Source organism: Rhodospirillales bacterium (assembly GCA_020638175.1).
In the GTDB taxonomy this organism is placed as follows: Bacteria; Pseudomonadota; Alphaproteobacteria; order Micavibrionales; family Micavibrionaceae; genus JACKJA01.
Genome location: JACKJA010000002.1, coordinates 863,917 through 1,325,289, shown reverse-complemented (window position 1 = coordinate 1,325,289; position 461,373 = coordinate 863,917). Strand labels below are relative to the sequence as shown.

Below are 461,373 nucleotides of genomic sequence, written 5' to 3'. Positions count from 1 at the left end.
GCATTTCCGCAGATTTGGCCAGCTTTTCCTCCAGATCGGGAATCGTGGAATGCATCAGCTCCCCGGCTTTGGTCCAGTCCCCGGCGCGCTGTGCGCGTTCCAGCTCGATACGCGCCTGATCCAGCTTTTCAGTCAGTTTCTGACCGGATTGCAGCTTCTCTTTCTCCGCTTCCCACTGGCCGGTCAGATCGCTGGCCTTGCTTTCCAGCTCGTCCAGTTCGGCTTCCAGCTTATCAAGGCGGTCTTTGGTGGCTTTGTCCTGTGCTTCCTTCTTCAGCGCCTCGCGCTCGATCTTGAGCTGCATGATGCGGCGGTCAAGCTCATCAACCTCCTCTGGCTTGGAATCAACCTGCATCCGCAGCCGCGAGGCCGCTTCGTCCATCAGGTCGATAGCCTTATCCGGCAGGAAACGGTCGGTGATGTACCTGTTCGATAAGGTCGCGGCGGACACGATCGCGGAATCGGTAATCCGGACGCCGTGATGCATTTCGTATTTCTCTTTCAGGCCGCGCAGGATCGAGATCGTGTCTTCAACCGTCGGCTCTTCGATAAAGACCGGCTGGAAGCGCCGGGCAAGGGCCGCGTCCTTTTCGATATATTTGCGGTATTCATCCAGCGTCGTGGCGCCGATCATATGCAGTTCGCCGCGCGCCAGGGCGGGTTTGAGCATATTCGAGGCATCCATCGCCCCGTCCGCCTTGCCGGCTCCGACAATCGTATGCATTTCATCAAGGAACAGGACGATTTCACCGGAAAAGGAGCGAATCTCGTCCAGCACCGCTTTCAGGCGCTCCTCGAATTCCCCGCGGAATTTCGCCCCGGCGACCATCGCGCCAAGATCAAGCGCCATCAGCTTCTTGCCTTTCAGGCTTTCGGGGACATCGCCGTTAATGATGCGCAGGGCCAGCCCTTCCGCAATCGCGGTCTTCCCTACCCCCGGCTCCCCGATCAGCACCGGGTTGTTCTTTGTCCGGCGCGAGAGCACCTGGATCGTGCGGCGAATCTCTTCGTCCCGGCCAATGACCGGGTCCAGCTTGCCGTCCTGTGCCGCTTCGGTCAGGTCGCGGGCATATTTGGACAGCGCGTCAAACTGGCCTTCCGCCGTGGCCGTATCGGCCGTACGTCCCTTACGCATGTCGTTGATGGCCTGGTTCAGGCGTTGCGGGGTGATCCCGGCACCCTGCAGGATCCCTTCAATATCAGAAGCCTTGGCAACGCTCATCGCCTGCAGAATCCGCTCACCGGTGACAAACTTATCCCCAGCTTTTTCCGCCAAATTCAACGCGTTATCCACAATTTTTGCCAGATCGGTTGAAATACGCAGGCCGCTGCCGCCGCCTGTCACTTCCGGGATTTTGGCCAGCGCCGCATCGACATCCTTGCCCAGACGGTCAACATCGCCTTCCGCCGCCTGGACCAGCTTTTTCACCAGCCCGTCTTCGTCATCCAGCATCACGCGCAGCAGATGCTCCGGCTCCAGAGACTGGTTATTCCGGCGCATGGCAAGCGTCTGCGCCTTTTGCAGGAACCCGCGTGATTTTTCGGTAAAGCGTTCAAAGTCCATAGTCATACCATCCCGTTTAGATCTATGAATAAAAATGGACCCGCAGGCCCTAAAATTCAAGCCTTGTTACCATACGCAAAAAAGCGGCCCACAGGCCGCTTTCCTTAAGGTACAGGTTTAACTTTTCTGTCTAAGCGTCTTCGAGTGTTACCTCTTTTGAGGTTTCAGCGCCAATGATGCTGGATGGCAGTCCGAGATCATCTTCTTTTGCTTTTTCTTTCCGTGACCGTTGCGGCGCCTTTTCAGACGGCTCGTCATCGCGGATAAAGTCCTCTGCCTCAGCCCAGCTATTGATAATCCGCTGGTAATGCTCAGCGTGCTGCAAATAGCTTTGCTCCAGGATTCGATCACCCATACCGGCAGCATCTTTGGCCAGCGCTACGTATTTTTCCTGAATCTGGTGGGCCGTGCCGCGTATGCGTACGTCCGGGCCGTTACTGTCAAAAACCTGTGTGCGGTTGTTGCCGCCCCTGCGGCCGCCGCGGTTTCTTTGTCTTCTTCCTGAAGCTCCATGTCTCATTGTCTATCACCTGTACCTTTTTCAAATTGACTGGACATACGTACATTCTACTTGATTCACGTACACTTGGCCAGAGGCCGCCTATGCCGAAAAACACATATCCCAAGAAAGTGTTTCGGGTCACAAGTTCGTTACGACTGTGTCGTGAATGATTAGACCGTATCGTGAGACAACCGGAACGATCAAGAACCGGGGCAAGAAAAAAATTACTTTTCCCCAAAAGAGATTTCCACAACCCGCGGAATGCCTGCTATATCGGCATGTACGCCCTTGCAGCAAAGGCCAGAGTCTTCCACGAGTCGCACCACATCATCGGCCTGCGAAAACCCGACTTCAAAAAAGGCCGCGCCATCAGGTTTTAGCAGCTTTTTTGTTTCCGTAACAATAGTGCGGTAACAATCCAAACCGTCTTCGCCGCCCTTCAATGCCAGAATCGGATCGAAATTTTTCACGGAAACGTCCAGATTCTCCCATTCCTGATTCGTGATATAGGGAGGATTCGAAACGATCAGGTCGAATTTACCTTTTATGGATTCGCCCCAATTGCTTTTCCCAAGCTTCAGACGTTTGTCCGTTCCATTCCGTTTTGCGTTCTCATTAGCTACGGCCAGAGCCTTATCGCAAACATCGACAGCAACGCCCCTGGCTTTCGGCCATTCGGTCAATAATGAAATAATAATGCAGCCCGTTCCCGTACCCATATCAAGAATCGTTTCCGGCGGGTCGCCCAGAAATCGTTTCAGGGCCGCTTCGATAATCGTTTCCGTATCCGGGCGCGGATCCAGGACATCCGGGGTCACTTTGAACGGCAGCCCCCAGAATTCGCGTTCACCGAAGATGCGGCTGATCGGCTCGCCTTTCAGGCGGCGGGCTAACCAGCTATCAATTTCGTTTCTCTTTGCCTGGCCGATGGGCGTATCCGACCTGACGATAATATCGATATCGGCAACCTCGACAGCATGCTTGATAAACTCACGAGCTTCGACATCGGCCGTATAGATCCCCGACTGCCGCAACTTGTCGCGCAGTTCCAGATAAAGCTCTCTGATCGTACCTTGTGACATCGTTTAAAACTCCATTTCAGCCAGGCGTTCGGCGTGATCTTCAGCGATCAGTTGCTCGACGATCTCATCGAGCGCCTCCCCGGCGATTACTTCATCCAGCTTATAGAGCGTCAGGTTGATCCGGTGATCGGTGACACGGGATTGCGGGTAGTTATAGGTCCGGATACGTTCCGAACGGTCGCCGGACCCGACCTGCGATTTCCGGTCAGCGGCCCGCTCGTCGGCCAGACGCTGGCGTTCCGCATCATAAATGCGTGTCCGCAGCATGCTCATGGCCTTATCCTTGTTCTTGTGCTGTGAGCGTTCTTCCTGCATTTCCACGACGATCCCTGTGGGAATATGAGTAATACGTACAGCACTGTCCGTCGTGTTGACGTGCTGCCCCCCTGCGCCCTGGGAACGGTAGGTATCGATCCGCAGATCCTTTTCATCAATATGCACATCAACGTCTTCGGCTTCCGGCAGCACCGCCACTGTCGCCGCAGAGGTATGGATCCGGCCGCCGGATTCGGTTTTGGGGACACGCTGTACCCTGTGTACCCCGGATTCGTATTTCAACCGCTCGAAAACGTTGGTGCCCTGAATCTGGACAATCACTTCCTTATACCCGCCAATATCACTGATTGACGCTTCGACCACTTCGAATTTCCAGCTTCTTGCCCCGGCGTAGCCTTTATACATTTCCAGCAGGTCTCCTGCGAACAGGGCCGCTTCGTCCCCCCCGGTCCCGGCACGGATTTCGAGGATCGCGTTTTTGGCGTCAGCCTCATCCTTAGGGATCAGTGCCAGTTTGATTTGTTCTTCCAGCTGCGGGATGCGCTTATCCAGCGCCCGCATATCGTCCTCGGCCATCGCCTTCATTTCCGGATCGGCGAGCATGTCTTCCAGACCTTCGCGTTCCTGCAGCGCTTTATCATAGGCATCGACGGCTTCTACCACGGGCGAAAGTTCGGCATACTCCATGGAAAGCTTTGTAAATTGATCGCCGGACAGGCCGCCCGCGCTCATCAGCGCCGCGAGTTCTTCGTGCCGGGCTTTGAGTGGTTGTAATTTTGCCAAAAGGGACATTCTTTTTTATTCCGGAATATATTGCTGAATTTCTTTTTTCAGCATTTCTATATCGAGTTCATGGCGGACGTCAATGAAGCTTCCATTTTTGGTGCTGCCGTCATTCATCCAGATTTGTGAAGGTGTGAATTTATAAACCCGGCGAGGATTGCCTTCTATCAGGCTATCGCACGTCGAGGCCGAACGCCCCGCACGGCGGACCGAAAGGTCATAGGCATGGCGGATTTCCGCTTCATCCTCCGCCATCAAAGGCCGGGCAAATCCTTTCATGAACACGCCTTCGCCCTCTCCCGCCTTGGCCCGGCTATCATAGATCACCGTAAATACGGTCGCACCCGCACCGATGTTCCGGGAGTGCTGATTTTCCGTCCATGATTTCCAATGAAAGTTCAGGTTTTCATCAAACGAGGTATAAACCGGTGAATTCCAAGGCGTGCCATCCGGGCAGACCGTGGCAATCGTCAGATATTCGATCGTGTTGATAATCAGCTCGGCGCGCTCGACAAAGCTCATCTTATTCCGCGGCTTCTTTATGCGCTTCTTTATGCGCTTCGATTTCAGCGGCTTTGTCCTCTACCATGCGGACGAGGTGGTCGATGATGCTTTCGTCACCTTCTTTCAGGCGGTGGGCTTTATCGCCGGACAGGTAAATCTGGTGCGTTCCCGATCCACCGCCGGTCAGGCCGATATCGGTCATCAGCGCTTCGCCAGGGCCGTTGACGACGCAGCCGATCACGGAAAGCGTCATGGGCGTGGAAATGTGCGACAGGCGTTCTTCCAGTTTGGATACCGTGCCGATCACATCGAAATTCTGGCGCGCGCAGGACGGACAGGAAATCACATTGACGCCGCGGTGACGCAGGCCCAATGACTTCAGGATTTCAAAACCGACTTTGACTTCTTCCGTTACATCGGCCGAGAGCGACACGCGGATGGTATCGCCGATCCCCGCCCAGAGTAGGTTGCCGATCCCGATCGCGGATTTAACCGTCCCCGTCGTCAGTCCACCTGCCTCAGTTATGCCCAGATGCAGCGGGTAATCGCATGCCTCGGCCAACATTTGATAGGCCGCCACAGACATAAAGACGTCAGAGGCCTTGACCGATATTTTAAAATCAAAGAAATCGTGATCCTCAAGGATCTGGATATGGCGCTGAGCGCTTTCCAGCATGGCATCGGGACATGGTTCCCCATATTTTTCCAGCAAATCCCGTTCCAGTGACCCGGCATTCACGCCAATCCGCATCGAGCAGCCATGATCCTTGGCGGCCTGAATCACATCACGGACGCGCTGTTCGTTGCCGATGTTGCCGGGATTGATCCGCAGGCACGCCGCGCCGTTTTGGGCGGCCTCGATCGCACGTTTATAGTGGAAGTGAATATCCGCCACAACCGGGACGTTTACGGCTGGCACAATGTGTTTCAGGGCCGCGCTGGACTCTTCATCCGGGCACGACACGCGAATAATGTCCACCCCGGCGGCTTCGGCGGCTTTGATCTGGTTAATCGTCGCCTGCACGTCCGAGGTCAGGGTGTTGGTCATGGTCTGGACCGTAATCGGGGCATCACCGCCGACCGGGACATTGCCCACCATGATCTGACGGCTTTTACGGCGTTCAATATGCCGCCACGGGCGCACTTGGGTATGATCTTTACTCATAGGCATCTCCTGCGGCAGGCTCCGTGCTTGCCGGCAATAATTTATCCAGTTCCACGCCCCGGCGGATTTCACCATCCGCCGCCTCAACCGGCAGAGCCCGCCCGCCTATGGTGAAGGATAGCGCGCCCATGTTGCCGGTATCGAGAACCAGCCCTTCCGCCACGGGGACGGAGAAGCTTTCGCCCTTCTCCAAGATGCGGGACAGCAAAACCGTATCATCTTTCGCGCGAATTTCCACCCAGGCTTTGTCTGTCGCTTCGATAATCATGGCCGAAGACACATCTGTGCCAGGTTCCAGCCACGCGGGATCGCCCGCCGCCGTTTCAATCGCGGCGTATAGCGCGCCTTCCAGAGGCATATTGTCCATCAAGGACAAATCAGCGCTTTTTTCTTTCATCGTCTGGGGCACCGGGGGAATTCCCGCCGCCGGCTGAATTTCATGATTTCCGGCTGTCATCAACAGGCCCGCAATGATGGCAACCAAAGCCGTCAAAGACGCCGCCAGAATGTAACGGCCCGGAATTTTACTCTCTGACGCCGCGACCGGCATTTGCAACGAAGGCCGATGACCACCCGCCCCGGCTACCTGTATCTTGAACAGATGAACGATATCGTCCGGCGGCAGCCCCAGATATTCGGCATAAGCCCGGACAAAACCGATCGCATACACCCGGCCCGGCAAATCTTCGGAGCGTCCCTCTTCGATCGCTTCGAGCTGGCATGCCCGGATACGCAAAATTGCCTCGACATCCGCCAGCGTTTGCCCGTAATGCTCGCGCGTACGGCGCAGAATATACCCCACCGGGATATCCGCGTTATAGTAATCCCATTGTTGGGATTGCTGGGTTTGATCCGTATTTTGCTGCATAGGCTTATGTATAGGATAATTTTTTTAAATTAGCCAGATTTATGATTGATCCAGACCGTAAGCATCATGCAATGCCCGCATGGCCAGTTCCGTATATTCATCGTCGATCAGGACGCTGATTTTAATCTCGGATGTGGAAATCACGTGGATGTTAATTCCCTTGTAGGCCAAGGTACTAAACATCGTCCGCGCCACGCCGGCATGGCTTTTCATACCGATCCCGACCACAGACACCTTGGTCAGCGCATCATTTGACAATATGTCTTTCTGTTCGACGCCGTCGATAGCCTTGATAATACCCAGTGCATGATTGAGTTCCGTTTTGGGAACCGTAAAGGTCATATCCGTTGACCGACCATCATGCGAAACGTTCTGGACGATCATATCAACGTTGATATTGGCGTCCGCCAGCGGTGAAAAAATCTTTGCCGCAATCCCCGGCACGTCAGTCACGCCGACCAGTGTAATTTTGGCTTCGCTCCGGTCACAGGTCACCCCGTTGACGATTTCATCTTCCACGATATCCTCCTCTTTTGTCACGAGCGTTCCCGGCATATCGCTGCCGACCGGCCCTTCAAACGTTGAAAGCACCTGTACAGGCACGCCGCGCTTCATTGCCATTTCGACGGAGCGCACCTGTAAAACCTTGGCGCCCATGGACGCCATTTCCAGCATTTCTTCATACGATATAACGTCCAGTTTCCGGGCCTTAGGCACAATGCGCGGATCGGCCGTATAAACGCCGTCAACGTCGGTATAGATATCACAGCGATCGGCCTTTACCACCGCCGCCAGCGCCACAGCCGAGGTATCCGAACCGCCGCGCCCCAGCGTGGTAATCCGGTTATCATCACCGATGCCCTGAAACCCGGCCAGAACCGCAACCTCGCCGTTTTCCAGAGATTCAACCATGGCCTCGCCGCCGATCCGGCGAATGCGGGCCTTGCCATGCGAATTATCGCAGCGGATCGGCACCTGCCAGCCTTGCCAAGATCGCGCCGCAATCCCTCGTTTCTGAAGAGCCAGCGCCATCAGGCCGGAGGTCACTTGCTCCCCGCTGGCGACCACCGTGTCATATTCGCACGGATCATGGTCGGGGCTGATCTGGTGACAATAATCGACCAGTTGATTGGTCACGCCGGACATCGCCGAAACCACGACGGCGACCTGATTGCCGCGCCGCACTTCCTCGGCCACTTTCCCGGCCGCATGCTCGATTTTTTCTATATCCGCAACGGACGTCCCGCCGAATTTCACTACAATTCGTTTCATTGCTTTCGCACCCTCAATGGATTATTAATACCTTTACAAACCCGAACACGAAAATGCAAAGGAAGATTCATGCCTGCTTCAGAAAACAACACTATTGATGTGCAGGAAATTGAAAATTTTGCAAAGGACTCTGCGCACTGGTGGGATGAGAGCGGTCCGTTCCGCCCGTTGCATCGCCTGAACCCGGCGCGTATGAGCTATATCCGCCAACAGATCGAAGACCATTTCAGTTTGTCCGATCCGGCTTCTTTGGCGCCTTTTAAAGGGCTGAAGGTTTTGGATATCGGCTGCGGCGGCGGACTGGTGTGCGAGCCAATGGCCCGTCTGGGCGCGGATGTAAACGGCATTGACGCGGACCGCAATGCGATTGATGTCGCCATCGCCCATGCCGCCCAGTCGGGACTGGATATTGCCTACCGTAACGGTTCTGCCGAAAGCCTCCTTCCCAAAGAATCCGGTCGGTATGACGTCGTTTTGGCGCTGGAAATCATCGAGCATGTCGCCGACCGGGATGCGTTTATTGAGTCTTGTGCGGCTTTGTGCAAACCGGGCGGGCTTATTATTTTTTCCACCCTGAACCGCACAGCCAAATCCTATGCCATGAGCATTATCGCCGCCGAATATATCCTGCGCTGGGTGCCCCGCGGCACGCATAGCTGGGACAAGTTCGTACGGCCCAGCGAACTGGCGGCATCACTCCGGCACGCCGGGCTAAGCGCCGTTAACGAAAAAGGATTGGTTATCAATCCATTAAGCGGTGAATTTCAGATATCGGATAAAGATGTTGATGTGAATTACTTTATGAGCGCCCGTAAACCTGATTAAGGCCCGACCCCCTCATCAAAAATTGCGCCTTCCATTTGCGCGCCTTCAAAATTCACACCGTCCAGATTCGCGCCCGTGAAGTCCGCCGCCCGTAAATCCGCCGCTGCAAAATCCGCGTTAGCCAAATCGGCATTTTTGAAGGAAACCTGGCGGAACTTGGTGCCGGTGCAATTCGCATAGCGCATATTCACGCCGTCCATCGTTGTCGGGCTAGCATGTTTCTGACCGCCGGCCTCGAAGTAAAGCGGATTAAAATCGGCGCCGCGCAAATCAGCGTGACTGAACCGTGCGCCCTTAAGGCTGCTGGCCCGAAAATCAGCCCCTTTGAGAAAACAGCTTCGGAAGTCACCGTCATTAAGGATCGAGCTTTGCAAGTGAATATCCGTCAAATCCATACCACACCAGCGCGCACCCACAGCCTTCAGAGCCGTCAGTTTCTCGCCGGACAAGGACAACAACGTCCGCAGGTCATAGCCGCTCAGATCAAGCTGCCGTCCCTCTTTGCCGACGCTGGCCACCCAGTTACGGTGTTCCTTAATCATGACAGGCAACGGGCTTTTCAGATCGCGGATGGATTTTCCGACATTCTCATCCGTGATAGAGCCTTCCAGATCAACGCCGCTGCTTTTGATTTCCTCCAGCCGAACGCCGGTTAAAATCGCCGAACGCATATTGGCCCCGCCCAGTTGGGCGCCGCGAATTTCGGCTTCGGTCAGGTCCGCCCCCTCAAACCGGGCGCCGCTCAGATCGGCGCCGCTCAAATCGGTTTTCGCCATGATAGCATCGGAGAAATCAGCGTTGTTCGCCAGCGTTCCCGACAATCTCGCGCCAGCCAGATTAGCCCCCCGGAAATTGACGTTCTGGGGCTGGGCCGTAAAGTCGCCGTCACTGGCCAGCCCGCCGCTCCGCAAATCCGCCGAATCGAGATTGGCTTCCTTCAGATCGGCGTTTTCAATTTTCGATCCGCGTAAATCGGCCCGCACAAAGCATGTCCGGTGCAAATTGGCATGACTTAAATTACAGGCATATAAACAGGCTTCATGGAAATTGGCGCCGGATAAATCCATATCCGTCATGTCACAGCCGCTCAGGTCTGCCTGACTTAAGTTCTTATCCTTCAGAGACAGTCCCGACAGGTCAATGCGGCGCAGGATTGCCCGACGGCCGCCATTGCGCCCCTCCGTAAAAAGCCTGTGCAACTCAACAATCTCATTCAGTTGTTCTTGCGTCAGGGTTTGAACGTTAATCTGGCGTGAATCTTGTTGTATATACCCCTGCATACCCCTACTTCTGTGCTGCGGTGTGAATTCTTCAATTATGACTGTAAAAATCTTTACAAAAGATAAGCGACGGCAAAAAAAGTCCTCTTATTCATACAATAAAATCTATCCGTTGTCTTGGTCTATCACCATTTTAAGGAAGGAAAGAACATCCGGCGCCATCCAGTCAACGCCGCCGGTAATCGTATACACGACCTCGCCGTCCGGGTTTATCAGATAGCTGGACGGCACACCGTACATCATAATCTGCCGCCACAACCGGTCATCTACCGCCGTATAATAGCCTGATATCTCCGGCAGCGAACTTTGTGCCATTTTAGCCTTCAGACTGGCGGCATTTTCCGGATAATCCATCGAAATAAAAACAACCTGAAATGTTTCGGACAAAGGGGTTTGGCTTAACCGGCTCAAGGTCGGCATTTCAAGCACACAAGGCGTACACCATGTCGCCCAGAAATTAATCAGGGAATAATGGCCTTTCAGGACATCTTTCAGGGCGTGCGGATTATCCGCTTCATCGTAAAGCGTCGTTTCCGAATCCGAAAACGGCGCCGGGGGGTAATTCATGACAAAAACGTTATCGTCGACCTTCGTCGATAAAAACAAAGGGCCTGCTTCCGGTTTATTGTCTTGCGCCGCTGGACAAATGCTTCCGGGGGCCGGCGCATCCGTGGCGTAAGCCGGGGCCAGCGCCCCTAACAGCATAATGCCGCATAGAAGGAAAACCGCGCGACGTCCCGACAAGAGGGTTGAAACCATGACCCCTATCCTCTAAGGAATACAGAAAGACAAACAAGAAAGGCACCTCATGCGCCCTCTATCTTTTTATTATATCCTCGCGGGCCTGTTCCTGTCCACGATGCTTCTGGGGGCTTGCGGAATAAAACCGAATTCCCTTGATGCACCGCCGGGAGTCGAAAACGACACCTATCCGCGTACCTATCCGGATGTTTCGACCGATCCGTCTCCCGAACCTTATTGAGGACGTTTTCATGACAGGCTTTACTGATAAAAACGGTGTTTTGTATGCCGATGACATATCGCTGACGGAAATAGCCGCCGTTTACGGCACGCCATCGTATGTTTACAGCGCCTCGAAAATCAGGGCCAACGTCAGGGCGCTGCAACAGGCTTTTCTGGACACCCTGCCGGAACACGCACAGCCCCTGATCGCTTTCGCATGCAAGGCTAACAGCAATATTGCCGTCTTAAAGCTGCTGCAAACGCTGGGGCTGGGGATTGATATTGTCTCCGGCGGCGAATTAAAAAGAGCGCAGGCGGCAGGCATCTCTGCGCCCAAAACCGTTTTTTCAGGCGTTGGGAAAAGTGATGCGGAAATCATATCGGCCCTTAAATCCGGCATCTTGCAGATCAACGTCGAGTCCGCGCCGGAAATGGAACATATCGCTGTGCTGGCCGAAAAAATCGGGATCAAGGCTCCGATCGCCCTGCGTCTTAATCCGGATGAAGATGCCGGAACACATGCCAAAATCACCACCGGAACCAAGGAAAACAAATTCGGGATGCTGCGCGAGGAAGTTGAAGTGCTTTACCGCCGGGCCGCCGATCATCCGTGGCTGGAGCCGCAAGGGCTGAGCCTGCATATCGGATCCCAGCTTACAACGCTTGAGCCGTTTGCCGCCGCCTTCAAAAAGCTGGCCGATCTGGCACAGTGGATAAAAGAGCAAGGCTTGCCGCTTACAACGCTTGATCTCGGCGGCGGCCTTGGGGTCGTTTACAATCAGGAAAAAGCGCCGTGCCTGAAAAGCTATGCCACCCTTGTCCGTGACATCATCCATCCGCTGGACACACAGATTATCCTGGAACCCGGACGGATGATTACCGGGGAAGCCGGGCTTTTGCTGACCCGCGCGCTTTACGTCAAGGAAGGGCAGCACAAATCTTTTGTGATTGTCGATTCCGGCATGAACGACCTGGCACGTCCGGCGATGTATGACGCCTTTCATCCTATTCGTATGGTTGAAAACCGGGACGAGCCGATGAAAACCTATGATATCGTCGGGCCGATTTGCGAAACCGGGGATACTTTTGCCAAAGGCCGTCACCTTCCCCCCGCCATGCCCGGTGACTTGCTGGCAATCATGGTCAGCGGCGCCTATGGCTATGTCATGGCTTCCAACTACAACACGCGCAGCCTGCCGGCGGAAATTCTGGTTGATGGTGACAAGCATGCCCTGATCCATGAGCGGCAAAGCGTGGAAGATATTCTGGCGCAGGAAACTATTCCCGACTGGCTTTAATGATGTCCGCCGCCATGGGAGTCATTACCATGAGCAGGCGCTTCGTGTGAGGATTCCGGCTTGGCCGGTTCCTCATGAGAGTCCGCGGCATACTCCTCTTCCAGCGCATCGCTCCCCTTATCAGGAGCCGTTCCGCCCAGAACGAAAGTGACGTTCACCGCGCGCGCCTCTTCCGGCACATCGACCGTTTCTGCAGAAAAGGTAAGTTCCTCATGCGGGGCGATCTCCGGCTGCGGGGCGTCAATGACCCAGCTATGCAATACTTCATCGCCCTCTTTGCGGACAGAGGCCAAAAGCGCCGGAACATCTATGGGTTTTTCACCCAGATTTATCAGGTTGCCTTTGATCCTGAGGACGGGCGCTCCGTGAGAGTCCGTTTCGATATCGGCCCGCACACCGTCAAAGATAAGCCCCTCGCCCGGCACGGCTGTCGAAATCCCCAGCAGCTTGTACAGCCCGGCCGTCGAGGGCATGGCCGTCGTCAACGGCCCTTTCAAAGCCAGCAAACCCACAAAAATCAGAACGAAGATGCCAGCCGCGGCGGCATAGCCCGTCCATGGCTCCCCAGATCCCGTGACAGGTGCGGCCTCTTCGTCGGCTGTAACCGGCAACGGCTTGATCGAATCGGGGATGTCTTCGTCCAGTTCATCCGCGACATCGTCCCCCGAAAAGTCTTCTTCGTCGCCATCATCGAACGTTTCATCCTCTGCGGACTCCTCGTCATCAGGCTCGTCAGCAAGGAATTCGTCCACAGACATTTCCTGTGCAACAGGCTCTTCCTCGACAGAATCTACGGCCTGTTCCCCCAGATCGATGAGCATATCATCATCCGATTCATCCCATGCGCCGCTCGTGTCAGCGCCCTCTTCCGGTTCCTGAAACCATTCATGCGCGCATTGGGAGCAGCGCACACGACGGCCCGTTGCCCCCAAAGCCGAGGCCGAGACCAGAAATCTTGTCGCGCATTTTTCACAGGTTAAAATCATGGATTAGCCAGATGAACATTCCAAAGCGTAAGTATAACCTATATAAAAGATTTTGAACAATCGGGAAGTTAGCGGATATGAATACGAAGTCTATGAATATGTTACTTTTTCTTGCCTTTGTCCTTGGCATGCCCCTGACAGCGCTGAGTCAGGACGCCAAGGTCTGCGCCGCGAAAGATACCGCGTGCCTGTTGAAGGAACTGGAAACAGTCAGTGAAAAAATCGATGAGGCGCGCTGGCGGGATCAAACCTACCGCGAACTGGCGAAGCTTTTAACTCATGAAAAAAAGACCGATGAAGCGCTGGCCCTGATCGAAAAAGTCGAGAATTCCGATACGCGGGCCATGACCATTCGCGGGATCGGCGTCGCCGCCGCGGAAACGGACTTATCCGATACAGAGAAAAAAGCCCTGTATGACAGCCTGATTCTGGCCGCACAGGAAATTGAAAGCGATGCTTCCCGTCCGATTGCCCTGCGTTATGTCGCCAAAGGCCAGGTTCTGGCCGGGTTCGATGACGATGGCCGGGCAACGACGGTTTCCATCGACAATCTTTCCCAGCGTGACAAAGCCTATGAGGAAATTGCCGAGGTAGAGGCCAAACAAAACAAGCTGGATCAAGCCTTGCAGAGCATTGCCGGGATTGAAAGCCCGCCTTATCGCGACCGTGCCCGCAGTGCCGTTTCCCGGATTTTTGCAGGCAAGGGGCAATATGAAGAAGCACTGACCGCAGCGCGCGCTATTGAAAACGCCTATACCCGCGCCGATGCCCTGCGTTTGATCCTGACAAAACAAATCATGCCCGAAGAGGCCGACACACAATGATTACTTTCGAACATGTCGGCCTGCGCTACGGGATTGGCCCGGAGGTTCTCAGCGATATCAATTTTTCACTGGAGCCGGGATCATTCCATTTTCTGTCCGGGCCAAGCGGCGCAGGGAAAACCTCCCTGATGTCCCTGCTCTATCTGGGGCGGCGGCCGACGCGCGGACTGGTCAGCATGTTCGGGCAGAATATCAATAGCATGACGCGCGAACAGCTCGCGCCCCTGCGCCAACGGGTCGGCGTGGTTTTTCAGGACTTTCGCCTGCTAAACCACATGTCGGCATTTGATAATGTTGCCCTGCCCCTACGGATTCAAGGCAAACCGGAGAAAGAAATTCGCGACAACGTTGCCGAACTTCTGGAATGGGTCGGGCTGGGGGAGCATATGCATGTCCTGCCGCACACCATGTCGGGCGGGCAGCAACAGCGCATTGCCATCGCCCGCGCCGTGATTACCCGCCCGCGCCTGTTGCTGGCTGACGAGCCAACCGGGAACCTCGATGATGAAATCGGCATGCGCCTGATGAATTTGTTTGAACAGCTCAACCGCATGGGCACGACCATTGTTGTCGCCACCCACAGCCAACAGATGATGGACCGTTTCGCTCATATGCGGCTGGTTCTGGATGGCGGAGGTCTGCGTACCGAAGAGCCTAAAAGCTGGATCAAGCGCAAACTGGACGGGGTTTTCTAGATGACAAAAAAACAAAGATCCCTTGGGGTCGCCCGCCATAAACGCCGCTATGACCTGCCTTTGAACAAAGGCGCAGGTACGCGGTTTTTGCTGCTTTTGATTGCCCTTATGACGTGGCTGGGGATGCTGGCGCTGTCCGGTTCCTTTGCCCTGCAGGCGATGACCGAACGCTGGTCGTCGGGGCTGGAAGGGCGTATTACGGTTGAAATTCCAGCGGAGGATACTGACGGCAAGCTTTTAACATCGGACGAGATCAAATTGTTGTCTTCAAAAATTGCGGCGATGCTGAATGATCGTCCGGAAATCGCCCGCACGACCGTCATGAGCGAAAGCGATATCCGCGAACTGGTCCGGCCATGGCTGGGCGACAGCCAGCTTCCCGGCGATTTACCCCTGCCCGGCCTGATTAGCGCCGAGTTGGTTAAAAACACGAAACCCGAAGCGCTGCACGCTCTCGCGGCCCGCATTAAGGACATCGCGCCGCACGCGCGGCTGGAAACGCATGAAGGCTGGCTGAAAGACCTGCTGCGTTTTACCGGCGCCCTGCAATTTGCCGCCGCGCTGTTGACCTTTGTCATTGCCATTACAACCGTCACCGCGGTCGCCGGCGCCATTCAGGCCCGCATGGCCATTCATCATGAGGAAGTTGAATTGCTGCACCTGATGGGTGCTGCCGACCGTTATATCGCGCGGCAGTTCCAGCGTCATTCGTTGATTCTGGCTTTTCAGGGCGGATTGGCGGGCATGATGATCGGCGCCCTTACTTTGTTTATCATTGGCTGGCTTTCCGGGCGCATGGATATTAATTTATTGCCTGACTTTCACCTGACCGGGATGCAAATGGCTGTTCTCGCGGCGCTGCCGGTCATTGCCGCCCTGATTGCCACCTTCACCGCCCGATTGACGGTTTACCGCGTTCTGGCCCAGATGCCCTAAGGGAGATTAAATTTGATCCGTTTTCTAAAAATAACTGTCATTCTTCTCTCTCTCGGCCTGTTTGTCTGGATCGCAGGATTTGTATGCTTCAGTGCCGCCCTTGATCGGCAGGCATTGACACCCCTGCCGGATCAAAAGACCGATGCCATTATTGTCCTGACCGGCGGTCCCGACCGGGTAAACACAGGGATCGACTTGCTGGAACAAAAGAAATCAGGGCAACTTTTCATCAGCGGCGTTCATGATTCCGTAACGCTCAACGATTTAATCGCGCTGTGGAGACCGGAAGCCCCGGTCGTTCTGGTTCCGTGCTGTATCACGCTGGGACACAAGGCCCGCAACACCACACAAAATGCCGAAGAAAGCGCCCTGTGGGTTAGCCGTAACAATGTGAGATCCCTGCGGTTGCTCACCGCGGCCTATCACATGCCGCGCGCCCGGCTGGAGTTTGAGGCGGCGCTGCCGGATGACGTTACGATTGTTCCGCATCCCCTGATAACCATGGCCCCGGCAGAAACGAAGCAGGCGTACCGCCAGTTGGTGTTTAGCGAATACAACAAAACCATCCTGACGTGGCTTAGAACAAAACTCAAAAAGACAAAATCATGATCCTGTTCTTGCGTTCCACCCTGTTCAATATGGCTCTGTACGGCACGACAGCGCTTATGTGCGTTGTATGCCTGCCGGGGTTGTTACTGCCGAAAAAACAGGCGATGGGAATTGTGGCGCTGTTTGTTCACACGGTGCATTTTCTTGAAAAATACATTGCCGGTCTGGATTACGAAGTGCGCGGGATCGAGAACCTGCCGCAAAGCGGCGCTTATATCGTTGCGGCCAAGCACCAGTCGCCCTATGAGACATTCAAGCTCAATATCCTGTTCAACGATCCGGCGATTGTTTTAAAGCGGGAATTGCTGAGAATCCCGCTTTGGGGACAGTTTCTAGCCAAGATCGACCCGATCGCCATCGACCGCAGCGCCGGTAAAGCTGCTATGCAGCAGATTGTTGAGGGGGCCCTGCATGTCAAAGAGCAAGGCCGCCCGATGGTTATTTTCCCGCAGGGCACGCGGGTCTGGCCATATGAAACGCCCAAAGACAAACCTTACCGTGCCGGGGTGGCCCGTATTCAGGAAGCCACGCAACTGCCCATCATCCCGCTGGCGCTTAACACGGGTGCCTTCTGGCCGCGGCATAGCTGGGTCAAAAAGCCGGGGACGGTTGTATTCGAATTCCTGCCGCCGATTATGCCGGAAAAAGATACGGCTGCCGTGTTAAAAGAGTTGGAAGAAACGCTGGAAGGCACGAGTTATCGCCTGATGGCCGAGGCCGGGTATAAACCCCAAGCCTAATGCGCTTCCGGGACGGTTTTCTGGCTTTCCTTGTCCGGATAGACATATGTGGCCTGCCCCTGTTCAATCACTTCACGGCGAATATGGGCGGTGCGGGCAAAAAAATCATGCAAAAACCGCCCGTCATTTTTACGAATGGCTTTTTGCAGAGCTGTTAAATCTTCGGAAAAGCGCTGTAGCATCTCCAGAACAGCGTCTTTGTTGGTCAGGAAAATATCCCGCCACATCACCGGGTTCGATGCCGCCAGCCGGGTGAAATCCCGGAAACCGGACGCCGAGAATTTAACGACTTCGTTTTTAATGTCGTCTTCCAGGTCATCGGCTGTGCCGACAATCGTATAAGCAATCAGGTGCGGCAAATGGGATGTCACGCCCAAAATCAAATCATGGTGCCGCGGATCCATGATTTCACAAACGGAGCCACAGGCCTCCCATAGCTGGACGATTTTGCCGACGGCCTGCACATCGGTTTCCGGTGTCGGGGTGATGATTACCCAGCGATTGATAAACAGTTCGGGAAACCCGGCATCGGGACCGGATTTTTCAGTCCCGGCAATCGGGTGCGCGGGGACAAAGTGCGCATGATCGGGAATATAGGGTTCAACAGATTCGATTACGCTTTGTTTGACCGACCCCACATCGGTGACGATGCACCCTTCCTCCAGCGAGGCGGCGATGTTCGAGGCAACGGCTTCGCAAGCCCCCACCGGCACGGCCAGAATAACCAGATCACTGCCACGTACCCCCGTCACCGGGTTTGTGGTGGCTTCGTCGGCCAGCCCCAGTTCAATCACCCGGTCACAGACAGCCTGCACGTTATCGAGACAGACAATGCGCTGCGCCAGATTATGCATACGGATCGCCCGGGCCAATGACGAGCCGATCAATCCAAAACCAATAATCGTGACCTGCTTGAACATTTATGATTTTCCGTTTGCACCCGCCACAGCATTGCGCCCCACTTTATCGCCGTAAACCGGCGGCACGGGATACCCGCCCAGACAAACGCACTTGCCTGTTGTCATCTCGAGTTTTTCCCGCAGCTCTTCCAGCCGAGGATCATCCGCGGCCACGTAATCGTCGACTTCCAGCAAATGCAAATTCCCCGCCGGAGACAAAGAGCTATGGATGCTCCGCACCTTCAGGCCGATGGCTCCGGCCTTATCAACCAGCCGACCGCGGCTGATGGACTGACCGTCCTCCAGCGCCAAAAAGGACCGATCCGCACCCGAAGGCTCAAATTTCAAACGCGCAACGACCAAGGCTTTATGTTCGGGATTGCTATCCTGCGCGCTCCGGTCGCCCAGCGGCAGACGCGCGGCAATCCGCATCCCGTCCTGTGGGTCTTCTTCGATCAAAAAGCGCCACCACGGGTTTGTATCGCCATCTTCCGGCCATGGCAAAACGGCAAAGGTTGCCTCTTTTTCACGCACAGCGGCGACCGCCGCCAGAGCATTGCTGGCCCGCGCCATGGGTAAAACAGAACTGAAGTAATCCTTGGCCATGTCCCAGTGCGTAATGCCGGACGGTCCTTCCGGCACGGTCACGATCACCTTCAGGCCGGTTTGCAGCAGCGATACAGCGCCGACAAGCTCCCGCCATATCCGCACGACGGCCTCGCGCGGCAGCGGCCCCCGGTGACGATCCAGCAAGCGCCGCACCATGACGGCTTCACGGTCAGGCTGGACAACCTGTATGCCGTTTTTGCGTTTTTCTTCGCCGATTTTTAAAACCAGATCCGCCCGCTGCATCAGCAGATCAAGCATCTGGTTATCCAGAACATCTATTTGTTGCCGCAAGGCCGCTACGGTTTTTGACATCGGCTTTTCCAATATTCAAACGAGATTACACAAGATTTATCTTTTTAGCTGGTCGTAACCGGTTTGGCCACCAAAACCCGCTGCCCTTTCGCCGTTTTTGCGCGCCCGGCCCCGGCATAAAGCTGTTTACTGGCCTCGACCAGATGAACGCCCGCCAGTCCCGGAAAGAAAAAATGCCCGAAGCTTTCCAGAGAATATGCCGTGCGCAGCACCATAAAAGACCGGAAAGGCGGCATAAACAGGCCGCGATCTGTGCGCTCATGCACGAACAGGTTCCGTTCCAGATGGCGGGTAATCTGGCCGGCCGTATAGGGCGTACCATGGCCGAACGGCGTCCAGTCGGCCCGCGCCCACATTCCCAGACGGTTGGGCACAACAATTAAAAGCCGCCCATTGCTTTTGAGAACGCGCCACAGCTCTTGCAACAATTCATCAGGGTGTCTGCTGAACTCAAAGCCGTGTATCAGCAAAATCCGGTCGACCGATTCGGTTTCCAGCGGCAAGAGCGCTTCTTCCGCCAGCGCCACCTTGCCCGGACGGCCAGCAGGCCAGTGATGAACGCCGGCCTGCGCCGTTGTCAAAGCTACGGCCCGTTCGGTTTTATCCTGAAACGCCGAAAGATAGGGCATGGCATAGCCGCAGCCCAAAACCCGCATATCTTTTAAATCCGGCCAAAATTCATAAATATGCGCGCCGAGAATCCGGCGCATCAAGCGACCGGCCCGTGACTCATAAAACGCTTTCAGATCATAAACCGAGCAATCCATTGTCCGTCATCATAATACAAGCTGTAACTGGCTGACCAGCGGGATATCGGCGTCGGGCATCGGATCGTTACCGAGATCACGGGGCAGCAACCATTTAAGTGCCTGCCCTTCGCGCGGCGTTACGATTCCCTTCCACATCCGGCAGGCAAAAACCGGCATTAACAAATGAAAGTCGTCATAGTCATGGGACGCGAAAGCCACGGGAGAAAAGCAACACGGGCGCGTTTCAATACCCAGTTCCTCTTCCAGTTCGCGCATCAAGGCATATTCGGGTGTCTCCCCCTCATGTACCTTGCCGCCGGGAAATTCCCACAGCCCGGCCATTGCTTTGCCCTCCGGACGCTGCGCCAACAGCACGCGCCCGTCCGTATCAATCAGGGCGGCGGCGGCGACCAGCACCACAGGCTTTTCCGGCATAACCGGCTTGTCCATTTCCAGAGCCTGCGAACATCCCATAAATTGAGCCATTTTTCTCTCCTTTCGCAAAAAAACCGCAGCTTTAAAAAACTGCGGTTTTTTTTAACTGGTTAGCTGTACCCGCTTATTTTTTAACCGGGTCGCCGTTGATGTCGAACTTTTTGACTTTGGCATTTTTCTGCCATTTTTCAATAAGCTCGGCGACGATTTCCTGACGAACCTGAGCTTGCAGCTGCGGTTTCACAGCTTCATATTCAGGTGCCGGACGATCGCGGCTGTCTTCAACCTTGATCACATGCCAGCCAAACTGGGTTTTAACCGGTTCTTTTGAGTATTCACCCGGCTTCATGGCAAACGCAGCGTCGGCAAATTCAGGCACCATGGATTCTTTGGTAAAGTAACCCAGATCGCCGCCATTTGGACCAGTCGGCCCTGTGGAGTTTTCCTTGGCCAGTTCTTCGAAAGACGCACCTTCATCAAGCTTGCCAATCAGTTCCTTGGCTTTGGCTTCATCCTCAACCAGGATATGACGGGCCCGAACTTCCTCAACCTTGCCCATTTTCTTGACGGCATCGTCATAGGCTTTCTTGAGGCGTTCTTCGGTCATTTTTTCTTTAACCTGACGCTCGATATATACGTTTTGGACGATCTGCTGTTTTGCCTGTGCGACAAGCTGTTTAACTTCGGCATCATCATCCAGACCGGCTTCGGCGGAACGCTGACTGACGATCTTGTTGTTAATCACTTGTTCCAGAGCCATCGGGAACAGGTTTTGAATCGGCATCTGACGCACTTGCTCCGGCAGGCTGCTGATGAAATTCAAAACATCAACACGCATAATGTCCTGATCGCCGATTTTCCCGACAACAGGGTTACCCGGACGAATTTCCGGCACTTCAGCCGAAGCGGGCGCTTCACCTTTTTCTTCGCTTTCCGCAACACCGTTCGCCGACAGCATGAACAACGCGGCCCCGGCGATCACCAAGATGGCTACGATTGCCACCACGACCAGCGTTTTGTTTGATTTCTTTTGTTCCATCTCGAACAATTCCTTCCTTTTCCAGATATAAATAAGTGAATGAAACTGCATCAATCTATCGCCGGGACAAGTGGAAATAAAGCCTTTTCTTGTGATTGTTCACATGGCTTCCTGTAAAAGGCGCATTGACGGGCCGGTAATGGCGCTTTATATCCATGAGAGCCTCGCGCTGTGAGTCTTAAATACAAAGGGCGTGAATCATAAATAAAGAATTCGAGGACTTTTGAATGCTGATTAATCTGGCCACAAAAATATTCGGCTCCAGCAATGACCGTGTTTTAAAAAATTTCTACAAGCATGTTGCCCCGATCAATGAACTGGAAAGCCGGTTCATGAAATTGAAAGATGCCGAGTTGCAGGCCATGACGGCTGAGTTCCGCCAGCGACTGGATAACGGCGAGCCTCTCGACAGCCTGACCCACGAAGCATTCGCGGTCGTACGGGAAGCTGCAAAACGGACGCTGGGGCAACGGCATTTCGATGTGCAGTTGGTCGGAGGACTAGTTCTAAACGACAGCAAAATCGCCGAGATGAAAACCGGGGAAGGTAAAACGCTGGTTGCAACCCTGCCCACTTATTTGAATGCGGTCGGCGGCAAGGGCGTTCACGTTGTGACCGTTAACGATTACCTCGCCAAACGGGACGCCGAATGGATGGGGCAAATTTACAAGTTTCTTGGCCTAAGTGTCGGCTGCATCACCCATGACCTGCAGGACCATGATCGCCGCGCGGCTTATGCCGCCGATGTGACGTACGGCACCAACAACGAATTCGGGTTTGATTACCTGCGTGACAACATGAAATACCGGCTGGAAGATATGTCCCAGCGCGATTTCAATTTTGCGATTGTCGATGAGGTTGACTCTATCCTGATTGATGAAGCGCGGACGCCGCTGATTATTTCCGGTCCGTCGGAAAACTCGTCAGAGCTTTATGTCGCCGTCGATAAAATCATCCCCCAGCTTGAATCAGCTGACTACGAAGTCGATGAAAAGATGAAAACCGTGATCCTGAACGAGCGCGGGACCGAGCATGTCGAAACGTTGCTGGATCAAGCCGGACTTATCACGGAAGGCAATCTTTATGATGCCCAGAATATTACCCTTGTCCACCATGTGAACCAGGCTCTTCGCGCCCACAAACTGTTTGCGCCGGATACGGATTATATCGTCAAAGACGACAAGGTCGTGATTATCGACGAATTCACAGGCCGGATGATGGAAGGCCGCCGGTTCTCCGAAGGATTGCATCAGGCGCTGGAAGCCAAGGAAAAAGTCGCGATTCAGAATGAAAACCAAACGCTGGCCTCGATTACCTTCCAGAACTATTTCCGCATGTATCCCAAACTGGCCGGCATGACCGGGACGGCCATGACCGAAGCGGCCGAATTCGCCAGTATCTATAATCTGGGCGTAGTGGAAATCCCGACCAACGTGCCGGTTTCCCGTATCGACCATGATGACAAAATCTATAAATCGCTGGCTGAAAAAGACGAAGCCATTATCCAGCAGATTGAAGAATGCCGGGAGCGCAACCAGCCTGTGCTGGTTGGTACGATTTCCATCGACAAATCGGAAAAGCTGGCGGAACAGCTCAAAAAACACAAAATTCCGCACAGCGTCCTGAACGCCCGTTATCACGAGCAGGAAGCCCAGATCATTTCGCAAGCCGGGCGCCCCGGCGCCGTGACAATCGCCACCAACATGGCGGGCCGCGGGACCGATATTAAAATGGGCGGTGACGCCGAAATGCGGATTGCCGACGAAGTTGACGAGAGCTGGACAGACGCGAAAAAAGAAAAAGCGATTGCCAAAATCCGCGAAGAAGTCGCCCGCGACAAGGAAACCGTCAAAGAAGCCGGCGGCTTGTTTATCATCGGCACCGAGCGTCACGAATCCCGCCGGATCGACAACCAGCTTCGCGGACGTTCCGGACGGCAAGGCGACCCCGGCGGCACGATTTTCTTCCTGTCGCTGGAAGACGACCTGATGCGGATTTTCGGCTCCGACAAAATGGAAATGCTGCTGTCGCACAAGCATATCGGTTTGCGCGATGGCGAAGCCCTGACCCACCCGTGGATTTCCAAAGCTCTGGAACGGGCGCAGGCCAAGGTCGAAGCGCAAAACTTCGAGATTCGTAAAAACCTGCTCAAATTCGACAACGTCATGAACGACCAGCGCAAGGTGATCTATGACCAGCGCCGGGAAATCATGGCCGCCGACGACGCCGAAGAGCTGTTATCGGAAATGCGCTATGACGTTATTGAAGCCATCATCAATAATTGCATTCCGTTCCGTTCCTATGTCGAGCAATGGGATATCGACACGCTTAAATCCGAAGTCACACGGGTTTTGGCTCTCGACCTGCCGATAGAAGACTGGGCCAAGGAAGAAGGCGTCACTGAAGAAGAAGTCAGCGAACGCATCAACGATGCCGCCGACCGTAAAATGGCCGAAAAAGCAGCCAATACCGGGCCGGATATTTTCCGCAAAATGGAAAAGGCTTTGCTTTTACAACAGCTCGACAAGCACTGGAAAGAGCATTTGCTCAATCTCGACCATTTACGGCAGGGGATCAGCCTGCGGGCCTTTGGCCAGCGCGATCCGCTCAACGAATATAAAACAGAGGCTTTCGGTATGTTCGAAGCCATGCTGGACCAGTTACGCGAGAGCACAACGCAGCTTTTGTCCCTGGTTGAGCTGAATGTCGACGCCGATGCGGGATCCTTGCTGATGCGCCGCGCGGCCTCCACGCCGACCCGCGAAACACGGCAAGACCCGGCCCTGATGGGGAGCGGCGGTCCCCGCCCCGAACAGGCACGGTCCAATGTCGCGCCCTTCCCGGAACGACGGGCTTTTAACAAGGACGACCCGGAAACATGGGGCAAGGTTCAGCGTAACGCCCTTTGCCCTTGTGGTAGCGGCAATAAATACAAACACTGTCACGGCAAAATAGTTTGACATAACACTAAACGGTGTTCTATCTCTAGCTGGAGCGCATCTTGAACACGCGCACAGAACAGAGGTAACCGTTGTGAAAAAACCGTCCATGCATACGCATCTGCAGATGAGCCGCCCCGGCGTCGATATGCATGAATCCCTTCACGACATACCGAGCCGCAGGGATCCGTCGGCTCTTTTCAACAAGCACGCTCCTGAACGCCGGGACGATAAAAACACCTCTCTGGCGCACGCCCTCCAAGTTCTGGCCATCCGGCAAATCCGCGAACATTTGAAACTCAATGATATTGACGTGACGACAGCGCAAGCCAGCGCCATGATCGCCTGTATCCTGCCGATCAATTCAAGGGATAATATTTGTGAATTTTCCCTGATGCTGCGAAACCCTGAAGGCTATCCGCAGGATGCCCTGCCGGAGACATTCCCCCTGAAGCGCATTGAAGGCTTTACGGTAGCGGCGGCAAACGCAACAGAGATTTATACTCTGGTGCCCGTAGAAGTCGAACTTGATGACGGAGAGCGCCCTACCCCTTGTCAGGCTCCGCCGGCGGCACAACCCGAACCAGCGTAATCTGGTTTCTCTGACGGCGGACGACATCAAACTGGAAGCCGAAAAATGTAAAGCGCTGACCGGCATCCGGGATCATTTGCGATTCATGCAAGATCAATCCGGCGATGGTTGAATAATCCTCGCTCGGCAGGTTCCATTCAAATTCCCGGTTTAAGTCGCGGATCGTAACGGTACCCTCGGCCAGATAGCTGCCATCGGACTGGCGGCGCACACCGGCGACGCGCTCGTCATATTCGTCTTCGACCTCGCCGACGATTTCCTCAATAATATCCTCCAGTGTCACAACCCCCTTCAGAGAGCCATATTCATCGACGACCAGCGCAAAATGTTCCCGGCGCTGGCGGAAGGCCTTGAGCTGTTCGCTCAAGGTTGTTGTTTCAGGCACAAACCATGGCTCGGATGCAAAATCTTCAACCTTGATCGAACCGATCTGGCCATCGCGGGACTGCATTTCCTTGAGCAGGGTTTTGACGTGGATCACCCCGACAATGTTTTCAGGATCATCTTTCCACAACGGCAGCCGCGTATAGGGGCTGTCGAGAACGACTTCCACCAGCTTGTCGATCGGCAAACCGGCATCAATCATGATTACATTTTTCCGGTGAACCATAATCTCGCCCACGTCGACATCCGGCAGATCAAGGATGGAGCGCAACATCGCCCGTTGTTCCTGAACCTCTTCATCCTCACCCTGATGCATCTCGATAACGCCACGCAATTCCTCGACATTGCTGCCGACCGCCACAACGGAAATATCAACGCCAAACATTTTCAGGACAAGCCGTACAATCGCCGATACCATCTGTGTCACCGGTGCAAAAACAAATACGATGACGCGGATAATCGGGGCAATCGCCATGGCGGCCTGATCGGCATGATGGAGCGTATAGGTCTTGGGCAGAACCTCCGCGAAGATCAGGACCAGCAGGGTCATGGCAATCGTGGCATAAAATACACCGGCTTCCCCGACCAGAGTAATCAGGATACTGGTCGACAGGGCTGTGGCCAGAATATTGACAAGGTTATTCCCCAGCAGCAACGCGCCGATCATGCGCTCTTTGCGTTCCCGTATGTCATTGACCATGGCGGCACGTTTATTGCCGTCCTTGGCCAGCGCATGCATCCGCGCCCGTGACACCGCCGTCAGTGCCGTTTCCGATCCGGAAAAGAAACCGGACAAAACCAGCAGTAACAAAACCGCCAAAATTGAAAAAAGCAAACCCGTGTCCATTTTTATGCTGCCCCTTGTAAAGACTCGTTCAAAATTTCTTTTACGTCGTTCATATCATCCACCGGCGCTATGAAGGCCCGTCCGACCCCGCGCGTCAAAATGAAGTTGATCCGTTGTGCCGTAGCCTTTTTATCATGTTTCATGAGAGCCGCCAGCCCTTCCGCGTCGATATTTTCAAGCGGCGGAAAGATCATGCCGGCCCTGGTCGGCAGGCCTGCTGCCGCAAAATGATCCTGCACACGCCGAGCATCTTCGTGCGGGCACAGCCCCAGCCGTGCCGACAGGTTATAAGCCATGACGGTTCCGATCGCGACAGCTTCGCCATGCAGCAGCCGCCCGTCATACCCCGCTGCCGCTTCCAGCGCATGCCCGAACGTATGCCCCAGATTGAGCAAGGCGCGCACGCCGCTTTCCCGTTCGTCCTGTGCGACGATCTCGGTTTTTTTCCGGCACGATGTTTCGATAGCCTTGGCCAAAGCCTGCCGGTCGCCCTCCAGCAGTTTGGGGCTTTCTTTTTCCAGCCAGATGAAAAATTCCGGGTCGTTAATCAATCCGTATTTGACGACTTCCGCGTATCCCGCCAACAGCTCCCGCCGCGGTAAGGTCGTCAGCGTATCCAGATCGCAGACAACGCTGACCGGCTGGTAAAACGCCCCGACCAGATTTTTTCCCTGCGGCACGTTAATTCCGGTTTTGCCGCCCACGGAACTGTCGACCTGAGACAGCAATGTTGTCGGCACCTGTACAAACGGGATGCCGCGCATAACGGTCGCCGCCGCGAACCCCGCCAGATCACCGACCACGCCGCCGCCGACCGCCACCAGAACAGACTGGCGCGTTACGCCATGATCCAGCATCCAGCTGATTACGCTCTGGTATGTCTCAAATGATTTGCTTTGCTCGCCCGCCGACACCGCCAACATCTGGATGCTTTCCGGCAAGGCCCGTTTCAGGGCGCTGTAAACCTTCATCGCATGGGGATTGGAAACATTTTCATCCGTCAGGACAAACAACGACCGTCCCGTCAGATCCAACGGAATGTAGGCGGTAATATCAGACAGCAATTCCTGCCCGATATGAATGTCATAGGACCGGTCGCCCAGATCGACTGCGATAGTATGCTGCTCACTCATTTACAGATTATTCCTGCGATTACGTTCTTTGCTGTTCATGTAAAAAATCATAAAGCCTGTCGATCGCTTGGGCCAGAACAGTTTCCGGGCTGCCCTCATCGCTTTCGACAACGATATCAGCCTTTTGATAAACAGGATAGCGCTTCTCCGCCAGCTCTTTCAGCACTTTTTCGGGGTTTTCCGTCTGCAAAAGCGGGCGCCGGTCGTTGCGCGCCGTTCGCTCGACGATCACCGGGATATCCGCCTTTATCCAAAGCGAGAGTGATTTTTTCCATATGGCATCTGCTGTCTCCGGCGTCATGACGGCCCCGCCGCCGGCAGCGATCACCTGCACGCCTTCCCCCAGCAAGCGAGCCATCACACGTTTTTCCCCGTCACGAAAATAAGGTTCTCCATAGCGCTCGAAAATTTCGCTCACACTCATGCCGGCGGCACACTCGATTTCGTCGTCCGCATCGACGAACGACATCTCCAGCGCGTGCCCCAACATCCGGCCAATCCGGCTTTTCCCGGCGCCCATCAGTCCGATCAAAACAATGGGGCGGTCCAGCCGCTGACGAATATAGGAAATTTTATCTGTATCAAAATCAGTCATGCGATCCCTGTTATGACATGAAAAAAACCTTTTGAAAACCACAGGAAAACTTATCCCATTGTCATCTGTCTCTATTTTGATTAGGGTGTTTTTTCACCCGCTGGAGAATAAGTCACAACGAAAACAAACTGAGCATGAAAAAAGCCGTCGTCATAACTGTTCTTGTTCTTGTCGTCCTCGCCGGCGTTTTTTCTTATTTCGCCGTTACCGACCTACCGTTGGAAAAACAGACCATTACAAAAACTGTTTCAAACGAACGGTTTTTCTCAACGCCAGAGTAAAAGCAGCCCCCATGTCCCGAACGACACGCTTTGCCATTATTTCCTGTTTTATTTTTTCCCTTTTTGGTTTTATCCCGGCACCGGGAATGGCCGGAAACCGACTTGCCGGCAGTATGCCGGGCAAGCATACGGGATCAGCGCCCACAAGCCATTTGGGCAATGTTGACCTTCCACAGCTCGAATCATTGGGGTTTACCCATGAACCCGGCTTTAACGCCCTGCCCCTTACCTTGTGGGACGGCACGAAACGCGCCGACATCGAATCATCTCTGATTGATCTACCCGGCGATATAGGAAATGCCGTTATTTACGACACCGTCAAACGGGTGTTGCTCAGCCGGATCGACAGCCGGATGGTAAAAGAATCAAAACGGCCCCAGCCCGGACATGACCTTCTGACCCTGCGGCTGGAAGCCTTGATTCGGATTGGCGCTTTTGAGGAAGCCGCCACCTTATACACCCGGATGACGGAGCCCCCCTATCACGAACGGCTGGCCCGTGCCGGCATCCTCGCCTTTTTGTTCAGCGGGCAACCAACACTGGCCTGTCTGGAAGGTTTTTCCCTGGAAGACCGTTTTTCCCGTAGCGTGGACCCAGACTTTGATTCCGCAGCGTTCTGGTCCGGTCTTGATAACGCCTGCCGGATTATCAATGATTTACCCGTTGCAGAACCGGAAGCCTCAAAAGACGGCGAAGAAAAAACGGCTGCTTATCCTCTTCTCGATAAATTTATTTATGGCGATAACTACGTTTTCACGCCGCAAACTGTGGACCAGTTGCAAACCCTTCCTCTTCTAACGTACGGCATTCTCTCGGCCTCCGGACGGATAAACTACAGCCGCCTGACCGAAGAAGACACCCTGTCGCTGCCGCCTTTTATTTTGGCTGTGGCCCTGCAGGATAAAGGGCTACCGCCCGGCTTGCGGATGCGTTTTCTAATTGCCGCCGTAAAGGCGGGGCTGCGTCATCAAGATGATTTGGAAGAGTTCTACGAATCTGTTGCCTTCCCGATTATTGAGACGGAGGCTCCTCTGCCCGGCACGCTGCTTGACGACATAGCCGGCTGGAAACGTCTGCCCTATTTGTATCAAACGCTCCGGAAAATCCACGGTGAAATTGACAGTACACTGATCGTCAAAACCCTGCGGGAAGGCAACCGGTACGGGCTGGTGTCCCTGTTGCCTTTTGCCGACATTATCCGGTCAACGCCGCCGGAAACATTGTCTTCGGAAAAGGCCGTACGCGCCGCATTGCATTTATTGCTGCTGACCGATTCTCCCTTACCGGATTCGTGGCGCGATTTCTGGCGCGCGCAGTTATCTTCAGAAAATAACCAAGACGATGTTTCGCTTTTTCTGTTGTATGCCGCCGGGGTCGTCGGCCATCAACCCCCGGCATTACCCGCCGGAGAGGATAAAGACATATCCTTTGATTACAATGCCTTATCACCTTATCAACACGCTATCCTCCATGCCTTGTTTGAAAAACTTGACACGGACGCGAAATTACATAATATTGACGCCGATAGCTTTTATGAAAACCCGGAAGGCTTGACTTTTGGCGAAGATTATGTAATGCCATCTGAGAGTTTAGTGCAACGACTACGGACGGCGGCCAAAAAAGGCCATACCGGCGAAGTTGTCCTGTTAAGTGGAATATTGTTTAAGAAAACACCGTCTGCAAAAATAAACGGTGAATTAATGCAGGAAATACTAGACAGTTATACCTTTGTGGGGCTAATAAAAGAAGCTCAGTTATTTACAAAAGAAGTAATATTGAGCCTTGATAATAAATAAGGAGACAAAAGATGGCACGTCCTGGACGTCCGGCAATGCCGAAACCTGATTTACACCCGTTGGTCGATTCCTTTCTGGATATGCTGACCACAGAACGTGGCGCTGCCATGAACACTCGTCAGGCATACTGGAGAGATCTTGCCGACTTCAGCCTCTGGCTGCGTGACAAGAAAAAGATCGAAGTCGTCGATGCCTCGACCGATGAAATCAAATCTTACCTTAAAGAACTTGGCAACAAGATCCATGTAAAAGGACAGAACAAAGCACAAATTGCTTCCCGGACTGTGGCACGTCGTTTGTCGGCTCTGCGTCAGTTCTACCGCTACCTGATTTCTGAAAATGCGCGCAAGGACGATCCGACCTCGACCGTCGAAAGCCCGAAACAAACGCGCACATTGCCGAAAACCCTGAGCGAAGCAGAAGTTACGAACTTGATCGAAACCGCGGCTCAAGGCGGCGGCGGCGACAGTGTCCGTCTGGTTTGCTTACTGGAAATGCTGTATGCCACGGGCCTTCGGGTTTCCGAACTGGTTGGCTTGCCGATGTCTGCTATCGGTGAAGATGTCCAGTTCCTGATGGTTGAAGGCAAAGGCGGCCGGGAACGCATGGTTCCCCTGTCCGAGCCGGCCCAGAAAGCCTTGAAAAACTATATTGAAATCCGCAGCCAGTTTATTGGCGGCGAAAATCAGGGCGTGCAGGCTCAATGGCTGTTCCCGTCCCGTACATCGGAAAGCGGTCACCTGACACGTCAACGTTTTGCCCAGCTCCTGAAGGATCTGGCTGACCGTGCGGGCATTGAAGCCGGCTGCGTCAGCCCGCACATCTTGCGGCACGCTTTTGCTACGCATCTTTTGTCTCGCGGTGCCGACTTGCGCTCCGTACAGAAAATGCTGGGGCATGCCGATATCGCCACGACGCAGATTTACACGCACATTATTGGTGAAAAAGCGAAAAAGACCGTGGAAGACAAGCATCCGCTGTCTAAAAGCGGTTCCGGCTCCAAATAGGAACGCCGTGGCGGTCCGCCGATAACAAAACATTCTTCTCAGGCAGACATTCGGTTTGAATATGTCTGCCTGATTTGCTATGTATCTCCTTTCAAAGAAATAATCAGTGAGATTTTTATGAGCAAGCTTGAGTTTGAAAAACCGGTTCTGGAACTGGAAGCTAAAATTGCAGAACTCCGCAAAGTGCACAGCGACGGCGATATCAACATATCGGATGAAATCAACCGCATGCAAACCAAGGCGGAAAGACTTCTGGTCCAGATTTACAGCAAGCTCACACCACAACAGAAAGTTCAGGTCGCCCGGCATCAGGAGCGCCCCCATTTCATGGATTATGTGGCAGGCCTGATCGAGGATTTCACACCGCTGGCCGGTGATCGTAATTTTGCCGAAGACCATGCCATGCCCGGTGGGCTGGGACGGTTTCGCGGACGTTCCTGCGTTATTCTGGGGCAGGAAAAAGGCGCGGACACCGCCAGCCGGATCAAACATAATTTTGGCATGGCGCGGCCCGAGGGATACCGCAAAGCTCAGCGCCTGATGAAAATGGCTGAACAATTTGGCTTGCCGGTTATTACACTTGTCGATACGGCAGGGGCCTACCCCGGCGTTGGCGCCGAAGAACGGGGGCAAGCCGAAGCTATTGCCAAATCCATCGAGGTCTGCCTGCAATTAAAAACACCGATCGTATCGACGATCATCGGTGAGGGCGGCTCCGGCGGGGCTATCGCGATTGCGGCAGCCGACAAAATCCTGATGCTGGAGCATGCCGTTTATTCCGTCATCTCCCCTGAGGGCTGTGCCTCTATTCTCTGGCGGAGCGCGTCGCATGCCAACGATGCCTCGGCGGCCCTGAAAATGACGGCCCAGGACATGTACGAACTCAAGCTGATCGACGGGATCATCGCCGAGCCGATTGGCGGCGCGCACCGCAACAAAGCCGAAACCATAGAATCCGTCGGGAATCATATCGAAAAATCACTGCAAAAACTGTGCCCCGAGGATGGCGAATCCCTGAAACAGAAACGCCGCCAGAAGTTTCTGGCCATGGGACGGGCCGCCTAGATTTTAATTATGCGCCAGACGTTTTGATGGCAGCGCTTCGTCCTGACTGGACACGCTACGGCTTCCTAATTTACGGACTTTCCGGTTGTCCCATAAGGTGCGGTCCCCTTCCGACATCTGGGCACGACTGAGCATTCGTTCAAAATGACCATGACCGGCTTTTCTGTGACCTTCGTCAGTCGCCGCCGCTCGATAATAGAGCATTAAGAAGACACGAATAGCCGCCGTCAAAGACGTATCACTATTTTTCCTCATATGAACCAACGAGCAAATATCATGAATACGGCATTTTTCTCTGCCCGCGATATCCCGTAAAGCGCCCCACATTTCAGGTTCCAGACGAATGGACGTTCGTCGCCCCAGAATTGTTATATTCCGGCTAACCAAGGAACTGGGGGGTCTGGCTTCGCTATGATTTTTCATTTTTCTGTCTCTACACTTTGAAAAAACGATAATGACACACGCGATGATAACATTTTTTTCGAATAACACAACCCTAGGGTGATATTGTTCCCTTCATCTATTTAAACATTCAAAAAAGTAACGCTGTCCAGATGTTACACTTGCTATATGCCCTGCGGGCTATCATAATCCGGGGACGATGCCCAGAATACGCCTGAAACGAAACTCTCCTGAATTCGAAACACCACAGACAGAGGCAAAGACAGCCCCTTCCTGTGACATGCCCGGGTGTCCTGCCGCCGGGGATTTTAAAGCCCCGAAAGACCGACTGCTTAATGAATACTACCACTTTTGTCTGGAACATGTACAAGAATACAACCGGGCGTGGAACTTTTTTTCCGGTATGGCGCAATGCGATATCGAAGATCACATCGTCAGCTCTATGACCGGAGAGCGGCCAACATGGCGCTATGACGGCTTTGCCGGTCTGGAAGAAAACCTCTATCGACGAGCCTGGCAAAACTATCACTACACGGAAAAAGACCCCGGACAGGACAAGGCAGAGGCCACAGGCCCTGCCTACACGACCCCGGAATATGACGCCATGGCTATTATGGGGCTGGAACCACCCCTGACCCTCGACAGGATCAAGTTGCGTTATCGGACGCTGGCAAAACAACACCATCCGGACCTGAACAAAAACAATCCAGAGTCCGAAGAACTTCTCAAACGCATCAATATGGCCTATACCATATTAAAGCTGGCCTATGAGAAATTTGAAGATCTACCGGAGCGCTCATAAAACATGACCGAGAATATCGACAAGGAACCAATCGCCGCCTCGTTTGACCTGACCCAGATCAAGCAGAAGGAAGGTAAATATACGAGTATCCCCGACAAGAAATTTAATGTCCGGGAAACATTCGGCATTGATATTGACTGGGTTGTGAACGGCTTTAGCGACGACACGAATTTGAACATCCCGAAAATCGACCCGACTTACCAGTTCGATCCTGATACGACGATGGCCATTCTGGCCGGGTTCGAGCATAACCGCCGCGTAATGGTCCAAGGCTATCATGGTACAGGCAAATCGTCGCACATCGAACAGGTCGCGGCGCGTCTGAACTGGCCGTGTGTGCGGATTAACCTCGACTCTCACGTCAGCCGTCTCGATTTGCTGGGCAAGGACATGATCGTCCTGAAAGAAGGAAAGCAGATTACCGAATACAAGGAAGGCCTTTTGCCCTGGGCGTTGCAAAACCCGGTGGCGCTGGTGTTCGACGAGTACGACGCCGGGCGGCCAGACGTTATGTTTGTAATCCAGCGTGTTCTGGAAGCTGAAGGGCGCCTGACCCTGCTCGACCAGAACAAAGTGATTCGTCCACACCCGGCCTTTCGCCTGTTTGCCACGGCGAATACGATCGGTCTGGGCGATACGACGGGCCTTTATCATGGCTCGCAGCAGATGAACCAGGCGCAGCTCGATCGGTGGAATATCCTCGTGACGCTGAACTATCTGGACCACGATCACGAGATGGACATCATGCTGGCCAAGTTCGAAGACATGGACAATGCCAAAGGCAAGGAAGAAATCGACGCCATGATTAAAATGGCTTCGCTGACCCGGCAGGGATTCGTCAACGGCGATATTTCCACTGTCATGAGCCCGCGAACCGTGATTAGCTGGATTGAAAACACTCAAATTTTCAAAGACAGGGAAATGGCGTTTCGCCTGTCCTTCCTGAACAAATGCGATGAAACCGAGCGCCCGATTGTCGCTGAATATTACCAGCGTTGTTTTGGAATAGAACTGGCCTAAAAGCGATTCCGAGGTTCTTGCAGATTTACGGCGAGCGGCGCGGTGCAATTTCCGGCAGCGCTCATCCGGCTTTCCATTTTCATCGTTTTACCATCACCGCCCGTCGTCGCGCCGGCGAACGCCAAGACTAAAAGCCCCATAGCGCCCCATTTAGCACGGCTGGATGACCGCCGATTTTGCCATGCCAGCACTGCATCTACAGGTGTCTTTTCCATTCTCTTTTCACCCTCTTAATGAAAACCATTCTCAACTAATAATTAAAATGATAATCATTTGCAATATGATTTTTTAACTGTCCCCCTACTTCTTATTTCCTTCTGTGATCGGCGGGCGCTCTGTGTTTAAATATGCCTATGGATACCGGCGAAAAAGACCACACCAAGACGACGGCGATTGCCGCGGCGCTGAGGGCGATCGGACGCAAGAAAGACGAGCAGCCCGATGCGGCGACGCTTGAATCCCGCGGACGGGCCGATGCGCGCGCTGTGCATTTGCGGCACCACGACCCGGCCCTGCACCAGCGCAACCGCCCGATGGATTTGACGGCGCAGGAATGTTTCAACGCCCTTGAGCGCGCCCGATGTGAAGCGCTTGGCTACAATGAAATGAAGGGGATAGCAAAAAATCTTCATGCGGAGCTTGAAGAAAAAAGCGCGGCTTACGAGGGATTATCTTCCCGCGAGGATTTAAATACTGCCGAGGCTTTATATCTGCTGGCACGCCTATCCCTGACGGGTGAGGATGCCCCCGCCCCGGCGGAAAAAACTGTGGCGCTCTGGCAACCGTGGCTGGCCGAGCAGCTCGGCGCGGCGCGGCTGGATGATTTGCGGGAATGCCTGTCCGATCAGGCGGCTTTTGCCCATATGTCGCGCCAGATATTGAAACAGCTTTCTATTGTGAGCGATGGCGATTCCCTTGATTCGGAATCGCCGTCCGAACAGGACGCCGAGGATGGCGACGGGGAAGCCGAACCGCAGGACGAAGACCAAGACGATACGACCAGCGACTCCAGCGGCGGTTCGCAGGCCCAGGACGCGGCCGACGACTCCAGCCCGTCTGACGACACGGCCGATCTGGGTGAAGAAGAGATGGATGCCGATACAGCCATGGAAGGCGAAGCCGCCGAGCAAACCATGGACACCGCGCCGCCGGACAGTATGCCCGATGGCGACCGGTTTATTCCCGGCCTGCACGGACGTTATACGATCTACACCACGAAATACGATGAAATTGTCCGGGCCGAAAATCTGGCAGAGCCGGAAGAACTCGACCGGCTGCGCGCCCTGCTCGACCGCAAGCTTTCACACCTGACCGCCATGATTACGCGGCTGGCCAATCGGCTTCAGCGTAAACTGATGAGCCGTCAGCAGCATAGCTGGCAATTCGACATGGACGAAGGGGTTCTGGATACGGCGCGACTGGCGCGGGTAATTGCCAACCCGACGGTGCCGCTGGTGTTCAAGCAGGAAAAAAGCATGGAGTTCCGCGATACGGTGGTGACGCTGTTGATCGACAATTCCGGATCCATGCGCGGACGACCGATCGCGATTGCCGCAATGTGCGCCGATATTCTGGCCCGGACGCTGGAGCGCTGCGGCGTATCCGTCGAGGTCTTGGGCTTTACGACCCGCGCGTGGAAAGGCGGCAAAGCCCGCGAGCTGTGGATCACCAACGGCCGCCCGCCGGAACCGGGACGCCTGAATGATCTGCGGCACATTATATATAAATCGGCCAAAACGCCCTATCGGCGAGCGCGCCGGAATATCGGGCTGATGCTCAAGGAAGGGTTGCTGAAAGAAAATATCGACGGCGAGGCGTTGTCATGGGCGCACAACCGGATCAGCGCCCGCCCGGAACAGCGCAAAATCCTGATGGTGATATCGGACGGTGCACCGGTGGATGATTCCACCTTGTCGGTCAACCCGGCCAACATCCTCGACCTTGATCTTAAGAATGTTATTCAATGGATTGAAAAATCAGAAACAATAGAACTTATGGCGATTGGCATCGGGCATGACGTCACGCGCTATTACAGCCACGCCGTGACCATCGAAGACGCCTCGACTCTCGCCGAGACGCTTACCAATGAATTAATTGGGTTGTTTGATGACTGATTATGCCAGAGCAAGCTTCTGGTTTGCGCCTGCCGTGCGGATAACTTCATCCACTTTGCTGTACATCTCAGCGCACCCCTTTTCATCCTGACGGCACTTATTCGGCACTTCAATCGTTGCCAAGACATTCCCGCCTGGACCAGAAATATCCATCTCAAAATGCGCGCCTTCATTTATGCTACGCCACTGCGAGCTCAGCCCCGCATCAATAATTCTTTTTGTTATATCGTTTTCTTTTGGCACAATAATTTTCGCTGGCTCAGATGGTAAAGGCATTTCAATTTCCCTCTATTTTTTAGAATTTAATTACAAAATTTTCACGACTATAAAAATAATCAGTCATTATGTGCAACAAATTTTTTCATTTTTTCCAAAAATAATTCGGGATTTTCTCCATCCGCTGTCATTGCGAGCACAGCGAAGCAATCCAGACTCTTTTTGTTTGGCACTGGATTGCTTCGGTCACATAGTTCCCTCGCAATGACGAATAGATACTTGCTTCCCTCTGCGCTTTCCCGTAAATCAAAAGTCATGAGCGAGAAAAAACAAATCCACAAACCGGCGCCGATTTCCGGCTTTCCCGAATGGCTTCCCGAAACGCGGCTGGTCGAGCAGCAATGGTTCGATCATATCCGCAAGGTGTTCGAGTCATACGGGTTTTGCAACATCGAAACACCGTCTGTGGAGGCGCTGGATGTGCTGCGCGCCAAGGGCGAGGTTGATAAAGAGATTTACGTGCTGGAGCGCCTGCACAAGGACGAAGGTGATGACAGCGAGGCACGGCTGGCCCTGCACTTTGACCAGACGGTACCGCTAGCGCGTTATGTGGCCCAGCATTTCAACGATCTGACTTTCCCATTCAAGCGTTACCAGATGCAGCGCGTCTGGCGCGGCGAGCGTCCACAGGCCGGACGATTCCGGGAATTCTATCAGTGCGATATCGACGTGATTAACGTTGACGGCCTGCCACTATCGTTCGATGCCGAAATGCCCGCGGTGATGTGGGAAATTCTCTCTTCCCTGCCCGGCATGGAGAGCGAAAACATCCAGATGCGGATCAGTAACCGGAAGATTTTGATGGGATACTTAGATGGCTGCGATCTGGATAAGGACCTTCATCCGGAAGTCCTTCGAACTGTAGATAAACTTGAAAAAATTGGTGAGGACGCCGTTAAATCAATTCTTATTGATGAACTTAGTATGATTGAACCGGAAGCACTTCAAATCCTCGCGTTCGCAAAATGCAAATTAACACCTCAAAACATTAATTCTGAAATTTCTCAGTTTGTCGTTGGCGAAGAAGGCTCTCTTTTACAAGAGGGTATTGATGAGCTTACCTACGTCATGAACCAACTCTCCCACCTGCCTGAAGGGGCTGTCGTCGCGGATTTGTCGATTGTTCGCGGGCTGGATTACTATACCGGGACGGTTTACGAGACGGTGTTTGTCGACGATCCGGGATATGGATCGATTTGTTCCGGCGGGCGGTTTGACGATCTGGCGAGTTCGTACATCAACAAAGCCCTGCCCGGCGTCGGGATTTCGATCGGCTTTTCCCGCCTGTTCGCCCGGCTGGAGGCGCAAGGCAAGTTGCCAACAGGTGCCAAATCCCCGGCACAGATCATGATGGTTTTGCCGAACGAGGAACAGCGCGCGGTCGCCGCCGAAGCAGCCCGGACATTGCGCAGTCGCGGTTACAATGTTGAGCTGTACCACGCGCCGCAAAAGCTGAAAAAGCAGCTCGCGTACGCCGAGAAAAAAGGCATTCCGTATGTCTGGTTTCCGCCGTTTGAAGCGGGCGCAGACCATGAGGTTAAATGCATGAACACGCATGAACAGACCAAAGCCGATCCAAGGGAGTGGACTGTATGATACGCTTTTTCGCCGTTGCCTTACTCTTGCTCCTGCCGGTTTCAGCGCAAGCCGAAGAGTTTTTGTACGCGCCGGATGATTGCGAATTTGCGATTGTATTCCCGGAAGAGCCCTATACCGCCCAGCGCTGCGATCCAGAAAATCCGGACAAATGCAGCAAGATCACCAGCTATACCAAGGTCTTCGGGATGGCCGCCACGGTTCATTTTAACGTCACATGCAACCCGGTTACTGAAAACATGTATGACCGCTATAGCGGCGATATCATGCGCGCGACATTGATGGCGATGGCCGCGAGCAACCATCTGGAGCACATGGAAACGCATTACAACGAAGTCGACGGCGCCAAGAATGCGATTTTGCTGGGGGCCGGCAGCACCGGCAGCAGCGAGATGATATACAGCACGCATTTATGGATCGGCAAAAAATCGGTCTTTACCGTTGAAGCCGAGCTGATCGGCGATCAGCCGCCCGAAGAGGCCGAGGCTCTATTCACCGACATCCTGCGCAGCATCAACCTGAAGAAGAACAAGGAAAAAGCGGCCGAGGAACAGGAAAAAACATCCAAAGACGAAAAAGAGCCAGCCGTTTCTGAGGAGCCTGAAGCGGACACACTCAAGGATGATGCCGGCGATGAGGCTACGCCGCCGCCAGAGTCCTGATTTTCTCCACCATCGCAAAGAAGCCGTTGCGGCGATTGGGGCTGAGGTGCTGGTGCAGCCCCAGACGCTCGAACGCGCCCTCAATATCATAGGCGGCGATATCGGCTGCGCTTTGATCCTGATAGGCCCGCAGCAGCAAATAAATCAGTCCGCGGACAATCTGGGCGTCGCTGGTGGCCGTAAAATGAAAGGTGCCGTTGTCGTTGCGGTCCGCAATCAACCAGACCTTGGAGGTGCAGCCCCGCACGAAATTCTCTTCGGTTTTGTCGGCCTCGTCCATCGGCGTCAAGCGCCCGCCCAAATCAATCAGATAGCGGTAGCGGTCTTCCCAGCTATCGAACAAGGCGAAAGAATCAACCAGTTCTTCAAGGTTTCCGGCCATGGGGATTCACTGTTCCTTAAATATTTACAGGCATTGATTATAGTATGAGCCATCGTGAAGCAAAGCTTTTTGCACAGAATCATGCAATTACCCGTTAAAGGGGCTTGCGCGGCTTCCCCGGTGTTCGCTAGATTGAGGTGTAGATGATTCTACATGGTTTTACGAAACGGATTTAAGGCGCACTTATGAGCAAAGACAAAGAAGACAGCAAAAACACGCTATACTGTTCCTTCTGTGGCAAAAGCCAACATGAGGTGCGCAAGCTGATCGCCGGCCCCAACGTGTTCATATGTAACGAGTGCGTCGAACTGTGCATGGACATCATCCGGGAAGAGGACAAATCCTCGCTGGTCCGGACCGGCCATGGCGTTCCCTCGCCCAAGGAAATTAAAGATTTTCTCGATGACTATGTGATCGGGCAAGACAAGGCCAAGCGCGTTTTGTCGGTGGCCGTTCATAACCACTACAAACGGATTGAACACGGTCAGAGCGGATCGGATGTAGAGTTGGCCAAGTCCAACATTCTGCTGCTCGGCCCGACGGGTTGCGGTAAAACGCTGCTGGCGCAAACGCTGGCCCGGATTATTGACGTGCCGTTCACGATGGCCGATGCCACGACACTGACCGAAGCCGGTTATGTGGGTGAAGATGTGGAAAACATTGTGCTCAAACTGCTGCAGTCCAGTGATTATAACGTTGAGCGCGCCCAGCGCGGGATTGTGTATATTGATGAGATCGACAAAATTTCACGCAAGTCAGACAACCCGTCCATCACCCGCGATGTTTCCGGTGAGGGCGTCCAGCAGGCGTTGTTGAAACTGATGGAAGGCACGGTTGCCTCGGTTCCGCCGCAAGGCGGGCGCAAGCACCCGCAACAAGAATTTTTGCAGGTCGACACGGCGAATATCCTGTTTATCTGCGGCGGTGCATTTGCCGGAATCGACAAAATCCTGTCGGAAAAAGGCCGCGGCACAATGATCGGTTTCGGCGCGGACGTCCGTGAGCCCGATAGCCGTAAAACCGGCGAGCTTCTGATGGAACTGGAGCCGGAAGACCTTTTGAAATACGGTCTTATTCCTGAGTTTGTTGGCCGTTTGCCGGTCATCGCCACCTTGCAGGACCTGGACGAGGAAGCGTTGATTACCATCCTGACCGAGCCGAAGAATGCTCTGGTTAAACAATATCAACGCCTGTTCGACATGGAAGGCGTCAAGCTGACCTTCACGAAAACGGCGCTTGTGGCCATCGCCAAAAAGGCGATCGAGCGCAAAACCGGGGCCCGGGGTCTACGCTCCATTCTAGAGGCTATCTTGCTGGATACGATGTTTGATCTGCCCGATCTGGATGATCTGGAAGAAATCGTGGTTGAGGAAAAAACCGTGACAGAGGGCAAAGCCCCGAAAAAAGTCCTGTCCGACAAGAAAAAGAAAAAAGCTTCCAAAAAAGATGATGACAAAGAGGCGGAAGCGGTCGAAGCCTAAGTCTTCGGAAATCGCTTTCCCTGTCGTTAACCGTGTATTATGATTTGAAAGGATATTCTATTCTTTCAACCTTGTTTTACAGAGCACAGACGATTTTAAGGAGCGACTCCCTATGAGCAGCGAAGCCCTAATCAAACCCGATCCCGCAAAAAAATACCGCCTGATTACCCGCAGCGACATGGACGGCCTTGTCTGCGGCATCATCTTGAAAGAGCTGGGCATGATTGACGAGATTTCGTTTGCCCACCCCAAAGACATGCAGGACGGCAAGATCGAAGTCGGGCCGAATGACATTACGACGAACCTGCCTTATGTCGAGGGCGTTTACATCTGTTTTGACCACCATGCCAGCGAAGCCGCCCGCGTCGAAAACCGCCCGGCAAATCATGTCATTGACCCGGAGGCTCCCTCCGCCGCCCGCGTGGTTTATAATTATTTCGACGGCAACGTCCTGATGAAAAACATTTCCGAAGACATGATGGAAGCTGTCGACAAGGCCGACTCCGCCGCTTTTTCAAAGGATGACATCTTGAATCCGCAAGGCTGGGAACTACTGAGCTTTATCATGGATGCGCGTACGGGGCTGGGGCGATTCCGTGACTTCAATATTTCCAACTACCAGTTGATGATGGAATTGATCGACTATATTCGCGAGAATCATTCGATTAATGAAATTCTAGAACTGCCCGATGTTAAAGAACGCGTCGATCTTTATTTCGAGCACAACAACAAGTTCAAAGAGCAAATTCAGCGCTGTGCGCAGGTTCATCAAAACCTGATCGTGCTTGATCTGCGCAACGAAGATACAATCTGGGCCGGGAACCGTTTTGTACTTTATGCCCTGTTTCCGCAATGCAATATCTCGATGCATATCCTGTGGGGGAAAAATAAGCAGAATACCGTTTTCGCCGTAGGGAAATCCATTTTGAACCGTTCCAGCCAGACCGATGTCGGTCATTTGATGCTGGAATATGGCGGCGGCGGTCACAATGCCGCCGGGACATGCCAGGTTGAAAATCTAAGATCTGAAGACATCAGAAAAGAGCTGATTGACCGGATCAACGCTGACGGCTGATCGGCCGTTATGTCGCATTCCCCTGTCATTCTCTGGTTCCGTCAGGATTTGAGACTTGGCGATAATCTCGCTGTTTTGGCAGCCTACAAAGCCCGCCGTCCGGTCTTCCCCGTCTTTATTCTAGATGATAAAAATGCCGGCGTATGGAAGCATGGCGGCGCCAGCCGGTGGTGGCTGCATAAAAGTTTACAAGCCCTCAACGAAAAACTCGGTGGGACGCTTCGCTTTTACAGGGGCGATGCCCGGCAGATCATCCCCGATCTGGCAAAAGAGTACAAAGCACAGGCGGTCTTCTGGAATCGCTGTTACGAACCCTGGCGTACAGAGCGGGACAAGCAAATTAAAGCCACCCTAAAGAATGACGGCATTCAGGCTGAGAGCTTCAAAGCCAATTTGCTGTTTGAACCTTGGGAGCATTTGAAAGCGGACGGAACGCCGTACAAGGTTTTCACGCCCTATTACAAATCCATTTTGGCTCTGGATCATCTGGATGAGCGTATTGCTTCGGGTTTGATTGATGATGTTATACCGGAGCCTTTCCCTGGCAATCAAACGTCCCTTGAGGATCTCGATCTGCTGGCCGGTTTTCCTTGGCAATCAAAACTCGAACAACACTGGCAGCCCGGTGAAGATGGTGCCCATAAAGTCCTGCATCACTTCATTGAAGGCGGCCTTTCGGGGTACGCGATTAACCGCGACCGGGTGGACGATTTTGACGGAATTTCGCATTTAAGCCCTTACCTGCACTGGGGCGAAATCGCGCCACATCGCGTATGGGAACAACTCACCAACAGGCCGGGAGCGGAAAGTTTCCGGCGGCAACTGATCTGGCGGGAGTTTGCGCATCATACGCTCTATCATTTTCCGGCCCTGCCGGAGAAACCTCTGCACGAGGAATTCAAGAACTTTCCGTGGTATGAGGATGACGATACCCTTCGACGCTGGCAAAAAGGGCTGACCGGTTATCCGCTGGTCGATGCCGGAATGCGCGAACTATGGGCAACGGGAACCATGCACAACCGGGCCCGGATGGTGGTGGCGTCCTTTCTGGTCAAGCATTTGCTGATCCACTGGCACGCGGGGCAAACATGGTTCTGGGATACGCTGGTCGATGCGGATTTGGCCAATAATGCATTTGGCTGGCAATGGGTAGCAGGATGCGGGGCCGATGCGTCCCCCTACTTCCGGATTTTCAATCCGTATATGCAGGCCGAAAAGTTTGATCCGGATGAAGCCTATATCAAGAAATGGCTACCGGAATACGGAACAACGGATTATCCTAAACCGATGATTGATCATAAAGCCGCGCGCGTTCGCGCGCTGGCCGCCTATCAGGAGATGAAAGAAGCATGAGCCATCCCCCTATCCTTCCCCCTGCCCTGCGCCCTGGCGATACGATCGGCATTATGGCGCCGTCAAGCCGAGCCAATCCGGATAGTATTGAAAAGTCAGCGGCGCTTCTTAAAGAAAACGGATATAACGTCTTTATTCATCCTCAGACATATGAAACTTGCAATCAATCTGCCGGATCGCCCGATCAGAAATGTTCTGCCTTGCGAGAGCTTTTGCTTAATCCTGATATTAAAGCGATCATTTCAGCCTGCGGTGGTAACCGTTCCGGATTAATGCTCGATGGTATTGATTACGGTTTATTGTTATCTCACCCTAAAATCATTATGGGTTTTAGTGACCTGACTGTTTTATTGAACGGTTTGTACACAAAAGTCGGCCTTATCGGTTTTCACGGCCCTGACATGGGGCGCCTGTTTCGCCTCGATAAAAAATACTTGGATCAAGGAATATCGCTTTTATCCGGAAAGGCTCAGTCTCTTTTTTTAGAAAATGGAAAAGTTATCGCTGCCGGACAATCTGAGGGACACCTTGTCGGAGGATGTCTTAGCGTTTTTATGAGCCTGATGGGGACGCCCTATCAGCCCGATTTTAACGGGGCTATCCTGTTTATAGAGGATGTTGGAGATGAGCTATCACGGTATGATCGGATGTTAATTCATTTACGCAATACGGGTGTATTCGATCAAATTTCAGGATTAATCCTTGGAGACTTCGGCAAGCCTTTGGATACAGGTATGCCGTTTGGCTTCACACTAGAAGACATTGTTCGGGAGCATACAAGTGATAGAGATATTCCTGTTATCATGAACGCTCCGTTTGGGCATCTCGGACAGTTACTTACATTCCCGGTTGGTGGTAAAGCCCGCTTGACCGCAAACGCTGACAAGTGCACATTAGAACTTACTGATCCTGTGGTTGCCGTTTAGGGACTGGAAATCTTCTCCGAACCATGTCATAAACGCAGCAACGAAACCCGGCAAGAAGGAGCTATCCGCCATGACATTCGTCGTTACCGATAATTGTATTCGTTGCAAATATACCGACTGTGTCGAGGTTTGTCCGGTTGACTGTTTCTACGAAGGCGAAAACATGCTGGTGATCCATCCGGATGAATGCATCGATTGCGGTGTGTGCGAACCGGAATGCCCCATTGAAGCCATCGTTGACGATTCCCACCCGTTGGGCCAGAAGTTCCTGGAGCTGAACCGGGAATACTCTGAGAAATGGCCGAACATTACGCGTAAAAAAGACAAACTGCCGGAAGCCGAAGAATTCAAAGACAAGCCCGGCAAATTTGAAAGCGACTTCAGCCCCAACCCCGGCGAAGGCGATTAAAAACCTCCGTATATTCCGAGTCTCAGAACGGGTCAATTACGATCCGATTCGTTTTGTATGAGAATTCTGGAATTAAAAGTTGAAAATTTACAAATTTTTTACTATACTCACCTTCACTGCAAGACAAGAGGTTTTTGCCCGTATAAGAGAAATAACGGTGACCGTGGCTTCACAAAGAGCTTTAGGTCAATGGGCTAACTTTTTGTAATCGCTAAAAAACTGTTTTTTGGCCCGTAGTTAAATAAAAAATGCATCATATAACGAAAAGGGAAGATAAATGGCTGGCAACGATAACTTCGATTTCACTACAGGCGATTATGTTGTTTACCCGGTACATGGCGTTGGCCGTGTCGAGGATATTAAGACCGAAGTGGTCGCCGGCATGGATATGACCTTGTACACGATCTCTTTTGAAAAAGATCGTATGCGCTTGAAGGTTCCGGCTATGAATGTTGCCCGCGTAGGTTTGCGCAAGCTGAGCACCGAAGATCGTCTGCAAGATGCCCTTGAGACCCTGAAAGGTCGTTCCCGCATTCGCCGTACGATGTGGAGCCGCCGCGCTCAGGAATACGAAACCAAGATCAATTCCGGCGACCCGGTTGCGATTGCCGAAGTCTTGCGCGACCTGAAACGCAGCAATGACGACACGGAGCAATCCTACAGCGAGCGCCAGATTTACCAATCCGCTCTTGAACGTCTGGCCCGTGAAGTGGCCGCCGTCGAGAAAATCACGGAAGGTGAAGCCTCTCAACAGCTTGAAGAGATGATGGGCACGGCAGACGCCAAAGCCGCCTAAGCAAAAGTTTTATAGACCTCCTCCATATAAAAAGCCTCTGCCTTAAAAGCGGGGGCTTTTTATTTTCTGCGCCAAGATGTGGATAAATTTTGTATCCTACTGATCTTCCTGTATAATAACAGTGATTCTGGGAACCTATCGATTCCCTCCTTCCTTCGGTCGCTTCTGACCATTTTTTAAAAGAGCCTTTCGTGTATCAGGACCTGTCAGACACACGCTTTACATCTCTCGGTCGCCCTAACAGAATTTGGGCGCTTTCCGCCGTTCACGGCGACTGCGAACGGCTGATGGCCCTTCATGACAATCTGTTCCCCCACATCCGCCCCGGCGACCGGCTGGTTTATCTGGGGAATTACAGCGGTTACGGCATGGAATCGCGTGAGGTCGTCGACGAGCTTTTGACTTTTCGACGCTCTGTCATGGCCCGCCCCGGCATGATGGCCAGTGATATTGTCTATCTGCGCGGCGGTCAGGAAGAAATCTGGCAAAAGCTTTTGCAATTACAATTTTCGCCCAATCCCTCGGATACGTTTTTATGGATGCTCGGCCACGGCCTGAGCCCGGCTCTTGAGTCTTACGGCCTCAGCCCCCATGACGGTATCATCGCCGCTCAGGAGGGTGTTATGAGCCTGACGCGCTGGACGGGAAAGGTCCGTGATGCCCTGCGCCGCCAGCCTGGTCATGACACCTTTTATACCCAGCTCCGCCGGGCGGCCTTCACGCCGCAAGACTCCCTCTATCCCATGCTTTTCGTCAATGCCGGTCTTGATCCGGCCCGCAAACTCGGCGATCAGGGGGATAGCTTCTGGTGGGGCGGGAAAATGTTCAGCAACATCACCCTGCCCTACGAGCCTTTTCAAAAAGTCATACGGGGGTATGATCCCATCCATGCCGGCGTTCATATTAACTGCATAACGGCGACAATCGACGGTGGCTGCGGGTTTGGCGGCGGCCTTATCTGTGCCGGCTTTGCACCGGACGGGGATGTTTTTGAAATACTGGAATCCTGATCCTCCTTATTATTTTCTATAATATAACCTTTATATATCTGATATTTAATCATAAAAAATAAATGTCATTTTTTATGAACTATCTTCTGAAACCTTTCGTATGACTCTCACAAATAAAGAATACTAAATCGGTATTGTTTTTAATTTGAAACAGGATTATGAGTCTATCTCAAGAAGGGGGCAGTCGATCATGGCACACATTGACGACGCACATACACAGAAGGCAAATCTCGATTATATCCGGCAAGCTATGCATGAGCCGATGCTTGAACGTGGTGAGGAGCATGATCTCGCGCTCCGCTGGAAAGAGAAAGGCGACGAGAAAGCCCTTCACCTCCTGATCAAATCCTATGCACGGCTGGTTGTGGCTATGGCGGCCAAATTTAGGAATTACGGCCTGCCGATGGGCGATCTTATTCAGGAAGGCAATATTGGCCTGATGCAAGCTGCTGAGCGCTTTGATCCGTCTCGTGAGGTTCGTTTTTCAACTTATGCGACATGGTGGATTCGGGCAGCGATTCAGGATTACGTTCTGCGTAACTGGTCGATCGTTCGTACCGGCACGACGGCCGCGCAGAAATCGCTGTTTTTCAACCTGCGGCGCCTGAAGTCCAAGATTGAAAACGACAATAACGGCGCGCCTCTCGATGAGAACGGCCGGGAAAAAATCGCAGAAAAACTGAACGTGAAAGTGCGTGATGTCCGCTCTATGGAATCACGGCTGTCGGGCAACGACCACTCATTGAACATGACCATTGGCGAGAACAGCGAAGATGATTTTCAAAGTCTTCTGGCTGATGAGTCCCCTTCCCCGGAAGAGGTCGTTATCGGCATGAAAGATGCAGAGACACGCTCCCGCTGGCTGGCCGAAGCCCTCGGCACGCTCAGCGCCCGCGAACAAAATATTATCCGCCAGCGGCATCTCGGTGACGAGGTTGTCACGCTTGAAGAATTAGGGCAGCAGCTTGGCATCAGCAAGGAACGCGTCCGCCAACTGGAATCCCGCGCGATGGAAAAATTACGCGAATCCGTTGGGCGCCATATTCCGGATTCTCAAACCCTGCTCCAGACGATTTTATAAAGTTTCCCCGTAAGCACCTCTGTGACCGGATTGGCTCCCAGCCAATCCGGTTTTTTTGCTCTAACTGTTTTACTGCGTGGAGATAATTTTGTAGAGCCGACCGGCAACCAGATTTTCACCGGCTTTCAAGCCATTCAAAACCCGGAAACGTTCTTCTTGCAGGCTGTCAAACGGCATCCGCCGCCCCAGTGACGCCGCCGTATCACCGGCCTGTGCCGTCACAATCCAGATGCGGTATGGCTTGATATCCCGTTTTTCCTGCGCCGTCATGGGCCGCAAGCTATACGTTGTGCGTTGCAGCTCTTCGATCAATGCGGCGGGCGCACCCGCCGGGACAGCCATCTGGAAACGAAAAATACGGCCCGGCCCCCACTCAACAGCCACCAGACGCACTGTTACGCTCCGGTTATTAATTGTGCCGGGCAAGGATGTCGTGGCGGCAGGTTTGCCGTTCACCGTGAGGCGCTCTATACCGCCCGCCGGGACTTCCCCCTTCAGCCAGACGCGGCTCAGATAGCTGGCGCTGTCGAGTTTGTCCGGATTACCGGCCGCATCGAATAAAATGATGGTTCCGTTTTTATCAGTGGCGACGACCTGCGCGGGCTGATTGTCGATCCGGAATCCGGCAGGCACCTGAAAGGTAAAGTCCATTCCCGGATGATAGAATGACCGGCCCCGCACCATCCCTTGTTTGGGGCTGTCGCCATAAACCAGACCGTCGAGCGCCTTCAAATAGCGATCCCGGTCAACTTCATCCGGGCCTTGCGGATAACTAGCGGAAAGGGCGCGGGCTTCCTGTACGCGTTTTGCCGTATTCGGGTGCGTGGAGAAAAAGTCAGAGGTTTCCGTTTTTTCCCCACGGCCGGCCAAGACCTGATCCAGAGAGGTTTGCGCTTCCAGATTGCTGAGGAACCCGGCCATCGCATCAGGATCATAGCCGCCCTTATAAAGATAACGGATTCCCAGAGCATCAGCTTCGCTTTCCTGACCACGGGAATAGGATTTCATATAGAGGTCCGAGCCAATACCAATCGCCTGCGACGCGGCCTGACTATCCAGCGCAATCGACAATGCCGTTGCGCCCAAGGATGTCAAAACCCCGCGGGAATACCGCTCCGCCGAATGACGACCGGTGATGTGCCCCACTTCGTGCGCCAGCACCCCGGCCAGCTCGGACTCGCTGTTTGCCAATGCCACCAAACCACGCGAAGCATAAATATAGCCCCCCGGTATGGCAAAGGCGTTTACCATCGGTGTGTCGATCACATAAAATTTGTACTGAACATCGGGACGTTCGGTGTTTTTCGAAACGCGGGCGCCGATCTGCCCGACATAGCTCTGCAGCGCCGGATCGACGTTATCGGTGCCGTAAGTTTTCATGACATTCTGGTGTTCATCGGCGCCCACCTTGTTTTCCTGCGCCGGAGACATCAGGGCGGTAAATTGCGACTGGCCGGTTGCCGGGTTTGTCGAACACCCCGCCAGAGAAAAAACAGCCGTACAAGCCATGGCCAACATCATCAAATGCTTGCCAAATGCGCCCTTTGCGATACATCTTATAGCCATCATGAAAACCATATTAGTTTGTTTGTTAATCCTGACCAGTTTTTTTAGCATGTCTGCCCGCGCACAGGAAGAGGCTGCGGACATTCCTTTGCCACAAGGAGACTTCACGGGGCTGCGCCTGATGGACAATACGGCGGTTGTCGACCAGATTATCGACCCTTTGCGTATGCGCACTAAAAAAGGTGAGATTATCCAGCTTTCCAGCCTTGATGTTCCGGAACTGAATTTACCGGAACCCGGCGCGCATGCTCTGGCGGCCCTGACATTCCTCAAAGACAATCTTGAAGGCCAGCAAGTCACGATTTATCAAACGATGGATAAAGACAAGGGACGCCAAAACCGCATGGGGCACGGCCTCGCCCATCTGGCCCGCAAAGAGGGCGATGTCTGGATACAGGGGGCGATGCTGGCTAACGGCCTTGCCCGTGTCCTGCCCTCCGCCCGCAACACCGAGATGGCCGCGCAAATGCTGGCGCTGGAAGAAAAAGCCCGCACAGAAAAACGCGGGCTATGGGCGGACGAGCGCTATGCGGTTTTGACCCCGGACACCGCGATGAAGGCCGCCGACGGCTGGGCCGTTGTTGAGGGGCGCGTTTTAAAAACCGCGATGATGCGGAACAACGTCTACCTGAATTTCGGCGATGACTGGCGCAGCGATTTTACGATCGTTCTGAATTCCGATGTACGGCGGCAAATGTCCAAAAGTAATATTGACCCGTTGCAGTTCGGCGGCAAGCGCGTGCGAGTGCATGGCTGGCTAGAAGATTACAACGGTCCCTCTATTGTTTTAAGCGATTCCGCATGGCTAGAGGTCTTGCCAGAAGAAGAGAATTGAAATAGAAAAAACCATGGCGGACATAAATCAAAATACGATGAAGCGGGACTTGTTCCCGGAAATCACCCCCTACTCAACCGGCTTTCTGGATGTTACGGGCGGGCATTCCCTGTACTGGGAGCAAAGCGGCAACCCGGACGGCGTGCCGATCGTCTTTGTGCATGGCGGTCCCGGCTCCGGCACAGGCCCGAAACACCGGCGTTATTTCGATCCGGACCACTACCGCATTATCCTGTTTGACCAGCGGGGGGCCGGCAATTCCAACCCTCATGGCGGAACGGAAAACAATACGTTGGCGGATCTGATCGCCGACATGGAAGCCCTGCGTCATCATTTGAATATCGAGCGCTGGCACGTGTTTGGCGGGTCGTGGGGCAGCACCCTGTCACTGGCCTACGCACAGGCCCATCCGAAGCCTTGCATCAGTTTGATCCTGCGCGGCATTTTTCTGTGCGAGCAAAAAGAGCTCGACTGGTTTCTCTATGGCATGGGCCGCGTCTTCCCCGAAGCTTTCGAGCAATTTGTCGATTTTATTCCTGAGGCCGAACGCGACAATTTACTGGAAGCGTATTACAGCCGCCTGTTTGGAGATGACAAAGACATCGCCATGGAAGCGGCGCAGCGCTGGTGCGCTTATGAGGGCGGCTGTGCCTGCCTGATTCCGCGCGGCGATTATGAGCAAGATGAGAATGAAAAAATCCAGAATTTGGCTCTCGCCCGGATCGAAGCTCATTATTTCCGCCACCAGTGCATTCCGCCCGAAAAAAGCCTGATGAAAGGGATTGATAAAATCCGGCACATCCCGGCAACGATCGTTCAGGGACGCTATGACATGGTTTGCCCGATAGAAACGGCCTACAAACTTCATCAGGCATGGCCTGAAGCCGATTATATCGTTGTGCCCGATGCCGGGCATGCCTCATCCGACCCCTCCCTGCTCGTCCGTTTGCTGGAGGCTACTGAAAACGCCAAAACCATCCGTTAGGAGATTATTATGAGCTTTAAAACCATGCGTGATTTTGATCTGATCAACAAAACCGTTCTTTTGCGGGCGGACCTGAACGTGCCGGTGGATGAGCATAAAAACGTAACCGACACAACGCGGATCGACCGGGTGAAACCCACCATTGATTACCTGCGCAGCAAAGGCGCCAAGATTGTTGTTTTATCCCACTTTGGACGCCCCAAGGGACAGCCGAATGACAAATACTCCCTCGCCTTTTTACCACCGGCGCTGGAGAAAAGCTGGGGGGGCACCATTTTATTCGCCGAAAACTGCATTGGTGTGGCCGCCAAGGAAAAAGCCGATGCGTTGCAGCCCGGCGATGTTCTCCTGATGGAAAATCTGCGATTTCATCCGGGAGAAGAAGAAAACAACCCGGCGTTCGCCCATGAGCTGGCCTCTCTTGGCGAAATTTACATCAATGACGCCTTTTCCGCGGCTCACCGCGCCCATGCCTCGACCGAGGCTATCGCGCACCTGTTGCCCACGGCCGCCGGTCTTTTGATGGAAAGCGAATTAAGCGCGCTCAATGACGCTTTGGAAAATCCCCAGAAACCGGTAATGGCGATTGTCGGCGGCTCTAAAATCTCGACCAAGCTGGATTTGCTGCACAACATGGTCAGAAAAGTCGACTATCTGGTGCTCGGCGGCGGCATGGCCACAACGTTTCTTTATGCGCAAGGGCATGAAGTCGGAAAATCCTTGTGTGAGCAGGATATGGCGGATGAAGCCCGCCAGATTACAAAAGAGGCTGAAGATGCCGGATGTCAGATTATCCTGCCGGCGGACCGGATTACCGTGGAAGAATTCGGGGAAAATGCCCCGTGCGAAATTACGCTGTCCAGCGCCATCCCGCCTGCCCGCGAAGCCGTCGATGTCGGACCGCAGGCCATTGCGGACGCCGTTGCTACCCTGAACAAATGCAAGACTGTGCTTTGGAACGGACCGCTGGGCGTTTTTGAAGTTAAACCGTTTGACAAGGGTACCAACGATCTGGCCCGCGCGGTTGCCGAACGCACCAAAGCCGGAGATATTGTCAGTGTCGCAGGTGGCGGCGACACGGTCGCGGCTCTTGAGAATGCCGGCGTTACGGCCGATTTCAGCTATATTTCAACGGCGGGCGGTGCCTTCCTTGAATGGCTGGAAGGAAAAACGCTGCCAGGCATTGCGGCGCTGGCAGCGTATCGTAGTGCGGCATAACCCCACATCCCCACGAATTCCTTAAAAATCAGCGGCCTTGAACAGGATACGCTGGGCGACTTCCGGCCGTAGGCGGTCAAAATAGCCCAGCGCCCGCAGCATCTCTTTTTGATCGACCATCATATTTTTCGAGCGCATCCGGTGCGTCAGCAAATAAATCCGGGAGAAGTCGCTTTTCTGTATGCCGTAAGCCCGGCAAGTGATCGCCAGTCCTTTGCCACACGGCTGCATCAAGATGGCATGGATTTTTTGCGGCGAAATGCCGGTATATTTGGCAAACATCGCAATGAACGAAGCAATTTGCCCGCGCTTCAGCGGCTTAAGCAAAGTGCCCAGAGTTAAGCGCCCTTTGTTCGCCAATACGTTGGCGGCTTCGTTCATTTTTGGTGAGGGCAGATAATTGCTGTCCTTCGACACGCCTCTTGAGCAACGGGAGAATTCTTCGACGACATCGCTCAGGACAAGTTCGATTTCCTGCCACTGTTCGCCTTGCAGACGACGAATATGATCGCGCATGGCTTCGCCGACTTCCTCGTAAATCCGCTGCGCCAGATCATCGGGCATTTCCGGACGCAACAACAAAGGTTCCGCCAGATCGTCGGCCCGTTTGGCCAGATCGCTCAAAATTTCCAATGCGTTGCGCGTTAAAATAATGCGGTCGTTTGCCGCCAACGCCACGCCGGTGTCCATATCACGGGTGCTGGCCAGAATATCAATCAGCTCATCGCTCAGATGTTCCCGTCCGGCAATGGCCTGCCAGTAAGCGGGGCCATGTGATTTGATAATATAGATCAGGTCCAGATCACTAAAAACCAGACTGTTTTTCAGCATCGGCGCTGCCACGGAAATTTCATCGTTGGCCAGATACAAGGCCAGACGCAAAGGCAGCTTGTCTAGAAACGAAAGGCGCTCGGAAAGCGCTTCTTTCAAATCTTTTTCGGCCTGTTTAATCAAGGCGACCATCACATCGGTCAGGAGATCCTGTTCTTTCTCAGACAAATCCCGCTCAAGAAGATCAACAACAGCGCCGGTCAGCTCCAGCTTGACCGAAGGATCGCTATCCTTCAGCATGCTGTACAGCCTTTGGCTGTCATATAAACGCACAAGGAGCGGCGTTACTTCCGGTGATGTCTCAAACATTTCCCCAAACCTTTAAACAAGCACATATAAATCCATTCCATGGGCACTTGATTGTACCTCATGACTTACACACGCCCTTCACCTCTAAACTCTTCTTCGGAAAGCCCCGTTTGTTTTTTTATTATGCGGAGCCGTAAAGACTGTAAAATGACAAGGTCCCCAAAGTCTAAAACCGCCTGTCTGCCGTCTTACCCTTTCCTATTTACAGGAAAATTATTTACAACCAGTTAACGTAATCCATAAAAAGAATGTTCATGACAAAAACAGTTTGTTTTGCTATCCCGGCAAGGATTTGTTAAAGTTATCCGTCTATACTTGATGAGGTAGATTGGTTACAGAGGAAGGCGCACATGATCGGATCTTTAAATAATGCCGCTCAACAGCAACAAGCTGCTTACGTTAATCCGTTTCAGCCCAAGGCCGCCGAGCAATTCCAAAAGCCGGATGAGAAAAAGCCTGAGGAAAACAAAACGCAGCCTTCTGGCGCGGCCTCTGCCGGTCCGGAGAAAACAGCCGTAACTGGTAAAGACAACACCAATACGGTTTTGCAAGCGTCCGGCAACAATCAAAGCACCGGCAGCCGGGAATATCCTGCCGCCCAACGCGGCAGCATTGTTGACATCACGGTCTAAACTGTAAAAACACCGGTTCTTACGAAGGCGCCCTTTCCGGCGCCTTTTGTTTTATTCAAAAGATTACACTGATTTACTGAAAGGCGACTTCGTCGAAGGACCGCAGTTTCCGGCTGTGCAGGCGGCCCGGCCCGATATCACGCAAGAGCGCCATAGCCAGCAAGCCGATTTTAAGATGTTGCTCGACACGCTCGCGATAAAAGGCATCGGCCATGCCGGGTAGTTTCGGTTGACCGTGCAGCGGCTTATCCGAAACACACAGCAGCGTCCCATAGGGCACCCGGAACCGGAAGCCGTTGGCGGCAATGGTGCCTGATTCCATATCCAATGCAATCGCCCGGCTCTGGCTCAGGCGCAGATTTTGGCGAATGGCCGGACGTAATTCCCAGTTCCGGTCATCAACCGTCGCGACAGTCCCCGTCCGCATAATTTTTTTCAGGTCATAGCCCTTGTAGTCGGTCACTTGCGCAACGGCCTGCTCCAGCGCTTGCTGGATTTCCGCCAGCGCCGGGATCGGGATACTGGGATGAAGATCCTTGTACAGCACGTTGTCTTCGCGCAGATAACCGTGTGCCAGCACATAATCACCCAGTTGCTGCGAATTCCGCAGTCCCGCGCAATGCCCCAGCATCAGCCATGCATGCGGGCGCAGCACGGCGATATGGTCGCTGATGTTCTTGGCGTTGGATGGTCCGACGCCGATATTGACCATCGTAATTCCCGATCCGTCCGGGCGTTTCAGGTGGTAAGCCGGCATTTGCGGCATGCGGCTCAGCGGAATATCCGAGTCATCATCCATAAGGTTTCCCGCGCCGCCATGACGGTTCAAGGTGACTTTATTGCCCGGTTCGACAAACGCTATATAACCGTTTTCCGGGTCTTGCTGCATGGCCTCATGGCCTATTTTTATAAACTCATCAATATAGAACTGGTAGTTGGTATAGATCACGTAGTTCTGGAAGTGGTTCGCCGTCGTGCCTGTATAGTGCTTCAGGCGCATCAGGCTCAAATCCGTGCGCGGCGCATCGAACAGCGCCAGAGGCCGGGGTTGTCCTTCGGGTACATGGTAAATCCCATTAGCGATCTGGTCATCCATAATGTTCAGATCCGGCTGGTCAAAGCATTCCGGCAGGGCGTCAATCTGTTCCTTGCTCAGGTTATGCTCCAGATGGAAATCCTCACCCAGCGCGAAATGAATGGGGATCGGCGTATCGCTGACCCCGATCTCAACCGGTACATCGTGATTTAAGATCAGCAGGCGGATTTGTTCTTTCAGGTAGAAATCAAAAATATCGGGCCGTGTGACCGTCGTTATATAGGTGCCGGGCCGGGATACAAGCCCATAGGATAGCCGGGAATCCGAACGCCTGATTTTATCCGTCGTGATTTTTATATAGGGGTAACAAGCCCGCACCTTTTTGGTGGGAATGGCGCCGTCGGCAAAGGCGGAAAAAGACTCGCGCAAATAACTCACATGCGTGTCGTATATCTCTTTGACCGCGGAAAACGCCGCGTGCGGATCGGAAAACTGACGGGTTTTGATTTTCTTAAGTGTTTTTACCATTCCCTTATATTAAAGGATTTTCCATTTTATTTCAATAAGATAATCAACCACCAATAAAGCCTCCGGACTGCATTTCCCAGAGTTTGGCATACAAGCCCTTTTGTTTCAAAAGGGCCTTATGCGGGCCGTCTTCGACGATTTTCCCGTCCTCCATCACGATCAGGCGGTCAAGGTGCGCGATCGTCGACAGGCGGTGGGCGATGGCAATCACGGTTTTACCGGCCATCAGGTCTTTCAGGCTTTCCTGGATCAGTTTTTCGCTCTCACTGTCCAGTGCCGATGTGGCCTCATCAAGGATCAAAATCGGCGCGTCTTTCAAAATCGCACGGGCAATCGCGATCCGCTGGCGCTGACCACCCGACAGTTTCACGCCCCGCTCACCGACCAGCGTTTCATAACCATCGGGCAGCGCCGTAATAAACTCATGGGCGTGTGCTTTTTGGGCGGCGGCCATGACATCTTCATCGCTGGCCTCCATCCGGCCATAGCGAATATTATCCATCAGGGAGCGGTGAAACAGGCTGGTGTCCTGAGGAATGACGGCGATATTCCGGCGGAGGCTTTCTTGCGTGACGGCGGCGATATTCCGGCCATCAATTTCGATTACGCCTTCTTGCACATCATACATCCGTAAAAGCAGGCTGACGATTGTCGTCTTTCCCACACCCGACAAGCCCACCAGTCCCACTTTCTGCCGGGGAGGAATGTCGAGGCTTAAATCCTGCAAGACGGGACGGCTTTGGGTATCGTTATACCGGAAAGAGACACGGGAGAACGTCACCCGGCCTTCCGGGACATACATATCCACGGCCCCCGGCTGGTCGGCGACCTCCATCCTGCCGTTCAGCAATTCGATCCCACTTTGAATGGAGCCGATAGACTCCGTAATCATAATGAGTGCCTGCCCCAGACCGCCGGCGCGCAAAAAAACCATTAGCAAAATCGAGCCTGCCATCGACAAGCCGCCGATCGTTAGCTGTCCCTGACTGTATAGATTGATGGCATAGACAAGGATGACCATAAAGAACGCTCCCAGCAACAGCTTGTGAACAAAGGCCATCACCACGTCGATGTCATAATATTTAAGCGTAAAAGATCTTTCGCGCTCAATGCGTTCCGACACATAGGATTTCTCATGACGGCCGGCGGAAAACAGGCGAACAACCGGATTGTTGGCGATCGAGTCAACGATAGCTCCCGAAACCTGCCCTTTGGCCCGTGAGCGCTCCCGGTTGGCAGCGACGCAGGCCTGCACGAAGACAAATGTAATCGCCAGAAACAGAATAACCCATGCCAGTGTTATCAGGGCCATGACGCCGGAAATCTGCGCCATCCAGAACACGGCAAAGAGCAATGCGCCAACCGAGGGAATAATGCTGTAGTTCAGATGCGCAAACACCCATATCGCGCTCTGGGGGATATCCAGAATCCGGTAAGAAATATCACCGGACAGACGGTCTTCGAAATAGCGCTGTGACTGCCTCTGCGTAAACTGGAACAACTTTTCCCTGAGATTAAGCTCATAGGGCAGTTTTCCCTTTCGCCACCCCAGAAAATTCAAAACAATCAAAATGGCGTAGAGCATCAGCAAAGCCGCCGAGATGCCGAACAGGTCATAAAAATCGGTAAGCTGCGCCGCGGTCCCCAGCCCGTCAGCCCTGTCGACAAAGGCTTTGATTACGGATGAAAAAGCCACGAGGGTAAAAGATTCCAGCGCCGACGACAGGAAAAGCAAGCCCAGATAAGCGCCGGTTCGCCGTTCGAGAAACGACACCATGAACGGAAAAACTTTATCGGGCAGCGGTTTTTGCGGAGAGGCGGTCATAGGATCAATCTATAATTAAACAACGGCTGAATGAGAAGCCGTTTTCCTTTTTTATCAACGTGCTCATTCCGTCATTGCGAACCTGAAGCGCAGATAAAGCAATCCCGTGCCACTTCCGTTTTTTATGGATTGCCGCGTCGCCCGCCGCCGCTTTGCTATGGCGCGGCTCCTCGCAATGACGCCTTTAGCCGCCGATAAAGCCGCCGGACTGCATTTCCCAGAGTTTGGCATACAAGCCCTTTTGTTTCAAAAGCTCTTTATGCGGGCCGTCTTCGACGATTTTCCCGTCTTCCATCACGATCAAACGATCAAGATGCGCGATCGTCGACAGGCGGTGGGCGATGGCAATCACGGTCTTTCCCTCCATCAACCCTTTCAGGCTTTCCTGAATCAGTTTTTCGCTTTCGCTGTCCAGCGCGCTGGTTGCCTCATCAAGGATCAAAATCGGCGCGTCTTTCAAAATCGCCCGCGCAATGGCGATCCGCTGGCGCTGACCGCCGGACAGTTTCACACCACGTTCGCCGACGTGGGCGTCATATCCGGCACGACCGTCACTGTCGGTTAATTCAAGGATAAAATCATCCGCACGTGCCCGGCGGGCAGCCTCAACAATTTGCGCCTCTGTCGCATCGGGGCAACCGTAACGAATATTATCGCGGATCGAGCGGTGCATGAGGTCACTGATTTGCGGGATAACGGCTATCTGGCTGCGCAAGCTGTCCTGCGTTACATCGGCGATGTTCTGGCCGTCTATCAGAATCTGGCCGCCATCAATATCGTAGAGCCGCAGCAACAACTGGACCAGCGAACTTTTCCCCGCTCCGCTGGGGCCGACAAGCCCTATTTTCTGACCGGCCGGAATGTCTATATCAAGGTGAGAGAAGACCTTGCTCTTGTCATAGGCAAAGGTCAGGTCACGCACATCTATTTTACCGTTTGTGATAACGGCGTCCGGCGCACCGGGTTTATCCTGTACGTCCTGGGCCTTGCAGATGGTTTCCATACCCTCTTCCACCTGCCCCAGATTCTGGAAGAACATGGCTGCGCTATCCGAGACCCACCATGTCAGGTTCCGCATATTAATCAGCATCGGAAAAATCATGGCCATGTCGCCGGTCGTGATATCCCCGGCCTGCCATAAAGAAAAAGATGTCAGCAATACAGACAGCCAAAAGATCGGGTTCAGAACCTGCAAGCCGTTATTCAGCAAAAAGACGCGGGCAAAGAGTATCCAGTGCTTATCGGCATTCGCCTTAAGGCTTTCCAGCAAATACTGGTCTTCGTAGCGGTTACGGGCAAACAGCTTTACCTGCTGGATATTGGTCAGCGTATCAACATAGCGGCCCCGGACAATACTGCGCGTATCCGAGGCGTCTTTGGACTTTGAGAGAATATGCGGAAGATTATACTTCATCCACAAAAGATACCCCGCCAGCCATGCGATCATAATCAGCAGCAAATAAATATGAGCCGTCGCGAACATGACCATGAAAGTGCCGAAAATCACGGCCATAATCAAAAACGGCCCCATGACGATATCTATGACGCCATATATGGCGAACGGTGTTTCCACGACCTTGCTGGCCAACCGCCCGGCGAAATCATCCTGATAATACCGGGAGCTGTGGCCCTGCATATAAAGCGCCAGTTGCCGCCGGATCATATCGGCAAACGGCGCAATAATTCTGAATTTCACCCATTGCCCCAGCTGGTTGACCAGCGGTTGCAAAAGCAGCACCACAACGACAAATAAGACAAAAACCGGCAGAAGCCGATCCCAAAGCTGCTGCGGATCAGATGTGCTATCCAGAATATCGATAAACAGTTTCAGAAAATACGGCGCGGACGCCCAGAAAACGCCCTGTAACGTAAAACAAACCAGAACAAATGCCATGGGCCCGCGTACCTGCCGCAGGAAAAACCACAAGAAAGGCAGAAGGCGATTGGGAAGCCTTACCCCTTCCGGTGGCAAGTAATCCACCGGCGGAATTTTCAACCACGTTAACAGCATAATTTATCCCTTAAGTCCCACAAGGCTGCGGGCGAATTCCTCGGCGTGGAAGGATTGAAGGTCTTGTGCCTGCTCACCAACACCGATCAGGTTAATCGGCAGATTGAACTCATCGGCGAGTGCCACGACGACACCGCCACGGGCCGAGCCATCCAGCTTGGTGACAATCAGGCCGGTTACATCGACCATTTCCTTAAAGGTGCGGACCTGCTCATGCGCGTTCTGGCCGGTTGTGGCATCCAAAACCAGCAAGGTTGCATGCGGCAGGTTTTCATCCTGTTTTTTCAACACGCGGACGATCTTTTCCAGCTCTGCCATCAAGTTCGCCTTGTTATGCAGACGCCCGGCGGTGTCGATGAACAAAACGTCGACATTCTCGGCTTTGGCCTGTTCATATGCCTCATAGGCCACCGCCGCAGCATCAGCACCGACTTCCTTGGTCATGAGTTTGCAATGTGCACGTTTGGCCCATTCCTGAAGCTGTTCGATCGCCGCGGCCCGGAACGTATCCCCCGCCGCCATCATAACGGAGCGGTGATTTTTCACGTGCAGATAATGCGCCATTTTTCCGATCGTCGTGGTTTTGCCCACGCCGTTCACTCCGCACACCAGAACAACAAACGGGCCACCGTTTTCAGGCTTTGGATATGTCAGCGGCGTCGCCACCGGTTCCAGAATTTTCGCGATGCCGCTGGCCAGTGCTTCCCGAATTTCCTGCTCCTCGATTTCCTTGCCGAAACGATCCCGACTGAAATCTTCGATAATCTTCGCGGCCGTTTTCGGCCCCAGATCAGCGCTAATCAGCAGTTCTTCAAGGCTATCCAGTGTTTCCTGATCCAGTTTTTTCTTGGTGACCAGATCACTGATCCCCTGCCCGATTTTTTTGGACGATTTCGACAGCCCCTTGGTCAGACGCGCCAGCCAGCCTCCTTCCGCAGCGTGATCGCCCAGATCGCGGGCTTCTTCGATATCGGATATTTTGCTGTGACGCGGCGTGGGAATAACATCAAGGTCATCAAGGATTTCCGTGGTTGTTTCCTCAAACAGCTCATGCTCCAGATCTTCGCTGAGCTCAGCCTCATATTCTGTCGGTGGCTCCAAATCGGGATCTGACGAGCGATGCAGTATCCGCTCGGCTTTATCTTCCGCCTCTTGCGTCGCGTCATTCTTATTTTTCCGCCAGAAAACCATTTTAGACCTCTTCTTATCTTTCTTTATTCTTGCGACGCTCTTTTGATTTCAAGCATCCGCAGAGCTGCTTCCGCCGCCGCGCCGCCTTTGTTTTTCTGCTCAGGGTCGGCCCGGACGATCGCTTGTTGCCTGTTTTCCACTGTAAGGATTCCGTTGCCCAGCGCAAGATCGTTCTGCAAGGTTAAATCATAAACCCCCCGGGCACTTTCATTGCAAACGATGTCATAGTGACTGGTCTCGCCGCGGATAACGCACCCCAACACAACGTAGGCATCATAGATATTGCCCTTGTTCTTGGTCATAAAATTAAGCGTTGCTGAAATTTCCAGCGCGCCGGGCACAGTAATCACATCATAGGTCGCACCGGCTGCTTCCAGCGCCATCTGGGCGCCGTTAACCAGCATATCGTTAATTTCGTTATAAAAGCGGGCTTCAATTACCAGCACATGGGCGCTCATATTCTATACCTTTCTGTAATCAATCAAATCGGCGATAGAACCGATTTTTAATCCGTGTTGCCGGGCAAACCCGACAAGGTCCGGAAGGCGGGCCATCGTGCCGTCATCCTTCATTATCTCGCATATCACACCCGCGCCCGAATAGCCAGCCAGTTTCGCCAGATCGACAGCGGCCTCGGTATGGCCTGCCCGCTCCAAAACCCCGTTTTCACGCGCCCGGATCGGGAAAACATGACCAGGGACAACAATATCACCCGGGCCGCTTTCCGGATCAACAGCCACAGCGACCGTTCTGGCGCGGTCATAAGCGGAAATGCCGGTAGTCACGCCTTCGCGAGCTTCGATCGACACGGTAAAAGCCGTACCAAAGCGATCGGTGTTTTTCCGGGTCATCAACGGCAGCTCCAGCCGGTCGGCCATTGCCCCCTCCATCGCCAGACAGATCAACCCCCGGCCATGCATAGCCATGAAATTAATGACATCGGCTGTGGCGCACTGAGCCGGGACGATCAGATCACCCTCGTTCTCACGATTTTCATCATCGACCATGATAACCATCCGGCCGGCCCGCAGATCGTCCAGAATTTCATCAATAGCAACAATCACCGGGGGGTTCCCTGCAACACTCATAGCAGCTTCGCCCATCACTTACGCGTCTTTCCCCATAATACGGGCCACGTAGCGGGCAAGCATATCAATTTCGACATTCATTTTATCACCGGGTTTGAGGTAGCCAAGATTGGTCACCGTCCAGGTGTGCGGGATAATATTGACACCAAAGGTGTTGCCTTCAACCTCGTTGACCGTCAGGGACACACCGTTCAGAGCCACGGAGCCTTTCGGGGCAAAATAACAGGCCAGATTATCCGGGACACTGATTTTAAGACGGTGAGAATCACCGTCCATCGTCACGGATTCCATCGTCGCCAGTCCATCGACATGACCAAACACGAAATGCCCGCCCAGCTCATCCCCCAGATGCAGGGATTGTTCGAGATTGACGCGGCGCCCCTCTTCCCAGTCGCCAATCGTTGTTTTTGAAAGCGTCTCATGCGAGACATCAACGGCAAAAGCACCATATTCCTTGTCGACGACCGTCAGGCAGCAGCCATCACACGCGATTGAAGCGCCGATTTTTACCTTTTCAAGGTCATAGCGGCAACGGACAAAAAGCCGCCAGTCGCCCTTGTTTTTGTCGATCCGGACGACTTCGCCAAGGTCGGTAACGATACCTGTAAACATGATGTTTCCTTAATGTTGGCGGCTCTTATGCCGCGTTTTGTTCAATACAGGCCGTCAGCCTGTCTCCCTCTTGCCCTGTGACCTTTGCCGTCACGATAGAGCCGGCCGGCACATCCCTGTCCAGCGTCACCATCACAAAGTGCTCAGTTCGGCCCGTATTATCTTTTTCTACCAGAATTTTTTCAATCTTATTCAACCGTGTCTTCAAAAATTTTTGCAATTCGGAGTCCCCGGCTTCTCTCAAACGGGCGGCCCGTTCCTTGCGAACCGGCACATCAACAGCGGGCATCCGCGCGGCAGGCGTGCCTTCGCGCTCGGAATACGGGAAAACGTGCGGGTGAATAATTCCGGCTTCTTCAACGATGCGCAGGGTGTTCTCGAACATCTCGTCGGTTTCGGTCGGGAACCCGGCAATAATATCGGCGCCAAACACCATATCCGGACGGTAAGAGCGCGCCCGCGCGCACAGATCAATCACATCCTGACGATTATGGCGACGTTTCATGCGTTTCAGGATCATGTCATCCCCGGCCTGCAGCGAGAGATGCAGATGCGGCATGAAGCGTTCGTCTTCGGCAATCAGCTTCCAGATATCATCGTCAATCGCCGCCGGATCCATGGATGACAAGCGCAGGCGCTTTACATCCGGGACAAAGGCGAGCACACGGGAAATCATATAACCCAGCGTCGGCTCGCCCGGCAGGTCCGTACCGTAAGAAGCAATATCCACCCCGGTCAGGACAATTTCGGCATAGCCGTTTTCAACCAGCCGTTTTACTTCGGCAACGATATCGGGAATAGAAACGGAGCGAGAATTCCCCCGGCCATAGGGAATGATACAAAAGGTACAGCGATGATCGCAGCCGTTTTGCACCTGAACAAAGGCGCGGGTGCGGCCTTCCAGCCCCTCGACCAGTTGCGGCGCCGTTTCCCTGACCGCCATAATGTCGTTGACGATGACTTTCTCGGCCGGCGGCGCGCCCCATGTCTCGGCCTTCATTTTCAGGTCGTTACCAATAACGAGATCAATTTCTTCCATCCCGCCATACTGGTCTGGGGAAATCTGGGCGGCACAGCCCGTGACGATGATCTTGGTTTCCGGATTTTCACGACGGGTTTTGCGGATAGCCTGACGCAGCTGCCGTTCGGCCTCTTTCGTCACGGCGCAGCTATTGAAAATCACAGCGTCGGTCAACCCGGCATTGCGGGCATGCTTTTTCATGACCTCGCTCTCATAGGTATTGAGGCGACAGCCAAATGTTACGACCTGCGGTTCCTTCTTTTCCATGATGCCTTTTGCTTCTGTCATTCTGAGTGAAACGAAGAATCTTTGCCCTGCCTTCACGTTTAAAGATCCTTCGCTAACGCTCAGGATGACAAATAAAAAAACGTTTTATAGTGGATTCTTACGGTCTGCGTCAAACATAGTATGACAACCCGGCATATATATTTCGATATTCCTTGAAAGATTTTTTCAAAAATGAATAGACTTCTTTTCGGATCATTTCTGGATTCGGAAGGGAAAAAACATAATGGAAAAATCCGGTTTTGAGAAACGGCCCATGCGGCGCCTGTTTCACGACCAAGCCACCGGAGGGTCGATCGTTCCAGGAATTCTGGCCATTGCCTTTGCGTTTGGTGGTACTTTGGCCTGGCAAATCAGCCAACAGCATGAGAGTAATCAAAGCGTAACAGCCGCCCATGAAGCCGCAGACGTTCATGATGAGCCCTCGAAACAGCCTCCCCCTTTAGAAAAACTGGCATTGAACCAGCCCTGACCTAAACAGCCCCTTCGAAAACGTAAGCGATCGGGCCGGTCATCAGGATATGGTCGTCCTCGCGCCGCCATTCGATCGACAACGAACCTCCATCGAGGATAATTTCGGCATTTCTTCGGCACAGGCCTTTGCGAACGGCTGCCACAAGAGACGCACACGCGCCTGTTCCGCAAGATTCGGTAACACCGCACCCCCGTTCCCAAACCCGGACACGCAGTTTTCGTGGCTCCAGCACCTGTATCAGCTCAACATTGGTGCGTTCGGGGAATAACGGGTGCTTTTCCATGACCGGACCGATTTGCTCCAGCGGCGCGGTTTCGACGTTATCAACGATAAAAATGCAGTGCGGATTGCCGATATTAACGGCCAGCGGCGGTTCCAGCCCCGCCATTTGCACCGACAGCGCCATCGTGTCCATTTCCTGTGACAAGGGGATATTCTGCCAGCTCAGACGCGGCGCCCCCATGTTAACCGTCACCGCATGGTCACCCTCCATCTTGCATTCCAGAATGCCGGAAACCGTCTCTATCGTACATTGCTCCGTATTCTGTTCCTTCATAACAATATGGGCAACGCAGCGCGTGGCATTGCCACAGGCCCCGACTTCACCGCCATCGGCATTATATATCCGCATGAAGACATCTGCTTTTTCAGACGCCTCCATCACCACGAGCTGGTCACAGCCTATGCCCCTCTTACGGTTGGCCAGACGCCGGATCGCTTCTGTCGGTAGAGTAATCTGATTTTGTCGCTGGTCGATAATAATGAAATCATTGCCCAGCCCGTGCATTTTTTTGAATCTCAACATAATCCTTGCATATCACGGGAAATGCGCTTATAAAACCCACAAATTTCATGACATTGCCCGCAAATTGCATTGCAAAGTCGTGTCCAAGGATACTCCGTCACCGGCGAATAGGATCGCTCATGGCGGTTAAACTGTTTTGTTAGCATTGGACTGTAAATGTTTGAGACTCTTAGCTCCCGCCTCGGCGGCGTATTTGACAAGCTTAAAGGCAAAGGCGCCCTGAAGGAAGCCGATGTCGATGCCGCGATGCGCGAAATCAAGGTCGCGCTGCTGGAGGCCGACGTTGCCCTGCCGGTTGTCAAAGCCTTTGTCGAACGCGTTAAGGAACTGGCGATCGGACAGGACGTTATCAAGGGCGTGAACCCGGTTCAGCAAGTTGTAAAGATCGTCCACGATGCGATGATCGAAATGCTCGGCGACGAAACCGCGGACCTGCAATTCGGTAATCCGCCGAGCGCCTACCTGATGGTTGGTTTACAGGGGTCCGGTAAAACGACCAGCACCGCGAAAATCGCGAAATTCCTGACCGACAAGCATAAACGCAAAGTGCTGATGGCTTCGCTCGACATTCACCGTCCGGCAGCGCAGGAGCAGCTTAAGCAGCTTGGGGAGCAGACCGGCGTCGCGACGCTGGAAATCGTCGAGGCCAAAAGCCGCTGGAGATTACCGCGCGCGCCATGGATACCGCCCGCAAGGAAGGCTATGATGTTGTGATCCTCGATACGGCAGGCCGCCTGTCGATCGATGAGGAGCTGATGCAGGAAGTCGCGGACGTCAAAGCCGCGACGCACCCGGTTGAAACGCTGCTGGTCGCCGATGCGATGACCGGGCAGGATGCCGTGAACACCGCACAAAAGTTTGATGAGAAAGTCGGCATTACCGGCGTGATGCTGACCCGGATCGACGGCGATGCGCGCGGCGGTGCGGCGATGTCGATGAAGGCCGTGACCGGCAAGCCGGTGAAACTGCTGGGGATCGGCGAAAAATGGGATGCGCTGGAGCCGTTCCACCCGGACCGGATGACCGGGCGTATCCTGGGCATGGGGGATGTTGTCAGCCTGGTTGAGAAAGCCGCCGAAACGGTCGACCAGGAAGAAGCGGCCAAAATGGCCAAGAAGTTCAGCAAGGGTCAGTTCGATTTTAACGACCTGCTCTCGCAAATGAAGCAGATCAGCAAAATGGGCGGCGCAGGCTCAATCATGAAAATGCTGCCCGGCCTTGGCAAGATGGCGGCCCAGCTCGAAGAAGCCGGGATGGATGACAAAATTCTCAAGCGCCAGGAAGCGATTATCCTGTCGATGACCCCGGAAGAGCGCAGCAAGCCGAAAACCCTGAACGCGTCCCGCCGCAAACGGATTGCCGCCGGATCAGGCATGACCGTGCAGGACGTCAACAAGCTGGTCAAACAGCTTGAGCAAATGCAGGTCATGATGAAGCGCATGAAGAAAATGGGCATGGGCAAAATGATGGGCATGATGAAGGACATGATGGGCGGCGGCGCGGAAGCCGACCTGATGATGCAAAGCCTCGACCCCGATGCGGTGGCCGCCGATATGGCGCAGGCCGACAAAGGCGCTCTGGGCGCGAACCCGTTTTTACAACCCGGCCAGTCTCTACCCGGCGCAAACCCATTTGCTGACATGCCCGGCCTTAGTGGTCTGGGCGGCTTTTCCCACGGCGGCAAGAAAAAGGACCGCAAGAAGGGGAAAAAGCGATAGATATTCAATTTTGATCTAACAAACGAACTGACTAAAAACCAAAGGAGAAAACTAAAATGGCACTATCAATCAGAATGTCCCGCGGGGGACGTAAAGGACGCCCGCACTACAGCATCGTTGTGGCAGACCGCCGCGCTCCGCGTGACGGCCGTTACATCGAAAAGCTGGGCACGCACAACCCGTTGCTGGCAACCGGCGACGAGCGCCGCATTGTCCTGAACGAGGAACGCATCAAGTACTGGCTGTCCCAAGGGGCTGAGCCGTCTTCGCGCGTTGCCCGTTTCCTGGGCCAGGCCGGTATCATCGACATGCCGAAATGGAACGAAACACCTCAAAAATCCGCACCGGGCCAAAAAGCTCAAGAGCGGATAAAAGACAAAGCGGACAAAGCTGAAGCTGCCGCCGAAGCCGCCAAACAGGCTGAAGAAGAAGCCAAAGCTGCTGCTGAAGCACCGGCTGAAGAGGCTCCCGCTGAAGAAGCACCGGCTGAGGAAGCCGCTGCTGAAGCTCCCGCGGAAGAAGCTGCTGCTGAAGCACCGGCTGAGGAAGCTGCTGCTGAAGCACCGGCTGAAGCTGAAGAAGAGAAAAAAGCCGAGTAATATCGGTTCCAAGGGCCACAGCGCATGCCGGGTTCACCCCTGCCCCTGCCTGTGGCCTTTTTTATTTTAAGGGAAACTATGAGCAAACGTATTCTCCTTGGCAAAATCACAGCCGCACACGGGATTAAGGGTCTGGTGAAGGTTCTGGTGTATGCCGAGGACGTTACGCTGCTGAACGGCACGCTCTATACAAGTGATGGGGGGACGGATTCCGTTACCCTCACCATGAAAAACTCCATGGGCAAATACTGGCTGGCCGCTGTGGACGGCATTTCCGACCGCACTGCCGCCGAAAAACTGCACGGAACGGCGTTGTGGATCGACCGCGACGCCCTGCCCGCTCCGGAAGACGGAGAAATTTATTTCGAAGACATGATCGGCATAACGGTCGTCGCCAAAGACGGTAGCACCATCGGGCACATCATTGGCGTCGATGATTTCGGGGCCGGACCGTTACTGGATATCAAGCCTGAAAGCGGTGCCAGTTTTTACCTGCCTTTCGCCGACCAGTATGTTTTGCAGACGGATATAGAGGGCGGCGTTGTCACCGTTGAAATCCCGGAAGGGCTGCGATGATCCTATACGGTCGGCCCGATGATTTATCGTTTGATAATGTCCTGTTTGACTTTGACGGGACGCTGGTTGATACGGAATCTGTTTTTGCCTATTTCGATTGTGACTTGCTGAACGAAGCTTTGGAAATGGCCGGAAAAACCGAGAGGTTATCCCCCACCTATGTCCGGACGCTGGCCGGAAAAAATGAAGAAGATAAGCTGAGCGTTGTTTTTCAACAGTTCGGGTTAGAGTCCGCCGATTATGTGGATTCTTTTATTGCCCGCCGCGGGGCTTTGCGAAAAACGTTATTCCGTGACCATCAGCCCCCGTATGCCACCGGAGCCCTCGATTTTCTGGACGCGCATCCGGGCCGCTACGCGATGGCGACCAATAAAAAGCCTGCCAAGATTCATATGGATCTGGATAATATGACGGAGCTGGCAGCCCGCTTTAACGATCTTGTATTTTGCCTGAAAGACGGCATAGCTCCCAAACCCGCGCCGGATATCCTGCTTCAGGCTGCCGCGGCTATGGGATTTTCGCCCCTACATACCGCCTATATCGGAGACAATGTTCTGGATATGGCAGCGGGCACAAATGCCGGAATGGCGCCCATCGGCTTTATCATCGAGCGCGAAGGCGATCATTCCGCCCGGATACAGGGCTTGATTGATGCCGGCGCACGCCTCATTATCAACGACATGAACGATTTAACGCCGTTAATGACATGAAATTCAACCTGCTGACATTATTCCCGGAAATGTTTCCCGGCTTTCTGGGCCATTCACTGGCCGGAAAAGCACTGGAGCGCGGTGACTGGTCGTATGAGGCCGTGAATATCCGCGATTTCGCCGAGGGCGTCCACAAAACCGTCGATGATACGCCCTATGGCGGCGGCGCGGGTATGGTGATGCGGGCCGATGTGATCGAAAAAGCCCTTTTGGCGCTGCCCCGACCGGGCCGGAAAATCTATCTCTCGCCACGCGGCCGGGTTTTTAACCAGCGTTTGGCCGAGGAATTGACTGCGCAGCCGGAAGTCACTCTGCTCTGCGGGCGTTATGAAGGCGTGGATCAGAGAGTTCTGGATGCCCATGCGTTCGAGGAAATCTCGGTGGGTGACTTTGTTCTATCCGGCGGAGAACCGGCGGCGCTCCTGATGATGGATGCGTGCATTCGCCTGCTGCCCGGTGTGATGGGCAATAATGAGACCGTCAGCGAAGAAAGCTTTGCCGAGAGTACGGGCGGCTTGCTGGAATACCCGCACTATACCCGCCCTGCCGACTGGGAAACAGCCGACGGCCGCGTTTTAAGCGTTCCAGATATCCTGAAAACCGGCGATCATGGAAAAATTGCCGAATGGCGGCACGAACAGGCCAAAGCCCTGACCCACGCCCGGCGCCCGGATTTGCTGAGCGATTAAGGCTTTGGCTGGTGAGCAGCAGCCGCAGTCTGGCCCTTCTGTGCCGGTTGACCGCTTTCCGGTTCGGACATCCCCGTAACCACCAAAGCCGTCAAGGTTGTTGCGACTATTTTAGACTTGTGCCTGTCCCAGATGCGCGCCGCCACGCGGGACCATTCATTACCAAGATATATTGTATCTTTACGAGCCAACATTTTAAACACCCTTATATTTTCATATTGTTGTAATATTCTTTTGATGGTTTATCTCATAAATCTATATGGGGCGCCACAAAAAAATGTCTCGTTCTCATGCATCGGCATGCGTATTTAGTAAAAGAAATACTTGCATTGCCCTGTATTTCCCTGTACAAAGCCCTCTGATTTTTAACCCCGTAAAAAGACAAACGGGCCGCCTGTGGCGAAAGCCATGGATTTCGGGCCCTGACAAGGGAAAGGAAAGACCAATGAACACACTGCAAAAATTTGAAGCCAAAAATCTGGAGCAGATTCAGGCCGACAAAAATTTCCCGGCTTTTTCCGCCGGTGACACCGTTAAAGTTAACGTGAAGATCAAGGAAGGCGAACGCGAGCGGATTCAGGCCTATGAAGGCGTTTGCATCGCGCGTGCCAATGATGGCATTAACTCCAGCTTCACCGTTCGTAAAATCAGCTATGGCGAAGGCGTAGAGCGTGTATTCCCGCTTTACTCTCCGCGGATCGACAGCATCGAACTGATCCGCCGCGGTTCCGTTCGCCGGGCAAAACTGTACTACTTGCGTGATCTGCGCGGTAAAAAAGCCCGTATTTCCGAGCGTACGACCGGTCACAGCATCGAAACGAAAGAAGAAAAGAACTAATTTTTCTTTTTTACATCGGAACAAACAAAAAGCGCGGCTGATATGTCCGCGCTTTTTTTATTTTCGCTTTCTTGTCCCGGCCGGATTACAGACCGGGAGTGAACCCCTTAAACGTCCAGGATTTCCCTTCCTCTTTCAGCTCTTCGGCCAGATCGTTCAAACGGAATTCATCCATACGGTTTTCCACGGCAAGCTCTCTGAGTTTGTTCCATGACTCCGTTAAACCCAACTCTTCTCTCTGGGACGGTGAATAGCCGCGTTCCAACGCAATTCCCACCTGATTAACGGCGGACTGCAGACCTTCGTTCTTTACGGTGTCATTGTAAATCTGCGTGATGCCCGGTGAATTAATGCGCTTGATAATATCTTCCGCATATTCACCCATTTGTTGCTGGCGATCATTATAATCGGCAATGCGGTCATCAACCGTCCGGATCCCTTTTTCGCCGTATTCATCCGCGAATTCATCATCGGTAAGCTCTTCCAGACCGCAATCCATGAAACCGCAATCATGCACGAGATGAACAACCTGTCCCTGTTTGTTTAGCTCTTCACCGACGAGCAGATCTTCGTCGACCTGCCCAAAGCCAAAGGCAGACGCGTTAAGCGACAATCCTAATACGGCGGCACTTGCAATGGTCGGGACGGATCTGTTTGCCATCTTTAATTCTCCTGTTCACATCTAGGCTTGCGCACGATGGTATCGCTGAATAGTTAATTTATCATTAACCCCAGCCACCTATGCCTCCGCCGACAGAGGGCGGTTCGGGCGAGGAAGACGCCGGCCCCGTGGCCGCGCTGCGCGCAAGGTCCCGCTGTTCAGCATCCAACACTTCTATTCTCTGCGCCATAGCCGGCAATTTATCCGCTATATTGGACGGCAGAATACTTTCGTTTTCCTGAAGTTTTTCGTACGCCTGCTTATAATCTTGTATTGTTGTGGCGCCGTCCTCGCCATATCTGCGGCCAAAACTTCTGACTGACATGCCTTCGGCCCGATCATTCCCCTTGTCGACGAACAGCATTTTGGCTCGCTGGGATTGGTCGTAAACGACAACGGGAATTTTGTTCACATCCATGTTTGCCACCATATCCTTGGCCGCATCATAGTCCATAGATGCTTTTATTCCCGCATCATTGAAGGGCGCCTTCGTATTCATAGCGGCCTTTACGCCGCCGTCAGCGACAATATCATGATCCTGAGGTTTAACGGCAACCTCGCGGCTGGGAGAAGCCTCACGGTTGGAAGCAACATCACGACCAGAAGCAATATCGGCTTCTATCAGATCTTCCATGCCTCCGCCTGTTTTAAAACCATACTCTGTCATAATTTATCTCCCTCGGCACCAGCCACGTGCATCACCGTAATTGACACAGCCCGCGTCTTTCATGCTAAATACTTTTTCAGCGGCCTAACCGCAAAACTACCTAGAATATAGCCATTAAACTTTAAGATATTATTAAAAATAAAATGAACAAAACTCCTGTAAAACCGCGCACTCTATACGAAAAAATCTGGGCCGATCATCTGGTCGACACGCAGGAAGACGGCACGTGCCTGATCTACATCGACCGGCATTTGGTGCATGAGGTCACCAGTCCGCAAGCTTTTGAGGGGCTGCGCATGGCTGACCGTCAAGTCCGCGCAACCAACAAGACGCTGGCCGTGGCCGATCACAACGTGCCGACAACCGACCGTTCGCAAGGGATCAAGGAAGAAGAAAGCCGCATACAGGTTGATACCCTGAGTGCGAATTGCAACGAATTTGGCGTCACCCTGTTCGATATGAACGACAAGCGGCAAGGTATCGTCCACATTATCGGCCCGGAGCAAGGTTTTACCCTGCCCGGCACCACGATTGTCTGTGGCGACAGCCACACGGCAACGCACGGCGCGTTTGGAGCGCTGGCCTTCGGGATCGGGACATCAGAGGTCGAGCATGTTCTGGCGACCCAGACGCTTATCCAGTCCCCGTCCAAAACCATGCGGATCAGCGTCGAGGGTTCCCTGCCTGCCGGGGTAACGGCCAAGGACATGGTCCTGCATATTATCGGTGAGATCGGAACCGCCGGTGGGACTGGCCACGTTATCGAATTTGCCGGGCAGGCTGTCCGCGACCTGTCGATGGAGGGCCGCATGACGGTCTGTAATATGGCGATCGAAGCCGGCGCCCGCGCGGGGATGGTGGCCCCCGATGACAAGACCTTTGTCTATCTGAAAGGTCGTCCCTATGCCCCCACAGACGCAGAATGGGATAAGGCTGTGGCGTACTGGGCGTCCCTGCCCTCTGATCCCGGCGCATCCTATGACAAGGAAATCATTATCAAGGCCGAAGATATCGCCCCAACCATTACATGGGGTACCAGCCCGCAAGATGCCCTGCCGATTACGGCCTGTGTGCCGGAGCCAACGAATGAGGCGATGAAACGGGCGCTGGATTACATGGCCCTGACACCGGGAACGAAATTGACAGATATCCCGGTAGACAAGATATTTATCGGATCATGCACCAATGCCCGGATCGAAGACATGCGGGCGGCCGCTGATGTCGCCAAAGGCAACAAGGTTGCTAAAAATGTTAAGCTGGCGATGATTGTACCCGGCTCCGGCCTCGTCAAAGAACAAGCGGAGGCCGAAGGGCTGGATAAAATTTTTATCGAGGCCGGATTCGAATGGCGGGAACCGGGATGCTCCATGTGTTTGGCGATGAATGCTGATCGTCTGGAACCGGGGGAAAGATGCGCTTCCACATCCAACCGGAATTTTGAAGGGCGACAAGGCCGTGGCGGCCGTACGCACCTGATGTCCCCGGCCATGGCCGCTGCCGCCGCCATCACTGGCTACCTTACGGATATCCGAACATTATAAATATCGGAAAGCTGCATATAAAGTTTGACTTTTCTTTCTTTTCTCACGTACCTTATAGAAAATAATATTAGCTTTTTTTATTATCAGAAGCTTACACAAGAAACTGCGGTAACTAATGTATAGGTCGAATTTCAAGAAAGCTGTCAAGCGCCCGCGCACGCTTCCTGACGGTGTTCTGTTCCCCGAATTACAGCCGATCGTCGATATCGGCTCCAGAAAGCTTGTCGGTTTCGAACTTCTGGCTCGCATCAACCAGAACGGCGATATTCTCGGTCCCGGCTCCTTTGTCAAAGGTCATGAACCTTATTGCGACCGTATCATGCTGGAACACGCCTGCCGCTTCATACAGAAACTGCCGGAGCAAGGCATACAGTTGTCCAATTTGCCATCTGATTTTGTTATCAGCGTTAACCTTCACCCGCATACGGTTGCCTCGAATGATTACGAGAATCTGCCTCAAATTGTGCGGTCATACGGTATTCCGCCTCAACATATTCAATTTGAAGTCATCGAAGCCCCCTTTCCCGCCGGTCAGGAAGATATCATCGTGGGGCGCCTGAAAACCCTGCACGGAAACGGACATCCGGTTGTGATGGACGACTATATCAACAATTCCGCTCAAAACGCCCGGCTGGCGCGATTACTACACAAAGAAGGCATCCTTTCCGGCATCAAGCTGGACGGTGCGTGCGTCAAGAACATAATGAACGGCAAATCCGGAGAGCTGGAACCGTTAGCCTCTACCTTGGGGCGTCACTTCAAAGTTGTCGCCGAGCAGGCCAAACTGGAAGATATGCCGTTTTTAGCCCAGAAAGGCGTTACACACAGCCAATCGTATGAAACGGGCCGCCCGACCCCCTGGCAAAAAGCGCTGCGTCTTGCCAAAGACGCTTTCTCCGCGCCTTTACCTGCACAAAATTCCGCTTATGCCATTGCCTAAATCTGTGGTTAGTGGTAGGTCCATTTCCATGGAAAACGACCTGCCCGATCATTTTAACGTCGAAACGGACCCTGTGTTCCGTGACGAGATACTACCGTTTATCGAGCTGGAGGTTATGCGGCTTGAAGATTACGAACGCGACCGTCCGGCCGACGCCACCTATATCTTCCATGAGCATATTCACCGCGCGGCGCGGGAGATGGAACTGACCTGTCATCACCTGAAATGGCCTTATCAGGTCTGCACGAATCTTTACTGGGCGATGTTGCCGCATGATATAGGCAAACGGAAAATTGACGTGGCTCTCTGGGACATGGAAGACAAACCGTCCGAGGATATTAAAAACCAGCGCCGGGCACATACGGAGTTGGGCGTCAAGATCGTGGAAAAGCATCTGGGGCACATTACGCACCCCTTTATTGACCTGATGGTCGATATCATTTCAAACCATCATGAGAACATGGATGGCAGCGGGTTTAAAGGGCTGGTCGGGGATCAACTCTCCACCCCGGTGCGGCTGGCGGCGATTATCGAGAGTTTTGACGGTTACCAGACGTGGCGACCGCATTTCGGCGACCGAGATATCTCCACCCCCGGCGTTCTCAAACGCATGCGCGAAGAAAAATCGGCGCTTTACGATATGACATTGTTCGAAGCGTTTGCCGAAATGAAAATGGATGAATATAGTAGCCTGTCGAACACGATGGAAAAGAACGAGGAATAGAGAATGAACCCCTTTACCGTCCTGAGCGCGATTGCCGCACCTTTGCCGCTGGCCAATATCGACACGGATATGATTATCCCAAAGCAATTCCTGAAAACTGTCAAACGGACGGGGCTGGGCGTGAGTGCCTTTTATGAATTGCGTTATGATGAAGATGGTACGGAAAACCCGGATTTTATCTTGAACAAGGAGCCGTATCGCGGCGCGGAAATCCTGATCGCCGGGGATAATTTCGGCTGCGGGTCCAGCCGCGAGCATGCGCCGTGGGCGCTGCTGGATTTCGGCATACGTTGCATCATCTCGACATCCTTTGCCGATATTTTCTACAACAACAGCTTTAAAAACGGGATTTTGCCGATCAAGCTGCCCGCTGAGCAGGTTGATATCCTGATGAAGGATGCCGAAAACGGCCATGAAATGACGATTGACCTTGAAAAACAGCTTATCCGGGCGGCGAACTGCGAATACCGCTTTGATATTGATCCCTTTCGCAAGAAATGCCTGCTGAACGGGCTGGACGATATCGGCCTGACGCTGGAAAAAGAAAGCAAGATTGCCGCCTTTGAAGAACAAGATCGCCAAAAACGGTCGTGGATGTAAGATTTTAAGGAGATTTTTTGATGAGTTCCCATTCCCTGCTCCTCCTGCCCGGTGACGGGATCAGTCAGGAAGTTATTGTCGAAGTCCGCAAAGTGATTGACTGGCTGGAAGACAATACGGATATCTCCTTCTCCATCACGGAAGACCATATCGGCGGGCATGCCTATGACGCGTACGGCGTGCCGCTGGCCGATGAAACGCTTGAGAAAGCCAAAGTCAGTAATGCGATCCTGATGGTTTCGGTCGGCGGCCCGCAATGGGATGGCGTGCCCTATGACAAGCGCCCGGAAGCCGGGTTACTGCGTCTGCGCAAGGAACTGGACCTGTTTGCCAATTTGCGCCCGGCGATCGTATTTGACGCGCTTGTGGGCGCCTCTACGCTCAAGGAAGAGATTGTTCGGGGTCTGGATATCCTGATCGTGCGCGAGCTTACAGGCGGGGTTTATTTTGGCGAACCGCGCGGGATTGAAACCCTGCCCGACGGTCAACGCCGCGGCGTTAACACGCAAGTCTATACAACCAATGAAATTCGCCGCGTCGCACAGGTCGCCTTTGAACTGGCCCGGAAGCGTGCGGGACGGGTGTGTTCGATGGAAAAATCCAATGTCATGGAAAGCGGAATCTTGTGGCGGGAAGAAGTCACAAAGCTGCATGCCGAAGGATACAGCGATGTTGCGCTATCGCATATGTATGCCGATAACGGCGCTATGCAGCTCTGCCGCAATCCGCGCCAGTTTGACGTGATCGTTACAGACAATTTGTTTGGCGATATTCTCTCGGATGAGGCGGCGATGCTGACCGGATCTCTGGGAATGCTGCCGTCGGCATCGCTTGGTGCCCCCGGAACGCCGGGATTGTATGAGCCTGTGCACGGCTCGGCTCCCGATATTGCCGGTCAGGGCAAAGCCAACCCGCTGGCCACGATTTTAAGCTTTGCGATGCTATTGCGCTATTCTTTATCGCGCGGTGATCTTGCCGATACACTGGAGAATGCCGTACAGAGCATTCTAAGTTCCGGCATCCGTACACCGGACATCATGGCCGATGGCTGCACAGAGGTCTCAACAGGCGGCATGGGCGATGCCCTGATTGATGCTTTGACGCAATCGAAAGCAAAAGCCGCTTAATCCTTTCCTCTTTCAGACAAAAGAAAAAGGCCTGCATCTGCAGGCCTTTCCCGTATTCGTATTGAACTAAAAAGCTTAGTTCTGGAAGCGGATGTACAGGTTACATACACCACCCGCATTCGATTCATTGTAGTTGTTACCGTTGATGCAGGTACCAGCCCCAGCGGCCAGAACACCACCGCTGTTGACTACGCCGTCATCCATTTTGTTATCGATCCGGAAAGCCTGCTGCGGCGTCAGGGTACCAACCCCGTCAACAGCGCCGTTTTGCGTTCCATGCAGAGCCAGGTAATGACCGCGGCGAACAGCGGCAGCCACCCCACCTTGCTGGCTCGGAAGCGTTGCGCCACCAGCCCAGAATGCGGCATGGAAACCGGCACCGGGGATTTTAGCTTCAGGGAATTCACCGCCCCAAACCTGACCGGCGTTGATATCAACACCAGACAGAAGGTCAGCCGCACTCAGCTGAAGAAACGCGGCGCGCCCTTCAGGGGCAGGAGCTGCCGCAAAGCTGCTGTCGATCTGGCCGTTGTTCGTGGTTGCGCCAACAGCCGGTGCACAAGCAGCGGCACAGTCGGGCAAGCGCGTTCCGTCAATATCACCGGGGATACCGTCATACATATCATCAAATGACGATGTTGCGGCATCAATCGCCTTGATCTGGGCCACGGTGGACGTAACCTGTGCGTTCCCGATCAGCTCTTGCCCCTTCAGGACGCCGCCGATCAGAAGACCGATAATAATCATAACGATGGCCAATTCCACAAGCGTAAAACCCGCCTGTTTGCTGTCGGCCTTATTGGTAAAGTGGGACATACTCCATCTCCTTCAATTTGGTAAGTTAAAAATTTTTGTCCATTTGGGACATTGGTGGGAACAAGCTTCTCCCCAAAAGTAGCCTGCGTCGCACAGTATACTATGGTTTTGTCGAAACTGCACCCTCATTTGTCCAGTTTCGCTGCAAAAATGCAAAAAAAGTATTAAGAAAATCAGTGGTATAGAGACCATTTACCATATTAAATAAACAATATCACAAAATGCTTATTTATTATCGACTGTTTTCAGTCGGTTACGGTATTCCCCTGGCGTTTGTCCGGAAACCTGACGAAAAACCCGGTTGAAGGAGCTGACCGAATTAAACCCGCATTCCAGGGCAATCTTGCGAATGGAGGCGTCCGTTTTCTCTAAAAAATGCCGTGAATCGGCAATCCTTTTCTCATTCAAAAGCTGCGGAAACGACTTTCCGAAATGAATATTAATGATTTTCGAGAGTTGCGTTTCCGAAATCTCAAGTTCCCGGGCCAAATCGGACCGGGTGTAAGATGGCTCGTGGTATATTTTCTCGTTTTCTATCAATGCCTCGATCCGCCGGGCCAGCGCGGCCTCATCCGCAGATAAATCCTGCGTTTCATTTTTCCCCCGGGTCGCAACAGTGACAACTGCCTGCGGATAAATGCGGAACAAGCTGGTTCCCGCCAGATACACGAAAGCCAGCCCGATGAAGGTACGCACCATGTCCGCATTTTCAACATTTCCCATTAAAGGCGTAATACTTACCAGCATGAAAAACAGGAACGCCAGACACGAGAAAACCAGCGCCAGCACCAGCCAGTAACGCTGCTGTTTCTGGTGCGCCCCGCTTTTCAGCCCGAGAAGTTCGCTCTGATGCCGTAATAAAACCGCCATAGACAGGCTTCCCGCGGCGACCCCCAGCACAATAATCCAGTCATGGTACACGGTGCAATCCGCACGCCCACCTTCACAGCCTGAATCAAGGGCCCCCAAGCCCCATGCCGCGCCAAAAGCAGCCAACATCAAGGGAAGTATCCAAAGCGTCCGCCCCGATGGTAAATGGCCGACCTGTAAAATCTGGATAATCAGCAAAACCGCAAGCGGAATACTCAGAAACCACTCTATAAGCTGCCAAACCGCATAGGCCGGAATAATTTCAGCAATAAAGCGCTGGGCAAAATCGAGAAAAAAGGCAATGGCAATCACCGTAAAATAGGCGAACGGCACCAGAGCCTGACGCCAGGCACCGGCATGGAACGTCATATAGACCAGAACATACAGACACTGCGCCACGCCCAGCAGAGAGAGTATTTCAGGAATTGTGAATTTTAATTGTTCGATAGAAACCGGCACGCACGCCCCTCCCCGCTTTTCACAGACATTATCATAGCGCCTAAGGCAGGTCTTCACAAAGAGGGTTTTTCTCCGCCTCTTTCTCGCTTAACACTTTGCGGCATACATAATCGCGAATAAAATTGATCTCGGCCGCCTGCATCCGGTCGGCACGGGATTTCAAGAGGCCGACCATCAAATCATAGGCTGCTTCTTTTTCCCCTTTTGCCGTCATAATAAATGCTGGCATTTGCCGCGCCCACATGGGCATATCATCATTTTTTTCAGCCATCGCCGCCAGTTTTTTGGCCAGTCTTTGGGCTGTCTCCAGATCGTTTTGACGGAAACGGGCCAAATACACGGCCTGTCCCAGCCAGCGCCACTTCTCTGCCCCCGGATATTCGCTGGCTTTTTCAAGATAGGTAACGACCGGAGTCAGTTTTTCCGTGTCCGGCACCGCGCCAAAATAAAACGCCGCCAGATACGGCGCGAAATCAGACCGGGGATCCCATTGATCCATCAGCATCAGCCAGCGCCCCAGCCGGTCATAGTCGTAAGCCGACAGGTTTGTCGATCGGCCGCCCGTATCTCCCAGATTTTGCAGCATTATACCGCTCATCCTGTAGGCAAATTCCGGGTCGCCCAGCGCCATGATAGCGCCGCTCTTCTCCCCCGGAACCGGTGGCACATTGAGCCACTGCGCCTGAATTCCCCGCGCATAAGACCAAATCACTATATTGGCGATCAAAGCCAGAAACAGGAAAACATAAACGGGATAATGATTCTGACGAAGATGCATCAGAATTGCCTGCGTTTTAAATCAAACAAGGCCGCCGCTATAAGCAGGCCGCCATAAAACAAACCTTGAGCCATAACAAATACGGGCGATAGCGTGGCGTCCCCGTAGACCAGCCAGCTCGATTGGGCCAGAAGATCCAGCCGCGGCACAACCATGGAAATCACCTCCATGGTCCGCTCCATTATCGGTAAGTTATTATACTCGTCGATAATCCCCAGAATTTGGCCAATAATACGCGCCAGCACATAAAGCGCCAGTGTCGCCAAAGCGGCCGTTGTCGGACTGGATAAAACCATGGCAAAGAAAAGAGCCGCGAAAGCCATGATGATAAACTCGACCAGCAAGCTCAGGCTCCATAAAACGTATCCTGTCGCTACTAAATGAGGAGCAACGGCGAACACACCGCCACAGACAAGAACGGTCATAAACAAAGCCAAAACAGACAGGGCCAGAGCATGGGATAATAAAAACGCGGTGCGGCTAACCGACCGGGACAGCAAATATTCGACATCCTTATGATCGAAAGAGCGCCGCAGATAGAACACCACGAACAAGACCAGGCCGACAACCCCCGCCAGACGCAGGCCGCTGGCCGCAAAGACCAACGCAAACCGGTCCGCTTCTACGATGGCCGCACTGCCGAGGAAGATGGAAAGGCTGGTTCCTATAACGACCAGAACAACAAGCGATAGGAACAACCGGTCCCTGACTGCCGCCTTCAGAACGTAACCAACCAAAGGAAGTGAAATCAGCACAGCGAAATTCCGCCCGTTTTGTTCACAAAGCCCCTAGAATGTTGCCGCCCGGCGATCACCAGAGAACTTTTTGTACAGTTCCTTGTCATACGGATGAACATTGCTGCCGCCATCCATAATCGTCGCTTTCAGGAAAATAACCAGCTCCGTTTTCTGGATTTTATCACTTTGCGTACGGAAAGCGCTCCCCAGAATCGGCAGCTCAGAGAGAACCGGCACACCTTTATGCTCGGAAGAAATCTCATCTTGCATCAACCCGCCCATAATAACCGTTTGACCGGAGGGCATGCTGATAACAGAGTCCATTTCCTGCACGTTGATAACAGGGATAAGAGATTCAACGCCATCAAGATCAATGCCAGGCGCATCGGCCGCGGCCTGACGCACGACGAACAGGACGCCCGGATCAGGAACGCGGTCAACGATCTTGGTCACCGTCGGACGAATAGCCATGGACACAGTCCGGTCGTCCAGGTTGATCGACGGCTGCACGTTAATCAGAACCCCTTCCGGCACGTTGCGGATCTCGCTCTGGATTTCGGTTTGCGGAGCCGTTGTATCCGTTGCCGCTGTCACGTCGATATCAATTTCGAAATAAACCTCGTTTTTCGCGACATTCAAAACCGCACTCTGATTATTAAGAACCGTCATCCGCGGGCTGGACAGGCTACGCACCGTCCCGAACCGCGAAATCGCTTCTACGGCGGCGCTCAAATCGCTTCCCAGATAGGATACGAGGAAATTAGCACCGGGGCTTGTCACAGGATCAAGGGAGGGGCGCAAACTGTCGCCCGTAACATCAAAACCAATATTCCCCTTGCCGCTATTTCCTAGTACGGCGTTCCAGTTAATCCCCGCCGCGTATTCATCGGTCAGAGCCACTTCCATGACTTTCGCTTCGATCAGAACCTGCGCGGTTACAGACCGGCGCACCTCTTCAAGATAGCTGAAAATTTCTTTTTGCTGACGCTCCGTCCCATAGACGGAAACCAGGCCGGCCTGACGGTTAACTGTAAACATGGGCTGACGTTTTTTAGCCTGTTCATCGTCCTCCAGATCATCGTTAGCGACAGAAGATACCTGCAAAACAGCTTCCGGCGCCTGAACCTGAACTTCCGGCGCGCCGTCCTCACCCTCGGTTACAACCGGCGCAACCGGCGCAGGGTTCTGCTCAACGGCGGTGACTTGCGGATCACGATTCGATTTCAGCGTTCCCGTACTCGGCGCCACCCCCAGAATTTGCTCAATATTCGCGCTCAGCTCACCCCAGAAATCGCTTTCACTTTCAGCTTCCGTCGTAAACTGCGATCCTGTGTTGGTGCCGCCGCCGGTCATCACAGCAACGTTATTGCTGATAGAGCTTTTATTTTTACGAACGTAGCTCAGATAATCAATTTTATAGGTTTTATTATAAGGCGTATCCAATTCCACGCGCAGGGAGTGATCGTTAAACTTGTAACGAAGCCCTGCGATCTCGGCGATTCGGTCAACGACAACATCAAAGGGCTTTTCACGCGCCGAGAAAATGATGGAACCGCGAATCCGGGGATCCAGTTCGATATCATAGTCCGCTTCACGAGCCAGATCATACAAGACATCCCGAACAGGCACGGTCTGGTTCACAGAGACCGATACCAGCGGCATCGCTTTCAGATCATCCGAAGGCTGCGCCATGTAAGGTTTCATATCAGGGATCCCGGCGCCATCCTCGTCAGCAGCCATATCCTGTTCATCAAGATTCGGTTCCAGCGCATCACGGAAATCCTGAAACTCCATGTTGGCGGCGCGATCCATTTTCACCTGATTTCTAGCAAGATCACAGCCGGAAACCATCAATAAAGCCATCAGGAAAGAAATTGTCATGCAAGCCTTGAAGCCCGCTGCCGGAGTAAATTGAATAATCTGCATGTTATCTTCGCATTGCTAGGAGTGAACCCGAATAGTCACACGGCGAATCTGTGCGACATATATACCCCGTATTTATAACACAGAGAAAGAATCCGCAAAAGCAGCAATACGCATAATTCAAAGATCAAAAGAATAAAAAAGGAAAACAGAACAACTTCGGCCCTGTTTTATTCGGAAAACCGCAAACGTGACGTGTCCATCCCCTGCAATCCGCCACTGCCCTGCCCCTTATCCCCCATTTTCATCTGGCGGATTTTGATTTGCAAGTCACCGGCCTGATCGGCGTGCGATAAAGCGGTCTCCTCGGAAATAATTCCCCGGCTGTACAGATCCAGCAAAGACTGGTCAAATGTATGCATGCCCAGCTGATTGTTCTGCTCCATCACCGGCCTGATTTTGGCGATGTCGCCCTTCTGGATCAGCTCCTTGACCAAGGCCTGATTAAGCATAATTTCCGTTGCGACGTGCATTTTTGAATCAACCGTCGGCAACAAACGTTGTGAAATGATTGCCTTCAGGTTCATCGACAGGTTCAAACGGATCTGCTGGTGGTATTCTTCCGGGAACATATTCACGATCCGGTCGATAGACTGGTACGCGTTTGCCGTATGCAGGGTCGCCAGACACAAATGCCCTGTTTCAGCGGCCATAAGTGCCTGCTCCATTACTTCCCGATCACGAATCTCCCCAATCAGGATCACGTCCGGGCGCTGGCGTAAGACATTCTTCAGGGCCGTGGCATACGATTCCGTATCAACGCCGACTTCCCGCTGGGTCACAACCGATTTTTTATGCTCATGGAAATATTCGATCGGATCTTCGATCGTGACAATATGGCCTTCCGCGTGGGTATTCCGGTGGTCGATCATCGAGGCCAGAGAGGTTGACTTCCCGGATCCCGTCATCCCGGTAAACATCACCAGCCCGCGTTTTTCCATGGCAATCTTTTCCAAAAGCGGCGGGAGTTTCAGCTCCTCAAAGCTCGGTATTTTTGAGATCACACGCCGAATAACCAAGGCGGGCGCCTGCCGTTGCCGCAGAACATTCACACGGTAGCGTCCGAATTTCCCGGCATCCAAAGACGTGTTCAGTTCCATGTTGACTTCAAATTCACGTAATTGCCGATTGGTCAGGATCGAGGACAAAATGTCATTTACATCGTCCGCCGTCATGGTCGTTTCGCTCAGCGGCACGATTCCGGTGTCGGTACGCATGCTCGGCGGATAACCAACCGTCAGGTACAGGTCACTGGCCTGTGCCTCGTTCATTTTATTGAAATATTGCAGTATCAGCGGTTCGCTCAAAATGAATACCCCTCATCATTACCGCCACCGCCACTGCTGCTGCGGGAAAGCCCCGGCACACCGACAGCGCCATCCGATGCGTTATCCGCATAGTGCGTCGGCGTTCCACCGAGCGTCGCTGACACTTCATCTTCGACCTCATCGCCCTCATCGGTGGTTTTAAGCAAGGCCCGGCGGGCTTCGCTACGGCTGATAACGCCTTCTTCCAGCAACGCATCCACGGCATCTTCCATCGTCACCATGCCGTAACGCGATCCTGTCTGGATCATTGAGTAAAGCTGCGCTACCTGGTTTTCCCGGATCAGGTTTCGTACCGCGTTAGTCCCGACGAGGACTTCATAAGCCCCGACACGCCCGCCACCGACACGGCGCAAAAGGGTCTGGGCGACAACGCCCTGAAGCGAACTCGCGAGCATCGCGCGAACCATTTCTTTATCCCCCGTCGGGAACACGTCAATAATACGGTCGATCGTTTTAGCCGCAGAGTTGGAGTGCAGCGTCGCGAAAACCAAGTGCCCCGTTTCCGCGGCCGTCAGCGCAAGGGAAATCGTCTCGTAATCCCGCATCTCCCCAACCAGGATCACATCAGGATCCTCCCGCAGAGCACTTCGCAGGGCCCGCGCAAACGATTTGGTGTCCTGGCCGATTTCCCGGTGGTTCACAAGGCTTTTCTTGGACGTGTGAAAAAATTCAACAGGATCTTCGATCGTGACAATATGCCGGGCGTCATGTTCATTAATATGATTAATCATCGACGCAAGAGAAGTGGACTTACCACTACCGGTCGGACCGGTCACAAGAACAAGGCCTTTTTCAAGCTCGGCAAAGCGGCGCATGATCGCCGGCAGCTCCAGCTCCTCCATCGTCGGGATCAGGGACGGGATACTCCGGAAAACGGCTGCAGTCCCCGTCCGCGTCGTAAATGCGTTGACACGGAAACGGGCTTTTTCACCGAAGGCGATCGCGAAGTCGAGCTCCATTTCGCGTTCGAACTCGGCCCGTTGATCTTCCGTCATCACCGAGTACAGCATACTCCGGATATCATCACTCTCCAGAACGTCGGTCTTGATGCGCTTCAATTCACCATGCGTCCGGATAATCGGCTGGTTTTTTGGGCTGAGATGCAAGTCAGACGCGTTGTTCTGAATCGCAAACGCCAAAAGCTGTGTAATATCCACTGATAACCTCCACCCCCACACAGGGTATTATCTTACAGTTCTAGTTTTAACGTAAATTTACAAACGGAAGGTAAACAAATCCCTGTTTATCAAAAAAAGATACGTCATACATACGCGAATTCTATTATACCTTGAATTTCCATACCTTTCAGCAAAAAGAACAGATAAAGCGCTATTATCAAAGCCGGGCCAAACGGGAAAACCGCCGTCCCCTTGATAAATCGCCAGCCCAGCCCCCATAAAAGACCTGTTATCCCTGCAGCTATCAGGTAAAAGGGCAATGATCCGATCCCCAGCCACAAGCCAACAACGGCAAAAAACTTAACATCCCCAAGACCGACGGCTGCCCTGCCCTTTATTTTACCAATCACAAACCCGGCAGCCGCGACCACAGCCGCATACAAAGCCGCCGCGCCGATCGCCGCCGGCAGTTTTTTGAGCGCAATCGCTTCCGCCCCCTCAGGCAGCCCTGTATAGATGACAAAAATCAAGGCCAGCGCCCCGCTGAAAAAAACCAGCTGGTCCGGGAGGATATAACGGTCGATGTCGATAACCAGCAACGCCACCAAAAAAGGCAGCGCCGCCATCAATATTCCTGTTTCTACGGAAAAACCCCATACGGCGTACAGACCAAGGGACGCCGCCATGACCATGATCTCTATCACAGGGTAGCGCCAGCTGATTTCCCGGCCGCATGCCCCGCACCGTCCCCGTAGACAGACCCATGAAAAGAACGGGATGAGTTCCCACACCCTCAGCTTATGACCGCAGGCGGTGCATGACGAACGAACGGCTTTCCATGACAGATTACGAGGGATTCTCCACACCAGAGCCGTCGCAAAGCTGCCCAGGACCAGTCCCAGTAACGATATAATGATGATTTCAAAAGCTACGGGCATCAACAACAGTCACCAACCGTCCCCCGAACCTTGTTCGGCCTAGCGGCGCAGAACATGAAGACGGTCGTAAATTGTTTCCCGCGGCACAGAACGGCTGTTTCCGTACACAGCATCCAGCTCGAGGGCTTCTTCATACAACGCGATAGCCTTTTTCTTGTCGCCCATCCGTTCGGCAACAATCGCCATATTGAAAGGATGCTGGGCATTTTGAGGTTCGATGGACGCCGCCACCCCCAGAGAGCGCAGCGCTTCATCGTATTCCTGCAGGTCCGCCAGCGTCACACCGATCTGGGCGGCGATTCCCGCATTATCGGGATGATTTTCCTGTATATCCATCAGGCGGCGCAGAGCCACCGACGGATATTGCTGACGTATCAACCCCAGCATATTCACCATTGCCGGCGCATTATCCGGCTCCAGCTCCAGAAGTTCCTCATAAACACCAATGGCGCTGGCGGTCTTGCCTGTATTTTGCAAGGCCATAGCCCGCCCCATCAAAATCCGGGGATCACGCTTGTTTTTTTCGTAAAGACGATCGAACATTTCGGCCGCGGCATCATATCGCTGCAGCTTTAACGCCCGATTTGCCGAAACCAGCATTGATTCCTGATCGTTCTTGTCGTGCGTTTTGTGAGAAATCACAAATTTGGAGGCCGGCTCCTGAGACGGGTCCAGTTTACGAGGCCCAACGGGCTCGACTTTCCCCTGCGGCACATTGAGGCCCGAATCATAATACGTATCCGCTCCGCCTTTATCGTCATCGGCCAAGTCCTTTACAGAGCCTGTGTGCGCACTAACGCCTGCGACGGCCCCCGGCAGGGCGGCCTCTGTTTCGATCGGTTCCGCTTCGGACACAATCGAGGAAATCAAATCTTGATGAGCGGCTTCTTGCAGTTCGTCCATACTGGGCGTAACGCTGCTGGCGATATCATCCGATACGGTTTCCACAGCCACTTCAGGAACGCTCTCTTTTTCAGCCACATCGGAAGACGGCATAAGATCGGCGGCCATCTCCGCATCCCCTTCGCCAGCGCCCATATCTTCCATTACATCATCCATGACCGGCTCAACCGGCTCGGCCAGCAACATGTCGTCATTTTCCGGCGCGGCCAAAACATTATCCCCAGCGGCCAGATCAGCAGCTTCGCCACGCGTATCCGGTATATCTTCCAGCTCCGCGGCAGCAGGTGCGGCAACATCCGCAACATCCATCAGCATTTCAGACGGCATTTCTTCCGTGGCCGTTTCTGGCGTCGCCGCTTCATTTTGATTCACGTAGGGTTGCGGCAAATCACTCATTCCGGCGATATCCGCCGATACACCTTCACCGCCCATGCCACCATCAGACGTAGCGAACATATCGTCAGATGGCGCCTCATTCGTTGCCATTGCCGCGGGTGATCCGGGAAGAGCATTCCCGCCCGGCCCGGACGGCTGCAGAACCGCGTAACCGACCCCACCGACAACGCCTATAGCGACGACAGCCGCGACAAGCAGCCCTTTGCCCTTGCCTTTGGATTTTTTCTCCATGAAGTTGTCGATTTCTTCGTCATCGAAATCCGCATCAAGGTCATCGGAATCATCGGAAAAATCAGCTTCAAAGCTGTCCGTTACATCGGCATCATCTGCGCTCTCCGACGTCGTAAATTCAGCCGTTTCTTCAATATCCGGATCAATAACAAGCTCTGGCTCTACCACAGGCTCAACGGAAACGCTCTCCTCATCCTTTTTCTTTTCAGAATCCATAGCAGCTTCACTCTCCTCGGCTTTATGATTATCAGACATTTCCGTGCAACCTTGATCGGTTAAAAAGAACAGCACAATACAGCGTTCAACACGCTTGTAGCACCACGATCTATTTTATCGCCAATCCGCAGATTAACAAGCATTCTTTTAATGATCTTCTAATGATCCTCAATAACTTTCAGGAAAGCCTTCTCAAGGCTGCTCTCATCATAGATATCCCGCAATCCCCCGGGCGTGCCTTCATAGACAAGCTGCCCGCCATGCAGAACCCCCACGCGCGTGCAGATTTCGTCCATGTCGGCGAGAATGTGAGAACTAAGAAAGATCGTGCGTCCGGCTTGCCCGGCTTCGAGAATCACGTTCTTCACAGCAACGCGGGCCTTGGGATCAAGACCGCTCATCGGCTCATCCAGAATCAGAAACGGGCAGCCCGTCATCAAGGTCGCCAGCAAGCCGAGCTTCTGACGCATTCCCTTGGAATAGGTCTGGACACGCCGCTCTAATGCCGGCAATGCCAGCCCCAGACGGTTTGCCAAATGGTCGATATCCTCGTCGGAAATCGCCTGCCGGGAGAAAGAACAGGAAAAATGAACAAATTCGCGCCCCTTCAGGAACCAGGGCGGCTCAAATTTTTCCGGCAAATAAGCCAGCATTTCCTTGCTTTCGGCGTGGGTATGGGGTTGCCCCCCTATCTCGATCCGGCCTGCGCCGTGTTCACGCAATCCGAGAATCGCCTTAATCAGCGTCGTCTTTCCCGCGCCATTCAACCCGATAAAGCCAAATGTTTCACCCCGGCCAACAGAAAAAGACACGCCCTTTATAACCGGGGTCCGACCATAGGAAACAACGACATCATCCAGCGACAACATCGGCGCCGTTTCATCATTTCGGGGTAAAAGAGAATTTGTTGTCATTAGCCCATCAAGACGGTTGGCCCGGCAGGAAAATACGGCTGTCGAGGTTAAAGCGCTGATGCGGGCGGATACGTATCGGATAAATCAGGTTCGTATAGCCATCAAACCATTTCAATTCGACATATTCCTTGCGCACATGAATATCAATCACCTCTTTGGGAATCGCTTTGGGTGTCAAACGCTGGCCATTCAGCCAGACAACCCAGTCATTAGACGAAACATAAACAATCCCGCCCAATGAAAGCTCGCGTATCCCCTTGGGGCGCTCACTCTGGGGAAGCAAATCCATATCAGCCTGCCGATCAAGTTCGCCCTGAGTGGCGTCCCGGGAAACGAAACCGCGCTTGGCTTCCTGCAGCAAGGTATGTTGCCACAGTGTGAAAAACATGGTCCCGATGTCGTTGGGATTAACCTCCGGCTCATGCACAGCTGCCTTGCTCTTGTACATGGCGTCCAGATCGGAAAACGCACTGGCGCCCCCATCGGCGGGAAATGACGTGTCAATCATCGCTGCCGGGGCTTGAGTCTGCACACCAGCACCATCCTGAGCCCAGACATTTCCCAGAGACAGCCCGTAAAAAACAACGCCGCACAACGCAACCCTAAAAGCCCCGACCAACATATTCAAAGCTATACCTTGCTTTCTCATAGTCTACACGCTCCCTTCGGCAGCCGCAGCCGTTTCGTCTTTTGGCGCCAGCGTTTTCCATGAGAATACAACCTTGGCCGTCACAAGGACCAAGGGCGAGCCATTCCCAATCCGCCGTAAAGATGCCTCATTAATATCCATAGCCCGGTCAATTTTCAGGGACTTAACAGAGACATGTCCGGGAAAAGCATTCTCAACCCAAAAAATGAAATTGTATATATCCGCATCATCGACGGCTTCAAGATCAACGGTGATCACGCTATCCAGCATAACGAAACCGGCCTTCTTCAGATCTTCGCTCTCCGTCACCTGCGCCGCGTCAATTTTATAGTCAACCTTCAGGATATGGGATTTCTTTTGCAGGTCATCCATTCCCCGTTTAATCCAAGCCCGACTTTGCGTGCTAAAAAACCCGGCGGCGCGCAGTTTATTATAACGATCCTGGATATCCTTGATTTCGTCAAATTGCGTCCGCATCATATCGGTGTCGGCCTGCATCGTGCCGACCTGCGCGCGCAAAGCCCGCGATTCACGCTCCATTTTTTCGCCCTGAGGCATGAAATAAACATATACGCCCGCCGCCAGCGCCGCATTCACGGCCACCAGAATAACGATCAGAAGTAAACGCTGTATCCCTACGACATTCATTACTCGGCCACTCCCCTGATCTGTATTTCGGCTACGTAATCTTCCTTGGCAATATCTTCGGCCTTAACCCCCGCCGATCCGGAAAACTGAGCGCTATAATCAAGGCCAATCAGGTTACGCTCAACGACCACTTCATAAGCCGGAAGCTTTTCCTGCAACCTGTCTCTTAGTTCATTGACTTCCTCGACCCCTTTTTCCGGGTCGATCATCCGCGGGAAACTGAGCTTCAAAGAGGCTTCAAATGCCTGCTTCCCGTCAGCGCCGCCCGTTTGACCACGGACACGAGAATCAACAAATTCCATCACATTTGTTTTGGGGGGAACGGCCTTTATCAGGAAAGAATCCAACCGCAGCTCCGGCCCCAAGGCCTGAACGACACCTTTTATAACAGGCAAAACCTTTATGCGCTGTGCTTCGAACGAGTCATAAGCCTCGACCGTTCCGCGAATAAGCTCGACGTCCACGCCCAGATCCGCCATCCGTTTCTTTTCAGCATTATAATCCTGTTCGGCCTGCACCAGCTTTTCTCTTTGAGAACGAATTTCCTGACGGGCGGATAGAACGCTCCCGGAATAGTTCCACAGTTGCCAGCCCAGATAACAGGCCCCTCCCAGCAACAACAAGGAAAGGAGCATCGCACCCTGACGCGCCTTATGAACCCTTTCAAGGTCCGGCGAAAACAAGGGCATGATAAAGCGGTTTTTACGTCCCGCCCATGCGACATGGAGTGGATCGGCATACCGTACGCTTGCCTGTGTTCCTATCTTCATCCCCAGAATGGATGCGGCCTGCGTTACCGTATAGGAGCGGAACTGACAAGGAATATCTATTTTTTCCTCCAGCAGTTCGCCGGCCTGAGGATGGGAAACGACAATAACGTCCGTGCTGTCATTCGACGAGAATCCGAAACGCGATAGATAGCTAACGGTCGCCTTGAATTCCTGAAATACTTCCTGCGCCCATTGTTCGTGATCCGTGTCGGTATCAATCACCGGTGTCATCCGGGTCATGGCCAACTGGCCATCACGAATAATAACCTGACGCAAAGCCCCGTTCTGGTGTTGCCCGATAAAGATCGTCCACGTAGACGGCGGCCGTTTTTTCTCCGCCACTTTTTCGGACAGGCTTTTGACCATATCCGAGGCTTCCACAGGCAACATGTAAAGGCCCGCGATAGACGCCAGCGATTCCCGCACCGCTTTCATCGTTTTGGCAATCGGTGCCGAAAGCGGGACCGCCGCAAAAAGATACAAATTCTTATAGGCTGAAGCCCCGCCCGGAGCCTTGCTTGAACGCGGCGGTTTCATGGGCAGGGCCGCCCGGATTGGATAGTTCGGGAAAGCTACCTGCAATTTACGGCGTAAAACATTTTGCTTGTCGAGGACGCCGACCTTGGGCAGCTTCTGGCCGCCCTTGAAGTGCTGGTCGGTCATATCATTCAAGATAAGAACAGGTTTGCCCTTGCATTCCTTACGAATGATATCGGCGACGGCACTCTCGACCCCCTCCGTATCCCACGACACCGTGTCGACAAGCTTTACCGTGCGCGCCGTCACATCATAAATGGAAAGAACCTCATCGCTTACAAGCAGTACGCAGCGTGAAGGTGATAATATAGATAGAGACATAGCCCGATAGCGCCCTGTGTATTAAAAGTCCATAGTTTCAAAACTTGAGTAGATCGGCCCGAACACCGCCACCGCAATCCATAATATCATAACACCAAGGACAAGGGTAAGGAAAGGCTCAATCATGGCAATAAGAGCCTGAATCGCTTCATCGACGTCATTAGTATAGAATTCAGCCACCTGATCGAGCACCGCAGTAAGGTTACCGGACTCTTCCCCGACCTTCAGCATCCGCACGACCATGCTGGGGAACTTCGCCCGTTTCATTGAACGCCTCCGACAAGGGTGATCCTGCCTGAACCTGGTCATATACAACTTCCAACGCCTCCGCCAGCGCCAGATTGGATACAGTTTCCCGCGAAGATTCCAGACTATGCAGCACATCGATACCACTGGCAAACAGCGCCCCAAAAGTCTGGGCGAAGCGGGCAATGTTGATCTTCCGAATCAACGGGCCGAAAATCGGCATATTCAGCGCCCAAAGGTCAAAGCGATATGCAATTTCATCCGATACGCCGGAGAAACATCAGAATCGCAAACAAAATAACCGTCGAAAACAGGCGCCCCCCGCGACGGGGACGCCCGCAATAGTAAATCGGTGATGAAATCAGAATTTCGAAGTCGCCATCAGCGCCGTTGTATAGATAGGGACTTCCTGATCGATATTTCGATAAACCCAACGATCTGGGGCACAACATACGACATCATAATCACGACGGTCGCCAACACGGCAATCAGCAGGATTGTCGGGTAACGTGTCGCCTTGCGAACCTTGACCTGCATGGCATCCACCCATTTCAGGTATTTAATCAGCTGGCGATAGGACGCTGTCAGATCACCGGTTTCCTCACCGGAAGCGATAAGAGAGATATACAGATTGGTGAAGACTTTCGGGTGCAGCGCCATAGCCTCGGACAAAGAGCTCCCGTCAGACACGTCCCGATAAATTTCGGACATGATATCGCGCAACTGGTCATGCTCGGTCGTATCGCGGATATCCCCCAGCGCTGACAGAAGCGGCACACCGGCGCTCTGCATCTGCTCCATATGCAGGAACAGCTGGATCAGGTCACGGACTTTCACTTTCTTTTGCAGGAAGGTCAGGGAATCGAACATTCCCTTACGGCGATCAAGCGGCGAGCACTGAACCAGCTCCAGCCCGGCTGTCTGCAACTGGTTGTGCAGATCAACCTCGTTCGCAGCAGCAATCACACCGCGAACGGGCCGGCCTTTTAAGTTAATCGCTCTGTATTTAAAACGCTCTATGACCGATCCTCCGGCAACAACGTGAAAAGCAGTTAAAGATTATTTATTGACGTCAACGACTCTGGCGAGGGCTTCAAGGGTGGTTACCCCTTCAAGTATCTTTAGAATGCCATCATCCTTCATACTTTTGAAGCCTTTTTGTACAGCCGTCGTCTTTAAATCTGCTTTTGACCCCCCGTTGGCGATCACTTCATCAAGCTCTTCATCGAAGCTCAGAATTTCCACCACAGCCGTCCGGCCTTTGTAGCCCTGCCCTGCGCAGGACTGGCAGCCGCCCTGACGCGCCTTATGAATCTCCGGTGGGTCATTGGCATCAACGCCTAAAATCTTGCACTCCTCCGCATCCGGGCGATACGGTACACGGCAATCCGGACAGACCCGGCGCACGAGACGCTGCGCGAATACAGCAATAATCGCCCCGGCAATCATGCCCGGCTTCAGGTTCAGGTCAAGAAGACGCGGGATCGCACCGAAAGAATCGTTCGTATGCAGGGTCGTATAAACCTGGTGCCCTGTCATCGCAGCTTTCAGGGCCATGTTCGCAGTTTCCCCATCACGGATTTCACCGATAAAGATAATGTCGGGATCCTGCCGCAAAAGCGCTTTAATTCCGTCTGCGAATTCAAGCACCCCTTCACGGACATGCGTCTGGCGAATCATCGGCAAGGTATACTCCACGGGGTCTTCGAGAGTCTGGATATTGACCTCGACGTCATTAATCTCGTTAATCATGGAATAGAGCGAGGTCGTTTTACCGCTACCGGTCGGGCCGGTCACGATGATGATCCCTTCCGGGCGGCTCTGTGCTTTACGAATCAAACCCAGATTATGCTCGCTAAAGCCGAGTTTTTCCATCGGCATAATACTCTGGCTCTGGTCCAGAACACGCAGGACGATATTTTCGCCGTTGACCGTTGGTAGCGACGACACCCGGAAATCAGCCATACGGCCCCCGACATTCATATGAAAGCGGCCATCCTGCGGCGTTAGCTTATCGGCGATATTCATATTAGAAATAATTTTCAGGCGCTGCGAAATGGCGCTCCAGTGCTGCTTGTGCAGGGTCTGTGCCGTGAACAACACACCGTCCTTACGATACCGCAGACGAACAAAATTTTCTTCCGGCTCAAAGTGAAGGTCGGATGCGCCGGTTTTAACGGCTTCAAACACCAGCGCGTTCACCAGACGCACAACCGGGTGGGTATAGGCATCCTCTTCCGACAATCCGGCCAGATCCGGCGCTTTCCCTTCTTCCAGCTCCTTCAGGATGTCATTGACGTTGCTGGCATAGCCGTAAGCCGCATCAATGGCTTCCGACAAAATACTCGGAGTCGTCACCAGCTGTTTGATTGTCAAGTTGCGGGGGATAAACTGGCGCAGCTTATCCATTGCCAAGACGTCATAAGGATCCGACATAACTACGACGGCTTCCTTGTCCGAAATAGAGACCGGCAAGATATGATATTTAAGAGCCACCGTTTTTTCGATTAAATCCAGCGCCTTGCTGTCCAGAATTGTGTTTTTGGGATCAAAGATGCCAAACCCGGAACTTTCGGATAAAAACGCCGTCAGCGTTTCCTGGGTAATGAACCCCAAATCGACGAGCACCTCGCCCAGCAGTTTTCCGCTGACCTTTTTTTCCTGCAGCGCAACATTCAGCTGTGACTCACTAATGAGTCCTTTTTCAACCAGACGGTCCCCGATCCGGCCGCTGCCATCCCCATGGCCACGCGGCCCTTCGCCGTGCGCCTGCTGAATATCCCCGCGCCCAAAGGAAATGATATCCTTCGCATTCGACGACTTCGTTTCAGCATCATTTTCCTCAGCACGGGCCTGCCCATCTTCCTGTGATGAAGGGGACAATACGTTGCCTTCAATAGTGTTTGGCCGTTTTTCCATTCGAATTGACAATCTGTTTTCTTGTGTATCCCGATTATTATAGAAGACTCTTGAACATGAGCCTATGACATTAGTTTTATAATAAAAACCTAAAAAAAGTGATAATACGTTATGAAAACATTACATTGTCGGAAAGACATTGGGGAATGGCGCGCCCGAAGAGATTCGAACTCCTAACCTCCTGATCCGTAGTCAGGTGCTCTATCCAATTGAGCTACGGGCGCCTGAAGAGGGCCGGAAACGGCCATATCTCTTATCAGAGGGCGGCACATTACGCGAAGGCTTTTTTAAATGCAAGTGTAAATAAAATCGATTTTCCTGTTTCTGTGCATTTTTCTATAATTTTTTCAGAGTTTTCCTTGACTCAATCCGGCGATTCAGGCGAAGTGTAACAAGGATTCTTTTGGTAAAGGGGTTCGTCATTATTGAATATGGCGACTTTCACGAAAATCGAAAACGAATATATAACTAACGACAGATAACAATATTATGAAGGTGAATATGCGCTTTGTCCTGCCTGCAGGCCTGCAAAAAGGTTTAACCCTGACAACGTTGCTTCTTATATCGGCGTCAGGTCTCGCAGCCCCGGCTTCGGCCCGCGCGGTTGAAAATGCGCCGGCGTTGATGATTATAGACGAGCCTCTGCCGCAAAATCTGAAAAGCCAGCTGTACCGTAAGCCTTTCCGTGCACCGGACGTTCAGCCTGCCGAGATTTCAGGTGAGTCATACTTTCAGAAAACCGACACGGTTGTCGGGCGCAAACTCGGCGAGTTGCGCGGCGAACTGTTTGCCTTGCAAGGCCGCGTATCGGAATTGTCCCAATCTCTGGCTGAACTGGAAACAAACGGTCAGCAGCATGCGGCTACCTATTATGCCAGCATCGCCACGATCAACACCCAGCTGCAGGTTGGCACAACACCGGGCAATCCCCGCCTTGTCGATCGCCTGAAAAAAGCCCAGGGCAGCCTTGAAATGCTATCCGGGAACATCACCAGACTGAATGATCTGGCCACAGAAATTTCGGGGACGGCTTCCCTCGCCGGTTATATGCTAGAGACGGCCCGTTCGACCTATGCCCTTTCCGGCGCGGTCGAAGAAGACCATGTGCAGCTCGCACAGCTGGAAGATGCCATCAACAACACGGTTGTTATGATCGACCGCCTTTTGAACAACATTAATGACGACATCACACGCACGACGGCGTATCTGGGCAGCGAGCGTTCCAATTTACGCACGATTTCAATGGCTGTCCGCACAGGTGATCTGATGGGTAAAAGCCTGTCGAACCGTCCTTTTTCAGGTGTCCAGCAAGCAAGCTTTTCGCCACAAGAAGCTGAAACTGATTACATGATGGATGCGCCGTCTGCCGGTGTTCAACCCGCAGCTGTTGCGCCGCAAAGCGGGCTGACGGCTCCACGGCCGCTGGTGAAAATCAGATTTGACCGCCCGGATGTTTCTTATGAACAGCCCGTTTATATGGCTGTCAACGAAGCCCTGAAGCGTTATCCTTATGCCCGGTTTGAGCTGGTTGCCGTTCACCCCAGCGAGGGTAATGCCGCCAAACAGGCTATCGAGGGCACCCGCGCCCGCCGTAATGCCGAGCGCGTTTTGCGGACGCTGACGGAGATGGGGATGGATCTTGACCGGATTGACCTGTCCTATGCGCCAAGCCCGCAAGCCTCCACCAGCGAAGTCCACCTTTATATTCGCTAACGGAAAAACGTTCTCTAGTTTTTATAATGATGACGTAGGCGATGATGCGACGGTCACTTGTCTGCGCAATTAGTCTATGTTGTTAAAAACCCGCGGCGGAATGGGGAGATGTCTATAATCTTCGCGCGTTTGTCCGTACTTGTATTTTACTTTGCTTTTTTGTTCATCCGCCGTATCACCGGTCAACCCCATATCAACGGCACTATTAAGCTCGTCACCCAGAATCCCGACGGCGCCCTCCACGCTTTTATTTGCGACCACAGCCCCCGCTTCGCCCGCAGTTTGATCCCGGTACAAATCATCGTTCGAAATTGCGGAAACAGCCAGTGTCGATGCCACGTTTTGCATCTGGTCCTGTGCCAGAGCGGCTGGGCCGACAAAAGTCGCCGCCCCCATTGATGCCCAAAAAGCCCATTGTCTAAAACCGCAGGATTTTTGTTTTATCATGGGGCACCCTTGTATATCCGGATTGGCTTTGAACGTTTGCTGTCATCCCGGTTGGGTGACACATAAACAGGACGCGGCTTTTCATTTTTCTGAACGGCAGGCGCAGTCGCTGTACCAGACACAACGCCGTCCGTCTCTATCACAGCTTCAGATGGCGTAGACGGTGCCGCTACAGAAGGCGCATTCTCAAGATATCGGGCGGAAAGCCCCTGTTTCGTGAGCTGGTAAGCAATCCCTTTTCGGGTCATACATCCGCGCATACTGGATTCCAACTCATCCGTCCAAATACTCATATCCAGCACATCAGGGTTATTGCGCATATATTCACTCTGACATTCGGAGAATTTCGCATCAAATTCTGCCTGATCGACGTGAATATCATTTACCCCGCCGGGCGGAGTTTGGGCGAATGCCGCATGACCGAGCAAAGAAATGCCCAGACAAAAAACAGCTAATGCATGGCGGCGAATAAACATGACGCTCTCTCCTAACGTCTTATGTTAGCACGCTCTCTGGATAACTGACAAACGCCTAATATCATTTCAAGCCTTGCGTCCCCCTCATATAATCCGCTATCTAGACATGAGCCACGACAGACGTCCCCGTAGCTCAGCAGGATAGAGCGCAGGATTCCTAATCCTGAGGCCGTGGGTTCAAATCCCGCCGGGGACGCCACAGCCACAAAAGACCTGTTTTTTTCTTATTTCTTTCTATCGATATAACGCTGGCAAACGCTGGCAAACTCTTTAGCCAATGCCTGACCCGCCGGACCACCATCGCCGCTCATTTTCTGGTGGATCACAACCATCACCGCTTTTTGAAGGTTGTCGGCAATGTCGATAATGTCATTATCGACCTTTTTGACCGTATCCATAAACATCAAGACGGTTCCGGTCAGAGAGCTAATCACCGGATAATTAAACGTCCCGGCATTTGCCTTGAGGTTCATGATAGGCTGCGTAATCAGATCCGCCAACTCGGGACCAGAGAGCTTGCCATCACGTGCATCTTGAACAATGCGGCGTAATTCAGCCAAATACGGTTTGGCAATCGGTTCAAAATCGACTTTATTGTTTTCGATAACGTCCTGAGCCTGACCAATCGCTTTTTTGTCAACTTCTCCCGTTCCAACCCGGGATTGCAATTCACGGGAGGCCGGAATCCTTGTCACCTTCTTTTTAGGGGTGTCATCCATAGCAATTACCCTTTCGTTTCTATTGCTGCCGTCTTCCTTAACTGTATTTTTCAATAGCCTGCGCCACAATTTTCTTTAGCTCTTCGGCTTTAGGGCCACCGTGATCTTTGATGTTTTCATGGTACACCACCCACATCACGTCCAGATGGGCTCGCACTATGATATGGTGGGCCTTTTTAGACATGTCGATTTTTGAAGCAAAAGAGCGAAGAGAATAGCCAAAATGTTGCATTAACTCATAACCAAATGTCGCCGCCAAATCTTTCACGTGATTCGCGTAATGGTAAAGCTCTTCGATAACCGACGATGTTTCCTCCGGCGGCAGGGAAAGAGCTTCCTTCCATGCACGCTCCAGATTTTTCAAGACATCCTCAACCTCGATTGTATAGGCCGCCTCTTTGCGCTGGATAACGGTTTCCGCACGATTTACAGCCCGCGGATCCAAGAACCCCGGCCCCGCATATAAAGAAGAGGCTCCCGCTTTCAGCTTCAGCCGGTTGGCACGGTGAAGTATCTCAACCTGCTGACCTTCATCAGCGCGCTCTTCTTCTGGCTGATTGTCCTGCGTCCCCTCATTTTCAAAATCAGATTCGCTCATGACTCTCCTTAATTTCCTCCGGTTTCATCTTGCGTTTATCTTCCCCATCGAAAGGTTCAACTTTACGGCGGCGATCCGGTCCAAAAAAGTCCGGCGCTTTAATAAAAGGCCGCGGATGGTCAATCATATGCAGCAAGCGACTTGCCAGCTTCTTGGCCGATACAGGCTTAACCAACACTTCGTTCGCACCATGATCGCGCCCTATTTCCACGACTTCTTCGCTGGTATAGGCACTGCACAGAATAACCGGAATAAATTTTACGGTATCCTTTTTATGACCCCGGATCCAATCCAGCAAATCCGTGCCATCCCCATCGGGCATCAACCAGTCGGTGACGATCATATCGATATGGTTGCGCGAACCGGGGTCTGTGTTCAACATCACGAGCATTTCTTTGGCTTCGGAACCGCTATTGGCCATAACGATATTCCCGACGCCGAATTCGCGAAGCATCGTGGCAATCAGATCCGCCATAAAGGGGTAATCTTCAACAATCAGGATGCGGAAGTTGCTAAGACTATAAGCGTCATTTTGTTTCGGCTTGCCATGTACGCCGGCATTTGGCTGAGCGGGATTATTCATGCGTCCTGTTTTATATTATATTTTTCTAAACTACGTGTTTCCATGATAGCGTCGAACCGTTTAGGAAACTATTAAAATTTTGCACAGCTTCCCCTTGCCGGAATCGACCAGTTCGGGCTATCATACCGTTTCAAGTACTATGAAACCATCCCAAAAATAACCTTGGTCATATCCATGAAAATTCTTGTTCCCGTCAAACGCGTTATTGATGCCTACGTTACGATTCGGGTTAAATCCGATAATAGCGGCGTTGAAACGCAAAATGTCAAAATGTCGATGAACCCGTTCTGCGAGATTGCCGTAGAAGAAGCCGTGCGCCTGAAAGAAGCCGGTAAAGCGACCGAGGTCATCGCTGTAACCGCCGGCATTGATAAATGTCAGGAAACGCTGCGCACCGCTCTGGCCATGGGGGCCGACCGCGCTATACATATCCTGACGGATGAAACACTGGAGCCGCTGGCTGTTGCCAAGCTGCTCAAAGCTATAGCCGCGCAGGAGACGCCCGACTTGATCCTTATGGGGAAACAGGCGATTGACGACGACAACAACCAGACGGGTCAAATGCTGGCGGGTCTGCTCGGCTGGGCCCAAGGCACGTTTGCCTCAAAAATCGACATTGATGGTGGCAAGGCCGTCGTTACACGGGAAATTGACGGTGGCCTGGAAACGTTGTCTATGGCCCTGCCCGCGGTCATTACAGTTGACCTGCGGCTGAACGAACCACGTTATGCGTCGCTGCCGAACATCATGAAGGCCAAGCAAAAGCCTCTGGATACAAAAACCCCGGATGAGCTGGGTGTCGATATAGCTCCGCGCACGCAAATCCTGAAAATCAGCGAACCGCCGAAACGGCAAGCCGGGATCAAGGTGGAGTCCGTGGCGGCGCTGGTTGATAAACTGAAAAACGAAGCAAAGGTGATCTGATATGCCCGTTCTCGTCATTGCCGAACATAACAACAACGCTCTTAATCCCAACGTTTACAACACGGTCACCGCCGCGCGGCAGATTGATCCTGACGTGCATGTCCTTCTTGCCGGTCATCAGTGTCAGGGCGCGCTGGGCCAAGCCTCAGCTATTCACGGTATCAAGAGTGTCTTGCATGCCGATGATGCCGCGTACGCTCATCCGCTGGCGGAAAACTTTGCAGCCCTGATTGTAAAGCTTGCGGATGGTTACAGTCATATCATCGCCCCGGCGTCATTTTTTGGTAAAAATATAATGCCTCGTGTCGCAGCACTTCTGGATGTCCAGCAAATATCCGACATTACGGGCATCGAATCCTCCGACACATTCGTTCGCCCGATTTATGCCGGAAATGCTTTTGCGGCGGTTAAAAGCAACGATAAAAAAGTTGTTCTGACGGTGCGCCCGACGGCCTTTGATCCAGCTAAATCCGAAGGTGGAAACGCCCCGGTCGAAAATATCGACAGTGCCGGCGATACTGGCCTGACAACCTTTACCGGGCAAGAGCTCACCAAAAGCGAACGCCCGGACCTGGCGACCGCCAAGATCATTATTTCCGGAGGCCGCGGCATGGGCAGCAACGAGAATTTCCACAAATTGCTGGAACCTGTCGCCGACAAGCTCGGCGCCGCCATCGGCGCTTCGCGGGCGGCGGTGGATGCCGGGTACTGCCCGAACGACATGCAAGTCGGGCAGACGGGGAAAATCGTCGCGCCGCAGCTTTATATTGCCGTTGGAATTTCCGGAGCTATCCAGCATCTTGCCGGGATGAAAGAATCAAAGGTTATCGTGGCCATCAACAAAGACGAAGAAGCGCCTATCTTTCAGGTGGCCGACTACGGACTGGTGGCGGATTTGTTTGATGTCTTGCCGGAGCTAACCGAGGCTCTCTAGCCCTTTTACATCCTGAAATAGTGATTCACCCGTAAGGCGCCGGTATCGAGGACATGGCCGTCCATCGCCCGCGTGACATCAACATAACTGGCCCCGTCCGGCAGGTCGAGAACCGTATCCAGCGCATAGATTGTGTAGACATAGGGATATGTGCCTTTGGGTTCGCACGGACCGGCATAGCCGTAGCTGCCGTGACCATTGAGCCCCAGCGCGCCGCCTTCCGCTGCCGATGAGGCCGCCATATCGACCGGAACTGACTGACGATCCCCCGCAATATTATAAGCCAGCCAATTCAAAAACGGTTTTTTGCCGTCTTCCCGGCGCTCCATGGTAATAACAAAACTCTTCGTGCCTTCCGGTATATTGCTCCACGACAAAGGCGGAGAGGTGTTTTCCCAATAACATGTATGATTCAGGGGAATACGGCGGCCTTCTTTCATCACGGAGCTACGCAATACAATTCCGGGATTGCGGACATCAATAGTGATTGTCTCGTCGTTCTCAGGCGCTACCGCGGGCTGTTCGATAACCGGCGCAGGCTCTTCCGGGATCGTTTCTTCTGTGCTCTCGATCTCCTTCGCTGGCTCTTCGATCATCGTTTGTTCCGGAATTGCTTCAGGGGATTCTTCCTCGACAACGACGGGCGGCGGCAAGGAAGATGTCTCCTGCGTTGTGGCAGGGAGCGAGGTGCCCGTTGTCTCCACAACTGTCAGAGGAGCGATCTGGTGTTCCTTCAGATAGAAATGCACACCGACCACAGCGATTACGATCAACGCCAGAAAAATAACAATATCCCGGCCACCGGTTCCCCTGGCTTGCTTTTTCGTGCTCTTTTCCGACACCCTGTTTTCCTTTCGCTCGTCCCTCGATGTTTTCCATTTTAAGCAGAAAATCCATGTTTGTCTGCCCCTCTCCTTTCGGAAAAGGAAATTGTTTCTTGACACTTCCTGCCGAGAATGGTGAATATGCCGGGGTCAGCTGGCCCCTTTGTGATTATGGGAACCGCGTAAACCCCGACGAGAAACCGTTATACGGCACCCGCAATATGATCATGAGCGCCCCCCCTGCCTCCCCTAGACAGATATCAGTCCGCCTTGCCCGGACCAGTGATGAGATTGAAGCCGCCCAACGGCTGCGCTACAAAGTCTTTTATGAAGAATGCGCCGCACAGGCCAGCGCCGACGTCGCCCGTGAGAAAAGAGACTTTGACGCCTTTGACGATGTCGCCGATCACCTGATTGTTATTGATGAGCGCATTGATAACCCGCAGGACCAGATTGTCGGCACATACCGTTTGATTCGTCGGGAAATCGCTGAAAAGCATGGCCGCTTTTACACCAGCGACGAATATGACATTTCCCCGCTTTTAAGCAGCGACCAGACCTTGCTGGAACTCGGGCGCTCCTGCGTTCTGGAAGAATACCGCATTCGTCCGGTTCTCCAGATGCTCTGGCAAGGGATCACCAATTACATGATCGACCACCAGATTGACCTGATGTTCGGTTGCGCCAGCTTCCACGGAACGAATATTGATTCCATCGCTGAATCGCTATCGTACCTGTACCACTATCATTTAGCCCCCGAAAATCTCCGGACGCGCGCTGTAGAGGCGACTTACGTCGACATGAACATTATCCCCAAGGACCAGATCGACCCGGACAAAGCCCTGCGCGAGCTGCCTGCTCTGATAAAGGGATATATTCGTCTTGGTGCCTATATCGGCGATGGCGCCTACATCGATCACCAGTTCAACACGACGGATGTCTGCATTATCTTTCCGATCCGCAATGCCAGCGAGAGCTATCGCCGGTTCTATGCCCGTAAAGTCCAGCGGCATGTCCCCGGACCGGGTGAAAGCTGGGAAACCGAACCATCCCGGAAAGCGGGAGAAACCGCCTGATGCGCACACTGGTCGCCCTTTACAAAATGTGCGCCTTTTTGCTGATCTGCGTGGCCGTTATTCCAACACAGCCCCTCGTCCTTTTCATCACCGGCGGCAAAGGCAAAGCGGCTCTCGTGATACCGCACCTGTTTATGGCCGGATGCTGCCATATATTTAAGATTCGGGCCGTGATCGAAGGTTCTCACAACGAAGACAAGCGGCAGACTTTTTTTGTCGCCAATCATATTTCCTATCTCGATATTGTTATTCTGGGCTGCCAGCTTTCAGCCTGTTTTGTAGCCAAGGAAGATGTATCGCGGTGGCCGCTATTCGGGTTTCTAGCCCGGTTGCACCAGACGGCCTTTATCAGCCGTTCCCGCAGTAAAGCCGTTCAGGGTAAAAACGCCCTCGACAATATGCTGGCCTCCGGCAAAAACATTATATTGTTTCCAGAAGGCACATCCACAGACGGCACCGCCGTCGTTCCCTTCAAATCAAGCCTGTTCAGTATTGCCCTCAAGCATCAGGACGGGCTGGCGCCGCTGGCCGTTCAACCCGTTACCATCAGTATTCTGGAAGTAGACGGACAGCCCGCACACAAGCAAGCTCTGCGCGACCTGTATGCCTGGTATGGCGACATGACTTTGTTGCCGCATTTATGGGCTTTTGCCAAAAGCCGGGGCGCGACTGTCAAAATCCGTTTTCATGAGCCTTGCGATTCTTCGCTGTATGAGGACCGGCGGGCTTTGTCACAACACTGCCACAAAATTGTCGCTGACGGACTTGACACGCCCCCCCAAAAACAAGCAGCATAGGGCTGTTCGCAATCAAGGAGATATTTATGGCTTTCACCTCTCAGGACGCGCAGCGTCTGCAAAAATACCTGTGCCGCAAACTCGGCAATGACAAAATTACCTTGCGTACGCGCGCTCAGGCTGACGATTCCGTCGAAGTTCTCCTTGATGGTGAATTTCTGGGCGTTATCTACAAAGATGACGAAGATGGCGAAATTTCCTATGATTTCAACATGGCCATTTTGGATATTGATCTGCCGGTTATGGTTTAAAGAGCTCTCCGCGCCCATTCATAAAAATTGAATAAAATTTGCTCTTCCCCTGCCATTTCTAGTAAAATTTTAATGTAGGCTTATTTTTGCAGTTCTCCTCATGCGAGGCATGACAGGGCCGTAAAACTGTACTACAATGCGGGGAAGAACCAACAGAGGGGGCAATTAACCATGAACGGACGCACCAATCAGGCTGACCATCACTCCATGATGTTCCGTTATCTTCTTTGTTTTTCCTTCCTCATGATTACGATTGTTTCCACGGCGACACACCAAGCGTACGCTGCCGCTGACACAGCCTGTGACCCACAATATATGGATGCGCTGGAAGCGCGCGGCCGCATGGAGGCGCAGCGGGAAATCGCCCAGAACCAGAACCTGATCGCCAAACCGGATAGTGTTTTGACGTACTCCTGTTTTGGCAGCCTGGTCGGGCATCTGGCCGGTGAAGACCTGTTTAGCGAAAACAGTCATATCGGGACCCCGGAAGTCCGCCTGCCCGGTCAAACGCGAGATTTGCTGGTCTTAATGGTCGGCGATGCCCTAAGCCTCTATCTTCAATGGAATTTTAGTCACAATTTTATTGGTGACCGCCTAAACTTTGGGGGGGGGATTGGTGGTGTCGGCGGGGGCGGCTATCACTGTCAAAACATGTTTAAAGTCTGGCAAGCCGCCCGTTGTATTGATTTTTATAATTTGCCTTATAGCGACAGAAGCGACAAGGACGGATTCTTTGATTTTCCCTGGTATGGCTCCGACGACCCCCGAGATCTTCCGCATGCCATGGCATCATGCTTGCCATCTATTAACCCGATTCATCTGACCATTGCGTTTAATGGCAAAGAAGCCCTGTATACCCTGGCTGCAGAGAACCCAAATGATGCCGCGCCTTATCTGGAAGACCCGGTCAAGACCTATCTGGCCTGGATCATGTATAAAGGGCACCCGATGGCTCCGGTCTGTCATAACCCACCGATCAAAACCGGTGTAACGGTAAAGAGAAACAACTTCGCACCGCCTGCTTATGGAGATGCCGTTTGTCCGAACCCGGGTTGCTGGTTTAATGCTGCCGCCAATAGCTGTCAGTAAAAGAGCATAAAGCTTCTAAAGCGCGGAGTTGACTAGCGGCTATTGTCTTCCGTGAGCCAGAGACTTATTTCTTTGTGAACTTTGGTGTTGTCCGGATTCAGGGCCAAAAATTGCATCACCGTTTGCAGATTCTTTTTCTGGTCGATTCTAATGTTGCCTTCTGAATCGATATCCTCTTCGCAGGGCTTTTGCTGTGCATCAAAAGAAATGCCGGATAGTGAGGCTTGCGCCCGCGCCAGCACATCAGGAGCAATCCGGGAGCGCAAGGCGCGCATCCGCATCAACAGTTCCTGCTGCAGTTGTTTACGATCCGGATTGTTATCCGTATAAAAAACACGGCGCATAACGCCCTCCTCTTTGCAAAACCGGGGAAAACCCGTATATCTACAAGGTACACGGAAAACCCCTAACAGAAAATGAACGCCCGGCCCTTTTAATGTTGAAACTTTATTCCGCTTTCACCCGCATATCGGCGCCGTTGCTGCGCCGGATTTTAAAAAAGCGTTGCCGGCTGGGAAAGGAAGATCCTGCACGTCTGTCCGAACGCATGGGGATTTCTTCAAAGCTCCGCCCCGCCGGGTCCCTGATATGGCTGCACGCTGCCAGCGTCGGTGAGGCACAATCCGCCCTGATTGTTATCGACGCTCTTTTAAAGCAAGCTCCCGACAAGCATATTCTGGTGACGACGGGCACCCGCACATCGGCGGACCTGATGGCAAAGCGCCTGCCGCCGGCGGCTTTTCACCAATACTATCCGCTGGATCATCCGCAGTGGGTGGAAGCCTTTCTGGATCACTGGCAACCGGATCTGGCGTTGTGGCTTGAATCGGAATTATGGCCGAATATGCTTTTAACCCTGCAAAAGCGTCATATTCCGGCAATCCTGCTCAATGCACGCCTGTCCGACCGTTCACAAAAACGCTGGAAGCTGGCAGCCGGAGAGATCAGAAAGCTGCTGGACAGCTTTGCCCTGATTATCGCCCAGAGCGTTCCCGACAAAGAAGCCTTTGAAAAACTGGGGGCCCAGCATGTTTTTACGGCGGGAAACCTTAAATACAGCGCGGCGCCGCTTCCCTGTAACCCTCAAGAACTCAAAGCCTTTAGCAAAACCCTTGAAGGCCGCCCGCTCTGGCTTTATGCCAGCACGCACCGCGGCGAGGAAGAGCTGGCCTGCCGCCTGCACCGTCATGCCTGCAAAAAGATTCCTGATCTTTTGACGATTGTTGTGCCGCGGCACCCGGAACGGCGCGATGAAATAAAGAAAATCTGCGAAGAAAACTCTATAAACTATTGTTTAAAGTCAGATAACAACCAAAAAATAACCGATAAAACGTCCGTATATATCGTCGACACCATGGGCGATCTTGGCCTGTTTTACCGGCTGGCCCCGCTGGTCTGTATCGGGCGATCCTTCAGCATGGATGGCGGCGGCGGCCATAACCCGATTGAGGCGGCGCAGCTGGATTGCGCTGTTCTGCACGGGCCGCGGGTTCAAAACCTGCAAATTATCTATGATGAAATGGACAAGGCCGGGGCAGCCCTGCGTCTAAAAGACGAAACCGATTTCCACACGCGCCTTGAAAAATTGCTTCATGACGAAGAAGGCTTGGCGGCGCTGCAAAACAAGGCCGCCCGTTTTGCTCACGACAAGGCCACCGTCCTTGAAAAAATCATGCAAAAACTTGCTCCTTATCTGGCAGCCCCCCCTGTTGAATCCAAAGCGGACGGCCAGAAATGCGCCTGAGCACCCCGTCATTCTGGTATAAAAAACCCAGCCTGACGGCCTGCTTTCTGGCTCCGCTCTCATGGCTGTATCAAGGCGCCCAAGCCCTGCATCAACGAAAACGGAGCGTACACCCCGCCTATGATCCGGGGATACCGGTTATTTGCGTAGGAAATCTGGTGGCTGGGGGATCGGGAAAAACCCCGACCGCGCTGGCGCTTTACAAGCTGGTAACCGCCAAAGCAATCTCTGAGCGTCCCTGTTTTCTTAACCGCGGTTATGGCGGCACGGAAAAAGGGCCGCTGCTGGTTGATCCCGCCATGCATACACCTCAAGAGGTCGGAGACGAAGCCTTGCTGCTGGCGGCGGCCGGCCCCACCATTGTTGCCACAGAGCGCCAACACGGCGCGCTTTTGGCACGGGAACAGGGATTTGATCTGATTATCATGGATGACGGCCTGCAAAACCCGTCTTTGCGAAAGACCCTGTCGCTGGTGGTAATTGACGGCAGCGCCGGTTTCGGCAACGGTCGCCCCCTGCCCGCCGGACCACTGCGCGAGCCGCTGGAAACAGGGCTGGCGCGAGCCGATGCGTTTTTGATTATTGGCGATGATAAAACAGACGTACATGCCTTGCTTCCGCTTGATAAACCAGCCTTTTCCGGGCACATACAGGTGCCGGAAGGCTTCGAAACGGATAGATCGATCCCATACGTTGCCTTTGCCGGACTGGGACGGCCAGAAAAATTCAAAGCTACACTGGAAGATTACGGACTGGATATCGCGGCTTTTCAAAGCTTTCCAGATCACCATGCCTATACGGCGCATGATTTGCAGACCTTGATAGACAAAGCGACGGCCCGCAAGGCCCGCCTTATCACCACACAAAAAGATGCCGTCAAATTACCGGCGGCCTTTATCCGGGAACAAAAGCCGATCGTCATGCCGATCGAGATTGTATGGAATGCCCCGGATGATCTTGAAAATACATTGACAGACAAGATTAAAAAAACAAAATAACATGATGAAAAATATAAGGTATTTTTTTGAGTATATTTTCATCTGGCTGATTATGGCCTTGTTCGGCTTGATGGCGCTCGATGCTGCCTCGGCCCTTGGCGGCTGGCTGGGCCGGACCATCGGCCCACGCCTGGCGACGTCCCGGAAAGCCCTGGCCAACATCAAAACGGCCCTGCCAGGCCGTGACGATCAGGAGTACGGCGAAATCCTTGCCGGGATGTGGGACAATCTGGGGCGGGTCATGGCCGAGTATCCGCATCTACGGCAAATCCTTTCGGAACGGGTGGAGCTTATCGGCTCTGATATACTGGAAACCCTTAAAAATGATGACCAGAGCGGTGTCGTGTTCGGCGCCCATCTGGCTAACTGGGAAGCTGCGGCCCTGACGATCCAGACCTTTTTACCAACCGATGCGATTTACCGCGCCCCGAACAATCCCGCGGTTGACCATATCCTGACAAAGGCCCGAAACATTACCGGCGATCTGAAAGCTATTCCCAAATCGAAAACCGGCGCCCGCCAGATTTTGCGCAGCATGAAGGAAGGCCGCCATATCGGGATTTTAATTGACCAGAAATATAACGAGGGGCTGGCTATTCCGTTTTTTGGCCGGGATGCCATGACCAGCCCGGCTTTTGCCGAATTACCGCAAAAATTCAAATGTCCCTTGGTGCCGGGACGTATAGAGCGTCTGGAGGGGGCGCATTTTCGGGTCACCATTTATCCCCCCTTGCCACTCTTTACCCCGGAGGGTACGGAACGTACGCTCGAAGACATCATTGGCGATGCCCATAAAATGCTGGAAGAATGGATTATCGAACACCCGGCGCAATGGCTGTGGCTGCATCGCCGCTGGCCCGGATGATATAGGACGCATCAGGTGGTACGCCGTTCGTTGTCCGTTATTCGTAGTATGTCTCGCGCTTATCCGCTTCGGCCTGTTCAACCACAGCGCTCATCACGGGGCCATAAAGCTGCTTGGCGGCATCGGTGAACATGGTCTCGCCGAGCTGCTCCCGCAGGAACGCCAGAACAACCTTTGGTCCTGCCGAGCGCATACCCCGTTCCTCCATAAATTTTATGGTTTCACGGATTGTCCACTCGTAGCTCATCCCGGCTGATGAGGCAATATCGGCTTCATGCAGAAACATCGCCATCAAAACCAGCTTGGGGTTATCAGCATAGCGCCGCAGTTTCCCGACCATCATCATCAGGACATCATCATTGTCCTCTCCCCAGAACATATAGCGGTATATTTTTTTCAACCGCACACAGGGGCTGTTTTCACCGGCAAAAAACGTAATATCGGTGCAAAACACCATGGATTCTATCTCGCCGCAGGAATCACTATCCATCCCCAGCGCTTCATAATAAGGGCGCGCCAGATCATAGGCATGCTGTTCCATATAGCCCGGCGTATAGACGCCATCGCGCATATTGTCGCCGCCTTCGTGCCCCAGATCATGAATGCAGGATGCCGCCAGCAACAAGGCAATCTCATGCCCCGATAACACGTCGTCCGTTCCCGCCGCCAGCCGGTTATGGGTGGAAATCAGCCGGATCGCGTGGAACAGAACCTTACGGTAATGTTCGTTGCCGTGATAGCGTAAGGAATTCGGGATTTCCGCCAGCACAGAAGACAGGAAAACGGCTTTGACCTCGGGGAGGCCGACGTCCAGATCAAACGCGGTTATGGCATGGGCAATCAACGCCGGAAGCGATACACAGCCATCGCCATCCTCCCACTGTAAGAATACTTCCGTAGCCTGTGCGCCAAAGTTATCCGACGCCGGCCCGAATAAAACCTCGGACGCTTTGTTCAGGCATTTATATTCCTTGCCGAACTGGGCTTTCAATTCATCAAAAACCAGAGACAGAATTGATGGCTCCGTATACGCGCCCTCAGGCGGAACGTCCAGACAAAGAGCCTTCAACTCATCAAACAGGTCATAAAAACAATCCGGCGCTGACGCGGAAATAATCTGTTCCTGTGGCAAAAAACTTCTCCTGCGGGGACATGGTTCCAAGAATGGCCGAACAGCCTGTCTTTCTTTATACCTCATTCTGGCACAGATTTGAAAACGTTTTTGCCTTGCGGCTATGGACGGAATTTCATAAACAGATACATTCCTGTTAGAGAAAGGCGAAAAAACCGCATGACACAAAATTGGACCCCATCGGGATGGAGAGACAAACCGGCCAAACAACTGCCGGTGTACAAGGATGAAACGGCGCTGAAAGCCGCCGAGGCCCGCCTTGCCAAAATGCCGCCGCTGGTTTTTGCCGGGGAAGCCCGTACGCTCAAAAAACAACTGGCCGAGGTTGCCGATGGCCGTGCTTTTCTGCTGCAAGGCGGCGATTGCGCGGAAAGTTTCGCCGAATTTGGCGCGGTAAAAATCCGCGACACGTTTCGGGTTGTCCTGCAGATGGCTGTGACATTGACCTTTGCCGGCGGTTTGCCGGTCGTCAAGATGGGCCGGATGGCCGGGCAATTCGCCAAACCGCGTTCGGACGATTTCGAAGAGAAAAACGGTCTTAAACTGCCCAGCTACCGCGGGGACATTATTAATGCCCTGAAATTTACCGCCGAAGCCCGCGAACCCGATCCGCAGCGCATGATCGAAGCCTATCATCAGGCAGCCGCGACCCTGAACCTTTTACGGGCTTTTGCCAGCGGCGGTTATGCCGACCTGCATCAAGTTCACCGCTGGAACCTCGATTTCGTCGATGACAGCCCCTTGAAAGAGCGTTACAACGCGCTGGCCGAGGAAATCAGCCGGACGCTATCGTTCATGAGCGCTTGCGGCATTACCCGCGAAAAAACCCCGGAAATCGTCAAGCAAACCGATTTTTATACCTGTCACGAGGCTCTTTTGCTGCCTTATGAAGAGGCGTTAACCCGGACCGATAGCACGACGGGCGACCCGTATGATTGTTCGGCACACTTCCTGTGGATCGGGGCACGAACGCACCAGACCGACGGCGCGCAAATCGAATTTGTCCGCGGCATCAAAAACCCGATTGGCCTGAAAGTCGGGCCGCACATGGAAACCGATACCCTGCTCAAGCTGATTGACATTCTGAATCCGGATAACGACCCCGGACGCCTGACTCTGATCTCCCGCATGGGGCATGAGGGCGTCGCCGACAAACTGCCGCCACTGGTCCGCAAGGTCAAGGAAGAAGGCCGCAGTGTTGTCTGGTCGTGCGATCCCATGCACGGCAATGTCTACAAAGCCGAGAATGGCTATAAAACCCGGAACTTCGACCACATCATGGCCGAAATCAAAGGGTTTTTCGCCGTTCACAAGAGCGAAGGCACCCACCCCGGCGGGATTCATCTGGAACTGACCGGACAGGATGTGACCGAATGCACGGGCGGTGCCAAGGAGTTGGCCGAAGACCAGTTATCCGAACGTTATCACACCGCGTGTGACCCGCGTTTGAATGCCAACCAGGCATTGGAACTGGCGTTTTTGGTAGCGGACGAGTTAAAGGCCATCAAATAAATTTGACAGCTTATTTGTTTACATATATCTTTCCCATATCTCATATAGGGAGGATAACAAAATGAATAAACTAGCACCTGTCTTGGCTACCCTTTTGGTTACCGGTGGCGCGGCCAACGCCCAGCCGGAAAATGATGTTTGCGCCGATTTTGTAGAACGCGCGCGACCTTTCTTCATGGAAGCTTCTTTTGTTGTCTCTCAAAAACTCAAGGCGCAAGTGGGCGCTGCTATTGAGCCGGGTGAAGAGATTGAAGGTCTGGCAGAGGTGGCTATGGATACCGGGTTCGCCATCCTGTCAGATGGAAAGGTCAATTACGGATGCACGGATGAGCAATACAAACAGGTTTTGAAGCCTAATTAACAAGAATAACGATCGGATCAAGTATGAAATTTCTTGCCCCCGCTTTTGCTTTTGCCTTTGCAACATCCGCCTGCGCGTCTCCGTTGCAAAAACCTCAGGAAGTCGATGTCTGCACGGACTTTGCTGACCGGGCTTCACGGTTTGTTGTCGAGGCGATAAAAGACGAAGGACGCTCTACCGTAAATCTCAAGGATGGAGAGCGCTTGCTCGGTGACCTCAGAAATTCGTCAAATCGCTCCGCGCGCGGCAATGCATGGGTTGCCGAAAAAATACTTATTGACGGCGAGATGCGTTATGACTGTGATAAAGCCCGTTACTGGCCGGCCCTTGAGACGTCCGTGAAGCATCGCCTTCATGGAGAGCCGCGCTTTACAAATCAGTAAAATTCACTTGGTGGCTGCGGGGCTTAGTGGTTAAATAGCAAACCATGACGACACCCCTTTCCATCACACTTTCCCAGATCAATCCGATTGTCGGGGATATGCCATACAATCTGGATAAAATCCGGCGTGTACGCGACGAAATGTCTGCGCAGACCGATTTGATCGTGTTCCCTGAACTCTCCGTATGCGGCTATCCGCCAGAAGACCTGATCCTCAAGCCCTTTTTCCTTGATAAGGTTGAATCGGCCGTACGTGCGCTCGTTTCGGAAAGTGAAAAAAACGGCCCCGCGCTGTTGATTTCCGCGCCGTGGCGGATTGACGGCAAGACGTACAATGCCGCGCTGTTGATTGAAGGCGGCGCAATCAAAGCCGTCCGCGCCAAGCACCTGCTTCCCAATTACGGAGTGTTTGATGAATTGCGGGTTTTTACACCCGGCCCCCTGCCCGATCCGGTTTCCTTCAAAGGGGTCAATCTGGGCATCATGATTTGCGAAGATATGTGGAGTCCAGACGTTGCCGCTCATCTGAAAAGCCGGGGCGCGGCGCTTCTGATCGTTTTGAATGCCAGCCCGTTCGAGGCCGACAAAAACGATTTGCGGCAGGAGCAAGCCCGCCGACGGGCACAGGAAAACGCCCTGCCCCTGCTCTACGTCAATCAATGCGGCGGGCAGGACGAACTGGTTTTTGACGGGGCATCGTTTGTGCTTGATAAAGATGGCCGCGTTCTTGAACAGATGGTTAAGTTTGAGGAATCCGCCCGGACGGTCTTTTACCCTTTGGCTTCTTCTCCCTCAGACGTACCAGACGAAGACCCGCACAAAGTCCTTTACACAGCCCTTGTTACCGGGTTGCGCGATTACGTCAGCAAAAACCGGTTTCCCGGCGTGATTATCGGGATGAGTGGCGGGATCGACAGCGCCTTGTCCGCCGCAATCGCCGTTGATGCGCTGGGGCCAGAGCGCGTGCAATGCGTGATGATGCCCAGCAAATTTACATCACAGGAAAGCCTTGACGATGCGGAAAACTGCGCCAAGGCGCTAGGGGCTTCCTATGAAATCATATCCATTGAAAGCGCCGTTACCGCCTTTGAAAATGAACTGGCCTCGTTCCTGAAAGACGCGCCGCCTGTGACACATGAAAACATCCAGCCACGCTGCCGCGGATTGATCCTGATGGCGCTGTCCAATGCCAGCGGACGGATGGTTTTATCAACCGGGAACAAGTCGGAAATGGCCGTGGGATACGCCACTCTCTACGGCGATATGTGTGGTGGTTTCAATGTGTTAAAGGATGTTTATAAAGTACAGGTTTATGAACTTTCGCGCTGGCGGAACACACAAAGCCCGGTCATCCCGGAGAGTATCATCACCAAAAAACCAACGGCGGAACTCAAGCCCGACCAGTGCGATCAGGACACCCTGCCCCCGTACGAGGAACTGGACGATATCCTGCACTGCCTGATCGAGCTTGATCTGGGCGTTGACGGCATCGTGGCCCGCGGGCATGCGCCCGAAACCGTGCGGCGGGTCTGGCGGATGCTCGACCTTGCGGAATACAAGCGCCGGCAAGCCCCGCCCGGCGTTAAAGTCACATCGCGCGCCTTTGGCCGCGACCGCCGTTATCCGATCACCAATCATTTTGTAAATATCATTGAAAAAGCTTGAGAAACCCGCTATTCAGTGGTGCTTAAATGCTTATCAAAGGAATAAGAATAATGAGTGTAAAAGTTCGTTTTGCCCCCTCACCCACTGGCTACCTGCATGTTGGTAACGTGCGCACAGCGTTGATTACGTGGCTGTTCTGCCAGAGCCAGAACGGGCATTTTTTGCTGCGGATTGACGATACGGACCTTGAGCGCTCAAAAGCCGAATACGAAACAGCGATCGAAGATGCCCTGGTATGGCTGGGCTGTGTCTGGGATGAAAAAGCACGCCAGCGCGACCGTACGGCGCGTTATGCCGAGCTGATTGAAAAGCTGAAAGCCGATGGACGCTTGTATCCCTGCTATGAAACGCCGGAAGAACTGGCCCTGAAGCGCAAAAGCCAGCTTTCCCGTGGTTTGCCGCCGATCTATGACCGGGGGGCACTGGAATTATCCGCCGAGCAGCGCGCGGCCTACGAAGCCGAAGGCCGTAAGGCGCACTGGCGTTTCAAGCTGGAGCACACACCGATCATCTGGCAGGACATGGTGCGCGGCGAGGTTAAATTCCACGGGGCCGACCTGTCCGATCCGGTCCTGATCCGTGAAGACGGCAGCCCGCTCTATCACCTTTGTTCGGTCATCGACGACATTGATTACAACATGACCCACATTGTGCGCGGTGAAGACCACGTATCCAACACGGCGGCGCACATTCAGATGTTTGAGGCGCTCGGCGCACCGGTCCCGCTGTTTGCGCACCTGCCGCTGCTATCCGACTCCGAAGGCGGAAAGTTGTCCAAGCGTATGGGATCGCTCAGCGTTCATGAACTGCGCGACAATGAAGGGCTGGAACCTATGGCAATTTTTAGTCTGATGGCCCGTCTGGGCTCTTCCGATCCGATTGAGCCGTTCACAGACCTCCAGCCCCTGATCGACAGCTTTGATTTCGCCAAATTCGGGCGCGGCACCCCGAAATTCGACGTCGAGGAGCTGATGCGTCTCAACGCCAAAATCCTGCACAGCACGGCTTTTGACGATGTTAACGTGCGGCTGGCCAACATGGGTTTTCCGGAGCTTGATGAGCATTTCTGGGAGTCTGTTCGTCCGAACCTGTCGCGGCTGGACGATATCAAGGAATGGGCCCGTGTAGCGCACGGTCCAGTCGATCCGGTTATCGAAGAGCCTGAGTTTATCGCGCAGGCACTCGATTTGCTACCACCGGCGCCGTGGGATGAAAACACATGGATGACATGGGCAAACGCCGTGAAAGAAGCCACAGGCCGTAAGGGCAAGCAACTGTTCATGCCGTTGCGTCAAGCCCTGACCGGTATGGATCACGGCCCGGAATTGGCTGTTCTTTTGCCACTGATCGGCCCGGAAAAAGCTGCGAACCGCCTCGGGAAAGGCAAGAAAGCGGCATAGATGACCGATGCGTTGAAAGACAGGCTGATCCACGAAATCCTGCAGGCGCGGGAGCGGGTCTATCATGTCGGACAGAAAACACCGCTGGAGCCGATGCGTCTGAACGGCGAAGATTTTTCCCTGTTTATCAAGCGCGAAGATCTCTCGCCCATTAACGCCTATAAATGGCGCGGCGCTTATAACTGCATGAAAATTCTGGTCGATGCCGGGGAAAAAGGCCCGTTTGTTGCCGCCAGCGCCGGAAATCATGCGCAGGGCGTAGCGCTCGCCGCCGCGCGGCTGGGCATTCAAGCCAAAATCTTTATGCCACTATCCACCCCGCGCATGAAACAGATGTCGGTTGAACGGCTGGGCGGGGATCATGTCGAGATTATTCTTGAAGGTGATGATTACAACGTTGCCGGGGCCGCGGCCAAGCAATACGCCAAAGACAAGAACCTGACCTATATCCATCCGTTTGATGATATCCGCACGATCGCCGGGCAAGCCACGATTGCCGATGAAATTGTCCTGTCCGGCGATGGGCCGTTTGATTATGCCTTTATCCAGATCGGCGGCGGCGGCATGGCGGCCGGCGTATCGCTATGGCTAAAGCAGCATTACCCCAACATAAAGATCATCGGGGTCGAGGAAAACGATCAGGCCTGTATGAAAGCCGCGATCGAAGCCGGTGAACCTGTGACGCTTGAGAAAGTCGACACTTTTTGCGACGGGACAGCCGTCACCCGTGCGGGCGACACCTGCTTTACCCTGTGCCGTGAATTTATTGACGGCTATATCACCGTCTCCAACGAAGAGGTTTGCGCCGCGATCCAGACATTCTGGGAAAGCAAACGCGTGATCCCGGAAGCTTCCGGCGCTTTGGGGCTGGCGGGCCTTATGAAATACGCCGATCAATACCCGGCAGAGCTGAAAGGCAAGAAGGTTCTGGCAATCGTATCGGGCGCCAATGCCGATTTCGGGAAAATCCCCCTGTTCGTCGCCAGTTCGGCGGTCGGGGCCAACCGGAAACGGTTTTACCGCTTTCACATCAATGAGCAAGGCGGTAGCCTGCTCGGCATTCTCGATAGTATCTTTGCCGATGTCAGTGTTCATGAATTCCAGTACGGGAAATGCAGCGAACATGACGCCTATCCGGTTATCGCTTTTGAAGCCGCCCCGGACAAGCTGGATGAGCTCCATGACGGGATGATGAAGCATCATGCCGCCTTCGAAGATGTGACAGGGGAGCCGGACATTCGCTACCGCATTATCAATTACAATCCGGCTTTATTCAAAGACCCTCTGGTGATGCATATCCACTTCCCCGAGCGGCGCGGGGCTTTGCGTGATCTCTTGCGCAAGATCTCCGGCGTGGCGAATATCTGCTATTTCAATTACCAGTACACCGGCGAGTCCATCGGGCGTGCGCTGATGGCTTTTGAATTTGAAAGCCCGGAGAAAAAAGCACAGTTTCTTGATGTCCTGAAAACCACCGTTGTGACCGCCCGCCCGGTCGAAGATGCCACGGCGCAGCGGATGCTGGCGGCTTAGCACCAATGAGCGGCACCGATCAATCTCAATCCCTGTCCGTTGATGAGAACGCCCCCGTCGTGATCCTTGTCGATCCGCAGATGGGTGAGAATATCGGCGCGGCGGCACGGGCGATGCTGAATTGCGGGTTAACCGAATTGCGTCTCGTGCGGCCTCGTGATGGCTGGCCGAATGAGAAGGCGCAGGCGATGTCGTCGGGCGCTCTCGATAAAATGCCGCCGGTGAAGATTTACGAGACAACAGCGGACGCCGTAGCCGATTGCCACTATGTCTACGCCACCACAGCGCGGCTGAGGGAAATGGCCAAGCCGGTGATAACAGCGCGGGAAGCCGCTGCAGACGGGAGAGCGCGGGCCGCTCAGAGTCAAAAGATCGGGTTGCTGTTCGGGGCGGAACGCACGGGCCTGACCAATGACGATGTGGCGCTGGCGCATGCGGTGGTAACGATCCCGCTGAACCCGGCTTTTTCCTCCCTCAATCTGGGACAAGCGGTGTTGCTGCTGGCCTATGAATGGTCGCAGGCCCATTACGAACCCGCAGAAAACGAGCATATCCCTGCCCCGCATGAGCATCTGAACGAGCTGTTTGAACGGCTGGAAAGCGAGCTGGAGGCCCATCATTTCTTTCGCACCGCCGGTCAAAAACCGATCATGATCCGTAATTTGCGGACGGCCCTGGGGCGCGCCGAGATGAGTGAGCAGGAAATCCGCACCTTTCACGGGATTATCAGCGCCCTGATCGGCAAAAAAGCCGCGACCGGGAAGACATAAAAAAAGCCGCTTGAAAGCGGCTTTCTTCATATGTCGGCTCATCGACAAATTCTTATGATTACCGTGAGTAAAACTCGACGATCAGGTGCGGTTCCATTTGTGCGGCATAGGGAACTTCTTCCACTTGCGGCGCGCGCAGGAATGTCGCTTTGAATGCTTTGTGGTCCACGTCGATATATTCCGGAACATCGCGCTCCGGGCTTTCGATCGCCTGAATAACCAGCGGCATCGTCCGGCCTTTTTCACGAACTTCGATCACGTCGCCTTCTTTGACCTGATAGGAGGGAATGTTCACAACCTGACCATTTACGGTCACATGTTTGTGGTTAACAAACTGGCGGGCGGAAAAAACGGTCGGCACGAACTTGGCGCGGTATACAACCGCATCCAGACGGCGCTCCAGCAAACCGATCAGGTTTTGCGCCGTGTTCCCGCGCAGGCGGGCGGCTTCCTGATAGTAGCGGCGGAAACGTTTTTCACCGATGTTGCCGTAGTAGCCTTTCAAAAGCTGCTTGGCCATCAGCTGCACACCATAGTCGGACAGCTTGCCACGACGTACGCCATGCATACCGGGACGGGTCTGACGGGAGTTAAACGGGGATTTCGGACGGCCCCAGGCGTTGCAGCCATGGCGGCGGTCGAGTTTATATTTAGCGGTAGGACGCTTTTTCTCACTCATTTTTCAAGTCCTTTCATAGACATTATATTTAAATTTATGTCCCGATTTCCCTTCCGGGATTGGCAAAAAACCAACACAGACCAAGCCTGTTTCTCAGGAATATGAGGATTTATAGGGATTTTTTGATCTTTGTCAAAGAAAAACAAGCCTGTGCCTTGAATATTTTCTTCGGACACGGTTTTTGTTTTTATATTATGTTAATAATATTCGGTTACAGTGGGGGCGACTTTGTAAACATAAGGATTTTGAAGACATATGATATTTAACCCCAAAGTAGAGATCAAACACTTTGCAGATAGTGATAAAAAAACCGCGCCACCAAACCCTTTCGAAGCGGGCGAAGAGAAAACATTTTGGTCCCGGCTTAAAGGGAATTTATCAGAAACAATGAGCGCCGCTGGAAGTGCTGGCTTGCTTCCCATCGCAGGGCTAGTTCTCTCTGGGGCAGCCGCCCTTGTTGCCGGGCCAGCGGCTTTTGTCACGATTGCCGCCCTCTCCGCAACAGCCGCTGTCACTGTGGGCGTCGTCGGTTCGGCTGTATCCGTTGCCAGTGCTGCCGCAGGTGAAATGCTCGAAAAAGATATCCAGAGCCCCCGAAATATCGAGAAGGTTAGGAAACAGATAGGCCTTCCTTTTTCGATCGACGCCCTAAAAGTCGGATCTATTGAATTCAAGCAAGATCATAACGCCCCCCTTGGGAATAAAGGAATTGCAAAATTCTACGACTTAGATGGAAATCCTATAGGAGAGGTTAACCTGTACAAAGACCCGAATGAAAAGCCGAACCGGGTTGGCCCGAGGTGGGCCGGTGCGCAATGGGCTTATGCTATGGACAATCTCGACACGACAGAATTCAGAAAGCAATTTTTATATGCCAGCGATGTCAAAAAATACCCGTATCGAAATAATAACCATGTGGACGGCATACTCATAAATAAATCCCTCATCACGCGGACGGATACACTTTATAACCCGGAACAAAACACAGAAGTTGGAGGCATAATTGCATCCCAAAACGGTTCTTTTGCCTATGAAAGGATTAATAGCCGCCGTTTTTCAAAAAATGTTGTACAAAAACTTGATAACGTCCCCAACCGGACCATAGAAACCTCTGAATTTTCGGTTGTTGGGCACATTGAAAAACAGGCCGCTGATGCAGCCTTTTCGGTAAACGCCTCTCCAGATTTTCGTAGGTCGGCAAGCGTAGGGCCTAAAGATATAAAAACAGGTACGAGCCATACATTTGATAACGCCGTTAAGAATTCACAAGCTCAGGAAACGTCTGAAAGAGAACAAGGAATTCAAATTCGTCCAGATATCCGCCCAACTGCGTTTTCATAACACCATTCGCTCCGCGAATGAGTCTTTAAGATTCCGCCGGTTCACTTCACCGCGCTGGCCGATGGTTTCAGGAGATAAGCAACGTAAGAATGATGGTGGGCCAGGCCGGACTTGAACCAGCGACCAATCCGTTATGAGCGGACCGCTCTAACCAACTGAGCTACTGGCCCCACCACGCTGCCAGGCAGCACCGCTATCAATTATCAAACTTTTACGCGGGAAGCCACCTAAAATTCGGTTTTCCGGGCGTTCTTTTACGAATTAACCAGCCGGGCAAGCCTGCGGGCATGAAGGACTGCCCCCATGGTTCTTTCGTCATCCCGGATCATGTAAACGGGGCGCCCTTCTTTGACAGCCCGCATTTCCACGACGTTCCCCGGAATTGCCGACACGGTATAAAACGCATTGTTCAGCGTTTTCTGAAATCTTTGGCTTTGAAGGCTCCGCAACTGAACCGGTCCGCCTTCGATCTGGGTTTTTGACAGCAGATCGATCCCGCCATGCGGGTCATTGCACATCATAACGCGGTGCGGCGCTTTGCTTTTGAAACGCGAATTCACGTTAATATAGGATGCGCTGGCATTTTCGCTTGCCAGTAACGCCGTGGCGGCCATTTCAAACATCTGCCAAAACTCAGATTTTCCAGCATACATATCATAGAATTTGATCTGTGTTACATCATCGACGCTCATCGGTATACAATGTGATTTTTCACGCAAAAAATCTCTGACCTGCGCTTTCGGCCGGGGGGGCAAAAAGACGATTTCCGTTTCCGGATCCAGTCTTTTTGCATCTTTCATGACCCATATCTCGTCATCCGGAATATCCCAATCCGATATACGCGTATGCAAAAGCAAGCTGTCCGGAACTGTGACAAGTTTTGATGCACTCAGTTCCTGTATTTCATCCTGATATTGCGGTGACATCATCAATGCCTTGGGCATAATTTCACGACCGTTCACATGGGCCATGTAAACCGGCTTGCCATAGTTATGGAGCTGGTTCAGAAAATTACTCTTTCCAGCGTCATGCACACCCTTGTTTGTTACATAAGGAAATTCGAGCTGGCTTGTCGCACGCAATACATCATAGCCTCCGGCTTCCAGCTCAACCCACGGCCAGACCGGGATTTCCAGCTTTTCACCCAGATCATGGACAATAGCAGGCGGAAGCATAACCTGGAACTCCTCCCATTTTCTCTCTACACAGTCTTTGTCCATGTAGACAAAGCCTTTGGTTGCCTGTTCGCTAACCGTTACGGTGTAGGCGCCCTTTAACGTATTAACATCCTGATTGAAAAACGATCTGACGTTAATCTGATTAAGATTGGTTCCCCCGTTGGCAATCGCCAGCCCCGTTATATAGGGCACAGCAATGCCGGTCGCCCTCCTGTTGTTGAAGTTTACGACGGCAATACGATTTTGGCGAATGATCGTCCGGGCCTCGCCTGTTTCCTCACGGCGCAGATCATCGTATGGAACGATATCGACGCCTTTAATTTGAGAAAGATGTTCCCTGTCCATAAACACATCCGTTTTTATTATTAAAAATAAAGACGGGATATTAGGGGAAACACTTCCCCTAACGCAAGCTTTTCATAAAACAAGGGTAGTTATGTATCCAGGAAGCTGCGCAGTTTGCGGGAGCGGCTGGGGTGCTTCAGTTTACGGAGCGCTTTGGCTTCGATCTGGCGGATCCGTTCGCGGGTCACGTTGAATTGCTGGCCGACTTCCTCGAGCGTGTGATCGGTGTTCATGCCGATCCCGAAACGCATCCGCAGGACACGTTCTTCCCGCGGGGTCAGGGATGCCAGTACGCGGGTTGTGGTTTCGCGCAGGTTCGAATGGATCGCGCTTTCAACCGGCAGGATCGCGTTTTTATCTTCGATGAAATCGCCGAGCGATGAGTCTTCCTCATCCCCGATCGGGGTTTCGAGGGAGACAGGTTCCTTGGCGATTTTCAGGACTTTGCGGACCTTATCCAGCGGCATGTGCAGGCGCGCAGCCAGCTCTTCCGGGGTCGGTTCGCGGCCGATTTCGTGCATCATCTGGCGGGAGGTCCGCACCAGTTTGTTGATGGTTTCGATCATGTGGACCGGGATCCGGATCGTGCGGGCCTGATCGGCGATCGAGCGGGTAATCGCCTGCCGGATCCACCATGTCGCGTAAGTCGAGAATTTATAACCGCGGCGATATTCGAATTTATCGACGGCTTTCATCAGGCCGATATTGCCTTCCTGGATCAGGTCGAGGAATTGCAGGCCGCGGTTGGTATATTTCTTGGCAATGGAAATCACCAGACGCAGGTTGGCTTCGACCATTTCCTTTTTGGCGCGGGCGGCTTCTTTTTCGCCTTTTTGCACCGTGGACACGATCCGGCGGAATTCTTTCATAGGCAACGCGGCTTCTTCGGAAACGGCGGCAATCTGGTCGCGGATATCCTTGATTTCATCACTGTATTTGTCGGCGAATTTTTCCCATTTCTTGGACTTTTTCTTCACCTTGGTCAGCCAGCGCGGGTCAAGTTCGGAACCGAAATATTCTTCCATGAACTCTTCGCGTTTCACGCCGCAATCAATCGCAAGACGCATCAGCTTGCCTTCGAGGCTCACCAGCTCGCGGTTGATTTTATACAGACGCTCGATCAACTGATCGATCCTGGCGTTATTGAGCTGCACCGCGTTCATCAGACCGATCATCTCGGTTTTGACGTCTTCGTATTTCTTGTTGGCGGCGGCAGCCGGCTCTTTCCCTTTTGCAAGCGCTTCGAGGCGGGGGGCCTGCGCTTTTTGCATCTTCTTGTAGCATTTCTGGATTTTGGCAAAATTGTCGAAAACCTGCGGGATCAGCTCTTCTTCCATAGCGGACAGGGAAATGCTGTTTTCCTCATCATCGCCGCTATCGCCTTCTTTGCCTTCTGTTTCCTCGCCTTCGCCCTCTTCTTCGTCATCGTCGAGGTCTTCGCTTTCATCGCCTTCGCTGTATGTCGCATCAAGGTCGATAACTTCACGCAGGAGGATATCGCCATCCTGCAGCGCTTTGTACCATGCGATCAGGGATTCGATCGCGAGCGGGCTTTCGCAGATTCCGCCGATCATCATTTCCTTGCCGGCTTCAATCCGCTTGGCAATCGCAATCTCGCCTTCGCGGGAGAGCAGTTCAACAGAGCCCATTTCGCGCAGATACATGCGGACAGGATCGTCGGTACGACCTGTATCGTCGGCGGAAATATTCCCGCCGGATTCGTAATCGTTGTCGTTATCGTTTTTGGAATTTTTTTCACCGTCCGAATCGTCAGTGGCATCGTCGCTTTCGACGAGCTGCACGCCGACATCGGTGATCATCGCCATCGCATCTTCGATCTGTTCGGAAGAAAATTCTTCGGCAGGCAGCGCTTCATTGATCTCGTCATACGTGACAAAACCCCGCTCCTTCCCCAGCTTTACCAGCTTTTTTACCGTAACTTCCAGCGAATCCTTTTTCTTTGATTCCGCCGTATCCGTTTCCTTGTCACTCACAGCCGCATTTCCAATATTGCTTGTCGATCCCATTAATTCCTATCCGAATCATCATCCCGAGTTAGTGATTAGAACGCATTTTCAAATAAAATCAAATACCTGATTTTATGACCGCCGGTTTTATCCATCCGCCGATCCGCGCGCCCGATAGAGCGCCAGTAATCGTTCCTCGTTTTCCGGTGTCATGTCACGCGCCAGATCCTGCCCCGCGTTCCGGCAGGCTTTGTTGTGACCGTTATTCTCCAGCTCTCTTAAAAAATCACCGACGCCTTCCACAACTTTTTCAGGGGCCGTTCCCGGCCGGGCAAAGCCGACATGAACATAGAGAGCGTTCGTCAAAAAAGCGGCCAGGTCGGTTTCATACCCCTGCGCAATCAGATGGCTATGAAGCCCTTCCCTGTCAAGCGCCGGATATTCGCCGAGGAGGTTTAATACAGCCTGCCGCAACAAATCAAGTCTTTTATCCGGAATCGCCGCCATACCGAGGATCTCCTCGACGCTTTCAAAGACATCCGGATGGTTTATCAACGTCGCCAGAAGGATCGTTTGCGGCAACAATGACTTCTTCTCCACCGGGCGCGGCACCTTTAGGAACGCCCCCGGATCAGGCCTTTCGTTCCGCCCTTTTTTATTCGGAACGTTCCGGGACGGGCCAAAGACTTTGTACAGACGATCGCGGATCGTCTGGCGGTAATATTGCTGGACGCTGCGGTCGGCGATGCGGGCGATTTCATCGTTCAAGATTTTTTCCAGACCGGCGCGCGCCTCCGGCGTTTCAAAACGGCGGCCTTCCGTATAACGGCTCCATAGAAAATCGGCGAGCGGCAATGCCCCATCCAAAACGCCCTGAAACGCCTTACGGCCTTGTGATTTAATCAGGCTGTCCGGGTCTTGCCCCTCCGGCAAGAAGGCGATCATGACGCTGTGATCGGGCTGCAAAAGCGGCAAGATACGCTCACAAGCCCGCTCGGCCGCCCGGCGGCCGGCATTATCACCATCAAAGCACAGCACCGGGATTTTCGGCGTTTCCGGGATCATTTTCCACAATGATAATATCTGGTCTTCGGTCAGCGCCGTCCCCAGCGGCGCCACAGCGCCCTTAAACCCGGCGGCGCTACACGCCATTACATCCAGATAGCCTTCCGTGACGATGACGGGCTGGCCGTCAATAGCCGCCTGGCGGGCCTGCGCTTCGTTATAGAGCATCCGTCCCTTGTGAAAGAGCGGCGTATCGGACGAGTTGATGTATTTCGGCGGTTTGAAATCCCCGCGTTCGGGCGGGCGCAGATGTTCCGGCAGTATCCGTCCTCCGAAAGCCACCACCCGACCACGGCGATCAGTGACCGGGAACATGATCCGGTCACGGAAGAACGCATACGGGTCGGTTCCCCGGTTCGAGGGACGGCACACCCCGGCCTCGATCATCTGGGCATCGGTGTAACCTTGCTGCTTCAGGTAATTACGAAGCGCCTGCCCGTCGGCGGGCGCGTAGCCGATCCGGAACGCCGCCAGCATTTCATCGGTCACGCCGCGTTCATGCATGTATTCCAGACCAACGCGCCCTTCCCCGCTGCGCAGGATTTGCTCAAAAAACCGGGCAGTTTCATCGGTCAGGCTGTGAAGGTCTTTTTGCTCTCTGGCCTTTTTGATGTCCTGCGGCGATTGTTTGGGAACTTCCATCCCGGCAATAGCGGCAAGCTGTTCCACAGCATCAATGAAGGACACATTGTCGTGCTGCATAACAAAGCCGATCGCGTCCCCGTGCGCGCCACAGCCAAAGCAGTGGTAGAACTGTTTGTCATCATTAACGGTAAAGGACGGGCTTTTTTCATTATGGAACGGGCAGCACCCGGAAAACTCACGCCCGGCACGGCGCAGCTTGACGCGCTTGCCGATAATATCGGACAGCGTCAGGCGGTTGCGCAGTTCATCCATAAACCGTGGCGTGATGGTCATATTATGTGTCTAGCAAAACTGTGCCGCAATTGCACGTGGAGATTAACGCTATGATTTACAACTTGACTTTAAATATTTAATAGGATATTATTCCTATAAATTATGATTTTAATATTCCAGAAAATATAACCACATCCATTGGGGATGGTCTCAATTCTAACCCTCAAGATGTTGTAACCACACGTCGAAAAATGAAACGCTTAGGCTATTATGATGGTGATACAGAATTAAGGTACATAGATCGCCCGCTTGATAGTTCTATTCGCCAATTTCAACAAAATAACAAGCTCCTAATTGATGGGGTAATAACGCCACGCGGAGAAACAGAAACGGCAATGAATATAGCTCTAAAAAAAGTCAGCGATAATCAGGCTCCGTCTCAAATGCCTGCTTTACCACGAGGCACTATGGAAAAGGAAGAGCTGCCTCCACCCAACATTCCCGGAACCAACATCCCGGACCAAGGAATTGCGGAAGGGGCTAAACCGCGACCACGCATTCCCGGCATTGACACCGATACATACAGGTACAAGATGGACCCTGATGTTTGGAAAAAACCGCCATCAATGGATAAAGATATTATGTTACCTTTTGATCCAAACTATCCTGTCATCCCTTCCGGTCGCCGCAAAAGAAATATATAATCCGGCCTCTTTTCTATTTTTTGTTACAGTGGAACATATGAAGCCCATTTTTTACATATTTATTATCGTTGTTTTGTTGCTTGCGATCTTGCCTGCTCACGCAGCCCCCTACAAAATAACAGCTCAGCAAAACGACCCCGACGGTATAAAACATAGCGTTATTTGCGACAGCGATGATAAAATTTGTGGCCTGACAATTCCTCTGGTTTCTTCAAATTCAGAAAAGCAGGAACCATCCGACGCTCTGGAAATCGGGATATTATTCTCTGATAACGACGATGTTTATTTAAAATTCAAGCATCATGGTGAATTTTTATTCTACACGGCTGAGCCAGCGTCCTATGATAACAGCCGCCTTCACATCTCTATAAACGGCGATGAGATGCACGAAAATGGTTTTGTCATTCGTAAAAATATACAGCTATATATTCCTCATACCTTATCCCGAACAGACCCGGAGACCTCTCTCGTTTTAAGGCAAGGGCAAGGCCATGTTGCGGCAATTAATGTCGCGATCAGGCCTATTAAGCCATAAGCGTTCTGGATTGCTTCGGTTACTTTGTTCCCTCGCAATGACGTTTCTTGCAATAACAGGTGTCACCCCGCCAGTTTTTGCTTCACGACACCGCCGGCGCGGCCCATATCGAGTTGTCCGGCGTAGCGGGTTTTGAGTTCGGCCATGACCTTGCCCATATCCTTGATCCCGGCGGCGCCGGTTTCGGTGATAATGGTCGCGATGGCTTCCTGCATTTCATCCTCGCTTAGGGCTTTGGGCATAAAGCGCTGGATTACCTCGATTTCAGCTTCCTCGCGGTCAGCCAGATCATCGCGGCTGGCATCGCGGTAGGTTTTAGAGCTTTCCTGACGCTGTTTAATCATGGTTTGCAGCATGGAGAGAATTTCATTGTCGGAAATACCCTCCGAAGCGCTGCCCTGACCGCGCGCGGCGATGTCACGGTCCTTCATTGCGGCGATCATCAAACGGATCGTCGCCATGGCAATTTGGTCCTTACTTTTAAGGGCGTCTTTCAATGCGCTGTTGAATTCTTCTCTTTTTCCCACTTTTTTACTTCCCTTTCACGCCCAAAGGCTTTAAGAAATTTGTCTCTAGCGGCCATCTGCTAGAGGAATCAAATGAAAGACCTTTCTAAACTAAAACAGCCTGCCAATGCAACGGGCGTTATTGTTATGGCCGACGGGACTGTAATCTGGGGCCGCGGTATCGGTTCAGAGAGCAAATCTGTCGGTGAGATCTGTTTTAACACGGGGCTTACAGGCTATCAGGAAACCCTGACCGACCCGTCTTACGCCGGACAGATCATCACCTTCACCTTCCCCCATATTGGTAATGTCGGTACGAACGACGAAGATATCGAATCGCTAAAACCGGCGGCGCGCGGTTTGATCGTCCGCGAAGATATCACGACGCCTTCGAACTGGCGGGCGCAAAAACATCTGAACGAATGGCTCAAGGATAACAACCTGCCGGGGATCTGCGGCATTGATACGCGCGCGCTGACCCGCCGCATTCGCGATGGCGGCGCGCCGAACGGCGTTATCTGCCACAACCCGGATGGAAAGTTTGATCTGCAGGCACTTTATGAAGAGGCCAATAATTGGCCAGGACTAGACGGTATGGATCTGGCCAAGGATGTCACCTGCGCCGCGCCCTATGAGTGGACGGAGAGCGAATGGGCGCTGGAGACCGGATACGGCACGCAGGACAAACCGGCCTGCCATGTCGTCGCCATGGATTTCGGCGCCAAGCTGAATATTCTGCGCTGTCTGGCCACGGCGGGTTGCAAGGTTACCGTTGTCCCGGCGACAACGACAGCCGATGAAATTCTAGCCCTGAAGCCCGATGGCGTATTTCTGTCGAACGGCCCCGGCGATCCGGCCGCCACCGGTGAGTACGCCGTGCCGACGATCAGGACGCTTCTGGATAAAAACATACCCGTATTTGGGATATGTCTCGGGCACCAACTGCTGGCACTGGCACTGGGCGGTAAAACGACAAAGATGCATCTGGGGCACCGCGGCGCCAACCACCCGGTCAAGGATTTACAAACCGGCATCGTCGAAATTACCAGTCAAAACCATGGGTTCTGTGTTATCCCTGAATCATTACCTGAGAATGCGGAAGTCACGCATGTCAGCTTGTTCGATTCTTCAAATGAAGGATTAAGAGTGAAAGATAAGCCTGCGTTTTCAGTGCAATATCACCCGGAGGCCTCCCCCGGCCCGCAGGACAGCCATTATTTGTTCGAGAGATTTGTAAACACAATTAAAGAAGCGAAAGCCGCCTGAAGACAATGCCTAAAAGAACCGACATAAAATCCATCTGTATCATTGGCGCCGGACCGATCATTATCGGGCAGGCCTGCGAGTTTGACTATTCCGGGGCACAAGCGTGCAAGGCGCTGAAAGAGGAAGGCTACAGGGTTGTCCTCGTGAATTCGAACCCGGCGACGATCATGACCGACCCGGACATGGCCGATGCCACCTATATCGAGCCGATCACGCCGGACATCGTGGCAAAAATTCTGGAACAGGAACAGCCGGATGCGCTGCTGCCGACCATGGGCGGGCAAACGGCGCTAAACACGGCGCTGGCGCTGGCTGAAAACGGGACTCTCGACCGGCTGGGCGTTGAGCTGATCGGGGCCAAGGCTGATGTAATCGACCGGGCCGAAGACCGCGAAAAATTCAAGAAATGCATGGATGAGCTGGGGCTGGAAAGTGCCCGCAGCCAGACCGTCAAATCTTATGAAGAGGCGCTGGAAGCGCTGGAGCATACCGGCCTGCCCGCGATTATCCGCCCGTCCTTTACGCTGGGCGGGACCGGCGGCGGCGTCGCGTACAACAAGGAAGAATTCAAGGAAATCGTCCGTGAGGGGCTGGATGCCTCCCCCGTTCATGAAGTGTTGATCGAAGAATCGCTGCTGGGATGGAAGGAATACGAGATGGAAGTTGTCCGCGATAAAAATGACAACTGCATCATCATCTGTTCTATCGAAAACGTCGACCCGATGGGCGTTCACACCGGGGATTCCATTACGGTCGCCCCGGCGCTGACCCTGACGGACAAGGAATACCAGATCATGCGGAACGCTTCGCTGGCGGTTCTGCGCGGGATCGGCGTGGAAACCGGCGGATCGAACGTCCAGTTTTCGATCAATCCCGATAATGGCCGAATGGTCGTCATTGAAATGAACCCGCGTGTATCGCGCTCTTCCGCGCTGGCCTCCAAAGCGACAGGATTCCCGATCGCCAAGGTCGCGGCGAAGCTGGCGGTTGGCTATACGCTGGATGAACTGGGCAACGATATTACCGGCGGCAAAACTCCGGCCAGTTTCGAGCCGACGATTGATTACGTCGTAACCAAAATCCCGCGTTTTGCGTTTGAAAAATTCAGCGGTACGGACAACACCCTGACCACCGCCATGAAATCGGTTGGCGAGGTCATGGCGATCGGTCGCAATTTCGAGGAATCCATGCAAAAAGCCCTGCGCGGCATGGAAAAAGGGCTATCCGGCTTTGATCCGATTCCCCTGCCCGGCCACTCCAACCCGGATGAAGCGCCGCACCCCGATTTGATGCGCGCCGCCCTATCCCGCCCGACACCGCAACGGATTTTGTACGTGGCACAAGCGCTCCGCTACGGTCTGTCAATTGATGATATTTACGATATCAGCAAATATGACCGCTGGTTCCTCGAACGTATCCAGAACATCGTCAATACCGAGAACCACGTGAAAAAGAACGGCTTGCCGATTGATGCCGAAGGCTGGCTGGCGCTCAAGAAAATGGGGTTTTCCGACAAACGTCTGGGCAATCTGGTCGGCGTTTCCGAACAACATATTCGCACCGCCCGTCTGAAACACGGGGTGCGCCCGGTCTATAAGCGGGTGGACAGCTGCGCTGCTGAGATCCCTTCTGAAACGGCTTACATGTATAGCTGCTACGAAGGCGACGGCCTGAACCCGCCGGAGGATGAATGCAATCCGACCGACCGCAAGAAGATCATTATTCTCGGCGGCGGCCCCAATCGGATCGGTCAGGGGATCGAGTTTGACTATTGCTGCGTTCATGCGGCCTATGCCCTGAAAGAAGCCGGGTTTGAGACCATTATGGTTAACTGTAACCCGGAAACGGTTTCGACCGACTATGACACGTCCGACCGGCTGTATTTTGAACCGCTGACCGAAGAAGACGTTATTGAGCTGATCGAAGCCGAGAGCAAAAACGGTCAGGTTATGGGCGCGATTGTTCAGCTGGGCGGGCAAACGCCACTGAAACTGGCCAACACGCTTCAGGAAGCCGGCATTCCGATTTTGGGCACCGATCCCGATGCGATCGATCTGGCCGAGGACCGGGAACGGTTCCAGAAACTCTTGAAGAAGCTCAAGCTGCGCCAGCCTTATAACGGGCTTGCCCGTTCCGAAGAAGAAGCCCTTAAAATCGCCGAAGAGATCGGCTTTCCGATTGTTCTGCGCCCCTCCTACGTTCTGGGCGGACAAGGCATGCAGATTGTCGCCAGTATGGAAGAAACACGGAATTACATCCGCACGGCGGTCCATGTCTCCGGGGACAACCCTGTGCTGCTTGACCGCTATGTGCGCGGCGCCATCGAAATTGACGCGGACTGCCTGTGTGACGGCAAGGATGTCTACGTCGCCGGGATCATGGAACATATTGAGGAAGCGGGCATTCACTCCGGCGATAGCGCTTGCGTCTTGCCACCGCACTCTTTACCATATAAAACCGTTAGGGAAATAGAAAAACAAACGATAAAACTGGCAAAAGCCTTAAACGTCAAGGGGTTGATGAATGTTCAATACGCCATCAAAAAGAATAAAAACACTGGAGAATTTGACATCTACATTCTGGAGGTCAACCCACGTGCATCGCGGACAGTTCCATTTGTGGCAAAAGCAACCGGGACGCCTGTGGCGAAGATCGCGGCACGTATAATGGCTGGTGAAAAGCTTTCCGCCTTCCAAAAGCGCGGCGAGCTGCACGGCATGAATCCCGATCATACAGCGGTGAAGGCCCCGGTTTTCCCCTTTAACCGTTTCCCCGGCGTCGACCCGATTTTGGGGCCGGAAATGAAATCGACCGGCGAGGTCATGGGGATTGCCTATGAAATGGCCAACGCCTATGCCAAAGCCCAGATCGGTGCCGGTGTTTACCTGCCGACCGAGGGAAAAGTCTTCCTGTCCGTACAAGACAAAGACAAGGAAGAAGTCATTCCGGTTGCCAGGGATCTGGCCGAAATGGGCTTTACGCTCATCGCTACGGGCGGAACATGCGCTCACCTGATCGCCAACGGCCTTGAGGTCAGGCGCGTCAACAAAGTGATGGAAGGCAAACCCAATATTGTCGATGCCCTGATTAACGGCGAGATTGATCTGGTTATCAACACAACTGCCAAGGGACCGCAAGCCGTGGCCGATGCCAATAACATCCGCCGTATTGCCCTGATGTACAAGGTACCGCATTACACCCTGCTGACTGCCGCCCGCGCCGGTATTCAGGCCATCCGTGCCCTGAAAGCCGAAACGATCCGTGTCCGGCCGTTGCAAGGGTATTTCAGTGATGACGATGAGGATAGCGAACAAGCGGCCTGAGCGTGTCAATCTTGACGCCGGATGTTCTCTGCGCTAGTTTCTTTAACAGCGAAATAAATATGCTTTACCGCCGCGTCCGCGCGGCGTTAATTTTTGCAGAACCAAGGAATAGGATTATGGACAAGTTTCCTGTGACAAAAGTGGGCTATGATGCCCTTGAAAAAGAACTGAAGACCCTGAAATCTGTCGAGCGCCCGGCGGTGATTGAAGCGATTGCCGAAGCGCGCGCGCATGGGGACTTGTCTGAAAACGCTGAATATCATGCCGCCCGCGAGCGCCAGAGCTTTATCGAAGGCCGGATCCAGGAGCTGGAAGCCGTGATTTCGAAAGCGCAAATCATCGACCCGGCGACCATGAGCGGCGATACCGTGAAATTCGGCGCGCGGATTCTGATCGTCGATGAAGATACGGATATTGAAGTTTCCTATCAGATTGTCGGCCACCACGAAGCCAATGCCGATCAAGGAAAGATCTCTTTGAACGCACCGATTGCCCGCGCACTGATCGGCAAAGCGGTCGGCGACAGCGTTACCGTACATGCGCCACAAGGCGAGCGCTCCTACGAGATTCTGGAAGTTATCTACGAATAAGAAGAGGTTAAACCTCGATCGGAATACCCGGCTCGTCCTTGCTGGTGCGGATCGTCAGTGACGTTTTGACTGAAACCACATGCGGTGCCGCCGTCAGGGAATTCCGGTGAAATGACTGATAGTCGTCCCAGTCATGCGCCACGATCTTTAACAGGAAATCGGTTTCTCCTGACAAGACATGGCATTCGCGAACCTGCGGCCAGCCGGCAGCCAATTCTTCAAAGCCTTTGAGCACTTCGTCGGCCTGACCGTCCAGCGTGACCATAGCGAACACCGTGACGCCGTAGCCCATAACAACCGGGTCAATTTTGGCATGATAGCTTTTGATGAAACCGGCATCCTCCAAGGCACGCACCCGGCGCAGGCAGGGCGGCGCAGAAATACCGGCTTCTTTGGCCAGCTCCACGTTGGTCATCCGGCCATCGTCCTGAAGGTTTTTAAGAATTTTACGGTCAATTTTGTCGAGTTTTATGCGTTTCATGGAAACTTTCTCTAAAAGACTTGTCTTCAAATCATCAGGAGTTGGTATAGAATTGTGCCTCGAAGAGTGCAAGCATTTTTGAAAGATAATTTCATGACGACCTGCTGGATTGTCACAGAAGACGGCTTAACCGGAACCGAAAACCAGTGTCTGGGCGTTGCCGAGGCCATGGGCGTGATGCCGATCGTTAAGCGGATCGGGTTACGCTGGCCGTGGCGTATTCTGTCCCCCTGGCTGGGGTTTGAACAAGGGTGGACCTTTACGGGCGACGCGCTTGACGGCCCCTACCCCGACCTTCTAATCGCCGCGGGACGCAAGGCGATTGCCGCTGCCCGTTACATCAAAAAACAAAGTAGCGGCAAAACATTTACCGTGTTCCTGCAAGATCCGCGGATAAACCCAAAACAATTTGATCTGGTCGCTGTTCCGGCGCACGACCCGACACGCGGTGATAATGTGATCGTCACCACAGCCACCCCCAACCGGATTACACCTGAACGCCTGGCTACCGCCAAAGAAGAATGGGACGGACAATTTTCCGGGCTGCCCTCCCCGCGCGTCGCCGTGATGATCGGCGGCAGCAGTAAAGCCTATGACATGACGCCGGAAATTACCAAACATCTGGCCGAACAATTAAAGGAGATGGATGCCAGTTTGATGATCACAGCGTCCCGCCGAACGGGAGAGACAAATCGTGCCTTGCTGCATGAAATTCTGAAAGATCGCGAGCATATGTTTTTCTGGGACGGGCATGGCGACAACCCCTATTTCGGCATGCTGGCGTGGGCAGATTATCTTCTGGTAACAGCCGACAGCGCCTCGATGCTCTCCGAGGCCGCCACCACCGGGAAACCGGTTTACATGATCCCGCTGGCCGGCGGCACGAAACGTTTTGACATATTTCACAAAAACTTGCTAGAAAGTGGGCTTATCCGAAAATTTAACGGAAATCTGGAAAGCTGGACTTATAAACCTTTAAGGGACGCCCATCAAATCGGGGAAGCTGTATGGATGAAGATCAACGCAAACGCCAGCAAAAATTCAGGGCGCTCCTGACCCTTTATCGTTTTCCGGCCCTGCCCCGCCTGAAGGAGCAAACAAGCCGCCATACAAAACTCGACCAGATTACAGACCGATGCGGCGCGGATCCTATGGCCGTTGCGCTTCATAAGTTATCGACGCTTGTCATAGAAGAAAATCAATTCAAAAGTCCCGCTTCGCAGGGCCGTTTTCTGAATAGTTACGACAAAGTTTGTGACATTATTTCCGGAGCCGACGCCTACACCAATCGTCTTGTCCTGTTTTCCGGGCAGGAGTGCAAAAAGGAAGCCGAACACCTCGCTATACGCTACCCCCAGTATGACACTATTGATACAACGCCTGCCGGATTCTTTCTTAACCTCGTCAGCGGTTTCATTCACAACAAGGAACTCCTGTATCTGGCCGGCTATATCGTTGCCATGCGGGTTATCGCCACCATCAGCGATGACGAAGTTTTTTGCCTGCTGAACGGCAGTAGCGAAACAAGCACGTATCGCGTCGCCGAAGCCTGGTCACTGGCGGCGTCCCCGGCCATTAATACTGTCCGGCAATATCACCTGAGTAACTACAGTGCGACCTCCGACGATTCGGTTTATTATCCGGTCCGTTACGCGAACAAAGACGATATTTTGAAAGCTGACAACCACGCCCCCACGGCTCACCTTATGAACTGGATGGATGCCATCAGGAAAGAGCGTCGTCACAGTTATTTCAATCCGACGAATAATCCGCTTGCCGCAAAATTCCATTTGCATGCACAGGACCGTGTTTCTCCGCTTAATGCCCGGACCATCCATGAAGGGCGGAAAATTGCTTACAAACACATGAAACCCTTGCTGGAAGACTTGAAAAACGCTAACTCTATCCCAGATCATTTAAGAAACATTATCCCTGTCTAATAAAAGAAAGAAGTCATGTCTGATACGAAACACACCAAGGTTCTGATTATCGGTTCCGGGCCTGCCGGATACACGGCTGCGATTTACGCGGCGCGCGCCAACCTTTCGCCTCTGCTGGTTACCGGGATGCAACCGGGCGGACAGCTTACGATTACGACGGAAGTTGAGAACTATCCCGGCTTTGCCGATCCGATCGAAGGGCCGTGGCTGATGGAGCAAATGCAAAAACAGGCCGAAAACGTTGGCACAGAGATCATCAACGATTATATCTCTGATGTCGATTTTTCCAAGCGTCCGTTTACCGCCAAGGGCGAGTCCGGCACGACATATACCGCCGACACTGTCGTTATTTCGACGGGGGCGCAAGCGCGCTGGCTGGGGTTGGAATCCGAAAAGAAATATCAGGGTTTTGGCGTATCGGCTTGCGCGACGTGCGATGGTTTTTTCTATCGCGGCAAGGAAGTCGCCGTGGTCGGCGGCGGGAATTCCGCTGTTGAGGAAGCGCTTTTCCTGACGAATTTCTGTTCCAAGGTAACGATCATCCACCGCCGCGATGAATTCCGGGCCGAGCGCATTATGCAAGAGCGCCTGTTCGCACACGAAAAGATTGAGGTTGTCTGGGACACTGTTTTGGAAGAAATTCTTGGAGAGGAAGGCAAAGGCGTCACAGCCCTGCGCCTGAAAAACGTCAAAACGAATGAGGAAAGCGAACTGCCTGTTCACGGCGTATTCATTGCTATTGGCCACGATCCGGCAACGAAGCTGTTCAAGGGCAAGGTCGATATGGACGATGACGGCTATATTATCACGGCCCCCGACTCTACCGCGACCAACATTCCCGGCGTTTATGCCGCCGGTGACGTGAAGGATAAAACCTATCGTCAGGCTGTCACAGCCGCCGGGATGGGCTGTATGGCGGCTCTGGAAGCCGACCGGTTTATTCATGGCCAAGGAGCAGAGAAAAAAACGGAAGCCGCTTAAAGTGCCGTGTTCTGTTTAATCTAAACTTTTATTGACATATAATCGCCCATTCTACTAAGCTCCCTTTTTCTATAATACGGATAAAGGGAACAGGGTGTATGTCGGAACATTTCAAAAGAGACCATGTGAACCACGATCAATTTACTGATTTGATGTTTCATAACGATGTTTGGGTGCCCGAAAATGTAAGAGCCGGCAGCATCATTGGGTGTCAATTAATGACGCACGCTAACGGTGAATACCGCCCTTTTTCAAGAAGCGCCATGATCCTTGGCTTTCAGGTCGATCCAGAGGATTTTTCTTACACGGGCTTGCACGTCCTTCCCCTAAGATTTGGTATCAATGATAACGATGAGCACGCCTTCTCATTGGGACGATACCATGAAAAAGAAGGAAATGTTTCCGGCGTGAAGCTTCCCGCGCAAATGCCCTATGGGGAGATACACTACGTCCCCATGGACATTAAGAATTTCACTTACTGGAATATGGCCCTGCGGGGGCATGTCAGTGAAGATTTGTTTACCGAAGTTTGTGAAGAGATTCGCAACTACCAAAGTTCCGGACACAAAATCAAACACATCGGGGCTCCAAAAATTCAGGGCACGGACTATACCTTGCTTGCGCCCCACCAAAGTCACCTTTCTGTTGCCGATGTCATTCCCCACCACCCTATCCATTCATTGGATAAAGAGACGGAAGAGCTGTACAAGCTAGCCGATGTTCATCGCCGTATGAATACGCTTAGCGGCAATCGTGTCGCTGAATTTATAAGTGATCTTCATCTGAGCGCCCAACAAACGGCACGGCACGAAAGATACATCAATCGCATGACCGAGAAGGCACAAAAAGACAGACGGTTTTATATTTCCCACAAACGAGAAACCTGTTTTTCCACCGAAGAACAAAGAAGCGACCTGTCACAGCGTATCGATAAACAACTCGCGAAAATGGAACGTGACCCCACACATCGTGAGAAATACGAATACGTGCTGGCCTTACTGGATGGTATAAAAAATGGTCCAGAAGCCTTGTCCGCCTTGCAACAAGAATTTGAACAACGAAAGTCGGGCCGATCCTATATAGAGCTACCGTCCTTTCTATGGCAAGGACGCTACATTTCAATGAAAATTAATAGCCTGATGGATGAATCTGTTTCCGGAAATGCGTTTCGCCCCTGCATTGTCTGGAAACTTTACGAAGATAGAAATACCGGAGAGCTGGCGGGTATGGAACTCCACCCATGCACCCGTAATTCAGCGGACAATTTCAAGTACAAGATGCCCGCCAACCCTCTTTATACGAGAAGCTTAAACCCCGGTTTTTTAGTTGCAGATTGCCTGGTTCGCGTCCCTTTTCATCCTCGTTATTTCCAGGATTCGGCGCATACCCGGTTTAATGAACTGCCCGGTGATAAATTCATGAAATTCAGAACCCGCCGCGATCATGTCATGAGCAATGGCAATGATCTCCGGATTTGGGGTCTGAAAGAACGTCCTGAAAACTGGGTCGAGAGACCTCTGGAAGAACGCCCCAGCGACCAATGGCTGGAAAAGCAGTTTGAGGCACGTTTGATCGGGCTTGACGGTCATCACATAGACCGTTTCCGGGAAAAGCAGGCCCAGCATAAATTAAAAAAACAGGGGAACGTCCCGGCCTGACAGTGAAGCCATCTGGAACGCCGGTTCTTTCTTTTTCCCTTCGCGTCTTCCCGTCTTCATGGTAAAACCGTTTCATGGACTGGGACAAATTACGCATATTTCACGCTGTGGCCGAGGCCGGGAGTTTTACCCATGCGGGCGAAACTCTGAACCTCAGCCAGTCAGCCGTATCACGCCAGATTAGTTCTTTGGAAGAATCGCTGGGTGTATCCCTGTTTCACAGGCATGCGCGCGGTCTGGTTTTGACCGAGCAAGGCGAATTATTGCAACAAACGGCCGGTGAAATCTTTGGCAAGCTTGCGATGATCGAGGGACGGCTTCACGATTCGAAGCAATTGCCCGAAGGACCGCTGCGGGTGACGACCGTTGGTTTTCTGGGATCGACATGGCTGGCGCCGCTCATCCATGACCTGAAAGAAAAATACCCCGGATTGCAATTAACCCTGCTGCTGGACAACAGGATCTATAATCTGGGCATGAGCGAAGCCGATGCCGCCATTCGCCTGTACAAGCCCGAACAGCCGGATTTGATCCAGCGTCATCTGGCCACAATTAACTTTCACATTTACGGCTCGAAAAAATATCTGAAGAAGCACGGCACGCCCAAAACCGTCGCCGATCTGAAAAACCATACCCTGATCGGCTATCCGGACAGCATTACCGCCCCGTTCTCCGATCCGAACTGGCTGTTGCGCGTTTCCGGCATTGATTCGCACAAAGATAATAATTTATTGATGATGAACTCGATGCACGCCATCCATTGTGCCGTTGAAACCGGCGCCGGTCTGGCGGCCCTGCCCGATTACCTGATGGCCAACAATAAAAACACCGAGATTGTCCTGCCCGACACCCAGCCCAAAGGCGTCGAGATGTACTTCGTTTATCCGGAACAACAGCGCCATTCCCAGCGCATTTCTGTCTTCAGGGATTTTCTTTTGGAAAACATCAGTCACGCCAATTTTTAATATGCAATAAACGCATGCCTGTCATTCCTAAATTGCTATAGTTTCTCCTGATCGCCCAGTATATAAAGGCCGGATCAGCGTGCTTTATGCATGTTGACCGGGACCCTCCTTAGGGTTCCGACGTCTCCCAGACGTGAAACCTCCCTGTTCAACTCGCCGGGTCGTGTGACCCGGTTTTTTTTTGCTCTTTCCCTGTCTGATATTGCACTGCAAGCTGACTTGCCTTCTATTTTCAGTTATAATTACCTTTGCAAAACAAACACTTCTCAAGAAAATAAAACCGCGTGAGCACAGAACAAAAAACCAGCATCGCTATATTCAACCATGGGGGCGGCATTCGCGGCCTTATCCCTGCCCGGATCATGACCCGGATCGAAGAAATGACAGGCCTGCCGATGAGCGCCATGGTCGATATTTTCGCGGGTCCCTCGACCGGTGCGATTCTTAATGCGGCGCTCAACCGACCCAATCAAAAGGAACCGGACAAACCGGCCTACAAGGCTGAAAACCTGGTCTATTTTTATGAACGCAACGGTGCCAAGATTTTCCCGCCGGATCGTTTCCGTGATTTCCGCGGCATTGTTCATGACTTCAACAACCGGACCCTGAAACTAAACCAGCTCAACGCCCTGTTCCGGCACGGCCATTATGACCCCGGCAATCTTTCCAAAGCCCTGCGGGCTATGTACGGCGAAACACGGCTGTCGGAGACACTCTCTAGTCTGATTATCCCGACCTACAATATTGACGGCGAACAGCTGGAAATCGTTCAGGAAGTCGGTGAAAGCCTTGAAACACCGGCGCACACCAAAAACAATTTCATTGACCACGGGGGACATGCCGTCTGGCTTAAAAACATCAAGACCGGCTATCCGGAAGGCCAGATCAACCGGACCCCCGATGTTTCCATGTATGATGCCGTCATGGCCAGCGCCGCGGCACCGACCTATTTCCCCTGTCACCATTTTGATGTCACATACCCGGACCGGCGCGGCAAGCGAGCCTATACCGGGATTGACGGCGTTATTTTCGACAATCCGTGCATCAGTTATCTCGGCGCTATCCGCCGCCACGTACCGGAAGATCACAAGCTGATTATGATTGTTCTCGGCACTGGGTACACCAACCGTTCGATCAAGAAAGAAGACTGGAATCGTTATGGGTCTCTGGGCGTTGTTGATCCGGTCAATGACCTGCCGCTGATTAACATCTTTTTCCATGCGTCTGAATCGGCCCTGATGGACAGCTTCGAAGAGGAAATGGGTAATAACCTGTATATCTTCAACAAATCCATGCTGCCGGACATCAACAAACCCGACAATCCCAGCGTCCAGATCGACGACGCCAGCCCCGAAAACCTGAAGCGGCTGGCCCGGTTCACCGATGAGCTTTTAGAAGAGCACAAAGGCAAATTCGAGGCTGTCTGTCACCTGTTGGTCAATCGCCGCGACCGCCGTCAGGAAGAACAACAGCGCACGTTAAAGGCTCAGGCCCGCAAGACCTATTTCCGCTTCGCCGGCAAACGGGACAGCGACGGCAAAAATTAAGCCACCGCCCGCGCTTCACCGGTCAACATGGCGCATGCCTTCTGAATACGGCGGCAAGCCTCTTCCAGCAAATCATCCGATGTCGCGTAGGAAATCCGGAAACAGGGCGACAAGCCAAACGCAGCCCCCTGTACGCAGGCCACACCGGCGGTTTCTAGAAGGTAACTCACGAAATCTTCATCATTTTCAATGATTTTTCCTTCCGGCGTTGCCTTGCCGATACAGCCCGCGCAGGACGGATAAACGTAAAAGGCGCCTTCCGGCTTATGACAGCGCAGCCCTTCGGCCTGATTAAGCATCTCGACCACCATATCCCGGCGGCGTTTGAAAACGGCATTGCGCTCGATCAGGAACGACTGGTCCCCATTCAACGCTTCCGCCGCCGCCGCTTGCGTGATCGAACAGGCACCGGACGTTGATTGCCCCTGAATATTCACCATCGCCTTAATCAGCTCTTTCGGCCCGCCGGCATAGCCCAGACGCCAGCCCGTCATAGCGTAGGCCTTCGACACGCCGTTAATCGTCAGCGTGCGGTCATACAAAGATGGTTCGACCTGTGCCGGGGTGGTGAATTCAAAATCGTCATAGACCAGATGTTCGTACATATCATCGGTCATCACCCAGACATGCGGGTACTTGACGATGACATCGGTCAGGGCTTTCAGCTCTTCTCTCGTGTACGCCGCCCCGGTTGGATTAGAGGGCGAATTAAACAACACCCATTTGGTTTTCGGGGTGATGGCGGCCTCCAGCGCGGCGGGCTGGAGCTTGAATGCTGTTTCCTCCGGACAGTCGACAAAGACCGGTTTACCATCAAACAGTTCCACCATTTCCGGATAGGATACCCAATACGGCGCGGGGATAATCACTTCATCACCGGGGTTGAGCGACGCCATAAAGGCATTAAACAGGATTTGTTTCCCGCCCGTCCCGGCGACCAGTTGATCCAGCCCGTAATCCAGCCCGTTATCGCGCTTGAATTTGCCCTGAATCGCCTCCAAAAGCTCTTTTGTACCCGGTACGGCCGTATATTTTGTCTGTCCCTCGTCGATCGCTTTTTTCGCGGCCGCCTTGACAAAATCAGGGGTGTCGAAGTCAGGTTCCCCCAACCCCAGCGCAATAATATCTTTCCCGGCGGCTTTCAATTCCCGCGCTTTCGCCGCCATGGCAATCGTGGCGGACGGCTTCATGTTTTTAACCCGGTCGGCGATAATGGACATGGAAAACTCCCCTCTTCTCGGTATTGATAAAACTGAAACAAGAGATTAGAACGCCCTGCCCCGTGGCGCAAGCCTTGTCGCCGGGAATTATTCACGGATAAGCGACCAAGTGGATCATCCCTGTTTTTTGAGAGAGAAGGACTTACCTGCCCCTGTTTTTTTATGATGTATAGAGGGCAGAACTTCTTTGTATTTTTCCTTGTGAATCTGTTAGTTTACCCCCATGCATTGGATCAAGAATTTTAACCCCCCCCTCCGGAGCCTTATCTCCGTCCTCATCATCGGGTTGTTACTGACCCGGATGAATATTCATGAAATTCTGCGAACAGCTTTTGATATCAACCTGTTCTACCTGTCGGCGGCCCTGCTGTTCATGATGGCACAGATTATTGCTTTGGCATGGCGCTGGCATCTGCTCATTAACATGCAACGCCACATAACCGATTTTGCAACATCAATGCGGATTACGATTGCCAGCCTGCTGGCTAATTTGCTTTTGTTCACATCAATCAGCGGTGTTTTTGTCCGGATTGCCCTGGCGGTTCAGGAAGGCGCCAAACTGACTCATGCTATTTTCGTTACTGTTATCGACCGGATCATGACCTTCGCGGCACTGGCGTTGGTGACCTTGGCCTTTCTGCCCGGTCTGGCCCCTCATGTTGAAGGGAAAACCTTTACAACGCTGTGTCTGGCGGCCGGAATTTTGACTGTGACGGCCTTTGTGTTCACACCTTTATTTTTTCACGATTATGTCCGGCGCTTTGCCTACGGCAATCGAAAAATCGCCAAGATATATAAAAACACCCGTACCCTGCTCAGCCGCCCGGCCTTGTTTGGCAAGGTTTTGGCGGTCAGCCTTGCCGCCCAGCTTTTTTATTTCGTCGCCGTTTATGCTCTGACCATTCCGACGGAAGCCAACATTACGCTGGTGCAGCTGTTAAGTGTTCTTCTTGTCATCGCTCTGGTTGCCGCTCTGCCTATCAGCATCGGCGGATGGGGCGTTCGGGAAAGCGCCTTTATAGTCGGGCTTGGGTTTTTGGGCGTTCCTGCGGAAACCGCTTTTTCCGTGTCTGTCCAAGTCGGCATCCTCAGCATGTTATCAACGGTTGTCGCCGGGGTTCCGGGGCTTCTTGGCGGTAACGTGCAAAAACTTTTCCATCGTTCTCTGCGGTTTGCTCCCGAGAAAATAAAACCGACACTGTAATGCCTGCTTTGTCCAAAACCGGAATACCTGCATACCTCACAGCTTTCCTGTTCTGTCTGGCGCTCTGTCTTCAATGGGCTTTAACGCTGTTTGCCGATGGCACCTATAAGGGAATAACCCTGAACAGCGCCGATTTTCTTCTTCCGTTTGCCGGACTCTTTATCCTTTTCTCCCTTCTGAAAAAGCGATCCGATTGGCCTTGTTGGAAGTTGCGTTCCGTTTACCTGTTTCTGGTTCTTCTAGGCGGCGTCATAATCATGGCGCTGATTAACGGCTATCTCGTCATGAATCAATGGAATCAATGGGCGCTGGTCAACAAAGGGGCGGGCTGGTTTGTCCTGATGGCCTACATGATGGCGGGCAGCTGGCTGACTACCAATTATGGGTCCCTTGGAATTCAGGTGTTTTTACGGCCTTTCCTGAGTTTCTTTATTCTTTTCATGACCGCGCTTGTAGTTATTTCCGTGTTACGTGACTTTGATTTTTTCATCCCCCTTTCCTATCTGGAAGAAAACCGCCAACGTCTGGCAGGACTTAGTGGAAATAGAAATGCCTACGGGCTTTTGCTGTGTGTTGTTCTTTGCCTGATCACGTGGCCAGTTCTCAATAATCAGAAACCGTTTTACAGGCCTTTTTTATTCACACTGTTCTGGGCGATGCTGCCGCTGGCCTTGATCTATAACAATTCACGAACTCTCGCTTTGACGGTTTTCGTTCTTTTGCTGGTATTTTCCATGATCCGGTTGAAAAACACCTTTCGCCGTGTCGGGCCGCCTCTCATTGCCGGCATTATGCTTGCCATGTTGCTTTTCAGCACGAGCGGGGCGCCGGTCTTACGCGAACATCAAGGGACGAAAACCGAAATTGCCTACAGCTTTTTGCAAGAAAGCGCCGATGATGCAGAAATCCTTCATCAAAAAGCATCCAGCATCATGACCAGCGAAACCGTACGGATGCGTGTTTTTCTTGATGCCTTCTCCCTGTGGCAAGAAAAGCCTTTGACCGGCATTGGTCTGGGGCGTTTTCTTAGCAATCAGTTTGAGCGCTATGGCGATAAAGAAAAATTTGTCATCGATATCATCGATTGCACGCCCTTGTGGCTACTCACAGAAACCGGTCTTATTGGTTTTTCCCTGTTTGCGGGCTTTTACCTGATCGTCCTTTACCGTTTGTGGCGCGGCCATAAAGACGACGATGAAAATGATCGCCTTTTCGGTCAGTCCGTCGCCCTCATCCTACTGGCTTTCACCGTTATGAGCCTGTTCCATGAATTACTTTACAGTCGTTATCTCTGGCTGTTACTGGGCATGGCGCTGGCACGCCCCGTTATGCCTAGTAAGCATCATCCCTGATGCAGAATTTAATATCCTCGCCGTTTAGGGACGGGGCTTCAAGAAAATCGAGCTTTTGCTCATCACACCACGCCTTGAGGGAGCTTAAGACAGGGGCTTGCAGATCCTTGCGCAGATACCCCTCGACCCGCGGCAGAAAACGCAGCAAATCGTCCCGGCCGCTTCGTACGGCCAGCTTAAAGCACTGGCCGGCGATCCGGCAATGGAAATGGGCGGCGCAAAGCTGGTACCATGACTCGAAGGCTTCTTTTTCTTCTGCGCTCATCCCTTCGCAATAGCGGTTTTTCATCGCGGCGCGCGTATCATCGGGAATGTCGTTGCGGATATCTTCGAGCAGGTTCACCAGATCGTACGGCAGCGGACCGATAAAGGCATCCTGAAAATCGATAATGCCGCAGCGATCCAGACCCGTTTTATCCCCCCGCCACATCAGGTTATCGGGATGGTAATCGGCATGGCATATGGTTTGCGGACATTCGGGTAATCCGGCCTCGATTTTATTCCAGACATCAATAAAGCCTTCGACCAAACCATCGGGGTTTGCTTCTCCCCGCAGCGCCGGAATATACCAGTCCGCCAGCCGCCGTTTTCCGATATGATAGGCCGTGTCCGGATAAAATGGCAGATCAAGCGCCGTGATATCGGCATTTTGGCGTAAGTGGATCAGCGCCTCCGTTGCGATCGTGTAGATATCACGGTTATCAATCGCCGGATTTTTCAGGCACGCGCCGAAGGATGCCGCGCCAAAATCCTCAATCAAGGCCAGCCCGGCGGCTTCATCCACAGCATAAATTTCCGGGGTATGCAGGCCGATTGACCCCAGATACCTGGCCGTTTTCAGGTAATCATCGAGGCTGGTGTCCGGTCCTACATCCATCAAGAGCGCTGTCTGACCGTTATCCTGTGTCAAGCGGGCATACGTCCGTGTCCCCCAATCCGCCGGGAACTTAACCTGTGATGCATCGCCCCACCCACTTTTCATCAGAAACATTTCGGCAGACGACCCTTTTATTTGCGATAAAATTTGCAAAATATTTTCACCTTTTTTATATAGGTTGCTTCGCTTGCTTAGCTTAGAGTTTTAAAAATGACGGGAAAAGACATTTCTTTAGTTGATATCCACCGGCGTGCCATGCTGAGGAATCTGCCATCAGAGATGCAGCTCAGGCTTTCTACAATGGCGTCAGCTTTTGTCGCATTGGAAGCGCCTCTTATTCCCGATAGCCAAGAAGACTGGATGAAAAGTAAGAGAATAATTGATTTTCTTTGGCATGCTCAGCGTGATGGCCAGATCCATCAAAGCCATATCTCCGCTTTTGTCAGAATAGTTGATACCGAATGGGAAGAAAACAGCGACGATCCCGGTGAACAGGGTATTCGGGAAACCATTGATTTTGAGAACAACCCGGTTGGCGCGCTCATGACCTTATGCTTCATCCGGGCTCATCGCCATCACCTTGAAACAAGCACAAAAAACACAGTGCTTAAACTCTAATGCTTATCACCATCTTTGTTTACGCGGCGAGCCATAGACTTGATGGCATTGATGTGGGCTTGCGAGGCCTGTTTGTGGCCGGGGCGCGCGGCATAGCTTTCTTGACCAAACTGAGGCGTGGCTTTGCCCTGCAGCGCCTGCAGGATTTCCTTACCGAAGGTTTCCGGCGCCATATCGAGTGACTTTGGAGCGGCCGGCGGCGGTGCATCAGCGGCATCCCGCTGCGGGCGGCTCAGGATACGGTTGACCCAGAGCGCAACAATGCCAGTCAGGTGCCCCTGCGTCAGGCCCAGAAGCAGGCGGTGATCCTGCGCAACTTCAGCAATAATGCGCTGCTGCGCCTTCAGGGGGTGCCCCTTGGTAGCTTTCAGGGCGGCGCGGATGCGCTCTTCGACATATTCGCGGCTCATAGCATTGTTTCCTCTTTTAAAAAGCGCGTCATTGCGAGGAGGCTAAGCCGACGAAGCAATCCAAGATTCTTTTGTTTAACACTGGATTGCCACGCTCCCGCTGGTCGCTCGCAATGACGAAAGCAAGACTCTACCCTTTCAGGATGGCATAATTTCCGGAAAAGGCCAAATAGTTTGCCTTAGCGTCTAACCGACAATCACAAAGTCTTGCCTTTTCCGATCGAACTTTTTCGGCACCGGCGCCCAATCTTTATGTTGCTGACGTCTAACGGTAACGCCTTCAGCCGTACAGATACCAAATAATTGTGAAACCGCATCGGGTCCAGTCACGGCTTGGGCCATTGGCCGGAAAGGCACTTTATCTGCATCGCGCAGCAATGTTATATCCGGCCCCAGATTAGCCGTCACGTAGCCACTGTCGTTTGTCTGCATAGAAACAGGCCCGAAATGAAGCCTTAAAAGCATTTCTTTTCCCTGCCATGACAATTCCTGATTTTTACGTTCCATTCCGTCCTCCCGGTTTATGAAAAAATGCTTTTATGGCATTTTCTGGAAAAACACAAATTTTTTATGCCTGACCGAAAGATGCCATTTCTTTCATCAGGCTACGGACACCTTTGACGCGGTGAGCGGCGGTGTCCCATTGGCGGATAGCAACGAGTTTTTGATCGGGGCGGAGCTTGAGCGCCCCACCCTTTTCCTGCATCCAGCCCATTAACCCCGGAATATTGGGCGGGCTATCCTTGTAAAAGCCGATGACCGCCCCTTTCGGCCCCGCTTCAACGCGGTCAACGCCGGCTTGTTTGCAAAGCTGTTTGATCTCGACGATTTGTAGCAGGTTTTCGACTTCCTCCGGGATTGGGCCGAAACGGTCGATTAATTCAGCGGCAAAGCTTTCAATCGCGTCCTTGTCATGCAATTCGGACAAGCGACGATAGAGGCTCATCCGGACGTTCAAATCTTCGACATAGCCATCGGGGATCAGAACCGACATGCCGACATTGATTTGCGGCGACCATTTTTCTTCGGCGACCTCGCCATGCTCCCAGTCCAACCCTTCGCGCGCCATCGCGACAGCTTCTTCCAACATCTGCTGGTACAGTTCCACGCCGACTTCCTTGATGTGCCCTGACTGCTCTTCGCCAAGCAAATTCCCCGCACCACGGATATCCATGTCATGGCTGGCGAGCTGGAAGCCGGAGCCGAGCGTGTCGAGCGTTTCAATAACCTCAAGCCGCTTTTGCCCCTGGTCGGTCAGCTTTTTGCCGGGGTCGTAGGTCAGGTAAGCATAGGCACGCTGTTTGGAACGGCCGATCCGCCCGCGGATCTGGTAGAGCTGCGCGAGGCCAAACATATCGGCGCGGTGCACGACCATCGTATTGGCGGTCGGAATATCGATCCCGCTTTCGATGATATTGGTCGCCAGCAGCACATCGTACTGCCCGTCATAAAAGGCGGTCATGCGGTCTTCGAGGTCGCCGGGGGCCATCTGGCCGTGCGCTTCGATGACTTTGACTTCGGGGACAAGCTCTTGCAGCGCTTCCTTGACGCTTTCCAGATCCTTGATGCGCGGACAGACATAGAAGCTCTGGCCGCCGCGGTAATGCTCACGCAGCAGCGCTTCGCGGATCACCACCGGGTCATAGGGCAGTACGAAAGTGCGGATCGCCAGCCTGTCCACGGGCGGCGTCGCGATCAGGCTCATTTCCTTCACGCCCGTCAGCGACATTTGCAGGGTGCGCGGGATCGGCGTGGCGGTCAGGGTCAGCACATGCACGTCGGCCTTGAGCTCCTTGAGCTTTTCTTTCTGCTTCACGCCGAAACGCTGCTCCTCATCGACGACGACCAGCCCCAGATTGGCGAATTTGATGCCCTTGCCGAACAGCGCGTGGGTGCCGACGATGATATTGACGCTGCCGTCCGCCAGCCCCGGCGCACCTTTGTCGGCATCGCGGGCGTTCACCATCCGGGAGAGCTGTTCGACGCGCAGGCCTGTCCCCTGAAAACGGGTAAAGAAGTTTTTAAAATGCTGGCGGGCGAGCAAGGTTGTCGGCACGGCCAGCGCAACTTGGACCCCGTTGATCGCCGCCACATAAGCGGCACGCAGAGCAACCTCCGTCTTGCCAAAACCGACGTCACCGCAGACAAGGCGGTCCATCGGGTAGTCGTTTTCCAGATCGGCCAGAACGGCGCTGATCGCGCGCTGCTGGTCGTCGGTTTCCTGATACGGGAAGCGTGCGGCGAAATCCTCGTAATTATCGTTCACGGGCAGTTTTTCACCCTTTTGCAACGTGCGAGCCGCGGCAATCTTCAGGAGATGATCGGCAATCCGCATCAAATCCTTTTTCACGCGGGCTTTACGCGCTTGCCAGCCTGCTCCGCCGAGCTTGTCGAGTTGGACCGTGCCTTCATCACTGCCGAAACGGGAAAGAACCTCGATATTCTCGACAGGAACAAAAAGCTTATCATCACCGCTGTAGACGATTTTCAGGCAATCATGCAGCGTTTTACCAACTGACAGCGTTTCCAGCCCCGCGAAGCGCCCGACACCGTGATCTACATGGACAACCAGATCCCCCGGCGCAAGCGATGAAACCTCCGTCAGGAAATTATCCGCTTTTTTGCGTTTCTGGGCTTTGCGGGCCAGACGGTCGCCGAGGATATCCTGCTCTGTCACCACCACCAGATCGGGGGCGGCAAAGCCATGTTCGAGCGCCAAAACCGCCATCCCGGTTTGACCGGGCGCCAGTTTTTTCACATTCCCCCATGACAGGCAGTCTTTCAAATTGGTAAACCCGGCATGCTCCATCAGCCCTTTCAGACGCTCTTTCGAGCCTTCGGAGTAAGCCGCGATCAGGATTTTCTCTCCCGCCCTGCGGTGGGCGGCGATATATTCCGACAACGCCTTAAACACGTCGCCATCGGGCAAGGCACGGATATCGGCGAAATCACGGCCCTTCTTTGCCGTTTCTTCACCGCCGGAAAACGGAGACAAAATTTCCGCCTGCGCCGTCAGGACCTCCCAGTCCCGCGCCCCCAGATAAAGGCGCTCGATCGGCAGCGGATGATAAATCGTGCCGGACAAAGACACGTCTTTACCTTTTTTCTGGCCAGCCCCCGCCGCTTGTTCCAGCGTTTTACGGGACTGGTAAAAATCAGCGATCTGCTCGCCCCGCTCGGTTTGCACTTGCGGCGCTTCATGATCGAGAGTCATCGCCGCGCCGGGAGTATAATCAAGCAGCGTATCCATGCTTTCGAAAAACAGCGGTAGCCAATGATCCATGCCGTTATAGCGCCGCCCTTCCGAGACCGCGCCATAGAGCGGATCATCGCTGCGCGGAACGCCAAACAGCTCACGATAGCCGGACCGGAAGCGGGCAATCGAGTCTTCATCCAGCGTAAATTCCATTGCCGGGCGCAAAGAAAACCCGTCACAATTTTTATCGGTAAGCTGGCTGGCGGGATCAAATTCCTTGATTGATTCGATTTCATCCCCAAATAAATCGATACGGACCGGATTTATATATCCGGACGGAAAAAGATCAATTATACCACCGCGTACAGCGTATTCCCCATGTTCACGCACGGTGTCCGTTCGATCATATCCATTGCCGGACAGGTAGCTTTGCAGCGCCCCCCTGTCAAGCCGCTCCCCGACCTTTGCCGAGAAGGATGAAGACGCCAGAGATGCTTTAGGAGGCACTTTTTGAGTTATCGCATTAACAGTTGTTAGCAAGATACGGGGATAGCGTTTTTTTTCAGACTCCCATGCCAGCAGTTCCGTAAGTGCCCCCACCCGCTGCGCAACAATCTCCGGGTTGGGCGACACCCGGTCATAAGGCAAGCAATCCCACGCCGGGAACGTTACGATCTTTACATCCGGGGCAAAGAACCCCAGCAATTCCGTGAGCGCCGCAATCCGCGTATCGTCTAGCGCCACATGAACCAGCACACGGTCCTCCGGCATCAAGGCCCGCGCCTTTTCCGCCAGAATGCGGGCGTCCTGGCCCTCCGGGCACCCGAAGAGAGTTTTGTGCGTCAGGGCATTATCTGGTTGTGATGCCGTTTCCATGCGGCCCTTTTAAGCAGCAAACCGGTGCTGAAGCAACCTTTCCATGACCGGATTCATTTTATTGGCCGGAACGGGTTCCCGCCCCGTGATCCAGTTATAGATATCGAGATCAGGCTCCTTGAGGAGTTCATCATATAAATCCAGCTCTGCTTCGCTGAAATCTGCGATATTCCTGGCAGCAAACGTCCCCAGGAATAAATCCATTTCTTTTGTCCCCCGGTGGCCGGAACGAAAGATCAAGCGTTTGCGTTTGGTTTCAATATTTTCTACAGTCATGGTTCAAGACAATAACAAAAATGTCATTCTGAGCGAAGCGAAGAATCCTCTTTGAACTAAAAAACAGATCCTTCGCTTCGCTCAGGATGACAGTTAGCAAGGTTGGCATGCCTCGTCCCTTTGAAATAGACCCGCTGTTCCGGCGTGTAACCGAGTTGCCTGGCATCGGGCCGCGCAATGCCAAGCTGCTGGAAAAGCTGTGCGGCGGGGAACGGGTTGTGGATTTGCTCTGGCATCTGCCGATTGATTTCATTGATCGCCGTTTCTCCCCAAAACTGGCCGACGCCCCGGATGGAAAAATCTGCACCTTAAAAGTTACTGTGGGCAAACACTTCCCGAACCAGCGCAAAAGCCAGCCTTACAAAGTCTGGTGCACTGATGAAACCGGGACAATCAACCTTATTTTCTTTCACCCGCATAAGGACTGGCTGCAAAAACAGCTTCCCGAAGGCGCGACCGTGATTATCAGCGGCAAGGTCGAGCATTATCAGGGAAAGCTGCAGATGACCCACCCGGATGCGATCGGGCCAGAGGAAGACCGGGCCACCATTGAAACGGTCGAACCGGTTTACCCTTTGACGGCGGGTCTGACCAACAAAACCGTGCGCAAGGCGGTGCAGGCGGCCTTAGGGTTTACCCTCAAACTGCCGGAATGGCTGGATCCGGCATGGCGCTCTAAAAACAAATGGCTCGACTGGCATAAAGCGCTGGATGCCGCACACAATCCCCCCGATGAAAGTGCGCTTGATCCGATGCACCCGGTCCGGGCGCGCCTTGCCTATGATGAATTACTGGCCAACCAGCTCACGCTGATGCTGGTGCGGCGGCAACAACGCAAGATACAGGGCCGCGCCTTCAACGGCGACGGGCGCTTACAGGCAAAACTGCGGGCTGCCCTGCCCTTTACCCTGACCGGGGCACAAGAGCGTTCATTAAAAGAAATTGAAACCGATATGAGCGCGCCGCTACGGATGCTTCGCCTCCTTCAGGGGGACGTCGGCAGTGGTAAAACCGTCGTGGCGGCGCTGGCGATGATGAAGGCCGTGGAGTGCGGCACACAAGCCGCCATCATGGCCCCGACGGAAATTCTCGCCCGCCAGCACGCCGAGAGTCTGAAACCATGGCTGGAGGCTGCCGGGGTGCGATTTGTTATACTGACGGGGCGGAACAAGGGGAAAGAGCGCGAAACACTGCTCCAGCAAATCAGCAATGGCGCGGCACAGGTTGTGATCGGCACCCATGCCTTGTTTCAGGAAGATGTTGCCTTTGCCGATCTGGGGGTTGCCGTCATCGACGAACAGCACCGCTTCGGCGTACATCAGCGGATGCAGCTTTCGACCAAAAGCAAAGGCACCGATATCCTTGTCATGACGGCCACGCCGATCCCGCGAACGCTGACCATGACAGCCTATGGCGATATGGATGTCAGCCGCCTTGATGAAAAACCGCCGGGCCGTAAACCGGTTGACACGCGCCTGATTGCCAAAGACCATATGGAGCAGATGATTGACGGGATCGCCCGGCAAATCGAAGCCGGCGCCCGCGTGTACTGGGTGTGCCCCCTTGTTGAAGAGTCAGAGGTTCTGGACCTCGCCGCCGCGGAAGAGCGTTATGAGGTTTTACAGGCCCGGTTTGGTGAACGTGTCGGCCTTGTCCATGGCCGGATGAAGCCCACCGAAAAGGACGACGTGATGGCCCGGTTCGCACGGGGCGATCTGGATATCCTTGTCGCCACGACGGTGATCGAGGTTGGCGTCAACGTCCCCGAAGCCACAATCATGGTCATCGAACATGCCGAGCGTTTTGGCCTGTCGCAACTGCATCAGCTCCGCGGCCGGGTTGGGCGCGGCGCGGATAAATCATATTGCTTCCTGCTCTATAGCGGTCCTTTGGGCGAAAATGCCAAAGAGCGCCTGTCGATCATGCGGGAGACAGAAGACGGGTTCCTGATCGCCGAGAAGGATTTAGAGCTGCGTGGCGCCGGTGACATCCTCGGCACGGCCCAGAGCGGCCTGCCCCGTTTTAAAGTCGCCGATCTGGAGGATCATGCGGTTCTCCTGCCTGCCGCCCGCGACGATGCACGGCTTATCATTGAAAAAGACCCGGAGCTGGAAACGCCGCGCGGCAAGGCTTTGCGTACCTTGCTGTATTTATTTGAACGCGATCAGGCTATATCGTATCTAAGAACTGGATAAAGGCCTTAAAAGTAATAAATCGTTAATTATTAGAGCTATAAAATCGAACTAAATTTGTATTTTCGGGAAAAATCCGGTATATATTTGCCATATTTATAAAAGCGGCAACGGCAGGGATAGAGGACGAGAGAAATGGCGACAGCTAATGACGATATGAAAGATCGGCTAGAGGTGGATCTGGCTGAACAAAAACAGCCCGGCATTCATAAGGCTGCGCAGGCCGCTCCTGAAGCCTCCCCGGAAGAAGATGTAAGAAGGAAGCCGGAACAGCTATCTTTTGATTACACCAACGAACCGGACCCGATTAAAAGAATTCTGGATGCCTTGACCAAGGCTATTCACCCGCAGGAAATTGTACATACGGAATCCAGCCGTGGTTATCTGCCATGGGCTGCGGCGCATTTAAAGCCACAAGCCAACTTCAGCACTTTAAAGGACGGCCAGCCCGTCCGATTCACCCATACAGTTGAAAACACCAAGGGCGTGAGCGAAGATCGTCATTACGATGTAACTCACGACAAGATCACTTTTACGGACAACAACGCACTTTTTGAAGCCAGCGATGCGTTTGAAATGGCATGGATTGCCAGTTTTGACCCGGATATGCACGCCAACCCGGTTACTCTGGAAGGTAACGAGCGCGAAAAAGCTCTTTTGTATCTGGCCATTGACCATATGGGACTGGAAGCTACCCTTCCCCTTCCCAAAGAAATCATCGAGAACTATCGTGCGGAATGGGATGCTTTCCTGAACGGGCCAAAAGCACCGCAATTTGACGCCAGCTATGCCAAGGGCGGACCGATCACCTGCCCAGACTATCTGGCAATGGCTAAAAAACCGGTGGCTGCGCCGCCTGCACCAGAAGCTGCGGATGCTACCGAGGATATTTCTCTGGACATCCCGGGGGAAGATGTAGCGCCGAAATCAGACATATCCCAGAAAACCCGCCAGATACTGTCAGAATACCTAGCGCCGGAAGAACTTTACAGACAAGCCCGCCATGATATTGAGAACAGGGAGCCCGGCACCGTTACGATTGATGATATCAAAGGGCTGGGAGATACCCCCGTACAAACATGGCAGGCCCAAGGCGTTTTGAAAGCCTTGACGGCTGAAGGATTGCTTGACACCCAAAAAGACGGTCACCAAACGATCTACAGTAAACCCGCTCCGTCCGATGCGACGCCGGAGTTGGCGCAAATACCTTTGCTGCCACCTGAAGTCACAGAAGAGGCCGCCGGAGAGATTATTGTTTCCGAGGACATTGCGTCTGCTGAAGCTGAAAACGCTCCCGAAGCGCTGAAAAACGACCGGCCGGATGTTATCCTGCTGGGGCAAGACGCTCCGAAACAACAGCTTGTCGGCCCTGCTACGGCTCACAACGATGACAGTTTCACAGATTTACCCCACGGCCTTTCAAGAGCAGCCTGGGATGACGTTATCCGTTCCGATGCCGGGAAGAAACCTTCTTCCAAACCGGTCGTCGTTGAGGGTCGTTCAGAACGCGTTATCGAAGATGTGGCTGTAGAAGCCCAAGCAGCGCCCCAGACCTCACCATTGCCTGCGCCGCAAGATGTTTCCGCCATTGAAGATGCCGAGTTCCGCGAGATCCCAGCGGATGAAGCTCCCCGGAAAAACACAGTGGAACCGGAACCGCTTCTCACACGTGAAGAACTCGACAGCATCCGTGCGGAGTTTGCATCCGCTGAAGCGCCCGAGAGCGACGAGCCCATAAAGACGCCGGAACAAAAAGCGGAAGAATATATCCGGGAGAAAACTAACCTGACGGTTGAACATTACCGCCGGTTAAGCGCTATGGTCGCCGAAGATATTTCCCGTGGTGCGATTGATGGCCCTGTCGTTTTTCCCCGCGACATTGCAAAACCTCAGAAATACCGCGAGCAAGGAGTTGGCGTGGGCCGGGCGAACCATATTCTTCACGCTATGGGGATTGAAGGCCGCGTTATCGAACCTCTGGAAGGCGATTCCAAGACTTATCTGATCGTTGACGGTGATGCACTGGAGCTTTCTGTCGCTGGCGAGCCACAGAAAAAACCGGCAGCCCCGCTGAAACTGACGGAAGATGACGTCATTGACAGCCAGAGACCGGTTTCCGAAAACCAATACAGGAAAATCAAGCAGACCTTTGCCGGCAGCGCCGAAAAAACCACGGGTCTGCGCCTGCGGGCCTGCGTTGAAGAGCATGAACTGGAAGAGCATGAAACCCGCTATGTTCTGGGCCGACTGAAACAGGACGGTCTCGTTCCCAAGGTATAGCGTTCCGTTTATTTTGAAGACGACTTGGCTTTTTTATCTTCCGGAGCGCCTTCAACCCCGCGATCCGGCGGCGTGATGATGCCGGCGGAAACCACCAGTTTCACAGCTTCCTCAACCGTCATATCGAGATATTTCAGCTCTTTTTTCGGTACGAACAACAAATAGCCCGATGTCGGGTTGGGCGTTGTCGGCACGAAGACGTTGATCGTCTCGTTAGCAGTCACGCGCTGAACCTCGCCTTGTGAGCGGCCCGTCACAAAACCGATCGACCAAACGCCCTTGCGCGGGTATTCCATCATCACGACCTCGCGAAACGCTTGGCTCTGGCTGGCCATAATGGTTTCGAAGATTTGTTTTATCGCCTTGTAGATCGTCCGTATCACCGGCATTTTATGCACGAAGTACTCAGATACGCGGATAATCAGGCGACCCAGAAAATTGCGGGCGAACCAGCCGACAAAGATAAAAAACACCAGCGCAATAATAACGCCTATCCCCGGAATGGCGGTGTGCGGGTAGTACTGATCGGGAATCAAGTGGGTGACCTTACGGTCGATAAAATTCAAAAACGTATAGGTCAGGTAAATCGTAATGCCGATCGGCGCCGTTACCAAAATCCCGGCCAGGAAATAGGTACGAAGACGCGCAAACACCCCCGTCTTACGGCTCCCGTCCTCATGGGCATCCTGTTTTTTATCGCTGGTTTTCTGATCTGCCATTTAAGAGGCCTCCCGCCCGACTCGTATACTACCGAAGCGCCCATTCTAACGATTCTTTTCAGGAAGGAAATCGAAAATGGCTGTGCTGACTAACCAAATAAAAACTGAGTCTCCGGTTTTTGTATTTAAAATCAAATAATTAGCGCAAATTTATTTGCCGTAATTCAGAATTTTTTCTAACTGCTTCCTTTAAGTTCTTTAGCTCAACCGCTACTGCATCAATGGTCATACCGCAAACTTAAACAGATCGATCTGTTAAAACCGCATGCCGGAATGACCTTTTGGGAACAGAGTCTCTAATTTTCTATTCGCCCCTTTCACATATATTATAATTCTCACTAAACATCACATAGCTCCCAAGTATCGATTGCCTAATCCGTGTCCAATCTTTACGTTGTTCCAATTCATTCAAGAATTGCGCACATTCCTCTTGATTTGGGCTATAGCTTTTTAAACTTTCTGATATTTGCATTTGTTTAAGTATAAGAAAATCAGCAGTATCTAAACCATTACGCTCAGCAAATTTGGTTAAAGGTTTGCCGAATTCTTTTATCTGCTCTATATGCATTTTTGAAATAGACATACTCAAATCTGAGTAAGAATTTGTGGCTAAAAGTTGGTCACATTTAATTGCTGTATCATTTTGAGCAAACATAAAATTATTGAGTATTTCTGCTAGTAATTCATCCTCATGATAGCAAGCAGTTTGTTGTAGATTTGAGAATTCCACCGTAACAAGCAAATCAGCTGCTTCGCTGCTTCCATTTTCTTTTGCCCTTTTAAGCCATGACATACCTTTTTCTCTATCTTGCTCAAAACCAACGCCATTTATGTACATAGATCCTAAATTATATTGTGCTTCAGCATGACCGCTTTCTGCTGCTTTAATTAAAAACTCTAATGATTTTTCGTGGCTCTGAGGGACACCATCTCCTCTCATATATTGATAGGCCATCTTAAAAAGGATTTCTGGATTTTCTTCAAAAAGATCTTTGGGTTGAGATGCCTTACTTTCTGCATTATTCAGCGCATCATTTTCGGCAGCTTGGGAAAGGGTACTCATGAGCCTTGGTTTTAAAACATAGTCGTTATATGCGCTTGCGCTCAGATCTACTAAGCCGACTATACATAAAAACCATGCGAATATTGGAAACCACAGTTGTTTTGGTTTCTTTCGCAAGGCACCAATAACAAAAGCGACACATCCTAAAATAAGTGCCGAAATAAGCAATTTAATCGTGATAATTCCAAGCAATGCCGCTGCGGTGAATGCACTTGGAACATCAACGGATAAAACAGCAGAGGCTATAGTAAAAAGAATGCCTGCAATTAGTAGCGCTAAGTTAAGTTTAGAAATTTTGATCATGATACAGCCTTAATAATTGTGAAAAGAGTAAAGCTGATATATTGCGACAAATCAAGAACATAGAAGACATCAGTCTCCAGTCTCTAAAGATTGCTCACTGCCGTGGATGAATGGTTTCAAGGGGTTAAGAAGGGTATGACCAACATTTTAGCCGCATCTCTAGTCATAAAATGCCGTGCTTATCAAATTCGTCGCCGAGATCGCTACCTTTGGCAAGTTCGAAACGTAGCAATCTTTGCGCTTAAACCGCTCGCATTTCTTCGAAGTGTTTCAAGACCATGTCCCGAAACCCCTTGAAAACTGCGGTATCTCTCTTGCTAAATTATTATGGAAATAAATGGCTGGGGTGGCAGGATTCGAACCTGCGCATGCCGATACCAAAAACCGGTGCCTTACCGCTTGGCTACACCCCAACATGAGTAATTATCAGGCGGCAAACCTATATAATTCACAAATAAAATGCAAGGGGAAGATTTTAAGTTTTTTTGAGGCTGGGGGGAAATCCACAAAAAAGCGATGCTGGTGGGCAAATAACAAAGGAAAAATGGTGACCGCGCGGGGATTCGAACCCCGGACCTACTGATTAAAAGTCAGTTGCTCTACCGGCTGAGCTACACGGTCATGGAGATACGGGGGTTATGCCCCGTAAATAGACTGCGGCACTTTATGTATTTGAACCCGGCCCGTCAAGTTTTCTTTGCCCTAAAAGTGGATTATTTGGCGAATTTCTCTTTCAGGCGCGCTTCGACCGCCGGGGTAACGACCTCTGAGACATCCCCGCCCAGAGAACAGACCTCTTTAACAACCGAAGACGACACAAACTGCCATTTATCCGATGCCGTCAGAAATACGGTTTCAATATCCGGCGCCAGCCGCGCATTCATCCCGGTCATCTTAAATTCAAATTCGAAGTCGGACACCGCGCGCAAGCCCCGAAAGATAAAAGACGCGCCAATATCCCGCGCATAGTGAACCAACAGGTTATTAAAGCTTTGCACTTCGATCGGGCAGTGCTTGTCATGCATGTTCGCAATATCGGTCCGCAGCATGTCCAGACGTTCTTCCAGTGTAAATAACGGCCCTTTACGCGGACTGTCCGCCACGGCGACCGTCAAACGGTCGACCAGCTTGCTGGCACGGCGAATTAAATGCAAATGCCCCTTGGTCACCGGATCGAATGTCCCCGGATAGACGCCCATGCGCTGATTTTTTGTCTGCGTGTCCATAGTTCGCTGTTTTAACCGCTGATGTTATCCAGTACAATAAGAAAAAATTTACTTTTTATCCCTTATCCTCTTCGATGGGTTATAACAAGACGGACTTTTTACCGATGGTCATGGAAATTAAAATTATCTCGCTCAGCAACAGCGAACTCAAATCTGCCGTCATGCGCCAGCTATTGCGCGGGGATGAACAAGGCCGCGAGTTTCACATCAAGGATCTGAAAGTCCATGACACCCCTCCGATTTCGGCGGACGTCACTCTGGAGCGTGTCAGCGGCCGGGTCGAAGAGAAAAACCTGGATCACGGATTTCTGGCGGCGGCCATCCTGCGTTTTTGTATGGATAACAAGATTCCCCTGCCGCGCAGCGCCACCAAAAACCTTCAGGTCGTCAACGGCCTGCTCAGCATGTTCCTGAGTATGGAAACCACGGACGTCCGCTAGTTCTTTTTTCTCAGAATCCGGATCAGAACTTCACTGATGGCGCTGGATTTTTTCTCCACGCCTTCGGGGGGATTGAACAAAATCAGGCCGCTTTGCACCATGCCCTTATGCGGCTTTTCCGGGAACGGCGCATCAATAACGATATGGAGCGCTTCGTCTGTTAGCGGTCCCAGCTCTTTCAGCAGGATTTTGTGATAACCGCCGCCGGCCAGCACCGGATACCAGACCATAATCTTTGTTTCCGGGGCTTTATCGAGGATCGCGCGGACGGTCCGGGCAGTTTGTTCATATTCGGCTTTCACCTCATAGCTGGGGTCGATCATAACCAGCGTATCCGCGCCCCCTGCTCTGGCGGCGGCTTCTTCATGGCCGTCCTTTTGTTCGATCGTCAGATTGGGCATCCGGCCCAGAGCCGCTTGCAGGTGCTTGATTTCACCGGGGTGGAGCTCGTATAGCGCCATCATGTCATCATCGCGCTTCAGCGCCGCTATACAGCCCGCAGAGCCGGGGTATTCCGGTTTCCATGACCGTACCGCGTGGACATAGGGCGCGAATGGCGGCGGCAGGCGTCCAGTGTCCAGCTTGGTAATCCCGGTTTCAAATTCGGCAATTTTTTTGGCCTCCGGCGCGGTCAGATCATACAAGCCTCGCCCGGCATGAGTATCAACATAGGTCAGCGGCCCGGCGGCTTGCTCTTCCATCTGCGCCCACAGCGCGCACAACACGGCGTGTTTATGAACGTCGAACCAGCCCCCGGCATGGTAAATATGTTGGTAAGAGAGCATTTATTCCTTCGTTTCTATCCCGCAATAAAGCGGATCACAGGGTTTACCTGTTAACCAGTCCCCGTCTTTCAGCAGGGACGGGTACACGTTGTCGAGATTTTGAAGTTCTTCCAGCGTGAAAAAACGGCTGGCTTGCACCGCGCCCTCCGGGTCGTGATCCGTCCATTGTTCGGGCAACGCCGCGCCCTCTTCGACCCGCGCATAAAACAGCGTTTGCATGATGTGGAAGTCTATGGATGGGTTAAAAAACTCAGAGATCGCGAACACATCGCCGATATCAACGGACAGACCGGTTTCCTCGAACGTTTCGCGGCGGGCACAGCTGCGGATATCCTCGCCATAATCCGTGCGGCCGCCAGGGGTAATCCAAAACCCGCTGCTCTCTTTGACCAGAAGCAACCGGTTTTCATGCACGACCACAGCGCGCGCAGCGACCTGTGGCCGGGGCATGTTACTCTTCCTCTTGTGAGGATGCGGCTGTTTCTACCGGCGCTTCATCAACGCTTGCGCCCTCTTCCGTCTGGATTTCCTCGGCGTCGCCCTCTTCTTCGTCTTCATCCTCCTGAACCAGCCAGGCAACAGAGACGACTTTTTCGTCTTTGGCGACCTTGAAGATCGTCACGCCCTGCGCGCTACGGCCCGTAAAGCGGACATCGGCGACGGGGGTGCGGATGGTTTGCCCCTGATCGGAGACCAGCATGACCTGATGCTCGTCCGTGACAGGGAATGTCGCGACAACTTCGCCGGTCTTGGCGGTGACATCCATATTGATAACACCGGAGCCGCCGCGGCCAGTAATGCGATATTCGCTGGCGTAGGTGCGCTTGCCAAAGCCGTTTTCGGAAACACACAAGAGAGCTTGCCCCTGTTCACCTTCGGCTTCGCGTTTCAGGATCGACATGGACATGACTTCATCGCCGCTGCCCAGTTTGATCCCGCGCACACCGGTAGACGCCCGCCCGGCAAAGACCCGGATGGCATCGACCGGGAAGCGGATGGCTTTCCCCTTACGTGTAGCCAGGAAGACGTCTTCATCTTCGCGGGCGATTTTAACGGCCACAAGATTTTCATCATCGGCCAGCTTCATCGCAATCAGGCCGTTGGAGCGGATATTTTTGAAGTCCGTCAGCTTGTTCCGGCGGATCGTGCCGTGCGATGTCGCGAAAACGATATCGAGTTGATCCCACAACTCTTCATCTTCCGGCAAGCGGAGATAAACGGACACATATTCGTCCTGCTCCAGCGGCAACAGGTTTACCAGCGCCTTGCCGCGCGATTGCGGGCTCGCCAGCGGGAGTTGCCAGACTTTCATCTTGTGCACGATCCCGCGGGACGTGAAGAACAGGATCGGGGTGTGGGTGCTGCCGACGAACAGGTCGGAAACGAAATCCTCGTCCTTCAGCGCTGTCCCGCTGCGGCCTTTACCGCCGCGGCGCTGCGCCCGGTAGGTGTCGAGCGGCACCCGCTTGACGTAGCCGCCGTTGGTGACGGTGACGACCATGTCTTCACGCTGGATCAGTTCTTCGATGTCTTCTTCGAATTCAGCATCGACCAGCTGCGTCCGGCGCGGCGTGGCAAAACGGTCTTTAATATCCTGCAGTTCCTCGCGCATCACATCCAACAGCTTTTCCCGGTTGCCCAGAATGGCTAGATATTCAGCAATCGCATCGGTAATCTCGCGCAGTTCATCACCGATTTTATCGCGCTCCAGACCTGTCAGTTTGTGCAAACGCAGGTCCAGAATGGCGCGCGCCTGTATTTCGGACATTTGATAGGTATTGTCCTCATAAACCGGGTACTCGGGATCGTCGATCAGCTCGATAAGCGGCGCGATATCGTGCACCGGCCAGCGTTTGGCCATCAAGCCTTCCCGGGCTTCGGTCGGATTGGCCGCGCCACGGATCAGGGCAATGATTTCGTCGATATTGGCCACAGCCACAGCCAAACCGGCCAAGACATGTCCCCGCTCCCGCGCCTTGCCCAGCTCGTAAATCGTCCGGCGGGTAATGACTTCCTCACGGAATTTAACGAAGGCCTTGATGAAGTCGCGCAGCAGCAGCATTTCCGGGCGGCCATGATTCAGCGCCACCATGTTGGCCGGGAAATTGGTCCGCAGCGCCGTGTGCTTGTAGAGCTGGTTCAAAACGACGTCGGCGACGGCCCCTTTTTTCAGTTCAATAACCACGCGCACGCCTTCGCGGTCGGATTCATCACGAACTTCGGCAATATCCTCGACGATTTTCTCACGCCCGACTTCGCCCAGACGTTCCAGCAATTTCCCCTTGTTCACCTGATAGGGAACTTCGTGGATAATGATGGCTTCACGGCCAGAGCGCACATCTTCGAACGAGGCTTTCGCCCGCATGACAATCGAGCCATTCCCGGTCGTGTAGGCTTTGTGAGCGCCGCTGCGGCCCAGAATTTCACCGCCCGTCGGGAAATCCGGGGCGGGAATAATCTCAATCAGCTCTTCATTGGTGATATCCGGGTTGTCGATATAGGCATAGCAACCGTCAATAACCTCGCCCAGATTGTGCGGCGGGATGTTCGTCGCCATCCCCACGGCAATACCGCCCGCCCCGTTGACCAGCAGGTTCGGCACGCGTGAGGGCAGCACCGTCGGTTCGATCATCGATTCATCGTAGTTCGGCGTGAAATCAACGGTGTCCTTGTCGATATCTTCAAGAATGGTTTCGGCCGATTTTGCCAGGCGCGCCTCGGTATACCGCATGGCCGCCGCCGAATCACCGTCCATGGAACCAAAGTTCCCCTGCCCGTCGATCAGCGGCAAGCGCAAGGACCAGTCCTGCGCCATCCGTACCAAAGCTTCATAAAGCGCATTATCACCGTGCGGGTGATATTTACCCATGACATCCCCGACGATCCGGGCTGACTTCTTGTAGGATTTATCGGAGGTATAGCCCCCGTCCTTCATGGCGTACAGAATCCGCCGGTGCACCGGTTTCAGACCGTCGCGCACATCGGGCAGCGCCCGGCTAACGATCACGCTCATGGCGTAATCGAGGTAAGAGGTCTTCATTTCCTCTTCCAGCGCAATCGTAGGGAATTTTTCGTTCTCGGTCGTCGTCGTGTCGGTCATGATTTTCCGTGGCTTTCCGCGATTCAAATTAACCGTTTATCAGTAGCAAATCCCCCCCGTTAAAACAACGGAAAAAGCACAAAAAACCAAGGTTTTTCGATGATATCAGGGGTTAAATTTGATAACGGGGAAAAGAGAGGCTATTTTGCCTCATCCGCCGGGGCGCCCGTGCGAAGTTTCATCAAGGCGGCATCCATCATCTTCTGGATTTCGGGTTCGACAATCGCCTGATAAACCGGCAGCTTTTCGGTGATCGACTTAGCTTCGTCCGATCCGAAATACGCCACCATTTTCTCCAATTCCGCAGCGGTGAAGGTTTCGGCCATAGCCTCGACCGATATCTTTTCCAGCTTTTCGTTATCAACGGACTGGTTGATGGCATTCACAAATTCTTCCTGTTTTTCCGGCGGGACATTGCGGACAATCTGCGTCACAACGGCTTCGACCTGCTGGTACACCGGTTTGATGATGTGCATTTGCCGCGCCAGCTCCAGACGTTTTTGCATATCTGCCGAAACGGCCTCATCCTGTGCCATAGCGGCAAGCGGCAAAAAAGCAACCAGCGCGAACGCCCATAAAAAACGCATCATTTCAGTATTACTCCTTGGAAACAGGTTAAAGCCTAGAACGGTATTTCATCTTCGAGATCATCGACCGGGGCCGGCGCCGCAGCAGCCTGTGCCGGAGCCGCGCCATAGGATTGCTGCGGGCCGTTATCCTGGAACCCGCCGCCTTGCTGGCCCCCGCCAAAGCCGGAGCCGCCCTGATTGCGGGAATCCAGCATGGTCAGTTCGCCGCGGAACGGGCGCAACACAACTTCCGTCGTGTATTTTTTCTGGCCGTCCTGTTCCCATGAACGGGTTTCCAGCTGGCCTTCGATATAAACCTTGGAGCCTTTATGCAGGTAATTTTCGCACACATTGACCAAGCCCTGATTAAAGACAACCACGCGGTGCCATTCAGTTTTTTCCTTGCGCTCGCCGGTTGCCTTGTCTTTCCAGCTCTCGGATGTGGCGATCGACAAATTCACAACCTTGTCGCCGGACTGCATCGTGCGCACTTCCGGTTCGTTGCCCAGGTTCCCGATCAAAATAACTTTATTGACACTGCCAGCCATATTCTCTTCTTTCTTCTCTTTACTAAAGGGTGCGTGGAATATAGGTAACTATAGACTCTGCCCGGCAGATGAAAAGAGTAAACTTTACAGGAACAGACGTTTTTCCCCATGCTGACGACCATTTCCATCCGCGGGGCGCGGGAACATAATCTGAAAAACATCAACGTGGATATCCCGCGTGACAAGCTCGTGGTCATTACCGGCCTGTCGGGATCGGGGAAATCGTCCCTTGCCTTTGACACCATCTATGCCGAGGGGCAGCGCCGTTATGTTGAAAGCCTGTCAGCCTATGCACGGCAATTTCTTGAGCTGATGTCCAAGCCGGATGTTGACAGTATCGAGGGGCTATCCCCGGCCATTTCCATCGAACAGAAAACCACATCCAAAAACCCGCGTTCGACGGTCGGCACGGTCACGGAAATCTATGACTATATGCGCCTGTTATGGGCGCGGGTGGGCATTCCCTACTCTCCGGCGACCGGCAAACCGATCGAAAGCCAGACGGTAACCCAGATGGTCGACCGGATCATGGCGATGGAAGACGGCACGAAGTTATACCTGCTGGCCCCGATCGTGCGCGGGCGTAAGGGTGAATACCGCAAGGAGTTGGCCGATCTCCGCAAGAAAGGTTTCCAGCGTGTCAAAATCGACGGTACGCTTTACGAGATTGAAGACGCCCCCGTGCTCGACAAGAAATTCAAGCATGATATCGAGGTCGTCGTCGATCGCCTCGTCGTCCGCGATGACATTGGGACGCGGCTGGCGGATTCGCTGGAAACCGCGTTATCTCTGGCAAACGGGCTGGTCATCGCCGAAAACGCGACGAGCGGTGAACAAACCTTGTTTTCCGAGCAATTTGCCTGTCCCGTGTCCGGTTTTACGATCCCGGAAATCGAGCCGCGGCTATTTTCCTTTAACAACCCGCATGGGGCCTGTCCGTCTTGTGACGGTCTGGGGATGCGGATGTATTTCGATGAAACCCTGGTGGTACCCGATGTCAACATGACGCTGGAAGAAGGAGCGATTGCCCCGTGGAACGGCGGGTTCAAGACGTTCTATCTGCAAGCCATGAAGGCGGTCGGCGAACATTACGGGTTCCGGATCGATGTACCGTGGAAGGATCTGGATAGGAAACATCAGGAAATCATTCTTTACGGGTCGGGCACTACACCGATCAAAATTGTTTACACGAGCAAAAGCGACAATGCGTGGAAGAGTAACAAACCGTTCGAAGGCGTTATCCCGAACCTTGAACGCCGCATGCTCGAAACCGACAGCAACAGCCAGCGCGACAAACTGGAAAACTACCGCGCCGGTGCGCCTTGCGAAGCGTGTGAAGGCAAACGCCTGAAACCCGAAGCGCTGGCGGTCAAGATTTCCGGTAAGCACATTGCCGAAATTGCTGATCTGGGGATTGGAGAAGCACAGACATGGTTCGCCGCCGTTCATGACAAGCTGAACAAACAGCAAAAGGCGATTGCCGAAAAAATCCTGAAAGAGATCAACGAGCGTCTGACGTTTTTGACCAATGTCGGACTCGATTACCTGACACTATCACGGAAATCAGGAACATTATCAGGCGGGGAAAGCCAGCGTATCCGGCTGGCTAGCCAGATCGGTTCCGGCCTGACGGGTGTTTTATATGTTCTGGATGAACCGTCGATCGGCCTGCATCAGCGTGATAACAACCGCCTGCTGGAGACTCTCCAACGGCTACGCGATCTGGGGAATACGGTGTTGGTGGTCGAGCATGACGAAGACGCCATCCGGCTGGCCGATCACCTGATCGATATGGGGCCGGGAGCCGGAACACATGGCGGTGAGATCGTTGTCAGCGGCACGCCGCAAGACGTGATGAATTGCCCGGACAGTATTACCGGGCGGTACCTGACGGGCGTCGAAGAAATCCCGCTACCGGCCAAACGGCGCAAAGGAAAAGCCAAACGGTTTTTGTCCGTCACCGGCGCTACCGGGAACAACCTGAAAAACGTCGACGCCCAAATTCCGCTGGGGACGTTCACCTGCATCACCGGGGTTTCGGGATCAGGAAAATCGACTCTGACGCTCGACACGCTGTACAAGGCGGTTAACCAGCGCCTGAACAAAACACGCGACAATCCCCTGCCCTTTGACACGCTTGAAGGTCTTGAGTTTATCGACAAGGTCATTGATATCGACCAGTCCCCCATTGGCCGGACACCGCGCTCCAACCCGGCGACCTATACCGGGGCGTTTTCACCAATCCGTGACTGGTTTTCCGGTCTGCCGGAGGCCAAAATGCGCGGCTACAAGCCGGGACGGTTTTCGTTCAACGTCAAGGGAGGGCGCTGTGAAGCGTGCAGCGGTGATGGTGTTATCAAGATCGAGATGCATTTCCTGCCCGATGTCTATGTGACCTGCGAGGAATGCAAAGGCGCGCGTTATAACCGTGAAACATTGGATATTAAATTTAAAAACAAATCGATAGCCGATGTCCTTGATATGACGATTGAAGAAGCAGCATCATTTTTCAAAGCCGTGCCGTCGATTCGTGACAAGATGGAAACCCTGAAATCCGTCGGGCTGGGATATCTGAAGGTCGGGCAGCAAGCCACAACCCTGTCGGGCGGGGAGGCGCAGCGCGTGAAGCTGTCCAAGGAGCTGTCCCGCCGTTCAACCGGCAAAACGCTCTACATCCTTGACGAACCAACAACGGGCCTGCATTTCGCCGATGTCAAAAAGCTTCTGGAGGTTCTGCATGCCCTCGTCGATCAGGGGAATACCGTCGTTGTGATCGAGCATAATCTGGACGTTATCAAGACAGCCGATCACATTATCGATATCGGGCCGGAGGGCGGCGATAAAGGCGGGATGGTCATTGCCACCGGCACACCCGAGGATATCGCGGCGGCGCCCAAAAGTTATACGGGGCGGTTTTTAAAAGGAATGCTAAAAGCGAAATAATTTTTGGGAGCCTATAGGCGTTTCAATTTTCTTTTTCACAAGGCACAAGGAGCGAAACGTATTAAACATACGTAAGCGACGATGTAACGATGTAAAAAAGGAAAGAGGAACGGCTATAGATGGTACGGGTAGTCAGAGTCGAACTGACACGTCCTTGCGGACACCAGATTTTGAGTCTGGCGCGTCTACCAATTCCGCCATACCCGCATACCTGAGGAGCGAATAGAAATAATCGGAAACAATTAAAAATGCAAGAGAGAATAGGAAAAAGCTGTTTTGCCTATTTCCCGACCTTGATCCAGTCCACCCCGTTGCAATACTGCATGGCATTGAAATCGGTGTTGTAGATCATCTGCCCCTCGACCCCGTTGGGGTTGAAGCAGCTATAGGGCTGGCCGGTACGCACACAGCGAATAGGATGAACACCGCCATCGGCTTTGCTATTTGTATTACTGATACCCGTATTAAAATTCTTGTACTTTGCCGCGCCCCCATCAAACTCAGTTGAACTCCAGTAATCGTCCGTCGAAAAGCCACCGATAGGAACTCTGTTCGTATAAAGAACAGTGAGCTGCGAAATTGCCGGCAAGAACCAGTCTGAGTGCCCGGCAAAACTTAGATTTTCGCAAACTTCAAAAGCAGGATAATTGGATAGCGGACTGAAATTGCTTACGATAATCGACTGATTGGAAGCCCCATCCGTATTAGACGTCGCGCCGGTAACCTGACTGCTAAACCATAAATACCATTTTGCGCTGGCACTCTGATCCGCAGGCGGAACATAAAGCTTCGTTCCCAACACTTCTCCCGCATACACACTGCCATCCGGACAGACATCTCCAATATTGGGACAGATTGTGGGCGCAGGAGACAGCGCCTTCCCCATCGGATGCAGCCCTTGGTCCGAGCAAAACTGCATCACGTGATCGTCGGCGTCGTATTCGATTTTCCCCGGCACGCCCTGACAATAAAGCTGCCCGATTTCGGAAGAAGACAAGGCACGATTGTAGATGCGGACATCGTCGATCTGACCCTTGTAAGGATAGACACCATTGGCCCTTTGGCCCAATGTAAAATGATTTGTATTGGCCATAGATCCTGTTGTCGTATCGGTAACAGTGTTATCAAGCAAGCCATCCATATACAGATATAGAGTACCGCCATTTTTGACAAACGATAGGTGGTGCCATTGGTCATCATTATACGTAGATGATGTGGTCGTTGCAGGATTATTGGAAGCATCATATCGCCCTATCCAGTATTTTCCACTTCCGGGATGCGTGTGATTATAATATCTAACACCAAACGGATAAGCCGCCGTACTATTCCATTTATTAATAATTGTATTACTCGTTGAAGCCGTATCAGGCTGGTTCGTAGAAGGTGTCTTTATCCACAAAACGATGGAAAAATCATCACTTGGCCCAAAGTTGAGCGCATTAATATCTCCGAAATCGGCATAATCATCTACCCCATCAAAATCCAGCGCGGTGCCGATTTTGCCGGGGACGGAATCGTTGGTGGCATCCAATCCGCCAGCCATCGTCCCGTTGTTGCCATTGCCGGAGCTGTCCGCCGCGATGGTGCCACTGGTTTCATCGAGTTTCCAGTGACCGACGAGGCCCATGGTCAGGTTGCACGGCCCCGCGCCGGCAAGGCAGGCGATTTCAGTGGCGTCTAGCGCGCGATTGTATACGCGGACATCGTCGATACTGCCTTTTGACTCTGTTGTGGTCGTTGAATATGCCTTACCAATTACCAATCCATATTCCGCATTTCCCCACAAAGTGCCGCTAATTGAGTTTATTTTTCTTACTGTTCCATTAATGTATATTTTCTCGCTCTGCCCATCATAGCTGTAAGCCACATGAATCCAGTCCCCTTGGTTGAACTCTGAAGATAGCATGGTATAGTTGTTGACGCTTGTCGCAGCACCAATCCTAATTGCTGTTCCAATGACTGGAGTTTCATTGGTCCATTGAATTCCACCTGCATCAACGCTTAGAAAGTTGTAAGATGAGCCGTCTTCACCATTTATGCTCCCCAACAATCCGGCTTGGTCAGAGTTGTTTGGCTTGAACCAAGCCGCAACGGTAATAGAACCAAGGTTATTCAACGCGGGATCCGCCGACACCCTGATGTAGTCATCCGTTCCATCGAAATCAAACGCATTGGCCAGCTTGCCGGGTAAGGAGTCGGTACTGGCATCAAGGCCGCCAGCCATTGTCCCGGTATTCCCGTTCCCCGAACTATCCGCCGCGGTGGTGCCGGAGGTTTCATCGAGTTTCCAGTAGCCGACAAGCCCGCTGGTCGGCATGTTGTCGGCGTTCAGCGCCGCCATTTCCTTCCGACCCATAGCAACCCAATCAGTGCCGTCGCAGTACTGGGCCATGGAGGCATCGGTATTATAAATCATTTTTCCGGCATTGGCCGCGGGGCTGGAACAGGCCGCATGGGCGGCGGCGGGCAGGAGGAAAACAACAGCCATGGCAAGAAGGCAAAGCCCGACACTTAATTGCCGCGGCAGGCTTTCCCACTTTTTTCGCAATGACAAAATGTTCCTCATGCTTTTCATTTATTCTCCTGCGTTGCGCCAGTTGGTGCCGTCGCAATAAACCATCTTTTTGTTCGTTGTGTCGTATTGCCACGCCCCGACAGGCGCCGCGGCAATCGTCCCGCTGGCGGCACAGCTCGTCCCGCCGGTGCCGGGGTTTGTTATGTTTATGTCATGACGCCCCAGCCCCGAACAGAATGTCAGCACGTCATCGGTCACGTTGTAATCCATAACTCCGGCGGCGGTTTCACAATAAAGGTTGGCAACTTCATCACCAGACAAGGCGCGGTTGTAGATGCGCGCGTCGTCAATACTGCCTTTATACCACTCAGAGCTTCCAGCAGCAGAACCGATATACCAATTTGTTGCTGCATCTGTTGTATCACCGACTGATGGTGTATTGTTGCTGTTTACAAGTATGCCATCGACGTACAGCATAAAATCAGCATTGTCACGAACACCCGTAACCAAATGCCATTTTCCATCAGCCAACGATGGGCCTCCAGACAGAGCGGATGAACTTGACGCAGAATCCCTGTTGTTGAATTGCGCTCGTTCAGTTGCGCTAATTTCAATTCCCGCCAAAGCACTACTGGGTTTATAAATCGCAATAATACGGGAACAGCAACTCGAAAAATCATTTTGCGTCTTAATCCAAGCAGAAAACGTGTAATACGTATCCATATTATCAAACAAAGATGGACTTCCTAAAAGGACGGTGTCATCCCCCCCATCAAAATCGATGGCTGTATTTATTTTGCCGGGGACGGAATCGTTGGTGGCATCCAATCCGCCAGCCATCGTCCCGTTGTTGCCATTGCCGGAGCTGTCCGCCGCGATGGTGCCGCTGGTTTCATCGAGTTTCCAGTAACCGACGAGGCCGTTGCTTTTCCAGCCGGGGTTCGTTCCGGCGTCGGTCAGCGCGCCATTTTCGGTAAAGCCACCGCCAGAGCCCAGGTTGGTATGCCATGTCGCTGTATCGCCCGCGACATAAACGATGGGAACGTTGCCGGTTGGTTTGCTGCCGTCCGCACCCAGATAAACAGGATTGCCGGCGGCGTCGATAAACCGGCGGCGGTTGGCTTCCACCGTTAAATCCAGATATTCGCCATAGTTGATATAAACATCGGCCAGATCGCCGTCGAATTTACCACCCGCCGTAAACGGGTTGGCGCCAATGCCAAAATTAGGGTTCGTGAAGTCGATATTATCCCCGACGGTACTCTGGTACAAAAGAGTGCCAGAAGGATCATCGTCGAAATAAAGGGTGCCGCTGCCCAGAATATCCAGATCGACGCTGGCAATCAAATGGTGCCAGCTCGTATCCGAGACATTCGGCGAACGCAAATTGACAAGTTCCCCCCCGGCACCGTTTGTCGCCTTGACCAGCATCCGACCGCTGGAGTTATGCTGGGTCAGGAAGTGCGAATTATCCGTAGAAGCCACAATGGCCGTCACGCCGCTCGAATCTCGTCTGAACCAGTAACTAACCAACAATTTACGGGAATCGGACGTGCCGGTCAGGTCAGCGCCTCGCGTCAGATAATCGCTGGTGCCGTCGAAATGAACCGCGTTGGCGGTATAGGGTAAGTTACCCGGATCGTTGACCGCATCGGTCAGCGCGCCGTTTTCGGTAAAGCCGCCGCCGGTGCCCTTGTTGGTGTGCCAGTCCGCCGTGTCGCCGGACAGGAAAACAATGGGGCTGGTCCCGGTTGGTCCTTCGCCGTTTTTGCCCAAGGGGACGGGATTGCCATCGGCATCAATAAATTTGCGGCGATTGGCGGCAACTGAAAAGTCTATATAAGTGCCAAAATCCAGCCAGAGATCGGCAACATCCCCGTCAAACAAATCTGCGCTTGAAGCATTGGAACACACCGCATGCTCGGCGGCCGTGAAGTCAATATTACCACTGGCACCATCAAAAGTTACGACATTGGATACGTCAACATCATCAATATACATTTTGGCGCTGCCCGGCACATCCAGATCGGCACTAAACAACAGGTGATGCCAGCCGGTATCGGTGATTGTTGTCGTCGATGCCAAGCTTAAAACGGTCGTTCCCCCCGCAGAAATATCGCCTTTCACACGAACTTTATTCCCTACTTCGGTCTGAATTAAAAACCTTCCACCCTCGACTATATAAAGCACACCAACCTGTCCGGTAACGTTTTTTCTAAACCACAGGCTGCCGCTGACTTTTTTGGAATCGGCGTTGCCGGTCAGGTCGGCGCCGCGCATCAAATAGTCATTAACGCCATCGCATTCTACGGCGTTGATGAAATACGGTTTGGCGCTCATATCCACCCAGTTCGTGTCATCGCAATAGCGATAAGTGGAGTCGGCCGAGAAATACCCGACCGATCCCGCGGCCCCGACCGGGGAACTACACGCCGCCTGCGCGGCGGAGGGTATAACAAGGGCCGTCATTGCGAAGAGCATCAGCGTCGCGGTCATCCATAAACGTAATTGACGCTCTGGATTGCTTCGCTGCGCGCGCCCTGACGGTTTTTCTGTCATCATCCGTTTTTCCATCGTTTCTATCATTTCCCGATCGCAATCCACTGCGTGCCATTGCAATATTGCATGGTGTTGAATGTCTGGTTGTAGGTCATTTCACCTTCCGGTGCGGTTGGGTTGGTGCAGCCACCGGGCGAGCCGGTGCGCACGCAGCGAATGGCATTTACATTACTCTTCCACGGCGTCAGTTGAGCGCCGTCACTAAAACGCTGCCTTAGAGAAAATCCGTTATTGACTTCCGTAGATGACCAGTAAGAATCTCCACCAGTACTCAACTCACCAATGGCTGCACGGTTGGTATAAAGGACATTCAATTCATCCTTTGCCGGCAGATACCAATCCATGTGGCCATTCACATTCAAATCTTCACAGCTTTGTGCCGCTTGGTGAGGTTGAGTTCCCGCAACACCACTATCCGAATCGAGAGTAATTATATTGGATGTATTTAACCGTCCCGTGATAGTGCTGGTCTGGCTGGTCGTTACATAATTTGCCGCGTTTCCATTATTCCATGGCAAAAATGATCTCGCTCCGGAACAGCTTGTTCCGTCCCAGCTCATACCGATATCACAACGTGGTACATACATCGGCACATTACCGTCCGGCGTCAGGCCGGCATAAACGCTCCCGTCGGGGCAAAGATCACCGATGTTGGAACAGGACGCCGCCGGGTCGGAACCGGGTTTCCCCATCGGATGCAGCCCTTGGTCCGAACAAAACTGCATCACGTGATCGTCGGCGTCGTATTCGATTTTCCCCGGCACGCCCTGACAATAAAGCTGCCCGATTTCGGAAGAAGACAAGGCGCGGTTGTAGATGCGGACATCGTCGATGGAGCCTGTGAAATTACTACCTCCTGAAAATTCATTCCAACCAATCTGAAAATCGAAGTTAAAATCCAAGTCCAATGAGAACGTCAAAGTATCTTGTTCCGAATAATTGACCTCTGTGCCGTTGAGATATATCCGGAGCTTCTTATCTCCACTTCTGTCGTAAGTGCCTACGACATGATTCCATGTATCTGCAGATGCGACATCTATAGATTTTGCGGTTCCAGCGGATGAGCCGAACGAATTGGCAACAACAAAGGTAATCCCTGTGGGCCATGATTGAAAAGATTCGTTACCTCCGGGATTTGACTTTTTTGTTAGAATGGCGCCGCTCCCCTTAATCCAAGCGGCGTACGTAAGATTACTCAAATCATCGAGTGAAGAATTGTTATTCGTGTCGATGTAATCATCCGTCCCATCAAAATCCAGCGCCGTACCGATTTTGCCGGTGACGGAATCGTTGGTGGCGTCGAGGCCGCCGGCCATCGTGCCGTTGTTGCCATTGCCGGAGCTGTCCGCCGCGATGGTGCCGCTGGTTTCATCGAGTTTCCAGTAACCGACGAGGCCAGATGACAGGTTCCCGCCTGGGCTTCCTTTACGAACACAGCGGACGGCGAGCCCATAGTCCTTACTGAGGATGCCGTTGCTCTGGCTGCCGTCACTGAATCTCTGGAGCCGCGCATAGCCGTTAGCGTTCTCCGAGGAAGACCAGTACCACCCGGCGGGCAACGAACCGGTTTCATTGAAGGTGCCGTTCAAATCACCCGCATTCTTGGCGTCATACAGCACGTCCAGTTCATCCTGTGCCGGGAGATACCAATCCGCATGCCCGTACGCTGAAAGCCCGGCGCAATATTCCGCCGCCGCGTAAGGGGCGGGCGTCCCCGAACCGTTCAGCGCCACCAGCAACGCCGTGTTGGCTGCGCCCGTCTGGCACGACGCGGCCGTACCCGGCGTGGCATCGGTACAGTTCACCATCGCGGTATCCACCCAGTTCGATGAACCGTCGTTCCAAGTCATCAGACTCGGCGCATCGGCAGGCGTGGTGTACATCGGCACATTGCCATCGGGTGTCAAACCGGCATACACACTGCCATCCGGGCAGGTGTCGCCGATGGTGGAACAGGACGCCGCCGGGTCGTTCCCCTTCCGGCCCATCGCGATCCAGTTGGTACCGTCGCAATACTGCATCATGGATTCGTCGGTTAAATAGGTGATTTCGCCCTCAACACCGGCCGGGCTGGAACAGGCGGCATGGGCGGTTGATGGCAGAAGAAGAAATAGAATAACGGTCATTGCGAGAAAGGCCGCCGGCCTGACGAAGCAATCTATGCGCTTGTCATTTTGACTCTGGATTGCCGCGCCCCCCGGATCAGGTCCGGGGTTCTCGCAATGACGGGATAATTGTGGCGAGGGATTGCTTCCTCCTTCACCCTCCGGGCTTCGGCGGACAAGTCGCTGTGCTCGCAATGACGTATCAGACAATGACATCCAGCCCCCCTTACGTCCGGCGGCGGCGCAGCGCCCCGGCGGCAAAAGACAGCCCGGCTCCGCCCGCCAGCGCCGCCAGCAGCGCCCAGAGCATCCAGCCTTCGAACGAGGCCCGGTCAATGCCGTACCCGGTGTAGGCTTTCAGCCCTTTGACTTCGCGACGGAGTTCATCCAGCGCGTCTTCGAATTCAGCATTTTGCTGCGCTTTCATTTCATCCAGCGCGGCGCGCAGGTCGTCATTCTCGGCTTTCAATGCCTGTGTCGTTTCGATCAACGGCGCAATCAGGCCGATGTAATTGACCGACTTGGTGCCCATCTCATCATCCGCGGTTTTAACCAGTTCGGGGAAGACAGTTTCCAGTTCCTGGGCCATGACCCCGAATTCCAGCGCCCCTTTCGGATCGTCTTTCATACGGAAGGAATAGGTGTCGACCTGCATCAGCTTGGCCACCATATCGGCGGTATCCAGAGGCGTAATATCGGTTTTCAAGCGACGGTCGGACAAGTCGGTCAGGCTGCCGGTGTATTGGATATCCCCGACAACATCAAGGGTCACCGTCGGGTTGGTTGTCCCGATCCCGACCATCGGCGTACCGGAGTTGTAGTAAATATCATCGCCCGCACCGGCGCTCCAGACGCCGCCTGCCACGGCCGAGCTCACCCAGTTCGTGCCGTTCCATGTCAGGACATCGCCGCTCGACGGGGCCGCCACGCTGGTGTCGGACAGATCATCCAGAACATCAACAAGGTTGCTGGTCGGCGCAGCGCCGGTGGTGCCGGTAATGATAATGCTGTCTGAAACCTGTACAGAGCCAACGACATCGACCGCTTCAGCGGGGGTTGCCGTGCCGACGCCGACATTGCCGGAGTTGTAGTAGATTGCGCCGGCAGCACCATCCTGCCATTTCGAACCGCCGGAGCTAGTGGCGATCGACAGCCAGCCGGATACGCCATCACAAAGGTCGAACTGGCCGCTGCCGCTGTCGTAGCGGATCGCCCCGGCCCGCGCCGCATCACAGCTTTCGCCGCCGTAAGCAATTTTCAGCGTGCCCTCGATTTCCAGAGCTGTATCGGCGCTCAAATTCGTCGCCGGGATCGCCGGATCGATCACGAATTTACCACCGAACAGGCCCATGGTGTTGGATGAGGACAAGGCAACAGCATTCTGGTTGCCCATGAAGATACCCAAGGATTGCTGGCCAGTAACTGTGGGATCTGTGGCCGGGTTCACGCTACTCAAACCGATAGCCATAGAATAAGCGCCAGAGCTCGTATAACTACCCATTGCGGTACTGGCGAAGCCGCTGGCTGTTGTGAACGATCCCATTGCGGTGCTGCGTTCTCCACTGGCTGTCGTGTGCCCCCCCATCGCGGTGCTTGAATTCCCGCTGGCAGTTGAACTGTTCCCCAGTGCTATGGCGGTCCACCCGCTGGCAGTGGTACTGGAACCCATCGCGGTACTGCTAGTATTGCTGGCGGTAGTACTATCACCCATTGCGGTGCTGGCATAACCGCTGGCAGTGGTATCAACTCCCATCGCTAGGCTATATTGTCCAATATTGGCATCATCCCACTGCGCACCCGATACTGTCCCCGCCCGGAACGCGCCTTTGGATTTATCAAAGAACATGCGGTTATCTTCAGCAGCGTTGCCGGTGTCACCGGTCTGATAAGACCCGACAATCAGGTCACCGACGCTGGTATAGGTAAAGTTGGCTTCGGCTGCAAAGCTGCCGCCGCTGTTGAACTGGATGCCGCGGCCGGGAGCGGCGACAGATCCACCGGCCGCGCCGGTGACAATATCTTGCCAGCTGCCGGCCTGATAGCCTTCGAACTTGCCGCTGGTCGAGTTGTAACGCAGCATACCATTGACGCCGGTTCCCGGACGATCGCCCGTCACGCCGGACGGCAACAGGATCGCATCAGTGGTGCTGCCGAGGTCAAGGGATACAACCGGATCCGTCGTTCCGATCCCGACCATCGGCGTACCGGAGTTGTAGTAAATATCATCGCCTGTACCGGCTGTCCACAGGCCGCCCGCCACGGCCGAGTTCACCCAGTTCGAGCCGTTCCATGTCAGAACATCGCCGCTCGACGGGGCCGCCACGCTGGTGTCGGACAGATCGTTCAGAACATCAACAAGGTTGGTCGTCGGATCGGGCAGCCCTGTGACACCATCAAGCAACAAGCCATCGGCCTGCACAACCCCGACCACTTCGAGCTCGCTGCCCGGTGTGCCGGTGCCAATACCGACATTGCCAGAGTTATAGTAGATATCGCCGCCCGCGCCGTCGGCCCATTTACCACCGACGCCGGTGTTGATCGCCAGCCAGCTGGCGCCGTCACACAGCTCCATGATGGAGGAACCACTGTCGTAGCGGATTGCGCCTTCCGTACTGGCGGCACAGCTCTCGCCGCCATAGGCGATTTTAACTGTTCCATTAACGTCCAACTGGGTAACGGGGAGATTCAAGCCTGTCCCCAGACCGATATTCCCCGCAGAACTCATTGTAAAGTGGTAGCTTGGGGGGGCCGTGTTGTCATCAACGGTCGCCGTCCCCATAAAGAAGCTATCATTTTTTGAACCCATGAAATAATAGGGACCGGTATTACCTTTAAAGCGCATGGCAACGCTCTGGCCAAGGTGCATACCGCGTATCCAAGACCATGTCGTCCAATTCGCGTTACCGGAATCTATGCCAAGTTCAGGAACAGGGCCATTATATTTCACATGTAAGCCATAATCAGGATCAGCCGTTCCCAAACCGAGACGCCCAACAGATGTATAAGTGAACGTGGATTCGGCCGTGAAGTCACCGCCAGAATTAAACTGGATACCACGATCAGGGGCACTGGCCGATCCCCCCGCCGCGCCGGTGACAATGTCTTGCCAGCTGCCGGCCTGATAGCCTTCGAATTTACCGCTGGTCGAGTTGTAACGCAGCATCCCGTTGACACCGGCGGTCGGGCGATCACCCGTGGCACCGGCCGGCAGGACAATCGCATCGGTCGCCGCGCCCAGATCCAGAACGCCCCGCGCCGTCAGCTGCGTCGCCGGAACCGCCGGATCGATGACCATTTTACCACCGAATAGTCCCATCGTGTTGGCGGAGGCGAAGTTAATACCGTCTTGTGCGTCCATAAATATCCCTAAAGCATTGTCGCCAGAGACGATTGGGCGACTGCCGTCTGCAGGGTTACCAACGCCGATGGCCATGGAGCTTGTTCCGCTGACCTGCGCTTCACGGCCGATGGCCATGTTGTATGCCCCATGTGTTGAGGCTGTATTGTAGTAGCCAAGAGCGAAGGTATGATCTCCACTAGCCGTATTATATTCACCAAAGGCATAAGACGGGTGACGAGACGCTACATTGTAGCTTCCCAAAACAATGGACCAGTCCCCTGTCGAAGTGCCTCCTCTTCCTATAGCAATTCCACCTGTCGCCCCTACTCCGCCGGCTATGTTATTTGTACCGATTGCAATCGCGGCGCCTCCTGCTGTTGTTGCACCAGCCGTATTCCCGGAACCTAGTGCAATTGTACTAGACTGATTGGCTTCATTGTTTTCTCCCCACGCTAGGCTGTATGCTCCGATGTTGGCGTCTTGCCAAGCGTCGTTAGCGCCGCTAATTGCTCCGCCGCGCATTGCCGATTTGTTCGGGTCATAGAACATGCGGCCACCATCACCATCCAGACCGGTCGTTGTCGATGTCTGGCCAATCTTGACGATGTGAGCGCTTTCGTACGAAATATGTGTCGTGTTATCCGTCCACAGGCCCGTATCGCCGCCGTTAGCAATGGTTTGCCACGTCGTGCCGTCACAGTAGTAAAGGCTGTTGGAGCCGTAGCGGATACCCCCGGCCGTGCTCGCCGCGCAGCTCTCGCCACCGTCGGCAACCTTGATCGTGCCGTTCACATCCAGAGCCACATCAGCCACCATATCCGTCGCCGGGACCGCCGGATCGATGACCATCCGCCCGCCGAACAGACCCATGGTGTTGGCGGAGGCCAGATCAATCCCGCCGTCCTGATCGCCCATAAAGATACCGAAGGACTGGATACCGGTGACTTGTGGTTTGGTGGTGATTGCGACCGCATCGTCCATCAAGCCAAATGCAAAAGAACCATCACCGAGGCCGTTTGCCGCCGTGCCATTACCGGCGATGACATTCGCCCCCATTGTGGTGCTTTTCGCACCGCTGGCTGTTGTAGATATCCCAAAGGCCTGGCTGTAATTACCGCTCGCCGTTGCCAACTGGCCGAATGAGAAACTATCTAACCCGCTGGCCACCGAACCGTGTCCAAGCACCACGCTGCTTTGTCCTGTTGCTTGTGTCGTTTGACCAATCGCTACGCTGTAATTACCGCTCGCCTTCGCACTGGCCCCGATAGCGGTCGATGTAAGCCCGCTCGCCGTCGCCAATACCCCCATGGCTACGCTATTAATGTTACTTGCGACTGTGTTTTGGCCAAAGGCGACACTATAGAGTCCTGTGCTGGTGTAATCCCAGTGAGTTCCAATTGCCTTACCTGCACGGAAGGCCCCTTTGGAAACATCGAAGTACATGCGGACGTCCTCGCTGCCCGTACCGGTATCTTCAATCTGGTACGACCCGACGATCAGGTCGCCGACACTGGTATAAGTGAAGTTGGCATCGCTCCAGAACTGGTTGCCGCTGTTGTACTGGATTTGCGTATCACTACCATGGGCCGGGACAGAACCGCCCGCCAACAGAGCAATTCCAGCGGCGGTGAAGCAGTCGTTCCCGGCATCATCACAATAATTCTGGGCACCAATATCGCCCGCAACATCAAGTTCGAGAAGCTGTTCACCCGTCGAGGCAAACAGGTTCGTCGCCGGGACCGCCGGATCAATGACCATCCGGCCACCAAACAGACCCATGGTGTTGGATGAGGCAAAGTCAATTCCGGCCTGATTCCCCATGAATATTCCCAAAGACTGTTGGCCGGAAATCTGGGGATCAGGGAAAACAACCGATGAAACGAGACCAATCCCCATGGAATAATCACCTGTAGCCGTAATATTTACTTCCCGTCCCAGAGCCGTGCTGTAATCCCCGGCAGCAATGTTATTTCCACCGGCGGCAAAGCTGTAAAAACCGCTTGCGGTGGTGTATCCACCAAGAGCTGTGCTGACATTGCCGCTGGCATTCGTATTTGTACCTGTGGCCAAGCTGTAATTTCCATTTGCACTTAAACTATTTCCCAAGGCGATTGAGGATATACCATTTGCAGTCGTGATGTAGCCCATGGCCACGCTGTTATCGCCGACAGCGTTTGTTTGACGACCTGCGGCAATACTGTATTGTCCGCTGGCAGTCGTGGTGTAGCCCATGGCCGTACTGTAACTTGCACTTGCCGTCGTATCTTTTCCAAGGGCCGTGCTGAAACTTGCGCTGGCGGTTGTCCCTGCTCCCACAGCAACCGCGCTGCTGGCACTTGCCGTTGCTGTTGGCCCAAACGCCATACTGGATATTCCTGAAGCTTTGGCATTCCAACCCATTGCCATACTTGCAGTGCCTACATTGGCATCGTCCCATTCGTCTGCAGCCGCCTGCCCTGCCCTAAACGCGCCTTTAGAGACGTCGAAGAACATTCGGGAATCTTCGCTGCCGGTGCCGGTATCGCCCGTCTGGTATGACCCGACAATGAAGTCACCGACGGAGGTGTAGGTGAAGTTGGCCTCCGCCGCGAAGTTACCGCCGGAGTTAAACTGGACGCCACGGTCGGGGGCGGCGGCAGACGGCGTGCCGGTCGCGATCACGCTCCATGAGCCTGCGGTCTTACAGAGATAGAAGTTGTTATCGCCAGAATTGTAATGGATGGCCCCTTCGCGGCTGGCGTCGCAGGATTCATTACCCCAGCCCATTTTGATTGTGCCGTCGGTTTGCAGCGATGTGGCCGGTGTGTCGCCGGAGCCGTCGCTGTCGATCATTATCCCGCCGCCGATAATGCCCAGCGTATCGGTGGCGGACAGATCGTATAAATCAACCTGATCCATGAAGATACCCAGAGAACCTTCGCCGGAAACCTGCGGACGGTTGGCATCGGTGTTTGTTTGGTCGGACAGGCCGATGGCCATTGTGTATTGTACGCCGGCAGCCTTGACTTCGTTACCCATTGCCATCGCTCCGTAATCTGCGCTGGCCGTCGTATTCAGCCCTATAGCTGCACTTCCCCACCCAGTACTCGTTGCATTAGCACCTATGGCTACGCTGCCAAATGCGTTCGCCATCGTTTCAATCCCAATTGCCACACTATACTGGCCGACATTCGCGTTATCCCATTGCGCGCCGGTTACCCGTCCCGCGCGGAATGCCCCTTTGGAGGTATCAAAGAACATGCGGGAATCTTCGCTGCCGGTGCCGGTATCATCCGTTTGATAAGAACCAACGATGAGGTCACCGACGGAGGTGTAATTGAAGTTCACATCGGCCCAGAGCTGGTTGCCGGAATTGTAGATGATTTGCGTGTCGCTGCCCGGTGCTGTGACGGAGGACGCATCGCCGAAGGTGGCGTAGCTTGTGCAATCGTGAGAGTATTGCAGTTTGCCGCTGGCATCATCAAACCGGAAACAGCCGCGCGTGGCCGGAGACGTACCGTCATCATCGATCATGATCTTGCCGCCGATCACACCGAGCGTATCGGTATCGGACAGATCATAGGTATCAACCTGATCCATGAAGATACCCAGAGAACCTTCGCCGGAAACCTGCGGACGGTTGGCATCGACGGCGGTCTGGTCTGCTAAACCGATGGCCATGGTGTTTTGCACACCTGTGGCTTTGACTTCTTGCCCGATGGCTATGCTATTCGCCCCACCGGCGGTTGTGTTGCTGCCCATCGTGGTGCTTGTATCACCGCTGGCGGTTGTACTACTGCCCATAGCCATACTATTTGCACCACTGGCTGTTGTGATAAAGCCCATAGCCGTGCTTCCGATTCCGCTCGCCACGGAACCGTTGCCTATGGCTGTGGCATAATTCTGACTTGCGACTGTATTGCGGCCTAATGCAACGCTGCTGCTCCCGCTTGCCGCCGCATTTTCACCTATCGCCACACTGTACGTACCACTGGCCGTCGAAGAACTACCCATGGCTGTACTGCTGTTTCCGCTCGCCGTCGTTCCATTACCGGCTGCCATACTCCACATTCCACTCGCAATCGTGTTACGTCCAAATGCGGCGCTATACAATCCAGAGCTAGCATAATCCCACTGATTTCCGGCTGCGGCTCCGGCCCGGAATGCGCCTTTGGATACATCGAAGAACATGCGTTTGTCTTCGAATCCGGTGCCGGTATCCTCAATCTGGTATGAACCAACGATGAAGTCACCGACGGAGGTGTAATTGAAGTTCACATCGGCCCAGAGCTGGTTGCCGGAATTGTAGATGATTTGCGTGTCGCTGCCCGGCGCGGTGACGGAGGACGCATCGCCAAAGGTACTGTAGGTCGTGCAGTCGTGGGAGTACTGCAGTTTGCCAGAGGCATCATCAAACCGGAAACAGCCGTGGGATGTATCTGAATTACCATCATCATCGATCATAATCTCTCCGCCGATAATCGCGAAGGTATCTGTTGCCGAAAGATCGTAAAAGTCTGTCTGATCCATAAAGATACCAAGCGACCCTGCACCACTAACCTGTGGCCGATTGGCATCGGTATTGGTCTGATCCGACAGGCCAATAGCTACGGTATTTGTTCCCGTTGCCTTAACTTCCTGCCCCATCGCCATGCTGACATTACCGCTGGCCGTTGTTGCTTCTCCCATCGCCACACCGGCAACTCCGCTAGCCGTTGTTGAATTTCCCAGCGCCACACTAGAGGTATTGCTGGCTGTTGTCAGGTTACCCAATGCAACACTTGTAAACCCGCTGGCTGTCGTCCCACTCCCTATAGCGATAGCACCATCATCGCCACTGGCAACAGAGTTTTGTCCCCCGGCTATACTTACCCAGCCACTAGCCGTTGTATCATAACCAAACGCAAAACTGTTTGATCCTACACTTGCATCATCCCACTGTGCACCTGACGCCGTACCCGCCCGGAACGCGCCTTTGGAGACATCGAAGAACATGCGGTAATCTTCGCTGCCGGTGCCGGTATCATCCGTTTGGTAAGAGCCGACAATGAAGTCGCCGACGGAGGTGTAGGTAAAGTTGGCTTCGGCTGCGAAATCACCGCCGGAGTTAAACTGCACTCCGCGGTCGGGGGCCGAAGCACCACCCGCCACGGCGGAGGTAATAATGTCTTCCCAGACACCGCCCTGGAAGGCTTCGAATTTATCATTTTCGGTATTGTAGCGGATCATACCGTTGACCGCCGCCGCCGGCTGCTGGGCCGTCGTCCCGCCCGGGAGTACAACCGCATCCGTCGCCGCACCGAGATCCAGAACGCCGCGCGCGTAAAGCTGGGTCGCCGGGACGTTCGGGTCAATCACCATTTTCCCGCCAAACAGGCCCATGGTGTTGGATGAAGAAAGGTCAACGGCGCTCTGGTCGCCAAAGAAAATACCGAAAGAATTTGTAGCGGACACAACCGGATCGACGCCTACGGGGGCTCCCAGTCCAAAGGCAAAGCTTCGGTCTGCGGTGACATCGGCTTGCGTTCCCAGAGCAACGCTGCCCCGGCCGCCTGCATCGGTTTCCCACCCCATGGCAAAGGAATTATCGCCGCTGGCGACCGTGGTGTTCCCCATGGCAACCGATTGTTCACCGGTGGCCGAGGTTACGTTACCTATGGCAACGCTGCGCAGGCCGCTGGCGATCGTGTTGCGGCCCATCGCAACGCTATACAGGCCAGCGCTGGCAATATCCCATTGTGCGCCGTCAACACTACCGGCGCGGAAGACCCCTCTGGATGTATCAAAGAACAAGCGGTTGTCTTCGGTTCCTGTCGTCGTGTCATCAAGTTGGTCAGACCCCACAATCAAATCACCAGCCGCCGTGTAGACAAACTTGCTGTCAGCCCAGAGCTGGTTGCCGGAATTGTAGATGATTTGCGTGTCGCTGCCCGGTGCCGTGATAGCCGACGAGTCGCCAAAACTGCTGTAGGTCGTGCAGTCGTGGGAATATTGCAGTTTGCCGGTGCCGCCGTCATAACGGAAACAGCCCTGTGAGCCCGCACTACCGTCATCGTCAATCAGGAAATCGCCGCCAACCAGAGCCATGCGATTGGCCGTGGCCAGATTATAGCCCGATTGATCGCCCATGAAGATCCCCAGAGACGAGGCTGCTGAAACCTGTGGCGCTACGCCACTGGCGGTTCCCAGGCCAAAAGCAAATGAGCTGTTGGCGTTCGCCTGTGCATCACGGCCAACAGCAAAGCTGGCGATTCCCGCAGCGGTTGTTGACCTCCCCAAGGCCATGCTTTGAGCACCGCTGGCCGTCGTTGTCCACCCGGCAGCAAAGCTACTGTTATCACTGGCTATCGTATTTTGGCCCAAAGCCGTGCTATACACGCCAATACTGCCATTATCCCATTGCGCCCCGGTAACATTTCCAGCCCGCAAAGCTCCGGTAGCTGGATCAAAAAACATCCGCGACCCCGCTCCACTAATCGGAACATTGGAAAATCCTGTATGCGTACCATGCGTGACCAGCCGCCCCGTTACATCCAACATTGCAGCGGGCGTGGCCGTGCCGAGGCCCAGATACCCGGCGCTGGTGAAAACAAAATTGTCATTCGTCCAAAGCTGGCCGCTGCTATTAAAGAACACTTCGCGGTCATCGCCGGGGTTGCCGAGCGCTCCACTGGCCACATCGGCAGCCGTGAAACAGTTAGCGCCCCCTTCATCACAATATTCGGTGGCCCCCACCTGGCCTTCTATATCGGCCAGAAGTGTACCGCTGACGGTTTGCGTCCCCACCAGCAGGTTGCCAGAGCTGTCGACCCGCAGGGCTTCGGTGCCGTTGGTCGTTACACCGAACTCATTGACGGCGGGGCTAAAGATACCCGTTGTCGTGCTGCCCGTGAAAGTCACGGATGGATCCGCTTGCGCCCCGGCCTTGGCCACGATGTCGTCACTAAAGGTTGCGACTCCCGTTACGCCCAGCGTGCTGCCCAGCGTTGTTGCCCCGGTGACCCCCAGCGTGCCGCCGACTACGGAATTCCCGACAACGTAGCTGTTTCCGGAAACATAAAGCATTTCGGTCGGGTTGGCCGTACCGAGGCCCAGATACCCGGCGCTGCTAAAGACAAAATCCGTATGCGTCCCCAGAACACCGCCGGAGTTAAAAATCACTTCGCGGTTGTTACCCGGCGCTCCAACGGCCCCGCCTGTAATACTGGCCGCCGTGAAACAGTTGGCGCCAAGCTCATCACAATACTGGATCGCACCGATATCGCCCTCGATATCGACGGTCAAAGCGGCGCTGGTCGCGAGCTGGGTCGCCGGGACACTCGGGTCGATCATCAGTTTGCCGCCGAACAGGCCCATGGTACTGCCGGTGGCGAGATTTAAACCAGATTGATCGCCCATGAAAATTCCCAGCGCATTGCTTCCTGATACCTGTGGTGGCGCACCGCTTGCGTTCCCCAGCCCCAGACCAAATGAATTATTGCCGCCGACATTGACTTCCTGCCCCATCGCGACGCCCGCTTGCCCACTGGCCGCCGTCGCTTCACCCATGGCCACACTTGAAGGTCCACTGGCTAATGTCCCTATTCCCATGGCCACGCTGCTCGCAGCACTGGCCGTCGTAGCGCTGCCCAAGGCCGTACTATTAAGACCACTGGCCGTCACAAGAGATCCCATGGCTACACTGTAATTTCCGCTTGCCACTACGTTCGATCCCATCGCCACCGAATAGGCACCGATATTGCCGTCATCCCATTGCGCCCCATTCACGTAGCCAGCGCGGAAAGCGCTCATCGCCGGGTGGAAGACCAGACGGGTGCCTGCGCCGGTCACCGGCATGCCCGGCGTGCCGGTATGGGTGCCGGTAACAAACAGGTTGGAATCATTGAACGCAGCGTCGCCGCCGCTGATGTTCAGCAAAGAGCTGGGGTTATTGGTGCCGATCCCGACATTGCCGCCGTTATAGTAAATTTCCGCCGGCCCTTCGGGACCATCGTTGCTCCACAAACCACCAGAGCCGCTACCGCCCCCGCCAGAGGCCGCGATTGATTCCCATGTGCCGTTGACACAAAGAAGCATGGTGTGGGTTGTGCCTTCGTATTCCAGACGGCCGTTTTGCCCGGCACACCCAGCCGCCAGAACGGCAGCATTATAACCAACCTCGACAAAGGAGCTGACATCCAGAGAACTGGTGAGCGTCGCCGCGCCGTCAACGTTCAGCGTTCCGTCAAAATCAACCGCCGAAGCGCCGCCGACAACGTTCAGGTTGGCATTAGTAATTGTCGTCGTGCCGTCAACGTTCAGCGTTCCATCGAAATCAACCGCCGAAGCGCCGCCGACAACGTTCAGATTGTTGTTAAGCGTTGTGATGCCGTCAACAGTCAGCGTACCCGCGATATCCGTATTGCCGGTTGCGCCGGTGACGGTGAAATTGCCCGCGCCGACATTAACGTCCCCGGCTATAGCGGTGTTTCCGGTTGCCGAATCAATCGTAAATTTGCCGCCGTTCACGTTAACATCGCTGGCGACATCCAGTGTCCCGCCCAAAGACGTGTCCCCGGTGACATCCAGACCATCCGCAATATCAACAACATTATCGACACCGCCGGATATCGTACTATCGACATTCAGCGTACTGTCAAAATCAACAGCGCCCGTGGCGTTCAGGGTAGAGAGCGTTGTCGCGCCGGTTACGCCCAGCGTGCTGCCCAGCGTTACCGCCCCGGTTATGTTCCCCGTACCGGCGACATCAAGCGTGTAGCCCGGCGCATTCGTTCCAACGCCTAGTTCTTTGGCTGTGTTATCCCAGAAGAGATTAGCCGAATCCCCCTGCATGACACCGGCTTCGGCGAACTGGATCGTCCCGTCCGCGCCGATCGCGCCGACCGCACCGGTCGAGGCCACATCCATCCAGCCATCAGGATCGGTTCCCACCGGAACGGCCGAATCACAAATCTGTAAAACCTGATTCCCGGCCCCGATATCAATCCGCAAAACACCATCGTTGGCGCCGCCGCCAACCCGGCAGTCGGCATTCTGGGTGCCTGTGCTGGCGCTGGTCGGCAGGTTAAACAGACCGCCCGCCGACAGATCGAGTGCGCTGCCGGCTGCGAAAGCTGCGGTGCTTTCGAAGGTTGTCGTGCCGCTGTTAAAGGTAGCGTCACTGGAAATTTCAAGATTTTTATCGGTGGTGATCGTATCGGAAGATCCCGATTTTACAGACCACAAACCGCCGCCGACACCGTCGGAGGCCTCGTCATAGGTCCATTCGAAGATGATATCGTCACTGCCCGCCACGCGGTTGACATAGGTCGGGTCATTCACACAACTGGTTTCAAAGACCCGGTTAGGACCGGCGGAAATAACCGCAATTACGGTTCCGCCGCCCGCAGTATCCCCGTCCAGCAAACCAATCTGACAGGCTCCGGTTGTCGTACCATGATCCCATCCGCAATAGCCGACGCTGGTGCCCCAGGCGTCCTGTTTCGCGGCGCTGGTCGTCGCGGGCAAACAGCCCCCGCCGGTCAGCATCGTGCCGCAAGTTCCCGCCGTGTCCGGCAAGGTCGGTTCAATGAAGGTATCGCCATCACAGTCCGGCAGGGGGGCCGTACGCATGACAGCATCAAGCGCGGCAAGCTTACGGGCAATTTGTAGCTGGGAGTCGACTTTGGCTTTTTGATTGAGAGAGACAACAGTACCGAGAGGGCCGCGGACAAGAGTGGCGGTGGCTACACCGATAACGCCAATAAGGGCAACGGCACCAAACAAGGTGAAAAATACGTTACCGCTCTCCCTTAATCGTGACATACGAAGGTTTCCCCTAATCTCTCTCGCTTCCCCATGGTCTTTTATCCGTATGGCCGGGCTTTTTTGCGCGGATTGTTCTTATTGCCGAGTGATATCAAGTCCGGCTATTTCCTTACGCCGCTTAACGGCAGTCACACGGATACAATCCTAATTATTCCAAAAAAACCTTACCAAATTGATAATATGCGACACCGAATCCTTCGGCTCACGGGGTATTTCTTTAGCATGCGGTCAAGCTAGCATCCCGATTCGCCTCTTAACAAGCCCGCCCGCAAACTCATCCACATTAATTTTATCCTTTATTTCAATAAGTAAGGATTGCAGGCCGGAATATTTGCAGATAGGGTTCAGACAAATTAATCCGGCGAGGCTTTATGAGTGAAATTCGATCCCTTTCGCAGTTGATGACCGACCTGAAACATTCCCTGTCGGGGGATGATGTCCGGCTGGGCACATTGCTGGAGCAGCTCCACGAACGCGGATTCGGTGCCGTCTTGCTGTTATTTGCCGCGCCGATGGCCCTGCCGATCCCTGTGCCGCCGGGCATCAATATCGCCCTGGCAACGCCGCTTTTGCTGTTGACGGCCCAGCAGGTCATTGGACGTCACACGATCTGGCTGCCGGAAAAACTGCGGCAAAGCGCCCTGCCACGGACCAAAATCGAGGGATTAATCGACGCCATGCTGCCGTGGCTTAAGCGCTTGGAACTCTTAACAAAACCACGGATGGGATGGATTACCCAAAACGGCCCGTCATGCTTTTTCGGATTTCTGGGACTATTGATGGCGCTGGCCGTTTGTGTGCCTGTGCCCCTGACCAACACCGTTCCCAGTCTGGGGATAGCCCTGATGGCGGTCGGAACACTGATGCGCGATGGTCTGGCGACGCTGGTCGGGGCGATTATCGGCATGGCGTGGGTAACGATGCTGGTCGGGGCCGTGATTATTTTTGGGCCGGAAGCCTTTGACATCGTAAAGGAAACGATTAAATCATTCCTGTAAGAGGTTGTTATGAAGTCTATAACTGGATTTGCTCATCTACTTTTAACCACGCCGTTGATTATTTTTAGTGGCCTTGTTTTTGTGGCCCTGCTTTCACTCGGCGCGGCTTACACCACGCAATACGGCTTTGGCCTGCAGCCCTGTATCCTGTGTCTCTTCCAGCGGGTTCCCTATGCCCTGATAATCCTTCTGGGCGGAACGGGGTTGTGGGCGATCAAGACCGGCAAAGCCCCTGCCCTGATCCCGGCGCTGGTGTTCGCCAGCAGTTTTGTTTTCCTGTGCGGCGGTATCATCGCATCCTATCATGTCGGGGTAGAGCAGCACTGGTGGACATCTTTTCTGGAGGGGTGCCGCGGCGGGGCGTTCAGCGGCGACGCCAAGGATATTCTGGCGCAGATTGAATCAACGCCGTCCGTGCCATGCGACCGGATTCCCTGGGAAATGTTCGGGATTTCGATGGCCGGTTACAATGCCCTTTTGTCGATGGGATTTGCCATCGGCTGCGGCCTGAGCGGCTGGCTTTTGCTAAACGCCAAGAAGCTTTAAAAGCCCGGAAAACCCAAGAAAAACAGTGCCATAAAAGATATAAAACCCGACAGATTGTTTCAGGCTGCGTTGTTTACCAAAATCGAATAGGTCGTCGAACATGTCGGGCTCCTCAGAAAAACCATGATTGCAAGACGCCCATTTACCGTATTAACAACCCATAAGTCAAGCTTTTCTGCGGGATACAGTGAATCTAGAGATAAAAGAAAAGCCGGAGACAACATCCCCGGCTTCTCTGATCTTCGTTATTTATCCTGACGGAGCTATTTCTTGCCCATCGTGGTCAACAGCGCAATCGGCACAAGGCCGAGCATAACGCCGGTCGTCCATGCCAGATAGATACCGGCACTAACGATGATGACGGACATCATGTCACTGGTCAGATCTTTTTTGTGAAGGATCGTGCCGCCCAGATAAAGGACAAACAACGAGCCGATCACGGTATGAACATGACCGCCGTCAAACACCGAGCCGCCACCATCGACTATGCCGACCATGCCCAAAAAGTGGACAAGAACAGTCGACAGACCGACCAGCAGAACAAGATGCGTCAGATAAAAGAGAAAAGCGCCCATAAGGTCTTTCTTTCCTCCAACTTCCAAAGTACTTCCAAACATGACAACCTCCTTTGTTTGGTCTTTGTTTAGACCGCCCGGAGCCCGTGCAGGGGCTTCATCCGGTTCGGCCCTTACTGGTCCACCAATTCGGTGTCCCAATAAAGAAAATCCCCCCAGCTTCTGTGCAGAAAATTGGGGGGAAACTTTTTGCCGTGTGCCTGGAGTTCAAAGAGGTCAGGTTGCCTCGGCTCCATCATCGGGTGCATATGGCACACATCAGGCATTCGGTCTCCCTTGGTCAGGTTGCAAGTCTGACACGCCGTAACTATGTTGTCCCAGCTGGTGCGCCCCCCTTTCGAGCGCGGCACAACGTGATCAAACGTTAATTGCTGGGCCTTGAATTTATCGCCGCAATACTGGCACCGGAACGAATCGCGCAAGAACACATTAAAGCGCGTAAAAGCCGGTGCACGCTTTCCATTGGGTATGTATTCCTTCAATGCCAACACGCTTGGCAGTCTCATTTCATGCGATGGCGACCGCACCACTTGTTCATATTCCGAAACCACCACTACGGATCCGCGAAAAATCGCCTTGATCGCATCCTGCCATGACCATGTTGACAACGGAAAGTAGCTGAGCGGCCTGTAGTCCGCGTTCAGGATCAGCGCCGGACATTGCTCCAGTGATGTTATCGCATTCATCGTCTACCCTGCTCCTTCCTGTTCAACCGCTGGCGGCGGTGGAAGCCTTCGGGATTCCAAAATACGCAAAGAAGGCTTCGCCATTCTCATTACCTATATTGTACCGGATTTGGTCGAATTTACCTAGGAAATCACAACAAGATTCTATGGAGCACTGCAAAAAACATTGCGTTTATTACAAAAAACAATGAATTACGGAAATAAAATTGCAGAAATTAATGAAATATTGCTAAAAAATGCGCTGCAAAAAAGCCTGTGCGGCGGCTAACCCTTCTCCGTTTATACCATGAGGAAGCCCTGAAAAGACATTCCCGGTAACATCAAACCCGGCTTTTTCAAGACGGTCAAAGGCATGATAATAAGCCTGTACCGGAACAACGGGATCGGCGTCACCATGCGCCAGATAGACAGGTACCTTGTGCAAAATATCCGAATCGGTATCCGCATCGGCGACCAGCGCCCCGGAATAACCGACAATCCCGGCGATTTTATCGGGATAGCGCGGCCCTACATAAAGGCTCATCATCGTACCTTGTGAAAACCCCAGAAGCGCCAGACGGTCCGCCGTCAGGTTATATTTATCAAGTTGCCGCTTTATATAGTCCTGCAGGATCGGGGCGGCCTGACGCACACCAGCCAGAATCGATTCGGGAGTCCATTCCTGCAGCGAGAACCACTGGCGGCCCATCGGAGCCATATCGCAGGGGAACGGCGCATCCGGCGATAAAAACACAGCGTCCGGCAAGGATGGCGCCAGCTCCGGGGCCAGCCCAATCAAATCCTGACCATCGGCCCCCAGTCCGTGCAGCAAGATCACCATCTGCCGGGGCTCGCCCCCCGAAACCGGTCCGTAACTATATGTTTTCAAATCGCTCTTATTCATCATGTAAATTGATTAGCATAAAATTCCACGTTTTTAAATTCACTCTTGTCATGCACATTTAAATCAACTATTACACGTAAGTGAAAATCATTCTCAACAAAACAAACGGCATTATGAGGTTCTGAAATGCTTGAGACATTGGTCATTACTTTCCGCGAAGGGCTGGAAATGTTCCTGGTTGTCGCCATTACCATGGCTTATTTGGCGAAAACAGGTCGCCAGAACCTGATGACTCCGGCGTGGGCCGGCGTTTTTGTCGCAGTCCTGATTAGCGCCACTACGGGATGGCACATCAAGGATCTGGCGCAAGACCCGCTGATGGAGGGCGTTCTGGCTATTAGTGCCGGCGTGCTGGTTGCGTCCCTGACGGTTATGATTATGGTGTCCGCCAAGAATATTGGCAAAAGCATTACGGACAATCTTGAGCGCAAAGCTATAAAAGGCGGATATGCGGCTGCTTTTGGCATTTTTGTCTTTGTGACCCTGATGGTTGCCCGCGAGGGCATGGAAATGGCTTTGATGCTGGGGGCCATGACATCCTATCAATCGCTGTATACGACCGTGGCCGGTGCCCTGCTCGGCTTTAGCATGGTGGGCCTGATCGGCTTACTGTGGATGTCACAGAGCAAGAACATCAATCTGAAGCTGTTCATGCAAGTGACCGGTTTGTTCCTTGTTTTGTTTGCCGTTCACCTTTTCATTCTCGGCGTTCATGAGTTGTCCGAAGGCAGTGCCCTGCCGTTTATTGGCGCCGACGGCAATTTCGCCGTTCATATGGCCACCGAGGTTTTCGATCCCAACAATCCGAATATCTATGCGCAGATCATGAGTTACAGCATGCTGGCCGTGCCTTGCGGATGGCTGGGTCTCTCCTTTATCCGGGACAAGATCTTTTCACGGCCGGCAATGACGGCGGCTGAATAAAGCGGCGGGGTCGGTCTAAGCAGGCATCGTCTTGCGGACCAACCAGCCCGATGAGCGCCAGATAAACCATGTCGTTATGATCGACAGGTATCCGTCGACCGCGTAGTGCCAGGCAAGGTGTATCGAGCCGAGAAGGATAACAGCAAAGAATATCCCCAGCCCGATCGCCACCCATTTATGCGTCCGCAGCCCGACGAGGAAAAAGAGAAACGCCAGCGAAACGTGCATACTGGGCATCGCCGATATACCTGACCCGATTCCCGTGGTCGAACTCTGATAGCTTTCCCACAAACCAGCCTGTGTGGTGACCGCCCAGATCGGAATGTGCTCGTTGGTCTGATTCAGGTAGGCCATCAACGGTTCGTACGGGTTCGCCCCGGTCACGACATCACCGAAAAAGCACGGACCGGCGGAAGAAAACAAAACCGCCAGCAACGTCCCGTTCAGCGCCCATGACAGAAAATACGTATAAAAAAACTGGAGCCGCAATTGCGGATCGCGCAGCGAGAAAAGCTGCCAGTACAACACGGAAAACATGACGGCAAACCAGATATTGTAAATCACGTTTACGACAAAGGTTACCGGGGCATAGCCCATAACCGGCTGTAGAATCCGCCACGGGTCTATACCGAAATGCAGGATACGATCAAGCTCATAAAAAAACGGGTCCCAGCTATAGGCGTGAAAAACCGGGATCATGCTTTTCATACTGGTAAATGCGCCCAAAAACAGCGTGAAACAAACAAAAACCGGCAGAGCCCGCCATAATCGCTCCACCGTAAAGAACGCTTTTACATCATTAATCAAAAAGCGGGTCAGGTGTCGGGGGCGGATTTTGAACATCACATAATACGCCCGGCCGCCAAAGACCGTAACCGCAACCAGAAACGTCACAAGCCGCACGGATTTGCCGTAAAGAAGAAGCTGAAAGCGATCGGAAAATCCGGCGGAGGCCGCCAGCCAATAACTCCCCCCCACATACAGGAGTACAAACGCCAGCATCAAATATTCAGGCAGCGTAAACAAACGCAAAAAGCGGCTAAGTCTATTCGTTTTGCTGGGTTTCGCAGCCAGAAGCGCTGCGTCGCCGTTATGAACCGTCATTTATCTGGCCACATTTATCATTCGGAACAAACGGAGCGAAAGCCCCTACCGCTCACGAGTGTAGCGGGAAAATCTTACCGAAAGGATAACAGCTTTTGACAAAAGAAAAAACATGCTATGTTTCTTTTTGTGACATTGTTTCTTATATGCGAGGTTTCCCATGCAGCACGATCTTCTTCACATCCAAGGCAAGCCCTATATGCTGGTGCCTTTGCACGAATACCGGAGCATGACAACCCTGCCCGGCGCGGAAAACGATAATGCCGCACTGCCCGATGCGTTGCTTGATCTCATTCATGCTGGCAACGAAAGCCCGGTCAAGCTGATCCGCAAGCACCGGGGGCTGACGCAGGCTGAACTGGCGGAAGCCGCCGGGCTGTCCCGTCCTTACCTGACCGAGATCGAACGTGGACGCAAGGATGGTTCTGTCAACGCCATCAAGGCGCTGGCCGATGCGCTGGAAGTCCCGGTGGGATTACTGATTTAGAGTAAAATCGCGGTCATGCCGTAAAGATGGAAGGCCCGCACGGGTTTTTTCGACCATGTCCATATCAAGATCAGCCAGGATCATGCACGGCTCATCCCCGGCCTGAGCAATAATTTCACCCCACGGATTGATAATGAGCGAATGGCCATACGTGGTACGTCCCCCGGCGTGCGTACCGCATTGTCCGGGAGCCAGAACATAGCTTCCGGTTTCGATGGCACGGGCGCGCAGCAATATTTCCCAGTGCACTTTCCCGGTCGGAACGGCAAAAGCCGCCGGCACGGCCAGAATTTTCGCCCCGGCCTGAGCCAGCGTCCGGTAAAGCGCTGCAAAGCGCACATCGTAACAAATGCTCAGCCCCAGCCCGCCCCATGGCGTTTGCGCCAGAACCGCCGTTTCGCCCGGCTGCGCGGCCTTGCTTTCCCGAAAGCTTTCCCCGGTCGGCAAATCAACATCGAACATGTGGATTTTGTCGTATTTAGCAACAATGTCGCCCTTATCATTGAACAGATAAGAACGATTGTGAAATTTTTCTTCCTCCGGCTCCTTGACCGTCAACGACCCAGCCAGAATCCAGACGCCTTGTTCCTTTGCCAGCCCCGCAAACAGGGATAAAGCCGGATGGTTGCTTTCCGGCACCGCCAGCGCGCGCTTTTCTTCGGGACGCGCGCACATGAAGTCGGTATTTTCCGGGGTGCAGATCAGTTTAGCGCCCTGCGCCGCGGCTTCGCTGACCATCACTTCGGCCACTTTCAGATTTTCCTCGACATCCGGGCTGCTATTCATCTGGATGCAGGCTGTCTTCAACACATCACTCATTTCGCTAACATCCCGTCCAGTTTTCCGGCGCTTTCCAGCGCATATAAATCATCGCAGCCGCCGACATGCGTTTCACCGATAAAGATTTGCGGCACGGTCCGGCGGCCCCCCGCCCGTTTAATCATGGCCGCCATTGCGTCGGCGTCATGAAAAGACAGGCGGTTTTCCTTATATTTCACGCCTTTCCGGTCAAGAAGCTGCTTGGCCTTGACGCAATACGGGCAACTCTGGGTCGTATAAATTTCGATATCCGGCATTGTATTTTCGTTTCTTTATGGTGGATTTAATGACGTCACAGGACTATTAATAGTGGCACGCATGCAAAAAAAAAGAAAGGGGCCGCCATGTCAAAAAAACAACTGAAAACCGATATCCTTGTATCCGGTGGCGGTATGGCGGGACTGATTCTCGCCAGTCTTCTGGGACATGCCGGACTTGACGTTATCGTGGTTGACCCCAACAAAATCCCCGCGCCCAAGGATGTCAAACCACAGACGCGAACCATCGCCCTGTTCGGCAGTTCGATCAATATCCTGAAAGCTGCCGGCGTATGGGACATTGTTGAGCCGAATACCCTGCCGATTGACGGTATCCGGATTATTGATGACGCCCGGTCCCTGCGCAGCCAGAAAATCGACATGGGCTTTACGCCTTCCGAGATCGGCAACGATGTGTTCGGGCACAGCTTTCCCGGCCACCATTTATTTGCAGCGATCATTGAAAATGCCCGGAAATCACCGAATATTCGCTTTATGGACGGTATAGGCCTCAGCGCCCATCATGTCGACAATGCCGGCATTACCGCCACACTGGATGACGGCACCGAAATCCGTGCCGCGCTGATTGCCGGGGCCGACGGTCGCCATTCCATCACCCGTAAGGATGCAGCCCTGCCCCATCGCCTGAAGGATTACGGCCAAAAAGCGATTACCTGCATTATCACCCATACGCAGCCGCACTATAACACGGCGATCGAATTCCACCGCCCCGGCGGACCGTTTGTGATCCTGCCGCAGCAAGATGCCGCCGACGGCAGCCCGCGCTCCAGCATTGTCTGGGTTGAAAAGGATCACGATGCCGAAGGGTTGCTCGCCCAGGACAAGGATACGTTCACCGATGGCCTGCGCGCCGAAATCGGCGATATTCTCGGTGATATTGAGCTGGTCGAAGGACCGCACGGCTGGCCGCTGCAATGGTCGATTGCGCCAAAACTCACCGCGCCGCGGGTTGCGATACTGGCCGAAGCCGCGCATACGTTTACGCCGCTGGGGGCGCAAGGATTGAATCTCAGCCTGCGGGATATTGCCGCTTTGGCCGAAACGCTGACCGATGCCCGGCGGCTAGGGCAGGATATCGGCAGTGCCGAAACGCTGCGCCGTTATGACCGCCGTCGCCGGCTGGATGTCATATCGCGGGTCGCCAGCGTCAATGCCGGGAATTTTATGGTCAGCAGCCAGACACGTACGCTGCGTACGCTTCACCATCTGGGCCTGAAAACGATCCAGAATCTCCCGCCGCTCAAACGGGCGATGATGCGGTTCAGCCTGTCTAATCCGCCGGATCAAGGGCGGCTGGCGCGGGGCGGAAAGCTCTAAAGGATCACAAGTGGTCGTGCGAGCGTACGACGCGGGCCGCGGCCAGAACGTATACATTTTTAACGCCGGCCTTGCGCAAGGCTTTGGTGCATTCGGTCACCGTCGCTCCGGTGGTATACACGTCATCAACCAGCAAAACCGCTTGGTTGCGCAGACTTTCGGCATGGCGCGGATGAACCGCAAATGCTCCGCGGACGTTTTTATGGCGTTCATGGGCCTTCATATGTCCCTGCGAAACCGTGGCTTTTTGCCGCACCAGCCCCATCGGCAAACAGGGAATGCCTGTATCCTTCGATAATTCCCGCGCCAGCAACGCGGCCTGATTATAGCGCCGTTTCAAAAGCCTGCGCGGGTGCAGCGGCACAGGCAAGATCACATCGCATGCCGGCAAAAAATCCCGTCCCGCCTGTTTGAACCATGGCACAAACACCCGTGCCGCGTGAGTCTGATCGGCATGCTTGAAACGCAGGATCAGTTCCCGGCTGGCATCATCATAGACCAGCGCGGCGCGGGCGCCATCATAGGCCGGGGATTCCTGTAAACAGGCGGCGCACAGCATTTCTTCGAGCTGTTCATCTTCGCCGGAAAACTCAAACGGGAAGCCGCAGGCGTGGCAATACGGCGCGGCGATAAAGTTTAAGGACTGCCATGCCGCCGGAGATATTGTACCCTGCCGATCGACGATGGTGCCGCTCATTACGCAGCGCGGCGGCAGGATAAAATCCAAAACCTGATTTATCACCATTTTCAGCGCATCTTTCTGCATAGACAAACTTTACTTTGCGTTTTCCTGAAATTCTTGCATTTTTCCGGGAAAGCCTATAGGGTTCGCGGCATACAGACAACTGTAATCGTATATAAGGACGTCATGGAACTGCTCATTGCCAACCTTTTGATTTTAGGAATGAATATCGTTATTCTAGGCTTATGCCTGAAACTATATACCGAGTATTTCAAAGATAAGTCCTTTAACACGAGGAAGAATATAAAGGACGAGTAACGGCTTATGGTAGGCACGGCCCCTCAATCGCTACGATCCTCGCACTCATCACCGGATGAAGAAGACGCGCTATCCGGCAATGCGCACGACATTGACCTGAGCGCCCGCGGTCCTCTTGCCGCCTATTACCGCAAGCACCCGGAACTTCAGGATATCCCGATCAAGATTATCAAGCGTGCCTGGTTTACGACGGCCCATTTGCTGCTGGAACCGGGATCGACGCTGATTGATGTTGGATGCGGCAGCGGCATGAAAAGCTATGCCATGGCGGCACTAACCCCGAACATTAATTTTATCGCCATTGATATGGACAAACGCAAGGTTGCCAAGGCCGCCAGAGACTATGTCCTGCCTAATCTTGAATTCCGCGCCGGGGATGTCACAAACGATCTGGGGCTGGAAGAAAACAGCGTCGATGCGATTTTGAATTCCTTTACCCTGCATGAAATATTCTCCAGCGCCCGTTACGACGACCGCCCGGTGATCGCCGCGCTGGGAAACCAGTTCAAGCTGCTGAAAGATGACGGGATCATTATGATCCATGATTATTCCCAGCCGCCTCCGGGGGAGTACGTGTTGCTGGAGATGCCGGATTCCACCAGCGCCGGTGACAAGTTGCAGCAGCTGTCCGAACCGGATTTGCTGCTGTGGTATTCCGAGCATGCCCGGCCCCGCGAAGACAGGGGATGCCACGGTTTTTTCCTGGAAGAGCTGCCGCCACGCTTCCCCAAGACCCGGCTGTTCCGCCTGCCCTATAAGTGGGCTTATGAATTTATGGTCCGCAAAGACCAGCGCCGCGATATTGAATCGGAGTTGCACAAGGAATATGCCTTTTTCACGCCGCGGGAATACCGGAAAAACCTGCGAGCGCTCGGTGCCCGCGTGCTTTATACCGCGCCGCAGTGGGAAGACAGCGTCATCCGCAACAAATTCGACGGTCGTTTCCGGCTGTATGACGACACTGGCAAACCGCTGGGGGCCCCGCCGACAAGCTTTATCGCCATCGCCCAGAAAACAAGGCGGGACCAAAGCCTGCGCCTGACCGAACGCCGCCCGTCCCGGCAGGAAGCCAGCCATATCCAGATCGCCGCCGTCCGCAATGAAGACACCGGCGAAGTCAGTGAAATCGTCAGCCGCAATATCAGCCTGTCCGATATCCTGCCCTACCGCATTACGGACGATGGCACGCTCAATGTTTTTGTCCATTTTGCCCTGCCGCGGGCCTTGGTTAACGCCGTCCCGCGCCACGGCCGGAACATCGACGAACGGGGCTGGTCCGGTCACATGACCGAAGCCATGGCCGTCGATAGCGAGATTATCGACAAGGTTGATAAAGACAGCCTGAAAGAAACCGTTTTATTCGCCCGCGATTATATCGGTTTGAAGCCTTCGATGGGACATATGCTGGAAAAAGGCCCGACTTATTTTCCGGCGCCGGACTATATTGACGAGAAAATTGACACGTGGTTCTTACGCGTCGAGCGCCATGAAAACGGCGTCATCACCCCCCGCCATCTCCGCGATGAGCTGGAAGGATTTACCTTTCAGGGCACGATCCGGGAATTCAGCGCCCAAGCACTTTTGAACGCCATCCAGGTCGGGTTTATCCCTAATGCCCGGCTGGAAATCCAGATTACGGCGCTTTGCAAAAAGCTGGGGATTGAGACCGAAAACTGGGAAGAATGCCCGCTGCGGCTCAACGATATTGAGATCAAGGACAAGCTCTCCCCGGCGGAGCTGAAAAAGCGCCGGCAAAATACAGACCACCACTTCAAAAGCATCAAGGGCCGGACCGGACAACTGCGCAGCATCAATTCGGTTTTTGTCGATGAGGGGCTGACCCGGCAAGGGATTGGCGGTCTGCAGTCGAAGAACATGGAATTCGTGATCTCCGAGGAAGGCTCCCAGAACATTGCCGCCGTTTTGCCACTGGCCAAGGATATCGTCAGTCAAGAAGTCATGGCGGGACTGGTTAGTGAGTACCTTCCCATCCCCGAACGCAAAGGCCATATGGGCGCAACCATCCGCGTACCGACCCTGCCCTTGCCGCCGGAAGTCACCAACATGGAAGCCGCGCGGCAATATATCGCTGAAAAATTCAGCCTGCCCGTCGATAACGTTGCCAAATTCGGGGAGAGTTATTTTTGCCATCTGGGTGTCACACCGCAACGGATTTTTCCGTTCGTCATTACCCCGAAAACCGGAAAGATGAAAAATCCCTTTGGCGGCCCGATCGAGTTTTATCCTGTTTCCCGTATGATTTTTGAAGGACAGGCTGTGGACTTTGTCGATGATTATCACGCCGGTTTATACCTGCTGGAAAAATTCAAAAAAACCCACCGTTATTTTGAACGCGGCACTGTGATGGCCGACTGGTCGCTGTCCCAAAAATTTGAAACACCGGACCCCGGCGTCAAGACCCTGTCGGGGTTTACGCCAGCCTATAGCGCCGCCCCGGTAAAATCGGAAACCGCGCCGGCCGCCCTTGCTGCGTCCTCCGAAGCCACGGCGACACCGGTTATCGAACAATGGGCACCGCCCGAGAATGTTTCTGATGAGCAAGATAACAGCGACCACCGTAAACACGATCCCGCTTTGCACCGCAAGCTTGACCCGCATTAATCCTTATGACTGCGTCTTCCTCCCTTTTGTTCGATCGCACAGCTCTCCGGCAAGGACGGGAGCGCGCCGCCCGTTTTACCGCCACCCACGGTTTCTTATTTGATCGCACCATCGACCAGATTAACCGGCGGCTGGAAGATATCCGGCGGTCCTTTCCTGTGGCCCTGCAAACCGGCGGACGGGGAAATCCGGATTTAAGGGAGAAAACCAAACAGGCCGGCGGGATTGAAACCTTGCTGACGATGGATATATCCCCGGCGCTGCCAACTGATTTTATCGCCGCCGAGGACGCCCTGCCCTTTGCCCGTGATAGTCTGGATGCGGTTATAAGCCCGCTGTCGCTGCATAGCGTTAACGATTTGCCCGGCGCGCTGGTTCAAATCAATTATGCCCTGAAACCGGACGGGTTGTTTCTGGGTGCCTTGTTCGGAGGGGAAACGCTGAGAGAACTGCGGCAATGCCTGATGCAGGCCGAGATTGCCACGCGCGGGGGAACAAGCCCCCGGATCGCACCGATGATTGACAAACAGCAAGCGGGCGCTTTGCTGCAACGCGCGGGGTTTGCCCTGCCGGTGGTCGACTCCGAACTCCTGACGGTTACCTATAACGATGCGCTAGGCCTGATGCAGGATTTACGGTTTATGGGTGAAAGCAACTTTGTCGCCAAAAGAGACAAATCATGGACAGGCAAGACCTTGTTCACGGAAACGGCGCGGCTGTATCACGAGCAATTCGCCGAAGCCGATGGCCGCATTGCCGCGACCTTTGAGATTATCTACCTGATCGGCTGGGCGCCGCATGACAGCCAGCAACAACCGCTCTGCCCCGGCAGCGGCAAGGTCAGTCTGGCCGATGTACTGGGGGATCAGTCTTCATGACAGAGATACTTTGCCTCCCGGTTTTACAGGATAATTACATCTGGCTGCTGATTGATGACAGCGGGAAGACCGCCGCCATAGACCCGGCGCTGGCCGCGCCCGTTATCAATGCGCTGGAAGAGCGCGGCCTGACGCTTGATTATATTTTGAACACCCATCATCACTGGGATCATACGGGCGGTAATCTCGATTTGAAGGCCCGCTATGGCTGCACAATTATCGGCGCGGCGCATGACGCCCACCGGATTCCCGGCATTGACCGGAAAGTGTCGGACGGCGACAGCGTTGCCATTGGCGCGGCCTCAACCACCGTAATGGGCACGCCGGGTCATACATCCGGGCATATTTGCTATCATTTTGCAGACAACAAGGCTTTGTTTTGCGGCGATACGCTGTTTTCTATGGGGTGCGGACGCCTGTTTGAAGGCACGCCGGAGCAAATGTGGAACTCTCTTTCGAAAATCATGGGGTTGCCGGATGACACCATGGTGTATTGCGCCCATGAATATACCGAAGATAACGGCACATTCGGCCTGATGATCGAGCCGGACAACAAAGACTTACAGGCCCGCATGGCAGAGGTGCGGACTTTACGCGCCCAAAACAAGCCAACAATCCCGGTCACACTGGCGACAGAAAAGAAAACCAATATTTTCCTGCGCGCCGGATCGGCGGCACAGTTCGGTTTTCTGCGTCATAAAAAAGATACGGAATTTGACTAGGCCGGCGGCCGCCTTATTATTCGCCGCCTTTAGTGACGACACGGCGCCGACGCTGAACGCGGGGCTTACCGCCACCGCCATTACCACCGTTGCCATTGTGGCTGTCGCTGTTGCCAATATTATCGTCCGGGCCAAAATCGTCCTGAGGCCCGCGTTTTTGTGACGAGCGGTGCGGCGGGATCGGCAAAGGCTTGGAAGCCATTTCGTTACGTTCGCTGACCGCGATTTCAATTTCCAGACGCGCCGCCACTTTGCGCAGCTCATGAACGGATTCCTGCAAGCCTTCACGCGTTGATGAATTTTTTGGATCCTTGACCCAGCCTTCATAGGACTTGATGCAGTTATCGGCTGCTTCTTTCAATCTTGTTTCAATCTCGTCCATAGCGGATCTCCTTTTTTCTTAATGTCCAGCTCCGTACAATAACCGGAGTGTCTGTAAGGTGCAAGGGATCGTTACGACTCACCGAAAACATTATTGATTTGCTGGGTCACGCGAACAAAGGTCGTACGTTTGGATAATTCCTTGAGAGTCACCGCCCCGACATAGGTGCAGGCCGAACGTATACCGCCCAAAATATCCTGCAGCGTTGCATTCACATCCCCGCGATACGGAACCTTGACCGTTTTACCTTCGCTGGCGCGGTAATTAGCGACGCCGCCGGCATGTTTATCCATGGCGGTTGCGCTGCTCATGCCATAGAACTGGACAAACTTTTCACCCTTTTCCTTGATGACTTTGCCTTCGCACTGGTCATGCCCGGCCAGCATGCCGCCCAGCATGATAAAATCCGCGCCCGCGCCAAACGCCTTGGCCAGATCCCCCGGCACAGTGCAGCCGCCATCGGCACAGACCAGCCCCTTCAGGCCGTGCGCCGCATCGGCACATTCGATAATGGCCGATAGCTGGGGATAGCCAACGCCCGTCATTTTGCGGGTTGTGCAAACACTGCCGGGACCGATACCGACCTTGACGACATCCGCCCCCGATAAAATCAGTTCTTCGACCATCTCACCCGTAACGACATTCCCGGCCATGATCGTCACGTCGGGATAGCGCTCCCGCATCCGGCGCACAAAGTCGACAAACGGCTCGGAATAGCCATTGGCAACATCAATGCACAGCTTATCAAGCTTGCCGCCCTTGGCAATGAACGCGTTCAATTTTTCCTCGTCATGTTCGCCGACGCCGATCGAATACCAGACATTCCGGGAGCCTTCCTTTTCGTAGAAGGCCAGCAGGTCGTCCAATGAATAGTGCTTGGTCAGGGCCACCGTCAGACCGTTATCATTTTCCCTGAACGCCCGCGCCATCGCCAGCGTCCCTACCCCGTCCATATTCGCCGCGATAATCGGCACGCCTTCATAGGAATGGCCGCTCCATTTAAAGCGCAATTGCCGGGCAATGTCGACTTCGCTACGGCTGGCCAGCGTCGAGCGTTTGGGGCGGATCAACACGTCTTTGAAGTCAAGTTTGATATCGGATTCGATGCGCATGGTATGGGTTCCCGTTATTTACTGAAAACAGAAGCGGCGGCTTCCTGTGAGGCTTGTTTCTTGCTTTTATCCGCTTCGACGCGGATGATTTCGGCTTTTAGCTCTTCGATATACTCCGCCAGCTCGGCAATCGACATGTTATCGAGGTTACGCGGAAATTCCTGAGTTTTCGGTTTTGGTAAATCGTCATCAAACATAGCGCCTCCTTACGATGCCCTCAAGATTAAGCGTATTGTCACCGCAAGGCAATATACCGCAAAAAAGTTCTGGTGTTTTATGCGTAAAGCATTATATAGTCGCTCTCGTCTCCCCTACAGCTTGAACGAGCTTGGAGCCGTCCCCCTGAAACACGGGGAACAGGATGGGGAGAAGTTGTTTAAAAACACAAATGATGGAGATAAATATGGCTGCTGAAAAACTGACCCCGCAAGGCTTGTTGATGCCGATGGCCACGGCCGTATGGCTGATTGAAAACACGGCTCTTGATTTCAAGCAAATCGCCGGCTTTACCGGCCTGCCGGAAGTACAGATCGAAGCCATTGCCGATGAAGAAGTCGGTCGCGGGATTGTCGGCCGTAACCCGGTTGAAAACGGTGAAACCACGCAGGAAGAGCTGGACAAAGCCGCCGCTGACAGCAGCTATATCATGGTGCTGGCGAAAAAACGCAGCGACATTCCGGCGGTCAAGATCCGTTCGAAAGGACCGAAATATACCCCGGTTTCCAAACGCGGCGACAAGCCGGATGCTGTGGCTTACCTTATTAAGCACAACCCGGAAATCAGCGATGCCCAGATTTGCAAACTGGTCGGCACAACCAAGCCCACCATCATGGCCATCCGGGAGCGCACACACGCCAACATCCAGAGCGTCAAACCCCGTCACCCGGTTGATCTGGGCCTATGCACCTATGCGGAACTGGAAGCAGCCTCCGCCAAGGGTTACCGCGCACAAGGCAAGGACCCGGAAGAAATGAAAGCACAAAAGCTGCGGGAACAACAAGCCAGCCAGGAAATGGCCGCTGCCGAACAGGAAAGCAGCCGTGCCGACAACATGATGAGCGGTTTTGATTTCAGCAACTTCCTGAGCAGCTCTTCCACGCCGAAAACGGATGACGATAACGCCTGATCCGTTATCAGTGTAACCAGAATAAAAAAGCGGTCTCCATATTCGGGGACCGCTTTCTTTAATTATAAAATCTGTATTTGCCTATGAGGCCTGACGCGCCTCTTCAATGGCTTCTTTCACTTTCAATTTTTTTAGCTTGAGATCCCGCAAACGGGTGTCATTCATAAAGGGATGTTTTTGTTCTTCCTCGATCCGCAGCGCCAACGCCGCATGTTTGGATTGCAATGCTTCCAGCCGTGACGACTGGGAAGACATAACTGCACGAGCCATTGTCATGTTTAGTTCTCCCGTTCGTTTACAAATATTAAGTGATTGCCCAATAGTAACGCCTTATTTTTTCCTGATGCAAATACAGAATAATAACCGTTTGATCTGCCGCATTTTTTTAACGCGCCCAGATAAATCGTTTTTTCTGATTTTCATTATTCCAAAGGGAATCGGTATAAACGCCACATAAGATTCAGTTTCACACAATCAGGTTGATAAAGATTTAACGCCGTTTGGATTCATACCCCCCACAAAGCTCAACCGCCAGGGGCATGGCGGTTGAGTAGGCAATGTGTGTGTGAGGAGGAACTTTCGTTCACAATTCCATTTTACAGAATAAATAATTAAGGGGGGATAAATAATAGATACAATGCGATCTATTTATCGGTAGCGATCAGCCGGGTTTCCCGCAACAGGCCGCGTTGCTCCAGAATAGGATAGGCAACCGTACACATGTAATTGTTAATCCGCCGGTAATCGCGAATAATATCAAGGTGCAATGAACTGGTGGCAATCGTTTCCGGAACCCCTTCACGAATCCGCCCCAGATGCGTTGTGGTCAGCCATGCTTCCTTCAAACGCAGCTCATCCTTGCGCTCGACCAGCCGCCGCGCCAGATTGACATCTTCGGACACGAACACATTCTGGGCCAGCCGTACCGTTTCGACCACGAACTTATGGACATCCCGGATTTCGCGCCAGCCCTGGTCCGAGAACCGTTTATGATCGCGGACTTTTTTTATGGCCATGGGAATAAGTCCCTTGTCGATCATGTCGCCAACATTTTCAAGGTTGGTCGAAAACGTCAAAATCTGCAGGTAACGGGTCGCTTCGTCCGGCGCCATCGCTTCCTGTGATATCTTGGCCATGTACATTTTGATCGCCCGGTGCAAACGATCAACGACGTCATCGCGTTCCCGGACCTTTGTCACCAGCCTTTCATCATTATCCCGCATCGCCAGCATCATTTCTTCCAGCATGGCTTCGACCATATCGGCCAGCCGCAGGGTTTCCCGTGTCGTAGCGCTCAGAGCCACTGCCGGCGTATCAATGGCCCGGTCGTCAAGATACCGGGGGTAGCCCTCGTCGGCGCTTTTATCGCCTTCGGGCAGGATGCGCGCGCAAAAACGTGCCACCAGACCGGTTAACGGCAGGAACGTCAGTGCCAACATCACATTAAACAGTGTGTGGAAATTCACCAATATCCGGGCCGGGTCGTCATCGACCATGACCAGCCACTTATACATCGTATCCATCAACGGATAGGTCAGGATTACCCCCGTCAAACGGATCATCAAGTTGCCAAGCGGCACCCGCCGCGCCAACACATCATCCTTTATCGTCGCTACAATCGGCGCGGCGACTGCGCCCAGATTCGCGCCGAGCACCATCATCATACCAACATGGACCGGAAGGATGCCGCTGACGACGAACGATACCAGCAGCAAAACCGATGCCAGCGACGAATGTGCCAGCCATGTCAAAATCGCCATTATCCCGATCGCCATCACCGGGTCATTTTCCAGCGATTCCAGAATCAGCACCAAAATTTCGGAGTCTTTAAGGGGGACCGCCGTGCTTTTAATCCAGCCCAGAGCCAGCATCATCAGCCCCAGTCCGGCCAGAACCTTGCCGACATGACTCAGGCGACCGTTCCTTTTCTCGAACCCGGAAAAAAGTACAAAACCGCTAATCAGTAAAAGCGGCGCCAGAAACGACAAATCAAAGGACAGAACCTGGGCGACCAGCGTCGTGCCAACATCAGCCCCCAGCATTACGGCAATGCCCATGGCAGTGCCGATCAGGCCTTGCGCGCAAAAACTGCTGAGGATCAGGGCTGTTGCTGTCGAGCTTTGCACAACCGCCGTCACCCCTATGCCAGAGAGAAAAGCCAGAACCCGGTTTTTCGTCCCGGCCGCGATGACCTGCCGCAGGCCACCGCCAAAAGCTCGCGTAATCCCAAAACGAACCTCATGCAGCCCCCAAAGCAGAAGGCACACACCGCCGATGATATTAATGAGGATCAGAGTTGGGCTAATGGAATCACTCCTTTTTATTCACCACAGCGTACACGGGGCGCACAGTGTTTTCCAGCCCCCAAATCAATAGAAAAAACAGCTAAAACCCCTGCGGGTTTTCAGCCATGAACGCCTCTTCTTCGGGGGTGTTTTCACGACCCATGATTTTATTCCGGTGAGGAAAGCGGTCGAAACGCTCGATCACATCCCGGTGCCGCACCGCATGCTCATAGCCTTGCGGGTCATCTTTTTTCATCGAATCAAACAGCGCAACACATTCAATCTGATCGCTGAGGCGTTCGCTATGGCGGTAGGGCATATAAATAAAGCGGCGTTTCATGGGCGGCAACGCATGGTCAAACCCCTTGGCCACGGCATATTTTGCCACCAAAAGCGCTTTACCATCCGTATCATAAGCCGTCGGGGTGTCGCGGTAAATCAGGCGCGGAAACTGGTCGAGGACAAGGCATAACGCCAGACAGCCGTCCGGGTCGCCCTTCCAGCCGTCGCACAGTCCCTCTTTCGACATGTTATAGACAACGGCAAAACGCTCGCGCACTTCCCGGTCAAACGCATCGCTGACCTGATACCATTGTTGCGGCTGGATTTCCTTGAACCAGAAATGGAGAACTTCGGATTTTGTATCCCTCATGGCCCCTATTATAGCAAGACACAGGATGAAACGAGAGCGTTATTTTTTCCGGTGTGCCTCAAGAAAGGCGTAGAATTTCTTTTCGGTGCGGCCCGACAGCCAGGACAAAAGCAAGGCCGGTAAAAACGGGATCAGGAATGACGCCAGGATCAAAGGATTCGACAAGGCTTCCAGCAAACGTCCCTCGACATGGCTTAGATAAATAGCCAGAAAAATAGCCAGCCCCACCAAAGCAAAAACAACGGCTATATAGCGATAAAGGCGGGCCTTCATCAGAAGAGCCCGCGCTTCCATACGAATTTTATTAGGATCTTGTTCCATATTGTCAACCACCCGACGATTAGTGGGCGTCAGACCATATTTCCTTTTTCACGCCGTACATCAAACCGGCAAAAATCAGGAGAAAGATCAGAACCTTTACGCCGGTCCGTTTACGCGCTTCCATGGTCGGCTCGGACGCCCATGTCAGGAACGTCGCGACATCCTTGGCGTATTGCATAACCGTCTGGGGCGAACCGTCGGCATATTCGACCAATCCGTTCATCAAGGGCGGCGCCATGGAAAGAACATTGCCGTTCATGTGAAGATTGTAGTATTGCCCGTCAAGGAGTTCCTTTCCCGGCGGAGCGTCGGCATAGCCGGTCATGATCCCGTAAATATAGTCGGCACCCCCGTGGCGAGCCTTTGCCAGCAAGGACATATCCGGAGGCAGCGCCCCGTTATTGGCCGCCATTGCCGCCTTGTCATTCGGGAACGGTGACGGGAAGTAATCGGCCGGCGTCGCCGTACGATCAAACATCTCGCCATCGTCATTCGGGCCGTCGGTCACTTCATATTCGGAGGCGATCGCCTTGATTTCCTCTTCCGTGTACCCGAGCGCCGACAGATTGCGGAAAGCAACCCGCTTCATGGAATGGCACGACGAACAAACTTCGCGGTAGACCTGATAGCCGCGCTGGAGCGCGCCCCGATCATACGTTCCGAACATCCCTTCGAACGACCAGTTCATGTCGTTCATGTGATGAGCGCCCTCCTCCGAAGCATGAGCCGGCACGACCACACTCATGGCCACAAGAACGGAAAAGCCACTTAACAAAATTTTTCTTAGCATGTCTCTTTTGACCTCCGGTTTATCCCGCCGTACCAACGGCAATCGGTTCTTTATGCCCTTTCAGGACAGCTTCATGAATACTGGCCGGCATCGGGCGGGCTTTTTCAAATTTGGACAGCAACGGCAGTATGATCAGAAAAAACGCAAAATAGTAAGCGGTTGCGCCCTGCGCCATTTGCGCCGTGGCTTCTGTCGGCAGCTGTGCCCCCAACCATCCCAGGAAAACCGTGTCGAGCAAAAGCAGGATCACGAAAATCCGGAATAACGGGCGGAAGCGCGCGCTTTTTACCGGATGGGTATCCAGCCACGGCATAATGAACAGCATCGCCACAGCGCCAAACATCGCGATCACACCACCAAGCTTGGCGGGAATGAATACGATTTCAGTAAACGGAATGCCGATGTCAAACGTAATCGCCCGCAGGATCGCGTAAAACGGCAGGAAGTACCATTCCGGAACGATATGCGGCGGTGTCTGCATCGGGTTGAATTCCACGAAGTGGTCCGGGTGCGCAAACATGTTCGGCGCATAAAAGCTGACCAGCAGATACAAAATCAGGAAAATACTCAGCCCGAACGTATCTTTCGCCGTGTAATACGGGTGGAACGGCAGCGTATCCTGTTTGCCTTTCGGTTCGATCCCCAGCGGGTTGTTCGAGCCCGTGATGTGCAGCGCCCATACGTGCAGGAACACAACAGCAAAGATCACGAACGGCAGCAGGTAATGCAGTGCGAAGAAGCGGTTCAGCGTCGGGTTATCAACCGAGAACCCGCCCCACAGAAGCTCAACCAGCGGCCCGCCGATCAAAGGGATCGCGGAGAACAGGTTGGTAATAACCGTCGCAGCCCAGCCGCCCATCTGGCTCCAGGGCAGCGTATAGCCCATAAAGGCCGTTGCCATCATCAACAGGAAGATCAGTACACCGAAAATCCACAGCAGTTCGCGCGGTTTTTTGTAAGATCCGTAATACATGCCGCGGAAAATATGGATATACACCGCGATAAAGAAGAAAGATGCGCCGTTCATGTGCAGATAGCGGATCATCCAGCCCCAGTTCACATCGCGCATAATACGCTCGACACTACCGAAAGCGTGATCGGCATGCGGGGTGTAATGCATCGCCAGGACAATCCCGGTCACAAGCATCAGGACCAGCATAACCATCGCAATCGCGCCAAAATTCCAGAAATAGTTAAAGTTCCGGGGCGTCGGGAAGGCGCGGTATTCTTTATGAAGCATGGTAAAGAGCGGCAGACGGCTGTCGATCCACTCAATTACCGGATTTTCAAACGGGGTGCGTTCACCGCTGGACATGGTAAAGTCTCCTTATCCGATCCGAATCGTTGTGTCAGTTAAAAATTCATAAGGCGGCACGGCCAGGTTTTTCGGTGCCGGGCCTTTGCGGATACGGCCTGCCGTATCATAGTGCGAACCGTGGCACGGGCAGAACCACCCCCCGAAATCGCCATGCGGGTCACCGGGCTTGGTCCCCAAAGGCACACAGCCGAGGTGCGTACAAATCCCGACCATAATCAGCCATTCCGGGTTTTTCACCCGTTCGTCATCCGTTTGCGGATCACGCAGCGTTTTGGGATCGACGGCTTCAGCCGCTTCGATATCCTTGGCCGTACGGTGGCGGATAAAAACCGGCTTTCCGCGCCACATAACGGTAATCGCCTGCCCGCGCTGTACAGAGCTGAGGTCGACCTCGATTGAGGCCATCGCCAGCGTATCCGCCGCCGGGTTCCAGGCATCAATAAAGGGCCAGGCAAAACCGGCAACGCCGGCAATACCAACGGCCCCCGCCGTTAAATTAAGGAAGTCACGGCGGCTTCCACCGTCTTTGTTTGTATCTATCGTATCGGCACTCATGATCTCTTTTCCGGGAATATGGGAAAAAACAATAATAACAAGGATATAAGAATCCTGCCCGTCATGCTAGCGCAATTTTTTCAGTATGCAACCCATATATCGCGATCTTCCCCAAACTGTTTTTATTCGATAAAGTGCCCCCATGATCCGATTAGCCCTGTACCAACCCGACATCCCGCAAAACACCGGTGCCGCTATCCGGCTGTGTGCCTGCATGGGTATGGGGCTGGATATTATCGAGCCTTGCGGTTTCCCTTGGGATGATGCCAAAATCCGGCGCAGCGCCATGGATTATATTCACGGCGTCGATCTGGCCCGCCATGAGTCATGGGCAAAATTTCAGGCCGCTTATCCGGGGCAGCGGCGGATATTGATGACGACGAAGGCCGCGGTCCCTTACGTGAATTTTGATTTTCAGGACGGCGATATATTGATCGCGGGCCGCGAAAGCGCCGGTGTGCCGGATGATGTTCATGACGCCGCCGACGGGCGTGTCCTGATCCCGATGAAAAGCGGCATGCGGTCCTTGAATGTTATTAATGCCTGCGCCATGATTAGCGGCGAGGCACTGCGGCAGGTTGATGGATTTTAAACAGAGAGGAATAAAAAATGAAACTGACATGGCTGGGGCATTCGGCTTTTCACTTTGCGGCGCAGGGGAAAAACGTCCTGATCGACCCGTTTATTACCGGGAATTCAATGGCGCCGGACAATGCCGCGCCATGGCTGGCGAATATTGATATTTTGCTGCTGACCCATGCGCATGGCGATCATGTCGGCGATGCGCTGGATATCATCAAAGCCAATGATCCGACGGTGGTCTGTATTTTCGAGGTAGCGAACTGGCTGAAGGCCAACGGCGCCAATCCCGACAAAATTATTGATATGAATATCGGCGGGACGGTGGATTTACCCGGCGGACTGAAGGTCACGATGGTCAACGCCGTGCATAGCTCATCCCTGCCCGACGGCAGTTACGGCGGCCAGCCCGCCGGGATGATCCTTAATACCGGCGATCACCGCATCTATCACACGGGCGATACGGATGTGTTTTCCGATATGGCGCTGATCCAGACGCTGCACAATCCCGACATTGCGTTAATGCCGATCGGCGATCGTTACACGATGACGCCGCGCACGGCGGCCTATGCCTGTAACGAGTTGCTGGATGTCGATATCGTGGTGCCGATGCACTGGGACACGTTTCCTGTGCTGACTGGCAAACCTGAAGATTTCAAGGCACAAGTCAAACGCGGCCGGGTCGAGATTTTAACGCCGGGTGAGCCGCTGGAGCTCTGATACGCATTCAGCGCGCCCCAGTTTAAAGTCCTGTTCGATCCACCAGTTTTCTATGGTGGACAGAATTTCGCCAATGGCCGGGCCTTGCGCTATACCGGCCGCCATCACATCCGCGCCCGTCAGAGGAAAGGCCGGGGGCTGCCAGTTTTTGACACATTCCATTGCCGCGGTCAGCGGTGCATTCTCCCCCGTCCGGGCGGCGCGCAAAAGGAGTGCCTGCCCGGTTAATGCCGCGCCGTAACGATAGATCAAGTGCTTCACATCACCGGACTGTTCCAGAATATCAAAAAGGGCTACCCCTTCTTTTTTCCGGGCATTGGACAGCAACAGGTATTTTTCCATCGCCCCGAAAAACCCGGAATCAAACCCGGTCACCACCATCAGGCGTGGGATGATATCGGCGGCCTCATATTGCCCTTGCAAGACGCATAGCCGCTCCAGAATTTCCGGCTTATAATCCGGATGAAAAATATCCTTCATTACATTGTTTTCAAACATAATGCCCAGGATACCTTTCGGAGCATCCACCGCCAGAATTTTCAAGAATTCCTGCGTAATGCGTTCCCGTGACAACGAGCCGATATGGTCCGCTGCCGCCCGGCAGGCGTTCAGGGCCACCGCATCCGGCGTCCCGGCCCCGTAATACGCATGGAAGCGGAAAAACCGCAGGATACGCAAATAATCCTCTGCGATGCGCCGGGCCGGGTCACCGACGAAAACCACGCGCCGGGCTTCCAGATCGGCCAGTCCCTGCCCGGTCGGATCGTAGACATGCCCCTGATCGTCGGCCAGCAGCGTATTCATCGTAAAATCGCGGCGGCGTGCATCTTCGGCCCAGTCATCGGTGTAGGCAACCACCGCATGCCGGCCAAAAGTTTCAACATCCCGCCGCAAGGTTGTGATTTCAAAGGCCTTGCCCTCGGTCACGGCGGTTACCGTGCCATGATCGATCCCCGTTGGGATGGCTTTTATCCCCGCCGCCCCTAGACAGGCCGTGACCTGATCGGGCGTACGGGGCGTTGCGATATCAATATCGGAAACGGCTTCGCCGAGAAGAGCATTGCGAACACAGCCCCCGACGAACAAAGCATTCGGCACCGCGCCGGGTTGCTCTCCTTGCAACGCCGCCATGACAGCACGCGTTTCAGGAGCCGTCATCCATTCCTGCATGGGGATCTGTCGGACAGGTTTCATCATCGGCATTTATATTGTCGTGCCTTCTACGCAGCCTTCTTGCTTTGCCCCAGTACATCGGCAATGGCCCGGCCCAAGACCCGGCTTTCCACCGGTTTTTTCAGAACCATGCGAATACCGGGATGACGGCTGCGAACATCATCCAGTTTTTCTTCGCTGTAGCCGGTTATCAGGATAACAGGAAGTTCCGGAAAATCCAGATGGATTTCTTCCGCCATTTCCACCCCTGTCATATGCGGCATACTAAAATCCGATATCACCAGATCAAAACGCCCCGGATTCTCGCGCAGGCAGTCAATGGCGTCGGGACCGGTATTGCGGGCGCAAACATCATATCCCAGACGGCGAATCATTTTAATTATCATGTCACAGACAGATTCATTATCATCCACCAGCATAATATAGCCGCCCAACCCTTTTTCCCGCGTCGGCGGCGGCTGGGGCGTCAGCGCCGGCACCCCTTGCTTTTGCGCCGGGAAATACAGCTCGAAGACTGTTCCGTGTCCCGGCCGGCTTTTAACGGCGACCACGCCCTTGTGATCCGTCATGATCCCAAGGACAGACGCCAACCCCAGACCGGTCCCTTTATCAATATGCTTGGTGGTATAAAACGGCTCAAAAATGTGCTCCATAATATCACGGCTCATACCGGCACCCGTATCCGCGATCGACAGGCAAAAATAGTCATGGTCAGGAACAAAGACGCCCATCTGCAAATGGGTTTCCCCGTTCCCGGCGTCACGAATGGCCAAAGGCGGAGCCCCCTTTCCGGTGGGAATCATGCTGACGAAATTCTCTATTTTCCCGACTTCCTGCGCGGCGACGTGACGCAGGGATATTCGTAATTCACCGTGCGCACCATCCATCGCATCTTGCGCATTCACGCATAAATTAATCAGGACTTGTGAAACCTGCGACGTATTAGCCATGATAAAGGCTTCCGGCACATAAACTTCGGGGATGACCTTAATTGTCGCCGGGCATGTCGACCCCAGCATATTCACGGTATCAAGCAAAGCATTGACCAGATTGACCGGCTGGGTCACATGGTCGCGGCGCCGGGAAAACGTCAGAATTTGCTCTACAAGATTGCGGGCCTGCCGCCCGCCCTGTTCGATCTGGCGCACGAAACGATGCTGTTCGGAATCCTGCTCCAGATCATCCAGCAAAAATTCGGCATACCCCATCATTGACGCCAGAATATTGTTGAAATCATGGGCAACACCGCCCGCCATACGCCCCAGAGCCTCCATTTTTTGAGCATGGTAGAATTGCTGTTGCAATTCCTGGTTTTTGGCATGGATGCGCTCGATGTTTTTGAGTTTCAAAAGCAGCAAAACAATCAACCCCAGTCCAGCAATCACCATTGTTACGATTGAGAAAAAAAGGAAAGCGTCCGGTCCCGCCGGCATCGCGCTATCAAACAGATTTCGGTTTTCATCCAGAAGAATCCAGACACTTTGTCCTGCAGACAGGCAAAAAACCAGGATCACAAACGCAATCAAGCTCACTTCTGCGAAGCGGATCAAGCGCTGCTTATCCAGATGATCGGGCATTCCTCTACATACCTATCTGCTGACCGAACAAAGCCGCCTGCGTCCGGTTTTTAGCACCCAGTTTGCGGCAAATGCTGCGGACATGCAGTTTGACGGTGACCTCTTGCAATTCAAGATCACGGGCAATTTCCTTGTTGGACGCCCCGGTTACCAGATACCCCAGAACCTCGGCTTCCCGCGGCGTCAGTTTCTTTTGATCCAGACGTTGTTGCAGCGTTTTATCACCGCCATTTTCCTGTGAGAAATCTTTCAATTTCCCGTCGGATCCGTAATCATAGGAAGGTAGCGGGAGGTCATCATTTTCATTATGCGGTACAAAAATCTCCCCGTTAAGGACTTGCTGTATCCCCTTTATCATGGCTTTACCGCTCATTGTTTTTGGGAAAAAGCCGGCAGCCCCCATATCGAGAGCCTCTGAAACATCTTCACTTTCCGCCAGCCCCGACATCAGAACAACCCGGACATCTGGATAGGTCGTCAAAAGTTTTTTCAAGCCCTTCAAGCCATTCATGCCCGGCATCCGCATGTCCAGAAGCACAATATCAACATCGCCCTTTCGGGCATTTATGAAATCAATCGCGCCCCCCAAATCCCCCACCGTATCCATTACGGCGTCGAAATCAGATCGCTCTACGTAACTAACCAATGCATCCCTGAACAAGGTATGGTCGTCTGCAAGCAAAATATGCATTTTCTGTCTCCGTATTTTGCCTTACCCCGATAATACAAATAAATATCCAGAATTTATTCATCTCTCAGGATAAATAATCGTATCTCTTGATTATATTGGATATCGAGACTCAAATAAACCTAAAGAATAGGTTTACCGTTACTTAATGATAAAACAATCAAATCAGCGAGCGCTCATCGCCACGTGGATCGGGGAATTGGCGCTTTTTTGAACATCTTTGAGCTTTAAGCGATATACGTAGGTATTCTCCAGAACCCGCTGTACATAGTTACGCGTTTCATAGATCGGAATGAGTTCAACCCACGTCACAACATCGATTTCACCTTTCCGGGGATCGCCGATGGTTTTCAGCCATTTGTCCACCCGGCCCGGCCCGGCGTTATAGGCCGCCACCGCCAACGGATAAGAACCGTCGTAGCGATCGAGCATTTCCTGGATATAGTAAGAGCCGATGCGGATATTATGCTCCGGATTGGTGGTCAGCCACTCGGTGGCATGGCGGATGCCGTGTTTTTTGGCAACGCCGGCCGCCGTTGCTGGCATAACCTGCATCAACCCCCGCGCGCCAGCCGGGCTTTCCGCCTGATAGTCAAAGGCGCTTTCCTGCCGGATCAGGGCATGCACCAGCGCCCACTCCGCCTCTATATTGCGCATGCGTGAAACCATCGTCGGATACGCATGATCCATCAGGAAAATGTTTTTATTCAGGCCGGTTTTAGCGATGTGGATGGCATTGTGATAATGCTCCAGATCGCGGGCGAGGTCCGCCACGTACAGATAGTCTTCCGGTTCATTGATCTGCCGGGAGAGCGCATAAAGAAACTCCGTGCTTTCCTTCCAGAGGCCGGCATTGTGAAAAAGACGGGCGACCTGAACCATTTCACGGTTTTTAAAGGCCATCTGGCCCTCAACCGTCGCGACGGGCGGCGCGTGCGCCGGTGATGTATAATCCGCGCCCAGCTTTGCCATAGCCATCTGGCCGTAATAGGCCGTCGGGTATTCCGCCGCCTTTTCATACCATGAGCGCGCCATATCCGGCGATTGCAAAGCTTCCATGGCACGGCCCGCCCAGTATGCACCGCGCGACCGGCTGATCGGTGTGGCGGTTTTATGGTATAGCGCCTCAAAATGCTCGTAGGCTTTGGCCGGTTCCTCAAGAAAACTCAGCGCCAGAAAACCCGCCAGAAACTCGGCCTGCGCAAAAGCCAGTCCGTCCGTTTGTTTATGCTGGGAAACCAGCAGATAGGCGCTTTTGTATTTTTTTTGTTCGATCAAACGCCGGGCGATGATGTGCCGCTCTTTCCACCAGTCTTCAGGATTGGCGATTTTGTCAGCAGGCGGCGATTTATGAAGAATTTCCATCGCCCGGTAATCGTAATTATGCCGACGGCGCCAGCTCAGCCGTTCAAAGTCGAGTCCCGGATCATCTTTTAAATATGACGGTACGCGAGCGATCACGTGATCCAGCCCGGCTTTATCCTCTGCCAGAGCGATCCGGGCATCGGCCAGCTCTGGATATCCGTTCCCCAGCAACATCGCCAGAGAGCGGGCATTGGTATAATGCTTGGCAAACATTAGCTTATCGAAGCGCGCCCGGTGAGCGGAATCGTCCAGAAGGCTGCCGTATTGGCTGAGTATTTGTTGCTGCTGCGCCGGCGACAGCAATGCGGTGCGCCACCATGCCCGCAGCGTTTTGCCCAGCTCTTCCCGGTTCCCCGTGCGGGATAGCGACGCCAGATAACGCTCCATCCCTTCCGGCGTGCGCGGCGCATAATCGCTGAACCAGGCGATGACCTCATCGTCCCGCAGATCATCAGGCATGATACTTTCGGCCCGGCGCTGCATCGTTGCCTGTGACGGCCAGTCGGGATTTGCGCGGATAAAATGCGTCAGCCGGATAAAAGAGATATCGCCCTGGCCCTTGGTATATTTCAACCAGTAATACATTTTCGCCGCCAGCGGATTACGCGTCCGCGCGAATTGCCGTTCGGCAGAGTTCCAGTTTCCCTTTTTCACCGCCAGTAAAGCCTGATGGGTCAGGGACAAATCCTCACCGGTAATTTTCAATACGGGGCGCAGCTCAGACGCCAGCGGAGAAACAACCGGTAACGACATACAAAGAAAGAGAAAAACAGTTAAAATGACGGGCGTTTTCTTGCAAGCGGCCCTCAAAGCCGCTAAAGTGCCCCTATTCAAACCAACGACAAAACAGGAAGGTTTCCGATGTTCCACGGATCGATTACGGCATTGATTACTCCGTTTAAAGAAGGCGCGATTGACTGGGACGCGCTGGATAACCTTCTGGAGCAGCAAATCGCGCAAGGCTCGCACGGCCTCGTGATTTGTGGCACGACCGGGGAATCCCCGACTTTGAGTCATGATGAACATAACCGCATTGTCGAGCGCGCCGTGCAAGTCGTCAAGGGCCGTTTACCGATAATCGCCGGTACAGGGTCGAATTGTACACAGGAAGCGATCGATTCCACGCTGCATGCGCAGACCGTCGGGGCGGATGCTTGCCTGCTGGTGTCGCCCTATTACAACAAACCGACGCAGGACGGCCTGTATGCCCATTTCAAAGCCATTCATGATGCCACCGACATCCCCCTGATTCTCTATAATATTCCGGGGCGGTGCGTGATTGACATTGCCACGGACACCTTGCAGCGCCTTTCCGAACTGCCGCGTTTTATCGGCGTGAAGGATGCGACCGGCGATCTGGGCCGCGTGTCCGAAACCCGCGCGGCGTGCGGTGATGACTTCCTGCAGTTTTCCGGGAATGACGATACGGCGCTGGATTTTCTGGAGCGCGGCGGGCATGGCTGCATTTCCGTGACGTCGAACGTTGCCCCCGCCCTGTGCGCTCAAATGCATGAAGCCTGGGAAGCCGGCGATGACGCCACGGCCAGCGCCATCAACGAGCAACTGATGCCGCTACATGAAGCGCTGTTTAGCGAAACTTCGCCGCAGCCCGCCAAATATGCCTGCGCGCGGCTGGGGCTATGTACTGATGAAATGCGCCTGCCGCTGCTTCCGGCCTCGGCAAAGGCCCGCGCCGCCGTCGACAACGCTATGGAGCGGTTAGGCTTGATTTCGGAAGGAAATAGCCCCATATTGCGGGCCCATGGCTAAGAAGAAAGACAAAAAAACCGGATTAATATCGACGAACGCGACGGTGGCAGACAATCGCCGGGCGCGTTTCGACTATGCGCTGGAGGACAAGTTCGAAGCCGGAATTATGCTGACCGGCACGGAAGTTAAATCCCTGCGGCATGGACAGTGCAGTTTGAACGAAAGTTATGTCGGGCCGGACCGGCACGGGGAGCTATTTTTGTTCGGGGCGCATATCCCAGAATACGGCCCGGCGGGCGCACATCTGCAGCACGAACCACGGCGCAACCGGAAGCTCCTTTTGCACAAACGGGAGATGAACAAGCTGATGGGCGCGGTTAGCCGTGAAGGCTATACGATTGTCCCTGTGAAACTATATTTCAATGCCAAGGGGATGGCCAAGCTGGAGATTGCGCTGGCCAAAGGGAAAAAGCAGCATGACAAGCGCGAAACAGAAAAACAGCGCGATTGGCAGCGCGACAAGGCGCGGATCATGCGGGATAAGGGATGAAAAGCCCCGCCGGTTGACGGGGCTTTTTAAATGCTCTTAAACGCCGTCTTTTAGCCGGCTTTTTTGGCTTCCGTTTCCGGTTCCACGACGATATCAGCGGTTTCCTCCGGCGGCGTTTCAGGGCCGGTCAGCATATCTTCGGCGATCAGGCCCGCATTGGCCCGGATTTGCGATTCGAGTTTCGCGGCCATTTCCGGGTTTTCTTTCAGGAAGGTTTTGGAATTTTCACGGCCCTGCCCGATGCGCTGGCCGTCATAGGAGAACCACGCCCCGGATTTTTCGACCAGATTGCCCTGTACACCGAGATCGAGAAGCTCACCAAGTTTGGAAATCCCCTCGCCATACATAATATCGAATTCGACCTGACGGAACGGCGGTGCCATTTTATTTTTCACGACTTTGACGCGGGTCTGGTTGCCGACGACTTCGTCCTTGTCCTTGATCGCGCCGATCCGGCGGATATCCATACGAACCGAGGAGTAGAATTTCAGGGCATTTCCGCCGGTCGTGGTTTCAGGCGAGCCAAACATCACGCCGATTTTCATACGGATCTGGTTAATGAAGATCACGACGGTGCGGGAACGGGAAATCGAGCCGGTCAGCTTCCGCAAAGCCTGTGACATCAGACGGGCCTGCAGACCGACGTGGGAGTCACCCATTTCGCCCTCCAGCTCCGCCCGCGGCACCAGCGCCGCCACCGAGTCGATCACCAGAACATCCAGCGCCCCGGAACGCACCAGCGTGTCGGCAATTTCCAGCGCCTGTTCCCCGGCATCGGGCTGGGAAATCAGGAGTTCCTCGACATTCACACCGAGCTTTTTGGCATAACCGGGGTCGAGAGCATGTTCCGCATCGACGATGGCACATGTGCCGCCGGTTTTCTGCGCTTCGGCAATAATATGCAGCGCCAGCGTGGTTTTCCCAGAGCTTTCCGGACCGTAAATTTCGACAATCCGTCCGCGCGGCACGCCGCCGATCCCAAGCGCAATATCCAGCCCGATCGAACCGGTGGAAATCGCCTCGACATTCATCGGGTTTTGCTGATCCCCGCTCAGTTTCATCACCGAGCCTTTACCAAACGCCCGCTCAATTTGCGACAGCGCGGCATCCAAAGCTTTTTGCTTATCTCCCTGATTCATGGCTTCCGAGTCCTTTTTAAATGGTGTGACTGACATAATATGTGTACTCCCCTTGTGGCATAGATTCCCGTGCCTTGCAATGATCGCTCCGGGAATCGGTTAAGATATCCTGAGGACAATCGTACACTTTTTGTTCTCATTGTAAAGAGAAAAGAACAATAAAGGAACATTCGGGGGAAGCTATTCGTCCATCGCCTCTTTAACCTTGGCGGCTAACTGCTTGAGGGTGAAGGGTTTTGGCAGGAACCAGATGTTCTCGCCCATATGGTCTTTTAGCTTTTCTTCCGTGTAGCCGGAGATAAAGATGATTTTGAGTTTCGGGTTTTCTTCGCGCATTTTTTTCGCCAGAGTCGGCCCGTCCATATTGGGCATAATGACATCGGTGACCATCAGGTCTATATGCTTGTCTTCCGCCGCGCCCAGAACTTCGAGCGCGTTTTCGCCGCTGGTGGCTTCCAGAACTTCATACCCCTTGTTCGCCAACGCCCGCGAACTGAACATTCGCACGGCGTCTTCGTCCTCGACCAGCAATATCCGCGCCGTCCCCGTCAAGTCGCGCGGCGTGTCGTCCACAATCTTTTCTTCTTCCTGTTCGGCTTCCTCTTCGCTGAGGCTCGGCAAATAGATGGTAAAGGTTGTCCCTTTGTCTTTCTTGCTTTCGACGTTCAGATACCCGCCCGTCTGGCGAATAATACCGTACACGGTCGCCAGCCCCAGCCCGGTCCCCTGCCCGACTTCCTTGGTGGTAAAGAACGGTTCAAAAATGCGGTCCATGACTTCCTTGCTCATGCCGCAGCCGGTATCAGCAACCGCTATCTTAACCCAGCGTCCCGGCGGCATATCGTCCTCGCCGCATTTTACCGGTTTTTTGTTGTCATACGAATCGGTGCGTATTGTCAGGTGTCCGCCGCCATCCATCGCATCGCGGGCATTAACCGCCAGATTAACGAGAACCTGTTCCATCTGGCCGGTATCAACCCGCACCAGCCCGATATCCGGGCCATGCACCAGATCCAGCTCAATATTCGCACCCATCAGACGCCGCAGAAGGTGCGAGACTTCCGTTAAGATGTCGGTCATGTCCTGCACCCGCGGCCGGAGGGTTTGCTGGCGCGAAAAGGCCAATAGCTGCCGTACCAGATTAGCCGCACGGTTGGCGTTTTGCTTGATCTGCATAATGTCGGAAAAGGACGGATCGCCCGGCTTGTGCCGCAGCAACAGCAGATCACAGAACCCGATCATCGCCGTCAACAGGTTATTAAAGTCATGCGCCACACCCCCGGCAAGCTGGCCAACCGCCTGCATTTTCTGGGACTGGGCAAATTTTTGCTCCAGATCTTTTTGCTGGGTCAGGTCGATAAAGTGCAGAACGATGTTTTCGCTATCCTCCAGCTTCCGGGCGTAAAGCTGGACCGGCACGTTGTTCTCTTTGCCTTTCAGGGAAACTTCAAACGGCGCGGCTGTTTGCGCCCCTGTACTGATTTCCTTTAGCGCCTTCAAAACGGCATCACGGTCTTCTTCATCGAGCAGCGTATTGAGCGCCATCCCGTCCAGACTGTCGACCTTCTGGCCCAGCATGGCCGCCAGCACCGGGTTGCAATCCTCCAGCACCCAATCGGCATTGACCAGAGCGATCCCCAGCGGTGCTTCCTCGAAGAAACGCTGGAACCGGTGCTCGGAGGCCTTCAGCGCCTTGCGCATCGCCCGCTCCGCCGTCAGATCGTGAACGACGCCCCGCGTCCTGACTTTGCTGTCTTCCTCTTCGTGCACGACGGCCTGTGAGATCGACGCGGCAAATGTCTGGCCGCCCGCGCCCTTCATGACGATTTCCGCCATTTGTTTCGGACCACCGCCGGACACAATATCATAAGGCTTCACATTGTCCGGCACTTCATGGAAATAGGTATGCAGGCGGCCTTGCGTTAAAATCGTCTGGATATCTTCGCCCAGCCAGCGCGCCAGCGTGGCGTTAACAAAGACAAAACGCCCCTCTTCATCCACAGAGAAAAACCCGACCGGGGCGTTATCGGTGAAGTCGATCAGTTTTTCGCGCTCTTCGCGGATCGCCCGGTCAATCACATGGCGGTTTGTCACATCATCCACCCGCCAGTGAATATACCCGGCCCAACCGGCAATCGGCTGTGCGGTCACGCTGAACCAGCGCTCTTTCTGGCCACGGACGCTGAGCAGCTCGATCGAATCGGTCAAGCCCCGGTGCGCCTGATCGGCGAGCATCCGGAAATGGGCCATGGTTTCGGAATCTTCCTCGAACAACGCGGCCAGAGCATACAGCCCCGGTTTATCTTCCGCCTGACAGAGCGTTTGGAATTTCCGGTTCCAGTAAACCGGATGATCCGCGCCATCAGTCACCATCCGGGCGCCGCGGCTGCCTTCAAAGACCTGATTTAACAGGTCAAAATCACGGCTGCGCGCGCTTTGGACCGAAACAATCTTTTGCAGGAAAAACGCCACCACCATCGCCACGACAAAGGCTACGCCGGACGCGATGGCTATTTCTTTCTGGATATTCAGCGACAGGGCAATATAGACGCAGCCGCCCACGGCCAGAACGACGAAAACCAGCGCAATCCATGGATTCACCGGCGGTTTTTCCGGCGGCGGCGGCTCCGGGGACGCTGACCGGTGATGTTTGGCTATAAATTCGCTATGGTCGAGGTTCATAGTCCTGTTTTAGCACAGAAAATCGTTATTGACAGCCTGTTATAGGCAATTTTGGTTTTCGTCCTAGTGGATTTTTCCTTTGGACCGGAAAACATAGGAAATAATTTCAGCCACGGCCTTGTAATGTTCCGGGGGAATAACCTGATCGATTTCAACCACTTCGTATAAAGCGCGAGCCAGCGGCGGCGCTTCGTAGACCAAAACCTTGCTTTCTTTCGCCAGTTCCCGAATCCGCAGAGCCACTTCATCCACCCCCTTGGCAACGCAGAGCGGCGCATCCATTTCCTCCGGATCATATTTCAGGGCAATGGCATAGTGAGTCGGGTTGGTAATAACGACATCGGCCTGCGGCACAGCCTGCATCATGCGCTGGCGGGCTCTTTCCTGGCGTAACTGGCGCAGTTTTGATTTCACCAGCGGGTCACCTTCGGCCTGTTTGTATTCGTCTTTCAGTTCCTGTTTGGTCATGCGCATTTTTTTATAATGCTCGGTCCGCTGATAGACGAGATCAATGACGGCCACCACCAAAAGCACCACCAAAACCCCGGCCATCAGGCGCATCACCAGTTTCAGCATTTCATCAAGAACGGTCATCAACGGCAAGCCTACGAAATGGTCGATGCTGCCGTAAAACGGGTACAGAAGAATAACCCCCACCACGGAAATAATAGCGAGTTTCAAAAGACCTTTGACGAACTCCATCAGCGCCCGCGATGAAAACAGGCGCTGAAATCCTTTCATAGGAGACACCTTGCTTAGATCCGGTTTAATCACTTCGGGCGCAAAAAGCGGCCCGACCTGTGCGAATGGCCCGACAAAGGCTGCCGCCATCAACACAAGCAAAGGCAAAGCTATGATCGCCAGCACGTGCCAGAAAGACTGTCCCAGAACAACGGACAATCCCCCCGGCACCTGCGGGAAGTCGTGAGCGTGTTCGATGTAAAGCCGCATGTGATTGCCCAGCGCGCCCATGATCGCTTTGGAGCCGGCCCCCACCAAAATCGCCGCCGTCAGGAGCATGATCCAGTTGTTCATCTCACGCGACATGGCAACCTGCCCCTTTTTACGGGCTTCCTCAAGCCGTTTGGGGGTGGGGTCCTCGGTCTTCTGGGAATCGTCCTGTGTCTGGTCGCCTTCAGCCATTCTTTTATTTTACCCTAATGTGCGCTGCTGAGGAAAAAGATCATGCCTTCTTCGAATTTGCTCAGGAAAAACAGCATCCCCGCCGATATGGTCAGCGACAGCGTTATAAACGACAATAAAATCTGGAGCGGCAGTGCCAGCAAAAACACCTGTACCTGCGGCATCAGGCGAGACAAAATCCCCATGCCGATATAAACCAGCAATGCGACGATCAAAAACGGCGCGGCAATCTGGACCCCGATCATAAAAGCAGCACTCACCGCTTTCGACATCATTTCAGCCATGGAGCCCGTATCCGGGATGGCCCCCACCGGGAACATCTCATAACTGCCGATCAGGCCAAAAAACAAAACCTGATGCAGGTTGGTGGCAAACAGCAAAATCACCCCCGTCACAGACAAAAAGGCCCCGATCAACGAGCCTTGCGCCGAAAATCCGGGGTTGAAAAGCTGGGCGTTCCCCAGACCGGATGCCATGGATATCACCATACCGGCCACATCCAGCGCCGCCATAAAAACCCGCGCCACCGTTCCGATGAACAGGCCAATGATAAATTCCATGGTAATCAGGATAAACAAAAGCGGTCCTTGCGGAATCGGGTCGGGCAGCATCGGCGCTACCAGCGGCGCCAGAACCAGCGACAACCCCAGTGCGATATAAAGCCGGATATTGGCCGGGGTGAAGCTGTCCCCGATGCCCGGCATAATCGTCGCCGCCGTGCCGATCCGCACAAAGGTCAGGATAAAGGCAAAAACGCCGGTCGTGATGAACGTTTGCAGGGTTTCCATCGCCCTACCCCAATCCGATCATCCGGTCGGCAAGCGTTTCCATGAAGGCAATCAGGGTTGTGGCAAAGCCACCGAAAAAAACGAAAATCGCCAAAAAAATGGCGATGATTTTCGGCACAAAGACCAATGTGATTTCCTGAATCTGGGTCAAAGCCTGAAACAGCGCAATCGTTACACCAACAATCAGCCCGACGATCATTACCGGCGCGCTGAGCTGGATCGCGATCAAAATCGCTTCACGGACTGTTTCTATGATTTCCGTCTGATTCATGTGGAACAGTGTATAGCGCATTTTTAGCCCTGTACAGGCGAGGCTTGTAAACGCCCCCAATTTTCATGGTTTATTAAGCCAAATGCTTTATTTTCAACATGAACCAACAGGAGATATCAGACCATGGCTTTGAATGATGTTTATAATGCATTGAATAAATCCGAGGGCGGCATTCAGCTCGCTAATCGTGAGGGCGCCATTTCCGTTCTGGACGGCATGCGTAAAACGATTGATGCAAAAGCACCACACGCACCAGTTTCATTTGGGTTCTCTTTTATTGGCAGAGACGCCAAGGCAATCGGCATGACGGCGAGAACTGCGCTGGAAGGACTGTCCTCCGGCGATCACGATCTAACTATTGATTCTACGCTGGAAAATGATGGACCACGCCAGATTTTTTCCATTGAGGTTGTCGCCAGTGATGACGGCAGAGAGGTTTTAGAAAAGTTAGCACATAGTGTATCAGAAAACGGGAATGAGAATGTCAGGACGACCTTACAACTTGCCTTCTCAGAAATTCCGGCTGACCTCGCGCCTGTTTTACATGAACAATTCAAAGGCCTGCCTCAGGAATTAGAAGCCGGAATCAAGATTGCCACGGCGACCCCAAACGGGCAGCTTGTCGATGTCATTCAAAAGGGAAAATCTGTCGGGCTGTTCAATCCTCAGCCCTAAATCGGCATCCGCATGATTTCCTGATAGGCGTTCAGCATTTTATCACGCAGAGCCACAACGGTTTGCAGGGTCAGTTCAGCATCGGTGACAGCCTGTACCACATCCGTCAGATTGGCTTTACCGGTCACGGCGTCGGCGGACGCCTTTTCCCCGGCACGCATGGTTTCCACCGAATCGGTCGCGGCTTTTTTCACCAGATCGCCAAAAGACGGTCCCTCATTGCTTGCGATCCCCGGCATTTGCGCGGCTTTCTGGGTGTTGGCATAGGCGCCGGCGGCCAGGGCGGGATTAATCGGATCTGCGGGCATTGGTTAAACTCCTTATCGTTTTACTATAGCGCATCTGACTAGCGCCGTAAAAGGTCAATCGTTTGCAAGATCATCGTTCGGCTCTGTTCGATCATCGACAGGTTGGCTTCGTAGGAACGCTGAGCCTCTTTCATGTCCATGATTTCGATCAGAGAATTCACGTTCGGCATTTTCACATAGCCGTTTTCATCCGCCCCCGGATGGTCGGGCATGTATTTGACCGGATAGTCTTCCTCGGTGTCCTGATAAATTTTATCAACGCCGACAGTTCTGTAGCCGAGGCTGCGGTCCAGTTCATTTTTAAAGGTGATTTTTTGCCTTGTGTAGGGATTTTCATCCGGGGTCGGCGCCGCGGTGTCGGCGTTGGCAAGGTTTTCAGACAAAACCCGGATACGGGTGCTTTGCGCTTTCATCCCGTGCGCGGAAATTCCCATGGCTCCAAATAACTCAGACATGATCTTTATCCTTCCCTATTTCCTATTGCCCGCGGCCCAGCGCCGTGCGCAACATGCCGACGTTTTTCTGGTACAGGCTGGTCATCAAATTATAATCCATCATATTTTTCGAAGCTTTGAGCATTTGCTCCTCGATAATCACGGCATTTTCTGCCGGGGCGACTTCGTACACTTCTTTCTGGGCGCGGTTTTTCGGATCGGCAATTTTGCCCGGCGACGGCATGTGCATGGCGTTGGTCGTTTCCGGGCGCACGGCGTTTTCCTTCGTCACTCTTTTCAAGACCGTCCCAAAATCAACCGGCAGCAAGTCTTTCGGCTGGTAAGACGGCGTGTCAGAGTTGGCGATATTCTGGGACAAAACATTCTGGCGCTGGTCCAGATAGTCCATTTTTGCGGCCAGAGCCTTCATTAATCCGATGTTTTGTGTTGTCATGGCTTTTCATCTTGTTTTTGTGTAGCTTTAACCCACCACAAGATGAATTTGCAGGAAGCGTGCCAAATATGGATGAATATGACGATGGGCGAGAAGCGGGAAATACGGAACCACTAACCCCTTTGAATATAAAGAAAAAATCAAAACGCGCCACTGCCGTTGCCCTCAAGGACGGCAGTGATCGCGGTGAAGTGCCGCTGATTACCGCCGCCGGACGGGGAAAAATTGCCGAGCAAATTCTGCAGCTCGCCTTTGAGAACGGAATCAAGGTCCGGGAAGACAGCGATCTGGCCGAAATGCTGGCCACGATAGAGCTGGACAGCCCTATTCCCTCCGAGGCTTTTATGGCTGTCGCCGAAATTTTATCCTATGTCTATCGGGCCAACGGCATGTCAAATCCCTTTGACGCGGTGATCGACAGTGCTATGGATGGATAAGCGAAAGGATAGATCCTGATATGAAAACCGCGCAGGAACTCCAAGACAGCCTTAAAGCGCAGATCGACTTTATTGATGATGTCATTGCCCGTGTCCGTAGTAACGAGCTGGTTGATATACGGGACATGGAGGATGCCGTGGCGTCCCTGTCCGACGATATTCAGGGCGCCGGGCCACAGATCGCCCCGCAGATTGAAGATTTGCTCGGCACCATGGTCGCGCGGCTGGACGATCTGGCGCGGGAACTGGAGTACTATCAGGCCCGAACAACGCAGGACAATAAAAAGTAAGCCATGGAACTTATCTCCCTGACCTCTGTTCTTCGTTTCGCCGCCGCCATGCTGTTTGTACTGGGGCTGATGGGCGGGCTGGCGCTGGTCATGCGCAAATTCGGCCACGGCGCACCGATCACAGGCCCCGGCAAGCGCAGGCTTAAAATCGTCGAAACAATGGCGCTCGACCATCGGCGGCGGCTGTTTTTGATCCAGAGGGATGACCGCGAGCACCTGATTATCCTTGGGAGCAATGGCGAAACCGTTGTTGAAAGCGGCATAGAATCGCGGCAGGATGAAGTCTCCAACAAACAGGAAAACAATGAAAACAGCGCGTCATAAATTTCGTCTTTCCGAAAAAGGGTTCGTTTTGCCCGCCCTGCTCGGCTTTCTGACCCTCGCCGCTGTTTTCCTGTGTGCCCCTGATGCGTACGCCCAGAGCGTCACACTTGATTTTGGCGCCGAAGGGGAAAACGGCACCATGACCGGACGGGTGATTCAACTGGTTGCCCTGATGACGATTTTGTCACTGGCACCATCGATTCTTATCATGATGACCTCATTTACCCGGATTGTCGTGGTTTTGTCTTTCCTGCGGACCGCGATCGGTATTCAGCAAACTCCGCCGAATACGGTGATGATTTCGCTGGCGTTGTTCCTGACGTTTTTCATTATGTCCCCGACGTTGCAAAAGTCCTATGAGCAGGGCATTGCGCCCCTGATTAACGAGGAAATCGACGAAATGACGGCGTTTGAGCGTTCCATAAACCCTTTTCGGGAATTTATGCTCAAACATGCGCGGCAAGACGATCTGATCCTGTTTACAGAGCTGTCGGAAGCCGGGCCGTTTGAAACCCCGGAAGCCATTCCGCTGCATATCCTGATCCCCTCTTTCATGATATCGGAATTGCGGCGGGCCTTTGAAATCGGTTTTATGCTGTTCCTGCCGTTTTTGATTATCGACATGGTTACGGCCTCGATCCTGATGTCCATGGGGATGATGATGCTGCCGCCGGTGATGATCTCCCTGCCCTTTAAGATCATCTTTTTTGTGCTGGTCGACGGGTGGCATTTGATTTCCGGATCGCTGATCCAAAGCTTTGCGACTTAGAACCACTTACTGGCTGTCGCGGTAGCTCTCCAGAAAATCCTGAAAGATATCGACTTCGGATACCAGTTCGTTGATCGTATCCTTGTCCGCCAGCATACTGGTATTGCGGGCCCGCGTAACCACATCAAACAGGCGTCCACGCGGCGTCTTTTTCATGGCGTCATCATAGCGTTTGCGGATATTCGCCAGCGCCACCCGGTTCCCGGACAGGTTCAGCGCCACCGCCCGGTTCAGGATCAGGTCGGCCTGTTTGTTGGTCAGGGGACGCCCCGGATCAAGCGCCTCGTCGATAATCAAATCCTGCAAGGCTTCGGCCGCATCTTCCCATAAGCCTGCTCTCCAAGCCAGATCTGCCCGCATACTGTTCACTTTGGGGTCAGGATCATAATCATTCAACAAGGCAATGGCCTCTTCCGTCCGACCGAGCTGTGAATAAGCCCGCGCCCGCAAAAGCCCTAACTCCTCGAGGGCGACATCTTTGCCTTCGTCGGTCGATGCCTCATGATACGGAATGGCCGCATCAATCGCCTTGATGGCTTTTTTGGGTTCCTTGTCGAGCAGGTAAATCGCGGCCAGACGTTTGGCGACCGCTGCTTTTTCAGCCCCCTGCAAACGGAAATCAACCTGATGCTGCAACATGGCCGCTGCCCGCCCCAGAAGATCGGCCTCCACCAGCCGTTCGGACAGTTTTTGAATCAGTTTATTGCCTGTATCACCATCCGGGGTCAGCTCGATAAACTCTTCATAAACCGCCGCCGCATCCAGAGGCGCAATTTCCTCATCATTCAACAAAAGGTCCTGAAAATATGATTTCATATAGGCCGTAATTTCGCGGCCAATATCCGACTGCGGGCTCATGGCAGCGGCCTCGCGCAAAATCCCCAGCCCCTTCAGGTAACGCCGGGATTTCAGGTAAAGCTGGCCCAGCACAAAATTGATTTTCGCTTCCAGTTCATCGCCGCGCCAGGCATAACGCAACCCTTCCAGCCGGTTGATTGCTTCTTCATGCTGGTCGAATTTTTCGTCCTGCATCGCCATGATGGTCAGGGCCAACCCCGCCTTTACCCGGTAAAGGTCGTCGTTACCCTTGGCCAGAGGTTCCCACCATTTCCGCGCCTGATCGTATTCACCGCTTTGCCGGTGCGCTTCTCCTTTCAGGTACTTCAAGCCCGCGACCGTGCTGGGCCGCAGCTTCTCTTCTTCCTTATGCAATACGGCCAGCACCGCTTCCGCAGTATCGACATTTGCCGAGCGCAATTCGATTTCCGCCAGTTTTAATCCGAGTTTTTCCTGTAGCGCCTTGGGATATTCCAGAATAATGCCAAATGTCTGGGGCAGTATTTTTTCGGCCTGATTCCAGTCCTCCAGCCAGGCCAGCGTGTAGGCCCGCCAATAATCCAGTTCGCCATACTCCATCAAGACCGGCCGCATCAAATCACGAAAGGCCATTTCGTATTTACCGGCCAGCGCAAAAGCCGCGCCGCGTAAGGCCAGATATTCAGGTGATTTTATAATTTCCGGCATTTCCTGGGCGGCATAGCGCAAAAAGCCGACAGCTTCCTGTCCCCGGTCGTTGGCGACGTTAATCTTGGCCAGCGTTAACAGATCCTGCACCCGGCCATTGGTATCCTTGGCCGCCATTCCCGAAAGCAAAATGGCCTGATTTTCATCAAGCGCGTTTAGCCCCCCCAGCATCCAGCGGTCAAAATCAAAAATACGCCGGACGTTCTCGGCCGGTTTCATAATCTGGCCGATATTGTTATCGACGATTTCCTCACGCATCTGGTGACGGCTGATATCTCTGGCTCGCGATATCGCCAGACCGCCGGGACGGGTCATCTTCACCCCGCCGCCGGGCATGATTTCCAGATCGTCGACCTTTGGCAGCAAAGCCATACCGACCATAGAGGGCAAAACGTTGAACTCGACAAAATCATAGGCTTGTCCGGTAAACTGCCCCGCATCGCTCACCGTTACCAGTTTAATCGTATCCCCCACCGTCGGATCACGCAGTTCGAGCAAATCCCGCGCCCGTTGTAGCGGCCATGTCAGGGTGCCACCCCAGATTTCATCTTCACGTATGAAAGAGCGTTCGGGTTCGACCGGACTGGTTTTGCGTTCGGTTTTGGTCAGAACAACCCGCCAGACCAGACCGCCGCCCTCACCATACATATGCCAAGCCCGCGTCTCTTCGGGCAGCTTTAAACGAAAAGCCGTGCCGCCCTTCATCGGAACTTTTTCAAAATCGCCAAACATTTCAGAGCGCGGACCGGAAATTTGCGGCATGACGTTAATACCGGCGCGGTCAAACACCATCCAGAGCGCCCCTGCACGGGAAAAGGCCGCCATCCCGGTGTTTTCGGTCAACGTCATGGTAAACAGGTAGGATTCCAGATCGGCTTTGGCCTTTTCCAGTTCCGCATGGGCGGACGGCGCTTTCAACTCATCAACAATGACGTTATCCGCCGGAATTGCCGGCATTTCGGGTGATAGCTCCTCTTCATCCGGCTCTTCCGGGTGCGCGGCGGTCATCTTTTCCGGCTCGTCTTGCGGCTTTTTCTTCACGCTCTCCGGTTCGGGCGGCGGCGTTTTTTTGGCTGGCGCGGCCTGTTTTTTCGGCTTTGCGGATCCCGGTGGATCGTATATGTCGACAATCACCCGGTTTCCCATCGTAAAGTGACGATAACGGCTATCCGCCGGGATCGTCATGCGCACAAACGTTTTGCTGCCTTCTACAGAATCGCTGACCTTGCTCAGGTTTTTAATTTTATCAACATCCAGTGATTCAACCGCGATATCGGACGCCGCGGAAAACACAAGAACAAGCGTGTCCGCTCCTTCTTTTTTCAGCTCGTAGGGGGCCGGTTTTTGCCAGTCAAACACCAGACGGGAATAATCATCATGTTCGCCCGCGCGCACAGGGACACCGGCAGCGTAAGCCCCCGCCCCCGTCAGCAGCCATAACAATCCCGCCATCACAAAAAGTTTGATCACTGATTTCAACTGATCCGTCCCGAAGTCTCTGATGTTCAAGGAGATATTCTTTCTCCCCGGTAAGGATATCATACCTTACTCTTACTCTCTGTCGAAAAATACTTTTCCCCGGCTGCCATCGTGATCCATCAAAACAATATCGACGCGCCGCGATATTTTTAGCCGTTCGTCTTCATCGACAACCCCTTGCAAATCATCATAACGGCCACTGGCCATCCCGCGAACTGTGATTTCCTTTTCATACCCGACATTTTTAAGAATCACAGCCACATTGGCCGCGCGCGCCAGTGAAAGTTCCCAGTTCGAGCCGTACTCCCCGCCCGATATTGGGCGCGGATCCGTGTGCCCGACGACTTCGATCTTGTTTTTGATCCGCGACAAAACACCGGCCAGCGCATAGAGCGCTTTCGACCCTTCGGGTTTAACGGTGGCCTGCCCGGCGTCAAACAGGAGGTCCTGCGGCAGGGAAATCATAATCCGGCCATCTCTGGTTTCCATGCTGACGGTTCCCAGAATATCATTTCCCGACAATGTATCCTGCATCAGCGCCTCGAGATAACGAAGGTCAAGCGCCTGATTATATTTAATCTTGTCCAGATTAACCCCATCGACTGGCCCCAAGAGCTGGGTTGATCCGTAAAACTTGTTGAACTCGGTTTGCAAGGCGGCGGTCATTTCAGACCAGACTTCGGTTCTGGGGTGCGACATGGAAAATAACAACACGAAAAAGGTCAGCATCAAAGCCATGACGTCGGTAAAGGTTACCAGCCATAGTTTACTGTTGCCCTCTTGCTCGTGAACATCCCCCATACGGCGATCGCGCCGTCGCGAACCACCGGCGCTATCATCTTCAGCAGCGCCGTCTTGGCCGTCCGGCCCCTTATTATATCCGCCTTTTATGCTCATGTTCCGCTCTCATCGCTGCGTTCCTGAACGATCCCGTTTTCGTCAACAGGAGAGTATGGCTCGTGTAACCGGAAATGAATCTCTACATATCCAGCCTTGCCCTGACGCAAACCAATGCTGATATAACGCCGGGGCAACCCGATCTCTTCCATGGCACCGGCAATCGCCGCCATCCTCATCATCAATGCCTTGGTTTCCTGGGGTTTCTCGTTTTGAAGCCGGGCCGGGTCATCATTGACCTCTGCCAGCATATCCATCCGGTACTGACGCCCCTGATCCGCAGACATCATCAGAGCCGCCATTGTGGTGATAAACCGGCCTCTCATATCTGTCGATTTCTGGTCCGTTTGCACAAAGGCCGCCTCGAATTCATCAAGGGGAACCCTGACGTACATTTCGCCCCGTTCGTTTTGCACCACAGCATCATGAGAGGGAATATGTGCGGCAAACAAAGCTTCCAGACGGTCAACCGTACTGCCTTGTTGAATAGAAAGGTTCTGCCCGTCAACCACAGACGGTTTTTTATCCTCTTCCGCTGCGATTTTTGTGGCAAAAGCCCGTTCGATACTGTTCATCGTCGGACGCACGCGGTCTTCTTCGAATGTGGAAATGGCATTCAACACAATAAAAAAGGCCAACAGCATGATGAACAAGGACAGCCCCATGATCTGGCTGGAACCACTGCCCTCGGTTCCGGTACTGGCTGTACGTCGCCTTGATTTCATTGGGACCTCCGATAATCCTGACAGAAGAAGCCTCAAACCCACCGGGCCGCTGCTTTCTCTACTATGAACGTTTCAAGACAAGAGATCAATACAGGCGGAAAAGAGTCGGCCCCTTAGTCAAATTCCGCCAGCAAACGGTCAATTTCATCCTGTGAAATCGCCTGATCGGGCATCTGCGGCCCATTCAGCAAAGCGGCGTCGCCCTGCACTTCGTCTTCGACCGTTTCAGAAGCCGGCTCATGACCAAAGATATTCAACAAAGCCGTTACCTTTTCATCAATGGCTTTCAGAGAGTTGATAACCTTTGAGATGCGCTGGCCGGTGATATCCTGAAAGGAACAGGCTTCATAGATTTTGGTTACATGCTCTTCGACGACGCCGGCTGTTTCTGCGCTCATCTCATCCAGATGACCCTGAATGGCTTCGCATGAATCCATGATCGTCCCGGTCGCTTTTTCTGTCGCGGCGACAACCGCATCCAGTTCGTCAGAAGCGCTGGGGATATGTTTGGATTGTATTTCCGAAGGATTGGCTACGCTGATTTCCCGGCGCGCGTCCTCTACGATATCCTTCAATTCCCTGAGCTGCTCAAACAGGCCGCCGATAGCCACGCCATCAGCTTCATGAACTTTTTCGATTACCGAATTGATAATCTTTATAACCTGATCGCGCTGATATCCCTTCATCTCTTTAAGACCATCCATCTATTTTTCCATTCCGTTACTTTTCATTCAAGGGAGGCTCTAAAAAATCTCTTAAAACCCTTAGAAATCACCCAAAACTGCAGAAATTTTCTGTTTTAGCGTCTCGGCATTGAACGGCTTGACGATATAGTTGTTCACGCCGGCCTGTTTGGCGGCGATAACGTTTTCCGTTTTGCTTTCAGCCGTAATCATAATAAACGGAACGGCGGCATTGTTGGTGTTACTGGCCCGCAGCGTTTTCAGTAATTCAAGACCTGTCATCGGTTCCATATTCCAGTCGGAAATCACCAGACCGTATTTTTTGTTCTTCATCAGCGACAAGGCCATGGTTCCGTCAGTTGCCTCATCAACATTGCGAAACCCCAGCTGCGCCAGAAGGTTCTTAATAATACGCAACATCGTTTTGTAATCGTCTACAATCAGAACGTTCATATTGGTATCAACAGACACGGCAATCCCCTCACAATTCAAAAATAATCAAAATATTTCTACTGAATAAATTATCATACGAACGAAGTATTATGAACTGTATTTCCTAATTTTATTTTAAAAAAACACAAGGGGTTTAAACATTGGGGGCGCGTCATGGACGGCTATCGTGGCGGCAAGGTGGGAAGGCGTTTTTGCTGAGCCAGAAGAATGGTAATAGACCGGGCGCGTTCCGCGTCCATTTCGGCCAGAATTGGCGCTGATTTTCGCTCGGACATCCGGGACATAACGTTCAACAAGACTTCTGTGTCCAGCGTGTTAAATATCCGGGCAGCGTCTTTGGCTTTCATACCTTCGTATATCTTAACCAGGCTGTTAATGCGCGCTTCTTCCTCGTCGGACTGGCGCTGCAGCAATTCCTGAATCTCGTTGCGGATGACTTCCAGTTCACGCAGTTTCTGATCCACTTCCCGTTCAGCCGCCTGCAACAGAGCTTCCCGCATGGCCAGCGTTTTCTCCTGCTTGTCCAGCCCCTCCCGGCGGCGCATTAAATCGCGGTACAATTCTTCCTGAACGCCTGAATAAACAAAGTCCGTATCGACGGCATCTTTCCATTCTATTTTTTCGGCGGTGTCTTCGTTCACCAGTTCATCTACCGGGTTTTCATGCGTGTCCGCGCCCTCGTCAGCCGCCATATCACTCCCGCCGGCTTCCGCGGCCACGTGACCTTCGTCCAGCGGCGGCGTTTCGACATCGACTTCATGCTGGGCATAGGCCGTGCCGGAATGGCTAATCCCGATGGTCATATCGCCTATCCGTATAACAAAGGACATAAAAGCGACAATAACAAGAAGCGGCAACACCCTTAACCGGTCGTATAATCTCATGCTGTTCCTCTTGTCCCCGATTTTTTACCGCCGCCGTGCAAAGCCTCGTACAATTCTCTCTCTGCCCGGCTATGAAGCGTTTCGGCAAAGGCCGCTTCTTCCTCGCTATCATTGCCGGCGGTTTTAGATTCGTTCATTTCCCCCCGGTCAAATTCAGGATCACGGATCGCAAATCCGGAGACGCTGCGTCCTCTGGAAAGGCTTTCAACGGGGGGCTTCCGGTGTTTTTTAGGGATTGAGGGTGCCTGTGCAAAGTCTTCTTCGGACCGGAACATATCCGTTTCGTCACGATCCTGCCGCGCAGAGGGCTGCCGATTTCGTTCGGCCAGCGCTTCAAGACGACCAGCCAATGCATTGCCGGCCTCGGTCATGAGTTGCAATTCATCGGCCTGTGCCTTGGCATCATCCATAAGTCCCTGCATATCCCGGCCAGACTCACGGGCCGCTTCATGCATGCCCTCAATCGCTTTTTCGGCACGGGTAATACTGTCGGACAGGCTGGCCAGAAGCTTATCGAGATCTTTGCGGCTTTGCCGGAATACCTTCAAGTGGAGAGACAGGCGCGCGGCAAAAAAAATCGTCGCCGCCAGCAATATCAGGACCATGCCGTCCAGAATCATGGAAATCACAGCCCCCATCAGGATTGCCCTTCCTTGTCCGGTGGGATGTAGCGCTCAATACGGACAGCAATATTTCCCTGTTTCTGGCCAACCGGGCCTTTGAACATCGGGAAATGGCCACACCGTAATTCCAGTTCGTCTTCTATCCGGGTGTTAAACATGATCTGCGTTCCGACCTGCCAGTTCAGCATATCATCAAGAGACACAGTTTGTTCGCCCAAGACAGCCTGTAGCTGGACATCGGTTTTATAGAGCTCTTGCGTCAAGTGGTTTTCCCAGATCGAGTCCCGTCCGAATTTCTCCCCCATGAACATCTGGAGCAGCAATTCCCGGATCGGCTCCAGCGTCGCATACGGGATCAGGATTTCAATCCGGCCGCCGCGGTCCCCCATATCGACGCGCAGCCGCGCCAGAACGCAGGCATTGCCGCTTTGCGTAATCGTCGCAAAACGCGGGTTGGTTTCCATCCGGTCGAGAGAAAAGCTGACCGGTGACAACGGATCAAAAGCCGATGACAGATCGCTCAGCGATACGCCGACCATGCGCTCCACCAGCTTGGTTTCGATTGTCGTATAGGGACGCCCTTCAACGCGGATGGCGGGCGTTCCCTTTCGGCCGCCCAGCAGCACATCGACGATAGAATAGATTAGCGCGCTATCCACCACCAAAAGGCCGTTATTGTCCCATTCTTCGGCCTTGAAAACAGACAGCATGGCCGGCAGCGGGATAGAATTCATATAGTCGCCGAAACGGACGGTCGAAACCTGATCGAGGCTGACCTCAACGTTATCCGACGTCAGATTACGCAACGATGTCGACATCAAACGCACCAGACGGTCGAAGACAATATCGAGCATCGGCAGGCGTTCATAGTTGACCATGGCCGAATTAATCAGCGCCATAATCCCCGAGGCTTCGTCACCGCCGCTCAGATCATCATCAAAACCGAGAAGACTGTCGATTTCTTCCTGGTTTAGAATTCGCGCACTGGTATCGTCACCGCCGCCACCGTCAAATTCAGGCGTCGCATCGGCACCGTCGCCCTCGGCCATGGACTCCCATTCCTCGGCCATGGCTTTTTCTTCAGCGCTCATTTCTTCGGTTTCAGCCATAAGTCCTTTTTTTCCTGCTGTCAGACCGTATTAATTTCGTCTCTTGCATATAGTGTGCCATATGCCTTTATTGTATCAGGATTTCCTGAAACAGCACATCCTTGACCTCGATCGGGTACGCCGCAGCGTTCACCCGCGACAACAACTCCATCTGTAACCTGTAAATACCGGCCGACCCGCGCAAGTCACGAACATGCAGCTCCCGCAGATAGGTCTGGAATTGATCGACCACCCGCGGCATCACAGCCTCGACACCGGCCCGGTCTTCTTCACTGGCCAGTTCAAGCTGCACCGTCAAACGCAGATAACGTGTCTGCCCGCCGGTGTCTTGAATATTGACCGTCATATTGGGGATTTCAAGGAAATGGGCGCCTGTCGCATTTCCTTTTGCGCCGTGTTCACCACCGTGGCCACCGCCATGTCCGCCTTCATCGCCATGCCCCGCATCGGCCGTTTGCTCTTCCTCGGAGCCGCCGCCCAGAACACTATCCAGCATGCCGGAAAAATAAAGGCCGCCGCCCGCGCCTAATAAAAGGAAAAGCGGCAAAACGACGATCAGAACAATTTTTTTGGCATTCAGACCACCGCCCGCGCCTTCTTCTTCACCGTCGGCCCCTTCGCCCTCTTCGGATACACCGGTGTCGTCTTCGTCTTCTCGCTGGTTTTCTTCAGCCATCTGTTCGCTCTCCTGAAACTCTTGTCAATTCTAACACAGACATACGCGTACGCAGTTAATTTTATGAACAATAATAACAAAATCCCGGCCATTGTCTCAAGACGCGAGAACTTATCCCCACTTTTCCCGGAAATATAACGAATTACGGCCCGTTAAAAATATGCGGGCATTTTTTGCCGGGAAGCCCATTACGCCCTGTCACAATTTTCCGTATCCTGTAAAAATCCGCAACCAGCACCTCTATAACATATTGTTTTAAAACAATTTAATACTTTGGCATGGGGAGTGCATTGTCTTTTCCCGGCGGCATGTATTTACCGCCAGACAACAAGACAACAACGGCCAGTGGGTAAGAATGCCATGGAAAACAGTATTTATGTAGGATTGTCCCGACAGGTGGCCTTAAGGGCCAATATGGACATTATCGCCAACAACGTCGCCAACATGTCGACGCCAGGATACCGTGCACAAAATATGGTCTTCACCGAATATTTGTCCGACCCCAAAGGCAACACCGATCCGCTGTCGATGGTCGAGGATTACGGCCAGTTCCAATCAACCGAAGCCGGACCGATGCAATTCACCGGCAATCCACTTGATGTTTCCCTGCAAGGGCCGGGGTTCATCGGTGTTCAGACCAACAACGGGATCATGTACACCCGCGCCGGAAATTTCCAGATCAACGTTAATGGCGAACTGGTTACCGGGGCTGGAAACCTGGTGGCCGGCTCCGGCGGCGGTCCGATCATCATCCCGGAAGGCTCCACCGATCTGAAAATCGGACATGACGGCACGATCAGCACCAGCGAAGGTGATCTCGGCCAGATCATGGTGACCGAATTTGATAACCAGCAAGACCTGGAAGCGACCGGCAACGGGCTGTACAAAGCGCCGGACGGCGCAGGTATCCCGGCGGAGAACACGTCCGTTATGCAAGGTATGCTCGAAGGTTCAAACGTGAAAGCGGTATTGGAAATGACGCGGATGATCGACGTCCTGCGCGCCTACCAGCAAACGCAAAAGATTTTATCCGACGAACATGAGCGGCAACGAAACATGATCCAGAAACTGTCACGAGTCAGCTAAGGATCAATACGATTTAACAGGAAGATAACAGGAGTATAGACAATGAGATCTCTGGATATCGGTGCAACGGGCATGTTAGCCCAGCAAATGAATGTCGATGTGATTTCCAACAACATCGCCAACATGACCACGACCGGCCATAAACGCCAGCGCGTGGATTTCAAGGATCTGATCTATCAGAACCTCAGCCGCCCCGGATCGCAATCCTCGGATGTCGGCACAATCCTGCCTTCCGGCCTGCAGCTTGGTCTGGGGGTCCGGGTCGGGTCGGTTTACCGCATTCACGAACAAGGGCCGCTGCAAATGACTGAAAATCCTCTGGATCTGGCGCTGACCGGCGACGGATTCTTCCAGATTACCATGCCGGACGGCGACACCGCTTACACGCGTTCCGGCGTCTTCCAGATTAATCAGGACGGGGAAATCGTCACCACGCAGGGTTATCAACTGGAGCCGAACATCGTGGTTCCCGATGATGCGATTGCCGTGGAAATCAACGAAAGCGGCGAAGTTTTCGCGCAGATTTCCGGGCAAGTTGCCTTGTCCAACCTAGGGCAAATTGACATTGCCACGTTCGTAAATCCGGCCGGGCTGGAAGCCATTGGTGATAACTTGTTCGTCGAAACCGAAGGGTCAGGAACGCCGACTGTCGGCACACCGAACACGGAAAATTTTGCCGCTATCCGCCAAGGCGCTCTGGAAAGTTCCAACGTCAATGTGGTCGAGGAAATTACGCAACTGATTACGGCGCAACGCGCCTACGAAATGAACTCGAACATTATCACGACCAGTGACGAAATGCTGCAAACCGTAACGCAGTTGCGTTAAGGAAAACAGCCCACCCATCCGTAGATAAGGGAGTGTAAAAAATGGAAAGCGTAACAATTACTAAGACAGTTGATTTAACATTCAGGTTGATTGTGTTGACCCTGTCTGTGACGCTGGGATTGATCTTCCTTTTTGCCGGCGCCCGGACGGTGCTGGCCGCCAGCCTGAAACATACGGCTGTCGTCACGAAAGACGTTTTGACGGTTGGTGATCTGTTTGAAGGCCTGCCGGACACCAAGGCCTCCTACCCTCTCGGTCCGGCGCCGCAGCCCGGCCAAGAGATGGTCTTAAACGCCCGGACCCTGTACCGGATTGCCGCCGCCCTCGATTTGCCGTGGCAGCCCAGCAGCACCGCCGAACAAGTTACCGTCCGCCGGTCTGCGACCCTAATCAACACAACGGTTATTAGCGAAGCGATTGAGCAATCCCTGCACGATCAAGGGCTTCAAGGGCATTTCAACCTGGCCTATGACATGGCCAATCCTCCGGAAATGATTTTGCCGGGGCACATGCCGGTCAGCCTTGAGATTGCCGATTTACGCTATGACGCTCAAAAAGGTCGTTTTGAAGCCCGGCTGGCCGCGCCGTCACGCGAACACCCGGAAAGCGAAATGACCGTCACCGGCCAGATTGAGCGCATGGTCTCCGTCCCCGTTTTGAAAAACGTCATGCGTCAGGATGATATTATCGGGCAGGCTGATATCACATGGCTGGACGTGCGGGAAAAAGACCTTCAGCACGACGTTCTTTTGAACGAAGACGACTTGCTGGGCATGACCCCGCGCCGCATGGCCTTGAGCGGTCAGCCCCTGCGGGCCGGTGAGCTTATACACCCGGAAGTCGTCGAACGCGGCGCAAAGATTACGCTGGTTTACAAAGAAGGTCCGTTAAACCTGACGGCCCGTGGCAAGGCCATGCAGAATGGCGCTGTAGGTGATCTGATCCGCGTTGTTAATCTTGCCAGCAACCGGACGGTCGAGGGGTTCGTATCCGGACCACAGGAAGTGACTATTGCGTCCCAGTAACAACGGTAAAAAAACAGGAGTGGGTTCCATGACTCAACAAACGATGAAAGTAACATACAGAAATCTTATTCTGGCGCTGGCCGCCAGCACCACGCTGACAGCCTGCGGTTCTCTGGACCGGATACAAAATGTCGGTAAGGCACCGGATATGAGCGCCATCGAAAATCCGCAGCTGCAAGCCGATTACCAGCCTGTCAGCATGCCGATGCCGGCGCCGAAGTCTGTCAGTAAGCAGCCGAATTCCCTGTGGGCCTCGGACCGTAAAGGTTTCTTCAAAGATCAACGCGCCAAGGAAGTCGGCGATATTCTGACGGTTATGGTCGACATCAAAGATGAAGCGCAGCTTGATAACAAGACCGAACGCAAACGCACCAGCAGCGAAAATGCCGGGATGGATAATCTGCTGGGGATCGAATCGAGCCTGAACCGTGTCCTGCCGCAGGCCATTGACCCGGCAAACCTGGTTGGCATGGATGCCGACTCCGGCCACAAGGGCGAAGGCACCGTCGACCGGCAAGAGGATGTAAAAGTTGAGCTAGCCGCTATCGTGACCCAGATTCTACCGAACGGCAACATGGTCATTCAGGGCAAACAGGAAGTCCGGGTCAATTTTGAAAAACGAATTTTGATGATCGCCGGCGTGATTCGTCCGGAAGATATTTCCACCGACAACTCCATTTCTCATGAACAGATTGCCGAGGCGCGGATTGTCTATGGCGGCGAAGGACAGCTTACGGATGTTCAGCAGCCCCGTTACGGCCAACAGCTTTACGATATCGTTTTCCCCTTCTAATCCAATCATACACAACACTTTACCCCACTCTACCCTAACACTAAAAAACCGGCCCCAAAGGCCGGTTCTTTTTTGATTTTTTTTATCAGGAAAAGCCCGTTAGCTATTCATCCCGGTGCGTTTTTTCGAGACGCTCATGGCGCTCCTGCGCTTCCAGACTCAATGTGGCAACAGGCCGCGCATCAAGACGGGCAGCGCCAATCGGTTCGCCGGTTTCCTCGCAATAGCCGTATTCCCCGTCTTCCACCCGGTCGAGCGCGTCGTTAATCTTGTTAATCAGCTTACGCTCCCGGTCACGGGTCCGCAGTTCCAGCGCATGATCGGTTTCCGCCGATGCACGGTCCGCCAGATCAGGCTTTTGCAGTTCAGTGCCCTGCAATGTGTTCTGGATCGTTTCAGACGATTCCCGCAACAGCTCTTCGCGCCAGCGGATCAGTTTTAACCGGAAATATTCCAGCATAACCGGATTCATATAGTCGCCTTTATCCTTGGTCGGATCATAATCCGGCGGGACGATCACGCTTTTTTCCGATGCCATAACTTAAAACCCCGTTTATTAAATAAGAAAACAAAATTTTGCCGGGCGAATATAGGTATTTAAACCCCGGCAAGCAAGCATAAATAGTTCATCCGTTTTGATTATCCAACGCTTTACGCATTTTTGCGATTTCAATCTGGGCGCGCAGGTCAATTTCATCCAGAATGGCGGTCATTCGCGGATCTGTGATTTTTTCCCGGTGAGAGGCAACGACATCGGCAATATCAATAACGTGACCAACCGTCAGATTACCGTTTAGCAGCCCCATACGGATCCGATCCAGCTCTTGCAACAAATCATCGGCACGTGCCTTCATCCGCCGCTTTGCCGCCCGCGCCGTAGGATCTTCGGCCCCCTGCACCGCCAGCAATGCATCCATCGACGCGATCGACTGCGTTGCGCCTGTTTCCGAGGCTCCGCCAGAGGCCGCCGCCATCATTTCGCTAAAGCGCGCCTTGTCCGCCGCCGATGTTTTTTTGGCGCTTCCCGTTGATTTAGTTGATTGAGTCTGTTTCGGACCTTCGATTTTCATGACGTGATAATCCCTCGTCTGTACGGCGTTGAGTATCACCCGTGATACCCAAACGGTCAAGAGAGGCTTTTTTACCATGCCCCCTTCCTATTCCTCATAACAGGCAAAATTTTCCCGGCGCCCTTATTTTGCCCCGTCAAAAGCGGTCACTTCGTCCTCCCGCACAAGGGCCACGCAGGACGCCGCCCAGATAACACACTGATTTTAAATGATTTTTCTTTTAACAAAAACTGGCACGATCTTCGCAAGGGACTTTTCGGATCAATGTCATGAAAGACAAAAAAGAATGGCGAACGACATGAAAACAGTGACGGGCATGACGAACAACAAAAAAAGCCGCCGGGTATTGAGCGCTTTGATCGCTCTCGCTCTGGTGGCCTGCGCCTTTTTCCCGGCAGCCGCACAGGCCAAAACGACGCGGATCAAGGATATTGTCGACATCGAAGGCGTGCGGGAAAACATGTTGGTTGGCTATGGCCTTGTGGTCGGGCTTAACGGCACGGGCGACAGCCTGAACAACGCCCCGTTCACCAAACAATCGCTGACCGCCATGCTGGAGCGTCTGGGCGTCAATATTAAAGGGGAAAATCTGAATACCGGCAACGTCGCCGCTGTCATGGTTACCGCGACCCTGCCCCCTTTCACCAATCAGGGCTCCAAAATTGATATTGCGGTATCAGCCCTTGGCGACGCCGAAAGCCTGCAGGGTGGCACGCTGCTGGTAACGCCGTTGATGGGCGCAGACGGCGAAGTTTACGCCGTTGCTCAGGGATCAGTAACGATCGCCGGTTTTTCCGCCGAAGGTGATTCGGCGACCTTTATCAAGAACATCCCGACATCGGGCCGCATTGCCGAAGGCGCGATTGTCGAACGGGAAATCGACTTTAACCTTGAGGATTTCAGACAAGTGCGTCTGGCCCTGAAGAATCCCGATTTCACCACCGCCCGGCGGATTGCCCGCGCCATTAACGGCTTTTTGTCGACATCCGCGGCCAAGGCTGAGAATTCCGGCAGCGTTAAACTGAGCCTGCCCGGCGGTTTCAAAGGAACGATTGTCGACTTGATTACCGATATTGAACAACTGCCCGTTCAGCCCGATCAGGTCGCCCGCGTCGTGATAGACGAGCGCTCCGGTGTGATTGTCATGGGCGCCGATGTCCGGGTCAGCACCGTAGCCATCGCGCAAGGAAACCTGACGATCAAAATCACCGAAACACCGCAGGTCTCGCAGCCCAACCCGTTTGCCGCGCAAGGCGAAACCGTTGTGGTGCCGCGCACCGATATCGAAATCAACCAAGGCGACAATGTTGACCTGGCGATCCTAGACTCCGGCGTAACCCTGCAGGATCTGGTGACCGGCCTGAACCGGCTGGGCGTGGCCCCGCGCGACACGATCACCATTTTGCAGGCGATCAAGGCCGCCGGGGCGCTGCAGGCCGAGATTTCGAGTTTGTAAGATTATAAGGACGTAAAAAGACCATGAACGATTTGATGACACCCGATACCCAGATAGCGCTGATGACGGCTTCGCAAGCCGACATCGGGAAAGCTGTCCAGAAAACCAAGGGTACGAACGACATCAAAAACCTCGAGAAAATCGAGGAAGCCGCCCAAGAGTTCGAGGCCGTGTTTTTGTCCGAAATGCTGAAACCGATGTTCGAAGGCACGATGGAACCCGATCCGATGTTCGGCGGCGGCAAAGGCGAAGAAATATTCAAAGGCATGATGCTTCAGGAATACGGCAAGATGCTGGCCGACAAAGGCGGCGTCGGGATTGCCGAGCACGTCAAGGCTGAACTTATACGCATACAGGAGACCGCACAGAAATGATCCGACAAAACACAGCGCCGGTAACAGCAAACGATCAGACCACAGCCCTGCCCCGCGACCCGATGCAGGCGGCCCAGCAGATGCTGATGCTGACGGAAAAGCTGGCATGCCTGATGGATGAGGAAAACCGCGCGCTGGTTTCCAACGACTCGATTGCCTTTATGGCGGTGCAGTCCGAGAAAGAGCTGGCCACGATCCGTTATGACGCCGCGGCCACGGAGTTCCATGCAAAGGCTAAAAATTTCAAAGGGCGGCTTACGCCCGACATCATCAACCGCCTGGAAAAAGCCCAGACGGAACTCGGCCGGATCGCACGGCTGAACTACAACCAAATGTACAAAAACGACAACAGGGAGGTGTAACCATGACGACAGAAAAAAATCTGCAGCAGCCGAGAAATAAACCGTCAAAAGCAGAGGCGTTTATCCTGTCCCGCGACCCTAACCGGGCCATGCAGGAAATGATGGAGACCATCGACGCCATGCGCCGGGTTTTCATCGAGGAAAATGAAGCCTTAAAAGAAGGCAAAACCAAGATGTTCATGTCCCTGCAGGATAAAAAAATAGAAACGGCCCACCGTTACCAGTCCGGCACCGAGCAACTTATGAAACGGCGCGCCGAACTGGCCAGCCTTGACCCCGGTTTGCGGCGGCAGCTGGCTGACATGCAGGCCGAGTTTTCCGAGCTGACCGCCGAAAACCTGAAAGCACTGGAGCGCACGCGCAAAGGTGTCGAGCGTCTGAGCAACCGGATTATGAGTTCCGCCCGCAAGGCCGCCCGGCAGGAACGCGTCAAATACGGCGCATCGGGACAACTGGAAGAACATACGGGCCGCGTTTCCATCGGCATCAACGAAAGTGCCTAAACAGGAGCCTTATTAATATGGACATCAACGTCTTATACACACAGCAAGTACAGACCGGGGGGAAGAACACCCCCGGCGGCCCCCAATCCGCCACAGGCGGACAGGGTGTCTTTGCGGCTATCGCCCCCGGTTCCAGTTTTGCCGACCTGATTTTTGCGCGGCTGCTGGCGACCCAGCAAGCCGGCGATAATAAAAAAGAAGGCAGCGCCGCAAATGCAGATATTGACCTGAGCGCATTGAGCGATACGGATATCATTCCGGCCCATGTTGTTCTTGATAGTAGTGTGCTTGATAGCAACACCGTCCAGCAAACGGCTGTGCCTGTTGATATGATCGACGCCATAGAAACGGCAGCGGCTCAATCCTCCTGTCCGGATCAAACCGGTTGTGAAAACCGTCATAAAAAGCTGATGGATATTCTGGCGAGCCTTCTACAGGGCCAGCCACAGGAAAACGGAGCCAAAACCGTTGTTATTTCCTCCAAACAGATTGAAAAACTGGTGCAGGACGTCGCGCCGGACTTTTCCATGACGATTGATAACAAAACATCCAGCGAAGCTCTTCCCGCCCTGATCGCCACAGGCAAAAGCCCGGCAGATCTGGCCTCTATTATTGAACAATTACAAACACAGGATGACACGACGCCAGAGCAAGGATATATGCTCGTTCTGGTCCAGATCCTGCCGCCGCAAGCCAAACGCGAAGCTGTCTTTTTACCGCGGGGCACGATTGCATCGGCGGCGGCCTCCCCCACCCCTGCTCCGACAGCCGCCGGGGATCAGACCTCGGAAACAGCAACAGAAGACGGTGATCTGGCCGCCCGGCTTAACAGTCTGGTTATCGGTGAAGACGGGGGTAGCGAAGATCCTCTGTCATCGCGTTCCTTTGACAAGATTCTAAAGGTTCTGGAACAGGCGCAGCAAGAGATATCCGGCCGTATGCCGAATACCAGCGGCGCTGAAAAAATGGCGACGACCACTCAAAAAACCGGGGCCGGGCTGAGCAGTTTTCAACAAGCTGTCCAAAACGGAACGTCTTCCGACTTGTTGATGGATGCGTCCTTCTGGCAAAGCATTTATCCCGACGGGCTGCCATGGGCCACCGAGCAAGCCTCGGCCACCGCCGGCACATTGACACTGAACGGACCGGCGGGCCTGACCAGTATGGCCATGCATGCCGGACAGGCCGGCGCGCCGCACCCGGCAACGCAGCTTGTGGCCGCTACTTTGCAGAAAGCGTCCGGGAATGGTGAAAGCAAGACCCTGACCCTGCAGCTTGATCCGCCCGATCTGGGCCGCGTTGAAATCCGGATGAAGCTGGGCAACGACAAAACCATGAAGACCCACATGGTCATAGAAAAACCAGAAACATACATGATGCTCCAGCGTGATTCCCATGTCCTTGAGCGTGCCCTGCAAAACGCCGGCATAGACGCCGACGGCAGCAGCCTGAGCTTTGAGCTGGCGCAAGATGGCAACCTTTTCCATCAGGGCGGTGACGGCGGCCATAACGGCGAAGCTTATGGCGGCCATGGAAACGGCGCGGGCGATGATAGTGAAACGCTGATGATTGAAGCGACGGTGGATTGGTACACCGACCCGGAAACGGGGTTAACGAGATACGACTTTGTCGTTTAATTACAGGAGATTAGGAAAATGACTTCTGATGTAACTTTGACAAATACACTGGCGAACGCCCAGCAAACACAACAGCAATCGATTACGCTGGCCAATGACTTTAGCGACTTCCTGACCTTGCTGACGACGCAGCTGCAAAACCAGGATCCTTTGTCACCGATGGATTCAACGGAATTTACCAACCAGCTGGTTCAGTTCAGCCAGGTCGAGCAATCCATCAACACCAACCAGAAACTCGACGACATGCTGGCGCTGCAACTGGGCAGCATTTCATCCGTGGCGCTGGGCTATGTCGGCATGGATGCCAGTTATCTGGGCAACGAATTCGCCTATGACGGGACCAGCGATGCCAAAATTACCTACGCCATGAGCGAAGACGCCTATAGCGCAAAAATGTACATTTATAATGAGTCCGGGGAGCTGGTCTATTCGGACGATGCGCCGACGTCCATCGGCAGCCATGAAATGTTCTGGGATGGCAGCCACAGCGGCGGCGGCACGGTCGAGCCGGGCACATATTCCGTTCAGATCGACGCGCTCGACCCGGATGGCAATGTCATTGATACATCGACGGTCGTTTCCGGGCGCGTCCGGGGGATTGAATCCCAAAACGGCGTGATTTTCCTGCTGATCGGCGAGCGGGCCGTGCCCCTCAACTCGATCATCAACGCAACTTTGCCAACGGAAACCGCCGCAGATGATGCGGAAGTTCCCGCGGAAGAACAACAGGCAGCTTAACCAACAACCAAACAACTGAAACTACTTGAGACATTACTGATTTTTAAAAAAGGAGGCTAACCATGAGCTTATTTGGATCACTTTTCACCGGCGTATCGGGTCTGGGGGCACAATCCCAGGCAACGGCAATGATTTCGAACAACATCGCTAACGTCAACACAACAGGCTTCAAACGCTCGGAAGCCAGCTTTTTCTCACTTGTCACGACGGAAAGCCGTTTGTCGACATACTCACCGGGGACCGTTTCGGTCAACCGGGTGCAGCGCGTCGACCAGCAAGGTCCGATTACCCAGACCTCTTCGGCAACGGATGCGGCGATTTCCGGGAACGGGATGTTTGCCGTTAAACGGGATACCGGTATCCAGCAAGAGTTCCTGTACACACGGAGCGGTTCCTTCAGCGAGGACTCGCAAGGTCTTCTGCGGAATACGGCCGGCTTTGTCTTGTATGCCTGGCCGATTGACGCCAACGGTGGCCTGCCTGCCAACCAGGGTGACCTGACATCGCTTGTCCCGGCAGACGTGGCCTTCCTTGGCGGTCTGACCCGTCCGACAAGCACGGCAGAGATATCCCTGAACCTCGACGCCGATCAGGAAGACTATAACTCACATGTTTTCACGACCAGCTCGGCCCTGCCGATCACGAACCAGCAAGCGCACTTCTCGCGGGGGCTGACGGTCTTTGACGCTTTGGGATCATCCCAGACGCTGACCTTCGAATATCGGAAAATCACCGGCCCGATGGCCCATGCGACGACGCAGGCCGCCGGTCTTGATCTGGATACGTCCCTGACCGATCCGGCGTTGCTTGCCGGTATCGCAGCGGGAGACCAGTTCAGTATTACCGTTGGTGCAGACACGCGGACGTATGACATGGGCGTGGCTGCCGGTGGGGACGTCACCGTTACGACGGTTGGCGAACTGATTAGCGACATCAACAACCAGTTCGGCGGCCCCGGCGGCGGCGTTCTGGAAGCACACCTGAACGGCAATGGCCGAATCGTCTTCCAGACTGTCGACCCGACGGCTTCCCTGCAATTTGCCGATGTTACCGGCACACCGATCTCGGGCCTGAGCACACTCAACTTGTTCACCGACCCCGTAACGCCGGGGACTCCGTATACTTACGATCCGGAAGCAGAGCTGAGCGGTCCGTATACGACCTATCCCGGCCAGACCGACTTCCCGACGTTCAGCAACGTCACCAACCCAAACACGCAAGGCTGGTGGGAAGTAACCGTCATGCACCCGGATGGGTCGACGCTGACACAAGGCCTGATGAACTTTGCCGGGGACGGGACGCTGAATGCCGCAGCCGACGCCAACGGTAATGTTGACATCGAGCTCAGCAACATCAACTGGGGCAACGGGGCCGATTTGCAGGACATTAATATTGATGTCGAGCGTTTCAGCCAATTCGCCGGTAACTATGACGTGATTTTCTCTGACCAGAACGGGGCCGAACTGGGCCTGCGGACCGGGGTCGAAATCACGCGTGACGGTATCATCGTCGCCCGGTTTTCGAACGGAGCCACGGCCGACCTTTATAAAGTGCCGCTGGTCACCTTCGCGAACATGAACGGCCTGCAGGAAGTTTCCGGTACGGCTTACAGCGAGACCGACGAATCGGGTGAGGACAACTTGCGTGAAGCCGGAAGCGGCGGCGCGGGTTTCCTTGAGCCCTCCACGGTCGAGGCCTCGAACGTTGATCTTGCCGACGAGTTTGCCAAGCTGATCGTCGCGCAGCGGGCGTTCTCCGCCAACACGCGGGTCATCAACACCGTCGACCAGATGACGGAAGACTTATTAAGACTGCGGTAGGTCTTTAGGATAAAGGCACCACCGTAGCACCCAGGGCGCGGACGGGCTTGAGACAGGATCTCTCGCCGCCGCGCCCTCTCTATTTCCGGCTTTTTAAAAATTAATGGGGACAGCCCGGAAATTTTTAAACACTTTGTTAAGGGATGTGATACTATAATTGAAATTGTCGGGAGGATTCCGACGCATACTTTATGTAGATCAGAACCTTAGGAAAGGAGATCCCATATGACTTCTGATGTTGTATTGACCGCAGCGTTGAGGAATAACCTTCTCAGCCTGCAATCCACCCAGAGAAGCATTGACACCACCCAGTTCCGTTTGGCAACCGGGCGTAAAGTCAATTCCGCTCTGGATAACCCCCAGAACTTCTTTGCCGCACAATCCCTGAATAACCGGGCCGGCGACTTGACCCGTCTTCTCGACGGTATCGGTCAGTCGATCCAGACCATTCAGACCGCGGACAAAGGTGTGACGGGCTTGACCAAACTGGTTGAACAAGCCGAATCAATCGTGAACTCCGCCCGGGACGAGTTGCTCGCCTCCGAAGGGGAAGCACGTGTAACCGGTTCGACGGACCTGAGCAACGTATCCGACCTGACGTCACTGGCTAACATTACAGCTGGCGCCCAGTTCGACATCAACGTTGTTGGCAGTGACGGCATTTTGGTGAGTGAAACCATCACGATCAATGCCGGTGATACCGCTGAATCTTTGGCAGCCCAGATTACCAACGCGTTTGCCGATAACCAGAACGGTGAAATCGAAGCCCGGGTTACTGATGATGGTTTCCTGGATATCTACAGCACGGACGGACAAACCTTCCGGGTTGTTGATAACAGCGCCGTACAAGCAACGACATTGAACGGCTTTGCCGATCTGGGCTTCACAACCCAGTTTGCAAACGAACTGGACGGTGCCGGTAACACACTGGCCGCCGCGACAATCGTTGCCGGCAAAGAGTTGAGTTCTGTTTCCATTTATGAGGCAGCAGGAGATCTGGCGGAAGCTGGCGACCTGTTAACAGGAACTTATGATAATGCTGACGGCACTCAAATCCTCGGTGGCCTTGCTGCCGGTGATTCAATTAGCATTTCCGTCAATGGCACGAACACCATTACCTTTGGCCCTCTGGCGGGCACTGAAACTTTCCAAGATTTGGTGGATGCCGTCAATCAGGACGCCAATGTTAATGAATTGATCAGTGCTGAATTTGATGGCCAAACCGGGCAGTTGAAGATTAAATCAATTTCGGGTGACACTGATTTTGTTGAGATCTCTGTTACGGGCGCTGCGGCAACTGATTTCAATCTTGGTTTTGGTGATGATACGGGTGCTCTTGATCCATTGGCCACAACAGGGGCCGGGAACCAGCAAGATCGCGTGTACGCCTTCAGTACCGGTAGCGCCAAGCTGGAATCTCTGGCGGCGGACTATAACGAAGTCCGGACCCAGATTGACCGGTTGGTTGTTGACTCGAACTACCGCGGTACGAACCTGCTGCAAGGCGATGACCTGGTAACGTTCTTCAACGAACTGCGTTCCAGCTCCCTGACCACGCAAGGGGTTGATTTCTCCGCCGATGGTCTGGGGATCACGGAAACCACGTTTGCCAACAGCTCGATCGTTGACTCGGCGGCCGATGAAATCCGCGGCGCTCTGGAAGCTGTCCGGGCCTTCGGGAATACGCTGTCGAACGATTTGGCGATCATCCAGACGCGTGAAGACTTCACCAACGAAGTCATCAACACGCTGACGGAAGGTGCCGACAAGCTGACCGTGGCCGACCAGAACGAGGAAGGCGCGAAACTGCTGGCTCTGCAAACCCGCCAGCAATTGGGTGTTACGTCTCTGGCGTTGGCATCCCAGTCGCAACAGTCCATCCTGCGACTGTTCTAATCGGGCCGGGGAATACCAATATAACGAATTCAAAACGGCGGGTTTTTCCCGCCGTTTTTTGTTGTGCGCGTTTTGGAATAAAGTCCTTTTTTGTCCATGGAATCTTTACTATTTCCGTGATAGAATCATTATATATTGCTTTGAAGGAAGAAGTCCTGCGCTCTGACAGAAAGGAAGAAGTCCTATGGCTCTGATTATCGATCTCAAACCCGGTGAAAAAGTTCTGGTCGGCGATGCCGTCATCACCAATGACGACCAACGCACACGCCTGCACATTTCCGGTAACTCCCCGATCATGCGCGAAAAAGACGTCATGAAAGAGGAAGACGCCGACACGCCGTGCAAAAAAATCTATTTTCTGGTCCAGTGCATGTATCTGGCCCGGCGCCCCAGCGATTACCACGACAAGTTTTTCAAACTGGTCAAGGAAGTGCAGGATGCGGCCCCGACCATCACCCTGTTCGTCATGAAAATGAGCGATCACATCATCGAGGGGCATTATTATAAAGCCCTGAAAGAAGCCCGCGAACTCATCCACCACGAAGAAGAATTGATTGAAAATGTCAAAAAGCAGCAATCCCGGACAACCGCATAATCCGCACGCCGCCGCCGCCGGAGCGTATGGACAGCATGCACAGGCCCACACCCCCGATCAGCGGGAGGTTGAGGCGCGTGTTTTGCTCAAAGCGGCTAATGCCTTTCAGGATTTACAAAAACGCTGGGACAGCGTCGATCCGGAAGAGCTGAACGACGTGTTAAATTACAACCGCCAGATATGGATGATGTTTGTCGACACCGCTATGGAAGATGATAGCCCGGAGCGCCCGCTCGCTCTCCGTAACAATATTGCCAATCTGGGCGTTTTTATTTTCAACCATACGCTGGATATTCTGGCGGCACCGGAAAAGACAAAGCTCAATATCCTGATCGAGATCAATCAGGAAATCGCCGCCGGTCTGATGACCCGTCAAAAAGAGGCCGAAGAGGTTAAATAGCCCCCCTGCTCTGCCACATAAAAAAACCGCCGTTTAACAGCGGCGGTTTGCTTTTTTATATGGTCGATTATTTATGCGAGGACCGTCACATCGCCGCCGGTTGACTGTCCGGCATGTGAAGCGGCTTCAAACGCGGCAATTTGCTGCGAAGAAACTTGCTGCTGCGGCGCCGGTTGCGCTTGCGGAGCGGATTGAGCCTGCTGCCGCGGCTGCGTCTTCTCAACATAAGCCTGTGCGCTTTCCTCCTGCTTTTTCGGAGACGGTGATACGGATGCCTGACGGGCCGCATCGCGCGCCAGCGCTTCCAGACGTTTTTGCGACGGGAACTGGTTCAAGACATCGCCTGTATCCGAGTCGCGAATTTGCAGAACGGCCTTGTCGTAGTTCAGATCAACATGAATATAGGGGCTAACATAGGGAGCCTGCGCCACCTTTTGCACCCGATCGGGGTTGGCGGCGTAGGATTCAACAGCACTTACCTGCTCGGCATTTCCCCGAACCAGCGGCGCGTTCTGTAATACTGAATTAACAGCTTCCAACATATCACTAACCGTTTTATAAACCCATGTACACTAATGGTACACTAACCTATTATCATTTTACTATGACAACTGTCAAAAGTCAAGTTTTCTGATAAACGCCAAACACTTATCCTCTATTTTTCTTATGACAGTTGGCTGTGGAAAAACATTAAAAAAAGCTTTATAATATTCAGGGGAGCCGAGATTCAACCACCTTTCACACCAAGGTGAACGTCTCGTCCTTTCCGCCGTCTTCGACGCGCGCGCCACCCTCTTCCCCGAGATGGCCGGGCGTAATTTAAACAGATAATAAAGGTTGGTCCCTGTGAACAGTTTTCTTGAGACAATGAAGCAACTCGGCCCCGGACGAATGGCTATCCTGGGCGGCGTTCTCGTAGGGCTTTTGCTATTTTTTGTATTTGTTTCAATGCGCGTTTCTACCGGCGAAATGAAGCTGCTTTACAGCGACCTGTCCAGCATCGACTCTTCGGCGATTGCCGCCAAACTTGACGAAAACGAAATCCCGTACGACCTGTCCCCCGACGGGCTGCGCATCAAGGTTCCGGAAGACGATGTCAGCCGGGCGCGCATGCTGCTGGCTGAAGAAGGACTCCCGAATGGCGGCTCTATGGGCTATGAGCTTTTCGACAGCCAGACCGGTTTTGGCACAACGAATTTCGTGCAAAACATCAATCAGGTCCGCGCGCTGGAGGGTGAGCTGGCCCGCACGATCAGCTCCCTCGACCCTGTGCGCAGCGCCCGCGTTCATCTGGTTTTGCCGCAACGTGAGCTGTTCAGCCGCGACAGTCAGCCCGCCAGCGCCAGCGTCTTTATCGCCCAGCGCCCCGGCGCGACGCTTTCCCGCGAACAGATTTTGTCCGTGCAATCCCTCGTCTCCTCCGCTGTGCCACAACTCAAGCCGGACACGGTATCCATCATCGACAGTAACGGCAACCTGCTGGCCCGCGGCGGTGACAGCGAAGATACGCTGATGACCCTGAAGGCCGAAGAGATGCGCCGCAATTACGAGCAGCGCCTGACCCGCGCGGTTGAAGATATTGTCGGACGGATTGTCGGCTATGGCCACGTTCGCGCACACATCACCGCAGACCTGAACTTCGACCGCATCAGCACCAACGAAGAACTGTATGATCCGGAAACACAGGTCGTCCGTTCCTCGCAGGTCGTCGAGGAAAATAACGTCGAACGTGAACCGCCGTCGGGCGATGTATCCGTTCAGAACAACCTGCCCGGGATTGCCGGCGACCTGTTCGTTGATCCGAAACCAGCGCTTGAAAGCAACAGGATCGAAGAAACGACGAACTATGAAATCAGCAAGACCGTCCGCAACATGGTGCGTGAGGTCGGCGAAGTGAATAAGTTATCCGTTGCGGTTCTGATCGACGGTACCTACACGACCGATGAAGACGGTAACCGGACATACGCCCCACGCTCCGAAGAACAGATCGAACAAATTAAAGCGCTTGTCAGTTCCGCCATTGGTTACGATGAAGACCGGGGCGATACGCTTGAAATCGTCAATATGCAATTCGCCGATATCGAAGCCGAAGATGTTGCTCTTGATCTGAACCTGCTGTTTGGTTTCGAGCGCGACGATCTTCTGGACGCGGCTGAGGTCGTGATTGTCGCCCTGATGATTATCCTTGTTGTCCTGTTGGTTCTGCAGCCCATGATCGGACGGTTGCTGACAACCGAAGGGCCAAAGCTTGACGATGATTTTGAAGCAGAGCTGCTGGCGGGTGGCGTTGCCAACCCGGCGCTGGAAGGGCCGGGGAATTTTGGCAGTGAAGAATATGAACCGCCGGCCCTGAAAGATGAGGACGACAGCCTGATTGATATGCAGCAGGTTGAGGGCAAGGTGAAAGCATCCTCCGTCAAGAAAATTGAAGACATCGTTGACAGTTACCCCGGTGAAGCCGTTTCCGTCCTGAGAAACTGGATGAGTCAAGAAAGTTAGGAGCAAGAAAGACCATGCGCGTTCGCGAGGATTACAGATCACTTACAGGCACCGAAAAGGCGGCTATTTTTATGCTGTCTTTGGGGGGCGACCACACCGCCAAGATTTTCGAACATATGGATGATGAGGAAATCATGGAGATTTCCCAGACCATGGCCAATCTGGGGAAGGTCAGCGCCAATGTCGTCGAACGGCTGTTCGTCGATTTTGCCGAACAGATGAGCTCGACGAATGCGCTGGTCGGCACACTGGATTCCACAGAACGCCTGCTGCAAAAAGTGCTCGGCGAAGACAAGGTTAACGAGATCATGGAGGAAATCCGTGGTCCTGCCGGCCGGACGATGTGGGAAAAACTGGGTAATGTGAACGAAGAGATTCTGGCGAACTTCCTGCAAAAAGAATATCCGCAAACCGTTGCCGTCGTGATGTCGAAAATCCAGACCGATCACGCCGCCCGCGTTCTTGCCCTGCTCCCGGAGAATTTCGCCTTGGAAGTCATTCACCGGATGCTGCGGATGGAAGCCGTGCAAAAAGAAGTCCTGGAAGATGTCGAGCGGACATTAAGGACCGAATTCATGTCGAACCTGGCCCGGACCCAACGCCGTGATTCCCACGAGATGATGGCGGAAATCTTCAACAGCCTGGAACGGTCCGCCGAAGCGAAATTCATGGAAGAACTGGAGAAATCGGTACCGGAATCCGCCGAGAAAATCCGCAGTCTTATGTTTACCTTCGAAGACCTGCTCAAGCTCGACCCAACCGCCGTACAGACGGTTATCCGCGCGGTGGACAAGGACAAGCTGCCGACTGCGCTGAAAGGCGCAACGGAAACGCTGCGCGACCTGTTCTTCTCCAACATGTCCGAACGTGCCGCAAAGATCATGAAAGAAGATATGGCCGCCATGGGCCCGGTTCGCCTCAAGGAAGTCGAGGAATCCCAGCAATATATTGTCAATGTCACCAAAGACCTGGAAGCCAGGGGCGAAATCGTCATTGCCACGGGCGGCGACGATGATGAACTGATTTACTAGTACGGACATGAATATGGGCGCAGGACATACCAACCCGGATCGATCAGAGAAGTTCTTCTTTGATCTTAATAATTTCGACGAGGAAACGCCCGCCGTTGATCCTGCCGAGGAAGAACGGGAAGCCGCCCGTGAGCAAGCGTTTCGTGATGAAATCGAAGCCACCCGGAAAAAATCCTTTGAAAACGGTCGTCAGCAAGGTCTGGCCGAGGCCGCCGCCAGCCGCGAGCAAGCCGTCGCTGCCCTTCTGGACAATATCTCCGGGCATTTCATCACATTGCTGAACGATGAAAACAAACGAAACGCCCGTTTTGAAAGCGAAGCCGTCGACCTGTGCCGCGTGATTTTTGCCAAGAGCTTTCCTGCCCTTAATAAAACCTGCGGGCTGGATGAAATTCTGGCGATGATTGTCAAGGTCATGGGAACACAGGAACAGCAACCGGAAATCCGGATCGAAACAACCCCCGACTATGCACAGCCGTTGCTCGAACAACTGGAGCGTATCCGGGAGAACATGCCGATGGGCACGACATTTACGGTCAACGGCAATGATTCCCTGGGGGAAGGCGATTGCCGCCTGTTCTGGCAAGAGGGGGGTGCCTGGCGCGATATTACCGGCTTATCCCGACAAATCGAACAACATTTGGAACAGATACTTGCTGACAAGCCCCGCCTGCTTGATAATGGAGGGGATGAATCCGTACAGGAATCTGAAAATGATGCTTCGCAAGAAACGATGATTGATGACGAAGCAGAGAACGGAGAAGAAAAATGAGTGATGATGAGATACCAAGCGAAGAAGAGCAAGCCGCTGCGATGATGGCTGCCGCCGGAGCCGGATCTGACGATGGCGATCCGCAGAGCATGAACTTTGATGAAATCGAGTCCACCGGGCAAAACGATTCCGACGAACAGGATTACGAATATGGTGAAGCGATGGCCAGCGACGTCACGGCCATTTATGATATTCCCGTTCAGATATCGGCTGTTCTGGGGCGTTCCAGCATGCAGGTCAGCCAGCTCTTGAAACTGGGACGGGGCGCTGTGGTTGAGCTGGACCGTAAAGTCGGGGAAGCGATTGATATTTACGTTAACAACCGTCTGGTCGCCCGCGGCGAAGTCGTGGTCGTCGAAGACAAGCTGGGCGTGACGATGACAGAAATTGTTAAATCGGACCGTTCATAGAAAGCATTATCGTAGAAACGAAAAAAGGGATAACAAGCAGCCATGGCCGAGGCCCAGACAGAAGAGCAAGCCGCCGCTTTTCAAAGAGATGTTGACGTTAAAATAGCGTCGCCGCGGGTATCCCCCGATCTGGCGACGATTATTGGCGCCCTGTCCGCTATTGGCCTCATCATAGGGGCTATCGCTCTGGGCCGTAGCAACGCCAACTTCCTGAACGGGCCGTCTTTTTTGATCGTGATTTGCGGCACGATTGCCGCCACCAGCATTTCCTATTCGTCTGCCGAAATTAAAAAAGCGGTCGCCATTTTGGGTCGCACAATGATGCGTCATACGCGATCACCTTCCGTTATGGCCACACAATTACTGGATATCGCCATGCTGGCCCGAAAGAAAGGCATTCTGGCGCTGTCCGGCATCGAAAGCGAATTAAGAAAAGACCCGTATCTGGCCCGGTCGGTTCAACTGGTCACAGACGGCTATAGCGGTGACGATATCGACCGCATCCTGGGGCAGGAAATCGATTCTTTGGCTGAACGCCACCGCCGCTCGGCCAGTATCCTGCGCCGTGCTTCGGAAGTTGCCCCCGCTATGGGGCTGATCGGGACACTGGTCGGGCTGGTGCAAATGCTGGCGCAGCTCGACGACCCGGCGTCCATCGGACCGGCGATGGCTGTGGCTTTGCTGACAACTTTTTATGGCGCGATCCTCGGCACAGTTTTGCTGGGGCCGCTGGCGGGCAAGCTGGAACGGAACTCCAGTGACGAAACAATGATTAAACGTCTGGTCGTTACGGCCCTGATTTCTATCGCTCAGCAGGAAAACCCCCGCCGTCTGGAAATCGTCCTCAACAGCGAATTACCGCCGGATGAACAAATCCGCTATTTTGACTAAAGACCAAGGATTCACACAATGCGCCTTATGATCGTCGGACAACTCGAGGGCATATCAGTGCCGCCGGGAAAATCGCCTTACAGCGCGGCGCGAAAATCATTCATTGCGAGGATACCGAGCAGGCACTCGGCGCGCTGATGAACGGTAAAGGTGCCGATGTCGCCATGGTCGATATCAAGCAGAATATCGGCAAATTTATCACCGATCTTGAAACCGCGCGCATTCATATGCCTGTCGTTGCCTGTGGTGTTGATGCCGACACGCGGGCCGCTGTCAAAGCCATTCAGGACGGCGCGAAGGAATATGTGCCCCTGCCCCCGGATGCCGCGCTGATCGCCGCAGTGCTCGAAGCCGTGACCGAAGAAAGCAATACGATGATCGCCGGGGACCCGGCGATGAAGCCGGTGGTCGAAATGGCGAACAAGATCGCCCCGTCCGAAGCCACCGTGATGATTACCGGGGAATCCGGGACCGGTAAGGAAGTCATGTCCCAGTACATCCACCGTAAATCCAAACGCAAGGACGGGACGTTCATTGCCGTAAACTGCGCGGCGATCCCGGAGAATCTTTTGGAATCCGAACTATTCGGTCATGAAAAAGGCGCGTTTACCGGCGCGACGGGCCGCCGCATCGGGAAATTCGAAGAAGCCAATGGCGGGACGCTGCTGCTGGATGAGGTTTCAGAAATGCATCCGCTGCTGCAGGCAAAGCTGCTGCGGGCCTTGCAAAGCGTGAAATTACCCGTGTTGGCTCTAACGATCCGGTCAAAATCGATGTCCGGATTATCGCCACATCGAACCGGGATATGATGAAAACCGTCAGGAAGGTCAGTTCCGGGAGGATTTGTATTTCCGCCTGAATGTCGTCAATATCCGCCTGCCAGCCCTGCGGGAACGGCCTGCCGATATCGTACCGCTGGCGCAGTTCTTTACCGATAAATTTGCCGATGCCAACGGCCTGCCGAAAAAGAAGCTGGCCACAGCAACACAGGAAAAGCTCAAGAGCGCCGCATGGCGCGGGAATATCCGCGAGCTGGAAAACACCATGCACCGCGCGATCCTGATGTCGATGGAGGATGAGCTGGAACCCGATGCTATTCACCTGACGGAATCGTCATCGTTCTCTGCCGCTGCTCCGGCGCCGCAAACGATTACGGCGGAAACCGGAAGCGCGAATCCTGCCGTCCAGAATCCCGGCGCTGTCGAAAATTTGATCGGCCGAACGATTGCCGATGTCGAGCGCGATATGATCCTGAATACGCTGGGGCATTGTCTGGGCAACCGGACCCATGCTGCCAATATCCTGGGTATTTCGATCAGAACCCTGCGCAACAAGCTCAATCAATACAAGGATGAGGGCGTACCCATCCCCGCAACCAGCGAGGGTTAGCTTCCGACCCGGAACATCACATCCACCCGGCGATCCTTCGGATCAATCGGCTGGCTGGGATCTTTTTGATCGCGAGGCTTGTAGCGGTTTTCAGCCACAATGATATGTTCCGGCGGAATGCCATATAGGATCAGGGAATTTTTAACCGCAATAACCCGGCGATCGGCCAGTTTGCGGTTATATTCATTATCCGGGCCGTCGGAAAAGCCGCTTAACACGACTTCGGCGCTCGGGTCATCCTCATGACGGCCCGCCATATCCTTGATAACCGTCCGCGCCAGAGAATTCAGCGAAGCACTGTTGTAGTCAAAATAAACGACGTAGCGATCTTCATCAATTTCCTTCGACTCCCCGGTTTCCTGCAATGTGCGATCAATTCTTTCCAGCGCTTCATAAAAGCCGGTCCGGCAAGCCGGCACGTAAGCCTGATCGCGGTTTTCTTCGCGCTGTGCCAGCCAGCAATCAAAGCGCACCTGCGCGCGGGCCAGCAAAATATTGTTCGGGCCGGGCCGGGAGAAAATCAAAGCCTCCAGCAGTTCAGCGCGGGCGCGTTGCAATTCCGTCACTTCATATGCCGGGATATCACGATCGGCGACCTGATCCGGAGCCACAGCCTCGCCCCGCCCCGCCCTTTGCGCCTTACGATTAAAATAGGCGGCATCCTCCATATCCTGCATGATGTTGCCCTCTAGCAATGCCAGCGAGCGGTATTCTTCCTCCAGCGAGCTTGCAATATTCCCGCCGGTCGGCGTGATTTTCAGAACCCCGAACAACGGCGCATTTTGCAAAGTCTGCGGATTGCAGGCCGTCAGCAAGGACAAAAGCAGGATCGGTAAAAGGTTGGTGCGTATTTTTTTCATTAAAAATCCGGGGGAAAATCTGACTCGTTCGGGAATCCTACCTGAATTATGCAGAAGATCAACCTTCCGTTATGAATCATAGGGTTTGCATGTTGTGACAGGCCTGCGTAAAATAAAGGATGATACGTCTTATTTCTTTCTAGAATTCAAATTCACGGTTCATGGCTGACACACCTGCAAATAATATGACTTTTGGACGTGCGCAAACGGCGCTGGGGAATTTGTTCCGCGGCGACGTTATTCTGGCGCTCGGCATTATTTCTATTCTGGTGTTTATGCTGATCCCGATGCCGACATGGCTGCTGGATGGCGGGCTGGCGATTTCGATTACTTTCTCCGTGCTGATCCTGATGCTGGTGCTGTTTATCGTGACGCCGCTGGAATTTTCGACGTTTCCGACGGTCCTGCTGATCGCGACGGCGTTGCGGCTGGGGCTGAATGTGGCTTCGACCCGGCTGATCCTTGAGAACGGCCATAGCGGGTCGGACGCCGCCGGGGCGGTCATCGAAGCTTTCGGCAGTTTCATCATCAAGGATTCCTATGTTATCGGCGGGATCGTCTTTGCCATCCTGGTTATCGTGAACTTCGTCGTTATTACCAAGGGATCCGGCAGGATCGCCGAAGTCGCCGCCCGCTTTACCCTGGATGCCATGCCGGGCAAGCAGATGGCAATCGATGCCGATATGTCCGCCGGGCTGATTACCGAAGAAGAAGCCAAAGCCCGCCGGTCCAAGCTGGAACAGGAAAGCAGCTTTTTCGGAGCCATGGACGGTGCGGCGAAATTCGTGCGCGGGGACGCCATTGCCGGCCTGCTGATCGTGTTTATCAACCTGATCGGCGGGATCATTATCGGGTCTGTGTCCCATGATATGACCCTGGCCGAATCCGCCCGGACCTTTTCGATCCTGACTATTGGGGACGGGCTGGTCAGCCAGATCCCGGCGCTGATTGTTTCTGTCTCTGCCGGTTTCCTTGTGTCCAAAGCCGGTGTCGAAGGTTCGGCGGAAAAAAGCCCTGATGGGACAATTCAGCCGCTATCCGAAAGCGCTGGGGATGAGTGCCCTTATGCTGGCCGCCCTGGGATTGATCCGCTCGCAATCCATTCCGCCGTTCCTGTTTCTGGCGGCTGTCACGGGCGGGCTGGCTTTTCTGGCCCATCGTCAAAAAGAAAAAACCAGAACAGGGAGACAGCCGCGCAAGCACAGCTCGAAGGACCAAATGCCAAACCTGCCGAAGAGCCTATTTCCAAGGCGCTGGCCATGGATACGATTCGTCTCGAATTGGGGTATGGGCTGTTGCCGCTGGTACAGGGTGAAGGCGATAACAAGCTGACCGACCAGATCAAGGGCCTGCGCCGCCAGCTCGCCGAAGATATGGGCTATATCCTTCCGGCGGTGCGTATCCAGGATAATTTGCAATTGCCCGCAAACACCTACACCGTGCGGGTCAAGGAGATTGAGGTTGGGCGCGGGGAAGTGCGTCCGGGGATGTTGCTGTGCATGGATCCGAACGGCGAGCCGATCACCCTGCCCGGTGAAAACACGGTGGAGCCTACCTTTGGCCTGCCCGCGATGTGGATTGACGAGCAATACCGCGAAGAGGCCCATTTTAAAGGCTATACCGTCGTCGATGCGCCGACCGTTGTTACCACCCACATAACCGAGATCATCAAGGACAACATGGCCGACCTGCTGTCCTATGCCGAGACGCAGAAACTGCTTGATGAAATGCCGACCGATTACCAGAAGCTGGTCAGCGACGTTATTCCGGGCCAGATCAATGTCGGCGGGCTACAGCGCATCCTGCAGAACCTTGTGTCCGAGCGGATATCCGTCCGCGACATGCCGACGATCCTGGAAGGCATCTCCGAAGCCGCCGCCTATACCAAACACCCGATGTTGATTACAGAACATGTGCGCACACGCCTCGCCCGCCAGATTTGCGATACCAATGCCGGACCGGACGGGATGCTGCCGCTGGTCACATTGTCTTCGGAATGGGAGCGCGCCTTTGCCGAAAGTCTGGTGGGTGACGGCGAGGAAAAGCAGCTCGCCATGCCACCGAGCCAGCTTCAAGGCTTTATTTCAGCGGTCCGCGAATCTTACGAGGCTCAGGGCGCGCAGGGCTATATCCCGGTTTTATTGACATCTCCCGGCATCCGCCCCTATGTGCGCAGCGTCATTGAACGCTTCCGCCCGCAAACGGTGGTGATGAGCCAAAACGAAATCCATCCCAAGGCCAAAATCAAGACTCTGGGGCAGGTTTAAGTTTATTGACATATATCCGGCATTGCGCTAGCACTTCTTCATATTTAAACAAAGAAGGCTTGCCGCAGCATGACAACAAAACAGCATTCAATTTTATCATTGGTTCCGCTTTTTACTGCTCTCAGCTTAGGTGGATGTTCTAATGATACTCCTTCTTTGGGTAATGTCTGTCACGTTGATGTCACCTTAGGTCAGTCCCGCTATAGTATTGACCCATTTAATCATCTCAAAGATTTTATCAATGAAACCACGTTTGCACTCCCGACATCCTGCGAAAAAATGAAAACGCTAAAAGAAGGGGATGATCTGGTTAAGAAATTCAGGACGGGTAGCTTGCTTACGAGTGGTTCTCTTAGTGGGTGGGACATCGAAATCAAAAGTGTTCCCTCAATCGAAAAGCCAGAGGATCCATCATCCTGTCGTCTTCGCCTTGAGCTAAGACAGAGCCGCTACAGCTTTGATCCTTTGGCTTACGCCAAAGATGCTCTTAATGCTGTGGAATTTGACTGGGACGTTCCATGCACCGTTCATGATGCCGTTGCTGTCGGGCAAAACCTTCTGAATAGCGATTTGCGTGTTGGTAGCGTTCTCATCAAACAAAGCATCAGCAGTTGGAAACTAAATGTTGTTGAGAAAAAAGGAACAACTCAGCCCAAGGCAGCTCCCTAGCTTTCTTCTCTATCTTTTTTGCTTCATGAAAGGGGATTTTACCGTCTTCCCCCTTTCCCCGTGATTCTAGAAAATGTATAATCGTTAAGAATATGATTCTAACGGTCTTGCCATGCGGCTCAAATCTTTTTACGCCAAAACTATGACGGAAGCGATGCATATGGTTCGCGAAACGCTCGGAGAAGATGCTGTAATCGTCGCCACGCGCGAGGAGAACGGCGGTCGTTCCGTGCGCGTTACCGCGGCTATTGAACCGCAAGATCGCTATGAAACCGATGATTACGCCGCCGAGCATGGTGCGTTCGACCGGGACTTCCCGAATTTTGAACTGGCATCCGCCGCCGAACCGGGCGGGGCAGACGACTGGCTGCAATATGATGATGAAACCGAAGACGAGGAAAGCGCCGTCATCGAAAAACTGACCGATGTCATGCTCCGGCATTCGGTACCGGATGAGATTGTCGACCAGGTTATTTCCTGCGCCACCGTGATCGGTCTGGACAAGCCCGATCAGGCATTGATTGCGGCGCTGGAACATCTTTACTCCTATCGCCCCCTGCCCCAGAAGCCTGTGAACAAGGCCTTTATGCTGGTCGGGCCGCCGGGCGCCGGTAAAACGCTGGCCACGGCCAAGCTTGCCGCCCGCAGCGTTTTAAAGGGCATGCGCGTGGCTGTTATTTCCACCGACACCCTGCGCGCCGGGGGGATCGAGCAACTGGAGGCTTTCACCAATATCCTGCGGATTAATCTGCAAAAAGCCGACACGCCGGCTGATCTGAAGAAAGAGCTGGAAAAAGCGCGCGGCGCCGATCAAATCTATATCGACACGGGCGGTTATAATCCCTTCAACCCTGAGGAAATGCGCGAACTGGCCCGGATGATGGCGGCGGCCAGTATCGAGCCTGTTCTGGTGATGCCTGCGGGGATTGACGCCGATGAATCCGGGGAAATGGCCCGCATATATGCGGCGCTGGGCGTACGGGGGCTTTTGCCGACCCGGCTGGATATCGCCCGGCGACTGGGTGGTTTGCTGGGCGCGGCCCATCACGGCAACATGATATTTACCGATGCCAGCAACACCCCGAAAGTCGCCGACGGCGTGTTGCAGCTATCGCCGAAACGACTGGCCTATTTACTGATGCCGGAAGCAAAAAAGCAAACCGACATCAAAAAAACATCGCCCCATGACCAAAAACGCACTAAGATGAGAGCTGGATAACAAACACCATGATCGACTCCGTGACCGCCGACATCAACCCAACTGATAAAACTGCCAGCCCGGCCATTCGCCGCGGCAAGAACCTGATCGCCGTTGCATCGGGCAAAGGCGGCGTGGGCAAAACGTGGTTTTCGATTACGCTGGCCCATGCCCTGACGCTGCAAGGCAAGCGGGTCTTACTGTTCGATGGTGATCTGGGGCTGGCCAATGTCGACGTACAGCTGGGCCTGATGCCCAAACGTGACCTGAACGATGTGATCCGTGGACGGCTGGGCATGGACAAAGTTGTACAGCCCTATGAAGAAGGCGGATTTGATATTATCGCCGGGCGGTCCGGACAGGCATCCCTTTCCGCCCTGCCGACCCAGCGTCTGGCGATGCTCCGCGACCAGCTTTTAGAACTGGCGGATGAATATGATGTTGTGATTGCCGATCTGGGTGCCGGGGTCGACCGGACCGTGCGGATGTTTTCGGCCAGCGCCACGCGCACACTTCTGGTCTGCACCGACGAGCCGACATCCCTGACCGATGCGTATGCCTTTATCAAGCTGGGTAACGCTGCAGGCATGTCGAAAAATATCAGCGTCGTCATCAATATGTCCCCCAGCATTTCCGAGGGGGAAAAGACTTACAAGACGCTGTTGAAAGCCTGTGAGAATTTCCTGCGCCTGACGCCGCCGATGGCCGGCATGGTCCGGCAAGACCCGCGGGTTAAAGATTCCATCCGGCATCAAACACCGATCCTGATCCGCTCGCCGGGCAGCGAAGCCGCCGAGGATGTCGAGAAAATCGCCAAGGTCGTCCTGCGTGACATGGCCGAGGCGCGCAAAGCCATGGCCGGTTAATCCCGGGCGACCGATTTTCACTTCCCTTGTTACAAAAAGTAGTTTGTGCGGTTAGAATAGCCGTATGAGTGATTCTGGTTCTACACAATTACCGCCGGAAACCCGCGTGGAAAGGCTTGCCTTTCCGCAAAGCCGCGCTGAGCTGAAAGTAAAAATCATTGAAATCCGCGGTGAAATCCGGGTGCAGAAAGCCCGTGAGAAAATGGAGGGCGAAATCGTCAAGCGCGCGCCCGACGGCAACGTCCGCATTCGCACTGAGCGTGGTGAAATAACCGTCAAAGTACAGGGAAACCAGCTGCCCGCCGAGGGACAAAAGGTTGAGATCGAGTTGCCCGCCGGGCGGCCGCCGCAACAGGTGACCATTCGCCCGGCGCCCGCGCCAGCCCAACAGGCTCCAGCCCCGCAGACTTCCTCTGTTCCGTCTGCACCTGCCCCGTCATCTCCGCAAGCCCAGCAGCCAACAACGCCGCCGCCGGACCGGACGTCGGTGCCGGTGACATCACAGCGGGCCGCGCCCCTGCCCCCCCCGCCCCAGACTACGGTGACCAGCCCGCCTCTGGAAAGCGGCCAGACGGTTCGCTTCCTGCCCCTGCCGCCGCATCAGGCCATACAGCCTGCGTCCGCACCGCTGGAAACGCTCTTGCCCCAGATAAGCACCCTACCGGTTCAAACGGCGCAAACCCTTGCCACGCAGGCCGTCCAGAGGGTTTCAGACAACCTGCTGCAGAATTTCATAAGGCTCCCGGCAACCGAAACGCCGTTCCTGACACAAAATGTCCTGCCCCGCCTGCCGGTTGCCCTGCCGGTACCGGGACAACCATTATCGTCGGCTTTGCCGCCCCCCGTGCAGATAGCTTTGACCCGGATCAACGATGTTTTCCTGCAACGCCCCCCTGTTTTTCAAATACCGGCATCCGTGTCCCTGCCATCGACGGCGACCACACCGCCGCTATCCGCCACTATTGTTCAAGCTGTGGCTGGACCCCCCATACAAACCGCGGCCCCGTCACCTGTTTTGCAAACCGGGCAAGCCCAGCCAGCCACCTTGCCGCCATCAATCGCAACCGGTTTCGAAAAACTTGATGGGCTTGTTTCCCGGATAGATCCGCCCCCTCTACAGTTAACCGTCCCGTCCAAACCCGGCATCCAACCGGCGTCCCCGCATCCCCCGGTGACGGCTCCGTCAACGCCTTCACAGCTCATAACCGGGAACCAGCCGGCCACCGCCCAAATTGCGCAGGTTACCGGCCTGACGCCGCAGGGTTTGCCTGTCGTTACCTTTTTTCAGCCCCCCGGTTTGTGGGATACGGAGAGTTTTGTCCTGCAATTCCGTGCAGGAAATTTGCCCGTTGGCAGCCAGATCCAGATCACCCCGCAAAGCGGCAGCCCGGTTCTTGCCATGGCACCGACCGCCCTATCGACAACAGGAAGCGCGGTGTTTGATCCGTTCCCGGCCTCGACCTGGCCGATTCTGGATGAGCTGAACCAAACCCTGCAACAAATCGCTCCGCAAGTCGCGCAGGCGTTACAACAAATATTGCCCAACGCCGCCAACACCGTGCGCATGCCTGTGGCGGCACTTCTTTTTATTGCCGCGGTGCGGTCCGGCGATCTGGGAAGCTGGCTCGGCGACAAAACCGTCGACGCCCTGCGCAAGGCAGGAAAAAGCGACCTCCTGAGTCGGCTGACGCGGGAAACAAACACGATTAACCGCCTGTCATCCGACCCGGCCACGCCAGAGTGGAAAGCCACCGCCCTGCCCCTGTTCGGGCAGCAGGACGATGTTTCAAAAATCATGATTTATTACCGGCAGGACGATCAAAAAAAGAACGATAACGAACAAGACAACAAAACCACCCGTTTTGTTTTTGATCTGACCATGACCCGCATGGGCGCCGTCCAGATCGACGGCCTGCACCGCCCCGGCAAGCTGGATATGATTGTTCGCACGGCACGCGGCCTTAGCCCCTCTATGCAACAAGCCCTGCGCGGCACCTATACCCATGCCCTCGAACAGACGGGATTGTCCGGGGAAATGTCGTTCCAGAGCCGTCCTGACCAGTTCCTGCAGTTCGCTCACAGCGAGTCCGGCCCCATAAAGCTTGCATAAAGTCTTTATTTACTTTATTTTCATAATCTTAACATGTGATATAGATTAAGGTTTAAACCGTGCCGGAGACGGATACAGAAAATCCCGTTTGGGAAAAATCTTTTCCCTATGAGCGTTCACTACGTTCGTGGCTGCATGCGCTGGCCGAGGCCCGCGGCCAGACGCCCGCGTATGTTCAGGAAAAACTTGAACAAACCATACGCAGCAAAGGCGCCATTATATCGCCGGATCATCTCGAAAACAGGCTGTTGCTGGCTTTGGCTGATGATGGGAATCCGGCCCGGCGCGCACAACAGGCTGATGTTTTGAACCATCTGAGAAATTTTATGGCTGATCTGGAGCCCCCGGAACACCTGACGGGGTGGCGGCAAAAACCGATCGTGCCCCGCATGGTGGGCCTGACCGCGTTGCAATCCCGGATTCTCGGACAGCCGGCAGCACTCGTCAAACTCGACATTACCAATATGGGCGGCACCAACAACCTGTACAAACAGCTTTTAAAGCAATCCAAGCTGGCGGGCATTTCCCGCCGGGATGCCGAACAGCAAGCCAAAACACTCACCGACCGGGCCACACGGATTTTGACGGCGATCATTGCCGATAATTTTGGACCACATATCGTTGAAAAGGCCCGTTCTGGCGGCGATGAGGCTATGCTGGCCGTTTCCGGCCTGAACCGCCACGATATTGAAAGCCGGATCAAAAAAATAGAAAAACAGATCACCACTTTTGTCAAAGAAGCCGGGTTAAACGAACATCCGCACGGAAAAGAGCCACACAACCGCCGCCGCCGGGGGTATGGCGGGGCGCTGGACTATGTTTACCTGCCGGATGTTACCGATGCGCAAAGCTTTGGCGAAGAAAGCAAAAAGGCCGATAAACAGATAAGTCTGCGCAAAAGATGGCTGGGCCAAAAGCAATTCGAGTCCCTGTCGAATTACGACAGGAGCCGCCCCGGCATTTCTAAAGATCGACTGTCGCGACGGTTTGGAGCGACGGCAATCGCCCAGGACAGTCTGAAAAATGCAGAAGCCGTGTTTAAAAAGTGGGAAACGGCCTTCCAGATCAAGCCGGAAGACCGCACAGCCAAACATCCGCTTCATACTTTGCAGTCACACCATGATTTTCATGATTATCCCTCGCGTGCGCAGCTTCAGAAAAGCCTGTTCCGTGAATTTATTTACACATTAAGTGAAACAAGTCCGGCGCTGGAAAACATGTCCCCTCATTTTAAAAATCTCCTGATGTTCCGGTTGTCCCCTTATCCCGGAATCGATCATGCGACCAATGCCCTGATGGGCCATGACCTGCCTGCACTGGCTGTTGTGAACACCAAAATTGCCCTGCAGCACTGGCATGCACAGGGACGCGATCCGCAAGCCACCATATCGGCGCTTGGCCTCAACATCCATAATCTTGGCGGTTTCAATGCCCTTGGCGGACAAGACAATGCCGATAAGTTGCTGGGATATGTCCGGGAACAGCTTATAGACAAAACGCTCTCCGAGATGGGCATCGACCCGGAGCATGTGCAAATCGCCCATTATGGCGGCGGGCAGTTCGTTATTCTGGGATTTCCTCCCGTTAAACCGGCAAAGTTTGATGTTTTGTCGGAGCGCTTGCAGAAAAAAGTAACCATTGCCAACAACATGCCGCTTTCCCAGATTATCGGTCATGGCTATCCCGGGACGCTGGGCACCGTCAAAAGCGACAAACCCGACCGTCAGAAAACCGAAAGCGGCTTAAATATTACGGTTATCCGCCATGATGTGCTTTTAGAAGACATTGCCGCCAACAAGATCCGAATCGGGCGCTTTGTCAACGACACCTATGAGGCTATTGACCAGAATATCAGCGCCTTGAGAGACTCTATACGGCGCGGCGATACAATGGAAGAACGCCAACAATTAATGGCGGAAGCCAGAGTCAGTTCGACGATTCTTCCACCAGATTCCGGCGATACTGGTCGATGGCGATATCATCCAGCTCCCGAGTCTCCTTAGCCTTCAGCTCCGCATCCTCGCGTTCCTGCCGGTTGCGGTCGACGATTTCGATTTTTTTCATTTCCGCAAAGGCGGCACGCATATCTTCCTGCGCCAGCGCAATCCGCGCTTCCATTTTATTGATGGCCGCTTCGATCCCGCGCAGTTTCAGCCGCGCCCCCTCCAGATAACGGCCCAGATAGGCCAATGTTTCCGCCTGCCCCAGCTCTTCGGCCATAGCGGTTTCCGTGTCCATTTGCTCTTCGATCTGGGATTTTTGCGCTTCCAGTTCCTGCATTTCGCGGAAAAGCTGGGCCAGAAGGCGCTGTTTTTCCTCGACGCCGTATTTGCGAAAGCGGATGAGGGGATCGAGATCAGCCATTTACAATCCCCGCCAACCGGGCAAAGCTCTCGTCGATTGTCGTGCAATCATCTTTGTTCTGGGTCAGGAATTCCTCGATCGCCGGATACAGACGTATGGCCTCGTCCACCGCCGGATCGCTGCCCTTGCGGTAGGCACCCAGCCGGATCAGCTCTTCCATATTCTCGTAGGATGTGACGACCTGTTTTGCCCGTCTCAGGATTGCGTTTTGCTCGTCGGTCAAAGCTTTGGGCATAGAACGGGAGACGGATTTCAACACATCAATCGCCGGATAGCGTCCCCGGTCGGCAATCTCGCGTTCCATGACGATATGCCCGTCAACAATCCCGCGCACGGCATCAGATACAGGCTCGTTGGTGTCATCGCCTTCCACCAGCACGGCAAACAGTCCGGTAATCGCCCCTGTACCCGGCGCGCCCGGCCCGGCGCGTTCCAGCAGGCGGGCAAGCTCGCCAAATGTGGTTGGCGGATAGCCTTTGGATGTCGGCGGTTCGCCCGAGGACAGTCCGATTTCCCGCTGCGCCATGGCAAAGCGTGTGACCGAGTCGATCAGGCATAGCACCTGCTTGCCCTGGTCCCTGAAATATTCGGCGACGGCCAGCGTCACGTAAGCGGCCTGCCGCCGCATCAAAGCGGGCTCATCACCTGTTGCGACAATAACAACGGATTTTTTAAGTCCTTCCGGCCCCAGATCGTCTTCGAGGAATTCCTGTACTTCGCGTCCCCGTTCACCGACCAGACCGATCACGGCGACCTCGGCTTCGGTATAGCGGGCCATCATTGACAGCAGGACCGATTTCCCGACGCCGGAACCGGAGAAGATCCCCATCCGCTGGCCCTTACAGGTCGCAAGAAACGTGTTAACCGCCCGCACCCCCAGGTCGAGCTGTTTGCCCATGCGCTGGCGGCTGTGCGGGGCCGGCGGGGCGTTACGCAGCGGAACCGGGTGCCCCCCCTGCTGCAGCGGGCCTTTCCCGTCGATGGGCTGCGCCATGCCGTTAATGACCCGGCCCAGCCATGTTTCATCGGGCATAATCACCGGATTGCCGTGCTGAATGATCGCCGGACAGCCCAGCGATACCCCCTCCAGCAGGCCAAAGGGCATCAACAGCGCCCGACCGTCCTTGAACCCCACAACTTCACAAGGAATATCGGTGCCCTTGTTCGGGCGCAGATGGACGTGCGAGCCAATCGAAAGGTCCGCGCCAAACCCGGCGATTTCAACCAACAAGCCAAGCACCTTTGTCACCCGCCCGTAGACCTCATGGTCGGGCATGGCGGCGATGGTGGCGGCGGCTTGTTCGGATAGACGGTCCATTTTTTACGATCTGTTATCTGTGCTTCGTTACCAGAGTTACACTGTAACAGTTTTCGGCTTTTCCGATAACCGATAACTGAAAACTGATTACCAACTTGTTAACCTTTCTTAACTCTGGTAAAATATTGTTAATAAAGATTAACAGATTCTTTTCCTGTCATTCTGAGTGAAACGAAGAAACTGGTGCCTTGTAATAAGATCCTTCGCTACGCTCAGGATGCCAGAAAGTTAAACAAAAAGGGTTCAAAATTATGCGCGTATTATTGGTAGAAGACGATACATCCACCGCCAAGTCGATTGAGCTGATGCTCAAATCCGAAGGCTATATCGTGGACACCACCGATCTGGGCGAGGATGGCCTGGAAATCGGCAAGATTTACGATTACGACATTATCATTCTCGACCTGATGCTGCCCGATATGGACGGCTATGAAGTGCTCAAACGCCTGCGCGCCGCCAAGGTCGAAACGCCGATCCTGATCCTGTCCGGGCTTTCCGAACTGGATAACAAGATCAAAGGACTGGGCTTTGGTGCCGATGATTACCTGACCAAGCCGTTTGATAAGCGCGAGCTGGTCGCCCGGATTCAGGCGATTGTCCGCCGCTCCCAGGGCCACGCGCAAAGCGAAATCGTCACCGGCAAAGTGAAAGTCAACCTTGATACACGCACCGTCGAAGTTGCCGGCAAGCCGCTGCACCTCACCGGTAAAGAATACGGTATCCTTGAACTGCTGAGCCTTCGTAAAGGCACGACGCTGACCAAGGAAATGTTCTTAAACCACCTGTATGGCGGCATGGACGAGCCGGAAGTCAAAATTATCGACGTATTCATCTGCAAGCTGCGCAAGAAAATCCAGAATGCCGCAGGCGGCGATAACTATATCGAAACCGTCTGGGGCCGCGGCTATGTCCTGCGCGATCCGGAGGCCGAAAAGGCCAAGCAGAAAGCGGCCAACGCCTAAACAGCCGCCGCCTGAAAATTCTTCAAAGACACCCGTTACAAACGGGTGTTTTTTTGTGAATGATCTGCTATACAGAGCAGATGATGAACAATTTTGCCAATATTCTGACGATTGCCCGGCTGGCGTTGCTGCCGGTGATTATCGTTTTGTTTTACATCCCGTTTGAATGGGCTGCGTGGACGTGCCTTGCACTTTACACGATCGGCGCGCTAACCGATTTCCTTGATGGCTGGGTCGCCCGAAAGTTCAATCAAATCACACCGTTCGGCAAGTTTCTTGATCCGATTTCTGACAAGATTTTTGTGGTGACGATGCTGCTGATGCTGGTTTCCGTCGACCGGATTACCGGGATATGGGCAGTGGCGGTTGTGATTATCCTGACGCGGGAATTCATGGTGTCGGGCATGCGGGAGTTTTTAGGGCCCAAAAACATCAAACTGCCCGTGACGAACCTGGCCAAGTGGAAAACCACGATCCAGATGGTCGCCACCGGGATTCTAGTGGTTGGCCCCTATGTACCGCTGGGGACGTTTATTGGCCAAATTGGCCTCTTGTGTGCCGCCGGTTTGACCGTTATGACTGGCTGGACATATTTAAAAACCGGCTTTGCCCATATGAAGGATGATGAATGATGCTTTCTGGTCTTTACAAATTTTCCCAGCCTGCCCTGTTCCTGATTGACCCGGAAAAAGCTCATGGCCTGACCCTGAAGGCATTAAAAGCCGGTTTAATTCCCCCCTGTAACGTGCCGCATGATCCGGCGCTGGAAGTAACACTATGGGGCAAGACCTTTGACAACCCGGTGGGACTGGCCGCGGGATTTGATAAAAAAGCCGCGGTTATGGGCCCGATCCTGAAGCTGGGTTTCGGTCACACCGAAATCGGCACCGTGACACCCAAAGCACAGCCCGGCAATCCGCAGCCGCGCCTGTTTCGCGATCCGGCGCACCACGCCGTTATCAACCGCATGGGGTTTCCCGGCGACGGGCTACCGCCTTTCAAGGCTAACCTTGAGGCCTTCCGCAACAATCCAAATCGTCCAGCCGGGGTAATCGGTGTTAATATCGGCATGAACAAGGGACAAACGGACCCGGCTTCTGATTTCGCCCTGCTCGCCCGTGAACTGGCGCCGCTGGCGGATTTTCTGGTGTTCAACGTGTCCTGTCCGAATGTAAAAGGTGTCTGCGACCTCCAGCAGCGCGAACCGTTCATGGACCTGGCAGGAAAAGTCATGGAAGCCGCCAAGGAGGCTTGTAACGGCAACCCGCCGCCGGTTATCGCCAAATTCGGCCCGAACCTGAGCGAAGCGCAGCAAGAGGAACTTGCCAAAGCCTCTCTGGAAGCCGGTATTGACGGGATTTCCCTGACGAACGGCAGCACCGCCCGCCCGGACTATCTGCCCAAGGATTTTGCCGCCGAACAAGGCGGACTGAGCGGCGATCCGGTGCGCGATCTGGCCACACAATCCATCACCAATTTCTACCGTCTGACTGGTGGTAAACTGCCGATTATCGGGCTGGGCGGTGTGTCATCGGGCAAAGATGCCTATGAAAAAATCAAGGCCGGGGCCAGCCTGATCCAGCTTTACACCGGGATCGTTTATCAAGGGCCGTGGGTCGCCGCGCAAATCAACCGGGATCTGCTGGCATTGATGAAAGCCGATGGCTACAGCCACATCAGCGAAGCCGTGGGTGCAGACCACCGGGATAGCACCACCTTGAAAAAGGCATCATAGCCTCTGCCAATTTCATGTTGAAAAGATTGGTCAATTCCTGATCTTTACTGGCGATTCGGGCGGCCTCTTGCTATGAGTCCTTATGCCCGTCAAACAAGCTAAAACAGCCGCATCAGGCTCCCGCAAAACGCCTGCGCCGTCAAAGGCGCAAGGGTCGCGCTTGTTTCACACACCCCCGCCCGCCGACAGCCGCGCCGTGTTTGACGACAGCAAGATCCGTTTGCAGGCCGCTATAGCCGCCGGGGGATGCGGGCTGGCCCTGATGCTGATCGGTCGTTATGCCTCGCTTGATTTCACCCTGATTATTGCCGCGCTTATGGCCCTGAGCGGCGTGATGGCTTACGACGCCATTGCCCGCCGCCGCTGGGAGCAAAACATCACGAATACCGTAACGCAGCTGGAAGCGAAGAATGAAAAGCTGACGCGCGAACTGCTCCGCAACCGCAATGAAATCACCGCCCTGAAAGATGGACTGGCCGAGATTGCCGAAACCGTAAAAACGCAGGGGCGGCAACTTCCGCCCGCCGCCAGCGCCGAAGGCCGGATGATCGGCACGATTGTCGAGCGCCTGAGCGTTATGGGCGATCAGCCAACCAGCACAAACAAGGCCGCTATCAAAGCCGTGCCGGATACCAGCCACCTGTTCTCTTTTGAATTGCCGCCGCCGCCAGACAGAGCGCCGCCGGAAAGCCGTCTGGACAATGCCATGGCTTCGGACACGGCGTCCCTCAGCGATATGGCCGTGATTGAAATGATCCACCGCGCCCTGAACGACAACCATCTGGAGGCTTTCCTGCAGCCTGTTGTCAAGCTGCCCCATCGTCAACCGGTGATGTACGAGATGCTGGGGCGTTTGCGCGCAGAAGGCGGACGATACCTGCCTGCCGCCCGTTATCTGGGGCTGGCCCGCGATGAAGCGCTGGTCCCGGCGCTGGATAATCAGGTCTTGCTGCGCTGCCTGCAATTCCTGCGCGATAAAGCCAGCAACCTGAAAGACGCGGTTTATATCATTAATATTTCCGCCGGGACGCTTGGCGATACGGGCTTTATGAACGCGCTGGTCAGCTTTTTATCGCGGAACAAAATGCTCGCCCGGCGGCTGGTTTTTGAAATTCCGCAAATCGAAATGGAAAACAGCGCCCGCGTCAAACCGTTCATTGACGGGCTAAGCCGTTTGGGCTGCCGGTTTTCCATGGACCGGGTGCGCAAGCGCCAGCTTGACTTTAACCGCCTAAAAAGTCTCCATGTCCGCTTTATCAAGTTCGATGCCGAATGGCTGATACAGGAAGCCGGCCTGCGCGGAGGGGCGGCGCGCATTGCCCACCTGAAGCGTGAGCTGGATGCGGCCGGGATCGAGTTGATCGCTGAAAAAGTTGAAAAACAGGAAATGGCCAAAGCCCTGATGGCGCTCGATATCCATTACGCCCAGGGTTATCTGTACGGTAAACCCGATCACCTGCATGCCTATCGCAGTTTAAAGAAAGCGGCCTAATCCCCGATGAGTAGTTATAAAATCCTAAACGGTCTTCAGGATGTCGTCGATCAGTACGATGTGTTTTTACTGGATGTATGGGGTGTCCTGCATGACGGCGTGGCCCCCTTCCCCGGTACGATTGATGCACTGAAACGATTGCAGGATGCCGGAAAAACCGTTTGCCTGCTCTCTAACTCCCCGGCGCGTTCAGCGGACCTGCGCTTCAATTTATCCTCCCAGTTTGCGATTGAGGCCGATCATTACAATCAAATCCTGTCCAGCGGCGAGGCTGCGTTCCTTGCCCTGCAACACGAAACCGGCACATACAAGGCCTACGCCAATTCCGATTTCTTTTTCTCGCAGATGAAAAACCTGCCGCTGCATGAAGCCTCGTCTGTCGAGCGGGCTGATTTTGTCATTAACGCCTATCATGCCGGACATGACTTCCCGATCCCCGTTCAGGAAGAGCTGAAAATCGCAGCGGCGGCCGGTATCCCGATGATCTGCGTTAATCCTGACATGGTGGTCCGGGTCGGGAACAGCACGACGCTTTGCCCCGGTACGCTGGCGGCGCTGTATGAGGAATGGGGCGGCACCGTGACCTATTACGGTAAACCGCACAAGCCGTTCTATGAACAGGCATGGGAATTATTGGGCCGCCTGGACAAGAACCGGATGGTCGCCGTTGGTGACGCCCTGCACACCGATATTCAGGGCGCCAACAATTTTGGGATTAACAGCCTGTTTAACCTGTCCGGCATTCATCTGGACGAGGTTTCCTGTTCAAAAACCGGAGAGTTGGCGGAAGGAAAACTTCTGGATCTGATTGACGGACAGCCGCACAAGCCTACGGCCATCCTTAACGGATTTTCATGGTAGGAAAGCAAACCTTGGTGTCCGATGATCTTCGTGTTAAATAACGATTGTTCCACAAACTAAAGACAAAGAGATTCTCATGCTCAGACTTACGATCACCCTGCTCTGCCTGCTGTTTACCGCGCCCGCTTTTGCCGAAGAGCCCGTCCATGCGCTGGCGATGCACGGCGCGCCGAAATACGGGGCCGATTTCGCGCATCTCGATTACGTGAATCCGGAGGCACCCAAAGGGGGCCGGATGCGCCTGTCGGCGCCGGAGACCTTCGATAGTCTGAACCAGTTCATCACCAAGGGCGTGTCCGCCGACGGTCTGAGCCTGATATACGACACTCTGATGGAAAAAAGCCTTGATGAGCCGTTTACCATGTATGGCCTGTTGGCGGAGAGCATTGAAACGCCCGAAGACCGGAGCTGGGTGATTTTCAACCTGCGCCCGGAAGCCAAATGGCACGACGGCCAGCCGATCACCGCAGAGGATGTTGTCTGGACGTTCAATACGCTGGTGGAAAAAGGCCGCCCGGCCTATCGCGCCTATTATCACAATGTCAAAAGCGTCGAGGCGCTGGATGAACGCAAGGTCAAGTTTACCTTTGATATGGGGGGAAATCTGGAACTGCCGCTGATCGTCGGCGAACTGCCGGTGTTGCCCAAGCATTACTGGACGGACGGCACTCATAATTTCGAAGAAACTTCTCTGGAACCGCCGCTCGGCAGCGGCCCTTACCGGATCGGCAAAGTCGACCCCGGCAAGGAGATGAGCTATGAGCGCGTGGCGGACTGGTGGGGCAAAGACCTGCCGATAGCCAAGGGCCGTTATAATTTCGATACGGTTGAATACAGCTATTACCGGGACCAGAACATCTCACTGGAAGCCTTGTTCGGCGATGCCTATGATTTTCGGCAGGAATACACCGCCAAGCTGTGGGCGACGGCCTATGACGCCCCGGCGGTCAAGGATGGCCGGATTATCAAGCGCCTGATTGAAAACGATCTGCCGCAGGGCATGCAAGGATTTGTCCTGAACCAGCGCCGCCCGCTGTTTCAGGATATAGCCGTGCGGAAAGCGCTGGATCTGACTTTTGACTTTGAATGGTCGAACAAGCAATTCGCCTATGATGCCTATACCCGGACCCGCAGCTATTTTGCCAATTCTGAAATGGAAGCCAAGGGCGTGCCGGAGGGGCGCGAGCTGGAAATCCTCGAACCGTTCCGCGGGCGCATCCCCGATGAAGCCTTTACGGAAGAATATAACCCGGCGCATACGGACGGATCCGGCAACAACCGCGCCAACCTGCGCAAGGCCATGAAGCTTCTGGACGATGCGGGCTATGTGATGGGCCCGGACGGCGTGCGCGTCCACAAGGATACCGGGGCGCGGCTGGAATTTGAATTTCTGGTCGCCAGCACAAACGGCGCTTTCGAGCGCTGGTTCATGCCGTGGAAACAATCTCTGGAAAAAATCGGCATCAAGGGCACGATCCGCATCGTCGACGCCGCCCAGTACATCAACCGGATCATGGATTTCGATTACGACATGATCGTCGGCAGCTTTGGCCAATCAACATCGCCCGGCAACGAACAGCGCGAATACTGGGGATCGGACCGTGCCGACACGCAAGGCTCGCGCAATTATATCGGCGTCAAAGACCCGGTGGTGGACGAACTGGTCGATATGATCGTCAGCGCGCCGAGCCGTGAAGAGCTTGTCCTGCGCTGCCGGGCGCTCGACCGCGTTTTGCAATGGGGCTATTACGTCGTGCCGAACTGGCATATTGCCGCGTGGCGTGTTGCCTACTGGGACCGATTCGGACAACCCGCCATTTCCCCGCCTTACGGCATGGGCGTTGTCGATACGTGGTGGAGTAAGGAGAAATAGACATGCGCTGCGCCATTATCATTCCCGCCCGATACGGATCGACACGGTTTCCCGGCAAGCCGCTGGTAAAAATCGCCGGACAATCCATGTTATCGCGCGTGGTGGAGGTCGGGCGCAAAGCTGCGGCGGCGCATGACAACGTAGCCCTGATGGTCGCGACGGAAGACCAGCGCATTGCCGATCATTGCGGCGAGATCGGCGTAGACTGCGTCATGACGTCCGATGCCTGCCGCACGGGGTCGGACCGCGTATTGGAAGCCGCGGAGAAAGCCGGCGGTGATTTCGATTTCCTGATGGGGTTGCAGGGGGACGCGCCGTTTACGCCCCTGTCCGCGATCAGCGCCATGCTGGCCGCCGTTTACAAAAACCCGGCCATCGAAGTGATTACCCCGGTCGTCAATTTACGCTGGAGCGAGCTGGACGATTTGTGCGCAGCCAAGAAGACCACGCCCTTTTCCGGCACGACGGCAATTATCGGCGCCGACGGGCAAGCAATCTGGTTTTCCAAGAATATCATCCCGGCGATCCGCAAAGAGGAAACCCTGCGGCAAGACACTGAATTTTCCCCCGTTCACCAGCATATCGGGCTGTACGGCTATCGCGCGGACGTGTTGAAACGCTTTGTCGCGCTGCCAGAGGGACATTACGAACGGCTCGAAGGGCTGGAGCAGCTGCGCTTCCTTGAAAACGGGATCGGCGTCCAGACCGTTACGATCGACGTTGATCTGGGGATGATACAGGCAGGGATCGACTCGCCGGAGGATGTCGAACGGGCCGAAAGGTTACTGGCCGATGCCCCGTAATATTGCCAGCGGTTTTACGGCTCTTGCCTTGATGGCGGCGTTTACCACCGCCCTGTTTTTTACCGGCTATACCAGTTTGCTCTATGCCCCTGTGGTTTTGGGATTATTGGTGGTGGCGGGTCTTTTGCTGTTCCCGGCCCTTTTGAAAAATGCGCTGTCTTTTCCCGCCGGGGCAGTCCCTTTGCTTTTGTTCGGATTCTGGCTATACGCAACCTTCAGCCTGATGGGGAGCACAATCCCCTTTGCCAGCATGGTCACATGGCTGATTTTCAGCGCGGCGCCCCTGCTGTTTTTCTGTTTGCTGGCCGGGCCGGACAGAAACACTGTCCTAAAAGCCGCCGTTTTCGGCCTGATGATGGCCTTGTCGGTCCTCGCCGGGTGGACGGTGATTGATTACCTGTTTCTCGGCGGCGGGATGGCCGGGCGGGCGCATGCGCCGCTGCCCAACCCGAATACGCTGGCGGGGCTTATGAATCTGGGGCTGTTCCCGGCGCTGGCGCTTTTCCTGTCCGCCCGGAACCATGACATCCCGAAGCTGGCGCTGGCCTTGCTTTTTTTCGCGGCGTTGCTGGCCACAGAAAGCCGGGGGGGAATCCTGAGCGCCCTGATTGCCGGGGGCGTTTTGCTGTTTGCCCTGCGGCCTGTTCTCTGCCGGAAAAAGCTCCTGAGCCTGCTGATCGCAACCGCCCTGATTTTCGGTGCGTTCCAGTTTGCCGGACAGTCGGCGGAAAGGCTGACGGGACTGGCGGCGCCCGGTCAGCAAAAAGAAATCGTGGCCCGCATGGCCATCTGGCAATCGACCGTGGCGATGATCAAGGATCACCCCTTCAAGGGAACCGGGTTGGGTACGTTTTATCAAACGTACCCGGCTTACCGCGCGCCGGACACGGATAATTCCAGCGGCCATTGGGCGCATAACGACCCGCTGCAATTCTGGGCGGAGATGGGCGCGGCAGCCCCGTTGCTGTTTTACGCTTTGCTGATCGGTATTCTGTGGCAGACCATCAGGGCTTTGCGCGCCCTGCCCCGCGATTCAGAGCTGCGCGCGCCGATCATGGGGATATTTGCCGCCCTGCTGGCGCTGGGGCTGCATACGCATGTCTCGTTTCATCTTTATATTCTGGCGATCCTGATTATTTGCGGTGTCTGGCTGGCGGCGTGGTATGCCCTGACGGCGGCGGCGCTGGAAGAACCTTCGTTCAAGCCGGCCCTGTTATCCCGGCGTCAGCGCATCATCGCCCCCTTGGGCCTCCTTGCGGTTTTCATGGTCTGTGGCTGGATGGCCGTCAGCAGCGCGCTCGGCATGCATTATTTGCTGGCAGCCAAAACGGCCATCCGCGTCGGCGATATCGGCAGCTTTACAACCGCCATTGATAAAGCCCGGCGCTATGGCCCGGCCAGCTTTATCGACCCGGACGTGCATCTGGCGGGTCTGTATATTGATTTACAGGTCGCGCCGGGGGTTTTGTTTACCGAAAACGAACAGGCCGATATGGCTGCGCAAGCCCACGTCTTGCTCGACCGGGCGCAGCGCCTGAACCCGCACTGGGCGGAAATCGACCACAAGCGCGCAAAGCTTTACATGGCCACAAACGAACCGGATAAAGCCCTGGCGTCGTGGGAAACCGCCGTAAAGAAGAATCCCCAGCATTACAAAGCCCGGCGGGAACTGGCGGCCTTATATATGCAGCGCGGGATGCCCCTCAAAGCCTACCAGGTTCTGGAGGCCGGTTTACATTACCCGCACAACCAGACGGTTGACGCGGCGTTTAAAACCCTTATGAAAGAGATTGAACCTCTGGCCCGGCTACAAAGGCAATACCAACCATGAGCACAACCCTGATTATCGCCCGTCACGGCAATACATTCGGTCCCGGCGACACGCCGACCCGCGTGGGCGGGCGCACCGATTTACAGCTGGTTGAAAAAGGCCGGGAACAGGCGCAGGCTATCGGGACATACCTGAATAAAAACAGACTGATACCGGACGTTATTTATGCAGCGCCTTTAAAACGGACCATGGAAACGGCGGCGCTGGCCGTCAAAACGAGCGGCGTCACAAACCCCGTGTATCAACTTGATATATTTAAAGAAATCGATTACGGGCCCGATGAAAACAAAACCGAGGATGACGTCATCGCCCGGATCGGGGAACAGGCTATAAAAGACTGGGATGAGCAAGCAATCGTTCCCGATGGCTGGCAGGTCGATCCCGATGAAATTATACAAAACTGGATAAATTTCGCCGCGCATATTACCGAGCACGACGATAATGAGACGATTTTGGTTGTGACCTCCAACGGGATTGCCCGGTTTGCGCCCCATATTACCGGGGATTTTGAGGGTTTTGCCCGCGATCATAAAATCAAGATTTCAACCGGCGGCCTGTGCATTTTCGAACATGACGGCAGCCAATGGACCGTCAAGGACTGGAATATAAAACCATGAACGAAGAAGATCGCCTGACCACTATCGAAACCCAGATCGCTCATCAGGACCAACAGATTCAGGAGCTCAACGCCGTTATCACCGAACAGTGGAAGGTAATTGATGCGTTAAAGGCCAAGTTACTGCGTGCCGAGGACAAGCTGGAGGAACTGAGATACCGCTCGGAGACCGGCGATGGCGAGGGATTATCCCCCACCGAGATCGCTGCCCGCGACAAACCGCCGCATTACTGATTGTTTAAGACCGCACATCCGACAAGAAAGAATGAACCTCGGCGTTCAGGCGTGACGCTTGCTCCGCGAGGTGCGCCGATGCCTCCAAAACGCGGCCGGTGGCTTGCCCGGTTTCCTGCGACGCCGCCCTGATTTGCTCGGACTGGGATGTCGTCGAGGAGACATCCATGGATGCTTTCTGGATGTTGCTAACGATATCCTGCGTCGCCGCTTCCTGTTCTTCAACTGCCGCGGCAATAGCCGACGTGATCTCGTTAATATTGGCAATCACGGCTGCGATCTTGCGAATATCTTCGACGGCTTCTTTTGTCTCATTCTGGATTTCGCCGATCTGCGACGCGATTTCGCCGGTCGCCGCCTGCGTTTGGGTTGCCAGATTTTTGACTTCCGATGCCACAACAGCAAAGCCTTTCCCGGCATCTCCGGCACGGGCCGCTTCGATCGTCGCGTTCAGGGCCAGAAGATTGGTTTGCTCGGCGATGTCGGTAATCAAGCTCACCACGTCGCCGATTTTCTGCGCCGATTCAGACAAGTTGGCCACTTTCGTGTTTGTTTCCTCGGCCTGACGGCTGGCGTCAGAGGCCACTTTGGCCGAACGACCGACCTGCTGGCTGATCTCACCGATGGAGGCCGTTAGCTCTTCGGCGGCGCTGGCTACCATATTCACGTTCTCAGCCGTACGGCTCATAGACTGGGAGACTTCCCCGGTCAGCCCCGTTGTTTTATCAACGATACCGCCCATTGTTTCCGCCGTTTTTTGTGTCACAGACACCTCATTCGCAACCGAAGAAACAATCGTGCCGACCGTGCTTTCAAATTTTTCGGCAATCGCCATCATTGTCGTCTTCCGTTCCTGTTCAGCTAACTTGGCATTTTCTATGGCTTTCTTACGGGCTTCCTCTGTCGATTTTTCCTTACATGACTGCATGGCGCGGGCAATATCACCGATTTCATCGTGACGCTCCTGTGCCGGGACAGAAACATCAGCAGCATTTTCCGCAGATGCCAGTTCACACATAGCCCCGCTCATGTCCTGTAGTGGCCGGACCAGGCTTTTCTGGCCGTAAATAACAAAGAAAACAATGAAGACGACGGAAGAAAGAATAATGATAATGCCAAGGACAATGCTGAGCTTGATTAATTTTTTTGATTTTTTCTCAATGCCTCCCGAATAACTCAGCATTTTTTCGGATACTTCCTCCATCGCGCCTTCCAGAACTTCAAACTGCCTTTGCACACTGCCAAGATCAACGGCGGCATTCGTGCCATCGCGGGCAATCGTTCCAACCAACCCCTCCACAGAGGCTATATACCTCTCAAGCGGCTCATTAAGTTCGCTCAGAGCCTTTACAATTCCCGGATTAAGCGGCAATTTTTTATTGGCGGCAACCACGCCGCGGAAGGTTTCAGCATTCTCACGGGTTTCTTTCAGGACATTCTGGCGTTCGGCATACGATCCGTTGACAAAATACATACCCTGATAAACGTTGGCCAACATACCATCGTGCATCATATCGCCTTCCATATGGTTCTGGATGGCCTGCGCCATGGTCAATTCTTCCCCGATCAAATTCCCCAATCGGGTCATAGACCAGAACCCCACAGCAGATATAAACAGAAAGATCAATCCCAGAGCCGCGCTCAAAACGTAGAATGAATGCTTGATTGTCATGTTTTCCCCTTCCACACAAACAATACGCAATATTGGCTGAAATATATTCAGAAATATATGTTTGTTATAGTAACACCACCACTGTTGAATTAATAGCCAATAATGGCCAAATAAAAAACTGGGATTATGGTATTTTTATCAATATAGCTTCTCTATGGCATCCCTGATTTAAGGCTCTTGGCTTTTGCCGAGAACGCTGTAAAATCCTTTCCCATGCTCAACTACATTCTCAAACGGCTGCTGTTGATGATCCCCACGCTGCTCGGCATTATGCTGGTAGCGTTTGTGATTGTGCAGTTCGTGCCCGGCGGCCCGGTCGAACGCATGATCGCCGAGCTTCAGGGCCATGGCGGTGATGCCACGGCCCGCATTTCCGGCGGGGGCGGCGACATGGCAGCAGGCAGCATGGCGCAGGCCACAGGCCAGACATCGCAGTACCGCGGCGCGCAGGGACTCGACCCCGAATTTATTGCCGAGCTGGAGCGTATGTACGGATTCGACAAACCCGCCCATGAACGATTCATCCAGATGGTCAGTCACTATGCCCGTTTTGATCTGGGGGAGAGTTATTACCGCGACATTTCGGTGATTGATCTGGTGCTGGAAAAAATGCCGGTGTCGATCTCACTGGGGTTGTGGTCGACGATTATCATTTACCTGATCTCGATCCCGCTCGGCATCAAAAAAGCCGTGAAGGATGGCCAGCCGTTTGATGTGTGGACCAGCGCCGCCGTGTTTATCGGTTATGCGATTCCTTCGTTCATGTTCGCGATTTTGTTGATTATCCTGTTTGCCGGCGGGCGATATTTTGACTGGTTCCCGCTGCGCGGACTGGTGTCTGACGGCTGGCAAGAGATGAATACGATTCATCTCGTATTGGATTATTTCTGGCACATGGCCCTGCCGATTGCGGCGATGGTTATCAGCGGCTTTGCGGGCCTGACGATGCTGACCAAGAACAGTTTTCTGGACGAGATCAACAAGCAATACGTCCTGACGGCGCGCGCCAAGGGGCTATCCGAAAAGCGGGTGTTGTACGGTCATATCTTCCGCAACGCCATGCTGATCGTGATTGCCGGGTTTCCCAGCGCGTTCCTGTCGATTTTCTTTACCGGATCGCTGTTGATCGAGGTTATTTTCAGTCTCGACGGGCTTGGTTTGCTGGGGTATGAGAGCGTGATTAACCGCGATTATCCGGTGGTTTTAGGAACGCTGTATTTCTTTGCCCTGATCGGGCTGGTCATGACGTTGATAAGGGACGTGGTTTACGTCTATGTCGATCCCCGGATTGATTTTGAGGCACGAACGGTATGACCCTTTCCCCCATCACACAGCGGCGGTTAACGCAGTTCCGGGCCAACAAGCGCGGATTCTGGAGCCTGTGGCTTTTCCTCGCGCTGTTTATTATTGCGATGGCGGCGCCGCTGCTGGCCAATGACAAACCGTTGCTGGTCAAATTCGACGGGGGGTATTACGTACCGCTGCTCAAGGCCTATCCCGAAACCGTGTTTGGCGGGGATTTTGAGACCGAGACCGCCTATCGCGACCCGTATGTGAAGGAGCTGATTGACGCCAAGGGCTGGATCATCTGGCCGCCGGTACGGTTTTCCTATGACACGATTAATTACGATCTGCCAACCCCGGCGCCCTCGCCGCCGACCGCCGAGAACTGGCTGGGGACCGACGACCAGGGGCGCGACGTTCTGGCCCGTGTGATTTACGGTTTCCGGATTTCGGTACTGTTCGGCCTGATCCTGACGGTCATCAGCTCAGCGGTCGGGATTGTCGCCGGTGCGTTCCAAGGATTTTACGGCGGTTGGCTGGACCTTATCATGCAGAGGGTGATCGAGATATGGTCGTCCCTGCCCTCGCTTTACATCCTGATTATTTTCTCGGCGATGTTCGTGCCGGGATTTTGGACGCTGCTTCTTATCCTGCTGTTGTTTTCATGGGTGAGCCTCGTTGACGTGGTGCGGGCAGAGTTCCTGCGCACCCGGAATTTCGATTACGTGCGCGCGGCCAATGCGCTGGGCGTCGGCAATACGACGATCATGTTTCGCCATGTGCTGCCCAATGCGATGGTGGCGACGCTGACTCTGATGCCGTTTATCCTGACCGGATCAATTACGGCACTGACCAGCCTTGATTTTCTTGGGCTGGGCCTGCCGCCCGGCAGCCCGTCGCTGGGCGAGCTTCTGGCGCAGGGCAAAAACAATCTGCAAGCCCCGTGGCTGGGCTTCACGGCGTTCGTCACGCTGGCGCTGATGCTGTCCTTGCTGACCTTTATCGGGGAAGCGGTACGCGATGCGTTCGACCCGCGCAAAACCCGGATATGAAAATATAAATTTTCTGAGGAAATTATGAAGGTTATCCTTGCTGAACAAGGAACATTCTTTCACCTTACGCCTTACAAAAAAATAAAACAAGCTTGTTTTATGAAAAAATAAAGGTTATACAAAGCGCAAAATAATAAAGAATAGAAGGGTGTAGAAAATGCACAATCGATATATATGCGGCGCTGTCATGAGCAATGGTACGCGTGAGTTTAAAGATGTCCCCAAAAGTATTCAGCACGAACAACTATGCCTTTATTTCGGTGAGAAGGCCGCTGCCATCGTCCGTTATACCTTCGGTATGGACCCGCAACACGCCGCCGCGATGTTAAATATCGGTCATTGCGTCCACATCTCTGACAACAATCGGTTGGAAAATAAAGCCATTTCGCTGGCGGTTGAGGTACAAGACAAGCCCCCCGCGACACTGACCGTCGAAGAAGAAGCTCGTTTGCAGCGTTTGCATACTATTGCCCAAAACACAGACCCCATGACAAAAAACCTGGGCACACCGCAAGAACCAATTCGCGATTACGGCCCCAAACCGACTGCGGCATAGATGAAACCGGGCACGCTCTCTTCCGGTTTTCTCGATCAAGCCTGCGCGCTACAAGATACCGTCTTGCAGGATTTGACGCGGCGCGGCCAATCCCATTTCATCATCCCGCGTAGCCGGGCCTATTTCGAAAAGCATTTTGAACCGCCGCACGCCATAGCCGGGATTTTTGATGGCGAAAACCTTATCGCGCAGGCCCTTTTTCATTTTCAGGAATTCGATATGCCGGATTATACGCGGATGCCCACCCTGCCCGGCCAGCAAAACGGCGACACGTTTGCCGTCATCAAAGGCGCTCTGGTTCACCCCAACCATCAGGGACGGGGGCACATGGGACGTCTGGTGGGCTCCTTTCTGGACTGGTGCCGTGAAAACCACATTCGTCACGCCCTGTCCCGTGTTGAGATCAATCACGCGGCCAGTCTTTATATCTTCGAGAAAAACGGGTTCACAGTCGTCAACACCATCACCGACGCCCGCGATGATGCGCATGTGCATGTTATGCACCGGGTAATTTAAGTCTTCTTGTGTCTCTCGACACTTCCTCTTGTTATGCGCTATAAAGTTCTCAGTAAAACATTTTCAGGAAAGATTACCCCCATGACCATCCGCGAAGTAGAAGGCGACATTCTTTTAAGTGATGCGCAAGCCCTTGCCCACGGCATTGCGCCCAACGACCATTTTACGCAAGGTTTGGCACTGGCCTTGCGCGAGCGTCGCCCTTCCATGCCGAAGGATTTTCATCATTACTGCCATCTCAACCACCCCAAACCGGGCGGCGCATGGGTATGGGCCGGTGTTCAGGGAAGAACCATCATTAACCTGATGACTCAGGAAGAAGCCCCCAGTCACAACCAGCCGCCGGGAAAAGCCCAAACCAAATACGTCAATCATGCCCTGAAAGAGCTGCGAAAAATCATTGAAAAAGAAAATATAGAAAGCATTGCCCTGCCACGTTTGGCCACGGGTGTCGGCGGACTGGACTGGGCCGATGTCCGGCCGTTGATCGAACAGCATCTTGGCGATCTGGACATTCCCGTTATTCTCTACACGACATATACCGCAGGAAAGAAAGCCGCCGAAGGCCTTTAGGCCTGCCCTTTGGTTTTCTGGTCATCCAGCGCCAGATCAATCGCGTGCAGCATATTGACGGTGCCCTGCATGACGCCCTTGCCATGTGACCAGATATAATCCCCGGCATCAATAAACGCCGCGCCGGCCTGCACCCAATAAGCCACATGGTCGTTGGAGATGTGACCTTCGATCACGGCGGGCATGTCGGACAGGATCGTCCAGAAGCGTAAATCTTCAGGGTTGGGAAACACGTTGCCACCGGTGCCGAATGTCACAAAATCAACGCCGGCATCATGGGCCGCGCAGGATTGTTCTTTCACGGCCTCTTTTGATTTTTCGCCCCTAGACGCCGCGACACTACATGCCAGGCCAACAATTCCTTCCTCGCCGAACAATTCACGGGCCGCCGCCATGTCATCCAGCGTTTCCAGCAATACGCCATCGGCATCAATCTCATGCGCCACGGACGGCACGCCGCGATAGATACAAGCCACGCCATTGCTTTTGGCAAAGGCGCAGACCAGCGCCGCTTTTTCCCTGAAATCCTGATCTTTGCCGTTACCGAAAATTTCAAGCGCGTGCATATTACGCTCGTAATCCGATCCGTTAACGACATAGAAAATCTGGCGCAGGTCGCGCAGCACTTCTTCCAGCGCCAGATCCGGACCGACGCGCAGCCACAGCCCGACCGCCGGAGCGCCTGCTTTTCCTGTTGATTGCGATGATGTTTTCTCTGTGCTCATAAGTCTCTCTATGCTTTAATAGCCGCCATGCCTGACACACTATTAGAAATCAAAGACCTATCCGTCAACTTCAAAACGCCCGGCGGGGTGTTTGAGGCTGTTAAAAGCGCATCATTTAACATCAAAAAAGGCGAGACACTGGCGCTGGTCGGGGAAAGCGGATCGGGGAAATCCGTCACAGCCCTTTCTATCATGCAGCTTTTGCCCTATCCGCTGGCGGCGCACCCGGCAGGATCTTCGATTGTTTTTGACGGACAGGAGCTGGTCGGCGCCCCCGAATCCCTGATGCAGACCATCCGCGGCAAACGGATCGGGATGATTTTTCAGGAACCGATGAGTTCCCTTAATCCTCTGCACTCGATCGAACGGCAAATCGGAGAAGTGTTGCGGCTGCACCAGAATATGAGCAAGGATCAAGCCCGCGACCGGGTTAAAGAGCTGCTGGACCTGGTTGGCCTGCCAAAAATGAAAGAGCGTTTGGACGCCTATCCGCATGAGTTGTCCGGCGGGCAACGCCAGCGGGTTATGATTGCGATGGCGCTGGCCAACAACCCGGACTTGCTGATCGCCGATGAACCGACAACCGCGCTGGACGTCACGGTGCAGGCGCAGATTCTGGAATTGCTCGATGATTTGAAAAAGCGGCTGAACATGGCGCTTTTGATTATCACGCATGATCTGACGATCGTTGAGAAAATGGCCGATACGGTTTGTGTCATGAAAAACGGCGTAATCGTCGAACAGAACGCCTGCAAAGCCCTGTTTAAAAATCCGGAACATGAATACACAAAAATGCTGCTGAGCGCCCAACCAAAAGGGGTGATCGTTGCCACCAACGATGACGCTTTGACCGTTGTGACCGGGCGCGCGATCAAAGTCCATTTTCCCAAGAAGAAAAATTTATTCGGCAAAGTAACGCAGTGGGTCAAGGCCGTCGACGGGGTCGACGTTACGGTTCGCGCCGGGCAGACGCTGGGCGTTGTCGGGGAAAGCGGCAGCGGCAAAACCACGCTGGGGCTGGGGCTGCTGCGCCTGATCGGCTCACAAGGAGCGATCGTTTACAAGAGCACCAACATTTCGGCCTATAACCGCCAGCAGATGAAGCCGCTGCGTGAAGACATGCAGATCGTGTTTCAGGACCCGTTTTCTTCCCTGTCCCCGCGCATGAGCATCGGCCAGATTATCGGGGAGGGTTTGAAGGTCCACCGGGCACATCTTTCAAAAGCCGAACGGGACGATCTGGTCGTCAAGGCTCTGGAAGACGTGCATCTTGATCCCGCGACGCGCCACCGCTATCCGCATGAATTTTCCGGCGGGCAGCGCCAGCGCGTTTCGATTGCCCGTGCAATGGTGCTGGAACCCGATTTCGTGGTGCTGGATGAGCCAACGTCGGCGCTTGACCTGTCGGTGCAGGCGCAAATCGTCGATCTGCTGCGGGAATTGCAGGAGCGGCATAACCTCGCTTACATGTTTATCAGTCACGATTTACGGGTAGTCCGGGCGATGGCTCATGACTTGCTGGTAATGAAAGACGGTAAAATCGTCGAATCCGGCCCGGCGGCACAAATCTTCGATAACCCGCGCGAAGAATACACCAAAGCCCTGATGGACGCGGCGCTGAATTTGAAAGCGCGGACAGCGGCGTGATAGAATAGTAGTTTGCAGTACTTTTTCCTTGCCTTGCGGGTTTTTCACCTGTATCAAGGCGACTGCTTTTGAAGAATTTTTAGAGAAATCCGAAAGGGGTGATTTGATTTGGTAACCGTTAATGTTCGCGATAACAACGTGGAACAGGCTTTGAAAGTCCTGAAGAAAAAAATGCAACGTGAAGGCATTTTCCGCGAAATGAAGCTGCGCAAAGACTTTGAAAAACCGTCGCAGAAGAAAAAACGCGAAAAGAACGAGGCTGTCCGCCGCTGGCGCAAGCTGCAGCGTAAAAAAGGTGGGCGCTAATCCCTTTTCTTATTTCATAAAAACGATTTTAAAAACCGCCGGTTCTCTGGCGGTTTTTTTTATAGCGGCGTGCAGGCCTGTTCCAGCCATGCCGCCACGTCGCTTTCCAGCCGCGGGGCAAGCGTTTCATAAACCGTCCGATGATATGCATTCAGCCATTTCGTTTCCGACGCACTTAGCAAAACCGGATCAATCAGGTTCCGGTCGATCGGGGCCATGGTCACGGTTTCAAAAGCCAGCATCTTTTTATCCGTGTCTTCGCGCAGGCCATCCTCGACGACAAAAACAAGGCTTTCAATGCGAATGCCGTATTCCCCGGCCTTGTAATATCCCGGCTCGTTCGAAATCAGCATCCCGGCCTTAAACGGCATCCCGGCCCGCTTGGAAATTCCGGCGGCTTCTTCGTGAACGGACAGATAACACCCGACCCCGTGACCGGTACCGTGATCGTAATCACGCCCTACATCCCATAGGGGTTTCCGGGCCAGCGCATCAATATGCCCGCCTGTCGTCCCTTCCGGGAATCGCGCGGTGGCCACACCGATATGCCCCTTTAAGACGCGGGTGAAATTTTCGCGCATATCATCCGTCGGCTCACCGATAGCAACGGTCCGCGTAACATCCGTTGTTCCGGCAACACCGCCACCACAATACTGTCCGCCGCTATCGACCAGTAAAAGCCCCGGCGGCTTGATCGGCTTGTTGGTTTCTTTCGTTACCCGGTAATGGACAACCGCCCCGTTATCCGCCCAGCCAGCGATCGTATCAAAGCTGGCCTCCCGGTAGAGCGGATCAAGGCGGGAGCATTCCTCCCGCTTGGCGACAATATCCAGCTCCGTCAGTTTTTTCTTCGGGCCTTGTTCGTCCACCCATTTCAAAAACCGGACCAGCGCCACACCATCACGGATATGCGTTTCCGTGATGGCCGCGCGCTCGGCTTCATTCTTACAGGCCCGCGGCTCTATACAGGGGTCTTCGATATCTTTGACCTGTGCCCCGGCCGTCGTCAGCACCTGCCTGAACCATACGGACGAGCGTTTGTAATCCAGCCCCACCACTTTATCTTTTAAATTCAGGAGATTATCGGAGAGCTTTGATATATCGTGACAAAACACTTCTTGCGGGAAGAACGGCAAAACATCAGCGCCCTGCTTGCCCGGATCTACAAACCAGTCGATCCGCCCCCCGGCATAAATGATAGCGTAAGACAAAACCACAGGGATATGCGGCACATCGGCGCCACGCACGTTCAAAAGCCATGACACAGACTCCGGCGCGGTCAACACAAAGGCATCCAGACCTTCTTTTTCAAGAGACGCCGAGATTTCCGTGCGTTTTTCTCCGGCTGTTTTCCCCGCCATTTCATCGGGGAACATTTCAACCGCCTCCAAAGGCGGGGCGGGCCGGTCATTCCAGACCGCATCAATCAGGTTTCCTTCCACCGCGACCAGTTCAACCGGCGCTTTGGACAGGCTTTCGATTTGCGGCGGCGTAAACAGCATCGGATCGTAACCGATGCGCGCGCCCTCCTCCGCGTGATCCCTGAGCCAGTCGCTTAAAGGCGCTTCATACATATCACCGGCTTCATACAGGGCGCGGTTAACCTGCTGTTCTAATTGCAGCGTGTAGCGCCCGTCGCTCATGACCACCGCCCGATCCGGCAGAACGGCAGCTATACCGGCGGAACCGTCAAACCCGGTCAGCCACGCCAGCCGTTCAGCGCACGCCGGAACGTATTCCCCCAGAAACTCGTCGGTACGGGGAATGATATAACCGTCCAGTTGCAAACGCGCTATTTCTTCCCGGACAAGACCCAATCTTTTCTCGAACTCACTCATTATGTTCAAAATAGTATAAAATGACCTTGTTGCCTAGAAAGCATATTTTGACATAATTCTTGTTTTTCGCTATTCTCCTTTATACAGCACATAACATTGGACCGGTAAAAACGGGATTATTCGCCTATGATTTTAAATGCCCAGTATATTGCCGATATGGCCTTGCGCAGGACACAGGATCCGGCCGCGAAAACAGAGTTTTTTCTGGCGCTGTCCGGCGATCTGGTTCTGCAGGGGATTTTCAAACAGCAAACTCAAAAACCGGATTTAAGCACGCCGGCCTTTTCCGAAGCCTTTGAAGATACGATTGATTATCTTGAATACCTGCCTGATAAGGACTGGTCGAGCACTCGGCCGCAAGATGTGGAAAATGCTCTGGAGCGTATCCTGACGGATATTGGCTATTACAAAACGATTTTTCATGATGAAGAGCAAAACCGGACGGGTTCCGTTGATTTGCAAAACCTTGAAACCGCGTTTAATGCTGCCGCCCGCCCGGCTCTGAAGGCCACGGCAGAAGCCTACCTTCCCGCGCCCGATGACGCCGCCCGGCAGCAATGGTTTATGGATTACATTGATACGCTTGCGCAGGATATTGAACGAAATGGCGCGACAAACGCTATAGCCCATGCCTCAACGTGGTACGAGCATCTGGATTCCCCGGCCGCTCAGGAATTAAAGGCCACCATGAAACAGGCGCATGCCATCATTTTATCGCCCACGCCCCGTCCCCCCGCCGGTCCTGCTTGATTTTTCAGGCGAACGCGGCTACTGCTTGTTCATGCCTTATATCATCCTTGTTTTTGGTTTTTTGATCGGTCTGTACGGCCTGTACCGTTTTTTCATGGTTGCCAATGTCAGCCAGATTAAAGCGCTGTTCACCACCGCCCTGTTCGTTGTTTTATGCGTCGCCTTGTTTTTTCTGGTGATTACCGGAAAATTGCCGGCGGCGCTGGCGTTACTGGGCGCTGTAACGCCGATTGTTCTGGCGTGGTGGAAACACCGGAATACCCCGCCGGCCGCTGCTGCTTCGTCCGATTCTTCGTCTATGACACGCGCCGAGGCGCTGGACGTTTTGGGGCTGGAACAGGATGCCACGAAAGAAGAAATTCTGGCGGCTTACAAGAAGCTGGTTAAAAAGGTTCATCCCGATCAGGAAGGATCGAAATGGATGACGGCCAAGCTCAATCAGGCCCGCGATATCCTGACAAAAGACACCTGAAAAACAGGGTCTAAAACCTTGCAAAAGCGGTTCATCTATGCCAAGCATAGCCGCGAGGTTTTAACAACAATTCTGGGAAAATAAAAACATGTCAAAAAGTTTCAAACCTGTAAGAAAAGCCGTCTTTCCCGTGGCCGGACTGGGAACTCGATTCCTGCCGGCGACCAAGGTTTTACCCAAGGAAATGCTGCCGCTCAACGACCGGCCGCTGATCCAGCATGCTTATGAAGAAGCCCGCGAAGCCGGGATCGAGGAATTTATCTTCGTTACCGGGCGGTACAAAAACATGCTGCAGGAGCATTTCGATTATTTGCCGGAGCTGGAAGCAACGCTGGAAGCGCGCGGTAAGAAAGACGCTCTGGAATCCGTTAAATCCAGTGAGATCCCGGCTGGGAAACTGGTCCTGACCCGTCAGCCCAAGGCGCTGGGGCTGGGTCATGCTATCTGGTGTGCGAAAAATCTGGTCGGGGACGAACCATTTGCCGTCATTTTGCCTGACGATGTGTTTCTGGCGAAAAAATCCTGTCTGGCGCAAATGGTCGAAGCCTACAACGAACTGGGCGGCAACCTGATGGCCGTCGAGGACGTATCGAGAGGAGACACGGCGCGCTACGGCATTATCGACATCAAGGAAGACAAAGGCAAAACCCTTTCAGTTAACGGCTTTGTTGAAAAACCAAAGCCGGAAGACGCCCCTTCGCAAACGGCGATTATGGGCCGCTATATCCTGCAACCGGAGATTTTCGATTACCTGTCAGAATTTGAAACCGGGGCCGGCGGGGAAATTCAGCTAACCGACGCCTTGGTCAAATTGCTTAACGACCAGCCTTTCCACGGTTACCGTTATGATGGCCAGCGCTATGATTGTGGCACACGGATCGGCTTTATTGAAACCAATCTGGCTTTTGGCTTGGCGGACCCTGAAATAGGTTCTAAAGTCAGAGAACTTGCCAAAAATTTGTTGAACGCAGATTAGGATCCCTATGACCGACACATTCACCCCTGCTCCGTATACCCTGCCCCCGGAAATACTGCGCGAATACGATATTCGCGGCCAGATTGACAAAAATCTGGGGCCACAAGAAGCTTTTGCGGTTGGCTGCGCATTCGGAACGATGATCCGGCGCAAAGGCGGATCACGCGCCTGCATCGGCTATGACGGGAGGGACAGCTCGCCGGCGCTCGCCGATGTCATGGCTCAGGGGCTAGCGTCCACCGGCATCGAGGTTGAAAATATCGGACTGGGTCCGTCGCCGATGCTGTATTTCGCTGTCAAAGATCACATGGCCGATGGCGGCGTCATGATAACCGGTTCGCATAACCCGGCGGATTACAACGGCTTTAAGCTGAACCTGCAAAGCGGGCCGGTCTATGGCTCTATGATTCAGGAGCTGGGACAGATCGCCGCCGCCGGTGACTTTGAAAGCGGTGAAGGTTCGATCCGTTCCATCGACATCAAAGACAATTATGTTGCGCGTCTTTTGCGTGATTTCCAGGGCGGAAAAGACCTGAAGATCGCGTGGGATTGCGGTAACGGCGCCGCTGGCGAGATCGCCCGGAGACTGACCGCTCAATTACCGGGCACGCATATTTTGCTGTTCGACGAGATTGATGGCTCCTTTCCCAACCACCATCCCGATCCCACCGTCGACAAAAATCTGGAAGATTTGATCAGCACAGTCCGGCAAGAAGGCTGTGATGTCGGGATAGCTTTCGACGGGGACGCCGACCGCATTGGCGTTGTCGATGAAAACGGCACGATTATCCGCTGTGATACGCTGATGGCTGTCTATGCCCGCGAAGTTCTGGAAGACCATCCGGGCGCCGCGATTATCGGCGATGTTAAATGTTCCCAAGTCATGTATGACGAGATTATCCGGCTCGGCGGAAAAGCTATCATGTGGAAAACGGGGCATTCCCTGATTAAAGCCAAGATGGCGGAAACCAGAGCGCCGCTGGCGGGCGAGCTGTCCGGTCATATTTTCTTTGGCGACAAATGGTACGGGTTTGATGACGGCCTGTACTGCGCGGTGCGCCTGATTAACATCCTGTGCGATACGGATGGCCCGGTATCGTCGTTGACCGCGCATCTGCCGACGACCTGCAACACGCCGGAGATTCGCTTTGAAGTCGAGGAAAGCGAAAAATTCGATCTGGTGCAGCGCGTGGCCGTGGATCTGGAGGCTATTGCTAACGATGACGTCAAGATCATTGATATTGACGGCGTACGGGTTAATACACCGGACGGCTGGTGGCTGCTCCGCGCCTCCAACACTCAAAATGTTCTGGTTACCCGTGCCGAAGCCACCAGTCCGGAAGGACTGGAGCGCTTGAAAAATATGGTCAGCAAAGAGGTTGCAAAAATCGGCTATACGGTTACCCTTTCCTGAATAATCGCTTTAACATGGATAAAAATATGACTATCGACACATCAACTCTGGAACAACTGGCCTCCCGCATTTGTCATGATCTGATCAGTCCGATCGGCGCCATTCACAACGGCCTTGAATTCATGCAGGACATGGGAATGGATTCCGATGAAGAAGCCATGGCCCTGATCGCGCATAGCTCCCGGCAAGCCTCAGCCAAGTTGCAAATGTTCCGGCTGGCTTACGGGGCCGGCGGCAACGATCCGCACATCAAGCCTGAAGATGTTTATAAAAACTATGCGGCGTTCATAGAAGGTGACGGGAAAATCACGCAAGACTGGGATCCGCATGCCGACCTTGGATTCGAGGAACGCCCTGCCGGTTACTGCAAAATGCTGGCTTGCGCCCTTATGATGGCATCCGAATGCCTCCCCCGCGGTGGCACCGTCACCGTTACCGCCGGAAACCCCGGACAAACGATGGTTGTCGCCAGCGGGACCGATGCCGGCCCTCGTGAAAAAGTCATTGATGCGCTGGCGGGACGTTTATCGGCGGATAATCTGGAACCGCGGCTGGTTCACCCGTTTATCGTATCAATTCTGGCGCAGCATTACGGGTATGCATTTACTCTTGAAAGCAACGAAGATGCAAAGGTCACTATTTCTATAGAAAAACGTTAGCATTTTTCGAGAAATAGAATCCCTTATTTTATTCGCGTAATATCCATACGTATTTTTTCAAGAAAAACACTCTGAAATATAGAGCTTTTTGTGTACAATGCCTTTTGGCTGTCTATACGGCTCTTTAACAAAAGGCTGGTATAGTTGGCTGTTGCCGCGGGCAGGAGGCTCGTGTGCGTATGACAGAAAATATTCCGAATTGGTCTGGGGAGAGCAGTATGGATGATTTGATTACCGAGTTTCTGACTGAAACGAACGAAGCTCTGGGTGCGCTGGATACCGATCTGGTCAACCTTGAGCAGAATCCGAACGATAAAGACTTACTATCCCAGATATTCCGTCTCGTCCATACGATCAAGGGAACTTGCGGGTTTCTAGGACTTCCGCGGCTCGAATCAGTCGCCCATAAAGGTGAAGATGTGCTGGGGCTGTTCCGGGATGGCGTATTAGACGTCACACCGGAGTATGTTACCCTGATTTTTGAATGTCTGGATTGCATCAAAGGCATTATTCGCGGCATCGAAGAAACAGGATCGGAACCGGAAGGCGATGACACCGATCTTAAAAACCGGCTGGCCGCCGTTTATGAGAAAGCCACTAGCGACGATGAGAAATTAACGCCGCAACAGGAACTCGACCGCGCCGTACAGATGGCCCGTGAGAAACTGGCCGCCGAGCAGGCTACCTCTGCCGAACAGGAAGAAAGCGCCGGCGGGCATGCCACGGAAGCCGAGCTGGAAGCCGAGCTGGAAGCCGCCTTTGCCGCTGCTGAAGTCATGCCGATCGAACAAGTTATGGCAGGAGATTCTGCGGATGATATTCAGGATGAAGCGCCCCCTCCTCCGCCCCCTTCCCCGGCTGTGCAAGCCGCCGAACCTGTAGAAATGGGTATTGCCCGCGAATCATCTGTGGCAGCACAGTCGTTGCGTGTGAATGTTGATGTGCTTGAAAACCTTATGACCATGGTCAGTGAGCTTGTCCTGACTCGTAACCAGCTCTTGCAAATTCTGAGAAACCAGAACGATAGCGAATTTGGTGTTCCGTTGCAGCGTTTGAACCATGTCGTGTCCGATTTGCAGGAAGGCGTCATGAAAACCCGGATGCAGCCCATCGGTAATGCCTGGGCCAAGTTGCCGCGGATTATTCGCGATATCAGCCTTGATCTCGGCAAGAAAATCGACCTGGAGATGCGCGGGAAAGACACGGAACTTGACCGTCAGGTTCTGGAGCTTATCAAAGACCCGCTGACGCATATGGTTCGCAATTCCGCCGATCACGGTATTGAATCACCGGAAGACCGGCTGGCTGCCGGGAAACCGGAAATGGGTAAATTGCTGCTGAACGCCTATCATGAAGGCGGGCACATCATTATCGAGATATCCGACGACGGGCGCGGGTTGCCGGTTGATAAAATCAAAAGAAAAATTATCGCCAACGGCCTCGCCACCGCGGAAGAGCTGGCGGAAATGTCGGCACAGCAAATCCAGCAGTTCATCTTTAAACCCGGTTTTTCGACAGCGGAAAAAGTGACATCCGTATCCGGGCGAGGCGTCGGCATGGACGTTGTTCGCACCAATATCGAGAAAATCGGCGGATCTATTGAATTGAAATCCGTAGAAGGACAAGGTTCACGCTTTTTAATCAAGATACCGCTGACCCTGGCCATCGTATCAGCCCTGATTGTCGAGGTTGCCGGCGAACGCTTTGCTATTCCGCAACTGGCGGTACGCGAACTGGTCATGGCCTCGGTCGAGGGAGACAACCGGATCGAAACCATTAAGGGTACGCCGGTTTTACGCTTGCGGGACCATCTTTTGCCGCTGGTATCCTTGCGGGAATTGTTAAAGCTGGATGCTCCGGAAGAATCCGACGCGCCGGAAACAGACAGCAAAAACCGGTATATTGTCGTTACGCAGGTTGGCGCTTACACCTTGGGGATTATTGTCGACCGCGTTTTCGATACCGAGGAAATCGTCGTCAAGCCTGTGGCTAATATCCTGCGAGATATCGATATGTTCTCCGGCAACACGATCCTTGGTGACGGCAGCGTTATCATGATTCTTGACCCGGCCGGGATTGCCAAATGCTCCGGAGAAATCGACTCTTCCGACACGATGGAAGTTTCCGACGAAAGCGCCGCGGCCCGGGCTGACACCGTTGACCGCACTACTTTGCTTTTGTTCATGGCTGGCGGGAATGCTCCGCGTGCCGTGCCTCTGGAATTGATTTCCCGTCTGGAAGAAATCAACGTGTCAAACATCGAAAGGGCCAATGGCGGCATGGTCGTGCAATATCGCGGTCACCTGATGCCCCTGATGCCCCTGAACTCCGAGATCAACGTCGGAACGGAAGGCCACAAACCGGTTTTGGTCTTTGCCGATGAAAATCGCTCGATGGGCCTGATCGTCGATCAGATCATTGACATCAAGGAAGAGCATGTCGACGTACAGATTACCGGTAATAACGGTATTCTGGGCAGCGCCATCATTGATGAAAAATCCACAGACGTGATTGATGTCGGATATTTCCTCAAACAAATATCCGGTAACTGGTTCAAAAACCACGGTGACGAGCCTTTCCGGCAAGACAACAATGTTGACGCCGCTCATAAACGGATTTTGCTGGTCGAGGACAGTCCCTTTTTCCGCAACATGCTTACACCTCTCTTGCGGGTGGCCGGGTACAAGGTCACAACGGCAGAAAGCGCCTTGAGAGCGTTAGAACTGTGCGACGAAGGCCGGGAGTTCGACGTTATTATCAGTGATATCGAGATGCCGGAAATGAACGGCTTTGAATTTGCAGCAAAGGTTAAGGCCCAGAAAAACTGGCAGGATACGCCGCTGGTTGCTTTATCCTCTCATGCCACGCCTCAGGATATGAGCCGCGGGATGGAAGCCGGATTCAACAAATACATCGCCAAATTCGACCGCGACACTCTCCTTGATACCCTGTCGCAAACATTATCCGAGCAATATGGAGAAGCATCATGACGGCGCAAACAAGCATTCTGGATCGCGAACATCACGAAGAAGACATCCGTTTGGGTGAATCGCAAGATTATCTGACTGTGGTTATTGCCGGGCAGCTTTTCGGTATTCCTGTCCTGCAGGTACAGGATGTTCTGGGCGAGCAACGCGTTACAAAAATACCGCTGGCCCCACCGGAAGTCGCCGGCTCTCTGAACTTGCGGGGCCGTATTGTTACGGCGATCGACGTGCGCTGCCGGCTGGGTTTGAACATAAATACAGATGCCGGCACGGAGATGAGCGTTGTCGTTGAACACGAAAATGAGCTTTACAGCCTGATTATTGACGATGTCGGCGATGTCCTGACGCTTTATCACTGTGATTTCGAAGGTAACCCGGCCACGCTGGACCCGGTCTGGCGGGAAATATCTCTGGGGATATACCAGATGGAAAAACAGTTGCTGGTTGTTCTGGACGTACCCAAACTATTAAATACGGTACATTCTTAACCGTTTTTTCTTTTCGTTTATTCTTAACCCGTACAAATAAGGTCATAGAAAAATCATGAAAACATGCCTGATTGTCGATGATAGCCGCGTTGTTCGAAAGGTCGCCCGCCGTATTGTGGAAGATCTAGGGTTTCAGTGTGACGAAGCCGAAGATGGACAAAAAGCTTTCGAAGCTTGTGAAGTCTCCATGCCGGGGGCCGTTCTTCTGGACTGGAACATGCCGGTCATGAGCGGTATTGAATTCCTCGAAAAGCTCCGGCAGATGCCGGGCGGGGACGCCCCCAAGGTCGTGTTCTGCACGACCGAGAACGATCTGGCCCACATCACCCGCGCTATACAAGCCGGGGCCAACGAATACATCATGAAACCGTTTGACAGTGAGATCATCAAAGACAAATTCACCCAAGTCGGCCTGCTTTAATAAAACAAAAAAGCCCGAAAGAAGGCAAGTCTATAGATAAATGGAAATTGAAGGTATGGAACCGACCGCCCCCTCCTCTACAACTGAAAACACGCGCGATAAAATCAGGGTTATGCTGGTTGACGATTCGGCCGTTATTCGCGGCCTGATTTCCCGCGCGCTGCAAAAAGATCCTGTCGTTGAAATTGTATCGTCCGTTCATAACGGACGCGTGGCTGTCGACAGCGTCAAACGCGCTGCTCCTGACGTTGTTGTTCTGGACATAGAAATGCCGGAAATGGACGGTTTAACGGCCCTGCCGCTCATTTTAGAACAAAAACCCGACACCAAGGTCTTGATTTGCTCGACGCTTAGCGCCAAAGGCGCCGCCATTTCCATGCAGGCACTGGCCCTTGGCGCGACAGAATGCCTTGCAAAACCGAGCAGCACCAGCGAGATCAACAGCGCGTCCGCTTTTCAGGATGATCTGTTGCGCTTGATACGGGCGCTTGGCCCCAAGATCGGCATAACGACGGTGCCATCAGGAATCCCGTCCCCGGCAACAGCCTCCAGACCGGCGACCGTTACAACGGCCATGCCGTTTACCAGCTCTGATATACAGCTGCATGATGACCGTTTTTCTTATAAGGGAAAACCTGACATTCTTGCCATCGGCAGTTCTACCGGCGGGCCGCAGGCTCTGTTCGAAGTCATCAAGAACTTCAAGGATTTTGATATTCCGATTGTTGTTACCCAGCACATGCCCAAAACATTTACGGCCATGCTGGCCAAACATATCGAGCAAAATTGCGGGCTGCCGTGCCATGAGGGCGCTCAGGGCATGAGCCTTGAACCCGGCACGGTCTACGTCGCTCCCGGTGGTTATCATATGTTGTTTAAACAACAAAACGGCAAAACCGTTATCGACGTTAACGATGGTCCTCAAGAAAATTTCTGTAAACCGGCCGTCGACCCCATGATGCGTAGCCTGATTGATATATACGGCAAAAAAATTCTGGCAGTGATTTTGACCGGCATGGGGTATGATGGGAAAAAAGGATGTCAGAAACTGGTTGAAGCCGGAGGACGGGTCATCGCCCAGGATGAGAAAACAAGTACCGTATGGGGTATGCCGGGAGCCGTTGCCACGGCCGGGATATGTTCTGCGGTGCTGCCGGTTGACAAACTTGGTCCGTGGGCACGCGACGCAGTTATGAAACGAATTTAGGATAAGGCAAGGGCACCTAAGGATGCATATTGGAGATTTCGACTTTTACAAGGATTTGCTTTACAAGCGCTCAGGGTTATCCTTGACGTCTGACAAGGCTTATCTCCTCGACTCGCGCCTGACGCCCATTGCCAAGAAATGGGAATATCCGTCGCTTGACGCCATGACCGTTGCTTTGCGGGCGATGGCCAATCAGGATTTAATCAAGGATGTCGTCGAAGCCATGACGACAAATGAAACATCCTTTTTCCGCGACCAGCGTCCGTTCGATACGTTCAAATCTGTCGTCTTGCCCTATTTGCTGAAAACACGGGCCCAGCGCCGGACTATACGGATTTGGTCCGCGGCCTGTTCCAGCGGTCAGGAAGCTTACTCTCTGGCCATGCTTTTGAAAGAGCAGGAAAGCCTGATCGCCGGATGGCGCATTGAAATCGTCGGCACCGATATCTCCAACGAAATTCTCGACAAAGCCCGCAAAGGTGAATTCTCGCAGTTCGAGGTTCAGCGGGGGCTGCCGATCCAGATGTTGCTGAAATATTTCACTCAAAATGGTGAGCGCTGGCAGATTAACGACAATATCAAAAATATGGTCCGGTTCAATTATTTTAACCTGCTGGATGATACAGGTTCCCTGGGAACGTTCGATGTCGTTTTTTGCCGGAACGTCCTGATTTACTTTGACGAACCGATCAAAAAAAATGTTCTGGGCAAGATCTCCGGACAAATACAAAAAGACGGATTCCTTTTCCTGGGCGGGGCCGAAACCGTTCTGGGGCTTGATAGCGCTTTTAAGGGAATGAAGGAATATCGCGGCCTTTATGCGCTGGAAAACGGCACTTACGACACAGAAGCCCTTGCACAAGCCGTCGTGTAGGATTAAAACACAGTCCTTGGACACCTTTAAGACTAAGGACAAAATATGAGCACTTCCGCATCTGCCGCTTCCTCTTCCGAGAACACCATCCGCGATCCGCGCGCCGTTACAGTCAAACGCGCCCTGATCTCTGTTTCCAACAAAGACGGGCTGGCTGATTTTGCGCAAAAACTGGCGGCCTACGGCGTTGAAATCCTGTCGACCGGGGGAACGGCCAAGGCTCTGAAAGAGGCTGGCATTGATGTCCGGGATGTTTCCGATTACACGGGCTTTCCTGAAATTATGGATGGCCGGGTCAAGACCCTGCATCCGAAGGTTCATGGCGGCATCCTCGCCCGCCGTGACAAGGCTGACCACAAACAGGCCATGGAAGACAACGATATCGGCGATATCGACCTGATCGTCGTCAATTTGTATCCCTTTGTCGAAGTTGTGAAGGCGGGCGCCGATTTCGATACGGCCATCGAAAACATAGATATCGGCGGGCCGGCCATGGTGCGGGCAGCGGCCAAAAACCATGAATTCGTTACCATCGTGACCGATCCGCAGGACTACAACACGGTTTTGGAAGATCTGGCGACCCATGACGGCGCAACGACCTATGCCCTGCGCAAGCGGCTGGCGGCCAATGCTTATGCCCTGACGTCGACCTATGATTCCAATATTGCCAGCTGGTTTGCCGCGCAGGTCGACAAGGAAGAGTTCCCCCGTCGAATCAGTTTTTCCGGCGATATCAAGCAATCGCTGCGTTATGGGGAAAACCCCCATCAGCGCGCCGCGCTTTATCTGGATGGCAGCGTGCGCCCCGGCGTGGCAACCGCCAGCCAGATTCAGGGCAAGGAGCTGTCCTATAACAATCTGAACGATACAGATGCGGCGTTTGAGCTGGTTGCCGAGTTTGAAGAGCCTGCCGTAGCCATTATCAAACATGCCAACCCGTCGGGCGTGGCCATCGGGGAGACTTGTCTGGATGCTTACCGGCTGGCGCTGCGCTGCGACCCGGTTAGTGCCTTTGGCGGCATTATCGCCCTGAACCGCCCTCTGGACAAGGAAACCGCCGAGGAGATCATCAAGGTCTTTAGCGAAGTCATCATCGCCCCGTCCGTTGAAACAGCGGCGCTGGATGTGCTGGCGACCAAGAAAAACCTGCGGGTTCTGACCACGGGCGGCATGCCCGACCCGGCAACGCCACGGCGGCAGGTCAAAACCATCGCCGGCGGGATGCTGGTGCAAGATACCGATAACGGTGTGATTTCCAAAGAGATGCTGAAGGTTGTCACGGAACGCGAACCGACCGAAGCAGAGCTTAACGACATGATCTTTGCTTTCAAGGTCTGCAAACACGTTAAATCCAACGCGATTATCTATGTGAAGGATCAGGCCACCGTCGGGATCGGCGCCGGGCAGATGAGCCGGGTCGATTCCACCCGAATCGCCGCCCAGAAATCAAAAGATGCCGCTGAGGCCGCCGGAATCGACCATGCCCTGACCAAGGGGTCTGTTGTGGCGTCCGATGCGTTCTTCCCCTTTGCGGATGGCCTGATTACCGCCGCCGAGGCCGGAGCGACCGCCGTGATCCAGCCGGGTGGCTCGATCCGCGATGAGGACGTTATTGCCGCCGCCGATGAACGCGGGCTGGCCATGGTGTTTACCGATATGCGGCATTTCCGGCACTAAGGCCCCGCTTTACTGTCATTGCGAGGAATGAAATGACGAAGCAATCCCGCCCGGATTGCCGCGTCGCTGCGCCCCTCGCAATGACGGATAACCTCTCACGTTTCTTTATATTTCCATAAAAATATTAAGCATTTTAACTAAATGTTAAAACATTTTGTGCATAAAGGAGTTAAAGCGAGGAATAGAAAGGGTTTAAACGTGGCAACCGCACCAACAACAGAAGAAACAACACTGGAATCGGGCTTCTGGCACAAAGTGGCCGTTGGCGCCCGCGGCGCTTTTGACGGTGCCGTAGCAGAAGTCATTGCTACGCCGGGCTATATTGCCGATCTAGTTGATGTCGGTAGTGAATGGGCCTTTGATTACTCATTATATGAAGGCAGCGCCGGTAAAGGGATCGCCGATGGCGTACGGTCCGCGGCCGATGCCGTGGGGATGGACGTTAAAATTCTCAATGCGACGGAAGCCAGCATTTACGGGGGCGCCAAAATAACCGGCGAGGCCTTGACTTATGTTACGGGCGCTGCGGGATTGGCAAAAGGCGGGGCTAAGCTAGCCGCGAAAGCCGCCACGAGAGGGGTTGCCGATAATGTTGCCACGCTCGCTAAAAAAGAAATTCGCAAAGGCGGCGATGACGTTGCCGCGCAAGTTAAAAATATCCACCGGAACCCGGGCATTCCCGATGCCGACAAGAATCTGATTTCCGGTCGTCTGTTGGATAAAGCCCAAGGCAAAGGCAAATTGACAGCAGAGGGCGTCGAAGGTCTGGAAAACTCCAGAGTTGTTACACAAACAACGCGGACAGCGGCCAGCAGTGCCCTGATCGCTCAGGAAAATGCATCGCGCTTAACAAAAGCCGGCAGTGCTACAAAAGAGGCCTTTAAATCTGCCGTTACGCTGCCGAAAGATCACGTACTCGCAACAACGACACTCGTAGCGGCAAAAGAAGGGCTTGTATATAACGAAGAAGTGCGTGATGGCAGCGCCGATGCGTTGCGGCAACAAGCCGCCGAAAACAAGCAAGAAGGTGATTACATCACCGGCGCCGCTATGGAAGGTGCCGCTAATCTTCTTGAAACAGACAAAGCGGCGGCACACAGAATGAGCGCCGGGAGCGGAAACGGCATCCATGCCGGGGGTCCCTCTTCTGCGGGTGCCGACGGCGGCATGCTGGACAGCCTGGGAGACGGCATTTCGAACCTGTTCAACTATGCCGGTCTGCCGGGGGTTGTTCCGTGGGTTAAAGAAGCCGGGCATTTCCTGAAAACCGAAGTTCCCCAGTTCTTTATGGAACACCCGGATATCGGTAAGTGGGTTGCTTTTGGGGTCGCGTTGCTGGCCTCTGACCGGATACTGAATATGCTTCCGGGCTCAGACACCATGATCGGCAAAATTCTGGTTTTCGCCGGAACGATCGCCGCCAGCCTCGGGGCTATGGGCTTTGCCAAGGAAAGTCTGGAGACTGCTCACAAGGAATCTTTGAACCCGGCAAACCGCGTGCATGAAAGCGGCAAGAGCTTGAGAGAAAGAGCCGCTGTCGAAAACGATCAAACGCCAGACAACCGGATCGAAATGAAACCTGCGGAAGTCCTTGTCTATAATTAAGGAAACCCGCTTGACGGCACAGGTACCTTTGGCAGACAATGAGGTATTCTATCTCTAACCTCGTCTGGACCATGATTGACCGCCCTTCCGACAAGCTGAATAAAGATTTTTCGACATCCCGTCCGGTTTTGTTTTTACCGTCGGATGTCGATATCGTTGTCGGTGACGAGACTGGCGATCTCTGGATTTATCACGAAAAGCCGGTTGATCTGGATTTGGTAAAAGCTGTATTTCATGCCGAGACTGGCGAGCTCCATTTCATTACGGCATTGGGCAAGGAATTTGACATGGGGTTTCCCCTTCAGGAAAAATTCCGTTCGCGAGTTGCTCAGGCCCAGCGTGTCACGTTCATATATGTTCCCAATGAGACAGATGGCATGCAAAACATGATTTTCATTCCCATGACCCAAATATCTGAAAAATAATCGTTTTTTCCTCAGAAAAAACGTCACCGGTAAGGTTTCCTTAACCGCTCGTTAACCTTTCCCCCATATATTAGGGGTAAGTTTGCAGCAAGAAGTTTAGATGCTGTATAATTTACATAGTTTTTAAAGTGTAAGCGTAGTTGAACAGGATTAAAGAACGGCTTAAGATACAGGGGTAGTAAAACAAACATGCAAGCAGCTTTAGCCATCATGACAGAAAAAACCCCTCCTCCCGTGCCGGAGTACAATAAAGGCACAGACCGTGATGTGAATGTCGAACTGGTGGTTAACGACCGTGCGGAAGCCATTGTTTTTCACAACAAGCCGTTCAAAAAGAAACTTTCATGGCTCGAATTCGATCTGGATACGAATAAACTGGATCTGGTCATGAATGACGGGGATACGCGGTCGTACGGTATTGCCGTAGACCCGAAACTGACGAAATACATGCAGAACGCTTTTCAGGTTCTTATGGTTCTGATGAACGAAAACACTGGTGAACCGGAGGGGGGCGAATATTTCCCGCTCATCCTTCACAAGGCTTAAAAAAATAGAGGAGGAACAAAAAATGACAGCATTAAACGCAGCACAAGTGAAAGACGTTTTGGCCGGATTTGGCGGCGATATCGCCGGTGGAGTTGGCACAAATGAGATTGGCGTTACAGCCACTGGCAGCATGGCCCGTCAAGCGTTAGGGGCAGCAACCCAGATCGCCGGAGCCGAAAAGCTGGGTCTGGGAGCCTTTAACAAAGTGGCACCGGATGCTGCCAACGAACAAACATTCGACGGCCCGAAAACACCCGGTCTGGAATAGATAACCCCCATAAAACGTGAAGAGACGGGGTGTTCCTCCTGCGTCTCTTCATGAAAGAACCAAAGCCGCCCGGCGATAATCAGGGCGGCTTTATTTGTTTTTATTTCAGGGATGTCTAGTGATGGTCCGCATCCGGGAGAGCTGCCGGTATTTCGGCCTCGACCCGTTCATAAACGCCGGTAACGGTATCATCAGTGCCATCCGCCGGAGTGGCAGCCATCTGCAACACGCCATAGAGAAGGCCGCAGACCAGCACAACGGTCACGACCACCGGGAAAATTACAACGACGTTGAGTTTCTTTTTCTTATCCATTTTCAAAGCTCCAGTCCGGGGTTGTTTTTCATGCTCGGGGCGGGCCCATCAAACATGATCTTGGGCGCTTCTTCAACATGAATTTTGGTCATTCTTAACAAACCAGCAACGTCACAGCCCATATTAGCAATATATTAACCCCTTTTATTCATAATGCGAGGAGACAAAGGAGTATATTTTTATGTTGGGTCTGGCCGGAAAACTTATCAGAGGGGCACTCAAGCATCCGTTTTGGACAGCGGCGGCCGTCGGGACCGCCGACCAAATGGCGCTTGACGGCGCGGGCCGGAAAAAACTGACCGCCGGGGCCGGTAATATACTGACAGAACAGGCGCAGAAGCATTTTGGTCTGGGCAAGCTGAAGGACAGGCTCAAGCTTGGCCAGCTAAAGCAAGATGAAATCGCCGGGATCATCGGCATTATGGCGGTTACCGGCATGATGTCTTCCGGGGGAGAACAGAGCAGCGCCCTGTGGACTATGGGTAAAATGGTTCTTGCCGGGTGTATCGGCCTGCTTTTCAAGGACAGCGTCGGACAAGCCGTGGGCTGGATCAAAAACCAGCTTTCCGGGATTTTCAAAAACAGCGCCGAAGGGGCAGAAACCGAACAAGTCCCTGTACAAAAGCTGGAGCATACCCCGGCTTTCACGCCCCGATGATTCTCTTTTTTTATGACACCATATTTTTCAGCGCTTGTACCAAGCCCTGCGCGTCGGCCCGTCTTGCCGGCATATGGTCTTCGGTTTCCCGTTCAATATGGGTATAAAGCCACTGCTTATCCGGCGCCGAGGATACGTTAAAAAAATAGCCGTCCGGGTGTGGCGGAAAATCGCGCAAGCCTTGCGGCGGAACGATATAGACATCGACAACGGCGTCCTTCCCCAGACGGTCATAGATGTGGTTAATCGCCCCCATAACGAGCACGACGGCATTTTGGGCCAGAACCTCGTACGGGAAGCGCAAAACATTGCGCTCCGGCGTGCCAAACAGGCCAAACACAAGGAACAGGTCGCCCAGATATTGTTCCGGGAATATCTGCTTGATCGCAGAGGGTGCGCTGTTTCCACAACCGGACAAGTCGAACGTCACGACGTCCTGCTCGAATGAAAACGGTTTGTATTCCGAGGGTAGCTGATCGTCAGACATAAGACACAGGCCGTTAATTTAATTCATAAAACAGTCTACCCGAAAAATGATTAAAGATACATATACAGCGCGCTTACCTTAAAATTCTGCGTGACGTGGACGCGGGCATAGGGTAAATAAATCCCCCATGACAAAGCCGCTCGCACATATTCGTAATTTCGCCATTATCGCCCATATCGACCATGGGAAATCGACGCTGGCCGACCGCCTGATCCAGACCTGCGGCGGGCTGGAGGAGCGTGAAATGACCCAGCAGGTTCTCGATAACATGGATATCGAGAAAGAGCGCGGCATTACCATCAAGGCCCAGACTGTGCGGCTGGCTTATAAAGCCAAAGACGGAATTGAGTATCAGCTCAATATGATGGATACGCCGGGGCACGTGGACTTTTCTTATGAGGTGTCCCGCTCGCTGGCGTCCTGTGAAGGGTCTTTGCTGGTGGTGGATGCCTCGCAAGGGGTGGAAGCGCAGACGCTGGCCAATGTGTATCAGGCGATCGATAACGATCACGAAGTCCTGCCGGTGCTGAACAAGATCGACCTGCCCGCCGCCGAGCCGGAGCGCGTTGCCGAACAAATCGAAGATGTCATCGGGCTGGACGCTACCGATGCCGTGCAGGTGTCGGGAAAAAGCGGAATTGGCATTCCGACCTGCTGGAAGCCATCGTGACCCGCCTGCCCGCACCACAGGGTGATATGGAAGCGCCGACCAAGGCCTTGCTGGTCGATAGCTGGTATGACCCTTATCTTGGCGTGGTGATCCTGGTGCGCGTAATTGACGGGTATTTGCGCAAAGGGATGAAAGCGTATTTCATGGGCACCAAAGCGGTGCGCGAGATCGACCGTGTCGGGATTTTCACGCCCAAGCACGTGATGGTCGATGCGCTCGGCCCCGGCGAGATGGGTTTTATCACCGCCGCGATCAAGGATATTTCAGAAACGCTGGTCGGGGATACGATCACCGAAGACCGCAAGCGCTGCGAAAAGCCGCTGGCCGGGTTCAAACCGAGTGTGCCGATGGTGTTCTGTTCGCTGTTCCCGGTCGATAGCAGCGAATATGAGAAGCTGCGCGATTCGATCGGCAAGCTTAAACTCAACGATGCCGCGCTGCATTACGAGCCGGAAAATTCACAGGCGCTGGGCATGGGGTTCCGCTGCGGCTTCCTGGGATTGCTGCATATGGAGATCATCCAGGAACGGCTGGACCGCGAGTTCGATCTCGACCTGATCCCGACCGCGCCGAGCGTTGTGTATCATATCTATAAAACCAAGGGCGATATGATGGAGCTGTACAACCCCGTCGATATGCCCGATGTCGTGTCGATCGAGCATATCGAAGAGCCGTGGATCAAGGCGACGATTTTAACGCCGGACGACTATCTCGGCGGGCTGTTGCAACTGTGCGAAGAGCGCCGCGGGATCCAGCAGCAACTGACCTATGCCGGGAACCGGGCGATGATCGTGTACCGCCTGCCGCTCAACGAAGTTGTGTTTGATTTTTACGACCGGCTGAAAAGTATCAGCCGCGGTTATGCCAGTTTTGATTACGAGCTCGACGGCTACGAAAAAGGCGATCTTGTCAAAATGGAAGTGCTGGTCAATGCCGAACCGGTTGACGCGCTGGCGATGATCGTCCCGCGCGGGCAGGCCGAACGCCGCGGGCGGATGCTGTGCGAGCGCCTCAAAGACCTGATCCCCCGCCAGATGTTCAAGATCGCGGTGCAGGCCGCCATCGGCGGCAAAATCATCGCCCGCGAAACCATCTCCGCGCTGCGCAAAGACGTGACCGCGAAATGTTACGGCGGCGATGTGACGCGGAAGCGCAAACTGCTCGACAAGCAGAAAAAAGGGAAAGCCAAAATGCGCCAGTACGGCAATGTGGAAATTCCCCAGAGCGCGTTTATCGCGGCGCTCAAGATGGGCGATGAGTAGGCGTCAATTGCTTCACCCAGTGTGCAATGCTATGGTGGCTTTTCAGCCCGACAAAAAAGGAGATGAGGTAGACCATGACCAATCTCGCCCACAAAATTCGCGACAAAATTCACGAGCTGCAAAGCGAGGTTGAAAGCGATCTGGCCGAGAAGCGGCAGGAATTCCAATATCGCCTTGAACGCAGCAAAGTGATTTTCGAGCAGGAAGCCCTCGCCCTGCAACGTCAGGCGAAAATCGGCCTGATCCGCTATTTGCGCGGCTCGCGGCTGCTGGTTATTCTTACCGCGCCAATTATATACGCCATGATTATTCCGATGGTGGTTTGCGATCTGTTCGTCAGCGTCTATCAGGCGATCTGTTTTCCGATTTACGGTATTCCCAAGGTCAAACGCCGCGACTATGTCGTGATGGACCGCAAATACCTCGCCTATCTTAACCTGATCGAGAAGATGAATTGCATTTACTGTGAGTATTCCAACGGCGTCATTGCCTATGTGCGCGAAATCGCCAGCCGCACCGAGCAATATTGGTGCCCGATCAAGCATGCCAAAAAGCTCAAGGATCCGCCGGCGCGCTATTACGACTATCTGGAATTTGGCGACAGCCAGGCCTTTCACGAGAAATGGGAGCAACAGCGCGACAAATGCCGAGCCTGTGAAATGCCGGGCGATTGCGCCGGGAAGACAGAGGGTGAGTGATGCCAGACGCAAAAAAACTACAAAAACATTCTCCTTTTTTCTGCCTTAATGCTCTTGGGTTTTGCCATCTTATTTTTTCAAGAAAAAATAGACGAAGGCTTGGTCTGTCTTGCCTATTGGAACCAATGTACAGCTGACAAAATAGAGAGTTTAAGTGCCAAAGAATGTCACGAAAGGGATGATTGCGTGGCTTACTTGATTGAAACGGAAACATGCCTAGTTAAAAAACCCTAATCACGCCCTTTCTCACAATGACGAATATTTGTAACCCTCCACCCCTTCCTTCCGAATAAGTTTTTATGAGAGTTATTTTACTTCTTTTGGTTCTGATCGGGGGGGTGCCGGGCGCAGCGCGGTCGCAAGACACCCCTCCGCCCGTGGTGGCGGAGCTGTTTACCAGCCAGAGCTGTTCTTCGTGTCCGGCGGCGGATGCGCTGGCGGCTGACTTGCTGGCCGATTATACGGGCGACGAACCGCTGTATATCGTCGGCTGTCATGTCACGTACTGGGATCACCTGAACTGGAAAGATACGCTGTCCCTGCCCGCCTGCACGGCGCGGCAGCATGCCTATGCCGCAGCCTTTGGCAACAAGCGGGTCTACACGCCACAGATCGTCATTAACGGGCGTCATGAGGTGATCGGGAACAAGCGCAGCGCGGTGATTGCGGCGCTGGAAAAGGCGCGGGGCGACGGGGTCAAGCCCCTGCCCCTGACTTTGGAAAACGGCGCGCTGCACGCGGATTTACGCGGCGTGCCCGCGGATGTGACCTATAACCTGCTGGCGTTCGACAACGCCTATGCCCAGAGCGTCAAAGCCGGTGAAAACCGCGGCAAGACCATGCGCTATGTCCACCCGGTGCGGGCGTTCCTGTCTGTGACACCGGAGGGCGACAAAGCCACCATACCGCTGACCCCCGATGCGCGGCATGACGGTTATCTGTTGCTGGCACACAGCAACAAAAACGGGGCGATCCTCGCCGCCGGGCAGGTTATGGCCGCGGCGCCCTAAAAAAGAGGTGAGCCTTTGAGCCCACCCCTTTTTTTCTATCTCCGTTGTGTATTGGAGGAGAAGCCCTAGAAGTGGTAACGGACACCGACTTCGATTGCGCTTTCATGCACGGGGTCGAGCTTGACGCCGCCGCCGGCCGAGGCAAAGGACGGATTTTCCAGCGCCAGATATTTATAGCCAATCGACCAGTCGGTCTGCGGCATCGATTCCGGGGTATAGGACACGCCGGCCATGGCCTGATAAGCCAGCCCGGTGTCGCTGTCGTCCGTATTCGTCAGCCCCTTGCCGGTCGGGAACTTCACGAAGGCCTCGCCGATCCCGGCCCCGATATAGGGCGTGAAGGCGCTGCCTGTGTGCATGTCATAGTAAACGTTGCCCATAATCGTCGTAGCTGTCATATCGTCGTCCGGGTTGTTGTTTGCTCTGACCCGGTCGAGTCCGAAAGCGTGATAGCTGCCTTCCAGCTCTACGCGCACATCGCCGCTATCCGTGTCGAGCGCGGCGGGCTGCCAGCCCAGAACGACGCCTGCGCCGCTGCTGAAGCCGTATTCGACCTGACCGGTGGCGGCGCCTTTCACATCCGAATCCGAGGGGAAAGCGATGTCGCCGCGGGCGCCAACATACAAATTATAATCTTCTGCGTGGGCCATGCCGCCGCAAGACAGAAGCGATACGGCCATCAGGCCGGAAACAACCAAACTTTTCATGAGGAATACTCCTTAATTTCTATATGATTTTTCAAGATCATGATTGAGACGAAGCCTTTTATTGTCTCCCCCCATCTCCCCACAAGGAGATGAGGGGTGGGTAGTAGAGTGACAATTGGACTCTTTTCTAAATCACGAAGCTGAAGAGAACCTGAAGCGTTTCCTTCAGGTTCCCTTCAGGTCCGACCGCGATAATAGGATTCGTTACCAGTGAAAAACACGATAACGCGATGGCCGCTGAAGAAGACAACGGCTTTAACCAGATCCAACATCCAAGAAAGGTGTTCTGTTATGTCGATCTCAAGTGTTTCACAAGCGTCTCTATCCTATCTGCAGTATCTGCAGAAACCGCAGGCGAACGGCCAGCCGACCCCGGCTCCGGTACAGCCTGCCGCCGATAATGACGGCGATGCCGATGATACCGGCGGGACCGGCGGCGTCGACACAGACAACGACGGGTCACGGGTCGATATCAAGGCCTGATTGTTTCCCGATCGTAAGAAGCCATCAATGCCCACCCCCTGTTTTGCGCCGGGGATGGGCATTGTTTTATCATCAAGACCTTGACATATCCAACATTACGGAAATATAGTGCCCCGATAAAAAACAAACATGGGCGGTGATTTATGGCGAGCGACGATACAGATCTGGATGACCTTTTCTTACAGATATTGGAAACATATAACGACATCGCGCAATTCGTGCCGCAGTTGGTTTTTGAGGACGAAGAAGGGCTGCGATTCACCCTTCCTTTGACGCTGCAAACGATTCAAAAGCTTTGTGACGACACCCCTGTTCTTGACTGTAGACTTGTTGATTTTTTTGACCACGACGCCCGTAAAACGATTGGGTCTGTTCCTCTGGCCCTAAAGCTTCAGGAAGCAAATATTAGGGAACAAAAAGATAAAGATTATCTGATGGACATGATCGCCGCCGCCGAAGGACTCTATGACCAGCAATTACAGGCACGGGTTGACGAATATATCCGTGATGTCCCCAAAGGTCAGGTCAGTGAAGGCAACCAAACCCTTCTTATGACTGCAGACAAGTATGAAGAAAAAGGCAGCTTACCGGTTGCCGCCTTTTTAAGAAAAGCCGTCGGGATGATCAATGACACCGTTGCGCGGGCTGTCGTCACGCCTTTGCGGCCCGCAAGAAGGTAGAGCGCGTTCCGTATCTTAAAAAAGGCCGCCCCCCGCCGGGAGAGACGGGAAACGGCCAGTCGGGAGTTGGGGAACTTGCTTAACCCCTCCGGTTAATTAATGGTAGCGGCGATCGTGCCGATTCTCATGACGGTCACGATGCTGGTGCCTGTCGTAATGCGTATACCGCTTTTTCCACAAGCCCGGCGGATAGTAATAGCCATAGCGCGGCGCACGGTCATAGACATAGATCACACGCGGGCTATGGTCGTAATAGACCACCTCGCGGCGGGCATCGGCATAATCACGGTCCCGGTTGAGGTCACGACTTCGGCTGCTGTCGGGTTTTGCAGCTACCGTGATTTTCCAGCTGCCGTCACCCTGCAGGCAGGCTGTGCCATAGGCATCCTCGATCCGGCCACTGATGCGGATATGCTCGCTGTATTCGCGGCATATGCCATCACGGGCTTCGGCTTCCCCGGCACCGCCGAGACTCATGCCCGTCAGGATCATCCCGGCCAGCAAAGCTTGTTTTGTCTTGTTCATGGTATCTACTCCTCACATCGTTATTGTTTGATGGTTTACGGGGGTGATACGCACCGGCCATTCCAAACCCTTCGGTTTTTATTTTTTAGCGGGAAATAATCTGTGGGGAATTGACAGGGTAACGTTTTCGCTCTTAGGCTGGTTATCAATCATAAAAAAACATCAACACAGGGAATATTTGCAAGGCATTCCCCCGGCCGACGTCGAAAAATACAATGCCGCTCTGGAAAGGAAAGCGAATGATTTCAGACATCTTGGCCGCAAAGGTATTGCCAATTTTATTGAAAACGCCGTTGACCTTGCCCGTCAGATGGCCTCGCAGGACTATATTTATGTCTCTCCCACCCTTGGCGCCCGTACTTTACAATAGTTTCTGACGTCAAGAACCGTCCCGGCATACCGATCAAGCCGCGCTACAGGGCGTTTTCGGCTCTGGGTCCCTGTTGTTTCCGCCCTAAAAACAGGTCGTAATCGACTTTCAGCACAACGTAGGTGCGGTAGCCGGTAAAGCGCCGGACCGCCAGCGTTTTGATCCCGGCCAAAGCGCATTGCACCCGGATGTTGAGCGGATCGTGGGCGTACAGGTCCATCGGCCCCATGACAAAACGACCATGGCGGCGACCGGGGCTGAGATGCCGGGTCACAGGATCATCACCGGTTACCGTTCGGCCTGCCGGCATAAAGGTAAAGGCCAGAAGCCCGCCCGGCCGCAAAACCCTCGCGGCTTCCTGCAGGATATGGGGCAATCGCGGCAGGCTTTCCATCACCCCGGCAGACATCACAACATCAAAGCTTTTATCCGGAAACGGCCAGCGCCCGGTATTCAGATCCATACGGAACAAACGGTCGGCAACACCCTTTTTCCGACATGCCGCCAGCATCCGCCGGGACACGTCGACGCCCGTAATACGGGCCTGCGGCCAGTGGGATTTTATCCGGCTGCTGAGCAGCCCCGTTCCGATTCCCAGATCCAGAATATCCGGCGTCTCGTTTGTCATACCGCCCTGAGCGACCAGTCCTTCGGCGACGATCCGGGGCGCTTTATACCCCCACCCCTTCATATCGCCGTCGTAAGAAGCCGCCCAGCCATCATAGTGCATGGCCGGAGTAATACAGGGTTCAACGGTGGTCAGGATTTTTGCTTTCATAGTGTCATTATGGTCGATCCCCGGAGAGGCCGTAAGCCGCATCATGCGCTTATCCCCGCAAAATTCCGTTCCCGCCGGGAATAGATAAAATGCCGGGTAAAATTAAGCGCTCTTTCACCCTGCTTTGCTAATGTTACCTGACGGCACGACAGAGCCGGACAAATTGCGGTCAAATGAGGGTTTTTCTGCCAATACACAACGCCAAAAGTCTCTGTCACGCCGTATGGAACAAACAACAGGGCCGGGCCCGTTAACCCGGCCTTGTTTTTTTGTCCCAAAATAGAAATTCATTCCGGCAACCGCCTGTGTTAAAATGAAAATAGTGGATATCGAGGGAAAGAGCGCCATCTTCATGCCGGAATTTAACGCCACATTACTGCGCGAAAAATTCGTTATTCAAGACCTGATGCCGAAAGACCTTTCGGACAGCGAACCTGTTATTGCCCTGAGCAACCGCATGGTTTTGACCCTGAAACCGACGATGGCCACGGAAAGCGAAGTGCTGGTTATCCGCGCCCAGAACATGCATTGCTGCGCCCGGATGGCGGCCAAAATCGCCCATTCGTTTCAGGAGGAAGGCCCGATCACAACCCGGCCCAAGCCCTTTGATTTCAAAGAGGCCTATGCCGCCCTTACCAAAGGATACGAAGATAAGTACAACCCCAGACACTGGGTTGCGGTTTATCACAAAGGCCGCGCTATTTTTGAAGGCGGCCCCGGCACTCGGCACCCGTTTTTGGATATTATCGAACAGTGTGACGCCCGCAACCGCCAGAACTACGACAAGTCACTGGAAATCGCCGAAGATGCCTTCAAACAAGCCGGGAAACTGGTCAATATCCATCACGATTCCAACATCGCCCTGATTATCAACATTGCCAAGGACGAAGCCCGGTGCGGCATTATCCTGCGCAGTCCCAGCCGTACGACGACCTTTAACTTCACCGCCGAGCCGGATGAAACAACGCCGCTGGCAAAACCTTCGCAGTGCCTGAGTGTCTCGGCCGCATTTCTGGAAGGGATACAACTGACTTTCCTGATCGGAATGATAAAGCAAAAGCTTTATTACGAGCTGATCTCGGTCGCATCCGACGAAGCCAAGCAGCACGAAGAAGCCATCAAAAAACTGGGGCAGCTGAATGCCGCCATCGACCAGTTTGAACATCTGCAAAACGTCCGGTACCGCCCGGAACGGCCCAAATTCCCGCTTCTTATAAACGAAGCCGAAGAATTCGCCCGCAAAGCCCTGTCGAGCGAAATCGAAGATCGTATCGCCGGCGGCGATAGCGACTGGGTGATTTAAGCCGCTAACTGCCTTAAAACATAGTGCAGAATTCCGCCGTTACGGAAGTAATCAACTTCATCGACCGTATCGAGACGGCACAGAAGCGGTACATCTTTGGCCGAACCGTCTTCGTATGCGATGTGCAGCGTCAGATCCGCGCGCGGAGCCAGTTTTCCATCAATACCAGAAATCGAATAGGTTTCCTTTCCGGTCAGGCCCAGCGTTTCGCGCGTTGTACCGTCTTTGAATTGCAGCGGTAACACGCCCATCCCGACAAGGTTGGAGCGGTGAATACGCTCGAAGCTCTCGACGATCACGGCTTTAACACCCAAAAGGCGCGTCCCTTTGGCCGCCCAGTCGCGGCTGGAACCCGTCCCGTACTCCTTGCCGCCGATCACAACTAGCGGCGTCCCGGCTTCCTGATACTTCATCGAGGCATCGTAAATGCTCATCTGCTCGCCTGTGGGCACATACATGGTATAGCCGCCCTCGACGCCGTCCAGCATCTGGTTCTTGATGCGGATATTGGCGAACGTCCCGCGGGTCATAACGCGGTCGTTCCCGCGCCGGGAGCCATAGGAGTTAAAGTCACGTTGCGCAACGCCGTGCTCAACCAGGTATTTACCGGCCGGGTGTTCCGGCTTGAACGACCCCGCCGGGGAAATATGGTCGGTCGTCACGCTATCGCCCAGCAGCGCCAGACAGCGTGCGTTTTTGATATCCGGAATAGCGGTAATTTCTTTGCTCATCCCGGTAAAGAACGGCGGATTTTGGATATAGGTTGAAGAATCCCGCCAGCTATAGGTCTGGCCGGTCGCGCCGGTAATGGCCTGCCACTGGGACGGCCCCTTGAACACATCGGCGTAACGTTCCTTGAACATTGCCGGGGTCAGAGCCTTTTCAACTGCAGCAGCAATCTCGGCATTGGTCGGCCAGATATCTTTCAAGTAGACATCGTTTCCATCTTGATCCTGTCCCAGAGGATCGTTCAACAGATCAACCATCATAGATCCGGCGATCGCATACGCCACCACCAGCGGCGGGGAAGCCAGATAATTGGCCTTTACATGTGGGCTGATCCGTCCTTCGAAATTCCGGTTCCCGGACAGAACAGCCGTTACGGTCAGATCACCCGCTTCTACGGCCTTACCAATCGGCGTCGGCAGCGGCCCGGAGTTTCCGATGCAAGTCGTGCACCCATAACCAACCAGGTCAAACCCCAGCGCGTCCAGATCGTCCTGAAGACCCGCTTTCTCAAGGTAATCCGTAACAACTTGGGACCCCGGCGCCAGCGATGTTTTCACCCATGGCTTGACGTTCAAGCCCTTTTCACGCGCTTTTTTCGCCACCAGCCCGGCTCCGATCAAAACAGATGGGTTCGACGTATTCGTGCAACTGGTGATCGCGGCAATTACAACATCGCCGTTGTCTAGGCTGTAATCAGCGCCATCAACCGGCACAGATTTTTCTTCGGCGCAGACATTGGTGAAAGACGATACGGAATCTTTAAGCAAAATCTTGTCTTGCGGGCGTTTCGGGCCGGATATACACGGCGTGACCGTACTAATATCAAGCGCAAGCGTCGAAGTGAAAACAGGCTCTGCGCCCGGTTCACGCCACATACCCTGCTCCTTCGCGTAGGCTTCGACCAGCTTGACGCGGTCTTCGTCACGCCCGGTAAAGCGCAAATAGCGCAGCACTTCATCGTCAATCGGGAAAAAGCCACAGGTTGCACCGTATTCCGGCGCCATGTTGGCGATCGTCGCCCGGTCGGCCAGCGAAAGGTTATTCAGCCCGTCGCCATAGAATTCGACGAATTTACCAACCACGCCTTTTTCCCGCAGCATTTGCACCACGGTCAGAACGAGGTCCGTCGCGGTAATGCCCTCAGCCATCGCCCCGGTCAGTTTAAACCCGACGACTTCCGGAATCATCATGGATATCGGCTGGCCGAGCATCGCGGCTTCGGCCTCGATCCCGCCGACGCCCCAGCCGAGAACGGCCAGACCGTTAACCATCGTGGTATGAGAATCCGTTCCCACCAATGTATCGGGGTATGCCACCGGCTTGCCGCAATTTTCACAATCATCCACCCAAACAGTCTGGGCCAAATATTCCAGATTCACCTGATGGCAAATCCCGGTCCCCGGTGGCACAACGCGGAAATTATCAAACGCGCCCTGCCCCCATTTCAGAAACTCATAGCGCTCGCCATTGCGTTCGAATTCGCGGTCAACGTTCGCCTGAAAAGCCTTTGGCGTGCCAAATTCATCGACCATCACCGAATGGTCAATCACCAGATCAACCGGCACCAGCGGATTAATTTTTTTGGCATCCGCCCCCAATCCGACAACGGCGTCGCGCATCGCGGCCAGATCAACAACCGCCGGCACACCTGTAAAATCCTGCATCAGAACGCGGGCCGGACGATAGGCGATTTCCTGTGAAACTTTGCCGCCGTTATCCAGCCATTTTTTGACGGCCTTGATGTCCTCTGTCGTAACGCTGCGCCCATCTTCGAAGCGAAGCAGGTTTTCCAGCACAACCTTCATGGAAAACGGCAGTTTTGAAACATCGCCGATTTGCGCCGCGGCATCCTTGAGGCTGAAATAGATATATTCCTTGCCGTCTACGCTCAGCGTTTTACGGGTCTTGAGAGAATCCTGTCCGGTGCGTGTGGTCATGGTGATCTGTCCTGAATAAGAGAGGTGAGCGTTCGTTCGAGAAGAACAGCGGTAATTATACCACGAACAATTCAGGATAAAAACGGGCAACCAATCCTATTTGCAAAATTCCCGTCATATTTGTTGACATAAACATGAAAGATTTCTATTTTTTATCCTTATTCAATCAGGAGGAAACCATGGACCAATCGCAGTCCTCAGAATTAGATAAACATACGGGCCACATAAGCGGCGATCTGGAAACAGTCCTCAAAGGCATCGTCAAGATCAATGCGGCAAGGGATCAATTACGGGAGCGCGTTAACGCTGCTTTCGATTGCATTGAGCAATCACCACATGCGGCTCAAATCTTTGTCCGTCGCAAAAATTTTGGACATACCCCAAAGTAATTTCCGGTTTATCCGGATTGTTTTTTTTGAAATCAGGACCAATTTGTCCATAATTTTGACACATTTGTATGAAATACTATAAACAGAATTCAGATAGTCCTTACCGTATATACTAAGGGCTCTTTGGTTTTCACAGGCAAGTTTCCTTACCGCTGCATTTTGCAGCGGTTTTTATTTGTACAGATTTAACGGACCATACAGGCGTGTGACAGGCGGGCATACTCGCGCGGATTATCATGGGCGGCCTGACGCTCCACGCGTTCACGGGACATACCGGCCAGCAACGCTTTCACGGCCGCATCCAGATCCTTATCAATCCCTTTCTGGAAATCCGGGATCACGATGTCCGGCAACGGACCGATCATGTAGTCTTCAGGAGCAGACAGCACAAAAGACATGCCCTGCCGCAGGCGGCTTTTATACTTGCGGGCAATATCACGGTCGATGGCAACATGTTCGGCTTCGTGTGCAAAAATCTCGCGGAACCAGCAAGCGTCGTCCTTATATTCCTGCGCTACATAAACGGATGGCTCGAAATAAACATTGAGCGTTACATCCTGTACCCACAAACACGCCTGTCCGTTGTTTTTGTTTACCTGTCGGCCATAGCGGATGCGGCGGTCATAACGGATATTGCCACGCATCAAGCCCCCCACTTCGGCGTGGAACGGCACGTCCGCCGTATCAATGTGATAGGCTGCCAGCTGGACCTTGTTTTGCTTCACATCAAACAGGGCTTTCTTTTCGATCATATTGACCAGAACGGTCGGCGGCGCGACATCCGGGCATATTTCCGCCGCCTGCGCCGTCACAGACGGCGCCGCCAGCAAAAACAGCAGGGCACAAAAGCCCCCCATGAGAGGATTTTTAAACATGTCCGGTATCCGTTCATTGCTTTAAACGGGCGGACCCTAGCACACCCTTCGCTTCTATGTAAAATTTAATAAAAAGGAACGGGTTAATTATTACAGATTTCAGAAATCCGCTGATATTCCTCCAGCGAGTCTACCCGTGATTGAAGACTCTGCATCTCTTCGCTGATCTGCCTATCGTGGGCGGTTGCCGCGTTGCGGACATGGTCGACCAGTTGTTTCTGGGTGGCTTCTACATCTTCCACCCTGATTGGCCCGATGACCCCTATGCCGTCCACGGCTTTTTTAACGGACAGACCAATCTGCTTGGCGTATTTGTTGACGACCTTACGGTCGACCCGGACGTGATCCCGTTCGTGATCGAGGATCGCCGCCTTGCATTTTTTGTGATTGATGTAATCTTTGGCGATATAGATCGTCGGGTTCAGTTCGATGTTGATTTTAACCGAGTCATAATACAGGCATGCCACCCCCAGATCGGGATATTTCACAACGCCCCACTGGACCTGGAGCGTGGTTTCGGGCTGATCCTGCCGCAGGCCACCGGTTGTCGTATCATGTCCCGGCCCATAGGGAGAAACCGTGCCGCTTTTTTTCTTCCCCAGTGTCTGGGCGTCCTGTTTGAAATTATACCGGACTTCATTGGTTGTCGGGTTCACGGTGATCGACGGCGGCTTGGGAAGCGTGCATTGCACACCGCCCCCGGCCGTCATGACCAGTAATGATGATAATGTAAGCACATCCAGTCCGAACATCGGTCCTCCCGTTATATTCCCATTTTAACAGATTTTTTGTTAACAGCCCCTTTCCAATATGTTAGCAAGAAGCCTGATCGTTTCAATCATTATGAAAGAGAATGACCATGGCTTTTTTGGGACAGTTGTTAGTTACGGCGCTGGATATTTACGTCTGGATTATTATCGCCAGCGTTATCACAAGCTGGTTGATCGCTTTTGAGGTTATCAAAGTGTCCAACCCGCAGGCCGCCAATATCGTCCGGCTCCTTGGAAAGCTGACCGATCCGGTGTACAAACCGATCCGCAAATACATCCCCCCGATCGGCGGGCTGGATTTGACCCCGATTGTCGTGATTTTCGGCGTCTATGTCCTGCAGTATCTGATTATGCGTATTTTTATATACCCCTTTTAATGGAGACCTGACGCCACCATGACCGCCACAATTATTGATGGGAAAGAAATTGCCGCCCGCGTCCGCACGGAGATTGCCGCCGATGTTGAAAAACTGAAGGCGCAAGGGATCGAACCGGGGCTGGCGGTTATTCTGGTGGGTGAAGACCCGGCGTCGCAGGTCTATGTCAGGAACAAAATCACGGCCTGCGAAAAAACCGGGATCAAGAGCTTCGAGCACAAAATGCCGGCGGACAGCACGTTCGAGGATATCGCCGCCGTGATCGTAACGCTAAACAATGACCGGCATGTACACGGAATTTTGCTGCAACTGCCCCTGCCCGATCATCTGGCCGGGGTTCAGGAAGAGCTGGTGCAGATGATCGCACCGGAAAAGGATGTCGACGGCCTGACGACCGTGAACGCGGGAAAGCTGATTTTGGGGATTGAGGACGGGCTGGTGCCCTGCACGCCGCAAGGAAGCCTGATCCTGATTAAGGAAGTACAGAAGGATCTGAGCGGGTTGCATGCCGTGGTGATTGGCCGGTCGAACCTGTTCGGCAAGCCGATGGCGCAGCTTCTCCTGCGGGAGAACTGCACCGTGACCACCGCGCATTCGCGGACCCGGAATTTGCCGGAACTGTGTGCCAGCGCCGATATTCTTGTCGCTGCTGTTGGACGGCCGCAGATGGTCGAGGGCGGATGGATCAACCCCGGCGCGATTGTGATTGATGTCGGGATTAACCGCCTTGATACCGGCAAGCTGGTCGGCGATGTGAATTTCGATGAAGCGGTGCGGATCGCGGGCGCGATTACCCCGGTGCCCGGCGGCGTCGGCCCGATGACGATTGCCTGCCTGATGGGCAATACGGTGAAAGCAGCCTCCCCCTCTAAAATTCCATAATATTTGACAATCATTCTCAAAACCGGATAAGCTCGCCAATCTTTATGAAAAAACGATGGCGCTTATGGCGATACTGACACAGGATAGCGGCTTCTTGTCACAGCTTAATTTCTGGCTGCGATCAGACGATGAGTACAATCCCCCGCCCTATGACAAGGGGGATCTGGCGATGCTGCCGCATGATGACTGGGCGTTTTTGATTGCCCGGACCTCGAAAGAGCTTTTAAAAACCGCACGGCGGCGCACGGAAAAAGATATGTATAATTCCTGCGACCAGCCCAATCCCGTCCGGGTGTTTTCCCTGTTGTGGATGTTGACCCATTGTCATGAACCGTCCGATGCCCTGATCGAGGCGCTGGAAGACAGGGAGCAAAAATTCCTTTCCGCGCTCCAAAAGCCCCGTCACCGCCCGTTACTGCGGATATTCAAGGAGTGCAACCGCATGACGGTTGACGAGCGAAAAGCGGCTTTGTCCGGAACAGCGCACCTTTACCACGAAGCTAACCGGGGGGACAAGATTGCACCGCTTTCCCTGGCCTATAAATTTACAACGGCCATTCCCGCACCTGCTAGCTTCAAAAGGGGTGAGAACGACGATGACGACTGGGTTGATGAGCGTTACAAGGAATGCGGGTTGATCCTGCACGGCGCCAGCGCCTTTATCTCCAATTCTTACGATGAATCGCAAACGATCCTGCATAACAGGAAAAACGTGTCGTGCCGGCGGCCCGACACGCGCGCCCTGTATGAAACACCTCTTCTGGAGGTCACGCACGCCTTGCTGTTCGAGTTATCGACTGCGTTCAAAAAAGGAGAGATCAAAGCCGGCGATCCGTTATATAACGACGCCCGGATTTTGCGGGCTCTGGAAACGCAGCAAGGCTATATTCCCTACTCGACGATTTGGCTGAAGCTCTATCAGAGCCAGTTTCACGAACGGCTGGCCTGCCGCGCCAGCCATCAGATCAGCCAGAACGTTCTTGAACTGGCCGCATAAACGTTATTCCCCTTGCGCGACCGTGAAGCCGGGCACGCCGTCATAGGTGCAGAGCATCACGGATTTGGTGAAATTCAGGTCGGCTTCGTTCATGCGGTGCATCAGGGCAATAACCTCCGACGTTTTGACTTCGTTTTCATCCGTGCGCATAAACCGCAGGCGCCAGTTATCGGCACAGAAGGTTTCTTTTTTCCCTTCCGGCCAGACTTTCGTGCCGCGGTTGGAGATCATCTGCAGGTCCAGATGTCCTTCGACGCAGGCCTTGATCGCGGCGGCCAGTTCATCGGCGCTGCCGGCCCAGTTAATACCGATATCAACCCCGACGCGGACTTTTTTCTCCGGTTTGGAGGCTTTTAGCGGCGGCATTTTCATTCCGCCGGACGGCGTGCCGGAATAATCAACCACTTTGAATTTATCGGGCACTTGCCCCAGCCGCGCAATCACGGCATCGGCGAAATCTTTCGTTCCGACCTTTTCCATGCTGGTTTTGGAGCGGTAAATATCACCGGTGTGGATACCGTCCTCGATCGTTTTCAGCCACGCATTGTGGATTTTCGCGGCCACGTCGCCCTGCCCGATATGGACCAGCATCATCACCGCGCCGAGCAGCAAGCCCGACGGGTTTCCGATCCCCTGCCCGGCGATATCGGGGGCGGAGCCATGCACGGCTTCGAACATCGCAAAATCCAGCCCGACATTGCTTGAACCGCCAAGCCCCACAGAGCCCGTCACTTCCGCCGCCACGTCCGACAGAATATCCCCGTACAGGTTCGGCAAAACAATCACGTCAAACAAATGCGGCGCGGCGGCGACCTTGGCCGTGCCGATATCAATAATCATGTGGTTTTGTTCGATATCCGGATATTCCTGACCGATTTCGTCGAACACCTTGTGGAACAGGCCGTCGGCCAGTTTCATGATGTTATCCTTGGTCATGCAGGTGACTTTTTTCCGGCCATTGGCACGGGCATATTCAAAAGCATAGCGCACGATGCGCTCGGTGCCCGGCCGGGAGATAATTTTCAGTGAGGCCATGACGTCCTGCGACTGGCGGTATTCGATCCCGCCGTAAAGGTCCTCTTCGTTTTCCCGGATAATCACCAGATCCATGTTCGGATGGTTGGTTTCAACATAGGGGGCGTAAGACACGCAAGGGCGCACATTGGCAAACAGCCCCAGGCTTTTCCGAATCGTCACGTTGAGCGATTTAAACCCGCCGCCCTGCGGCGTTGTAATCGGGGCTTTCAAAAACACTTTCGTCCGGCGCAGGGAGTCCCATGACGAATCCGCAATCCCGTTTTTCACGCCGCTATCATAGACCGCTTTACCGATCTCGATTTCTTCGATATCCAGTCTGGCCCCTGCTTTTTCAAGAATACGCAACGTTGCGTCCATTATTTCGGGACCGATGCCGTCACCACGTGCAACCGTGATTGGTGTGTTTTTGCTCATGTGAAAATCCCCTTCATGAATGTCAGAACTGACAGGCGAAAAGAATATCCTATTTTAGCGACGGCAGCCAGAGGGAATACGATAAGGCACAAGCTTGTATTGACTTCCCCCTTTATTCCCGCGAAAATCAGGGGGTTCTGGTTCATCTTCCCAAGCGAGCGTTTCATGCCCCGACTTTTTGCTTTTCTTACGGTTTTTTTCATCGCCCTCATTCCCGATCTGGCTCTTGCCGCCGAAAACGCGCATGGAGACGGGGAAGAAGGGGCCGCCGCATACGGCTTTGACATTGCGCTTTCACACCCGGCGGCGATTGCCTGCCTTGTGATTTTCGTTCTGTCCTATGTCGCAGTTTTGCTGGAGGAACGCACGCACCTGAAGAAATCAAAGCCTGTCATGCTGGGGGCGGGCCTGATCTGGGTGATTATCGCGATTGTCGCGCCGGATTACGGCGTCGATCACCACACCTTGCGCAGCGCGGTATTCCACGGACTGGAGGAATATGCCTCACTGCTTCTCTTCCTTCTGGCGGCGATGACCTATATCAGCTCCCTGGAAGAGCGTAACGTTTTCGCATCCTTGCGGGGGACGCTTGTCCGGGCGGGATTCAGCATCAAGCAGCTTTTCTGGATCACCGGTGTCCTGGCGTTCTGCCTGTCGCCGATTGCCGATAACCTGACGACGGCGCTGGTGCTGGGCGCGGTTGTGATGGCCGTCGGTGCCAACGATCCGAAATTCGTGGGCATCGCCTGTATCAACATCGTCAATGCCGCCAATGCCGGCGGGGCCTTCTCACCGTTTGGTGACATCACGACCCTGATGGTCTGGCAGTCCGGCCATGTTGAATTCTTCGAATTTTTCGCCCTGTTCTTTCCGTCGCTGATCTGTTTCCTTGTTCCGGCGACGATCATGCATTTTTTCATTCCGGACGGCATGCCCTGGGCCATGAAAGAGCGCATTCCCATGAAACGCGGGGCAAAAACCATTATCCTTCTGGGGTTCCTGACCATCGCCATGGCAATCAGTTTTGAACAGTTTTTGGGCCTGCCACCGTTTCTGGGGATGATGACGGGCCTGTCTTTCCTGATGGTCGCGGCTTATGTGATCCGCCAATTCGGCACAACACGCGATGCTGATTTCGACATTTTCGACAATATCGCAACCGCGGAATGGGACACGCTGTTTTTCTTCTTCGGCGTAATTTTCAGCGTGGGCGGCCTGACATTCCTCGGGTATCTGGAGGTGGCTTCCACGACGATGTATGACGGCTGGGGCGCCAGCATCACAAACATCGCCATGGGCTTTGCCTCCGCCATTATCGACAACATTCCGGTTATGTTTGCGATATTGAGCATGAGTCCGGACATGAGCCATTTCCAATGGCTGCTGATTACCCTGACCGCAGGGGTCGGCGGGTCGATGCTGTCGGTCGGATCGGCGGCGGGCGTGGCGCTGATGGGCGTGGCCAAAGGCCAGTATACCTTCATGTCGCACCTGAAATGGACGCCGGTCATCATCATCGGCTATGCGGCTGCGATCGGAGCGCACTTCCTGATTAACGGTCATATGATTGATCCGGTTGTCATCCCCGAAGTGCCCGCGCCCTAGGACAGCTTTTTGTCCTCGCTGCGTTTGTAGACGTAGATACCAAGGACAGAGAGGCCAACGGTCCAGATCATCCCCAGCGATTCCATGGATTCGATCACCAGATGCGATTCCGCTGTACGAAACACCATAATCCAGGCCAACGCCCCCATCTGGGCCGCCCATGTAAACGCCATCAAATAACCAAAGGTCGGGCGCATGCGGCGGACATAGGGGTCTTCGGATGCGGCTTCCGTCCGTAAACTTTGGTTTATTTCCGAAAGGATTGCGCCGCGTTCCCGAATCGCAATCTCAGCCATTTTTTCGGCGTGGCGGTTAGCTTCCTCGATTTGTTCCCCGTTAACCTCCCCCTTTGCCAGGGCGCTATCGAGGGTATCGAGGGCATCGGACGCCGTTTTGGCGGCGGGATGGTCCAGTTTTTTCAGGGAATCCGACAAAACAGACACCAGAACAGGCAGGCCGATTTTGGCCAGTATTGCAGGCAGCATAATTACACCTCCACGAGTTGATAAAAGATATGGCGGCCAATGACGCCCGATGGCCTTTGGCCCTTGATCCATGACGGCGACAGCCCGGCGGCATGGTAATGGGTGGCGCCGCCGGTCGGATCGGGCAAAACGCCATAAACCGCGCGGCGGGCAATGCGCAAGGCGGTAGCGAAATACAAATCTTTTTCATCGACGGCGATCAGCCGTTCCCGGTTGGGGTCGCTGGCATTCCAGCATGAGAACTGCCACGGCTTGCGGCAAACGCCGATAACGGTGTTACCCCACCAGTAACTGCCTTTGCTTTCGGCCACTTTGACCCGGTTCATGATAACGGCGGCGACAGCCTCCATCCCGGCACTGCCCTCACCCCGCGCCTCACCCCAGATCGTCCGGGCGAGCGTGTCGATTTCCTGATCGCGGCTATGGGCCAGCGAGGAGAATTTAGGATTGGCTTTTGCTATATCGGGGATCAATCGTTTCATGGGAACTCCTTATTCGTTGAGGGACAAACCGGCGCGCAGGGCTTCGGTTTTCATGGCGGTTTTGTCGAGCTTGGCCTCGATACGCAGCAAATGGTCGACCAGACGCGATTCCAGCTCCTTCATGTCGCCAATCGAGGCGTAGGATTTGGCGACTTCGAGCTTGAAAGCGCTCAAAGCCTCGCGCATCTGGGAATTGCGGGCATCAATGACTTCGCGCATATGGCCGAGAGCCAGCTCATGTTCGCGCCGTGTGCGCCAGATCAACCAGAACAGTCCGGCCAGCGCCGGCAAATCAATGGCGGTCACCCACCAGAGAAAATCTTGGGAGAAGAAAGACATTTAAACCTCGAATGTTGTATCTGCTTCGTGAACGGATGCCCCGCCCCGCCAGCCCGGCGCCCCTGTAACGCGGCCACCGCCGATGCGCACAGGTTCCAGAGACAGCGCTCCGGCCACGGCATCCAGCCCGTCATCATGCCCGGAGGATTTACCGGGCTTCCATTCCTGCATTTCGGTGATGAAGCGGGTTTGATAAATGTCCTCATGCACATGCAGGGCACGGGCGGCCAGCACGGCGTCAAACGCCTCCAGAATGCGCATGTCTTTGCTGCGGGACGATGTTTTCTCGATCACCGCACACGGCACCCGCGCGCGCGCCAGTTCCCGGCGCAAAATCGCAGGCAGGAATTTACCGATGCCGTTGGTTTCCAGAGCGATAGAGGGTAAATAAAGCGCTTTGGCTATCCGGACAATCTGGCGGCACTGGGATGTGGCTTCATCGCCCTGCCCGTCGGCCTTGACGTAAGCCACCTTATGCAGCCGGTAATCGCCGCTCTCGTCAGTAAACACCACTGCCAGAACACTGCCGTCGCCCCACGCGCCGCCGAACGCCGGATCCCACCATGCGCTGCATGAGATTATTTTTTTATCGCTTATCCAAAGGGTTCGCAGTTCTTTTTGATAGACCAGCTCATCGTCATAACGCCGCAGCAAAGCCGGGTCGAGCCGCCCTTCGGCAATATTGACGGGCTGGAGCATCATCTGGCTGGCAAAACGGTTCGGGCCGGCGCTACGTTTCATCCGGGCGATATCGTCGAGGGTAAAGCGTTCCGGCCAGACGCTTTCGCCGTTTTCGTCCAACACCGGGATTTTCAGTGTTTTGAATCCTTCCAAAAACGCCTCCCGCTCGCCGATTTCGGGACGGGGACGGGCGGCATAAATCGTGTAATAGGTATGCGGCGTGCCGATATAAAGCTGGGTGCCGCCGGGGACGAGGATAAACTCGCTCTCCGTCAGGCGCTCCCGCAGCGCGCGGCGTTTATCCGCGGTATCACAGCTATTGGGCACTTCGACATCATCGCAAATAATCACGTCGGCGCGGGAACCGGTGATATTGGCGCTGATGCCCCGCGCCAGCATGGACGGATCGCGCAGCTCTACATCGCGGCGAACGGTAAAACGGTCGGCGGCCCACTGGTCGGCCCGATCCGGGCGCAGGCGAGCAGTCAGCGGATGGCGCTCAACGATCCGGCGGACATTCCGTACCATCTTGCGGGCCAGCGCCTCGTCCGCCGAGAGCACCAGAATCCGCAAAGCCGGATCGGTGTAAAGCAGCCACGCCGCAAACAGCCCGATGACGGTACTCTTGCCGCAGGACCGGAACGCCTGCAGCAACAGTCGTGTTTCCTTGCGCTTCCATGAATATTGCAGCCAGTCCGCCATGCGGAAATGCACGGACGGCGTGGTCATGCCTTGCCGCTGATTCCACAGCACGAGGAACAGTTTGAAATCGGCAAGGTCCGGTGAATTTCGGGTCATGCATTTCCTTTCTCCGGGCCATAAAAAAACGCCCCGCAAAGGGGGCGTTTGGTAAAATAAAACAGCTTTTCAATTTTATTTGATGTTGAGACCTGTATTTCTGGCGATATTCTGCCGGATCAACAACAGACTTTCCTGATTAATGCGCATGGAACATAAATCCTGCTTAACCGTGTCGGCCAGCACTTTACACAACCCACCTTTGATCTGGCGGCTACGCGGATGAGAAGAAACAGAGTCCATTATCTTCCATAAACTATCTTCGTAATGGCTAACCTGCGGCAGATTTTCCACGTTTACATTCTGACGATAGAAACCGGCGCGATTATCAATATTCGATGTCAACTTCGCCAAGTTTCTTGAAACATAGCGAAATGACTCTATTGCCGCATGCAATTTTTTCTGTATTAACGCTGGCATATCTTTTTGTTCAGCATAGAAGTTGAACAATTCAGGGACATCCCGCTGTAAAATATCATTTGATGGAACTAACTGCCGTCCCGGTTCATTATCTGCCATAGCGCTCCCTGCTTTTTGTTTTGTTTGTTTCATCAAAGATAATCACAGACCTTAAGTTATGTCTACTATTTATTCTTCGGGCGGCGGGGCGTTCTGGTCGATTTCAGCCTGCGCCTGCGCCAGCAAAGCGATCAGCATGGCTTGCTCATCGCCCGCGCAATTTTCCGGTACTTCCGCCCACTTTGCCAGTTTGATGAGCAGTTCAATATGGGCAATAGCGACTTTGCAGGCATCATGGTGCGCCTTGAAGTCTTTCGGGTCTTCCTTTTCTTCCGGCTGGCGATCAAAAAACAGTTCATAGGACGCAATGGCCGTACCCAGCGCGCGGGGCAAAAACTCCGCGATCTGCGCACGGGTCGCATCGGAAATCGTATCCGTCATGGGACCTCGTTCGTTGGGGATTATGGTGAGGGGTCAGCCGGCCTTCTTTTGATAAAGATAGTCGGATGATGGAAAAGCACGGGACCGGACCTCGGCAGCATATTGCTTAACGGCGCTTTCGATGATCTCCGACAGGCCGGCATATTGTTTAACGAACCGCGGTTTGCGGCCATCCGTGACGCTCAACATATCTTCGGTTACCAGAACCTGCCCGCCACAGGCGGCCGAAGCGCCAATCCCGATCGTCGGCACGGCAATCTCCGCCGTGATGGCGGCGGCCAGCGGCTCGGTCACGCCCTCGATGACGATAGCAAAAGCCCCGGCATCAGCGATGGCCCGTGCGTCCTGTCCGATTTTATGCGCCTCGCTATTATCCTGCCCGCGGGCTTTATAGCCGCCGAGCGTGTTTACCGACTGGGGCTGAAGGCCGATATGCCCCATCACGGGAATCCCGCGCTGCGCCAGATAAGCCACGGTGTCCGCCATTTCGGTGCCGCCCTCAACCTTGACGGCCTGGCAGCCCGTTTCTTTCATAATGCGGGCGGCGTTGCGGAAAGCTGTTTCCCGGCTTTCCTGATAGGAGCCAAAGGGCATATCAACGACAACGCAGGCGTCCTTTGACGAGCGCACAACGGCTTGTCCGTGGCGGATCATCATCTCCATATCCGCGCCGAGCGTGCTGTCCATGCCATAGAGCACCATCGCCATGCTGTCGCCGACCAGTAGCAAATCGCAATGCGGGTCCAGCAATTTGGCGATCTGGGCCGTATAAGCAGTCAGGCAGACCAGCGGGATGCCGCTGCCCTTATGACAGGCGATATCTTTGGCTGTTTTACGCATGGCCCGACCATAGGCCGCCCCCGCACCGGATGCAAATATTTTTGCGCTCTGGCTTTCTTACGGCATAAAGGGACCATGATCGGACCGCACGAAGGAAAGGAACTGACATTAATGCTTAACGGCACCAAGAAACTGGCCGTTTTTTACGATGTCGTCAGGCCGAACAAAGCCATTCCCGAAGAGATTGTCCCGGAAAACCAGTTTGCACCACACGTAAGAACGAGAACGATTATCTGTCAGGAAGACACTATCCATGCCGCGAAGACGGGTGATCTTATGCACTATATCTGCTTTAGCCTGCCCGGCGAAGAATGGCGCGCCGCCACTTTTTTCTGGATCAAACGCGCGACCCTTGGCGGTCTCCGGCCCGGCGATATTCATGACGATATCATCATCGGACGACTGTTGGGGTATAGTGAGCAAGAGATTGCAAGCTTCACCTTACTGTAGACAATCACTCTTTTCTCGTACGGCGTAACCAAAATCCGACCACAGCCGCGGGCGCGATTAAAATAAGATAGATCAAGGCAAATGTCAGAATCGGCTCCCTTATGACATAAGACCAGTTAACACGGCAGGCATCATATTCATCAATTAAAAAGTGATGGTATTCACTGTGAGTAACAATATGGCAGAGTTCCCTGCCCCCTTCGAACCACAGCGGGGACATGGCCGCCAAAACAGCCCAGATCAAAATCAAAACACTCATGATCTTGATATAATTATTCAATATTTTAATCAGTCTATCTTTCGCCATGGTTTTTCTTTATATACCTTACCAATATATTCTCCGAATTGATCTGTCTTCTGACGGCCAACATGATGCCATACTGAACCGACTTTTTCAGCTGTCGGTTTTTCAATACGGTCAGTAATACGCCGCAACAATATTGTAGCTGCCTCAATATTCGTATCAGGATCATATAAGTCGTCTGGCTGCTTATCAACTAACGAAGACCAACGATGTTTTTGAATATTCATTGGTAGAGGACTCTCTGATTTTCTTGTAACGTCGCCCGCATAATTCCCTCCCAGTTTATGTCCTCTAGCATTTTCTGCAAACATTACTGACCGGACTATATCGGGATCTATATTGTGTTTTTGAGCATATTTAGAAATTGTTCCATCATGTTTTTGGACCGCATGGCGACCAAGAAAATCCATATTGTATATATCATCTAATACATTGAGTTTCTTAGCCTGTTCGATATCTCTTTCTATCTCAAAACGCACTGGAATGTCATTTTTGATGGCCTCTTCTCGTTTTTGGGGGTCATTTTCAATACGATATATTATACCTTTGGGTGATTTAAATTTTGGCATTTTTATTCTCCTTTATTTCTATTTCTCAATTTCTAAAACCGGTTCACGATCCACCACTGGCCGCCGTCTGATACCACGGTGAGGGCGTCGTACTGGCTGGTTAGCGGCTGGCCGTAACCATCGGGGCCGGAGCCGCCCTGTTCGGTCACGGTGATCGTGTTGGAGGAGAGATCAGTTTTCTTGACCGTGACCATGCGGCCGACGGCTTCGGAGGCGTTGGCGGGCGGGAGCTGCGCCGTGACCGCGCCGCCAAACGAGGAAATCAGGTACACATCGACCGCCATATCGATCTGGTACGTTCCTGTGGTATCGGCGTAGCGCGTATTCCCGGACATCCGGTTGGACGATGTCACAAACCATTCCGCGCCATTGGACAGCATCGTGACGTAATCGTTTTCACCGCCGAGGAAGAAGCTCCGCCCGTCGGGACCGTTGCCGCCATCCTCGGTTACTGTCACGAGGTTTGCCGAGCTATCGATTTTTTTGACGGTCATTTCAACGCCCACGGCATCGGCGGCGTTAGGCAATTCAATCGTTAGCGCGCCGCCATAGCTGGAGACCAGATGGACAGAGTGAGACAGGTCGAGACTGACCGTTCCGGTGGCGTCGATATATTCCGTGTCATAGCGCTGGAGCGTGGCGGTCAGATCGGTGACGGTTGAGCGCTGCATACGGTTTTTGTGCGGATAGCCCGCGTTATAGGCCGTGTATTCACCGCCGGACAGATCCCAGATCGCCGCACCGTCGGAGGCGGACAAAAGGTTATAGATTGCGGTTTCGATGGACCCGGCCTCCAGCTTCACATTCGGGACGGTATTCCATGACTCGGTATACGGGTTTATGAGGAATGTTTTGTTGCTGCCCGCGCCGATGATGAAACAGCCCTGCGCGCTCGCACCGTTCACATTGGCTTCGCAGTCGACAAAGGCGTTATTGAAGCTGCCGTGCTCGACGTAGAAACCTGCGTTGCTGGTCGCTGCACCCTTAGAATAAACGCGCACAACATGAAATTTGTTGGCGTTCGGAGTATCGCCGGCGCCGGTTTTGGTCAGATGAACGCCGTTAACGAGGGGCTGCTCAATCAATATCCGGGCGAAGTTGTTCCAGTAGCACGGCTTGTTACTATCGGTATAACCGTCGAGCTGGATGCCGGTGTTACAGCCCGCGATCACAAGATCCGTCACGGTGTTTTGCGTACATTCGGCGTCACGGCCATAGAGCTTCACTGCTACATCGCCGCCTTCGATCCGCAGGTTCGACAGCAGCGCCTGTTTGTTCGGCAGCTCGATCGCATTAAAGCTGTTTGACTGGCACTTGATGACGGAGGACTGCCCCGCCCCGAATAGGCTTTGCCCGCCGCCGAGCGTAATCGTGCCGGTAATCAGGTACGTGCCCGACGGGACAAAGACGGCGCTGTGGGCGCTTAAAGCCTGCTGGATCGCCGGCGTATCATCGCTCAAACCGTCACCGACCGCGCCAAAATCCCGGACCGAGACAAGATCGGAGAATTTATCATGGCTGGTGCGGGTGACGGAACCTGTGCCACTGGCGGTAAAATCAGGCGCGGCCATGGTGCCCTCCGCAGAGACCGGGACCGGATTGCCACTCGCATCAAAGCCCAGAACCTTGTTCGCGCGCTGGGCGATGGTCGGCAGATCAACGCCCGCCGGGTTTTCATCATCGCTATAGCGGATCATCATGCTCTGATCCCTTGCAACCTGCTGCACGGCGGCGGTCAGAAAATCGAGTTCGGTATTGATGGCATTGGCGCTGAAATCCCCACCCTCCAGGAAATCCGTCAGGCGTTCGAGCGGCATGCGGCGTTCCAGCATCAGGATCATGTCCGCAGCCGGGGCGGCATCAAACGTGACCGTGCCGCCCGCGGTTTCGCCCGCGCCGGACACGGTAAAGCCGCTATACTGGCGCGCGCCGTCGAAATAAACGGCAAGGTCTTCGGATGCGAAAATGGGGAAAGGGTATTCAAAGGCGGTTTGCACGCCGTCCGCAACATAGCGCACCAGCGGCGCCACATCGGGCATTTTGATGTGAGAGGTCATGATAACTCCTGAGTTTTGGGGAATAAAAAAACCCGCACAGAACGGTTTCTGTGCGGCTAATCTAACTGCATATGTTTCGTTGCAAATTACGGAACGGCGGATTCCAAAGACACATCGAGTTCGGCCAGCATTCCGTTTGTTTGCCTGAAGACGAGCGAGGTATCCGGGTCTGTTTTCGCTAGAGTATGTGGGCTATACAGCCGGATGCGTTCGGCCTGAAAACCCGTTTCGATATAAGATTTTTGCCAAACGTTTTTTCCGCCAGACACAAAAAAATAATCCGGGCCGGACTTAAACTGGAAAGAGACTGTTCCCTGTTTCAGGAAAATACCAATATCCAGTTCCTTGTCTTTGAGACCAGACGTATCATTTTGCGGTACAACCCCCATAAAAAGATGACACATTTCCCGGCTCCTATCATCACATGACGCTGTATACGTCGCTCCATCGGGATTGATTTGCCTGATCTGAATCCTGTACGTTTCTGCCCATACTGGCGTTACCCTTGCTATCAACAGGGCAAGAAGAAAAACAAGTGGCGGGTGATAAAAAAATCTCATATTTTCTCCCCTGATGGTGCGCATGCTTCCATTATATATATCGATCAAATGGGAGCAACAGGGAATCCGGATCGATAACCGGCATCCCTAGTCCTGATGACGGAGGTTTTTTTTCTAATAACGGATCAGGATTTACAGGGTGCGGTTGTTTATGCGGGTTATATCGACGACTATTCGGATATCCTTGTTCAGGAATGCCTTTATCCGGAATATTTGTTCCCGGTATCTTTTTTCCCGGTGGAGGAGCCAAAGGTTCCGCTTCAACCTTATCACGAACCGTTTGATATAAATTATGACCAATCATATATTCCGTTTCACCTTGTGGCTCTAATATTCCGTCTATTTTTAAGTTATTATCACTTTGAAATTTTTTTATTCCCGTATCTAAATCACGCGTTATGTAACCATGGGGCTCGGCTTTTTGAAGATCGAATTGTAAATAACCCAATTTTCTGAGCGATTCTTTGACGGCTACAACATCTTCTTTCTCATTCTGCATATTATTTCCAATAGAACTCTTTATTGGGCCGTATTTTAATAGGTCTTTTAACATATATTTTCTCCTTCAAATAAAAAACCCGCACAGAACGGTTTCTGTGCGATTTATGGTTTTGCTTTTTTTTCAAAGCCTGACGGATTGTCAGCCATGCCAGCGCAGCCTATACTTGCAGGCATGAGAGTATTGGCCCTTGTTTTTGCGATTCTGTCTTTACCGGCCTGCGCGGCGCTATCGCCCATGCCTCAAACCCTGCCTGATGAGTTCATGGGGCGCTGGCAATGTTATTCGGAACCTTTCGATCTCGTCTTCCTGCCCGGCAATGTTATTAAAACCATTCCTTTTGGCGAAGACAAATATCTACCCGGACAGATCAATTACAAGGTCATTCACCGGGCCGGGCCGCGCGAGTTTTACTTAATCGCGCAAGGTGACTATCGCCCGCAAAAGAAGCTAGACGGCACGCCTATGGTGAGTTACCGCTACCTTCACCTGACCATTGGGCCGCCCCCGTATCCGGACGATTACAGGGATAAGGAACTTATTTTTCATTATCCTTATCCCTCATCAACCGAAGAAGAATGGGATACCGGGCAATCTCCGCAGAAATATTGGGGAAAATTGCAGAAAGAAATGGAACAGTTTTCCACCATGGGCGGTAGCCGCACATGGTACATCCAGCCCTATCATTCACCGCCGTCGCCGTGAGCGTTCTTCCCGATCGGCCTCTTCAAAGGCTTTTCTGGTTTCTATATTTCTGTGGTCCGATTCATTTTTCGCCGCATCACCATGAATATCCCGGCGCGATTCCTTTGCCGCGGTTGCCCAATCTCTTGCACGAACAGCCGGAAATAAATTTTTCCATACGTCTTCTTTAAATTTAGTCGGGCCTACCTGGAATTCCATATCCTGTAATGCTTTACGGCCTGAACGGGGATAGGTATGAAAATCAGGAAATTGTTTCTGTAGATGACCAACCCCTTCGCGCAAACGCCTATCCAGCATGAGGGATATATCGCCTTCATCAAGCTGCAAGTCAGGCAAACCGCTCGCTGCGGGTGCAAATGCTTCGGCATTTTTACCAAGGTAAGATTTAGCCCGGCGATAGGCATCGATCTTCTCGGAATCCGTTGCATCGCGGCCCTTGATTTTCAACGGCAATTCCCGCGCTTTTTCTTCATTCGGAATCATAAAACCAACGCCGATGGTTACGTTACCTTTTGTATCCTTGTAAAAATACGGCTTTTCATCTTCGTTTCTGCGAACAAAATCTTTAACGTCCTCATTCATCGCTTCCGGGGAATAGGCATAGGGCACGTCCGGTTTATGTGCCGGACGGGGAATGTAAGGGTTATAATTAGTCATTTCATTTTCCTTTATATTTCAGGTTGCATCACCTCTACGGGGGTGTATGATTGGTTTATGCGTATTATGATTTTCATGAGTGTTTTGGTTTTGGCCCTGACCCCGGCGGTTTCGATGGCCGACAGCAACGATTACTCTGATTTCAGCAAACCATGGAAACCCCTATCCATGCAGGATGATAAGGATGATCGGCCTTATTACGAGCGCGAAGACAGCAAGGACGACAAGGTCAAGCTATACGCGCCAAAGAAGACCTCTGAACCGGCCAACCCGTGGTCGAAACCCAAAAAGCAAAGCCTTGGCGATATCCAGCGTAAGCAACTGGAAAAACGTTAGCCCAGAGCGCCCAAAACCGATCCCGTCAGATTTGAATAGCGATCAATACTGGATGTAACGCTGCCGATTTTCTGTTTTTCCCGAAGCTGCGAGAGCTGGATCACATCCAGCCGTTTTTGCTGATCCAGATTCTGGTCCAGCGCCGCCGTGCGCAGGGCATCCAGCCGCTCACGGTTGGCGCGTTCGTCGTCGCTTTCCTCGAACATCCCCAGCAACACCGCTTCGACCGAGCCATTGGCCTGATTGCCGATCCCGCTGGCACCGAACGATGCGCGCTGGCGCGCGACGGCCCGTTTCAGGGCGGCACGGCGCGCGTCTTCGGCCTTTTTCGTTTCGGCGGCGATCTGTTCTTTTTGCAAGATGGCATTTTCCTGCGCCTGCCGCTGGCTTTCCCTCTGGTCTTGCTGAAGCTGGCGCAGGGCCAGTTCCTGTTGTTTTTGCTGATCGCGGTAAGATGACTCGCCGGACACGATATCGGATACCAATCCCACGCCTTGCGTGATTAACGGCACCATTTGTAATGCAGTGGCAAAACTACCCATGTTAAAGACCTCCTTTAAAGTATGATGGACAATGTTTTTGAAAAATCTTGCCTTGCGTATGCAGGCTCTTTTTGTTTGACATTATGTCAATAAATTGATAGATAAAGACTTTATTAAAGTCCTTTAATTACTATTGTTTCTATCTCTTATCTGCACGACTACAGGTAAAAAAGGATTGATGGTTGAGTACCGAATTAAGAAAACCTTTTGCGAAAATCGCCGGGACAGAAAATCCTGAAGAATGTCAGTATCACCTGTGCTGGTACGGAAATCGTATTGGCAGCTTTTCTGTATGCGATCAGGAAATTCGCTGGAAACAATATAAAGAGAAAGAATACGAAGCCCTGTTCCCCAAAAGGGAATCCGATGGAGCGCCTAATTTTCTGGTAAATATTGACCCGAGCAATCCAATCTTCAAAAGACTGCAAGAAGGAACACAGACCGAATATATTAAGGGTGGCCTGCGTTTCTTATCGAATCTGACGATATCTCAGAATTGTCCGTTTGACCGCCCCACACAACTCGACACTCTTTTGACTCGTCTGGATGATCATATCAATGATGGCACATTTGTCGGATACTATGCTGGTATATGCCCCAAAACTCTTGATAACTCTTTTGAAAACGAGATTGCGTCTTTATGGGCTAACCATTACACCCCCCGTTTTTCAGGAAAAGAGATCAAAGTTCCCACTACTCTGAACGAAGGGGGTATCCTCCAGGTATCCATAACCAGTCCCTTCACTCACTTTGTGAAATTTCCACTCGGAGAACACAGAGAAGGATGGGCTGTCAATGAATGGATGTGTTTAGAATTATCCGATCACATTGGCCTTGATACAGCACAACATGCCCTTCTTCCCCTTAGAAATGGCCTGCCTCCTGCCATTATTGTTGAAAGATTTGATATCCCTCAATCCCCCGAAGAAAAAGGGAAATGGCTTTTAATAGAAGATTTTTGTACCCTTGAGGGCATCCCATCCACAGACCTTAACAAGGGTAGCATGGAAAAAATCGCCAAGCTGGTTCGGGAGAATTCAACAGAGCCTGATGAGGATATGGAACGGCTTTATAAGCGCACCATTCTGTCCTGGGCCATCAAAGATAACGATATGCATAGAAAAAACATATCAATGTTAATGGAATATGACCCCGGATCAAAAAACATAACCAAAACACGTCTGGCTCCCACATATGATGTTACATCAGAAATCCATCAAGAAGACCGCCGTCAAAAGATGTGCCTAACCATTCAGGGAAAAACATCTGGTATTAATAAAAAGACTCTCCTGCGCTTTGGCGAAACACTTGGCTTTTCACCGGAACAGGCAGAGCAAATACTAACAGATGTGGTTACCTCTATTGCAGAAAAGGCCGTAGACATAGCAAACAACCTTCCTGAAGTTGCACAAAAACACAATGATTGTGTTTATGCGGCCCAACGGATAGCCACACTTGCCGTGAAAAGTGCGAAGACCATCGGAGCACCGACGCCTGAATGGACGGAAACTGAGCGGATTCCCGTTAACAACGGCGCGATTGGGCGCACTCATAAATCTGAGCACGTTCGTCCTAAATTTTTATAAGGGCTAATCATTCACTTTCAGCTCCGTTGTCACGCTCAGCAGCGTAAAGGGCAGCGGTGCTTGTTGTTCAATCCGCCAAAGCGGGATTGTCCCGTCGGCCTGCCAGCCGAGCGCCTTGACGCGGATATCGCCGCTGGTCAAAGGGGCTGGCGCATCGAGGATTTCATCCTCACCCAGTTGCCGCAGGCTGATATCCTTCAGGCCGCGCCCGACATCAAGACGCAGCGCCGCCGTTTCTTCCAGTCTGAACACGGCTTCGACCAGCCTGACCGCACGCCCGGCCCCGCCCTGCTCGACCACGCTCGGCGGCAGGGGTTCAATAATGTGCGTATAGGCCAGTCCGATTTCGACGCTGCTGGCCGCTTCATCGAGAGTAATCGCGCCGCTGCTCACGACCTTGTCCGTTTGCACGACGCCATCGGCGACAATGGATACCGTCTGCCCCTCCAGATGATCGAGGCCCGACCAGCCGGTCGTCGGCGATCCAGTCTCCCCCGTCAAGGCGGAGTCGAGATTCAGGCTGTCATCGAATTCCTCGATCGTATAGACACCGCTGCGGTTTACCAGCACATAGACCGTTTCCCCGACAACGCCGACCGACAGGACGCTGCCCATCGTTTCATGCAGGGTCCAGGCGGCGACGGCCTCGGCCCGGAAAATGGTCAGCACGGCGAGCTTGCCGTCATCGCGGACCACGACCAGCAGCCGGCGCTTCTGATCGAAATCCTGATCGACCGGGATCGACAGGATATGATGGGATACCAGTGTCAGATCGTTGGTCTGGTAGGCCTGCTCGATATCCGTGTAGAGGAACTGCTGGATTTGCTCGCCGTTGCGGGCGACAAACAATGTTGCGCCATCGACGTTCACCGGCGGGATATAGCGGTCGATCATTGAGCCGATACGGGTTTGCCGCCGGATCTGGACCGTGGCCGGAGTCAGCGGATCGCCCGTGACCATCCATTCCGCGCCGCTGGTAAAAACCTGCAAATGACGGCCAGAGAATATACCGCGGATCGCGTTGACCTGATCGGACAGGATCGAAAATTCGATCGCTTCATCGTCCAGTCCCTCGCCCAGATTAAAGTTAAACAAATCGCCGGATTTGGAAAACCACAAGCGGTTTGGCAAATCGCGGCTGCCGCCGATCACAAGACGGTCCTGGTGGAAAGCGACAGAGACCGGATAGCCGCGCACCGGGGAAAAGGCCTGTTCGGCCCAGTCGATAGTCGCTTCGGTACCGACCAGACCCTCGATCACGTCGGCACTGACCACCGTCGGGGAATTATAGGCCGTGATAACGACTTCCTTACCGCCGATCTGGAGGCGCGTGCCATCGTGGCCGGCGGCAAACACATCGGCGCTGGCCGTCAGGGTGATCGAGCCTGTCACCGCGCTTGGCGTTAAGGTAACCGTCGTGTCGGCGAATTTGTAGTAAGGCTGGCGGATCACGCCCCCGTCATCAAAGAACGCCCAGTCTTCCAACGCGAAGCCGGACGTATTGCGGACCAGCTTTTTTGGCGGCGTTTCCGGGTGAGTCAGAAGCAGCGTATCGGCGCTTTGCGTCCAGGCGAGATCCTTGATCTGGGCGGCGTTCCACGGCGCGGCCAGCGTCGTATCCAGCGCGCCGTCCGCGTATATTGCAATCTGGGCATTCGTGACCACCAGCAAGTACGTTTGCTCGGTATTGAATTCAAACGCGATCAGGCGCCCGGTCCCGGCGGCATTATCGACATAGCGCATCCCGGCGCGGCGGGTGACGCCCCCGGTCGGCTGGATAAAGACGTTACGCAGGGCCAGCGCCCCGTTTTCATAGGCGCGCAGGTCGCCGCGGCCCAAAAGCACGCGCGAAACCTCGCCTGCCGTAAAGGTGGTTTTCACCTGACGGATCCGAGTCATAATGTGTTTTCCTGTTTGTGAAGTAGAAGTGTGTTCATTAGCTCCGCGCATTAATCAGGCTGAAATCCTCGATGCGGGCGGGGCTGTCTTGCTGGGCATCGATCTGGCGGGCGTTTTTGTATTCGCGTTCGGCCAGCGTGTACATCGCTTCGGCGCGGGAAGTATTCTCCGTGATCGGGATGCAAAATTCCGCCGTCAGACGGGCAATCAACACAGCATCGAAATAGGGCGGGAACTCCGTTTCATCGGGCCGGAAGATATAGGTCAGGACAACCTCCTCCGCATCCGTGTGGAGGGCGCCGCGGGCAATGCGGAAATTAACGCCCCGGCCCCGGCCGCCGGTTCCGGCGCTGAGCGCGCGCAGGAAATCAATGGGGAGTTGGAAGGCGCGTTCGTAATCGGCCACCGGCGCGGTTGAAAGTTCGGTCAGAGCGACCTGTCCGGTAGCAAAGCTCCAGCCATAGGCCGAGAGCAGCGCATCGCGCACCGGACCGAACAACGCGCCCGCGATTTCGGATTCCGCGGTGCCGTCGGTGAAGGATGTAATCGGGGCCGCGCCCAGGCGAATGAGCGCGCGCGAACATAAGGCGACATCGTTGAGTGCCATTGGTAAACTCCTTTGTGATGATAAAAAAGATCAATAAAAAAACGGCTCCGCCGATGGGAGCCGTTTGGGAATTTTATGCTTGTTTTGTTATCAGGCGCCGAACCGGTATTGTGCCGGACGAAAACCTTCTCCGCCCAGCGCGGCTTCTATATTCCGGACATAACCGGTCGCACAAAGCGCCCGGATACCGTTTTCGTTAACGCTTACGCTGGTGCCGACAACCATCGCCCCCGCTTCCGTACTGATACGGTGGGCCTCTTGCCTGAACATGTCTTGCAGGCGCACCTGTTCTTCGCGACTTTTTTCACCGCTAAACGGGAAAAAAGTATCTACGTTTGCAATTATTTTCATTGTTCACACTCTCTGTTTTTTTATGTGTTTTTTATTTTCCAATACCGCTTTGGAGCGCAGGGAAATATCAACAAAACAGAATAGATGCAAGCTTTTTGTCGGGCGGGGCGCACCGTGCCGTTCAGCGCCGCATGGGCGGGCCGGACTTTGCCGTCGCCGACGGTGGGTTATTGCAGCGCCTTGAGTTTTTTCAGCGTCAATGCTGCGCTTTCGCGGAGTTGGGCTTCGTCGATGTAATCATCGGGATCGTCTTCCGGCTCCAATGGTAAATCAGTGTAAGCATCGACCTCTGCAAACAGCCAATCAAGGGCTTCAAAAAGATCCCCTCCAAGAAACACTTTTTCATTTTTAAAGGCATCCAAATATGTTCTTTCAAATTCCTCAACGGAAATTTCATGACGCAAAAAGCGTCTAATCAATGTTTCATAGTCGTAAGCTTCTTCTATCATTTCCCACCTCCTAATTTCCCATTTTTAAGTAAATGGAAAATTTGTTTTTCACTTAATTCAAAATTCGATAAGTACTGACCATCATGGCCTCGTATCACATTAGGGAGAGGCTTTTTCATATGCTAACAATACGTCACGATCATGAAAATCCTTGGCCATTTTTGTTTTCACGATTGTACCGGGTAAAAATTCCCAAATTTCATCGTCAGAATCATACCAAGGCGTTGGTTTAAGTTTTACCAGTCCTCCGCCCAAATCAATAGCTTCGGTTTCCCTTATGGTATCAGTTCCCTCTTCCAACAAAGAGACATAAACCTTTATAATTTTTTCTTTAGACATAAACTATATCCTCTACGGCAGTTTATTGGGTGTAAAACCACGGCCACTGATTTGTAAAACTTCTTTTGTTTGATCATCTCTAACAACAAAGCGCCCTTTATATTCATATCGTGTCGCAGTATTTGCTTTATTTACTTTATTCGGAGCGGGATATCGTTTGCCGTACTTTATGGTTTCAGTAATTTGTTCCGGTGTCCAGTCCCTGTTCTTGAGCTGATTTGCCCAACGGGTTTTTGACTTGTATTCTCCCAACACCCAATCTGGATTTTTATTATTTAACCATATTCTCCATGTGCTATACAGCCTTCCGGCGCCGACCAATGGCAATAAATTTACTTCCGGATATACTGATCTTATCGCATCCGGATAGATCAGTTCCGGGTCGGTGGTGGGTTCCGCCCAGCAGCGGCAGTTATAATCCTCGCCGGGGTTGGGGTGGCTATGGCGCCAGGAACGAACCGTGCCGTTCAGCGCCGCATGGGCGGGCCGGACTTTGCCGTCGCCGACGGTGCGCCAGATGTAAAACCCGTCCGGGGCGCCGGTCAGGGCTGCGTTCAGGGCTTTGAGGCTCTCATCACCGGGGCGGAGCGCGCCGGTGGCCGGCAGGCCGGAGTCGGCCTGAAACGCCTTCAGCGCTTCGAACACCGCATCGTCGGGGATGCCGGTGATGCCGACGTCCTCATACGGGGTATAATAGCCCAGCCGGTTCAGCGCGCGTTTGACCTGCATCGTGTCGAATTCATCGACGCGGCCGTCGCGGACGAAGGCTTCGCTCAGTTCTATCGTCATGTGTGGTTTTCCTTAGGGATCGGGCACAAAAAAACGGCCCGCAATCGGGGCCGTTTTAAACGGGGTTAGGATAAAAGCCGGTACGGTCTAATTTAATCCTAATTTTGAAGCCGGAACGCCCTGCCCCTTATCAGAGACAGGCATATTGTAGGCTCTCAGATTCATTTCCTGTTCCTTGACATATCCCAGCGCTATTTTTGGAGATGCAAAGCAAGGCATCTCAAATATTTCCTTCAGGGCATCCGACACAAAAATGTGAGAGGCCAGCTTGGTTGTACAGCCAAAAAGCATCCCGTTTTCACTAAATTGCGGCGGATATATGTTTTCATTTTCCAGCCCGTTTTCACGGATAACTTTCACAAGGCCTTCGACGACGCTTCCCAGCATCATTTCCTGTGCCTCATCATTTCCTCTTTCCAGAACAGAACCGACGCGGTGTTTGAAACCTTCCGCGTATGGAAAGAAAAAACAGGCCACAGGCTGGTTGGCACTACGCGCATATGACTCCCTCACATTACCTCCCTTTGTTGATATTTCTTATGTTTGTCTTGGTTAATTCATAACCGCATAGCTGCTATGAAAAATCAATCGAAAAAAGCACGGCCCCCGAAAAAATCCGGGGGCCGCACCGCAATCGATACGAAAACAGCGACCATCATCAACTGACGGCATCATCAGGGGAGGAATGAAGGCGAGCGCCCTGTTGTGCATAGGCGCTCCAGCCGTTTTACAGCGTCGTCCCCCGGCAAGGCGAGAGGGGGAAGAGAGCAAAAGTTACGAATAAACCGTAACCGTGACGCTGCTGCCGTCGTTACCGGTGACGACATAGAACTTCGTCGCCGGGGTGCCGTCCGTATCGATATTCACGATCACAAGATCGTTAACCCGCAGCATATCGACCGCCGTGTTGAAATAGCCCGCGCCTTCGATGGTGAGGGTATTGTCAACAGTGGTGTAGTGCCACAGGGTAAAGTTGTTGGCGTAAGCCAGTACGCTCAAATCGGATGATTTGAAGGACATGTTTTTCTCCTTTTATGTTCGTTGAAGCGAGGTTGTGAGAGGCCGTTTTTCAGCCTCTCACGCGCTCACGGGATTAGTCAGGCGTTTCGTCACACTGGATTTCGATGATCCCGTTCTCGTCGATCAGGCCAGCGCCCTGGCTCATCATGTTATTGACGAAGTGGGACGCACGGTCGCCATGCCATGTCACATCGGTCTGGACATCCGATCCTGACGCATGACCGACGGCGGTTTTGTGGAACCAGTAGCAAGACCGGATATCGTTGACGTCGACCGGCAGGCCGGAATGCGGGATCCAGATCGTCCCCAGCCACATTTTAGCTTGCGTGATCGAGCTGTAAGGCAGGTTTTCGCGGCCGATATAATCGGCATTAACGAATTCCTCCAAAGAGAGCAGCTCGCTCCACTGTTTCCAGCCCACCACGGCAAAACGCTGGCCGTCGTCCGGCACATCAAGGCCGCCGAAGGTTTCAAACGCTTCCAGAATTTTGGCTTTGGTCAGGCCGGTATTGGCGTCAACGATCTGGTTGGTCGAGGACGTCGCCAGCGCGTTGATAATCAGCTCGTCGGTTTTGCGGCCCAGAGCATTGGCACCTGCCGACGCAATAACCTGCCGTTCGTCGATATTGGTTTTCAGTTCGTCCAGACGGTCGACCCAGTCCCCGGCATAGTAATCCTGCAACGTGACCTCGATACTGGTATGATCGAGGTTCATCACCGGCACCATGCCATGTGTGGATTTGGTCGAAGCTGTGCCCTTGCCGACTTTCTGGAAGACGGCGGACGCGCCCTGGACCTTGTTGATAGTGCGCACAGTGTTCCGCAATTTGGAACCCTGACGCTGGTAGGCTTCGTGCACTTCGCGTTCGAACTGCTTGATAAAAGCCTGGTCAATGGATGTGGCCATAAATGTACCTCATAAGGTTAATCGTTAAACAAAGGGGTGCGCACTGCCGGTTGTCACCGAAAGCGGAGGCCGAATCATCTGCGCGGAGAGAGCACAGAACCGAGCGCAGGGAAGGGCCGAAAGAGCCTCTTCGCCTTCGTTATCCGGATTCTGCGAAAAAAAGAAAAAACGCCTGCGGACCCTGCGGACATGCCAGACACCGTCATATACGGCGCTTCGAGCATCACAAACGCTTAAACATCATTAATTGCAGGAATAAATACCTACAATATCAACGAAAAGTTTGAAAACTTTATCATTTTCATGTAGAAGATTAGATAAGGGTAATAAAAAAATCTCGATGGTGGTGGTGTTATTAACGGGCTGTTTAATCCGCAAACGGTGCCATATTTGTTTTGAAGGAGACCAACCGCATGTTCCAGTCATTATTTTCCAATCTGCAAAGACAGGCCAGTAATGATCCGGTTTTGACACAGCGCCATTATCCGCGCCGTGCCAATGACCGTTGCGTCATTGACATCTGTGGCCAGACTTTCCCGGTTGAGAACTGGAGCTATGGCGGCATCCTGCTATGGGGTGACGAGCGCATGTTCGGGATGGATCAGGAAATTGATTTCACGCTCAAATTCAAGCTGCGTAACAATGTCATCAGCATCAACCACCGCGGCCATGTCGTCCGCAAACAAAACGGGATGGTGGCTCTGAAGTTCGAGCCGTTGAACCACACCATCCGCCGCGCCTTCCACAAGATCGTCGACGACGCTGCGGCGCGTGAATTCGCCAATTCCCAAGCGGTTTAATCCTACTTACCGGCGCCATACATGCGGCGAAAACCTTCCGTGACTTTTGCCACGTATCCCGGATCGCGTTCACGCCAGTACCGCGGATCGCGCATCATGGAACGCAGCTCTTCTTCCCCGGCATTTACGCCGGTTTCACCTTCGGACACCAATCCCGGTTCCTGCCCCTGCATCATACGATGCAGCGCCATGATCCCTTCAAAGGATGAAGACAGGCTGTTCAGCACCTCTGGCGGCAGGTTTTTGCGGCCATAGGCCAATAGCTGGCGAGAAATTTCCTGCCATTTATCTTCGCCGCCGAAATGGGCGATCAGCCGTTCGTTTTCACGGTCGGCCTGAAACTCGGCGGACATCTCCAGAATCATCGGCACCAGTTTTTCAGCCGCCATGTCATAGACCGCTTGTACTTGCTCCAGCGTAAAGCCGTATTCATAGAGCTTTTTGTTCACATCCGGATCGATATCGAACAGGCCGTGGCTGACATCGACCTGATACTCGTCGGGGGACGCGGGACGAGAGGGACGTTCGGACATCTTCCGCTCCAGCTCCAGATAGGAACTGAGCAGGGAATCCAGCCGGACCTCCCCGCTTTGCGGATCAATAAATTTTTCAGGAATGTTGGGTTGAGGGGCAAGGGTATTCATCATTTTATCTCCTTTGGGTTTGGAAAAAACAAGGGGGGGTCAGGATGGACGGTGGCCTGCGTCAATCATACGCAGGATCGTGGTCACCAAGGCCCGCTGGCCTTCGGTAAAGCGGAGCTGGTCATCGCTGGCCTCGGCGCCGTGTGTGCGCAAAAACGTTGAGGCCTGTAAATGCGCCAGCACTTTTTGCCCGTCGGCGGTTGCAAACAGCCGGGCATAGGCTATTTCCATCGAACGGCGGTCACCGCGCGGCGGCGACAGAATTTCAAGCGCCGGCTTGCGTTTTTTAAGCCCTTTAAACATTGTTTGTGCCCTCCTGTGGCTGGGGTAAAATCTCTTTGCGGATCAGATCGGCCGGCACGCCCAAGGCTTCGCCCAGATAACGCGCGGCTTCAGGCAGGTTAACCGATAGCGTGGCTTCCGGGCCCATCGCCATAACCGATGTAATCCATGACAATGTATTCTGGACGTTCCGTTGTCCCTGCGCGCGGGCCAGCGGCGCCCGGTAGTCCAGCGAGACATAGCGCCCGTCCAGATTAAGGTCTGGCACTTCGCCGCGGCGGCGCAGGATCGCGTAAGCCCGCTTAATCAGCGGTGTCAGCAATTCCGTTTGCAGGCGGCCATAAGTCGCGCCGAGCAGCAACGCCATCTCGCCGGAGCGTTCCAGCACTTCCGTTGCCGTCATTTTGGGGCCGCCGACCGGGCCGAGCTTATCAGTCAGCAGCGCATGGCGAATGCGGGCGCGCAGATCCTCCAGCACAAGCTGCGAGACATCAAAGCGCCCCGGCATTTCCAGCGGTCTCAGCCCTTGCGAACCGACCGCCTTGGGAATAATCGCGCCGGGTTTCAACTCAATATTGGCCGGGTTCAAAACGCCGTCATCGTCGGCCTGCCAGATTCCCGTGACGGCAATCGAGGCGTTTTTGAGGATCAGCTCCACCACCTTGTTCGCGGTCTTGATGTCCGGCAGCGCCTTCATCACCGGCGAGCGGCCATAGATTTCGCCCGGCGATTTCATCCAGCGGAAGGCAATCACAGGGCCGCTGTCGTAAATGCCCGACTGGAGCAAAAACGGTTCCTTCCCGGAGGCTGCCAAAAATGCTGTGTACTCGCAGACGCCTTGCGCATTGGGCACAATGCTTTCGATCACCGGGAAACGGGCCTGCGGATCATCCGTCCCCTCGCGCAGAACGTCCGGCGGCAGGTCGGCCAGCACGTACCGCGCGGCCAGTTGCTCCAGCGTTAACGACAGGGACCGGAACGAACCGTTCAGGAACCCGTCGCGGCCCTCTTCCAGCACAATCCGGCTCAGCGGCACGGCGGTAAATTTAAAGGCGGAAAAGGCGCCCGGCGCGGTTTCCTCAAAGGTCAGGGCCGCCGTCCCGCCGACAATAAGATCGAGATAACACTGGTGAATTTCGACCAGAAAGTTCGACCGGTCGAAATGATCCATAATGGTTCGCGCGGCTTTTTCCAGCACCGGCGCCAGCGCATCGGCATCCGCCGGCGGCAATTCCGGGCCGGGTTTGAACCCGAACCACTGGGTCCAGGGCGGCGTCAGGTTTCCCAACAGGCTGGCGGCCAGTTGTTCAACCGCATCCAGCGCCGTGCCGTCAAAGAGATGGTCCGGCGCCATCAGGCGGCGGTTCCGATACAGCCGGTCGACGACTTTCAATATATCCATCGGCTCGCAGGGGCGATTATAAAGCCCCTGCCCGGCGGTAATCCGCGCGCCTTCATCACGGGCGGCCTGCGCCTGAACAAACCAGAACCAAGCCTCCTCGGCGCTTTCAAACGGTTTGGCGTCCGTGTCATTCGGTAGAGAAAAGGCAAAACGGGTCCTGTCAGGCATGGATGTTTCCTCCTGTTGGCTTGCGGATACAGTTGTGGCGTTGATGAAACCGTTATGCAGGAATAATTTCCTACTGTCAACTCTTTTTTAGGAATTTTTTCTTATTTCTTTATCTGTGATATAATGGGACTATTATCCTAGAGCAAGGAGATTCGTATTGTTTACGCATGAACAGGTATGGCTGGCGATTGACCGGCTGGCGCAAGAAAACGGCTATTCCCCTTCGGGGCTGGCCAAAAAAGCCGGGCTGGATCCGACGGCCTTTAACAAGAGCAAACGCCTGAGCCCCGATGGCAAGCCCCGCTGGCCGTCGATGGAGAGCATTTCCAAGATTCTGAATGTCACCGGCGCCTCGCTCAGCAATTTCGACGCGCTGATGACGAAATAGGTTTGACATTTTTTGTTAGGAATTATATCCTAAAATTATGACAGACCTGTTTACCCTGTACGCCCGCTATGACGGGCCGCTTCCCCGATTACCGCCCCCGCCGCCGCGCCTTGACGGCCTTATCGCGTCAACCGCCGCCCTTGTGCGCTGCTACCGGCGGCGCGGCCTTGGTGAAACGCTCGATGCCTATGCTCACAAACTTAATCATCTCGTCAGGCTTGAAAAAGCCCGTCAAACAGGGCAGAACAAAGAGAGTTAATTTTCAAAAGCCAAGGAAAGAGAATGTCCGATACCATCGCCCGCGAAGCCGCCAAAATCCTGATCGACACGAAATCCGTTTTGTTTAACGCGCGCGAGCCGTTCAAATACACGTCGGGCAATATCGGACCGGTTTACGTTGACTGCCGCCGGCCGATTTCCTTCCCGGCGGAGCGCACGCGGCTGATGGATATGGCGGCGCAAGTCCTGCGCGAAGAGATCGGAGCGGACCAGATCGACATTGTCGCCGGGGCGGAAACTGCGGGCATTCCCTATGGCGCTTTTGTGGCCGACCGCCTGGAAAAACCGATGATCTATATCCGGAAAAAAGCCAAAGGCCATGGCCGGATGAGCCAGATCGAAGGTCATTTTGACGAGGGCACATCACCGCGCGTTTTGCTGGTCGAAGATTTGCAGAATTTCGGGGCCAGCAAAAAGGTCTTCGTCGACGCCCTGCGCGAAGCCGGGGCGCGCATCGATCATTTCTTTGTGCTGTTCAATTACGGTAACCGCCCGGAAGTCGATGCGGATAACGAGGCCATGGGACTGACCGGTCATGCGCTGTGTACATGGCGCGACATTCTGGCCGCGGCGCGGGCCGGAAGCTATTTCGACGCCGAAACGCTGGATTCGGTGGAAGCCTATCTGGATGACCCGCAAGGCTGGGTCAAAGCCTTTGAAGAAAAGAGCGAAAATGCAGCCTGACAAAATTCATTTCCACGCCTCCCCTTCCGATGACGCGCAAAACGCGCTCAAGGATATGGAGCGCCTTTACGGCCAAAGCACGCCGGAGGATGCCGATGTGATCGTGGCGCTCGGCGGGGACGGGACGATGCTGGAAGCCCTGCATAAATTTCACCCGCTGGACAAGCCGATCTACGGGATGAACCGCGGATCGATCGGTTTTATGCTCAACCCCTACCGGGCGGAAAACCTTCTGGACAGGCTTGCCAACGCCCAGAGCGTCACGCTGCACCCGCTGAAAATGGTTGCCCGCACCGGGGATGGGAAAGACGTCGAAGCGCTGGCGTTTAACGAGGTTTCGCTGCTGCGGCAAGAACGCAGCGCCGCTAAAATCGGGGTATCCGTCGATGGAGTGGAACGCCTGCCCGAAATGATTTGTGACGGGATATTGCTGGCAACGCCGGCGGGCAGCACAGCCTATAATTTGTCGGCGCACGGCCCCGTCATTCCGTTGTCGGCCAACGTTCTGGCCCTGACCCCGATCAGCCCGTTCCGGCCGCGGCGCTGGCGCGGCGCCTTGTTGCCGCACGGGGCAAAGGTGCGGTTTGAGATACTCGAAGCGCCCCGGCGCCCTGTCAGTGCCACCGCCGATTCCACCGAAGTTCGCGATGTCACACAGGTCGACATATGGGAATCCCGTCAGGTCGGCGTCACGCTGCTGTTCGACCCGGATCATAATCTGGAAGAGCGGATATTAAAGGAACAATTCGTTCCGTGATCCTATCCTGTCATCCTGAGCGTTAGCGAAGGATCTGAAAAATTGTTACAAGCAACGAGATTCTTCGCTTCGCTCAGAATGACATCAAATGCTTTTCATCTGCCACAGCAGCAAACTGGCCGCCGTGCGGTAAGGTTTAAAGCGCTCGCCTTCGGTCAGGACAACCTCTGAGGACGGCCTTTCCGTCAGGTCCAGATAACGGCGCATGCCTTCGCGGATCCCCAGATCGCCGGCGGGCCAGATATCAGGCCGTGCCAGACCGAACATCAGGTACATTTCGGCGCTCCAGCGGCCAAAGCCTTTTAAAGCCGTCAGCGCGTCATAGACAACCTCGTCCGGCAAATTATTCAGAGCTTCCAAATTCAGAGATTTGTCTTCAACAACCGTTGCCAATCCCTTGATATAAGATGTTTTTTGGCGACTAACACCTAGATTATGAAACGAATCGTCGCCTAATGTAAGGATGGTTTGCGGCGTTATATTTTCGACGTTTGATGAAAATTTGCGCCACAGCGAATCTGCCGCTTTTGTAGATACCTGCTGGCCCAGAACGATCCGCACCAGCGGCGGAAAGCCCGGCCCCATACAGGGCCATGTAAAATCATCGAGATTAAAAGAATGCCGGGAGAATACAGGATCGTTTTCCCGCAATATATCCAGCCCCTCCCGGATAAGAGGGACACTATGGATATAATCAGGCGGCAAGCTCAATGCTGTAATCCTCGATCACCGGGTTGGCGAGCAGCTTTTCGCACATATCCTCGACCTGCGCCACCGACGTGCCGTCCGGCACCTCAATTTCGATCAGCTTGCCCTGCCGCACTTCGCCGATTCCGTCGAAGCCCAGACTTCCGAGTGCATGACCGATCGCCTTGCCCTGCGGATCGAGCACACCTTTTTTCAACATAACGTGAACACTTGCTTTCATCTCTTTGTCTCCTAAGCGTTTCTTGGCTTTTGCGGCATGGATTTAATCCCGCGCAGGCGGCGATGGCGCGCCAGTTCGTTTTCGATTTCCCCCAGCGATTCAGCCAGCTTTTCGTTAAAATTGCCGTCCTGCACCAGGCCACCTTCCGGCACCAGCCCCAGCTTCTCGGCAATTTTCTGATAACCGTCGGTCAGGTCGCCCAGATCATAGCGGAAACGGTCCTTGTCGAGCTTTTCACCCGTCGTGGCATCCCAAAGGCGGCAGCTATCCGGTGAAATTTCATCGGCCAGCAGAATGTACAGCTCGCCGTTTTCGCCCCACAAGCGGCCAAATTCGAGTTTAAAGTCAACCAGACGCAAGCCCATACCGGCGAACATGCCGTTCATGTAATCGTTAATCCGCCAGGCCATGTGAACCATTTCTTCCAGTTCATCCGGCCACGCCCAGCCAAAATTGATGATGTGCTGTTCGCTGACCAGCGGATCATGCAGGCCGTCGTTTTTGTAGAAAAACTCGACCAGCGGCTGTTGCAGGACCGTACCTTCCTCGATCCCGTAGCGGCGGCACAGGGAGCCGGCGGCGATATTCCGCATCACGATCTCGACCGGGATAATTTCGACCTGCCGCACGAGCTGTTCGCGCATGTTCAGGGATTTCAGGAAATGCGTCGGGATACCGATCCCCTCCAGCTTGGTCATGATGTGGGCGGATATGCGGTTGTTCAAGACCCCCTTGCCGGAGATAACCGCTTTCTTTTCCCCGTCAAACGCAGAGGTATCGTCTTTGAAGTACTGAATGACAGTTCCCGGCTCCGGCCCTTCAAAAATGGTTTTGGCCTTGCCGTCGTATATTTGCCTGCGCTTGCTCATGGGGAAAACCCTTTATCTTGTCTGTTGGATGCTTTCATATAACAATGGATTTCGATGATTTCAAATGATACAACACAATAACTGGAATTTAATTCACCATTAATTGGTTCAAATCGCTAGGGAGTGCCTATGTCCACACTGGATGATCGTAAAGATGTATTTGAAAAAAAGTTCGCCCACAATGAAGAATTAGCCTTCAAGGCGGAGGCCCGCTGCTGCAAGCTCTTCGGCCTGTGGATCGCCGAACAGATGGGGCTGGACGGCGTTAATGCGGAAACCTACGCCAAAGAAGTTGTCGCCGTTAATCTCGAAGAGCCGGGCTTTGATGACGTCAAACGCAAGGTTATGCCGGATCTGGCCGCCAAAAACATTGATATTTCCGAGCATGTCATCGATTCACAGCTGGAACATTTCCTGGACAAGGCCAAAGAACAGATCATGGCCGAAGCCGATAAATAAAATCAGACAAAAGGCATAATAAAAGGGACTGCCCGGCAGTCCCCTGATCGGGGTTGTTTTCACCCCGTCGTCTTTGCTCTGTGTCCTTGTTCAACTCGCGTCTTGCTTGTTAAGTCCTTCATAATGCGAGTCAGGCTTTTTTGCAAGATAAAAGTAGTTTTACTTCATAGCTGTAGACTATTTTTTTCAAACCCCGCTTTTTCCACCGGATCGGCGTTTTTCATGCTCTAACCCTGCATTCGGTCTTTGCAAAAAAACTTTTTCCTGCTACAAAAATCGCCATGAAAACCGCGATTATTATGTTCCCCGGCACGAATCGGGAAAAAGATATGGCTATGGCGATTGAGCGCGTGACCGGCCACGCCCCTGCCATGGTCTGGCACAAGGAAACCGACATCGGCAACCCGGACCTGATCGTCCTGCCCGGCGGATTTTCGTACGGCGATTATTTGCGCTGCGGCGCGATGGCGGCGCACTCCCCGATCATGAAGGAAGTGATCCGCAAGGCCGAAGCCGGCACCCGCGTCTTTGGCGTGTGCAACGGCTTCCAGATGCTGATCGAAACGCGGCTGTTGCCCGGCGCCCTGCTGCGGAACAACTCCCTGAAATTCATCTGCAAGCAGGTCAATTTACGCTGTGAGAACGGCGATACCGAATTTACCGGCAAGCTCGGCAAAGGCGGGCGAATGACCGTGCCGATTGCCCATGGCGAAGGTAACTATTTTGCCAATGACGAGATTTTGAAAGAACTGGAAGCCGAAGACCGCGTCGCGTTCCGTTACTGCAACGAGGACGGCGCAATCACGGCGGATGCCAACCCGAACGGGTCGGTCGACAACATCGCCGGGATTTATAACAAGCGCAAAACCATCCTTGGCATGATGCCGCACCCGGAAAACGCCACGCAGCTCCATCAAGGCAACGAAACGGGCCTCCCCTTGTTCGAAGGCATGCTGGAGGCGCTGGGGTGAAACTTTCCGTTTAGCGTCATTGCGAGCGCCCAACGGAAGCGAAGCAATCTAGTGCCACAGAGCAAGATTCTGGATTGCCGCGTCGGCCTTCGGCCTCCTCGCAATGACAGTATATAAAAGAACCATTCTGGTTTAGTAGTCGAATTTTAGAGAAAGAGGATAACATGCCACTAAGTAACATTATGTATGCATATTTACCTTACTGCCTTCAAAAACAGCCTGATGGAAAATATGTAATCTTGAACAGAGAATATAAACCTGTTGGCTTTCACACTAGATAATTTATAGACTACGGCGATTTTCCCATATCAATTAAATTAAGGATTACTACAGCAACAGCTAAAAAACTGTCTTGGGAAGGAAAAGATGACACAAATGCAATTTGGTTGTATCACGACGGAAACGTCCCAACCCACAGCGCGGCAAACATGAACGATTACATGGAAAAACTGAAAATTTTGGCAAAGCTAAAAATAGCAGAAAAATAAGGCAAAACAATGACTACCGCTTTGAAACAAACAGACACCGTCCCGCAATTCAATGAACCGGAAGTGACGCCGGCGCTAGCGGCCGAGCATGGCCTTGCCCCAGATGAGTATGAACGGATGCTGGCGATTGTCGGGCGGACGCCGACTTATACGGAGCTGGGGATTTTCTCGGTGATGTGGTCGGAGCATTGTTCTTACAAATCCTCTCGCCTGCACCTGAAAAAGCTGCCGACGGAAGCGCCATGGGTCATTCAGGGACCGGGCGAGAATGCCGGGGTGATTGATATCGGCGATAATCAGGCCGCTATTTTCAAGATGGAATCGCACAACCACCCGTCCTACATCGAGCCTTACCAAGGCGCTGCAACCGGCGTCGGCGGAATCATGCGCGACGTGTTCACGATGGGCGCGCGGCCGATTGCCAATGTCAACGCCCTGCGCTTTGGCTCGCCGGAGCACCCGAAAACGCGGCATCTGGTCGATGGCGTAGTGGCCGGGATTGCCGGATACGGCAACTGTATGGGCGTGCCGACCGTGGCCGGGGAAACCGAATTTCACGACAGCTATAACGGCAATATCCTCGTCAACGCGATGACGGTGGGCCTTGCCGATCAGGATAAAATCCATTATTCCCGCGGCGCCGGGATCGACCAGCCGGTTGTTTACGTCGGATCAAAAACCGGACGCGACGGGATTCACGGCGCAACGATGGCCTCTGCCGAATTCGAAGAAGGTGTCGAGGGTAACCGCCCGACGGTGCAGGTCGGCGACCCGTTCACCGAAAAACTGCTGCTGGAAGCGTGCCTTGAACTGATGCAGACCGATGCGATTGTCTCCATTCAGGATATGGGCGCGGCGGGACTGACGTCCTCCGGTGTCGAGATTGCCGACAAGGGCGCGATCGGCGTGGAAATGGACCTCGACAAGGTGCCGCAACGCGAAACGCACATGACGCCGTACGAGCTAATGCTTTCGGAATCGCAGGAACGGATGCTGATGGTCCTGCACCCCGGCAAGGAACATATTGCACAGGCGATCTTCGAAAAGTGGGATCTGGATTTTGCCGTGATCGGCCGCACGACCAAGGAGCGCACCTTGAAGCTCAACATGTATGGCAAAACGTGGTGCGATATCCCGGTGCCGCCGCTGGTCGACGAAGCGCCGGTCTATGACCGTCCACAAGGCGAATACCCAAAGGCCGCCGCGATTGATGATGCGGCTTATCCCCTGCCCGCCGGCGGGATGAAAGAAGCATTAGAAACCCTGATTTCCTGTCCGAACCTTGCCGACAAGCGCTGGATCTGGGAACAGTATGACAGCCTTGTGATGGGGGAAACGGTGTTCTCCCCCGGCATTCAAGATACGCAGGCCGGGCGCACGGGCGACGCCGCACTGGTGCGGATCGAGGGACATAACAAGGCGCTGGCGATTACGTCGGACTGCACGCCGCGTTACTGCAAGGCCGATCCGTTCGAAGGCGGCAAACAGGCTGTGGCCGAAAGCTATCGCAACATCTGCGCGACAGGGGCCAAGCCTTTGGCGGTGACCAATAATCTGAACTTCGGTAACCCTGAAAAACCCGTCATCATGGCGCAGTTTGTCGGCTGCATCGAAGGATTAGGCGTAGCCTGCAAGGCTTTGGATTACCCGGTTATTTCCGGGAACGTATCGCTGTATAACGAAACGAGCGGCGAGGCCATCAACCCCACTCCGGTGATCGGCGGCGTCGGCCTGATCGACGATAGCGCCAAGGCTGTTCCGCTTTCCTTCCAAGCGGCGGGCGAAACCATCATGCTGGTTGGCGAAACCAAAGGCCATCTGGGCCAGTCGCTGTTTATCCGCGAAGTACACGGCAGTGAAGACGGCACCCCGCCACCGGTTGATCTGGCAACCGAGCGTAAACACGGGGAATTTATCCGTGACCTGATTGCCAGCGGCCTGATTACCGCCTGTCATGACCTGTCCGATGGCGGGCTGGCGGTGGCTCTTGCCGAAATGGCTATCGCTTCCGGGATCGGCGCAAATATTTCCGCCGATGGCAATGCCGGGTTTTGGTTCGGTGAGGATCAGGCCCGCTATGCCCTGACGACAACCAATCCGGCAGCCGTTCAAAAACAGGCCGGGGCCGCGGGCGTTTCCGTCATGGTCCTTGGCACCACCGGTGGGTCATCCCTGACGCTGGCCGGGGACACGCTGGCCGTGAGCGCCCTTAATGCCTTAAACAAAGGCTGGTTGCCGCGGTACATGAAGGGGGAATAACCCATGGCGATGGATGCTATTCACATTGAAACCATGATCCGCGAAGCCCTGCCCGACGCCGTGGTAGACATCACCGATACGCGCGGCGATGGCGAGCATTATGCCGCGGTTGTCACATCGGCAGCGTTTAACGGTCTGCCGCGCGTGCGCCAACATCAGCTGGTCTATGACGCCCTGCAGGGCAAAATGGGGGAAGCCCTGCATGCCCTGTCGCTGCGCACCGTTCCCAAAACATGATTTTGACATATACACTGCTTTTGGATATATTTAACATCTTCTAATATAAAAAAACGGGTCACACCAAAGCTTGAGACAAGGGGAAAAGGGCATGGAAAACATTATCTTCGACCGGATTCGGAAAGATATCGAAAACAATGATATTGTTGTTTACATGAAGGGGACAGCCACCTTTCCCGTGTGCGGTTTTTCCGCCGCCGTCGTCCAGGTTTTTACGCAGCTCGGCGTCCCGTTCAAAGACATCAACGTGCTGGAAGACAGCGCCATCCGCCACGGGATCAAGGATTTCGCCAACTGGCCGACCCTGCCCCAGATTTACATCAAGGGCGAGTTTATCGGCGGCTGCGACATTGTCCGGGAAATGTATGAAACCGGCGAACTGCAAGAGCTAATCCGCAGCCACAACATCCCGATGGCCGCCTGAAAGGGTTAGCGCGCCCCTTTCTTCGAAACACAGCAAGCTCACATCCGGACCAGTTTGGCATCCCGGTGCAGGGAACAGCTCATCATCAAACCAAAACCGGCAAGGACGGCCAGCATCGATGTACCGCCGTAGGAGATCATCGGCAACGGCGCGCCCACAACCGGGATCAAGCCCATCACCATCGCGATATTGATGAAAACATAGAGCGAGAAATTAACCATCAGGCCAAAAGCCAGCAACCGTCCAAACACATGGCGGCATTTCAAAGCGATAGCCAGCCCATAGAGGAAAATCGCGCCCATCAGGAGCAACAGGAACACCCCGCCGAGCAGCCCCCACTCCTCGACCCACAGGGTAAAAATAAAGTCGGTTTGCTTTTCCGGCAGGAAGTTCAAGTGGCTTTGCGAGCCGTTCAGGAACCCCTTGCCTTCGATCCCGCCGGAGCCAATCGCGATTTTCGATTGCATAATGTGGTAGCCCGCGCCCAGCGGATCACTTTCCGGGTGCAGGAACGTCAGCACACGCTGTTTTTGGTAATCATGCATAAACAGCCAGCCCACCGGCGCCGCCACGATCCCCGCCGCTATCCCGCCCAGAAACAGCCATAGCGGCGCGCCGGCAACAAACACCACCGCCACGCCCGCCATAACAATCATCAGCGACGTCCCCAAATCCGGCTGCAGCAAGACAAGCCCGACCGGAGCCAGAATCAAAAAGGCCGCCGGAACCAGAAAAGTAATGCGCCGGATATCGTCCGGCCCGACGCTGTGGAAGTACCGTGCCAATGCCATCACCACGGCGATTTTCATGAGCTCCGAAGGCTGGAGCTGGATGAACCCCAGATTAATCCAGCGCTGCGCCCCCATGCCGATATGCCCCATAATCTCAACCGCCAGCAACATCAGGAACCCCATAATATAAATCGGGTAAGCCAGCCGAAACCACCAACGCACATCAATCAGGGCAATCACCAGCATACCGCCCAGCCCCACCAGAAAACGCGCGCCCTGCCGCGAGGCCCACGGGTCCATATGCCCACCGGCCGCCGAATACAACGCCATCAGCCCTATGCCCGCCGTCACAGCGATCAGCAACACCAGCCCCCAGTGAATATGGAGGATTTTCTGGAGCAGCGTTTGCTCGCTATGAAGTTCGATGGAGCGCGACATACGGTTATTCCCCTTCCTTCTTCGGCTTGCGGGGCGGCGGAACATCCGACGGTCCCGGACTCTTGTTCATGCGCAGGGACGTTGCCGCCGGGTTCATTTCCTGTGCCTTGGTCAGCAAATCGCGCGCAATCGGCGCTGCGGCTGCCGAACCGCTACCGCCATGCTCGACGACCACCGCCGTCACATAGCGGGGATCGCTGACCGGCGCATATCCGACAAACAGGGCATGATCCCTGTATTTCCATGGTAAATCTTCATTCCGGGTGATGCCTTCGGCTCTCTGGCTCTGGGTAATCCGGCGGACCTGCGCCGTCCCGGTCTTGCCGCCCATGCGCATAGCAGATTTCTCAATCCGGGCTTTAAAGGCCGTGCCCTTGCTATTATTGACCACGCGGTCCATGCCCTGACGCACCAGATTTAAATGATACGTCTTGAAGCCCAGAGAAGGCCATTCCCTGTTTTCATCTATATAAGGGCGATCCCCTATCAGCCCGGTTACCCAGGGCCGCACGGCCTTGCCGCCGTTTACCAGCCGCGCCGTCATCACCGCCAGCTGCAGCGGCGTGCTTTGTATGTAGCCCTGTCCGATGCTGGCCACGATGGTTTCCCCCGGACGCCAGACTTCGCCGAAATACCCCATTTTCCAGTTTTTATCCGGCATCAGACCGGCGCGCTCTTCTTCCAGCTCGATCCCCAGCTTCTCCCCCAGCCCCAGCTTATGAGCATACTCGGCCAGCGCATCAATCCCGATCTCGGTCGCCAGCTCATAGAAAAAAATATCGCAGGACTCGGCCAGCGCATCAATCATATCGACCCGGCCATGGCCGCTGCGTTTCCAGCAGTGAAACCGGTCGCCGCCATAATCGTAATGGCCGGCGCAATAAACCGATTTGTTGCGGCTGACTTTACCTTCTTCCAAAGCGGCCAGCAGTGTCACCATCTTAAAGGTCGAACCCGGCGGATATTGTCCGGCAACAGCCTTGTTATTCAGGGGCAGCCCTGTGTCCGCCAACAATTCCTCCCATTTTTCCGCCGGAATCCCTTTGGTAAAAAGGTTCGGATCAAAGGCCGGCGCCGAGGCCAGCGCATATACAGCGCCGTTATGGACATCCATGACGATGGCGCTGGCGCTTTTTTCCTGCTCCAGCCGCTCTTGCGCATATTGTTGCAGCCCGGCATCAATCGTCAGCCGGATCATATCACCGGGACGGCCGTCAATCCGGTTTAACTCCCGAACCTCCCGCCCGACAACGTTGACTTCGACTTCGGCTGTTCCCGCCGTTCCACGCAGGGCATGGTCGAAACTTTTCTCGATGCCGGTCTTACCGATCTTAAAGCCCGGAAGCGTCAAAACAGGATCGTCTTCTTCCAGATCCCCCTTGCTGACGGCCCCGACATAGCCAACCAGGTGCGCCGTCGCCTCGCCCAACGGGTATTCCCGCAACTCGCCGACATCAATCGCCAGCCCCGGCAAATCCGGCAGGTTTACCTCTATCCGCGCCACTTCTTCCCACACCAGATTGTCTTTCACTTCGAGCGGGACAAACGACGCGCTTTTTTCAGCCGTTTTCAATACCTTACGGATATCTTTTTGAGTCAGGGGAACAAGTTCCTGCAGCTTTGTCAGGGCTTGCTCCAGATCGCCGGTTTGCTCCGGCACGACCAGCACCCTGAAATTCTGCCCGTTGACCGCCAGTGGCGTGCCGTGGCGATCGACGATCAGGCCTCGCGAGGGCGTCAGCATCTTGACGTTGATCCGGTTCTTATCGGACATCATCTTGTAGCGCTTGCCCTGCACCAGTTGCAGCCACGCCAACCGGCCACCGAGCAACGCCAGAATCCCGCCCTGCGCGGCGCCGACAATTACGGCCCGGCGGGTAAATGTGCGGATACGGCCTTCATCGCGCGGTTCCATAGCCTAAACACCCCCCATCGTTTTCTTGGGGGCCGGTAGCATCCGGTGGGTCAGCACCAAAAGCATGCTGATAAAGGGGAACAGAAAGAAGCTAACAGCCCCGTTGATAATGGCGGGCATGATATCCCCCCACATGCCGACGGCTATGCCCTGCAATCCCCATTGCAGCAAGGCCACGGTTTCGACCATAAGCCCGAAAATAAACCACATAACGACAAAGGGCTGCCCCATCAAAAACCGGCGCTGGGTTCTGACGATAAACTGCACCAGAACCAGAATCACCGCATTCACGCCCAAAGCACCGCCGGCGACAATATCCATCAACAGCCCCAACAGCATGCACCACAGCGGCGCGACCAGAGTTGGCCGGTAAATCGCCCAGTAATAGATCGCCATCACGACAAAAAACGGGTTGAGATTTCCGACAAAAACCACGGAAAAAGACAGGGAATTCAAAAGCGCCAGAGAAACCAGCAAAAGCTGGGGCACAACAAAACGCAGGGCAACCCCCGGTCTGAAGAACGGTTTATCGGCAGATTCCATCCCTATTTAATAAAGAGCTTTCCGCAGAGACGCAAGGCAAGGCAAACAGTCAAACGGGAAATATCCGCCTATAATCCTGAGACGGCCTGATAGTCCACAACCCGGACAAAGCCCAGCCGGTCCAGATCCGCCACCGGCCGCACAGCCATCCGGCCATCTTCCAGGGCAATTAGCTCGCCGACCGGCAAGCCCGGCGGGAACATTCCCCCATGCCCGGAGGTCACAATACGGTCCCCGGCTTCGGCCTTGGTGTCGGCAGGCAAATGCAGCAGCTCCGGGTAGGAATCGTTGTTTCCGGCCAGAATGGCGTGATCGTTTTTACCCTCGATCATCACCGGAATGCGGGAGTTCATATCCGTCAGCAACAAGATGCGGGCCGAACGGTCGCCCGTTTCAATCACGCGGCCGACAACGCCGTTATCCGAAATAGCCGCCTGTCCTTTGCGCACACCATCGGGGCTTCCGGCCAGAACGATAACGCTTTGCACATAGCTGTTTCCCGAATCGGCAATCACGCGCGCCGTAATGTAATGATGTTGCGGCGGCAGTTTCAAATTCATCAGTTTTTCGAGGCTGTCCTGACGGGCCTGCAGGACAAGCGCCGTTTGGTACCATTCCCGGAGCCGGATATTTTCAGCCTTCAACCGTTCGTTTTCAGCCTGCATCTGCGCGAAGCCGGTGACGGTCCCGACGGTATCGGCGGCTTGCTGAAATGGTGCATTCGCCGCCGCCAGAACCGGGGCAAAAAAGTCGATGACCTTTCCGCGCACGCCTTGCCCGCCGTCATCATAAACGGCAGAAAACAGGTAAAGCCCGATAGCAAGGAACAAAGACAGGAATGTCGGCAAACGCGCCCCCCACACATGCAGGGGGATAACACGGGAAAATCCTCTGGATCGTGATCGTAGTTTCAAATTTCAAAGCCTTGAAAAGACGTTAAGCAGAAACGTTTTTGCCTGATATTAAAAATACCCGGTAACCGCGATGAATGCAATCACCTGAAAAAATCTTATCAACATCCTGTTAAAAAGGAATGAATCGTACGCGGATGGACTTTCCCCTTAGGCGTAGCCGCCGATCAAAACGCGTTTGAGGGTTTTCATTTCTTCGAGCGCGTGCCCCGTGCCTAAAGCAACGCAGGACAGCGGATCGTCGGCAATCGCAACGGCCAGCCCTGTCGCATGGCGCAGGACGAAATCCAGATTGGAAAGCAGCGCGCCGCCGCCGGTCAGGACAATGCCTTTTTCAACGATATCCGCGGCAAGTTCAGGCGGCGTATGTTCAAGGGCTACTTTAACCGCTTCGACAATCTGGCCGACCGGCTCGGCCAGGCTTTCGGAGACCTGGCGTTCGGTAATGACGATTTCTTTCGGCACACCGTTCATCAGGTCGCGGCCTTTAATTTCGATCTTGCGGCCTTCGCCGTCGGCTGGCGGACAGGCCGAGCCGATTTCTTTTTTGATGCGCTCAGCCGTCGTTTCCCCGATAAGAAGATTATGCACCCGGCGGATATAAGCGATGATGGCCTCATCCATTTTATCCCCGCCAACGCGCACGGAGCGGGCATAGACGATCCCGCCCAGCGAGATCACGGCGACCTCGGTCGTGCCGCCGCCAATATCGACGACCATCGACCCGGTCGGTTCTGTGACGGGCAGGCCCGCCCCGATCGCGGCAGCCATCGGCTCTTCGATCAGGCCCACCTGCGATGCGCCTGCGCTTTCAGCCGATTCGATAATCGCGCGCTGCTCCACGGCGGTCGAGCCTGACGGCACACAGATCACCATTTTGGGCGACACGAAAGAGCGGCGGTTATGCACCTTGCGGATGAAGTGTTTAATCATCGCTTCTGTGACTTCGAAGTCGGCAATCACGCCGTCACGCAGCGGACGGATCGCAACAATATTACCCGGCGTGCGGCCCAGCATTTGTTTCGCTTCGTTACCGACCGCCAATATCTGCTTCTTGCCGTGCGCCATGGAGATGGCCACCACGGACGGCTCGTTCAACACAATACCCTGATCGCGCACATAAACCAGCGTATTGGCCGTGCCCAGATCGATTGCCATATCGGCAGACATAAAACCGAACAGTCTTGAAAACATCTAACAGTCTCACAAAGTATAAGGAACGCACCGGTTATAGCAGACAAAAGACACCCGCGCACCAAGATATTTCGCCTTATTAACAACTATAAAAAAAGCGTTGCCGACACAGCAAAAGGCCCGCGATCAGGCGGGCCTTTAAATTAAAGAGCCGTTTTGAAAATTAACCCTGACGCGCCTTGAAGCGTTTTTTGATCTTGTTGATCACATACACACGGCCGCGACGGCGGATAACCTGACAGTTCCGGTCCCGCGTTTTCAGTGTTTTTAACGAATTTACCACTTTCATTATCTTAATCCTTAAATGGCTGTCTTTTTCAGCGAAACCGGACACTACACGCCCCGACCCCGGTTTGTCAAGCATTCAGCGCAAAGAAATTCACACACCAAAAACACGAAACCAACCGCACATATTTGCGAAATAGTTGATTGATTTCCCGGAAAAAGACACGCATCATAGAGGCGAGCAGTTTCCAATCACACTATTCCTTATCAAATTCCATGAGCAGCATACAAACACAAAAGACATTTAAAGCCGGGGAAACCATCATGACGCAAGGCGAGGAAGGCTCCTCCGCCTATATCATCGAAGATGGCCAGGTTGAAATTTCGATTGAGCGCCCGGACGGCACCATCCAGACCGTCGGCACACGCGGTGAAGGCACCATTATCGGGGAAATGGCGATTGTCGACGCAGCGCCACGCACAGCCACCGTGAAAGCGACAAAAGACTGCAAATTGCTGGAAATTTCCCGTGACGACTTTTCCCTGCGCCTGAAAACCAGCGATCCGGTTATCCAGATGATTACGCAGGTTATCCTGACCCGTTACCGCGACACGCTGGCACGGGCCGAGATTCTGGGCGAAAGCCAGAATTTTCCGCCGCCGGAAATGGTTGAGCGCGATTATGCCTCCCAGACCGACGTGGTTGAATCCGTCAAAATCGCCAATGAATTCAAAGACGCTCTGGATAAGGGCGAACTGGCAATGCACTACCAGCCGATTATTGACCTGGCGACCGGCGATATTGTCGGTTTTGAATCGCTGATGCGCTGGACACACCCGGAACAGGGCTTTATCTCCCCCGGTATTTTCATTCCGATTGCCGAGAAGACCGGTTTGATCGTCGAAGCCTCCAAATGGGCGCTCAAAGAATCATGCGAAGCCCTGAAACGGATCGAGGGCAAGGTTTCGACCTCTCGTCCTTTATATATGAGCGTCAATTTCTCCAGCCATGATTTCGCCGAGGAAACCTTTGTCACAAACGTTTTGAGCACGATTAAAAACAGCGGCCTGAAAAACGAGCAGATCAAACTGGAAATTACCGAACGATTGCTGATCCAGCAGCCGGATAATGCCAAGGAAACCCTGAAAGCCTGCCGCAAGGAAGGCATCGGTATTTCCATCGACGATTTCGGGACGGGCTATTCGTCGCTCAGCTACCTGTACTTTTTCCCGATCGAGACATTAAAAATCGACCAGAGCTTTATTCGCTCCATGTACCGGGAAGAACGCTCTCTGGAACTGGTGAAATCCATTGTCGGCCTTGGAAAAAACCTGAGCATGGACATCACCGCCGAAGGGGTCGAGGATATCGAGGAAGCCCGGTTGCTGCAAACCATGGGCTGCGATAGCGCACAAGGATATTACTTCGCGCGACCGATGCCGGAAGATGATGTAGTCGAACACATCAAAAACTGGAAATCCCTGAAGCTCGCCGTCTAAAATTTTACCGGTATTCCCTGAAAACGCCTGTCGTATTTATATCAAATTTTAGGCGATAATTACCTGTTATTAATGAAATTCCGGCACAATAAAGGATGCGGCAGGTGTATTCCTGCGGCGTGGGTTTGGGTATATAATGAATAACCAGAGCGAAAAGCCGCTCTGACAGGGTACGAAGGGGAGAATAAACATGGCACGGACTCCGGATCAGGATTACAGCGATCAGACGAGCGCACATGGTGGAAACGCCGATTCTCAGGTTGAGACTATCTCGGCGACGGGACAAGAAAGCATCGAGATCCCCGGCGGCGATTTCATTGCCAGCGCCGATATCATCAAGGATGGCGCCGACCTGATACTGGAAGGTGCTAACGGTGAAACCATCGTTATCGAAGGTTATTTTGACGCCAGCCCTGCCCCGCTTTTGATGTCGCCCGATGGCGGCGCCCTGACCCCTGAACTGGTTGATTCCTTTGCCCACAATGCCGGCCCCGTACAATATGCCCAAAACGGAACCCTGTCCGATGTTTCTCCCGTTGGTGCGGTCGAAGAAATATCCGGGGACGCCACGGTGACCCGTGCAGACGGCACCACCGAAACACTGACGATCGGCATGCCTATTTTCCAGGGCGATATCGTCGAAACATCCGCCGAAGGCGCAGTTAATATTGTCTTTTCCGATGATTCCAGTTTTGCCGTTTCGCAAAATGCACGGCTGGCGATTGATGAATATGTGTTCGATCCGGCCAGCGAAAGCGGTTCATCGAATTTCTCCCTGCTGCGCGGGGTGTTTGTCTTTACCAGCGGCCTGATTGGCCGGGATGACCCGGATGATGTCGAAATCGACACGCCAATCGGTTCGATCGGGATTCGTGGTACGACCATCGCCGGGCAGATTGAACCTGATGGCGACAGCTTTGTTACAGTCACCGAAGGGGCGATCGTTGTGCGCAACGGCGCCGGGGAAATGGTGCTCTCTAACCAGTTTGAGACCGTGCGCCTGACCGGGTTTGACAGTGGCATGGAAAATATGGGCACGATGGATGCCCAAGCCCTTGGCCAGAGTTATGCCGGACTGAAAAGCGTTGCGCCCGTGTTCTTTACCGGGCTGGGCGCTGGCACGGCTGGCGACAACGGCGATACCGGTGACGCCGGCGCGCCTGAACCGCAAGCCGCAGACCAAGCGGCCGGTCAAGAGGCTACCGCCGCCGATGGCGACCAGCCGGGTGATGCCCCCACCGCCGATGGCAGTGAACCTGTTTTCATGCAGCCACCGGAAACCGGTACCGTTAGCTTTGATGCGGCCGTTTTGAACGAAGGGGGCGATGGCACCCTTATGCCGCCGCCGCCCACAAGCACAACGACGGATAGCCTGTCGACGACCGATGGCACCATCGCCACCACAGATACAGGCATTGTTCTTGATAACACCGTTCAACTGCCGCCGCTGGGATTAAACATTCTTCACCACGCCCCGCTGGTCGGTGTTGCGGCGGGCTATGTTGTGGCCGATATCTTCACGACACACCCCTATCCGGGCGTTGTCTTTGATACGGCGAGCACCAGTTCCTATTTCACGTTCGTGGACGGCCCCGGCCCCAATCAGGCGCAAATTGTTTTGACAGCGGTCGGTGCAAGCGCCATTAACGGCGGTACTTTGACCGCCGGAGATTTTATGGATGCACTGATGGTTCATGCCGTGCTGCCGGATGGCCGCGAACTGACACAACCTGTCGCGATTGCCGTCGGCAGCCCGCCGGTGCTGAACCTGAATACGCTGGGCGGCGAAGATGGCTTTGTTATTACGCCCAACGCGGCAACAGCCGGCGGTTTTGGTTCCTCGATCTCGGCACTCGGCGATATTAATCATGATGGCCGGGACGATTTCGTCTTCACAAACAACAGAGCAAGCGGTCAGACGATTATCTGGAAAAGCGGAACCGGGCCGGTCTCTGCCCCGATAGACGCCACCGACGACCATCATTCCCACGTTGCCGGGATCGGTGATTTTGATGGGAACGGAACACTGGATTATATCACCGGTTCTCCTGATGATGACACGGGTGCCTCAAATGGTGGTTTATACCGTGACAGCACGGGCACAGCCGTGAACATAGGCGGTGATGTCGGCGGACGACTGGGTGATGCCGTTGCCGGGATCGGTGATATCAATGGCGATGGTTATAGCGATGCCCTGGTCGGTGCACCGGGCGCTACAGCCGGCAACGGGGAAGCCACTGTTATTCTGGGCGGCGGGGTTGGCCCCACGTCAATCTTCGGATCAGCGGGTGATCGTTTTGGGCAGCAAGTCAGTGGCGCCGGGGATTTCAATAATGACGGATTTGCCGATTTTATGGTGGCTGCGCCCAACTCAGTCACCTCTCAGGCGCATCTGTTTTATGGGATAGCCGGTGGTGTCGACATCACCCCCGACAAGACCTTTAGCGGCCTTTCAACCGGCAGCGATGTCCCGATGTTCTATATGGGTGATATCAGCGGCGATGGCGTCAGCGACATCATGATTGTTGATGACCTTACCAATCAACTGCATTTGCTATATGGCGGCGGCGGCGTCGACACGAACCTTAGTGACGGCGTCGGCACTAACGGATACACCATCGACGGCACCGGTTACGATATTGTTGGCGGCGGCTTTGCCGGGGATTTCAACGGCGACGGCCACGATGATATCGCCATCGCGATCCGTGATGGATCCAGAGCCGATATTTATGTCCTGTATGGCCGGGAAAACTGGGCGGCCTTTGATACACAGGTCGGCACAGTCGATCTGAAATGGGCGCTGGACAACCCGGATAACGCCTTCCATATGAGCTACAATATCGGCACGGCCGGTACGTTTGAATTTGAAATCACCGGGGTTGGCGATGTCGATGGTGACGGGTTTGACGATCTGGCGATCGGCATGCCGGATGCCACAGGCGGGGCCGGCGGAATTGGTGTTGTTCTGGGACGCCCGAATGACAGCCTCCTTGAGGGTGGAAATCCCGATATGCACGCCGCCGGTTATAACGGCCCGGCGAATGTCGTTGCCTCCAGCGCCAATGATGCACTGGTCGGGGATGCCGGCACGAACGACCTAAGAGATAACAGCTACGCAAACATCTCGATGCATGGCGGGGCCGGGAATGATCTCTTGCATATCAACTCTCTGGGATTATCGGCTCAGATATATGACGATGGTACGAACAAAGAGCTGGGGCGTATCGATGGTGGCGGCGGGTTTGATGTTCTGAAATTCCATGGCGACAGCAGCGTGCTTGATTTTGCCTCTGTCGGTTCCGAAGGTCTAAGCGGGATTGAGAAAATCGAACTCACCGGTACCAGCCAGACTCTGAAACTCGGCTTTGATGACATCTTCAGCCTGCTTCAGGAAAGCCAGAATGGGAAACTGATGATTGTCGGCAATGCTAACGGGACATCGCTGATAGAAATAGATGATAACGATACCGGCTCTGGTAATTTCAACACCAATGTCGGCCTCAGCGCCACCCCCTTTGACAGCAGCGTCGGAGCTACAAGCATTGATGGCATTAACTTTTACCAATATACGATGGGCGGCTATACGCTTTTGGTCGACCAAAACACCGCGGGCATCACTCTGGTGTGACGTAGAAAAAAGAATTTTCTAATACGTTAGAAAAACATCCCGGTTTTTATCGGGATGTTTTTTTGTTTGCATTTCAAATGAAAATCCGATACAACACTTCCCATAATTATTCAAATGGTAGCAGGAGAAATTTATGACGGCCCTGACACAAGTTTTTAACTTTGATACTTTGAATTTCAGCAATGGGTATAACAACATCGGCCCTTCCTACACACAAGGTGACTTTACCTTTTTAGTTGAGGGCGGCGATCTTATTGTTTTTGGTCCCGCTGGCGGAAGTTATGTTGGTTCCGGTGCCATAATGCCTGAACTGGGCACAACGCTTAGCATTACAAACAACAACAATGAACTGTTTGGCATCAGCTTTGCTGAACTTGGTGACGTTGTTGGCGGCCTGGGTGCTTCTGCCGTTGAGTTTGTCGGAATTAAACCCGACGACACGACGCTTAGTCTATCCCTGACGACAGATGGTGGCACCATTGATTCTCAGATGCTCTTGACGCCTTCTCTGGATGATATTTTGTTCAAAGAAGTTACGATTGCTCAATCTATTCCGCCTTGGCAGCTCGATAGTATCGGCCTGAAGACCGGGTTTAATGATAACTCTGATGGTGGTAACGGTGGTAATGGCGGGCATGCCGTGTCTGAACCGTCATCGGCCATCCTTATGGTTGCTGCACTGGCCGCGACAACGGTCGCGACAGGTGTCAAAAAGATGTTTGCCAATAAAGCTCCGAAACTGGCGATCTAATTCCAGATTTCGTTTTAAAAGTTTCAATCAAAAGCCCCGTGATCCTCCTCCGGGGCTTTTTTGATGGCCCGATTCCCCCTTCCGGATGCTTCGCTACCGCTCGCAATGACAATTTTTTTACTTGCTGGTGGCGGTGAAGACGCCGTCCCAGTCGGCACCCGGCGGGTTTTTCTTAAACGCTTTCATCCGCGATTCGATCAGGTCGTAATAGCCGCTCATGGTGTCCCCGGCTTGCGCCCGGCACGCCGTTATCCGGTCTGCGGCCGTTTTCCAGTCCTGCGCCCGGTACGCGGTCAACATCGCTTCGTGCGCCGCGCGCCACGTGCGGAAGACTTCGGTTTGTGCGTGAACCTCATCACCGGCCAGCACATAGATCCGCACTGGTTTATCCTTGCCCTTGACCCGGATTTGATCCAGTTCGAGAATCGCCATATCCGGCACCAGAACCGCGGTATCTTCGCCCAGCATGATATCGACGCCGTAGGCCTTGGTTTGCCCCTCCAGCCGCGAGGCCAAATTCACGGAATCGCCCAGCGCCGAATAGGCAAAGCGCTGCTGTGATCCCATGTTGCCGACACTGGCCTGCCCGGTATTGATCCCGATCCCGGCCTGCAGCATGATCGGTTCCCGGCCCAGCTCGGCGGCTTTTTCACGCAGGCCCGCGTTAACCGCTGCCAGCGCGCCGCCCATTTTCAGGGCCGCTTGACATGCATGGCGGGCATGGTCCTTATCGTCCAGCGGCGCATTCCAGAACGCCATCATCGCATCACCCATATATTTGTCGATGGTACCGCGCGTTTCCATCACGGCATCCGACATCGGGGTCAGGAAGTTGTTCATCAGGCGGATGAGTTCTTCTGGCTCCAGCCCCTCGGAAATACTCGTGAAGCTGCGGATATCGGTGAACATGGTCGTCAGCTCACGCGTCTCCCCGCCCAGCTTCAGCCTGTCGGGGTGTTTGGTCAGCTCGGCCATGAAATGCGGCGATATATACAAACCGAACGCCTGCCGGACCTGTTTTCGCTCGGCTTCGGTGCGGATGTAGGTGAGGAACACAGAGACAACGAAGATTATAAAGATAGAGAGGCTTGGATAAACAGGATCAATCAAAACACCCAGATTCAAGAAAGCATATTGTGAAAATACAAATGCCAAAATGATCGTCATAATAGAAGGAAACAGAAGCCAGTAGACACCAACCAAGGGCGTCAGCAAAATCAAAAAAAGCCCAATTCCCAGCACGAAAAAATTCTCGGCATTTAAAACGGTAAGGGGCCTGATGAGATAATTATTTTCCAATATTTGTTCGACTGCATTCACATGGATTTCCACACCGGGCAAAAGTCCCAACGGGGTTGACCGTAAATCCTTTAATCCTTCGGCACTGGATGCAATGAACATGATTTTACCGTCGATCAAACCACGTACTTCATCATCATATTTTTCATCTAAAATCTTGTATGCTGGAATATAATTTTCAACCGCTGTTCCCGGACGAAAATAAATCCATATTTTGCCCGCATCGTCTATCGGAATGTGATATTTGCCAACCTTTAATTCGAACAGGTTTTCAAAGCTGACATTACTGAATTTGTTGTTGAGTATCAATTTGGGAAAGGGGCCGTTTTTATCACTGAGACGTACGGCTTCCAAACCAAGCGCCGGATATAGATATTTGCCATTACTAAAAACCAGAGACGTGCGCCTGATTACATTGTCAATTTCAGGATCCGCCATAAAGCTGCCATTTCCCGCAGCGGCTTTTTCAAGAACGGGTATAAAATTTGATGTCGATGCAAAACGAAAGCTATTAGAAACGAAGTAGTTTTTTATATCTTTTTTAACAAGAAAGCCCGCTTTCACAGCAGGCATTTGCTCTCCAATACCATGCGTAAAGCCGCTGACAAACCGCCCGTAATCTTTCATGCTCTGCGCCAGAATTTCATCATTATCAACTTTAAAACGATCGTATTTTTCAATCACATCGGCACGATCCTGTTCCGGCAGTATATCAAAAAACCGTTTGGGGGATGTTCTGTCCGGTTCAGCCAATACGCCATCAAAGGCAACTACCTTTGCCCCTAATCTTCCCAAGTTATCAATTATTTCTGCGAGTGTCGTTCTGGGCCAAGGCCATTGGCCCAGAATTTGAAGTGATTCATCATCAATATCAACCACGCTGACCTGGCCATTAGATTGGCGCGGATCTTTTTTCAGATAACTATCAAATACGATAAATTGTATCCGTTCGCGAACCGGGTTTTCCGGCTTGATAACAAATACCAGGACGATCAAAAGCAAAAACAAAAACCCGAAATGCACCCAGCGGCTGGTCAGGAGTTTCCCCATCGGTTTTCCCCTCCCCTAGCGTTCACGCAGTGCCCGGTCAAAGCCGCGTTTGATCGGTTTCAGCAAATAATCCATGATCGTGCGTTTGCCGGTGATGATTTCGGTTTCGGCCTGCATCCCCGGCGTTACCGGCAACGGGTTTTCGGCGCTCCCCAGATAATTGCGATCCGATTTCACGTCAATCTCAAAAAAGCTGTTGCCTTCGCGGTCCTGATTACTGTTAGCGCTGATCCGGACCAGACGCCCTTTGAGCGCCCCGTAACGCTGCGTGTCATAGGCGCTTATTTTTATCTTCACCGGCTGGCCGATCTGCAAAAATGCAATATCAGAGGGCGATACGCGGGCCGTGATCTTTACCTCGTCATCCGTCGGGACGATTTCAACCAGTTGCTGGGCCGGCTCGATCACCCCACCGATCGTCTTGAGGGAAATATTGTTGACGATCCCGGTAACCGGCGCGCGCAGCTCCGTCCGGTAGACACGGTCCTCGATCGACTTCATGCTTTCTTCGAGCTGTTTCAGGTCCGTTTCAACCGACCCCAGTTCCCCCAGCGCCTGCGAGCGGAATTTATCGCTCTGGTCGTCCCGTTCCTTTTTGGCGGAGCTCAGCTCTGATTCCAGCCCGGTCAATTTTTCCTTATAAGCGTTGGTCTGGCCGTATACATCCGACAACTCCCGGCGCAAACGAATTTCTTCCAGCTCCGGCAAAGCTTTTTGCTGTACCATTTTTTCCGTGATTTTCAGCTCCTTGTTCAGCGAGGCGCTATTCCCGCCCAGCCGCCGGATATGGGCGTTGGTTTCGGCAATTTCCGCCGTAACCCCGTCGATCTTGTCGTCAAGGATAGCAATCGCATTGGCCAGTTCCTGCTGGCGCGAGCGATAGAGCTTTTCTTCGTTGGCGGCGATGTCCGGCGCTTTTTCCGTGATATCGGCGGGCATGGCAAAATCCGTGCCTTCCGCTTCGGCCGTCAGCCGGGCTTTCTTGGCCCGCAGGCTCAGGGATTTGGCTTCGGCGCCGCGGCCCTCAGAGGCAAAGAACACGTCGCTGATCCGCATCAGCACCTGATCCTTGGCGACGCGGTCGCCTTCCTGCACCAGCAGTTCGGCCAGAATGCCGCCCTCCAGACTTTGCACGATCTGGTTTTCGCGGCTGGGAACGACCTGCCCGGCGCCGCGGGTGATTTCCTCGACCTCGGACACGCTGGCCCAGATGATAAACAGAACCACCATCGCCGTCACGGCAACCAGCATGACATTCGCCGCCAGATGCGGTTTCAGGCGCACCGCAGCTTCCAGTTCGCTCATGAATTCGGTTTCATGGTTCTGGCTGCTCATGATCCCTCCTTCGGCACTTCGACTTTGCCCTGTGCCAGCGCGGCGATAACCTTGTCCCGCGGGCCGTCAACAATTACCCGGCCCTGATCCATCAGGATCAACCGGTCGACCAGCGCCAGCAAATTCTGGCGGTGGGTAATAAGGATAAACGTCTTGTCGGCGACCTGCTGGCGGATATGGCGGGTAAAGGCTTCTTCGGCCTGCACATCCATGGCGTTGGTCGGCTCGTCACAGATAAAAATATTGGGGCGGGACAGCATGGCACGGGCCAGCGCGACGGCCTGCCTCTGCCCGCCGGACAACCCTTCACCGCGCTCCCCGACCGGGGCGTCATAGCCCATCGGGTGGCGGGAAACAAACTCATGAACGCCGGAGGCTTTGGCTGCCGCCAGTATTTCGCCTTCGCTGGCCTGCGGGTTGGCAACGGTTATATTCTCACGGATCGTACCGCGGAACAGCACGACATCCTGCGCGATATAAGCCATGTTCCGGCGCAAATCAGCAGGGTCGATCTGGCGATAGTCGGTATCATCGGCATAAAGCGCGCCCTGATCCGGCTCGTAGAGCCCCAGCATCATCCGGGCGATTGTGCTTTTCCCCGATCCGATCCGGCCAATCAACCCGACCTTTTCCCCGGCCTCGATCGTAAAGGACACGTCATTCAAAACCGACCGCGCTGTCCCCGGATAGGCAAAAGACACGTTATCGAACGCTATTTTGCCCTGCAGGGACGGGCGGTGCAGGAATTGTTTGTCCTGTGGCCGTTCGACCGGCAAGCTCATCACCTTGTTCAGGGTCGCCAGCGATCCGCGCGCCTGATGATAACGGGCCAGAAGGTTTGCCACCTGTCCGATCGGCGCAATCGCCCGGCCACCGAGCAAGACACAGGCGATCAGCGCGCCCATCGACATTTGCCCCTGTTGCACCAGGTACATGCCCATCAGAACAATAATGATCGTAGCGCTTTGCTGCAGGAACGTCGCAACGTTCACCCCCAGCGCCGATACAAAACGGGATTTTTGGCCTGTGGCGGCAGCCTCCCCGACCAGCGTGCCATAGCGGGCGCGCAAGCGGCCATCAGCGCCAATCGCCTTGATCGTTTCCAGCCCGCCAATCGTCTCGACCAGCAAACCGTGTTTAATCTCGGCCGCGTGCAGGGATTTGCGCACCATCATTTTCAGCGGATATTGCAGCGCCATCCCCGCGCCGATCACCACCAGAATCAGGCATGCCAGCATAAACGCCACCGGGCCGCCCAGAAGGTAGATCACCAGCAAATAGAACAAAGTAAAAGGCAGGTCCACCACAGCCGTCATCGTCGCCGATGTCATGAAATCGCGCACGCTGTCGAAATCGCGTAGCATATTGGCAAAAGCGCCGCTTGACGATGGCCGCCCGGCCAGCCGGATATCCAGAAGCTGATCGTAAATCCGGCGCGATGCCACCACGTCAATCCGCCGCCCGGCCAGATCGATAAAATAACCGCGCAGGGTCCGCATGATAAAATCAAACGTGAACGCCATCAGCGCGCCGATCGCCAGCGCCCAGCCCGTTTCAATGGCATTATTCGGGATCACCCGGTTGTAGAAATTCATAATAAACAGCGGGCTGACCAACCCGAACAAATTGATGAGCACAGCGGCGAGCGCCACCCGCCCGTAAAGCCCGCGGTTGTTCCAGAACACGCCCCAGAACCAGTGGCGATCAACGTCATCCTTTTCCGGCGTAGACGGATCGGCAAACTCGGCGCGCGGATGAATGTGAATGACATAGCCGGCGGCACTTTTTTTCAGATCCGATAACTTCACGGCTTTTTCAGCGCCGCTTTCGGGCAAAAAGACTTTTGCATGGCCCTTTGCCGCATCGACTGCCATCAACACACAGGCCTGTGCATTTTTAAGAATGAGAACCGCGGGCAACGCCGCCTCGGATATTTTTTCAATATGAGCCTGTTGCACAATCCGGGTTTTCAAGCCCAAACGATCCGCCGCCTCGCAAAACAAATGGGGGCCCATACCGTTTTCATCATAGGCCAGACCGGCCTTGATCGCCTCTGATGACTTGGCGCGGCCATAGTGAGCGGTCAGGTGAACAAGGCACTCCAGCAAGGGATCAACGGTATGCCCCTGCGGTTTTTCCTGCCCGGTACTGTTCTGGCTTTTCCCGGCCTTACCGGCTTTTTTATCGGTATTACTGTCCATCCGTTTGAACCGGCACTACGTTCAGGGCATCCTGAAGATTGCCCATTCCTGCCAAGGCTGCATATTGCGCGCCGATATAGCGATATTCACCGTTCATGCGCTCCAGCTTGGCGTTAAACAGTGTGTTTTCTGCCTGCAGTAATTGCAGGAGATTCACGCGTGAAGCCTCAAACTGCTGCTCATAGGTCGCCAGCAAGTCACGGTTCAGATCAACGCGTTCACGCAGGACATCCAGCTGCCGCTGCGCCGTTTCCAGATCGCTGTAAGCAACTTGCACAGCCTTGGCTACCGTCCGCTCCATTTCTTCCCTTTTAGCAAGGCTTTCGGCCTTGCGGTATTCGGCCTTGCGCAGGCGGGCGCGCTCGGCGCCGGCAACATTAAACTTCCAGTTCATCCGCACTAAAGCGCGAGCATCCGTTACTTCGCCGCCGATAATGTCCCTTTGGTCACGTTTCAGGTACGACAGCTCGCCGTTAAGCGCCGGGGTCAGCTTTGCCCGCTCGGACCGGGCCTCATGGTCATACGATTCGCCGGACAAAGACGCCGCGATCAAGCTGGGGTGCGTTTCCAGCGCCATCTTCAAGGCATCCTCCGTTGAGGACGGCAAAATCCCGTCCTCCGGTGACGGGCGGTTCATATCTTCGTCGGGCTCATGGCCTGTAATTTCGGCATACTCGGCGGCGCTTTTGCGAAGCTGCCCTTCCAGAGAGATCAGCGTATCCTCCAGCTGGGTCCGGACATCCCGCGCCTGCACCGTCATCGAGGCATCTGCCGCGCCCTCATCGACCATCCGGCCAATCCGCGCGATGTAGTCGTCGATTTTCCCCTTATGGGCCAGCGCCGCCGCCAGCGCTTCCCGGCCCCGCATAACATCCAGATAGGACAGCACCGTCCGCAGCGCCATTTGCTCGCGCGTATCTATAATCTTGTAATCGGCGGCCGTTTCACGGGCGGCCGCGGCTTCCACCCGGTTTTGCGTGCTCCCCGCATCAAACAGGAGCTGGGTCATCGTCACGGACCCCTCCCAAAAGCCGGAATAGCCCGCGCCGCGCGTTACGCTCAAACCGCGGCTGGTGCTGTTATCCCCGTAAATCCGTCCGGCAGCGCTGCGCACTTCCACTTGCGGGAAATAACCGTCGAAATACTCGTTCTTTTCTTCCATCGCGGCATCGCGGGCGGCCATCGCCGCCTCAACGGTCGGGTGATTATTCAGCGCCGCTTGCACAGCCGACGACAAAGGCTCGGCGCGCACCGTCGTAGAAGAGCAAAGCGCTAAAACAGCCCCTGCCGTCCATAATCCGGTTTTCAATAGGTATTTTTTATCGGTCATATAGAAACGTCGCTGGGACAAAGATGAAAAAAGACGCGGCATGCGCAAGAATCTTATATAGAATCTAACCAAGAACACACCGGAAAGCAAGCCTGTTCCTGTTATATGAGAAACCGATAATAACATAACTATATAAAATCACACATCGCTGTGAAAAACATGGCGGCGCCCTCTTCACAAAGCGTCAAAGATGTCACATATTCCTTTGTATTCATTTCAAAAACCGACAGCTTGTACAGGGGTGCCTATCCGTGAGTTTAAAAATTGCCGTCCTGAAAGAAACAGCCGCTGATGAGGCCCGCGTTGCCGCCTCTCCGGAAACGGTTAAAAAATACACGGCGCTGGGCTGCAGCGTCACTATCGAATCGGGCGCCGGGCAAAAAGCGTCCTTCACCGATGACGCCTTTAAAGAGGCCGGAGCCAAAATTGCCAAAAGTGCCGATGAAACCTTGAAAAGCGCCGATATTGTCCTGTGCGTTCAGCCGCCTGCCGCTACGGCGTTGAAAGACCTGAAAAAAGGCGCGCTGCTGATCGGTATGCTTGCACCTTACCAGAACGGCGCCCTGATCGAATCACTGGCAAAGGCCGGGATCGACGCCATGACCATGGAGCTGGTGCCGCGAATCAGCCGGGCGCAAGCGATGGACGTCCTGTCGTCCCAGTCAAACCTTGCCGGATACAAATCCGTTCTGGATGCCGCCGAGCAATTCAACCGCGGCTTTCCGATGATGATGACCGCTGCCGGAACCGTTCCCCCGGCGAAAGTGTTTGTTATGGGCGCCGGCGTTGCAGGGTTGCAGGCGATTGCGACCGCCAAACGTCTGGGCGCTGTTGTATCAGCCACCGATGTCCGGCCGGCTGCCAAGGAACAGGTGCAATCACTGGGCGGGACGTTCGTTGCCGTCGAGGACGAAGAATTCAAACAGGCTGAAACCGCGGGCGGTTATGCCAAGGAAATGTCGGCCGAGTATAAAAAGAAACAGGCCGCTCTGACCGAAGAACACATCGCCAAGCAGGATATTGTGATTACCACGGCCCTGATCCCCGGTCGTCCGGCGCCGAAACTGATTACCGAGGCGATGGTCAAGACCATGAAACCGGGCGCGGTGATTGTCGATCTGGCAGCGGAAACCGGTGGCAACTGCGACCTGACCGAAGCCGGAAAAGTCGTTGAGAAGCACGGCGTTATCATCGTCGGCCACAAAAACGTGCCGAGCCGTCTGGCGGCCAGCGCCGCCGCGCTTTACGCCAAGAACCTTTTGAACCTGATGAATTTGCTCGTCGACAAGGACAGCGGCAAACTGGCGATCAACCGGGAAGACGAGATCGTCCAAGGCATCCTCCTGACCAGCGGCGGCAAAGTCGTTCACCCGCAATTCGGGGCGGCGAAAGCCAAAGAGCCCGCCGCAAAAAAGGAAACAGCGGCCAAGCCAAAGCCTGCGGCCAAAAAACCGGTTTCCAAGGCACCGGCGACGAAAAAAACGACAGCTAAAAAACCGGCGGCAAAAAAAGCGGCCGCCAAGACATCAACCACGACAAAAAAATAAGGATCGTGAACCATGAGTAACAACACATTATCCGAGAGTCTGGCCGAACTGGCGAATCAGACAAAGGCGCTGGCGGACCAGACAGCGGCCATGGCCATAGAAGCCTCACATTCCATGGCGACGGGCGATCACGGCGACGGCTTTCTGGTGACCGGTTTGACCGTTTTCGTGCTGGCCTGTTTTGTCGGTTATTACGTGGTCTGGCGTGTTACCCCGGCCCTGCACTCGCCGCTGATGGCGGTGACGAATGCGATTTCTTCGGTGATTATCGTCGGTGCGCTGCTGGCGGCGGGGGCTTCGCATAACGGATTTTCCCAGTTTCTGGGGTTTCTCGCGGTGATCCTCGCCTCCGTGAACATCTTTGGCGGCTTTATCGTGTCGCGCCGGATGCTGCACATGTTTAAGAAAAAGGGGTAAGAACGTGAAATCCCTCTGGACCGTCACCATCATCTGCTTAGTCGTTGCCGCCAGCATTCTGACGGTGAGAGAGACGGCTATAGCGGCTGACGCCGGCAAAGAAAGCGCTTACGACCACATTATAAAAACCCGGACAATCCGCTGCGGTTACAATTATTACGAACCGGTCATCATGCGCGACCCGAATACTGGTGAATTTTCCGGCATTTTTCCCGAATACATGGAAGCGCTGGCCAAAGCCACAGGACTGAACATCGAATGGACGCAGGAAGTCGGCTGGGGCGATGTGCCCGCCGCCCTGCAATCCGGGAAAATCGACGCTATGTGCGCCGGCAAATGGGCCGATGCCAAGGATGGCGTCCAGAGCGCCTTTACCGTTCCGGTTTTCTTCAACGCGATCGAAGCCTACGTTCGCGCCGACGACCATCGTTTCGACGATAACATGATGAGTGCCATCAACGACCCTGCCGTAACCATCGCCGCCATAGACGGCGGCGTAACGGAAGACATCGCCACTGAAGATTTCCCGAAAGCCCGACGGCTGCAACTGACCATCATGGAGACGGATATTAACCAACTCATCAACGTCTCTATGGGTAAAGCCGACATCACCTTTACGAATCACGGCCAGGCCTCCGGCTTCATGAAGAACAATCCCGGCAAGATCCGCAGGCTCGCGCCGGACAAGCCGCTGCGCGTTTACGGCGTAACGACGGCGATTGACATTCACGAACGTGAATTGCTGTCTCTTCTTAACACAGCCACGCAGCAGCTCCAGAACAGCGGCGTGATCGACCGGATTCTCGACAAATACGAATCCGACTATCCCGGCGCGTTTAGCCGCGTTGCCAAGCCGTACCAGACTCAACACGAAGAAAAAAAAGAGGACTAATATACCAATGGAAACACTTGCCCCCTTGGCCTATCTGATATCGTCCGTCTGCTTTATTATGGCGCTGCGCGGTTTGTCGCACCCGGAAAGCGCGCGGTCCGGTCTTGTTTACGGGATGAGCGGCATGGCGCTGGCGGTTGTGACAACGCTGATGCTGCCGACGGTGACCTCTTACGGATTGATTATCCTCGGCATTATGATCGGCGGGACGATCGGCGCGGTGATTGCCAAGAAAATCGAGATGACAGCCCTGCCCCAACTGGTGGCGGCGTTTCACTCGCTGGTCGGTCTGGCGGCGGTTTTTGTCGCGGCGGCGGCATTCTATTCCCCGGAAAGCTATGGCATCGGCGAGCCCGGCGCCATCAAAACGGCCAGCCTGATCGAAATGGCGCTCGGCGTCGCGATCGGGGCTGTGACCTTTACCGGCTCGATTATCGCCTGGGGCAAGTTACAGGGTAAAATCTCCGGCAAGCCCGTGACATTCCCGATGCAGCACCAGATCAATGCCGGGCTGGGCGGCTTGTTGCTCTTGTTCGTTATCCTTCTGTGCGCGACCGGCAGCGGCTTTTTCTTCTGGATGATTGTCTTGCTGGGCCTCGCGCTCGGCGTTTTGATGATTATCCCGATCGGCGGCGCAGACATGCCGGTGATCGTTTCGATGCTCAACTCCTATTCCGGGTGGGCGGCGGCCGGTATCGGCTTTACGCTGCATAACAACCTGCTGATCGTGACCGGCGCGCTGGTCGGCGCCAGCGGTGCGATCCTGTCCTACATCATGTGCAAGGGCATGAACCGCAGCTTCTTTAACGTGATCCTTGGCGGCTTTGGCGGCGAACAGGCCGCGGGCGCAGCGGCGGATCACGGCGACCGCAATGCCAAAATGGGCGCGGCGGATGATGCGGCCTATATCATGAAAAATGCATCCAGCGTTATCATCGTTCCCGGTTACGGGATGGCGGTGGCGCAGGCCCAGCACGCGCTGCGCGAGATGGCTGACATCCTGAAGAAGGAAGGCGTTGACGTAAAATACGCCATTCACCCGGTTGCGGGCCGTATGCCAGGCCACATGAACGTTCTGCTGGCCGAAGCCAACGTGCCTTACGACGAAGTGTTCGAGCTGGAAGACATCAACCGCGATTTCGCCCAGACCGACGTGGTGTACGTGATTGGTGCAAACGATATCACCAACCCGGCGGCCAAGCATGACAGCTCCTCACCCATCTACGGGATGCCGGTTCTGGATGTTGAAAAAGCCGGGACGGTGCTGTTCGTCAAACGCTCGATGGGATCGGGCTATGCCGGGATCGACAACCCGCTGTTCTATGCCGATAACACGATGATGCTGCTCGGCGATGCCAAGAAAATGACGGAAGACATCGTCAAGGCGATGGAATAGCCATGGGCTATCCAATTTACACACCGCAATGCGTTTTGATTACCGGGGCCACGAGCGGTTTCGGGACGGCGTTTGCCAAGCGCTTTGCCGCCAACGGATCACGCGTTATCCTGCATGGCCGTAATTCCGACAAGCTTCATCAGTTGCAGGAAGTTGTAGAGGGCGACACCCACACGATCTGTTTTGACGTCACCGACCATGCGGCGATGAAACAGGCGCTCGATAATCTGCCTGACGGTTTCAAGGATATCGACTGCCTGATTAACAACGCGGGCGGGGCGCTGGGGCTGGAGCCGGCTCAGGACGCTAATCTTGAGGACTGGGATTCGATGATCGCCACCAACGTGACGGCACTGGTTCACATGACCCGGCATGTATTGCCCGGCATGGTGGCGCGCGGGCGCGGGCATATCATCAATATCGGTTCGATTGCCGGAAACTGGCCTTATCCGGGGGGCAATGTTTACTGTGCGTCCAAGGCGTTTGTGAAACAGTTTTCTCTGGCTTTGCGCGCCGATCTGCACGGCACCCACGTGCGCGTCACCAATATCGAGCCCGGCATGGCGCACACCGATTTTTCACTGGCACGTTTCAAGGGCGACAAGGAAAAAGCCGACGCCGTTTACGCCCATACGGAGCCGCTGTCAGCCGAAGATGTTGCCGAAACGGTTTACTGGTCGGCGACCCTGCCGGCGCATGTCAACATCAACACGCTGGAAGTCATGCCGACGGCCCAGAGTTTCGGGCCTCTGCCCGTTGAAAGAAACGTCTAGCCTGTATCCGCGCCGCATATTACAATGCCCGTCATGACTAGTGATTCGGTAAAAGACCGCCCCGCCCTCGAAGATCGTTTTCAACAACCACCCGGTTGGCGCTGGCACACATTTTCAAATGCCAAGGGCCGCAAAATGCGGTTTGGCACGGTGGCACCGCCCAGCCATATTCCCGATGCGATTGTGATTGTCCTGCCGGGACTGTCGGAATTTAGTGAAAAATATTTTGAGCTGGCCCACGACCTGCTTAAACGGAATCTCAGTATGTGGGTTTTGGACTGGCAAGGACAGGGAAAATCCGAACGGCACCTGAAAAACCGCCATAAACGCCACGCCACCAGTTTCGATGACGATGTTGCCGATCTTCATTTTTTCCTGATGGAATACGTCAAGCACGCCGCCGTTCACCCGGATATCGGGCGCATTCCGCTGGTGATGCTCGGGCATTCGATGGGCGCCAATATCGGCCTGCGTTACCTCAGCCAGCACCCGGACATGTTTGCTGCCGCGGCCTTTACCGCCCCGATGCTGGGCATTAAATCCCTTAGAGCCTTTCCGGGATGGCTGCGGCTGGCGATTTCGGGGGCTTTGAACGAATCCATGAATTCCAGCTACATATTCGGCGGCGGCGACTGGGATCCCGAAATTCGCCCGCGCCGCGCCCACGACACGCTATCCAGCGATCCGGTCCGCGACCAGGTTCATAATACGTGGTGCGAATTCGACCCTGACCTGCAAGTTGGCAATGTAACGTTCGGCTGGGTTCACGAAGCGCTGGTTTCGTGTTACAAGCTTGCCAAATCCCGTGTTCTGCAAAGTATCCAAACGCCTGTCCTTCTGGCGCTGGCCGAACAGGAAAAACTGGTCGACAACAAGGCGATCAAAAAAGCCGTCCAGAAAATCCCGCAGGCGACCTTGCTGGAGCTTCCCGACTCCCACCACGAAATTCTGATGGAAAAAGATGAAATCCGGGATCGTTTTCTGGCCGCCTTTGATGAGCTGTTGACAACCAACGCCATCAAAGAGAAAGTAAAACCGTTCTAGATGTGGCACGCTGCCCGCACGTTTTTATCAGGAGAGAGCTTTATGGACCCCAGAGAATTTTTTGAAACCGGCCGTCACATTCGCTTGAGCGACCGTATTCTGTTCGCCCTTGATCTGGCTTTACAGCAAGGCGACGCCCCTATTTCCGAAGAGCTGGTCAAAGCGCTTGACCTGTCGATGACCCGGAACACGGGCGGCGGTGAATTTATCGAACGGCGTGATTACCCGGACGAGATCGAGGACGCCCTGCACCGTCTTGACGGCCTGCGCGCCCGCGACAAGGGCTAATCCCGCCCGATCAACTGTTTCCATTCTTCTTCTGAAAGCACGGTGACGCCCAGTTCCCGTGCTTTTTTCAGCTTTGATCCGGCATCCGCACCAGCGATAACGTAATCGGTTTTGGCGGATACGGATCCGGCAACCTTGGCGCCCAGCGATTCGGCTCCGGCCTTGGCCTCGGCCCGCGTCATGGTTTCGAGCGTCCCGGTGAATACCACCGTCTTCCCCGCCACGGGAGAATCGGAAGCGGCAGGAGCTTCGTAGGTTTCGATGGTCAAAAAGCTTTCCAGATCAGCCAGAACCTCCCGGTTATGGTCCTCGGCAAAAAAGCCCAGCAAATCATCGGCAACGGCGGGGCCGACATCCTCGATCGACAGCAGGTCGGCAAACGCCTCGCTCTCCCGGTCCTGCGCGGCATCCATAGCCGTTTTCAAAGCCTCCAGGGATCCGTAATGCCCGGCTAATCTTTTGGCTGTCGCCTGTCCGATCTGGCGAATACCCAGCGCATAAATAAAGCGCGGCAGCTCAATCGTGCGGCGATTTTGGATAGCGGCAAACAGGTTTTCAGCGGATTTCTCGCCCCAGCCTTCCCATTCCTGCAAGGGACGTAATTCATTGTCATCCTGAGCACCAGCGAAGGATCTTTTATCGCTGGCAACCGATTCTTCCGCCCCGCTTTCGCGGGGGTCAGAATGACAAACAAGTTCTTTATTGCGCTCCTCCAGCCGGAAGATATCGGCGGGGCTGTGCAGCAAGCCTTTTTCCCAGAACAGCTCGATGACCTTTGTGCCCATGCCTTCGATATCAAACGCATCGCGGGACACAAAATGCTTCAGGCGTTCGACGGCCTGCGCGTCACAGATCAGGCCCCCAGTGCAGCGACGCACCGCTTCACCCTCCTCCCGGATGGCCAGAGATTTACAAACCGGGCAATGATCGGGATAAGGGAATTCTTTTTCTTCGCCCGTGCGCTTGTCCGTCAAAACCCTGACAATCTGCGGGATGACATCGCCGGCGCGCTGGATGACAACCATATCGCCGATACGGATATCCTTGCGGCGGATTTCGTCTTCGTTGTGGAGCGTCGCATTCGATACCACCACGCCGCCGACACTGATAGGCTCCAACCGGGCAACGGGCGTCAGCGCCCCAGTACGGCCCACTTGTATCTCGATATCCTTGAGACGCGTTATCGCCTGCTCTGCCGGGAATTTATGCGCCGTCGCCCAGCGCGGCGCACGGGAGACAAAACCGAGGCGTTCCTGCCAGTCCTTACGGTTGACCTTGTACACCACGCCATCAATTTCGTAATCAAGGTCGGGACGTTTTTCGAGGATATCTTGATAATACGCCATCAGCGCATCCTCATTGTCACACACATCGAAAGGCTCCGCCCGTACAAACCCCCACTGCTGAAGGGTTGATATAATGTCGTTCTGGGTTTTAGCGGATAAAACGCTATCATCCGCTACGGCATAAGCAAAGAAATGCAATGGGCGTTCAGCCGTAATCGCGGGGTCGAGCTGGCGCACGCTGCCCGCTGCCGCGTTGCGCGGATTGGCGAAAAGCTGTTTTCCGGCTTCTTCCTGCCGCTTGTTCAGGGCCGCAAAATCATCACGGCGCATATAAATTTCACCGCGAACCTCCAGCATGTCTGGCGCTTCATCTGGTAACTCTATAGGCACATCACTAATCATCATGACGTTGGCGGTGATGTCTTCGCCTTCCTGCCCATCGCCACGGGTGGCGGCCAGAACCAGTTTTCTATTCTCGTAGCGCAGGGAACAAGACAGGCCGTCGATTTTCGGTTCGGCCTGAATTCCGACAGACTCATTTTCGGCTAATCCTAAAAATCGTCGAATGCGATCAAGGAAATCTCCGACATCCTCTTCGCTGAACACGTTGGACAGGGAGAGCATCGGCACGCTGTGTCTGACCTTTTTAAAGCCCCTTGCCGGGGCGGCGCCAACGGTCTGGGTTGGGCTATCGGCGGTTACCAATTCCGGGTGTTTGCTTTCGAGGTCTTCCAGTTCACGGCGCAGGGCATCGTAATCGGCGTCGGAGATTTCCGGTTCGTCTTTCTGGTAGTACAGCGCATCATGATGACGGATCTGCGCGACCAGCTTTTTATGCCGCGCGCGCGCGTCTTCCTCTTCGAAATTAAAAAGTGAATCTGACATTTTTCCTACTTAAAACGGCATCCCCGCGAACGCGGGGATCCACATATTACAAACGATCATACAAATCGTTCCATTCCGGATTAGAGCCTTCAATCAATTCGATTTTCCAGTCTCTGTTCCATTTTTTCATGCGCCGCTCTCTTTGCGCCGCTTCCCAGTAATCGTCATATGTTTCAAACCAGACGAGGCGATCAACATTATAGCGACTTGTAAATCCTTCGACAGCCTTGTTTTTATGTTGCCAAATTCTTCTTTTTAAATCTGTTGTGACGCCGATGTACAAAGTACCATTCCTTTTGCTTGTAACCATGTACACGTAATGATAACTCACCGCCTTTTCCTCTCTGGATCCCCGCTTACGCGGGGATGCTCATACCTGTTGATTCACGCCGCTCTCCCCGTTTCCAGCAATTTATCGGCGGCTGCGCGGGATTCGTCAGTGATAGACGCGCCGGAGAGCATGCGGGCGATTTCTTCACGCCGGGCGGGTGTTTCCTCCAGATGGATCACCGTGGTTTTCACATCATCGCCCCCGTCTTTCATTACGATGTAGTGATGGCCCGCGCGGGCGGCGACCTGCGGCGCATGGGTGACGACGAGAATCTGGCGGCTGGCGGCGAGGCGCGCAAGGCGTTCGCCCACCGCATCGGCGGTGGCGCCGCCAATCCCGGAATCGACTTCATCAAAAATCATGGTGCCCGCCGTACCGGTTTCGGCCATCACGACTTTTAGCGCCAGCATAAAACGGGCCATTTCCCCGCCGGACGCAATCTTGTTCAGCGGTCCCGGCTCCGTCCCCGGATTGGTAGCGACGAGGAAGCGCACGCGGTCCATGCCGCCCGGCCCCCATTCGCCCTCTTCGAGACTTTCGACCTTTGTCACGAACAGAGCTTTTTCCAGCTTTAGCGGCGGCAATTCGTCAGCCACGAACCCATCGAGTTTCCCGGCTGCCTGCTGTCTTTGTCCGCGAACGTCTTCCGCATAAGACATGTAAGCTTTTTTCAGGGCGTCCGTTTCCTTCATGAGTTCTGCCAGAATATCGTCCTGCCGTTCGATATTATTCAGCTGCGCGGCCAGTTCATCGCGGATACGCGGCAGGTCGTCAACCGTGCAATCGTGCTTGCGGGCCTGCGCGCGCAAGGCAAACAGGCGGTCGTCGATCTCGCTTAAGGAATATTCACATTCCTCCAGATCGGCTGAAAGAGACTGGATCGCCGACAGCGCTTCCTGAAGTTCGGCGCCCGCCCGGTCAAGCGCCGCCATAATGTCCGCGCCGTCATCACCGGCACGTTCCAGCGCGCGGGCGGCCTGCCCCAGAACATTCTCGGCTTCGTTCACGCCTTCATACCCCACATTCAGGGCTTCGAGGATTTGCTCCCGTTTCATCAGCCGTTCACGCAAATGCGCCAGTTTTTCCTCTTCGCCCTGCTCCGGAGCCAGCGCATCAAGGTCTTCGACGGCCTGACGCAAATATTCTTCATCCCGGCGGGCGCGGTCCATAGCTTCGCGTTCCGCACTCAACTTTTCTTCCGCGGTTTTCCATGCGTCCCAGTGACCACGCAGCTCTGCCGTATTTACACCGGCATACTCATCCAGCATCCCGCGGTGCGTTTTGGGGTCGAGAAGCCCCTGCGTTTCAAACTGGCCGTGAATTTCGACAAGGCTTTCGCCGACCGTACGCAAAAGCCCGGCACTGACCGGCTGGTCATTGATAAAGGCTTTGGAGCGGCCATCGGCGCTCAAGCTGCGCCGCACGACCAGAGGCTCGCCCTGCTCCACCATAATCTCCGATTCCTGTAACACTGAAAATGCGGGGTGAGAGGCCGGGATTTCAAAAGTAGCAGTGACCTGCGCTTGCTCCGCACCCTTGCGAACCAGCCGCGTTTCGGCCCGCGCACCAAGCGCCAGCCCCAGCGAATCCAGCAGGATTGACTTCCCCGCGCCGGTTTCCCCGGTCAGGGCGCAAAACCCTGCCCGGAATTCCAGAGCCAGCCGGTCGATCAGGACAACATTCTGTATGGTCAAAGCCGTGAGCATAAACGGTATTAGAGCAGATTCTCCAGCACTTTCCAATGCACCGCGTGTATCTGTAAACCGGGTAATTCAGACACATCAACCCAGCGGGCTTTCAAGGCGTCTTCGGGGCTGGTTTCTCCTTCAAACAACAGCGATTCATAGGCGTGATCCTTCAACAAGAAGTAGGTTTGATCGTAGTGCCAAAATTCACCACAATTTTCAGCCTTCAGATATGCGCGCTGCGTAATTGTTTTTACGGCATTAACGAAAGGAAGCTCCACCGCTGCTTCTTCCCACATTTCACGGGTCATCGCTTGCTGCGCCGTTTCACCGGGATCAATACCGCCACCCGGCAACTCTGGAACATCTGGTGCACAGCCCGGCCATGTTAGAAGGATTTTGTTTTGAACGATCAGGATGCCAAAGGCGCCAGCCCGCCCCTTGATAACACTATTTTCATCCGGCGTGTGCGTTTTTCCCCAGCGGTCGATATAGGTTTCCATATTAATACCCCCCTGCCTTGTCATTCTGAACCGCAGGTGAAGAATCTTTGTGAGCAACATCAGATCCTTCGCGTCGCTCAGGATGACAGCCTGAAAAAGCTAGTCCGGTTTAAAGATGCTTTCCACCGTCCGGTCAACCCAGCCGCGTTCATCGAGAATTTTGGCACGCTGCTCAGGGTCGAGCAGTTTATAGCTGCGTTCGTACCATTTGTTACCGGGATAGTTATACCCCAAAACCGCCGCCACATGCGTGGCTTCGGTCTTTAGACCCAGTGTCATATAGGCTTCGACAAGGCGGTGTAGCGCTTCGGGGACGTGGGTGGTGGTCTGGTATTCCTTGACCACCACCAAGAACCGGTTCATCGCCGCATTAATGTAGCCACGGTTCAGGTAATAGCGCCCGATCTCCATTTCCTTACCCGCCAGATGGTCGAGCGTCAGATCAAGCTTCAAATTGGCATCGCGGGCGTACTGGCTGTCCGGGAAACGGCGAACAAGTGTTTGCAGAGCGTTTAGCGCCTCCATCGTCAACGCCTGATCGCGGGCGACATCTGAAATTTGCTCATAGAAACATAGTGCCCGCAGATACAGGGCGTAGTCGACATCCTGATTGCCGGGGTGCAGCTGGATAAACCGATCCAGCGCCAATATCGCCTCATCGTAATGCAGCCCCTTGTAAGCGGCATAGGCGGCCATTAACTCGGCGCGCGTTGCCCACTGGGAATAAGGGTGCTGGCGCTCGACTTCATCAAACAACCGGGCGGCCTCGATATAGCGGTCATCATCCAGTGCCGACGCCGCTTCGTTATACAGCGTCTCCACAGGCTTTTCGTCCTCAGGCGCCTGATCGTCTTTTCCCTTGTCTGACCCGGCGCACGCGCAAAGGCCCAGAAGAAGAAACACAGGTAGTAAGCGCAGATATATTCTCATGACAAACGGCTTTCGTTTTCAAATGATGGTTTACTATAGATAGCCGCCTGCGGGACGGAAATAAAGAGGGGATGTGCAAGACATCCCCAATCACAAGACATCCCTGATGGAAAACCTAGTGTACGGCTTCCCGGCGGGCTTCTTCCATATCGACCAGTGTCCAGGCCTCTTTGTCCGCGAACAGCTTGTGCAAAAGCGCGTTGTTCATCGCGTGGCCACCCTTGGTCCCTTCATAGGTGCCGATAATCGGCGCGCCGGCCAGATACAGATCGCCGATCGCATCAAGCAGCTTATGGCGAATAAATTCATCCTCATGGCGCAGGCCGTCCTCGTTCATGATCTTGTCACGATCCAGAACAATGGCATTTTCCAGCGAGCCACCCAGCGCCAGACCATGCTTGCGCAGGGCTTCGACTTCCTCGACGAACCCGAAAGTCCGGGCATTGGCGAAGTTATGACGGAAATTACCGTTAACCAGTTTGATTTGCTGATGCTGGTGGCCGATGGCCGGGTGATCGAATTCAATTTCCCCGACAAACGAGGGCACATCACCGGGGGTCAGGGAGACGGTTTTGCCGTCTTGCTCGACCTTGATTTCTTTCAAAACCTTGATGGCGGTGCGCATTTTGGCCAGCTTGCGGATACCGGCTTCATCAATTTTTTCGATAAAGGGCGCGGAGCTGCCATCCATAATCGGCACTTCCGGACCGTCCAGTTCGATAATAACGTTATCGACGCCGCAGCCGCGCAGGGCTGCCATCAAATGTTCGACCGTGCCGACGGTAACACCGGCCTCGTTGCCGATTACTGTGCACAGACGCGTATCAACCACGCGGTCCCACAGGGCCGGGATATGATTATCGCGGTCGGCGACGTCCGTACGGACAAAGCAGATACCGGCATCTTCGCCCGCCGGGCGCATCGTCATAATGACTTCCGCGCCGGAATGAAGGCCAATGCCTTTGAATGTAACGCTTTTTTGCAAGGTCTGTTGCATGAAATCTCTATATCTCTAGGTTTACCGTCACGGTAAATATAAGATTTCTGCCTGTTTATAACAAATCACTGTTTATTGCGGATTGTTACAATCGATGCGTGCCCGTTTATTTGTAGGCCGGAATGACCTTGTGCCGCTCAATAGCCGCTGCCACGTGCAGGGTATTTTCGATGTCCGTGCCCTGCGGAAACAAAAGCGTTTTGCTTCACTCGTTATAAAAACCATCCCCTAGGCGTTAGGGTTTGGAATCAAAGGATTTGCACGATTTTTATTTATGGAATCAAGCCACCAAAGCGCCTGGACTTTTCCTTCGGGTTTGCTCGATGCCAACACTTCCGTCGCGCCTGCTTTTTGCCACGAGTCAATAACAGCCAGTCCCCGGTCAATGTCCTCTGTCCGCTTTTCAAGGGCTCTTTCAAAAGCATCATCGTTTTCCTTGCCCGAAGGGGGAGAAACGAGCATTTCCCCAATCTTACTCCACACATTGCGGAGCTCATGCTTCAGCTCTTCCAGATCGCGGGTATAACCGCCTTTTGTATTTTCTGTCTCTTGTGCCATTTTTTCACATCCTTTTTATTTAATTTATTACCGTAACAGAATTTCTATAATAGTTTTTCCAGCGCCGCCACAAAAAAAGAGGGGCCGCGAACGGCCCCTGTAGGGAAGGATTGGCAAAAGTTTTTACCCCACTAAATCTTTTAATTGGCCTGACGGCGCAAGAAAGCCGGAATATCCAGTTCATCTTCCTTTTGCACTTCGGCTCTGGTTACGGACGGCGAGTCGATCGCCAGATTTCCCTGTGACGGCGCGGCGCCCCCTTGTGTCCGCGGTGCATGCAGCCCCATCGGCGGGCGTCCGGCGTTGCCGCCTTGCCCTTGCTGCGTGCTGTCCGTTTCCCCTGAATCCCGGTGATGATCGCCGGTCAGCCCTTCCGTGTATTGACGGAGCGGCGTGGTGAAGCGTTCGAACAAGGACGGTGTCCGCTGTTGTTTTTTCTGCTGCGCGCTTCCGCCCGGAACCGGGGGACGCAGCGTCAGGCCGGAAGCACTTTCCGTGTCTGCGGCGGCATAAGACGGGCGTGAAGCCATTAGACCCGACATACCCGGCGCGCCTGTTTGCGTTTGGGCGGATGCAGGCATCGTCGCCGTCGGTGCCGGAGTCGTCATTCTCTCAGCCTGAGCCGTGTCTTGCGGAGTCATCGGTTTCGGCGGAATAAAGGAATCCCGGTAGACCGTGCCCCGCATTGACTGTCCGGGCATCGTCTGCATAGACGCGGGCGTTGCTGTCCGGGCTGGCGTCGGTGCAAATTCGTTTTGCTCGAACATATCCGTTTCCGGCTCATCGGCCATCGTTTCCATAGACACCTGTTGTGGTGCCGGTGTTGCCATCGGCGCTTTTTGAACAGCCGGGGCGATCCCCATAGGCTGGGATACCGGCACCGCCGTTTCGGTTTTAGGCTGTGCGCGCTCGATTTTTGTCTGCGTCACAGCCGGTTTAAAACCCGCAGAGCCGGATGTCCGGTTCACAGACTTCAGTTCCGCAGCATCAATCCCGGTTGCCACAACGGAAACGCGCATCGTGCCTTCCAAAGACGAATCGAATGTCGAACCAATGATGATATTGGCGTTCGGATCGACTTCATCGCGGATACGGTTGCACGCTTCATCGACTTCGAACAGCGTCATGTCATCGCCGCCTGTCACGTTGATGATAACGCCGCGTGCGCCTTTCATCGAAACGTCATCCAGCAGCGGGTTGTTGATCGCGGCTTCCGCCGATTCAATCGCGCGTTTTTCGCCTGTGGCTTCGCCTGTCCCCATCATGGCCTTGCCCATTTCCAGCATCACAGAGCGGATATCGGCAAAGTCGAGGTTAATCAGGCCCGGACGCACCATCAGGTCCGTCACGCCGCGCACAGCGGATTGCAGCACGCCGTCGGCCATTTTAAAGGCTTCGGCAAAGGTTGTTTTTTCGTTCGCGACGCGGAACAAATTCTGGTTCGGGATTACGATCAATGTGTCGACGTATTCCTGCATTTCTTCGATTCCCTCTTCCGCCATTTTCATGCGCAAGGATCCTTCGAAATGGAACGGTTTGGTTACAACACCAACCGTCAGAATACCTTTTTCCCGGCAGTGCTGCGCGATAATCGGCGCGCCGCCGGTACCACTACCACCGCCCATACCGGCTGTGATAAAGGCCATGTTGGAGCCTTCGAGGTACTGCAACACCTCATCGAGAGATTCTTCAGCGGCGGCCCGGCCAATTTCCGGTTTCGCGCCAGCGCCCAAACCACCGGTTACGGTTATCCCCATCTGTATCCGGTTTTCGCACAGCGAACCCTCCAGGGCTTGCGCGTCCGTATTGCAAACAAGGAATTCACACCCCTCCAGCCCGGAACTGATCATATTGTTAACGGCATTACCACCGGCGCCACCGACACCGACCACGGTTATTTTAGGAGACAATTTTTTGACCTCTTGGTGTTGAATTCTGACATTAATCATGACGTAAGGACCTCCGTAACAGGCGAGTACTCTCAGATTCTATTTGAGCTTTTCTTCATTTGAAAGGGGGTAGATAAGGAATACCCCGCGTTTTCAACGAAAAAATAACCGTTTTACTTCCTCTATTACTTAAGGATTTTATTTAAGTAAGACCGGCTAAACGATTCTTCCGACTCACTTTTGATAGAGTGTGACAAAGCATTTATGATTCGTGAAGCCGCTATTTTTTTATCCTGTGGATAAGTTGGTTTTTATACACAAAAAATCAAATTTTTCAGGAGGAAGAGCTTGCCCCGGCCTGTCGAAAACCCTGTGGGTGATTCGGAAAAAGATTACCAGTTCTCTTTCAGCCAATAGCGAATCTGTTCCCACAGATTCCCCGGCGCGGCCATCGCCATGATTTCGGCGGGCATTTCATCGGTGCGCTCGGCGACATAGGTCAAAAGCCCCGCCGTGGTGGCAAAAGCCGGGCCGCTGACGGCATCCGCCAGTCCGGACACCCGGATCGGTTTACCCAGCCGCACCTGCTTATCCAAAATAAGCTGTGCCAGATCACGCACGCCGGGAAGCTGACTACCGCCGCCGGTCAGAACAACGCGCCGTCCGGCCACACCGTTCAGCCCGTTATCATTCAGGCGCGCACGCACCAGCTCCAGCACCTCTTCCAGACGCGGCTGGATAATTCCAACCAACAGAGAACGCGGCACATGATTTGGGTGGGTGTGCGTTTCTTCGCCGATTTGCGGCACATCAATCATTTCGTTTTCATCACAGCTCGCCGCCATCGCGCTGCCGTAAAGCGTTTTCAGGCGCTCGGCATCATTGATGGAAGTCGTCAACCCTTGCGCGATATCGCTGGTGACATGCCGCCCGCCGACCGGCACCGCATCGGCGTAGATCATCGCGCCGCCGGAAAACACGGCAAAGGACGTGACACCGCCGCCCATATCAATGACGGTGCACCCCAGATCCATTTCATCCTCGACCAGTGCCGACAGGCCGGCCGCATAAGGCGACAGGCACAACGCGCCAATATCCAGATGCGAGCGCTCGATACAGGTCGCCATGTTTTTCAGTGCGCCTACCTCGCCCGTCACCATGTGAATCCCGACACTGAGTGTCTGCCCGACCATGCCGCGCGGCTCACGAATGCCGTCCTTGCCGTCCAGCGCATAGCCGACCGGAATGGTGTGGACCAGTTCGCAATCATCGGAAAGTGCCTGCTTTTGCGCGCGCGCCAACGCCCGGCGCACATCGCTGTCGGTGACTTCATGGCCCATGACATCGACATCAATCGCGAAATTGTGGGACCGGGCATGCACCCCCGGCACATTGATAATCACTTCGCGCAGCGGATAGCCCTTCATCGCGTTAGAAGCCATATTTTCCGCGGCATGCACTGTCTGGCGGATCGCCGTTTCAGCGGCCTGAAGATCGACCACCGCGCCATTTTTCACACCTTGCGAGGCCTGATGACCAATCCCCAGCACTTCGAAATGCCCTTCCTCGTCGATGACGCGGGCGATAAAACAGGCAATCTTGCTGGAACCAATATCCAGCGCAGCGATCACGGAACCTTTAGGTTTGGACTTATGCATGAATGAATTCAGAGTGACGAATGATGTGTTAAAAAAGTTGGGCGCAGAAAAGCGATATGACTACTCTACACGTTCACTCGCGAACGCTCAACTCATAACTCTCCGCTTGTACCCGCCCGGTAGGTTTCAACCGCGCCGGGACGGGTGCGGACGGTCAGGCGGTCGGACTGGCGGGCATCAATCACAATCAAATCCTTGTCGAGCAGGCCGTCATCTTCCTGCGCCCGCGCCAGCCGCCGCAAGGCAAAACCAACATCGGTTTCCGGGAGCTTGATCGTCATGCCCTTTTTCAGTTTCAAGTCCCAGCGACGCTCCCCGACCCATGTCGCCGCTTCCAGCCGTTCGGCCAGCAGCGGTTCGGCCTCCAGCAATGCCAGTAAGTCCGGTGCCTGCGCGGGGGCATCTTCGCCGACAATAATCGGCAAATCTTTGAACGGGGCCAGATCGGTATCGGTCAGGGTTACGCCTTCCTCGTCAATCAGCCGGATCTTCCCCTTGTTCTGCCACAGCGCCATCGGTACGCGTTCGGTCAGCCCGATATAGATTGTCGACGGCAAACGCCGCTCGACATGAGCGCTGCGGACCCAGGCAATCCGCTCGATCAGGTCGCGAGCTTCGTCAGGGTCAAAAGCGAACAGCGGGTCGCCCTTTTCTATATTGATGAGCGCCAGCAGAACATCCGGGTCAGTATTTACGCGGCCCTCGACCAGAATATCCTTCACCGCAAAGCCCTGCGCCGCCGCCAGGTCATAGAGTTTATGCTGCGCGCCGTTGACCGCCCGCGTGACCGTCCCGCTCAGCACCAGCCACGCGCCAATCCAGACAATAAAAGCGACCATACCGCCGATTATCCCGAACCGGCGGGCCAGCGTTATCAGGCGCTGCGTCCGGGCATTTACGCCGCGGCGGCGTCCGCTCCTTGCATTTGTTTTTCGAGACCGTGACATTTTGCGGTTTCAACCAGATGAGAACAAAGTTCGACAAAAGACATGCCGTTATAAATGACTTGCGAGGGACCGATCGATTCAGCGGTCAGTCCCGGCTGGGTATTAATTTCGAGGAAAAACAGCCCCGCGTCCCCGGCGCCGGTATCATTATAACGGAAATCACAGCGGGCCAGACCGGCACAGCCGATCACGTTATAGATATCCTGTGCGTATTGCAGAGCGGCTTTATAGATATCATCCGGGATTGGCGCCGGCAACACCAGCTCCGTGCGGGTATCATGGTATTTGGCTTCATAATCGAAAAAGCGGGTGTGTGAGATAATCTCGGTCACGGCCTGCGGCGTGCCGTCCAGAACGGCGACCGTCAGCTCCCGCCCCGGAATATAGCGTTCGACCATAACCTCATCGCCAAACGCCCAGCTTTCAGCATCAAAGGGCGGCTGGTTTTCATGCTCCATAATGATCCGCACCCCGACGCTGGAACCTTCGCACGGCGGCTTGACGACATAGGGCGGCTCCATGACTTTCCCGGCCAGAACTTCGGCCTTGTCATACACACCGCCTGCGGCTGACGGCACACCGACACTGGCCGCCATGCGCTTGGCAACCGGTTTGTTCATACCAATGGCCGACGCCAGAACGCCGGAATGGGTATAGGGCAGTTCAAGAATTTCCAAAACGCTTTGAATTTCGCCGTCTTCACCGCCGCGGCCATGCAGATTGTTAAAAACCGCGTCCGGCTGGCACGCTTTCAGGGCTTCAGCCAGAGCCGTCAGATCCTTTTTCACATCAATGACCGTAACATCATAGCCGCCGTCACGCAGCGCCGCCTCGACCTGTTTTCCCTTGGTCAGGGAAACCTGACGCTCTGCCGACCATCCGCCGACCAGCAAGGCTACTTTTTTAGCCATGTTCTCTTCCTTTCAGCGCTTCGACCACGTATTGCATACGCGGTTTTTCACCGCCGCCGCGAGAACCTTTTACAAGAACCACATCCCCCGGCCGGACAGCCTGCGCCACGATTGGCGCCAGTTTCAGGCTATCATCCTCGTGGCCGCCCTGCAACGCGGCGGGGACAGCTTTATACAGGTTTTCCACCAGCGGCCCGGATGTGAACAGCACATCAACCCCGGCGGCTATGATATCCGGCGCCAGAGATTTATGGATCGCTATTTCGTCGCTGCCCAATTCCTTCATATCCCCCAGAACGGCAATTTTCCGTCCTTCCGCTTTTGTATCTTCCAGTATCTTCAAAGCAGCCCGCACAGCGACCGGCGATGCATTGTAGCTTTCATCCAAAATGGTTACGCCGCCGACCACCGTCCGCTGTCCGCGGCCTGACAATGCTTCCATTTCTCCCAGAGCGGCGGCGGCTTTTTCAACATCCCCCGCCAGCACCCAGACAGCCAACAGGACAGCCAGTGCATTCTGGGCCATATGCCTGCCGCGCAGTTTCAAGGTAAAGGTCATTTCCCGGCCCCCGATTTGCGCCGTAATCCGATCATCGGCCATAGAGACAAGCCTTGCCTCGGCCGCTTCATGTTCACCGAAGGACAGGACTTTCAGCCCCCGGCTTTCCGCCTGCCCGGCGAGAAAATCAAACCATTTGTTATCCCGCGGCAAAAGAGCGGTGCCGCCCGGCCTCATGCCTTCGAAAATCTCGGCCTTGGCGGCGGCAATGCCCTGCTCTCCGTCTGGAAAATACTCAGCATGAACAGCGGCAATGGTCGTTATCACGGCAAGATCAGGACGCACCTGCAAGGTCAGATTACGCATCTCGCCTGCGTGGTTCATGCCCATTTCAAAAATGCCGATTTCACTGTCGGCAGGCATGCGCGCCAGAGAGACCGGAACGCCCCAGTGATTATTATATCCGCCTTCACTGGCGTGGGTTTTACGGATCGCCGTAAAAGCACGGGTGAGCATTTCCTTGGTTGTGGTTTTACCGACTGAACCCGTAACACCGATAATTTTAGCCGCGGTCCGCATACGACCGGCCTGCCCCAGTTTTTCGAGTGAGGAAAATGTGTCATCAACAAGCAACAGATTCGCACCGGACGACACGCCATCGGGCACATGATCGACAACGGCAGCGGCAGCGCCTTTCTCCAGTGCATCGGCAACCCATTTATGGCCATCCGTATTCTCCCCGGTCAGGGCAAAAAACAAATCACCGGGTTTGATTGAACGGGTATTGATCGAAATACCCGCCGCCGTCCATTCACCGGAGGCCTTCCCGCCGGTTGCATTCGCCACATCTTTATGAGTCCATAATTCGGTTTTCATTTTATCTCTCTTGTCATTCTGAGCGTAGCGAAGAATCTTATTGCTTGTAACAATTTTTTAGATCCTTCGCTAACGCTCAGGATGACAGTGAACTTAATACGGCACCGGGTATTGACGGCGCACGTTTTGAATGTCGGCCAGCACCTCGTCCGAAAGCGTAATATCCACCGAGGCGATGTTGGATTTGAGCTGTTCCATGTTCGTCGCGCCGATGATGTTTGATGTCACGAACGGACGGTCATTGACAAAGGCCAGCGCCATCTGGCAAACGTCCAGCCCGTGCTTTTCGGCAACGGCCATATAGGCACGGATGGCGGCATTGGCATTGGGCGTATCGCGATAATCTTTACCCTCGATTGTCCAGCGCGTGCCCGCTGGACGGGCACCATCCAGATATTTACCGCTCAGCATCCCTGTCGCTAATGGCGACCATGCGAGCAACCCGACATCTTCGCACAACGACACTTCCGCCAGGTCCCAATCGTGCAGACGGCACAGCAGGCTGTATTCGTTCTGGATAGAGACCATGCGCGGCAGACCGCGTTCTTCGGCAAGGCGCAAATATTTCATCGTGCCCCATGCCGTTTCGTTCGACAGGCCGACATGGCGGATTTTCCCAGCCTTGACGAGTTCATTCAGCGTTTCCAGCACCTCGACAAAGTTAGCTTCTTCGGCCTGCGGGTCCGTGGATTGCGGGTGGTATGTCCAGCGATTAACGAAATTATAGTTGCTGCGGTTCGGCCAATGGAGCTGGTACAAATCAATATAATCGGTTTGCAGGCGTGTCAGGCTGGTTTCGATCGCGGCGAGAACATTCTTTCGGTCGATCCCGGCGCCGCCGCGGATCCACGGGATGCCCGCCCCGGCCACTTTCGAGGCCAGAATGACCTGATCCCGGTTTTTGTTTTTGGCAAACCAGTTGCCGATAAACTGCTCGGTCTTGCCTTGCGATTCTTCGGAGATCGGCACGGCGTACAGCTCGGCGGTATCAAGGAAGTTAATCCCTTGCGTGATCGCGTAATCCATCTGTTCGTGAGCCTGCTCTTCCGTATTCTGGCGTCCCCATGTCATGGTGCCGAGACAGATGACGCTGACGTCGATATCGGTACGGCCCAGTTTGCGGTATCTCATGATTTTTTTCCCGTTTTTATTTCACCACAGAGTACACAGAGAACACGGAGGGAGCAATGGTAAGCCGTCATTGCGAGGAGGCAAAGCCGACGCGGCAATCCAGAGCACACAAGGAAAGCTTCTGGATTGCTTCGCCTACGGCTCGCAATGACGTTTCCCTCTGCGATGCCTATGGTTAAAAATCCCCGATCCGTTTAATTTCCCAGCGCAGCTCAAAGCCGGTTTCTTCCTTGACGCGGCGGCGGATTTCCTCGCCCAGATTTTCGAGGTCAGCCGCGCATGCATCGCCGGTGTTAATCATGAAATTGGCGTGCTTTTCGCTCATCTGCGCGCCGCCGATTTTCAGGCCGCGGCCTCCGACCCTATCCACAAGCTGCCAGGCCTTGGTGCCCTCTGGCAAGCCCGCAGCAGCAAGTTCCTCCGGTTTCGGGTTGGCGAAGGTCGAGCCGCCGGTACGTTCACGGATCGGCTGGGTGTCATTGCGCCGCGCCTTGATTTCGGCGATCTGCGCCTTGATGTCATCGGCCACGCCCGGCGTGCCGCGCAGGGTGCAGCCGGTAAAAATGTAATCCTCCGGCACGCTTGTATGGCGATAGGTCATACCCATATCATCCGGACTCATATGGTGGACATTGCCGGTGCGATCAATGGCGACGGCGGCTATCAGCACATCTTTGATCTCCGCCCCGTAAGCCCCGGCATTCATGCGCAGCGCGCCGCCGATCGTCCCCGGAATACCAGATAAAAACTCGATATTGGCAACCCCTTCCCGCGCGGCAAAGGCCGCCACGTTACCGTCGAGCGCCGCCGCCCCGGCCCGTATTGTACCATCCGGCAGTTTTTCAATCCCGGCAAATTCGCGGCCCAGCCGGATCACTACGCCGCGCACGCCGCCATCACGGATGATCGCGTTCGACATAACGCCGATCACCGTCACGGGTATATCCGCCGGACAACCGGCAAGGAACACCGCCAGATCATCTTCGTCCGCCGGTTTAAATAGCACATCGGCGCGCCCGCCGCAGCGAAACCAGCCGACGTCGCCGAGGGCTGCGTTTTCCGTGATCCGCCCGCGGACGGCAGGAAAGCCAGAGGATTTGAGAGATAAATTGGTCATTTGCGGCCTAGCTTACAGCACATTCCAGAATACGAAAACCCTTGTTCTCGCAATCAATTTCTGCCTGTACGCCATAGGGCAGCACAAACATGGGGTCGGTGTGACCAAAGTCCATCTGGGTCATAAGCGGCAGATCGGGTTGGCAAAATTCTTCCGCGACCACTTTTTGCAAAATCGCATCATAGCGCATGAGTTCATCGACCGGAACAGGACCACCGGGCCGCCCCAGAATAACGCCATTAACAGCATCGAAAATGCCCTGCGCGCCCAGATTACGCAACCAGCGTTTTACGCTTTCAACCGGCGGCGCTTCTTCTGACGTTTCAAGAAACAAGATCGCGCCCTGCCACAGTTCTTTATCCGGCCACAGCTCTGTGCCGACCACCATCGGGAACACATCAAGGCAACCGCCCATCAGGTGCCCCTGAACGGTTCCGGTTCCCTGCAAGACGCGGCGCCCCAATGGTGAAGACATATTTCTTTTGATCGCTTGATTATCCGGGTTGGCCCAGTCAAGGAACTCAACGGTCCATCCATCGGCCTGCGGGATATCGCCAACGGGGTCAGAGGAAAATAATGTTTTACGAACGGCCTCTTCCATATAGGGAAACAGGCCGCCATTTTCGGCAAACCCCGCCATGATCGACGGGCCATAAAAACTGGTCAGCCCCGCCTTTACGCAAGCCAAGTGCGCATTCGTCGTGTCGGAATAGCCCATAAAGATTTTCGGGTTATTGCGGATCACACCAAAATCCAGCCACGGGATCAGGCGCACGCTGTCCTCGCCGCCGATGGTCGCGATAATTCCGTTGATCGAGAAATCCGAGAATGCCTGCATCAAATCATCGGCGCGGGCCTGCGGGTTGCGGAACAGCCAATCGGCATCCCGCATGGTGTGCGGCATCTCGACGACATTGACTTTGAATGCTTCCATGAACTGGCGTTTTCCCGCCTCGTAGCGGTGCGGGAATGTTCCCGGCCCGCCCCAAGACGGTGACACCGCGGCGATTGTATCGCCCTCTTTCAGTTTTGGCGGCTTGATGAATTTCATGGGTTACGCCTTCTTTTTCCCCGTCACTTCAAACTCGCGGTCGAGTTCGGCGGGCAGGTCATAGGCCCAGCGTGTGATATCCCCGGCGCCGAGACAAATCACGAAATCGCCGGGCCGGGCGCGGGCGGCGATCAAGCGGGCAAGGTCGGTGCGCTCGATCAGGGCCGTAACATCGCGGTGGCCGTGGGCGCGAATACCGGCGGCCAGATGCTCTTTATCCGCACCTTCGATCGGGGTTTCGCCCGCCGCGTAAACATTGGCGACAATGACGCTATCCGCATCATTAAAACAGGTGCAAAAATCATCCATCAAATCGTTCAGGCGGCTATAGCGGTGCGGCTGGACAACCGCGAGAACCCGGCCATGGCTTGCCTCAACCGCGCTCCGGGCGGCTTTCAGAACAGCGCTGATCTCAACAGGGTGGTGGCCGTAATCGTCGATCACCGTCACGCCGTTGCTTTCGCCGGTGCGGGTAAAGCGGCGTTTGACGCCTTCGAAATGGCGCAGAGCCTTTTTCATCGCGGCTTCGCCCATATCCAGCTCCCGCGCCACGGCCAGCGCCGCCAGCGCATTTTGCACGTTATGCTGGCCCAGCATCGGCAGATAGATATCTTTAACGACATTGTCGCCAAAAGACACATCAAAGGTACTACCATCGCCGCCGGTGCGCAGATTAAACGCCCGGACATCGGCCTGCGGGTTAAAGCCATAGGTCACGATCCGGCGGTCGGTCAGTTCGGGAACGAGGCTCTGGACCTCCAGATGATCCAGACACAGCACGGCAAAACCGTAAAACGGGATATTTTCGACATAGCGGCGATAGGCTTTGCGGAGGTTTTCGAAGCTGCCGTAATGCTCCATATGTTCGGGGTCCATGTTGGTCACCACCACCGCCGTCGCCGGCAGGCGCGTAAAGGTGCCGTCGCTCTCGTCAGCCTCGACCACCATCCAGTCGCCCGCGCCCATGCGCGTGTTGGTGCCATAACTGTTGACGATCCCGCCATTGATAACGGTCGGGTCAAAACCGCCTTCCTCCAGCATCGTCCCGATCAGCGATGTTGTCGTGGTTTTGCCGTGGGTGCCGCCAATCGCGATCGCGGTTTTCAAGCGCATCAGCTCGGCCAGCATTTCAGCCCGGCGCACTACCGGAATACGCTCGGCTCGCGCCGCGACCAGCTCCGGGTTATCCGGTTTGATCGCCGAAGAAATCACCACCACGGCGGCGCCGTCGATATGCGCCGCATCGTGTCCGGTATAAACGCTCATCCCTCTGGCCCGCAGACGCTGGACATTGGCGCTATCGGACTGGTCCGAGCCCTGCACGGTATAGCCCAGTTCATGCAGGATTTCTGCAATGCCGCTCATGCCAATCCCGCCGATTCCGACGAAATGAAGGGGACCAATACTTTGCGGGGCTGGTTTCATGCTCGTTGTTCCTTTGCTTTCCTCCCTTTGAAGCACAAAGGAGGCGCGGAATACAATGGTTTTTTACAGGCTGGACAACCAACCGACCCCGGCAAACAGCACGATAATGCAAAACAAGCGCCAGAAAAACACGGCATCAATTTTTATGTGTTCATATAAATGCGGAAAAAAACGTCCCAGAATGAGAGCAAAGATAAAAACATAAAACGGCTGCAACCCATTCATCGTTTGCACGAATCCCGCGGCAGGCGCCAAAGTCAAGGCAAGGGCCAGCGTCGCATTCGCCGCCATATCGAAACCCGATTGCATGACAAAAATTGTTGAAACCTTCTTCCCTGATCGCTGCAAAATTTCAACGGCCTGATCCCTCCACGGCTTATAGACGCACAAGGCCAGGCAAGCCGCGATTCCCGCCCCCGTTACAACCCACGCATAAATCGACAGCCAGTCATACGTCATCGCATGATGGCGGATGCTGACGGTATACGTTGACAGTCCAATCGTTGAAAGTAGCATCAGTAACAAAGTCCGGACCGCTATTTTCCGGGTTTTAAAATCCCACCCAATACCGATTGCCGCGACAACAATGACCGTACACGCCAAAAGCCCTTGAACCGTAACGCCTTCACCGAGGAATAACCACCCCAAGAGAAAAACCCAGACAACTTCCAGCTGGAATATCGGCACGGCCAGAGCCGCACCATCCCCCTGTAGCGCATAAACATAGGGAATGAAGGACACAGACAGCAAAACGCCCAATCCCCCTAAAAACAGGATATCCGGCAGCGGAACCTGTAAAACGAAGGGATTTAAAATGATTAATACGCCCCCCACCAGAAGTTCCAGAACAGAGGCCATGATAATATACATCACACCATTAGCCGCAAAATGGTGCTTGGCAAGGTATTCATCGAGCACATTGCTTATTGACCAGAGCAGCGGCGGGATAGAGGCAATTAAAAGCCAACTCATAATCTCTTCCGCCTAGTCCCAGCCGCTGGCCAGCGCCGTGACCAGATTCCCCAAACGCCGGGCGGCATCGGGTTTGCCACAGGAACGCGCTGCTTCGGCGGCCTGAAACAGGCTTTCCGGGTTTTGCAGGAACGTTTCAATGCGGGTACGCAGGGCGTCCTCGGTAAAGCCTTCCTGAATCATCACCCATGCGCCGCCGGCATCGGCCATGGCTTCGGCGTTGATTTTCTGTTGCTGGTCGGCATGATGCGGGTACGGGACAAAAATCGCCGGACGGCCCGCCACCGCCACTTCGGCCGTGGTCGCCGCGCCACTGCGGCCGATAAACAAATGCGCCGCCGCCAGCCGTTCATGGACGTCATTAAAGAATGACGCACATTCGGCTTTGATCCCGGCGGCTTTGTAGTCCGCCATGACCTGATCGACATCCTCGGCCCGGCATTGCTGGGTGATTTCCAGCCGCGCTTTTTGCGGGTCAGACAGGCGGGCCAACGCCGCCGGAACCACCGCGGCAAACACATGCGCGCCCAGCGATCCGCCGGTGATAAAAATCCGCAGCGGCCCGTCATGTTCCGGCGTCGGGTACGGCACCGTGTATAGAGCTGATATTTCCGGGCGCACAGGATTACCGGTCACAACCGCCCGCACTTCATCGGCGCCTTCAATCCCGTGTACATGCGGATAGGACAGCGCGATCCGCTCGGCCTTGGGCGCCAGCATGGCATTCGCCTTGCCCAGAACGGCGTTTTGTTCATGGATAATTGTCGGAATTTTTTCGGCCTGCGCCGCATTGACCGCCGGATAAGACGGATAGCCGCCAAATCCCACCACTACGGCGGGTTTGATTTTACGGATCAACAGCCGGGCCTGCACCAACCCCGTCGCCAGCGCCGCCGCGCCCTTGATCTTGCCCATTAATCCCTTGCCGAGCGTCCCGGCCTTGACGGTGTAAACAGTGATTTTGCCGTCTATTTTCAGGCCGTATGTCTTGGCCCGGCCATCAGTCACCAGCGCCACGCGATAGCCGCGCGCCAGCAAATCATGCGCCAGCGCCAGCGCCGGAGTCAGATGCCCGCCGGTCCCCCCGGCGGATAAAACAATCAGTTTGGAATCAGTTTTTGTCATTTACGTACTGTGCCAGAGAGTGCTGCCCTTCGCAATAGAGCCGCGGGCCTGACGGCGGGTTAAAGCTAAAATCATCCCCGCGGTAAAACCGACCGCCAGCAACGACGAACCGCCATAGCTGATAAATGGCAGCGTCATACCCTTGGCCGGCAGTAAATGAACCGATGATCCCATATGAATCATCGCCTGCAGGCCGAACATGGTCAGAAGCCCCCCCACTGCGAGGATAATAAACATATCCTTGCTGTCCATGATCCGGTTAAAGCCGCGCAGCAAAATAAATCCGAACAGCCCGACAATCACCATCACAGCGATCAGGCCCATTTCCTCGCCCGCGACGGCAAAGATAAAATCGGCATGGGCGTCGGGCAGGCTTAGCTTCACAGTCCCCTGCCCCGGCCCGGTGCCAAACAGCCCGCCGTTTTGAAAGGCTTCGAGGGCTTTGTCGACCTGAAACGTATCGCCGCTATCGGGGTTCAAAAAACGGTCAATCCGGCTGCGCACGTGGTCCAGCCCGAAATAGGCGCCGAGAATCCCGGCCGCGCCCAGCCCGACCATGCCGAACACGACGGCCCACGGCAAACCGGCCAGAAACAGCTCCACCGCAAAAATACCGGAGGTCACAACGCTCATCCCGAAATCGGGCTGGAGCAATAAAATCAAAAGCACAAACCCATACAGGCCGACAGCGATCTTGTTACCGGGAAAGGCCGGGTTGTCCTTTTGCCTTGCCATCAGCCAAGCCGCCGTGACGGCAAAGGCGGGCTTCATGAACTCGCTGGGCTGAAGGGAAAAACCAAGCAATGATATCCAGCGCTGGGCGCCTTTGACCTCGACCCCGATAAACAGCACCAAAATCATGGCGATGACACTACCGAGCAACGCGATGCTGGCCAGCCGCCAGATCCCGCGCGGCTCCAGCAACGAAATCCCCAGCATCCCGGCCAGCGCCGGGGCGAGGAAAATCAGGTGCTTTTTGATGAAATGAAACTGGTCGAGACCAATGCGCTCGGCCACCGGCGGGCTGGCCGCCGTGACCAGTACAATCCCGAATACCGCCAGCGCCAGCAACGCCGCCAGCAAAGGCCGGTCGACCGTCCACCACCAGCGGCCCAGAAGGGAATTGTCGGTTCGTGAAAAAAGAGCCGTCAAGCGACCTCCTCCTCCAACCCTTCAACCAGTTTCGTGAAAACATCGCCGCGCTGTTCGAAATTGTCGAACTGGTCGAAAGAGGCACAAGCCGGCGACAAGAGAACAACGCCGGTGCCGCCGGGCTGGCCGCGATCCATCTGGGCGGCGCGGTGGGCTTCGCTAACGGCGCGGTCCATAGTGGCGCAGAAATCATGGGCGATGCCGTGATTGTCCAGCCAGCTCCCAAACGACTCCGCCGCTTCACCGATCAGGTAAGCATGGCGAATGCGATCCATATAAGGTTCCAGCCCGTCGAGCCCGCCTTCCTTGGGGCGGCCGCCGAGAATCCAGTAAACATTCCGGTAGCAAGCCAGCGCCCGCGCCGTGGCGTCGGCGTTTGTGGCCTTGCTGTCATTGATATAGCTGACCCCGGCAATCGTACGGACCGGATACTGGCGGTGCGGCAAACCGGGAAAGGTTTTCATGGCCTCCAGGATATCGTTAGAATCCAGCCCCATCAGGCGTGCCACGCTGTAAGCAGCGGCGGCGTTCTGGTGGTTATGAACGCCGGGCAGCGTCGCGGCGTTTAGATGCATATCTTCTTCGACGCCTTCGCTGAGCCGGTCGCTCAACGCGCCCTCGAGGACATAAACACCGCGCTCGACGGCCTGCTTGACGGAAATAGCGTAGGTATCGCGCAGACCGGCGTCCTTCACGGCGGCAAATATTTTCTGTGACGGGTCATCGTCGACGCCGATCACCGCCTTGCCGGGACCGCGGAACAGGCGCTGTTTGGAGGCAGCATACCCCTCCATCCCGCCATGACGATCCAGATGGTCGGGCGTCAGGTTCAGGTGTACACCGATTTCCGGCGCAAAGGTCGGGCACAGATCAATCTGGAATGACGACATTTCAAGGACAAAAACGCCGTTACTCGCATTGTCATCCTGAGCGTCAGCGAAGGGTCTTTGATCGCCCCCACCATCAAGATTCTTCGGCTTCGCCTCAGAATGACAGCTTTTTTTCTTTTTAGGCGGCATAGTCAGGTCCAGCGCGGCCTTGCCAATATTGCCGCCCACCACCGCCTTTATGCCGCATTCGTGCAAAACATGACCGATCAAGGCCGTGGTCGTCGATTTACCATTGGTGCCCGTTATACCAATCGTCGTACGACCATGACCGCAGCGGTGCAGGATTTCAAGATCGCAGAGAATTTCAATGCCGGCGGCCCGCGCCTTTTCGACGACGCGGTGCGGCGCCGGATGGTCGAGCGGCACACCGGGGGCCAGCACGAGACAGGCGTAAGCGCTTAAATCCTCTTCCGATAGATTTTTCAGCTCCGCGCCCAGATCAACCGCGGCGGCGCGGCGCTCTTCCTGATCGTCCCAGGCCGCAACATCCGCCCCGGCTTTCACCAACGCCTTGATCGCGGCCAGATTGGAAATCCCGATACCAAATACGGCCACGGGCTTGCCACCTAAAGTCTCAACGAATTTTTTAACGTTAATCATCGTAATTTCAATGTCGCCAGTCCGACCAGTGCCAATATCACGGCGATAATCCAGAACCGTATCACGATCTGCGGTTCGGACCAGCCTTTTTTCTCAAAATGGTGATGGACCGGGGCCATGGCAAACACCCGCTTGCCGGTCAGCTTGAACGAAGCGACCTGCACGATCACCGAAACGGTTTCCATGACGAACAGGCCGCCGATAATCGCCAGCACGATTTCATGCTTGGTCGCCACGGCAATCGCGCCCAGAACGCCGCCCATGGCCAGTGACCCGGTATCGCCCATAAAGACCATCGCGGGCGGGGCGTTAAACCATAAAAACCCCATCGCGCCGCCGACCAGCGCGCCGCATAAAATGGCCAGCTCCCCGCTACCGCGCACGAACGGAATTTGCAGATACTCGGAATAAATCGCATGCCCGGCCAGATAGGCAATCAGGCCAAAACAGGCTGCGGCAATCGCAACGGGCACAATCGCCAGCCCGTCCAGCCCGTCTGTCAGGTTCACGGCATTGCTCGCCCCGACCATCACCAGCAGCGCCCACGGGATAAAAAACCAGCCAAGATTAATAAACAGATCCTTGAAAAACGGCAGGGTTACCGATGTGCTGATCTGGTCCGGCAAAGCGCTGGTAATCCCGATTGTCGCAATGCCGCCGATCAGGAATTGCCCCAGCAGCTTGATCCGCCCCGGCAGCCCCTTGGAATTCTTCTTGGTGATTTTCAGGTAATCATCGGCAAAGCCCAGCGCGCCATAGCCCACCATCACCAGCACGACATACCAGACAAACGGGTTGGTCAGGTCAGACCAGAGCAGCGTTGAAACCGTCACGGAAATCAGGATCATCAACCCGCCCATGCTCGGCGTGCCAGATTTGTGGCCGTGGGCGTCTTCCAGAAATTCACGGACATTGCTGGCCCCGGCCTGCAGGCTTTTGAGCCAGCGGATCATCGCCGGGCCGATCAGGAAACTGATGACCAGCGCCGTCATGACCGCCGCCCCGCCCCGGAACGTCAGGTAGCGAAACAGGTTGAAAAACAGATAGTCGTCGCCCAGCGGCGCCAGCAGGTTATAGAGCATTTAAAACCTTTCAAACCATTCATACGTATAATCCAGCAGCGTATCGCAGGTATCGCCGTTGTTAAAGCAATGATCCGCGCCATCCACAATTTTCCGCTCGTTCAAGGGGTGCCCGGCGGAGTGGTAGGATTTATCGGCTTTGAAATAAACAGCCTCTTCCTCATGCCCTGCATGGATTACCCGGATCGGAACATCAAGGCTTTTTGATAAAGCCAGACACTCGTCTACTCCGTATCGAAAAGCTTCTTCATACATATCCCGCCCGGCAATAATATCGCAGCCATAAGGTAGAATGATCATTCCATCCCGTTCAATGGCATCATCCCATACCTGTCCCAAATCAAAAGACGGGTCCCAAAGACAAATTGCAGCAGCTTGTTGAGGCTGGGCAAACATAACCGTTGTTCCACCATAGCTGTGCCCCACAGGAAATATTTTTTTATAGCCCTTTGTTTTTTCTTTCAAAACCGTATTCAAATCCGCTGCATGGGTTTGCAGGGTACATTCTACTAACCGTCGACCCTTTTCTCCCGGATAGAGACTGATGCGGATGACATCATAGCCTTTTTCCGGAAAGTAGTGTGCCGCGCGGACATGTAGATATTCGTTTACATGCCCTGTCAGGCCATGAACAATCACAATGCATTTATCGGACGGTTTATCCTCATAGGCGTAATTCGTCACCCCGTAAATCAGGTGACCGTCCCCGGTGGGGATCGTCCATTTTTCCTCACGGATCATGTTGTTTATCCTTTTTCTCCCCTGTCATTCTGAGCGAAGTGAAGAATCTAAAAAGATCCTTCGCCTGCGGCTCAGAATGACAGATTTGATATCAATTCACCGGCGGCGGCACGCGCAGGGCTTCCATCACAACGCCTTTACCGGTCTCATTCGCGCCTTTTAACATCAGTACATCACCGGGCGCCAGAACATCCGGCACGATTTCCTGAAGCCCCGTATGATTATGCCCGGACCGGCCCCGCGGCGCTTTTGTGTAAATCAACCTGACATCCCCGGTTTGCAGGGGCAAGGGCAAATCCGATCCCCGGTCGTTGGCCGCTTCATGGTTCAGATGGCTGAGGATCGCAATCCGTTTGCGTCCGCGCCCCGGATCAACCAGCGCCAGAACCTTGAATGCCTGATGCGCAGGGCCACAGGCATGATTAGCGGCATCCTCGATCAACGTTACCGGCCCGCCATGCGCACGCTCCGGATTTTCCTGTGCCCGGATCAGGGCTTTGGCGGCCTTGGCCAGATCGCCGTCCAGCGCTTTCACCAAAGACAGGGCGTTCAGCGCATGAACGGCCGTTTGGATCCCCGGCTGCGGCACGGTCAGGGATATTTCCTCACCGCCGATCAACGCCCGCAGGCGCGTCCCGTTCGAAGCCTCCAGACAGGCCTGAAGCTCAACGCCTTCCAGCGCGCCAAAATCACGAACGGCGCGGACGACGATATCGCCGCTGACGACCGTTTCCTCGTTTTCATTCTCATCAAACAAAACATAATCGCACCCGGCATGCATCCGGGCCAACCCCAGCATCATGCCTTCGTCGGTGCTGACCGTGTGAATCTGCCCGGTTGCCGACAGGGCCGCCGCACACATTTCCATCAGCCCGCTGCGCGCGCCGGCGCCCGTCACCACAATCCGCCGCGGCGCGCAGCGTTTCAGAGCCGTCGCCGCCAGCCGGTGCAGGGCCGCCCGCGGATCATCGACAATCAATAACGGGTGCGTCTTATCAAACCCCTCCGGCCAGATATTCACGATGGCCGCCGCCGCGCCGCGATCAAAGGCCAGCGCCACATCCACAACCGGATCCCCGCCCAGCGGCACAAACAAGTCCCCCGGCTTGACGCTGCCTGGCGCTATGGCAATGTCCAGCGCCTGCCAGCTCTGGGTCGACACCCCTCCCGTTGCCTTTTCCGCCTCTATAGAAGACCATAATGTCATGATGTAAGCCCCTTGATTGCTTTGCTTGCTTCTTCGATATCGTCAAACGGCTCCACATGGTCGCCGATGATTTGTCCCTGTTCGTGCCCCTTGCCGGCAATAACCAGCACGTCGCCGTCTTCCAGCTCTTTAATGGCTGTTTTTATTGCTTCGCGGCGGTTGCCGATTTCCCGCGCCCCGGCGCCCGCGCCGACCATCATCTCGGCCCGGATCGTTGCCGGGTCTTCGCTGCGCGGATTGTCGTCGGTGATAATCACTTCGTCGGCCAACTCGCTGGCGATTTTCCCCATGACCGGGCGTTTGCCTTTGTCCCGGTCGCCGCCGCAGCCCACGATGCAAACCAGTTCGCCGTCCGTATGCGGGCGCAGCGCCGTCAGGATCATCTCCAGCGCATCGGGCGTATGGGCGTAATCGACATAGACCGCGCCACGCGGATGGCCGGGAACCAGTTCCAACCGGCCCGGCGCGCGCTTCAATTCGGCAAGCAACGCGACAATCTGGCGGGTCCGGGGTTCGTTATCCGGCGCTTCGGCCATGACCAGCCCCAAAGCACAGAGCGCATTCATCACCTGAAATTCACCGACCAGAGGCAAATAAAACCCGTGGGTTTCCTCATCGACGCGGATTTCGATGTTTTGCCCGTCCGGGCGCGGGGTTGCCTTTAACAAATGAATGCCCCGGCCATGGCGGCCATAGGAAATTTCCCGAATGTTCCGGGCCGCCACAATTTCATGCAGCGCTTCATATTCCGGGACATCGGCGTTCAAAACCGCCGTACCGCCTTCCATCAACACATCGGAAAACAAGCGGGCCTTGGCCTCGAAATACGATTCCATGGTTTCGTGATAATCCAGATGATCGCGGGACAAATTGGTGAAGGCAGCGGCGCTGACCTTAACGCCGTCCAAACGATGCTGATCCAGCCCGATACTGGAAGCCTCCATCGCCAGATGCGTAACGCCCGCCGCCGTCAGATCGGCAATCATCGCCTGCAGCGCCACCGGTTCCGGCGTCGTCAGCGCTCCCGGACGGGTCATTCCGGCGCCGCGCACCCCCAGCGTCCCCAAGCTGGCCGATTTTTCACCGAGCATTTGCCAGAGCTGCTGGGTGAAATGAGCCACGGATGTTTTGCCGTTGGTGCCTGTGACGGCTGCCACATGATCGGGTTGCCGCCCGTAAAAACGCGCCGCCATCAAGCTGAACAGCCGCCGGGGATTATCATCGGTAACCAGAACGACATCCGCTCCGGTGTTTTCCGGCAGCATCGCCCCGGTCGGCGCCAGAATGACAGCCGCGCCGTTGGTAATCGCATCCGCCATGAATTGCCGCCCGTCATATTTCCGGCCCGGCAAGGCTGCGAACAGGTAACCGGGCCGCACCTGACGGCTGTCGAGTGTCAATCCCTTGATCTCGACCCCGGCCTTTTCTTTGTAGTCCTCTATCAGATCAGCGAGCCGCATGATGTCCCTCCTGAAAATGAACATATTGTTTCAGCGACGCCGATAATGCGTCTTCCGTGTCGGTTTGTGCCGGCTTCATACCCAGCAACGGGCCCATAGCGGCGATCACATGGCCGACCGCCGGCGCGGCAACCCAGCCCCCCGTAGCGTATCCAAAGGTTTCCTTGACACCTTTGGGCTCGTCCACCATGACAAACACGGCATAGCGCGGCTCGTCCATCGGGAAGAAACCCATAAAAGAAGAAATCAGGCGTTTGCTGTCATACCCCTTCACACCGGGCTTTTCAGCCGTCCCGGTCTTGCCGCCCACCCGGTAGCCCGGCACATCGGCATGCGTCCCGGTACCATCGGTCACCACCAGCCGCATCAACTGCCGCATGCGGTGCGCGGTCTGGGGGGAAACCACCCGAATATCGGTGCGAACGCCGTCGTCTTTCGCCTTGTCACCGTTATAAATCAAAGTCGGCTGGATGCGGGTGCCGCCGCCCATAATCGTCGCTGCCGCCCCGACCATCTGCAGCGGCGTGACGGCAATCCCGTGCCCGAACGACGCCGTCAGCGTATTAATTTCCCGCCAGGGGTCCGGGATTTGCGGCTTGCCGATTTCATCAATCTCCAGCGACAGCGGCGTCAACAGCCCCAAATCGCGGTAAAAATCCTTTAGCCGGTCGGTCCCGACCATATCCCCCATCAGCGCCGCCCCGATGTTGGAGGAATACATAAAGATTTCCGGCACGGTCAAAATCCGCTTCTCCGCATGGTAGTCGGAAATAGTAAAACGTCCCCGCTTGATCGGCTCGCGGGCATCAAATGTCTGGCCCATGCCAACATTACGTGTATCCAGAAGCGCCGCTGTTGAGAAAATCTTGAAGGTCGAACCCAGCTCATACGTGCCCAGCGTCAAACGGTTGAACAGGGCATTCTTGCCCCCGGCGCCCGGATTGTGCGGATCAAAGTCCGGCAGGGATACCGCCGCCAGAATTTCACCGTTTTCCACATCCATCACTACGCCGGCCGCGGCCTTGCCACCAAACGTATCCATTGCCTTTTTGGTTTCCCGGCGCAGGATATGCTGGAGCCGGATATCGAGGGTCAGCGAAACAGGTTCCGGTCCGCCGGCCTTCAGCAAATTGTCGAAGCTGCGCTCGACCCCGGCCAGACCATTACCGTCAACATCGGTAAAACCGACCATGTGCGCCGCCAGTTGGCCTTGCGGGTATATCCGGCGGTATTCGGTTTTGAAGTTCAATCCCGGCTCGCCGATATTCAGCACCGCGTATTGCTCATCCGGGGTCAGGTTCCGGTACAGCCAGATAAAGCGTCCCCGGCGCTGCAACTTCTGGAGGACTTCGCCATATGATAAAGACGGAAAGATTTCGACCAGCGCCTTGGCGGTTGCCGCCGGATCGTGAATCAGGGCCGGATCGGCATACAAAGAAGCCGTCTCAAGGGATGTTGCCAGCAGCACGCCGTTGCGATCAGTGATATCGCTGCGGATTACCGGGGCCACTGCAGAAACCGGGGCCGCCGCCCGGCCATCCCCGGCCGCTGCGTAGCGCGCCCATTCACCTTGAATCAGGGATAAATCGACGACCCGCGCCATAATCAGGATATAAACCAGCGCAAAAAAGGCGCTCACCAAAACCAGCCGCCCGTGCGCCACATCCAAGGTACCGCGCCGCGAACCGATCATTTTCATGGCTTGCCGGGCAAAGTGGAAAGACTGCCTCATGGCGCGTCCTCCTCTTTGCCGATTTCACTTAACAGTGATTGAAAGCTGCGTTGCACCGGTTCGGCAGAGGGCTTTTCAACAACGGGCGCGGGCTTGGCGACACCGGCCTTGAAAACAGCGGGCTGCATGACGAAGCCGGGCTTGCGGCGCGGCGCGGCCGGCAAAAACGGCTCCGGCAGCTCTTCCGGGGTTTCGGCGACATTCTGAACGGCCAGCGGTGAAAGGGACAGGTAATCCTGCGCCAGAACTTCCAACCGGTCGGGGCGGTTCAGGTAATCCCATTCCGCCCGCAAGACACGGATGGTTTTTTGTTCTTGTTGTGCGGCCAGCTCCAGAGAGCGCAACTGGCTTTCGGTCTGCTGCACGCTTTGGGAAATCCAGAACAGCAACGCGCCGGACAGCACCGCCGCCAGAACGGAAAGAACGGTCGAAACACGCAGAAACCTCATGCCGCCTCCTTGCCTGCCGGAACGGCGGTACGGATGGCGCTACGCAACCGCGCGGAGCGGGAACGGGCATTGATCTTGATTTCTTCATCACTGGGAAAAACAGCCTTGCGGGAGGACATCGTAAACAAGGCCGGCGCAGGAGAATCCTGCAATGAGGGGACATGGCGGGAGACAGACGGCGCCTGACCGGATTGCTCCAGCAAGAACCGTTTCACGATGCCATCTTCGAGAGAATGAAAGGACACGACAACCAGCCGCCCCCCTTCTTTCAACAGGGACGCCGCCGCGGCCAGAAGCTTTTCAAGTTCTTCCAGCTCACGGTTCACATAGATCCGTAGCGCCTGAAAAGTCCGGGTGGACGGGTCAATCTGGTCTTTCGGGGAACGCGGCACGACCGCGCGCACAATCTCGGCCAGCGCAAACGTTGTTTCAATGCGCCCCGTCTTGCGGGCCATCACAATCGCCTTGGCCACGCGGCGGGATTTACGCTCTTCGCCGTATTTGTAAATGATATCGGCCAATTCGGTTTCGCCGTAGCCATTCACGACATCAGCCGCCGTTTCCCCGGATTTCTGGTTCATCCGCATATCGAGCGGCCCGTCAAAACGAAAGGAAAAGCCGCGCCCGCCCTGATCTATCTGCATGGAAGACACACCCAGATCGACAACAATGCCGTCCACCGCATCGACCCCGGCCTCCGCCGCCAGCGCTGCCGCATCACCAAAACAGCCGTGACACAGCGTTAAACGATCGTCGTATTCATCCTTCCACGCCGCCGCCATATCCAGCGCCGAATGATCGCGGTCAATCGCAACAACCGCGCAATCCGCTGCCCCTAAAATGGCGCGCGTATAGCCGCCCGCGCCCAGCGTGCCGTCAATATACACCTCGCCATCGGAGGGTTTCAGCGCCGCCAGAACTTCGGGCAACATAACGGGGAAATGCGGCTGCGTTTCCGTGCTCATTCCGCGCCCCCTTTGTCCTTGGGGAGCGTCAGCCCCTTGCCCTGCACCCCGGCCCGCGCCTCGCTGCGGCGTGCCTGAAATTCCTCCGGCGCCCAAACCTGGAACTTTTTCCCCATACCAACGAATGATGCCTGCTCATCAATTCCGGCAAAGTCCATCAGGTCCGCGGGCAGAACCACGCGGCCATCGCCGTCAAACGGCAACTGCACAGCTTCACCAAAAATCGCGGTCGCCATATCGTCCTGCTCGGCGGAAAACAAATCAAAATGGTCCAGCCGGGACGACAGCTCCTCCATCGTTTCCATACCGAACCCCTCCAGGCAGCCATGCGTGTGCGAACGGAACAGCACCACGCCCTGAAAGGCCTGCGCCGCCAGCGCACTACGGAACGATGCCGGGACGGATACCCGCCCCTTCTTATCGACCTTGTTCACATATGTTGACAAAAACAGCGCCATAAGCCGCGACACCTCGAAAGAAAAAACACACATCTCCGGACCACTCCGGAATTGTATGGATATTTATGGGATAGCATGGGATTTTATGGAGCGTCAATTTGAGAGTCAACGGAAAAAGGAATAAACCACAGGTTTTTTGCTTCTATATTCGCAAAAACGCATATGTGTAATTTTTTTTCGTATTTTTTGAAAAATTTTTTTCATAATTATTTTCGCGTTTTCATAAGACATACTTGAGATTTTCCTAATTTTACCTATTTTCCACAACTATTGGTGGTCATATCGCTGATTTCATTGGGAAATTTTGTTTGCATTTTCCAGAATTATATATTACATATTACATCGTTCACGACGAACAACGTGAATGTTAACCAACTTAATGATTACGTGTGTGGGGAGAATTATAATGTTGGCAATGATACTAATGCTGGTACTGGCTATTAATGGCGGTTTGTTCGCCGGAACAATTTTGTATACGGCTTACAACAGCGCCCAAATGGACGAGTTACGCAGCTTAACGCATAAAATGTGGGACGTTCCGATGTTCTTTTAAGAACCAAGAACCACCCTCTATAAATTAAACCGCCTGAAGGAGCGCTCCCTCAGGCGGTTTTTTTAATGAATACGAATACGGCATAAATTCAATCAATTTATGCCTGCGTTCAAACGCCACGCAGGTCTCGGCCCACCAGAGCCGGGGCCCGCCCGCGACCGTATAAAAAAAGCCAGAAGGCCTGTAAGCCGGGTTCTGTCGGGGACAGCCATTCATCTGGGATCTGCGTTACCGCAGACCTCTAGCAACCTACCCGCGCCCCGGTGCGGAAAAACACCATGCGGGACGCCTATTTGGTCTTGCTTCCGGCGGGGTTTACCATTGCCGTCCCTGTTGCCAGCGACGCGGTGCGCTCTTACCGCACCTTCTCAGCCTTGCCTGTGCCTTAAAGGCCATCGGCGGTTTAAATCTCTGCAGCACTTTCCGTCAGGTCGCCCTGCCCGGCCGTTAGCCGGCGCCGTTTTTCCGTGAAGCCCGGACTTTCCTCCCCGCTTGCGCGGAGCGGCTGCCCAGCCTTCTGACTGTGATGTATATGATTGAAAAACCTGAAAATTTCAAGCTTTTTCGTGAATATTAGGGATATCGTTATCAGCCAGCCATTGCCAGTCAAACAGCTCGCCGGGGTCCTGTTTGCGGCCGGGCGCCACGTCCGCATGCCCCAAAACCCAGCGAATCTCGTGCCGCACCATGATATCCTGACAAAGCTGCGCCAGCGCTTCCATTTGCTCCGGCGGGAAGGCGCGATAGCCCCATTCATGGCCGGGATTGACCAGCTCGATCCCGATGGAGTGGCTATTCACATCGCTAATTCCCTGCCATTCCGATGCCCCGGCATGCCAGGCGCGCTTGCCTTCATCGACCAACTGATAAACCGTGCCGTCTTCGTCGACCATATAATGCGCGCTGACTTCCGCCGCCGGATCGCACATCCGGTCCAGCGCGTCCTGCGCCGTTTTCATACCGGTGTAGTGGATCACAATCATTCCGGGCTGCGCGCCTTCCCGGCGCTCCCCGTAATTGGGCGATGGATAATTTTCACAGCGCATTAATGAAACCCTTTTCGTCTTTCTTCCGAATGATAGTTTATACACTGCACGCGAGCGAGGAGAAATCCGCATGAAAAGATATATTTTTGTATTGGGACTGGCCGCTTTATTGATCGGTACATTTTTTATCTCCGGCGCCGGCCATAGCGAACCGCAAACAGGAAAGCCCGACATGATGACAGAAAGACCCGAGAACATGCCTCACGCTACCTTTGCCGGCGGATGTTTCTGGTGCCTGGAAAGCGAGTTCCGCGGCAAGCCGGGCGTTGTCTATACCCGCGTCGGTTACACTGGCGGCCATCTGGACCATCCGACCTATCAGGATGTCTCTACCGGTAAAACCGGGCATGCCGAAAGCGTCGAGATTTATTATGACCCGGAAAAGACCAACTACGAATCCCTGCTCAACATTTTTTTGCGCTCGGCCCACGATCCGACCCAGAAAAACCGGCAGGGCGTCGATGTCGGGACACAATACCGCTCCGCCATTTTTTATAATGGCGGCGGACAAAGGCAACTTGCCGAGAAAGTAATTGATGCCATCACAAAGGAAAAGCTCTATAAAAAGCCGATTGTTACGGAGCTTGTGCCGGAACAGACCTTCTGGGAAGCTGAAGACTATCACCAGCAATATTACGAGAAGTACAAGGCCAAAACCGGCCAGCCCCACATACGCGAGTGGTTGAAACACCAGAAAAAATAAAGCTTTCACAAATCGTCATTGCGAGGAGGCACCAGCCGACGCGGCAATCCAGAACCACAGAAACACTCTGGATCGCCGCACTCCCGATGGTCGCTCGCGATGACGTCCTTTGCTTTCGTCCTTGACCTGAGCGCCCGCTTTTGTCAAAAATATCGCTTTGGTAAATATGGGGGCGGATACGCCGCAAGGATCAATGACTGCACAACGGCTTGCCTATACGGATGAAGTGGCGCGCGCGACCGCCCCGCTCTATGAGAAACTTTCCCGCCAGTACAAGGAAGACCACTGGAAGGCGCTGGCGCCTTATATCTACGAGATTAACCGGCTGAAGCGCGAAAAGAACGCTGTCATTCTGGCGCATAACTACATGACGCCCGATGTGTTTTTCGGTGTCGGCGACATTACCGGCGATTCCCTGCAACTCGCCCGCGAAGCCGCCAAGACGGATGCCTCCATCATCATCCAGTGCGGCGTGCATTTCATGGCCGAAACCGCCAAGATTATCTGCCCGGACAAAACGGTTTTAATCCCCGATCCGAAAGCGGGATGCACGCTGGCCGATGCGATTACCGGCGCGGATGTGCGTAAACTGAAAGAACAATATCCGGGCGTGCCGGTTGTCACCTATGTCAACACATCCGCCGAGGTTAAAGCCGAGAGCGACGTGTGCTGCACATCCGCCAATGCTTTGCAGATCGTTGAAGCGCTGGGTCGCGAGGGACATGACACGGTGATTATGGCGCCGGACAAATACCTCGCACAAAATGTCGCCAACCAGACCGATATCAAGATCATCATCTGGGATGGGGCGTGCGTCGTGCATGAAAAATTCACCGCCGCGCAGGTCCGCAAATTCAAGGACCAGTACGAGGACATTGTGGTGCTGGCTCACCCGGAATGCCCGCCAGAGGTTCTGGACGTTTCCGATTATGCCGGTTCGACCTCGCAGATGGACAGCTATATCAAGGAACACCGCCCCAAACGCGCTGCCCTGATGACCGAATGCTCGATGAGCGACAACATCGCCGCCGAAAACCCGGACGTCGAGATGATCGGCACGTGCCAGATGTGCCCGTATATGAAGATGATTTCCCTGCCGAAAATCCTGACATGCCTACAGACCATGAGTGGTGAAGTGATTATCGACCCGGAAATTTCCGCCCGCGCCCGCAAACCCATCGAACGGATGCTGGAGCTGAGTTGACGTGAACAAACTGCTCTATCAAGATACAGTCAAAGCGGCGTTGCTGGAAGATTTCGGGCGGCGCGGCGATGTGACCAGCGAAGCGACGATCCCGGCCGATATGACAACCCGGGCCGTGATCCGCGCCCGGAAAGCGGGGGTGATTGCCGGGCTGGACGCGGCGTTGCTGGCTTTTGAGCTGGTCAACCCGGCGCTCTCAATCCAAAAACATGTTGAAGACGGCGCGGCTGTTTCAGCCGGGCAGGACATAGCCACCCTTTCCGGGTCGGCGCGGGATATACTGGCGGGGGAACGCGTAGCGCTCAATTTCCTCGGTCATTTATCCGGGATCGCCACAATGACCGCCACGTTCGTCAAAACCATCGAAGGCACGAACGCGCATATCTGCTGTACCCGCAAAACGACGCCGGGGCTGCGCGCCCTCGAAAAACATGCCGTCAAATGCGGTGGCGGCAGCAATCACCGCTATGGGCTGGATGACGCGATCCTGATTAAGGACAATCATATTGCCGTGGCGGGCGGCATTGGCCCCGCCGTCGCGTGCGCCCGCGCCATGGCCGGGCACATGATCAAGATTGAAGTCGAAGTCGACACGCTGGACCAGCTTAAAGAATTACTTGAACTGTCACCCGGGGCCGATGCGGTGCTGCTGGACAACATGAATCCGGACATGCTGGCACGCGCCGTAAAAATGATCGACGGGAGCCTCACAACCGAAGCCAGCGGCGGTATAAACATGGATACGGTTCGGAGCGTATCTGAATCTGGCGTTGACTTGATTTCGATCGGCGCCCTGACCCACAGCGCTCCCGTCCTTGATTTAGGTCTGGATATAAGTGACTGAAGAAACAATCACAATTAAATTAACCCCCAGCGCCGCGCGTAATGAAATCAGGGGATGGGAAGATGGGCCAAACGGCCCCCAAACGATCTTAAAAGCCTCCGTCACCACAGCCCCGGAAAAAGGCAAAGCCAACAAGGCGTTAATAACCTTTCTTTCCAAAGAACTTAATATTCCTAGAAGTGCCGTTCACATCATACGCGGGGAGACCGAGCGCCTAAAAACCGTTCGCCTGCCCACAGCAAGCCTTTCAAAGCTTCCCCCGAAAAGAGACTAAAAATCTCTTCTTTTTACCCTTTTTTTTACTTTTTTTCGATACGATATCCAAAGACGGTTTTTCAAAAACCGCGAGCATAGATAAAGTAAAAATACGAACAGAAATACAGTCAACCGGCAAGGTCAAATACAGGGTGCTTTATGGGGAAAAGCTTTGAATTATTGGGCATGGCTGCCTTCAACGTGATGCTGGCTGTGATCTTGTCTGCGACTTTTTTTCACAAAGTCTCCCCGACCGATGCCGTTCAGACCCTGACCGAAGCCAATGTTGATTATTTCATCCGCGAAGTCTCCGCCATCTCCAGCGGTGAAAAAGAAGATATGGATTCCTATAAAATCACGTCATATTTCCTGAAACACATCAACGACGACAGCCAGTTCGTTACCGTCCTGAAATACGCCATGGATGGCGGCGACCCCGAAGAGCAAAGCATGGAAATGGGCAAGATGGATTTTATCTCCCATATCCTGCAGGGACAAAAAGCCATGGACCGCCACGAAACGGCGGTTACCGTTGAATATATCAAGATCAGCGATGATAAAAAATCAGCCAAGGTTATCACCCAGATCCGGGAACGCGGCCTGATGCCGACGCTGGACGATTTCGGCGAACAAACCCTGGTTCCCGTTACCGGCGTGTCTTATTGCGATCAGGTCGTATCCCTCAATGACGATCACGATATCCAGATGGACGGCGCCGAGTGCACAACCTATATGGATATCAATCATGAGTATTAAGCCCGGATTGCCCGTCTATGCCCTGTTTGCCGTTCTGTGCATCCTGTGCCCTCAAAATGCCCGGGCCGAACGGCTAAAATCAATCGACGAGCAGGCCATCCGAGCCTTTCTGGAGACCATGACAGACATCACCAACAACAACCATGATATGAACCCTCTGGACCTCCATAGCTATCTGGACGATCATTTGAGCGCCAAAGGGCGGTTTACCAGCCAAGTCACATACGATATTCCCGGCATGCCGGCGCAGGAGAAGGAATTAACCCTGACCAAGAACCAGTTTATCGACACCCTGACGACCGAGCAGGACAACATGCAGAATTACGAGGCCCACGCCAACCTTGATAGCTTCAAGATCGCCAGGGGTGGCCGTGAAGCCGTCATAGAAACCTCGAGTTCGGGCAGCGGGCTTTTACAACTGGGGCGCAACGGCAATCCTGATGACAGCGTACCGGTCACGGGATCCTCCCGGTGCACTCAAAAGCTGGGCCTGTCCGGGAAAGGCATGATTGAGTTGCGGGCGGCGCATTGCGAGACCGCTATACGCTTTGATCCCTTTCACGGGGAATCCCTTGAGGATTCATCTCTTTTTTAAAGAAAAGCGGCCGGTTATCCCAAAAAAGATAAAACAAAATGCGTGGCAGCAAACATGTAATAGCCCGCCAGCTGATAGGCTGCGTCAATAGCGGCCGCCTGAAACGGGTAGCCCGTAAACAAAGACCCCATCAAAATCGGCGGCATGGCAAAGGCCACCCACAACAGGCACGACAGGCTGAACATCGTATCCCAGCTATTGATCTGCAGGGCCGAGACTAAAAACGAATAGAAAAAGGCCGCCAGCAACCATAAAAAGAACGAAATCAGGACCGACTTCCGCGGGAAATTTTTCATTTCATCCAGAGAACAGCCCCGCGCCGCGACCCAGCGTTCCCCCATGACTTTCGGGTGATACCAGACTATTCCGAGAATAAAGGCTGCGATGGTAGAAACGACGGTTTCCAGATACGGGAGGGTCGATAAATCCATAAATCTGTCTTTCTTCTTTATTTTTATTACGTGCGGGCAACCATCAATTTTTTGATTTCTGCAATGGCCTTTGCCGGATTCAGGTCTTTCGGGCAGGTGTTGGTGCAGTTCATAATCGTATGGCACCGGTATAAACGGAACGGGTCTTCGAGCTGGTCGAGACGCTCGCCGGTCGCTTCATCGCGGGAATCGGCGATCCAGCGATAGGCTTGCTGCAACACGGCCGGACCGATAAAACGGTCCCCGTTCCACCAATAGCTGGGGCACGCCGTCGAACAGCAAAAGCACAAAATGCAGGCCGCCGGGCCATGACCGTCATGGCCGTTGAGCAAATCGGCATCTTCCGGGCTTTGCAGGCGTTCGCGGGACGGTTCCGGCGAATCCGTTTTCAGCCACGGTTCGATCATCGCATATTGGGCGTAAGCATGATTGAGATCGGGGACCAGATCCTTGACCACCGGCATATGCGGCAACGGCGTTACTTTCACATCGCCGCTGACTTCATCAATGCCCTTCAGGCAGGCCAGCGTATTCGTCCCGTCGATATTCATGGCGCAGGAACCGCAAATCCCTTCCCGGCAGGACCGGCGGAACGTCAGCGTACTATCGACGTGATTTTTGATGTAGATCAGGGCATCCAGAACCATAGGCCCGCATTGATCGAGATCAATCTCATAGGTGTCCATGCGCGGGTTTTCGCCATCTTCCGGATCCCAACGGTAAATTTTAAACGCTTTTTTCCGGGCCGCTTTTTCGGCCTTAAAGGTTTTACCGTCTTTGACGCGGGAGTTTTTAGGGAGCGCAAGCTGTGCCATAACCGGAATCCTGATGAGTGTTTTTTGTTCTTACTGGTTTGATAAAAATATAGGCTTTCCCCGTCAATGAAAAGCCTTTTCCCTGTCTGTCTGTCAAGAATTCACCGTCACGCCCCCCATCGTGGCCCCAGAGACGGCCGCATGCCATAGACATCCTGAATGCCCGGCACGTGGATTCTGTGATTTTTTTCCGTTAAGTGGAAAGCTTCCTCGCCATAGAAAATAACGTCTTGCAGGGATACATGCTCCCCGCCCAGTATTCTCTCAGGCGCAAGATGAGACAGCGCATAATAACCGCCTTCGTGGTCGAACAGGTGAGCCAGCGCGATATTACTCTCGATGAAATCATGGTCCTCTGCAAAGAATGTCTCTTCCGTGCCATGATGGTGGTGGTAAGGGTCATAAGCATTTTCCTCTGCGTCTTCCCCTTTTTCCAACGGCTCCACACTGACGCGCACGACAGCCCGCCAGCCCCCCGATGGTTCCTCGATAACATCCACGAGAGACACCTGCATGGATTCTTCTCCTGCAGCGGGACTACCCGCCGCGGCCAATGCCGCTGCGATGGCGGCGGCCGCACTGCTTACTGAATATGATGATACAATGTGTGTGTGCATAGCGATCCCCCTTGCTATAAACACCCCACTACCTGATACAAACATAGGAGCTTTCAGAGAAAAGAAAAACACTGCCGGAAAAAAGGACCGGTTTGATTCCGTATTTCCCTGAAAAAACAACCGCCTGTCTTACGCTCAAATAATGTTTCAATCCGCGCCGGTATTTACGAAAGATCATATTTCAGGGGGGGCGGCACAGGCGGCGCCTCCGGCTTGGGCCCTTCATCCTGATTTTCCTGCGCGGCGTTATGAAAGTCGTTTTCGACGATGTCGTTGGCGATATCGGCTTCACTCAGCCAGGAATGGTGAAATTCCGGAACAATGACGTCGTGCCCGCGGGCCTGAAAGTGATCGAAAATCATTTTTTTCAGGCGATCGGTTTCATCGACCCGCAATTTGCGGAACACTTTCACGGCCTGACGGCGGTTTTGTTCCTCGTCGTGCTTGATTTTAAAGGAATCGCGGTCCCCCATCGGTACGACGGTAACCTCCAGCGCCACGTGGTAGCCTTTTTCCTCGTCATAGGACAAATCAATGATTTCAATATGAATATCGTTTTCGCGCGACAGATGTGACGAAGCCTTGCCCAAGGCTTGTGCCATGGCATCCTCGTAACTCTCTTCAGAGTAGGCTTCGACAATAAATTTCATCATGACCGGCGCACCTGTAGCGTTTGCGTTTCATAAAAAAACACACAACATCCACTTTTCCGCCGTAAGGAAAGGTTAATAGTAGGGCAAAAGCCGTATTAAGTCAAATATAGGCTAGTAAACCCGCGCTTTCGGGGGCACAGCCTCGACTTCGTCTGTGAGAGTGGTGAGAATCACCGGACGGTAATCTATTTTGGTTTTACCGTTCTCGTCGCACCAGATCAGGGTATGTTTCATCCACTTTTTGTCGTCCCGGTCGGGGAAATCTTCCCGTGCATGGGCGCCGCGGGATTCCTCGCGGTTGGCGGCGGCATGCATGGCGACGACAGCCTGAGACAGCAGATTGTCCAGCTCCAGCGTTTCAATCAGGTCGGTGTTGAAGATCAGCGAACGGTCGTTCAGGCCGATTTCGCTGCGGCGCTGGAAGACGGCATCAATCTTTTTGACGCCTTCGGCCAGCACATCGCCGGTTCGGAACACAGGCGCGTGGCTCTGCATGGTTTTCTGCATATCCAGCCGCAAATCTGCCGTCGGCGTTTTACCGGAAGCATTGCGGAAGTGGTCGAGGCGGGCGATTGCCTTTTGGCCGCCATCACCCTTCAGGGCTTTATGCGCGCTGTGCGGCTTGACCAGCTCGGCGCAGCGGTTGGCGGCGGCGCGGCCAAAAACGACAAGGTCCAGCAAGGAGTTGGAGCCCAGGCGGTTCGCCCCGTGCACGGATACGCAGGCCGCTTCCCCGATCGCCATTAACCCCGGCACCACATGGTTCGGGTCCCCTTTGAGGGGCGTCACGACTTCGGTGCGGAAATTGGTCGGAATGCCGCCCATATTGTAATGGGCGGTCGGTATAACGGGAATAGGTTCCTTCGTGACATCCACGCCGGCAAAAACGCGCGCGCTTTCGGCAATCCCCGGCAAACGCGAGTGAATGATATCAGGGTCCAGATGCTCCAGATGCAGATGGATATGGTCCTTATGTTCGCCGACCCCGCGCCCTTCCCGAATTTCAATCGTCATGGACCGGCTTACCACATCCCGGCTGGCCAGATCCTTGGCGGAGGGCGCATAGCGCTCCATAAAGCGCTCCCCTTCGGCATTGGTCAGATACCCGCCCTCGCCGCGCACGCCTTCTGTAATCAAACAGCCTGCGCCGTAAATCCCCGTCGGGTGGAACTGGATAAACTCCATGTCCTGCAAAGGCAGTCCTGCCCGCAGCACCATGCCGTTTCCGTCCCCTGTGCAGGTATGCGCGGACGTGCAGGAGAAATAAGTCCGGCCGTATCCGCCGGTCGCCAAAATCGTTTGATGCGCCCGGAAACGGTGAATGGTCCCGTCATCCAGATTCCACGCCATCACCCCCAGACATTCGCCTTCATCGCTCATAATCAAATCCAGCGCGAAATATTCGATAAAGAATTCGGCGCGGTGTTTCAGCGCCTGCTGATAAAGCGTATGCAAAATGGCATGTCCCGTCCTGTCTGCTGCCGCGCAGGTGCGCTGCGCCGTGCCTTTGCCGTAATGGGTTGTCATGCCGCCAAAAGCGCGCTGGTAGATTTTTCCTTCCGCCGTGCGGGAAAAGGGCACGCCGTAATGCTCCAGCTCGATCACGGACGGCACGGCCTCCCGGCACATATATTCAATCGCGTCCTGATCGCCCAGCCAGTCGGAGCCCTTGACCGTGTCATACATATGAAACCGCCAGTCATCCTCTCCCATATTGCCCAAAGAGGCTGAAATGCCGCCCTGCGCCGCCACTGTATGGGAACGGGTGGGAAAAACTTTGGAAATCAGCGCTGTGCGCAGCCCTTTTTCCGCGCAGCCAAACCCGGCGCGCAAGCCGGCACCGCCGGCGCCGATAACAACAACATCATATTCGTGATCGATAATTTCATAGGAAGGGGCTTCAGTCATTTTAAAGACATCTCCATTTTAAAGGCCGGGCTTCATGCCCTTTGTAAAGGTTGCTTCTTTTTAAACCACGCTCGCGGATAAATAAACCGCAAATATTATTCCAGAGCCTGATAGGGCTTAGCAACGGGCATAAAAATTTCACGGTCCGGTTCGTACTTATCGACAATGCCCTGTACAACACCGTGATTAATAAGCTCTGTTATCGCTGTGCTCAGCATTGCTTTTAACTTTACTTCGCCGATCAGAACTGCAATCGAATTTGGAAAAACCTGAAAGGGCTTATCACCAACTTTTCGTAGTGCACCGGGGTTATGTTTCAAAAACTCCTTAACCATTCCGGGCTCCATAAAAGCAACATCCGCTTTACCAGTCTTCACGTTCAACAGTAACTGAGTCGGTTCTGCCAACTGCGGGATGGATACGGCTTGTGCCTCCGGGAAATGATCGCGGTGAATAACGGCGCTCATTTCACCATCCATGACAGATACACGCACGGAAGGATCGTTAATCTTCGAAAGATCGTCATCAAAACGGTGGTCATCCGCGCGAACATAAATGTTATTCACACTGTAAAAAAGCGGCGGCGTATAGTCGACATAACGCCCCCGGGTCGCCGTAGGCCAAGACACCATGCAAAAAGCATCTATACGGTTACTGCGAAGCGATTCTATAAAAGATCCCCAACCGACTTCCTCCGTCCACTCTATCTCCATATCCATATTATTCGCCGCCTGCTCTAAAATATCAGGGATCATGCCTTTAATTTCCCCGCTATTTGGATCCTTGACCAACACATGCGGCGGCCACATGGCATAACCACAACGCATTTTCCCGGTCCGCATCACGCGGTCGTAGGCGGTCTCATCAGCAGCCTGCGTTTGAGGTGCCTGCGCCAGAAATAGAAAAACCGACAGGATCAATGCTAAAAATTTCATATCTACTCCTCAAAATCCTTGCGGGGGACGGTGTAGTTTTCCGAATATTTCTTCGCTAGCTTTTCAAGCCGGCCATCGTTTTTCATGGTGCGCAGGGCGAGCTGGATCATATCGCGGAGCTGCGTTTCACCGGCTATTACGCCATAGTAACTGGCATAGGTGAAAGCATGTGGCACGCCTTCGACTTTACGGATTTTGCCCCGATTATTTTCATCCAGCGCCGTTAAATGAGCTTGTTCGACAAACAGCACATCCGATTTTTTGGTTAGGACAGACATGAACATCTCTGACAGCGTCGCCATTTGTGGCAAAGAGTCGATTCCCGCCTTTGGGAAACCGTTTTTAGCCATTGTCACCGATACATCACCGTCAATCGCAGGAATCTTAACGGATGGATCGTTGATTTTGGACAGATCGCCCTCAAATCGGTAATCATCTGCACGGACATAAGCGTCAACAAAAGAGAAAATCACAGGCCCGGCAAGGCTCAGGAATTTGGACCGGGCCGGGTCGGGCCACAGTTCCGAGCAAAACGCATCGGCGCGGCCGACGCGCAAATCTTCGATAAAACTGCCCCAGCCGACCTCAACCGTCCATTCGATTTCAAGGCCCAGTTCCTTGCCGATTTCGTTCCAGATTTCAACATCCAGACCAGACATTGCGCCCGTATTCGGGTCCTTGACCATCACCGGCGGAGAAATCGCGTAGCCACAGCGGATTTTGCCGGAAGCAAGAATACGGTCATAGACGGATTCCTTTGCCGCGGTGTCGGCGGCATGAACCGGGGCGGTTGAAACGATAACCAGAAAGGCAAAAAGTGTTGCTAAAAGTCTCATGGGGTTTCCTTTTCTGGGGATTCCGGGGCGCAGATTTTCTCGCCTTTGGCGGTTTCCGCCGGTTTACAATGATCGCCCAACAGGATCCCTCCTTCCGGCACTTCATACTTCACAACCAATTCCTTCATCAAAGCGAGGTTTTCCGGCAAATCCGCAGCGAATTTTTCATGCATGAAAGCATTCATTTTGTCATCGCCATGGCGGGTGGGTAGGAACATGCGCATAGAGATTACCGGCGTATCAGAAAAACGGCGGATGATGCCGGGGTTGTTTTTACTGTAAAGCGCCGCCGACAGGGCGTCATTCACGAGGGCATCCGCCTTGTTATAGCGGAGCTGGTCATACATTTCCGCCATGGATGTCATCTGCGGCAGGCTGAGATATGCCGCATCCGGATAAGCGTCGTGCGTAATTTCGGTCAGGGCATAGCCATCGACCGTGACGAACTTTCCGGTTTCGAGCTGTTCTTCGGTCAATTCACTGTCTTCGCGGACGTAGGTATAATACGGCGTTGCGTTCCACTCGCCTTCGAAAGCAATGACATTCGCCCAGTTGTGATCCGGGGTACAGGGAATACAGACCATATCAATCCGCCCGTAATTCAGGGCCGGAGCGATCTGGTCGACATTGACCTCTTCCGACCAGTCAACGCTCAGGCCGAGGCGCTTGGCAACGGCATTGATATAATCGACTGTTACGCCGCTCAGCGCGCCAGAAACGACGTCCTTGGAGATGTAAGGTTCGTAGGGAAGATAGCCGCAGCGGATGGTCCCCGTCCGCATGATGCGGTCATACGATGACTCTTTTTCCTTGTCAGCCGCCTGCGCCGGAACAAAAGCCCCCCAGACCAGTAAAAACGTCAGGATGGCGGCTAATGATCTCATAACAAGCTGCTTTCTCTGGATAGTTTATACGTCCAGCTTTGGATTTTCCCGGCGCACGCCGCCCAGACACCCCAAGGCCGCCAGCGCTGTGACCGTCCCGGCAGCGCCATGAAAAATCTTTGCCGCCGTATTTTCCACCTCGGCTGTTTCCATCTTGGAAAACTCCACAGCGGAAACCGTTCCAAAACCAAGAGCTGCCACGATAAAAAGACCGTTGATTGTTTTTTGCATGAGAACCTCCCTTAAATTTATTGCGTGTTATCAGCCTGCATGGCGGGCTGTGCCTTGATCCGCGCATGCAAAATGCCTTTGCGGATATCGGGAACGCGGAAATTGAACAGGTATCCCTCTTCCTTGCCCGACAGGCGTAAAAGCGAGCGCAATTCCAGTTCCCGTTCCTTCATATCGCCGCCTGTGCGGATCAGAACAACAATGCTGTCACTGACAATGAAATCGGCGCTGGCGGCGCGGTCCAGTTTCAAATCCCGGTAGATCAGCGGCAGGGCCACATCCTGCTCTACGGCCATCAGGCCTTGCTTCAGCTCTTCGGCCATGCATTGCCTGTAGATATCCACGTCCATGCCGCCGCCCAGCGCGTGATAGACATGCAGCGCGGCCTGAGCAACGTGTTTAGCGGGATCAAGAGACGGGGCGCGCTGTTGTGCGGCGCTGCCGTTGCTGACCATTTTTAAACCGCCCAGCGCCATGATCCCCTACCCCGCGAAAGAAATTTTGAGAACTGCGAAGATGCAGATGACCGCCGCGATGATGAAATAGTATTTGGTCTTCATGATCCCCCACCACTTCATCCAGCCGGTGAAGTAATCCTCGACGATGACTTGTGTGCCGAGCGCGGCGTGGTAGAAAACCGTAATAATCGTCAGGATCATCAAAATCGTGTTATGCGGCGCGGACAGCCATGCCGTGAAATCGCCATAAGAAGCACCGACAACATTGTTCACAACAGCCCAGACCAGCCATAAAACCAGCGGAATCCCCGCCAGCGCCGTGAGGCGTTGATGCCACCAGTGATGAACGCCGTCATGGGCGCTGCCCAGACCTTCTGCTTTTTTCAGCGGTGTTTGCCGTTTTTCGCTCATAATCGCTTTCCCCTTATTCAAACAGGACGTTGCACCAGACAAACCCCGTCAAGAGCGCCGTTGCCGCCAAAACCACATACCCCGCAGCGAAGGCATGTTTCATTTCAAACAACCGCCCGGTGTCCCAGATCAAGTGCCGGATACCGTTGCACAAATGGTAAAACAGCGCGACGCTCCAGCCGAACCAGAGAACCATGCCCACGGGGCTGGCGGCAAAGCGCATAAAGAAATCATAGGCTTCCGGCCCGTAAGCGGCGGCCAGCAGCAACCACACCACCATCAGCGTACCGATAACAAGGCCATACCCCGTCACCCGGTGCAAAACAGATGTGATCGTATTCATCTGCGGACGATAAATCTGCAAGTGCGGCGATAGTGGCCGCTCGACTTTTCCGGTATCGCTCATCGCGTTTAACCCCACAATTAATTGACTAAAAGCCCGCCCATCATAGACCGCCCCGACGGAAATTCAACCATGTTTCTCCGGTGGCCTGTTTTTATCAGGAAGATAAGAAACCATCCGGGGGACGGCGCGCCGCTGACCGCGCCGATCGAAAGATCATTCTGTATTAAAGGGTAAATGGTGGACCCGATCAGGATCGAACTGACGACCTCTACAATGCCATTGTAGCGCTCTCCCAACTGAGCTACGGGCCCTTTCCAAAAGGAAGGTTCGCGCAAAATAAGAAGTTTCCCCGGCGGTGTCCAGAGAAAAAACAAAAAAACCGCGTAAAAAAAGACCGGACGTTGATCGCCCGGTCCCTTGTTCTTTTATTTTGCCAGCTGCCTAGCGGTTGTTGCCAACGAAGTGCAGGATGTACTGGAACATCGCGATGAAGCTGATATACAGGTTCAGCGCCGCCGCCCAGGCCATACGGGAATTGCCTTCCGCGCCATGGGCCGGTGAGTACATTTCCTTGGTCGCTTGCGTCTGCCACGCCGTGACCCCGGCAAAGGCGATGATCCCGACCGCGGAGATCAGGTCAAACAGCCCTTCCGAGCGGAAGAATATATTGCCGATGCTCATAAAGAAGACACCCATAACGCCCATGACGGCAAACGTCATCAGGCCATCGAGGTTTTTCTTGGTCGTGTAACCAAAGATCGACAACCCCGCGAACATACCTGCCGCGATAAAGAAGGCCCGCGCGATACTCTCATTTGTAAAAGCCAGAAAAATCGTGGAAAAACTGATCCCGTACAGGACGCAGATCGCCAGAAATCCGAGGCGCAACTGGTTAGAGTTCATGCGCTCCGGGCGAAAACCGAACCACAAGACCGCCAGCGGCGCGAACATAACAACGTACATTTGCGGACCGCTAAAGAAGAACTGCAGCAAAGCCGGCGTCGACGCGACAAAATAAGATGTCAGCGCTGTAATCAGAACGCCCACCGTCATCCGGTTGTAAACGCTTTGCATGTGCGCGCGCAGCCCCACGTCATAGGTCCGGGCCTGCGTGCCGGTTTGCGTTTTCGTTTGAAACTGTTCAGGTTGCATTTTGTGTTTTTCTCCTCACAAGAAACTAAGATTAAACCCTGTTGGGATACCTATATAGTACAATTATACGCCCAATTCAAAGGATGGATCAAAATTATTCGCCTTTATTCCGCCGGGACAGCCACGGGTTCGGTTTTCCTTCGTTCGGCGTAACGAAGCGCTGGTCGTCGTCGGTACGTTCGCCGGCGCGCATATCGGGGATCGGCGTGCCGGTAACTTCAGAGATAATCTGCACGCGCTGTTCGATCGGCGGATGGGTAGCAAACAGCCCCAAAAACGGCTTGCTGTTGACCGTACACATCAGCGCCACATCATCGGTGGTTTCGGGAATGCGGTCCCGTTTGGCGATCCGCAGCAGCGCCCGCATCATCGCATCGGGGTTTTTGGTCATCTCTACCGCGCCGGCATCAGCCATGTATTCCCGCCGCCTTGAGAGCGCAAAGCGGGTGAATACGGTCGCGATATAGCCAACCCACAAAATCGCCATAACAACCAGAACGATCACCATGATCCGGCCATCGCGCCGCCCGCCGCGGCCGCCGCCCAAATACAGGTTATAGCGAAAGCTGCTCCAGGCGAGCTGGGCGATAAAGCCGATCATGCCGGTAAAAATGATCGAAACGATCAGCAAACGAACATCCCGGTTTATAATATGTGTCAATTCATGCGCCAGAACGCCTTCGACCTCATCCTTTTCCAGAGATTGCAACAAGCCGCGGGTCACCGTGATGGTATAGCTTTTGTTATCAATGCCGCTGGCAAAGGCATTGCGGGCACGGGTTTCGATGATTTCCAGTTTCGGCATTGGCACGCCTTGGGAAATGCAAAGGTTTTCAACCAGATTATAAAGCTCCGGCTCTTCGATCCGCGTAACGGGACGGGCGTGCGACAAAGTGCGCAGCATTCGCGTGTGGAAGAAATAGGCCACCATAAACCACAGCGCCACAACCGTCAGAATCAGCGGCCAGTATTCCAGAACGACGCCGTTTCCCATCGCCACCGCCATCCGGGACGAGCGGGCATCGCCGCTCACCCCCGCTTCCCAGATATAACCGAACGCCGCGCCTACCGCCCAGACCATCGCGGCGATCACGAACGGATACGCGGCCAGCAACATCACCGACCGCGCATTGTTGTTCCAGATATGGGTTTTCAGACCAACGGTGCCAAAGGCCATAGCTGCCCTCTAAAATTTAACTTCCGGGGCGGTGCGGACGGCTTCGGCCAGATTGTCTTCCAATTCAAAAAACGGCTCTTCCTTGAACCCGAACATATTCGCCAGCAAATTCGCCGGGAATTGCTGGACAGCGGTGTTAAACTCACCGGTGGCGCTGTTAAAGAACCGGCGCGCCGCGGCAATCTTGTTTTCGATATCGGACAGTTCGCTCATCAACTGCCGGAAATTGGCATCGGCCTTCAGATCCGGATAGTTTTCCGCGACCGCCAGCAGGCTCATCATAGCGCCGCCCAGCAGGCCTTCGGCCTTCACCCGTTCAGCGCCGCTGCCGCTGGCGCGGCCTACCTGCGCGCGGGCCTCGGTGACTTTCTCAAAGATTTCCTTTTCATGGCCGGCGTAGCCCTTGACCGTTTCGACCAGTTGCGGCACGAGGTTATAGCGCTGTTTGAGCTGGACATCGATATCAGAAAAAGCGTTGTTGCGCGTCTGACGCAGTCCCACCAGCCGGTTGTACAGCATCACCATGAAACCGGCCGCCGCCACAACGATAATCAAAATGATTGTTCCCGTACTCATATTGCTTTTCCTTTCTTTGAAAAAATAATCTGGAAGCAGTTTAACAGATTGCAAGTCGAAATCACGGGTTTATTGTTTTGTGAGAGATCGTAAACGGCGTTATAGTGTTGGCCATGAGTTTGTACACATCTGAAAAATTCGCCAGTGCTTCCGCCGCCGGCACAGATTGGCGCGATACCGCGCGCGCCGTCCTCGAACAGCTGGAAAGCCTTCCGGCGGACAAAGACCACTATAATCTGGGTATCCTGTATATATCGGATCATCTTGCCGAAGATGCCGGCAGCATCGTTACCCTGTTTCGGTCCGTTACCGGGATCGAGCACTGGGTCGGTTCTGTCGGGATGGGCCTTTGCGCCACCGGGCAGGACTACGTCGACACCCCGGCCCTGTCGGTTATGGTCGGCCGGTTCGATCCCGATCAGTTTCACCTGTTTTCTTCCGTGACCATGCAAACGGAAGACGTGCGTGACAGCCTGACGAAATGGAAACGCACGCACACTCCCATGCTGGTCCTGACCCACGGCACTCCCGATGCGGAAAACGACCCTGAACAACTGCTCAGTACGCTGGAACAGGAAACATACGGTTTTGTTACGGGCGGCTTTGCATCATCCCATAACCAGCATTTGCACTTTTCCGACGAGCTTTTCACCGAAGGATTATCAGGGGTTATTTTCAGTCAGGATATCCCGGTTGCCAGCACCATTGCGCAGGGCTGCGTGCCGATCGGCCCCGAACACACCGTCACCAGAGGCCGGGAAGGCATCATAGAAACACTGGACGATCGCCCGCCGTTTGAGGTTTTTGCCGAAGATTTACGCCTTTATGCCGCCAGCCGGGCCGAATCGGGACAGGCGATCAGCGAAAGCGATTTACAGGATTTATTTCAGGGGCAGGTTCATATCGCCTTTCCGGTGCCGGGATCGGACCAGCAGGATTACATGGTGCGCAACATCAACGGGATCGACCCGGACAGCGGCCTGATTGCCGTGGCCAAAGATGTGCGCTCCAGCCAGCGCCTTGTTTTCGTTCACCAGAACATCGAGACACAGCGGGCGGGTTTAAGCCGCACCCTGCTGGCCTTGCGCAAGCGCATTACCGATGAAAACGGTATTTTCAACCCGCAGGGCGCCCTTTACATTTCCTGCGCCGCCCGTTGCAGCGGCAAGCAAAGCACCGGCGATATGGAGGTCATCAAGGAAATTATCGGCGAAATTCCCCTGACCGGGTTTTACGCCAACGGGGAAATTTCCAATCATCATCTATACGGCTACACCGGAATTCTGATATTATTTTTATAAAGACACGCGATCACTCAAGGAGCCTGACACATGACTTTTTTACGCTGCGCCATTTTGACGACAACGATCCTGTTTACCGGCCTGTGCACAGCGCCCCCGGTTATGGCCCAGACGACACCGCCGATGCCCGCCGTTTTACAAACCATGGCTTCCGAAGGCGCCCAGCTTCGCTATCTTGGGCGGGAACAAGGGCTGGATGGCTGGATTGCCATTAAAAACGGCGAGGAGCAATATTTCTACGTCACCGAAAACGGTGAAGCCCTCGTCATGGGGATTCTCTTTGATAAAAACGGCCAGATGGTAACCTTGAAACAGGTGCATGCCCTGCAGGAAAAAGAGGGCGCTGTCCTTGACTTGCTGGCCGAAGAAAAACCAGTCTCTCCCAGTGCCGCCGCCACAACGGAACCGGTCAACAAAGCCTTCAAATCCCCGGCTGAGCAATTATTCGACGATGTTCAAAACAGCAACTGGATCCCGCTGGGGAGCGAAGATGCCCCCGTCATTTACACCTTTATCGACCCGCAATGCCCGCATTGCAAAGCCTTCATCCAGGACTTGCGGCACAATTATATTGATAACGGCCTGCTCCAGATGCGGATTATCCCGGTTGGATTTAAGCCGGAAACCGAGGCTCAGGCTGCGTTTTTGCTCGCCATGCCCAACCCGCAACAGCGGTTTTTCCAGCATCTCGACGGCGTAGAGGATGCGCTGCCGGTTAGCGGCAATCTCAGCCGTCAGGGCGTCCAGCGCAATCTGGCGATCATGCAGTCATGGAAATTCAATGCGACGCCGATCAGCGTTTACCGGGCCGCCGACGGCACGATCAAGATCATCGAGGGACGGGCCAGCGACATCGCCACCATGATGGGCGACCTGTCACCGGCGCCCTAGATTTTCGGTTTCTCTTGTTAAGAAAACAAAAGATGTTGTAAACAGGAAACGGATTCAAACAAAAAGCATTCAATCAAACACGGCGCGCAGATCATGAACCAGACTTCCGAATTTTTACTGCAGTTTCTGGAGAAGCTGGGGGGGCCGTTGGCCTCGGCTGTTACGTCCGTGGTTGCCGGTGATTCCGACGATGTCGCCAGCCCGGAAGCCGCCCGGAAAGAAGCTGCGGAAATAGCAACGCTCCTGACAAAATCGGTAGAGCTCAGCGTCAATCTGGCGGCCAAGATGGACCTGAAGGACAACGAGGAAAATGCCGATGCCCTGCGGCTGGCGCTGGCGGCGATGGCCGCGCCGCTGATTGCCCACCAATACAGTATCAACGGCAAGATTCCGAGCGACGCCAAACTGCAAAGCCTAGCCAAAACGCTGGAAGCGACGTTGCTGTTTGCCGACAATTTCACCCCCGGCGCCGACATAACCATGCGGCTAGCGAATACCGAAGCCGGCAGCGCTCCGGCTGATGGCGATCAAATATCTATCCAGTATATCTGCGCCCTGACCCCCGTGGTGAACGTCGTTGAAACCTTTCCCTTTGGCCAGCCCGAGCAAAAGCTGGTGCAGGATATCGCCAGGCGTCTGGTTAAGCGGGCGACCGCCCTCCGCCAAACGATCGGCGAGACAATCCCGCTACAGGAACAAGATGCAAAAAAAATCGAATTGCGGCTGTTAAGAGCGCTGGTTGATTTGTACGTACAATGCCACCAAGCCGAAACGAATCGCCTGACCGGCATGAGCAACGAAGCGCGGGCGCAATCAGCCCCCTCACAAGACGGCGGATTGTCTATGGATCCGGTCTGGAGCGCCTTTGAAACACGGGCAAAAATGATGGAAGTCCTGGCCGGGAGCCTGTCCGGCACCCCGGCGACAACGACAAATGCAGCCCCGGCACCGCAAGCCCCCGTGGAACCACCTCCGGCTCCGGCTCAGGCAACGCCGCCTGCTCCGGCACAAGTTTCTTCGCCTCCCCCGCCGGCGCCCGAATCACCCCCGGCAGATGACAATGCGTCCTATAATCCTATGTCATTCTTCAAGCCCGGCGCCAAACCGGCCCCGGACAATCAGGAGGCGGAATAAATGGGAAAAGTCATTGCGGCCTGTTTGCTGCTGGCATCACAGACATATTCCATCCCCCCGGCAGTCCTTTTGGGGATTTACCAGGTCGAGGGCGGCCGGGTCGGGCAGGAAGTCGGCCCGAACGAAAACGGTACATACGACCTCGGCCCCATGCAAATCAACACATTGTGGCTACCCGAACTGGCCGATGAATGGGGGGTCAGCGTTGATACGGCTCATCGCTGGGTGCGTGATGATCCCTGTACCAATGTCGGGGTTTCCGCATGGATTTTACGGCGGCACCTGAATGAAACCGGCGATTTGTCGCAGGCAATCGCCCATTATCATTCGCGGACGGCGCGCTATGGCAAACCGTACCGGGGCAAGGTCGTCGCTTCGATGGAACAGCATGGCTTGCTGGAATAGAATGCAAGGCCGGGATAAACTGGTGATATTTTCACCATAATGCGATTGATCTCTTGTCCTGCGCTTTTTGACAAGATAGGTTTGGTGGTGGTTTTACAATAAAAGGCATGCCACGTAATCGAAGAATTTTGGGATAGAGTAACGATGATACGCTATATGCAACTTTTGTCTCTGGTTTCAGCCGTTGTTTTTGTGACGGCCTGTACACCGTGGAAAAAAGTTGAACCGCCTCAGCTTGTCGCCTCACCGGACAAGGTTTCCATGATGCTGGCCGAGGCCGCCGACAGAACTTCCGTCGCCCTGGAAACGCTGGCCGCGGTTGAGCAAGCCCGTTCCCCCGGCATTTCCGCGCCGCCGGCGGAAGACGTACCCGTCGAGTTGCGCCGGGCGATTACCGTTAACTGGGTAGGGCCGGTTGAGCCGATTTCCAAAACCCTGTCTGACCGCGCCGGTTATACGTTCCAGGTTCTGGGCAACCCGCCGCCTGTCGCCGTCATCGTCAGTGTTGATGTCGAAAACAAACCGATTATAGATGTCCTGCGCAGCATCGGTCTTCAACTGGGGATGCGGGCCGATGTCCGGGTGGATGCCAGCCGGAAAACGGTCGAACTGCATTACGCACCGAATACCGGCGTAGGAGGATAGTCCCCGATGTTCAGGTTTACCGGACATATCTCTCTTCTGGCTCTCTTGTCGCTTGCCGTGACGATTACTTTCGCGGCACAAACCGCCCGCGCCAGCAGCGATATTGTGTCCATGGAGCAAACACCGCCGCAACAGCGGGAAGAACTTGAAAACATCCCGAAAATGGACGTTATGGATGAAGATGCCTCGGCGCTTCCCTTTGATATCCGGAACGATGCCATGAAGGAAGCGGCCCTGTCTTTCGGCGCGCGTGGCGGGCTGGCATGGCAGACCTTTATGATCCGCCAGCAGTTGGATCAACGAGCCAGCTATATGGACCGGATTTACGATTTCCGCACGCTTTTGATCCCGGCGCCGTCCGGCCTTCTGATCGAGCCGCCGGTCATTTCCGAGGAAATCAACGCTATGCTCATCAACACCAGCGGCTCGGAAGCCGCCGTGTCAGACCGGATATACAACATTAACAAAAACGCCCGGATCGTCAGCACGGCCCGTTCCTGGCGCAATTATCTGGAGCGGACATGGGGAACCGTTGCCCCGCCGCCCGATATTCTACGCCCGAATGACGAAGAAGAAAGAGCGCGCTGGGTCGAATGGATCCGTCAGGGCTGGGAAGAAGGCGTCACCCAAGCCGACCAGATCTTTGAACAGGATTTGAACCAGCTGGCCACCGATTATCAGGGCATGGTTCGTTATCGTGTTTTGCTGGCGCAGGGAATGGTTTCTCCGCCTTATACCCTGCAGACGGACCGGGGCGTCACGGGCGGCGGCACTCAGATGCGTGTCGGGGACAGAGCGGTTCAAATCACAGGTATGCCTTCACTCATGTCAGGTTCGGATACATGGCAGCCCGCAAACCGATAACCCTTATCAAAGCCAAGGATACCAAGGGGCGCACCTGGCCGGATGAACCGGGGCGCTTCCGGGAAGAGCATGTCGACAATTATATTTTATGGGCCGTAAAACAAAACGCCTCGGATATCACCTTCCAGTCCGACCGGCCGGCTTACAGCGAAATCGACGGCGTGCTTTATCCCGGCACGTTCCGGCCACTGGATTCCGCCGACATGGCTGTTTTCCTCCACCGCATATACGGCCCCGAAGCTCTGGCGCGGCTGGCCGGGGGGCATGATCTGGACCTGTCCTATGAAATTCGGCCCGACCGCTATACGCGGATTCGCTTCCGGGTCAACATCACAGCCATTCTTTCCCGCGGGCGGGATGCCGCGCAGATCACCATGCGGGTTTTGCCCAACGAACCGCCGACCATGGACGATTTGAACATCGAACAGGTCATCAAGGATAACTGGGCGCCCCGTCAGGGTATGGTGGTCATTACGGGACCGACGGGTTCCGGGAAAACGACGCTGCTGGCGGCGGGCAACCGGATGCTTCTGGAACGGCCTCACGGGTGCGGCAAAATGCTGACCTATGAAGCGCCGATCGAATATGTTTATGACATGATTAAAAGTCCCCGTTCGCTGGTGGCCCAGACTGAAATCCCGCGGCACCTGCCGGATTTTGCTCATGGCGTGCGCAACGCCCTGCGCCGGAAACCGGAAATTATTCTGGTCGGGGAAGCCCGTGACCGCGAAACGATATCGGCGGCGATCGAGGCCGCGCAGACAGGCCACGCCGTCTACACGACGACCCACACAACGGGCGTATCGGCAACCGTGCAACGGATGGTTTCAGCGTTCGAGCCTAATGAGCGCTCCGAGCGGGCCTATGCCCTGATGGAAACCCTGCGTCTGGTCGTCACACAGGCGCTGGTTCCTAAAAAGGCCGGGGGACGGATGGGTATCCGCGAATATATGCTGTTTACGGACGAGGTGCGGGAAAAACTTCTCGATATGGATTTCCGTGAATGGCCCGCCCACATCCAGAGAATCATCCCCCAATACGGCCAAACCATGGCAGAATCAGCCCGGCTGGCTTTCGAGGATGATGTTATCGAACGGCGCTGGTATCTTCTGCTTGCTTCCGGATCGGAATATTAAACGGCGCATTTTAAACGTTTTTTTATCTTTGTTCGCCATCCTAAAACTTGGTAGATTGAGTAAGAAACAGGCAACAGGATACATTTCATGGCAACAGCAGCAGAAAGAGAAACCGCTGAAGAACAGACCCACTGGCACTGGCGGAACAGCATGCGGCCTGCCCGTTTTTTTGCACTTGATGCCCGCGCCGTTATTCCCTGGTTTGTTCTTCTGGTTTATGCGCGGCCTATCACTCTCTTTGTGACCTTCATATCGACCGTTGTCTTTTATATACTCGAACGCAAAGGATTGACGTTCCCTTCGGCGATTCGATCCCTGCGTGTATGGCTTCTGGGGCATAAACGTCCCGGGCTTGTAGCCTATCGCCGGCACAGAATGAATGATTTCGGTTAATTCTCTGGTGATTTATCTGCCTTGCCACTTGTCATTTGCACGTAATATCTTTATTTTACCGGCTAGTTCATTGAAATTAACTGGCAACCCATGCGAAACACACGGCAGATATTAACGCTCTGCTCCACAGAGGCTTCGGGAATGACACTGAATACAAAACAATCGGCTTTTTTCTCTCACCGTATCGGCGCAGCAGCGGTTTCCCGGTATGCCCTTGTCACATTTTCCGTGTTGGCCTTCATCGCGCCGCAAGCCGCTCAGGCCGGATTTGAATGGAAACCGGCCGATCATCGCGGTCAGCCCCCGGCAGCCCAAGCTTTAGTACCGCTACCGCCGGAGCCGGTTATGGAAGCGCCTCTTGACGATGGCGCGCCCGACATCGAACATATTATGATTGCCCCCGTCCCCCTGCAGCAAAGCCCGCAAATCGCGCCTGTAGCACCGGTTTCGATGGAGCCGATCATGCCCGCGCCGATGGAGGATGCGATGCCTGCGTCCGCGTCTACAAAGGATGTGGTTGTCGGTTTCGGCAATGATATGCCCCTGATTTTGGCTATGCGCCAGATTGTTCCCGACAACTATGCCTATTCCTTTGCGCCGCAAATCAATCAGGCTGTCCGGGTTAACTGGAACGGCGGGCAGCCTTGGGATGTTGTCCTGGCCGAAGCTGTTGCGCCTTATAATCTGGACGTGGACGTCATCGACCAGACCGTTGTTATCGGTCCGAAGAAGCCGCAGGCCTATCCGGCAGCCCTGCCGCAGACCGCTCAGCAACCGGTGCCGATGGCCCAGCCGGTTCAGCCCATGGCCATGGCGCATCCCGCCCTGCAGGCCGACCCCCGGAATGCCCCGCCCGAAAATCCGCCGCGCCGCAAAAAACCGGCTCTGCCGATGAAAGCATCCGCAGCTTCTGCCGCGCCGCAGCCCTTACTGGACACACCGGTTCCCTATACAGAGCCGGAAGTCATCGCGCCGCAGGCTGACGATGCCGCGCCGCTGCGGACAGAATCAATGATGAGTGTTGCTGAAATCAATATGAATGAAGCCGACATTTACGAGCCTATGGACGTCACCATGCCGGCACAGGATTACGTTGCGCCGCAACAGGATATGCCTGCTCCGGTGCCGTCGGCGTCCGATTACACATGGCAAGCGACAAAGGATGCCAGCTTGCGCCAGATTCTGACCAACTGGTCGAACATTGTCGGCGCGCAGATTATCTGGAACGCGCCGCGCGATTATTACCTGCCTGAAAACATGGAAATCAACGGTGATTTTGTTGATGCCGTGCAGAAAGCCCTGACAGCTTTCGGACAGGCCGGTGCCCGCCCGGTTGGCAGCCTTTATCCCAATGCGCCCAGCGGGCCGCTGGTTCTGGTGATAAGCGAATCCGCGCCGCTCTAGCTTTATTCTATATATAATTGACCAGGCTAAGCTGGCTGACGGATGCCGTGACCCGGTATGATGCTTCCAGTTGCAGTTGTAACATGTTCAGATTGACAGCTGTCTCGTTCAGGTCGATATCTTCCGCCTGACTAATCACATCGAGTTGCAAATTTTGCTCGATCTCATGATTTTGCATGATCTGGGTCATTTGTGCCTGTGTCTGGCTCAGGTTAAACCGGTCGAGATCAAGATTATCAATCGCATCGCTCAACATACGGGCCAGATCATTGAAAACCTGATAGAAATTGGTGTTTTGCTCGCTCTGGTCGGCGCCCGGCGCCGTTACCAGCGTGGCCGGATCATCGGCTTCCCTTGTGACTTCTTCCAGCGTTCCGGTCAGGTTTTTAATCATGCTGACGGCAACCATGATATCGCGGAAACCGTCGCTATTGGCTAAAACCGTGTAATCCAGTTCGGCGCTTTCATCGACGCGGACAAAGACATTGCGGACATTGCCGCTGCTTAATTCCGCGGAATAACCGACAACCGTGTCGTTTAGCTGCGCCGTGTCCCGATAGCTGTCGACCAGTTGATCGCTGTCAATCGTCGTCGCCAGCCAGTCACTAATCCGGGTTACCTGATATGTATCCAGAGAGCCGGTGTCGCTGATCGGCTGGGCCTGCGTTTCTGCGCCGCCAAACAAATAACGGTCACCGTCTTTCTGGTTATAAAGCGTGTAGAGGAATTTCTGCACATTCGTTGCCAGATCGTTGATCGTATCCAGCTCGATCTCACCTTGCTGGGTCTGGATTTCCAGCGCGTTCAGCACGTTGGTCGCCTGTTGCTGGGCGCTTTCCAGTGTATTGCCCATCAGCTTTATGCGTCGGTCGGCTACCGTGATATTGTTAATATAGGTATCGAGTGATTTATAATCTGCCCGCGCCCGTTCGGAAGACAAAACATCGTTTTCCAGGCCCTTGAACAGCCGTGTCTTTTTCCCGGATGATATCTGGTATTGCAACGTCGCCAGCTGCGTTTGCATGATTTTCAGCCGTTCGATCTGGTCCAGAGATTGTCTTGTCGTTGAAATGGATGCCATAACTTAAATCCTTATATTCATTTTTTCATCTAAACCGCGTTCAGCAATTCCCGAAACATTTCGTCGATTGCCGTGATTGTCCGGGCCGAAGCAGCGAATGCCGTCTGCACGACAATCAAATTGGCCAGCTCTTCCTCGATATTCACGCCGGATTCGTCCAGAAGACGGCCCTGTAAAAGATCCTGGAATGTTTTTTCATCCGTCATCCGCGCCTCGGTAATCAGGATTTCTTCGGCCTGCCGGTTCACCAGTTTCTGGGAGTAGTCGATCAGGGTCGACGAGCTGATCGTGCCGGTATCTATGTTTACCCCCGGCCCCAGATTTGCCGAACGAAACGGCGCGCTGGCGCCATAGAGCACATCCGTGATCGGATTGTTGCTGCCGAACAGCGATTCCAGAACCGTGGCATTCAGGGCCACGCCGCTGCCGCCTGTGCCGTCCGACACAAACGGCCCGCCGATGATTTTGATATCACCGCCGAAAACCGGCCCGGCATTGCTGTCATCATTACCGGGGCGCAGCGTCAAAACGCCGGTCGCCACGTCCATATCGACATAAAGCCCCGGAACGCCGGTCTGGGTTCCTACATCATATTCCAGCTTGTCGAGCAATTCTGTTTCGGTATCGCCCGGCTCGATCGTCACGCGCACCGGGGGCGCATTGCCCACCTGTACATCGAAATAGGGATCGACGGTCTGGTAAGTTCCTTCGGTCAGGCCCAGAAAATCAAGGCCGTCCTGCCCCATGCTGGTGACTGTCGACGATGCATCCAGCGTCACATTCCCGCGCGTTTCGATAATCAACTGGCCGTAAGGGCTGCGGCTGGCGACCGCCGCGAATCCGGGGTCGACCGGCAAGGCGGCGATCTCGTTATTGATTTCGGCAATAATCTGGTCCAGCGCGTCATTCACGCCCGGCCCCAGCGGTATGGCCGCCGCATCGTTCAGGTTGATCGTAATCGTTTCCGGCCCCAGCCCCAGACGCGGCTCTTCAAAGATAATCTGGAACTCGTCCGTCCATGGCGGGATAGAGGGCGGCGGCACGGCAAAGACATCGCCACCGGCGGCCAGCAAAGCGTTCACATCCGTATAGGACGAGAGATTCGTCGTGCCGGTGATCTGGTTTTCCGAATACAGGCCCAGCCATTCCTGCATGGTGACCGCGCCGCTGCCGTTGGCGCGCACATCGACCGTCCCGACGGCTTCCTGATATTCGACCTCGCCGAATACATATTCCACGACGCGGCGCACGACTTCGTTTGATCCGCTTTGGACAGGCAAATCGTTGGCGGCGGTGCCAGTCTGGACCAACGTACTGTCGGCCAGAATCTGGCTGTTGACCTGAATCTCGGTTGAAAATCCGACATAATCAACGGGAGTTAACGGACCGGGCGGATCGGGAACGGGGGCCGTGTCTGCTGGAATTTGTCCCGATGCATCGGTAAACAACTGCAATCCCTGCGCGTCGAACCGCAGGGCCATTTTATGCGCCAGCTCATCGAGCATGGCCATTTGTTCAGGTAAAATCTCGTCACGCAATTCAAACAAAGCGCCCAGATGACCGTTCAGTCCGGTTTCTGTAATCTCGATCGCCGTCGGGGTCGCCGGATCACCGACATACAGACCATAAGCCGACGCCGGGTAATAGCTTTGCGGGCCGATATTGCTGTTTTGAAAATACAGCGTTTCCGCCCGTTCATCGGCCAGTTGCACGCCCTGCCCGGTCTGCACGACCAAGACACCGTCACCGCGCACGAAAAAGCTGATTTCAATTTCTTCGGATAGCTGCCGGATCAATTCGTCCCGCTGGTCTTCCAGCGCGGCCGACGTTTTCCCGATATTGATGTTGGATTTAATCTGTTTGTTGAGTTCGGCAATCTGGGACAGGAGATTATTTACATTCTGGACGGATAAATCGATATCATCCTGCGCATCGTTGCGCATTTCCGTCAGAAGACCGGCAAAATCATTGATCTTGTTGGCGATGACAACGCCCTGATCCACCACGGAGCGCTGCAGGTAATGATCCTCCGGGCTATCGGCCAGTGCGGAAAATTTATCCCTAAGCTCGGCAATTTCTGCAGCGATCGAGATTTCCAGATCCGGAGCGCCGTGGAATTCCTGGATCCGGTTCAGGTATGTGGCCTTTGTATCCAGATTGCTGACTGTGCTGACCTGCGTCCAGAAATCGCGCTCCAGATTAAGATCAACGTTACGAATGATCGCATCGCCGCGCACGCCCAGCGCTTCCCCGCCAACAGCAATCGTCGATTGCGGTAAAATTTTCCGGGTATAGCCATCCGTCCCGACATTCGAGATGTTGGTTGATATCACGCTAAGCTGTTGCTGGGCCACACGCAGACCCGACAAAGCTGAATCCAGACCGCTTAAAGCCATGTCTATTCCTTTTGCACGGTTAACAGGTCAATTTCTTTTCCTGAATATCTCTATGCAAAAGGAATGCCAGATCGGGAATAAAGGGTTAATCGTCGGCGATATCACGCGCCAGACCGCGGAACATTTCGTTGTTTACGTCTTGCTGCAACTCGCGCAATTTCAGTTCCAGCATAAGGGAAATCATCATTTCGCGGCGCAGCGACGATTCAAAGCGATCACGGTCTTGCATCATCTTCAGCGCCTTGATTGATGCCCCGATACGCTTCACATTGGCCGGCGTGGTATACAAGTTGGTATAGAAATTAGGGTTTTGATACATTTTCTTGGTCAGCATCTCCATCTGGGCGTAATAGCTGGGATTTTCACCCAAGATCGGATCTATTTGCGCCAAAGGCACGCCGAGTTCTTCCATGATCTTTTTGATGAAGTCTTTGACTTCCGGATCGCCTTCCGCCCGCATGCCGACCTGATGGGCGAAACTGTTCCGGGCTACGCTTCGAATGGCATGGACGGAGCGCGTATCCATAAGCTCATCCTTGGTTTCTTCCTTCTTCAGAAGCTCGCGCGCAAAAGGATCAAACCCGCGATGAGAGAACAAATTATAAGACAGAGCCATAATATCTTCTTCGTCCGGCGTGACCGCCGCATCGGTCAGATCAAACTTGAGCGTATATGTATTGTCCAGAGTTCGTGTGAAATCGACATCCTTGTTAACCCGTTCCTCCGGACCGCTGGAACCACCGCACAACAAGTCGAGTTGTTCATGGTCGTCTTTGATATCGCAGTAGGTCGTTTTGAATTTCTCAAGACGCATATTCAGGTCAAGCGCTTCCCCGGCCATCCCCACCGAGTTACGAGTCATGAATTCGCGGTCTTCCAGCGCCCGGTTAAGGATAAACGCATTCGTTTCGCTCCGGCGCTCAGACGCTGCCAGCGAGCGCATATTCGTTCCGAAACGGCACATCTGAATGTCGGAATGATAATCTTTATGGGCCTCTGCCACTAGTTGCTGGAACAGCCGCTCTGTTTCCAGCTGATGCTTGGCATCAAAGAACATACCGACCGCCAGCGTTTGATGCATCATGACTGCCGTAAACTGTTCGGTCATCCGCATCAGGGCTTTGATATAGTTCTCCTTTAACAGATGAAGAACATGGTTATAGTGGCCCGCATCAACCAGCGCCACGCCTATACCGCCCGGCAAAGCCTTCGCCGGCTGCGATCCCAAAAGACAAAGCAGCCCCAATGTCAAAACGGCGATTCTTGCCATCTTTGATACCGACAACCATTGTTTTCTTTGTCCTGATTTATGCCGGGAAATCATTGGCGTGCCTCCCGTCTTTTTATAACTTCGTCAATATACGGCTGTAAATCCTCTGAAATTTTGTCGCGAACCAGACAATTTATCTCTCCGTCCCGGCCCTGCATATAGCCGGCGGACACGCCAATCACCGCCGCGCGTATAGCATTATTCTGCTGGCCCAACGTCATAACCATCTCGTTCAATTCTTTTTGTTTTTCGGCTGTTCTCTTGCTGCGCGGCGCTTTCTCGACCGCCGTTTTCCCGGTTTCCATGGCTTTTTTCTGCAACAAGGCCGTGTGAGACGAGAGCAAACGCACATGCTCCTTCAACGGGCCGCTTCCTTCCGCCATTTTTTGTATGGCTTCGCCCAAGGCCGCTTCCGGATCGGGTTCATCACAAAATTTATCATAGTGGACATCCATCCGGCTCAGACTGCCGCGCGTATTGCGGACGCCCTGCAGATCCTTTTTGATGTCCCGGATGATGCCGGCATCCGGCGCCCCGCCCAAGGCGCGCATTGCCTTGTCCGTGGCATTGACGGTTGCCGTCATTTGTTCTGACAGCTCTTTCAGATCGGATAATCTTTGTTTGTAGGTCTCCGCCGCCTGTGCCGGCGTGAAAACCACAAAGACGCCCAGCAAAGCCAGCATACAGAAAACAACGGGTTTAGAGGATATCATCATCGCGCCGACTCCTCCGGTTTCATTTTCTTCATAAGGTTTTGAACAGCTTCCTGTTTTTTGATTAGCCGCAATTCAAGAAGCACAGACATAAGCGCTTCGCTGCGGACATAACTGTTATAGATATCGCGGTCAAGCATCAAGCCGATAGCCTGCATCGCCACGATTTTTCGCCGGACATTCACCGGCTTGTCGTACAGATTGACGTAAAAATCCGGGCTTTGATAAATTTTCTTAGCCAATATCTCAAGCTGGGCCAGATAGCTTGGCCGTTTACCCAAAATTTCTTTGGCCTCCGCCGGACTCATCCCCAGGTCAATCAGAATAACCTGCATAAACTCAGCGGTATCCTCTGATATATCCGTGCCGGAAGTTTTCATGGCGGCAATGGCATTAAATGAATTTTCCACCACGCTGCGCTTGGCCATAACAGAGCGCAAATCCAGATATCTTTGCTGCGTTTCATAAACGGTCAGGACATTTTTGCTCAGACGCGGGAACACATCGTGGCTGTACAGATTGCTGGCCAAGGCGAAAACAGCGCGCTCGTCCTCGGTCAGCGTCCCATCGGACAAATCCATATCCAGCGTTCTCGTCTGGGCAATAAAGCGGGTAAAATCAATATCGCGGTTGATTGTCGCGGCGCCCGGCGCCGGGTTGCAAATCAGCGTAAATCCGGTATCCGCCCCCAACCGGTTATTATCATTCACGTCACAAAAATACTCTTTGAACTGCTCCAGACGCCCTTCACGGTCTTCCTTGGGGCCGACCCCCGCGTTCACGTTCACGTTCCCGGATTGACGGTCCTGCGATCTCTGGCTCAGGGCAAAGGCCGTCAAATCGGCATTGCGGTCAGCCGCCGCGAGCGAGCGGACATTGGTTCCGAACTTACACATGCCCATACTGGGGTGATAATCCTTATGAGCCTGTGTCACCAAATCCTGAAAAATCAACTGGGTTTCCAGCTGGTGTTTGGCATCCAACAGCATGCCTATGCCCAGAATCTGGTGCATGCCGACCGCCGTTAACTGCTCGGTCATCCGCATCATCGCCGGCAGGATATGTTGTTCCAGCAAAACATCGTCCAGCCATTCTTGATGCCTCAGCATTTCAATATCAAAGTGCAGGCGGGTTGTCCCGTGTTCGGGCGAGATAACGGTCGTTCGCAAAATGTCATGAGGAATCGCAACACACGTACAATCCGGACAGATAAGGCAACAGGCAAACGAATCCGTCGGCACAAGCCACGCCGTCAATAAAACAGCAACGGCCAGCCAGGAGCATAGTTTTCTCCTGATCCGCTGTCTTATTGTCTGTTGCGTATTGCTGCTCATCCCTTTATTACCCATCAATTTTCTTTATTGCGGTCGCTGATATTGGCGATCCTGTTTTTAATCGTATCCTGATATTTGGTCAGTTCCATCTCGAGCAAGACAGCCATCATCGCTTCGGAACGCAGTTCGCTGTTATAAAGATCGCGGTCCAGCATCAGGTTAATGGCCTGCATCGAGACATCCTTACGCAGGACGTTTGTCGGCTTGTCGTACAGATTCGTGTAAAACTCGGGATCCTGATACAGTTTTTGGGCCAGCAGTTCTATCTGGGCATAATAGCTGGGCCGTTTTCCGATCATCACTTCCGCTTCGCCCGCTGTAATGCCTTGCAGTTGTTCCATGATTTCATACATGTACTGGGCTGTGTCTTCAGACCCTAGCGTTCCACGCGCTTTCATCCCGACGATGGCATTAAATGAGTTTTCCGCAACACTGCGCTTGGCCGTAATCGCCCGCACATCCATATAAACAGGCTGGTTTTCGTATACCCCCAAGGCATCCCGGCTTATGCGGCTAAAAACATCGTGACCGTACAGATTGCTACCCAGTGCGAAAACATCACGCTCATCATCGGTCAGTACATTATCTGAAAAATCAATTTCGAGGGTGCGGGGATATCCGACCGTGCGAGCATAGTTCACATCCTTATTAACGGACTTCGCCGGAGCGCTGGCCGTACAAAGCCTTAACAGGCCACCATCGTCATCTTTGACATCACAATAATGGGCTATGAACTGCTCCAGACGGCCTTTACGATCCTGAATGGGGCCAACGGCTGCGCCCACATCAGCGTTCCCCAAATGGCGATCCAGCGCCCGCTGGCTCAAGACATGAGTCGTCAGCTCCGCGTTGCGGTCAGCCGCCGCGATCGACCGGACATTGGTGCCAATAACGCACATCCCCATGCTGGAGTGGTAATCCTTGTGTGCCTGAGAAACCAAATCCTGAAAAATCAACTGGGTTTCCAGTTGATGCTTGGCATCCAGAAACATACCCACAGCCAGCATCTGGTGCATAGCCACCGCAGTCATTTGTTCTGTCATGCGCATCAAGGCAATCAAAACATACTCTCTAAAGAAATCATCCATCAGCCATATCTGATGCTTCTGAAATTCCTTGGTCACATGGTGACGTGTTTTTTCGTGCTGTTTACTAATGGAATTCGCAGCGCCGACCGCTGGTCCCCTGGGACCAGACGCCCCGCGGGCGCCCGGCGGCGTTCCCCTTGTTGCCTCATGCGCCGCATCAATGCAGCCACAACAAGCCCAAGCCGTAGAAGCCGGTATCACAACCACGACAAAAACCAGCACAGCAAAGACCAGAGCGGTCTTTTGAAAGCCGGATTGGAATGTGGTTTTGTTCCGTTTCATATAGTTCCGTTACTCCCGTTTGCCGGCGTTGTTAGATTCACCGATTGTATTTTGTACTTTTTCCTGCAGTTTAGACAGTTCGACCTCGACCAGAACCGATAACATGGATTCAGTCCGCAGGTAGCTCTGGAGCGTATCGAAGTCCTGCATCAACCCTATCGCCTGCATAGCGGCATATTTCCGGTCAATGTTGGTCGGCGTGTCATACAGGTTGGTATAGAAATCCGGTTCCTGATATATCTTCCGGGTTAATACTTCCATCTGGGCGTAATAGCTGGGCCGGACATTGCCGCCCGCATCATGCCCTAATATCTCGATCGCTTCGGGACGCGCAATGTCAAACTGCTCCAGCGCACGAACCATGTATTCACCCACAACATCCTTGGAATCAAGATGTCCTATGGCTTTCATCCCCACGATAGAGTTAAAAGCATGCTCGGCAACACTGCGCTTGGCGATAACGGAACGCATATCAAGCAAGAATTGCTGTTTATCCGGATCCTGAAGGGCTACTTCCGGGAAACGGGTGGGCACACGGCTTGCATAAAGATTACTGGCCAACGCAAAAATGTCTTGCTCATCATCGGTTAACACATTATCTGAAAAATCAATATCCAGAGTCCATACACTGTCTACCGTCTGGCCGTAGCTGACATCCTTGTTCCTTGTTTTTTCTGGCGCACTGACCGGACATATTTCGATGAAGTTTTCGTCGTTATCCTTGGAATGGCAATAACGTGTTAAAAACTGCTCATAGCGCCCCTCAATATCCTCTTTAACGCCTTCGGAGGCATTGCTGTTTGCCGCCCCCATTTGCCGGTCCTGTGATCGCTGACTTAAAACATGAGCCGTCAGCTCCGCCCGCCGCTCCGTATGCGCCAAGGAGCCCATGTTCGTTCCAATTACACACATATCGAAACTAGACTGATAGTCTTTGTGGGCTTCAGCCACTTTTTGCTGAAACAGCCTTTCCGCTTCCAGTTGCTGCTTGGCATCGAGGAACATGCCGACAGCCAGAACCTGATGCATGGCCACAGCCGTCAGCTGTTCCGTCATCCGCATCATCGCCGGTAACAGATATTCAAGGAAGACAACATCCAAAAGCCACAGTCTATGATCTCGAAATTCGCGGGTAATCAGCTCACGCAAATCGGCATGCTCGGTATGCACCAGATCCGTCGTTTTCGGCATATTGTTCGCGGCGGGAACACAGGCGCAGAAAACACAAGCCTGCGCCGGCTGCGGCGCAAAAAACAGCCAGACAGCCATCAAGGTCGTCAAAAACCTTGCCATTACGCCCCTTCCGGACATCTTTTGTAATTCACAGTCCTTTACATTCATCCGTTACTGCCTTTTACCCGCCGTGCCCAGTGTACCAATGTTGTTCTGTACTTTCGTCTGGCGCTCATCGATCTCCAGCTCTAACACCTGCGACAACAACATCTCGTTACGCAAGTGGCTTTTGAACAAATCCATATCCTGCATTAACCCTATAGCGCGCAAGGATGCGCCGATACGATCGACATTGGCCGGTTTGTCGTACAAATTGGTGTAAAATTCGGGATCTTGATAGATTTTCTTGGTCAGCAATTCCATAATTGCCTGATAGCTTGGATATTCGCCCAACATTTCCTCTGCCTCGCCATCCGACACGCCCAAATGACGCAGGATAACCCTGACAAACTCTGATGTTTGCCCTGTTTTAGCGCCCTCAGTTCTCATCCCTACGATGGCATCAAACGAGTTAAGCGCCACACTGCGCTTGGCGACAACAGCCCTCATATCCAGATAGAGTGGCTGATTCTTCTCATAGCTCAGGAAATCCGGCGGAATCGGCTCAAAAACCTCGTGACCGTACAAGTTGCTGGCCAAAGCGACAATATCCTGTTCATCCGACGTCAGCCCCGCATCGGAAAAGTCCGCTTTCAACGTCAACGTACGGTCAACCACCCGCGTATAGTCGATATCCCGATTGATCGTTGCCGGCGGCGAAGCCAGACAAAAATCGACAAACTGCTCATGATCGTCTTTTTTATCACAATAACGCTGACGGAATTGCGCCAGTCGCGCACTCCGGTCCTGTGACGGCCCGGCATTACTTGATGCCGTCCGGTTTAACAGCTGGCGATTGACCAAATGTTCGCTAAGCGCGTAGGCATTATATTCGGCATTTCTTTGGCTGGCAGCCACGCTCCGCACAGTGGTCCCAAATGAACACATTTGCATACTGGAATGATAATCCTTATGCGCCTCGGCTACTTTCACCTGAAACAGCCTTTGTGCCTCCAGTTGCTGTTTGGCATCAAGAAACATCCCAATCCCCAGAACCTGATGCATGGCCACAGCCGTCAGCTGTTCCGTCATCCGCATCATCGCCGGCAAGATCTCCCCCAGAAAATAATGACGGATGATAAAATCCTCACGGTGACGTATAAACTCATTGGTCACATGAAGCCTTGTTGTGTCATGTTCCATAACCACGTGGGCGCGGGTCAGGGCGTGCGCTGCCGCAACGCACCCGCAGTTCGTACAGGCCCAGGATGGCTTGGCTCCATAAAAAAGCAGAAAAAGCAGGAAAAACAAAGACACACAGCGAAGGCAACGCTTTGCATAACCAAAACACCGGATAAAGGAAAATTCATTCCCCACTAATCCTTCGGCCCCCCTCATCTTTTCTGACGCCCCCGCTTGTCGATAAAAATTCTCTAAACTTTTATATATTTTATCATATTCTCTGCCCGGATGTACAAAACTATCATGCCTTTACGCATATTTTTGCGAATTTTATTGTAAATATTCTTGCTAACTCTTCCTTAGCGCTTTGAGTTCATATAAGCTTTCTGCTAGACAGATTAGATATGGATTCGCACCGCCCAACGTAAACAACAGTGACTTGATTGCAAAGATGTCTGAGACAAGCGAAAAAAAAACAAATAGCCCTCACCAAATAAAACGGCCAAAAGCCGCACGTTCGGCTGAAAACCCAAAAGCCGGTGGTAGCGAAGATCCAAAACCCGACAAAGGGTTGAGCACGGTTATCGTCCGGAACGATTTTTATCGGGACGGTTACAGAACCTTGCTGAAGATCTCATTGATTCAAGCCCTCATCATTGTCGGCATGATCGCCGCGATGTTTTTTGTTGTCCACACTCATCAACCGGAAAACCGTTATTTTGCAACGACCGAAGATGGGCGCCTGATCCCTATGGTGTCCCTGATGGAGCCTAACTTGAGCACCCCGGCCCTGATGTCATGGGTGGCGCAAGCCACAACCGAAGTTATGACGTTCAATTTCAACGATTATCGCCGCCGCCTGCAGGAAGCGTCTCGTAATTTCACACGGCAGGGGTGGGACAGCTTTACTCTGGCGCTGCAAAAATCGCGTATTATCGAGATGGTCGAAACAAACCAGCAAGTTGTGACGGCCGCCCCCAGAGGAGCGCCTATCCTTCAATCCGAAGGGATCGTAAAAGGCCGCTATCAATGGGTTGTACAGGTTCCCATGGTCATCAGTTATCAATCAGGCGCCAAGGTCAGAACAGACAATTTGATGGTTACACTGGTTATTGTCCGTGTTCCCCGTCTGGAAAGTCCCAACGGGGTTGGTATTGAACAATGGATTGCCGTTAAAGGCTAAAAAAACCGTATAAAGGCAAAGCGATGAAACATATACCCCTGATATTTGCCGTTTTAATCGGTGCGCTGCTTGTATATGCGGCGCCCGCGGCTGCGCAGTCCCCGGAACTGTTGTCGCCATCGGGTGAGGGTGACACAGCATTGCCCTCGCCGGGGAATGCTTCACCCCGCGCCCCGGGCATGCTGCTCTCCCCGGATGACAGCTTTGGCGGGAACGTACGGACCAGCGCTGTTGAATCCCAGGAAGAAGTGGAGGCCGAGATTAAGGAACAATCCTTTAATGCGGCGATAACCGGGCTTTTGCCGATGGAGCCCTACATGATTCGTGACCTTCTTAAACGTTACGACAAGACGCAGGAAGCGCTGCAGGTTCCCATTTACCCCTATCCGCAACCGGAAATTAGCGTGGAAACCATATCGCTTGATCCCGGCTCATCCCCGCCGCTTATCAAGGTGGCCGTCGAGCATGTGACAACATTAAACATTCTGGATATTACCGGGGCACCGTGGCCTATTCAGGATATCGGGTGGGCTGGAAAGTTTGAAATCATCCAGCCGGAAGATGGCGCCCATGTCATCCGGATTACACCGATGGAAGAATATGCCCACGGCAACATATCGATCCGCTTGCTTGGCCTTAAAACGCCGATCGTTTTCACATTAGAGACACATCGCGATGTTGTGCAATACCGTCTGGATGCCCGTGTTCCTGAATTTGGCCCTCAGGCAAAAGCACCGCTCATCGAAGGGGGGCTGACGATTGCCGCCGGGGATTCCATTTTGGGAACGATTCTTGACGGGGTGCCACCCGAAGGGGCTATTCGTCTGGATATCAGCGGTATTGACGGGCGGACTTCGGCCTACCTCTATAACGATCAAACGTATGTCAGAACACCCCTGTCGTTGCTTTCTCCCGGATGGGATAAATCTGTCTCATCTGCCGATGGCATGAACGTCTATGCCTTGGCCAACGCTCCTGTCCTGCTCCTGTCCGATAAGGGCCGGGTCGTACGCGCCGTACTCAGTAATAAAGAGGACACACCGGATGAATGATCAGAACAATATGAATGATGATCTGGAGATGGGCATCCCTGACGGCGATGACCATTTTGAGGATTTTGAAACGGGAACGTCTTTGGGAGAGATGTGGCGCGAAAACCCTATCGTTAAAATAGGGATTATTGTTGCCGTTGTTACCACCGTTATTGCCGGGATCATATTGTTCGGCGGTAAAAAGCAGACCACCGACCCGTCAATGATGCGGGCGGGATCTGACGTATCTTCAACCCCCGGCACGGAAGAAGTCAGTGACGTCTATCGTGAAGCGGTCGAGGAACAAAACACTCAGGAAGTTGAGAACGCCTTGCGTCAGGGCGGAAGCGCTTTGCCGGTTCCTATTACGGCACCTGTCGGAATTCTTCCCGACGTCGGCACCCAGGATCAGGGGGAAGATCCCTTGGAACGGTGGCGGCGGATTCAAGAAGAGCGTCGCCTTCAAGAAGAACGCCAGCAAAAAGCTATGGCGGCGGAGACAGCATCCCTTCCCGACCCCCATGCCGAAACAATCGCGGCGCTGGCTGACGCCATTTCAGCACAAATGGACTCTGTCCTGCAGACTGTCGAAATCGATCACATGGAACATATGTTTGTGACCGATCCCGATAACTATTTTGCCGAAGATGAGGAAAAACTGGCTGAGGCGGCCGCGGCGGCGGATGATGAAGGTATCGTCGAAATTCTTCTTCCTGCCGGTACAATCGAATACGGGCAGCTTTTGATCGAGGCCAATTCCGATACCCCCGGTCCGGTTCTGGCCCAGCTCGTGAGTGGGCCTCTGGCCGGTTCACGCATGATCGGTGATTTTTCTGCGGAAGAGGAATACCTGATCCTGCGATTTAGCGCCATTGTCATTGACGGTATTTCTTATTCTATTGACGCGGTTGCTCTGGACCCCGATACAACCGGTATTGGTATGGCCACCGAAGTTGACCATCGTTATTTCCGCCGTATTATCCTTCCGGCGGCGGCGGCCTTTATTGAAGGCATGGGAAGCGCGATTGCCGATTCCGGTAATACAACGGTCACAGTTGCCGGTGATACCGTCGCTCAGGAAGAAGAGAATCTCGATACACGGGAAGAAATCTTCAAAGGGGTTTCGGAAGCCTCCAGCAAACTCGGCGAGATTCTTGACGATCAGGCACAGGACACACAAACGCTTGTCAAAGTTCATGCGGGAACGCCCATGGGGATTCTCTTCCTTGACCCGGTCACGAAAGAAGATGACGATACTGGGAACGCGGGAAGTTAATCGTATTTACAGACTATAAACACCTGTCTGCACAAAAAACAAAACCGGAATTTGCCATGACGAATAAAGAAAACGAATTTGATGAATTTGCCGACGATGAAATAAGCGGCGAGGATGAATTTTTCGAAGATGATGACTTCGAAGAAGAAGAAGAAGGTGACTGGGATGACGACCTCGAAGAGGGCGACCTATCCGAAGGCCAGCCTGCGTCTCCCAAAAAGAAAAGCAGCCGGTTTAACCTCATTGTTTTCGGGATTGCCGGTGTTGTTGCGCTGGTTGTCGTTGCCTCTATGATGGGCGGCGGCGGGCAAGCCCCTGCTCCGCAAAATGCGAATAGCGAACAAAATGCTGCGAAAGATATGGCTGTTGAAGAAGAACCCGATGGCGGTTTCTTTAACGACCCCGAGGCTTTAGACCGTATAGGGATGCCGCCCGAAAATGAGGCGGAAGCAGACGATACGCTTCAGGACGATCCTCTCCCCATGCCGACGCCGACGCAAATGACACAGTCGGAAGATGAAACGCCGTTATTGCCTCTTCCTAATAACATCGAAACAGCAACGGCGGCGCCTGCGGATAATGGCTATGCCCTGCAAGATGTCGGAACTGACAGCATGGCACTGGTGGACAGCGCGAGCGCGCCGGTGCCGGTTGCGGCCCCTGCAGCTCAGCCCGCCGGAAACGCCTTGGCTTCCTCTAGCGAAAAGACTTCACCGCCAGCCGCTTCCGGATCTATGGACGAGCAATTCTCCGCTCTTTTCGATCGTCTGGACCAACTGGAATCCCGTCTTGATGAAATAAAAGACACGGCAGCGTCTTCCGCGCAACTGGATACCTTGAAGGATTCTGTTAACGCGCTGGAAAAGAAAGTAGCCCGGCTGGAATCGCGAAAGCCCGCGTCAGCGGCGGAAACAGCGCCGAAAGCACCGAAAGCGGCCCCGTCTTCTGCTGCCGCGCCGACTGCTGCACCAAAAATTGCGGCCCCGTCTTCTACGAAATGGACATTGAAATCAGCCTTACCGGGTGAAGCTTATGTCGCGGCCGACGGGGCGTCCGATATGGTTCACGTCCGGGTCGGCGATACCCTGCCGGGCATTGGTACCGTAAAGGGAATTTATATCTCGGAAGGCAAATGGATCATCGAAGGAACCAGCGGCAAGGTTACACAGTAACCGTTCCCTTGCCGTCGTCACCTTATCTGTCCCGTTCTACAGATATTCTTTTACCAGCACTTCAGCGATCTGGATCGTGTTCAGGGCCGCACCTTTGCGCAGGTTATCCGACACGCACCAGAAATTCAGGCCGTTTTCGACCGTCGGGTCTTCGCGCAGCCGGGAAACAAACACATCGTCTTCCCCGGCGATATCGGCCTGCGTCACATACTCCAGATCACTGTCCAGATCAATCAGGGTAATGCCCTCGAAATCGCGGAAGGCTTTTTTGGCATCGCGGGCACTGATATCGTTTTCAAACTCGACATTCACCATTTCGGCATGACCGATAAAGACCGGAACGCGGACGCAGTTCGCGCAAACCTTGATTTTGCTGTCCATGATCTTTTTGGTTTCGGCGACCATCTTCCATTCTTCCCTGGTCATGTGGTCGTCCATGAACACGTCGATCTGCGGGATCACGTTAAAGGCGATGGTTTTCTGGAAGGTTTCCGCTTTGGGATCTTGGTTCATATAGATCCCTTTGGTCTGGTTGAACAGCTCATCCATCGCGGCCTTGCCCGCACCGGACACGGATTGGTATGTAGAGACGACCACGCGCTTGATCCCGGCGAGATCATGCAAGGGCTTGAGCGCAACGACCATCTGGATGGTCGAGCAGTTCGGGTTCGCGATGATGTTTTTCCTGTTAAACCCGGCGATGGCCTGCGGGTTCACTTCCGGCACGACCAGCGGCACATCGGGATCCATGCGGAAATGGCTGGTGTTATCGATCACCACTGCCCCGGCTTTCCCGGCCTTAGGCGCAAACTCCGCAGAGACTTTTGCACCGGGAGAGGACAGCACGATATCCGTCCCGGTAAAATCGAACGTGGCCAGATCCTGTACTTTCAGATCGTGATCGCCAAAGGAGACTTCACGCCCCAGCGAACGGCTCGAGGCCAGCGCGACCACATCGCTGACCGGAAAGTCGCGTTCATGCAGGATATTCAGCATTTCATGCCCGACATTACCGCTTGCACCCACGACCGCTACTTTATAAGCCATTATTTATCTCTCTTTTCATCATTTTTCAGGTCAAAGCAGCATATCCGCCGCCGGTTAATTTGTGATACGCTATCAAGACTGAGCGAATCAAGCCCAATCGTAGAATTCTCATGTCTAAAAAACCAACAATCGAAGAATTACAGGAAGCCGTTGCCAAGGCCGATGCGCTGGCCGAGGCCAAAGCCAATTTTCTGGCGACGATGAGCCATGAAATCCGCACGCCGATGCAATCGGTTTACGGCTTGCTGGAGCTAATCGGCGAGGAAAACCCGCCGCCTAATATCCAGAGCATGGTGACAACCGCCAAGCAATCGGCCAGCGGCCTTTTGGAAATCCTCGATGATATCCTCGATTTTGCCAAAATGGATGCCGACAAAATGGAACTCGACGTGTTCGAGGTTCCCGTCCGTACCCTGATTTACGGGATTTTAGAGGCGCTATCCGTCAAGGTTCACGGCCAGCATGTCGAACTGCGCCACGATATTATGAAGGATGTTCCCTTTGTGATTATCGGCGATCCCAAGCGTCTGCGCCAGATCATCATGAATCTGGCGGGGAATGCCCTGAAATTCACGGAAAAAGGCACAGTCACCGTTCGGGTTACGACGCAGTGCCAAGTTTTGCAGCCCCAGAAAAACAAGATCGTTTTGCGGTTTGAGGTCGAAGACACAGGTATCGGCATGAAGCAGGAAATTGCCGACCGCCTGTTCCAGCCCTTTACGCAGGCCGACAGTTCTACATCACGCAAATTCGGCGGGACCGGGCTGGGGCTTTCCATTTGTAAAAAACTGGTTGATTTGATGGGCGGCAAAATCGGGGTCACCAGCACTGCGGGCAAAGGCTCGACATTCTGGTTTGAAATCCCGACCGAAGAAGTCAGCACCGAAACGACGACGCTGGCGTTGCCGACGCTTGACGGCATTTCCGTGTTGTCCGTTGAAGATCACCCGCAAGGCGCCAAGGAGATCGTTCGTTCCCTTGAATCCATGGGGGCGACGGTCGAAAGCTGTCCGACTTATAAAGAGGGACTGGAGCTCGCTCGGCGGCGCCCCTTTGATGTCGGGATTATCGATCAGGGATTGCCCGACGGGCTGGGCATAGATTTAATCCGCGAAATCGTCAAAATCCGCCCGTTTATGGGGCTGGTGATGTATACGGTGCGCGATGATGTCGGGCTGCAGCATTCCCTGCAATCCCTCGGCGTGGCGTACCTGTCGAAACCGGCCAGCCGTCAGGGGTTGGGCGAGGCCGTGCAGGACGCAGCCCGTAAAAACGTGCAGATGAGTATCGACGGGCCGACCCAGCTTTTGATCGCCGAGGATACCGAAAGCGTGCGCGATGTCCTGAGACGGCAGCTCGAAAAACTCTCGGTCGCCGCCGATTTTGTGACAAACGGCCGCGAAGCCCTGGAAGCCCTGAAAAGTGGGAAATACGGCATTTTGTTTACCGATCTGCATATGCCGGAAATCGACGGTTATGCCGTCGTTAAAACGATCCGGGAACAGGAAGAAAAAACAGGGCATCATTTCCCTGTCATCGCCCTGACGGCTGATGTCCAGATGGCGCAGCGCCAGATTTACCTCAGCCACGGGTTTGATGAATGCCTGTTAAAGCCCGTGTCTTTAGGGCAGTTCCGCCGGCTTCTGGCGCGCTGGGGATTGTTGGGCGAAGAGCAAATGGATATCCCGGCAGCGCCCGATACGGCGGCAGAGCCACCAGATGAGCACGGCGCCCTTCCCTCGGCCATCGACCTAGAGGCAGTGAAAGTACAGATGGGCGATCTGGACGACAGCACGGTTGAGATGCTCAAAATGTTCCCGTCCATGGTTGAATCCGTGGTTACCCGCTTGAAAAATGCCCAGGAACAAGGCGATTTCCACGAATTACGTGAAGCTGCACACAGTTTAAAGGGCGGGGCGCGGTCGGCTTGCTGCACGGTTCTCGGCGATATTGCAGCACAGATTCAGGCCCGCGCCGAAGATAACCAACCGTGCGATGATCTGGTGCCGCAGGCGCTTGCGGAATTCGAGCGTGTCAGGCACACTCTGGAAAATCTGAAAATCTGATCGGGGTCACAAGGATCAAGGGCAACCGGCTGTGGCTTCCGGGCCACCGGCTTGATACACGGCTGTTGCCTTGGCGATCAGCCATATCCGGAAGCAACTGTTGCCGCTGGGGCAGACAAGGGTCGTATCGCTATCCAGATCCACATCACCGGAGGTCGCATCAATCACATCGGCTTCGCAGCCTCCGAACTGATCGTCGAGTTTTTGCAAAGCGGTCTGGATAAAGGCGTCGGTCTTGTCGGTTTCGAGCCACAGGAACACCCCGTCCGTTCCCGCGTAATAGTGCCATTCCCCGAACAAGGGCGGCGACGGCGGCATGAATTTACCCGAAGCCGATCCGAAAATATCATCGTGACACGGATCATCGCCGGGCTTTCCGGGGCAACGCAGGCCGGACACATAGTTGTTCGCAGCCGATTCCCCCACCCCGCAACTCGCATCAAAATAAGCATCGTCGGGCATAATCGGGTACGGGTTGTTTTTCTGGGGCAGGCCCGCGCCGATCGCGCCGCTGTCACCGCCCGGATAGGCCAGCACACATTCGTGAATAGCCGAGCGGATGAATTCGGACTGGGACTGCACTTCCGAGACAACCTTGAAGGTATTCTGGCTCTGGGTCTGCTGGCTGGATGGCTCCATAAACGACAGGGTCAACGCCGCCAGCAAAGCGATGGCGATCAGGATATAAACCAGCGCGCTGCCGCGCTCTGATCCGGCGTGAGCGATTTTGTCCGTATGAAGCATTGAAAAACCCTTTTTTGAAAAGAAAAACCCGGCCCTCAGTATATCAGGAAGGCCGGGCTTTGGAAATGAAGTGGTCGTATTTATTTAAGTATCGCTTAGCGCTCTACGAGGACGTGGAAATAGTGGTATGTCCCTGCCGGTTGCTGGAAACAACCAAAAGGCTGACCATCCAGTTCTGTAACATCAAGACCGATTGTATCTCCGTTACAAGCACCGTTACATATATCCACGCCATTTGTCATCTGCGTACTCAGATCGATAAGGGACTCTGTCGGTGGCGTTGATGGAAGCCCTAGCTCAGCATTTATCCGTGTACATAAAGTTTGCGTAATATTAGGAAGAAAAGCAATCATATCTGCTGTGTCAACTTGCGGGCCGCCCGCATTCGTTGTTCCCAAAAGATTAATCTGGTTCTCCGTGTTAAAAACCCAAGTTCCCGGTGAACCTGAAGCCATCATTTCGCGCGGCGCCAAAGAATAGGTTGCGCCGCCGCCCGACGGGTGGAATACACAATTATTATACGAAGTCGGCGCGCCCGTGCAGTTGTTAAAATCGGATGGTACGTTGAATTCAATATTCTGGACATCTGTCCCACCGATAATCATCCGCACCACCGCCGTGCGGAGACCGGCCGGGTACTGAGTCAGCTGCGCGCTGCTAATCAGGGATGTTTCGTTATCGCCGCTGCCGCCCCCTGTCCGGGTGGACTGAGTCACCGCATAAGAAAGTGCGGCAAACAACGCCACAGCGATCAGGATAAGGAACAGGACGTTCCCGCTCTCCGCTGCGCGCGTTTTGTTTTCTGTTATCGTTTTCATGTCTTCACTCCACTTCATACCAATCGTCAAAATTTTATCACGAAATAACAATGAATACAGCCTTAACTCGGCTTATCCACGGAAACTTTATTGATTTTCAAAAGCGCCGCCAAGTGATCTTTTGTGCACTCCCGGCCCGCGCATAGCCGCTCAACGGACACCCGCCAGCCACTGCCCCCGTTTTGAACGTGGGATATAGCCTCCCGGAACTGGCCGAAATTCGCCGTTGACGCCGCAGCGATGTAAATAGCAGCCCCTTGCGTCTTGATCGACAAGCCGGGATAGTTCTGCACCAGCGTTTTGGTAAATTCCTCGACCTCTGCCCGGTTCACAGGCACATCCTTGATCCGCGGTACGATCGGCTGCAAGGCGCTGGTCTCTTTTAGCTCCGCCCGCAGCTCGGTGAGCGTCTGGAGCTGCACAGCCGTATACAGGCCAACACCGGCCGCCATCGTCCAGGCGATCCCCGCCGCGATCAGCACCGTTTGCCCGGCGGTCTGCGGCAGTTTTTCCAAAAATACGTTCAGATCGTCCGCGGCCTTGGGATCAAGGAACTTCTTCAGCGCGCGCCAGTCAAATGACTTAAAATCAACCAATTCCTGCTCCCCTACCTTTGCGAGAAAAACCAGACACCCTCAGCGTCCATTTTATATCAAAAACAATTAAAACTCTATAAATCAAGCAGTTAACAATTATACGTCCAAAGTATAGGGTCGAAGATAACGATCAGCGCGTTCCCTTGATTCTTACGCGCCCGTCTTTCTCCAGCCCATCTTCCTTCCGACACCCTTTCAACACCCCGGTGCATTCGGCAAATGACGGCGGCACCAAGGCCTCCCACTCCACCTTGTTTTTGTTGACTTCGTAGCGCACCAGCGTCCCATCGACTTTCTGAAGCCCGTCCAGAAGCTCTTGAATCCGCACCATATGCTTGATCGTGTCACTCTGCAGCGCGTTATAAGAGTTAATCATAAGGTCTGTGGAGGCTTTTTCCGTCGCGGCCTTGACCTTTTGCAGGTCGCGTTTGACGAAATTGATCGACAAATAGGAGCCTAGCAAGATCACAAGCCCGATAAACGACACAACCAGTCCGGCAAACATCAACATCCGCGCCGTTGCCCGTGACAGTTTCTCGGTGCGTAGCGCCCGGTTGCGCCAGGGAACAACGCCGGCAATTTCGGGGTTAATGGTCACAAAATTGGCATCCATGCTTTGAATCCGCGGCAGCAGCGTCCGCGCCGCGCCGGTAAAGACCTGTATGCGGCCCGTTTCAGTATCCCAGCGCAGAGCCGAGGCCATCCCTTCCTGTTCGTACAGATAAACCGTTTCCCGGTCCCAATACTCGCTGTTTCCCGGCAACGCCGCGGCCAGCGGACACCAGCTGTCCGGGTTCGATGCCAGCGCCGAAGACGGCGTCGCCAGATACCAGCACCGCCCTTCTTCTACCGTATAGCAATAATGGACGCGTTCTGTGCCGCACGCCTGTGACGCCGCGTTCCAGATCGCTTCGTCTTCCATGCCCGGCACTTGCGGAATAGAGCCGCCAATAAGTTCCTGTGGCAGATAAGGCGACAGATCACGAACAAAATCACGGGCCTCCCCGGCCAGATGATCGGCCAACCCAGGAGACGGGCGCGCTTTAGCACGCTCATCTTTCTTCGGAGACGGCTCTTGATCGTGCGGTTCAGGGGCGGCAGAAGCCTCAGCGGACTTTTCTTCAAAGTCCCGTTCTTCCCGTCCCTCTTTTTCTTTACCAAACAAAGCCAAACTACATTGCTCCTTGCATCAAGCCACCCATCATACCGTCCAGACTCATGTTCATCACCGTCAAAGCGTAGATCGAACTACCAAAGGCAATAACAAGATAAATGCCCGTCAAGCCAAACGCGAGCCAGACAATTAAAGAGTGCTTGGTTTTTGCCGCCGCAGAACGCATATCGGCAACAGACTCTAGTACTGTAGCAACTTGTGATAAATCAGACAAGCTCGCAAGTTCAAGGCGTTCGCTTCGGGTTAGCGGCGGATTGTCCAGTGCCGACCCCAGCATCACGCCCCGCTCCAGCTCGCGGGAGGCATTATTCCAGTATTCAGAAACTTCCGGGACGGTGGTAGCCTCGGACGATTGTTTCAAAGCATCGCCGATCGGCACCAGACCGCGCAGCATCCGCGCCGCGGCCATCATCGAATCGGCAAACCCCAAATCCCGCAAATACCCGCCAATCAAAGGGATTTTCCGTACGATACGTGCCGTCGGCCAGTCGTTTTTCCCCTTGTTAATCCAGAATGAAAACACCACCCAGCCGATAAAGAACGCAAACCCGAAAGCCGTGGCGATCAAAACATCCCAGGTCAGCTCCAGATTATCGACAACGCGGGTAAACTTTTCCAATTCGGTTGGATCGGTCGGCGGGTTGTCATGGAACCATTTCATCACCATCGGTTTCCCGGCAAACAGTGACGACACGATACTGAACACGTCAAAAATCAGCCAGGTCAGCGTCCCCAAAATCGCCCGGGTGTTTTTCTTTTTCTGGGTGATCGAATGGATGGCATGCGGAATCCCTTCCTGTAACTTATTGGCCCGTTCGCTGGCGGCCAGAATAGCCAATGTCCCGTGGTCGAAAATCCGCAGGGCTTTCAAAGCGTCAATAACGCCCAGCCCCCGTGCCAGAGCTTCCCGCGCCGGTGCCAGAATATTCTGGCGCATCGGGTTGGTTTCCGCCTGAATGATCCGCCATAACGCCACCCCCGGCGATGTCGCTGTCGAACGAAACTGGATCCCCCGCAAAAGCTGGACCTGCCACCAGGTTGAGCGTGCCAGAAGACGTTCCAGCGGCGATCGTTCGTGGGGACGAATGCTCAAAACATAGCCGCCACTTTTGGAAACGGCGTTACGCACATCATCGACGGTGGGCAAATAGAAGGATTCAACGGCTTTCTTGGGGCCGCGGGCGGAATCATAAGCAACTTCTACGATCCATTGTTGCATAAAACCTGCCTTTTATTCTTCCAGATAGGATAGAGCGGCCTTGGGATCAACCAACCCGGACAAGACGAGATCAACCAATCCCTCGCGGCGGGTATGAACAATCACACCGCTTTCCTTGACGACATCGTTCACATTGCGCATCAATGCTTCATAAATTTCGTTCCGTTGCCCCGGTCCGATCGTGATAATCAGCGCATCAAGGAGCAATGTCCGGCCCACGATCCCGGTCCGGTTACACAAATCACAACCGCTGGGGTTATGGCGGCGGATCTCGGCATCGGGCTCGACCATCAATTCATGGATTTCATGTTCGTTCAGGTAATCCGAAGCTTTTTCATGATGGGCGCAGCCCTGGCACAGCGTCCGCACAAGCCGCTGATTCAAAACCGCCTTTACCTGCTGCGCCAGCGTATAGGTTGACGAGCGCTCGCGCTCATGCGGCATCAGGGACCGCAACCGCTCAAAGGTCTGAAGCGCCGTATCGGCGTGGACGGTTGAAATCACGGTGTGGCCGGATTCCGCCGCCCGCAGCGACGTTTCCACCGTATCGGCATCCCGCATCTCCCCGATGATGATATAGTCGGGGTCGTGACGCATGGCAGCGCGGATCAAATCCGGGAACTCTCCGCCCTTCATACCAGGCCGGACCTGCCACTGGGTCGCGTAGCGGAGTTCATATTCAATCGGGTCTTCAATCGTCAGAACATGACGGCGGCGGCGATCGATTTCCTGAATACAGGCATACATGGTCGTGGTTTTACCAGATCCCGTCGGCCCAGAGAGCAGGATCATTCCCCCGCCCCCTTTGATCTCTGGCGAGAGTAGCGCGGAAAGATAATCAGCAATTTCCTCATGACGGCGGAACAAGTCATCAAAGCTTTTGAGAGATGCGCGGTCCAGCAAACGAAGGGTTAGCTTTTCGCCTTCCTGAGCGTGCGGCCCGGCGGCGACGCGGATATCGATATTTCGGCCCTGCCACGTAAAACCAAAGCGTCCGTCTTTTGGCGTCGTTTTATCCCCGAAGTTCAAGCCGGCATCCCGTTTAATCAACGTCGTCAAACGGGCCATAGCATCGGCTGGCAAAATATGTATTGGCACAAGATCACCATCAATCCGGTAGCGAATCCAGTTCGGAGAATCCGGATTACCATCTTGCAACATGTGGATATCAGAAGCCCGCATTTGCAATGCCTCGGCCATCATATCGCGCTGAAACTGGTTCAAAAGCAAACCGTTATCAACATCGGCCAGCCATTGCGCCAGCGTTTTTTCGCAACGATCTGCCGATAAATCATGCACGGATCGCAGCGTTTCCAGAAGTTCTGCACGGTCCCAAATCTCAACTTCGATTTTCTCGACATTCAAGCCGGTCCGCTGCGCCGTCGAGATCAAAGCCTTGATCTGGCGGTCGTTCATGTCATGCAGCGGGGCCACGCGCAAAACCCTGTCGCGCAGGCCAATCAGGTGAATACTGAGCGGCAGCCACGATTGAACCGGTAATAGAGAGCGCAACTGGTCACCGCTTGCCTGATCGCGGATTCCTTCATCTTCCAGTTCGGAAACGCCGCGGGCACCGGCCATATCGAGCAATTGATCCGTTGAGCGCGCTACGCCCTGATCCAGCAAGATGCCCCGTTCACGCTGAACCATATCAAGGTAGCGTTCCCGGCCTTCGAGCGCTCTTTTTTTACGGCGGTCATGCCATTGGCGGCGCTCTACGCCATCCGGCGGCACGCCCGGTTTCTGGCGACGGTCATCTGCCTTGGCACGGCGCTCGTCAGCCAAACCATCAGGCAAGGCCTGTTCGCTTTCATCCGCTGGCAAATCCTGGTCACTCATATAAACCCGTTTTTCCCTAAGTTTTTACTAGTTTGACGAACTGCTGGACACAGATGTCGA

The 461,373-nt window shown here is 54.0% G+C and carries 447 protein-coding genes, 7 tRNA genes, 1 other RNA gene and 4 pseudogenes (2 of these 459 cut by a window edge); 213 read left to right on the top strand and 246 right to left on the bottom strand.

The window, feature by feature from the left end:
- The 8 genes from clpB to H6868_06390 form a co-directional block, all read right to left on the bottom strand.
- Positions 1-1,564, bottom strand: the 5' portion of a protein-coding gene (gene clpB / locus H6868_06425; protein ID MCB9988955.1) for an ATP-dependent chaperone ClpB. The gene continues 1,049 nt to the left of window position 1, outside the view; only the first 1,564 of its 2,613 coding nucleotides appear in the window; it begins with the start codon at positions 1,562-1,564; its stop codon lies beyond the left edge, outside the window.
- Between the two features lie 130 nt (positions 1,565-1,694).
- Positions 1,695-2,084: a DUF4167 domain-containing protein gene (locus H6868_06420; protein MCB9988954.1), complete on the bottom strand. Its 390-nt coding sequence runs from the start codon at positions 2,082-2,084 to the stop codon at positions 1,695-1,697.
- Positions 2,085-2,290: 206 nt separating this feature from the next.
- Positions 2,291-3,148 carry a peptide chain release factor N(5)-glutamine methyltransferase gene (gene prmC, locus H6868_06415; protein MCB9988953.1) on the bottom strand — a complete coding sequence of 286 codons (858 nt, stop codon included), beginning with the start codon at positions 3,146-3,148 and terminating at the stop codon, positions 2,291-2,293.
- A 3-nt stretch (positions 3,149-3,151) separates the two neighbouring features.
- Positions 3,152-4,216 carry a peptide chain release factor 1 gene (prfA, locus tag H6868_06410; protein MCB9988952.1) on the bottom strand — a complete coding sequence of 355 codons (1,065 nt, stop codon included), beginning with the start codon at positions 4,214-4,216 and terminating at the stop codon, positions 3,152-3,154.
- 6 nt (positions 4,217-4,222) lie between these two features.
- Positions 4,223-4,729: a hypothetical protein gene (locus H6868_06405; protein MCB9988951.1), complete on the bottom strand. Its 507-nt coding sequence runs from the start codon at positions 4,727-4,729 to the stop codon at positions 4,223-4,225.
- A gap of 1 nt (position 4,730) precedes the next feature.
- On the bottom strand, positions 4,731-5,876 hold the full coding sequence (ispG, locus tag H6868_06400) for a flavodoxin-dependent (E)-4-hydroxy-3-methylbut-2-enyl-diphosphate synthase (GenBank protein ID MCB9988950.1): 1,146 nt from the start codon (positions 5,874-5,876) through the stop codon (positions 4,731-4,733).
- On the bottom strand, positions 5,869-6,744 hold the full coding sequence (locus tag H6868_06395) for a DUF4115 domain-containing protein (protein ID MCB9988949.1): 876 nt from the start codon (positions 6,742-6,744) through the stop codon (positions 5,869-5,871). Before H6868_06395 ends, ispG begins: the two co-directional genes overlap by 8 nt.
- 39 nt (positions 6,745-6,783) lie before the next feature.
- Entirely contained in the window at positions 6,784-8,016 is a 1,233-nt protein-coding gene (locus H6868_06390) for an aspartate kinase (GenBank protein ID MCB9988948.1), read from the bottom strand.
- 69 nt (positions 8,017-8,085) lie between these two features.
- Between H6868_06390 and ubiG the strand changes: the two genes are divergently transcribed.
- Positions 8,086-8,841, top strand: a complete 756-nt coding sequence (ubiG, locus tag H6868_06385; GenBank protein MCB9988947.1) for a bifunctional 2-polyprenyl-6-hydroxyphenol methylase/3-demethylubiquinol 3-O-methyltransferase UbiG — start codon at positions 8,086-8,088, stop codon at positions 8,839-8,841.
- Here ubiG and H6868_06380 read toward each other — a convergent pair.
- Positions 8,838-10,073: a pentapeptide repeat-containing protein gene (locus H6868_06380; protein MCB9988946.1), complete on the bottom strand. Its 1,236-nt coding sequence runs from the start codon at positions 10,071-10,073 to the stop codon at positions 8,838-8,840. The genes ubiG and H6868_06380 overlap by 4 nt on opposite strands.
- A 153-nt stretch (positions 10,074-10,226) precedes the next feature.
- The gene (locus H6868_06375) at positions 10,227-10,880 is read right to left on the bottom strand and encodes a TlpA family protein disulfide reductase (GenBank protein MCB9988945.1); all 654 of its coding nucleotides are present in this window, start codon (positions 10,878-10,880) and stop codon (positions 10,227-10,229) included.
- Between the two features lie 49 nt (positions 10,881-10,929).
- Here H6868_06375 and H6868_06370 point away from each other — a divergent pair, with 49 nt between their 5' ends.
- Both H6868_06370 and lysA read left to right on the top strand, forming a co-directional pair.
- Positions 10,930-11,103 (top strand): hypothetical protein, encoded by a 174-nt coding sequence (locus H6868_06370; protein MCB9988944.1) that lies wholly within the window; start codon positions 10,930-10,932, stop codon positions 11,101-11,103.
- A 10-nt stretch (positions 11,104-11,113) separates the two neighbouring features.
- Positions 11,114-12,382 carry a diaminopimelate decarboxylase gene (lysA, locus tag H6868_06365; protein ID MCB9988943.1) on the top strand — a complete coding sequence of 423 codons (1,269 nt, stop codon included), beginning with the start codon at positions 11,114-11,116 and terminating at the stop codon, positions 12,380-12,382.
- On the opposite strand, the gene H6868_06360 is transcribed toward lysA, so the two are convergent.
- A complete protein-coding gene (locus H6868_06360) occupies positions 12,379-13,368 on the bottom strand; it encodes a zinc-ribbon domain-containing protein (protein ID MCB9988942.1) in 990 nt (329 codons plus the stop codon). The two genes, lysA and H6868_06360, sit on opposite strands and share 4 nt — an antisense overlap.
- Before the next feature lie 98 nt (positions 13,369-13,466).
- Between H6868_06360 and H6868_06355 the strand changes: the two genes are divergently transcribed.
- The 5 genes from H6868_06355 to H6868_06335 are packed head-to-tail and all read left to right on the top strand — an operon-like array spanning position 13,467 to position 17,172.
- The gene (locus tag H6868_06355; protein MCB9988941.1) at positions 13,467-14,192 is read left to right on the top strand and encodes a hypothetical protein; all 726 of its coding nucleotides are present in this window, start codon (positions 13,467-13,469) and stop codon (positions 14,190-14,192) included.
- On the top strand, positions 14,189-14,887 hold the full coding sequence (gene ftsE, locus H6868_06350; protein MCB9988940.1) for a cell division ATP-binding protein FtsE: 699 nt from the start codon (positions 14,189-14,191) through the stop codon (positions 14,885-14,887). Before H6868_06355 ends, ftsE begins: the two co-directional genes overlap by 4 nt.
- Positions 14,888-15,823, top strand: coding sequence for a permease (locus tag H6868_06345; protein MCB9988939.1), 936 nt, complete (start codon positions 14,888-14,890; stop codon positions 15,821-15,823). It abuts the gene before it with no gap.
- 12 nt (positions 15,824-15,835) lie between these two features.
- Entirely contained in the window at positions 15,836-16,432 is a 597-nt protein-coding gene (locus H6868_06340) for a YdcF family protein (GenBank protein MCB9988938.1), read from the top strand.
- Entirely contained in the window at positions 16,429-17,172 is a 744-nt protein-coding gene (locus H6868_06335; protein ID MCB9988937.1) for a 1-acyl-sn-glycerol-3-phosphate acyltransferase, read from the top strand. Before H6868_06340 ends, H6868_06335 begins: the two co-directional genes overlap by 4 nt.
- Here the strand turns inward: H6868_06335 and H6868_06330 are convergent.
- From H6868_06330 to H6868_06310, 5 genes are all read right to left on the bottom strand, one after another.
- Positions 17,169-18,092, bottom strand: a complete 924-nt coding sequence (locus tag H6868_06330; GenBank protein MCB9988936.1) for a prephenate/arogenate dehydrogenase family protein — start codon at positions 18,090-18,092, stop codon at positions 17,169-17,171. The genes H6868_06335 and H6868_06330 overlap by 4 nt on opposite strands.
- The gene (gene pheA, locus H6868_06325; GenBank protein ID MCB9988935.1) at positions 18,093-18,992 is read right to left on the bottom strand and encodes a chorismate mutase; all 900 of its coding nucleotides are present in this window, start codon (positions 18,990-18,992) and stop codon (positions 18,093-18,095) included.
- A gap of 44 nt (positions 18,993-19,036) precedes the next feature.
- Positions 19,037-19,759, bottom strand: a complete 723-nt coding sequence (locus H6868_06320; protein MCB9988934.1) for a methyltransferase domain-containing protein — start codon at positions 19,757-19,759, stop codon at positions 19,037-19,039.
- A 9-nt stretch (positions 19,760-19,768) separates the two neighbouring features.
- Positions 19,769-20,176 (bottom strand): (deoxy)nucleoside triphosphate pyrophosphohydrolase, encoded by a 408-nt coding sequence (locus H6868_06315; protein ID MCB9988933.1) that lies wholly within the window; start codon positions 20,174-20,176, stop codon positions 19,769-19,771.
- 124 nt (positions 20,177-20,300) lie between these two features.
- Entirely contained in the window at positions 20,301-21,215 is a 915-nt protein-coding gene (locus tag H6868_06310) for a peptidylprolyl isomerase (GenBank protein MCB9988932.1), read from the bottom strand.
- 227 nt (positions 21,216-21,442) lie between these two features.
- Here H6868_06310 and secA point away from each other — a divergent pair, with 227 nt between their 5' ends.
- Together secA and H6868_06300 are read left to right on the top strand one after the other, a co-directional pair.
- Positions 21,443-24,175 carry a preprotein translocase subunit SecA gene (secA, locus tag H6868_06305; GenBank protein MCB9988931.1) on the top strand — a complete coding sequence of 911 codons (2,733 nt, stop codon included), beginning with the start codon at positions 21,443-21,445 and terminating at the stop codon, positions 24,173-24,175.
- 88 nt (positions 24,176-24,263) lie between these two features.
- On the top strand, positions 24,264-24,746 hold the full coding sequence (locus H6868_06300) for a hypothetical protein (protein ID MCB9988930.1): 483 nt from the start codon (positions 24,264-24,266) through the stop codon (positions 24,744-24,746).
- On the opposite strand, the gene H6868_06295 is transcribed toward H6868_06300, so the two are convergent.
- The 3 genes from H6868_06295 to H6868_06285 are packed head-to-tail and all read right to left on the bottom strand — an operon-like array spanning position 24,700 to position 27,705.
- Positions 24,700-25,977, bottom strand: a complete 1,278-nt coding sequence (locus tag H6868_06295) for an HlyC/CorC family transporter (protein MCB9988929.1) — start codon at positions 25,975-25,977, stop codon at positions 24,700-24,702. The two genes, H6868_06300 and H6868_06295, sit on opposite strands and share 47 nt — an antisense overlap.
- Positions 25,978-25,979: 2 nt before the next feature.
- On the bottom strand, positions 25,980-27,110 hold the full coding sequence (locus H6868_06290) for a 3-dehydroquinate synthase (protein ID MCB9988928.1): 1,131 nt from the start codon (positions 27,108-27,110) through the stop codon (positions 25,980-25,982).
- Positions 27,111-27,129: 19 nt separating this feature from the next.
- Positions 27,130-27,705 (bottom strand): shikimate kinase, encoded by a 576-nt coding sequence (locus tag H6868_06285; protein MCB9988927.1) that lies wholly within the window; start codon positions 27,703-27,705, stop codon positions 27,130-27,132.
- 292 nt (positions 27,706-27,997) lie between these two features.
- Between H6868_06285 and H6868_06280 the strand changes: the two genes are divergently transcribed.
- The 3 genes from H6868_06280 to H6868_06270 all read left to right on the top strand — a co-directional run bounded on the left by H6868_06280 (position 27,998) and on the right by H6868_06270 (position 31,854).
- Positions 27,998-29,782, top strand: coding sequence for a hypothetical protein (locus H6868_06280; GenBank protein MCB9988926.1), 1,785 nt, complete (start codon positions 27,998-28,000; stop codon positions 29,780-29,782).
- 11 nt (positions 29,783-29,793) lie between these two features.
- Positions 29,794-30,789: a site-specific tyrosine recombinase XerD gene (locus H6868_06275; protein MCB9988925.1), complete on the top strand. Its 996-nt coding sequence runs from the start codon at positions 29,794-29,796 to the stop codon at positions 30,787-30,789.
- A 117-nt stretch (positions 30,790-30,906) separates the two neighbouring features.
- Complete coding sequence (locus H6868_06270) at positions 30,907-31,854, top strand: acetyl-CoA carboxylase carboxyltransferase subunit alpha (protein MCB9988924.1); 948 nt, start codon at positions 30,907-30,909, stop codon at positions 31,852-31,854.
- Positions 31,855-31,857: 3 nt separating this feature from the next.
- On the opposite strand, the gene H6868_06265 is transcribed toward H6868_06270, so the two are convergent.
- On the bottom strand, positions 31,858-32,277 hold the full coding sequence (locus H6868_06265) for a ribbon-helix-helix domain-containing protein (GenBank protein MCB9988923.1): 420 nt from the start codon (positions 32,275-32,277) through the stop codon (positions 31,858-31,860).
- 259 nt (positions 32,278-32,536) lie between these two features.
- On the opposite strand from H6868_06265, the gene H6868_06260 reads away from it, so the two are divergent.
- Entirely contained in the window at positions 32,537-33,058 is a 522-nt protein-coding gene (locus H6868_06260) for a J domain-containing protein (protein ID MCB9988922.1), read from the top strand.
- A gap of 3 nt (positions 33,059-33,061) precedes the next feature.
- Positions 33,062-34,078: an AAA family ATPase gene (locus H6868_06255; protein ID MCB9988921.1), complete on the top strand. Its 1,017-nt coding sequence runs from the start codon at positions 33,062-33,064 to the stop codon at positions 34,076-34,078.
- On the opposite strand, the gene H6868_06250 is transcribed toward H6868_06255, so the two are convergent.
- Positions 34,075-34,293 carry a hypothetical protein gene (locus tag H6868_06250; protein ID MCB9988920.1) on the bottom strand — a complete coding sequence of 73 codons (219 nt, stop codon included), beginning with the start codon at positions 34,291-34,293 and terminating at the stop codon, positions 34,075-34,077. The genes H6868_06255 and H6868_06250 overlap by 4 nt on opposite strands.
- A 132-nt stretch (positions 34,294-34,425) precedes the next feature.
- Between H6868_06250 and H6868_06245 the strand changes: the two genes are divergently transcribed.
- A complete protein-coding gene (locus tag H6868_06245) occupies positions 34,426-36,192 on the top strand; it encodes a cobaltochelatase subunit CobT (protein ID MCB9988919.1) in 1,767 nt (588 codons plus the stop codon).
- Here the strand turns inward: H6868_06245 and H6868_06240 are convergent, their stop codons facing one another.
- Positions 36,193-36,468, bottom strand: coding sequence for a hypothetical protein (locus tag H6868_06240; GenBank protein ID MCB9988918.1), 276 nt, complete (start codon positions 36,466-36,468; stop codon positions 36,193-36,195).
- Positions 36,469-36,723: 255 nt separating this feature from the next.
- Here H6868_06240 and H6868_06235 point away from each other — a divergent pair, with 255 nt between their 5' ends.
- On the top strand, positions 36,724-38,064 hold the full coding sequence (locus H6868_06235; protein MCB9988917.1) for a histidine--tRNA ligase: 1,341 nt from the start codon (positions 36,724-36,726) through the stop codon (positions 38,062-38,064).
- The gene (locus H6868_06230; GenBank protein ID MCB9988916.1) at positions 38,061-38,726 is read left to right on the top strand and encodes a hypothetical protein; all 666 of its coding nucleotides are present in this window, start codon (positions 38,061-38,063) and stop codon (positions 38,724-38,726) included. Before H6868_06235 ends, H6868_06230 begins: the two co-directional genes overlap by 4 nt.
- Here H6868_06230 and H6868_06225 read toward each other — a convergent pair.
- Positions 38,704-39,108: a SufE family protein gene (locus H6868_06225; GenBank protein ID MCB9988915.1), complete on the bottom strand. Its 405-nt coding sequence runs from the start codon at positions 39,106-39,108 to the stop codon at positions 38,704-38,706. The genes H6868_06230 and H6868_06225 overlap by 23 nt on opposite strands.
- A gap of 185 nt (positions 39,109-39,293) precedes the next feature.
- Here H6868_06225 and clpX point away from each other — a divergent pair, with 185 nt between their 5' ends.
- From clpX to H6868_06185, 8 genes are all read left to right on the top strand, one after another.
- Positions 39,294-40,589 carry an ATP-dependent Clp protease ATP-binding subunit ClpX gene (clpX, locus tag H6868_06220; protein MCB9988914.1) on the top strand — a complete coding sequence of 432 codons (1,296 nt, stop codon included), beginning with the start codon at positions 39,294-39,296 and terminating at the stop codon, positions 40,587-40,589.
- Positions 40,590-40,701: 112 nt separating this feature from the next.
- Entirely contained in the window at positions 40,702-41,664 is a 963-nt protein-coding gene (locus H6868_06215; GenBank protein MCB9988913.1) for an exopolyphosphatase, read from the top strand.
- 9 nt (positions 41,665-41,673) lie between these two features.
- Positions 41,674-43,017 (top strand): deoxyribodipyrimidine photo-lyase, encoded by a 1,344-nt coding sequence (locus H6868_06210; protein ID MCB9988912.1) that lies wholly within the window; start codon positions 41,674-41,676, stop codon positions 43,015-43,017.
- Positions 43,014-43,943 carry an LD-carboxypeptidase gene (locus H6868_06205; protein MCB9988911.1) on the top strand — a complete coding sequence of 310 codons (930 nt, stop codon included), beginning with the start codon at positions 43,014-43,016 and terminating at the stop codon, positions 43,941-43,943. The genes H6868_06210 and H6868_06205 overlap by 4 nt, the downstream gene beginning before the upstream one ends.
- Positions 43,944-44,013: 70 nt before the next feature.
- Positions 44,014-44,352, top strand: coding sequence for a ferredoxin family protein (locus H6868_06200; protein MCB9988910.1), 339 nt, complete (start codon positions 44,014-44,016; stop codon positions 44,350-44,352).
- 277 nt (positions 44,353-44,629) lie between these two features.
- Positions 44,630-45,148, top strand: coding sequence for a CarD family transcriptional regulator (locus tag H6868_06195; GenBank protein MCB9988909.1), 519 nt, complete (start codon positions 44,630-44,632; stop codon positions 45,146-45,148).
- A gap of 284 nt (positions 45,149-45,432) precedes the next feature.
- Entirely contained in the window at positions 45,433-46,158 is a 726-nt protein-coding gene (locus H6868_06190) for a hypothetical protein (GenBank protein ID MCB9988908.1), read from the top strand.
- Positions 46,159-46,348: 190 nt separating this feature from the next.
- Positions 46,349-47,239: an RNA polymerase factor sigma-32 gene (locus H6868_06185; GenBank protein MCB9988907.1), complete on the top strand. Its 891-nt coding sequence runs from the start codon at positions 46,349-46,351 to the stop codon at positions 47,237-47,239.
- Positions 47,240-47,308: 69 nt separating this feature from the next.
- On the opposite strand, the gene H6868_06180 is transcribed toward H6868_06185, so the two are convergent.
- Positions 47,309-48,808, bottom strand: a complete 1,500-nt coding sequence (locus H6868_06180; GenBank protein ID MCB9988906.1) for a M48 family metalloprotease — start codon at positions 48,806-48,808, stop codon at positions 47,309-47,311.
- A 46-nt stretch (positions 48,809-48,854) separates the two neighbouring features.
- Between H6868_06180 and H6868_06175 the strand changes: the two genes are divergently transcribed.
- The 3 genes from H6868_06175 to H6868_06165 are packed head-to-tail and all read left to right on the top strand — an operon-like array spanning position 48,855 to position 51,843.
- Positions 48,855-49,640, top strand: a complete 786-nt coding sequence (locus tag H6868_06175; protein MCB9988905.1) for a thermonuclease family protein — start codon at positions 48,855-48,857, stop codon at positions 49,638-49,640.
- A gap of 37 nt (positions 49,641-49,677) precedes the next feature.
- Positions 49,678-50,625, top strand: coding sequence for a prolyl aminopeptidase (gene pip, locus H6868_06170; protein MCB9988904.1), 948 nt, complete (start codon positions 49,678-49,680; stop codon positions 50,623-50,625).
- A 9-nt stretch (positions 50,626-50,634) separates the two neighbouring features.
- Positions 50,635-51,843: a phosphoglycerate kinase gene (locus H6868_06165; GenBank protein ID MCB9988903.1), complete on the top strand. Its 1,209-nt coding sequence runs from the start codon at positions 50,635-50,637 to the stop codon at positions 51,841-51,843.
- 21 nt (positions 51,844-51,864) lie between these two features.
- On the opposite strand, the gene H6868_06160 is transcribed toward H6868_06165, so the two are convergent.
- Positions 51,865-52,983 carry a DUF2336 domain-containing protein gene (locus H6868_06160; protein ID MCB9988902.1) on the bottom strand — a complete coding sequence of 373 codons (1,119 nt, stop codon included), beginning with the start codon at positions 52,981-52,983 and terminating at the stop codon, positions 51,865-51,867.
- A 350-nt stretch (positions 52,984-53,333) separates the two neighbouring features.
- Between H6868_06160 and H6868_06155 the strand changes: the two genes are divergently transcribed.
- Positions 53,334-53,615 (top strand): hypothetical protein, encoded by a 282-nt coding sequence (locus H6868_06155; GenBank protein ID MCB9988901.1) that lies wholly within the window; start codon positions 53,334-53,336, stop codon positions 53,613-53,615.
- Between the two features lie 73 nt (positions 53,616-53,688).
- On the opposite strand, the gene H6868_06150 is transcribed toward H6868_06155, so the two are convergent.
- The 8 genes from H6868_06150 to mtaB form a co-directional block, all read right to left on the bottom strand.
- A complete protein-coding gene (locus H6868_06150) occupies positions 53,689-55,179 on the bottom strand; it encodes an AMP nucleosidase (protein MCB9988900.1) in 1,491 nt (496 codons plus the stop codon).
- Positions 55,180-55,222: 43 nt separating this feature from the next.
- Positions 55,223-57,004 carry an ABC transporter ATP-binding protein gene (locus H6868_06145; GenBank protein ID MCB9988899.1) on the bottom strand — a complete coding sequence of 594 codons (1,782 nt, stop codon included), beginning with the start codon at positions 57,002-57,004 and terminating at the stop codon, positions 55,223-55,225.
- A 184-nt stretch (positions 57,005-57,188) separates the two neighbouring features.
- Positions 57,189-59,015: an ABC transporter ATP-binding protein gene (locus H6868_06140; GenBank protein MCB9988898.1), complete on the bottom strand. Its 1,827-nt coding sequence runs from the start codon at positions 59,013-59,015 to the stop codon at positions 57,189-57,191.
- A 3-nt stretch (positions 59,016-59,018) separates the two neighbouring features.
- Complete coding sequence (gene ftsY, locus H6868_06135; GenBank protein MCB9988897.1) at positions 59,019-60,206, bottom strand: signal recognition particle-docking protein FtsY; 1,188 nt, start codon at positions 60,204-60,206, stop codon at positions 59,019-59,021.
- A 23-nt stretch (positions 60,207-60,229) separates the two neighbouring features.
- A complete protein-coding gene (locus H6868_06130) occupies positions 60,230-60,664 on the bottom strand; it encodes a 6,7-dimethyl-8-ribityllumazine synthase (protein ID MCB9988896.1) in 435 nt (144 codons plus the stop codon).
- 3 nt (positions 60,665-60,667) lie between these two features.
- Complete coding sequence (ribB, locus tag H6868_06125; protein ID MCB9988895.1) at positions 60,668-61,294, bottom strand: 3,4-dihydroxy-2-butanone-4-phosphate synthase; 627 nt, start codon at positions 61,292-61,294, stop codon at positions 60,668-60,670.
- Between the two features lie 18 nt (positions 61,295-61,312).
- Positions 61,313-61,906: a riboflavin synthase gene (locus tag H6868_06120; protein ID MCB9988894.1), complete on the bottom strand. Its 594-nt coding sequence runs from the start codon at positions 61,904-61,906 to the stop codon at positions 61,313-61,315.
- 25 nt (positions 61,907-61,931) lie between these two features.
- Positions 61,932-63,215 carry a tRNA (N(6)-L-threonylcarbamoyladenosine(37)-C(2))-methylthiotransferase MtaB gene (gene mtaB / locus H6868_06115; protein ID MCB9988893.1) on the bottom strand — a complete coding sequence of 428 codons (1,284 nt, stop codon included), beginning with the start codon at positions 63,213-63,215 and terminating at the stop codon, positions 61,932-61,934.
- A gap of 223 nt (positions 63,216-63,438) precedes the next feature.
- Between mtaB and H6868_06110 the strand changes: the two genes are divergently transcribed.
- Positions 63,439-63,684 carry a hypothetical protein gene (locus H6868_06110; GenBank protein MCB9988892.1) on the top strand — a complete coding sequence of 82 codons (246 nt, stop codon included), beginning with the start codon at positions 63,439-63,441 and terminating at the stop codon, positions 63,682-63,684.
- A 1-nt stretch (position 63,685) separates the two neighbouring features.
- Here the strand turns inward: H6868_06110 and H6868_06105 are convergent, their stop codons facing one another.
- Positions 63,686-64,495, bottom strand: a complete 810-nt coding sequence (locus H6868_06105) for a diaminopimelate epimerase (protein ID MCB9988891.1) — start codon at positions 64,493-64,495, stop codon at positions 63,686-63,688.
- Positions 64,496-64,648: 153 nt separating this feature from the next.
- Between H6868_06105 and ffh the strand changes: the two are divergent.
- From ffh to trmD, 5 genes and pseudogenes are all read left to right on the top strand, one after another.
- A pseudogene (gene ffh, locus H6868_06100) lies at positions 64,649-66,210 on the top strand (signal recognition particle protein).
- Between the two features lie 56 nt (positions 66,211-66,266).
- The gene (gene rpsP, locus H6868_06095) at positions 66,267-66,809 is read left to right on the top strand and encodes a 30S ribosomal protein S16 (GenBank protein ID MCB9988890.1); all 543 of its coding nucleotides are present in this window, start codon (positions 66,267-66,269) and stop codon (positions 66,807-66,809) included.
- A 78-nt stretch (positions 66,810-66,887) separates the two neighbouring features.
- Positions 66,888-67,385: a 16S rRNA processing protein RimM gene (rimM, locus tag H6868_06090; protein MCB9988889.1), complete on the top strand. Its 498-nt coding sequence runs from the start codon at positions 66,888-66,890 to the stop codon at positions 67,383-67,385.
- Entirely contained in the window at positions 67,382-68,095 is a 714-nt protein-coding gene (locus H6868_06085) for an HAD family phosphatase (GenBank protein ID MCB9988888.1), read from the top strand. The genes rimM and H6868_06085 overlap by 4 nt, the downstream gene beginning before the upstream one ends.
- Positions 68,092-68,784 (top strand): tRNA (guanosine(37)-N1)-methyltransferase TrmD, encoded by a 693-nt coding sequence (trmD, locus tag H6868_06080; protein MCB9988887.1) that lies wholly within the window; start codon positions 68,092-68,094, stop codon positions 68,782-68,784. Before H6868_06085 ends, trmD begins: the two co-directional genes overlap by 4 nt.
- On the opposite strand, the gene H6868_06075 is transcribed toward trmD, so the two are convergent.
- Positions 68,781-68,978, bottom strand: coding sequence for a hypothetical protein (locus H6868_06075; protein ID MCB9988886.1), 198 nt, complete (start codon positions 68,976-68,978; stop codon positions 68,781-68,783). The genes trmD and H6868_06075 overlap by 4 nt on opposite strands.
- A 260-nt stretch (positions 68,979-69,238) precedes the next feature.
- On the opposite strand from H6868_06075, the gene rplS reads away from it, so the two are divergent.
- Complete coding sequence (gene rplS, locus H6868_06070) at positions 69,239-69,622, top strand: 50S ribosomal protein L19 (GenBank protein MCB9988885.1); 384 nt, start codon at positions 69,239-69,241, stop codon at positions 69,620-69,622.
- Between the two features lie 85 nt (positions 69,623-69,707).
- On the opposite strand, the gene H6868_06065 is transcribed toward rplS, so the two are convergent.
- The gene (locus tag H6868_06065; GenBank protein MCB9988884.1) at positions 69,708-70,283 is read right to left on the bottom strand and encodes a hypothetical protein; all 576 of its coding nucleotides are present in this window, start codon (positions 70,281-70,283) and stop codon (positions 69,708-69,710) included.
- Between the two features lie 64 nt (positions 70,284-70,347).
- The gene (locus H6868_06060) at positions 70,348-70,917 is read right to left on the bottom strand and encodes a hypothetical protein (protein MCB9988883.1); all 570 of its coding nucleotides are present in this window, start codon (positions 70,915-70,917) and stop codon (positions 70,348-70,350) included.
- Between the two features lie 176 nt (positions 70,918-71,093).
- Here H6868_06060 and leuC point away from each other — a divergent pair, with 176 nt between their 5' ends.
- From leuC to leuB, 5 genes are all read left to right on the top strand, one after another.
- A complete protein-coding gene (leuC, locus tag H6868_06055; protein ID MCB9988882.1) occupies positions 71,094-72,491 on the top strand; it encodes a 3-isopropylmalate dehydratase large subunit in 1,398 nt (465 codons plus the stop codon).
- Between the two features lie 115 nt (positions 72,492-72,606).
- Positions 72,607-73,431, top strand: a complete 825-nt coding sequence (locus tag H6868_06050) for an EAL domain-containing protein (GenBank protein ID MCB9988881.1) — start codon at positions 72,607-72,609, stop codon at positions 73,429-73,431.
- Between the two features lie 28 nt (positions 73,432-73,459).
- On the top strand, positions 73,460-74,155 hold the full coding sequence (locus H6868_06045; protein MCB9988880.1) for an HD domain-containing protein: 696 nt from the start codon (positions 73,460-73,462) through the stop codon (positions 74,153-74,155).
- A 3-nt stretch (positions 74,156-74,158) separates the two neighbouring features.
- Positions 74,159-74,755 (top strand): 3-isopropylmalate dehydratase small subunit, encoded by a 597-nt coding sequence (gene leuD / locus H6868_06040; GenBank protein ID MCB9988879.1) that lies wholly within the window; start codon positions 74,159-74,161, stop codon positions 74,753-74,755.
- 20 nt (positions 74,756-74,775) lie between these two features.
- Positions 74,776-75,882, top strand: coding sequence for a 3-isopropylmalate dehydrogenase (leuB, locus tag H6868_06035; GenBank protein ID MCB9988878.1), 1,107 nt, complete (start codon positions 74,776-74,778; stop codon positions 75,880-75,882).
- A gap of 75 nt (positions 75,883-75,957) precedes the next feature.
- Here the strand turns inward: leuB and H6868_06030 are convergent, their stop codons facing one another.
- The 16 genes and pseudogenes from H6868_06030 to H6868_05955 form a co-directional block, all read right to left on the bottom strand.
- Positions 75,958-76,698: a prepilin-type N-terminal cleavage/methylation domain-containing protein gene (locus H6868_06030; protein MCB9988877.1), complete on the bottom strand. Its 741-nt coding sequence runs from the start codon at positions 76,696-76,698 to the stop codon at positions 75,958-75,960.
- Between the two features lie 225 nt (positions 76,699-76,923).
- Entirely contained in the window at positions 76,924-78,084 is a 1,161-nt protein-coding gene (locus tag H6868_06025; GenBank protein ID MCB9988876.1) for a helix-turn-helix transcriptional regulator, read from the bottom strand.
- Entirely contained in the window at positions 78,068-78,805 is a 738-nt protein-coding gene (locus H6868_06020) for a hypothetical protein (GenBank protein MCB9988875.1), read from the bottom strand. The genes H6868_06025 and H6868_06020 overlap by 17 nt, the downstream gene beginning before the upstream one ends.
- Positions 78,805-79,560, bottom strand: coding sequence for a hypothetical protein (locus H6868_06015; protein ID MCB9988874.1), 756 nt, complete (start codon positions 79,558-79,560; stop codon positions 78,805-78,807). The genes H6868_06020 and H6868_06015 overlap by 1 nt, the downstream gene beginning before the upstream one ends.
- A 33-nt stretch (positions 79,561-79,593) precedes the next feature.
- Positions 79,594-81,423: a type II and III secretion system family protein gene (locus H6868_06010; GenBank protein MCB9988873.1), complete on the bottom strand. Its 1,830-nt coding sequence runs from the start codon at positions 81,421-81,423 to the stop codon at positions 79,594-79,596.
- A gap of 212 nt (positions 81,424-81,635) precedes the next feature.
- Complete coding sequence (locus H6868_06005; protein ID MCB9988872.1) at positions 81,636-82,736, bottom strand: PilT/PilU family type 4a pilus ATPase; 1,101 nt, start codon at positions 82,734-82,736, stop codon at positions 81,636-81,638.
- 32 nt (positions 82,737-82,768) lie between these two features.
- A complete protein-coding gene (locus tag H6868_06000) occupies positions 82,769-83,950 on the bottom strand; it encodes a type IV pilus twitching motility protein PilT (GenBank protein MCB9988871.1) in 1,182 nt (393 codons plus the stop codon).
- Positions 83,951-84,054: 104 nt separating this feature from the next.
- A complete protein-coding gene (locus tag H6868_05995) occupies positions 84,055-84,849 on the bottom strand; it encodes a prepilin peptidase (protein ID MCB9988870.1) in 795 nt (264 codons plus the stop codon).
- A 39-nt stretch (positions 84,850-84,888) separates the two neighbouring features.
- Complete coding sequence (locus tag H6868_05990) at positions 84,889-86,634, bottom strand: tetratricopeptide repeat protein (GenBank protein MCB9988869.1); 1,746 nt, start codon at positions 86,632-86,634, stop codon at positions 84,889-84,891.
- Between the two features lie 119 nt (positions 86,635-86,753).
- Positions 86,754-87,464, bottom strand: coding sequence for an ABC transporter ATP-binding protein (locus H6868_05985; GenBank protein MCB9988868.1), 711 nt, complete (start codon positions 87,462-87,464; stop codon positions 86,754-86,756).
- A gap of 52 nt (positions 87,465-87,516) precedes the next feature.
- Positions 87,517-88,158, bottom strand: coding sequence for a hypothetical protein (locus tag H6868_05980; protein MCB9988867.1), 642 nt, complete (start codon positions 88,156-88,158; stop codon positions 87,517-87,519).
- A 3-nt stretch (positions 88,159-88,161) separates the two neighbouring features.
- The gene (locus tag H6868_05975) at positions 88,162-88,806 is read right to left on the bottom strand and encodes a hypothetical protein (protein MCB9988866.1); all 645 of its coding nucleotides are present in this window, start codon (positions 88,804-88,806) and stop codon (positions 88,162-88,164) included.
- Complete coding sequence (locus tag H6868_05970) at positions 88,806-90,434, bottom strand: hypothetical protein (protein MCB9988865.1); 1,629 nt, start codon at positions 90,432-90,434, stop codon at positions 88,806-88,808. The genes H6868_05975 and H6868_05970 overlap by 1 nt, the downstream gene beginning before the upstream one ends.
- A gap of 21 nt (positions 90,435-90,455) precedes the next feature.
- Positions 90,456-91,700, bottom strand: a pseudogene (locus H6868_05965) (type II secretion system F family protein).
- Positions 91,701-91,739: 39 nt separating this feature from the next.
- Positions 91,740-93,599: a Flp pilus assembly complex ATPase component TadA gene (gene tadA, locus H6868_05960; GenBank protein ID MCB9988864.1), complete on the bottom strand. Its 1,860-nt coding sequence runs from the start codon at positions 93,597-93,599 to the stop codon at positions 91,740-91,742.
- A 147-nt stretch (positions 93,600-93,746) separates the two neighbouring features.
- Positions 93,747-93,823 (bottom strand) — tRNA-Arg (locus H6868_05955).
- A 265-nt stretch (positions 93,824-94,088) separates the two neighbouring features.
- Between H6868_05955 and H6868_05950 the strand changes: the two genes are divergently transcribed.
- Positions 94,089-95,312 (top strand): hypothetical protein, encoded by a 1,224-nt coding sequence (locus tag H6868_05950; protein MCB9988863.1) that lies wholly within the window; start codon positions 94,089-94,091, stop codon positions 95,310-95,312.
- 69 nt (positions 95,313-95,381) lie between these two features.
- Here H6868_05950 and H6868_05945 read toward each other — a convergent pair whose 3' ends face one another.
- Positions 95,382-95,759: a hypothetical protein gene (locus H6868_05945; protein ID MCB9988862.1), complete on the bottom strand. Its 378-nt coding sequence runs from the start codon at positions 95,757-95,759 to the stop codon at positions 95,382-95,384.
- Positions 95,756-96,235: a hypothetical protein gene (locus tag H6868_05940; protein ID MCB9988861.1), complete on the bottom strand. Its 480-nt coding sequence runs from the start codon at positions 96,233-96,235 to the stop codon at positions 95,756-95,758. Before H6868_05940 ends, H6868_05945 begins: the two co-directional genes overlap by 4 nt.
- Before the next feature lie 122 nt (positions 96,236-96,357).
- On the opposite strand from H6868_05940, the gene H6868_05935 reads away from it, so the two are divergent.
- Positions 96,358-96,434, top strand: a tRNA-Arg gene (locus H6868_05935).
- Between the two features lie 25 nt (positions 96,435-96,459).
- On the opposite strand, the gene H6868_05930 is transcribed toward H6868_05935, so the two are convergent.
- The 3 genes from H6868_05930 to H6868_05920 are packed head-to-tail and all read right to left on the bottom strand — an operon-like array spanning position 96,460 to position 98,135.
- On the bottom strand, positions 96,460-96,954 hold the full coding sequence (locus tag H6868_05930; protein ID MCB9988860.1) for a hypothetical protein: 495 nt from the start codon (positions 96,952-96,954) through the stop codon (positions 96,460-96,462).
- Positions 96,955-96,991: 37 nt separating this feature from the next.
- Positions 96,992-97,552, bottom strand: coding sequence for a hypothetical protein (locus tag H6868_05925; GenBank protein MCB9988859.1), 561 nt, complete (start codon positions 97,550-97,552; stop codon positions 96,992-96,994).
- Positions 97,539-98,135: a response regulator gene (locus tag H6868_05920; GenBank protein ID MCB9988858.1), complete on the bottom strand. Its 597-nt coding sequence runs from the start codon at positions 98,133-98,135 to the stop codon at positions 97,539-97,541. Before H6868_05920 ends, H6868_05925 begins: the two co-directional genes overlap by 14 nt.
- A 174-nt stretch (positions 98,136-98,309) precedes the next feature.
- Between H6868_05920 and H6868_05915 the strand changes: the two genes are divergently transcribed.
- On the top strand, positions 98,310-99,059 hold the full coding sequence (locus H6868_05915; GenBank protein MCB9988857.1) for an electron transfer flavoprotein subunit beta/FixA family protein: 750 nt from the start codon (positions 98,310-98,312) through the stop codon (positions 99,057-99,059).
- A gap of 1 nt (position 99,060) precedes the next feature.
- Positions 99,061-99,993 carry an electron transfer flavoprotein subunit alpha/FixB family protein gene (locus H6868_05910; GenBank protein MCB9988856.1) on the top strand — a complete coding sequence of 311 codons (933 nt, stop codon included), beginning with the start codon at positions 99,061-99,063 and terminating at the stop codon, positions 99,991-99,993.
- A gap of 5 nt (positions 99,994-99,998) precedes the next feature.
- Here the strand turns inward: H6868_05910 and H6868_05905 are convergent, their stop codons facing one another.
- Positions 99,999-100,835, bottom strand: coding sequence for a YbhB/YbcL family Raf kinase inhibitor-like protein (locus tag H6868_05905; protein MCB9988855.1), 837 nt, complete (start codon positions 100,833-100,835; stop codon positions 99,999-100,001).
- Positions 100,836-101,038: 203 nt separating this feature from the next.
- On the opposite strand from H6868_05905, the gene H6868_05900 reads away from it, so the two are divergent.
- The 4 genes from H6868_05900 (at position 101,039) to H6868_05885 (ending at position 104,030) form a co-directional block, all read left to right on the top strand.
- Positions 101,039-101,893: a GNAT family N-acetyltransferase gene (locus tag H6868_05900; GenBank protein MCB9988854.1), complete on the top strand. Its 855-nt coding sequence runs from the start codon at positions 101,039-101,041 to the stop codon at positions 101,891-101,893.
- On the top strand, positions 101,893-102,690 hold the full coding sequence (locus H6868_05895) for a 1-acyl-sn-glycerol-3-phosphate acyltransferase (GenBank protein ID MCB9988853.1): 798 nt from the start codon (positions 101,893-101,895) through the stop codon (positions 102,688-102,690). Before H6868_05900 ends, H6868_05895 begins: the two co-directional genes overlap by 1 nt.
- Positions 102,691-102,716: 26 nt before the next feature.
- Positions 102,717-102,941, top strand: a complete 225-nt coding sequence (locus H6868_05890) for a DUF3126 family protein (protein ID MCB9988852.1) — start codon at positions 102,717-102,719, stop codon at positions 102,939-102,941.
- A 171-nt stretch (positions 102,942-103,112) separates the two neighbouring features.
- Positions 103,113-104,030: a hypothetical protein gene (locus H6868_05885; GenBank protein ID MCB9988851.1), complete on the top strand. Its 918-nt coding sequence runs from the start codon at positions 103,113-103,115 to the stop codon at positions 104,028-104,030.
- Positions 104,031-104,062: 32 nt separating this feature from the next.
- On the opposite strand, the gene H6868_05880 is transcribed toward H6868_05885, so the two are convergent.
- Complete coding sequence (locus tag H6868_05880) at positions 104,063-104,374, bottom strand: hypothetical protein (protein ID MCB9988850.1); 312 nt, start codon at positions 104,372-104,374, stop codon at positions 104,063-104,065.
- A gap of 92 nt (positions 104,375-104,466) precedes the next feature.
- On the opposite strand from H6868_05880, the gene H6868_05875 reads away from it, so the two are divergent.
- The 3 genes from H6868_05875 to H6868_05865 are packed head-to-tail and all read left to right on the top strand — an operon-like array spanning position 104,467 to position 107,637.
- Positions 104,467-105,774 (top strand): 3-deoxy-D-manno-octulosonic acid transferase, encoded by a 1,308-nt coding sequence (locus H6868_05875; GenBank protein MCB9988849.1) that lies wholly within the window; start codon positions 104,467-104,469, stop codon positions 105,772-105,774.
- Entirely contained in the window at positions 105,765-106,772 is a 1,008-nt protein-coding gene (lpxK, locus tag H6868_05870; GenBank protein ID MCB9988848.1) for a tetraacyldisaccharide 4'-kinase, read from the top strand. Before H6868_05875 ends, lpxK begins: the two co-directional genes overlap by 10 nt.
- 4 nt (positions 106,773-106,776) lie before the next feature.
- Positions 106,777-107,637, top strand: a complete 861-nt coding sequence (locus H6868_05865; protein ID MCB9988847.1) for a lipid A biosynthesis acyltransferase — start codon at positions 106,777-106,779, stop codon at positions 107,635-107,637.
- Between the two features lie 37 nt (positions 107,638-107,674).
- Here H6868_05865 and H6868_05860 read toward each other — a convergent pair whose 3' ends face one another.
- Positions 107,675-108,769, bottom strand: a complete 1,095-nt coding sequence (locus tag H6868_05860; GenBank protein ID MCB9988846.1) for a hypothetical protein — start codon at positions 108,767-108,769, stop codon at positions 107,675-107,677.
- Positions 108,770-108,928: 159 nt separating this feature from the next.
- On the opposite strand from H6868_05860, the gene H6868_05855 reads away from it, so the two are divergent.
- The 7 genes from H6868_05855 (at position 108,929) to H6868_05825 (ending at position 116,392) form a co-directional block, all read left to right on the top strand.
- On the top strand, positions 108,929-110,281 hold the full coding sequence (locus tag H6868_05855; protein MCB9988845.1) for a 3-deoxy-7-phosphoheptulonate synthase class II: 1,353 nt from the start codon (positions 108,929-108,931) through the stop codon (positions 110,279-110,281).
- Positions 110,282-110,342: 61 nt separating this feature from the next.
- Positions 110,343-110,642, top strand: a complete 300-nt coding sequence (locus H6868_05850) for a hypothetical protein (GenBank protein MCB9988844.1) — start codon at positions 110,343-110,345, stop codon at positions 110,640-110,642.
- A gap of 23 nt (positions 110,643-110,665) precedes the next feature.
- Complete coding sequence (locus H6868_05845) at positions 110,666-111,025, top strand: hypothetical protein (protein MCB9988843.1); 360 nt, start codon at positions 110,666-110,668, stop codon at positions 111,023-111,025.
- 44 nt (positions 111,026-111,069) lie between these two features.
- Positions 111,070-112,689 carry an NAD+ synthase gene (locus H6868_05840; protein ID MCB9988842.1) on the top strand — a complete coding sequence of 540 codons (1,620 nt, stop codon included), beginning with the start codon at positions 111,070-111,072 and terminating at the stop codon, positions 112,687-112,689.
- Positions 112,690-112,739: 50 nt separating this feature from the next.
- Positions 112,740-114,089, top strand: a complete 1,350-nt coding sequence (locus tag H6868_05835; GenBank protein ID MCB9988841.1) for a glutamate--tRNA ligase — start codon at positions 112,740-112,742, stop codon at positions 114,087-114,089.
- Positions 114,090-115,622, top strand: a complete 1,533-nt coding sequence (locus H6868_05830; GenBank protein ID MCB9988840.1) for a pyridoxal-phosphate dependent enzyme — start codon at positions 114,090-114,092, stop codon at positions 115,620-115,622. It abuts the gene before it with no gap.
- A 5-nt stretch (positions 115,623-115,627) separates the two neighbouring features.
- Positions 115,628-116,392 carry an RNA methyltransferase gene (locus tag H6868_05825; protein MCB9988839.1) on the top strand — a complete coding sequence of 255 codons (765 nt, stop codon included), beginning with the start codon at positions 115,628-115,630 and terminating at the stop codon, positions 116,390-116,392.
- 58 nt (positions 116,393-116,450) lie between these two features.
- Here the strand turns inward: H6868_05825 and rpsD are convergent, their stop codons facing one another.
- On the bottom strand, positions 116,451-117,071 hold the full coding sequence (gene rpsD, locus H6868_05820; protein ID MCB9988838.1) for a 30S ribosomal protein S4: 621 nt from the start codon (positions 117,069-117,071) through the stop codon (positions 116,451-116,453).
- Positions 117,072-117,326: 255 nt separating this feature from the next.
- Between rpsD and H6868_05815 the strand changes: the two genes are divergently transcribed.
- Positions 117,327-118,412, top strand: coding sequence for a hypothetical protein (locus tag H6868_05815; GenBank protein MCB9988837.1), 1,086 nt, complete (start codon positions 117,327-117,329; stop codon positions 118,410-118,412).
- A 93-nt stretch (positions 118,413-118,505) separates the two neighbouring features.
- Here the strand turns inward: H6868_05815 and H6868_05810 are convergent.
- The 4 genes from H6868_05810 to H6868_05795 form a co-directional block, all read right to left on the bottom strand.
- Positions 118,506-118,582 (bottom strand) — tRNA-Ile (locus H6868_05810).
- Between the two features lie 84 nt (positions 118,583-118,666).
- Positions 118,667-119,935: a hypothetical protein gene (locus tag H6868_05805; protein MCB9988836.1), complete on the bottom strand. Its 1,269-nt coding sequence runs from the start codon at positions 119,933-119,935 to the stop codon at positions 118,667-118,669.
- 89 nt (positions 119,936-120,024) lie between these two features.
- Positions 120,025-121,962 carry an RNA polymerase sigma factor RpoD gene (gene rpoD, locus H6868_05800; GenBank protein ID MCB9988835.1) on the bottom strand — a complete coding sequence of 646 codons (1,938 nt, stop codon included), beginning with the start codon at positions 121,960-121,962 and terminating at the stop codon, positions 120,025-120,027.
- An 87-nt stretch (positions 121,963-122,049) separates the two neighbouring features.
- A complete protein-coding gene (locus tag H6868_05795; protein ID MCB9988834.1) occupies positions 122,050-123,885 on the bottom strand; it encodes a DNA primase in 1,836 nt (611 codons plus the stop codon).
- A 191-nt stretch (positions 123,886-124,076) separates the two neighbouring features.
- On the opposite strand from H6868_05795, the gene H6868_05790 reads away from it, so the two are divergent.
- Both H6868_05790 and H6868_05785 read left to right on the top strand, forming a co-directional pair.
- Positions 124,077-124,529 carry a peptidoglycan-binding protein gene (locus H6868_05790; GenBank protein ID MCB9988833.1) on the top strand — a complete coding sequence of 151 codons (453 nt, stop codon included), beginning with the start codon at positions 124,077-124,079 and terminating at the stop codon, positions 124,527-124,529.
- Positions 124,530-124,566: 37 nt separating this feature from the next.
- Positions 124,567-125,064, top strand: a complete 498-nt coding sequence (locus tag H6868_05785; protein MCB9988832.1) for a hypothetical protein — start codon at positions 124,567-124,569, stop codon at positions 125,062-125,064.
- A 62-nt stretch (positions 125,065-125,126) separates the two neighbouring features.
- On the opposite strand, the gene H6868_05780 is transcribed toward H6868_05785, so the two are convergent.
- Positions 125,127-125,591, bottom strand: a complete 465-nt coding sequence (locus tag H6868_05780; GenBank protein ID MCB9988831.1) for a GatB/YqeY domain-containing protein — start codon at positions 125,589-125,591, stop codon at positions 125,127-125,129.
- A 72-nt stretch (positions 125,592-125,663) separates the two neighbouring features.
- Between H6868_05780 and carA the strand changes: the two genes are divergently transcribed.
- From carA to greA, 3 genes are all read left to right on the top strand, one after another.
- Positions 125,664-126,836 (top strand): glutamine-hydrolyzing carbamoyl-phosphate synthase small subunit, encoded by a 1,173-nt coding sequence (gene carA / locus H6868_05775; GenBank protein MCB9988830.1) that lies wholly within the window; start codon positions 125,664-125,666, stop codon positions 126,834-126,836.
- A gap of 5 nt (positions 126,837-126,841) precedes the next feature.
- Entirely contained in the window at positions 126,842-130,159 is a 3,318-nt protein-coding gene (gene carB / locus H6868_05770) for a carbamoyl-phosphate synthase large subunit (protein ID MCB9988829.1), read from the top strand.
- 116 nt (positions 130,160-130,275) lie between these two features.
- Positions 130,276-130,749: a transcription elongation factor GreA gene (gene greA / locus H6868_05765; GenBank protein MCB9988828.1), complete on the top strand. Its 474-nt coding sequence runs from the start codon at positions 130,276-130,278 to the stop codon at positions 130,747-130,749.
- A 7-nt stretch (positions 130,750-130,756) separates the two neighbouring features.
- Here the strand turns inward: greA and H6868_05760 are convergent, their stop codons facing one another.
- Complete coding sequence (locus H6868_05760) at positions 130,757-131,230, bottom strand: Lrp/AsnC family transcriptional regulator (GenBank protein ID MCB9988827.1); 474 nt, start codon at positions 131,228-131,230, stop codon at positions 130,757-130,759.
- 93 nt (positions 131,231-131,323) lie between these two features.
- Here H6868_05760 and H6868_05755 point away from each other — a divergent pair, with 93 nt between their 5' ends.
- The 6 genes from H6868_05755 to H6868_05730 all read left to right on the top strand — a co-directional run bounded on the left by H6868_05755 (position 131,324) and on the right by H6868_05730 (position 138,321).
- Complete coding sequence (locus H6868_05755; protein MCB9988826.1) at positions 131,324-132,286, top strand: mitochondrial fission ELM1 family protein; 963 nt, start codon at positions 131,324-131,326, stop codon at positions 132,284-132,286.
- Positions 132,238-133,170 (top strand): hypothetical protein, encoded by a 933-nt coding sequence (locus H6868_05750; protein MCB9988825.1) that lies wholly within the window; start codon positions 132,238-132,240, stop codon positions 133,168-133,170. Before H6868_05755 ends, H6868_05750 begins: the two co-directional genes overlap by 49 nt.
- A gap of 15 nt (positions 133,171-133,185) precedes the next feature.
- Entirely contained in the window at positions 133,186-134,151 is a 966-nt protein-coding gene (gene trxB, locus H6868_05745) for a thioredoxin-disulfide reductase (protein ID MCB9988824.1), read from the top strand.
- Positions 134,152-134,249: 98 nt separating this feature from the next.
- Positions 134,250-135,809, top strand: a complete 1,560-nt coding sequence (locus H6868_05740) for a hypothetical protein (protein ID MCB9988823.1) — start codon at positions 134,250-134,252, stop codon at positions 135,807-135,809.
- A gap of 74 nt (positions 135,810-135,883) precedes the next feature.
- On the top strand, positions 135,884-136,774 hold the full coding sequence (locus tag H6868_05735; protein ID MCB9988822.1) for a LysR family transcriptional regulator: 891 nt from the start codon (positions 135,884-135,886) through the stop codon (positions 136,772-136,774).
- Between the two features lie 284 nt (positions 136,775-137,058).
- Positions 137,059-138,321 carry a patatin-like phospholipase family protein gene (locus H6868_05730; protein ID MCB9988821.1) on the top strand — a complete coding sequence of 421 codons (1,263 nt, stop codon included), beginning with the start codon at positions 137,059-137,061 and terminating at the stop codon, positions 138,319-138,321.
- Here H6868_05730 and H6868_05725 read toward each other — a convergent pair.
- The gene (locus H6868_05725) at positions 138,318-139,541 is read right to left on the bottom strand and encodes a pyridoxal phosphate-dependent aminotransferase (protein MCB9988820.1); all 1,224 of its coding nucleotides are present in this window, start codon (positions 139,539-139,541) and stop codon (positions 138,318-138,320) included. The two genes, H6868_05730 and H6868_05725, sit on opposite strands and share 4 nt — an antisense overlap.
- 223 nt (positions 139,542-139,764) lie before the next feature.
- Here H6868_05725 and H6868_05720 point away from each other — a divergent pair, with 223 nt between their 5' ends.
- Both H6868_05720 and H6868_05715 read left to right on the top strand, forming a co-directional pair.
- Entirely contained in the window at positions 139,765-140,745 is a 981-nt protein-coding gene (locus tag H6868_05720) for a flippase-like domain-containing protein (GenBank protein ID MCB9988819.1), read from the top strand.
- A 257-nt stretch (positions 140,746-141,002) separates the two neighbouring features.
- Positions 141,003-142,097 (top strand): O-antigen ligase family protein, encoded by a 1,095-nt coding sequence (locus H6868_05715; protein ID MCB9988818.1) that lies wholly within the window; start codon positions 141,003-141,005, stop codon positions 142,095-142,097.
- Here H6868_05715 and H6868_05710 read toward each other — a convergent pair.
- Entirely contained in the window at positions 142,078-143,088 is a 1,011-nt protein-coding gene (locus H6868_05710) for a phosphotransferase (GenBank protein MCB9988817.1), read from the bottom strand. The genes H6868_05715 and H6868_05710 overlap by 20 nt on opposite strands.
- 96 nt (positions 143,089-143,184) lie before the next feature.
- On the opposite strand from H6868_05710, the gene H6868_05705 reads away from it, so the two are divergent.
- Positions 143,185-143,592 carry a hypothetical protein gene (locus H6868_05705; protein ID MCB9988816.1) on the top strand — a complete coding sequence of 136 codons (408 nt, stop codon included), beginning with the start codon at positions 143,185-143,187 and terminating at the stop codon, positions 143,590-143,592.
- On the opposite strand, the gene H6868_05700 is transcribed toward H6868_05705, so the two are convergent.
- From H6868_05700 to H6868_05685, 4 genes are all read right to left on the bottom strand, one after another.
- Positions 143,589-144,002: a hypothetical protein gene (locus tag H6868_05700; GenBank protein ID MCB9988815.1), complete on the bottom strand. Its 414-nt coding sequence runs from the start codon at positions 144,000-144,002 to the stop codon at positions 143,589-143,591. The genes H6868_05705 and H6868_05700 overlap by 4 nt on opposite strands.
- A gap of 186 nt (positions 144,003-144,188) precedes the next feature.
- The gene (locus tag H6868_05695; protein MCB9988814.1) at positions 144,189-144,509 is read right to left on the bottom strand and encodes a hypothetical protein; all 321 of its coding nucleotides are present in this window, start codon (positions 144,507-144,509) and stop codon (positions 144,189-144,191) included.
- A gap of 61 nt (positions 144,510-144,570) precedes the next feature.
- Complete coding sequence (gene mfd / locus H6868_05690) at positions 144,571-148,074, bottom strand: transcription-repair coupling factor (GenBank protein MCB9988813.1); 3,504 nt, start codon at positions 148,072-148,074, stop codon at positions 144,571-144,573.
- A 9-nt stretch (positions 148,075-148,083) separates the two neighbouring features.
- Complete coding sequence (locus H6868_05685) at positions 148,084-148,350, bottom strand: succinate dehydrogenase assembly factor 2 (protein MCB9988812.1); 267 nt, start codon at positions 148,348-148,350, stop codon at positions 148,084-148,086.
- A gap of 86 nt (positions 148,351-148,436) precedes the next feature.
- Between H6868_05685 and recG the strand changes: the two genes are divergently transcribed.
- The gene (gene recG / locus H6868_05680) at positions 148,437-150,545 is read left to right on the top strand and encodes an ATP-dependent DNA helicase RecG (GenBank protein MCB9988811.1); all 2,109 of its coding nucleotides are present in this window, start codon (positions 148,437-148,439) and stop codon (positions 150,543-150,545) included.
- Between the two features lie 132 nt (positions 150,546-150,677).
- A complete protein-coding gene (locus H6868_05675) occupies positions 150,678-152,822 on the top strand; it encodes a hypothetical protein (protein ID MCB9988810.1) in 2,145 nt (714 codons plus the stop codon).
- 8 nt (positions 152,823-152,830) lie between these two features.
- Here H6868_05675 and H6868_05670 read toward each other — a convergent pair whose 3' ends face one another.
- The 5 genes from H6868_05670 to coaD all read right to left on the bottom strand — a co-directional run bounded on the left by H6868_05670 (position 152,831) and on the right by coaD (position 156,106).
- A complete protein-coding gene (locus tag H6868_05670) occupies positions 152,831-153,541 on the bottom strand; it encodes a DUF502 domain-containing protein (GenBank protein MCB9988809.1) in 711 nt (236 codons plus the stop codon).
- A 304-nt stretch (positions 153,542-153,845) separates the two neighbouring features.
- The gene (locus tag H6868_05665) at positions 153,846-154,907 is read right to left on the bottom strand and encodes a sel1 repeat family protein (GenBank protein MCB9988808.1); all 1,062 of its coding nucleotides are present in this window, start codon (positions 154,905-154,907) and stop codon (positions 153,846-153,848) included.
- 338 nt (positions 154,908-155,245) lie between these two features.
- A tRNA-Gln gene (locus H6868_05660) sits at positions 155,246-155,320 on the bottom strand.
- A 132-nt stretch (positions 155,321-155,452) separates the two neighbouring features.
- A tRNA-Lys gene (locus H6868_05655) sits at positions 155,453-155,528 on the bottom strand.
- 92 nt (positions 155,529-155,620) lie between these two features.
- Entirely contained in the window at positions 155,621-156,106 is a 486-nt protein-coding gene (coaD, locus tag H6868_05650; protein ID MCB9988807.1) for a pantetheine-phosphate adenylyltransferase, read from the bottom strand.
- A 131-nt stretch (positions 156,107-156,237) separates the two neighbouring features.
- Here coaD and H6868_05645 point away from each other — a divergent pair, with 131 nt between their 5' ends.
- Positions 156,238-156,573 carry a hypothetical protein gene (locus H6868_05645; GenBank protein ID MCB9988806.1) on the top strand — a complete coding sequence of 112 codons (336 nt, stop codon included), beginning with the start codon at positions 156,238-156,240 and terminating at the stop codon, positions 156,571-156,573.
- On the opposite strand, the gene H6868_05640 is transcribed toward H6868_05645, so the two are convergent.
- The 5 genes from H6868_05640 to ssb form a co-directional block, all read right to left on the bottom strand.
- Positions 156,570-157,358, bottom strand: a complete 789-nt coding sequence (locus H6868_05640; protein ID MCB9988805.1) for a 23S rRNA (adenine(2030)-N(6))-methyltransferase RlmJ — start codon at positions 157,356-157,358, stop codon at positions 156,570-156,572. The two genes, H6868_05645 and H6868_05640, sit on opposite strands and share 4 nt — an antisense overlap.
- Positions 157,359-157,808, bottom strand: coding sequence for an NUDIX hydrolase (locus H6868_05635; protein ID MCB9988804.1), 450 nt, complete (start codon positions 157,806-157,808; stop codon positions 157,359-157,361). It lies immediately after the preceding gene.
- A gap of 1 nt (position 157,809) precedes the next feature.
- Entirely contained in the window at positions 157,810-160,458 is a 2,649-nt protein-coding gene (gene gyrA / locus H6868_05630; protein ID MCB9988803.1) for a DNA gyrase subunit A, read from the bottom strand.
- A 140-nt stretch (positions 160,459-160,598) separates the two neighbouring features.
- Positions 160,599-161,048 (bottom strand): DUF2059 domain-containing protein, encoded by a 450-nt coding sequence (locus H6868_05625; GenBank protein ID MCB9988802.1) that lies wholly within the window; start codon positions 161,046-161,048, stop codon positions 160,599-160,601.
- A 32-nt stretch (positions 161,049-161,080) separates the two neighbouring features.
- Positions 161,081-161,575, bottom strand: coding sequence for a single-stranded DNA-binding protein (gene ssb / locus H6868_05620; GenBank protein MCB9988801.1), 495 nt, complete (start codon positions 161,573-161,575; stop codon positions 161,081-161,083).
- Positions 161,576-161,683: 108 nt separating this feature from the next.
- On the opposite strand from ssb, the gene uvrA reads away from it, so the two are divergent.
- Entirely contained in the window at positions 161,684-164,518 is a 2,835-nt protein-coding gene (uvrA, locus tag H6868_05615) for an excinuclease ABC subunit UvrA (GenBank protein ID MCB9988800.1), read from the top strand.
- Between the two features lie 120 nt (positions 164,519-164,638).
- Here the strand turns inward: uvrA and H6868_05610 are convergent.
- The 5 genes from H6868_05610 to H6868_05590 form a co-directional block, all read right to left on the bottom strand.
- Positions 164,639-164,725 (bottom strand) — tRNA-Leu (locus tag H6868_05610).
- Positions 164,726-164,798: 73 nt separating this feature from the next.
- Entirely contained in the window at positions 164,799-167,093 is a 2,295-nt protein-coding gene (locus H6868_05605; protein MCB9988799.1) for a hypothetical protein, read from the bottom strand.
- The gene (locus H6868_05600; protein ID MCB9988798.1) at positions 167,094-169,595 is read right to left on the bottom strand and encodes a hypothetical protein; all 2,502 of its coding nucleotides are present in this window, start codon (positions 169,593-169,595) and stop codon (positions 167,094-167,096) included.
- A 20-nt stretch (positions 169,596-169,615) separates the two neighbouring features.
- Complete coding sequence (locus H6868_05595) at positions 169,616-171,718, bottom strand: DUF1566 domain-containing protein (protein MCB9988797.1); 2,103 nt, start codon at positions 171,716-171,718, stop codon at positions 169,616-169,618.
- Between the two features lie 205 nt (positions 171,719-171,923).
- A complete protein-coding gene (locus H6868_05590) occupies positions 171,924-184,820 on the bottom strand; it encodes a tail fiber domain-containing protein (protein MCB9988796.1) in 12,897 nt (4,298 codons plus the stop codon).
- A 374-nt stretch (positions 184,821-185,194) separates the two neighbouring features.
- Here H6868_05590 and H6868_05585 point away from each other — a divergent pair, with 374 nt between their 5' ends.
- Both H6868_05585 and H6868_05580 read left to right on the top strand, forming a co-directional pair.
- A complete protein-coding gene (locus tag H6868_05585) occupies positions 185,195-185,821 on the top strand; it encodes an exopolysaccharide biosynthesis protein (protein MCB9988795.1) in 627 nt (208 codons plus the stop codon).
- Between the two features lie 9 nt (positions 185,822-185,830).
- Positions 185,831-186,367, top strand: coding sequence for a disulfide bond formation protein B (locus H6868_05580; protein ID MCB9988794.1), 537 nt, complete (start codon positions 185,831-185,833; stop codon positions 186,365-186,367).
- 263 nt (positions 186,368-186,630) lie between these two features.
- On the opposite strand, the gene H6868_05575 is transcribed toward H6868_05580, so the two are convergent.
- The 3 genes from H6868_05575 to H6868_05565 all read right to left on the bottom strand — a co-directional run bounded on the left by H6868_05575 (position 186,631) and on the right by H6868_05565 (position 188,511).
- Entirely contained in the window at positions 186,631-186,984 is a 354-nt protein-coding gene (locus tag H6868_05575; GenBank protein ID MCB9988793.1) for a hypothetical protein, read from the bottom strand.
- 71 nt (positions 186,985-187,055) lie between these two features.
- Positions 187,056-187,628 carry an HNH endonuclease gene (locus H6868_05570; GenBank protein MCB9988792.1) on the bottom strand — a complete coding sequence of 191 codons (573 nt, stop codon included), beginning with the start codon at positions 187,626-187,628 and terminating at the stop codon, positions 187,056-187,058.
- A gap of 229 nt (positions 187,629-187,857) precedes the next feature.
- Positions 187,858-188,511, bottom strand: a complete 654-nt coding sequence (locus tag H6868_05565; GenBank protein ID MCB9988791.1) for an alpha/beta fold hydrolase — start codon at positions 188,509-188,511, stop codon at positions 187,858-187,860.
- A gap of 126 nt (positions 188,512-188,637) precedes the next feature.
- Here H6868_05565 and H6868_05560 point away from each other — a divergent pair, with 126 nt between their 5' ends.
- The gene (locus tag H6868_05560) at positions 188,638-189,435 is read left to right on the top strand and encodes an FTR1 family protein (GenBank protein ID MCB9988790.1); all 798 of its coding nucleotides are present in this window, start codon (positions 188,638-188,640) and stop codon (positions 189,433-189,435) included.
- 15 nt (positions 189,436-189,450) lie between these two features.
- Here the strand turns inward: H6868_05560 and H6868_05555 are convergent, their stop codons facing one another.
- Positions 189,451-190,539 carry a phosphatase PAP2 family protein gene (locus H6868_05555; GenBank protein MCB9988789.1) on the bottom strand — a complete coding sequence of 363 codons (1,089 nt, stop codon included), beginning with the start codon at positions 190,537-190,539 and terminating at the stop codon, positions 189,451-189,453.
- A gap of 160 nt (positions 190,540-190,699) precedes the next feature.
- Here H6868_05555 and H6868_05550 point away from each other — a divergent pair, with 160 nt between their 5' ends.
- Positions 190,700-191,026, top strand: coding sequence for a helix-turn-helix transcriptional regulator (locus tag H6868_05550; protein ID MCB9988788.1), 327 nt, complete (start codon positions 190,700-190,702; stop codon positions 191,024-191,026).
- On the opposite strand, the gene H6868_05545 is transcribed toward H6868_05550, so the two are convergent.
- Positions 191,015-191,845 carry a carbon-nitrogen hydrolase family protein gene (locus tag H6868_05545; protein ID MCB9988787.1) on the bottom strand — a complete coding sequence of 277 codons (831 nt, stop codon included), beginning with the start codon at positions 191,843-191,845 and terminating at the stop codon, positions 191,015-191,017. The genes H6868_05550 and H6868_05545 overlap by 12 nt on opposite strands.
- Entirely contained in the window at positions 191,842-192,102 is a 261-nt protein-coding gene (gene grxC / locus H6868_05540) for a glutaredoxin 3 (GenBank protein ID MCB9988786.1), read from the bottom strand. Before grxC ends, H6868_05545 begins: the two co-directional genes overlap by 4 nt.
- Before the next feature lie 87 nt (positions 192,103-192,189).
- Between grxC and H6868_05535 the strand changes: the two genes are divergently transcribed.
- On the top strand, positions 192,190-193,440 hold the full coding sequence (locus tag H6868_05535; protein ID MCB9988785.1) for an FAD-dependent monooxygenase: 1,251 nt from the start codon (positions 192,190-192,192) through the stop codon (positions 193,438-193,440).
- A 4-nt stretch (positions 193,441-193,444) separates the two neighbouring features.
- Here H6868_05535 and H6868_05530 read toward each other — a convergent pair whose 3' ends face one another.
- Complete coding sequence (locus H6868_05530; GenBank protein MCB9988784.1) at positions 193,445-194,185, bottom strand: ComF family protein; 741 nt, start codon at positions 194,183-194,185, stop codon at positions 193,445-193,447.
- 261 nt (positions 194,186-194,446) lie between these two features.
- Between H6868_05530 and H6868_05525 the strand changes: the two genes are divergently transcribed.
- The 3 genes from H6868_05525 to gloB are packed head-to-tail and all read left to right on the top strand — an operon-like array spanning position 194,447 to position 198,662.
- Positions 194,447-197,062 carry a methyltransferase domain-containing protein gene (locus tag H6868_05525; protein MCB9988783.1) on the top strand — a complete coding sequence of 872 codons (2,616 nt, stop codon included), beginning with the start codon at positions 194,447-194,449 and terminating at the stop codon, positions 197,060-197,062.
- Positions 197,063-197,067: 5 nt separating this feature from the next.
- A complete protein-coding gene (locus tag H6868_05520) occupies positions 197,068-197,940 on the top strand; it encodes a methyltransferase domain-containing protein (protein MCB9988782.1) in 873 nt (290 codons plus the stop codon).
- Entirely contained in the window at positions 197,937-198,662 is a 726-nt protein-coding gene (gene gloB / locus H6868_05515) for a hydroxyacylglutathione hydrolase (protein MCB9988781.1), read from the top strand. Before H6868_05520 ends, gloB begins: the two co-directional genes overlap by 4 nt.
- A gap of 16 nt (positions 198,663-198,678) precedes the next feature.
- On the opposite strand, the gene H6868_05510 is transcribed toward gloB, so the two are convergent.
- The 3 genes from H6868_05510 to H6868_05500 all read right to left on the bottom strand — a co-directional run bounded on the left by H6868_05510 (position 198,679) and on the right by H6868_05500 (position 200,353).
- Positions 198,679-199,044: a hypothetical protein gene (locus H6868_05510; protein MCB9988780.1), complete on the bottom strand. Its 366-nt coding sequence runs from the start codon at positions 199,042-199,044 to the stop codon at positions 198,679-198,681.
- A 71-nt stretch (positions 199,045-199,115) separates the two neighbouring features.
- Positions 199,116-200,156 (bottom strand): GMP reductase, encoded by a 1,041-nt coding sequence (locus H6868_05505; protein MCB9988779.1) that lies wholly within the window; start codon positions 200,154-200,156, stop codon positions 199,116-199,118.
- Between the two features lie 14 nt (positions 200,157-200,170).
- The gene (locus H6868_05500) at positions 200,171-200,353 is read right to left on the bottom strand and encodes a DUF1192 domain-containing protein (GenBank protein MCB9988778.1); all 183 of its coding nucleotides are present in this window, start codon (positions 200,351-200,353) and stop codon (positions 200,171-200,173) included.
- Positions 200,354-200,547: 194 nt separating this feature from the next.
- On the opposite strand from H6868_05500, the gene H6868_05495 reads away from it, so the two are divergent.
- The gene (locus tag H6868_05495; protein ID MCB9988777.1) at positions 200,548-201,282 is read left to right on the top strand and encodes a DUF1013 domain-containing protein; all 735 of its coding nucleotides are present in this window, start codon (positions 200,548-200,550) and stop codon (positions 201,280-201,282) included.
- 81 nt (positions 201,283-201,363) lie between these two features.
- Here the strand turns inward: H6868_05495 and H6868_05490 are convergent, their stop codons facing one another.
- The 7 genes from H6868_05490 to petA all read right to left on the bottom strand — a co-directional run bounded on the left by H6868_05490 (position 201,364) and on the right by petA (position 207,203).
- Positions 201,364-201,558 carry a DUF465 domain-containing protein gene (locus H6868_05490; protein MCB9988776.1) on the bottom strand — a complete coding sequence of 65 codons (195 nt, stop codon included), beginning with the start codon at positions 201,556-201,558 and terminating at the stop codon, positions 201,364-201,366.
- A gap of 368 nt (positions 201,559-201,926) precedes the next feature.
- The gene (locus H6868_05485) at positions 201,927-203,549 is read right to left on the bottom strand and encodes a Na/Pi cotransporter family protein (protein ID MCB9988775.1); all 1,623 of its coding nucleotides are present in this window, start codon (positions 203,547-203,549) and stop codon (positions 201,927-201,929) included.
- A gap of 118 nt (positions 203,550-203,667) precedes the next feature.
- Positions 203,668-204,219, bottom strand: coding sequence for a DUF924 domain-containing protein (locus tag H6868_05480; GenBank protein MCB9988774.1), 552 nt, complete (start codon positions 204,217-204,219; stop codon positions 203,668-203,670).
- 39 nt (positions 204,220-204,258) lie between these two features.
- Positions 204,259-204,540 (bottom strand): hypothetical protein, encoded by a 282-nt coding sequence (locus H6868_05475; GenBank protein MCB9988773.1) that lies wholly within the window; start codon positions 204,538-204,540, stop codon positions 204,259-204,261.
- A gap of 19 nt (positions 204,541-204,559) precedes the next feature.
- Positions 204,560-205,330, bottom strand: a complete 771-nt coding sequence (locus H6868_05470; protein MCB9988772.1) for a cytochrome c1 — start codon at positions 205,328-205,330, stop codon at positions 204,560-204,562.
- A 19-nt stretch (positions 205,331-205,349) separates the two neighbouring features.
- On the bottom strand, positions 205,350-206,645 hold the full coding sequence (locus H6868_05465; GenBank protein ID MCB9988771.1) for a cytochrome b/b6: 1,296 nt from the start codon (positions 206,643-206,645) through the stop codon (positions 205,350-205,352).
- A gap of 12 nt (positions 206,646-206,657) precedes the next feature.
- Positions 206,658-207,203, bottom strand: a complete 546-nt coding sequence (gene petA / locus H6868_05460) for a ubiquinol-cytochrome c reductase iron-sulfur subunit (protein MCB9988770.1) — start codon at positions 207,201-207,203, stop codon at positions 206,658-206,660.
- Positions 207,204-207,345: 142 nt separating this feature from the next.
- On the opposite strand from petA, the gene H6868_05455 reads away from it, so the two are divergent.
- Both H6868_05455 and H6868_05450 read left to right on the top strand, forming a co-directional pair.
- Positions 207,346-207,795 carry a tRNA (cytidine(34)-2'-O)-methyltransferase gene (locus tag H6868_05455; GenBank protein MCB9988769.1) on the top strand — a complete coding sequence of 150 codons (450 nt, stop codon included), beginning with the start codon at positions 207,346-207,348 and terminating at the stop codon, positions 207,793-207,795.
- A 17-nt stretch (positions 207,796-207,812) separates the two neighbouring features.
- On the top strand, positions 207,813-208,502 hold the full coding sequence (locus H6868_05450; protein ID MCB9988768.1) for a metal-dependent hydrolase: 690 nt from the start codon (positions 207,813-207,815) through the stop codon (positions 208,500-208,502).
- On the opposite strand, the gene H6868_05445 is transcribed toward H6868_05450, so the two are convergent.
- The 4 genes from H6868_05445 to H6868_05430 all read right to left on the bottom strand — a co-directional run bounded on the left by H6868_05445 (position 208,473) and on the right by H6868_05430 (position 214,058).
- Positions 208,473-209,705 carry a CCA tRNA nucleotidyltransferase gene (locus tag H6868_05445; protein MCB9988767.1) on the bottom strand — a complete coding sequence of 411 codons (1,233 nt, stop codon included), beginning with the start codon at positions 209,703-209,705 and terminating at the stop codon, positions 208,473-208,475. The genes H6868_05450 and H6868_05445 overlap by 30 nt on opposite strands.
- A 17-nt stretch (positions 209,706-209,722) precedes the next feature.
- A complete protein-coding gene (locus H6868_05440; GenBank protein MCB9988766.1) occupies positions 209,723-211,252 on the bottom strand; it encodes a response regulator in 1,530 nt (509 codons plus the stop codon).
- A gap of 4 nt (positions 211,253-211,256) precedes the next feature.
- Positions 211,257-211,943 (bottom strand): response regulator transcription factor, encoded by a 687-nt coding sequence (locus H6868_05435; protein MCB9988765.1) that lies wholly within the window; start codon positions 211,941-211,943, stop codon positions 211,257-211,259.
- A gap of 162 nt (positions 211,944-212,105) precedes the next feature.
- Complete coding sequence (locus tag H6868_05430) at positions 212,106-214,058, bottom strand: transglycosylase SLT domain-containing protein (protein ID MCB9988764.1); 1,953 nt, start codon at positions 214,056-214,058, stop codon at positions 212,106-212,108.
- Between the two features lie 108 nt (positions 214,059-214,166).
- Here H6868_05430 and H6868_05425 point away from each other — a divergent pair, with 108 nt between their 5' ends.
- The gene (locus tag H6868_05425; GenBank protein ID MCB9988763.1) at positions 214,167-215,075 is read left to right on the top strand and encodes a 4-hydroxy-tetrahydrodipicolinate synthase; all 909 of its coding nucleotides are present in this window, start codon (positions 214,167-214,169) and stop codon (positions 215,073-215,075) included.
- Positions 215,068-215,565, top strand: coding sequence for an SsrA-binding protein SmpB (smpB, locus tag H6868_05420; GenBank protein ID MCB9988762.1), 498 nt, complete (start codon positions 215,068-215,070; stop codon positions 215,563-215,565). Before H6868_05425 ends, smpB begins: the two co-directional genes overlap by 8 nt.
- Positions 215,566-215,615: 50 nt before the next feature.
- Here the strand turns inward: smpB and recA are convergent, their stop codons facing one another.
- The 5 genes from recA to H6868_05395 form a co-directional block, all read right to left on the bottom strand.
- Positions 215,616-216,740 (bottom strand): recombinase RecA, encoded by a 1,125-nt coding sequence (recA, locus tag H6868_05415; GenBank protein ID MCB9988761.1) that lies wholly within the window; start codon positions 216,738-216,740, stop codon positions 215,616-215,618.
- A 144-nt stretch (positions 216,741-216,884) separates the two neighbouring features.
- Complete coding sequence (locus H6868_05410) at positions 216,885-219,386, bottom strand: PAS domain S-box protein (protein ID MCB9988760.1); 2,502 nt, start codon at positions 219,384-219,386, stop codon at positions 216,885-216,887.
- Between the two features lie 63 nt (positions 219,387-219,449).
- Entirely contained in the window at positions 219,450-220,529 is a 1,080-nt protein-coding gene (gene flhB, locus H6868_05405) for a flagellar biosynthesis protein FlhB (GenBank protein ID MCB9988759.1), read from the bottom strand.
- Positions 220,530-220,543: 14 nt separating this feature from the next.
- Complete coding sequence (locus H6868_05400; protein ID MCB9988758.1) at positions 220,544-221,317, bottom strand: flagellar biosynthetic protein FliR; 774 nt, start codon at positions 221,315-221,317, stop codon at positions 220,544-220,546.
- A 4-nt stretch (positions 221,318-221,321) separates the two neighbouring features.
- A complete protein-coding gene (locus H6868_05395) occupies positions 221,322-221,588 on the bottom strand; it encodes a flagellar biosynthetic protein FliQ (protein MCB9988757.1) in 267 nt (88 codons plus the stop codon).
- A 123-nt stretch (positions 221,589-221,711) separates the two neighbouring features.
- Between H6868_05395 and H6868_05390 the strand changes: the two genes are divergently transcribed.
- The gene (locus H6868_05390) at positions 221,712-222,263 is read left to right on the top strand and encodes a hypothetical protein (GenBank protein ID MCB9988756.1); all 552 of its coding nucleotides are present in this window, start codon (positions 221,712-221,714) and stop codon (positions 222,261-222,263) included.
- On the opposite strand, the gene fliE is transcribed toward H6868_05390, so the two are convergent.
- Genes fliE through flgB form a run of 3 tightly spaced genes read right to left on the bottom strand, consistent with a single transcriptional unit; the run spans position 222,260 to position 223,459 of the window.
- Positions 222,260-222,571, bottom strand: a complete 312-nt coding sequence (gene fliE, locus H6868_05385) for a flagellar hook-basal body complex protein FliE (GenBank protein MCB9988755.1) — start codon at positions 222,569-222,571, stop codon at positions 222,260-222,262. The genes H6868_05390 and fliE overlap by 4 nt on opposite strands.
- Before the next feature lie 38 nt (positions 222,572-222,609).
- Positions 222,610-223,026 (bottom strand): flagellar basal body rod protein FlgC, encoded by a 417-nt coding sequence (gene flgC, locus H6868_05380; protein MCB9988754.1) that lies wholly within the window; start codon positions 223,024-223,026, stop codon positions 222,610-222,612.
- Positions 223,027-223,048: 22 nt separating this feature from the next.
- The gene (flgB, locus tag H6868_05375) at positions 223,049-223,459 is read right to left on the bottom strand and encodes a flagellar basal body rod protein FlgB (GenBank protein MCB9988753.1); all 411 of its coding nucleotides are present in this window, start codon (positions 223,457-223,459) and stop codon (positions 223,049-223,051) included.
- A 68-nt stretch (positions 223,460-223,527) separates the two neighbouring features.
- On the opposite strand from flgB, the gene H6868_05370 reads away from it, so the two are divergent.
- Genes H6868_05370 through fliP form a run of 4 tightly spaced genes read left to right on the top strand, consistent with a single transcriptional unit; the run spans position 223,528 to position 225,279 of the window.
- The gene (locus H6868_05370) at positions 223,528-223,896 is read left to right on the top strand and encodes an EscU/YscU/HrcU family type III secretion system export apparatus switch protein (GenBank protein ID MCB9988752.1); all 369 of its coding nucleotides are present in this window, start codon (positions 223,528-223,530) and stop codon (positions 223,894-223,896) included.
- Positions 223,897-223,916: 20 nt separating this feature from the next.
- The gene (locus H6868_05365; protein ID MCB9988751.1) at positions 223,917-224,186 is read left to right on the top strand and encodes a hypothetical protein; all 270 of its coding nucleotides are present in this window, start codon (positions 223,917-223,919) and stop codon (positions 224,184-224,186) included.
- Between the two features lie 3 nt (positions 224,187-224,189).
- Positions 224,190-224,510 (top strand): FliO/MopB family protein, encoded by a 321-nt coding sequence (locus tag H6868_05360; protein ID MCB9988750.1) that lies wholly within the window; start codon positions 224,190-224,192, stop codon positions 224,508-224,510.
- The gene (gene fliP, locus H6868_05355) at positions 224,491-225,279 is read left to right on the top strand and encodes a flagellar type III secretion system pore protein FliP (GenBank protein MCB9988749.1); all 789 of its coding nucleotides are present in this window, start codon (positions 224,491-224,493) and stop codon (positions 225,277-225,279) included. Before H6868_05360 ends, fliP begins: the two co-directional genes overlap by 20 nt.
- Before the next feature lie 6 nt (positions 225,280-225,285).
- Here the strand turns inward: fliP and H6868_05350 are convergent, their stop codons facing one another.
- From H6868_05350 to H6868_05310, 9 genes are all read right to left on the bottom strand, one after another.
- The gene (locus tag H6868_05350) at positions 225,286-228,255 is read right to left on the bottom strand and encodes a hypothetical protein (protein ID MCB9988748.1); all 2,970 of its coding nucleotides are present in this window, start codon (positions 228,253-228,255) and stop codon (positions 225,286-225,288) included.
- Positions 228,256-228,354: 99 nt separating this feature from the next.
- The gene (locus tag H6868_05345; GenBank protein MCB9988747.1) at positions 228,355-229,083 is read right to left on the bottom strand and encodes an OmpA family protein; all 729 of its coding nucleotides are present in this window, start codon (positions 229,081-229,083) and stop codon (positions 228,355-228,357) included.
- A 92-nt stretch (positions 229,084-229,175) separates the two neighbouring features.
- Complete coding sequence (locus H6868_05340) at positions 229,176-229,904, bottom strand: hypothetical protein (protein MCB9988746.1); 729 nt, start codon at positions 229,902-229,904, stop codon at positions 229,176-229,178.
- A gap of 113 nt (positions 229,905-230,017) precedes the next feature.
- A complete protein-coding gene (locus tag H6868_05335) occupies positions 230,018-230,590 on the bottom strand; it encodes a protein phosphatase CheZ (protein MCB9988745.1) in 573 nt (190 codons plus the stop codon).
- A 78-nt stretch (positions 230,591-230,668) separates the two neighbouring features.
- Positions 230,669-231,058, bottom strand: coding sequence for a response regulator (locus H6868_05330; protein ID MCB9988744.1), 390 nt, complete (start codon positions 231,056-231,058; stop codon positions 230,669-230,671).
- A gap of 143 nt (positions 231,059-231,201) precedes the next feature.
- Positions 231,202-231,924, bottom strand: a complete 723-nt coding sequence (locus tag H6868_05325; GenBank protein MCB9988743.1) for a MotE family protein — start codon at positions 231,922-231,924, stop codon at positions 231,202-231,204.
- Positions 231,921-232,562 carry a hypothetical protein gene (locus H6868_05320; GenBank protein ID MCB9988742.1) on the bottom strand — a complete coding sequence of 214 codons (642 nt, stop codon included), beginning with the start codon at positions 232,560-232,562 and terminating at the stop codon, positions 231,921-231,923. The genes H6868_05325 and H6868_05320 overlap by 4 nt, the downstream gene beginning before the upstream one ends.
- A complete protein-coding gene (gene fliM, locus H6868_05315; protein ID MCB9988741.1) occupies positions 232,562-233,656 on the bottom strand; it encodes a flagellar motor switch protein FliM in 1,095 nt (364 codons plus the stop codon). Before fliM ends, H6868_05320 begins: the two co-directional genes overlap by 1 nt.
- Before the next feature lie 67 nt (positions 233,657-233,723).
- Positions 233,724-234,332: a flagellar basal body-associated FliL family protein gene (locus tag H6868_05310; GenBank protein MCB9988740.1), complete on the bottom strand. Its 609-nt coding sequence runs from the start codon at positions 234,330-234,332 to the stop codon at positions 233,724-233,726.
- Between the two features lie 360 nt (positions 234,333-234,692).
- On the opposite strand from H6868_05310, the gene flgF reads away from it, so the two are divergent.
- The 4 genes from flgF to H6868_05290 are packed head-to-tail and all read left to right on the top strand — an operon-like array spanning position 234,693 to position 238,064.
- Entirely contained in the window at positions 234,693-235,418 is a 726-nt protein-coding gene (flgF, locus tag H6868_05305) for a flagellar basal-body rod protein FlgF (protein ID MCB9988739.1), read from the top strand.
- A 42-nt stretch (positions 235,419-235,460) separates the two neighbouring features.
- The gene (flgG, locus tag H6868_05300; protein MCB9988738.1) at positions 235,461-236,246 is read left to right on the top strand and encodes a flagellar basal-body rod protein FlgG; all 786 of its coding nucleotides are present in this window, start codon (positions 235,461-235,463) and stop codon (positions 236,244-236,246) included.
- A 41-nt stretch (positions 236,247-236,287) separates the two neighbouring features.
- Positions 236,288-237,271 carry a flagellar basal body P-ring formation protein FlgA gene (gene flgA, locus H6868_05295; protein MCB9988737.1) on the top strand — a complete coding sequence of 328 codons (984 nt, stop codon included), beginning with the start codon at positions 236,288-236,290 and terminating at the stop codon, positions 237,269-237,271.
- A 43-nt stretch (positions 237,272-237,314) separates the two neighbouring features.
- Positions 237,315-238,064, top strand: coding sequence for a flagellar basal body L-ring protein FlgH (locus tag H6868_05290; GenBank protein ID MCB9988736.1), 750 nt, complete (start codon positions 237,315-237,317; stop codon positions 238,062-238,064).
- Positions 238,065-238,167: 103 nt separating this feature from the next.
- On the opposite strand, the gene dksA is transcribed toward H6868_05290, so the two are convergent.
- Both dksA and H6868_05280 read right to left on the bottom strand, forming a co-directional pair.
- On the bottom strand, positions 238,168-238,602 hold the full coding sequence (dksA, locus tag H6868_05285; GenBank protein MCB9988735.1) for an RNA polymerase-binding protein DksA: 435 nt from the start codon (positions 238,600-238,602) through the stop codon (positions 238,168-238,170).
- Between the two features lie 88 nt (positions 238,603-238,690).
- Positions 238,691-239,134 (bottom strand): flagellar assembly protein FliX, encoded by a 444-nt coding sequence (locus H6868_05280; GenBank protein MCB9988734.1) that lies wholly within the window; start codon positions 239,132-239,134, stop codon positions 238,691-238,693.
- A 316-nt stretch (positions 239,135-239,450) separates the two neighbouring features.
- On the opposite strand from H6868_05280, the gene H6868_05275 reads away from it, so the two are divergent.
- The 10 genes from H6868_05275 (at position 239,451) to flaF (ending at position 248,915) form a co-directional block, all read left to right on the top strand.
- Entirely contained in the window at positions 239,451-240,590 is a 1,140-nt protein-coding gene (locus tag H6868_05275; protein ID MCB9988733.1) for a flagellar basal body P-ring protein FlgI, read from the top strand.
- Positions 240,591-240,613: 23 nt separating this feature from the next.
- Positions 240,614-240,964: a rod-binding protein gene (locus H6868_05270; protein ID MCB9988732.1), complete on the top strand. Its 351-nt coding sequence runs from the start codon at positions 240,614-240,616 to the stop codon at positions 240,962-240,964.
- On the top strand, positions 240,961-241,326 hold the full coding sequence (locus H6868_05265; GenBank protein ID MCB9988731.1) for a hypothetical protein: 366 nt from the start codon (positions 240,961-240,963) through the stop codon (positions 241,324-241,326). The genes H6868_05270 and H6868_05265 overlap by 4 nt, the downstream gene beginning before the upstream one ends.
- A 2-nt stretch (positions 241,327-241,328) precedes the next feature.
- Positions 241,329-241,829 (top strand): flagellar protein FlgN, encoded by a 501-nt coding sequence (locus H6868_05260; GenBank protein MCB9988730.1) that lies wholly within the window; start codon positions 241,329-241,331, stop codon positions 241,827-241,829.
- A 17-nt stretch (positions 241,830-241,846) separates the two neighbouring features.
- Complete coding sequence (locus H6868_05255; protein MCB9988729.1) at positions 241,847-243,466, top strand: flagellar hook-length control protein FliK; 1,620 nt, start codon at positions 241,847-241,849, stop codon at positions 243,464-243,466.
- 18 nt (positions 243,467-243,484) lie between these two features.
- Positions 243,485-244,204, top strand: coding sequence for a flagellar hook capping family protein (locus H6868_05250; protein ID MCB9988728.1), 720 nt, complete (start codon positions 243,485-243,487; stop codon positions 244,202-244,204).
- A 62-nt stretch (positions 244,205-244,266) separates the two neighbouring features.
- On the top strand, positions 244,267-246,024 hold the full coding sequence (locus H6868_05245; protein ID MCB9988727.1) for a flagellar hook-basal body complex protein: 1,758 nt from the start codon (positions 244,267-244,269) through the stop codon (positions 246,022-246,024).
- Between the two features lie 225 nt (positions 246,025-246,249).
- Positions 246,250-247,920, top strand: a complete 1,671-nt coding sequence (locus H6868_05240) for a flagellin (protein ID MCB9988726.1) — start codon at positions 246,250-246,252, stop codon at positions 247,918-247,920.
- Between the two features lie 184 nt (positions 247,921-248,104).
- A complete protein-coding gene (locus tag H6868_05235) occupies positions 248,105-248,515 on the top strand; it encodes a flagellar biosynthesis repressor FlbT (protein MCB9988725.1) in 411 nt (136 codons plus the stop codon).
- Positions 248,481-248,915 carry a flagellar biosynthesis regulator FlaF gene (gene flaF, locus H6868_05230; protein MCB9988724.1) on the top strand — a complete coding sequence of 145 codons (435 nt, stop codon included), beginning with the start codon at positions 248,481-248,483 and terminating at the stop codon, positions 248,913-248,915. Before H6868_05235 ends, flaF begins: the two co-directional genes overlap by 35 nt.
- 71 nt (positions 248,916-248,986) lie before the next feature.
- Here flaF and H6868_05225 read toward each other — a convergent pair whose 3' ends face one another.
- The gene (locus tag H6868_05225; protein MCB9988723.1) at positions 248,987-249,346 is read right to left on the bottom strand and encodes a hypothetical protein; all 360 of its coding nucleotides are present in this window, start codon (positions 249,344-249,346) and stop codon (positions 248,987-248,989) included.
- Between the two features lie 415 nt (positions 249,347-249,761).
- Here H6868_05225 and fliF point away from each other — a divergent pair, with 415 nt between their 5' ends.
- The 6 genes and pseudogenes from fliF (at position 249,762) to H6868_05195 (ending at position 255,907) form a co-directional block, all read left to right on the top strand.
- Complete coding sequence (gene fliF / locus H6868_05220; protein MCB9988722.1) at positions 249,762-251,414, top strand: flagellar M-ring protein FliF; 1,653 nt, start codon at positions 249,762-249,764, stop codon at positions 251,412-251,414.
- A gap of 14 nt (positions 251,415-251,428) precedes the next feature.
- A complete protein-coding gene (gene fliG / locus H6868_05215; GenBank protein MCB9988721.1) occupies positions 251,429-252,445 on the top strand; it encodes a flagellar motor switch protein FliG in 1,017 nt (338 codons plus the stop codon).
- 13 nt (positions 252,446-252,458) lie between these two features.
- Positions 252,459-253,217 carry a hypothetical protein gene (locus H6868_05210; protein MCB9988720.1) on the top strand — a complete coding sequence of 253 codons (759 nt, stop codon included), beginning with the start codon at positions 252,459-252,461 and terminating at the stop codon, positions 253,215-253,217.
- A gap of 89 nt (positions 253,218-253,306) precedes the next feature.
- The gene (gene fliN, locus H6868_05205; protein MCB9988719.1) at positions 253,307-253,627 is read left to right on the top strand and encodes a flagellar motor switch protein FliN; all 321 of its coding nucleotides are present in this window, start codon (positions 253,307-253,309) and stop codon (positions 253,625-253,627) included.
- A gap of 42 nt (positions 253,628-253,669) precedes the next feature.
- Positions 253,670-254,518 (top strand): MotA/TolQ/ExbB proton channel family protein, encoded by an 849-nt coding sequence (locus H6868_05200; GenBank protein MCB9988718.1) that lies wholly within the window; start codon positions 253,670-253,672, stop codon positions 254,516-254,518.
- Positions 254,519-254,536: 18 nt separating this feature from the next.
- Positions 254,537-255,907 (top strand): annotated as a pseudogene (locus tag H6868_05195) (sigma-54-dependent Fis family transcriptional regulator).
- On the opposite strand, the gene H6868_05190 reads toward H6868_05195, so the two are convergent.
- Positions 255,904-256,767, bottom strand: coding sequence for an OmpA family protein (locus H6868_05190; protein MCB9988717.1), 864 nt, complete (start codon positions 256,765-256,767; stop codon positions 255,904-255,906). The pseudogene H6868_05195 and the gene H6868_05190 overlap by 4 nt on opposite strands.
- A 161-nt stretch (positions 256,768-256,928) precedes the next feature.
- Here H6868_05190 and flhA point away from each other — a divergent pair, with 161 nt between their 5' ends.
- From flhA to H6868_05160, 6 genes are all read left to right on the top strand, one after another.
- Positions 256,929-259,034: a flagellar biosynthesis protein FlhA gene (gene flhA / locus H6868_05185; GenBank protein ID MCB9988716.1), complete on the top strand. Its 2,106-nt coding sequence runs from the start codon at positions 256,929-256,931 to the stop codon at positions 259,032-259,034.
- Positions 259,035-259,103: 69 nt separating this feature from the next.
- Positions 259,104-259,703, top strand: a complete 600-nt coding sequence (locus tag H6868_05180; GenBank protein ID MCB9988715.1) for a hypothetical protein — start codon at positions 259,104-259,106, stop codon at positions 259,701-259,703.
- Positions 259,704-259,815: 112 nt separating this feature from the next.
- Positions 259,816-260,922, top strand: coding sequence for a GTPase (locus tag H6868_05175; protein MCB9988714.1), 1,107 nt, complete (start codon positions 259,816-259,818; stop codon positions 260,920-260,922).
- An 8-nt stretch (positions 260,923-260,930) separates the two neighbouring features.
- The gene (locus H6868_05170) at positions 260,931-261,767 is read left to right on the top strand and encodes a MinD/ParA family protein (protein MCB9988713.1); all 837 of its coding nucleotides are present in this window, start codon (positions 260,931-260,933) and stop codon (positions 261,765-261,767) included.
- Between the two features lie 64 nt (positions 261,768-261,831).
- Positions 261,832-263,877, top strand: coding sequence for a hypothetical protein (locus tag H6868_05165; protein MCB9988712.1), 2,046 nt, complete (start codon positions 261,832-261,834; stop codon positions 263,875-263,877).
- Positions 263,878-263,936: 59 nt separating this feature from the next.
- Positions 263,937-265,880, top strand: coding sequence for a hypothetical protein (locus H6868_05160; GenBank protein ID MCB9988711.1), 1,944 nt, complete (start codon positions 263,937-263,939; stop codon positions 265,878-265,880).
- Here H6868_05160 and H6868_05155 read toward each other — a convergent pair.
- Together H6868_05155 and fliI are read right to left on the bottom strand one after the other, a co-directional pair.
- Positions 265,804-266,241: a hypothetical protein gene (locus tag H6868_05155; protein MCB9988710.1), complete on the bottom strand. Its 438-nt coding sequence runs from the start codon at positions 266,239-266,241 to the stop codon at positions 265,804-265,806. The two genes, H6868_05160 and H6868_05155, sit on opposite strands and share 77 nt — an antisense overlap.
- Positions 266,234-267,559 carry a flagellar protein export ATPase FliI gene (gene fliI, locus H6868_05150; GenBank protein ID MCB9988709.1) on the bottom strand — a complete coding sequence of 442 codons (1,326 nt, stop codon included), beginning with the start codon at positions 267,557-267,559 and terminating at the stop codon, positions 266,234-266,236. The genes H6868_05155 and fliI overlap by 8 nt, the downstream gene beginning before the upstream one ends.
- A gap of 251 nt (positions 267,560-267,810) precedes the next feature.
- Here fliI and H6868_05145 point away from each other — a divergent pair, with 251 nt between their 5' ends.
- The 10 genes from H6868_05145 to H6868_05100 all read left to right on the top strand — a co-directional run bounded on the left by H6868_05145 (position 267,811) and on the right by H6868_05100 (position 277,966).
- Positions 267,811-268,521: a response regulator transcription factor gene (locus H6868_05145; GenBank protein ID MCB9988708.1), complete on the top strand. Its 711-nt coding sequence runs from the start codon at positions 267,811-267,813 to the stop codon at positions 268,519-268,521.
- 80 nt (positions 268,522-268,601) lie between these two features.
- Complete coding sequence (gene pgsA / locus H6868_05140) at positions 268,602-269,153, top strand: CDP-diacylglycerol--glycerol-3-phosphate 3-phosphatidyltransferase (protein ID MCB9988707.1); 552 nt, start codon at positions 268,602-268,604, stop codon at positions 269,151-269,153.
- Positions 269,153-270,256: a quinone-dependent dihydroorotate dehydrogenase gene (locus tag H6868_05135; protein MCB9988706.1), complete on the top strand. Its 1,104-nt coding sequence runs from the start codon at positions 269,153-269,155 to the stop codon at positions 270,254-270,256. Before pgsA ends, H6868_05135 begins: the two co-directional genes overlap by 1 nt.
- Positions 270,257-270,338: 82 nt before the next feature.
- Entirely contained in the window at positions 270,339-271,748 is a 1,410-nt protein-coding gene (locus tag H6868_05130) for an EAL domain-containing protein (GenBank protein ID MCB9988705.1), read from the top strand.
- A gap of 6 nt (positions 271,749-271,754) precedes the next feature.
- Positions 271,755-272,609, top strand: a complete 855-nt coding sequence (locus H6868_05125; GenBank protein ID MCB9988704.1) for a TIGR01459 family HAD-type hydrolase — start codon at positions 271,755-271,757, stop codon at positions 272,607-272,609.
- A 76-nt stretch (positions 272,610-272,685) separates the two neighbouring features.
- Positions 272,686-274,482 carry an ABC transporter substrate-binding protein gene (locus tag H6868_05120; GenBank protein ID MCB9988703.1) on the top strand — a complete coding sequence of 599 codons (1,797 nt, stop codon included), beginning with the start codon at positions 272,686-272,688 and terminating at the stop codon, positions 274,480-274,482.
- A gap of 2 nt (positions 274,483-274,484) precedes the next feature.
- Positions 274,485-275,285 (top strand): 3-deoxy-manno-octulosonate cytidylyltransferase, encoded by an 801-nt coding sequence (locus H6868_05115; protein MCB9988702.1) that lies wholly within the window; start codon positions 274,485-274,487, stop codon positions 275,283-275,285.
- Positions 275,275-277,116 (top strand): O-antigen ligase family protein, encoded by a 1,842-nt coding sequence (locus tag H6868_05110; protein ID MCB9988701.1) that lies wholly within the window; start codon positions 275,275-275,277, stop codon positions 277,114-277,116. The genes H6868_05115 and H6868_05110 overlap by 11 nt, the downstream gene beginning before the upstream one ends.
- Entirely contained in the window at positions 277,113-277,733 is a 621-nt protein-coding gene (locus H6868_05105; protein ID MCB9988700.1) for a histidine phosphatase family protein, read from the top strand. Before H6868_05110 ends, H6868_05105 begins: the two co-directional genes overlap by 4 nt.
- Positions 277,730-277,966, top strand: coding sequence for a SlyX family protein (locus H6868_05100; protein MCB9988699.1), 237 nt, complete (start codon positions 277,730-277,732; stop codon positions 277,964-277,966). The genes H6868_05105 and H6868_05100 overlap by 4 nt, the downstream gene beginning before the upstream one ends.
- A 4-nt stretch (positions 277,967-277,970) precedes the next feature.
- Here the strand turns inward: H6868_05100 and H6868_05095 are convergent, their stop codons facing one another.
- A complete protein-coding gene (locus H6868_05095) occupies positions 277,971-279,638 on the bottom strand; it encodes a hypothetical protein (GenBank protein ID MCB9988698.1) in 1,668 nt (555 codons plus the stop codon).
- 213 nt (positions 279,639-279,851) lie between these two features.
- Here H6868_05095 and H6868_05090 point away from each other — a divergent pair, with 213 nt between their 5' ends.
- The 5 genes from H6868_05090 (at position 279,852) to H6868_05070 (ending at position 283,619) form a co-directional block, all read left to right on the top strand.
- Positions 279,852-280,952 carry a microcin C ABC transporter permease YejB gene (locus H6868_05090; protein ID MCB9988697.1) on the top strand — a complete coding sequence of 367 codons (1,101 nt, stop codon included), beginning with the start codon at positions 279,852-279,854 and terminating at the stop codon, positions 280,950-280,952.
- A complete protein-coding gene (locus H6868_05085) occupies positions 280,949-281,974 on the top strand; it encodes an ABC transporter permease (GenBank protein ID MCB9988696.1) in 1,026 nt (341 codons plus the stop codon). Before H6868_05090 ends, H6868_05085 begins: the two co-directional genes overlap by 4 nt.
- Positions 281,975-282,161: 187 nt before the next feature.
- Positions 282,162-282,530 (top strand): hypothetical protein, encoded by a 369-nt coding sequence (locus H6868_05080; protein ID MCB9988695.1) that lies wholly within the window; start codon positions 282,162-282,164, stop codon positions 282,528-282,530.
- On the top strand, positions 282,531-283,046 hold the full coding sequence (locus H6868_05075; GenBank protein ID MCB9988694.1) for a GNAT family N-acetyltransferase: 516 nt from the start codon (positions 282,531-282,533) through the stop codon (positions 283,044-283,046).
- Between the two features lie 81 nt (positions 283,047-283,127).
- Positions 283,128-283,619, top strand: a complete 492-nt coding sequence (locus H6868_05070; protein ID MCB9988693.1) for a macro domain-containing protein — start codon at positions 283,128-283,130, stop codon at positions 283,617-283,619.
- Here H6868_05070 and H6868_05065 read toward each other — a convergent pair.
- The gene (locus H6868_05065; protein ID MCB9988692.1) at positions 283,616-284,344 is read right to left on the bottom strand and encodes a thiamine phosphate synthase; all 729 of its coding nucleotides are present in this window, start codon (positions 284,342-284,344) and stop codon (positions 283,616-283,618) included. The genes H6868_05070 and H6868_05065 overlap by 4 nt on opposite strands.
- A gap of 27 nt (positions 284,345-284,371) precedes the next feature.
- Here H6868_05065 and H6868_05060 point away from each other — a divergent pair, with 27 nt between their 5' ends.
- On the top strand, positions 284,372-285,991 hold the full coding sequence (locus H6868_05060; GenBank protein MCB9988691.1) for an ABC transporter ATP-binding protein: 1,620 nt from the start codon (positions 284,372-284,374) through the stop codon (positions 285,989-285,991).
- 108 nt (positions 285,992-286,099) lie between these two features.
- Positions 286,100-286,297, top strand: a complete 198-nt coding sequence (locus H6868_05055) for a 30S ribosomal protein S21 (GenBank protein ID MCB9988690.1) — start codon at positions 286,100-286,102, stop codon at positions 286,295-286,297.
- A gap of 59 nt (positions 286,298-286,356) precedes the next feature.
- Here the strand turns inward: H6868_05055 and H6868_05050 are convergent, their stop codons facing one another.
- A complete protein-coding gene (locus tag H6868_05050; GenBank protein ID MCB9988689.1) occupies positions 286,357-288,135 on the bottom strand; it encodes an aminopeptidase P family protein in 1,779 nt (592 codons plus the stop codon).
- A 126-nt stretch (positions 288,136-288,261) separates the two neighbouring features.
- Between H6868_05050 and H6868_05045 the strand changes: the two genes are divergently transcribed.
- The 15 genes from H6868_05045 to H6868_04975 all read left to right on the top strand — a co-directional run bounded on the left by H6868_05045 (position 288,262) and on the right by H6868_04975 (position 302,904).
- The gene (locus H6868_05045; protein MCB9988688.1) at positions 288,262-288,885 is read left to right on the top strand and encodes a hypothetical protein; all 624 of its coding nucleotides are present in this window, start codon (positions 288,262-288,264) and stop codon (positions 288,883-288,885) included.
- 31 nt (positions 288,886-288,916) lie between these two features.
- Entirely contained in the window at positions 288,917-289,357 is a 441-nt protein-coding gene (locus H6868_05040) for a J domain-containing protein (protein ID MCB9988687.1), read from the top strand.
- 88 nt (positions 289,358-289,445) lie between these two features.
- Positions 289,446-290,333, top strand: coding sequence for a UTP--glucose-1-phosphate uridylyltransferase (locus tag H6868_05035; GenBank protein MCB9988686.1), 888 nt, complete (start codon positions 289,446-289,448; stop codon positions 290,331-290,333).
- Between the two features lie 7 nt (positions 290,334-290,340).
- Positions 290,341-291,747 (top strand): phosphomannomutase/phosphoglucomutase, encoded by a 1,407-nt coding sequence (locus tag H6868_05030; protein ID MCB9988685.1) that lies wholly within the window; start codon positions 290,341-290,343, stop codon positions 291,745-291,747.
- A gap of 26 nt (positions 291,748-291,773) precedes the next feature.
- Positions 291,774-292,406 (top strand): hypothetical protein, encoded by a 633-nt coding sequence (locus H6868_05025; protein MCB9988684.1) that lies wholly within the window; start codon positions 291,774-291,776, stop codon positions 292,404-292,406.
- Between the two features lie 218 nt (positions 292,407-292,624).
- Entirely contained in the window at positions 292,625-295,396 is a 2,772-nt protein-coding gene (locus H6868_05020) for a chemotaxis protein CheW (GenBank protein ID MCB9988683.1), read from the top strand.
- On the top strand, positions 295,393-295,881 hold the full coding sequence (locus tag H6868_05015; GenBank protein ID MCB9988682.1) for a chemotaxis protein CheW: 489 nt from the start codon (positions 295,393-295,395) through the stop codon (positions 295,879-295,881). The genes H6868_05020 and H6868_05015 overlap by 4 nt, the downstream gene beginning before the upstream one ends.
- Positions 295,882-295,936: 55 nt before the next feature.
- Complete coding sequence (locus H6868_05010) at positions 295,937-296,302, top strand: response regulator (protein MCB9988681.1); 366 nt, start codon at positions 295,937-295,939, stop codon at positions 296,300-296,302.
- A 55-nt stretch (positions 296,303-296,357) separates the two neighbouring features.
- The gene (locus tag H6868_05005) at positions 296,358-297,509 is read left to right on the top strand and encodes a chemotaxis response regulator protein-glutamate methylesterase (GenBank protein MCB9988680.1); all 1,152 of its coding nucleotides are present in this window, start codon (positions 296,358-296,360) and stop codon (positions 297,507-297,509) included.
- A 22-nt stretch (positions 297,510-297,531) separates the two neighbouring features.
- Positions 297,532-298,383, top strand: a complete 852-nt coding sequence (locus H6868_05000; GenBank protein ID MCB9988679.1) for a protein-glutamate O-methyltransferase CheR — start codon at positions 297,532-297,534, stop codon at positions 298,381-298,383.
- A 45-nt stretch (positions 298,384-298,428) separates the two neighbouring features.
- Positions 298,429-300,060, top strand: a complete 1,632-nt coding sequence (gene purH / locus H6868_04995; GenBank protein ID MCB9988678.1) for a bifunctional phosphoribosylaminoimidazolecarboxamide formyltransferase/IMP cyclohydrolase — start codon at positions 298,429-298,431, stop codon at positions 300,058-300,060.
- 198 nt (positions 300,061-300,258) lie between these two features.
- Complete coding sequence (locus tag H6868_04990; protein ID MCB9988677.1) at positions 300,259-301,665, top strand: hypothetical protein; 1,407 nt, start codon at positions 300,259-300,261, stop codon at positions 301,663-301,665.
- Positions 301,666-301,736: 71 nt separating this feature from the next.
- Complete coding sequence (locus H6868_04985) at positions 301,737-302,090, top strand: hypothetical protein (protein MCB9988676.1); 354 nt, start codon at positions 301,737-301,739, stop codon at positions 302,088-302,090.
- Between the two features lie 210 nt (positions 302,091-302,300).
- A complete protein-coding gene (locus H6868_04980; GenBank protein MCB9988675.1) occupies positions 302,301-302,636 on the top strand; it encodes a hypothetical protein in 336 nt (111 codons plus the stop codon).
- A gap of 22 nt (positions 302,637-302,658) precedes the next feature.
- The gene (locus tag H6868_04975) at positions 302,659-302,904 is read left to right on the top strand and encodes a hypothetical protein (GenBank protein MCB9988674.1); all 246 of its coding nucleotides are present in this window, start codon (positions 302,659-302,661) and stop codon (positions 302,902-302,904) included.
- A gap of 115 nt (positions 302,905-303,019) precedes the next feature.
- Here H6868_04975 and H6868_04970 read toward each other — a convergent pair whose 3' ends face one another.
- Positions 303,020-303,217, bottom strand: a complete 198-nt coding sequence (locus H6868_04970; protein MCB9988673.1) for a hypothetical protein — start codon at positions 303,215-303,217, stop codon at positions 303,020-303,022.
- Between the two features lie 181 nt (positions 303,218-303,398).
- On the opposite strand from H6868_04970, the gene H6868_04965 reads away from it, so the two are divergent.
- Positions 303,399-303,875, top strand: coding sequence for a hypothetical protein (locus H6868_04965; protein MCB9988672.1), 477 nt, complete (start codon positions 303,399-303,401; stop codon positions 303,873-303,875).
- Positions 303,876-303,885: 10 nt separating this feature from the next.
- Here H6868_04965 and H6868_04960 read toward each other — a convergent pair whose 3' ends face one another.
- Positions 303,886-304,362 (bottom strand): hypothetical protein, encoded by a 477-nt coding sequence (locus tag H6868_04960; protein ID MCB9988671.1) that lies wholly within the window; start codon positions 304,360-304,362, stop codon positions 303,886-303,888.
- A gap of 127 nt (positions 304,363-304,489) precedes the next feature.
- Here H6868_04960 and lepA point away from each other — a divergent pair.
- The 3 genes and pseudogenes from lepA to H6868_04945 all read left to right on the top strand — a co-directional run bounded on the left by lepA (position 304,490) and on the right by H6868_04945 (position 308,002).
- Positions 304,490-306,294, top strand: a pseudogene (lepA, locus tag H6868_04955) (elongation factor 4).
- A gap of 74 nt (positions 306,295-306,368) precedes the next feature.
- Complete coding sequence (locus H6868_04950; GenBank protein MCB9988670.1) at positions 306,369-306,992, top strand: hypothetical protein; 624 nt, start codon at positions 306,369-306,371, stop codon at positions 306,990-306,992.
- Between the two features lie 299 nt (positions 306,993-307,291).
- Positions 307,292-308,002, top strand: a complete 711-nt coding sequence (locus H6868_04945) for a DUF1223 domain-containing protein (GenBank protein MCB9988669.1) — start codon at positions 307,292-307,294, stop codon at positions 308,000-308,002.
- Positions 308,003-308,067: 65 nt separating this feature from the next.
- Here H6868_04945 and H6868_04940 read toward each other — a convergent pair whose 3' ends face one another.
- Positions 308,068-308,709 carry an outer membrane beta-barrel protein gene (locus tag H6868_04940; protein MCB9988668.1) on the bottom strand — a complete coding sequence of 214 codons (642 nt, stop codon included), beginning with the start codon at positions 308,707-308,709 and terminating at the stop codon, positions 308,068-308,070.
- Between the two features lie 291 nt (positions 308,710-309,000).
- Between H6868_04940 and H6868_04935 the strand changes: the two genes are divergently transcribed.
- Together H6868_04935 and H6868_04930 are read left to right on the top strand one after the other, a co-directional pair.
- Positions 309,001-309,192, top strand: a complete 192-nt coding sequence (locus tag H6868_04935; GenBank protein MCB9988667.1) for a hypothetical protein — start codon at positions 309,001-309,003, stop codon at positions 309,190-309,192.
- Positions 309,193-309,335: 143 nt separating this feature from the next.
- Positions 309,336-309,872: a hypothetical protein gene (locus tag H6868_04930; protein MCB9988666.1), complete on the top strand. Its 537-nt coding sequence runs from the start codon at positions 309,336-309,338 to the stop codon at positions 309,870-309,872.
- Between the two features lie 96 nt (positions 309,873-309,968).
- Here H6868_04930 and H6868_04925 read toward each other — a convergent pair whose 3' ends face one another.
- The gene (locus H6868_04925) at positions 309,969-310,397 is read right to left on the bottom strand and encodes a hypothetical protein (GenBank protein MCB9988665.1); all 429 of its coding nucleotides are present in this window, start codon (positions 310,395-310,397) and stop codon (positions 309,969-309,971) included.
- A 43-nt stretch (positions 310,398-310,440) separates the two neighbouring features.
- On the opposite strand from H6868_04925, the gene H6868_04920 reads away from it, so the two are divergent.
- Complete coding sequence (locus H6868_04920) at positions 310,441-310,767, top strand: hypothetical protein (GenBank protein MCB9988664.1); 327 nt, start codon at positions 310,441-310,443, stop codon at positions 310,765-310,767.
- A 43-nt stretch (positions 310,768-310,810) separates the two neighbouring features.
- Here the strand turns inward: H6868_04920 and H6868_04915 are convergent, their stop codons facing one another.
- Complete coding sequence (locus H6868_04915; GenBank protein MCB9988663.1) at positions 310,811-311,590, bottom strand: class I SAM-dependent methyltransferase; 780 nt, start codon at positions 311,588-311,590, stop codon at positions 310,811-310,813.
- Positions 311,591-311,897: 307 nt separating this feature from the next.
- Here H6868_04915 and H6868_04910 point away from each other — a divergent pair, with 307 nt between their 5' ends.
- Positions 311,898-312,848, top strand: coding sequence for a hypothetical protein (locus H6868_04910; protein ID MCB9988662.1), 951 nt, complete (start codon positions 311,898-311,900; stop codon positions 312,846-312,848).
- On the opposite strand, the gene acnA is transcribed toward H6868_04910, so the two are convergent.
- The gene (gene acnA / locus H6868_04905) at positions 312,845-315,514 is read right to left on the bottom strand and encodes an aconitate hydratase AcnA (GenBank protein MCB9988661.1); all 2,670 of its coding nucleotides are present in this window, start codon (positions 315,512-315,514) and stop codon (positions 312,845-312,847) included. The two genes, H6868_04910 and acnA, sit on opposite strands and share 4 nt — an antisense overlap.
- Positions 315,515-315,693: 179 nt before the next feature.
- Between acnA and H6868_04900 the strand changes: the two genes are divergently transcribed.
- The gene (locus H6868_04900) at positions 315,694-315,903 is read left to right on the top strand and encodes a hypothetical protein (GenBank protein ID MCB9988660.1); all 210 of its coding nucleotides are present in this window, start codon (positions 315,694-315,696) and stop codon (positions 315,901-315,903) included.
- Between the two features lie 185 nt (positions 315,904-316,088).
- On the opposite strand, the gene H6868_04895 is transcribed toward H6868_04900, so the two are convergent.
- Both H6868_04895 and H6868_04890 read right to left on the bottom strand, forming a co-directional pair.
- Positions 316,089-316,778: a hypothetical protein gene (locus H6868_04895; GenBank protein ID MCB9988659.1), complete on the bottom strand. Its 690-nt coding sequence runs from the start codon at positions 316,776-316,778 to the stop codon at positions 316,089-316,091.
- Between the two features lie 83 nt (positions 316,779-316,861).
- Entirely contained in the window at positions 316,862-317,530 is a 669-nt protein-coding gene (locus tag H6868_04890) for a hypothetical protein (GenBank protein MCB9988658.1), read from the bottom strand.
- Positions 317,531-317,637: 107 nt separating this feature from the next.
- On the opposite strand from H6868_04890, the gene H6868_04885 reads away from it, so the two are divergent.
- The 3 genes from H6868_04885 (at position 317,638) to H6868_04875 (ending at position 319,804) form a co-directional block, all read left to right on the top strand.
- The gene (locus H6868_04885; GenBank protein MCB9988657.1) at positions 317,638-317,925 is read left to right on the top strand and encodes a YggT family protein; all 288 of its coding nucleotides are present in this window, start codon (positions 317,638-317,640) and stop codon (positions 317,923-317,925) included.
- An 18-nt stretch (positions 317,926-317,943) separates the two neighbouring features.
- Positions 317,944-318,807: a bifunctional methylenetetrahydrofolate dehydrogenase/methenyltetrahydrofolate cyclohydrolase FolD gene (folD, locus tag H6868_04880; GenBank protein MCB9988656.1), complete on the top strand. Its 864-nt coding sequence runs from the start codon at positions 317,944-317,946 to the stop codon at positions 318,805-318,807.
- A gap of 64 nt (positions 318,808-318,871) precedes the next feature.
- Entirely contained in the window at positions 318,872-319,804 is a 933-nt protein-coding gene (locus tag H6868_04875) for a hypothetical protein (protein MCB9988655.1), read from the top strand.
- A gap of 3 nt (positions 319,805-319,807) precedes the next feature.
- On the opposite strand, the gene H6868_04870 is transcribed toward H6868_04875, so the two are convergent.
- Positions 319,808-321,256, bottom strand: a complete 1,449-nt coding sequence (locus tag H6868_04870) for an NADP-dependent isocitrate dehydrogenase (protein MCB9988654.1) — start codon at positions 321,254-321,256, stop codon at positions 319,808-319,810.
- 165 nt (positions 321,257-321,421) lie between these two features.
- Here H6868_04870 and nhaD point away from each other — a divergent pair, with 165 nt between their 5' ends.
- Complete coding sequence (nhaD, locus tag H6868_04865; protein MCB9988653.1) at positions 321,422-322,861, top strand: sodium:proton antiporter NhaD; 1,440 nt, start codon at positions 321,422-321,424, stop codon at positions 322,859-322,861.
- Here nhaD and H6868_04860 read toward each other — a convergent pair.
- From H6868_04860 to panB, 7 genes are all read right to left on the bottom strand, one after another.
- Positions 322,858-323,346, bottom strand: coding sequence for a ribokinase (locus H6868_04860; GenBank protein ID MCB9988652.1), 489 nt, complete (start codon positions 323,344-323,346; stop codon positions 322,858-322,860). The two genes, nhaD and H6868_04860, sit on opposite strands and share 4 nt — an antisense overlap.
- A gap of 2 nt (positions 323,347-323,348) precedes the next feature.
- A complete protein-coding gene (locus H6868_04855; GenBank protein ID MCB9988651.1) occupies positions 323,349-323,828 on the bottom strand; it encodes a cell wall hydrolase in 480 nt (159 codons plus the stop codon).
- Positions 323,829-323,837: 9 nt separating this feature from the next.
- Complete coding sequence (locus H6868_04850; GenBank protein MCB9988650.1) at positions 323,838-324,167, bottom strand: hypothetical protein; 330 nt, start codon at positions 324,165-324,167, stop codon at positions 323,838-323,840.
- Positions 324,168-325,646, bottom strand: a complete 1,479-nt coding sequence (gene terL, locus H6868_04845) for a phage terminase large subunit (GenBank protein ID MCB9988649.1) — start codon at positions 325,644-325,646, stop codon at positions 324,168-324,170.
- 75 nt (positions 325,647-325,721) lie between these two features.
- Entirely contained in the window at positions 325,722-326,198 is a 477-nt protein-coding gene (locus H6868_04840; GenBank protein ID MCB9988648.1) for a hypothetical protein, read from the bottom strand.
- 36 nt (positions 326,199-326,234) lie between these two features.
- Positions 326,235-326,546, bottom strand: a complete 312-nt coding sequence (locus H6868_04835; protein MCB9988647.1) for a hypothetical protein — start codon at positions 326,544-326,546, stop codon at positions 326,235-326,237.
- Positions 326,547-326,579: 33 nt separating this feature from the next.
- Complete coding sequence (gene panB / locus H6868_04830; GenBank protein MCB9988646.1) at positions 326,580-327,386, bottom strand: 3-methyl-2-oxobutanoate hydroxymethyltransferase; 807 nt, start codon at positions 327,384-327,386, stop codon at positions 326,580-326,582.
- 75 nt (positions 327,387-327,461) lie between these two features.
- Here panB and H6868_04825 point away from each other — a divergent pair, with 75 nt between their 5' ends.
- Complete coding sequence (locus H6868_04825) at positions 327,462-327,836, top strand: hypothetical protein (protein MCB9988645.1); 375 nt, start codon at positions 327,462-327,464, stop codon at positions 327,834-327,836.
- Positions 327,837-327,840: 4 nt separating this feature from the next.
- On the opposite strand, the gene H6868_04820 is transcribed toward H6868_04825, so the two are convergent.
- From H6868_04820 to H6868_04800, 5 genes are all read right to left on the bottom strand, one after another.
- Positions 327,841-328,143, bottom strand: coding sequence for a hypothetical protein (locus H6868_04820; GenBank protein ID MCB9988644.1), 303 nt, complete (start codon positions 328,141-328,143; stop codon positions 327,841-327,843).
- On the bottom strand, positions 328,125-328,709 hold the full coding sequence (locus H6868_04815) for a hypothetical protein (protein MCB9988643.1): 585 nt from the start codon (positions 328,707-328,709) through the stop codon (positions 328,125-328,127). Before H6868_04815 ends, H6868_04820 begins: the two co-directional genes overlap by 19 nt.
- Positions 328,710-328,741: 32 nt before the next feature.
- Entirely contained in the window at positions 328,742-330,769 is a 2,028-nt protein-coding gene (locus tag H6868_04810) for a hypothetical protein (GenBank protein ID MCB9988642.1), read from the bottom strand.
- An 83-nt stretch (positions 330,770-330,852) separates the two neighbouring features.
- Positions 330,853-331,350 (bottom strand): hypothetical protein, encoded by a 498-nt coding sequence (locus H6868_04805; protein ID MCB9988641.1) that lies wholly within the window; start codon positions 331,348-331,350, stop codon positions 330,853-330,855.
- A 7-nt stretch (positions 331,351-331,357) separates the two neighbouring features.
- A complete protein-coding gene (locus tag H6868_04800) occupies positions 331,358-331,879 on the bottom strand; it encodes a peptidoglycan-binding protein (protein ID MCB9988640.1) in 522 nt (173 codons plus the stop codon).
- A 93-nt stretch (positions 331,880-331,972) separates the two neighbouring features.
- On the opposite strand from H6868_04800, the gene H6868_04795 reads away from it, so the two are divergent.
- A complete protein-coding gene (locus tag H6868_04795) occupies positions 331,973-332,530 on the top strand; it encodes a hypothetical protein (protein ID MCB9988639.1) in 558 nt (185 codons plus the stop codon).
- On the opposite strand, the gene H6868_04790 is transcribed toward H6868_04795, so the two are convergent.
- Positions 332,513-333,187 (bottom strand): hypothetical protein, encoded by a 675-nt coding sequence (locus tag H6868_04790; protein ID MCB9988638.1) that lies wholly within the window; start codon positions 333,185-333,187, stop codon positions 332,513-332,515. The genes H6868_04795 and H6868_04790 overlap by 18 nt on opposite strands.
- A gap of 57 nt (positions 333,188-333,244) precedes the next feature.
- Between H6868_04790 and H6868_04785 the strand changes: the two genes are divergently transcribed.
- Entirely contained in the window at positions 333,245-333,523 is a 279-nt protein-coding gene (locus H6868_04785) for a hypothetical protein (GenBank protein ID MCB9988637.1), read from the top strand.
- Here H6868_04785 and H6868_04780 read toward each other — a convergent pair.
- A complete protein-coding gene (locus H6868_04780) occupies positions 333,520-334,065 on the bottom strand; it encodes a transporter (GenBank protein MCB9988636.1) in 546 nt (181 codons plus the stop codon). The two genes, H6868_04785 and H6868_04780, sit on opposite strands and share 4 nt — an antisense overlap.
- A gap of 182 nt (positions 334,066-334,247) precedes the next feature.
- On the opposite strand from H6868_04780, the gene H6868_04775 reads away from it, so the two are divergent.
- Positions 334,248-335,651, top strand: a complete 1,404-nt coding sequence (locus H6868_04775; protein MCB9988635.1) for a HipA domain-containing protein — start codon at positions 334,248-334,250, stop codon at positions 335,649-335,651.
- A 3-nt stretch (positions 335,652-335,654) separates the two neighbouring features.
- On the opposite strand, the gene H6868_04770 is transcribed toward H6868_04775, so the two are convergent.
- From H6868_04770 to H6868_04730, 9 genes are all read right to left on the bottom strand, one after another.
- On the bottom strand, positions 335,655-337,550 hold the full coding sequence (locus tag H6868_04770; protein ID MCB9988634.1) for a hypothetical protein: 1,896 nt from the start codon (positions 337,548-337,550) through the stop codon (positions 335,655-335,657).
- Positions 337,551-337,587: 37 nt separating this feature from the next.
- Positions 337,588-338,157, bottom strand: coding sequence for a hypothetical protein (locus H6868_04765; protein MCB9988633.1), 570 nt, complete (start codon positions 338,155-338,157; stop codon positions 337,588-337,590).
- Between the two features lie 90 nt (positions 338,158-338,247).
- The gene (locus H6868_04760; protein MCB9988632.1) at positions 338,248-338,508 is read right to left on the bottom strand and encodes a hypothetical protein; all 261 of its coding nucleotides are present in this window, start codon (positions 338,506-338,508) and stop codon (positions 338,248-338,250) included.
- 167 nt (positions 338,509-338,675) lie between these two features.
- Positions 338,676-338,957, bottom strand: coding sequence for a hypothetical protein (locus H6868_04755; GenBank protein ID MCB9988631.1), 282 nt, complete (start codon positions 338,955-338,957; stop codon positions 338,676-338,678).
- 99 nt (positions 338,958-339,056) lie between these two features.
- Positions 339,057-339,296 (bottom strand): hypothetical protein, encoded by a 240-nt coding sequence (locus H6868_04750; protein MCB9988630.1) that lies wholly within the window; start codon positions 339,294-339,296, stop codon positions 339,057-339,059.
- Between the two features lie 12 nt (positions 339,297-339,308).
- Positions 339,309-340,085 (bottom strand): peptidoglycan-binding protein, encoded by a 777-nt coding sequence (locus tag H6868_04745; protein ID MCB9988629.1) that lies wholly within the window; start codon positions 340,083-340,085, stop codon positions 339,309-339,311.
- 87 nt (positions 340,086-340,172) lie between these two features.
- Positions 340,173-340,598, bottom strand: coding sequence for a hypothetical protein (locus H6868_04740; protein MCB9988628.1), 426 nt, complete (start codon positions 340,596-340,598; stop codon positions 340,173-340,175).
- A gap of 261 nt (positions 340,599-340,859) precedes the next feature.
- Positions 340,860-341,105 carry a hypothetical protein gene (locus H6868_04735; GenBank protein MCB9988627.1) on the bottom strand — a complete coding sequence of 82 codons (246 nt, stop codon included), beginning with the start codon at positions 341,103-341,105 and terminating at the stop codon, positions 340,860-340,862.
- 73 nt (positions 341,106-341,178) lie between these two features.
- Complete coding sequence (locus tag H6868_04730) at positions 341,179-342,012, bottom strand: hypothetical protein (protein MCB9988626.1); 834 nt, start codon at positions 342,010-342,012, stop codon at positions 341,179-341,181.
- Positions 342,013-342,425: 413 nt separating this feature from the next.
- On the opposite strand from H6868_04730, the gene H6868_04725 reads away from it, so the two are divergent.
- Complete coding sequence (locus tag H6868_04725) at positions 342,426-342,812, top strand: PilZ domain-containing protein (GenBank protein ID MCB9988625.1); 387 nt, start codon at positions 342,426-342,428, stop codon at positions 342,810-342,812.
- Between the two features lie 2 nt (positions 342,813-342,814).
- Here H6868_04725 and H6868_04720 read toward each other — a convergent pair whose 3' ends face one another.
- The 3 genes from H6868_04720 to H6868_04710 form a co-directional block, all read right to left on the bottom strand.
- Complete coding sequence (locus H6868_04720) at positions 342,815-343,459, bottom strand: hypothetical protein (protein ID MCB9988624.1); 645 nt, start codon at positions 343,457-343,459, stop codon at positions 342,815-342,817.
- 36 nt (positions 343,460-343,495) lie between these two features.
- Entirely contained in the window at positions 343,496-343,687 is a 192-nt protein-coding gene (locus tag H6868_04715; GenBank protein ID MCB9988623.1) for a hypothetical protein, read from the bottom strand.
- 64 nt (positions 343,688-343,751) lie between these two features.
- Positions 343,752-345,140 (bottom strand): head-tail connector protein, encoded by a 1,389-nt coding sequence (locus H6868_04710; GenBank protein ID MCB9988622.1) that lies wholly within the window; start codon positions 345,138-345,140, stop codon positions 343,752-343,754.
- A gap of 325 nt (positions 345,141-345,465) precedes the next feature.
- Here H6868_04710 and H6868_04705 point away from each other — a divergent pair, with 325 nt between their 5' ends.
- Genes H6868_04705 through H6868_04690 form a run of 4 tightly spaced genes read left to right on the top strand, consistent with a single transcriptional unit; the run spans position 345,466 to position 347,416 of the window.
- Positions 345,466-345,696: a helix-turn-helix transcriptional regulator gene (locus H6868_04705; protein ID MCB9988621.1), complete on the top strand. Its 231-nt coding sequence runs from the start codon at positions 345,466-345,468 to the stop codon at positions 345,694-345,696.
- A 37-nt stretch (positions 345,697-345,733) separates the two neighbouring features.
- Positions 345,734-345,955 (top strand): hypothetical protein, encoded by a 222-nt coding sequence (locus tag H6868_04700; GenBank protein ID MCB9988620.1) that lies wholly within the window; start codon positions 345,734-345,736, stop codon positions 345,953-345,955.
- Positions 345,956-345,978: 23 nt separating this feature from the next.
- Complete coding sequence (locus tag H6868_04695) at positions 345,979-346,659, top strand: orotate phosphoribosyltransferase (GenBank protein ID MCB9988619.1); 681 nt, start codon at positions 345,979-345,981, stop codon at positions 346,657-346,659.
- Positions 346,604-347,416, top strand: coding sequence for an NAD kinase (locus H6868_04690; GenBank protein MCB9988618.1), 813 nt, complete (start codon positions 346,604-346,606; stop codon positions 347,414-347,416). Before H6868_04695 ends, H6868_04690 begins: the two co-directional genes overlap by 56 nt.
- An 84-nt stretch (positions 347,417-347,500) precedes the next feature.
- On the opposite strand, the gene H6868_04685 is transcribed toward H6868_04690, so the two are convergent.
- From H6868_04685 to H6868_04675, 3 genes are read right to left on the bottom strand one after another with little or no spacing between them, the layout of a single operon-like run.
- Entirely contained in the window at positions 347,501-348,127 is a 627-nt protein-coding gene (locus tag H6868_04685; protein MCB9988617.1) for a DNA-3-methyladenine glycosylase 2 family protein, read from the bottom strand.
- Positions 348,111-348,344: a phosphoribosylformylglycinamidine synthase subunit PurS gene (purS, locus tag H6868_04680; protein MCB9988616.1), complete on the bottom strand. Its 234-nt coding sequence runs from the start codon at positions 348,342-348,344 to the stop codon at positions 348,111-348,113. Before purS ends, H6868_04685 begins: the two co-directional genes overlap by 17 nt.
- 11 nt (positions 348,345-348,355) lie before the next feature.
- Positions 348,356-349,213: a phosphoribosylaminoimidazolesuccinocarboxamide synthase gene (locus H6868_04675; GenBank protein MCB9988615.1), complete on the bottom strand. Its 858-nt coding sequence runs from the start codon at positions 349,211-349,213 to the stop codon at positions 348,356-348,358.
- 129 nt (positions 349,214-349,342) lie between these two features.
- Here H6868_04675 and H6868_04670 point away from each other — a divergent pair, with 129 nt between their 5' ends.
- The 5 genes from H6868_04670 (at position 349,343) to grxD (ending at position 354,051) form a co-directional block, all read left to right on the top strand.
- Positions 349,343-349,672: a DUF1476 domain-containing protein gene (locus H6868_04670; GenBank protein MCB9988614.1), complete on the top strand. Its 330-nt coding sequence runs from the start codon at positions 349,343-349,345 to the stop codon at positions 349,670-349,672.
- A 281-nt stretch (positions 349,673-349,953) separates the two neighbouring features.
- Entirely contained in the window at positions 349,954-350,643 is a 690-nt protein-coding gene (gene purQ, locus H6868_04665; protein ID MCB9988613.1) for a phosphoribosylformylglycinamidine synthase subunit PurQ, read from the top strand.
- Positions 350,644-351,140: 497 nt separating this feature from the next.
- The gene (gene purL / locus H6868_04660) at positions 351,141-353,390 is read left to right on the top strand and encodes a phosphoribosylformylglycinamidine synthase subunit PurL (protein ID MCB9988612.1); all 2,250 of its coding nucleotides are present in this window, start codon (positions 351,141-351,143) and stop codon (positions 353,388-353,390) included.
- A 3-nt stretch (positions 353,391-353,393) separates the two neighbouring features.
- The gene (locus tag H6868_04655; GenBank protein ID MCB9988611.1) at positions 353,394-353,627 is read left to right on the top strand and encodes a BolA family transcriptional regulator; all 234 of its coding nucleotides are present in this window, start codon (positions 353,394-353,396) and stop codon (positions 353,625-353,627) included.
- Positions 353,628-353,718: 91 nt separating this feature from the next.
- Positions 353,719-354,051, top strand: coding sequence for a Grx4 family monothiol glutaredoxin (gene grxD / locus H6868_04650; GenBank protein MCB9988610.1), 333 nt, complete (start codon positions 353,719-353,721; stop codon positions 354,049-354,051).
- 38 nt (positions 354,052-354,089) lie between these two features.
- On the opposite strand, the gene rodA is transcribed toward grxD, so the two are convergent.
- The 6 genes from rodA to rpmJ form a co-directional block, all read right to left on the bottom strand.
- Positions 354,090-355,220 (bottom strand): rod shape-determining protein RodA, encoded by a 1,131-nt coding sequence (gene rodA / locus H6868_04645; GenBank protein ID MCB9988609.1) that lies wholly within the window; start codon positions 355,218-355,220, stop codon positions 354,090-354,092.
- Positions 355,221-355,224: 4 nt separating this feature from the next.
- A complete protein-coding gene (mrdA, locus tag H6868_04640; GenBank protein ID MCB9988608.1) occupies positions 355,225-357,135 on the bottom strand; it encodes a penicillin-binding protein 2 in 1,911 nt (636 codons plus the stop codon).
- Between the two features lie 3 nt (positions 357,136-357,138).
- On the bottom strand, positions 357,139-357,678 hold the full coding sequence (gene mreD, locus H6868_04635; GenBank protein MCB9988607.1) for a rod shape-determining protein MreD: 540 nt from the start codon (positions 357,676-357,678) through the stop codon (positions 357,139-357,141).
- A gap of 68 nt (positions 357,679-357,746) precedes the next feature.
- A complete protein-coding gene (gene mreC / locus H6868_04630) occupies positions 357,747-358,343 on the bottom strand; it encodes a rod shape-determining protein MreC (GenBank protein MCB9988606.1) in 597 nt (198 codons plus the stop codon).
- A 396-nt stretch (positions 358,344-358,739) separates the two neighbouring features.
- Positions 358,740-359,783, bottom strand: a complete 1,044-nt coding sequence (locus tag H6868_04625; protein ID MCB9988605.1) for a rod shape-determining protein — start codon at positions 359,781-359,783, stop codon at positions 358,740-358,742.
- 163 nt (positions 359,784-359,946) lie between these two features.
- Positions 359,947-360,072 carry a 50S ribosomal protein L36 gene (gene rpmJ, locus H6868_04620; GenBank protein ID MCB9988604.1) on the bottom strand — a complete coding sequence of 42 codons (126 nt, stop codon included), beginning with the start codon at positions 360,070-360,072 and terminating at the stop codon, positions 359,947-359,949.
- Positions 360,073-360,284: 212 nt separating this feature from the next.
- Between rpmJ and H6868_04615 the strand changes: the two genes are divergently transcribed.
- The 3 genes from H6868_04615 (at position 360,285) to H6868_04605 (ending at position 365,887) form a co-directional block, all read left to right on the top strand.
- Entirely contained in the window at positions 360,285-361,508 is a 1,224-nt protein-coding gene (locus H6868_04615; GenBank protein MCB9988603.1) for an EAL domain-containing protein, read from the top strand.
- 190 nt (positions 361,509-361,698) lie between these two features.
- The gene (locus tag H6868_04610; protein ID MCB9988602.1) at positions 361,699-365,136 is read left to right on the top strand and encodes an FG-GAP repeat protein; all 3,438 of its coding nucleotides are present in this window, start codon (positions 361,699-361,701) and stop codon (positions 365,134-365,136) included.
- A 133-nt stretch (positions 365,137-365,269) separates the two neighbouring features.
- On the top strand, positions 365,270-365,887 hold the full coding sequence (locus tag H6868_04605) for a hypothetical protein (protein ID MCB9988601.1): 618 nt from the start codon (positions 365,270-365,272) through the stop codon (positions 365,885-365,887).
- A gap of 117 nt (positions 365,888-366,004) precedes the next feature.
- Here H6868_04605 and H6868_04600 read toward each other — a convergent pair whose 3' ends face one another.
- From H6868_04600 to H6868_04585, 4 genes are read right to left on the bottom strand one after another with little or no spacing between them, the layout of a single operon-like run.
- On the bottom strand, positions 366,005-368,236 hold the full coding sequence (locus H6868_04600; protein MCB9988600.1) for an adenylate/guanylate cyclase domain-containing protein: 2,232 nt from the start codon (positions 368,234-368,236) through the stop codon (positions 366,005-366,007).
- Positions 368,237-368,251: 15 nt separating this feature from the next.
- A complete protein-coding gene (locus tag H6868_04595; protein ID MCB9988599.1) occupies positions 368,252-369,571 on the bottom strand; it encodes an HlyD family type I secretion periplasmic adaptor subunit in 1,320 nt (439 codons plus the stop codon).
- On the bottom strand, positions 369,568-371,772 hold the full coding sequence (locus tag H6868_04590; GenBank protein MCB9988598.1) for a type I secretion system permease/ATPase: 2,205 nt from the start codon (positions 371,770-371,772) through the stop codon (positions 369,568-369,570). The genes H6868_04595 and H6868_04590 overlap by 4 nt, the downstream gene beginning before the upstream one ends.
- On the bottom strand, positions 371,762-373,102 hold the full coding sequence (locus H6868_04585; GenBank protein ID MCB9988597.1) for a TolC family protein: 1,341 nt from the start codon (positions 373,100-373,102) through the stop codon (positions 371,762-371,764). Before H6868_04585 ends, H6868_04590 begins: the two co-directional genes overlap by 11 nt.
- A 251-nt stretch (positions 373,103-373,353) precedes the next feature.
- On the opposite strand from H6868_04585, the gene H6868_04580 reads away from it, so the two are divergent.
- Genes H6868_04580 through H6868_04550 form a run of 7 tightly spaced genes read left to right on the top strand, consistent with a single transcriptional unit; the run spans position 373,354 to position 379,459 of the window.
- The gene (locus H6868_04580) at positions 373,354-374,649 is read left to right on the top strand and encodes a Re/Si-specific NAD(P)(+) transhydrogenase subunit alpha (protein MCB9988596.1); all 1,296 of its coding nucleotides are present in this window, start codon (positions 373,354-373,356) and stop codon (positions 374,647-374,649) included.
- Positions 374,650-374,661: 12 nt separating this feature from the next.
- Positions 374,662-375,066, top strand: coding sequence for an NAD(P) transhydrogenase subunit alpha (locus H6868_04575; protein ID MCB9988595.1), 405 nt, complete (start codon positions 374,662-374,664; stop codon positions 375,064-375,066).
- Between the two features lie 4 nt (positions 375,067-375,070).
- Positions 375,071-375,958 (top strand): transporter substrate-binding domain-containing protein, encoded by an 888-nt coding sequence (locus tag H6868_04570; protein MCB9988594.1) that lies wholly within the window; start codon positions 375,071-375,073, stop codon positions 375,956-375,958.
- A gap of 7 nt (positions 375,959-375,965) precedes the next feature.
- Positions 375,966-377,354 (top strand): NAD(P)(+) transhydrogenase (Re/Si-specific) subunit beta, encoded by a 1,389-nt coding sequence (locus H6868_04565; protein ID MCB9988593.1) that lies wholly within the window; start codon positions 375,966-375,968, stop codon positions 377,352-377,354.
- Between the two features lie 2 nt (positions 377,355-377,356).
- Positions 377,357-378,127 carry an SDR family oxidoreductase gene (locus H6868_04560; protein ID MCB9988592.1) on the top strand — a complete coding sequence of 257 codons (771 nt, stop codon included), beginning with the start codon at positions 377,357-377,359 and terminating at the stop codon, positions 378,125-378,127.
- A 33-nt stretch (positions 378,128-378,160) separates the two neighbouring features.
- Positions 378,161-379,171, top strand: a complete 1,011-nt coding sequence (locus tag H6868_04555) for an alpha/beta hydrolase (GenBank protein MCB9988591.1) — start codon at positions 378,161-378,163, stop codon at positions 379,169-379,171.
- 42 nt (positions 379,172-379,213) lie between these two features.
- Positions 379,214-379,459 (top strand): hypothetical protein, encoded by a 246-nt coding sequence (locus H6868_04550; GenBank protein MCB9988590.1) that lies wholly within the window; start codon positions 379,214-379,216, stop codon positions 379,457-379,459.
- On the opposite strand, the gene ligA is transcribed toward H6868_04550, so the two are convergent.
- From ligA to mraZ, 28 genes are all read right to left on the bottom strand, one after another.
- Positions 379,456-381,630, bottom strand: a complete 2,175-nt coding sequence (ligA, locus tag H6868_04545; protein MCB9988589.1) for an NAD-dependent DNA ligase LigA — start codon at positions 381,628-381,630, stop codon at positions 379,456-379,458. The genes H6868_04550 and ligA overlap by 4 nt on opposite strands.
- Positions 381,631-381,676: 46 nt before the next feature.
- Complete coding sequence (locus H6868_04540) at positions 381,677-381,940, bottom strand: GIY-YIG nuclease family protein (protein MCB9988588.1); 264 nt, start codon at positions 381,938-381,940, stop codon at positions 381,677-381,679.
- Positions 381,941-382,014: 74 nt separating this feature from the next.
- Complete coding sequence (recN, locus tag H6868_04535) at positions 382,015-383,667, bottom strand: DNA repair protein RecN (GenBank protein ID MCB9988587.1); 1,653 nt, start codon at positions 383,665-383,667, stop codon at positions 382,015-382,017.
- A gap of 8 nt (positions 383,668-383,675) precedes the next feature.
- Complete coding sequence (locus tag H6868_04530; GenBank protein MCB9988586.1) at positions 383,676-384,149, bottom strand: NUDIX hydrolase; 474 nt, start codon at positions 384,147-384,149, stop codon at positions 383,676-383,678.
- Positions 384,150-384,248: 99 nt separating this feature from the next.
- The gene (locus tag H6868_04525) at positions 384,249-385,079 is read right to left on the bottom strand and encodes an outer membrane protein assembly factor BamD (GenBank protein ID MCB9988585.1); all 831 of its coding nucleotides are present in this window, start codon (positions 385,077-385,079) and stop codon (positions 384,249-384,251) included.
- A 115-nt stretch (positions 385,080-385,194) separates the two neighbouring features.
- Positions 385,195-386,076 carry a UDP-3-O-acyl-N-acetylglucosamine deacetylase gene (locus H6868_04520; GenBank protein ID MCB9988584.1) on the bottom strand — a complete coding sequence of 294 codons (882 nt, stop codon included), beginning with the start codon at positions 386,074-386,076 and terminating at the stop codon, positions 385,195-385,197.
- A gap of 228 nt (positions 386,077-386,304) precedes the next feature.
- Entirely contained in the window at positions 386,305-386,634 is a 330-nt protein-coding gene (locus H6868_04515; GenBank protein ID MCB9988583.1) for a hypothetical protein, read from the bottom strand.
- A 140-nt stretch (positions 386,635-386,774) separates the two neighbouring features.
- The gene (gene ftsZ / locus H6868_04510) at positions 386,775-388,583 is read right to left on the bottom strand and encodes a cell division protein FtsZ (protein MCB9988582.1); all 1,809 of its coding nucleotides are present in this window, start codon (positions 388,581-388,583) and stop codon (positions 386,775-386,777) included.
- 332 nt (positions 388,584-388,915) lie between these two features.
- Entirely contained in the window at positions 388,916-390,181 is a 1,266-nt protein-coding gene (gene ftsA / locus H6868_04505; GenBank protein ID MCB9988581.1) for a cell division protein FtsA, read from the bottom strand.
- A gap of 92 nt (positions 390,182-390,273) precedes the next feature.
- Positions 390,274-390,981: an FtsQ-type POTRA domain-containing protein gene (locus tag H6868_04500; GenBank protein ID MCB9988580.1), complete on the bottom strand. Its 708-nt coding sequence runs from the start codon at positions 390,979-390,981 to the stop codon at positions 390,274-390,276.
- A gap of 95 nt (positions 390,982-391,076) precedes the next feature.
- Positions 391,077-392,039: a D-alanine--D-alanine ligase gene (locus H6868_04495; protein MCB9988579.1), complete on the bottom strand. Its 963-nt coding sequence runs from the start codon at positions 392,037-392,039 to the stop codon at positions 391,077-391,079.
- Positions 392,032-393,414 (bottom strand): UDP-N-acetylmuramoyl-tripeptide--D-alanyl-D-alanine ligase, encoded by a 1,383-nt coding sequence (murF, locus tag H6868_04490; protein ID MCB9988578.1) that lies wholly within the window; start codon positions 393,412-393,414, stop codon positions 392,032-392,034. The genes H6868_04495 and murF overlap by 8 nt, the downstream gene beginning before the upstream one ends.
- Positions 393,415-393,507: 93 nt before the next feature.
- A complete protein-coding gene (locus tag H6868_04485) occupies positions 393,508-394,545 on the bottom strand; it encodes an aldo/keto reductase (protein ID MCB9988577.1) in 1,038 nt (345 codons plus the stop codon).
- Between the two features lie 175 nt (positions 394,546-394,720).
- A complete protein-coding gene (gene murB, locus H6868_04480) occupies positions 394,721-395,662 on the bottom strand; it encodes a UDP-N-acetylmuramate dehydrogenase (protein ID MCB9988576.1) in 942 nt (313 codons plus the stop codon).
- A 7-nt stretch (positions 395,663-395,669) separates the two neighbouring features.
- A complete protein-coding gene (locus H6868_04475) occupies positions 395,670-396,713 on the bottom strand; it encodes an LD-carboxypeptidase (GenBank protein ID MCB9988575.1) in 1,044 nt (347 codons plus the stop codon).
- 3 nt (positions 396,714-396,716) lie between these two features.
- Positions 396,717-398,138 (bottom strand): UDP-N-acetylmuramate--L-alanine ligase, encoded by a 1,422-nt coding sequence (locus H6868_04470; protein ID MCB9988574.1) that lies wholly within the window; start codon positions 398,136-398,138, stop codon positions 396,717-396,719.
- Between the two features lie 63 nt (positions 398,139-398,201).
- Entirely contained in the window at positions 398,202-399,110 is a 909-nt protein-coding gene (locus H6868_04465; protein MCB9988573.1) for an EamA family transporter, read from the bottom strand.
- A gap of 12 nt (positions 399,111-399,122) precedes the next feature.
- Positions 399,123-400,235 carry an undecaprenyldiphospho-muramoylpentapeptide beta-N-acetylglucosaminyltransferase gene (gene murG / locus H6868_04460; protein MCB9988572.1) on the bottom strand — a complete coding sequence of 371 codons (1,113 nt, stop codon included), beginning with the start codon at positions 400,233-400,235 and terminating at the stop codon, positions 399,123-399,125.
- Entirely contained in the window at positions 400,236-401,387 is a 1,152-nt protein-coding gene (ftsW, locus tag H6868_04455) for a putative lipid II flippase FtsW (protein ID MCB9988571.1), read from the bottom strand.
- Complete coding sequence (gene murD / locus H6868_04450) at positions 401,384-402,877, bottom strand: UDP-N-acetylmuramoyl-L-alanine--D-glutamate ligase (protein ID MCB9988570.1); 1,494 nt, start codon at positions 402,875-402,877, stop codon at positions 401,384-401,386. The genes ftsW and murD overlap by 4 nt, the downstream gene beginning before the upstream one ends.
- Positions 402,874-403,959, bottom strand: a complete 1,086-nt coding sequence (locus H6868_04445) for a phospho-N-acetylmuramoyl-pentapeptide-transferase (GenBank protein ID MCB9988569.1) — start codon at positions 403,957-403,959, stop codon at positions 402,874-402,876. The genes murD and H6868_04445 overlap by 4 nt, the downstream gene beginning before the upstream one ends.
- Positions 403,960-404,700 (bottom strand): alpha/beta hydrolase, encoded by a 741-nt coding sequence (locus tag H6868_04440; GenBank protein ID MCB9988568.1) that lies wholly within the window; start codon positions 404,698-404,700, stop codon positions 403,960-403,962.
- A 91-nt stretch (positions 404,701-404,791) separates the two neighbouring features.
- Positions 404,792-405,907 (bottom strand): hypothetical protein, encoded by a 1,116-nt coding sequence (locus tag H6868_04435; protein ID MCB9988567.1) that lies wholly within the window; start codon positions 405,905-405,907, stop codon positions 404,792-404,794.
- A complete protein-coding gene (locus H6868_04430) occupies positions 405,904-407,367 on the bottom strand; it encodes a UDP-N-acetylmuramoyl-L-alanyl-D-glutamate--2,6-diaminopimelate ligase (protein MCB9988566.1) in 1,464 nt (487 codons plus the stop codon). Before H6868_04430 ends, H6868_04435 begins: the two co-directional genes overlap by 4 nt.
- Positions 407,354-409,099, bottom strand: coding sequence for a penicillin-binding protein 2 (locus H6868_04425; protein ID MCB9988565.1), 1,746 nt, complete (start codon positions 409,097-409,099; stop codon positions 407,354-407,356). The genes H6868_04430 and H6868_04425 overlap by 14 nt, the downstream gene beginning before the upstream one ends.
- Positions 409,096-409,548, bottom strand: a complete 453-nt coding sequence (locus H6868_04420) for a hypothetical protein (GenBank protein ID MCB9988564.1) — start codon at positions 409,546-409,548, stop codon at positions 409,096-409,098. Before H6868_04420 ends, H6868_04425 begins: the two co-directional genes overlap by 4 nt.
- A complete protein-coding gene (gene rsmH, locus H6868_04415; protein MCB9988563.1) occupies positions 409,545-410,513 on the bottom strand; it encodes a 16S rRNA (cytosine(1402)-N(4))-methyltransferase RsmH in 969 nt (322 codons plus the stop codon). The genes H6868_04420 and rsmH overlap by 4 nt, the downstream gene beginning before the upstream one ends.
- A complete protein-coding gene (mraZ, locus tag H6868_04410; protein ID MCB9988562.1) occupies positions 410,510-410,971 on the bottom strand; it encodes a division/cell wall cluster transcriptional repressor MraZ in 462 nt (153 codons plus the stop codon). The genes rsmH and mraZ overlap by 4 nt, the downstream gene beginning before the upstream one ends.
- A 406-nt stretch (positions 410,972-411,377) precedes the next feature.
- On the opposite strand from mraZ, the gene H6868_04405 reads away from it, so the two are divergent.
- Complete coding sequence (locus H6868_04405; GenBank protein MCB9988561.1) at positions 411,378-411,524, top strand: hypothetical protein; 147 nt, start codon at positions 411,378-411,380, stop codon at positions 411,522-411,524.
- Between the two features lie 168 nt (positions 411,525-411,692).
- On the opposite strand, the gene rnpB is transcribed toward H6868_04405, so the two are convergent.
- Together rnpB and H6868_04395 are read right to left on the bottom strand one after the other, a co-directional pair.
- An RNA gene (gene rnpB / locus H6868_04400) (RNase P RNA component class A) lies at positions 411,693-412,045 on the bottom strand.
- Positions 412,046-412,078: 33 nt separating this feature from the next.
- On the bottom strand, positions 412,079-412,570 hold the full coding sequence (locus H6868_04395) for an N-acetylmuramoyl-L-alanine amidase (GenBank protein MCB9988560.1): 492 nt from the start codon (positions 412,568-412,570) through the stop codon (positions 412,079-412,081).
- Positions 412,571-412,766: 196 nt separating this feature from the next.
- On the opposite strand from H6868_04395, the gene msrA reads away from it, so the two are divergent.
- The 6 genes from msrA to H6868_04365 all read left to right on the top strand — a co-directional run bounded on the left by msrA (position 412,767) and on the right by H6868_04365 (position 416,927).
- On the top strand, positions 412,767-413,273 hold the full coding sequence (gene msrA, locus H6868_04390) for a peptide-methionine (S)-S-oxide reductase MsrA (GenBank protein MCB9988559.1): 507 nt from the start codon (positions 412,767-412,769) through the stop codon (positions 413,271-413,273).
- A gap of 193 nt (positions 413,274-413,466) precedes the next feature.
- Entirely contained in the window at positions 413,467-414,477 is a 1,011-nt protein-coding gene (nadA, locus tag H6868_04385; GenBank protein ID MCB9988558.1) for a quinolinate synthase NadA, read from the top strand.
- A 10-nt stretch (positions 414,478-414,487) separates the two neighbouring features.
- Complete coding sequence (gene nadC, locus H6868_04380) at positions 414,488-415,321, top strand: carboxylating nicotinate-nucleotide diphosphorylase (protein MCB9988557.1); 834 nt, start codon at positions 414,488-414,490, stop codon at positions 415,319-415,321.
- A gap of 13 nt (positions 415,322-415,334) precedes the next feature.
- A complete protein-coding gene (locus tag H6868_04375; protein ID MCB9988556.1) occupies positions 415,335-415,595 on the top strand; it encodes a DUF167 domain-containing protein in 261 nt (86 codons plus the stop codon).
- Between the two features lie 140 nt (positions 415,596-415,735).
- Positions 415,736-416,332 carry a hypothetical protein gene (locus H6868_04370; GenBank protein MCB9988555.1) on the top strand — a complete coding sequence of 199 codons (597 nt, stop codon included), beginning with the start codon at positions 415,736-415,738 and terminating at the stop codon, positions 416,330-416,332.
- Positions 416,322-416,927, top strand: coding sequence for a hypothetical protein (locus H6868_04365; GenBank protein MCB9988554.1), 606 nt, complete (start codon positions 416,322-416,324; stop codon positions 416,925-416,927). Before H6868_04370 ends, H6868_04365 begins: the two co-directional genes overlap by 11 nt.
- A gap of 14 nt (positions 416,928-416,941) precedes the next feature.
- Here H6868_04365 and H6868_04360 read toward each other — a convergent pair whose 3' ends face one another.
- From H6868_04360 to H6868_04285, 16 genes are all read right to left on the bottom strand, one after another.
- Entirely contained in the window at positions 416,942-417,358 is a 417-nt protein-coding gene (locus tag H6868_04360) for a DUF1761 domain-containing protein (protein ID MCB9988553.1), read from the bottom strand.
- Positions 417,359-417,384: 26 nt separating this feature from the next.
- Positions 417,385-418,173, bottom strand: coding sequence for a succinate dehydrogenase iron-sulfur subunit (locus tag H6868_04355; GenBank protein ID MCB9988552.1), 789 nt, complete (start codon positions 418,171-418,173; stop codon positions 417,385-417,387).
- Positions 418,174-418,280: 107 nt separating this feature from the next.
- Entirely contained in the window at positions 418,281-418,790 is a 510-nt protein-coding gene (locus H6868_04350; protein MCB9988551.1) for a hypothetical protein, read from the bottom strand.
- Between the two features lie 164 nt (positions 418,791-418,954).
- Positions 418,955-419,443: a hypothetical protein gene (locus H6868_04345; GenBank protein MCB9988550.1), complete on the bottom strand. Its 489-nt coding sequence runs from the start codon at positions 419,441-419,443 to the stop codon at positions 418,955-418,957.
- Positions 419,444-419,554: 111 nt separating this feature from the next.
- Positions 419,555-421,351: a succinate dehydrogenase flavoprotein subunit gene (locus H6868_04340; protein MCB9988549.1), complete on the bottom strand. Its 1,797-nt coding sequence runs from the start codon at positions 421,349-421,351 to the stop codon at positions 419,555-419,557.
- Positions 421,352-421,446: 95 nt separating this feature from the next.
- Entirely contained in the window at positions 421,447-422,286 is an 840-nt protein-coding gene (locus H6868_04335; GenBank protein MCB9988548.1) for a transporter substrate-binding domain-containing protein, read from the bottom strand.
- A 2-nt stretch (positions 422,287-422,288) separates the two neighbouring features.
- Positions 422,289-423,122, bottom strand: coding sequence for a transporter substrate-binding domain-containing protein (locus tag H6868_04330; GenBank protein ID MCB9988547.1), 834 nt, complete (start codon positions 423,120-423,122; stop codon positions 422,289-422,291).
- Positions 423,119-424,006, bottom strand: a complete 888-nt coding sequence (locus tag H6868_04325) for a transporter substrate-binding domain-containing protein (protein ID MCB9988546.1) — start codon at positions 424,004-424,006, stop codon at positions 423,119-423,121. Before H6868_04325 ends, H6868_04330 begins: the two co-directional genes overlap by 4 nt.
- A gap of 24 nt (positions 424,007-424,030) precedes the next feature.
- A complete protein-coding gene (locus tag H6868_04320) occupies positions 424,031-424,237 on the bottom strand; it encodes a hypothetical protein (GenBank protein MCB9988545.1) in 207 nt (68 codons plus the stop codon).
- Between the two features lie 17 nt (positions 424,238-424,254).
- The gene (locus H6868_04315; protein ID MCB9988544.1) at positions 424,255-424,713 is read right to left on the bottom strand and encodes a GxxExxY protein; all 459 of its coding nucleotides are present in this window, start codon (positions 424,711-424,713) and stop codon (positions 424,255-424,257) included.
- A 6-nt stretch (positions 424,714-424,719) separates the two neighbouring features.
- Complete coding sequence (gene sdhD / locus H6868_04310) at positions 424,720-425,106, bottom strand: succinate dehydrogenase, hydrophobic membrane anchor protein (GenBank protein MCB9988543.1); 387 nt, start codon at positions 425,104-425,106, stop codon at positions 424,720-424,722.
- A gap of 13 nt (positions 425,107-425,119) precedes the next feature.
- Positions 425,120-425,512: a succinate dehydrogenase, cytochrome b556 subunit gene (gene sdhC / locus H6868_04305; GenBank protein MCB9988542.1), complete on the bottom strand. Its 393-nt coding sequence runs from the start codon at positions 425,510-425,512 to the stop codon at positions 425,120-425,122.
- A gap of 175 nt (positions 425,513-425,687) precedes the next feature.
- Positions 425,688-425,763 (bottom strand) — tRNA-Ala (locus H6868_04300).
- 130 nt (positions 425,764-425,893) lie between these two features.
- Entirely contained in the window at positions 425,894-426,604 is a 711-nt protein-coding gene (locus H6868_04295) for a Bax inhibitor-1/YccA family protein (protein ID MCB9988541.1), read from the bottom strand.
- 94 nt (positions 426,605-426,698) lie between these two features.
- A complete protein-coding gene (locus tag H6868_04290; GenBank protein ID MCB9988540.1) occupies positions 426,699-427,781 on the bottom strand; it encodes a M48 family metallopeptidase in 1,083 nt (360 codons plus the stop codon).
- A gap of 9 nt (positions 427,782-427,790) precedes the next feature.
- Positions 427,791-428,357, bottom strand: coding sequence for a LemA family protein (locus tag H6868_04285; protein MCB9988539.1), 567 nt, complete (start codon positions 428,355-428,357; stop codon positions 427,791-427,793).
- Positions 428,358-428,470: 113 nt separating this feature from the next.
- Between H6868_04285 and H6868_04280 the strand changes: the two genes are divergently transcribed.
- The 9 genes from H6868_04280 (at position 428,471) to H6868_04240 (ending at position 436,530) form a co-directional block, all read left to right on the top strand.
- A complete protein-coding gene (locus tag H6868_04280) occupies positions 428,471-429,658 on the top strand; it encodes an FIST C-terminal domain-containing protein (protein ID MCB9988538.1) in 1,188 nt (395 codons plus the stop codon).
- Positions 429,659-429,688: 30 nt separating this feature from the next.
- Positions 429,689-430,549, top strand: coding sequence for a thioredoxin domain-containing protein (locus tag H6868_04275; protein MCB9988537.1), 861 nt, complete (start codon positions 429,689-429,691; stop codon positions 430,547-430,549).
- Between the two features lie 93 nt (positions 430,550-430,642).
- The gene (locus H6868_04270) at positions 430,643-431,683 is read left to right on the top strand and encodes a hypothetical protein (protein ID MCB9988536.1); all 1,041 of its coding nucleotides are present in this window, start codon (positions 430,643-430,645) and stop codon (positions 431,681-431,683) included.
- The gene (locus H6868_04265) at positions 431,684-432,088 is read left to right on the top strand and encodes a lytic transglycosylase domain-containing protein (GenBank protein ID MCB9988535.1); all 405 of its coding nucleotides are present in this window, start codon (positions 431,684-431,686) and stop codon (positions 432,086-432,088) included.
- Positions 432,089-432,232: 144 nt separating this feature from the next.
- Positions 432,233-432,733 (top strand): DotD/TraH family lipoprotein, encoded by a 501-nt coding sequence (locus H6868_04260; GenBank protein ID MCB9988534.1) that lies wholly within the window; start codon positions 432,233-432,235, stop codon positions 432,731-432,733.
- Between the two features lie 111 nt (positions 432,734-432,844).
- Positions 432,845-433,597, top strand: coding sequence for a type IV secretory system conjugative DNA transfer family protein (locus H6868_04255; protein ID MCB9988533.1), 753 nt, complete (start codon positions 432,845-432,847; stop codon positions 433,595-433,597).
- Positions 433,576-434,733, top strand: a complete 1,158-nt coding sequence (gene tadA, locus H6868_04250) for a Flp pilus assembly complex ATPase component TadA (protein MCB9988532.1) — start codon at positions 433,576-433,578, stop codon at positions 434,731-434,733. The genes H6868_04255 and tadA (H6868_04250) overlap by 22 nt, the downstream gene beginning before the upstream one ends.
- An 87-nt stretch (positions 434,734-434,820) precedes the next feature.
- Positions 434,821-435,126, top strand: coding sequence for a type IV secretion protein IcmT (locus tag H6868_04245; GenBank protein MCB9988531.1), 306 nt, complete (start codon positions 434,821-434,823; stop codon positions 435,124-435,126).
- Positions 435,127-435,267: 141 nt separating this feature from the next.
- Positions 435,268-436,530 (top strand): TcpQ domain-containing protein, encoded by a 1,263-nt coding sequence (locus H6868_04240; GenBank protein MCB9988530.1) that lies wholly within the window; start codon positions 435,268-435,270, stop codon positions 436,528-436,530.
- 7 nt (positions 436,531-436,537) lie between these two features.
- Here H6868_04240 and H6868_04235 read toward each other — a convergent pair whose 3' ends face one another.
- The 8 genes from H6868_04235 to H6868_04200 all read right to left on the bottom strand — a co-directional run bounded on the left by H6868_04235 (position 436,538) and on the right by H6868_04200 (position 447,169).
- Entirely contained in the window at positions 436,538-437,611 is a 1,074-nt protein-coding gene (locus tag H6868_04235; protein ID MCB9988529.1) for a hypothetical protein, read from the bottom strand.
- A gap of 29 nt (positions 437,612-437,640) precedes the next feature.
- Positions 437,641-440,007, bottom strand: coding sequence for a flagellar hook-associated protein FlgK (flgK, locus tag H6868_04230; GenBank protein MCB9988528.1), 2,367 nt, complete (start codon positions 440,005-440,007; stop codon positions 437,641-437,643).
- An 85-nt stretch (positions 440,008-440,092) separates the two neighbouring features.
- Complete coding sequence (locus H6868_04225; GenBank protein ID MCB9988527.1) at positions 440,093-441,277, bottom strand: hypothetical protein; 1,185 nt, start codon at positions 441,275-441,277, stop codon at positions 440,093-440,095.
- 50 nt (positions 441,278-441,327) lie between these two features.
- Positions 441,328-441,993, bottom strand: coding sequence for a hypothetical protein (locus tag H6868_04220; GenBank protein ID MCB9988526.1), 666 nt, complete (start codon positions 441,991-441,993; stop codon positions 441,328-441,330).
- Complete coding sequence (locus H6868_04215; GenBank protein MCB9988525.1) at positions 441,990-443,324, bottom strand: hypothetical protein; 1,335 nt, start codon at positions 443,322-443,324, stop codon at positions 441,990-441,992. The genes H6868_04220 and H6868_04215 overlap by 4 nt, the downstream gene beginning before the upstream one ends.
- A 14-nt stretch (positions 443,325-443,338) precedes the next feature.
- On the bottom strand, positions 443,339-444,694 hold the full coding sequence (locus H6868_04210; GenBank protein ID MCB9988524.1) for a hypothetical protein: 1,356 nt from the start codon (positions 444,692-444,694) through the stop codon (positions 443,339-443,341).
- Positions 444,695-444,703: 9 nt separating this feature from the next.
- Positions 444,704-445,987 (bottom strand): hypothetical protein, encoded by a 1,284-nt coding sequence (locus H6868_04205; protein ID MCB9988523.1) that lies wholly within the window; start codon positions 445,985-445,987, stop codon positions 444,704-444,706.
- A gap of 51 nt (positions 445,988-446,038) precedes the next feature.
- Positions 446,039-447,169 carry a hypothetical protein gene (locus tag H6868_04200; GenBank protein ID MCB9988522.1) on the bottom strand — a complete coding sequence of 377 codons (1,131 nt, stop codon included), beginning with the start codon at positions 447,167-447,169 and terminating at the stop codon, positions 446,039-446,041.
- Positions 447,170-447,599: 430 nt separating this feature from the next.
- On the opposite strand from H6868_04200, the gene H6868_04195 reads away from it, so the two are divergent.
- From H6868_04195 to H6868_04180, 4 genes are read left to right on the top strand one after another with little or no spacing between them, the layout of a single operon-like run.
- Positions 447,600-448,331 (top strand): type IVB secretion system apparatus protein IcmL/DotI, encoded by a 732-nt coding sequence (locus H6868_04195; protein MCB9988521.1) that lies wholly within the window; start codon positions 447,600-447,602, stop codon positions 448,329-448,331.
- Positions 448,332-448,354: 23 nt separating this feature from the next.
- Positions 448,355-449,383 (top strand): type IV secretion protein DotH, encoded by a 1,029-nt coding sequence (locus H6868_04190; GenBank protein ID MCB9988520.1) that lies wholly within the window; start codon positions 448,355-448,357, stop codon positions 449,381-449,383.
- On the top strand, positions 449,376-450,638 hold the full coding sequence (locus H6868_04185) for a type IV secretion protein DotG (GenBank protein MCB9988519.1): 1,263 nt from the start codon (positions 449,376-449,378) through the stop codon (positions 450,636-450,638). Before H6868_04190 ends, H6868_04185 begins: the two co-directional genes overlap by 8 nt.
- Before the next feature lie 56 nt (positions 450,639-450,694).
- A complete protein-coding gene (locus H6868_04180; GenBank protein ID MCB9988518.1) occupies positions 450,695-451,810 on the top strand; it encodes a hypothetical protein in 1,116 nt (371 codons plus the stop codon).
- Positions 451,811-451,846: 36 nt separating this feature from the next.
- Here the strand turns inward: H6868_04180 and H6868_04175 are convergent, their stop codons facing one another.
- Complete coding sequence (locus tag H6868_04175; protein ID MCB9988517.1) at positions 451,847-452,857, bottom strand: aspartate-semialdehyde dehydrogenase; 1,011 nt, start codon at positions 452,855-452,857, stop codon at positions 451,847-451,849.
- Positions 452,858-452,967: 110 nt separating this feature from the next.
- Here H6868_04175 and H6868_04170 point away from each other — a divergent pair, with 110 nt between their 5' ends.
- A complete protein-coding gene (locus H6868_04170; protein ID MCB9988516.1) occupies positions 452,968-454,923 on the top strand; it encodes a response regulator in 1,956 nt (651 codons plus the stop codon).
- Between the two features lie 15 nt (positions 454,924-454,938).
- Here H6868_04170 and H6868_04165 read toward each other — a convergent pair whose 3' ends face one another.
- The 7 genes from H6868_04165 to H6868_04135 all read right to left on the bottom strand — a co-directional run.
- The gene (locus tag H6868_04165; protein ID MCB9988515.1) at positions 454,939-455,667 is read right to left on the bottom strand and encodes a hypothetical protein; all 729 of its coding nucleotides are present in this window, start codon (positions 455,665-455,667) and stop codon (positions 454,939-454,941) included.
- Positions 455,668-455,762: 95 nt separating this feature from the next.
- Complete coding sequence (locus H6868_04160) at positions 455,763-456,485, bottom strand: hypothetical protein (GenBank protein ID MCB9988514.1); 723 nt, start codon at positions 456,483-456,485, stop codon at positions 455,763-455,765.
- Positions 456,486-456,547: 62 nt separating this feature from the next.
- Positions 456,548-457,081, bottom strand: coding sequence for a hypothetical protein (locus tag H6868_04155; protein MCB9988513.1), 534 nt, complete (start codon positions 457,079-457,081; stop codon positions 456,548-456,550).
- A gap of 130 nt (positions 457,082-457,211) precedes the next feature.
- Positions 457,212-458,252 (bottom strand): hypothetical protein, encoded by a 1,041-nt coding sequence (locus H6868_04150; protein MCB9988512.1) that lies wholly within the window; start codon positions 458,250-458,252, stop codon positions 457,212-457,214.
- 1 nt (position 458,253) lies between these two features.
- Complete coding sequence (locus H6868_04145; protein MCB9988511.1) at positions 458,254-459,474, bottom strand: type II secretion system protein; 1,221 nt, start codon at positions 459,472-459,474, stop codon at positions 458,254-458,256.
- A 12-nt stretch (positions 459,475-459,486) separates the two neighbouring features.
- A complete protein-coding gene (gene tadA / locus H6868_04140; protein MCB9988510.1) occupies positions 459,487-461,313 on the bottom strand; it encodes a Flp pilus assembly complex ATPase component TadA in 1,827 nt (608 codons plus the stop codon).
- 27 nt (positions 461,314-461,340) lie between these two features.
- Positions 461,341-461,373 carry the 3' portion of a choice-of-anchor D domain-containing protein gene (locus H6868_04135; GenBank protein MCB9988509.1) on the bottom strand. It continues 1,572 nt past the right edge of the window, so the window shows 33 of its 1,605 coding nt (coding positions 1,573-1,605); its start codon lies off the right edge, out of view; its stop codon occupies positions 461,341-461,343.

Bases quoted from the DNA above. Each gene is read 5' to 3' on its own strand.
- fliG (MCB9988721.1), top strand. From the start codon at position 251,429: ATGCGCGTTCGCGAGGATTACAGATCACTTACAGGCACCGAAAAGGCG.
- H6868_04900 (MCB9988660.1), top strand. From the start codon at position 315,694: ATGGACCAATCGCAGTCCTCAGAATTAGATAAACATACGGGCCACATA.
- H6868_04425 (MCB9988565.1), bottom strand. From the start codon at position 409,099: ATGAGGCAGTCTTTCCACTTTGCCCGGCAAGCCATGAAAATGATCGGT.
- H6868_05595 (MCB9988797.1), bottom strand. From the start codon at position 171,718: ATGACCGTTATTCTATTTCTTCTTCTGCCATCAACCGCCCATGCCGCC.
- H6868_05360 (MCB9988750.1), top strand. From the start codon at position 224,190: ATGGAACTTATCTCCCTGACCTCTGTTCTTCGTTTCGCCGCCGCCATG.
- H6868_05930 (MCB9988860.1), bottom strand. From the start codon at position 96,954: ATGGATGACACCCCTAAAAAGAAGGTGACAAGGATTCCGGCCTCCCGT.
- H6868_05120 (MCB9988703.1), top strand. From the start codon at position 272,686: ATGCTCAGACTTACGATCACCCTGCTCTGCCTGCTGTTTACCGCGCCC.
- H6868_04965 (MCB9988672.1), top strand. From the start codon at position 303,399: ATGTTGGGTCTGGCCGGAAAACTTATCAGAGGGGCACTCAAGCATCCG.
- H6868_04285 (MCB9988539.1), bottom strand. From the start codon at position 428,357: ATGAGTACGGGAACAATCATTTTGATTATCGTTGTGGCGGCGGCCGGT.
- H6868_04875 (MCB9988655.1), top strand. From the start codon at position 318,872: ATGGCGATACTGACACAGGATAGCGGCTTCTTGTCACAGCTTAATTTC.
- H6868_06145 (MCB9988899.1), bottom strand. From the start codon at position 57,004: ATGACCGCCTCTCCGCAAAAACCGCTGCCCGATAAAGTTTTTCCGTTC.
- H6868_05490 (MCB9988776.1), bottom strand. From the start codon at position 201,558: ATGACAATGGCTCGTGCAGTTATGTCTTCCCAGTCGTCACGGCTGGAA.
- purL (MCB9988612.1), top strand. From the start codon at position 351,141: ATGACTACCGCTTTGAAACAAACAGACACCGTCCCGCAATTCAATGAA.
- H6868_04180 (MCB9988518.1), top strand. From the start codon at position 450,695: ATGACGAATAAAGAAAACGAATTTGATGAATTTGCCGACGATGAAATA.
- H6868_04200 (MCB9988522.1), bottom strand. From the start codon at position 447,169: ATGGAACATGACACAACAAGGCTTCATGTGACCAATGAGTTTATACGT.
- H6868_04785 (MCB9988637.1), top strand. From the start codon at position 333,245: ATGCGTATTATGATTTTCATGAGTGTTTTGGTTTTGGCCCTGACCCCG.
- purQ (MCB9988613.1), top strand. From the start codon at position 349,954: ATGAAAACCGCGATTATTATGTTCCCCGGCACGAATCGGGAAAAAGAT.
- H6868_05320 (MCB9988742.1), bottom strand. From the start codon at position 232,562: ATGGGGGCTGTGATTTCCATGATTCTGGACGGCATGGTCCTGATATTG.
- H6868_04205 (MCB9988523.1), bottom strand. From the start codon at position 445,987: ATGGCAAGGTTTTTGACGACCTTGATGGCTGTCTGGCTGTTTTTTGCG.
- mraZ (MCB9988562.1), bottom strand. From the start codon at position 410,971: ATGGCGCTGTTTTTGTCAACATATGTGAACAAGGTCGATAAGAAGGGG.
- H6868_05170 (MCB9988713.1), top strand. From the start codon at position 260,931: ATGATCGACTCCGTGACCGCCGACATCAACCCAACTGATAAAACTGCC.
- H6868_06210 (MCB9988912.1), top strand. From the start codon at position 41,674: ATGTCGCATTCCCCTGTCATTCTCTGGTTCCGTCAGGATTTGAGACTT.
- H6868_05235 (MCB9988725.1), top strand. From the start codon at position 248,105: ATGGCTCTGATTATCGATCTCAAACCCGGTGAAAAAGTTCTGGTCGGC.
- H6868_04585 (MCB9988597.1), bottom strand. From the start codon at position 373,102: ATGACCGATAAAAAATACCTATTGAAAACCGGATTATGGACGGCAGGG.
- H6868_06420 (MCB9988954.1), bottom strand. From the start codon at position 2,084: ATGAGACATGGAGCTTCAGGAAGAAGACAAAGAAACCGCGGCGGCCGC.
- ubiG (MCB9988947.1), top strand. From the start codon at position 8,086: ATGCCTGCTTCAGAAAACAACACTATTGATGTGCAGGAAATTGAAAAT.
- H6868_05340 (MCB9988746.1), bottom strand. From the start codon at position 229,904: ATGAAATCAAGGCGACGTACAGCCAGTACCGGAACCGAGGGCAGTGGT.
- rpsD (MCB9988838.1), bottom strand. From the start codon at position 117,071: ATGAGTGAGAAAAAGCGTCCTACCGCTAAATATAAACTCGACCGCCGC.
- H6868_04355 (MCB9988552.1), bottom strand. From the start codon at position 418,173: ATGGCACAGCTTGCGCTCCCTAAAAACTCCCGCGTCAAAGACGGTAAA.
- H6868_06370 (MCB9988944.1), top strand. From the start codon at position 10,930: ATGCGCCCTCTATCTTTTTATTATATCCTCGCGGGCCTGTTCCTGTCC.
- gloB (MCB9988781.1), top strand. From the start codon at position 197,937: ATGACAGAGATACTTTGCCTCCCGGTTTTACAGGATAATTACATCTGG.
- H6868_05805 (MCB9988836.1), bottom strand. From the start codon at position 119,935: ATGGACAGGGAACATCTTTCTCAAATTAAAGGCGTCGATATCGTTCCA.
- murD (MCB9988570.1), bottom strand. From the start codon at position 402,877: ATGATTAACGTTAAAAAATTCGTTGAGACTTTAGGTGGCAAGCCCGTG.
- H6868_05700 (MCB9988815.1), bottom strand. From the start codon at position 144,002: ATGAGCCGCGAATATGTCGAAGAGCGCATCCGCGCCGCCCTGAAAGCT.
- ftsY (MCB9988897.1), bottom strand. From the start codon at position 60,206: ATGGTTTTCTGGCGGAAAAATAAGAATGACGCGACGCAAGAGGCGGAA.
- ispG (MCB9988950.1), bottom strand. From the start codon at position 5,876: ATGAGTAAAGATCATACCCAAGTGCGCCCGTGGCGGCATATTGAACGC.
- H6868_05430 (MCB9988764.1), bottom strand. From the start codon at position 214,058: ATGTCGTTACCGGTTGTTTCTCCGCTGGCGTCTGAGCTGCGCCCCGTA.
- H6868_04405 (MCB9988561.1), top strand. From the start codon at position 411,378: ATGTTGGCAATGATACTAATGCTGGTACTGGCTATTAATGGCGGTTTG.
- H6868_04540 (MCB9988588.1), bottom strand. From the start codon at position 381,940: ATGGTTACAAGCAAAAGGAATGGTACTTTGTACATCGGCGTCACAACA.
- H6868_06045 (MCB9988880.1), top strand. From the start codon at position 73,460: ATGGAAAACGACCTGCCCGATCATTTTAACGTCGAAACGGACCCTGTG.
- H6868_04625 (MCB9988605.1), bottom strand. From the start codon at position 359,783: ATGTTTTCAAGACTGTTCGGTTTTATGTCTGCCGATATGGCAATCGAT.
- H6868_06285 (MCB9988927.1), bottom strand. From the start codon at position 27,705: ATGACTGATTTTGATACAGATAAAATTTCCTATATTCGTCAGCGGCTG.
- H6868_06405 (MCB9988951.1), bottom strand. From the start codon at position 4,729: ATGAGCTTTGTCGAGCGCGCCGAGCTGATTATCAACACGATCGAATAT.
- H6868_04475 (MCB9988575.1), bottom strand. From the start codon at position 396,713: ATGAAATTCATCAAGCCGCCAAAACTGAAAGAGGGCGATACAATCGCC.
- H6868_06335 (MCB9988937.1), top strand. From the start codon at position 16,429: ATGATCCTGTTCTTGCGTTCCACCCTGTTCAATATGGCTCTGTACGGC.
- clpX (MCB9988914.1), top strand. From the start codon at position 39,294: ATGAGCAAAGACAAAGAAGACAGCAAAAACACGCTATACTGTTCCTTC.
- H6868_04275 (MCB9988537.1), top strand. From the start codon at position 429,689: ATGACTTTTTTACGCTGCGCCATTTTGACGACAACGATCCTGTTTACC.
- pheA (MCB9988935.1), bottom strand. From the start codon at position 18,992: ATGTCAAAAACCGTAGCGGCCTTGCGGCAACAAATAGATGTTCTGGAT.
- H6868_04550 (MCB9988590.1), top strand. From the start codon at position 379,214: ATGGACCCCAGAGAATTTTTTGAAACCGGCCGTCACATTCGCTTGAGC.
- nadA (MCB9988558.1), top strand. From the start codon at position 413,467: ATGACTGCACAACGGCTTGCCTATACGGATGAAGTGGCGCGCGCGACC.
- H6868_06165 (MCB9988903.1), top strand. From the start codon at position 50,635: ATGAGCTTTAAAACCATGCGTGATTTTGATCTGATCAACAAAACCGTT.
- H6868_04370 (MCB9988555.1), top strand. From the start codon at position 415,736: ATGGGGAAAAGCTTTGAATTATTGGGCATGGCTGCCTTCAACGTGATG.
- rsmH (MCB9988563.1), bottom strand. From the start codon at position 410,513: ATGAGCACGGAAACGCAGCCGCATTTCCCCGTTATGTTGCCCGAAGTT.
- H6868_04350 (MCB9988551.1), bottom strand. From the start codon at position 418,790: ATGCACACACACATTGTATCATCATATTCAGTAAGCAGTGCGGCCGCC.
- prmC (MCB9988953.1), bottom strand. From the start codon at position 3,148: ATGTCACAAGGTACGATCAGAGAGCTTTATCTGGAACTGCGCGACAAG.
- flgG (MCB9988738.1), top strand. From the start codon at position 235,461: ATGAGATCTCTGGATATCGGTGCAACGGGCATGTTAGCCCAGCAAATG.
- H6868_06175 (MCB9988905.1), top strand. From the start codon at position 48,855: ATGTCTGCCCGCGCACAGGAAGAGGCTGCGGACATTCCTTTGCCACAA.
- H6868_04235 (MCB9988529.1), bottom strand. From the start codon at position 437,611: ATGGCATCCATTTCAACGACAAGACAATCTCTGGACCAGATCGAACGG.
- H6868_04590 (MCB9988598.1), bottom strand. From the start codon at position 371,772: ATGGACAGTAATACCGATAAAAAAGCCGGTAAGGCCGGGAAAAGCCAG.
- H6868_06240 (MCB9988918.1), bottom strand. From the start codon at position 36,468: ATGCCTTTACCATCTGAGCCAGCGAAAATTATTGTGCCAAAAGAAAAC.
- H6868_06155 (MCB9988901.1), top strand. From the start codon at position 53,334: ATGATCGGATCTTTAAATAATGCCGCTCAACAGCAACAAGCTGCTTAC.
- H6868_04655 (MCB9988611.1), top strand. From the start codon at position 353,394: ATGGCGATGGATGCTATTCACATTGAAACCATGATCCGCGAAGCCCTG.
- H6868_04215 (MCB9988525.1), bottom strand. From the start codon at position 443,324: ATGAGCAGCAATACGCAACAGACAATAAGACAGCGGATCAGGAGAAAA.
- H6868_05545 (MCB9988787.1), bottom strand. From the start codon at position 191,845: ATGAGTGATGTGTTGAAGACAGCCTGCATCCAGATGAATAGCAGCCCG.
- mreC (MCB9988606.1), bottom strand. From the start codon at position 358,343: ATGCAGGCTGAAAACGAACGGTTGAAGGCTGAAAATATCCGGCTCCGG.
- murF (MCB9988578.1), bottom strand. From the start codon at position 393,414: ATGAAAACCGAATTATGGACTCATAAAGATGTGGCGAATGCAACCGGC.
- H6868_05865 (MCB9988847.1), top strand. From the start codon at position 106,777: ATGAAAAATATAAGGTATTTTTTTGAGTATATTTTCATCTGGCTGATT.
- H6868_05975 (MCB9988866.1), bottom strand. From the start codon at position 88,806: ATGAATGTCGTAGGGATACAGCGTTTACTTCTGATCGTTATTCTGGTG.
- H6868_04565 (MCB9988593.1), top strand. From the start codon at position 375,966: ATGGAAACACTTGCCCCCTTGGCCTATCTGATATCGTCCGTCTGCTTT.
- H6868_04820 (MCB9988644.1), bottom strand. From the start codon at position 328,143: ATGGCGAAAGATAGACTGATTAAAATATTGAATAATTATATCAAGATC.
- rpsP (MCB9988890.1), top strand. From the start codon at position 66,267: ATGGCACTATCAATCAGAATGTCCCGCGGGGGACGTAAAGGACGCCCG.
- H6868_05400 (MCB9988758.1), bottom strand. From the start codon at position 221,317: ATGGAAACCCTGCAAACGTTCATCACGACCGGCGTTTTTGCCTTTATC.
- H6868_05275 (MCB9988733.1), top strand. From the start codon at position 239,451: ATGACGAACAACAAAAAAAGCCGCCGGGTATTGAGCGCTTTGATCGCT.
- H6868_05585 (MCB9988795.1), top strand. From the start codon at position 185,195: ATGAGTGAAATTCGATCCCTTTCGCAGTTGATGACCGACCTGAAACAT.
- H6868_06315 (MCB9988933.1), bottom strand. From the start codon at position 20,176: ATGCCGGAAAAGCCTGTGGTGCTGGTCGCCGCCGCCGCCCTGATTGAT.
- secA (MCB9988931.1), top strand. From the start codon at position 21,443: ATGCTGATTAATCTGGCCACAAAAATATTCGGCTCCAGCAATGACCGT.
- H6868_05640 (MCB9988805.1), bottom strand. From the start codon at position 157,358: ATGCTCTCTTACCAACATATTTACCATGCCGGGGGCTGGTTCGACGTT.
- H6868_05665 (MCB9988808.1), bottom strand. From the start codon at position 154,907: ATGATCAAAATTTCTAAACTTAACTTAGCGCTACTAATTGCAGGCATT.
- H6868_04935 (MCB9988667.1), top strand. From the start codon at position 309,001: ATGTCGATCTCAAGTGTTTCACAAGCGTCTCTATCCTATCTGCAGTAT.
- flhB (MCB9988759.1), bottom strand. From the start codon at position 220,529: ATGGCTGAAGGCGACCAGACACAGGACGATTCCCAGAAGACCGAGGAC.
- sdhC (MCB9988542.1), bottom strand. From the start codon at position 425,512: ATGAGCGATACCGGAAAAGTCGAGCGGCCACTATCGCCGCACTTGCAG.
- H6868_05240 (MCB9988726.1), top strand. From the start codon at position 246,250: ATGACTTCTGATGTTGTATTGACCGCAGCGTTGAGGAATAACCTTCTC.
- H6868_06265 (MCB9988923.1), bottom strand. From the start codon at position 32,277: ATGAAAAATCATAGCGAAGCCAGACCCCCCAGTTCCTTGGTTAGCCGG.
- H6868_05280 (MCB9988734.1), bottom strand. From the start codon at position 239,134: ATGAAAATCGAAGGTCCGAAACAGACTCAATCAACTAAATCAACGGGA.
- H6868_05815 (MCB9988837.1), top strand. From the start codon at position 117,327: ATGATATTTAACCCCAAAGTAGAGATCAAACACTTTGCAGATAGTGAT.
- H6868_06235 (MCB9988917.1), top strand. From the start codon at position 36,724: ATGAGCGAGAAAAAACAAATCCACAAACCGGCGCCGATTTCCGGCTTT.
- H6868_06010 (MCB9988873.1), bottom strand. From the start codon at position 81,423: ATGACAATTTCTTTCCTGATGGCTTTATTGATGGTTTCCGGCTGTGAT.
- H6868_05270 (MCB9988732.1), top strand. From the start codon at position 240,614: ATGAACGATTTGATGACACCCGATACCCAGATAGCGCTGATGACGGCT.
- H6868_05840 (MCB9988842.1), top strand. From the start codon at position 111,070: ATGACGACACCCCTTTCCATCACACTTTCCCAGATCAATCCGATTGTC.
- acnA (MCB9988661.1), bottom strand. From the start codon at position 315,514: ATGACCACACGCACCGGACAGGATTCTCTCAAGACCCGTAAAACGCTG.
- H6868_04280 (MCB9988538.1), top strand. From the start codon at position 428,471: ATGAGTTTGTACACATCTGAAAAATTCGCCAGTGCTTCCGCCGCCGGC.
- H6868_05110 (MCB9988701.1), top strand. From the start codon at position 275,275: ATGCCCCGTAATATTGCCAGCGGTTTTACGGCTCTTGCCTTGATGGCG.
- H6868_05845 (MCB9988843.1), top strand. From the start codon at position 110,666: ATGAAATTTCTTGCCCCCGCTTTTGCTTTTGCCTTTGCAACATCCGCC.
- H6868_05455 (MCB9988769.1), top strand. From the start codon at position 207,346: ATGATCCGATTAGCCCTGTACCAACCCGACATCCCGCAAAACACCGGT.
- H6868_05470 (MCB9988772.1), bottom strand. From the start codon at position 205,330: ATGCTAAGAAAAATTTTGTTAAGTGGCTTTTCCGTTCTTGTGGCCATG.
- H6868_05875 (MCB9988849.1), top strand. From the start codon at position 104,467: ATGTTGAAACTTTATTCCGCTTTCACCCGCATATCGGCGCCGTTGCTG.
- H6868_04170 (MCB9988516.1), top strand. From the start codon at position 452,968: ATGTCTAAAAAACCAACAATCGAAGAATTACAGGAAGCCGTTGCCAAG.
- H6868_05990 (MCB9988869.1), bottom strand. From the start codon at position 86,634: ATGTCTGATAATCATAAAGCCGAGGAGAGTGAAGCTGCTATGGATTCT.
- mrdA (MCB9988608.1), bottom strand. From the start codon at position 357,135: ATGGAACCGCGCGATGAAGGCCGTATCCGCACATTTACCCGCCGGGCC.
- H6868_04800 (MCB9988640.1), bottom strand. From the start codon at position 331,879: ATGTTAAAAGACCTATTAAAATACGGCCCAATAAAGAGTTCTATTGGA.
- H6868_05245 (MCB9988727.1), top strand. From the start codon at position 244,267: ATGAGCTTATTTGGATCACTTTTCACCGGCGTATCGGGTCTGGGGGCA.
- H6868_05370 (MCB9988752.1), top strand. From the start codon at position 223,528: ATGGATGAATATGACGATGGGCGAGAAGCGGGAAATACGGAACCACTA.
- pgsA (MCB9988707.1), top strand. From the start codon at position 268,602: ATGATGAACAATTTTGCCAATATTCTGACGATTGCCCGGCTGGCGTTG.
- H6868_04675 (MCB9988615.1), bottom strand. From the start codon at position 349,213: ATGAGCAAGCGCAGGCAAATATACGACGGCAAGGCCAAAACCATTTTT.
- H6868_06140 (MCB9988898.1), bottom strand. From the start codon at position 59,015: ATGCTGTTAACGTGGTTGAAAATTCCGCCGGTGGATTACTTGCCACCG.
- folD (MCB9988656.1), top strand. From the start codon at position 317,944: ATGACCGCCACAATTATTGATGGGAAAGAAATTGCCGCCCGCGTCCGC.
- H6868_05885 (MCB9988851.1), top strand. From the start codon at position 103,113: ATGAACGGACGCACCAATCAGGCTGACCATCACTCCATGATGTTCCGT.
- H6868_04255 (MCB9988533.1), top strand. From the start codon at position 432,845: ATGGAGCAAACACCGCCGCAACAGCGGGAAGAACTTGAAAACATCCCG.
- H6868_05795 (MCB9988834.1), bottom strand. From the start codon at position 123,885: ATGACCATCACGCCACGGTTTATGGATGAACTGCGCAACCGCCTGACG.
- H6868_06230 (MCB9988916.1), top strand. From the start codon at position 38,061: ATGATACGCTTTTTCGCCGTTGCCTTACTCTTGCTCCTGCCGGTTTCA.
- H6868_04315 (MCB9988544.1), bottom strand. From the start codon at position 424,713: ATGGCGCTGGGCGGTTTAAAAATGGTCAGCAACGGCAGCGCCGCACAA.
- flhA (MCB9988716.1), top strand. From the start codon at position 256,929: ATGGCTGACACACCTGCAAATAATATGACTTTTGGACGTGCGCAAACG.
- H6868_05495 (MCB9988777.1), top strand. From the start codon at position 200,548: ATGGAGATAAATATGGCTGCTGAAAAACTGACCCCGCAAGGCTTGTTG.
- H6868_04890 (MCB9988658.1), bottom strand. From the start codon at position 317,530: ATGTTCGGACTGGATGTGCTTACATTATCATCATTACTGGTCATGACG.
- H6868_06215 (MCB9988913.1), top strand. From the start codon at position 40,702: ATGAGCAGCGAAGCCCTAATCAAACCCGATCCCGCAAAAAAATACCGC.
- H6868_05070 (MCB9988693.1), top strand. From the start codon at position 283,128: ATGACCATCCGCGAAGTAGAAGGCGACATTCTTTTAAGTGATGCGCAA.
- H6868_05985 (MCB9988868.1), bottom strand. From the start codon at position 87,464: ATGTTGTCGCTGGATGATGTCGTTGTTTCCTATGGTCGGACCCCGGTT.
- H6868_04270 (MCB9988536.1), top strand. From the start codon at position 430,643: ATGAACCAGACTTCCGAATTTTTACTGCAGTTTCTGGAGAAGCTGGGG.
- H6868_04530 (MCB9988586.1), bottom strand. From the start codon at position 384,149: ATGGAAACCTATATCGACCGCTGGGGAAAAACGCACACGCCGGATGAA.
- lpxK (MCB9988848.1), top strand. From the start codon at position 105,765: ATGCGCCTGAGCACCCCGTCATTCTGGTATAAAAAACCCAGCCTGACG.
- H6868_05350 (MCB9988748.1), bottom strand. From the start codon at position 228,255: ATGGCGGGATTGTTATGGCTGCTGACGGGGGCGGGGGCTTACGCTGCC.
- H6868_05125 (MCB9988704.1), top strand. From the start codon at position 271,755: ATGAGTAGTTATAAAATCCTAAACGGTCTTCAGGATGTCGTCGATCAG.
- leuC (MCB9988882.1), top strand. From the start codon at position 71,094: ATGAACAAAACTCCTGTAAAACCGCGCACTCTATACGAAAAAATCTGG.
- H6868_05035 (MCB9988686.1), top strand. From the start codon at position 289,446: ATGTCAAAAAGTTTCAAACCTGTAAGAAAAGCCGTCTTTCCCGTGGCC.
- H6868_05155 (MCB9988710.1), bottom strand. From the start codon at position 266,241: ATGGCTGATCTCGATCCCCTCATCCGCTTTCGCAAATACGGCGTCGAG.
- H6868_04725 (MCB9988625.1), top strand. From the start codon at position 342,426: ATGTTCCAGTCATTATTTTCCAATCTGCAAAGACAGGCCAGTAATGAT.
- H6868_04980 (MCB9988675.1), top strand. From the start codon at position 302,301: ATGACAGAAAAAACCCCTCCTCCCGTGCCGGAGTACAATAAAGGCACA.
- H6868_04260 (MCB9988534.1), top strand. From the start codon at position 432,233: ATGATACGCTATATGCAACTTTTGTCTCTGGTTTCAGCCGTTGTTTTT.
- H6868_05705 (MCB9988816.1), top strand. From the start codon at position 143,185: ATGACGGGAAAAGACATTTCTTTAGTTGATATCCACCGGCGTGCCATG.
- H6868_04395 (MCB9988560.1), bottom strand. From the start codon at position 412,570: ATGCGCTGTGAAAATTATCCATCGCCCAATTACGGGGAGCGCCGGGAA.
- H6868_05760 (MCB9988827.1), bottom strand. From the start codon at position 131,230: ATGAAACGCATAAAACTCGACAAAATTGACCGTAAAATTCTTAAAAAC.
- H6868_05010 (MCB9988681.1), top strand. From the start codon at position 295,937: ATGAAAACATGCCTGATTGTCGATGATAGCCGCGTTGTTCGAAAGGTC.
- leuB (MCB9988878.1), top strand. From the start codon at position 74,776: ATGAGTTCCCATTCCCTGCTCCTCCTGCCCGGTGACGGGATCAGTCAG.
- tadA (MCB9988510.1), bottom strand. From the start codon at position 461,313: ATGAGTGACCAGGATTTGCCAGCGGATGAAAGCGAACAGGCCTTGCCT.
- H6868_05165 (MCB9988712.1), top strand. From the start codon at position 261,832: ATGAGTGATTCTGGTTCTACACAATTACCGCCGGAAACCCGCGTGGAA.
- H6868_05175 (MCB9988714.1), top strand. From the start codon at position 259,816: ATGCGGCTCAAATCTTTTTACGCCAAAACTATGACGGAAGCGATGCAT.
- H6868_04940 (MCB9988668.1), bottom strand. From the start codon at position 308,709: ATGAAAAGTTTGGTTGTTTCCGGCCTGATGGCCGTATCGCTTCTGTCT.
- fliE (MCB9988755.1), bottom strand. From the start codon at position 222,571: ATGCCCGCAGATCCGATTAATCCCGCCCTGGCCGCCGGCGCCTATGCC.
- H6868_06280 (MCB9988926.1), top strand. From the start codon at position 27,998: ATGTCCCGAACGACACGCTTTGCCATTATTTCCTGTTTTATTTTTTCC.
- H6868_06120 (MCB9988894.1), bottom strand. From the start codon at position 61,906: ATGTTTACAGGTATCGTTACCGACCTTGGCGAAGTCGTCCGGATCGAC.
- H6868_05950 (MCB9988863.1), top strand. From the start codon at position 94,089: ATGAAGGTGAATATGCGCTTTGTCCTGCCTGCAGGCCTGCAAAAAGGT.
- H6868_04910 (MCB9988662.1), top strand. From the start codon at position 311,898: ATGCCGGAATTTAACGCCACATTACTGCGCGAAAAATTCGTTATTCAA.
- H6868_05890 (MCB9988852.1), top strand. From the start codon at position 102,717: ATGGCTTTCACCTCTCAGGACGCGCAGCGTCTGCAAAAATACCTGTGC.
- H6868_05180 (MCB9988715.1), top strand. From the start codon at position 259,104: ATGACAACAAAACAGCATTCAATTTTATCATTGGTTCCGCTTTTTACT.
- H6868_04365 (MCB9988554.1), top strand. From the start codon at position 416,322: ATGAGTATTAAGCCCGGATTGCCCGTCTATGCCCTGTTTGCCGTTCTG.
- H6868_06355 (MCB9988941.1), top strand. From the start codon at position 13,467: ATGTTACTTTTTCTTGCCTTTGTCCTTGGCATGCCCCTGACAGCGCTG.
- H6868_05015 (MCB9988682.1), top strand. From the start codon at position 295,393: ATGACGGCGCAAACAAGCATTCTGGATCGCGAACATCACGAAGAAGAC.
- H6868_04360 (MCB9988553.1), bottom strand. From the start codon at position 417,358: ATGGATTTATCGACCCTCCCGTATCTGGAAACCGTCGTTTCTACCATC.
- mreD (MCB9988607.1), bottom strand. From the start codon at position 357,678: ATGGAATCTGCCGATAAACCGTTCTTCAGACCGGGGGTTGCCCTGCGT.
- H6868_04430 (MCB9988566.1), bottom strand. From the start codon at position 407,367: ATGCGGCTCGCTGATCTGATAGAGGACTACAAAGAAAAGGCCGGGGTC.
- lysA (MCB9988943.1), top strand. From the start codon at position 11,114: ATGACAGGCTTTACTGATAAAAACGGTGTTTTGTATGCCGATGACATA.
- H6868_04320 (MCB9988545.1), bottom strand. From the start codon at position 424,237: ATGCAAAAAACAATCAACGGTCTTTTTATCGTGGCAGCTCTTGGTTTT.
- H6868_06260 (MCB9988922.1), top strand. From the start codon at position 32,537: ATGCCCGGGTGTCCTGCCGCCGGGGATTTTAAAGCCCCGAAAGACCGA.
- H6868_06110 (MCB9988892.1), top strand. From the start codon at position 63,439: ATGGAAAAATCCGGTTTTGAGAAACGGCCCATGCGGCGCCTGTTTCAC.
- fliM (MCB9988741.1), bottom strand. From the start codon at position 233,656: ATGGCTGAAACCGAAGAAATGAGCGCTGAAGAAAAAGCCATGGCCGAG.
- H6868_06255 (MCB9988921.1), top strand. From the start codon at position 33,062: ATGACCGAGAATATCGACAAGGAACCAATCGCCGCCTCGTTTGACCTG.
- fliP (MCB9988749.1), top strand. From the start codon at position 224,491: ATGAAAACAGCGCGTCATAAATTTCGTCTTTCCGAAAAAGGGTTCGTT.
- H6868_04560 (MCB9988592.1), top strand. From the start codon at position 377,357: ATGGGCTATCCAATTTACACACCGCAATGCGTTTTGATTACCGGGGCC.
- H6868_05895 (MCB9988853.1), top strand. From the start codon at position 101,893: ATGCGCACACTGGTCGCCCTTTACAAAATGTGCGCCTTTTTGCTGATC.
- recA (MCB9988761.1), bottom strand. From the start codon at position 216,740: ATGTCAGTCACACCATTTAAAAAGGACTCGGAAGCCATGAATCAGGGA.
- H6868_04850 (MCB9988650.1), bottom strand. From the start codon at position 324,167: ATGTCTTTCTTCTCCCAAGATTTTCTCTGGTGGGTGACCGCCATTGAT.
- H6868_04295 (MCB9988541.1), bottom strand. From the start codon at position 426,604: ATGCAACCTGAACAGTTTCAAACGAAAACGCAAACCGGCACGCAGGCC.
- H6868_05735 (MCB9988822.1), top strand. From the start codon at position 135,884: ATGGACTGGGACAAATTACGCATATTTCACGCTGTGGCCGAGGCCGGG.
- grxC (MCB9988786.1), bottom strand. From the start codon at position 192,102: ATGCCGGATATCGAAATTTATACGACCCAGAGTTGCCCGTATTGCGTC.
- H6868_05555 (MCB9988789.1), bottom strand. From the start codon at position 190,539: ATGACGGTTCATAACGGCGACGCAGCGCTTCTGGCTGCGAAACCCAGC.
- ftsA (MCB9988581.1), bottom strand. From the start codon at position 390,181: ATGCATAAGTCCAAACCTAAAGGTTCCGTGATCGCTGCGCTGGATATT.
- H6868_06060 (MCB9988883.1), bottom strand. From the start codon at position 70,917: ATGGAAGATCTGATAGAAGCCGATATTGCTTCTGGTCGTGATGTTGCT.
- H6868_05060 (MCB9988691.1), top strand. From the start codon at position 284,372: ATGCCTGACACACTATTAGAAATCAAAGACCTATCCGTCAACTTCAAA.
- H6868_04895 (MCB9988659.1), bottom strand. From the start codon at position 316,778: ATGTTTAAAAATCCTCTCATGGGGGGCTTTTGTGCCCTGCTGTTTTTG.
- H6868_04795 (MCB9988639.1), top strand. From the start codon at position 331,973: ATGCCAGCGCAGCCTATACTTGCAGGCATGAGAGTATTGGCCCTTGTT.
- H6868_04435 (MCB9988567.1), bottom strand. From the start codon at position 405,907: ATGACATTATGGTCTTCTATAGAGGCGGAAAAGGCAACGGGAGGGGTG.
- H6868_05000 (MCB9988679.1), top strand. From the start codon at position 297,532: ATGCATATTGGAGATTTCGACTTTTACAAGGATTTGCTTTACAAGCGC.
- H6868_06270 (MCB9988924.1), top strand. From the start codon at position 30,907: ATGAGCAAGCTTGAGTTTGAAAAACCGGTTCTGGAACTGGAAGCTAAA.
- H6868_05530 (MCB9988784.1), bottom strand. From the start codon at position 194,185: ATGGTGATAAATCAGGTTTTGGATTTTATCCTGCCGCCGCGCTGCGTA.
- H6868_05645 (MCB9988806.1), top strand. From the start codon at position 156,238: ATGGTCATGGAAATTAAAATTATCTCGCTCAGCAACAGCGAACTCAAA.
- H6868_04780 (MCB9988636.1), bottom strand. From the start codon at position 334,065: ATGGGTAGTTTTGCCACTGCATTACAAATGGTGCCGTTAATCACGCAA.
- H6868_05535 (MCB9988785.1), top strand. From the start codon at position 192,190: ATGTCAAAAAAACAACTGAAAACCGATATCCTTGTATCCGGTGGCGGT.
- H6868_05550 (MCB9988788.1), top strand. From the start codon at position 190,700: ATGCAGCACGATCTTCTTCACATCCAAGGCAAGCCCTATATGCTGGTG.
- H6868_05260 (MCB9988730.1), top strand. From the start codon at position 241,329: ATGACGACAGAAAAAAATCTGCAGCAGCCGAGAAATAAACCGTCAAAA.
- recG (MCB9988811.1), top strand. From the start codon at position 148,437: ATGACAGTTAGCAAGGTTGGCATGCCTCGTCCCTTTGAAATAGACCCG.
- H6868_04605 (MCB9988601.1), top strand. From the start codon at position 365,270: ATGACGGCCCTGACACAAGTTTTTAACTTTGATACTTTGAATTTCAGC.
- H6868_04610 (MCB9988602.1), top strand. From the start codon at position 361,699: ATGGCACGGACTCCGGATCAGGATTACAGCGATCAGACGAGCGCACAT.
- H6868_04690 (MCB9988618.1), top strand. From the start codon at position 346,604: ATGACCCGCAAGGCTGGGTCAAAGCCTTTGAAGAAAAGAGCGAAAATG.
- H6868_06200 (MCB9988910.1), top strand. From the start codon at position 44,014: ATGACATTCGTCGTTACCGATAATTGTATTCGTTGCAAATATACCGAC.
- H6868_05685 (MCB9988812.1), bottom strand. From the start codon at position 148,350: ATGACTGTAGAAAATATTGAAACCAAACGCAAACGCTTGATCTTTCGT.
- H6868_04960 (MCB9988671.1), bottom strand. From the start codon at position 304,362: ATGTCTGACGATCAGCTACCCTCGGAATACAAACCGTTTTCATTCGAG.
- flgF (MCB9988739.1), top strand. From the start codon at position 234,693: ATGGAAAACAGTATTTATGTAGGATTGTCCCGACAGGTGGCCTTAAGG.
- H6868_06020 (MCB9988875.1), bottom strand. From the start codon at position 78,805: ATGCATCTTCGTCAGAATCATTATCCCGTTTATGTTTTCCTGTTTCTG.
- H6868_04330 (MCB9988547.1), bottom strand. From the start codon at position 423,122: ATGAGACTTTTAGCAACACTTTTTGCCTTTCTGGTTATCGTTTCAACC.
- H6868_05075 (MCB9988694.1), top strand. From the start codon at position 282,531: ATGAAACCGGGCACGCTCTCTTCCGGTTTTCTCGATCAAGCCTGCGCG.
- H6868_05105 (MCB9988700.1), top strand. From the start codon at position 277,113: ATGAGCACAACCCTGATTATCGCCCGTCACGGCAATACATTCGGTCCC.
- H6868_04175 (MCB9988517.1), bottom strand. From the start codon at position 452,857: ATGGCTTATAAAGTAGCGGTCGTGGGTGCAAGCGGTAATGTCGGGCAT.
- panB (MCB9988646.1), bottom strand. From the start codon at position 327,386: ATGCGTAAAACAGCCAAAGATATCGCCTGTCATAAGGGCAGCGGCATC.
- H6868_04770 (MCB9988634.1), bottom strand. From the start codon at position 337,550: ATGACTCGGATCCGTCAGGTGAAAACCACCTTTACGGCAGGCGAGGTT.
- H6868_04805 (MCB9988641.1), bottom strand. From the start codon at position 331,350: ATGCGCACCATCAGGGGAGAAAATATGAGATTTTTTTATCACCCGCCA.
- H6868_04225 (MCB9988527.1), bottom strand. From the start codon at position 441,277: ATGGCAAGAATCGCCGTTTTGACATTGGGGCTGCTTTGTCTTTTGGGA.
- trmD (MCB9988887.1), top strand. From the start codon at position 68,092: ATGAAATTCAACCTGCTGACATTATTCCCGGAAATGTTTCCCGGCTTT.
- H6868_05450 (MCB9988768.1), top strand. From the start codon at position 207,813: ATGAAACTGACATGGCTGGGGCATTCGGCTTTTCACTTTGCGGCGCAG.
- H6868_04870 (MCB9988654.1), bottom strand. From the start codon at position 321,256: ATGAGCAAAAACACACCAATCACGGTTGCACGTGGTGACGGCATCGGT.
- H6868_05855 (MCB9988845.1), top strand. From the start codon at position 108,929: ATGACACAAAATTGGACCCCATCGGGATGGAGAGACAAACCGGCCAAA.
- H6868_05625 (MCB9988802.1), bottom strand. From the start codon at position 161,048: ATGATGCGTTTTTTATGGGCGTTCGCGCTGGTTGCTTTTTTGCCGCTT.
- ftsE (MCB9988940.1), top strand. From the start codon at position 14,189: ATGATTACTTTCGAACATGTCGGCCTGCGCTACGGGATTGGCCCGGAG.
- H6868_05335 (MCB9988745.1), bottom strand. From the start codon at position 230,590: ATGAAGGGATATCAGCGCGATCAGGTTATAAAGATTATCAATTCGGTA.
- H6868_04340 (MCB9988549.1), bottom strand. From the start codon at position 421,351: ATGACTGAAGCCCCTTCCTATGAAATTATCGATCACGAATATGATGTT.
- H6868_05790 (MCB9988833.1), top strand. From the start codon at position 124,077: ATGAAACGCTTAGGCTATTATGATGGTGATACAGAATTAAGGTACATA.
- H6868_05410 (MCB9988760.1), bottom strand. From the start codon at position 219,386: ATGAACCTCGACCATAGCGAATTTATAGCCAAACATCACCGGTCAGCG.
- H6868_05435 (MCB9988765.1), bottom strand. From the start codon at position 211,943: ATGCATATTTTGCTTGCAGACGACCATACCTTGTTCAGGGATGCATTG.
- H6868_06180 (MCB9988906.1), bottom strand. From the start codon at position 48,808: ATGATGGCTATAAGATGTATCGCAAAGGGCGCATTTGGCAAGCATTTG.
- H6868_05825 (MCB9988839.1), top strand. From the start codon at position 115,628: ATGAGCGGCACCGATCAATCTCAATCCCTGTCCGTTGATGAGAACGCC.
- leuD (MCB9988879.1), top strand. From the start codon at position 74,159: ATGAACCCCTTTACCGTCCTGAGCGCGATTGCCGCACCTTTGCCGCTG.
- ssb (MCB9988801.1), bottom strand. From the start codon at position 161,575: ATGGCTGGCAGTGTCAATAAAGTTATTTTGATCGGGAACCTGGGCAAC.
- H6868_05880 (MCB9988850.1), bottom strand. From the start codon at position 104,374: ATGCGCCGTGTTTTTTATACGGATAACAATCCGGATCGTAAACAACTG.
- H6868_04595 (MCB9988599.1), bottom strand. From the start codon at position 369,571: ATGAGCAGCCAGAACCATGAAACCGAATTCATGAGCGAACTGGAAGCT.
- fliN (MCB9988719.1), top strand. From the start codon at position 253,307: ATGAACTTTGATGAAATCGAGTCCACCGGGCAAAACGATTCCGACGAA.
- H6868_05210 (MCB9988720.1), top strand. From the start codon at position 252,459: ATGGGCGCAGGACATACCAACCCGGATCGATCAGAGAAGTTCTTCTTT.
- H6868_04710 (MCB9988622.1), bottom strand. From the start codon at position 345,140: ATGGATATATTGAAAGTCGTCGACCGGCTGTATCGGAACCGCCGCCTG.
- H6868_05830 (MCB9988840.1), top strand. From the start codon at position 114,090: ATGACCGATGCGTTGAAAGACAGGCTGATCCACGAAATCCTGCAGGCG.
- H6868_04755 (MCB9988631.1), bottom strand. From the start codon at position 338,957: ATGATAGAAGAAGCTTACGACTATGAAACATTGATTAGACGCTTTTTG.
- H6868_04915 (MCB9988663.1), bottom strand. From the start codon at position 311,590: ATGATGCGGCTTACGGCCTCTCCGGGGATCGACCATAATGACACTATG.
- H6868_04930 (MCB9988666.1), top strand. From the start codon at position 309,336: ATGGCGAGCGACGATACAGATCTGGATGACCTTTTCTTACAGATATTG.
- H6868_06320 (MCB9988934.1), bottom strand. From the start codon at position 19,759: ATGGATTGCTCGGTTTATGATCTGAAAGCGTTTTATGAGTCACGGGCC.
- H6868_05480 (MCB9988774.1), bottom strand. From the start codon at position 204,219: ATGAGGGATACAAAATCCGAAGTTCTCCATTTCTGGTTCAAGGAAATC.
- H6868_04335 (MCB9988548.1), bottom strand. From the start codon at position 422,286: ATGAAATTTTTAGCATTGATCCTGTCGGTTTTTCTATTTCTGGCGCAG.
- murB (MCB9988576.1), bottom strand. From the start codon at position 395,662: ATGACCAATTTATCTCTCAAATCCTCTGGCTTTCCTGCCGTCCGCGGG.
- H6868_06275 (MCB9988925.1), top strand. From the start codon at position 29,794: ATGGCACGTCCTGGACGTCCGGCAATGCCGAAACCTGATTTACACCCG.
- H6868_05065 (MCB9988692.1), bottom strand. From the start codon at position 284,344: ATGAGCACAGAGAAAACATCATCGCAATCAACAGGAAAAGCAGGCGCT.
- H6868_04145 (MCB9988511.1), bottom strand. From the start codon at position 459,474: ATGCAACAATGGATCGTAGAAGTTGCTTATGATTCCGCCCGCGGCCCC.
- purS (MCB9988616.1), bottom strand. From the start codon at position 348,344: ATGAAAGCAAGTGTTCACGTTATGTTGAAAAAAGGTGTGCTCGATCCG.
- H6868_06160 (MCB9988902.1), bottom strand. From the start codon at position 52,983: ATGTTTGAGACATCACCGGAAGTAACGCCGCTCCTTGTGCGTTTATAT.
- H6868_06300 (MCB9988930.1), top strand. From the start codon at position 24,264: ATGCATACGCATCTGCAGATGAGCCGCCCCGGCGTCGATATGCATGAA.
- H6868_04720 (MCB9988624.1), bottom strand. From the start codon at position 343,459: ATGATGAATACCCTTGCCCCTCAACCCAACATTCCTGAAAAATTTATT.
- H6868_05290 (MCB9988736.1), top strand. From the start codon at position 237,315: ATGAAAGTAACATACAGAAATCTTATTCTGGCGCTGGCCGCCAGCACC.
- H6868_05945 (MCB9988862.1), bottom strand. From the start codon at position 95,759: ATGATAAAACAAAAATCCTGCGGTTTTAGACAATGGGCTTTTTGGGCA.
- H6868_04975 (MCB9988674.1), top strand. From the start codon at position 302,659: ATGACAGCATTAAACGCAGCACAAGTGAAAGACGTTTTGGCCGGATTT.
- H6868_05580 (MCB9988794.1), top strand. From the start codon at position 185,831: ATGAAGTCTATAACTGGATTTGCTCATCTACTTTTAACCACGCCGTTG.
- murG (MCB9988572.1), bottom strand. From the start codon at position 400,235: ATGACAAAAACTGATTCCAAACTGATTGTTTTATCCGCCGGGGGGACC.
- H6868_05940 (MCB9988861.1), bottom strand. From the start codon at position 96,235: ATGTTTATTCGCCGCCATGCATTAGCTGTTTTTTGTCTGGGCATTTCT.
- H6868_04730 (MCB9988626.1), bottom strand. From the start codon at position 342,012: ATGGCCACATCCATTGACCAGGCTTTTATCAAGCAGTTCGAACGCGAA.
- flgC (MCB9988754.1), bottom strand. From the start codon at position 223,026: ATGTCTGAGTTATTTGGAGCCATGGGAATTTCCGCGCACGGGATGAAA.
- H6868_04240 (MCB9988530.1), top strand. From the start codon at position 435,268: ATGACACTGAATACAAAACAATCGGCTTTTTTCTCTCACCGTATCGGC.
- H6868_06205 (MCB9988911.1), top strand. From the start codon at position 43,014: ATGAGCCATCCCCCTATCCTTCCCCCTGCCCTGCGCCCTGGCGATACG.
- H6868_04325 (MCB9988546.1), bottom strand. From the start codon at position 424,006: ATGAGATCATTAGCCGCCATCCTGACGTTTTTACTGGTCTGGGGGGCT.
- H6868_05100 (MCB9988699.1), top strand. From the start codon at position 277,730: ATGAACGAAGAAGATCGCCTGACCACTATCGAAACCCAGATCGCTCAT.
- H6868_05920 (MCB9988858.1), bottom strand. From the start codon at position 98,135: ATGAATAATCCCGCTCAGCCAAATGCCGGCGTACATGGCAAGCCGAAA.
- H6868_06390 (MCB9988948.1), bottom strand. From the start codon at position 8,016: ATGAAACGAATTGTAGTGAAATTCGGCGGGACGTCCGTTGCGGATATA.
- H6868_05995 (MCB9988870.1), bottom strand. From the start codon at position 84,849: ATGCCCGTAGCTTTTGAAATCATCATTATATCGTTACTGGGACTGGTC.
- H6868_05720 (MCB9988819.1), top strand. From the start codon at position 139,765: ATGCATTGGATCAAGAATTTTAACCCCCCCCTCCGGAGCCTTATCTCC.
- flgK (MCB9988528.1), bottom strand. From the start codon at position 440,007: ATGGCTTTAAGCGGTCTGGATTCAGCTTTGTCGGGTCTGCGTGTGGCC.
- H6868_06345 (MCB9988939.1), top strand. From the start codon at position 14,888: ATGACAAAAAAACAAAGATCCCTTGGGGTCGCCCGCCATAAACGCCGC.
- H6868_05390 (MCB9988756.1), top strand. From the start codon at position 221,712: ATGGCTTTGAATGATGTTTATAATGCATTGAATAAATCCGAGGGCGGC.
- H6868_05440 (MCB9988766.1), bottom strand. From the start codon at position 211,252: ATGCCCGATCATCTGGATAAGCAGCGCTTGATCCGCTTCGCAGAAGTG.
- H6868_05045 (MCB9988688.1), top strand. From the start codon at position 288,262: ATGATTTTAAATGCCCAGTATATTGCCGATATGGCCTTGCGCAGGACA.
- H6868_05600 (MCB9988798.1), bottom strand. From the start codon at position 169,595: ATGATGACAGAAAAACCGTCAGGGCGCGCGCAGCGAAGCAATCCAGAG.
- rimM (MCB9988889.1), top strand. From the start codon at position 66,888: ATGAGCAAACGTATTCTCCTTGGCAAAATCACAGCCGCACACGGGATT.
- H6868_04245 (MCB9988531.1), top strand. From the start codon at position 434,821: ATGGCAACAGCAGCAGAAAGAGAAACCGCTGAAGAACAGACCCACTGG.
- H6868_06150 (MCB9988900.1), bottom strand. From the start codon at position 55,179: ATGGTAAAAACACTTAAGAAAATCAAAACCCGTCAGTTTTCCGATCCG.
- H6868_05505 (MCB9988779.1), bottom strand. From the start codon at position 200,156: ATGCGCATCGAATCCGATATCAAACTTGACTTCAAAGACGTGTTGATC.
- H6868_05915 (MCB9988857.1), top strand. From the start codon at position 98,310: ATGAAAATTCTTGTTCCCGTCAAACGCGTTATTGATGCCTACGTTACG.
- prfA (MCB9988952.1), bottom strand. From the start codon at position 4,216: ATGTCCCTTTTGGCAAAATTACAACCACTCAAAGCCCGGCACGAAGAA.
- H6868_05510 (MCB9988780.1), bottom strand. From the start codon at position 199,044: ATGGACGAGATTGAAACAAGATTGAAAGAAGCAGCCGATAACTGCATC.
- H6868_04765 (MCB9988633.1), bottom strand. From the start codon at position 338,157: ATGGCACTCAACGATGTCGCCTTATGTTCGCGCGCGCTCATTCGCCTG.
- terL (MCB9988649.1), bottom strand. From the start codon at position 325,646: ATGACCCGAAATTCACCGGACCTTGCCGATTTCAAACTGTTCCTCGTG.
- H6868_05050 (MCB9988689.1), bottom strand. From the start codon at position 288,135: ATGAGTGAGTTCGAGAAAAGATTGGGTCTTGTCCGGGAAGAAATAGCG.
- H6868_05395 (MCB9988757.1), bottom strand. From the start codon at position 221,588: ATGAATCAGACGGAAATCATAGAAACAGTCCGTGAAGCGATTTTGATC.
- H6868_05900 (MCB9988854.1), top strand. From the start codon at position 101,039: ATGATCATGAGCGCCCCCCCTGCCTCCCCTAGACAGATATCAGTCCGC.
- H6868_04945 (MCB9988669.1), top strand. From the start codon at position 307,292: ATGAGAGTTATTTTACTTCTTTTGGTTCTGATCGGGGGGGTGCCGGGC.
- H6868_05590 (MCB9988796.1), bottom strand. From the start codon at position 184,820: ATGTCACGATTAAGGGAGAGCGGTAACGTATTTTTCACCTTGTTTGGT.
- H6868_05115 (MCB9988702.1), top strand. From the start codon at position 274,485: ATGCGCTGCGCCATTATCATTCCCGCCCGATACGGATCGACACGGTTT.
- trxB (MCB9988824.1), top strand. From the start codon at position 133,186: ATGTCTGATACGAAACACACCAAGGTTCTGATTATCGGTTCCGGGCCT.
- H6868_05135 (MCB9988706.1), top strand. From the start codon at position 269,153: ATGCTTTCTGGTCTTTACAAATTTTCCCAGCCTGCCCTGTTCCTGATT.
- H6868_04190 (MCB9988520.1), top strand. From the start codon at position 448,355: ATGAAACATATACCCCTGATATTTGCCGTTTTAATCGGTGCGCTGCTT.
- H6868_05255 (MCB9988729.1), top strand. From the start codon at position 241,847: ATGGACATCAACGTCTTATACACACAGCAAGTACAGACCGGGGGGAAG.
- H6868_05040 (MCB9988687.1), top strand. From the start codon at position 288,917: ATGCCTTATATCATCCTTGTTTTTGGTTTTTTGATCGGTCTGTACGGC.
- H6868_05785 (MCB9988832.1), top strand. From the start codon at position 124,567: ATGAAGCCCATTTTTTACATATTTATTATCGTTGTTTTGTTGCTTGCG.
- H6868_05145 (MCB9988708.1), top strand. From the start codon at position 267,811: ATGCGCGTATTATTGGTAGAAGACGATACATCCACCGCCAAGTCGATT.
- H6868_06030 (MCB9988877.1), bottom strand. From the start codon at position 76,698: ATGTCCCACTTTACCAATAAGGCCGACAGCAAACAGGCGGGTTTTACG.
- ftsZ (MCB9988582.1), bottom strand. From the start codon at position 388,583: ATGATTAATGTCAGAATTCAACACCAAGAGGTCAAAAAATTGTCTCCT.
- H6868_04185 (MCB9988519.1), top strand. From the start codon at position 449,376: ATGAATGATCAGAACAATATGAATGATGATCTGGAGATGGGCATCCCT.
- H6868_04495 (MCB9988579.1), bottom strand. From the start codon at position 392,039: ATGGCTAAAAAAGTAGCCTTGCTGGTCGGCGGATGGTCGGCAGAGCGT.
- flaF (MCB9988724.1), top strand. From the start codon at position 248,481: ATGTCAAAAAGCAGCAATCCCGGACAACCGCATAATCCGCACGCCGCC.
- coaD (MCB9988807.1), bottom strand. From the start codon at position 156,106: ATGGGCGTCTATCCGGGGACATTCGATCCGGTGACCAAGGGGCATTTG.
- H6868_06195 (MCB9988909.1), top strand. From the start codon at position 44,630: ATGGCTGGCAACGATAACTTCGATTTCACTACAGGCGATTATGTTGTT.
- H6868_05095 (MCB9988698.1), bottom strand. From the start codon at position 279,638: ATGACAATCAAGCATTCATTCTACGTTTTGAGCGCGGCTCTGGGATTG.
- H6868_04420 (MCB9988564.1), bottom strand. From the start codon at position 409,548: ATGAGGTTTCTGCGTGTTTCGACCGTTCTTTCCGTTCTGGCGGCGGTG.
- H6868_05200 (MCB9988718.1), top strand. From the start codon at position 253,670: ATGGCCGAGGCCCAGACAGAAGAGCAAGCCGCCGCTTTTCAAAGAGAT.
- rpoD (MCB9988835.1), bottom strand. From the start codon at position 121,962: ATGGGATCGACAAGCAATATTGGAAATGCGGCTGTGAGTGACAAGGAA.
- H6868_04815 (MCB9988643.1), bottom strand. From the start codon at position 328,709: ATGCCAAAATTTAAATCACCCAAAGGTATAATATATCGTATTGAAAAT.
- H6868_05020 (MCB9988683.1), top strand. From the start codon at position 292,625: ATGGATGATTTGATTACCGAGTTTCTGACTGAAACGAACGAAGCTCTG.
- H6868_04860 (MCB9988652.1), bottom strand. From the start codon at position 323,346: ATGCTGCCTGCAATACTGGCCAAAATCGGCCTGCCTGTTCTGGTGTCT.
- H6868_04445 (MCB9988569.1), bottom strand. From the start codon at position 403,959: ATGCTCTATAACCTGCTGGCGCCGCTGGGCGACGACTATCTGTTTTTC.
- H6868_04700 (MCB9988620.1), top strand. From the start codon at position 345,734: ATGACAGACCTGTTTACCCTGTACGCCCGCTATGACGGGCCGCTTCCC.
- H6868_06375 (MCB9988945.1), bottom strand. From the start codon at position 10,880: ATGGTTTCAACCCTCTTGTCGGGACGTCGCGCGGTTTTCCTTCTATGC.
- pip (MCB9988904.1), top strand. From the start codon at position 49,678: ATGAAGCGGGACTTGTTCCCGGAAATCACCCCCTACTCAACCGGCTTT.
- greA (MCB9988828.1), top strand. From the start codon at position 130,276: ATGGACAAGTTTCCTGTGACAAAAGTGGGCTATGATGCCCTTGAAAAA.
- H6868_05635 (MCB9988804.1), bottom strand. From the start codon at position 157,808: ATGCCCCGGCCACAGGTCGCTGCGCGCGCTGTGGTCGTGCATGAAAAC.
- dksA (MCB9988735.1), bottom strand. From the start codon at position 238,602: ATGGCATCGGAAAAAAGCGTGATCGTCCCGCCGGATTATGATCCGACC.
- H6868_05250 (MCB9988728.1), top strand. From the start codon at position 243,485: ATGACTTCTGATGTAACTTTGACAAATACACTGGCGAACGCCCAGCAA.
- H6868_04465 (MCB9988573.1), bottom strand. From the start codon at position 399,110: ATGAGTTGGCTTTTAATTGCCTCTATCCCGCCGCTGCTCTGGTCAATA.
- H6868_04525 (MCB9988585.1), bottom strand. From the start codon at position 385,079: ATGAGAATATATCTGCGCTTACTACCTGTGTTTCTTCTTCTGGGCCTT.
- H6868_05560 (MCB9988790.1), top strand. From the start codon at position 188,638: ATGCTTGAGACATTGGTCATTACTTTCCGCGAAGGGCTGGAAATGTTC.
- H6868_04515 (MCB9988583.1), bottom strand. From the start codon at position 386,634: ATGGCACAAGAGACAGAAAATACAAAAGGCGGTTATACCCGCGATCTG.
- H6868_05755 (MCB9988826.1), top strand. From the start codon at position 131,324: ATGACGACCTGCTGGATTGTCACAGAAGACGGCTTAACCGGAACCGAA.
- H6868_05670 (MCB9988809.1), bottom strand. From the start codon at position 153,541: ATGGCAGATCAGAAAACCAGCGATAAAAAACAGGATGCCCATGAGGAC.
- H6868_06085 (MCB9988888.1), top strand. From the start codon at position 67,382: ATGATCCTATACGGTCGGCCCGATGATTTATCGTTTGATAATGTCCTG.
- H6868_04485 (MCB9988577.1), bottom strand. From the start codon at position 394,545: ATGAGATACCGCAAACTGGGCCGTACCGATATCGACGTCAGCGTCATC.
- H6868_06050 (MCB9988881.1), top strand. From the start codon at position 72,607: ATGTATAGGTCGAATTTCAAGAAAGCTGTCAAGCGCCCGCGCACGCTT.
- H6868_05525 (MCB9988783.1), top strand. From the start codon at position 194,447: ATGGTAGGCACGGCCCCTCAATCGCTACGATCCTCGCACTCATCACCG.
- H6868_05005 (MCB9988680.1), top strand. From the start codon at position 296,358: ATGGAACCGACCGCCCCCTCCTCTACAACTGAAAACACGCGCGATAAA.
- H6868_04470 (MCB9988574.1), bottom strand. From the start codon at position 398,138: ATGAAACCAGCCCCGCAAAGTATTGGTCCCCTTCATTTCGTCGGAATC.
- H6868_06395 (MCB9988949.1), bottom strand. From the start codon at position 6,744: ATGCAGCAAAATACGGATCAAACCCAGCAATCCCAACAATGGGATTAC.
- H6868_05085 (MCB9988696.1), top strand. From the start codon at position 280,949: ATGACCCTTTCCCCCATCACACAGCGGCGGTTAACGCAGTTCCGGGCC.
- H6868_05725 (MCB9988820.1), bottom strand. From the start codon at position 139,541: ATGTCCATTATCGCCGACCGGGTTAAAAACATGAAGCCGTCCGCCACG.
- H6868_06225 (MCB9988915.1), bottom strand. From the start codon at position 39,108: ATGGCCGGAAACCTTGAAGAACTGGTTGATTCTTTCGCCTTGTTCGAT.
- H6868_06290 (MCB9988928.1), bottom strand. From the start codon at position 27,110: ATGAGTGAGCAGCATACTATCGCAGTCGATCTGGGCGACCGGTCCTAT.
- H6868_04670 (MCB9988614.1), top strand. From the start codon at position 349,343: ATGTCCACACTGGATGATCGTAAAGATGTATTTGAAAAAAAGTTCGCC.
- H6868_05710 (MCB9988817.1), bottom strand. From the start codon at position 143,088: ATGTTTCTGATGAAAAGTGGGTGGGGCGATGCATCACAGGTTAAGTTC.
- H6868_05575 (MCB9988793.1), bottom strand. From the start codon at position 186,984: ATGTTTGGAAGTACTTTGGAAGTTGGAGGAAAGAAAGACCTTATGGGC.
- ligA (MCB9988589.1), bottom strand. From the start codon at position 381,630: ATGTCAGATTCACTTTTTAATTTCGAAGAGGAAGACGCGCGCGCGCGG.
- H6868_05025 (MCB9988684.1), top strand. From the start codon at position 291,774: ATGACTATCGACACATCAACTCTGGAACAACTGGCCTCCCGCATTTGT.
- H6868_04985 (MCB9988676.1), top strand. From the start codon at position 301,737: ATGATTGACCGCCCTTCCGACAAGCTGAATAAAGATTTTTCGACATCC.
- H6868_05310 (MCB9988740.1), bottom strand. From the start codon at position 234,332: ATGGCTGAAGAAAACCAGCGAGAAGACGAAGACGACACCGGTGTATCC.
- H6868_06245 (MCB9988919.1), top strand. From the start codon at position 34,426: ATGCCTATGGATACCGGCGAAAAAGACCACACCAAGACGACGGCGATT.
- H6868_05080 (MCB9988695.1), top strand. From the start codon at position 282,162: ATGAGCAATGGTACGCGTGAGTTTAAAGATGTCCCCAAAAGTATTCAG.
- H6868_05365 (MCB9988751.1), top strand. From the start codon at position 223,917: ATGAAAACCGCGCAGGAACTCCAAGACAGCCTTAAAGCGCAGATCGAC.
- H6868_04825 (MCB9988645.1), top strand. From the start codon at position 327,462: ATGATCGGACCGCACGAAGGAAAGGAACTGACATTAATGCTTAACGGC.
- H6868_06075 (MCB9988886.1), bottom strand. From the start codon at position 68,978: ATGTTGGCTCGTAAAGATACAATATATCTTGGTAATGAATGGTCCCGC.
- H6868_04840 (MCB9988648.1), bottom strand. From the start codon at position 326,198: ATGAAACAAACAAAACAAAAAGCAGGGAGCGCTATGGCAGATAATGAA.
- H6868_04440 (MCB9988568.1), bottom strand. From the start codon at position 404,700: ATGATCCGTGAGGAAAAATGGACGATCCCCACCGGGGACGGTCACCTG.
- H6868_04600 (MCB9988600.1), bottom strand. From the start codon at position 368,236: ATGGGGAAACTCCTGACCAGCCGCTGGGTGCATTTCGGGTTTTTGTTT.
- gyrA (MCB9988803.1), bottom strand. From the start codon at position 160,458: ATGACCGACACGACGACGACCGAGAACGAAAAATTCCCTACGATTGCG.
- H6868_04970 (MCB9988673.1), bottom strand. From the start codon at position 303,217: ATGGATAAGAAAAAGAAACTCAACGTCGTTGTAATTTTCCCGGTGGTC.
- H6868_05750 (MCB9988825.1), top strand. From the start codon at position 132,238: ATGGATGAAGATCAACGCAAACGCCAGCAAAAATTCAGGGCGCTCCTG.
- H6868_04555 (MCB9988591.1), top strand. From the start codon at position 378,161: ATGACTAGTGATTCGGTAAAAGACCGCCCCGCCCTCGAAGATCGTTTT.
- H6868_05325 (MCB9988743.1), bottom strand. From the start codon at position 231,924: ATGAGATTATACGACCGGTTAAGGGTGTTGCCGCTTCTTGTTATTGTC.
- H6868_04750 (MCB9988630.1), bottom strand. From the start codon at position 339,296: ATGTCTAAAGAAAAAATTATAAAGGTTTATGTCTCTTTGTTGGAAGAG.
- uvrA (MCB9988800.1), top strand. From the start codon at position 161,684: ATGCTGACGACCATTTCCATCCGCGGGGCGCGGGAACATAATCTGAAA.
- H6868_05030 (MCB9988685.1), top strand. From the start codon at position 290,341: ATGACCGACACATTCACCCCTGCTCCGTATACCCTGCCCCCGGAAATA.
- H6868_04885 (MCB9988657.1), top strand. From the start codon at position 317,638: ATGGCTTTTTTGGGACAGTTGTTAGTTACGGCGCTGGATATTTACGTC.
- H6868_05130 (MCB9988705.1), top strand. From the start codon at position 270,339: ATGCCCGTCAAACAAGCTAAAACAGCCGCATCAGGCTCCCGCAAAACG.
- H6868_04790 (MCB9988638.1), bottom strand. From the start codon at position 333,187: ATGACTAATTATAACCCTTACATTCCCCGTCCGGCACATAAACCGGAC.
- H6868_04835 (MCB9988647.1), bottom strand. From the start codon at position 326,546: ATGACGGATACGATTTCCGATGCGACCCGTGCGCAGATCGCGGAGTTT.
- H6868_04165 (MCB9988515.1), bottom strand. From the start codon at position 455,667: ATGCTTCATACGGACAAAATCGCTCACGCCGGATCAGAGCGCGGCAGC.
- rpmJ (MCB9988604.1), bottom strand. From the start codon at position 360,072: ATGAAAGTGGTAAATTCGTTAAAAACACTGAAAACGCGGGACCGGAAC.
- H6868_04855 (MCB9988651.1), bottom strand. From the start codon at position 323,828: ATGAAACGATTGATCCCCGATATAGCAAAAGCCAATCCTAAATTCTCC.
- H6868_04210 (MCB9988524.1), bottom strand. From the start codon at position 444,694: ATGAAACGGAACAAAACCACATTCCAATCCGGCTTTCAAAAGACCGCT.
- H6868_04695 (MCB9988619.1), top strand. From the start codon at position 345,979: ATGTCCGATACCATCGCCCGCGAAGCCGCCAAAATCCTGATCGACACG.
- H6868_05570 (MCB9988792.1), bottom strand. From the start codon at position 187,628: ATGAATGCGATAACATCACTGGAGCAATGTCCGGCGCTGATCCTGAAC.
- msrA (MCB9988559.1), top strand. From the start codon at position 412,767: ATGCCTCACGCTACCTTTGCCGGCGGATGTTTCTGGTGCCTGGAAAGC.
- H6868_06130 (MCB9988896.1), bottom strand. From the start codon at position 60,664: ATGAGCGCCCATGTGCTGGTAATTGAAGCCCGCTTTTATAACGAAATT.
- carB (MCB9988829.1), top strand. From the start codon at position 126,842: ATGCCTAAAAGAACCGACATAAAATCCATCTGTATCATTGGCGCCGGA.
- H6868_05980 (MCB9988867.1), bottom strand. From the start codon at position 88,158: ATGAGAAAGCAAGGTATAGCTTTGAATATGTTGGTCGGGGCTTTTAGG.
- H6868_05500 (MCB9988778.1), bottom strand. From the start codon at position 200,353: ATGTTTGATGACGATTTACCAAAACCGAAAACTCAGGAATTTCCGCGT.
- H6868_05345 (MCB9988747.1), bottom strand. From the start codon at position 229,083: ATGGGGGATGTTCACGAGCAAGAGGGCAACAGTAAACTATGGCTGGTA.
- mtaB (MCB9988893.1), bottom strand. From the start codon at position 63,215: ATGACAGAAGCAAAAGGCATCATGGAAAAGAAGGAACCGCAGGTCGTA.
- H6868_04925 (MCB9988665.1), bottom strand. From the start codon at position 310,397: ATGAACAAGACAAAACAAGCTTTGCTGGCCGGGATGATCCTGACGGGC.
- sdhD (MCB9988543.1), bottom strand. From the start codon at position 425,106: ATGAGCGAAAAACGGCAAACACCGCTGAAAAAAGCAGAAGGTCTGGGC.
- H6868_05465 (MCB9988771.1), bottom strand. From the start codon at position 206,645: ATGTCCAGCGGTGAACGCACCCCGTTTGAAAATCCGGTAATTGAGTGG.
- flgB (MCB9988753.1), bottom strand. From the start codon at position 223,459: ATGACAACACAAAACATCGGATTAATGAAGGCTCTGGCCGCAAAAATG.
- H6868_04345 (MCB9988550.1), bottom strand. From the start codon at position 419,443: ATGATGAAATTTATTGTCGAAGCCTACTCTGAAGAGAGTTACGAGGAT.
- H6868_05910 (MCB9988856.1), top strand. From the start codon at position 99,061: ATGCCCGTTCTCGTCATTGCCGAACATAACAACAACGCTCTTAATCCC.
- H6868_06330 (MCB9988936.1), bottom strand. From the start codon at position 18,092: ATGTTCAAGCAGGTCACGATTATTGGTTTTGGATTGATCGGCTCGTCA.
- H6868_05695 (MCB9988814.1), bottom strand. From the start codon at position 144,509: ATGGAACGTAAAAATCAGGAATTGTCATGGCAGGGAAAAGAAATGCTT.
- H6868_06295 (MCB9988929.1), bottom strand. From the start codon at position 25,977: ATGGACACGGGTTTGCTTTTTTCAATTTTGGCGGTTTTGTTACTGCTG.
- H6868_05565 (MCB9988791.1), bottom strand. From the start codon at position 188,511: ATGAATAAGAGCGATTTGAAAACATATAGTTACGGACCGGTTTCGGGG.
- H6868_04195 (MCB9988521.1), top strand. From the start codon at position 447,600: ATGTCTGAGACAAGCGAAAAAAAAACAAATAGCCCTCACCAAATAAAA.
- H6868_05925 (MCB9988859.1), bottom strand. From the start codon at position 97,552: ATGAGCGAATCTGATTTTGAAAATGAGGGGACGCAGGACAATCAGCCA.
- flgA (MCB9988737.1), top strand. From the start codon at position 236,288: ATGGAAAGCGTAACAATTACTAAGACAGTTGATTTAACATTCAGGTTG.
- H6868_05520 (MCB9988782.1), top strand. From the start codon at position 197,068: ATGACTGCGTCTTCCTCCCTTTTGTTCGATCGCACAGCTCTCCGGCAA.
- H6868_05740 (MCB9988823.1), top strand. From the start codon at position 134,250: ATGTCGGAACATTTCAAAAGAGACCATGTGAACCACGATCAATTTACT.
- H6868_05835 (MCB9988841.1), top strand. From the start codon at position 112,740: ATGAGTGTAAAAGTTCGTTTTGCCCCCTCACCCACTGGCTACCTGCAT.
- nhaD (MCB9988653.1), top strand. From the start codon at position 321,422: ATGCCCCGACTTTTTGCTTTTCTTACGGTTTTTTTCATCGCCCTCATT.
- H6868_05445 (MCB9988767.1), bottom strand. From the start codon at position 209,705: ATGCCGATGATGAAACCTGTCCGACAGATCCCCATGCAGGAATGGATG.
- H6868_06310 (MCB9988932.1), bottom strand. From the start codon at position 21,215: ATGGAACAAAAGAAATCAAACAAAACGCTGGTCGTGGTGGCAATCGTA.
- H6868_06185 (MCB9988907.1), top strand. From the start codon at position 46,349: ATGGCACACATTGACGACGCACATACACAGAAGGCAAATCTCGATTAT.
- H6868_04950 (MCB9988670.1), top strand. From the start codon at position 306,369: ATGACCAATCTCGCCCACAAAATTCGCGACAAAATTCACGAGCTGCAA.
- H6868_05605 (MCB9988799.1), bottom strand. From the start codon at position 167,093: ATGAAAAGCATGAGGAACATTTTGTCATTGCGAAAAAAGTGGGAAAGC.
- H6868_04715 (MCB9988623.1), bottom strand. From the start codon at position 343,687: ATGGAAATAGCCTATGCCCGGCTGTTTGCAACCGCCGACGGGCAAAAA.
- H6868_04220 (MCB9988526.1), bottom strand. From the start codon at position 441,993: ATGATGATATCCTCTAAACCCGTTGTTTTCTGTATGCTGGCTTTGCTG.
- H6868_05425 (MCB9988763.1), top strand. From the start codon at position 214,167: ATGTTCCACGGATCGATTACGGCATTGATTACTCCGTTTAAAGAAGGC.
- H6868_04745 (MCB9988629.1), bottom strand. From the start codon at position 340,085: ATGACGATAGAACTGAGCGAAGCCTTCGTCCGCGACGGCCGCGTCGAT.
- H6868_04615 (MCB9988603.1), top strand. From the start codon at position 360,285: ATGAGCAGCATACAAACACAAAAGACATTTAAAGCCGGGGAAACCATC.
- H6868_05190 (MCB9988717.1), bottom strand. From the start codon at position 256,767: ATGAAAAAAATACGCACCAACCTTTTACCGATCCTGCTTTTGTCCTTG.
- rodA (MCB9988609.1), bottom strand. From the start codon at position 355,220: ATGTCGCGCTCCATCGAACTTCATAGCGAGCAAACGCTGCTCCAGAAA.
- H6868_05090 (MCB9988697.1), top strand. From the start codon at position 279,852: ATGCTCAACTACATTCTCAAACGGCTGCTGTTGATGATCCCCACGCTG.
- mfd (MCB9988813.1), bottom strand. From the start codon at position 148,074: ATGGAAACGGCATCACAACCAGATAATGCCCTGACGCACAAAACTCTC.
- H6868_04290 (MCB9988540.1), bottom strand. From the start codon at position 427,781: ATGGCCTTTGGCACCGTTGGTCTGAAAACCCATATCTGGAACAACAAT.
- H6868_06250 (MCB9988920.1), bottom strand. From the start codon at position 34,293: ATGGAAAAGACACCTGTAGATGCAGTGCTGGCATGGCAAAATCGGCGG.
- H6868_04160 (MCB9988514.1), bottom strand. From the start codon at position 456,485: ATGAAAACGATAACAGAAAACAAAACGCGCGCAGCGGAGAGCGGGAAC.
- H6868_04575 (MCB9988595.1), top strand. From the start codon at position 374,662: ATGAGTAACAACACATTATCCGAGAGTCTGGCCGAACTGGCGAATCAG.
- H6868_04760 (MCB9988632.1), bottom strand. From the start codon at position 338,508: ATGAAAATAATTGCAAACGTAGATACTTTTTTCCCGTTTAGCGGTGAA.
- H6868_04265 (MCB9988535.1), top strand. From the start codon at position 431,684: ATGGGAAAAGTCATTGCGGCCTGTTTGCTGCTGGCATCACAGACATAT.
- H6868_05850 (MCB9988844.1), top strand. From the start codon at position 110,343: ATGAATAAACTAGCACCTGTCTTGGCTACCCTTTTGGTTACCGGTGGC.
- tadA (MCB9988864.1), bottom strand. From the start codon at position 93,599: ATGGAAAAACGGCCAAACACTATTGAAGGCAACGTATTGTCCCCTTCA.
- grxD (MCB9988610.1), top strand. From the start codon at position 353,719: ATGGAAAACATTATCTTCGACCGGATTCGGAAAGATATCGAAAACAAT.
- carA (MCB9988830.1), top strand. From the start codon at position 125,664: ATGAAAGACCTTTCTAAACTAAAACAGCCTGCCAATGCAACGGGCGTT.
- H6868_05970 (MCB9988865.1), bottom strand. From the start codon at position 90,434: ATGTCTCTATCTATATTATCACCTTCACGCTGCGTACTGCTTGTAAGC.
- H6868_06005 (MCB9988872.1), bottom strand. From the start codon at position 82,736: ATGAACGAGGCACAGGCCAGTGACCTGTACCTGACGGTTGGTTATCCG.
- H6868_05475 (MCB9988773.1), bottom strand. From the start codon at position 204,540: ATGGAACAAGATCCTAATAAAATTCGTATGGAAGCGCGGGCTCTTCTG.
- H6868_04735 (MCB9988627.1), bottom strand. From the start codon at position 341,105: ATGTCCTTCAAATCATCCGATTTGAGCGTACTGGCTTACGCCAACAAC.
- petA (MCB9988770.1), bottom strand. From the start codon at position 207,203: ATGAGTGCCGATACGATAGATACAAACAAAGACGGTGGAAGCCGCCGT.
- tadA (MCB9988532.1), top strand. From the start codon at position 433,576: ATGGCAGCCCGCAAACCGATAACCCTTATCAAAGCCAAGGATACCAAG.
- H6868_06065 (MCB9988884.1), bottom strand. From the start codon at position 70,283: ATGGCAAACAGATCCGTCCCGACCATTGCAAGTGCCGCCGTATTAGGA.
- ribB (MCB9988895.1), bottom strand. From the start codon at position 61,294: ATGAGTGTTGCAGGGAACCCCCCGGTGATTGTTGCTATTGATGAAATT.
- fliI (MCB9988709.1), bottom strand. From the start codon at position 267,559: ATGGACCGTCTATCCGAACAAGCCGCCGCCACCATCGCCGCCATGCCC.
- H6868_06360 (MCB9988942.1), bottom strand. From the start codon at position 13,368: ATGATTTTAACCTGTGAAAAATGCGCGACAAGATTTCTGGTCTCGGCC.
- H6868_05715 (MCB9988818.1), top strand. From the start codon at position 141,003: ATGGCGCTGATTAACGGCTATCTCGTCATGAATCAATGGAATCAATGG.
- recN (MCB9988587.1), bottom strand. From the start codon at position 383,667: ATGCTCACGGCTTTGACCATACAGAATGTTGTCCTGATCGACCGGCTG.
- H6868_05675 (MCB9988810.1), top strand. From the start codon at position 150,678: ATGGCGACAGCTAATGACGATATGAAAGATCGGCTAGAGGTGGATCTG.
- H6868_04520 (MCB9988584.1), bottom strand. From the start codon at position 386,076: ATGCAACAGACCTTGCAAAAAAGCGTTACATTCAAAGGCATTGGCCTT.
- H6868_05265 (MCB9988731.1), top strand. From the start codon at position 240,961: ATGATCCGACAAAACACAGCGCCGGTAACAGCAAACGATCAGACCACA.
- smpB (MCB9988762.1), top strand. From the start codon at position 215,068: ATGGCTAAGAAGAAAGACAAAAAAACCGGATTAATATCGACGAACGCG.
- purH (MCB9988678.1), top strand. From the start codon at position 298,429: ATGAGCACTTCCGCATCTGCCGCTTCCTCTTCCGAGAACACCATCCGC.